Below are 461373 nucleotides of genomic sequence, written 5' to 3'. Positions count from 1 at the left end.
AGGTGGACGCCGCGCGCCTGACGCACGAAAAGCGCCGCACCGATTTCCTGTTCCAGAGACTTGATCTGTGCGGCAACCGCCCCTGCCGTTACATGAAGTTCCTCGGCAGCGGGTGCAAAGCCGCCCAGACGCGCAGCGGCTTCGAAAGCCTTCAGCGCGTTGAGAGATGGAAACCGGGGGACTGGCGGTTCAACCGACATGGTAAGCCCTAATTTTTCTAGGCCTTTTATTTCTAAAATCTGATTTGCGATCAGGCAACCGCTCATTCAGTCTCTGGACACGTTTTCACTGGAGTTGAACCATGACCGTTCGTGATCTACGCCCCTGGCTGCCAGCCGTTGCGGCAGCGCGTATCGATGACATCACCGGCCGCACGCAAGCATTGTCATCTGCGCAGATCGCCTTGCGCATCGAAGCGCTGGCGCAGGAGAACCGTCAGATCCACGAGCGGGACTGCTTCAACCTCAACCCTGCGACAAACGTGATGAACCCGAGGGCAGAGGCTCTGCTCGCAAGCGGTCTGGGCTCCCGCCCGTCGCTGGGTTATCCGGGTGACAAATACGAGATGGGGCTGGAAGCCATCGAAGAGATCGAAGTGATCGCAGCGCAGCTTGCGGGCGAAGTCTTCAACGCCAAATACGCTGAAATCCGGGTTTCGTCGGGGGCACTGGCCAATCTCTATGCGTTCATGGCAACGACAAAACCGGGCGATGCGATCATCGCGCCGCCGGCTTCGGTCGGCGGGCATGTGACCCACCACGCTCCGGGCTGCGCCGGTCTTTACGGACTTGAGATCCACGAAGCACCGGTCGACCCGGACGGCTACACCATCGATCTGGACGGGCTGCGGGAACTTGCCCTCAAGGTGCACCCCAAACTCATCACCATCGGCATGAGCCTCAATCTTCATCCGCATCCGGTTGCGGACATCCGCGCCATTGCCGACGAGACCGGAGCCAAGGTGCTGTTCGACGCCGCCCACCAGTGCGGCATGATCGCCGGCGGTGTCTTTTCCGATCCGCTGGCGGAGGGCGCGCACCTCATGACCATGAGCACCTACAAGAGCCTTGGCGGCCCCGCCGGCGGATTGATCGTCACCAATGACCGGGACCTGTCGCAGAAACTCGATGCGATCGCCTTTCCCGGGCTGACGGCAAATTTCGACGTTGCCAAGTCGGCGGCGCTGGCGATCACGCTGCTGGACTGGCGGGACCATGGCAAGGCTTACGCAACCGAAATGGCGGCCACGGCCGCGGCGCTGGCCGAAGCGCTGGCAGCCGACGGTCTGCCTGTCTTTTCCACCTCCAAGGGCATAACCGCGTCCCACCAGTTCGCGCTGGAGGCAGCGGCTTTCGGCGGCGGGCAGACAGCGTCAAAGAAGCTGCGCAAGGCAGGCTTCCTGGCTTGCGGCATAGGCCTTCCGATTGCGCCTGTCGACGGAGACATGAATGGCCTGCGCTTTGGCACGCCTGAACTGGTCCGCTGGGGCATGACGCAGGAAGACATGCCTGAACTGGCGAAGCTGATCGCCGAGGCGTTGCGGTCCAACGACCCGGAGGCCATGGCCGGACGGGTGGCCGAATGGCGTCGAAGCTTCGACACGCTGCATTACATCAACGCATAGCCGATCTGGCGCAGCGGGAGCGGAAAGCAGGCTGCCTCATTTTTTGCCCAGAACCAGCGCTGTGATGAACGGCAGCACCAGTACCATGCCGGTAAATCTCGCTATCTGGTGGGCAGCGACGAAGGCCGGGTCGAGGTCGAGCATGTAGGCGAGGATCGTCATGACCTCCAGGCCTCCCGGCGCGTAGGCGAGCAAGGCCTGGCCGAAGGGAATATGCACCAGTTCGGCAACAAGCCATGCGCCCAGAAGCGATGTCACGAAAGCGGCAACAAACGCCCCCAGAGAAGCACCGAGTACGCTGACGAACTGGCGCAGGGTCATGGTACCGAACCGGCAGCCGATAAAGGCGCCCATCATCATGAAACAGGGAAGCGCGATATAATCCGGCAGGACCAGGAGCAGCACGCCACTGGCATTGAGCCCGGCGCTCATGAAGAATGCGCCGGTCATGCAGCCTCCGGGAACACGCAGTTTCACGGCTAGCCAGCTTGCGGCCAGACAGAGCGGCAGGCCGAACAGAAAATCGACCGGATCGGACACGACCGCCGGGCCGGCGCCGCCCGCCACCTCACCATTGGAGGCAACGACCGCGAAGGGCACGACCGCCACCAGTATGAACAGCCGCAGGGACTGGCTTGAGGCGATGCGCGGCAGGTCCGCCCCGCGCTCCGTGGCAAGGCCCATGACGTAGGAAAGCGCTCCCGGCAACGCGCCGAAATAGGCCGTTTCCTTCGACCATTTGGCGCTGAAATGCAGAACCGCGTACCCGGCATAGGTCACGCAGATCATGACCGGAATCAACAAGCCCATGGAAACGGGCCACTCGCTGACCCGGTCCACCACATCCGGATTGACACCTGCCCCCATGGAAATACCGAGCAGGACGAACATCGCGTCCCGCAGCCGGACAGGAATGTGGGTCCGGACACCACTGAGCGTGGCGATGGAAACGAACACCATCGCGCCGGAAAGCCAGGCCGCCGGCAGATCCATGTAGGAAAACACCGCTGCACCGAGAACAGCAATCAGCACTGTGACCACCAGGCGACCGGTGGAGGTTTCAAGCAGGGAAAAGATCATCAGGAACCATCGAATGATGCAGGGTTTTGACCCTTCAAGGTCCGACCCTAGACTCATTGATCATCATTTGCATGGTTGATTGCACCAATCAACTTGAACATGCCAGAGCTCTCCTTGCGCTCCCACGGCCGGCAGACTTGAGTAAGATCAAGGCGGGAAATGCCGATTGCCGGAAAATACGCTCATGATGAAAGATCCGCTCCCCCTCGCCATGCGCAACGTCCCGCGCTACACGAGCTATCCGACCGCACCGCATTTTCATGCAGGTGTGACCGGCGAAACCTATGCCGACTGGCTTGCAAAGCTGCCCCCCGCCGACTCGCTCTCGCTTTACCTGCATGTCCCCTATTGCCGGGAGCTCTGTCACTACTGCGGCTGTCACACCAAGGCGACGCTGCGCGAGGCACCGTTAAAGGCATACGCAGCAACTCTGTCGCGGGAAATCATGCTCGTCGGGGAGCATCTGAACGAGGCGGGGCCTGTCCGGCATATTCACTGGGGTGGCGGCACACCCAGCCTGCTGCCGAGGGAAAGTCTGATCGAACTGACCGGGCTCATGCGGGTGCTGTTCGATTTCGCTCCGGACATCGAACACGCCATTGAACTGGATCCGCGGCTGGTGACGTCCGAGCTGGCCGACACCCTTGCCACAATCGGTGTCAACCGCGCCAGCCTGGGCGTTCAGGATTTCGATCCCGGAGTGCAGAAGGCCATCGGGCGTGTCCAACCCTTCGAAGTTGTCGCCCGGGCGACGGCCGACCTGCGCGCCGCCGGCATCGGCGAACTCAATTTCGACCTGATGTACGGACTGCCCGGCCAGACGCCGGCGACGATCGCCGATTCGGTTGAAAAAACCTTGTCGCTTGCACCGGGCCGTATCGCCCTGTTCGGTTACGCTCATGTTCCCTGGATGCGCAAGCACCAACGGCTGATCGACGAGGCAGCGCTCCCCGGCCCGGCCGAGCGGCTGGCGCTCGCGGAGCTTGCCCGCGACGAACTGCAGAAGGCCGGCTATATCGCCGTCGGGCTCGATCATTTCTCGCGTCCCGATGACAGTATGGCCATCGCGCTGGCCGACGGGTCCCTGAAGCGCAATTTCCAGGGCTACACCACGGACCAGGGCGAACAGCTGATCGGTTTCGGCGTGTCGTCCATCGGACGGCTGTCGGCGGGATTTGTCCAGAACCGGACCGATGTCGGCAACTGGCAGCGGAGCATCGAAGCCGGGCAGTTGCCCGTTGCCAAGGGGCTTGCCCTCACGGCCGACGACCGCATGCGCGGCCGCATCATCGAGGAACTGATGACCAACTATGCCTGCGACCTGGCCTCGGTGTGCCGGGAATACGGCAACTCGATGCAGGACCTCGCGGATGCTTTCAGGGCTTTGGAAAGCCTTGCCGCAGACGGCCTTGTCCGGCTTGATCGCGGCGCAAACGACAACGCGAAGGTGGAGGTGACCGAAGCAGGCCGGCCCTATGTGCGGCTGGCGGCCGCCGCTTTCGACGTCTACCTGGCAGACAGTCAGGAAACGGGCAAGGCACGGCATTCGTCAGCTGTATGAGCGCTTTCTCAAGCTGATGCAGAAAACAAAAAAGCCGCGAATTATCGCGGCTCGCAGCCTTATGACACACCTTCAATTCGTCATCCCGGACGCAGCGTAGCGAAGATCCGGGATCGGTGAGCCGAGGGTTTTCTATTGGAAAGTGTCAGCTGCAACAGGGCTTGTGGCTCTCCGGTCCCGGCTCGCGCTTCGCTTGGCCGGGATGACAGCGGGAAAGCCAGGCTTTTTCAGCAGTCCAAGAGCCGCGAGTTATCGCGGCTCATGAAATCAGGCAGGTTCCGCCTCAATGCATTCCGGTCATCCGGCACAGGCTGCAGACCCTGTTCAGGTGGATCCTGTCGGCCTTGTCCACGCGGATCACGCCGCGGCGCTTCAGGTCGGAGATGACGCGGCTGACTGTTTCGATGGTCAGGCCGAGATAGTCGGCAATTTCCTGCCGGGTCATATGCAGCCGCAGATCGAAACTGTCGTTATCCGGATCGACCGGCCCGATGCAGCTTACGCCGCCGCGATCGGGAACAAGGTGCATCAGGAAACTCGCGACCCGTTCCACCGCCGATTTACGTCCCAGAAGAACGGCGTGTTCGTGAAGACCGCGCATCTGGCTGGACAGGCATCTTGCCAAGGTCCGCTGAAGATCATTCGACTGCTCGACGTGTCTCAGATCGACTTCCTGAACCGTTGCATCCATCAGCGTTTCCGCTGTGCAGTCGTTTTCATCGCCGTTCGCCAGACCGAAAATGTCGCCTGGCCGCAGCACTTCCACAACCTGGCGCCGCCCGTCGGGAAGAAGCTTGTAAAGCATCACCGAGCCGCTGAGCAATTCGTAAAGACGCTTGGCAGGATCCCCTTCGTAGTAGATGACCGCATGGGTGTCATAATGGACCGCCTTGCCGCCAAAATCGGAAAAGGATGTCGTCGCGGCCATTGGCACAGGCGTTCCGCCATGTGCGCCTGCTGCGCCCTGTCCCCGGGTACCAACTTCAAGATATGCCATGTGTCCCTCCTTCGTACAGAATTGCACGGTCTCAGATTTGCAATGACAACGGCTGCATCTTTTGAAGGTGCTGGAATGCACCGCAAGCGATGGAATCCGACCGTGTTTGCGTGGTGTCCCGTCCGACACCAGCAACTTGCAACCCGAACTCTAACTCCTTTAATTTTTTGGAGAAATGCGGGCGACTGCGTAAGAAAAACTACATATGGGTTGTAATGACGCAGGGGCTTTAGGCGAAAGCCGCGGAGATCGCCTCGATCGACAGGGGTTTTCTGAGAACCTTCATGTCGGGCAATTCCCGCAAATGCTGCGTCAGGGTCGCCTGCGTCTTTCCGGAGATCGCCAGAACCTTCGGCGCGTCCGGCATGAGCGAGAGCATACGAACGATTTCCGTTCCGCCGACTCCAGGCAGGCCGAGGTCGACAATGACCCAGTCTTCAGACGAAAGCGTAGCGCCCGCCAGAAAGGCTTCGCCGTCCGGATAGGTCCTGGAACGACGATCCATGCCTTCGAGCGCCAGGGCAAGCGCGTCGGCAACGGCGCTATCATCTTCAACGATATGAACTATCAACGGACCAAAACCCTTTCGTTCCGGTGACATACCGATCCGAAAGGACAGCCTAAGCGAGGAGGAGGTCAACTGCTGTACGTAAAAATGCCTATTCGCATTATTACGTATAAGGCATGCAGAGCGGGCGAATCACCCTCCCGCCTGTCCGCCTAAAACGATCCGAACGAGATCCGCGGCATTTCGCGCGCCGAGTTTTTCCATGATGCGCGCCCGATGCACCTCGACGGTTCGCGGGCTGATACCCAGCGTTCTGCCGGCTTCCTTGTTGGAGGCGCCGTTGGTGATTTCCTTCAGGACCTCCAGCTCCCGGCGTGTCAGCATTTCCGCACCGTGGAACGAGAGCGTCGTGTCCTGCGGTTGACGCTGCTTCATCGCCGCGATGCTTTCCTTCACCCGCTCAAGCACCGTTTCGGCAGAAAAGGGTTTCTCGACGAAGTCAAAGGCACCGTTGCGGATGGCTTCGACAGCCATTGGGATATCGCCTTGCCCGGAGATGATGAAGATCGGTGCGGGATAGTTTTCTGCGTTCAGAGCCTTGAGGATTTCGATGCCGGATCGGCCGGGCATGTGGACGTCCAGCATGACGCAGGCGGGCACGGCCTTGCTCGCCGATTTTATGAACGTGTCGCCGTCCGAAAAGGTTTCCACCACGTACCCTTCCATGTTGAACAGGACCGACAGCGCATCGCGTACCGCAGGATCGTCGTCAACAATATAAATGGCCTCGGCGTCAGCTTCCATTTGTGTCTAATCCTCACCCATGTGGTCGTCAGTTGAAAATGCGTTCAACGGCTTGTCTGAAAGGTCGGCCGGCGGGTCGACAGGCAACGTCAGCAAGAACGACGCCCCGCACCCTTTCGGCACGTTCTCAAGCCTCAAATCGCCGCCGTGATTTTGCGCGATCGAGCGGGAAATGGCCAACCCCAGTCCGACGCCTTTCTGTTTCACACCGGTGAAGGCTCGAAACAGGGTATCGACAAGGTCATCCGGTACTCCCGGACCGTTGTCTTTCACACGGAACTCGATCCGGTCCTCGTTCTTGCCGACGGACAAGATCACTTTTCTTTCCGGCAGGTCCGCAACCGCTTCGCGCGCATTGCGCAGAAGGTTGATGAGAATCTGGCGGATCTGCACGGGATCGGCCTGAAGCGGCGGCAAGTCGGGTTCAAAGTCGGAGTGAAGAAAGGATGGTCCCTCGCCGCTGCCCAGCTCGGCCATTTCCAGACAGTTCCTGGCCAGCTCCACCACATCTATGGTCTGGCGCTCAGGCGCCTTTTTCTCGACCAGTTGACGCATGCGCTGGATGATTTCGCTCGCCCGCTCGGCTTCCCGGACGGCCTTGCCGATCACTTCGAGAATAAAGGGATCAAGGGAGCTGTCGGCCTTGGCCTTGCGTGACACCGATTGCAGGTAAAGGAGCACGGCCGTCAGAGGCTGATTGAGCTCATGGGCGATTGCCGCCCCCATTTCGTCAAGAGCGCTGATCCGCGTCATGTGGAGCAACTGCGCCTGTGCCCTGGCAAGCCTGTCTTCAATCTGCTTGCGGGACCGCAAGTCGCGCAAGATACCGATAAACTGGCGCCCCACGGGCGTGGACGCTTCACCGACGGAAAGCTCGATTGGAAAAACCGTCCCGTCCTTGTGGCGGCCCTGCACTTCCCGGCCGATGCCGATGATCTTCTTTTCACCCGTTTCGAGATAGTTGGTCAGATACTGGTCGTGCGCGGCCGCATATTCGGTCGGCATGATCCGGTTGACATTGCGTCCGAGCAGATCCGCCGCCTCATACCCGAACAGGCTTTCACAGGCCTTGTTGAAGGCCAGAACCTGTCCGCGGTCGTTGATCACCACAATGCCGTCCGCGGCGGTATCGAACACACTTGTCAGGCGTGCGTCCGACTCGCCCGCAGTCTCCTCATCGTGATCAATAACGCTGTCGCGCGGCATCCGGTCACCCTGGTGGCAGTCACGTCCATCCAAGGTTTAAGGGGTTTCACGTATACCAGCAACCCACCAAACTTCTAAAACTCTGGCAACCAAGCACTTATTCGTCTCACAGCTTCCTCAAGGTGATCTTCGCGCCGGGCAAAGCAAAGCCGCAGATAGTGTTCACCGCCCGCACCGAATGCCGTGCCCGGAGCAAGACCGACCCCGGTCTGGCGCACCAGATCCAAAGCGAAACGGCGCGTATCGGTGACACCATCGATTGAAAAGAAGAGGTAAAACGCACCGTCCGGCGGCAGAACCTTCACCCGGTTCAGGCCTTGCAGACCTTTGATCACGCACTCCCGCCCCCTTGCGGCGCGCACCACCTGTTCCCCGAGGAAGTCTCTCCCCTCGGTCAATGCGGCCACCGCGCCCCACTGGGAGAAGGACGGCACGCCGGAGGTGGAGTATTGAATCAGGTTTTCGATCACCTGCCCGAGAACGGCCGGCGCCGAAATCCAGCCCACACGCCAGCCGGTCATCGCCCAGTTCTTCGACATCGAATTGACGAAGAGGATCTGGTCGTCCTCGTCGCAAATGTCATAGAAGGACGGCGCCCGCCGGCCTTCGCCATAATGAAAAAATGCATAAATCTCGTCCGCGATGATCCACAGACCATGCCTGCGGGCAAGATCGAGAAACTCTTGCAGCAAGGCTTCGCCCGCGACCCAGCCGGTCGGGTTGCAGGGGGAATTGAGGAAAAGCGCAGTTGTGCGCGGCGTAATCGCCGCCTCGACATCCTCGATGTACAGCCGCCAGCCGTCGTCCTCCACGCGCATGGGCACGGAAACCGCGCGAGCGCCGCGCAATCCTACGGCGGCGGAGATATTCGGCCAGGCCGGCGTCGGCACAATCACTTCGCTGCCGGCACCGGCAACCGCCTGGACGGCAAGCTGGATGGCTTGCATGCCCGATCCCGTCACAAAGAACCGCTCCGGTGAGAAGTCCTTGCCGTAGGTATCCTTGTGATAGGCGGCCAACGCCTCGCGTAATGGCGGGATGCCGCGCTGATAGGTGTAGAAGGTTTCGCCCCGCTCAAGGGAGCTGCTGGCCGCCTTGCAGATGAAATCCGGTGTGGGCAGGTCGCCTTCTCCCGCCCAGAGGGGGATCAGATCGTCCCTGCCCCAACCGGCATTGAAAACTTCGACTATTCCGCTTTCCGGAGCAAGTCTGGCTTCCGGGCTGAGGCGTTCGATCAGGCTGGTCAACTGGCTGGGACCTTTCAGGTTTACAACAGGCAATTTCCGCTGCCGGCCAAAATCAGGGCCGGGGACAGACCGGAAGAACGGAACAAGAGTTTGCCGGCCGGCCGTTGAATGACGGGCCTGGACGCAGCATACCCGGTTTGCCGCGCGAGGATTTATCAAAGGATGTGAACAAGACATCAACGGTGATGATCATTTCGGAGCCCCGGAGGACGGTCAGTTGTGGCCGCGCCACGTTCCCTCTTGATCGCATGGTGGATAGACAGGATGCGAAAGCTATGATCGGATTGTAAAAGCCTCCGGTCGGAACCCACGCGCCGGAAGCCACCAGCGGGTCCGAAAGAGACGCGCGGGACATATCATTCCGGTCGGGAGGACGGGACACCGTATCAGTATGCACGGATGGATCGTGATATTGGCCGCAACGGCCTACATCCTGCTGCTGTTCGCCATTGCAAGCTATGGCGACCGCATGCCCCGCCGCTATTCGTCGAGAACCGGCGGGCGGCCGTTCATCTATGCCCTGTCGCTTTCCGTCTACTGCACGTCCTGGACCTTTTTCGGCTCGGTCGGCAATGCCACCCGCAACGGCGCCGAGTTCCTGACTATCTATATCGGGCCCCTGATCGTCTTTGCGCTCGGTTACCCGCTGCTCAACCGGATCATCCAGATCTCCAAGGCCGAGAGCATCACCTCGATCGCGGATTTCATCGGTTCCCGATACGGCAAGAGCCAGTCTGTCGCGGCGGTGGCGACCCTGATCGCTGTGATCGGCGTCATCCCCTACATCGCCCTTCAGCTCAAGGCGGTGTCCTTGTCGATCACCACCATGATCGGGCCGCTGATTTCTCCCAGCGATATATTCACCCCAGTCTTCGACGACATCACGCTGCTGATCGCGCTCGGCATGGCCATCTTCAGCTGGGCTTTCGGCACCCGCCATATCGACGCGACCGAGCACCAGGAAGGCCTGATGCTGGCGATTGCCGCCGAAGCGGTCGTCAAGCTGATCGCCTTTCTGGCGGTGGGCATCTGGGTCACCTTCGCCCTGTTCGACGGCCCACTTCACCTGTTTCAGGCGATAGCCGAAGCCCCGGAAGTCGCCGAAATATTCGAAAAGCCTCCTAATCCCGGCAACTGGCTGGTGATGACGGTCCTCTCGTCCTTTGCGGTCCTGCTGCTGCCGCGCCAGTTTCATGTCACGGTGACGGAAAACAATTCCGATGCCGAACTGCGCCGCGCGGTCTGGATGTTCCCCGTCTATCTGGTGCTGATCAACCTGTTCGTGATCCCCATCGCCGCCGCGGGCCTGTTGCGATTTGGCCAGGACGTGAATCCGGACACCTTCGTTCTTGCCCTGCCAATTGATGCCAACCAGCACTGGATAGCCCTGTTCGCCTTTATCGGCGGCCTTTCTGCCGCCACCGCCATGGTGATCGTGGCGACCGTTGCCCTGGCCATCATGATTTCCAACGACATCGTTGTCCCGCTGCTGCTGCGGCGGCACGGCGAGGAGGAGATCATCCGTTCCGGCGGCAAGGACATGAGCAGCCAGCTTCTCACGATCCGGCGCCTGGCGATTTTCGCGATCCTGCTGCTGGCCTACGCCTACTACAAGGCGGCCGGCGACACCGCCGCCCTGGTGTCCATCGGACTGCTGTCCTTTGCGGCGATCGCGCAATTCGCGCCTGCCTTTGTCGGCGCGCTTTTCTGGCGCCGGGCGACATCCCTTGGCGCCATTGCCGGGCTCAGCGGTGGATTTTTCTTCTGGGCCTATACGCTTTTGCTGCCGACCTTCGCTCAGAGCGGCCTGATTTCCGACGGCTTCCTGCAGACAGGTCCGTTCGGTATCAGCATGTTGAACCCCCAGTCTCTTCTCGGACTTGAGCTGGATCCGTTCATACACGGCACGCTCTGGAGCCTGTTCGTCAACATCGTGCTGTTCATCGGCGCGTCCTTCCTGAGAAAACCGCTTCCGGCCGAAACCCTTCAGGCGAATGTCTTCGTACCGGCGGAACTGACGCCTTCGCCCAACCTGCGCTACTGGCGGACATCCGTTACCGCAGGCGATCTACAGGCCACAGTGGCCCGCTACCTCGGTGAGGAGCGGACAGAGCGGTCTTTTCAGCGGTTCGCCAGCGAAAGGGGAATCCAGCTCGATCCCAACATGCTGGCGGACGCCAACCTCCTGCGCTTTTCCGAACAGCTTCTGGCGAGCGCAATCGGCGCGGCATCCTCGCGCCTGGTGCTGACGTTGATGCTGAAGCGGCACGATCCGTCGACCAAGGGGGCAGTCAAGCTGCTGGACGATGCCTCCATCGCCATTCAGTACAACCGGGACCTGCTTCAGACCGCGCTCAACCAGGTGCGGCAGGGCATCGGTGTTTTCGACCAGGATCTGCGGCTGATCTGCTGGAACCGCCAGTTCCGCGATCTGCTCGGTCTGCCCGCAGAATACGGTCAGGTCGGCACCACGCTCGACGCGATCCTGCGCTTCAATGCGGAACGCGGCGAGCATGGCCCCGGCCCGGTGGAAGCGATTGTCGCGGACAGGCTGGAGAAACTCGTCCTGATCCAGGAGACCTTCCAGGAGAAACTGACCTCGAGCGGATCGGTGTTTGAAGTGCGGATCAGCCCGATGCCCGATGGCGGCATCGTGACGACCTACACCGACATCACGGAGCGGGTCATGGCCGAGGAAGCTCTCGCCCGGGCGAACGAGACGCTGGAGCGGCGGGTGCGGGAGCGGACCGAAGAGCTTACCCACGTCAATGAGCGCCTCGTGGAGGCTACCAGAGCCGCGGAAGAAGCCAATATCGGCAAGACCCGCTTCCTGGCTGCTGCCGGCCACGACATCCTGCAGCCGCTGAACGCAGCGCGCCTTTATGCGTCCGTCCTGGTCGACAAGCTCAAGGAAGGCGACGACGGCAGCCTGGCAAGCAATGTGGAATCGGCGCTGGAATCGGTCGAGGACATTCTGGGAGCCGTGCTCGACATCTCGCGTCTGGATACCGGCGCCCTGAAACCGGAGCCGACGGTGTTCCGACTTGATGAGCTCTTCCGCGGCCTGGCCCTCGATTTCCGGCCCGTTGCCGAAGAGAAGGGCCTGGACCTCAGGATCATGCCGACATCCCTGTCCGTGCGGACGGACCGGCGGCTTTTGCGCCGCCTGCTCCAGAACCTTGTGTCCAACGCGCTGAAATACACCCAGGAGGGCAAGATCCTGGTCGGCTGCCGCAGGCGGGGCAACCAGGTGCTTGTCGAGATCCATGACACGGGAATGGGCATCCCCAAGAACAAGCAGAAGGCCATTTTTCAGGAATTCCACCGCCTCGACGACGGAATGCGGATGGCAAAGGGGCTCGGGCTCGGCCTGTCCATCGTCGAACGGATCAGCCACGTGCTGGACCATCCGGTCGAACTGCGCTCTGAAGCCAATCGCGGCTCCTGCTTCTCCGTCGAATTGCCGCGCTCGGCCGCCATGCCGGATCTTGTACCGATCCAGCAGACGCCTGCCATCATAGGGCATCTGGACGGTCTGGTGGTGGTCGCCATCGACAACGAGCCCAACATCCTGAGCGGCATGCAACATTTGCTCTCCAGCTGGAAATGCCGCGTCATCGCCGCCGCCGACGATATCGAGGCAGCCGCGCTCCTGAACCAGTCAGGGCTGACGCCGGATGTCATCCTGGCCGATTACCATCTGGACAACGGAACCGGAATTGAAGCTATCTTGAAGCTGCGATGGAAATTCGGAAGCCAGATCCCGGCTCTGCTGATCACCGCGGATCGCAGCCGCTCGGTTCGCACCGAAGCCGGCGAAAAGGACATCACCTTCTTCAACAAACCGGTCAAACCGGCGGCCTTGCGAGCTCACCTGGCCCGCTTTCAGGCAGGGCATGCGGCGGAGTAGACAGCACTCGGCAAGGCAATTGGATGATGAAACTGGTTTATTACCTTAATCGGTGAGCAAGCTTCAACTCGACAAGGTGCTCAAACACTTCAGGCCTGATCCGCCTGCAGATCCCCTGTCGGATCCGGCTGGAGGGCCGGTAATCTGCCACGTTCCGGGGCATGGCTGGGAGCAGTGCTCGGCGAACGGTCTTCCCAATCCTCTTTTTTGATCCGGGTGATCTGAACGGGGCTGGCTGCCGGTTTGCCGAAATAATATCCTTGCATCGTGTCGCAGCCGAGGGTGCGCAGCGCATCGACCTGCAATTGGCGCTCAACGCCTTCAGCGGTCACTTCAAGTCCGAGATTATGCGCCAGGGCAATGACCGCCGAAATGATGGCGAGGCCGTCACTGCGTTCGCCGATCTCGTCCACGAAGGACTTGTCGATCTTGATCTTGTCGAACTTGTACTGCCGCAGATACGACAATGAGGAATAGCCCGTGCCGAAATCATCCAGCGCGATGCGGATACCGTGGCCGCGCAATGTCTCGAGCTTCTGTGAGGCGGAGCCGAAATCCTGAAGGAAAACGGATTCGGTGATTTCCAGAACCAGACGTTCGGGCGGAAATCCGGTCTCCGTCAGGACGGCCATGATATGCTCGACCAGGTTGGGATCCATGAACTGCACCGAAGACAGATTGACCGCGACGCTTTCCAGCTCCGGGCACCGGGCAGCGGCGGCGCAGGCCTTCTTCAAGACCCAGTTGCCGAGCGGCAGGATGAGGCCCGCATGTTCTGCAATCGGGATGAAGATATCAGGCGGGACTTCCCCTCTTGCGGGATGCAGCCAGCGCACCAGCACCTCGCTGGAGACCACCTTTCCGGAGCGTGCATCGACGATCGGCTGGAATTCGACATTCAGCTTGCCGTATTCGAAGGCTTCGCGCAGGTCGGATTCCAGCTCGCGGCGTTCACACACCTCCCGCTCCATCTCGCTCTCGAACGCAAGCGCCCGGCCGCGGCCGCCTTCCTTGGCCTTGTACAAGGCAATATCCGCCTTGCGCATCAGATCGTCGATCGTGTCATTGGATTCGCCCAGATGCGCGAAGCCGATCGTGGCACCGATGGCAAAGTCGCGGCGGCCGATCCTGAAGGGCTTACGCGTCACATTGACGAGTTCTTCCGCGAACACGGCAGCTGACTGGTCACAGACAAAGCTGCCGAAGGCTGCGAATTCATCGCCGCCAAAACGCGCCAGCATGGTTCTGCCCTCGCCGAGTTCGCTAAATCGTCCTGCGACCTGCCGGAGCAATTCGTCGCCCGCCGGGTGACCGCTGGTGTCGTTGACGACCTTGAAATTGTCCAGATCGATCAGGAACAATGTCAGCGAGGACTGTCCGTAGCGGTTCTGCTCCTTCAGAAGCTGCTCCGACTGTTTCAGGAACCAGCTCCTGTTGCCGATACCGGTCAGGGAATCGTGTTCCGCAAGATGCGAAACGAGCGCGCTCGCCCGTCGGGCTTCGGTGATATCGGAGGCAACACCCCGGTAGCCGGCAAACACGCCCTTGGCGTCAATGATCGGCCGGGCCGCCAGCGACCACCAGCGTTCCTCACCGTTCACATCCACGCCAATGACGATGTCCCGAAACGCTTCCTTCGAAGCGACGGCGATTTCCAGCTGGCCAACAGCTGTCCGCGCATCGCTGTCGTTCAAGGAATAAGCAAGATCGACCATGCGATGGGCATGAAGGTCCTGCTTCGAGCGGCCACTGGCATGAAGGAACCGGTCGGAAGCGTTCCTCAGGAAGCCCCTGGCGTCGGCTTCCCAGATCCAGTCGCTGTCTTTTTCCTCAAATTCATTGAGCAGCAGGGCAATCAGTTCGCCCCTCTGTTTCAGTTCCGCCTCGGCGAGAAAATGGGAGGCAAACAGCCATCCGGTCGATGTCACGCTGCCGACGACGACAAGCGTGAAACTCAACAGCAGAAAGAACAGCGGCCACATGAAAACGTTGCCGCCAATGGCGAGTGTGACCGTCGAGGCGATGAAAAGGATCGCCACCCAGCGAAAGGCCGCTTGTGGAACGGTTGCCAGGGCAAAGCCGCCACCGCAGATCATTGCCGTCGTCACGCATGAAGCGACCCACATCCCGGCAGTGTTGCCACTTGCAAAAGCGGCAATCGGCACAACCGCCCAAAGGGAACTGAGGATGGTTGCGTGCCGAACGGCTTTCGACAGGGCTCTGCGGGAGGCGAGTTCGATCGGCGCCCGTTTCGCCCTGAGCCATTTGAACGTCGTGACGCAGAGCAGGGCCGCAATTGCGGACAGCCAGACCGCCACATAGGAAACCGGCAGGAACTGCAGAAAAATCGGTGCAACGACTATCGCGTTGATGACGTTTGCGATGATGACGAAAGGTGTGAGCCGGGCGATGCCGGCTATCTGTGCGGCGCGGACACGTCTTGCCAGCAGCTCCTCGACCACCGGGTAGCCGAAGGCCAGAAGAAGACCGCGCGTGGTGTCCGGGCCGGATGTCTCAGTCTGCCGCGACAACAACTGCCAGTCGCGATTCCTGTCGTGGGAACCTGGAGACAGAAATGCCATGCAGACCGTCCTGAGGATCAGTTTCCAATTGGCATTCAACCCCATCTCATCTCGCAATCGCTTCCCGTTGAACCCGCGCGCATCGGGCCTGCAAGAAAAGGGATACAGGAATTCCCTGAAATTCCGGTAAAAACGAGCTTTGAAAGTCGGGGGTATTTAGCGAGTACTTTTCACAAGGCCGCAACTCGCGGTTCATGCACGACAGGCAAGGCGCACCTCTGCGTCAGCCGCAGGCGACACCTTTTCCGGGCGGATTTTCCGAGGCTATTCCGGCGGTTACAGGCGCGGCCGGGTTACGCTTCCGCGGCTTCCTGCGTTTCCCCACCGAGCTGCCATTGACCGGCCTCGATCTTCGAGGCGGCGATGACCGCCTGGGTCCGGCTTTCCACGCCGAGCTTCTGCAAGATGGCGGACACATGTGCTTTCACAGTCGCCTCGGACACCGACAATTCATAGGCGATCTGCTTGTTCAGCAGGCCCTCGGACAACATCATCAGCACGCGTACCTGCTGCGGCGTCAGTGTCGATAGCCGCTGCACGAGATCGCCGCTGCCGTCATCAGCCGTCAGATCGACGTCCGGCGGCGTCCACATGTTGCCGGACATGACTTCGGAGATCGCCTGGCGGATCACCTCGATGCCATGGGACTTGGGGATGAACCCGGATGCACCGAACTCCACTGCCCTGCGGATAGCCTGCGGGTCTTCGTTGGCGGAGACCACAACAACCGGAACACCGGAATATTGCGCACGCAGGTACATGAGACCTGAAAAACCGCGCATTCCGGGCATGGTCAAATCCAGGAGGATCAGATCGACATCGCCGTCCTTTTCCAGGCTCGCGGTGACATTCTCCAATGCGCCCGCCTCTTCGATGGCCGCATCCGGATACTGCGTTTCAAGCGTTTGACGCAGCGCTCCGCGAAACAGCGGATGATCATCCGCAATGATAAAACGATACGATGTTTCCGACACGTTGTTCTTCCTCCCTCAACGGTCTTCCTGCCGCTCCACCACCCTGAATTGCCGAGCGCCTCAGCCTCCCTGTGCGCTTCCAGGCCACCTTATCGACGGGATCTCAGGCATTTCGCCCTCAACCCCGGGTCGCGGCATTGTTTTAGTATGTTTGCAACAATGATTGCGCGCAAGTCAAACCATGCTTTCGGCCAAAGTGCTTTATTTCGCCGGGTCAGGAGATGGCGCATGAACGGCGCCTGTTTTTCGCGCGCGTTAAGTATAAATTCGAGTACAGAGCATTTTACACCCCAACAACTTAAAGTTTATTTTAATTCTTCCGCAGAAGAAATGCCATTTTTCTCCACGTAGACGGCCGCCAAACATAGAATCTTATCCACAGACTGCTTTTCTTGTTGAAAATTAACGCAAAGACGGCAACTAATGTCTGTCTTCAAAAACGTTCACATAATCAAAATCACTGAGCTCACGAAATTTTAGTATGACACTCCAGGCAACTTTATTTTCATTCGTAAATCGTTGGGAATGCGACGAAAACGATCACTTGAACGTGCAGTTCTATTTCAGCCGGTTCGAGGAGGCCGACCGACAGTTCCGGCTGGCTTCCGGTCTGAGCGAAACGCTCGTCGGTGCGCGCCGGGTACGGCATGTGCGTTACCACGAGGAACTTCGCACCGGCGATCTGATTACCGTACATTCCTGCGTCGCATTCGACGGGCCTCACATGCTGACGGTTGTGCACGAATTGCGCAACGCCGGCACCGGGACCCTCGCCGCCACCGCGCTTGACGGATATGAGCCGAGCGCGAATTCTGCAAAGACGCTGCGTCAGCGGTTCAAGGATTTCCAGTGCGCGATGCTTGCGGAGGCCGCCCCCAGGGGCATCCAGACCGGCCCGTCCGGTCTGCGGGCGACCCTTGCAGGTCTTGAGTCAAAAGGTGCGGAGATCTGTTATCGCGGCACGGTTCTGCCGCGCGACATCGGCATCGACGGCAAGGCGGATGACCGCTTTGCCCTGTCCTGCTGCACGGACGGCGTCGCCCATGTCTGGCAGCGCACTCCCATGAACCAGGCCTATCTGAACGAAAACGGCTTTGGCCGGGTTGCCGTGGAGATGAAGCTGAGCTGGGTAACGCCGCTGAAAACCGGCGATACCGTGGTGGTCACCACAGGCTTCACCGGGGTCAGCGCAAAAATGTTCACGATGCGCCATCATCTGTTTGAAAGCCGGACGGGGCGTCTGGCGGCAACACTGGACGTCGTGGCGCTGACGATGGACCTCAAGACACGCACTGCCGTGGACCTGCCCGTCGAAGCGCATCAGAGCATCAGCAAGATGCTGATTGACTAAGGCGCTGACACTGAAATGAAGATGACGGCTACGTCGTCCCGGTTTCAGTTGCCGTTGCCTTCGTCCTCACCCTGAAAATCCTTCTGAAGGTCGCGAACCATGCCGAAAAAGCGGCGCATGGCGCTTTCGGTGAAGGTCAGAACCTTTTCAAGCTCTTCCTCGTCCTCCTCGCGCAACTTCGAGGTCTGGTCCTTGCCGTCGTTCCCGGACTTCGGCCGGTCGAGCGCCGACCCGGGGGGCAGAAGCTTTTGCGTGCCTTCCCGTGTCTCGTCAAAGTCTCCGGCTTCCAGTTCCTCGATGCGGACCGCCAGCCGGTCGATCTCTTCGGAAAGCTCGTTGATCTCGGCGAGGTAGGCCTCCTCGGCCAGGGGAACCGGGTTACAGCGCCAGGCATCGCTTCGCTCGACGCAGACAGAAACCGTGCCGTTCTGCCTGTCGACCCTGAGGATTTCATCGTCGACCGCGACAAGCGAATAGCGGCCGGGCTGACCTTCGGTCACGGCCTGGGACGTTTGTGGATCAACCTTGTCCTGGGCGATCGCCGCGCCGGCCAGCAGGGCCAGGGCCGGAACGCTTCCCAGAATGGATGCAGACAGGGTTTTGCTGAAAGTCATGAACACCTCTGGGTCTACAATTGCTGGCAGCTCAATCCTGCCAATTCATACTTGCCCGATGCTTGCCACGATTCCATGGCCAAAGCACGGCTGATCGCGGATTTTTCGGCAATTGCCTCGTGGTCCGCAGTCACTTTGAGCCAGCTGCGGGCAGCAGGCCTTCCAGAAACTCTATTCTGTCGGCTTCGGAAGGCGGCTTGTCCCATCTCAGTCTCGATATCCTGGGAAAGCGCATGGCCACCCCGGACTTATGTCGGCTGGAACGGTTCAACCCTTCAAAGGCAACCTCCAGCACCAGCCCCTTGTCCGGACCATGTGCGACCTCGCGCACCGGACCGAACCTGTTGACCGTATTGTTGCGCACAAAGCGGTCGATCTCGCGGAGTTCCTCGTCGGTAAACCCGAAATAGGCCTTGCCCACAGGAACGAGCTCGGGACCGCCATCGGCGTCCTTCCAGACCCCAAAGGTATAGTCGGAATAAAAGGACGAGCGTTTGCCGTGGCCGCGCTGAGCGTACATCAGCACGGCATCCACCAGATGCGGATCACGCTTCCATTTGTACCAGAGGCCCTTGGGACGCCCGGTGACATAGGCTGAGTCCCAGCGTTTCAACATCACCCCTTCCACCGCTTCCGCATTGGCGGCATCGAGATGCTCCCCGGGCTCAGCCCGCGCGGCGGCAATGGCGGTCCATTGCTCCGCCGGAACCATGGGAGACAGGTCGATCCTGGAATCACCAAGCTCTGCAAGAAATGACACCAGGCGCTGCCTGCGCTCCGCGAAAGGAAGGCCGCGAAGATCCTCGCCCTTCACAAACAGCAGGTCATAGGCCCGGATCGCAGCCGGATACTCCTTGAGGAGCTTCGGCCCCGCCGTCTTGCGGTTGAGCCGCTTCTGAAGATCGGAAAACGGCCGGACCCTGCCCTCCGACATCACCAGAAGTTCACCGTCAAGGCAGGCCTCGAATGTCAGCGCATCGACGACATCCGGAAAGGCCCGGGAAATATCCTCGCCGGTGCGGCTGTACAGTCGGCGGACGGTCTCGCCGTTGCCGGTCAGGCCGGCCGAGGCCTGGATGCGGATCCCGTCCCATTTCCATTCGACGGCAAAATCACCTGCTTCAAGCTGGTCCTGATCCTTGTCCTCGTCGAGGGGGTGGGCAAGCATCACCGGGCGGAAAGGCGCCGGGTCGTCACTGTCGGGCGCGGCTGCCTTTCCTTCGGCCCAGGCGAACAGCGTCTCGTAAGGCGGCTGCAGTCCGTGCCAGACTTCCTCCACCTGAGAGACATCAAGATCCCCGAGGCGGGCAATGGCGGTTTTCGCAAGGCGCGCGGAAACACCGACGCGCAGCCCTCCGGTCACCAGCTTCAGCAGGGCCCAGCGCCCGGTTTCATCCAGCCGGTCCAACCAGGCGGCCAGCAGGCGCGGCACATCGGTCTTGCCGGCGGTTTCCAGCTGAACGACAACATCGGACAACGCGAGTTCGCCTTCCTGCCGGTCCTCTGCCTGCTCCGCGGTGCTGCCACTCTCGGGCCACATGAGGGCGATAGTCTCGGAAAGGTCGCCGACAAAGTCGTAGGACATTGCGAAAAGCCGCGTGTCGGTGCGATCGCTGATCAGCGCCCTCAACAAGGCCGGCTTGGCATTTTTGAAACTGAGACCGCCCGTCAGCGCCGCCAGGGCATAGCCCCTGTCGGGATCGGCTGTTTCCTTGAAATAACGCACCAGAAGCGCTTCCTTGGCGAGGCGCCGCGGTTCCAGGGAAAGTCTGTCCAATAGTCGGGAAAATGCCTGCATGATGATAGAAAATGCGGGCAAGCCGTGCGATTTCAAGCCTTTCAGGCGGATTGACCGCTAATTTTCGCGATCGAAATCAATTTGTCTGCGGGATGGACGAGGCAGCCATTTGCCTGTATAAGCCGCGCCCATCCCGTGGCTGATGTAATTTAAGCCCGATCCGGTAGACTGCTGACTGGCATGCAGAAGATCCGGAGCAGTTGAAAGATTCCAATGACTGATTTGACGTCTATCGCCCCGGCCCTGTCGGCCGCGCTGGCGAAACGAGGCTATGAAACCCTCACGCCCGTGCAGGAAAGCGTTCTGAGCGGCATTCCGCCTGAAGCCGACCTGCTTGTTTCCGCCCAGACCGGTTCCGGCAAGACCGTTGCCTTCGGCCTGGCGCTTGCTCCTACCCTGCTGCGCGGCGAAGAAACACTCGGCAGGGCCGGTGCTCCCATCGCGCTGGCCATTGCGCCGACCCGCGAACTTGCCCTTCAGGTGAAGGAAGAACTGACCTGGCTGTACGCCGAAGCCGGTGCGGTGACCACATCGTGCGTCGGTGGCATGGATCCGCGGACCGAGCGCCGCGCGCTTGAACGCGGCGTCCATATCGTCGTTGGTACGCCCGGTCGCTTGCGCGACCACATCGAACGCGGTGCCCTGGATCTTTCCGAAATCCGCGCCGTGGTTCTCGACGAAGCCGACGAAATGCTCGACATGGGTTTTCGCGAAGACCTGGAGTTCATTCTCGATGCGGCTCCCCGGGAGCGGCGGACGCTGATGTTCTCGGCGACTGTACCGAAACAGATCGCCGAACTCGCAAAGCGGTTCCAGAACGATGCTGTGCGGCTGTCGACCATCAATGCGCGCGAGCAGCACGGCGATATCGATTATATTGCCCACCCTGTTTCTCCGAATGAGCGCGAAAATGCGCTGATCAACGTGCTGCGCCTGCATGATTCGGAAAAAGCGATCGTCTTCTGCTCCACACGCGAGGCAGTCAGCCGGTTGACGTCCCGTCTCGCCAACCGGGGCTTTTCCATCGTCTCGCTGTCCGGAGAATTGAGCCAGGAACAGCGCTCCAGCGCGCTGGCCGCCATCAAGGACGGCCGTGCCCGGGTGTGCGTCGCAACCGATGTGGCTGCGCGCGGCATCGACCTGCCGAACCTCGACCTCGTCATCCATGCGGATCTGCCGACCGGCAAGTCGGCACTGCTGCACCGCTCCGGCCGTACGGGCCGCGCAGGCCGCAAGGGCACCTGCGTTCTCATGGTCCCCTTCCCGCGCCGCCGCCAGGCGGAACGCGTCCTGCAATTCGCCGGGATCAAGGCGACCTGGAAGGGCGCACCGACCGCCGACGACATTCGGGCCAAGGACAAGGAACGGCTCCTGGCCGACCCTGCCCTGAGCGTGGAACTGGAGGAAGAGGACCGGGCAATCGCCCTCGAGCTGCTGGCGCTGCACAGCCCGGAACAGCTTGCCGCCGCTTTCGTCAAGCTGCGCCAGTCCCGTCTTCCGGCTCCCGAAGACGTCGCCGAACTCAACGAAACCTCCCTCAAGGGACGGGATGCCGGTTCGCGCGGCGGCCGCAGCGCCGAAATTACCGGCAAGTTCGAGGACGGCGTCTGGTTCTCGCTTTCTCTCGGTCACCGCCAGCGCGCCGAGCCGCGGTGGATCCTGCCGTTGATCTGCCGGGCAGGCCACGTCACCAAAAAGGAAGTCGGCGCGATCAAGATCTTCCAGAACCAGCTCTATTTCGAAATAGCCGGCAGCCATGGCCAACGCTTTTCCGAAGTGATCAAGCGCGACGGATCCGGCGAGGAAAATGTCACCATCACGCTTCTGGACGCACGCGGCGGCAAGATCCCGGCCCCGCCGAAGGAAGACGATGACCGGCGCGGACGCGGCGCCCCACCAAAGCGCCGCTTCAACAAGGGCGACGCTCCGGACTATGAAACCATGGGCGCGGAAGACACGTTGAAGCCGAGAGGACCGAAACGCGGTCCGAAACGGGATTTCGACGCGCCGCGCGGCAAGCCGCGCCGCCGCCCGGACGACAAGGACGTGGTGCCAAATCATCCTGCCTATGAGCCGCTCGACATGAAGACCCTGGCCCGGGAACTTGACGGCGACGACAAGCCTGCGGCCCGCAAGCCCCGTTCAGCGGATGCCAGCGCCGGCGACGGCGAACGCCGCAAGCCGCGCAGCAAGTCGGCGGGAAAACCGGCAGGCAAGAAGAAGGCGCCAAAGAAAAACAAGCCTTCCCGCTCCGAGCGCAAGGCCACCAAGGCGAAGACATGAAACAAGGCCGGCGGGAAACCCCGCCGGCCTTTTACTTTGGCCCGTACCGATGGTCGCCTAACGCTCCGGCACACTCGGACAAGCCAACTCACGTGGAAGGCATGCTGGCCTAGAAGGAGTAGGAGATCCCCACTCCGGCCATGAACTGGTCGGCCGACCCTTCCTCGGTCACGATGGGGCTGTCGGCTGCATCGCCGAGCAGCCTGGTATATTGCAGGCGGCCCAACACACCCCAGCGCTCTGTGAGATTATAGGTCGCCATCATGCCGAGACCGACGTCTTTCAGTCCGCCGGAGGCCGTATAGGCGGGGAGGCCCGAGCGCACCGCGCCGGCACCTGTCACTCCGAAATAGGCATCCATATAGCTGTCGGTGGCGAAACCGGTGGAGACATTCACCCCTATCCGGGCACGCTCTGAAACCGCGACCATGTAGGACGCTCCGATTGATCCTCTTGCACCATCGGTGCCACCACTGATATCCGCCATCAGCTTCGCCGACAATTCCAGCACATCCGACTGAGCCAGCAGGCCGTTGAACCGGAGCTTGGCGAAACCTCCGACTTCAAACGCCGCGTCCACTGCATCGAGACGATCCACCACATTGTTGGAGACATCGTCCCTGCCAGGATTGTATCCGGCCACCGGACCCAATTGGAAAACGGCATCAGGCCGCAAGTTCAACGCCACCTCGGGACCCAGGATCTGCATTTCGACGCCATAGGCCCTCAGGGTGGCAAATGCGAACGGAATGGCCGCATATTCCGCCGAGCCCTCAAAATCGGGCGCGATACCACCGCCCAGCAAAACCATTCCATGAATTCCTTTTGACCGATCGTCTTCGGGCTCGTTCAGATCCGCGGCCAAGGCGGGCCCGACTGCACTGCATATCAATGCCAACTTGACACCGGTGATCCGGACAAGGTCCCTGTGATTGCGCAAATTCATAACCTCCGATCAATCGAATGCCGCTCACCGGATGAGACGCTCCTTCAGGCCAGGAACCCCGGACGGCAGAGGGACTATGATTGAGCGCGAAATTGCCAGAAACTCGCTTTTCGCATCTGCGAATGAGGCTGTTTCGGTTATAAAAATCTTCATAACCATTTGTTTTTGTTGAAATCATCCAAACCCTCAGACACAGGTCCAAATCGCGAAACAGCCCCTGCTCGCGTTCCGGTCACAAAATGACCCAGCTTTGACCCGTATAGACGCGGATCGACAATTCAGGGGGTATGCGTGCAGATGCATCTCAATCCGGGGCAGCGGCGGCAGCCGAAGCAACTTCGTTCACGCATGATGGTGGAAACCATCGTCGAGGCTGCGGAGCAGATCTTCACGGAAACCGGCTATGAACAGGCAACCACCAACCAGATCGCCGAACGGGCGGGGATCAGCATAGGCTCCCTCTATCAGTATTTTCCGAACAAGGATTCCCTCATATTCGAGGTTCAGAAGGCCCATCACGACGAACAGGTGCGCGTCGTCAAATCGTGCATAGCCGGTTCCCGGCACCTGTCATTCCGCGATGCCATTAAAGTCGTCGTTCTCACCAGCATCGAAAACCATTCGAAGTCCCCAAAGCTGCACGCCGCGTTCGAGGAATGGATACCCGCCGGCACGAAGCTGATCGACCGGACCCGTTTCGAGGAAAACATGGTGTCGCTCCTCACCGAATTTCTGCGGGAAAGAACGTCAGTAACCGACAGCGCGCGGCTGCAGCCGGCGATATTCGTCATCATGAACATGTGCCGCTCGGTGGTTCATGCGTTTCTGCACGCCGGCCAGACCCGCTTCGGGCGCGATGATATCGTGACCCATCTGACGGACAGCATTCTGGGGTGCCTGAAGTCTTTCGAGGACCAGGGCCTGGAGACAAACCCGAATTGTGGCGGGTCTTGCTAGGAGGAATTCAATTGACCGGGGCAGTGTCGGTCTCCGGCTCGACAGGCCGCGGAAAAGGTGCACAGGCGGCGGGAACGCAAATGCCTGCCCCTCGCTTAACTCACACTGCCCGGTACAAGATGTTCAGTCGTTGATGATGCAGGCGATCACCCAGTCCGACCCGTCCTGAATGAGCTGATAGTGGCAGGTGAATTCGAAAACAGCTTCGCCGTCGGAGGTTTCCTGCACCCAGTCGAGCGTGACCAGCGCCGCGGAACCGCTGACATGGCTGGAAGCGACATGGAAATCTGACTGGGTCACCTTTTCCTTTTCCAGCGCCTTCAGCAGCGCCTCGATGTTTTCAATCAGCTCTTCTTCATCGTTGAAAACATGACCCTTCTCGTGCTGCCAGATGATTGCCGGCAGAGCGAAACAGTCGCAGATCTGGTCGATATCATAGTCGTTGAACCCGGCCTGATAATCGTCAAACAGCTGGGCAATCGCTTCTTCGGCATCGCCGTTCGCCCCTGAGCCTGCCCCGTTCTTTTGTCCGTCGCCAGTGCCTGCAAAACCACCGTCATCCGCCATGACTGTCTCCTGATAGGAACCGGGGCCCTGCCCGGTGCGCCAAAGTCAGGCCCACTCTGTCGTTGTCGGAGCATGGTGGGCTCGCGAACATGCGAATAACACGTTCCAACATGTTAAAGCACATCGCTTTGAATTCGCTTAAACGCGACATGCTTCAATATCGCTCAATTCTTTCTCTTCCCTGACAATTCACGTCAATTCGGCCCGATCCTGCACCGCATCGCTATCCTCACCGTCGTCATAGCCGATCATATTGAGAGGGCGGGCGTTCCGTCCATTCATTTCGCACCAATGCACAAGAGCTTCCTCCGCACCGTGCGTGACCCAGATCCGTTCGGCCCCGGTTTCCAGAATGGTGCGGCACAGGTCGTCCCAGTCCGCATGATCGGAAACGATCAGGGGCAGTTCAGCGCCGCGCTGACGGGCGCGGGCGCGCACCCGCATCCAGCCCGACGCCATGGCGGTCACCGGATCGCCGAAGCGCCGCGCCCAGCGGTCGCTGAGCTGACCAGGCGGACAGAGAACGATTTCCCCCTGCAGTTCCTTGCCGCGCTTGCCGACCGGCTCCACAGGTCCGAGGGCGATGCCCTGGCTCAGATAGTAGCCGGTGAGCTTTTCCAGCGCGCCGTGGAGATAGATTGTCTTGTCGTAGCCGGCCGCCCTAAGTTCGGCGATGATCCGCTGCGCTTTGCCAAGCGCGTAGGCGCCGACCAGATGAGTCTGTTCCGGGAAGAGATCCCGCGACGACAGAAGCTTGGCGATTTCCCGGTGTGCGGGCGGATGGCGAAACACCGGCAGGCCGAATGTCGCCTCCGTTACGAAGGTGTCGCAGGGGACGAGCTCAAAGGGGGCGCATGTCGGGTCGGCATGGCGTTTGTAGTCGCCGGAGACCACCGTGCGCCCGGCCGGTCCGCTCAGCAGAACCTGAGCCGAACCGAGCACATGGCCCGCCGGGTGCAGGGAAACATCCACATCGCCGACCTTGAGCCGGGTGCCATAGGCGATTTCCTGGGAGGTGCCGCAGAAATCCGCCCCGTAGCGGATCGCCATGATCTCCAGCGTCTGCCGGGTCGCCAGAACGGCCCCATGGCCCGCTCGGGCATGATCGGCATGACCGTGGGTGATGATCGCCTTTTCCACCGGCCGGACCGGATCGACATAGGCGCCGGCTTGCGGACAATAAAGGCCTTCCGGCATGAGGGTGAGCAAATCGGACATCGTTCGCTAGATAGGTCTGTTTCGCCGGTTTACCATGCCTTGTTCCCAACTGCGGTTCTGAACAAGAACGCGGGAGATGACCAGAACACACTTACGGAACACAAAGTGAACATTTCCCATCCCCTGCCCTCGCCTTTTAACAGATCCTGTCCTAAAAAGAGCTGATGGACGCAGCGCATCTTCCCGACCGTTTCCAGAGCTGGTTCGCCTCCAGGGGCTGGACCCCGAGAGCGCATCAGCTGCAGCTGATCGATCACCTTTCACAGGGTCATTCCACCCTTCTGATCGCTCCGACCGGGGCCGGCAAGACGCTGGCGGGTTTCCTGCCGAGCCTGGTGGAGCTGGAGAGACAGGGTAAGCGCAAGCCCGGCGCGGCCGGTCGCGGCATTCACACGCTTTACATTTCGCCGCTGAAGGCGCTCGCCGTCGACATCGCCCGCAACCTGGAAGCGCCGGTCACGGAAATGGACCTTCCGGTCAGGCTGGAAACCCGGACGGGCGACACGCCGTCCCACAAGCGCCAGCGGCAGAAGCTCAATCCGCCGGATATTCTTCTGACGACACCGGAGCAGATCGCGCTGCTTTTGTCCGATCCCGCATCAGAGCGGCTGTTCGCTTCGCTGAGAACCGTCATCCTGGATGAGCTGCATGCGCTGGTCACCTCCAAGCGCGGCGATCTTCTGGCCCTCGGACTGGCGCGGCTTCGACGTCTGGCGCCTGGGCTTCGGACCATCGGCCTGTCGGCGACGGTCGCGGAACCCGATGACCTGCGTGCCTATCTGGTGGACCAGCCGGACACGGACGAGCGCGCGCTTGCCCATCTGGTGCAGGTTTCAGGCGGGGCCCAGCCGGACATTACCATCCTGGATTCCGAGGAACGTCTCCCGTGGTCCGGCCATTCCTCGCGCTATGCCATCGGCGACATCTACGGCCTGATAAAAAAACACAATGTTTCGCTGCTGTTCGTGAACACCCGCAGCCAGGCGGAGATGGTGTTTCAGGAACTTTGGCGCATCAACGACGAGACGCTGCCGATCGCGCTGCATCACGGCTCTCTCGATGTCGGCCAGCGGCGCAAGGTGGAAGCGGCGATGGCTGCCGGCAGCTTGCGAGCGGTCGTCGCCACCTCCTCCCTCGACATGGGGATCGACTGGGGTGACATCGACCTGGTCATCAATATCGGCGCTCCCAAGGGGGCCAGCCGTCTGGCACAGCGGATCGGCCGCGCCAATCACCGCATGGACGAGCCCTCCAGGGCCGTCCTGGTGCCGGCCAACCGCTTTGAGGTGCTGGAATGCCAGGCGGCTCTGTCGGCCTCCAGGCGCGGCGAGCAGGATACGCCGCCGCTGCGCAACGGCGCGCTGGATGTACTCGCCCAGCACCTCCTGGGGCTCGCCTGCGCCGATCCTCTGGACGCCCTTGCCACCTATGAGGAGATCCGCTCCTCGCAAACCTATCGTTACCTCGACTGGGAGATCTTCGAGAAGGTGCTCGATTTTGTCGCCACGGGCGGCTACGCGCTCAAGACCTACGAGCAATACGCCAAGCTCAGGAAGGGCAAGGACGGACTGTGGCGCATCGCGCATCCGAAGATCGCCCAGCAGTACAGGCTGAATGTCGGCACCATCGTCGAAGCCCCCATGCTGAAGGTGCGGCTGGTGAAATCCAAGGCGGACGGGCGGCGAACTCCGGTCGGCCGCGGCGGCCGGATGCTGGGTGAGATCGAGGAATATTTCATCGAGCAGCTGGCCCCGGGCGATACGTTCCTCTTCGGCGGAGAAGTGCTGCGCTTCGAGGCCATCCGGGAAAGCGAGGCTTACGTTTCGCGGGCGAAAACCGACAATCCGATGATCCCCTCCTACATGGGCGGCAAGTTCCCCCTCTCCACCTATCTGGCGGCAAGCGTGCGGGCGATGCTGGCGGATCCGGAGAGCTGGAAGGAACTTCCGGACCAGGTGCGCGACTGGCTGGAGATCCAGAGAGAGAAGTCGGTTCTGCCCCGCAAAGACGGGCTGCTGGTGGAGACCTTTCCGCGCGCCAACAAGCATTACATGGTCTGTTATCCGTTCGAAGGCAGGCTCGCCCATCAGACACTCGGCATGCTGCTGACGAAACGGCTGGAGAGGATGGGCGCCCAGCCGATGGGCTTTGTCGCCAATGACTATGCGCTCGCCGTCTGGGGCCTTCGCGACCTCTCCTCATTGTTTTCATCCGGCAGAATTTCACTGGATGAACTGTTCGAACAGGACATTCTCGGCGACGACCTGGACGCCTGGCTGGCGGAGTCCAGTCTCATGAAGCGGACCTTCCGTAATTGCGCCGTAATTGCCGGGCTAATCGAGCGCCGTCATCCGGGGCAGGAGAAGACGGGCCGTCAGGTCACCGTATCCTCCGACCTGATCTACGATGTGTTGCGGGCCCATGAACCGGATCACATCCTGCTCAAGGCCACCTGGAACGACGCGGCTGAAGGACTTCTGGATATCTCTCGTCTGGGGGAACTTCTTGCCCGGATCAAAGGACGAATCACGCATACTGGCCTTTCGCACGTCTCTCCCCTCGCCGTGCCAATTCTCCTGGAGATAGGAAAAGAGCCTGTCTACGGAGAAGCCATGGACGCGATCCTGGAAGAGGCGGCGCAAGAGCTGGTTCTGGAGGCTTTGGAATGAGTGTACTCACGTCACATTTGCGCAACTATACGGCTGCGCCGGTGTGTCATGACATTCCGATCAACGGCCAGCTTCTCGGCCTGCATGACAGCGGCGTGCTGTGGTGGCCGGACGAAAACACCCTTGTCGTCTCCGACCTGCATCTGGAAAAGGCTTCCAGCTACGCAAGGCGCGGCGTGATGCTGCCGCCTTACGACACCGGAGCGACGCTGGAAAAGCTCGCCGGCGTGATGGACGCATTCGATCCGGCGCGGGTGATCTGTCTCGGCGACAGCTTTCACGACGCCAAGGGTTCCGACCGCCTGCCGGCTCCCTACCGCGCGATGCTGACAACCCTGCAGCTCGGCCGGGAATGGATCTGGGTCACCGGCAACCACGATCCGGTTGCGCCTGTGCGTCTTTGCGGCGAGACCGTTGACGAGGTGTCCTTCGGTCCCCTCACCTTCCGCCACGAACCGATCGAGAAGATCGGCTCTCAGGAAACGCTGGGCGAAATCTGTGGCCACCTGCATCCGGCGGCGCGCGTGCGCCGCTTCGGCCGGTCCATCCGCCGTTCATGCTTCGCAACCGACGGCACCCGCCTCGTGCTGCCCGCCTTCGGCGCGCTCACCGGTGGTCTCAACGTGACCGATGAAGCCTACAGCATGATTTTCCGCCGCCGCCAGTTCTCCGTCTTTCTGCTCGGCAACGACCGCCTGTTTCCGTTCACCGCCAGCCGTCTGGTCGGGGACTGAGCCAAGGATTGCAGCGCCGGATCAACGCATGGCGCGGCCAAAATCGGTGAACAACCTCATTGGAAAGCACACCTAGGGAAAACCGGGTCAAATTTTTGCCCGTGACAGGCCTCAGTCGCGCCTGAAGATCACACCCGCCAGCCAGCCGGTGAAAATGGCGAGGCTGACCGCCAGGATGCCGTAGACCAGCGGATAGTGCTGGGCGAGCCTGAAGGTGATCTGTTCAAAACCGATCTTGGCGACCGCCATGGTTTCCTCGGTGTGGGAGACCACTTCGCCGCCTTTGAACAGGAAGCTCTTCACCCTGTATTCGCCGACGGGAATGTTGGCCGGCAGGGGAATGTTGGTGCGGAACATCGACTCGGTCAGAAACTGGATCGAGGTTTCCTGCTCCGAATAAAGTCCTGTTTCCTCACGCAGACGGACGAAGGCCTCGCGGAAGTCGTCGCGGTCGGCGAGCGGGACGTTCGAGACGCCGGAAACCGCCAGGTTGATGTGATTGAGGCCGATGCCCAGATCATCAAGGATGTCGCGGTTGGCCAGTTCGCCGATATCGATGGTGCTGGCCACGGCGTAAAAGGACGGAACGTTCTGGAACCGCTCCGCCTCCCGGTTCACCCAGACACCGAGAAAGCGACCCTTTCGCCGCGTGGTGATGTCCTGCGGCGGGCCTTCGACGACGATGGCAAGCTCCAGGCTGCTCGGGTCGTTCGGCTGACGCTCGAAATTCTGCGCCTGACCGAAGATCACGATTTCCGTACCGGTGAAGTTCGACTGTATGGAAATCACATCCGACGACAGCGACGTGACCAGATCGCTGTTGTGCTGATCGCCCACGGCCGGAGCGACAAACAGGACGGCGGCAAGAAGGGGCCAGAGACCGGTGGAACGGATCATGCCCCCGCCCCCTTGCGAATGGCGATGGAATAAAGGTCCTCTGGGACCAGCAGCAGGTCGACGGCAAAGCGCAGTCCAACCCCCATCACCAGAAGCGCCAGCAGAAGCCGCAATTGATCGCCGCGCAGGTTCTGCCCCATGCGCGCCCCGAACTGCGCTCCGATGACCCCGCCGATCATCAGCGTCATGGCCAGGACGATATCGACGGTCTTGGTGCCCATGGCGTGAAAGATGGTCGCCGCGGCCATGGTGAACAGGATCTGGAACAGCGAGGTGCCGATCACGATGCTGGTGGGAACCCGCAGCAGGTAAATCAGCGCCGGCACCATCATGAAGCCGCCGCCGATGCCGAGAACCGTTCCCAGGAAGCCGATGATGGCGCCGAGACCCACGACGGGAATGACGCTGACATAGAGCTTGGAACGACGGAACCGCACCTTCAGCGGAAGGCCATGGATCCAGTTGTGCTGGCCGGGCCTGCGGGCCTTGGGCGCCACGCCCGATTTGCGCCGCCGGATCGCCCTGACCGATTCAAACAGCATCAGGCTGCCGATGGCTCCCAGGAAGGTGACATAGGAAAGGGAGATGACAAGATCGAGCTGGCCGACGGATTGCAGCACGTCGAACAGGATAACGCCGATCAAGGATCCGAAGACACCGCCGACCAAGAGGATCGTCGCCAGCTTCAGGTCAATGGCCTTGCGGCGCCAGTAGGTGACGACGGCGGATGCGGAGGAGGCAACGACCTGGGTGGTGACCGTTGCAACGGACACCGCAGGAGGAATTCCGGAAAAGATCAGCAGCGGCGTCAGGAGAAATCCGCCGCCGATGCCGAAAAGCCCTGACAGGAAGCCCACAGCACCACCCATGCCGAATATCACAAAGATATTCACCGGAATTTCGGCTATGGGCAGGTATAATTGCACTGGATCACGCCAACAGACTGCAGATAGAACCGCATGATGACTATATTAAATTGGTTAAAGACCCGTGCGCGCAGGCGTGTCAACCGGCCAGCGGGCCTCTTCCGTTCGGTTGGGCGATTTTAGGCTCAAATCAGCCGGATTACGATCAGATTGCCTGACTTTTGAGCTCTTCAAGCAACCTGGCATCCACCTCACCGGTTTCCGGCAGGCCAAGGCTGCGCTGGAAGGCGCTGATGGCACTGCGTGTCCGCGGTCCCATCTCGCCGTCCGGGGTGCCGGTGTCGAAGCCGAGATAGTTCAGCTTGTCCTGCGCCTCACGGATCATCGCCGTGTTGTCGACAGATTGAACGGATGCCTGGGATGCAGGAAGCGAGGCGCCGTCCGCCCAGTCAGACTGCATGGTCACCTTGTTGGCGGCCGGATCCGGTGTCTTCAGCTTGAAGTTCTCGACCGCGAGCCGGGCGTTGGCCAGCATCTCCTGGTCCATCATGTTGGCGACATCGTCACGGCGCTTGGCAGCTTCCGGATCGCCCTGATCGGCGGCGATGGCAAACCACTTGTAGCTGGCAACGAGGTTCTTATCGACGCCGATACCGCCCGCATACAGGATGCCGAGATTGAACAGGCTGTCCTTGACCCCGTAGTTCGCCGCGTTCTCGAACCATTTGCCGGCGGCCGCATAGTCGGGCTCTCCGCCGGCGCCTTCTGCAAACAGAACGGCGAGATTATGCATCGCCTTGGCATTGCCGGCTTCCGCGGCCTTCATGTACCAGGCCTTGGCTTTCGAAAGATCCTTTTCGACACCGCGGCCCTTTTCATAGAGGCTGGCCAGACGGTATTGCGCCGGTGCAAGACCCTTGTTTGCAGCTTTCTGGTACCAGACGGCGGCCTTTTCCAGATCGGCCGGAACACCGTTGCCTTCGGTATATTTCACGCCGACCAGGAATTCCGCTGCCGGATCGCCGCCGGCCGCTGCGCTGCGCAAGGCCATCGGGCCGATGCCTTCGGGGGGCAGATTTGCTATCAGTCCGGTCGCGGCCTGGCCGGCACCGGCCACCTCGGTTTCGGTTGAGCTTTTGCCTGCGGCGTCTGACCCGCTGGGGCTGAACGTCGAGGAGTTTTCGGTTTTTCCGGTTCCGAAGCTGCTGGCCACCCCGGCCGGCGGGGCGAAGGCCAGGTCGGTATCGATTTCGCGAGACCCGTCGGCGGATGCCTGCTGCACCTTCCCGGTTGCGGGAACGGGCTCCACCACAGGCGCGGCGGCGGCAGTCTGATTTTCCGGCGTCGATGCGGTGCGGGCCGCAGAAGGATCGGCGGGCGTGGCGGCGGCGCGCACCGGCTGCGTTTCAGGCCTGGATACGGCAGCGCTGTCCGATGCAGGCTGCTGAACGGCTTGCGCGGCGGCGGCTGCTTTCGCGGCGGCAGCGGCGAGATCCGTCTCGGCCTCTTCCGGCAGCGCTTCGACGGACTCTATCGCTTTTTCTGCAGTCGAGGCGAGTTGTTCGCCGTCATCGTTCCCGCCGGTCGTCACCCGGTAGACCTGCAAGGTTCCGATCAGAAGAACAACGGCGGCTGCAGCGTAAAGGATGGTCCGGCGACGGCCACCTGAGGACGGCGAAACTTCAGGTGCCGGACGGTCGCCCGGCAGAACCCTGGCGTCCTCTGTCTGGAAGTCCCGGTCCGCGATATCCTCTGCGCCGAGTTCCAGATCCTGGACCGGCTGCGGTGCCATTTCCTTGTCGGCAGCCGGCTTTTCCCGCTTCAGGACATTGCGCAGCCAACCAACCCGTTCCTTGCCGCGTTCCTCGTCGGCGCTATCCGATCCGCCGCGCGCTTTCGGCTTCTTGTCGAGCCGGGCGGCTTCCGCGGAGGCTGCCTGCGCAGCCCGGCGGGCGGCGGCAATGAAATCCGCCTTGCGGTCCCGTGTACGCGTATCGGGACGGACAGTTTCTCCGGCGGTCGAGGTGTGGCGATCGTCTTCCGGACTTCCAGCGTCTACGGGCTTGGCAAAGACCGGCATCTTATCATCGACCTTGAGCGGCGTGAAGCTTGCGGCAGGTGTTGCGCCGCCGGTCTCCGGCCGTTCCAGATTGTCGAGGCGCTCCGTCAACGACCCCAGGACGGACTTGACGCCGTCGAAGGTGTTGCGGGTGCGCTCTTCGCCGCCTTCAGCGGCATCCAGCAAACGCCGAAGGTCGCCCTGCAGGGCATTGATTTCCTCGTCATATTGCGAGTTTTGCGCAGCCGGCAGGTTCGCAACAGCTTCCGTCGCCGCTTTCCTGGCAATTTCGGCGACGTCGGCCCGGGTCTGCTGCAGTCCCTGTTCTATGCGCTCCAGAACCGGCGACAACTGCTCGACACCGAAAGCGTTGCCGGACGAGTTTTCCAGCTGTGCCGCAAGCGCAGCGACCTTTTCGCCGAGCTGTTCGAAACGGCCGTCATCGGTCAGCTCGCCGCCCTTGGTGACGACCTGGGCGAGATCCGCAATCCGCTGTTCCAGCGCGTCTGTCGAAGCGGGCGCGGCGACGCTGGCCCGCATGGAACCGATTTCCTCGCGCAGTTTGTCGAGGTCTGCCGTCGTTACCGTGTCCGTCGGCTGATCGAGCCGGGCTGTCAGGTCGCTCAGGCGGTCCTGAATCTCGGACAGAAATTCGTTGTCGGTCGCCCCGCCACCCTTGGCATTCGACTTCGCCGGGCGCGCGCGGGAGGTCTTCTTTTCGATGGCGTCGATCTTGCCGGAAATCGTTTCCAGCCGCTTTTCCAGCGCCTCGAAGGCTCCGGACTGCGTCGACGGCAGCGGGGTGGCATGCTCCATGCGCTCGAGACGTTCAACGATATCGTCGAGGCGGCGGTCCACACGGGAGAGGTGTTCATCGCCCGAAGGCTCGGCCCGGTCATCGGACATCATCCCGACGATGTCTTCCAAGCGGCCCTGCAGCCGGGCGAGCGTTTCCGGCTCCGGCATGCGGTCTTCCATCGCGGAAAGACGGGTGTCGAGGCCGCGCTGTTCGCGCGCCAGGACTTCCAGATCGTCCAGCCGTCCGGAGACGAATTTCATGCGGTCGTCGATGCCTTCGACCAGTCCCTTGATGTCGATCTGCTCGACAAAGCCCCGCACTTCGCGCAATTCCGCCCGGAGGGGTTCGATTTGCACGTGATCCTTGCGCTGCAGCAGCTCTTCGACGCGTTCGGCGATGGTGACCACACGGTCCTCAAGCACCACCATGTGCTCGGACCGCGGCAGGGCCGCGAAGGCATCCTCGATCTCGTCGAGGCGCGCCGTCACGCTGCGCAGGACCCTGGGGTCGACGGACGCGCGGGAAAGCTCGTCGAGGCGCTGCAGGATGTGGGCGTATCCGTGCTCCAGGGTCTCAAGGGCGCCTTCCACGTTGGTGCGGCCGACCATGGACTTGAGTTCGGAAACCTCCTTGCGGATTTCACGCGCCAGGTGGTCGGTCTTCTTGTCGGTCCGCAGACGCTCCACCATGTCGGCGAGACGCCGCAGTTCCGTGTTCTGCTTGTTGACCGTTTCACTGGTGCCGCGCGAAATGCCGCCCAGGGCATCGCGCAGGGAACCGATTTCCTCACGAACCTGACCGAGGACCTTTTCCTGCGGCGCCCTCAGGGCGTCAATGCGTCTGCCAAGGTCCTTGTAGACATGGAAGGAAGCGTCGTGGCGGTCGCGGGCAACCTGTTCGCGAGGCGGCGGTGCGCGGTCGTAATAGTCTTCGCCATGGGTTTCGTTCCCGGCGTCCTCATCCCCGTCATCGTAGTAGGGATCGGACGGGTCCTGGTAACGGTCTTCCCGGAGGCTGTCGAGGGCATAGCGGCCGGGCCGCGAGCGCGGCCTTGTAGGTGCGCTATAAGGCTCCTCGAAACCCCTGCCGCCTCCGAGCCCCTGAACCTGTTCATCAAGACGGTCGAGCGCGCCGAGCACGTCATCCACGCCCGGCTCATGAGCGGTCTCGCGCGCCGGGGCACGGCGGCGGGGTGCCGGAGACGATTGACGGGTCTGGCGGGCGGGCCTTGCGGAACGCTGCGGCGCGACAGAGTCCTTTTCCGACAGCAGCCGGTCGAGCTCATCGGCCACCGCATCGAGATCCTCGTCCGACTCTTCCATACGGGAGCCGCGTCCGCCCCCCAGCGCAGTTGCGGTACGGGTCAGCCTTTCAATACGGTCACGAGCACGTTCGCGGCGTGGTGACTCGTAAAAGTCGTCACCTTCATACGCATCGCGATCGCGGCTTCCTGCCTCGTGTCTCTTCCAAGCCGGCATATCTTGACCCTGGGCTTACGGCTTTTCCAACCGCTGATGGAGCATGCCGCGTCCATTTTCCGTTGATGGCGGAAAGGACGCAGCGTTTTAAGAGACTTTGTCGATTTAGGGTAAACAGGCAGTTAATCGGTGTTGCCAAATGCGAAAACCGGTTGTTTCAACTCCGATTCGACCCAGCGCGCATGTGAAGAACGCCGAATCGCCCTCCTGCCGACCGGGCGATTTCCACCGGAAGCTCGCCCCGACTGGACGTTGACGCAAACGTAAGCTACAAGGACCTCAAGAACTCGGCCCTCAGCTGGCGTCCGACCGCGGCTCCCGCGACGATGCCGGCAGCATAATCTCCGGCGCCGATTTCAAAAACCGTATCAACATCAACGATGAGCCGGACAACGGCTGTAGCACGAGCACCAACTGATATGAGCGAAGCGCTTTCCATCCTCAACGAGGAAAACCTGGTGGACGTCGTATCCGCGGCGGACGACAGCACCAAAAAGACCCATTTCACGATTGGTGATCTGGCGAGAGAATTCGATTGCACCCTCAGAACCCTGCGGTTCTACGAAGACCGCGGGCTCCTGAACCCGAAACGGGACGGCCTCAACCGCATCTACAACCGCCGCGACCGGGCACGCCTCAAACTGGTCCTGATGGGCAAGCGCGTCGGTTTCTCGCTTTCCGAGATCCGCGACATGCTCGACCTTTACGATCTGCGCGACGGACAGGTCACGCAGCTGCGGGTTGCCTTGTCGAAGTTCAGTGAGCAGATCGCCGTTCTGGAAGACCAGCGCAAGGACATCGAGCAGGCGATCGAGGAACTGTCCCGCACCGTGGAGATCGTTTCCGGAATGCTGAAGCACAAGGAAGCCGAAGAAGCCTGAGCCGGTTTCCCCGACGATCCGCCAACATCAACCGCCGGTTCATCGACCGGCGGTTTTTTTATGTGGCGTCGTGATCGTATTGTGCACCACGGTCTGCCCTCCCCCCCTGGCAGACGAAAAATACCGGAAAATGACGCCGGGAAACACGAACCTGTGCAGCCAGAGCTGCAAAACCATTCCAATCTGCATGTTTTAGGCGTAATTTTTTGTCACCCCTTCCCTTGGGACACCACTTGCCGGAACCATTCAAGCCGCGTATATACAGACCAAGTTGACGTTTACGGAAACGTAAGGTCAAGGGGAAAACGGCAGATCTGGGAGGATTTCCATGCCGAGCTATTCCGCGCCTGTCGATGACACGCTTTTTCTTTTGAACGATGTCCTGGGCTACGAACGATATTCCAACCTGCCGGGCTTTTCCGACGCCCCGCTCGATCTGGTGGAAGCGATTCTGCGCGAAGGCGGCAAGTTCGCCGAGGAAGTGCTTCAGCCGCTGAACCAGAGCGGCGACCAGCAAGGCTGCACCCGGCATGACGACGGCACGGTGAGCACGCCCAAGGGTTTCGACGCAGCCTACAAGGCGTTTTGCGAAAACGGCTGGGGCACTCTGTCCGCGGATCCGGATTATGGCGGCCAGGGCCTGCCGCACACGCTGGCGACCGTCTTCAACGAATTCGCCTCCTCCGCCAATATGGCCTTTGCCATGTACCCGGGGCTGACGGCGGGCGCGGTCGCGGCCTTGACCCTGCACGGCACGGACGAGCTGAAACAGCAGTATCTGCCCAACATGATCGCCGGGACGTGGACCGGCACGATGAACCTGACGGAACCGCATTGCGGCACGGATCTCGGGCTCATCCGGACCAAGGCCGTCCCGCAGGCGGACGGGTCCTACAGGATCTCCGGAACCAAGATCTTCATTTCCGCCGGCGAACACGACCTGGCGGAAAACATCATTCATCTGGTGCTCGCCCGGATCGAAGGCGCGCCGGAAGGCACCAAGGGCATTTCGCTGTTCGTCGTGCCGCGCAACCAGATCAACGAGGACGGCTCGGTCGGCGACACCAACGGTGTCTCCTGCGGCTCCATCGAGCACAAGATGGGCATTCACGGCAACGCCACCTGCGTGATGAATTACGACGATTCGACGGGCTGGCTCGTCGGCGAGGAGAACAAGGGGCTTCGCGCCATGTTCACCATGATGAACGAGGCCCGTCTCGGCGTCGCGGTGCAGGGACTGGCGCAATCCGAGGTCGCCTATCAGAACGCTGCCGCCTATGCGAAGGATCGACTGCAGGGCCGCGCCCTGACCGGCCCGAAGGCCCCGGACAAGGCAGCCGACCCGATCATCGTGCATCCGGACGTCCGCCGCACCCTGATGTCGATCCGCTCCTTCAACGAGGCGGCCCGGGCCCTGGTTCTGTGGACCGCGCTCAACGGCGACGTTTCGCACCGCTCGGACGATGAAAAGACCAGGCAGTTCTCGGACGACATGATGGGGTTGATGACACCGGTGCTGAAAGGTGTCCTGACAGACATCGGTTTCGCCAACGCCGTCAACGCCCAGCAGATGTTCGGCGGCCATGGCTATATCGCCGAGTGGGGCATGGAGCAGTTCGTCCGCGACGCCCGGATCGCCATGATCTACGAAGGCGCGAACGGCATTCAGGCGCTCGATCTGGTCGGCCGCAAGCTGCCGGCCAACGGCGGACGCGCCGTCATGAGTTTCTTCAATGAAGTCAACACTTTCCTGAAGGAAAATAAAGACAACGAAGACCTTGCAGTCTTCACCGGTCCACTGAAGAAAGCCATGGACGACCTTCAGGCCGCGACCATGTGGTTCATGAACAACGCCATGAAAAACCCTGATAACGCAGGGGCAGGTTCCTCCGATTACATGCATCTATTCGGTCTGACCGCGCTCGGCTACATGTGGGCCCGCATCGCGGTCACAGCCAGGCAGCAATTGGCGGCGGGCGCGGGCGACAAGGCCGGGTGGCTTGAGAACAAGCTCGCCTTCGGAACGTTCTTCATGGAGCGGACCCTCCCGGAGACCTCGGCGCATCTGGCCCGGATTTCCTCCGGATCGGACACCCTGATGTCGGTCAGCGAAGAGGCTTTCTGATGCGCGCCATGACGACAAAAAATGTTGGAAGATTGAACCCCGCAAGCCGGATCGCGCGGCTATAGTCGCGCTCGGATCTGATTTGCCAGGGAGATTTTCAAGATATGGCTGAATACGTTCTTCATTGCATGGCCCAGTCAGGGCACTCTTATAAAGCGGCCCTGATGCTGGAGCTGTGCGGTGCCGACTGGACACCGAAATGGGTCGATTTCTTCAACGGCGAAACCCGCACGGAAGAATACCGCAAGACCGTGAACGAGATGGGCGAGGTCCCGGTGCTCAATCACAATGGCAAGCTGCTGACCCAGTCCGCCGTGATCATGGACTACCTGTTCGAGAAATTCGGCAAGTTCGGCTGGGAGAGTGAAGACGAACGCCGGGAAGTTCTGCGCTGGACGATCTTCGACAACCAGAAGGTTTCCGGTCTTATCGGCCCCCTGCGTTTCATGCGAACACTCGCAAAAACCGGCGAGACCGATGTGACGAAGTTCCTGGACGGCCGTTCGAAAGCGGCCCTCGCCATCCTTGAAAAGCATTTCGACGGCACCGCGTTTGCTGTCGGTGAAAAGCCGACGATCGCCGACTTTTCCCTGTGCAGCTATCTCTACTACGACGGCGAGCTCGGCTTCGACCTCGACGCCTATCCAAACGTCATCCAGTGGCTGGCACGGATAAAGTCCCTGCCCGGCTGGAAACATCCCTACGACCTCATGCCCGGCCACCCGTTGCCGAACGCGACATGAGGAGGATCTGATCCGGAGCATCCAGCGCCCGAAAGAGCGCTGGATGCCTGGACACTTTCAAATCGACCAACTTCAGATTGGTCCAGAGGAGGATCTGATGCCCGAAGCCTATATCTACGATCACGTGCGCACGCCGCGCGGCCGCGGCAAGAAGGACGGAGCGCTGCACGAAGTGCCTGCCGTTCGGCTGGCGGCAACCGCGCTTGAGGCGATCCGCGACCGCAACGACCTCGATACCGCAAGGTTGGACGATGTCGTGCTCGGTTGTGTCGATCCGGTCGGTGAGGCCGGCGGAGACATTGCCCGTGCGGCGGTGTTCGCTGCGGAGTACGCCACGTCGGTTCCAGGCATGCAGATCAACCGTTTCTGCGCCTCCGGCCTCGACGCGGTCAACATGGCCTCCGCTCAGGTCATGTCCGGCCAGCACAAGCTGGTTGTCGCGGGGGGCGTGGAAAGCATGAGCCGTGTCGGCCTCGGTGCTTCTGGCGGCGCCTGGCCGATCGAGCCGCAGGTTGCCATTCCCTCCTATTTCATGCCGCAGGGCGTTTCCGCCGACCTGATCGCGACAAAATACGGTTTCAGCCGTGACGATTGCGACGCCTATGCGGTCGAGAGCCAGAAGCGCGCCGCCAGATCCTGGGACGAAGGCCGTTTCTCGAAATCGGTCATACCGGTGAGAGACGTCAACGGCATTACCATCCTGGACCGCGACGAACACATGCGGCCGGAGACCGACATGCAGTCCCTGGCCTCGCTAAACCCCTCATTCGAAATGATGGGCAGCATGGGAGGCTTCAATGCCGTCGGCATTCAGGCGCATCCGGAAATCGAGTCAATCCGCCACGTGCACCACGCGGGCAATTCCTCCGGCATCGTCGACGGGGCAGCAGCGGTGCTTATCGGCTCCAGCGCCGCAGGCCGCTCAAGCGGCCTGAAGGCGCGGGCGCGCATCAAGGCCTTCGCCAACATCGGTTCCGAACCCGCCTTGATGCTGACCGGCCCGGTGGACGTCACGCAAAAACTGCTCAAGAACGCCCGGATGGAGATGAAGGACATCGACCTCATCGAGATCAACGAGGCGTTCGCGTCCGTCGTTCTCAGATATCAGCAGGCCTTCGATCTCGACCCGCAGACCGTCAACGTCAATGGCGGCGCGATCGCCATGGGCCATCCGCTCGGCGCAACCGGGGCGATGATCCTCGGCACGGTTCTGGACGAACTGGAACGCCGCGATCTCAACACCGCCCTCGTCACGCTGTGCATCGGCGCCGGCATGGGAACCGCGACCATCATCGAACGGGTCTGACGATGTTGAGCGATATTGCCAGGGAACGCCGAGTGATGCCGTTCGAACCGGCAGTAGCGAAACACGCAGGCGACGTAGTTTTGGAAGGCACCGGATCGGCAGCGCGGCAGCGCGCCCATCTGCAAGAAAACGGTGCCGGCCCGAGGAGGATTTTCAAATGAGCTACAGGAATTTCACCCTTGAAACCGACGAAGACGGTTTCGCGCTGATCACCTGGGACATGCCGGAAAAGTCGATGAACGTCATCGACATGACCGTCATGGAGGAGTTGAGCGCCATTGTCGATCAGGTGGCCGGCGACGAAGCTATCAAGGGCGCGGTCATCACGTCCGGCAAGACCGCCTTTTCCGGCGGTGCAGACCTGACCATGCTTGAAGGTCTGTTGAAGGACTTTCACATCAAGCGCGGCAAAGATGCCGAAGCCGCTGCGAAAGCTCTGTTCGAAGGGTCCCGCAAGCTGTCGCAGGTCTACCGAAAGCTGGAAACCTGCGGCAAGCCGTTTGTCGCCGCCGTTGCCGGCACCTGCATGGGCGGCGGTACGGAGCTGGCGCTTGCCTGCCATGGGCGCGTTGTCGATGACGGCCTGAAAATGGGGCTGCCGGAAGTCAAGATCGGCCTCTTCCCGGGTGCCGGCGGCACCCAGCGCGTCATGCGCATGGCCGACGCCCAGCAGGGACTGCAGTTTCTGCTGCAGGGCCGCACGCTGCGTGCGCCGCAAGCCAAACAGCTGAAGCTGGTTGACGAGATTGCCTCGTCCCGGAAGCTGGTGGCCGCCGCCAAAAAGATGCTGAAAGCCGGTCTCGACCCGGTCAAGGACTGGGACAAGAAGGGCTACAAGCTTCCGAACGGCAAGGTCTATTCTCCGGCCGGGTTCCAGTTCTGGCCGGCAGCGAATGCCATTTATCGCCGGGAAACCCAGGACAATTATCCGGGCGCCCGCTACCTCCTGCGCTCGGTGGTCGAAGGTCTGCAATTGCCGATGGACCTCGCCCTGCAGGTCGAAAGCCGGTATTTCGCCAAGGTTCTGCAGACGCCGGAAGCGGCCAACATGATCCGCTCCCTGTTCGTCTCCATGCAGGAGTTGAACAAGCTGGCCCGCCGTCCGGCGGATCAGCGTCCGAACCGGATCAGGAAGGTCGGCATTCTGGGGGCCGGGTTCATGGGCGCAGGCATCGCCTATGTCACCGCACAGGCCGGCATCGATGTCGTTCTGATCGACCGTGACCAGGACGCCGCCGACAGGGGCAAGGCCCATGCGGACGAGCTCATGGGCAAGGCCGTCAAACGCGGCAGGGCCAGCGAAGAGCAGAAGGAAAAGCTGCTCTCCAGGATCAACGCGACCACCGATTACGAAGCTTTGGGAGATTGTGACCTGGTGATCGAGGCGGTGTTCGAAGACCGTGAGATCAAGAAGACCGTGACGGAGAACGCCGAAGCCGTGATGAAATCACGGGCGATTTTCGCGTCAAACACCTCGACCTTGCCGATCACGTCGCTCGCACAGGCCTCGAAGCGGCCGAAAAACTTCATCGGCATCCACTTCTTCTCGCCCGTCGACAAGATGATGCTCGTTGAAGTGATCCTTGGCAAACGGACCTCGGACCGGGCGCTGGCAATGGCGATGGACTATATCAAGGCGATCAAGAAGACGCCGATCGTGGTCAACGACAGCCGCGGCTTCTATACGTCCCGCGTGGTGATGACCTACATCCGCGAAGGCCTGATGATGCTGGCCGACGGCGTTCCGGCAGCGATGATCGAAAATGCGGGCAAGATGGCAGGCATGCCGGTCGGTCCGTTGTCGCTGGGAGATGAAGTCGCTCTCGACCTAGCCTGGAAAATCGTGTCGGCGGCCCGCAAGGACCTGGGTGTCAAATACCTCGAAGGCCCGCTGGACAACATCCTGGAAGAGATGGTGGTCAAGCGGGAACGCTTCGGCCGCAAGAACGGCAAGGGTTTCTACGACTACAAGGGCAAGGAAAAGAGCCTCTGGCCGGGCATTACCGAAGTCACCGGCCAGCCGAAACCCGCCGAAAGCTTCAATATCGAGGAGTTGAAGCAGCGCCTTCTCGTGATGCAGGCCCTGGAGACGGCGCGGATCTTCGAAGAGAAGTGCCTGACAGATGTGCGCGAGGCCGATGTCGGCTCCATCCTCGGGTTCGGCTTTGCTCCCTATTCGGGCGGGACGCTGAGTTACATCGACACCATGGGCACCCCGGCCTTTGTCGAGCTCTGCAAGAAATTCACCCGCAAATGGGGGCCGCGTTTCAAGCCGAACCGGCTGTTGCGGGACATGGCCCGGGAAAACGAATCCTTTTACGGTAAATTCCCTCCGAAAACCGAGCAGAGCCAGAAAAACGCAGCCTGACAGCAACATCAATGCCGCTCCAGGGAGGAGCGGCATTGATAATTTTGCCTAAAGCATATGCAATAGGTGTTAGCGAACTGCGACAAAACTTGATCCGCCGCGTGTCATCATGCAAAGTTGTAAACAACAGTTGTGCATTTGACGGCTGGAGGGGGAGATGCCGCTAGAAGGCGAATGGGCGCGCGCAGACGTATTCCGTGTCCTGCGCGATATCTGTTCAAATGAAAATTTGGACTGGCCCGGTATGGCACATCGCTACAATTTCGACCTCTGCAGTCTCGAAGACGCTCGAGGGGTTGTACCGATTACTGCCTGGCATGGCGTTTTCGAACAAGTTGCCGAGACACTTGGCAACGACGCGGTGATGTTCGACCTCTTCAACAATATCGAGATCGGTTGCTTTTCCATCTTCGACTATCTGTTCTCCTGTGCCCCCACCCTGCGGGATGCCTGTCAGGCGTGGGTGAAATACATGCCGATCCGCTCCAATGCCTACCGGATCAGCTTTCAGGAAACCGACACGAGCGGCTATGTCGAATGGCCGATCCTGGAAGGACGCGGCGAATGGCGGCAGAACATGTTCGCCCGTGTCGGCTGGGCCACCCAGCAACTGGAACATGCCCTGGACATGAACGTTCCGCCGGTTCTGATCGAGCTGGCAACATACGCGCCTGCAAACACCTCCGCCTTCCAGAAAAAATATCAGGGTCGCCTGAAGTTCGGGGCAACGCACAACCGCATTTCATTTCCGCGCGCGCTGCTCTCGCGGCCACTGCGCCGCAACGACTCCCACCTGTACGAGATCATCCTGAAAGCGGCGATGAGCGAAATGGAGTCCTTCGATCAGCGTGAGTCCCCCCTGTCGAGGATTGCCAACGAAGTCGCCTCCAGCCTTTCGAACGGCACCTGCTCGCTGCCGCAGATCGCTTCAAAACTGGGCATGTCCCAAAGAGCCGTGCAACGGGTTCTGGAGAAGGAAGGAACGAGCTTCCGCAAACTCAGCGAGGAAATCCGGCGCTCGGCAGCCGAACGATACCTGAGAAGCACGGAATTGCCGATGAAGGAGATCGCCTATCTGCTGGGATTTTCCGAACTGAGCACCTTTTCCAGGGCGGTCAAGACATGGTTCGGCATCCCTCCCAGAAAGGTGCGTGAAGCTCCGACTGATACGGTCGAGAGGATCGGCGAGCCGGGCGGGATGTCAAAATCCGCATGACAAGGCGCCGGGTCCGCAGTTCACATCAGTTGTGAGGAAAAGAATTGCGGCACGGGGCGTCAGGGCTGATACGCCGCCGTGCCTGAGATGGGCCTTAACCTGACAGACGCTGGAAACTGCTGTCCGAGCATCTAGGGTGCACAGTATCTGGGAGCGTGCTTTCAGAGAAAACCGTCCCTATTGTTTTTGGCGTCAGGGGCCACACCGCAGCATGAAAGTCTTTTATCCGGTGCCTTTTCGGCTTTTTTCCGGTGTCTGTCATTCGCTACAGGTCGGGAAAAGTCCGATCAGATGCGGATGTGGGTGACCGCAAGCAACCGATTAAATTTTCCTGCTTACATAAATACCCTAGCGGAATGTCCTCGTCTTTGGCCTGAGAGCGACAGAACTATACTATTTACGACACCACCTGTAATTAATCGGGAAATTTGCCGATATTCGATCCTTTTCTGCTCATTTTTCCTCCCTGAAGCAGATCACGAGCACACGAACCGGCTGGAACCCTTCCTCAATTTAAGTTCCTCGAACATTGTAATCGCACGGGATTGTTCCTAACTTCCGGTCAAGGTCCGGCACCAAGATCAATCAGGAGAAATACATGTCCGACACCGGCTTGAGCCGTTTTCTGGGAGGCTCGCCCGCGCAGGTGCTGTTGCGGCTCGTGTTTCTTTCGTTTGTGGTCGGCATCGTGCTCTCGGCCCTTAACCTGGATCCGTTTGATCTCGTCGACATGGCGGTCGAATTCGTCCAGCGGCTCTGGAACATGGGCTACCATGCCATCTGGCGCCTTGGCGGTTATCTGGTAATCGGCGCGATTGTCGTCATACCGATCTGGCTGGTGACCCGGGTCCTGTCCATGGGTCGGAACCGCTAAGCACCCCTTTATCGAAACACTCCGGCGTGTCCCTGCGCCATGCGACTTCAGGCGCCCTCACCCGGACGTCCGGGCAAGAGTACCTGCTCCTTCAAAGACCGACCTGGCGCTGCGATGCAGTGTCAGGTGGCGGTCCGCAAGTTCATCGATATCGGTGGAATATCCTCCCCCGAGAACACCGGCCAGCGGAACACCTGCGGCCGCCACAGTCTCGATCACCAGCCGGTCCCGCAAGTGCAGGCCTTCACGTGTCAGCGCCAGGCGGCCCAGACGGTCATGTTCGTAAGGATCGACACCGGCATTGAAGATCACGATATCCCAGGCTTCCTGTTTCAGAAGCGCCGGGAGAACCTCAGCAAGCTGATGCAGATAGAGCGTGTCTCCGGTCGCATCGGGCAAGCCTATGTCGAGATGCGAGGGGATCTTGCGGACCGGATAATTCCGCTCCGAGTGCATCGAAAACGTGAAGATGTCCGGATCGCCCTGAAAGATATCGGCGGTTCCATCTCCCTGATGCACGTCGAGATCGACGATCAGCGCCTTGCCGATGGCCCCGTCCGCCTGCATGACCCTGACCGCAACAGCAACGTCGTTGAAGACGCAGAAGCCGGCGCCATGGGCCTTTCGGGCGTGATGACTGCCGCCGGCCGTGTTGCAGGCAATCCCGTGCTCCAAAGCCAGATAACAAGTCAGGACCGTGCCGCCGGTCGCACAGCGTGCCCGCAGCGCGATGTCCTCGCGCATGGGAAATCCGATCTCCCGCGCGATCCTTTCCGGCACGGTGCCGTTGAACACCTGGTCCACATAAGCGGGGTCATGGGCAAGGGCGACCCATTCGAAGGGCGCCGGCCTGGGCCGGTAGAAATTGCCACCATCCAGAAGACCTTCCGTGCGGATCAGCTCGGCAACCGCGCGGAACTTGTCCATCGGAAAACGGTGATTGGCGGGCAGATCGGCGCAATAGGCCGGATGATGGACAATCGGCAGGGTCATTGGGAACACTATATGGCGGGTTTTGCCATTCCGACATCCCTTCGCAAGTCAGCTGCTGCCGCTTGTCACACCAGCTGGCAATGCAGGGAAACCATTTGACGAAAGGGACAAAGCGAGACAAGAAGGTTTTCCTGCCCATACGAGTTTTCATGACCCGACCCGCCACCATCAACGATCCGTCGAAACTCGCCTTCACGGTGACACACCGCTCGGTGCTTGCCGTCGCGGTTCCGATGACGCTCGGCTATCTGTCGACACCCCTGCTCGGCGTGGTCGACATGGCGGTGATCGGACGGCTCGGCGATGCAGCGCTACTCGGCGGCATCGCCATGGGCGGCATCATCTTCGACCTGGCCTTCACCAGCTTCAACTTCCTGCGGTCCGGCACCACCGGCCTCACCGCGCAGGCGCTCGGCGCCCGCAACGACGTGGAAATCAGGGCAACGCTCCTGAGGGCGTTGATCATTGCCGCCATCGGCGGGCTGGCGATCATCGCCCTTCACGCCCCGGTCCGCGAGGCGGGCCTGTGGTTTCTGGGCGGCAGTTCCGAAGTGCAGGCCGCTACGGTGCGCTATTTCGACATGCGGATTTTCAGTGCGCCGTTCCTGCTCGCAAATTACGCCATTCTGGGCTGGCTGATAGGCCTCGGCCGTGCCGGAACGGCCCTGGTGCTGCAGCTGTTCCTCAACAGCATCAATATCGCGCTCAGTGTCTGGTTCGTCATCGGACTGGGCTGGAGCGTCGAAGGGGTCGCGCTTGCCACCGTTCTCAGCGAGTTCGCGGCGATGGTGCTCGGCCTTGTGCTGGTTCTTGCCAGCGTCAAGCGGGGCTCCTGGCCCTCTCTCGCGGTGGTGTTCGACCGGCGGCTGCTGATGCGCATGATGGCGGTGAACCGGGACATCATGATCCGGTCCTTCGCCCTCCTCTACGCCTATGCGTTTTTCATGGCCCGCTCTGCCGACCAGGGCGATGCGATGCTGGCCGCCAACGCAGTGCTGGAAAAATTCGTACTCGTCTCCGGATATTTCCTCGACGGTCTCGCGACGGCTGCGGAACAACTGGCGGGGCGGGCGGTCGGCGCAAGGCACCGGCCGGCGTTCGACAGGACATTGAAGCTCACGGCGCTCTGGAGCTTTGCCCTGGCAGGCGGCCTTGCGGTCTTCTTCTACATTTTCGGCCCTTCGCTGATCGCCTTCATGATCACCGTGCCGGAGGTCCGCGCGCTCGGCGACACCTATCTGATCTGGGCCGTCATGACGCCGCTGCTGGGGGTTCTGGCGTTTCAGATGGATGGTGTCTTCATCGGCGCCACATGGTCGGACACCATGCGCAACATGATGCTGATCTCGCTGGCGGCCTATATCGCGGCCTACTATGTTCTCTTCCCGCTGCTTGGTAACCACGGGCTCTGGCTGGCGCTCGAACTGTTCCTGGGAATACGCGGCATCACCCTGCTTGCCGCCTGCCGCAAGCGGGCGGCGCGGACATTCGCGGATGCGGCCTGACAGAACGCTGAATTAAAGCGTCTCCGCCGCCCAGGCCTCGGTATTGGCATCCCTTGCCTCGCGCAAGGACGACATGCCGTGCTCTTCCATTTTGGCGGACAGGCCCGACAGGATCTCGTCGATCAGACCGGGTCCACGGAAAACCATGGCCGTATACAGCTGCAGCAGATCGGCTCCGGCGGTTATCTTGGTCCAGGCGGTGTCCGCGCTGTCTATCCCTCCGACGCCGATGAGCGGCAGATCCGGACCGGCGAGCTTGCGCGCACGGGCAAGAACGATGGTGGACTTGCGGAACAATGGCGTCCCGGACAGGCCGCCGGCCTCGCCGGTCGGTCCCGAGGCGCTCAGGCCTTCGCGTCCAAGGGTCGTGTTGGAGACGATCAGGCCATCGACATTCTTGGCCAGGACCTCTTCGACAACATCCTGCAGATCCTCGTCCGTTACATCGGGCGCGATCTTGAGCAGCACGGGAACGTGACGTCCGACCTTGGCGGTGCATTCGTCCCGTGCGGATATGACCCCGGTGAGGAGCTCCGCCAGCGCTGCGCGGCCCTGCAGGTCCCTGAGACCAGGCGTATTCGGGGACGAGATGTTGACGGTGTAATAGGACGCCATGTCGGCGAATGCGAAAATGCCCGAGACATAGTCCGCAACGCGGTCCTCAGAGTCCTTGTTCGCCCCGATGTTGATGCCGACAATGCCGTTCAGGCTCGCACGCGCATCCAGGCGCCGCCGCATCGCCGCTTCGCCCTCGTTGTTGAAGCCGTAGCGGTTGATGACACCGTGATCGGCGGGCAGGCGGAAGACGCGGGGACGCGGGTTGCCGGATTGTGGCCTGGGCGTAACGGAGCCGACCTCGGTATAGCCGAACCCCAGCTTCAGCAGTGCATCGGGCACTTCGCCGTTCTTGTCGAACCCGGCAGCCATGCCGACAGGATTTGGAAAGTTAAGGTCCCAGAGTTTCGCGGCCAGGCGTGGATCGGCGGGCTTGTTGCGACCAGGCATGAAACCCGATTTCAGCGCGACGACCGTAAGGCGATGGGCGGTTTCCGCGTCCAGGCACCGGAGCCCCCTGAGGGCCGCATCTTCAAGCCAGCGCAAGGTCATCGGTCCAACTCGGGAAAGACATGGCTGCCGTCGGCCGCCAGAGGCAGCTCCTTCACCCAGAGTGCTGAAGCCGGGTCGAGCTGGTCGTAAAGATGCGGAAACAGCGCTCCTCCCCGGGAGACTTCCCACTTCAGTATCTCGCCGAGGGCGGAGACGTCAAAAGCCGCCAGCAGCAGATCCGTCTGTCCGGCGAAATGTTTTGCGGCCGTTTCGCGAACCTGCTCCGCCGTGGAGAAATGGATGAAACCGTCGGCAAGGTCGACCGGAGCCCCCTTGAAGACACCGAGATCAAGCGCCTCCTGCCAGAGGGATCTGGGAACGATCTTGAATATCAGTTTCATGGGTTTGTCCGGTTCCATCCGTTTTCGATACTGGCCTGCCAGGCGGCGGCTCCAACCGGCTGGGACACTACTCAAAGGGGTGCAGCCGGACAAGAAGGCATTCCGCTCTTTGCAGAATGTCCTGTAGTGTGGCAGGAGAAATCAGGGAACAAGCCACAGGGTGGCCTCGGCATTCAAACGGCCGGACTGTAAGGTCCCGGCACGACGGCAACACTGAGAGAAACTGGAATGAAGCTTCGGCCTCTGTTAGTGCCGGCAATTCTCCTGACAGGCTCCGGTGGCCTGTTGGCCTGGCTGTTGCTGTCCGACCCTCCCGAAATTTCCGAGGGACAATCGGCCGGGACGCTGCAGGTCGGGACAAAAAAGGCCGGATCAAAACAGGTAGAGACGGTTTCGCCGGATATTGCCGTGAAGGTGCAGGAACGGCTGACCTCCGCCGCGCCGCTTCCCGACAATATCCGCGATGTCTCCCCGGAAGGCGTGACGGCACCGAAAGTCAGCGGCAGTCTGAAGCGGGTCGAGCCGTCAAAACGCTATCTGGAACTCAAGGACCCGCCGGTCGAGCCGATCCCCGACGGGCCGATCGAGCTGACACGCGTTCAGGTCCTGGACAGCGGCCGCATCCAGTCGAACCGGCTGGTCGTCACCCTCGCCCATATCCAGCCATTGAAGATTGATGAAACCTGTGTTTCGCGGCTTGGCGGCAGCTGGCCGTGCGGCGCCCGCGCCAGAACGTTTCTGAGGGGTCTGATCCGGCAGTTCAAGATCACCTGCGAAAAGATTGAAGAGATCGGCCCGCACCAGATTATCGGCAGTTGCAGGCGCGGCAATATCGACCTGAGCGCCCGGCTTGTCCGCTACGGTTGGGCAGATCCGACACCCGATGCTCCCTCGCACATCGTGGAACTGGCTCAAAAGGCCAAGGACCGGAAAGTCGGCAAATGGCAGGCGGAATGGCTCACCGACCTGCCGAAATCGGACTGGGACGGAGAGGCGACCGCCGCCTTGCCAGGACTTGAATATCTGGAATCCGAAATTGTCGAGTGGAGCCTGCCGGCTGATCCGAAGCAGCCGGATCAGGGCCCCTTCCCCTTCGAACTCGATACGCCCGAAGACCAACGCCCGCAATAAACCAGGCGGACGTTCACTCGGTTTCGAGTGAACGTCCGCCATTTGATTTAAAGAAGCAGCCTTATAGCTTTATTCCGCGAGCCGTCCTTCAAGTGCCTTCCGGATCATCTCGCGGGTTTCGGCAATGCCGTACAGCGCCACGAAAGATCCGAAGCGCGGCCCCTTTTCCTGACCGAGCAAAAGCTGGTAGAGCGCCGAGAACCAGGCAACCGAGACGCCCGGACCGCCATCGGGGCCCTTCTTGGAAGGATCCTGATAACGCTCGATGGCGCGCGCGACATCGAGAACCGCATCCTGAATGGCTGCGCCGTCCGCGCCGGCCGGCAAGGCCGCCAGCGTTTTGTCGAGCTCTTCCAGTGCCGTGCGTTCCACATCATCGGGGGTCTTGAACGATTTCTTCGGTTTGACGAAGTCGTCGAAATAACGGATCGCATAGGCGACCAGCGCATCCAGCTCCGGATGGGTTTCAGGCGTTACGCCGGGTGCGTAGCGGGAAATGAATGCCCACAGCACGTCCTTGTTTTCCGCATTGGAGGCGGACACGAGGTTCAGCAGCATGGCGAAGGTCACTGGCATGTCGATCTTCGGAATATTTCCGGAGTGAATATGCCAGGCCGGGTTCTGCAGTTGCTGTTCCACCGGCATCTGCGCGTATTTCTGGACGAAGGTGTAATACTCGTCCACCGCCTTCGGGATGACGTCGAAATAGAGCTTCTTGGCCGTTTTCGGCTTCTGGTAATTGTAGAGCGCAAGGCTTTCCGGCGAGGCGTAGGTCAGCCATTCGTCGATGGTCAGGCCGTTGCCCTTCGACTTGGAGATCTTCTCGCCATTCTCGTCGAGGAACAGCTCGTAGACGTAGTGCTCCGGAGCCTTGCCGCCAAGGATGTTGCAGATCTTGTCATAGATCGGCGCGTTGGTCTGGTGGTCCTTGCCGAACATTTCGAAATCCACGTCGAGAGCCGCCCAGCGCATGCCGAAATCGGGCTTCCACTGCAGCTTCACCTTGCCGCCGGTGACCGATACCGTGATATCCTCTCCCGTTTCGTCCTCGAAGGTGATCGTGCCGTCCTTCGCATTGACGTCCTTCATCGGCACGTAGAGCACGCGTCCGGAGGTCGGCGAGATCGGCAGGAACGGCGAATAGGTCGCCTGCCGCTCCGCACCCAGGGTCGGCAGCATCACGTCCATGATCTTGCGGTATTTCTCGGTCGCCTTGATCAGCACATCGTCGAACTTGCCGGACCGGTAATATTCGGTCGCGCTGGCGAATTCGTAATCGAAGCCGAACGTATCCAGAAACCGGCGGAGCATGGCGTTGTTGTGGGCCGCAAAGCTGTCGAAATCGCCGCCAAAGGGGTTCGGCACAGCGCTCAACGGCATCTGCAGATAAGGCTCCATCGCCGCGCGGTCCGGCACGCTTTCGGGGATCTTGCGCATGCCGTCCATGTCATCGGAAAAGCACAGCAGGCGTGTGGGAATCTTGTCTTCCGTCAGCACACGGAACGCCGTGCGCACCATGGTCGTGCGCAGGACCTCGCCAAAGGTGCCGATATGCGGAAGACCCGACGGGCCGTATCCCGTTTCGAAAAGGACCGTCTTTTGCGGATCCCGCTTCTCGATCCGTTTGACCAGTTTTCGCGCTTCTTCGAAGGGCCAGGCTTTCGATTTCCGGGCCGCCTCGACAAAGTCTTGCGAAAGGTCAAGCGTAGGCAGGGATTGGTCGGTCATTTTCGAATATCGTTCTTCTGATTTGTCTGGGTTGAATGCAGGTCCGGCAACCGCGGAAACCCTCGGGCCGGCTGCTGCGGCGCGACACTAGATCAACCGGCTTTCATGTGCAATCGCATGAAAGCAGCGAAGTTAATCGGGCTCGAAGCCTTGACGCCGTCTGTCCGCGTTTCTCCGATCGAGGCAGGCCCGGGAACAAGCGCGGCCACAGGCAGGCAAATGTCGCAGGTCCGTGACTTGAAGCTTTGGCGGCAAGCCTATACACCGGTCTTTCGATCTGCCTTTGAACCGGCGTCACTGGAGAAATTATAGTGTCTAAGAATGAGCCGATCAGCGTTCAGGAAGCCCTCATCTACGTGATGGTCATCGTCTCGGCGTCGGACAACTCGATGACCGACAAGGAACTGGCCACAATCGGCGACATGATCAAGATGTTGCCGGTGTTCAAGGACTATGACGGCAACAGCATCATTCCGGCGGCCCAGCGCTGCGGGGACATTCTTCAGGAAGAAAACGGCCTGTCCCTGGTTCTGGAACTCGTGCGCGACATCCTGCCGGTGAAACTTTACGACACGGCCTATGCGCTCGCTGTCGAGGTGGCGGCCGCGGACCTGGAAGTCCATCGGGAAGAGCTGCGAATTCTCCAGCTGCTGCGGGACCGGTTCCGCCTCGACAAGCTGACCGTTGCCGCAATCGAGCGCGGCGCGATCGCCCGCTACCGGACGGTGAACTAGACCACAGACCCGTAATTCCCGAAACCGATCAATATTCAGGCCTCCAGTCGCTTTCGATTGGGGGCCTTTTGATTCAGGTCCGTTTTCCGGAAAGTTCTGAGAGCCGAGGCGGTATCGCTCAGTTTAGGCTGTGAATGGCATCCGGCAGATCGAGGGAAAAGGCCGGGATCGTGACGTCGAACAGGGTTCCATCCGGACGCTCCATGGAATAGGAGCCCGCCATGATGCCGGAATCGGTGGCCAGCGGACAATGGGACGAATACTCGAAGGTCTCGCCGGGCTCGATCACAGGCTGTTCGCCGATGACCCCGTCGCCGTGAACCTCCGCCTTGCGCCCCATGGCGTCGGTGATCTGCCAATAGCGCGTCTTGAGCTGCACCGGCTGGGTGCCGCCATTGTGGATCTCCACCATATAGGCCCAGATAAACTCGCTTTCTTCCGGCTTCGACTCATCGTCCAGATAAAACGGTTCGACCGAGACTTCGATCCCTTCGGTAGTGGCGCTGTAACTGCCAGACACGATTGTTCCTTCTGGGTTAAGGTCAGGCGGGACCCTTTCCGAAAACAAGTCCTGAACCTGGGGCTAAGCCCTTAAATATGAAGGGGCTTATAGGGCGAATGACGCAAGCGTGAAAGAGACCAACTTGCGATTTTCGAGTGAATTCTGCATGAAACCCGCTGATAACCTCTAAAAAAGTGCTCCCTTGATGCTCGATGCCCGTTTGCGCCCCCTGATCGACCCGCCGCTGAACCGGATGGGCCGGATGCTTGCCGCGACCGGTATCGGTGCGAATGCCATGACACTGACCGGGTTCGCGCTCGGGGTGGCGGCGGCGGTTGCCATCGCCACAGGTGCCTTTCTGGCCGGATTTCTGCTGATTGCGCTTAATCGGCTTGCCGACGGTCTGGACGGTGCGATCGCCCGGGCGACACGCAAAACCGACCTTGGCGGCTATCTCGACATCACGCTGGACTTCTTCTTTTACGGCGCGATCCCGCTCGCATTCGCCATCAACGATCCTGCAAGCAACGCACTTGCCGCCGCGGCTCTGCTGACAAGCTTCTATGCCAACGGCTCCGCCTTTCTGGCCTTTGCCATCATGGCGGAGCGAAAAGGCCTGAGCAACGACACCCAGGGGTCGAAATCACTTTATTATCTTGGCGGTCTGGCCGAAGGCACGGAGACCATCGCATTGTTCCTGCTGATGGCACTCCTGCCCGGCTGGTTCGCGCCGCTGGCCTGGATTTTCGCGGTCGTCTGCTTCGTTTCCGCAGCCGCAAGGGTATTGATCGGCGTGAAGGCGCTGCGGACCTAAACCGCAGCAAGCGCCTTTTCGACATCTTCCAGCAGATCCTGCGGATCTTCCAGACCGACCGACAGGCGCAGGATGCCGTCGGTGATGCCGAGCTCTGCGCGGGCTTCTTCGCCGATGGACTGATGCGTCGTGGTCGCCGGATGGGTGATGAGACTTTTCGCATCGCCCAGATTGTTGGAAATCCTGACAATCTCAAGTGCGTTGGTGAAGCGGAAGGCCGCTTCCTTGCCGCCCTCGATCTCGATGGCGAGCATGGTCGAGCCGCCACGCATCTGGCGTTTGGCGACCTCCGCCTGCGGGTGATCGTCCCGGCCCGGATAAATCAGCTGTTTCACCTTGGGCTTGCCGGCGAGGAAATCGGCGATCTGCGCGGCGCTTTCGCTCTGGCGGGCAACGCGGATCGGCAGGGTTTCCAGTCCCTTGAGCAGCACCCAGGCGCTGAACGGGCTCATGTGCGGACCGGTGTGCTTGACGAAGGGCATCACCTCCTCGGTGATCCACTCCTCGTCGGAGAGCACGACACCGCCGAGACAGCGGCCCTGGCCGTCGATGTGCTTTGTGGCGGAATAGACGACCACATCGGCGCCGAGCTGCAGCGGCGACTGGTACATCGGTGTCGCGAAGACATTGTCGACGATCAGACGGGCACCGGCCTCTTTGGCGATATCCGCCACGGCGGCGATGTCGATGACTTCCAGGGTCGGATTTGTCGGGCTTTCCAGAAACAGCGCCCGGGTGTTCGGGCGGACCGCGGCTTTCCATTGCGCGATATCCGTTCCGTCCACCAGCGTGCTTTCCACGCCGAAACGCGGCAGCAGCGTTTCGCAGATGTAGCGGCAGGAACCGAACAGCGCCTTGGCGGCAATCACATGATCGCCCGCCTTGACGGCGGCCATCAGCGCCAGATTGACGGCGGCCATGCCGCTGGCGGTGCCCCGCGCGGCTTCCGCCCCTTCCAGCGCCTTGAGGCGGTCCTCGAACATGGAGACGGTGGGATTGGCATAACGGGAATAGACGTAGCCCGGATCTTCACCGTTGAAGCGCGCTTCGGCGGCTTCCGCATTGCCATAAACGAAGCCCTGGGTCAGATAGAGGGCTTCCGAAGTCTCACCGAAGGGCGACCGCATTGTGCCACCGTGAACCAGTGTGGTTGACGGGCGCCAGTTTTCACTTCCGGTCTTGGTCTTCTCAGTCATCTTCAGTTCGCTCCAAATGCAAAAAACCCCAGCCAAAGGACCGGGGTTTGCACCTCCGGCCTTTTTAGCAACTTATTTAACGTGGCTGCAAGCCGGCCGGCCCAAATCACCACAACGCGCAATTGTCCTAAGCGAAAACAGCTTCCGGGTCAATCGCCTTCAACAAAGAACCAGAAAGCCTGTTGGCGCGAGGCGCTGCATCCGTTAAGGACGGTAGGAAGAAGACCAAGCGGGACACCTACATGAATGTGACAACGGGTCAGGCCTTGAACGGAAGCGCTTCTCTTTCAGCGGACGGCATTTTGCCTGAACGGGTTATTCACGTCATGTTCGCGTCCGGCGAAATTGCCGCGCCCGCACCACCCGTCAGCGGTCAGGTGCAGCCGGCCAGTCTCGACCTGCGCCTCGGCACGGTCGCCTACCGGGTGCGCGCCAGCTTTCTGCCGGGCCCCAGGATAAGGGTTGCCGACCGTCTGGAGCAGCTCAAGCTGCACACCGTGGACCTTGAGGTCGGTGCGGTGCTGGAAACCGGCTGCGTCTATATCGTGCCCTTGCAAGAAAGTCTGGCGCTGGCAGGCGACATTTCCGCGACCGCCAATCCGAAAAGCTCCACCGGGCGGCTCGACGTCTTCACCCGCGTGATCACCGACAACGGGCTTGCCTTCGACACGGTACCGGCCGGCTATACCGGGCCGCTTTACGCGGAGATTTCGCCCCTCACCTTTCCGATCCTGGTGCGCACCGGATCCCGTCTCAGCCAGATCCGTTTCCGGCGCGGGCATTCGCTGATCGCGGACAGCGCGCTGGAGGAGGTTCACAAGGCCCACACCTTGATGAGTGGCGGCAACGAGCGCATCGGCAACGGTGTCCAGCTCTCCATCGATCTCGAGGGAGACGGTCCCGGCAGCCTGATCGGTTATCGCGCCAAACAGCATTCCGGCCTGATCGACGTCGACAAGGTCGGCGCGCATGACCCGCTCGATTTCTGGGAGCCTATCTATCGCCGCCGGACGGCGGAGCTGATCCTCGATCCGGATGCGTTCTATATTCTGGTCAGCCAGGAAGCGGTGCATGTGCCGCCCGATTATGCCGCCGAGATGGTCCCCTTCGACCCGCTGGTCGGCGAATTCCGCGTGCATTACGCCGGCTTCTTCGACCCCGGCTTCGGCCATGTTGGCGCAGGCGGCGTCGGTTCACGGGCCGTTCTGGAAGTCCGCTCCCATGATGTTCCCTTCATCGTCGAACACGGCCAGACCATCGGCCGTCTGGTCTATGAACACATGGCGGAGCGTCCCGAGCGGCTCTATGGAGAGGGCATCGGTTCCAACTACCAGGGTCAGGCCCTGAAGCTTTCCAAGCATTTCAGGATGTCCGCCTGAGTTCCCATGGCACTCAAGACGATCCACCGCGAATTCGAAGGCTTTCTGGAAGACCGGAAATCCCGTTTTCTGGCACATCTCGTTCCGGTGGAGATGTTCGAGCAGCGGCTTGAAGAGCTTCGCAAGGAGCACAGGAAAGCCGCGCATGTCGTCACCGCGCATCGGCGTCTTCTGGAGGACGACCGGATAGAGGAAAGCGGCAAGGACGACGGCGAACCGGCGGGCACCTCCGGCATGCCGACACTGCGGGTGCTGCAGGGCGCGGAGCTGATCAACTGCGCCGTCCTGATCGTGCGCTATTTCGGCGGAACAAAACTCGGCGGCGGCGGCCTCGCCCGCGCCTATTCTGGGGCAGCGCAGGACGCGATCAACAGCGCGGAACTGGTGCCGTTTCAGAAGATCCTGACCAGACAGATCAGCGCCGATTTCGCTTCAGGTTCCGAGCTGGAACGACGGATCGAACACTTGGGGCTGAGCGTGGTTTCACGCGACTTCAACGTAGACGGCGTGACGCTGACGGTTGAAGGTCCGGAGGGTGCGCTGGCGGAGCTTTAGAGCATATCGCGTTCAAGCGGATTCATGTTTTCAGAAAGACGCCCGAGGCAGCGTTTGCGCAGCAAATGCGTTCGGGCGGTTTTCTGAATTCAACTTAACGCGACATGCTTTAGACTGTTGCTCCCGGGTTCCCTTCCCCCTTGTGGGGAAGGGTTAGGGATGGGGGTGAATCGCAAAGCGGTAGATTGGTCGTGGTCTCAAGGCCGGGAAAAATACCCCCACCCCCATCCCCTCCCCACAAGGGGGAGGGGAGCTGACCCGCCGAAAGACTTCGGGAAAGCGCGCCCCTGCACGTTTCGTTCAGCCCTTCGCTTTGCCCACCTCATTTCGCAACACCTTCACCTCGTCCCTGAGCGCCCTGACTTCTGCCAGGATCAGCCCCGTATCGTCATGGATGGCCTGACGGTTGGCGTCCGCCTCGGCGTCATGCTCTTCCTGCATGGCGGAGACGATGATGCCGATGAAAAGGTTCAGCACCGTGAAGGCGGTGCACAGGATGAAGGGCACGAAGAACAGCCAGGACCAGGGGAACGCTTCCATCACCGGCCGCACGATTCCCATGGACCAGCTCTCCAGCGTCATGATCTGGAAGAGTGTGTAGAGCGAGGCGCCGATGTTGCCGAACCACTCCGGAAACGCCGCGCCGTAGAGCTTAGTCGCCATGACGGCAAAGACATAAAACACCAGCGCCATCAGCACCATGATCGACCCCATGCCGGGCAGCGCGGCGATGAGGCCGCCGATGACGCGGCGCAGGGACGGCACGACGGAAATGAGGCGCAGTGCCCTGAGGATACGCAGGGACCTGAGGACGGCAAAGGCGCCGCTGGCCGGCAACAGGGCAATGGCAACGATGGTGAAATCGAAAACGCTCCACGGGTCCCTGAAGAACTTCAGGCCGTGGGCATAAAGCCTCAAGGCAAGTTCGATCACGAAAATGCCGAGGATCAGCCGATCCAGGAAAAGCAGCGTGCCGCCGATGTCCCGCATCATGGCCGGACTGGTTTCCAGCCCGAGCGTCACCGCGTTCAGAACGATGATGGCGATGATGCCGTATTCCCAATTGCGCGAAGAGACCAGCGCGCTGACTTGATTTCGCATTTACCTGCCCTGGATTGTGACCCTTAATCTGCGCCGAAGCGCCGGGCGGAAGATGGCGTTTCCGGCGCTGCAGTGCAAGATCCAGCCGGGCTAAAAGCCCGCTTGACAGTTTGGGCAAGTCAGAGCAGAAAGCTCGAGGTTCTCGGCGGGTGTAGCTCAATGGTAGAGCAGAAGCTTCCCAAGCTTAAGACGAGGGTTCGATTCCCTTCACCCGCTCCAGATTTTTTCCGCCCGACCGACAAGCCAGCCAATCGAACACGCCCTTCTCAGGCTCAGCGCAGCGTTTCTCCGACGCGGTCCGGCGCGGGCAAATCGCTGCGTGAGAGGCCGATGTCGTCCAGCAGGTAGTCCGGCATTTCGGACAGTATTTTCATGTCCCGTCGATGACGCAACCGGCGCAGCAGGTCGCTGATGAAGCGAGTGAACAGGTCTGAGCGCTGCGGCTGAACAATCGGGGAGGCAATCGCATCATCTCTCATCTTGCTTGCTCCAATTGAAATTCGATGCAGCAAGCTTACGAAGCAGCGTCGCGTGTGATGCGCAAAGTTCAAGAGATCATGCGTATTTCTCGCAAATTTTCCCACCTGGTGATAAAATTCCGCAAAACGGCACTCAAGACGATATGAACGGCGCGCAACATGGAACATCTCGATGAATTCGACCATCGGCTTTTGAGCCTGTTGCGCAGCGACAGCCGCCGGACCGGCAAGCAGCTCTCAGAGAAAGTCGGTCTTTCCCCGGCCGCTTGTCTGCGCCGGGTGCAGCGTCTGCGCGAAATCGGGGCTATCGAGAAGGAAGTCGCGATCATCTCGCCCGAGGTGGCCGGAGCCTCCGTCACCCTGCTGGTGATGCTGGTGCTGACACGCGGGCAGCCGGAGAAGGCCGCTCAGTTGCGGCGCGATCTTTTGAAACTCCCCCAGGTCCAGAAGATCTATCACGTGACCGGCAACGCCGATCTGGTGCTGACAATGCAATGCGCTTCCATGGAAGCCTATTCCAACTTCACCGAAGCGCATTTCTACTCCGACGAGATCAAGGGCTTCGACACGATCGTGGTTCTGCGATCATATGACCCCGAGCCGGAATGATTTTTCCACGAGGAAAGCAGCCTAGGCCACTTTCTTACTCCGGATCATGTCCGCCGCCTTCTCCGCGATCATCACCACCGGTGAGGCCGTGTTGCCCGAGACGATCTTCGGCATGACCGAGGCGTCGATGACGCGCAGACCGTCCAGGCCGCGCACGCGCAACTCGGGATCGACCACGGCCTTGCCGTCCGCGCCCATGCGGCAGGTGCCGACCGGGTGGAAGATGGTCGTTGCGATGTCGCCGACCTTCGCCAGCAGATCCTCTTCGCTGTCGACCGCCGGACCGGGCAGGATCTCTTCCGGCTGAAAGGGCTCCAGGGCACGGGCGGTCATGATCCGGCGGGCCTGGCGCACGGATGTGACCGCGACCTGACGGTCCTTTTCGGCTGAAAGGTAATTCAGACGGATATCGGGTTGCTGCGACACGTCCAGGCTCTGGATGTGGACCGAGCCAGTACTTTCCGGGCGCAGGTTGCAGACCGACACGGTGATGGCCGGGAAGCTGTGCAACGGGTCGCCGAGCTTGTCGGTGGAGAGCGGCTGGACGTGATACTCGAGATCCGGCATGTCCAGCGACGGGTCGGATTTCGTGAACATGCCGAACTGGCTCGGCGCCATGGCCATCGGGCCGGAGCGGGTCAATCCGTATTGCAGCGCGATCGCCGCCTTGCCGAAAAGGCTGTTGGCCATCGTGTTCAGCGTTTTGGTGTTCTGGACCTTGTAGACGGTGCGGATCTGCAGATGATCCTGCAGGTTGCCGCCGACATCGGGGCTCTCGTGGCGCAGCCCGATGCCGTGACCGGTCAGAACCTCGCCGTTACCGATGCCGGAAAGCTCCAGGATCTTGGGCGAGTTGATCGCGCCGGCTGCCAGCAGAACCTCGCGCTCCGCCCTCACTGTCACGTCCCGGCCCTTGTGGGAGAACGCCACGCCGACGGCGCGCTTGCCCTCAAGCAGGATGGATTTCGTTTCCGCGTGGGTGATCAGTCGAAGGTTCGGGCGCTTCAGGGCGGGACGCAGGAAGCCCTTGGCAGTGTTCCAGCGCACGCCGCCCTTCTGGTTAACCTCGAAGAAGCCGCTGCCTTCATTGTTGCCGTCATTGAAGTCCGCGCGCGGTTCGACACCGAACTCCCGCGCGCCCTCCTGAACCGCTTTGAGAATGTCCCAGGTGAGCCGCTGTTTGGCGACCTTCCACTCACCGCCACCGCCATGCAGGGCAGTGGTGCCGGCATGGTGATCTTCGGACTTCAGGAAATAGGGGAGAACATCGTCCCAGGCCCAGCCGACATTGCCGAGCTGGCGCCAGTGATCGTAGTCGGCGGCCTGCCCGCGCATGTAGATCATGCCGTTGACGGAGGTGCAGCCGCCAAGGACCTTGCCGCGCGGATAGACAAGGCTGCGCCCGTTCAGCCCCGGTTCTGCGGCGGTCTTCATCATCCAGTCGGTGCGCGGATTGCCGATGCAATAAAGATAACCGACCGGAATATGGACCCAGTGGTAATTGTCCGAGCCGCCGGCCTCCAGAAGAAGAACCCGCACGGCGGGATCCTCCGTCAGCCGGTTGGCCAGAACGCAGCCGGCAGTGCCCGCGCCGACGATGACATAATCGTAGGTTCCCTCCAGAGCATTCTGCCCGTTCATCCCGTCTCGCTCCCAAATTCCGCTGAAGGGAACATGACCCTTCCCGGTCCCATGTTCCCGCTTCCCTGTTCCGCACATCCGAAGCACTCGGCGGCAGCCTGGTCCCATGCATATCGGTAAAATCGTTCTTCCGCCATTCAGCGTAAAAGCTTAAACCGGCGTGCTCCGATTTGCAGACGCCAGAAGTTCCGGGCTGACAAAAGGGCCGGTGTCGCGATAATCTGCTTTTGCGATTCCCCGGCTGCCGATGGCGGCACGCCGATTTCCAATTTCGTCCCAGGACCGCCGTGTGATTTCAGCAATGTCCTTCGCCCGATTGTGCCGGTCCCTCGTCAGACCTCTTGTCGCCGGTGCGGTGGTTGTCACCTGCTGCGCGGCCCTGTTGCCCGGCATGGCCCTGGCGCAGGATACGCAGGTCCGTGTGCCTAATTTCTGGGACCCCAAGGCTGTCCACGATCGGCCGGCCGCTATTCCCGACAAGATCCAGTTTCTGGCGACAGACGACTATCCGCCCTTTGTCTTCCGCGATCCGCAAGGGCGGCTGACCGGTTTCAATGTCGATCTGGCGCGGGCGCTCTGCCAGGAACTCGGCAGTTCGTGCTCGCTCAGGATCAAGGATTTCGAGGTTCTGCTGCCGGCTCTCGAGGAGGAGGAAGGCGATGCCATCATTTCCGGCCTTTCCCGCAGCCTGCCGTCAACGCGGCGTCTGAACTTCACCGATGACTATCTGAAACTGCCCGCGCGCTTCGTGGTACCGAAGGATCAGACCGGGACGTTCGATGAGCAGAAGCTCGCGGGCAAGACCATCGCCGTTGAAACCGGCTCGCGCTATGAGGCGTTCGTGACGCGTTTCTGGCCCGAGGCGAATGTCCTCAGCCTTGAAAGCGAGGCCGCTGCGCGCGAGGCTGTCAGGACCGGAGAGGCCGATGCGCATTTCGGCGACGGCCTCAGCCTGTCCTTCTGGCTGCCGAGCGCGGCGGCCGAAGGCTGCTGCACGTTTGCGGGCGGCCCCTGGCTGGAAGCGGGATATTTCGACCAGGGCATGGCGATCGTCACCCGACAGAGCGATCCGGAACGCGCCGCAGCGCTCAACTACGCCCTGCGCCAGCTTCACCAGAAGGGTGTCTACCGGGAGCTTTACCTGCGCTATTTTCCACTGAGTTTTTATTGATCCCTGTCGGTGGACCGGCGTCTCGCATTCTCGAAGAACGGAATGGACAGGCTGAACAGGAAAGAATGGGCTTTCGGCGTCAAAGCGGGGCCGAGACCGATCTCCATGCCGTCATGGCCTTTTTCCGGCTGATCCACATAGGTTCCGAACAGACGGTCCCAGAAGGATAGATAGAAGCCGTAGTTGCTGTCGGTTTCGCGCCGGTAGACGGAATGATGCACCCGGTGCATATCGGGTGTCACGATCACGTAGCGCAGCAGCCGGTCCGCCCACAACGGGATGCGCAGATTGGCGTGGCTGAAGATGGCCGAACCGTTGAGCACGATCTCGAAGATCAGCACCGCTTCCACCGGGCCGCCGAGGGCGGCGATCACCAGTCCCTTCCAGATGAAGGACAACAGGATCTCGATGGGATGGAATCTCAGCGCCGTGGTCGCGTCGACTTCGCTGTCGGCATGATGCACCCGGTGTATCCGCCAGAAGAGCGGGATCTTGTGCGACATCAGATGCTGAAACCACACGGCCAGATCAAGCGCCAGGAAGGTGAGCAGTCCGGCGAGCAGTCCCGACCAGCCAAGCAGGGGAAACAGACCCCAGCCCTTCTCCACGACCAGAAGCGCCAGACCGACGCCGCCGATCGGAAAAATCAGCCGCACCACGAGAGCATCGAGGAGAATAAGACCCCAGTTGGTGGGCCAGCGCTTCAGGCGGCCGGATGTCCTCTTCCGTCTCGGCAAGCCGGCCTCCAGCAGCGCCATCAGCAGGAAGATGCCGGCAAAACACGCCATGCGAAGCTGATTGATATCTATCTGGTCAAACATTCCGTTCTTTCAGCCTTTCAAAGCAAACCGGCTTGCCAGGTCCGGTATGGCTCTATAGGTCGGGAGCATAGTCTTCTATACACCTCTTGCCTCTGCGACAGATCACATCACCATGAGCACCCTTGTCTGGACCCGCCCTGAAACGCCGCCCGCTGCAACGCTGCTTCTGGCCCATGGGGCCGGCGCGCCGATGGATTCCGCTTTCATGAACAAGCTGGCGGCGGCGCTTGCGGCGGAAGGCATTGCTGCCGTCCGGTTCGAATTCGCCTATATGGCCGGTCGCCGCACGGGCGGATCCAAGAAGCCGCCGCCGCGCGCGGAAAAGCTGATCGGCGAATTCCAGACCGCCCTTCAGGCCGTAATGACGGAAACGGACGGGCCGTTGCTGATCGGAGGCAAATCCATGGGCGGGCGCGTTGCCGCCATGCTGGGCGGCGGAGCCTCCCTGCCCGGCCGCGTGGCCGGTGTCTGCTGTTTCGGCTATCCGTTTCACCCGACCGGCAAAGCGGACGCCGAGTGGCGGCTCCCGCCGCTGGAGGACGCCAAGCGCCCTGTGCTGATCCTGCAAGGCGACCGCGACCCATTCGGTTCAAAAACCGAGCTCGATGAGGTCACCCTACCCGCACATGTCCGGCTGACCTATCTTGAAGACGGCAACCACGACTTCGGTCCGCGCGGCAGATCCCCGGCGACGCTCGACGGGAATATCACTGCCGCCGCCAAGGCCACAGCCACCTTCGCGCAAACGCTTTGAGGCCGGAGCGATCTACTCCGCCGGTGTGAGCGCGCGGCCGTTCGAAGAATGGCCCGGTGCCCGCCGCATGCGGATAAGGGATCCCAGATCGTCGCCGATCTTGATCAGGGCCGGCACCAGCACCAGAACGAGCGCTGTTGCCGAGCCAAGACCGAATACGATCGTGATGGCCATGGGCAGGAGGAACTGCGCCTGAAGGCTGGTTTCGAACATCAGCGGCAGCAGGCCGCCGATGGTCGTGAGCGAGGTGAGCAGCACGGCTCTCAACCGGTCGCAACTGGACCCGATGGCCGCCGTTTCCAGGTTTTCACCGGTGGCCCTGCGCTCTTCGAAACGCGCCACAAGGATGATGGAATTGTTGACCAGGATTCCGGCGAGCCCCAGCAGTCCGATCAGGCTGAGAATGGTCAGGTTATAGCCCATCAGATAGTGGCCGACGATTGCTCCGACGATTCCGAACGGAATGATGGACATCACCACGATCGGGCGCGCGTAGCTCGCGAAGATCGCCGCCAGGATGATGTAGATCCCGGCCACTGCCATCAGAACCCCGGTCAGGAGTTCGGAAAAGGCGTTGGACTGTTCCTCCGCCCGGCCAGCGAAGGAATAGTCGAGGCCATAGCGCTCTGCGAGGTCGGGCAGGAATTGGCTGTCCAGCTCCGCGATGATGCGGTTGTTGGAGGTGACGGTACTGTCGACATCCGCGACGACGGTCACCACCGTCTGGCCGTCCCGCCGCAGCACCACCGAAAAGCCCTGTGCGTCCGTCAGGTCGACCACCTCGGTCAAGGGCACGAAGTCTCCCGCAGTCGTTTTCAGTGAAAGCTGGCGCAGTGCGGCGGTTCCGTCCTGGTCGAACACCTGTTTCACCCGGACAGCGACTTCCTCGTCCCCTTCGGCAAAGCGCTGGGCAATGCTGCCTTCAAAGGCGTTGCGGATCTGCCGGGCGGCACTTTCGACCGTGAAGCCGAGCGCGCGCCCGCGCGGGGTCAGTTCCACCACCAACTCGGGTTTTCCGTACGGCAGGTCGTCTTCCACGGCGCTTGTGCCGGGAAAGCCGGAAAGTTCCTGCTGCAGCTCCTGCGCCGCGGCTTTCAGGTCCTTCAGAGGCGCGCCGGACAGCCGGATGTCGAGGTCGCGGCCAGGAGGACCGCCCCGGCGTTCGGCAATCGCGATCCGCGAGGTGCCGGGAATCGGCGGCACGGCCGCCTGCCACGCCCGGACGATTTCCGGCGTCCTGATCGTGCGCTCCTCCGAAAGCGTGAGCTGCACGCTGATATTGGCGACATTGTCTCCGCTGGTGTTGCCTGCGGAGCCGAGCGTTGCATAGGTGGCGAGCACCAGTTTCTGGTCACTTCCCTCAGTAAGGCTGTCCTCAGCCTCTGTCAGCGCGTCTTCGATCCGCAGGATGGCGGCGATGGCCTGGTCCTCGGGGATACCGGCGTGGAAAAAGATCGACGCTGTCAGGTTTTCCGCTTCGGGAGAAGGAAAGAAGGTAAAGCCGACCCGACCGCCGCGCACCAGGCCGACCGCAAGGATCATGGCGGCAATCGCGAAAGCGAGCGTCACATAGCGCCAGCGCACCGCTACGGCAACCAGAGCCCGGAACGGATAATCCCGCATCCAGTCGAAGCCTGCGTCGAAGCCGCGCCGGAACCATCCGGGCTGATCGTCCGTATCCTTTGCCTGACGGCCGCGGCGCAGCGCCAGCAGGAGGGTTTCGACGGCAAGCGCCATCAGGAAGCAGGCAACAACGACGACAAGTTCGAAGACAAAGGTGCCGGCGGTGTCCTTCAGGCTGCGCAGCGGATCGTCGATCAGGTCGAGATAGGGCGGCACGGACATGTCCGGCTGCGCGACAAGCGCGCTCAGGAAAAACGCGGGGGCGCCGGCGATGATGACCACCCGCCACCAGTTCCAGGCAGGCTTTCTGGAAAGCGCATGGGACAGATGTCCGGGCAGGACAAGAAAGCACTCGACCAGCGACGCGATCACCACCGCCACAACCACAATCGGAAGCGTGCCCATGATCTGGCCGAGAACATCGCCCACAAGCAGGATCGGCAGGAAGGCGGCGATTGTCGTCAGGCTCGCGGCAAAGATCGGCGCCAGCATGGTGGTGGCCCCGTTGACCGCAGCGTCCTGCGGCGTGTCGCCGAGGCTCTGCCGGGTTGCCGTATGCTCTCCGACCACGATCGCATCATCGACGATCACGCCAAGCATCATGATCAGCGCAAACAGGGAGATCATGTTGATGCTCTCGCCCATGAGCCACATTATGCCGAGCGTTGCCATCATCGCGACCGGAATACCGGCAGCGACCCAGAGCGCGATCCGGGCGTTCAGGAACAGAAAGAGGATGGCGACGACCAGAACAAGCCCGGAAAGACCGTTCTCCACGAGAAGGGAAATACGCCCCTTCACGGCATCCGCGCTCACGTCGTATTTCAGGATCTCGAGCGTCCGGGGCAATTGCGGGGTGATTTCGGCCAGATAGCTATCAACGATCGCCGCCGCCTTCAGCGTGTCGGTTTTCTCCGCCCGCAGGATCTTCATTTCAACGGCCCGCGTTCCGCCCGAAAACCCCTGCTTTTCGCTGGAGTCGAAATCACGGACCACGGTGCCGATGTCCTTGACGAGCGTCTTTTCGCCGGATGTGAAGGACTTGACCTCCACCCGCCCGACCGCTTCGGGAGATCTGGCTTCGGACAGGGCGCGGATCTGCCGTTCCACGGCGCCGTCGAGATTTCCGGCCGGCAGGTCGGTGGTGTTGCCCGCGATCTGGCTGGAAATGTCGGAAACTGTCAGATCCAGACGGTGGAGTTCCCGCTCGGGGATCTCCACCAGATATTCGGGCGACCGGTAGCCATAGAGCTCGACCTTGTCGATGCCGCGCGCCAGCAGATCATCGCGCATCTGGCGGGCAAAGATCTTGAGCGCCTGCTCCGAATAGGGGCCGCGCAGGGCAAGGGTCGCGACACTGTCGGTAAAAGTCGATGCGGAGACCACTGGTGTTTCACTGTCGACCGGCAGGGTCGTCACGCCGGACACGGCCTGTTCCACGTCGGACAGCGCCTGCTGCATATTGGTGCCTTCGACGAATTCCATCTGCACCGACGCAGCGCCTTCCCGGCCATAGGAGACGATCTCGTCCAGTCCGTCGATGAAACGCAGTTCCGGTTCGACCACCTCGAGGATGTTCGCGGTCACGTCTTCCGCGCTTGCTCCCGACCAGGTGATGGAGACGGTAATCCGGTCTGTCTTGACGGTTGGAAAGAACTGCGTGTTCAGCTTGGCAAGGCCATAGGCCCCGAACAGCACCATGACGGCCATGATCAGGTTGGCCGCATTCGAGTGGCGGACGATCTGTTCCAGAATGCCGCGGTTTGTTTCACCTATCGCCATGACCTGCTCCGTTAGCCGCCCTGGCTGGTATTGCCGCCGGCGGCAAGCGGAGCCCTCGTATCCGGTGCCTCTTCAGCGGCATCGACATCGTTCACGAGCAGGCCGCTGCCCGCCTCCGGAATGCGTGTCGCCAGAAGCGTCTCGCCGTCCTCGAGCGCGCCTTCCACGAGAATGTAGCCGTCATCGATTGCCAGAGACGTCACTTCGCGCGGCTCAAGACGGCTGTCGCGGACCACGTAGACTGTCCCTTCGCCGTAAAATGCCGTTTCCGGAACGCGGAAGCTGTCCCGGTAGGTCCGGTCCGACAGCGTCACCTCGACGAAAGCACCGGGGCGAAGAGGAGTGTCGACCGCCGAGTTGTCGATTGACGCGATGAGGTCGACGCCTCCGCGCGTGCTGGCGACATCCGCCCCAATGCGCGTGACTGTTGCCGGGTAGGTCACAGGCTGGTTGCCGAGATACCAGGTGACCTCTACCGGACGCCCGACGAGCGTACCGCTTTCTGCCAGCAGGCGGCCATACTGGTTGTCCGAGAGCGTGAACCGGACCTCGAACGCGTCACTGCCGTAAAGCGAGACGACCGCATCGTTGACGCCGACGAGCCGGCCGAGTTCGGCGGCTTCGGAGCGTACGATGGCGTCGAACGGCGCTCTCAGAACCGTGTTTTCCAGCTGGCGCTGCGCATTTTCAAGCCGCCACTCGAGACGCTTGATGGCGGCGTTCTGCTGAACGACCTTGGCGTTTTCAAGGGTCAGAGAATTCTCTGCCTGCTCCAGTGTCTGCTGCCGCTGGGAGACGAGCAGCTTGCGGTCGTCGAGCGTCTGCTCGGTCACCGTGCCCCTGCCCTGCAGATCCTCGGCCCGCTGCAGGTCCTTGCGGGCAAATTCCAGCTGTTCCTTCGCACGCAGCACGTTGCCGGTTTCCAGCTTGACCCGGCCTTCGCTTTCGACGAGCGCCGCCTGGGCTTCGGCAAGATTGGCCTGCGCCTCCGTCACCGCGCCTTCGTAGTCGAAGCGGTCGATGGCAACGAGAAGCTCGCCCTTGGAGACGGCGCCACCGGCCTTCAGGTTCGGATGCACCTCGACCACTTCGCCGGCGACGAGGGAACGCAGCTCAACCTCCCGCCCGGCGGCCGTCTCGCCATAGACGCTGATTTGCGGCGCGTGGTCGCCGCGCGCGAGCGTCACGGTTTCCACGGCGTAGCTTTTTTCCTGGACAGGCTGCTTGGGAAGTTCGGAGCGGGTGGCGACGAGAAGGTTCATTCCCTTGACCGCACCGAACAGAATGGCGAGTGCCAGAACGGCCTGCAGGACGGCCTTCATCACCAGCGCGGTCCGCCGAGAGCGCCTTCGCCCACGCGGTTCCGCCGGCGGTATCACTTCGGAAACGGACCGCTTCCCGGGTTCTGATTGTAACGACTGCAACATCTGCGGCTCACCAGGAACATGAAGAAATGATCTTGTTTGCACACGGAACAGATTTGTTTCGCAGCGCAATATTCAAGTCCGGCTTACCGCCGAAGGCAGCCATTTACATGCGAAAAAGTGTAACAAAACGTGTCTGGTGGCCCTTCAGCGGCTGCGCTCAGCCGTCGAAAGTGTATCTGGTGTTACAGAATTCGCAGGTCACAACGATCTTGCCACCGACCGTTACCTGGCGGATTTCCTCGGCGCTGAAATTGGCCAGCACGCTCTCGATCTTTTCCCGCGAACAGCGGCATTTGTCGGCGAGCGGCTGTGGCTCGTAGAGACGCACTCCGCGTTCATGGAAGAGGCGGAACAGCAGCATTTCCACGCTGACTTCCGGATCCGTCAGTTCGACATCCTTGACCGTATCGACCAGCGCCTTGGCTTCCACCCAGGCGTCGTCTTCCTCGATCTCATGCGCGTCCGTCCCCTCCGGGGCATCGCCCGGATGGATATCGGCCTGTCGCATGCGTTCCGGCGCTTCCGGCAGAAACTGGATGAGGATACCGCCCGCTGTCCAGGTCCTGGCGTGCCCTTCTCCCTCCTGACGGGTGAAGAGTTCTCCAACGCCCAGACGTACTTCCGTCGGGATCTGCTCGGAGCGTTCGAAATACCGGCGTGCAACGACTTCCAGGGACACGCCGTCCAGCTCCACCAGACCCTGGTAGCGCTGCATGTGCTTGCCCTGGTCGATGGTCATGGCGAGATGACCGTGGCCGAGCAATTCCTCGGGCGTGGCCGTACCGGCTTCCACCAGCGCATCGACCCGTTCGGCATCGAAAGTCGCGCAGGCGCGGACCGCGTCCGGCGAGGCAAAATCCACCACCAGCATGGAAACGGGCCCATCGGTCTGGGTCTGGAGCGTAAAGCGACCATCGAACTTGAGCGAGGTTCCAAGCAGGCTGGTCAGAACCATCGCCTCGGCCAGCAGGCGCGAGACGGGTTCGGGATAGTCATGACGGGCCAGAATGGTTTCCAGGACGGGACCGAGCGCCACGGCGCGGCCGCGCACATCCAGTCCTTCCACGGCAAAGGGCCGGACAGCGTCCAGCCCTGCAGGCATGATGCCCAGTTCATCGAGATTAAGTGCCACTTTGGCCTTGCCTTAAACTGCGCCGAAACACCAGGCCAGAATGCCTTTCTGGGCATGGAGCCGGTTTTCGGCCTCATCGAACACAACGGAATTGGGACCGTCCATGACTTCCGAGGTGACTTCCTCGCCCCGATGGGCCGGCAGGCAGTGCATGAACAGCGCGTCCTTGTTTGCCTCGTCCATCAATCGCTTGTTCACCTGATAGGCGCCGAGAAGGTTGTGACGCGTCTCGCTGTCATCGTCCCCCATGGACACCCAACAGTCGGTAACGACACAATCGGTCCCCTTGACTGCCTCATATGGGTCTGACGTGACGAGAATGGAACCACCCTTTTTCCGGGCGGCGTCGATCAGCTCACTCGGCGGCGCCAACTCCTCCGGGGTCGCGATGCGCAGCTCGAAGTCGAAGCGGGGCGCGGCATGGATCCACGACGCCAGCACGTTGTTGCTGTCTCCGGTCCAGGCAATGCTGCGGCCCTTCACCGATCCGCGGTGCTCCTCGAAGGTCATCAGATCCGCCATGATCTGGCAGGGATGCGAGACCTTGGTCAGCCCGTTGATCACCGGTACCGTCGCGTTCTCAGCAAGTTCGCGCAATTCGTTGTGATCGAGAATCCGGATCATGATTGCATCGACGAAGCGCGAGAGAACGCGCGCCGTGTCGCCAATGGTCTCGCCGCGTCCGAGCTGCATTTCAGCACCGGTCAGCATCAGGGTTTCACCGCCAAGCTCGCGCATGCCGATATCGAAGGAGATCCGGGTTCGCGTGGACGGCTGTTCGAAAATCATGGCGAGCACCTTGCCGGCCAGCGGCCCTTCGCCCCGGCGAACGCCGTTGCGCGTGGCCTTGATCTTCTTTCCCGTTTCCAGGATGGCGCGCAGCTCGTCGCTTTCGATTTCCGTCAGATCCAGAAAATTCCGGTAGGGTTGTCCGGCGGTCATTCGGCCGCTCCTTCCACCAATTTCGCCTCGATTGCACAAGCGGCCTTGTCCAGGCGCTCGACGGCAATGGCAATTTCGTCTTCACTCATGGTCAGCGGCGGCATGATGCGCACCACGTTGTCGCCAGCCGGAACGGCCAGCAATCCGGCTTCGCGGGCTGCCGCGACATAGTCGCCGGCGGGAACAGCGCACTTCAGGCCCAGCATCAGGCCGGTACCGCGCACTTCGTCCAGAACCTTCGGATGCCCATCCACCAGTCCGGCCAGCTTCTGCTTGAAGCTCAGGCCCTTGCGGCTGACCTCCTCCAGAAACCCATCCTCGAGCACGACGTCGAGGATGGCATTGCCGACAGCCATGGCCAGCGGGTTGCCGCCGAAAGTCGTGCCGTGGGTACCGGGCGACAGGGCCCGGGCCGTTTCGGCCGTTGCCAGACAGGCGCCCATCGGAAAGCCGCCGCCGATGCCCTTGGCAATCGCCATCAGGTCGGGTTCGACACCGGTCCACTGGTGAGCGAACAGCCTGCCGGTCCGTCCAACGCCGGTCTGGATCTCGTCGAAGATCAGCAGGATGCCGTTCTCGTCGCAGATCCTGCGCAAGGCACGCAAGAAGTCGGTCTGGATTTCCCGGATGCCGCCCTCGCCCTGGATGGGTTCGATCGCGATCGCCGCCGTCTGCGGTCCGATCACGGCCTTGAGCGCATCCAGATCACCGACCGGCACCTGGTCGAAACCGGGCGCCTTGGGGCCGAAGCCTTCCAGATATTTCGCCTGGCCACCGGCCGCGATGGTTCCCAGCGTCCGGCCGTGGAAGGCACCTTCGAACGTCACGATATGGAAGCGGTCCGGCTGTCCGTTGTCATAGTGAAAGCGGCGCGCGCATTTGATGGCAGCTTCCATCGCCTCGGCGCCGGAATTCACGAACAGGACCTTGTCGGCGAATGTCGCCGCGCACAGCCGCTGGGCCAGCCGTTCGCCCTCCGGCGTCTGGTGCAGGTTGGAAACGTGCCAGAGTTTGGCTGCCTGGTCCTGCAGCGCCTTGACCAGATGCGGATGGCTGTGCCCGAGTGAATTGACGGCAATACCGGAACCGCAGTCGAGAAATCGTCGGCCGTCATTCGTTACCAGCCACACACCTTCCCCGTGATCGAAAGTCAGGTTCGATCTTGCGTAGTTTCCGAATAGTGCACTCTCGGACATAACCCCAGTTGCTCCTTTAAACGCCTCTTCCGCCTCAAGGGGTTCACACCGGTTGAGGTTTTTCCCTCGGAATCCATGCGGAAAGGCCAAAACGCAACGTGCCGCCCCGATGAGGCGGCACGCAGCGGTCTCGTTATACACTGTCCCCACCGTTGCCTGTCAATGGAAATGCCGCATCCGTCCGATATCGGGAATTTGTGAAAACTCTCAAGGACCTCGCGTTATTTGGGGAAAAGTTGCTTCATCCCCAACTGGTTTGGGCCGAATGGTTGCCTGACAAATTAACACTATTGTAACCTCTGGGCAGTCAGACGCGATATCTCGTGAGGCACATCAGCTAGAGGCACTAGATATGCCATATTAGGCACGCACATGCTGTGCCTAACACGAGGTTAATGGCCGCACGGCGGTCAAAATAAAAGGGTGCGGCAATGAGTTGGACGAACGAACGGGTTGAGCTTCTGAAGAAACTCTGGAGCGAAGGCTTGAGCGCGAGCCAGATTGCTGGCGAGCTGGGCGGTGTCACACGCAACGCCGTCATCGGTAAAGTGCACCGTCTCGGTTTGTCGGGCCGCGCCAAGACGACCTCCTCCGCTTCCAAGGCGCGCCGCGCACGGCCCAATCCGGCCCCCGGCAGCGCAGCTCCGAAAAGACCGGCCTCTCAGCCGCAGTCCGTCGGTGCAACCGCATTGAAGGCGGATTTCGAACCTGCACCGGAAGTCGAAACCAGGCCGCAGGTCGAGCCGATTGCCGAGCTGGTGCCGATTTCCCAGCGCGCGACAATCCTCACGCTGACCGAGCGCACCTGCAAATGGCCGATCGGCGATCCGTCCACGGACGACTTCTACTTCTGCGGTCGCCAGTCGGACCCGAACGCGCCTTATTGCGTGCATCACTGCAAGATCGCCTATCAGCCGGTCTCCGATCGTCGCAGCCGCAAGGTCGTGGCACAAGCCGGCTGAGCCGCCTTTCGCCAAGTCACCGATAGAACAGACGAAAACACCCTGCGTTCAGCTGAACGCAGGGTGTTTTTTTGCAGGTCAGTGAGCGCGAACCGGTCCGGACGCCCCTCGTCGCTGATACGGCTGGCTTCCTGTCCGCTCAGCCCGCCATGGAGAACTGATCGTTGAAGGCGTATCCGGCGCCGCGGACAGTGCGGATCGGGTCCCTGGCCTTGCCCTTGTTGAGCGCCTTGCGCAGCCGGCCGACATGGACATCCACCGTGCGCTCGTCGACATAGACATCGTGGCCCCAGACGCCGTCCAGGAGCTGCTCGCGCGAGAACACCCGGCCCGGCGCGGTCATCAGAAATTCCAGCAGGCGGAACTCCGTCGGACCGAGATGGATTTCCTTGGTGTTCCTGCGGACGCGATGGGTTTCCCGGTCCAGCTCGATATCGCCGGAGCGCAGCATCGAGGACACCACTTCCGGACTTGCCCGGCGCAGGATGGCCCGTACGCGTGCCATCAGCTCCGGCACGGAGAAGGGCTTGACCACGTAGTCATCCGCACCGGTGGACAGTCCGCGAATGCGTTCGGCTTCCTCGCCGCGCGCGGTGAGCATGATGACCGGCAGGCGTTCGGAATCCTCGCGCGCGCGCAGGCGGCGGCACAGTTCAATTCCCGACAGACCCGGCAACATCCAGTCCAGAAGCAGGAGATCGGGAAGACTTTCCCGCAGGCGGATTTCCGCCTCGTCCCCGCGGACACACGATTCAACCGCGTATCCTTCCGCTTCCAGATTGTATCTCAAAAGAAGGCTCAGCGGTTCTTCGTCTTCTACGATGAGCACCTTCGGCATACGTTCTCGCTCCAATTTCAGCAACCGGCGCCGTAGCGCCGGCCGGGTCATTATTCCGCGTCATTCCGCTTCAGGGCATCCTGCGTTCAGGTGAATACAGGCCGCTAGGCGGAAACGGTCGTTTCGTCATATTTCACGCGGTCTTCCGGCAACCGCTCTCCGGTCACCATGTAGTAGACGTTTTCGGCAATGTTGGTTGCATGATCGCCGATCCGTTCGATGTTCTTGGCGCAAAACAGCAGATGGACACATTGGGTAATCACCCTCGGATCCTCCATCATATAGGTCAGCAGTTCGCGGAACAGCGAGGTATAGATGGCGTCGATCTCGGCGTCGGCTTCCTGAACGCGGCGTGCCGTTTCCGCATCCTTGCGGGTATAGGCGTCAAGGACCTTCTTGAGCTGTGACAGGGTCAGCTCCGTCATGTGCTCCACACCGATCGCAAGTTTCTTCGACTGCAGGTCGCTGTCGATCGCGATCACGCGCTTGGCGACGTTCTTTGCCAGATCCCCCACCCGCTCCAGATCGTAGGAGATACGGGTTGCGGCGGTGATCTCACGCAGGTCCTGCCCCATGGGCTGGCGGCGTGCGATAATCTCGATCAGCTTGACTTCGACTTCCTGGTGAAGAGTGTCGAGGCGGGCGTCCTTTTCGATCGTTTTCTTGGCCAGTTCCAGATCCTGGGAAACCAGCGCCGACACGGCATCGGCAAAGGCTTTTTCCGCCAGGCCACCCATTTCGGCGACCTTGCCTGCCATTTCCGTCAGCTCCTCGTCATATGCCGAGACTGTATGTTCAGACATCCTGTGTCCCTTTCAGAGTTTCGGGATTCGCCTAGCCGAAGCGGCCAGTGATGTAATCCTGTGTCCGCTTGTCTTTCGGGTTGGTGAAGATATCCTGCGTCGAACCTTCCTCCACCAGAATTCCAAGGTGGAAGAACGCCGTACGCTGAGACACGCGGGCTGCCTGTTGCATGGAGTGGGTCACGATGACGATCGTGTAGTTCTCGCGCAGTTCGTCGATCAGTTCCTCGACCTTTGCGGTCGCAATCGGATCGAGAGCCGAGCAAGGCTCATCCATGAGGATCACTTCCGGGCTGACGGCAATCGCGCGGGCAATGCACAGGCGCTGCTGCTGGCCACCCGACATGCCGGTTCCCGGCTCATCCAGACGGTTCTTCACTTCTTCCCACAGGCCCGCCTTCTGAAGACTGGAGGCGACGATGTCGTCCAGCTGGGACTTGTTGCGGGCCATGCCGTGAATGCGCGGACCATAGGCGACGTTGTCGTAGATCGACTTTGGAAAGGGGTTCGGCTTCTGGAACACCATGCCGACCTTGGCGCGAAGCTGCACCGGGTCGACCTTGGCGTCATAGATGTCCTCGCCGTCGATCTCGATAGAGCCCTCGACCCGGCAGATATCGATGGTGTCGTTCATCCGGTTGAGGGTCCGCAGGAAGGTCGACTTGCCGCAGCCCGAAGGGCCGATGAAAGCTGTGACCGATCGCGGCTGTATTTCGATGTCGACGTCCTTTATGGCCTGGTTGTCGCCATAAAAGACCTGAACCATTTTCGCGGAAATCTTGCTTGAAGTCATGGCGCTCGCCTGTTCCAAATTCGGCATCTCGTTCATCGGATCGTTCCTTACCAGCGGCGTTCGAACCTGCGGCGCAGAATGACCGCGAGAATGTTCATGGTGAGGAGGAACACCAGCAGAACGATGATGCCACCCCAGGCTTTTTCGTAAAACGCGTAGTCCGCACGGGCAGCCCACGTGTAAATCTGTGCAGGCATTGCCGAGTTCGGCTCGATGAAGCCCGTGATAAAGCCATCGGGATACCCGCGTGCGACAAACCCGACCATGCCGATCAGCAACAGCGGAGCGGTCTCGCCGAGCGCCTGAGCCAGACCGATGATGGTCCCGGTCAGGATGCCGGGCATGGCCAGAGGCAGAACATGGTGGAAGATGGACTGCATCTTGGAGGCCCCGACCCCGAGCGCCGCGTCGCGGATGCTCGGCGGCACGGCTTTCAGCGATGCGCGGGTCGAGATGATGATCGTCGGCAACGTCATCAGCGTCAGGACAAGTCCACCCACAAGCGGCGCGGATTGCGGCAGATGCATGAACTGGATGAACACTGCGAGGCCGAGGATACCGAAGACAATCGAGGGAACCGCGGCCAGATTGGAGATGTTCACTTCGATCATGTCCGTGAACCTGTTCTGCGGCGCGAATTCCTCCAGGTAGATGGAGGCCGCGACACCGATCGGCAGCGACAGGAACAGGACCACCAGCATCATGAAAAACGACCCGATGACGGAGGCACCTATGCCCGCCCCGCCCGGATTGTCCACGCCGGAATCGGCGCCGGTGATGAAGTTCCAGTTGAAGACCGTCTTGATGATACCCGCCTCAACCAGCGCGTCGACGATGTCGAGGTCGGACTTCTCCAGGAAACGGCTGTCGGTCAGCGTCTCGCGGGTGACACGGCCGTTGGAGTATCCGTCAACCCGCGAGGAAGCCGCCAGTTCGAAGGCCGCCGGTGCGCCGAGTGCCCCCGGATTGGCCTTGAAATATTCGCGGATGGTGCCGCCGGTCTTGCCGACGATACGTTCGATGGCCGCGGCGTCGAACGGGACGCTCATGCCGCTTTCTTCGAGCTGCCCCTGAAGCGCACCGATGAAGAACTGCTCATAGGCCTTGGTCTTGAAGAGTTCCTTTTCCGCCGCGTCATATTGCTCCTGGGTGAGCGTGAACTCGACCTCGACAATCGTGCGGGTGAAAGCCGGAATTCCCTGCGAGATGATCGCCGTGGCCAGAACCACGAGGAAGAACACGCCGATAAGAACCGCACCCAGGCCGTAGAGCTTGAACCGCTTCTCCGACGCGTTGCGCTTGCGGGTCAGATCGTCGAGCGCGTAAAGCGACTTCGATTTCACCGGTTCCCCGGCCGCTGCCGGGCTTGTCTCGGGAGAAAGAGTTGTATCAGTCATCAGTCATACTGCTCCCGGTATTTGCGCACGATGTAGAGCGCAACGATATTCAGGCCAAGGGTCACCACGAAGAGCGTCATGCCCAGCGCAAAGGCGACCAGTGCCACGGGAGAGGCGAAATCCGCGTCCCCTGTCAGCTGGCTGACGATCTTTGCGGTTACGGTGGTCATGGCTTCGAAGGGATTGAGACTGAGCCGCGCGGCCGCGCCGGCCCCGAGAACCACAATCATGGTTTCACCGATGGCCCGAGAGGCCGCCAGCAGAATTGCGCCGACGATGCCCGGCAGCGCGGCAGGAAGAATGACCTGCTTCACCGTCTCGGATTTGGTCGCGCCCAGTCCGTAGGACCCGTCCCGCATGGCTTGCGGTACGGCGTTGATGATGTCGTCGGAGAGTGAACTCACGAAAGGGATCAGCATGATGCCCATGACCAGACCTGCCGTCATGACCGCAGTGCCCGCCTTCATGATACCGAGGCCGTCCTCACCGAAGACCGACAGCAGCATCGGGCCGACGGTGAGCAGGGCGAAGAGGCCGTAGACAATGGTTGGGATACCGGCAAGAATTTCGAGCATCGGCTTGGCCACCGCCCGAACCCTGGAACTGGCGTACTCGGAGAGATAGACGGCGGCGAACAGGCCGACCGGCACCGCGACTGCGAGGGCGACGAAGGAAATGTAGAACGTGCCCCACAGGAGCGGGAGAATACCCAGTTCCGACGACCCGCCGCGCCCGGAGAAGCTCGGCGACCAGGTCAGACCGAAGAAGAAGTCCATTGCCGGATAGAGCCGGAAGAATTCCACCGTGTTGAAGACCAGCGACAGGACAATGCCGAGTGTTGTCAGAACCGCGATCAGGGCGGCACTGAACAGGATGACCTGAATGCCGCGCTCGACGGTGTTGCGCGCCCTGAAGTCGGCCTTTGTTTCGCGGATGCCCCACAGCGCCCCGGCGATTGCCGCAAGCAGCACGACAATCGACATGTAGAAATTGCCGGTGGAGAGCATGATCCGGTAGGACTGCGCGGCCCGCATGATGGGCTGCGTGATCTGGGAGGTAACGATCTGCCCAGCCTCCTTGAGGCGGGTGGTGATATCGGTGAAATCGGAGCGCGCGTTACGCGCGAAATCGTCGCTTATCTGCCCGGCTGCGACAGCGTTTTCGAGCCCTTCGGCGGTACGGCGCACTTCGGCCATCACCAGCCCGAGGGAGGAGCCCTCGCCAATGGTCCCTTCCGGGATCATGTCGGAAATGTTGCTGTGGATGACAAACGGCTGCACCAGCAACCAGAGAACAAGGATCAGGAAAGCCGGCACCGCAGCTTTCATCGCCACGTTTGCCCCATAATAGGAAGGAAGAGAATGCAGATCACGCATATCTCCTCCGGCGCTGGCCAGGGCACGCGCGCGCCCGACAACATAGCCAACCAGCGCGATGGCAAGCACGATCACGACGAGCCAGAACAAGGACATGTGGTTCCCCGAAAGAATTAAAAATCACGCAAATGAAAAGGGGCGGCGGGAAGCGCCGCCCCCTGATAGAGCCGAAGCCCTGTTACTTCATGGTTTCTTCAGCGGCGATGGAAGCCTGAGTCGCAGCCAGTTCAGGATCGGCAACGAGGCCGTACTGAGCCAGCGGGCCGCTCGGGCCTGCGATTTCGTCAGCGGTGAAGAACTGGGCGTATTCCTTCAGACCCGGGATCACGCCGATGTGTGCCTTCTTGACGTAGAAGAACAGCGGGCGGGAAACCGGATATTCACCGGACGCAATGGACTCCGTGTTCGGAGCCACGTCGCCCATGGTTGCGACTTTCAGCTTGTCGGTGTTGTTCTCGTAGAACGCCAGACCGAAGACGCCGATGCCGTTCGGGTTGGAGTCGATCCGCGCCAGGGTTTCGGTGTAGTCGCCGTCGATGTCGGTGGACTTGCCGTCCGTGCGAACGTCGATGCAGGCGTCTTCTGCGTCGTCTTCGGACATGCCGCTGTCGATCATGGCCTGAAGAGCGCCAGTGGCTTCACAGCCGACAGCCAGAACCTTTTCTTCGAACACTTCACGGGTGCCGTGCTTGGTGCCCGGGATGAAAGCTGCGATGCCGACGTCCGGCAGGTCAGCGTTGAATTCAGCCCAGTTGTTGTACGGGTTGTCGACGAGTTCGCCGTCCTTGAGCACCTTGGCGCCAAGAGCGTTGAAGATGTCAGCCGGCTGGAACGCGGTGAAGGCCGGGCCGTCTTTCTGGGAAGCGAAGACGATGCCATCGTAACCGATGCGGACTTCGATGATGTCTTTCACGCCAGCTTCCGCACAGGCCTTGATTTCCTTCTCGCGGATTTTGCGGGAGGCGTTTGCAACGTCGATGGTGTTTTCGCCAACACCTTCGCAGAAACGCTTCAGACCGGCGGAGGAACCGCCTGATTCGACGACAGGGATCGGGAAATCGGTGTTTTCACCGAAAGCTTCTGCAACGATAGACGCGTACGGCAGAACGGTGGAGGAACCAGCGACCTGAACCTGGTCACGAGCCTGGGCGGCACCGACGAATGCAGTGGAAGCAACAGCAACAGCAGTTGCGCTAACGAGGGTCGTAAATTTCACTTGACCACTCCCTTTGAATGTCAAGGTTTATAATGGATCACCGGGCATGGGATTGCTCGAGCGATGCCGGGACCCTAGGCCCCATGGATGAGAGTTCTATGACAGTTATTTCTCAGTTTTATGACAATTTAAGTTATTGAAAAATATGGAGAAAAATTACTTCTGATGCTTTTGTGTCGCGGAATCGACCGAATTGACGACACACGAGACCGTCCCCTGCCATCTGTTTTCTGTTGGCGAGACGCCCGGCTCCGGAACATTCCGTTTGGTAACGGGAAAGGCTCCCGTCCAGGATCTGGTTTCAGAGGGGCGTGTTCGTTGATTTGGATTCTATCGGCTGATCGGTGTCTTCAAGCGCGGGAAGTTTCACCTTGAAGGTTGCGCCCTTGCCGGGCTCGCTTTCGATGTCCAGCCTTGCCCTGTGCCGGGTGAGGATATGCTTGACGATCGCAAGGCCCAGCCCCGTGCCTTTCAAGGCCCGGCTGGATTCGACATCGATGCGGTAAAACCGCTCCGTCAGGCGCGGCAGATGCTCCGGTGAAATGCCTTCGCCGTAGTCACGCACGGACAAGACCCAGCACGGCGCATCGTCCGTGTCGTTCTGCTCCTCAAGGCTCACATCCACGTATTTACCGGCGCTGCCGTATTTCAGCGCGTTCTCGATCAGGTTTTCAATCACCTGAATGAGTTCGTCCCGGTCCCCTTTCACCCTGACGGGTGTTTCCGGTGCGTGGATGCGGATCTCGACGTCGAGGTCCACCGCAAGAGGTGTCAGAGCGTCTCTGGTATGGCGGACAATCTCGGTCAGATCCACGACGCTCGCCGGCTGGACATGGGCCTTGAGTTCGATCCGGGAGAGCGACAGGATATCGTCGATCAACCGCCGCATGCGGCCCGCCTGCTCCAGCATGATCGCCAGAAACCGGTCCTGGGCTTCCGGGTCGTTGCGTGCGGGACCCTGAATTGTCTCGATGAAGCCGGTCAGGGAGGCCAACGGCGTTCGCAGCTCATGGCTGGCGTTGGCGACGAAGTCGGTTCGCATGCGCTCGAGCCGGCGGTTTTCCGTCAGATCCTGAATGACGACCAGAATGAAGTCCGGGCGGCTTTGCATACGCTCCTGAGCGCCGGTGCCCGGCATGTAGATCGGGGCGATATGAGCCTCGAACCAGGTTTCGGTCGGCACCTTCTCTATCCAGCTGATACGTTCCGTTCCACCCGTGCTGCAGACACGGTCAAAGGCTTCCAGCAAGGATGGCGCACGCAAGGAAAAGGACAGCGGGTCACCGGGTTTCACACCGCTGTAAATCGCCTGCGCCTGTGCATTGACATAGCGGGTTATTCCGCGGCCGTCGGCCACGAAGCATGGGGTCGGCAGAGCGTCGACGGTCACCTTCATGCCGGTGCCCGGCCACATCCTGCGGATTTCCCGCTGGGTTTTCAGCTTCACCCTGCGACTGGCGGACCGGCGTGGGACCACCGCCGCCACGGCAGTCAGGGCAGCAAGGCCAGCAGCCGCGGATACAACCGGAACATCAAAGGCAATGACCGCATACCCCGCCACACAGAACGCCGTGACGAGAATCCACTTCGCCTCGCCTATCCGCGTGAGCGGAGATGCGGCGGCTTGTGCCTCGGCAATTTCTTCGAATGGCGATGGGGATTCAGTCATGGATAATTTGAGCGATTGCCTGCCAGAAAATTCCGCCACGAGGGAAAGATACTATTTCGACGTCTTACTAAAGGCGCAAGACCGGAAACAGGCAATCGGGGCGTCGGTGGATCCGTTACCTAACACAGGAAGCGTGACATCCAAACGACAGCCCGGCCATGAAGTTTCCACACCCTAACGCCGTCCGGCAGTGCGGGCGGCGTTCTGAAGATTTTCGATGATGCGAGGCCAGCCTTCGGGGCGGCACATGAAGTTCAGATACTCCGCACCGTGCTCGCCATGCCGCAGGAATTCATTGTGGACGATCTCTAATCGCGTCGCCTCCCCGGCCCCGCGGAAGTTGACCATCACCCGGCTCGCCGCGGCAGGGTCGGCGATTTCCCTGCCGTTCAGGGAGACCTGCCAGGCGAGACGGACATAGAGGGGGCTTTCGATGGAGAGCACCGTTCCCCAGATCCGGCGATGGCCCTGACCGTCGGTCTCATAACAGCTGCCTCCGGCGAAGGGTTCGATTTCCGCATCTATTTCGCCAGCGTCCGGAACGGTGAAAGGAGAGACCCACCACAGACCCGGCCTGTCGACAAACAGCGAAAACGCCTGCTCACGCGGCAGATTCAGCAAACCCTCAAAGCGGCATTCCGTTTCTTCTGCCATAGCACTCCGCCAAAATGGAATCAGATCAGGTCCAACCGGCAGTTTCCCATAGAAGGACTCCGGTTGGCAAAGCCGGGCTTCCCTACCCGATTTCAGCGTCATATAGATGACGTAGCTTAAAAAACCGACCACAGGCGAAAGAACAGGCCACATCACGGACTTGCAGGATACCACTCACGCAATTGCCGTTGCCTTGCACATTAAACGGTTTCACCTTCCACCGGTCACCACCCTCCCCATAGTTCGCGGCGCAAACACAGATGAAACACGATCGAGACTTCGACCCGAATTATGGCGCTGCCGTTGAAATCCTGCCTGGAGTGCGCCGACTGACGGTGAACAACCCCGGGCCGTTCACATTCTTTGGAACCAACACCTACCTGCTCGGCACCAGCCGACTTGCGGTCGTCGATCCCGGCCCTGCCGATGCAGCGCATGTCGAAGCCATATTGAAGGCAACGTCAGGAGCTTCCATAGAGGCCATCGTGGTGAGCCATACCCACGTCGACCATTCCCCAGCAGCCCGCATGCTCAAGGAAAGAACCGGCGCGCCGATCGTCGGCTGCGGCGTGCACAGGGCCGCCCGGGACCTCATGGAAAACGAGGTCAATCCTCTCGACGCCAGTGGCGACAGGCAATACGCACCGGACCAGCATCTGCATGAGAGCGAGGTCTTCAGCGCCGCGGGCCTGACGCTTCAGACCATCGAGACGCCGGGACATACCGCCAATCACCTGTGCTTTGCGCTTGCCGAAGAAAACCTTCTGCTTTCAGCCGACCATGTCATGAGCTGGTCGACCTCGATCGTCGCCCCGCCGGACGGCAGCATGCGCGATTACATGACCTCGATCGACAAACTCCTGAACCGGCCGGAACAGGTTTACCTGCCTGGACATGGCGGCGTCATTCACGATGCGCATTCCTATGTCCGGGACCTGAAGCAGCACCGGCTGAGCAGGGAGGCATCAGTCCTGCGGGAACTTGCCGGCGCGCCGCAGACAATTCCGCAGATCGTCGCCAGGCTCTATGCGGATGTGGACCCGGCCCTGCACCGCGCAGCCGGGCTGTCGGTGTTCGCCCACCTGGAAGACCTTGCCGGCCGCGGTCTGGTTTCGGCCTCGCCCGGCGTGTCGCTGACGGCCACCTTCAGTCTGCAGACCTCCTGAGGCGATGGAAGATCTGGCTGTTCACCCCTCCAGATCGGTCAGACCCAGATCATCCGCGACGGGTGCGTCCTCTTCTTCGTTGTAGGGTTTGAAGCCCGGAACCGGTGCGCTCTCGCGCGGCTCCTCCAGCGGTTCCGGCTGAAGGTCTTCCTGCGGCAGCGTACCTTCCTCGACGGACAACCGGGCAAGGTCGCCATATGTCTCGAGCAGCACCTGGTCGATTTCGGCAAAAACTGCACGGATATGGTCCGGATTGCCGGAAATATCTGTGAGCGGGGTCCGCGATCTTGCCCGCACATCCAACAGGGCTCCGACCGGATCGGGCCGGATCCGCAAGGTCACATCATGTTTCAAACCGAGGATCCGCGAGGTGCCTTCGGCCTGCAACCGCGTGGGCGCATCCAGAAGATCGGGCGGCAACTCGTCGACGATTTTCCAGTTCAAGGCCGCGAAGGCCTTCGTGCCGGCCGCATGAAGCTGAGCGGGCGCAATCCTGTATCTGCGTGACACGATATCCGGATAGACCACCGCCGGCCCGGCGTCCGCACCGGCACCGGCGGCAGCGCCCTTCGACAGGACCGGCCAGACATGTTCCAGCGCCTTGGCATTCATCCAGGCAAGAAATGGCTGTTCTTCGGATGCTGCCTGCAGTTTCAGATACGGCGGATCGACACGGTCCGTGGACAGATCGATCGTGCCCGGACGGATGACCAGCAGCCCCAGCACCAGAGCGGACGGAACAAGCGCCAGGCCGCTGAAGAAAAAGCCCCACAACGCCGCCGGGATGCCCGGCCCGCCATACGTCCAGATGCGGTAAAGCGCGGAAATGGCCAGAGCGAGCGACAGCAGCGCCACCGCCGCCGCAGCAATCAGGGACAGGACAAAGACGTCCGCGTCGATCACCCCGAACCGCTGCGCCAGCAAGGCGGTGGCTGCCACAGCCAGCCCGATTGCACCGGTTGTCCGGCTGACGGGTGCCGAGGCTGACTTGTAGGCCGCGTAGCGCTTCATTTCTTTTCCACTTGAGTCGCCCGTGATCGAACAGGGATACCGGCGTAACAATTGTTTCCTAATTTACAGGCGAATTGTCAAAATGAACGTCATTTCCACAGCCTGCTCCAGAAAAATTTGTCTTGGCGGATGACAGATCCGGTGACGCCTGGCCGGAAAGAAGCGCGGAACAGTCCTCCGGAGGGCTCAAAATTCGTCGCGCGGGACCCCGGTCGCGGCCTTGCTGCTCAAAGGGCTTGTCAGGAATCCGGATATTAAGTTAATCGGTAAAGAATTACTTACGAAAAACGTTCAATTTCTCGTCGATATCGTTACATCCTGTTATTTTTTTTGACTGGCCGGGCTTCAGCAAGAGGCGCATACTTAGCCATCCAAGTAAGAAAAAGGCCGTGCAGACAAGCTGTCTGCCCTTCGAATGCCTTATTTGGATAAGACATGCACAAGTGCCCGCAAGTTCCCCGTCAGAAAGCACCAGAATGCGGGTACTGAAAAACGGACCAGAGAAAATGTCTAAGCAAATAGCCACCCCGACCGTAAAAGCTCCGGATGGCGCCAAGCTGCTCAGTTACTACAAGCCCGTCGGCATCGCGGCACTCACCGCGGCAGCACTTTGCTGCAAGGGTGCGACGGTCAAAAAAGGCAAGTAAGCCATCTCGGGCCTGCGGTTCCTACCTGTTTTTCCGGCTCCGCAGGAACAGTTGCCGTAACCCGGTCTGTTGGGCAAACTGCCGCTGATTCCGACACCGCACGTGTCGCCGCGGAGATTAGCCCCGATGATCATTGCTTATTGCCCCTCTGTAAACGGCCTGGAGCGGATTGAACTTGCTCCCGGCGCGTCGCTGCCGACCACATCTGTCTGGATCGATCTGGTTTCTCCAACGCAGGAGGAACAGAAGGCGGCAGAGAAGCTCATGGGCGCGGAAATTCCGACGCGCGACGAGATCGCCTCGATCGAAACTTCCGAACGGCTCTATGCGGAGCCGGGTGCGGTGGTGATGACGGCGCAATTGCCGATTTTGGCACGGACAATCGATCCGACGATTTCCTCCGTCACATTCGTCCTCAACGCGAAGAGACTTGTCACGGTTCGCTACGGCGAACCGAAATCCATTCTGATCGTCTCCAGAAAGGTTCAGTCGGACCCGACCATCGCCCATCTTGGGCCGGCGGTCTTTTTCGCCATGCTGGAGGTTATCGTCGACCGCTGCGCCGACGAAATGGAATCGGCCTCCAACGAATTCGACCAACTCTCCGTCGAAGTCTTCGAGTACGGTCTCAACACCCGCAAGACCGACAGCTATCAGGTCGCCATCAAGCGTGTCGGGCGGATCGGCCTTCATGTGGCGAAGATGCACGATGTCTGCACCAGCCTGTCACGAATGCTGCTATTCCTGAGCACACATGCCAAACGGCTCGACCTGTCGGAGGACCAAGCCGCCGACTGCAAGATGTACGGCCGCGACATTCACTCCATCAAGGAACATGGCGACGCGCTGGACAGCAAACTGAACTTCCTGCTCGATGCCACGGTCGGCCTGGTGACGCTCGAGCAAAACCAGATCGCGAAGATCTTCACGGTGCTGGGGCTGATTTTCCTGCCCCCCACGCTGATTGCCTCGATTTACGGAATGAACTTCGCCAACATGCCTGAACTGCACTGGGAAAAGGGTTTCCTGTTCTCCATCAGCCTCATGCTTGTTTCCGTCATCCTGACCTTCGCGTTTTTCCGCTGGAAGCGGCTGCTTTAGGGCGTGTCGCGTTCAAACGCGGCACGCTCTCAGCTAAGGATAGAGCCGTTCTTTGGACCAGGGCTGATCGGGCGCGGTGCGGGTGAACAGGACACGGTCATGCAGGCGGAACGACCTGTCGTGCCAGAATTCGATCGAAGTCGGGGCAAGGCGCATGCCGGACCAGTGTTCGGGTCTGGGGATCTCGCCGACACCGAATTTCGCGGTGTATCTGGCGACTTCTTTTTCCAGCGCGAAGCGGCTCTCCAGAGGCCGGGACTGTTTCGAGGCCCAGGCGCCGATCCGGCTGCCGCGCGGCCGGGAGCGGTAATATTCATCCGCTTCCTCATCGGAGACCTGTGAGACCGGTCCACGGATGCGGACCTGCCGGCGCAGGGACTTCCAGTGAAAACACATGGCCGCCTTGCCGGCGGACAGAAGCTCGCGCCCCTTGGCGCTTTCGAAGTTGGTGTAAAACACGAACCCGCGCTCATCGACCTCCTTCAGAAGGACCATGCGCACGTTCGGCAGGCCCGTCTCGTCGACGGTGGCCAGCGACAGTGCGTTCGGATCGTTCGGCTCCGCGTTCTTGGCGTCCTCAAACCATTCACAAAAAAGATCAAATGGATTCTTGACCTCCGTGAAGTCACCTTTTGTTAATTCTTCGCGAGGATGTTTGAGATCTGTCATTTGTAACCTGTCGAAGGACGTGGCGGCCTCAATCGCGGCAAGAAACAGCCGGGCCCGGGAGCTGTCTGGAAGATGTTTCGTATGCGTTCATATACTGTCGGCAACATCAAGATCCAATTTTTTGTGGCGGTTCTGGTCGTCTTTGGCCAGGCACTTGGCGGTTGCAGCATGGTCTCCATGCCGATGGGCAGCAACAACAGCGATTCTCCGACCCTCCTGACAGGCTCCATCGGGTCTTCCACGGATGTCGCCTATGCCGACATCAACAGCGACGACCGCAAGATCATTGCCGAAAACCTGGATGCCATCGGACCGGAACTGGCCGCCGGCAGCACGGCGGAAGACCTCACCCTGCCCTGGTTGAATGACATCAGCGGCAATTCCGGAACCCTGTCGAAGCTCGACACGGCCACCCTTGGCGAAACCGGTTGCCTGTCCTTCGAGACCACGGCGAACACGATTGCCGGGATCAAGCTTTATTCCGGCACCGCCTGCCGCGACCTAGCGCAGAAGTTCGCCGTCACGACGCTTTCTGTCGCAGACGCTTGAAGCGGCTGGAAAACCGGCTAAAAACATGTTGTCCTTGAAACTGGGATAATACCAAAGAGTATTGATTATGACCCATCTGATGGTCCATTTGCGTCCGCCGGCCAGGCGCATCGCGTTGCGCGTCTTGTCCGATACACCGCATCGCCCTGCGACACGCGTCTGGCCGAAGAACCTCCAAACGCGGTCAGATGTGTCATAATCAATACTCTTTGGTATCAAGATCTGGATTTTTTCCTGTTTCATCCCGATATAAAGTACAAGTCCAGTCGGGCCGGACCTCGGACTACCGCACGCTTGGGAAGATGTCATCTTACCGCAGCGGATATGCGTGAGGCGGCCTCCCGGACAATCTTGGAAACCTGGTAAGACGAATGCGTGATCCCTACAGCGTTCTTGGCGTGGCGAAATCTGCCAGCGAGAGCGACATCAAGAAGGCCTTCAGAAAACTGGCCAAAAAATACCACCCGGATCAGAACAAGGACGATCCGGGGGCGCAGCAGCATTTTGCCGAGGCGAACCAGGCCTATGAAATCATCGGCGACAAGGAAAAGCGCGCCCAGTTCGACCGCGGCGAGATCGACGCGGAAGGCAAGCAGCGCTTCCAGGCGCATGGATTCGACGGCTTCGAGGGCGCCGCCGCTCCGGGCGGAGCGCGTGGCTTCAAGGCCACCGGCGGCGGCGGTAGTTTCGACGACATCCTGAACGACATCTTCGGCGGCTTCGGCGGCGGCCGGGCACGCCCCGGTCCGGGTGCTGGTGCAGGCCCGGGTCCAGGTGCCGGGTTCACCGGCGCGCGCGCCAAGGCCCCTCCGAAGACCAAAGGCCGGAATGCGGAGATCGTCGCCCGGGTATCGCTGGAAGACATGGTCAACTCCGGCAAGACCCAGGTGACGCTGCCAAGCGGCAAGACCGTCAACGTCACCTTGCCCAAGGGGGTCGAGGAAGGCGAAAAGATCCGGTTGAAAGGCCAGGGTTATCCCGGCGAGAACGGCGGACCGGCCGGTGATGTGATGGTCGAAATCCGCTTCCGGCCGCACAAGCTGTTTGAAGTGAAAGGCTCGGACCTGCATCTGGACTTGCCGCTCGCGCTTTACGAAGCCGTGCTTGGCGCCAAGGTCAGGACGCCGACGCTTTCCGGGGCGGTCAACCTGACGATCCCGGCCAATTCCTCCAGCGGCAAGATCATGCGGCTGAAAGGCAAGGGCCTGCCGACCAAGACCGGCGGCCATGGCGACCTTCTGGTCAAGCTGCAGATCGTCATGCCGCCCAACAGCGACGACGAGCTGGAAACGCTGATGAAGGCCTGGAAGGAAATCACCCCCTACCGCGCCCGCGGCCCGGAGTTCGACTGAACAGGCCTTTCGCGGTCCAACACACTTGCCGCCCCGGCCTTGAGCCGGGGCCTGCCCCCAGTGGCTCGGGGTCTCGGCTCAATGCCGGGACTGCGTGAAGGAGACCGATCTGCGAACGGCAGGGCAACCGGAGTGGACGCGACCAGTGTGAGATGCCGGGACAGACTTAAGAATTGATCCGGTTCTCCTTCCTCTCCTTCGCTCCCTGGACTTCAAACCAGACCCGCCAGCGCCGCTCTCCGTCTTCCTCACCGAGCTTTTCGAACGCCCAGTAAGAGGGGCGGTACAGGTGATCCGGAAGCGCTGTTGCCGCGTCGCCGTAAGCGAAATTGATTTGACTCTGGGTCAGATTTTGCACCTCAATTAAATTGACAGATGCCAGAAATGCAAATTGCAAAGACGCATTTCTGGCATCTGCGTCCCAGAGGTTCGCCTCTTGCAGGTTTGCGAACCTGAGGTCCGCCTCTTGCAGGTTTGCGTCCCAGAGGTTCGCCTCTTGCAGGTTTACGCCCGAGAGGTCCGCCTCTTGCAGGTTTGCGAACCTGAGGTTCGCCTCTTGCAGGTTTACGCCCGAGAGGTCCGCCTCTTGCAGGTTTGCTAACCTGAGGTTCGCCTCTTGCAGGTTTGCGTCCGAGAGGTCCGCCTCTTGCAGGTTTGCGAACCTGAGGTTCGCCTCTTGCAGGTTTGCGTCCGAGAGGTCCGCCTCTTGCAGGTTTGCTAACCTGAGGTTCGCCTCTTGCAGGTTTGCGCCCGAGAGGTCCGCCGCTTCAAGGGTCGCGTTATCCAATTGAGCCTTCTTGAAATCGGCGAAACGCAAATCCGCGCCAGGCAGGAATACCTCTCGCGCGTCGGCATTGCGGAAACTCCGGTTCTGGAAGTCCTTTGCCCTGAGCCCGTCCAGCAAGGATTTGCGGCGCTTTGCGAAAGCATCTCTCGCGTCTTGCCGCCAATCGGTTTCGGAATTGAAGTCTTTTCGCTTTTCGCCGCTATAGTGCGCCAGAAAATCCGCTTCGGCTTCCGCGCGCGGCAGCCAGCCGGACGGGCGCTCGACGAGTTCGGCGCGGTAGAGAGAAGCCGGGTAGACCCAAGGACTTTCGCCGCCGATCCGGATCCAGCCCTGCCTCCACGTCACGACTTTACCTTCCCTTACTTCCGGCGTTTCAAGGACAGTACCGGTGCGCACCATCCCCGCCCCTGCGATCAGGATGAACACCAATGCGATCAGAGCGCGGGAGACGCGATAAACGTCTTTCCAGATCCGCCCGGCGGCGGGCACGACGCTGCCACCGCGCATCCAGCGCATGAAGATGCAGAAACTGGCGGCGGCGCTGGCCAGCGACAGGCAAAAAACCGCGCCAGTCCACGAAGTCAGCCAGAGAATGTGCGGCGGAAAACTGCGCCACCAGAACAGGAACAGCACGGCCGGACCGGATACCCAGAGAAACAGCACCGCGATCAGGACCGACAGGCGTCCGCTGCTGCGCCGGGGACCGCCCGGTTTCAGGAAGATGGCCGCATCCGAAATCAGCCACGGGAACACCGCGTCGTCCAGATAGCGCCCGTCCTTCAGCTTCGGCCGCACACCGCCCAGCGCCCGCCAGAGTTTGGAAAGGTAAAGATGCAGGTAGACGTACAGCCCGAGCACGATCACCGAGCCGGCGGCAAAAAACGGCATGATCGGGACCGAAAAACCGATGACCGGCAAGGTCAGGCCGGAATCATAGGCGAAAAAATCCCTATCCTGAACGCCCGAGACCGCGATGGCCGAAAACAGCAGGGTCGCCATCAGCGCGAACCAGGTGCTGCGGGCGTTTTGCGAGACTTCCGCGATATGAGAAAGCTGCTTTTCTTCCGCCCACAAACGCGGCTTGCAGCGGCCCCACCTGGAAGTGGCGCTGTTCCGATGGTTTGCCATTCCTTGTTCGTCCCCCGATCAAATCCATCAAACCCACTGGTTGCAACCGCGTCAACACAATCCACCAGAAGGCAGACAGGCTTGCTCATTAATATAACTTGTTATATATATTGTTATATTGAAGGAGATTTGCATGGTTGAAGATGTCGTCCGCGCTCTCGGCTACGCCACGCTCGGCAGCCGGTTGAAGCGGATCGGGGAAAAGCTGCAGGCGGAGACGCAGGAGTTGACCGTGGATCTGGCGGGCACCGATCTGCCGACACCGCACAACCCGGTTATGGCGGCGCTGGACATCCACGGTCCCCTGAGCATCGGCGATCTGACGAAAGCGTTGGGGCAGAGCCAGCCGGGCGTGACGCGAATGGTCAACAGGATGAAGTCGGACGGCCTCGTCGAAGCGCAGTCCGACGACAAGGACGGACGGGTCAGCCGGATTTCGCTGACGCAGGAGGGCGAAAGGCTGGTTGCGCATCTGAAGGCAACGCTCTGGCCCGCTGCCTTTCTGGCCGTGCAGGATGCCTGCGCAGGGCTTGAAGGGCCGTTGCTGGATCAGCTTGCCCAGTTGGAAGACGCACTTGCGGACAGGCCTCTTTCCCGGCGGAAACCGGATGAACCGCTGCCCCATTGGAGCCTTTTCAGCCCGTCAGAGGAGGAAAACCGATGATCAAGCCCGTCCGGCACCAGGGCGATCGCATTTACCCGCGAAGTTGCCGCAAATACTGGTGTCACCCCGGGCGAGCGGAGCAAGACCCGGGGCCTACTCGTTTCCAGAGAGTAGGTGGATTGAATAAACTCGACCGGGAAAAATTCAACCATTTCAACAAACTGTACTGCGAGTAGGCCCCGGCCCTGCGCTTCGCTTGTCCGGGGAATCACCTGTGGAGAGTGTATTCTGCACAACCAATCAACTGTCGTGTCCGGGCATATGCGATAGCCCTGCATCCGGCACGGCCAGGCCAGGCCACATCGAAAAATGCCGAGACCCGTTGTCAAACTCCGGCCAGCAGAGGGGGCGCGGCATTTTGGACATGAGTGTTCCTAAGGGTAAAGAGCAAATGACACAGATTTTCAACCGCACCGTCTGGTCCGCTTTGACGACACGACAGAGTGCTTTCTCGCGCGGTGGCGACCTGGCCAAGAGGTTCGATCCCGCCGTCTCTCCCTTCGCGGCCACCAAAGACAATTCCCGTCCGGCGCTTGAGGCTCTCGCTGACCTGATCACCCCCGGGGAGGATCATGTTTATCTGCTGCAGGCCGAGGACATCGCCCTGCCCGATGCGCTCGAAGCGGAGGTCACGGCGCTTGGTGTCCTGATGACCGAGCGGCGTGCCGGACCGGATGCAGCGCCGGATGCCGGCATTGTCGCTCTGACCGCAAACGACATTCCGGAGATGGTTGCCCTTGCAGAGCTGACCAAGCCCGGCCCCTTCACCGCCCGGACGCCCGAACTCGGGCGGTTCTGGGGTGTGAAGCACGATGGGCGGCTGGCAGCCATGGCCGGGACCCGTTTGAATGTGACCGGCTTCACCGAGGTCAGCGGCATCTGCACCCATCCGGACTTTCGTGGGCGCGGGCTTGCCTCCACGCTTTCCCGCCATGTCGCCGGGGAAATACGGGCACGCGGCGATACGCCCTTTCTGCATGCCTATGCGGACAATCACGGCGCAATCGCGCTCTACCGGAAGCTCGGCTTTGAAATCTTCAGCGAGGTGAATGTCGCGGTTGTGCGGCGCAAACAATAACTTCGGTCTCAGGCGCAGAGATGCGCGCGACGGACCTCCACTGGCTCCACCGAAAGTGCCATCACCGGTCCTTCAGCCCGTACCACCAGTAGGCGCCCTGCAGGTAGAGTTTGCGCAGGGCCGGGAGCGGGAACTTCTTGAACGGGCGCTGCAAGGGCGACGGCAGATCCTGCGGCCGCAGCTTGCCCATGATCAGGCCGGCGACTTTCTCGCCGGATATCGACGCCATGGCGATGCCACTGCCGTGCCAGCCCATGGCGGCATAAAGGCCCGCCGCCCCCGGCACCTCGCCGACAAAAGGCGTCAGCGTGCGGGCAAGGCAGACATGTCCGTACCAGTTGAAATCCGCCTCCACATGTGCCCAGGCCGGGAACATGGTCTCGAAATCGGTGCGCGCGCGGTTCTGCATGGCCGTCAGCGCCGCGTCATTTTCAAACAGCCCGCCACGGGTTCCGAAAAGGAACCGCCCATCCGGCAGCAACCGGAAATAATGCAGAAGCGTGCGGGTGTCGGCAGCCATCATGTCCGATGTCCAGCCCTGGGCGGCCAATTCGCCTTTGGTCAACGGGCGGGTGACACGGATCGATGACATCACCGGCAGCGTGCGCCCGTGTATCCATTTGGGTACATCTTCCCGTGCGTAGCCGTTGCCCGCCAGAACCACTTTCCGGGCGCGGACAAATCCGTGTTCGGTCTCAAGGCGCCAGCGGTCGCCATCACGGCTCAGGGAGGTCACCGGCGACTTGCCGAAGATCTTGCCGCCGCTCTTGCGCACCTGGTCCGCGAGCGCCTGGACGTAGATCATCGGGTTCAGGGCAAAGCCGTAGGGCACATGCAGCCCGCCATGGAAATTCGGGCCGCCATAGCCCTCGCCCGCCAGTTCGTCCTTTGCAAGGAACCGCGCCTTGATACCGAAGGTCTTCATCAGAAAGTCGACGTCCGAGCGCAGGCCAACGGCATCTTTCGGACGATGGGCAAGGTAGATCTCGCCCTTTGAGTGACGTTCGGCGTCGACCCCCCAGCTGTCGAGCCGTTGCGCGACGAGATTGACCCCTGCCACCTGGTAGGCAACGAACCGGCGGGCCTCCTCGAGGCCGAACTTGCGCAGCAACTGATGCTCGTTGAGCTTGGTGCCGCCCATGCAGCAAAAGCCGCCGTTGCGGCCCGACGCTCCGTAGCCGACGTGTTCGGCTTCCAGAACACAGACCGAGACACCCGCCTCCGCCAGCTTCAGCGCGGCGCTCAGACCCGCGTAGCCGCCGCCAATCACGGCAACATCGAACAGCGCGTTGCCGATCAGTTGCCGGTCGGCCCGCAGCTGCGGGATGCTGGCTTCCCAGTAGCTGCCAATCGTGCGGCGCGGTTCCGATTGTGTCTGCTGCATCAGGTCATGGCCCCATGGACGAGAAGAGTACGGTGTTGAAATCGGCGCGTGCCGGCAGGGAAGGTGCCGACGACGCAGCCTCCCGTGCGCGGAGGCGATCCGGACCGGCAGGAAACGTGTCTTCCCATGTCCTTCCGATCAGCTTTGTCGAACCCGTCCCCCTCCGGCCGACATTGGTAAATTGACCTATCTTTCCTGCTCTTTCGTTGCCGCTGTAAGCGCAAATCGTTTCAAACCGTCTCGATTTCGTTGTGAGCGCCATAACCTAATTTTCCAAAGTCCCTAGGGTGTGGACCCATAAAATTGCACTTTCAGGCATCAATCCGACAAAGAAGAGCAAGGAGAAGCCTGAAGAGCCATGCTGATGCATGGGGCAAAGGCTTTGACGCGGCTCTTCGCAGCCGGATTGATGTCCTTCGGATCGTTCAGAAAGCGACCGTCTCCAGCGTTGCAAAATCTTGAAAACCAGAAAGGTTTCCTGCGATCTTGCGCCTTGGCGCCAATCATTTTCTGAACGACCTGAAAGCATAATTTTATGAGTCCACACCCTAGATCCCAAGCTTGTCGCGCAAGGAAAACCACGTCATCGCCAGAACAAGCAGCGGAAAGCGGAGACGGTCGCCACCCGGGAATGCCGGAATGTCGAGCTTTTCGAACACGTCGAACCGTCCGGCCTTTCCGGCAACCGCATCCGCCAGGATCTGCCCCCCGAGCGTGGCCATGGCGACCCCATGGCCGGAATATCCCGATGCTGTCAGCACGTTGGCGGCAGGCCGCGCGAAATACGGCATGCGTTTTGGCGTGATCGCCAGAGTGCCGCCCCAGCCGTAGTCGATCGCCGCATCCTCGAGCTGCGGAAAGATCTCCAGCATCGGCCGGCGCACAAAGGACCTGATGTCCTTGGGGAACCGGTAGCCGTAGTTTTCACCGCCTCCGAACAACAGGCGGCGGTCGGCGGAAAGACGGAAATAGTTGATGACGAACTTGCTGTCCGCGACGGCGACATTGTTGCGGATGATCTGCGCCGCTTCAGTTTCCGACAAGGGCTCCGTCGCGACGATGAAATTGTTGATGGGCATGACATGCGCGGCCGTGCGCCGCTCGAGCCGGCCGAGATACCCGTTGCACGCAAGGATCAGGTGGTCGGCACGGACTTCACCGTGCTCGGTCTTCACCGTGAGACGCCCCTTGCCCTGGCTCTGGCCCTGTTCCAGCCCTTCAATGCCTGTGACCCGGGTCTCCTCGAACAGGGTCGCGCCGGCGCTTTCCGCGGCCCTGCCGAGTCCAAGCGCAAAATTGAGCGGGTGCAGGTGGCCGGCGCCCATATCGAGCGAGCCGCCGAAGTACCGCGGGCTGCCGACATGCTCGCCGATCTCGTCGCCGTCTATGAAGCGGATGTGTTCATAGCCGTAGGCAAGACGCAGATGCTCGACATAGTCCCGGCTGTCCTCGACAAAACTCTTGCGGTGATCCGCATGCAGAATGCCGGGTGTGTAATCGCAGGCAATTTCATGGGTGGCGATGAGGCGTTTCACCAGCGCCTTGGATTCTTCGGCGAGCTCCCACAACAATTTCGCATGCGACTTGCCGTGACGCTGCTCCAGAACCGTCTGCTCGATCCGCTGCCCGGAGCCGACCTGCCCACCGTTGCGGCCCGAGGCGCCCCAGCCGATCCTGTTGGCTTCCAGCAGGATGACGTTCAATCCATGCGCGGCCAGATGCAGCGCCGCCGACAGGCCTGTGTACCCACCGCCGACAACACAGACGTCACAACTTTGCTGTCCGTGCAGAGGCGGATGCGATGTCGTCCAGTTGGCGGTGGCCGCATAATAGGACGGGGCATGCTGGCCGGGAGCATCGTTCGCTGTCAGGAGATCAAGCGCTGTGAACATGGTCGATCACCGGCTCCTCTGGACCAATTCTGTAATAGTGTTGATATGTTGCCCCACCAGAAGGTACACCTTCCCTTGTTCACAATTCAGTTTCAAGATGAAATCGGTTCATGGGGGGCAGGTTTTTGCTTGATTTTGCAACATCTTGCATCTCTCCTAGCGTCAGCTTCAGGGCTTTGGCGCCCACTTGATCCGAAAGGAAGGCAAAACCGTGTTAGGCCCTGTTGAACATCCCTGGTTCGATCCGCTTTGGAGACGCTACCTGCTTGTTGCCGTATGCGCCGCCTGGACAGGCGTGGAATACTATTTCGGCAGCACCACCTGGTTCTATGTGACGCTCGGCATCACGGTTTATGCGGGCTGGTCGTTTCTTTACTATTACAAGAGCCCGGACGATCCTGCGCGCCAACCCAAGCAAGAGACACATCAGGACGAAGAATGATTATCCGCATGCCGCAGGATATTTCATCGATTTCGCTTCCTCGTCTGCCTGCCGTCTGCCGCACCGGTCTTTTCATTCTCGCCGCCACTCTCCTGCTCTTCGCAACAGCTGCGGGAGCCTTGGCTGAAGATGTCCACGGGACCTCGCGAATTGCTCCGATCCAGGATGTGCTGAACAAGCGCTGCGTCGTCTGCCACGGGTGTTATGACGCGCCCTGCCAGCTCAAACTGTCTTCGCCGGAAGGCTGGCTGCGCGGTGCCAGCAAGATCAAGGTCTACGAATCCTCAAGGCTTGAGGACGCGCCGATGACCCGGCTGGGTATCGACGCAAAAACAGTCCCAGAGTGGCGGGGGAAAGGCTTCTTCTCCGTTTCGCAGGCGGGAACGGGACCCTCCGCTCTCGAACAGCTGCTGCGCGCCGGCCGCAAGAACGGCTTCGAACTCGGCGCGGCCCTGCCGGACGATCTGGATATACGAACCTTCCGGAAAAACAGCTGTCCGGCACGCTCCGACGTCGAGACCTATCTGTCAGAGCATCCCCGGGGCGGCATGCCATTTGCCACTGCCCCACTTCCTGAGGAAGATTACCGGCAGCTTCTCGCCTGGGCGCAAGACGGTGCCCCCGCCCCGGAGGTAAACAGCGCCCTGCCCGAGGACGTGGCCGGACAGATCAGCGAGATCGAAACCTTTTTCAACCAGGGCGGCCTCAGGGAAAGACTGACGGCGCGCTACATCTACGAACACCTGTTCCTGGCGCATCTCCATCTTGAGGGCGACAGTCCGCAAAGGTTTTTCCGCATCATCCGGTCGCGAACCGCTCCGGGCTCCGACACCGACGAAATTCCGTCAAGACGGCCGTTCGACGATCCCGGCGGATCCTTCTACTACCGGATCATCCCGATCGACGGCACCATCCTTCACAAGGAGCATATCGTTTACGAGATCGGCCCGCAGAAGCTGCGGCGCTACCGCGAGCTGTTTCTTGCAGCGGACTGGTCGATCGACGCATTGCCCGCCTATTCCATCGACGCAGGCGGCAACCCGCTTTCCACCTTCAGCGCCATTCCCGCCCGGAGCCGCTATCAGTTCATGCTGGACAATGCGCTGTTTTTCGTACGCTCGTTCATTCGCGGTCCTGTGTGCTACGGTCAGGTTGCCGTAAACGTCATAGAGGACCGATTCTGGGTGACGTTTCTCGCACCGGACGCGGATCTGTCCGTGACGGACCCGAGCTTTCTCGAAAACGCCATCCCCATCCTGGAGCTTCCGGTTGCCAAGACCGGTGGATCGCTGGACGACCGGCTGGAGGGCTTCCTGCTGCGCGGCCCGGTGAAATACCAGGCCTTCCGTCAAACCCGCTACGCCCGGCAGGCGGCAGTCAGCGGCGGTCCCACCTATGACGACATCTGGCATGGCGATGGCCACAACAAGGATGCAAGGCTGACCGTCTACCGCAATTTTTCTTCAGCCTCCGTCGTGAACGGATTTAACGGCACTGTGCCTGAAACGGCCTGGGTCATCGATTTCCCGCTGTTCGAGCGGATCCATTACAATCTGGTCGCCGGTTTCGATGTCTTCGGCAATGTTGAGCACCAGCTCACAACGCGGCTCTACATGGACAGCCTGCGCCGGGAGGGCGAGCGAATATTCCTGTCCCTCCTGCCACCACAGATCCGCAAACCCATACATTCAAGCTGGTACCGGGGTCCTCTGGTCACCTTGCTCGACATGTGGAAGGACAGTGGTCTTGATACGAAGTCGCCAACGGCAATCGTCTATCAGACCACCCACCCGAAGACCGAACTGCTGACAAAACTGATTGAGGTCGAACCGGATCTCTGGCCGTCCAGCGACCCGATCAACCGGTGTACGGGCGAGACCTGCGCGGCGCCAGAGGCGCCTGCGGGACAACTGCGTCCGCTGACGGTAAAACCTGCTCCGTTCGCGAAATATCTCCCCGACATTGCTGTCCTGGTCGCCGAGACGGAGGAGAACCCGGATGGCGAAATTTTCACGATCGTTCACGACGAGGCGCACAGCAATATAGCCTTCATCTTCAATGAAGACCTGAGACGCGAGCCGGAAGACGACGCCCTGACGGTCGTGCCGGGCCAGTTCAGCAGCTACCCGAATTTCATTTTCAAGGTGCCTGCGAACGGTCTGCCGACGTTCGTCGACGCGGTGCGCGGGATCGGGAGCCAGGACGATTACGTGGAGCTTGTCGCGCAATACGGCATCCGCAGAACCCATCCGGAGTTCTGGGCCACGTTCGACCTCATTCAGGACAGCCTGCGGGATCAGGACGCGCTCCAGGCGGGCGTTCTGGATATCAACCGCTACAGGGACCCCAAACCGTCCGATCCGATCGAGCGCCTGTTCGAGTTCACCTTCTCCTTCAAGTGAAGCTCTTCAGACTTTCAATTCGCGGATCATCCAGTCGCAGAAAATCTGCGCATCGGGGCTGAGCACCTGTCGTGGGCTCGATGTGACGAGAAAATAGCTGTGCCGGCTCTTGATCTGCCTGGGAGACGACCTGAGCAATCGTCCATCCTCCAGATAGGGCTGTGCAAGCGTTTCCAGCACAAGAGCATGACCGTGGCCACGGGCGGCCAGTTCCAGGGCCGACAGGCTCTGATCGACCTGCAGGCCGTTGCGCGGCGGAACCGGGTGCGCGTAGCTTCGAAAGAAGCTTTCCCAGGTATCGACCACACCCATGATGTCCAGACGGGTGGCTCCGGCGAGCCCGTCCAGATCCCTTTGTCCGGGATCGAGCGCGAGGTCCGGATGGCAGACCGGAACGATGGGATCGTTGAGCAGAAATTCCACTGCTCCGTCTGTCCAGGCGCCGTCACCGAAGCGCACGTCGATATCGAACAGGTCCGGATTGAGGACTTCCGCCCAAGACGCCGAGATCATCTGAAGATCGATTTCCGGATAGGCTGTCTGAAAGGCCTTCAGGCGCGGGATCATCCACAGCTGGCCGAAGCTGTTCAGGCAGCGGAAGCGGACCGGCTTTCTATGCCGCTCTCCGAAAACGGAAACCGTCGCGATGGACAGGTCGGAGAAAGCCTTTTCGACGCTGGGCAGGTAGGTCTGGCCAAGCCGCGTCAAAACCACTTCCCGGTGCACCCGGTCGAAGAGCGGATACCCGAGGTGCTGCTCGAGCTGGCGTACCTGGTAACTGACTGCGGCCGGAGTGATCAGCAGTTCTTCAGCGGCCCGGGTAAAATTTCCCAGACGTGCGGCCGCCTCGAAAGCGCGCAACCAGGAAAGCGGGGGCAGATTATAGGCCATGCCTGTGTCTCCCGTTGGCGTGGTCTTTCCACCGTGATCCGATGACGACCGATCAGATCATCGTTTTATAAACAGGGTTCTCTTTCAAATTTTTTCAATGCGAAGTCAAAAAATTATTCGTTTCAGATTTTTCAGATCTTGCCGGAAACTTGTTCTCACGAGCAGGCATCACGGCAGTGCAGCGCATGGAAACAGTCGATTACATCATCGTTGGAGCGGGGTCCGCCGGATGTATCCTGGCGGAGCGATTGAGCGCCGATCCTCAGACCAGCGTTCTGCTGCTGGAAGCCGGCGGGCCGGATACATCTCCCTGGGTGTCGCTGCCGCTCGGCTACGGTAAGCTCAACTCCGACCCGAAGCGGACCTGGCGTTTCATGACCGAGCCCGACGAAGGCCTGGGCGGGCGCAGTGTCTTCTGGCCGCGCGGGCGGCTGCTGGGCGGCTCCGGGTCCATCAACGCCATGGTCTATTGCCGTGGCCTTCCCGGAGATTTCGAGGACTGGGAGAACTCCGGCGCTGTCGGCTGGAACTGGCGGGACGTCAAATCCACCTTTGAACGGCTTGAAACGAAGGTGACCCCGCTTGGCGAAAAGCAGGGGAACGGGCTCATTCATGTTCAGAACATCACCAACCAGATCCACAGGGTAACCCGGCACTTTCATGCCGCGGTCCTCGAAGCCGGCCTGCCCTGGTCGGACGATTTCAACGGCGACAATCCCGAAGGCGGCGGCGTCTACCAGATCAACACTCGCAACGGCCGGCGCTGCTCGTCTGCTCGCGCCTTTCTGCGCCCTGCCCTTGCCCGCCCCAACCTCGCCCTGCGCATGAATGCCCAGGCCAGACGCATCCTTTTTGAGGGACTGACCGCGCATGGCATCGAGCTGGTCAGCGGCGAGACGGTCTTCGCCCGGCGCGAGGTGATCCTGTCGGCGGGGGCCATCGGGTCGCCGCAGCTCCTACAGGTTTCCGGCGTCGGACCGGGCCGGCTGCTGAGCGGGCTGGGCATTCCGGTGATCCACGACAATGAAAATGTCGGCGGCAACCTGCAGGACCATCTGGCCGCGAACTTCACCTTCCGCGCCCGCGAGGCAACGCTGAATGCCGTTTTGCGTCCCCTGTTCGGCCAGGCGCTTGCAGCACTGCAATATGCAGCCACCCGTCAGGGGCCGCTCTCCCTGTCGGTGAACCAGTGCGGCGGTTTTCTGAGATCGCGCCCGGACCTCAACCGGCCCGACCAGCAGCTTTACTTCAATCCGATCAGCTACCGGCTGACGCCCTACCGGAATACGACCCGCCTGACCGTCGATCCGTTCAACGGCTTCATCATCTGCGCGCAGCCGGCACGGCCGACCAGCCGGGGGCGCGTGGACATCAAGAGCGCAGACAGCATGGTTGCGCCGGCGATCCGGCCGAACTCCCTCGCCACGGAAGAAGACCGGCAAACCGTCATCGACGGCGGCAGGCTATGCCAGAAGCTGATGTCCAGCAATGCCCTGAGCAAACTGGTTGAGAGCTCGGTCGCACCGCATCTGGGCGACCTGAACGACGATGGCATCCTGGCGGATTTCCGCGCCCGTGCGAGCACCGTCTTCCATCCGGTGTCCACCTGCCGCATGGGTGAAAACCGGCAGACGGCCGTCGTCAGCAGCCGGTTGAAAGTCCATGGCGTCGATGGGCTTCGCGTTGTCGATGCTTCAGCTTTTCCGAATATCACTTCGGGCAATACCAACGCCCCGACCATGATGCTGGCCCTCAAGGGGGCCGATCTCATTCTCGAAGACCAAAGACGGAACATGCAATGACTGTCCAGGATATCGCACAGGACTACCTGAAGACGGGAGAGCTGGCGTCGCTGCCCGATGACCATTTCATAGACGGCAGGTTTACGCCAGCCTCCAGCCGGAAAATGGAAAGCTTCGATCCGGGCCGTGCGGAAGTCTTCGCGGAATTTTCCCTCGGGACCGAGGCGGACATGGACCGGGCGATCGCGGCTGCCGAAAAGGCGGCAAACCACTGGCGCCATGTCGCTCCGGCCGAGCGCTGCCGCATCCTGAACAGCGTCGCCCGCGTCCTCAGGGAAAACGCCAACCGGCTTTCGGTCATCGAGGTGGTCGACAGCGGCAAGACTCTGGCGGAGGCCTCCGGCGACGTTCAGGCATCGGCCAGACTTTTCGAATATTACGCCGGGGCGGCCGACAAGCTCGATGGCCGGTCGGTCAATCTGGGCTCTGCCTACACCGCCTTCACCGTGCGCGAACCGGTCGGAGTTACAGGGCACATCATTCCCTGGAACTATCCCACCTCGACCTTCGCGCGCGGTGTCGCACCCGCTCTGGCCGCCGGCTGTTCCGTGGTCGCAAAACCCGCAGAGACCACGCCGTTCACGGCGTTGGTGATGGCGCAGCTGCTGTCTGAAGCCGGCGTGCCGGACGGGCTGGTGAATGTGGTGACCGGTCTTGGTTCCGAGGTCGGTGCGAAAATGGCGCAGGACCCGCGCATCAGGCAGTTGACCTTCACGGGCTCCGTTGCGACGGGTGTCCATGTCGCGCAGATGACGGCGCCGAACGTGACCCGCCTGACGCTGGAACTCGGCGGCAAGTCGCCGTTGATCGCCTTTGAGGATGCCGATCCGGAAAAGGTTGCCGAAGGCGCCTACTGGGCGATTTTCTCCAACTCGGGCCAGATCTGCTCTGCCGGATCGCGTCTCATCCTGCACAAATCGATCCGCGATGAGGTTCTTGCCATTCTGACGGAGCGGGCAGGAAAGATCAAAACGGCGCACGGCCTGACGGCTCCCGACATGGGAGCGATCAACTCCAACCTGCATTTGTCCCGCATCAAGGCTCATGTGGATGCGGCAAAGGCCAGAGGCGCCAATATCCTCACCGGCGGAGATGTCACCACCGACGCGGACACCGGCAAGGGCTGGTTCTTCCAACCGACCATCATTGCGGACCTTCAGCCGGACGATCCGGCTGTGCAGGAAGAGATCTTCGGCCCAGTGCTGGCGGTGCAGAACTTCGAAACAGAAGAAGAAGCGGTCGCGCTTGCCAACGGTACGGAGTTCGGTCTGGTTGCGAGCGTCTACACATCCGACGTCGGCCGGTCGATGCGCGTCGCGGCGGCCCTCGATTGCGGCCAGGTTTCGGTCAACGACTATTGGGCAGGCGGACTGGAACTGCCCTTCGGCGGCAACAAGAAATCCGGTTACGGGCGCGAAAAGGGCTGGGAAGGCCTGGATGCATATACCAAGGTGAAATCGATCACCATCAGCAACGCAAGCTAAACGGTTCCAAATGAAACTCGACCAAATCGAGACCTTTGTCGTTGAAAACGCCCCGCCGCGCCACGGTGGCCGCTATTTCATCTTCGTCAAGCTGGTAACCGCCTGCGGCATCACCGGCTACGGCGAGATCTACAACGCCACCTTCGGCCCGCATCTGGTGGCCGACATGGCAAAAGATGTTTTCCAGCGCCAGTTCGAAGGTGCGGATCCGCATCATATCGAGAAGCTCTGGCACAAGACCTATGGCGCCGGATACACGCAGCGCCCGGATGTCACCGTCATGGGCGTTCTGTCCGGACTGGAGATGGCCTGCTGGGACATCATCGGCAAGGCGGCGGGCAAGCCGGCTTACGAGTTGCTTGGCGGCAAGGTGCACGAGAGGCTGCGCACCTATACCTATCTCTACCCTGCGGAAGGCGACGTCTATCCGGACCCTGCCCTGCCGAATGTCTACAACGATCCGGACATGGCCGCCGTAGTCGCCCTCAAAGCCGTCGAGCAGGGTTTCACGGCGGTCAAGTTCGACCCGGCCGGGGCCTATACCATCTATGACGGTCATCAGCCGAGCCTGGAGGACCTGGAGCGTTCGGAGGGCTTTTGCCGCGCCATCCGCGAAGCCGTCGGGACAAGGGCCGACCTGTTGTTCGGCACCCACGGCCAGTTCACGGTTTCGGGTGCAAAGCGTCTGGCCCGCCGGCTGGAAGCCTATGATCCGCTGTGGTTCGAAGAGCCCATTCCGCCCGAACGGCCTGAAGACATGGCGGAAGTTGCCCGCTTCACCTCCATTCCCGTTGCGACCGGTGAGCGGCTTTGCACGAAATACGAGTTTTCCAGGGTGCTGGAAACCGGAGCCGCGGCCATTCTCCAGATGAACCTCGGCCGCGTCGGCGGACTTCTGGAGGGCAAGAAGATCGCGGCGATGGCCGAATGCCACTCCGCACAGATCGCACCGCATCTCTACTGCGGTCCGCTGGTCGCCTTGGCGAATATCCAGCTGGCCACCTGCAGTCCGAACTTCCTGGTGCTGGAATCGATCCGGCGCTTCGACGGCTTCTATGCCGATCTGCTGAGAACACCGATCCGTTGGGAAGACGGCTACGTCATCCCCTCGAGCGAACCGGGCCTTGGCCACGATCTCAATGAAGAGGTCGCGAGGGCCAATCCGTACAAGGGCAACGAGCTGCATCTCGGACTTCAGGAAAGGCCGGCTCTTCCGCTTTGAAGCGAAGGGGATACGGAGCAGCCCTTGCCCTGGGAAAAATCCGCGGTGCCCTGCCTGAGGCTCCTGCATCGCAGGTGCCTCAGGGTTTCGAGACGTTGACCTCAAGCATGGCGCAAAGGATTTGACGCACCTTTCCGCAGCCGGAATTCAGCAGATGCGCTTTAATCACGATCCCGAAATGGTTGCTTTATTCAGATTTTTTGTATATAAATAACGTGTACGCCAATATTTTTATAATTTATATATGAAGAAGCAGTCATTTTTAGTGCTGTAACTTCCACTCTTGCAGTAATAAGCGCGATCCAACGGCCTCACCGGCTCGTGAACGCGTGGTTATTCGTGCGACTACCTTTTTAGAATCATAAACTTAGACAGCAAAATTAATTGAAAGGGAACTTGATATGAGCTCCACACGCCACGGGCTATCCCGCATCGATCAATTGATTAAATGCCATACCGGACCCGAAGAAGATCGCCCCAGGCCGTTTCCGGCCACACTCGGACGACTGCGGCCTGCGGTCCCTGTCAAAGTGACAAATCTCACCCATGCCCAGGTCATCGAAACCCTGGAAAAGGTCGCAAAAGGCATGGGCAAGAAAACCGACAAGCCCGGCACGGCCTCTGCCGGAATGACCTTCTTCGGGCAACTCGTCGATCATGACATCACACTGGATGCCACCAGCGCACTCGGTAAACGCATTACCCCGTCCTCGATCCCGAATGTGCGCACGCCTGCGCTGGACCTCGACTGCGTGTACGGGAGTGGCCCGGAGGCGACTCCGCATCTCTATGGCGCGGACAAAAGCCGGGAGGGCGGCAACAACACGGCGAATTTCCTGGTTATGGGAACCAAAAAGAACAAATTCGATTTGGCCCGTACCAGCAATGGAACCGCTCTGATCGGCGACCCGCGCAATGATGAAAACGCAATCGTCAGCCAGATTCAGGCCAACTTCATAGCACTGCACAACATCCTGATGACTGAAGCCTTGAAGGACAAGGCGACATACGAAGAAATCAAGGGCTGCGCCCATATGGGCATGTCGGAAAACGACTGGGCTGAATTCGTTCCCGAACGGAACATGGTCTTCGAAGAGGTGCGCCGTTTTATTCGTTTCCACTACCAGTATGCGATCTGGGAAGAATTGCTGCCCGCATTCGTCGACCAGGCGTGCCTGGACGAAGCACGATTGTCAGACCTGTTTGGCGCGGACGCCGCCATCATGCCGGTCGAGTTCACCGGGGCTGCATATCGTTTCGGTCATGCGACGGCCCAGCCCGACTACGAAATTCATGCAGGATCCGGCCAGGTGTCGATGGACAAGATCCTGGGATTCGGACCCAGAGAAAAGCCGGTCGAGATGAAGCTGTTCTTCGATATAGACGGCAAGAAATCCCAGCGTGCGCGTCCGGTCGGCACAACACTGGGGCTCCCGTTGACGAACCTTCACTTCATTCATGAAAAGGTCCACCTTACGGACATCAAGCATGATCTGACGCTCGACCAGAGCCGCAACCTGCCACTGCGCAACATGATCCGCGACCGCTACACCTATCAGCTTGCCAGTGGCGAGATCATTGCCGAATGGCTCAACAGTGCACGTGGTCATTCCACTCCCAAAGTCAAAATGCATGCAGAGCTTGCCAAGAAAGGCTTCACCCGCACACCGCTGTGGTTTTATGGCTTGCAGGAAGCGGAACAACACGGTGGCGGCAAACTGACCGGTGTCGGCGGTGCGATCGTTGCCTCCGTGTTCGGGCGCCTGCTGAGGCTGGACAAGACCACCTATTGGCATGCCCACGGCTTCGAACCCTCTGCAAAATTCTCCAACAAGGGCGGCGTTCTGGCCGGAATGATGAAATACGCTGAAGCCAACCGGGGGAAAATCGCCCACGCCGGAGATCTGATCAACGGCTAGAGCATCAGGGCGGCAGACATGCCGCCCTGTTACGCAACCTGGCTGACGAGGCTGATTTTACCGGCCTCCCGGGGGATGTTGTCTTCCAGCCGCTCCGCCGCGAGCCCGCTGACCAGAAACCGGATATCACTGGCGGGCATCGGTTGACCGAAGAGAAATCCCTGCACCTCGTTGCAGCCCTGCTCGGCGAGGAGACGGAGGTGCTCTTCGGTTTCCACGCCCTCGGCGAGCACCGGGATATCGAGGCTTTCCGCCAGGATGATCGTCGCTTTCACGATAGCGTCGGATTGCCGGTTACGGCCCAGGTCCTTGACGAATTCCCGGTCGATCTTGATCTTGTCGAACGGGAAGGCCTGCAAGGTCGCCAGTGAGGAATACCCGGTTCCGTAGTCATCCATCACGATCCGCACTCCCAGGCGCTTGAGCTGGTGAATGATCTGCAGGGCGTGTGTCGTGTCGGCGATGATGCCGGTTTCGGTAATCTCCAGTTCGAGCCGCGCCGGATCCAGCCCGCTGCGTTTGAGCGTGCGTTCCACGAACCCCGGAAACTTGCTGTCGGAAAGCTGCACCTGGGCGATATTCACCGCGATCTTGACGGGTGCCGACCAGCCAGCCGCCTCATGGCAGGCGGTGCGGAGGACCCAGGCGCCGATTTCGAGGATAAGCCCGTTCTCCTCGGCAATCGGGATGAATTGCGAGGGCGGAACCTTTCCGCGCTTTGGATGGTTCCAGCGCAGCAGAACCTCAGTCCCGGTAACGGCACGCGTGCCGACGTCGTTCTGAAGCTGATAATAGAGTTCGAATTCATCGTTCTTGAGCGCATTGCGCAGATCCATGGCAAGCGCGCTGCGGTCGCGGATCTGCTGGTCCTTGTCCTCATCGTAACAAAGGGCGGCATTTCCTCCCTCCACCTTGGCACGGCGCATGGCGCGCTCCGCCGCGTCGAGAAGTTCAACCCCGCCCGAGCCATGGTCAGGATAAAGGGCATATCCAACGCTGCAGCCAACGCGGATATCCTTGCCCCGCCAGCTCATCGGCTGCGATACCAGTTTCTGCACCCGCTTGCAGAATTCGAGGATATAGCCCCGATTGTAGACCGGTCTTCCGACGATAACGAATTCGTCACCGCTGAGCCTGGCGATAAATTCGCCCTGTTCCAGATGCTCCGACAGGCATTTGGCAACGTGCCGCAACAATGCATCCCCGCCGGAATAGCCGAGAACCTCGTTCACTTCCTTGAACCGGGTCAGATTGCAGTTCATCACGACAATGCGCGCGTTGTCATTGGTGATGCTGGACAGTCTTGCGTCCAGATACCGGTCGAGAGCCCTGCGGTTGGGCAGCCCGGTCATGGGGTCGTGATGGGCCACGTGATGCAGCTTGTTGTCGGCATCCTGGGCATTTGCGGAATCGATCGAATAGGTGATCATCGCCGACAGCATGAGAACGCTCATCGTGAAGACTATGGCAATCCCGACGAGCCGGTTGGACACGAGGTCGTTGATGCTGCCATCCAGACGCAGAGGCATGACATCCACACCGGCCATGGCGATAAAGTGCAAGCTGGCCACCGCCAGAATGAAGCTGAGCACGGCGCCGTATTTGCAGTAGCGTGTCACCGGCCGGGCCACCCGGTTGGTCGCAAGCATTCCGAAGACACAGGCAAGGACGACCGAGGCGAACACATATGGCATGGACACCGTCAGTATCCCCGAGACCTTCATCGCCTCGATGCCGATGAAGTGCATGACCGCTATGGAAGCTCCGAAAACCAGCCCGCCAACCTCGATCAATATCGAGCTTCGCGTGACGCTGCTGATCAGCAGGCCGGCTGTGGCGCCAGACACGGCAACGATCAGCGAAATCACCGTCAACCCGAGATCGTATCCCAGAATGAACGGGCTTTCGTAGGCGATCATGGCGACAAAATGGGTGCTCCAGATCGTTCCGCCCGCGATCAGACCGGAAAGCAGCAGCCACATATACTTGAGACTGCCGTTCGTCCGGCGTACTCTTGCATAGAGCCGCATGGTCAGAACTGCACCGACCGTCAATATGACTACCGCCAGAAAAACAAACAGCGGGTCATGCTCAAAAGCAATACATGAAAGGACGGTCAGCATCTCTTACTCCAGAAGATGCAACCTACCTGCTTTCCCTACGGAATTCGTAAAAACACGTGCTTGAAACGCAGTATCAATAACAAAAGATTACTCAACCTAACCCTTTGAAAAAAATAACCTATCATTGCAATAATACACCTATTGCGACAGGCCATATTTGTCTCAATTTTTAGGTGTTTACCTTTCGCAGTTTACCACTGAATTCCGCCCACCTCACAGCCTGCGGATGCCCCGGGCCGCGGCCGATCCGGCACGGAAAAAGTCCGGGCGCATGACGCGCCCGGCTCTCTCATGCAGCCGTCTTCGCCTTGAACTCGATCCGGCGACGGTGGAGGACCGGCTCGGTATAGCCGTTCGGCTGTTTCGTGCCTTCCAGAACCAGCTCGCAAGCCGCCTGGAAAGCGACGGAGTTGTCGAAGTCCGCGGCCATGGGGCGGTAGCCGGGATCTCCGGCATTCTGGCCGTCGACCACGGCGGCCATGCGCTTCATGGTTTCCATCACCTGATCCTTGCTGACCACGCCGTGATGCAGCCAGTTGGCGATGTGCTGCGAGGAAATTCGCAATGTCGCCCGGTCTTCCATGAGGCCGACATTGTTGATGTCGGGAACCTTTGAACAACCGATGCCCTGCTCCACCCAGCGCACGACATATCCCAGGATACCCTGCGCGTTGTTGTCGAGCTCCGCCTGAATATCTTCGGGCGTCCAGTTCGGCCGCTCGGCGATCGGAATAGACAGGATGTCTTCCAGTTTTGCGCTGTCGCGCGATTTCAGTTCCGCCTGACACTGGGCAACGGACACCTTGTGATAATGAAGCGCATGCAGGGTGGCTGCCGTCGGCGACGGTACCCAGGCCGTATTGGCCCCCGCCATCGGATGGCCGATCTTCTGCTCCAGCATGGCCTGCATCAGGTCCGGCATCGCCCACATGCCCTTGCCGATCTGCGCATGTCCGGGAAACCCGCAGGCCAACCCGACATCGACGTTGTTGTTTTCATAAGCTGTGATCCATGGGGCGGCCTTCATGTCGCCCTTGCGGATCATCGGCCCGGCTTCCATGGAGGTGTGCATCTCGTCTCCGGTCCGGTCGAGGAACCCGGTGTTGATGAAGAACACCCGGTCCTTCGCCTGGCGGATGCATTCCTTCAGGTTCACCGTGGTGCGGCGTTCCTCGTCCATGATGCCCATCTTGATCGTATGGCGCGCCATCCCGAGCGCGTCTTCGACCCGGTCGAAGATGCGCGAGGCGAAGGCCACTTCCTCGGGTCCGTGCATCTTCGGCTTGACGATGTAGACCGAACCGGCGCGGCTGTTGGTTTCCCGGCCGTTCGGGCCGATGTCGTGCAGCGCGATCATCGATGTGATCATGGCATCCAGAAGGCCTTCCGGCACTTCATTGCCATCCTTGTCCAGCACCGCGTCGATGGTCATCAGATGGCCGACGTTGCGCACCAGCAGCAGCGAGCGACCATGGAGCGTGACGGCGCTGCCGTCTGGAGCCGTATAGTGCCGGTCGCCATGCATGCGCCGGGTAACGGTTTCGCCGCCCTTTTCAAACGTCTCTTCCAGGTCGCCCTTCATCAGGCCGAGCCAGTTGGTGTAGACGGCCACCTTGTCCTGCGCGTCGACCGCAGCGACGGAATCCTCGCAATCCATGATCGTCGACATGGCGGATTCCAGAACGATATCGGAGATATGGGCCTTGTCGGTGCTGCCGATCGGATGCTGGCTGTCGATATTGATTTCCAGATGAAGGCCGTTCTTGACCAGAAGGACCTTGTAGGGCGCGCTTGCATCGCCGGAGAAACCCGCGAACTGGGCTTGATCGGCAAGGGACGTGGAGCCGGTTTCCGTACTGATCTGAAGCGTCCCGCCGTTCACGGCCAACCCGGTGACGCCCGACCAGCTTCCGCTTGTCAGTGGCGCAGCCTCGTCAAGAGCCTTGCGGGCATGGGCGATCACTTCCGCCCCGCGCGCTTCGTCATATCCGCCGCCCTGCGGCCGACTGCCCATGGCGTCCGTTCCGTAAAGCGCGTCATAGAGCGATCCCCAGCGGGAGTTGGCCGCGTTCAACGCGTATCGCGCATTCATCACCGGAACGACAAGCTGGGGACCGGCGACTTCGCCGATTTCCGGATCGACATTGGTTGTCCCGACCTGGAAATCGCCCACATCGGGAACCAGATAGCCGATTTCGCTCAGGAAAGATTTGTAGGCCGCCATGTCCGGGGTTCCCGGATTGGCCTTGTGCCAGTCGTCGATTCTCGCCTGCAGGGCATCGCGCTTTTCCAGCAGTTCCCGGTTGACGGGAGCCAGATCGTGAACCAGCGCGGAAAGGCTTCTCCAGAAATGGTCCTGGTCGACACCTGTCTCAGGCAAGGCTTCGCCGTTGATGAAATCGAAAAGTACCTCGGCGACTTTCAATCCATGAACATCGATCCGGCCGGTCATTCCTGTCTCCCTGCAATACACTTGTGTTCAGGGTAGTAACCCCGGGACACGTTACGAGCTGCCAGTGTTTTGGGATGAAACAGGGCGGGCGTCAATTGGTCGGGTTCACCCATGACTTTTTCTGTTTTGGAAACAATCCGGGATATTATCTCCACAGGCCGGGTCTTATTTTGAAAAGAAGGCCCTTTCGGTCCCTCCGTTCTTCCAGTACCGATGGCGGCGTCAACACCGCTTTCTGCGGAAAGGTCCCTATGCTTTCGATTGCGAGACGATTTGGCGGCCCGAGTTACGGGAACGCTATCCTGATGCTCGGTCTCACAACCCTTTTCTGGGGCGGCAACGCGGTTGCCGGGCGCCTGGTCGTGGGTGAAGTCTCTCCCATGGTGGTGGTCTTCCTGCGCTGGTTCATCGTCGCAGGGATCATGGTGCCGTTGCTGTGGATACGCATCCGATCAGAATGGTCTGTCATGCGGCCCTATCTGCTGCGCATGGTTCTGATGGCCGTCTTCGGGTTCGTCGGCTTCAATTCCCTTTTTTATATTGCGGCAACCACGACCACCGCCGTCAATATCGGCATTATCCAGGGATCGATCCCGATCTTCGTGCTTATCGGATCGGTGATCGCCTTCGGCACCCGTGTCAGGGTGCTTCAGATCCTGGGCATCGTTCTGACGCTTGTGGGTGTGACGCTGATCGCCTCCCAGGGCAAACTGGACACCCTGCTGGCACTGGCGATCAATCCGGGTGACGGTGTGATGCTGCTCGCCTGCGTGCTCTATTCGGGATACACGCTCGGCCTCAAGAACAGGCCGCGTGTTTCCGGTCTTGCCTTCTTTGCCGTGCTGTCGGCCATATCCGCCGTCACCTCCCTTCCCGGTCTTGCCTTCGAGATGGCCTCCGGCACCGCGCAGTGGCCGACGGTAAAAGGCTGGATGGTGGTTTTCTACATTGCGCTCTTCCCCTCGTGCCTGGGGCAGATCTTCTTCATGCGCGGCGTGGAAATGATCGGCCCGGCGCGGGCCGGCGTCTTCATCAATCTCGTTCCCATATTCGCAGCTATCCTTGCTGTTTCGATCCTCGGCGAGCCATTCAAATGGCATCATGGCCTGGCCCTGTCCCTGGTTCTCGGCGGCATCTGGCTTTCGGAACGCAAGGCGTCCGGCAGGCACGACCGGCCCAATCCGGGCGGAGCTGTATAAAGGCTGAAACGCCTTTCCGCTTGCGGTTTGTCGGTACCTGTTCGTCAGCAAGATGGCCCGGTGAGGATGCTCCGGGCCGGGATGAGAGAAATTGCGTCCCGCACCGAAAATTTTGCTCCCGGCAAGCCGCCGCCTTTACGCTTCTTAAGCAGAAATACTGCTATCGCTTGGGAGGCGAAGCGCCCTCAAGGTGCGGCTTTCATCGAAGAGCTGCTCGTGTGAAGGACGGCGGAGCTTTCGGGAAATACGGGTTTGGCGCGCCAAAACTCTGATTTCCAACAGATTTCCGCTTTCATTTCCTTCAATCTGATAGCGGTCCGGTCCAGCGGAATTTAGGAGAGGCACATTTGAAATTGCCGCAATCGCAAGGCACGATGGGTTCATGGAAACACCATTGATTACAGGCGCTTTCGCGCTGTTGCTGATAACAATTTCCCTGCTGCAGCCGCTTGCGCGGCGGCTCGGGCTCGCGCCCAGCGTTCTGCTGGCCACCGTGGGCACGATGATCGGTATTCTGGCGATCTATTTGCGCTATACGGCCGAAACCAACGTCTTCAACGCCATTGCGGATGTCTTCATCAATCCGCCTCTGGACGCGGAGATGATCCTTTACATCTTTTTGCCGATCCTGTTGTTCCAGACCGCGCTCACTCTGGATATCCGCCGGATCATGGAAGATATCGGCCCCATCCTGTTGATGGCGATCGTGGCGGTGTTCGTGGCGACGGCCTTTATCGGCCTGGCGCTCTATCCGCTCGCGCTGGTGTTCTCGCTCAAGGACATATCGCTGATCGCGTGCCTGCTGCTCGGATCGATCGTGGCCACCACCGATCCGGTTGCCGTCGTCGCCATTTTCCGGGATATCGGCGCTCCGGCCCGGCTTGGACGCATTGTGGAGGGCGAGAGCCTTTTGAACGATGCCGCGGCCATCGTGATCTTCGTCATACTGCTGCACATGCTCACCGGGCAACAGACCCTGTCGATCAACGAAGCGGTGATTGCCTTCTGCCGGTCGTTTGCCGGGGGTGTCATCGTCGGTGCGCTGCTGGGGCGGATCGCTGTCGCCCTTCTGCCGATCATGCGCGACATCCCGCTTGCCCAGGTGACCCTGAGCCTTGCTCTCCCCTATGGCACCTATGTACTCAGCGACCAGTTCGCCGACGTCTCCGCCGTGGTGGCCGTGGTCTGTGCCGGAACCGTGTTCAATTTCTACGGGCCCGCACGCATCCAGCCGGCGATCTGGCAGTTTCTGCATGCGGTTTGGGAGCAGATCTCATTCTGGGCGGCATCGCTGATCTTTCTGCTCTCGGCAATCCTGATCCCGCGCTTCGTGGAGGGCTTCACCCCCGTAGACATCCTGCTGCTGCTGGTCGTGATCATCGCCGCGCTCGCGGCGCGGGCGGTGGTGATCTTCGGATTACTGCCGGTCCTGAGCGTCTTCAAGATGGGACAATCGGTCAACAGCAAGTTCAAGACCGTGATGCTGTGGGGCGGCATGCGCGGCGCGGTGACGCTGACGCTGGCGCTCAGCGTGTCCGAACACGCGGCCCTGTCGGAAGAGGTGTCCGATTTTGTCACCAAGCTGGCAACCGGGTTCGTGCTGTTCACCCTGCTTGTCTACGGCACCAGTCTGAAACCGCTGATCCGCCTGCTCGGTCTCGACCAGTTGAACGCCCGCGATGAGGCCTTCCGAACACAGTTCCTGGCGCTCTCCCTGTCCGACGTGCGTCATGGACTGGAGACGGCGGCGAAGGCCTATCATATCGGACCGGAAGTCACCGCGCAGGTGCTGAAGGACTATGAAGACAGGGCTGCGGCAGCCGCCGCGGAAACCGACAAGCTGGCAGAGTTGAAGGATTGGGACCGGGTCCGTATCGGCCTGATCGCGCTTGCGGACCGGGAACAGCAACTGGTCCTGGAACACTTCCATGAGAAAACCATCTCGGGCCGGGCGGTGTCGCGGTTCCTCACGCTTACCGGCCGGACAGGCGACCTGACCCGCAGCGACGGCCGGTCCGGCTATAACAAGGCCACCCGGCAACCGCTGAAGTTCGACTTGTCCTTCCGCCTGGCGCAAGCACTGCAAAGACGGCTGCGGATCACGCGCCCGCTCGCGATCCGCCTGGCCGACCGCTTTGAATTTCTGCTGGTCTACCGGATCCTCGCGGACGAACTGATTGTCTTCTGCAACGAACAGATCCGGCCCCTGCTCGGCGACCGTGTGGGCGACATCCTTCAGGACACACTCGCCATCCGTCAGGACGAAACCCTGCAGGCTATCGACGCCCTGCGTCTTCAGTATCCCGACTACGCCGACGCGCTGGAAGCACAGTTCCTCAGAAAGACGGGCGTGCGGCTGGAGGAGACCACCTACGACGATGCCAAGGCACAGATGCTGATCGGGACCGAATTGCACCGCGACCTCCTGCAGGATGTCGAACGCGCGCGCCGCGCCTGCCACACGCGTCCGGCTCTGGACCTGGGTCTCAAGACACGCGAACTGGTGAGTGCCCACCCTCTTTTCGCCGATTTGCCGCCCAAGCAGAAAAAGGCGATCCGGCGCATGATGCGGCCGCAGTTCGCGACCCCCGGTGAATTGTTGATCCGCAAGGGCGACCGGGGCGACGCGGCCTACTTCATTGCCTCGGGTGCGGTGGAGGTGCGCACGCCCACCCACGCCGTGCGCCTGGGCCGCGGTGACGTGTTTGGCGAGATTGCGCTGATGACGGGAGGCCGGCGCAGTGCCGACGTGGTCGCGCTCGGGTATTGCCAGTTGCTGAGCCTTGGAGCCCAGGACTTCAAGGATCTGATGGCGCAGCATGAGGAGCTGCGCGACCATGTCATTGCTCTTGCCAAAAAACGGCGTTTCATGAACACCAACGACGATACCCTGGACATGGACGACCCCGTGCTTTCGGTGTTCGCCGGAGCATTGTCCACGTCGCATGAGGACAGGGAAACCGCGGCAAGCGGAGAGGACACTCCGGTCGATGCACCCGAAGCCGCCGAAAACGCGGCGGAGGACAGCGCCGCCGAAGTCGAGAGCAAATCTCCGGAGACAAAAGACCCCGCCCCGGTGGACGCTCCAGATGCAAAAGATCCTGCGGCATCGAAGAATGCCGAAGAGAACACCGCGGATCAGAAAACAGGCACCGCATAGGCACCGCCGGCCTCAACCGAGTGCCGGTAAAGCCTCGACGTGGCCGGGATGAACGGGCCGGCCGGCCCGTTTCCTGCGCGGCAGAAATCAGCCCGCTTTCTGAATTTCCACGGCGTGCGGATACGGTATGGAAATACCGCCGGCATCGAAGGCTTCCTTGACCGTCTTCAGCATGTGGAATTTCAGTTCCCAGTAGTCGGCGGAATTGCACCACAGGCGTACGCCCAGATCGACCGAACTGTCACCGAGGTTCGTCACCCGCACCCAGGGTTCGGGATCCTTGTGGATGCGCGCGTCGGCGTTGGCGACATCCAGAATGATCTGAATGGCCTTGTCGGCATCGTCGTCGTAGTCGATGCCGAAAGTCAGATCGAGACGGCGCGTGGGATGGGCGGAATAATTCGTCAGAACCGTTCCCCAGGCCTGCCCGTTCGGCATGATGATCTGCACGTTGTCCGGGGTCACCAGCTCGGTGACGAATATATTGAGATCCTTCACCGTTCCGCTGGTGCCGCCGATATCGACGAACTGGCCGATCCGGTAAGGGCGGAAAATGATCAGCATGACCCCGGCTGCGATATCGCTCAAGGTGCCCTGCAGGGCGAGGCCGATGGCCAGTGTGCCGGCACCGAGAACAGCCACGAGGCTGGTCGCCTGGATGCCGAAAAGCTGCAACACGGCAATCAGCGTGACCAGAAGAACCAGCCAACGCACGATCGAGGCGGCAAAGCCCCCTATCGTGTCATCGATACGCGGGTGGCTGACGATCCTCTTCTTGACCAGTGTTGACAGAAAACCGGCCAGAAACCACCCGATGAGAAGGACGATGACCGCCTTGACCGCATTGATCAGCAGCGGCGTATAAACGCTGACCTGGTCCATGGCACTTTCCATGATGCATTCCTCCGTTCGCGAACAGGCTTTGACCATATGCAGGTTTTAGCGGCGTAATCCGTCCGGACCGGCAAAGTCCCCAACCTTTTCGACAGGCTCCGCAGATAACCCTGTCAGATCTGCGGAGCCTCAACGTGCGACGTGGCGGATGCGAAGAAACCAAGCGTCTTCCACCCGCCTCGACGGATCACACCCGGCCGGACCTCTCCTGCCAGTCTTCCAGAAACACCGCCATGTCCGGGTTGCCGCAATTGGAGACATAGTGAGGCTGAAGAACGCTGCCTGCCTCCAGCAACAGGCGCGCGCAGGCGATGTGGTCGGCTTCCGGCCGACCGGGAGCGAATTCGGAGCCATGGACCACCGTGTCGAGCGCATCGCCGCCATAATGGTTTTTCCTGGAAAGATCCGGTTCGCGCGACAGGAAATAGCTCAGCTCCGGCACCAATCCGTGCCATCCCGCGATATGCAACGGCGGCAGTCCCATGTCATCGCCCATCTCGGGGTCAAAACCAGCCTCGACGAGCGCCTTCAGATGATCAAGCCGCCCGGAAAAGGCTGCCAGTTCGCTCAGAAGGCTCCGGTCGTATTTGCTCAACGCGGCAGGATCCAGGCTTCCGGGCCGGGCCACACCGTCAGCGCAGGCCGCAAGGACCGTCTCGCTTTCAGAGAGCTGAGAAGCATGGCCCTTCTCTACCAGCCGATCCGCGGCGGCCATGTTGCCGTAGATCCGCGCGAGCGCATAGGGTGTGTGGCCCTGCCAGACGGCCTTCGCATCCGCGCCGAACTCAAGAAGCAGCTCGACAATCGCGGCGGAACGGCCCCGCCTGACGGCCTGATGGAGTGCGGGAATGGTGTTCAGCGGCAGGCCGCCCGGTTGGTCCGGCACGGTGATGTTTGGATCAGCGCCGGCCTCAAGCAGCATGCGCACCTTGACCTCGTCCTCGAAGTCGAGCGCGCGCGGCAGGGCGTTGGTGCCGTCCGGGCGGGCATTGTGCTTCAACAACAGCTCCAGCGCGCGCGCGTGCTCCAGTTCGGTCGCATGGTAGAGGCACTCGTTGTCGTTGGGATCGGCCCCCTTTTCCAGCAGCCAGCGGCCGAGGGTGAAATTGTCCGCATGGCAAAGCGCGCCATACAGCGCCGTCAGCATGTCCTTGTCGCCCGGCTGGAACAGGTAACCGTCATTGACGTCCGCGCCGCTGGCCACCAGCAGTTCGGCAATCGCCATCATGTCGGCCTCCTTGCCGGGACTGCGGTGAATTTCCTTTGAAAACGCCAGATGCAGGATCGGGGAGCGAACGCCGATAGGTCGGACAGCCGCTTCGGGATCGCGGTCGACAGCCGCACGGACCGCGTCCAGGTCGTAGAGTGCAATCTGCAGGCCGAGAGTGTCGTCCTTCAGGGTCGGGTCCTCAGCCAGAAGCCTGCCGGTTTTCCAGTACTGTCCCTGATAGAGCGCCACTTTTAGCCGCTCGGCCTTTTCGGCCCGGCTCATGGCCGCGCTTTCAACTGCGAATTTCAGCTTCGGCCAGCTCTCATGCCCCTCTTCCCGGGCAATCACATGCAGAAAGTCGGCATGTCTGAGCCCCCTGTCAGAGGCGACATGGGCGACAACGCGCGCATGGGCGTCCGGATCGCCGGCGGCATGAGCTTTCCTGAGGCGGCGGGCTGTATTTTTAAAAGTATCGAGGGTGAATGCAGGTCCGTCGGACATGGCTTTTCTCCTGATGCAAAGCCCGGGCGATCCGCTGGTTTCGGGCGCAGGTGAAAAACCGGCATATGTCGTCAGTCGTCAGGGTGCTTGCGCTTTCCGCGGATCCGGATGCCGCCCTCGTCGGCTCCGGGAAATTGCATGAACAGGCTCGACAATGCAAGCCCGTCCAGCCGTTTTTCAGCGCAGACGTTCAGCCCTTGAGCGGTCCGAGATCGCAGGGCGCCTCGCTGTCGTCCGGTACGAAAAAATCCGGGGCCAGAGCCTGGCTCGGATCAACCCTGTACTTGTCGAAATCGGTGACGCCCCGGCTTGCCAGAAAGGTGTCGTCGATCAGGAACTGGCCGGAGAACTCCTTCGACGGCGATGTGAAGACCTCATAGGCGGCATCGGCCAGAATATCCGGTGTCCGGCTCTGCTGCATCAGCTTGTCGCCCCCGATGATGTTTCTGATCGCCGCCGTTGCGATGGTCGTGCGCGGCCAGAGCGCGTTCACCGCGATGCCTTTCGAGCGCAGTTCACCGGCGAGCCCAAGGACCACCAGGCTCATGCCGTATTTGGCGATGGCATAGGGCGTGAACGGCGCAAACCATTTTTCCTGCATGTCGAGCGGCGGCGACAGCGTCAGGATGTGAGGATTGTCAGCATTCCTGAGATGTTCGATGGCGTGTTTGCAACAGGCCAGCGTGCCGCGCGTGTTGATCTGATGCATCAGGTCGAAACGCTTCATGTCGGTCTGCGCCAGCGGGGTCAACTGGATGGCGCTGGCGTTGTTGACCAGAATGTCCAGGCCGCCGAATTCCGCGGCGGTCTTGTCGATTGCAGCTTTCACGGCCTCGTCGTCGCGCACGTCGACAACCAGCGGCAGTGCCTTGCCGCCGGCTGCTTCGATCTCCTCGGCGGCCGTATAGATCGTGCCCTCAAGCTTGGGATGCGGTTCGGCGGTCTTGGCGGCAATGGCGATGTTGGCGCCGTCCCGCGCCGCCCTGAGTGCGATTGCCTTGCCGATGCCGCGCGAGGCGCCGGTGATGAACAGGGTTTTGCCCTTCAATGACATCTTCTATTTCTCCGGATTACCGCCGTTGTGGCGCTTGTTCTTTTCCAAGGCGCTTGCCGCCGATGACAGACGCTATTTCTGCCCTAGTTCTTCGCGGATTTCGTCATGAACGCCTGGAAAGCAGCGATCGTTTCCGGCGAACTCAGCCGGCTTGCAAAGATCCTGATTTCCTCTTCCACACGTTCGGAAAGCAGCCCGGTGTCGCCGCGCAGCAGCTTGCGCGACAGAGCCATCGCCTCCGGCGGTTTGGCCGCGATCTCCCTGGCGCAAGCCATGGCGGCGGCATCGACATCGCCTTCCACCACCTCATTGACAAGGCCGGCCATCTCCGCCTTTCGCGCAGAAAAGGGCCTGCCGAGACAAAGCAGTTCAAAAGCGCGGGCATGGCCAAGCATCCGCGGCCCGAGCAGGCTGGAGCCGGCCTCCGGCACAAGGCCGAGATCCACGAAGGGGGAGCGGATGATCGTGCGCGGGCTGGCGAACACCATGTCGCAATGCATAAGCAACGTCGTGCCGACGCCGATGGAAATGCCGTCGAGCGAGGCCACAAGCGGCTTTTCGTTGCGCACCAGCGCGCGCAGGAACCGAACTACCGGGGTCTCCGTCATGCCGGACTTGCCCGCATATTGCAGGAAATCGCCGATATCATTTCCCGCCGTAAACACCTCCGGCTGGCCGCAGATCAGATGACAGCGCACGCCGTCATCCGTGTTTCCGGCTTCCAGAGCCTCGGCGAGATCCGTGTACATGGCCCCCGTGAGGGCATTCTTCTTTTCCGGACGGTCCAGCCGCAGAAGCTGGACGCCGTCTTCAATGGTTTTGCGGATCATGGAGTTCTCCCGTGCGGCGCTTCAGGATGCCAGCGCTTCTGCATCGAACGCCTGAATGGCTTCGGCCGACAGCAGGATGTCCGACTTCAGACCGGCGGTTTCGCAAAGCGTCGTCTCGCAGAAATTGCGGGCGAGCAGGGTTCGTTCGGCGAGCCTTTGTGCCGGCTCTCCGGCCGACCGCAAGGCGCCTCGCGCCAGCAGCGCCCCGCCGAGCGCCAGTCCGGCAACCCGCAGATAAGGCGTTGCTCCGGAAAGAGCATCGGCGATCCGGCCCTCTGACTGGGCTGCCAGCATATAGTCGCTCGCCTCTCTCAGATCCTCGATGCTGGCTGCCAGGCGTTCAGCGGTCGCGCCGAATTCCGGCCGGTTGGACGCGGCGACCTCATCGGCAACGGCCTTGAGTTCGGCTATGAAGCCCCTGATGTGATCTCCGCCTGACAGGGGCAGCTTGCGCAGGACAAGATCAATGGACTGAATGCCGTTGGTGCCTTCATAGATCGGGGCGATCCGCGCGTCGCGCAGATGCTGCGCCGCGCCGGTCTCCTCGATGAACCCCATGCCGCCGTGGATCTGAACGCCGAGCGATGCCACCTCGACACCGAAATCGGTCGAGAGGGCCTTGGCGATCGGTGTCAGCAGGCCGGCGCGTTCGCTCCAGAATTTTCTGGTGTCGTCGTCCTCGGCCCCGTTCGTCATGTCGATGGCATGCGCGCAGGCGTAACAGATCGCACGGGCAACCTGGGTTCTGGATTTCATGGCAAGCAACATGCGCTTGATGTCCGGATGGCGGGCGATGGGGCTCATGCCTTCGCCCTTGTCCCCCGGCGCCCTGCCCTGCTTGCGGTCCAGTGCATACTGCAGGGCATGCTGATAGGCGCGCTCGGCGACACCGAGACCCTGAATACCGACAGCAAGGCGGGCGTTATTCATCATGGTGAACATGCAGGCGAGACCGCGGTTTTCTTCACCGATCAGCCAGCCCGTCGCCCCGCCTTCATCACCATAGATCATGGTGCAGGTCGGGGAGCCGTGAATGCCCATTTTGTGCTCGACACCGGCAACGCGAACATCGTTGCGCGCACCCAGCGAGCCGTCCTTATTGACGAGAAACTTGGGCACCAGAAAGAGCGAAATGCCTTTCGTCCCGGCTGGGGCATCAGGCAGGCGCGCCAGAACCATATGAATGATGTTGTCGGTCAGATCGTGGTCACCGTAGGTGATGAAGATCTTCTGGCCGAAAACCCGGTAGGTCCCGTCGTCATTGCGTTCCGCCTTCGCCTTGAGCGCGTTGAGGTCGGAGCCGGCCTGAGGTTCGGTGAGGTTCATCGTTCCCATCCACTCACCGGAAACCAGTTTTTCCAGATATCGGGTCTTCAGCTCTTCGGAAGCGTGTTTTTCCATCGCCTCGATTGCGCCCATGGTCAGGGTCGGGCCGATCGCGAAGGCCATCGAGCCCGAATTCCACATCTCCAGCGCAGCGGCGGAAAGCATCTGGGGCAGGCCCTGACCGCCTGTTTCCGGAGACGCCGACAAGCCGTTCCAGCCGCCTTCGATCCAGGCATGATAGAGATCCCGCCAGCCGGGAGGCGTGGTGACCTCACCGTTCTGGAAGGGGGTTCCGTGCCGATCCGCGACGGCGTTGAGCGGTGCGATTTCCTCGGAGGCGAACCGGCCGGCCTCGGTCAGAATTGCCTCGACCAGATCGTCGCCAAGCTCCGCATGAAGCGTGGTTTTCTGCAGCTCGTCCAGACCGCAGACATGTTTCAGGGTAAAAGCAATCTCATCGACCGGCGCGCGATACATTCAGGTCCTCCCAGGTGCACCCCGTGTTGTCTTCAAGGCAACCAGGGCGTTCTAACACTCTAAAATCTATCGACTTTTCAGCCCGTTTCGTTTCCAGGACAGGCTGGTCGACCATTCACTCGCCAGCTTCTCCTCCGCTGGCAACCCGCTGTTTTACTGCTCAAAGCTTGACGGCGGCAGTGGTTCTCCGCAAAAGGCGCATGAGACAGTGGTTTGACAGGACAGTAGCCCTGTTGACGTAAACGTCAACCCATATCGCAGCGGCAGGTGCGCAGGTTTTCGGTGAAAACGAACGCACCCGTCATGAAGAGACCGGCAATGCAGCGTTGGACGCCCGACTTGAAGTCCCGGGACTGGCAGGAAGCCCCCGAAGCGGAGGCCGCATGCGCAGCGCTGATCGCAGGCGAACTGGTCGCGGTGCCGACCGAAACCGTCTACGGTCTGGCGGCAGACGCCACCAGCGGGACCGCCTGCGCCCGGATCTTCGAGGCCAAGGGGCGGCCACAGTTCAATCCGCTGATTTCCCATGTCGCCTCCCTTGAGGCCGCCATGGAACATGGGGTCTTCGACGCGCGAGCCCTGGCGCTGGCCGAGGCGTTCTGGCCGGGCCCGCTGACCCTTGTCGTTCCCAAAAGCAAAACCTGCCGGATATCCGATCTTGCCACCGCCGGACTTGGAACAGTCGCGCTGCGACTTCCGGCCGGCCCGGTAATGCGCTTCCTGTCGGAAAAAACCGGCCGGCCCCTGGCCGCTCCAAGCGCCAACCGGTCAGGACGGATCAGCCCGACGACCGCCGATGACGTGATCGCGGATCTAGGCCCGTCGCTGAGCTGGGTGATCGACGCAGGCCCCTGCGCTGTCGGAATCGAATCCACAATTGTCGGCCTGGGCGACGACACGGCACGCCTGCTGCGTCCCGGGGGCATTTCGCGGCAGGACATCGAAACCGTTCTCGGACATCCGCTTCAAAATGCGTCTTCCGATATGCGGGCGGATGCACCTGCAGCTCCGGGCATGCTGTCCTCGCATTACGCGCCTGACGCGGCGATGGTCCTGAACGCCCAGGAAGCACACCCGGAGGACGGCTTGCTTTCGTTCGGGCCCGATGCGCTTCCGAGGGCGTCCGAGGCCCTGGCGGAGGTCAATCTGAGCCCTTCGGGAGACCTCACGGAGGCAGCCGCCAATCTGTTTCAGGCCATGCGGACCCTCGATGCAAGCGGCGCAAGCACCATCCGCGTCCAGTTTATCCCCAACTTTGGGCTGGGTGAGGCGATCAACGACCGTTTGCGCCGGGCTGCAGCACCGCGCGTTTGACCGGCCACCGCCCGAGCGATCGCCAGACCACCGCCGCGCCGGAAAAGCAGGTGGTAATCCCGCGAATTACCACCTTGCCGAAAAGCCTTAAAAATCAGCAACTCCAGCGGGAAACTTGCTCTGCGAACTCAACTTCGAACGCGTTAAGTTATTCAGTGACCTGAGCAAGTTTCGCACCTTGAAGAGGCCAAGCAGACATTGACCTCGCATCAAGAACCCTAAGCAAAACAGTCGATGCCGGCTGATAACGAAACGTCGAATTTCGTGATTTCTACACCAATTTCCAAATGAATAACGGTTAAAAGCTCGCCAAAGCTTACCGGAATCACGTAGTCTGTATCTGGATTTGAGATGCAGCGGACCTCCCCTCGGGCATTGCGGTGCTCGCACCTTTAAACGGGCCGGCCAGATTTGCCGGCCCTCTTTTTGTCCTGCCGCTTATATCCGACCTTTTCCGGCTACTCCCCTTCGTCAATTGACAGAAGCACCGGCGAGCGCTCTGATGGCCCTGGTCCATGACGCAGGTCATCCCCATAACAAAGCCGTCCGGAAACGCTCTCAGTGTCCACTCTTCTTCTCCACCACCCGTCGTATCTCGATCACCTGACTCCGGTCGGCCATCCGGAACGCCCGGACAGGATACGTGCCATTGACCGGATACTGGAGCACGAGAGGTTCCAGGCGCTGGAGCGGGACCTGGCTCCCGTCGGTGCGCTGGAAGACATCGCCCGGGCGCATCCGATGAGCTATATCGACCAGCTTCACAGGCTGGCGCCCAAGGAAGAAGGCACGACCAGGGTCGATGCCGACACCACCATGTCGCCGGGAACCTGGGAAGCCGTGTTGAGAGGGACAGGCGGCGCCTGTCTGGCCGTGGACGAAGTCCTGGCCAAAAAGGTCAACAACGCCTTTTCCGCATCCCGGCCTCCGGGGCACCACGCCGAAAAAGACAGGACAATGGGGTTCTGCTTCTTCAACAACGCCGCCGTTGCCGCCAGACATGCCCAGGCAGTCCATGGGATCGGGCGGGTCGCCATCGTCGATTTCGACGTTCACCACGGCAATGGGACCCAGGATATTTTCTGGAACGATCCCGAGGTGATGTATTGCTCGACGCACCAGATGCCGCTTTATCCGGGCTCGGGCGCTGCGTCGGAATGCGGCGACGCCAATACGATGGTCAACGTGCCGCTCGCCGCGGGGGATGACGGCGCCGTTTTCAGGGAAGCTTTCGAAGCCGTCATCCTGCCTCGCCTAGAGAATTATGCTCCGGAACTCGTCATCATTTCCGCGGGCTTCGATGCCCACGCACGCGACCCGCTGGGCGGGCTCAATCTGGTGGAGGCCGATTTCGGGTGGGCGACCCGAGCACTCATGGATGTCGCAGACAGGCACAGCGACGGCCGCGTCGTCTCCCTGCTGGAAGGCGGATATGATCTGGAAGGGCTTGCCCGCTCGGTCGCCGCCCATGTCATGACCCTGATGACGGGCTGAGCGGCACCAGCCGGACCGGGAAGCAAAACCACGGGGACCACCGGGCCGAATTTGAAATCAGACCTTGACCTCGGCCCTTCGGACCGCAAGTTTGCCCTGAAGACGAACCGACATCCAGACATCAATACCGGGGACCGCAGCGATGAGCGATGCAGCCAAAGACATTTCCGGCCTTTCCTTCGAGGAGGCGCTCAAGCAGCTGGAAACCATCGTGCGCGAGCTTGAGCAAGGCAACGTGCCGCTCGAGAAAAGCATCGAGATGTACGAACGCGGTGACTCCCTGCGCAAGCACTGCGATACACTGCTGAAATCCGCCGAAGCGAAGGTGGAAAAAATCCAGCTCGGTCAAAACGGCGAAGCAAGCGGAACCGGCGCCCTGGATCCTCAGTAGGTCCCACGGCGGCCGTCTTCACCGGTGCGTATGTCTCCCCGAGTTATAGAAGCACGCTCGAGCCCATACCTCGCGTTCCTGGCTGATGCTGCTTCCAACAGTTTTCACACGGTTGTATTGATGTCTGACACTTGACCATCAGATGGTTTAAACAAAGCCCGTTGATTTAATTCACTTGATCGCGGAGCAATCCATTATATTCGGACAGCTTTCAGGTATTATTTCCATTGCACTCAATCTTGATCATTGTTAAAAATATTTAACAATTACGGAGTTCAAATGTAATCATTAGTAGATAAAGTATTTCAATGCCCGAACTCAGTAAATCAGATGAAGCAAAACTACTTATGCGCGTGCTTGAATGCTCCGCGCAACTTCAAGGTTGGCATGCCATTCTCGAGCTTATCGAGGAACAGCTTAACTGCAGATCATTTCTGGCGGAATTTGACCAGAATGGCGCTCCGACGCCGAAATTCGGCGGCGACCGTCAGGCCCGGCAACTCGGTGATGTCTTTCAGAACATCCGGATGTCGAGCAGTCGCACCGCGCTGCAGTTTCTGATCGCCGAAGCCTCCCTGTTCCACCCCTATTGCAAAACCTCGATCGACAAACGAACCAACGGCTGCAGTCCGCCACCCGATGCGTTGCTTGGCGACAGCCCGGACCTGTCCGGAGCCGCCCCGGGTGGACCGGAGCAGCATCAGATCAGACTGCTGTCCGGCGCTCCGGGACTTGTTTCGCCTCTCCGGCGAACCGAAAAATCAACGATATTGTTCGCCTGCCTGTTCACCGCTCATACGCCGGACACAATAGACAGCGCCGTTGCGAGTGAAACCTTCGGAACGATCGTCAGGGCGCTCGCTCCCGGCCTGCACACCTATCTGCGGCTTGAACAGGAGCGGTCCTTCATTCAGATCCACCGCATGCTCTTGTCTGCGCTCGGAAGTCCCGCGGTCCTCATAAATGCCGATCGCGATATCCTGGTACAGACCCCGACGGCACTGGAGATGCTTCAGCAATTGGGACTGGCAGGTGGCTCGAGCCTCAGGCTGCTGATCAAAAACAAGGATTTCGAAAACGGTCTTCAGGCGCTCGCAGAAGATCACCAGCGCACGACAGACAGCGAAACACCGAAAGAGCGATCCATTTACCTCACGGACCAGGATGGGACACTCAAGCGGATTTCCATTGAAACCGTCGCCCCGCCTCCTTCAAATTCTGACGGTGTTGCGTCGCCGTTTTTTCTGATCCGCATCGCCGCAACGGCTGAATTGTCGGAGGACGTCGAAAGCATCCTCCACGACCACTACGACCTGTCTCTGTCGGAAGCGCATCTGGCGAGATATCTGACCATGACCGGCTCAATGAATGCCACGGCAGAGCATCTCGGCATCACCCGCAACACGGCCAAGACACATATGCGGCGGATTTACGAGAAAACCGGTGTGCACACGCAGCTTCAGCTCGCAAGGCTGGTTCACAAACTGGCGGGTCTTTTCTGATACGATCGGTGACGGACAGGATCTGCGGCCCGGAAAGGCCGGTCGATACCTCCGTCCGACTTTTTCAATCGAATTTCCGGCAGGTTGTCGATTGGCTCCGGGCAAGCGGCCGTTTTTTCCGATGCGCAGAGACGTGCGCTAAAAAAAAACGGGGCCGCATAAATACGACCCCTAGTTGATCACTGTGCACGTGGCCCCATCGACCACGAATAGTGCATTAAGACAGATCAGTAGGAGATGCATCACCCAAAAGGGTGACTGGACGGATTTTCGGCTGAAGTTACGTAAAATCCACAAGCTCAACCCCTAATTTTACAACCTTTCCGTGAGCTGACTCCCGACTTCAGCACCTGTCCCTTCACAGACAATGGCGTTATGGCGCATTCCATTTGCCGAATTTGCGCCCTATATCGGGTTGGTGTATGCCTGCCCGCCATGTTGCAACTCCCGGAGCCGTCGACAGAGTGACTTCCAAACCCCATACGCCTTTTCTCGACAAGGTGGCCTCGCCCGCGGATCTGCGCGGGTTCGAGGAAGCCGATCTCCAACAGCTTGCCGACGAGTTGCGCACCGAGACAATTGACGCCGTTTCGATCACCGGTGGCCATCTGGGGGCCGGGCTTGGTGTCGTGGAGCTGACCGTTGCCCTGCATTATGTGTTCAATACCCCCGATGACAGGATCATCTGGGATGTCGGCCATCAATGCTATCCGCACAAGATCCTCACGGAGCGCCGTGACCGCATCCGCACCCTGCGCCAGGGTGATGGCCTGTCGGGCTTCACGAAGCGCGCCGAAAGCGTCTACGACCCCTTCGGTGCGGCGCATTCCTCCACCTCGATCTCGGCCGGCCTGGGAATGGCCGCGGCCCGCGACCTCAAGGGTGGCGACAACAACGTGATTGCGGTCATCGGCGATGGCGCGATGTCCGCGGGCATGGCCTATGAGGCGATGAACAATGCCGGTCATCTCGGTTCACGGCTGATCGTCATCCTGAACGACAATGACATGTCCATCGCGCCGCCCGTCGGGGCAATGTCCGCGTATCTGGCGAAGCTGGTGTCGGGCCCGACGTACCAGTCCCTGCGCGGAGCCGCGAAGAATATCGTCAAGAACCTGCCCAAGCCACTGTTCGAAAAAGCCGCCCGGGCGGAGGAATATGCCCGCGGCTTCTGGACCGGCGGCACCTTGTTCGAGGAGCTCGGCTTCTATTATGTCGGACCGGTGGACGGCCATAACCTGGAACATCTGCTTCCGGTGCTGAAGAATGTCCGCGATACCCACCAGGGACCCGTCCTGATCCATGCGGTCACCCAGAAAGGCAAGGGCTACGCTCCGGCGGAAGGCGCCCGCGACAAGTATCACGGCGTTGCCAAGTTCGACGTGGTGACCGGCAAGCAAGCCAAACCGAAGGCCAATGCGCCCAGCTACACCAATGTGTTCGCAACGTCGTTGATCAAGGAAGCGGAAACGGACGACAAGGTCGTGGCGATCACCGCGGCCATGCCGGACGGAACCGGCCTGAACCTCTTCGGTGAGGCCTTTCCGGAGCGCACATACGATGTCGGCATTGCCGAACAGCATGCGGTGACCTTCGCCGCCGGTCTTGCCAGTGAAGGTTTCAAGCCTTTCGCCACCATTTACTCCACCTTCCTGCAGCGGGCTTACGATCAGGTCATCCATGACGTGGCGATCCAGGGGTTGCCCGTGCGCTTCCCGATAGACCGTGCCGGTCTTGTGGGCGCCGACGGGCCGACCCATGCGGGTGCCTTCGACACCGCCTTCCTGTCCTGCCTGCCCGGTTTCGTAGTGATGGCAGCTGCCGACGAGGTGGAGCTCCGGCATATGGTGGCAACAGCCGTCGCCTATGACGAGGGACCAATTTCCTTCCGCTATCCGCGCGGCGAGGGCGTAGGCCTGGAAATGCCGGAGCGTGGCAGCGTGCTGGAAATCGGCAAGGGTGTTATCCGCAGGGAAGGCACGAAAGTCGCCCTGCTCAGTTTCGGCGGCCGCATGGCCGAATGCCTGAAGGCAGCCGACGAACTGGACGCCGCCGGCCTGTCGACGACCGTGGCCGATGCCCGTTTCGCCAAACCGCTGGACATGGACCTCATCCGCCGTCTGGCCCGCTCGCACGAGGTGCTCGTGACCATCGAGGAAGGCGCCCCGGGCGGCTTCGGCAGCCATGTGCTGACCAGGCTCGCGGAAGAAGGTCTGCTCGACAACGGCCTGAAGATCCGCACGCTGGCCCTGCCGGATACCTATCTCGATCACGACAAGCCGGACACCATGTATGCCAAGGCCGGCCTCGATTGCGACGGCATCCTGAAAACCGTCTTCACCGCGCTTGGATCTCAAACCCTGAGTGCGCCACAGAGGGCCTGAGGGCTTCGAATGAGGCGATAAACCGGCACAAACGGTAACAGAAGCGTCCTTTGCGGGCTTGCGCGGGGGAGCGTACCCAGAACCTGATTGACACCTGCTGTCAGACCTGAAAATGCTGATCTCAAGAACAACACGCGTCGGTTCGAACCGGCGCTTTTGTTTTGGCCCGATTTTCAGGAGACAGCCGTGGCTCAGACGCTTCTTTCCGTGTCCGCTCTATTGTTGTCCGTCGCCCTGCTGATCTTCGGCCATGGCCTGCAGACGACCCTCCTGCCGCTGGCCGCCGACCGTTTCTATTTCTCCGACTTCGAAATCGGCCTGGTGTCTTCGGCCTATTTTTTCGGCATGGTGCTCGGCTGCCTTGGAGCGCCGCTGGTGATCATGCGGGCCGGTCATATCCGTGCATTCGCCGCACTGGTTTCGCTGATGTCGGCAGCCGCGATCCTGCATCCGGTGCTTATCGATCCCTATGCCTGGATGATCATTCGCCTGATTTCCGGTTTCAGCCTGGCCGGGTTCTACATGATCGTGGAAAGCTGGCTCAACGAGACCGCAACGAACGAAAACCGCGGCACGGTGATGTCCACCTACATTCTCATCCTGTTCGGCGCCTTGATGATGGGGCAGATCTCCATCGCCACGATGAACATTTCCTCCTTCGTGCCTTTCGTCATCGCCTCGGTGATGGTCAGCCTTGCGGTCATGCCAGTCGCCCTGACCACCTCCAACCAGCCCGCGCCGATCACGCTGGTGCGCTTCCGTCCCGCACAGCTTTACAAGAACTCTCCCGCAGCGTTTGTCGGCGTTCTGTTTGTCGGCTGTTCGCAGGGCGCGCTGCTGACGTTGTCGCCGCTGTACGGATCACAGATCGGCCTGTCGAGCACGCAGTCCGCTTTTTACGCGGCAGCGATCGTCGGCGGCGGCCTGATCGCCCAGTGGCCGGTCGGCAGACTGTCGGACAAGCTCGACCGGCGCCTTGTCATGGCCGGACTGGGCGGGGGAACAGTGGCCGTTGCTCTCGCAATCGTGCTGTTTTCGCCCGATGAATTCCGGATCGCCATCCTGGGCGCCGTGGTTATCGGCATGTTCTGCCAGCCGCTGTACGCGATTGCGGTGGCCCATGCGTTCGACCACGCGGCGCATGAGGACTTTGTCGAGACATCCTCCGGCATGTTGCTTTCCTTCGGGATCGGCTCCATCGCGGGGCCGCTGATCGCCTCGCTTATCATGAGCAAAACCGGCCCTTCGGGTCTGTACATCATGATCGTCGGGGCCAACGTCCTGATGGTTGCCTTCATCCTGACCCGCGTCCTGACCCGCGGAGCGCTCACGGCAGAGGAAAAGACGGACTTCGAGTATGCCTCCACCGCCCAGGTCGGCTCGGTCATTTCCGCCGAACCGCTGGATGCGGACGAGGAGGAATATGTTATCTCGCCTGAAGATTTTCCGGCCTACGAAGACGACATCTACAATTTCGACCACAGCTCGCCGGACGACGAGGAAGAAGCCCGGACCGGCGCGGCGGCCGAAGGCACCTCGGGAGCATCGCCTTCGTCCGCAGACGCCGGCGCAGATAACGAGACGGATGGCACAGCGCCGAAAAAGAGCGGCTGAGTGAGTGGCTCCGGCGGACCTGCTGCGCCGTTTCGCCGCTCGACACAGGCCCCGATTGAGCCTATAGCCGCACCATGACCGCGCGCATAACGCCAATGCAAGTGTTCCGGAAGGAGCGTCACCCGCTGGTGACGCTTACGGCGCTTGCCTTTGCCATGCGGCTTGGCTTTTTCGTTCTGGCCTCGGCCCTGTCTCCCGATGCGGCCGCGGCAGCAGGCCTGACAAGTCTGTGCAACTCTTCCAGCCAGCAGCAGTTTCTGCCCGGTGCGCATGATCCCGCGACCTGCCAATGCGGGCCGGTCTGTGCCCATGGATGCTCGCTGAAGAGCGGTCTATCCGGCAGTCTGCATGCACCCGCGCTGACCGGCTCCACAATCGGAGGCGGCCAGACAAGCGCAGCGCAGGACGGATTTCGTCCGTTTGTGAGCAGGTTCGCAGCGATCCGCGGCCCTCCCCTTTCCTTGATCTGACACATTCCCCAAATTCAGATACCAAGGAAATTACAAATGAAGCTCTGGACATCCATCGCCGCAGCAGCGGCCTTCACGCTTGTTTCCCTTTCCGCCATGGCCGCGGACTACACGGTCGGCGATCTTACGATCTCCGGTCCCTGGACCCGCGCCACGCCGCCGAGAGCCAAGGCCGGTGGCGGTTTCATCGAGATCGTCAATAACGGTTCCGAAGACGACCGGCTGGTCGCCGCGGCTTCCGATGTGGCCGGCAAGGTCGAACTTCATGAAATGGCCGTCACCGACGGCGTGATGACAATGCGCGAAATGGAAGCCGGCATAGACATACCGGCCGGCGAAACTGTCGCCTTGCAACCGGGTGGCCTGCACATCATGTTCATGGGTCTCAACCAGGCCTTCGAAGAAGGCACCAAGGTGCCCGTCGTGCTGACCTTCGAAAAGGCGGGCGAAGTCGCAATCGAACTCGACGTCGCTGCGATGGGCGCTAAATCCATGGGCGACGGCCATGCGGGCCACGGCAAGATGAAACACGGCAAGAACTGATTGCTGCCAGAAGAGGACACCTCATGTCAGGACTGAAACTCTTCCGGTACGGGGCCTGGGCGGCGGTAGCCGCCCTTGCCGTCGTCTCCGGCGTGCTGGTCTACCAGCAAACCGCGGGCAACCCGAATTCGGGCGCCCTGATCGAACCGCTCAGCGCCATCGGCGGCCCGTTTGAAATGGTCAACGGCGATGGCGAGACGGTCACGGACCAGACCTTCGCCGGCAAGCCCACGCTGATGTTCTTCGGCTTCACCTATTGCCCCGACGTCTGCCCGACCACCCTGTCGGAACTGCAGGGCTGGATGGAAGCACTCGGCGAGGATGCGGGCAAGCTCAACTACGCCTTCGTGACGGTGGACCCCGAACGCGATACACCGGACGTCATGCGCGACTACGTCTGGGCCTTCGACAAACGCATCACGCCGCTGACCGGATCCCGGGAGCAGGTCGACGCGATGATCAAGGCCTACCGGGTCTACGCCAAGAAAGTGCCGCTTGACGACGGCGATTATACGATGGACCATTCTGCAGCCGTTTACCTGATGGACGCAGACAATCGGTTCGTCGGCACCATCGCCTACGGGGAAGATGAGGAAACAGCACTGAAGAAGCTGCACCGCCTGATCGGCGAGGCACCGGCTTCCAGCTGACCCTGCCACGGAGCAAACCGGACCGATGCGCATGCCGCTCTACATCGGACTGACCGTCGGCGCGACGATCCTCGTCGCGCTGTCGGTGCTGTTGTGGCTGTATTCAGGCGAACGGGTGTATGCGGACCGGCTGATCTCCGCCATTGCCGGCTGTTTCTGAAATCAGGCACACATGTCCAAGCAACGCCTTGACCAGCATCTTGTCGATACCGGCCTGTTCGCCAGTCGCGCCCGGGCGCGCGACGCTATCCTGCGCGGCACCGTTCAGGTGGACGGCGAGCTTTGCCTCAAGCCGGCCCGGAAGGTGGGCACGGAAGCTTCCTTGCAGGTGGAAGATCCGGCTGCAGGATATGTCTCGCGTGCCGCGCTGAAGCTGATGGAGGGCCTGTCTCGGTTCGACATCGACCCGAAAGGCAGGATCTGCCTCGACATCGGAGCCTCCACCGGCGGCTTTACCCAGGTTCTGCTGGAGCGCGGAGCCGAGAAGGTGCATGCGATCGACGTTGGCCACGATCAGCTTCATCACAAGCTGCGTGGCCACCCCCGGGTCAAAGCCAGCGACGGTCTCAATGCGCGCGATCTCACACGCGATCATCTTGACGGCGACAGCCCGGACCTTCTCGTTTCCGACGTCAGCTTCATTTCCCTGAAACTTGCCCTTCCGCCCGCACTCGACCTCGCCGCCCCCGGTGCGGAGGGCGTGTTTCTCGTCAAACCCCAGTTTGAGGCCGGCAGGGACAATATAGGCAAGGGCGGACTGGTCGAGGCGGGTGTCGCGGAGGAGACGGCCGCCGGCCTGAAGATCTGGCTGGCATCCGTTCCCGGCTGGCAGGCGGGCGATCTCGTGCCTTCGCCAGTGAAAGGTGGCGACGGCAACAAGGAGTGGTTGCTGTACGGGAAGAAAACAGGATGAGCGTCACGGGTTCGCAAACGCTGTCTTGAAAGGTTACAGCCTGCCGGCCTTATGGAAGACCGGCAGCATCTTTTTGAGGAACGGGACCGGTTATTCGCCGTGTCACTCTTTCGGCTGCGGAGCAATCTCGATCTTCACCAATGCGTACCAGTCGGCCGCAGCGCGAATGTCAGCATCGCTCATGTCGGTTGCAATCTCGCTCATGATCTCGTGGGTTCGCTTGCCATTGCGAAAAGCTTTCAGCTGCGTGTCGGTGTAGATGCTGGTTTCCCCGGCCAGGTTGGGCGCATCCTCGATCACCGCGATGCCATCGACACCGTGGCAGGAAACGCAAGCCTCCGGGGCTTCGCTTTCCTCCCGGGTCAGCGTTACGGTTATGTCGTGTCCGGCATACCATGCCGCGAGATCGGCTATTTGTCCGTCATCGAGGTTTTTAGCCACGACACTCATCATTTCATGAACGCGTGTGCCGTCGCGAAATGCCGTGAGCTGACGTTCGATGTAGGCTGCCGGCTCACCACCGATGTGTGGCGCGATCGGAATTTTTGCAAAGCCGTCGAGGCCGTGGCACGTCCGGCAGGCGCCGGCCTGTTTTCTTCCGGCTTGCGGATCTCCCTGCGGAAATTCGGTCGCCTGAACGGCCCCGGCGAGGAAAACCACGCCGAGGCTCAGAATCGCGGCTCGCATCACTGGCCGTAGCTGATGCGGTAGATCGCACCGGCCAGATCGTCGGACACAAGAATGGAACCGTCACGCAGTTGCGCGACATCCACGGGACGGCCGAGATACTCGTCGTTCTCGTCGATCCAGCCTTCCGCGAACGGTTCACTGGTCGCGTTGCCCTCGTCATCTATGTAGGTGACCATGACGCGCGCGCCGACCGGTGTCGTCCGGTTCCACGACCCGTGCTGGGCCGAGAAGATCGCGTTCTTGTACTTCTCCGGGAACATCTTGCCCGTGTAGAAGGTCATGCCAAGATCAGCGGCGTGCGCCACCATTTCGACAGCGGGGAACACGGCATCCGCAGGCGGTTCGCTGTCCTTGTACTCATTGGTGCGGACACTCCCGCCACCGTACCAGGGGAAACCGAAATGCTGACCGGCCTCGGTCTGGTGGTTGAGTTCGCCCGGAGGAATGTCATCCCCCATGCCGTCGACCTGATTGTCCGTGAACCACAGATCTCCGGTGACCGGATGGAAGTCATGACCGACCGAGTTGCGGATGCCGCGGGTGTAGACCTCGCGGTCGGTCCCGTCCATGTTCATCCGGATCATGCCGCCGATACCGTGCTCGTTATAAAGGTCCATCTTCTCCGGAGCGAAGACGTTGAACGGCTGGCCCAGCGAGATATAGACCTTGCCGTCCGGGCCGATCTTGCAGACCCTGGCAGTGTGGTTGTAGCTCTCTTCTTCCGGTGGGACCAGTTCACCGCCCGGAACGATCGGCACCGCCACCACATCGGGGCTTTCATAAAAGAACTCGGCGGCGGGGTAGAGCAACACGCGGTTCTGTTCCGCGATGATCAGGAACCCGTCCTTGGTGAAACAGGGCCCGTTCGGGATCGCCTTGGTCAGGGAGGGGGCGAAGTTCTTCACCTCGTCCGCCACCCGGTCCTTGTTGCGGTCGGTCACCGCCCAGACTTCGGTTTTCCGGGTTCCGACAAAGGTCACGATGCCCTGCGGTCCGACTGCCATGTGGCGGGCGTCCGGTACGACCGCATAAAGCTCGATCTTGAATCCGTCGGGTAACTTGATCCGCTCAAGGTTTTTCCTGATGCCGTCGGCAAAGGGGCCGGTCTGTTCGACAACGGTGAAATCCGTGACACCCGTGGTCTTGAAGGCACCGAGTTTTGCCAGATTGTCCGGCAGGCCTGCTGTTTGTGCAAGTGCAGGTGCGGCCAGCAGCGAGACTGCGGCCAATGTCGCAAAGATTGTCTTCATTACTTCCTCCCAAAAGTCAGGTCGACAAGTTTCTGTTTTCTTTTTTCGACACCTTCAACGCTAGATTTTTATTTGACTCACTTCAACTTCGATTTCGGTTGAAGATTGCCCACAACAATCAAAACACTTATTCCTCTAGGTTAAATATCAGGTCGACCAACTTACGGTTCGTTCGGCATCTTCTCTCGCCTTTCCGTCAAACGGCTTGCTCATCCCCGAGCTTGGCGCTATCGCTCTGCAATGAGTGAGAGAGAACTGATAATTTCAGAACTCGGTCATCGCGGCGATGGTATCGCGCGGACCGAAACCGGCCCGATCTACGTCGAAGGCGCGCTTCCGGGCGAAGTCGTCCGGGCGCGGGTCGAGAACGACCGCGCATTTGATGCGGTTATCGAAACAGCATCCGCGGACCGGATACCGCCCGTGTGCAGGCATTACGAAGCCTGCGGCGGGTGCTCCCTGCAGCATCTGGCTGATGCGCCCTATCTGGAATGGAAGCGCGGACTTGTCGTCAATGCGCTGCGCGACCGGGGGATTGAGTTTGCGGTCGCGGACACCATTGCCGCAACGGCGGGCGGACGGCGACGTGCCGTGCTGACGGCGGCTCGAGCCGGCAACCATACGCTGCTCGGCTATCACGAGAAGGCCAGCCACCGGCTGGTCAATATCAGCGAATGCCCGGTCCTCGACCCTGCCATTGTCAGCGCCCTGCCCGGCCTGAAAGCGCTTGCCGCGCAGGTGCTGCCCAAAAAAGGTGAGCTGCGCCTGACGGTTCTGAACACGACTGCCGGCCTGGATGTCTCCATCGACAAGGCCGACAAGGACTACAACCGCAAGATACCGATGCTTTCGCAAAAGACGGCCGAACTCGGTTTCGCCCGTCTGTCCGTCAATGGTGAAGTGATCGTCGAGTTTCGTCCGCCGATGCTCGACATGGGCGGGATCGGACTTGTGGCCGCACCGGGCGGTTTCACCCAGGCAACGGTTGCTGCGGAAGAAGCCCTGTCCCGGCTGGTCCTGGAGGGCGTCGGCAAGGCCAAGCGGGTGGCCGATCTCTATTCCGGCGCCGGCACCTTTGCCCTGCGCCTCGCCAGGAAAGCCAATGTCCATGCGGTTGAGGGCGATGCGGCCGCCATGGCCGCCTTCGACAAGGCGCTGCGCAAGCCGCAGGGCTTGAAGAAGGTTACCTTCGAGCGCCGCGACCTTACCCGCCGCCCGCTCGTGCGCGATGAACTGGAGCCCTTCAACGCGGTGGTCTTCGATCCGCCGCGCGCCGGCGCGCAGGCCCAGGCGGAGCAACTGGCCATCTCGAAGGTCAAAACAATCGTTGCCGTCTCCTGCAATCCGGCAACGCTGGCCCGCGATCTGAAGGTCCTGATCGACGGCGGCTATGTGCTGCAAAGCGTCACACCGGTGGACCAGTTCCACTATTCGCCCCATATTGAAGCAGTGGCAGTCTTGAAAAGGGAGTGAGCCATGAGCGCGGCGGACGATGATTTCAGGCCTTTTTCAGGCTCCTTTGGAAGTCCACCGCTCCGGTCGTTTGCCCGCCGGTCGCGTTATGTTCTCCGGCAAGGCAGCCGCCTCGCGCTTTATACGCTGCACTCGGAGGCCATGCGCCGCATGAACCGGCGGCTGCAGAAAGAACTCCCCGAGACACCGAAGGTCGTGCCCAGCGGCCCGATGCCGGGTCAGCGGCGCATGCTTGCGGATATCGTCAAGCTGTTCGCTGAAGACCTAAAGGCTGTCGAGGACGGCCTTTACCCGATGCCCTCGGACGGCACCATGACCCCGCGCGAGCTGCTGTCCACCAGCAGGGCCTTCTTCCGGGACGTGCCGAACGTCGCCCGCCGCAGGGCGACCGGTGCGCATCAGGAAGTGAACGAGCAGGCGGAGGGGTTTGCGGACGCCCTGCCGCGTTACTACCGGCAAAATTTCCATTTCCAGACCGATGGCTGGCTGTCGCAGGAAAGCGCCCGGCTTTATGATTTTCAGGTCGATGTGCTGTTTTCCGGCGCAACGGCCGCCATGCGCCGCCGAGCGCTCGTGCCGTTTGCGGAGATCCTGCGCAAGAAGGACCAGCGCAAGGTCGCCTTCGTGGATCTTGCCTGCGGCACGGGAGGGCTTTTACACCCTGCCCTGGCGGCCTTCCCCCGCCTGAGAGGAACCGGACTGGATCTGTCGGAGCCTTATCTGAACGTTGCGCGGGAGCGGAGCCGCTCAAAACGCGCCAGCTATGTGACCGCGATGGCGGAAGATCTGCCGTTTGCAGACAATTCGCTCGACATCGTCTCCTGCGTTTTCCTGTTTCACGAGCTGCCGCCCAAGATCCGCAGGCAGGTGATCGCCGAAGTGGCGCGGGTGCTGAAACCGGGCGGCTCGTTTCTGTTCGTCGACAGTCTGCAGAGCGGAGACGTGCCGGTCTATGACGGGCTTCTGTCCGTCTTCCCGCAGCTTTTCCATGAACCCTATTTCACGTCCTATCTCGACGAAGACCTGACGGGTCTGTGCGCAGACAGCGGCCTAGAGCAACGCCGGGTGACCCCGGCCTTCGTGTCGCGCGTCGCGGAATTCGTAAAAAGCAGCTGATTTTTTTCAGCCACACTGAATTTTTGATTACCCTTCTCTTGAGGCTGAATGCGAACAGGTTTATATCCTGCCGCATGAGACTCGATCAATGGCTCTTGCAGACCGGAGAAAGCCGCAGTGCCTTCGCGCGCCGCGCCAACCTGTCCCCTGCTTCGGTAACCGCCCTGTGCAATGACCCCACCGTGTGGGTCTCGCGGGACATGGCTCGCAAAATTGCCATCGCCACGAACGGCGACGTCACTCCAAACGACTTTCTCGGACTGTCTACAACCAAGGAGCATCCCGTGTCCCAGGCCCGTGTCGCAGAAGCAATCCGTGCGTTCGAACGTGGTGAAATGGTGGTCGTGACCGACGATGACGACCGTGAAAACGAAGGTGACCTGATTGTCGCCGCCTCCAAGATCAAGCCCGAGCAAATGGCCTTCATGGTGCGGCATACTTCCGGGATCATCTGCACACCGATGACGGTTGCCCAGGCGCGGCGTCTGCGGCTCGACCCGATGGTTGCCGAAAACGATGCGCCGCTGTCGACCGCCTTCACAATTTCCGTCGATTACCGGCACGGCCTGAAGACCGGCATTTCGGCTGAAGAGCGCTGTTCTACCGTCCGCGCTCTCGCCAATCCCAATGTCGGCGCCGAGGATTTCGTGCGCCCGGGGCACATTTTCCCGCTGGTCGCGAAGGAAGGCGGCGTGATGATCCGCTCCGGCCATACGGAAGCCGCCGTAGATCTCTGCCGCCTCGCCGGCCTGGAACAGGTCGGAGTCATCAGCGAACTCGTCAATGACGACGGCACGGTCAAGCGGGGCCAGCAGGTGGCGGAATTCGCCGCAGAGCACGACCTGAAAATGGTTTCGGTCTCCGACCTGATCGCCTGGCGCCAGCGCACGGAAAAGCTGGTGGAGCGGATCAATGAACAGCCGGTCGAAACCGTCGCCGGCATGGCCTATGCGATGACCTATTCCACTCCCTACGATCCGATGCACCACCTTGCCATCGTCTACGGCGACATTCTCGACGGCCGCAGCGTGCCCGTCCGGCTGCAGCTGGAATCGGTTCTCGACGATGTGTTCGGTGGCGGCAAGCCGCTCGACCATATCATGAAGCATTTCGCGGATCGCGGCAGAGGAATCATCGTCTATCTGCGCGAAGGTTCCGTCGGTGTCGCGCAACAGTCCAGACGCACCCGGAACGATTTCGAAGCCGACGAAAACGAGGACCACAGCTCCGCGCAAGCTAGACAGGAACAATGGCGGGAGGTTGGACTGGGCGCACAGATCCTGAAAGATCTGGGTGTCAGCTCAATTCGCCTGCTGGCCACGCGTGAACGGCATTACGTGGGGCTGGAAGGGTTCGACATCAAAATTGACGAGACGGAGATCCTTGATACCTGAGGTCTCCGAAGAGGTAGTCATTCATGGCAACTGGGAACGAGGCGCAAAAACCGGAAGACAGTGAACACGAAGCAGCGGTGCCATTCACGGTCAGTTTCAACCGCAGCCAGAGCGAAGTCATCGTCTACGGATGCCTTGCACTTGGCATCCTGTTCGCCGCAATCGGCGTCTTTACAGGGGTTCATCTGCTAACACTGGCCGCAATCGCCCCCATTGCGATGGCCTACTGGCATTACCCGATGATCGAAAAGGGCAAACCGCAGCTCGGCGCCAACGAAGAGGGGCTTTACGTCGAACGGATCGGCTTCATCGACTGGTCCGCCATCCGGATGACCGATGTCAAACGGAAAACCGTCCGCAATATCGAACAGGTCCGGCTGGACGTGCTGCTGACCCGCCCCCTTGACAACGCGCTTACCAGGGCCCAGCCTTTTCCATTCTGGAAAAAATACATGAAACGGAACTGGAAGAGGTCCAGGCGTGAACACGGCCGGGAACTGATCGCCATCGACCTGCACACCCTTGCGGCCGACCCGGATGAAATCCTGACCCGTATCCGCGCGTTCAAGTTTGTCTGAATTGCCGGACATGCTGTTGCCGCTCGCCTGACAGTCAGCCGGCAAGATGCGGCGGCAGCCTGAACAAGCTGCCGCCTTTCGCCTACATCAGGTTTTTCTTGAAGAACTCGACTGTTCTTTCTTCAGCGAGCTTTGCGGCTTCGTCGTCGTAGCGCGGCGTGGTGTCATTGTGGAACCCGTGGTTCACACCCGGGTAGACATAGGCCACATAGTCCTTGCCGGCAGCCTTGAGCGCTTCTTCGTATGCCGGCCAGCCGGCATTGATGCGTTCGTCGAGTTCGGCATATTGCAGCATCAGCGGAGCTTCGATTTTCGCGACATCCGCAGCGTCGGGCTGACGGCCGTAGAACGGCACGCCGGCGGCCAGTTCCGGATAGGCAACTGCAATCGCATTAACCACACCGCCGCCATAGCAGAACCCGACCGCACCCACCTTGCCGGTGCTGCCGTCATGGTTGAGCAGGTATTCAAATCCGGCGAAGAAGTCGTTCATCAGCTTGGTGCCGTCGACCGTGCGCTGCAGCTCACGGCCCTGGTCGTCATTTCCGGGATAACCGCCGACGGAAGTCAGTCCGTCCGGTGCCAGCGCCATGAAGCCGGCCTTGCCGAGGCGGCGGGCGACGTCCTCGATATAAGGGTTCAGACCGCGGTTCTCATGCACCACAAGGACAGCTGCGAGTTTGCCGGTGGCTCCGGCGGGCCTCACCAGGTAACCGTTAACTTCGCCGTGACCGTTCGGAGACGGATAGGTGATGCGTTCGGTGACGATATCTGCGTCGTCCGGCGCTACCTGCTGAGCATGGGCATAATTGGGAGACAACTGGTCAAGCAGCATCGCGGCGGTCACGCCGGCGACCGCAAATTTCGCAGCCCCGCTCAGAAACTCGCGCTTGGTGATCTTGCCGTGCGCATAGAAGTCATAGAGATCCAGAAGTTCCTGCGGAAAATCCTTCGCCGTCATCCGGCGGATAGGCGTCATCTCATTCATGTCATTACTCCCTGAAAGGCACGAAACACTGCAATGCTTCGAAAACTTAGCGGGAAGTGGGCCAAGATCCAGTCCCTGGCTCTACAGAATTGTAACGATATGTAACCGCGCGGAGGTTTACCCCACCTGGCCGCGGTGACGCAGGAAGTGATCGGCGAGCACGCAGGCCATCATGGCTTCTCCCACCGGAACGGCGCGGATACCGACACACGGGTCGTGCCGTCCCGTGGTTCTCACATCGACTTCTTCGCCCTGCCGCGTGATCGACTTGCGTTCGGTGAGGATAGAAGACGTCGGCTTGACGGCAAAGCGCACGACAAGCGGATCGCCGTTCGAAATCCCGCCAAGAACGCCGCCTGCATTGTTGGAAAGGAACTTTGGACGACCGGCATTGTTCATGCGGATCTCGTCGGCATTGTCTTCACCGGTCAGGCTTGCCGCTTCGAAACCGTTGCCGATCTCAACGCCCTTCACGGCGTTGATCGACATCATCGCGGCCGCAAGGTCGGTGTCGAGCTTGCCGTATACCGGAGCTCCCCAGCCTGCAGGAACACCTTCTGCCACGACTTCTATGACAGCCCCGACCGAGGACCCCGCCTTGCGGACGCCGTCCAGATAATCGGCCCACAGGGCTGCAGCCTCGGCATCGGGCGAGAAGAACGGATTTCTATCGACCTCATCCCAGTCCCAGTTGCCGCGTTCGATCCTGTGCGGACCGACCTGGACGAGCGCGCCGCGGATGCTCACCCCCTGGACGACCTTCCGGGCAACGGCACCGGCAGCAACCCGCATCGCCGTCTCGCGCGCGGACGAGCGTCCGCCGCCGCGGTAGTCGCGGATGCCGTATTTGGCATCATAGGTGAAATCTGCGTGGCCTGGACGGAACCGGTCCTTGATCTTCGAGTAGTCCTTGGAGCGCTGATCGGTATTTTCCACCATCAGGGAAACAGGAGTGCCTGTCGTCTTCTGGACACCGTCTTCATCGACCATGACGCCTGACAGGATCTTCACTTCATCGGCTTCCTGCCGCTGGGTCGTGAACCGGGACTGTCCGGGCTTGCGCCTGTCCATGAAGCCCTGGATGTCAGCTTCCGTCAGCGGGATCAGAGGCGGGCAGCCATCGACGACACAGCCGATTGCGGGGCCATGGCTCTCCCCCCAGGTCGTGACCCGGAACAAATGTCCAAAACTGTTATGCGACATGAACGGCTACCGATCTCATGCGAAAGAATGTCTGGCGCCGAGCGATACGCCATACTGCATGGAAGCTCAAGTCCTTCGGCCATGGCCTGCAACCCCCGACGGTCGGATCCGGACTGCGCTCAACCGCCGAGACCGGCAATCCGCTTATTATTGCATCCGTCAAGAACAGTTACCCGGATCAACAGAGCTTCAGGTTATCGCCAGTCAAAATAACCTGAGGAAACGAGCAAAGCCCAAGAATAAAACGTGTCAGACTTTCAGGAGTTGATTCGCAAATTCTTAAGCCTCTGCAATTAATATGTATTTACAATGATAAATAATCAAAAGGCATGCCGGTGCGGATCAGGGGCTGGTTGACCGGACTGATCGTGTTCATGCTGGCGCCCAGCCTGCTGTTCGCTTCGCTCTGGTTTCACAACAAGATCGAGAACGTGCTCGCGATTGACCGCAGTCTGGAGGGACTGCATCTGATCGAGGCCCTCGGCCCGCTGATGCAGGAAAAAGCCCTGACCGGCAACGCAAAGGAACCTTCTGGAGTTTTTCGTGTCCAGCTCGAGGAATTCGCCGGAGAAGACCGTTATCCCGCCCTGCTTGAAGATCTGGACGCCCTTGTCACCGAACCCGGTGTCCCTGCCCTGCGGCAGGCTCGCAAGCTGACGTCCTCCCTCTCGCAGCTGGCGAAGCTCAGCTCATCCGCTTCTCCGAAGACATCAAGACTTCCGAGCCTGATCGACGACACGCTTCTGGCCGTGGTTATTGAATCTTCCGAAATGGCGAAGAACGCCGATCTGCTGGCAAGCCGCGACAACATAAGCGTCTGGGACAAGATGCTTATCCCGGTGCAGGCCGGTCAATTCAAGGCGGCCGCGGATGAAGCCGCCAAGGACACGGCAATCTATTTGCAGGACCCGGCGGGCACAGGCGTAAGCGATCTGAGCGAACAGGCCCGGCTCTACCGCAAGACCAACCTGTCCTTTCAGACGGCAGGCTCGAAACTGTTGTCCTCCACCATCAAGGCCAGCACGAGCGCGGACATTGTTTCGGCGCCTCTCATCACGAAGCAGCCGGAGCTGGTGCAGGTGACCTTCCAGTTGTGGCAGGCAGCCCTGGAGGCGCTCAGCGCGGATCTGCAGCAACAACGCGCGCAGACCCTGTTCGCCGTGGCGCTTGCCGGGCTGGCAGGCGCCGTGGTCATTCTTGCCGCCTTCGCCATTGCCGTGACGCTGAGCCGTACGCTTGCCGCGCGCACGCAGCAGGAATTTGAAAACCTCGGATTTCACGATCCGCTCACCGGCCTGCCCAATCGCCGGGCGCTCCTGAAAACCATTCAGAACCTTCCTCTCCCGCATGAGGGTATCAGGGTCGGTCTTCTGGTTTTCGACCTGCGTCATTTCAAGAAGGTCAACGACCTTTTCGGAGATCAATATGGCGACTCCATTCTCAGGCAGGTGGCCGAACAACTGACGCAGCTTGCCGAGCCGCACGATTTTGTCTGCCGGACCGGTGGTACCGAGTTCATGCTGTTGCGCCGACGGTTGAAGAACCCGCTGGAATTCGAACAGCTTGCGGCCAGGCTCATTCAAGAACTGGGCAAGGAGCGGTACCTGCACACCCACAAGGTGACAATCGACGGCAATGCCGGCCTGTTCATAAGCCGGCCCGCCGCAGAGGTCAGCGACCAGATCATCGTCGACGCGGCGCTTGCCCTGCGCTCGGCCAAGAAGCTGGGACCGAGGAAGTACAGTCTCTTCACCCACAACATGCGGGAAACCTTCGAAGAGAACGGACAGATCGCCAAGCAGCTCATCAAGGCGCTTCACGACGGCAACATCGTCCCCTGGTACCAGCCGCAGATAGACATCCACACCGGCACCCTGATCGGCGCCGAGGCCCTGGTGCGCTGGATTGACGGCGACGACGTCCGCGCGCCCGCCTCCTTCTTTCCCGCTGCCGTGGAAGCCGGCTATATGGAGATGATCGAAAAGACCGTCCGGGAACACGCCATAGGTCTCGCGGCCAGCGTGAGCGGCAAGACGCTGCATCCGATCCATTTCGGTCTGAATGTCACAGCCGATCTCCTGGGAAATCCCGAGGCCGTGGATGCACTGGACCGTCAGGTCCGGTCCATGGGCCTACTGCCTTCCCACATAAGTCTGGAAATTCTCGAAGCGGTGATGATCGACGAAAGCACAGTTGCACCTATCAAGGAAAATATCGCCCGCTTGTCCGACCTTGGATTCTTCATAGAACTGGACGACTTCGGCACCGGCCATTCCAGCATTTCCAGCCTGCGGGACCTGAAAGTGGACCGGGTGAAGATCGATCGCAGTTTCATCTCGGGCGTGGACACGGACCCGGACCTGCAAAAGTTCACCAGTGCGCTGATCAATCTTGCCAAGAGCCTCGATATCCGCGTGCTCGCGGAAGGTGTCGAGACCGAGGGCGAACTTGAGTGGCTGAAGCAGAACGGCTGTGACGACATCCAGGGTTTCCTGATCTCGAAAGCCGTGCCGGAAGACCAGCTTCTGAACCTGATCCTAAAGCACAATTTTCTTACGCCCCTGAGCACTCCGGCGCCGCGTAAAACGGTACTGGGGCTAGGTCGCGGCTGGTGACAGGGCCGCCTGCCTTTTCTTGAACTCCGCAGCAGCAAGCGAAAGACCGCCATCCGCGCCGTCGACGAAATGGATGTGACGGCTGTTGCCGATGTCCTCCACGAAACAGGTCATCAGCGCCGAGCCGGACACATGCATTCCGTAGACGACGTCTCCGGCTTCAAAGGCCGTGTTCAGGCAGTTTTCGACCGCCGCAAGCTGTGCCGACGTCAGATCGAGCACAAGCTGAAGACTGTCCCCGACCTTGCGATGGTCCGTATTGAGGCTCAGCTCCCGAAAATATTTCGCCGGAGCCAAGGGGCCAATGCGCCAGCCGGTGGTGGTGCTCAGCATGAAAGCCAGGCATTCGAAGATGCTGGTCATCCAGCCGCGCACGGCCTTGCCGGCGAAGGACATCGCCACTTCCAGCCGGAGATTTCGGGGCGGGAACCTGAAGCGCAGCCGGCTTTTTTCCGCCAACCTTGTCCGGTTGTCGTCCGTCAGCGGATTGAAGCCGAGCTCTGCAGCAACGTCGTCCATGACCTCAGGCAGGGTCTTGCGGCCGGACGGCTTGACGATCAGCGAAACGATGTGCCCGTGTTTCGCCGGCAACGGCTCCCAGCGGCAGGAAAGGCCGTCAAGTGGCGGCAGGACCGTGTCTTTCAAGGTGATCGTAAAGGGCCTTGAGGCATCCGGGTCTTTCAGAATGCGGTCGGCGATGGCGAGCCCGTCTCCAAGGATCATCGCCAGGTGATTGCCCTCACTCAGCTCGTACTTGCGTACCTTGACGTCTCCGCCGAGTTCTCTCAGATGCGCCACGGGGATGGCTGCGGCCCGCAGTTCCAGTTCCATGACCTGCCGGGCAAGATCAACGACACCGGCAAGCGCTTCGCGTCCTGCCTGCACATCCTGTTCGGACACCACGAGCGTTGCGCCGTCACCGCCGAAGACGAACGGCACCCGGTCGCGGCCGAGGCGGTTCACGACAGCGGCAATGACCGCCGCCCCCACCATGTTGACCTCCTTGTAGCGTCCGGCGGCAACAGCATCTCCCGAGCGCACGATGTCGGCTGCCAGGACATACCAGTTATCCGGCACAGGCCGGTAACCGGCCAGTTCGCCGACCGTGCTGAAATCCGAAAAGCTCGGCAGCTCGCTGTAAAATTCATCCGCTGACACGACACACGCTCCTGACGCCTTTTCAAACTCCGGCTGACACGGAGGCCGGCGCTTCGTTAATCTGTCTACGACAACCGGGAGTGATCAGATCGGGATTATCCTTCATAGCCGAAATCTGGCGCCTGAATGGCACCGCTGGATCCTCGTCAGGCATCGGAAGGCAGCCGACTCCACGGAGCCAACGAGCCAAACCGGTTCGCCTTGAATGAAGATCAGGCCACAAAGCAGAAGCCAGCGAATCTGTTTCGGCCTCAGACGACCTCGAAGCGGCCGTCTCTCCAGACGAAGACCTTGTCCTGGGGCACATCCAGCTTGGGTGTTGCGGTTTTCTCCAGCCCCTCAAGCAAACCACGCACGACGCGGAAAACGCCGCCATGCGAAACGACAACCGAGGGGCGATCGACCGATCGCAACCACGGGCCGATCCGGCCGGTGAGCATTTCATAGCTTTCGCCGCCGGGAGGGACGAACCCCCATTTGTCGGCCCGCCGCTGCACAATCAGCTCCGGCTCCACATCCGCCAGTTCCTCAAGGGTATGGCCTTCCCAGTCTCCGAAGGTGATTTCCTTGAGCTGGTCATCAAGCCGGTAGGTCGCTGGATCCGCGCCCAGTGCCGAGCGCAGAAGTTCCATGGTCATGCGGGTGCGCCCAAGAGGGGACGCAACGAAGTCGAGCATGTCCAACGGGATATTCTCTGCCTCCAGAAAAGCTTTCAACCGTTCGCCGTTGCCTGTGGCCTGGGCCTTGCCGGTGGCGTTGAGCGGAATGTCGCGTTGCCCCTGCATACGCCCTTCCGCGTTCCAGTCCGTCTGACCGTGACGGATGAAGATCAGCAGCTCAGGGTCATGGAGCCTTGGAAGCAGGCCGGTATCGGGTGCAGATTGCAGGATCGTCATGGTCTCACTCAGGCAATGCGAAAGCTTCAGCTTCAATCAAAAGACACGTAATAGAAAAATGGCCGGTTGAAACCGGCCATCACGAACTCTTCAGAAAGATAAGGCGGCGGCAGCCGGTCTTTGAACCGTTTAATCCTTGACCACGGAAATGTCGGGGGCATCGACGGCCTTCATGCCGACGATGTTGTAGCCGCAATCAACGTGCTGGATTTCACCGGTAACACCACGGCCGAGGTCGGAGAGCAGAAACAGCGCGCTGTCGCCGACTTCCTCGATGGTGACCGTCCGGCGGAGCGGTGAATTGTACTCGTTCCATTTCAGGATATAGCGGAAGTCGCCGATGCCTGAGGCAGCCAGTGTCTTGATCGGACCGGCGGAGATCGCGTTGACGCGAATGTTCTGCGGGCCGAGATCCATGGCCAGATATTTGACGCTGGTTTCCAGCGCGGCTTTGGCGACACCCATCACATTGTAATGCGGCATCACCTTCTCGGCGCCGTAGTAGGTCAGCGTCAGAATGGAACCACCCGCACTCATCAGCTTTTCGGCGCGCTGGGTGACGGAGGTCAGCGAATAACAGGAGATGTCCATCGTCCGGGCGAAATTATCGGAGGAGGTATCGACGAAGCGGCCGGTCAGTTCGGACTTGTCGGAGAAGGCAACGGCGTGGACCACGAAGTCGATCTTGCCCCACTTTTCTTCCAGGGCCTTGAACACCGCATCGATCGACGCGCCGTCCGTGACATCGCAGTGACCGGCGACAAAGGCACCGAGCTGTTCGGCAAGCGGCTCGACGCGCTTTTTCAATGCATCGCCCTGATAGGTCAGCGCCAGTTCGGCTCCCGCGTCGGCCACTGCTTTGGCAATACCCCAGGCAATTGACTTGTTGTTAGCCACGCCCATGATCAGACCACGTTTGCCGTTCATCAGTCCGCGCGTTTCCGCCATCGTCATCTCCGAAAAGGAATCCTGTACCGCCCCCGAGGGCTGGCATCCTATGGCACAAGGGGTTTCGTCCTTCAAGTGAGCAGCGGCGCGAATGAAGCGTCGACGGCGGCGCCGTCAGCCACTATGTTGGCGCCCGAATTTCACTGTCAAACGTCACAAGGACCCCGCTCATGGAGCGCTCTTCCCATGCCGACAGCTTCGCCGAAATCATCGGCGCGGCACATGTACTGACCAGCCCTGACGACCAGGCTCCGTTCCTCACCGAGTGGCGGGATCTCTATCAGGGCGTCACGCCCATGGTGCTTCGCCCGGGCAGCACGCAAGAGGTCAGCGCGGTGATGACATATGCCTGCCAGCAAGGTTTGAAAATAGTTCCGCAAGGGGGCAACACCGGGTTGGTGGGCGGACAAATCCCGCAGGAATCCGGGGATGAGATCGTCTTGTCGCTCTCCCGGCTCAACAAGGTCCGCTCTGTGGATCCGGCCGGTTTCACCATCACGGTAGAGGCCGGCGTGGTGCTGGAGGCTTTGCAAAACGAAGCCGAAAAAGTCGACCGTCTGTTCCCCCTCGCCCTCGGTTCGCAGGGCTCCTGCCAGATCGGTGGCAACATTTCCACCAACGCAGGCGGCACCGCCGTGCTGGCCTACGGCAACACCCGAGACCTCGTCCTGGGCCTCGAAGTTGTGCTGCCGACCGGGGAGATCTGGAACGGTCTGAGAACCCTTCGCAAGGACAATACCGGTTATGATTTGAAACAATTATTTATCGGCGGAGAGGGCACCCTGGGGATCATTACCGCCGCTGCGCTGAAACTCTTTCCCAAGCCGAAGAAACTGGAAGCGGCCTTTATCGGTTTGCCCGATCCGCAGGCCGCCCTGAAGCTCTTCTCGCTCGCAAAGGCCCAGGCCGGTCCCGTCCTGACCGGTTTCGAAATCATGCCGCGTGTCGGACTGGAGTTTTGCCTGCGGCATCTGGAGGGCAGCCGCGATCCGCTGGAAAACCCGCATGACTGGTATATCCTCATGGAGCTTTCCAGCGCTTCGGAGGCGTTTCCTGTCCGCGATCTGCTGGAGAGCATTCTCGGCGAAGCTTTTGAAGAAGAACTCGTCGAAGACGCCGCCTTTGCACAGAACCTCTCTCAGGTTCAGGATTTCTGGCATATCCGTCACGGCATGTCTGAAGTGCAGAAACCGGAAGGCGGCTCCATAAAGCATGACGTCTCCGTACCCGTCGCCGCCATCCCGGATTTTCTCGACAAGGCCATGGCGGCGGTCGAAAGCCTCGTTCCCGGCTGCAGGCCGGTGCCCTTCGGCCACATGGGCGACGGCAACATCCATTTCAATGTCAGCCAGCCGGTCGGCGCCGACAAGGAGAGCTATCTCGCCGGATGGGACGAGATGAATGCTGTCGTGCATGGCATCGTTCATGACTTCGGCGGCAGCATTTCCGCCGAACACGGGATCGGACGCCTGAAGCGCGATCTCCTCAGCCAGGTCAAGTCGGATATTGAACTGGACCTGATGCGGCGGATCAAATCCGCGTTGGACCCAAGCAACCTTCTCAACCCGGGCCGCGTCATCTGAGACTGTCCGCGCTGCGTCCCGCTGCTACTTTTCGTAATCTGATAATAAAGCGTAGTAGTCGCGGGACGCCGGACCGGTGCCTGATCACACCGGTCCGTATTGCGATTTTACTTGGTGAGCCCGCCGTTCATCTACGGCGCCGGACGGCAGAAACGGACCACGGTTCAAGGCAAGGTTCGCAAGACGGATCAATATGTACATTTGACGGGTTGCCGGAATTTCCGCAACCCTGTGGATAGCGTTCTCGCTATTGGCAAAAGACGACAGTGCAACGATCACTTTCACATCTGGTGTCAGCATTCTGTTCCGAAATGAATTTTCGCGACAAGCCAGCTCGATAAAAATTTGACCATTCGATCAAATCAATCGAATCTCCTCCGAAAGTTTTCCCCACCTTCGCGGCCCGCGGAGGACCGGTTGGACAGGTTTGAGTCAATTTCAGGTCAAAATCCTGTTCAGCAAGCGTTCGCCCCCACGAGACGTCTCTGTCAAAAGTAACCTGCTTTTCAGCACAGTATTGAAAACCAACCTGACGAAACTCACTATTTTTACAGCGGCCTTTTGAAAACTTTCAGAAAATTCTGGCATGCGTTAATTTTTTGCTAAAGATTTTCCCCAGTCGAAAGTCGATGCTGAATCGTCTACAGAAAACAAACTCCCTCAGGACCTATTGCTCGTCTTGACGCTGATGGAGTTTAAGTTTTGCCATGTAGAAATTCATTCTTTGACCAGAAAACATCTACAAAAATTACTATGTGAACGATCTATGACCTTATAAGAATAAGCTATTTGAAAAGATGGTAAATCAAAGGTTAATGTTGTCTCATAGGCGTTAAAAGCCACCCCGACCAAGAGACCTCCAAAGGGTCCGCAGGCCGGAAACAATAAACGGGCTGCGAAGCGGTAATCGCGGTTCAAAGACAGTGCACAGAGGGGCGTTAAACGCCCACCCCATGAAGGAGGCCACAATGCAGCTTCAGGTTTTAGCCGATTCCGGTCCGTGGGACCGGGTCAAGAAAGAACTGAGGAACGAGCTGGGGGAAGATATTTTCTCGAACTGGTTCGGCAGGGTCAATCACGAGGAAACGACAGGTGATGCGGTTCGTCTTTCCGTTCCAACCCGTTTTCTGAAGAACTGGATCCAGAGCAATTACGAAAAGCAGCTCGTCGGCCTTTGGAAGCGTGAAAAAGACGACATCAGCCGTATAGAACTTACCGTTCGCGGCGCTTTGCGCCCCCGCCAGATCGAAGGCGCCCAGGCCCCGAAGGCCATCACGGCCCGGCGGATCAGCGGCCGCCCCGCTCCCTTCAACAGCACACCGCAGTTCAGTACCGGATCGGGCATTGCCGCGATCCCATGCCTTGCGGACACGGGTGAAGACTCGGCGACAGAATTTCTCAGCGGCGCTGCCCTGAACCCGAAACTGACTTTCGACACTTTCGCGGAAGGCGCTTCCAACAGCCTGGCCTGCGCCGCCGTGCGGCAGATGGCGGCCGGCCATGAAGGCACGTTGAACATGCTTTATGTTCACTCCTCCACCGGCATCGGCAAGACCCACCTTTTGCAGGCCGCCGCCTGCCAGGCCAGAAAGACCGGCCGGAATGTGGCCTATCTGTCGGCCGAATTCTTCATGTACCATCTGGTTCCCGCTCTGCGGACACCGGCTTTCCCGGTGCTGCGACAGGCCATGAAGTCCATCGACCTGCTCCTGATCGACGACCTTCAGTTTCTTCACGGCAAACAGGCACAAGAGGAATTCAGCAAGACGCTCGAGCTGCTGATGGAGTTCCCTTCGCAAATCATCATGGCGGCGGATCGCGCTCCGGAGGATCTTGAAACGCTCGGCACCGGCTTGTGCCAATACATCCAGAAGGGTGAAGTCATCGGCATCCAGTCCACGGACTATGCCCTGCGCCTCGACATCGTCAACAAGCGCATCGCGGCGGCTCGCAAGACCCACCCCGGCTTTTCGGTTCCGGACGAAGTTTCGGATTACATTGCCCGCTACGTGATTGCCTCCGCCAGGGATCTGGAAGGCGCGCTGAACCGGCTCTTTGCACATAATCAGCTTTCCAGGCAGCCGGTTACCCTCGAGCTTGCCGAAAAGACCCTGCACGATCTGGTGCGGATCGGCGAACCCCGCTCGATCAAGGTTGAAGAAATCCAGCAGGTCGTCTGCAAGCACTTCAGCGTCACCAAGGCGGATCTCCTGTCTTCCTGCCGGGCCCGGGTTCTTGTCCGGCCACGTCAGATTGCAATGTACATCGCCAAGGTCATGACCGGGCGTTCACTGCCGGAAATCGGTCGCCGCTTCGGCAACCGCGACCACACCACGGTTCTGCATGCGGTCCGCAAGATCGACGGCATGGTGAAACAGGACAAGGCTCTCTCACAGGAAGTGGAACTGCTGAAGCGCCTGATACATTCCTGATTCACGACGGGCGACATGGCCCTGAAACGTCTGCTGCGGCGGGTTCAACCGCCGCAGCACCGGCTTCACAGTTCTGACTTTGCCGCCGTCATCCCGGTCAAGCGAAGCGCGAGCCGGGACCGGAGGGCCACAAGTCCTCGTTGCAGCTGAGGCTGTTTCAAAGATAACCCTCGGCTCCCCGATCCCGGATCTTCGCTACGCTGTGTCCGGGATAACGAATTGAAGGTTTATCCTGCCCCTGAAGCCGCGCAAGCGGCTTTCTTTTTGCGCCGTTGACAGGGCCCGCCCGTGTCCCTATGCCTGTTGCCGGTTTGAGGGAACCGGCCGCCCGCGGGCAAAAAGCCTTGGTGAATCCCTTCAGCGAATTTTCTTTCGCTGAGCTGAGCGACCTTCACAAGGAAGTGCAGGCTGATGGCAATGCGGGCCCCATTGTTTTCGCCTGACGTTCTTGAAAGGCATTCCCATGACGCTTCCCAGCGTTGACACGCTCAAAACCCAGGCCAAACGCCTGCGCACGGCTCTTACCGCCAAGGGGCAGGTGCTTTCGCACAGCCAGGCGCTCGAACTGCTTTCCGCCCAATACGGCTACAAGGACTGGAACACCGCCTGCGCGGCGGCATCCGCAACCGGAAAGGCCCTGCCCTTCGCGGTCGGCGACCGAGTGTCCGGCGTCTATATGCGCCAAGCCTTCACCGGCGACATAAGAGGGCTTTCGCGGGTCGGCCAGTCAGGCCATCTTCGCGTAACCCTTCAATTCGACAAGCCCGTCGACGTGGTGACTTTCGACAGTTTTTCCGCTCATCGCAGCCGTGTCACCTGTGTCATCCGCGAAGACGGAATTGCGGTCAAGAAAACCTCGGACGGCGAGCCTCATCTGAAGGTGAAGCGCGCCGGTTGAAGCGCCTTGATCAACGGCGTACCAAGATACTATGGCGTTTCTGTCACCTCAGCCGCGCCATGACAAGATGACCGGGCACGGGTTCGTTTTCCTCCAGCCGCACGACAATCGGTTCCATGGCGAGGATTTCGAACCCGGCCGCCTCGAGCGCCGTCCGGATATAGGCTTCCCCCTGGGCAAAGCGGTTTTTCGCACCGACCATATAGGTCCGGCCCTTGAGGACCTCCTCGGGAAGCGTTTCGGTTGAAAATGCCAGGCAGCCGCCCTGCCCGAGCCGACCGGCCGCGCCGGCCAGAAACGGTTCGACGGCGCCGAGATAGGGAAAGACATCGGTGGCGGTGATCAGGTCCCAACTCGGCTGCGACCCATCCTCTTCCTCGAATTCCTGCAGGAATTCCACGGCCTCACCGACATAGAGATCCTCATAGACCTGCCTGTCATAAGCCAGTTCGACGATGCGTTCGGACAGGTCCACACCCGTCCGGTGAACGGTGCAGTCGGCAAGGGCCATGCCGGTCAGGCCAGTGCCGCATCCCAGATCCAGCAGGCGGGTGAACGGCCCGATCTCCAGACGGCGGATCAGGTCCCGCACCAACAGGGGGACGCAATAGCCAAGCTCATCCACCAGGATGTCGTCAAAAACGTCCGCATGCTGATCGAAGAGCGTCGCGACATAGGCATCGGGCATCTTTTCCGGCGCGTCCTGCGCGCCCATGGCCGCCAGGCGAATACTGACACCACCGGTATCCACGGGATCAAGCGTCAACGCATGACGATAGGCCTCTATCGCCCCTTCATGGTCGCCGGCTTTCTGGAGGTCCAGACCACGATTGTAGGCCGCCGCCAGTGCGTCGTTTTCTTGCTCGTCGTGCTCATGGGGGGCGAAGTTGTCGTTGTCGCTCATGTCGTCATCCTTCCCGGCAGAGCCTTCCCCTACAGCGGCTGTAAAGCGAATGCACGGCAATTCTGGCGGGTCCACCGCCGTTTGTGCTCAGAACAGATCGAGCTGACTGTCATCGGGCACCGGCTTCGCCGCCCGGTTCGCTCCAGCGTCTTTTCCGGGACCGGCCAGCCGGTCATCCAGCTCCACTGGGTCATGCAGATCCGCATCGTCGTTGGACACCTTGTTGACCCGGCTGGACACGGGTGTCGCCACCAGAAAGCTGTCCTCTACCGGGAGAAGCAGTTTTTCGGCCTCTCTCCGGTCAACACGGCCGACGTCCAGCCAGGTGTCGAACACCTCGGGCTTGAGGATTACCGGCATGCGATCATGGATCGGTGACATCATCCGGTTGGCCCTGATCGTGAGAATTGCGCCGGTGTCGATGTCACCGCCATCAGGGTCCGACCACGTGTCCCACAAACCGGCGAAGGCCATGACGCCGCCGTCCGCCGGCTGGATCCAGAAAGGCTGCTTGCCTTCGGGCGTCCGTCGCCACTCGTAAAACCCGGACGCCGGAACCAGGCAGCGGTGGTGGCGCATGGCCGAGCGGAAGGACGGTTTTTGCGATGCGGTTTCCGCTCTTGCGTTGATCAGCAGGCTGAAACTTGACGGATCCTTGGTCCAGGAGGGGATGAGCCCCCAACGGACGAGATGGAACTGCCGCTTGCCGCCGAGGTTCTGACGGACGATCGCCAGCGGCTGGGTCGGCGCAATATTGTAGCGCGGCGGAAAATTCGGCCGCTCCTCATAGCTGAAAAAGCTCCGCACGGCGTCGGGGGGTGTGGTGAGCGCAAGCCGGCCGCACATTTCGGGTTTCTCCATTGCCTGACATCATACACCGGGTCCCGGTCCGGCACTGCCAAGTTAGGCAATTGGAAATAAAAAGGAAGTAGCCTAGTTCACGGATTCATGAATGAGCATGAAATGGTTTGAACAGGATTGCTCTTCGACAAGGTTCGCAAGTGCAGGAAATGCAGCGTATTTCCCGACCTTTCGTGCCGTAGAACCGGAGCAATCCGATTGAATCGGGAGGACATGGAAATGGCTTCATCCAGCGGTGTCAGCGCGCATGACCGGGCAAAAGTCCGCTCTTCACGCCCTTTCTCGCGATGTTTCGCCATCTCCGATGCCATTTCTTCCTCATTCATGAGTCCGTGACATAAAGCGCAACTTCAACAATCGGGGGCAGGGTATGGAGTGTTTGGATCCAGTTTTGGGCGCCGGAGATCTGGCTGCCGACAGGCTGGAACAGGCCAACATCAACCCCCAGACGGGGCTTGCCACTGATTACCTCAATCATTTCAATGAAGTGATGATGCTTCTTGAAATGCTTCCGGCCATGCCGGATTGCGCAGGGGATGTGCTCGACTGGGCGCCGCTTGACTATATCGGCCATTTCGAGATTTCGACCTTCAAGGACAAGAATCTCGCCATCCAGGCCTATCACGCAGCCCCTGCGAAATTGCGCAATCATCTGGAAACCCAGGTCGCGGAAATCAATGCGCTGGTCGTTCGTATCCAGGACCGACTGCGCCAGGCTGAGTCCCCTTCGGTGGTCGCCGCGGAAATCGCCTACATTGCAACACATGAAATCAAACCGTTGATTTCCGTTGCGGGTGCGGTCATTCACGGCCATGTTGAACCGGAAGCAACCCAGCACGAAGGCGAAGGCGCTCAGGCAGAGATCGACGCCCTGTTCGCCTGAAGCGTTCCGTCGCTCGACATTTTCCAAGGCGCTCCATGTCCAGATTATATCCAGATGCTCCCCGCGTCGGCGTCAGTGTCCTGTGCCACAGGAACGGGCTGGTGCTGCTGATCAAGCGCGGCAGAGCACCCTACAAGGACCACTGGAGCCTGCCTGGCGGACTGGTGGAACTGGGCGAAACGCTGCTGGAGGCTGCCGAACGCGAGCTCATGGAAGAAACCGGTGTGACGGCGCGCCTCGGAAAGCCTGCCGAAACCTTCGATTCCATTCAGCGGGATGCCGACGGGACGGTTTCCGCGCATTTCATCCTCACCGTCTTCTGCGGAACCTATCAGTCAGGCAGCGCCAAACCCGGTGACGATGCCGCCGCGCTCGAGTGGGTCGCGCCCGATCGTCTGGACGAGAGGCTGACCACACCGGGCACACCAGAGCGTGTCCGCCGCCTGCTGGACAGATAGCTCGGGAACTTCCCGGCGCTTCTCAGCCAATTCTTGGGATCACGGTTCATTGTGCTTGCGACGCGCCGTGCCGTTGCGCATGATCTGCTCATGATGAAACAGTGCATACGTTCTGTCTGCGCCGGAGCTCTTCTGCTTGCTCTTTGCCTGATGGGTCCCGGCCAGGTTGTATCCGCACAGGAAAGCACCGCGGACGAGCCCCCTTTCGAGCAGCAGCTCATGCGTCTTTCGGAGATTTTTGGCGCCCTCCATTTTCTGCGCCCGCTCTGCAAGAAAAGCGACACCCCCAACTGGCGCGACCAGATGGAGGATTTCCTGGACGCCGAAACGCTGGACGAAAATCGCCGGCGGCGGTTCATCGAACGCTTTAATCAGGGTTACAGAGGTTTCTCAGTCGCTTATAGAGAGTGTACCGAGGCGGCGCGTATCGCAATGGCACAGTATCTGACTGAGGGCGAGACCATCATCAGCGACGTCACCAGCCGATACGGGCGATAAATCGGCGGGAAATCCTCAGATTGTTACCGGTCGGTTAACCATTTGAATCAAATTTGTGGGTGGCCGTTAAGTTTGCGTTCACGGTTGCTTATCAGTGCGGTTAGCCGTGCTAGGATCAAGTCATCAGATTCGGGCATCGACACGTTGGAGTTGACTCCAAAGCGTTCGGGAAGGACCGGTAAGGAAACGAATGATAAACGATGATTACGCTGAAGCGGCGATGGAAGCCGAGTTTGCGGAAGATGAAGACATCAGGCGTGCTGCTCTCGGCTTTATCTCTGACGCATGGGCAGAAGCCATCGCAAACGGTGTCGATGCCGACGCCGTTGCTCACGCGGCGATGTTCACGGCCCTTGCGGACCTTGTGGCGGCCTATGGCGAAGATGCTGTCGCCAAACTGGCCGAGGGGCTGCCCGACCGTATCCTGCAGGGCGACTACACGGTCAACCGCGTTCTTCAGTAGACGTTCGCGAAACGCTTCCCTTGACGAAGGCCGGCAAGTCCGGCCTTTGTGATTCCTGCAGTTGACCGGAAGGCCTCGGTCATTGCGGACGGCGAATGCCGCTCCTGCAGTTTCAGCTTATTTCAAAAGCGTGAGATCCAGGGCCAGTTTCAGATAGATAAGGGCCCCGAAGACGACCAGGACGAGCCCGGCAATGTGATTTGCCCTGTCCAACCATCTGTCGTCGATCCTGGCCTTGTAGTGGGAGACTGCCGCCGAAACGACGACCCACCAGGTCGTCGCGCCGCAGGCGACCCCCGAGACCATCACAAGCGCGCCGAAGTGATCTCCGGCAGGTGGCCGGAACTCCCCCAGTCCGCCGAATATGGCGACAAAGGCGATGACCGTGCCCGGATTGGTGATCGCCATGAAGAAGGCGGCGGTGGCGTCGCCCAGAAACCCGCGCTCCCAGCCGTTGCCGTCCTTGTCCAGATGGGGATGCGTGTTCCAGATCTTGAGGCCGAAAACGATCAGCAGCGCGCCACCGACAATCTCGATGAGATTGATCTGGCCTTCGATGAAATTGGTAATGGCTGACACGCCGAATATCGCGACGGCGGCGAAGATGGTGTCGGCGACGACAGCGCCCAGACCGACATACACCCCCTGCCGAAACCCGCCATACACTGCATGCTGAATGGCCATGACATTGACCGGACCGACCGGTGCCGTGGTGATAATCCCGACAAAAAAGCCGATCAGCACATATTCCACGAATGTCACAAACAGCCCTTTTCGGTGAACCCCGCGTTCGGGAAACGGCCCCATGGACGAACAGTTCCGCTATTCGTTAACTGCCCGGCGGCGTCATGACAAGAACAGGAAAGTCCAATCGCCCCGTTTTCACTTTCGCACGAATTGTTTAAGGAATAACGCCGGGGCGAACGCATTCGCCGGACTGCATGGAAAACCGCGTCGATCCGGGCTATGCCTTCGGTGCTGAAACCGGGAGAAGGTCACAATGGCGCGCATTATCGCCGCTGCACTACTGACAGCCTGTCTTTACCAGGGCGCGGCCCTGGCGAAGACCGTTCAGACGGAGGTTATCCGGCCGCTGGTGGAGACACCGCAGAGCGATCCGGCAATCGGCAGCGGACAAGGCCTGTCCGAGGGCGGCACCTCACCGCAAGATGGCGAGACCACCGGTACGGAGGACACGGGAAAACCCCAGGTGCTCTACAACACCGACATGCTGCCCAGGGCGGTGGCGCGCATGCACGCCCAACTCAGGGAAGCCGCCCTTGGGGGCAGCATGGACCGGCTGCGCATGGTCCTGGAAAGCAACGAGCTTCCCCCGACGCTTTCCTTCACCGAGATCGGCGATCCGATCGAGTTTCTCAAATCGATTTCCGGTGACGGCGAAGGTTTCGAGATCCTCGCCATTCTGGCCGACATACTCGACGCGGGCTTCCTGCATGTCGATGCCGGAACCCCTCAGGAAATGTATGTCTGGCCGTATTTCTCCCGCTATCCGCTCTTCGATCTGACGCCGGACCAGAAGGTCGAACTCTACCGTATCGTCACGGCGGGAGACTTCGCCGAGATGCAGGATTTCGGCGCATGGACGTTCTACCGCGTCGGCATAGGCCCGGACGGAACGCTGCATTATTTCGTCGCGGGGGACTGAGCCGGGCCCTTCACACGGGGGATCGGCCTGCCGGAGCCATTTCCTCAGCTCAGCCTTCGAGCGCCTTGCGGAGTTTTCCGATCAGCTCGCGCCGCGTTTTCGGATCCGTCTGTGATCTCAGCTGATTGTTGATGTCCAGAATGAGCCGGGTGACATCATTGTGCCAATCCTCACTCGCGACCTGATCCGGTGCCAGCCGGGGCTCGGATGTTTGCGGACAAAGGATGGCACGGTCCGGCGTCAGCTCGTAAGTGGAATCGAGATAAGGTGAGAAGACTTTCTCTGCGGGCAGAAAACCCCGTGCGGTCTCGGCAAGTTCGGAATTCGCGTTTTCCTCGCCATGAACGAGGAACAACCCCTTGTTGATCGGCTGCCGCTTCTTGATCCAGTCGACCAGTTCGGTCTTGTCGGCGTGACCGGAGTACAGATCGATGGATCGGATTCGTGCGCGGACGGCGATTTCATCTCCCTGTATGCGAACATTCCGGGCACCTTCCAGCAGGATGCGTCCCAAGGTGCCTTCCGCCTGAAAACCAACGATCAGAACGGTCGCCTCTTCCCGCCATAGCCAGTTCTTCAGCCGGTGCCGAATCCGCCCTGCTTCGCACATGCCGCTTGCCGCAATGACGATATGAAAATCGCGCAGCCGGTCGAGAGCCTTGCTCTCTTCTGCCGACTGTGAAAAATGCAGGTTATGGCCTTCGAGCCCCTGCAGGAATTTCGCATCGTGTTCCAGTTCATCGGCATGGCGCGCGAATACCTCTGTCGCCCGGATGGCCAGGGGACTGTCGAGATAAACCGGCACCGTCGGTACCTGCCCCTGCTTCATCAGATGACCGAGGTCGCTGATCAGTTCCTGTGCCCGTTCAACCGCGAACGACGGAATAATCAAGGCACCGTTCGGTCTGATCGCGTCGCGGACTTCACGCGCCAGGATCTGTCGGCGCTGCTCCGGTCTTACGTCGTTCCGCTCCCGATCCCCGTAAGTGGATTCGCAAATCAGGAAATCGATGTTGCTGGGCGCTTCCGGGTCCGGGTGCAGCAGCTTGAAATCCGGGCCGATATCACCGGAAAACAGAAGTCGCAGGTCGCCGCCATCTTCCTGTTTGATTTCCAGTTCCAGTGAAGCCGAGCCCAGCATGTGACCGGCATTCCAGAAGCGGCCCCGCACATCCGGCAGAACTGCGAACCACTGGTCGTAGCCGTTTTTTCTCAAGAGGTTGATTGTCTGCCGAACATCGACTTCATCGTAGATCGGCGTGACATTCCGCCGTCTGCGCTTCGCGGCTCTCCTGTTGAACTGACGCACCTCGATTTCCTGGATATGCGCACTGTCCAGCAGCATGACTTCAACGAGATCGGCGGTCGCAGGGGTCGCATGGATCGAGCCGTCAAACCCGTGTTTGACAAGCTTCGGCAACAAGCCGGAGTGGTCGATATGGGCATGGGTCAGCAGGACCGCATCGATATCGGATGGCGTGAACGGAAAAGGCCGATAGTTGAGTTCCTTCTCCGTTTTCGAGCCTTGAAACAACCCGCAATCGATCAGGATCGTGCCCGTTTCGGTTTTTAACCGGAAACAGGATCCTGTTACGGCCCGGGAAGCGCCATGAAAACTGATTTCGGGATTTTTCATCGTGATCTCTTGTTCCTTCAGGCGGCTCGTTCCGAACCTTCTCCATTAAGATCTCAAAACCCGCACAAAAACAATTGATCCGGCATCAATCTCGGCCAGGCGAAGAACGGCGTGCGGAACCAGGCCGGCAGGCCCTTCTGCGGGCCGAAATCAACCAAGTGGATGCGGCCGATATCTTTGAGATGGCTCGCATTTGTCGTGAGCCTGCCTTCCTTGAAAGACCGCTTCGAGCCCATTGCAGAATTCTGGTTGCGACCATTTATGGCAAGATTTCTGCCTGACGAAAGGCGCAGGATGTGATTTCCTCACCACAGGAAAAAAGGGGCTTGGGAATTGCCAGACACGCGACTGCTAGTTCGAGCAGACGACGCAGGCTCCGGATGGGCCTCGAACATCGGTTGCCTGCGGGCATGCACCGAAGGCATTGCCCGCAGCGTTGAAGTCATGATGCCATGCGCATGGATCAATCATGCCGCCCTGATATTTGGAGAAAGACCAGATATCGATATTGGTATCCATCTCACCCTGACCAGTGAATGGGATGCCGTGAAATGGCGGCCTCTGACCGCGGCGAAAACCATCGCCGATGATACCGGGGCCTTTCTACCGCTGCTGACACCCAGAGAAGGCGACGCCCGTCGAAGTCTGCAGGAAAGCAACTGGTCGATTGACGACATTTCCAGGGAATTCAGGGCTCAGATCGAGCTTGGTGTGGCGATGTTCCCGCATGCTTCGCATATCAGTTCGCACATGATCCGGCATTTCAAGGACTTCGACCCGAGGCTTGAAGAGATCGTATCGGACCTTTGTAGCGCGTTCAGGCTCAAGGACGATCCGTTCGGACACGGACTGCCGAGGATCGAAGGCTATCGGAAATTCCCACGTAGCACGGAGGCGAGAATATCGGCATTTGTTGCGGAGCTGGCCGACCTCGCGAGCGGAACCTATATCTTCATCGATCATCCCGCTGTCGAGTCGCCGGAACTGGCGGCATCGGGCCATCTTGGATACGAAGAAGTGGAGCAGGACCGGGTCACCTGCCTAGAGACGCTCACCAGTGCCGAACTGCAGAAGCAGGTTGAGCAGTCAGGCATCCAATTGATCAGTTACAGGGACCTGTGACCGCCTTCCGAAGCTCCGCATACTGCGCATAGCCGCGGTAGAGTTGCCGGACCCTCAACTCGGTCCCCGTCCTTTCCGCCAGGCTTTGAAGCTCGGTTTCCAGCTCCGCGCGTGGGGTGACGTGGAAGGACTTCAGCCAGGCGAAGAGGAGCGTGCGGAACCAGCCGGGCAGCCGTTCCTGCTGGCCGAAATCGACCACGTGGATGCGCCCATCTTCTGCAAGACGCGCGGCGCCGGCTGCGAGGGCCTCGCGCCAGATCGGGATCATGGAGAGGGTGTAGGAGTAGAACACACGGTCGAAGGCGAGAATGCCCAGGCGATCTGTCGCCGCCGGGTCGGCGGCATCGCCCTCAATCAGGGAAACCCGGTCGCTCAAGCCGGCACGGGTGATGTTGGCCTGCGCCGTCTCGAGCATCTGCCGGGAGATGTCGAGGCCGTAGAAGCGGACTTGCGGGTAGCGTCTGGCCGCAGCGATCAGATTGCGGCCGGTGCCGCAGCCGAGCTCCAGCACCGTCCCCCCGGCCGGGGGCTGCAATTCCTCGATCAGCAGGTCGCGGCCCAGCAGGTAATACTTGCGCGTCAGATCGTAAAAATGGCGCTGGCGGCGGTAGACGCCGTCCATCAACCGGGCTGTTTCAGCAGCTTCGCTCATCAGGGTGTCCGCTCGTCGCCTACTATCAGCCGTTGAAGACATAGAGGTGGAAGCCGCCATAGATGGACGAGCGGTCCTGCCGGCCGAGTTCCAGGCTCTCCGCTTGCTCATAGGTCCAGCGGTTCAGGACCTCGTCGGAGACACGGCCGGGCAGCAGCGTCGGCTCTGCCGCCGTGCGGAAGATGACGCGGGCGCCGGGGCGCGCGGTCCGAGTGATTTCGCTCCACAGGGCGTTGAGCTGGTGATCGGTCATCCAGTCCTGCGCGTCGAGCAGCACATAGGCATCGAGCGTGCCGTCGGCCACGGTTTGAAGATGTTCGGTGAAATTCCGGTTCAGAACCCGGACGCGGTCCGCGCGCTGGCGGATCGCCTCGAAATGATCGCGTTTCAGGTAAGGCGGCAGGGGGCCGGATTCTCCAGTCGTTTCACCGGACGCTTCCCCGGACTTCGGGGCATAGCCCCTGCCAAAGGCCTGCCATGCGAAATAATTGTCCTGCATGGAGAAATCGCAGGCCAGCTTTTCCAGCCGCTGACGCAGCACGGCAGACATATTGCCATCCGCGTTGGCCGAGACCAGCGCATCATATTGCGCGGGTGGAATGCCCAGGCCGTAGAGCGACATCTTCTTCGATGTCGCCCAGCGCACGAGGCGCTTGTCAAAAAGTGGCGCCAGCGCCGTATCGAAAAAACTGCGCTGCTCTTCAAGCGACCTGGTCTTCACCATGTATTTCGGATCGATGCCGTAAAGGCGGGCGATCAGGTGGCCGAAGCCGATGCAATAGCCGAGCAGACCGTGATGATAGAGATCGCGGGAGAACAGCGTGATGCGTTTGCGGCCCCGGTTGGCGAAGTCGCGGCCTTCCCAGTAGGCCACCGTTTCCGCATCGAGATTGTCTTTCAGGAAGCGCTGATAGGCTGCCACATTGGTCTTTTCGTCGGCTTCACCGAAAAACCGGTAGAAAGTTTCGTAGTTGGGGAGATGTTTCGCCGCGGCCAGTTTCAGCCGCCCAAGAGCGACATGCGCCCTGTTGAGGTCGACAGCGGTGATTTCGGCCGGATTTGCGGTGAGATACGACATGACGTTGCATCCGCCGGACGCGATGGCGACCATGCGGCTTTGCGAAGTGAGCCGCAGAGCCTTCATGTCGACATCCGGATCTTCCCAGATCTGCGGATAGACCAGCCCCTTGAACGCAAAGGTGAAGAGCCGTTCCAGAATTCCGTCGCGAGAAGTTGCTTCGGAGCGGTGAACCGCGTTCCCGAGCCGTTTTTTCGAAGCCGTCAGCGTGCCGTGCGCCATGTCTTTCTCCCGAGTCACCCACGTGAATAAACTGCTTTCCGATACGTGAGCGAGACGACAGTTTGGTGACGTTCCGGAGGATTTGGGCGTTTATCCGGACAATAAAAAACCCCCGCCGAAGCGGGGGCTGAATTGCTTATCGGACTAACTTGATTCCGGATCAGCGGGTGATCACCACGAAGTCGGTGCCCAGGCCGGTGTTGCGCGCAAAGCCACGGTCGGTGACCGTGAGCGACGTGCCTGGCGTCAGCATCTTCGCAAGATCCGTTGCGACCTTGTCCGACATCTCGATGCGGTCGAGAATGCTGGCCGGTGCACCGCCACGCCCGCCCTCGGCAGAGACGGCGATCCATTCGACGGAGGCATCTCCCGGCTTGAAATCGAGAGCGGTGAAGACATGCGTGCCGATTTCCCGGCCGAGATCCTTCACGCTAACCGGAGCCGAATAGATGTCCCGGAACTTCCGGCGCACGCGCAGCATGGCGTTCTGCGGTTCCTCGTAACCGGCGTCGGCGTGAATGCGCGCCTCGAGAGCGTCGGTCATCTGTCCGGTGACCGGCAGGTCCGCACCTTCCTGGTAAAGACTGATGGCGGCGCGGGTCTTTCGGCCCGGAACACCATCAACGGGACCGGCGTTGTAACCCATCTGGTTGAGAAGCTCCTGCAGGACCTGAATCCGGCCCGGCAGCTTCTGCGGTGTGATGATCATGCGCAGCGGCTGATCGAAATCCGGATTCTCCGGCTGAGCCAGCGTCAGGGATGCGTTGAGTTCCGTTTCCCGGATCGCCCCACGCAGGGCGGGGTCGGCTTCGATGGTCCGGTTGGAAAGACTCGCGACTTCCGTTGCCGGCGCAAAGGGCTGCGGCAGGACCGAGTGAGACACACGGACCGGATCGGCCGGCTCCCGCGTGACGACCACGTGCATGCCACGATCCGTCATGCTGTAAAGCGACTTGGCGAAATCGCGCGGCAGCCGGATGCAGCCATGCGAGGCCGGACGGCCGGGAAGCCTGCCGACATGCATCGCGACACCGGACCATGTCAGCCGCTGCATGAACGGCATCGGCGCATTGTCGTAGAGATTGGAGAAATGCTTGCGGCGCTTTTCCAGAATGGAAAACACCCCGGTCGGCGTGCTGTGCCCGCGTTTTCCGGATGAAATCGGCGAGGTCTCGATCAGATCGAGACCACGATAGACCTTGATCTGCTGGTCCTCCAGCGAGACGAGCATATGAAGCGGCGGCTGCGAAGCCTCAGCCTGATCCGCCGCAGGCGCGGCATCGCGCGCCATTGCGCCCGACAAGGCAGTGACCGACAAGAGCGCGGCACCTGCAAGGCTTACAAACGCGCCCGCCCGCCGTTTCCGGGTATAAATCTTACCAAACAACATTCCAGAGCTCCCCAACGCAAAAACTTATAAAGCTCGATTCAAATTCTAATCGTGACGTGTGTAAAACAGGTTAGGAAACAAGGTTACCTATTGGTTTCCTTTGCTGTTCCCTCCAAAGTTCCACATTATCCGGGTTTGGGCTGTTATTCACATCACAAAATGTAAGGCAACCGCCGCTTTCGCAGAAATACCGGGGTCCCGGCAGGAAAACGCCTGTCTGCCGGTGTCGGTTTTTCCGGGTATGCAGGCTTTCTCAGGCCTTCATGCCATCCAGAAAAACGACAGCTTCCCCTTTCGAAGGCTGCGCCAGTTCCCCTTCCCACATCACCCGCTGTCCGCGGACGAGGGTGCCGACCGGCCATCCGGTGACCTGTTTGCCGTCGTAGGGTGTCCAGCCGCATTTGGAGGCAATCCACTCGTTGCGAATGGTTTCCTTGCGCTTGAGATCGACGACAGTGAAATCCGCGTCGTAACCGATCGCGATCCTGCCCTTGCGCGCGGTCTGGAAGAGACGGGCCGGGCCGGCGCTGGTCATGTCGACAAACCGGGCAAGGGTGAGGCGGCCGGCATTGACGTGGTCCAGCATGATGGGAACAAGCGTCTGCACGCCGGTCATCCCGGAGGGCGAAGCCGGATAGGGTTTCTGTTTTTCTTCCAGAAGGTGCGGAGCGTGATCGGAGCCGAAGATGTCCAGCAGGCCCTGCTGCAGACCCCACCACAGGCGTTCCGAGTGGCGGGGTGCGCGGACCGGCGGGTTCATCTGCACCAGCGTGCCGAGGCGATGATAGGCCTCGTCGGTCAGGGTCAGGTGATGCGGAGTGACCTCGATGGAGGCGACATCCTTGTGGTCGATCAGGAAATCGACTTCCTCGGCGGTCGACAGATGCAGGATGTGGATCCTGGCGCCGGTTTCACGGGCAATCGCGACCAGTCGCTGCGTGCACTTCAGCGCGGCGATCTCATCGCGCCAGACGGGGTGTGATGACGGATCGTTCTCGACCCGTTCGCCCATGCGCTCGCGAAGGCGGAACTCGTCTTCGGAATGGAAGGCGGCCCGGCGGCGGGTGACGGACAGGATATCCCTGACGCCCCGGTCGTCTTCCACCAGCAAGTCTCCGGTGGAAGAGCCCATGAACACCTTGATCCCGGCAGCGCCCGGAAGACGCTCAAGCTCCGGAATGTCCGTAACGTTCTCGCGCGTGCCGCCAACCCAGAAGGCGAAATCGCAATGCATGCGATGATGGCCGCGCCGGACCTTGTCGGCCAGCGCCGCTTCTGAGGTCGTCAGCGGATTGGTATTCGGCATTTCGAAGACGGCCGTCACACCGCCCATCACGGCGGCACGCGATCCCGATTCCAGATCTTCCTTGTGATCGAGGCCCGGCTCGCGAAAATGCACCTGGGTGTCCATGACACCCGGCAGGACGTGCAGCCCGGTGCAATCGACCACCTCGCCCGCCTGGGCACCAGCGAAAGAACCGATCCCGGCAATCCGCCCGTTTCTGACAGCGACGTCGCGCAGACCCTCGCCATCCTGATTGACAACGGTTCCACCCTTCAGGATCAGGTCATAGGTCGCGCTCATGAGGCTCCTCCGGCATTTGTCACGGGACTGGTTTTTCAGCGTCCCCGGGCTTATACGCGGCCCCTGTCAAAAGAACCAGATGCTGCGCAGGAATTCCAAATCTTGTCCGATCAGGGCAAAGTGACTATCTGGAACTGAAATCCTCGCCCTCATGTCTTTAGGAATGCCTTGTGCCCTCCCCGTCCTTCGCTCATCTGACCGACCGCGCTCTGATCCGGGTTTCCGGCCCGGACACACATCATTTCCTGCAGAATCTGGTCACTGCGGACATGGAAGCCGTCGACCGGACCGGCGCGGGCTCTGGGGCGCTTTTGACACCCCAGGGAAAGATCCAGTTCGATTTCCTGATCTACAAGGCCGGTGAAGCCTATTTGCTCGATGTGCCCGGCGCGGCGGCGCAGGACCTTCTGAAGCGCCTCACATTCTACCGGCTGCGTGCCAAGGTGGACCTGGAACTGCTCGACGGGGAGAGAGGCGTTTTCGCGATCTGGGACGGCTCCGCCGAAGTGCCGGGCGCGGAACTGACGGTCACCGACCCGCGTCTCGGCGCTCTTGGCCTGCGAGCTGTCGGCCCCGTTGCGATGTCCGCCGAGATGCCGGCAGGGCGGAGCGACGTTGCCGCCTACGATGCTCACCGCATAAGCCTCGGGGTGCCGGAAGGGCTGAAGGACTACGACTATTCGGACATCTTTCCGCATGACGCGGATCTCGATCAGCTCAATGGTGTCTCCTTCAGGAAAGGCTGTTTTGTCGGTCAGGAAGTTGTCTCACGCGTCCAGCACCGGGGCACAGCCCGCAAGCGGTTCCTTCCCGTGGAGAGTTCAGGGGCGCTTCCCGAAAAGGGGGCGACTGTCACAGCCGGCGGGAAAAGCCTGGGCACGCTCGGCTCCAGTGCCAAGGTCGATGGAAAGACCATTGCCCTGGCGCTGATGCGTCTTGACAAGGTTGCCCAAGCCAAGGAAAACGGCAGCCCTCTTCAATGCGGCGAGGCGGAGCTTCAGGCCAGACTTCCCGACTGGGCGGCCTTCACCTAGCCGGAACCGACCACCGCGGACTGAACCGCGCGACAAACGAGGACCGATGGCCTCCGCTCCTTCCGATCTTCCGCCCCGCGCATGGCAGCGCATGCTGTCCGGCAGGCGCCTCAACCTGCTGGACCCTTCTCCGCTGGATGTCGAGATTTCCGATATCGCCCACGGCCTGGCGCGGGTGGCGCGCTGGAACGGTCAGACCTACGGCGATCATGCGTTTTCCGTTGCCGAGCATTCGCTGATCGTCGAGGACATCGCCCTGATGCTGAAGCCGGACCTGCCGCCGCACTGGCGCCAGGCCGTGCTGCTGCATGATGCGCCGGAGTATGTAATCGGCGACATGATCTCCCCCTTCAAGGCGGTAATCGGCGAAGCCTACAAGGGTGTCGAGGCGCGCCTGCAGGCGGCGATCCACCTGCGCTTCGGCCTGCCTGCGGAAATACCCCAGGCCGTGAAGAAACTGGCGAAGCGGGCCGACATCATCTGCGCCTATTTCGAGGCCGTGGAACTGGCTGGTTTTGAGGAAAAGGAAGCGGCGAAGATCTTCGGCAAGCCGCGCGGCTTTCCGTTGAACAACGAAGGCAAACTCCATTTCGGACTGGAGCCCCTGCCCGTTGCCAGGGCGCAGCAGAAGTTCATGAAGCGCTTCGAGGAGATCGAGGCGCTTCGCGAAGCTGGGAACAAACGCAAAAGCGCGCGCACAAGCGGGTGACCTCAGCGGCGAATGACCCTAGTTTACCCTTAGAGACGCTTAACCTGGTTGTTCGATGCTGCATGTTTGCTCCCTGTCCAAATTGCCCGAAACAATCGCGGCGACCGGTGCAAGATCACTTGTCACCCTGATCAATGCCGAGATGGACGTTCCCACTCCGGCAGGAATTGCGCCGGACAGGCACCTGTTTCTGGCGTTCAACGACATTGTCGCGCCGATTGACGGACTGGTCCCGGCAAGCGAGCAGCAGATCAACGACTTCGTTGCCTTCATCCGCGCCTGGGACAGGCAGGCACCGCTGGTGATTCACTGCTGGGCCGGGATCAGCCGGTCGACGGCCGGAGCCTATGTCGCGGTGTGTGCGCTCAACCCTGATGCCAACGAGCATCGTCTGGCCGCACTGTTGCGCGAACGGTCTCCCTCAGCGACCCCCAACGCGCGCATCGTCGCGATGGGGGACAGACTTCTCGGGCGGGAAGGCCGCATGATCGATGCGATCCGCGGCATCGGGCGCGGCGCGAATGCTTATGAAGGTGTACCTTTTGAATTGCCGCTCGACTGACGGGTAGACGGGTAACCGGGAGAGACCATGCCGCACCGGCAAGCCAGTATTGAGATCGGACTGAACGCCGTCATCGTTTCCGTGGCCGGTGGCATGCCGCAGATCGTCCATGTGAACGATACGGACGACCGCGCTCTCGACAGCCTGCCCTTCGGCCCTTTCGATCCTATCCATCACAGAACCTTCGAGATCGGACTGCGGTCCTGGGTGGAAAACCAGACGGCGCTGCGGCTCGGCTATGTGGAACAGCTTTATACCTTCGGTGACCGCGGACGCCACCGGTTGTCCGGGGACGAGGGCCCGCATGTGGTCTCGGTCGGCTATCTGGCGCTGACGCGGCAGACGCCGGACTCCGAAAGCATGCTTGCCCGGCACAACTCCGCCTGGCGCTCCTGGTATGACTATTTCCCCTGGGAAGACTGGCGCACCGGCCGCCCGGCCCTGCTGGACAAGGAAATCCTTCCGTCCCTCGACAGTTGGGCGCAGGATCCGCCGGGGGCAGGCGAAGCGCCGAAGCCGCTCAGCCGCAGCGAACGCATCCGTCTTGCCTTCGGAACCGGGAGTACAAGCTGGGACGAGGAACGCGCGCTGGAGCGCTATGAACTTCTTTATGAAGCCGGACTCGTTCTCGAGGCCCGTCGTGACGGCCGGCCTGCGGCCCAGGCGCGTGAAACGCTGCCGTTTCTCGGCGCGGCAATGCACTTCGATCACCGCAGGGTGCTGGCAACCGCGATTACCCGGCTGCGCGGCAAATTGAAATACCGTCCGGTGATCTTCGAGCTGATGCCGGAAACCTTCACGCTGACGGAATTGCAGAATTCCGTCGAAGCCATTTCCGGACGGCACCTGCACAAGCAGAATTTCCGCCGTCTGGTGGAAAATGCGGACCTGGTGGAACCGACAGGAGCCACATCCACGGCCACCGGAGGACGTCCCGCGGCCCTCTTCCGCTTCCGCCACCAGCTCATGAGCGAGCGCCCCGCTCCGGGACTGCGGGTCGGCGGACGCTGACTGCCCCATTCCGGGCCGTATTTCACTGCTCCATGGTCATAAGTACTTAAGCTTATTAACCATAATTTCCCGACTTGCGCGAAAACTTCCACCAAATTCCTCGAATTCTTCGCTCATTAACGCTCTTTCAAGGTTAAGCGCACATCTTCAATTCAAGTGTTGCCGTTAACACGGCGTTTGGCACGGATCATCCGGCGTTTCGGGATGATAGGTACCGAGTTGGAGTTGGCTGCGTATGTCTGGCCTTAAATCCCGCAACAAAGAGCGGTTTTCTCGTAAAGTGACACAAGAATACGGCCCGGTCCGAGCGCGTATGCGCCGGCTCAAACGCGTGCTTATTGCCTGTCCCCTGATCTATCTGGGTCTCGCCGGCAGCGTCGGTCAGCAGGACATATTCGCGCTCATCAATGCCCGTGGCAACGAAACGCCGCGCTGGATGATGGCGCTTGAACCGGCAAACTTCACGTCGAAGCTCGCCCCGCAACTGGCACTCGGGACAACACCCCCGCCGAGCCTGGCCAGCACACCGGTGCTGACGCTGACATCCGCCGACAACGGGTTCGAGACCAGACCTCTCTACGGCCTGCAGGACGTGGCCGACAGCGTGCGCCCGACGGAACTTCCGGACAGGATCGCCACCAGCAAGTCCAGCAAGGGCGACAGACTGATCTCCGTTGCACCGGACTGGCAGACGGTCGAAATGGCCTCCGGCAATGTCTATGCCATGGCGAGCATGATCTCGAGCGGGGAACAACATCAGGATATGCCCCGCGTTTCTTTCGTGAAGGCGCATCCGCTCAATTCCCGCGAAACCGACAGCCTTCTGGCCAAAGCCAGGAAGGACGGCCTGCTTGAAGACGGTCCGCTGGACCTGCAGAAGGTGATGATGGCACGCAATGCCGCCGCCGCCAGTTTCTCGCTCGTTTCCGCCTATGCTCCCGAAAGCGTAAGGGAGACGAAAGAGCCGTTCGACGCGTTGTTCGGCTCGGCGAAATACGAGCAGGACCTGCCGCCGCCGGAAGATCCGGAGAACCCGCACTGGTGGGCGCAAAAGCCCCTTCCCTTGTCCGTCGGAGAGAAGAAGGAACAGCGCTGCCTTGCGGAGGCCATCTATTTCGAAGCGCGCGGCGAAAGCGAAGAAGGCCAGGTGGCCGTGGCCCAGGTGGTCCTGAACCGGGTGAAGAACCCGTCCTATCCGAATTCGATCTGCGGCGTCGTCTACCAGAACCGCCACAAACGCAACCGCTGCCAGTTCTCCTTTGCCTGCGACGGCATCAAGGACCGGATCTCCAGCCCGGTTGCCTGGAAGACCGCGCAGCGCCTGGCAAGGGAAGTCCTGGACGGCAAGCAGTATCTGAAGATGGTCGACGCCTCGACCCACTATCACGCGACCTATGTGAACCCACGCTGGGCCAAATCCATGGCCAAACGCGGTCAGGTCGGCGAGCATATTTTCTACAAGACCTTTGCCGGCGGCTGGAACTGAAGCCTGTCGCGTTCAAGCGGATCCCTGGTTTCAGGAAGGCGCCCGAGGCAGTGTTTGCAGTGCAAATGCGTTCGGGCGATTTCCTGAAGTCACTTCATTGCGACATGCTCCGGCGCGAGATTGAAAACCTGTTTTCACCTGACCATAAGAACATGGAACATTGAGGTAATTCACAAGATGTCCGGAATCGGGCATGGTGCGGACGTGTTTCAAAGAAACGCATGAAAGGCGCGACCCATTCCGGGGCGCCGGAGTGACCCAATGAAGGAACGTTTCATGATTTTCCGCATAATTCTCGCGGCCGCCATCACCCTTTTAGCCGCATCCCCGGCCCTGGCGCACCTGGACCCGTCCGAACACGGTTCCTTCGCAGCCGGGTTCACTCACCCGGTTTTCGGCACGGACCATGTTCTGGCAATGATCGCCGTCGGTCTGTGGGCCGCCCTCCTGGGCGGCCGCGCAATCTGGCTTCTCCCAAGCGCCTTTGTTGGCGCCATGATCGGCGGTTTCGCGCTGTCGGTCGCCGGTGTCCCGCTGCCCTATGTAGAGCCGGTCATCCTGACGTCCGTGATCGTGCTCGGCGTGGCGGTCGCGCTGGCCCTGCAATTGCCCCTCGGAGCATCGGCTGCGCTGGTCGCGGTATTCGGTCTCTGCCATGGTCACGCCCACGGCGGTGAGATGGGATCGGCCGGTGCGATCGGCTATGCCGCCGGTTTCGTTCTCGCCACGGTCCTGCTCCACGCCGCGGGCCTGTTGATCGGCTACGGGGCGAATGTCGCCACCCGCAACGACCCGGCCTGGGCCAGGCGCATCATCCGCAGCCTCGGCGTTCTGACGGCTCTGGGCGGAGTGTACCTGGCAGCAGGCTGATCAGGACATTTCGATATCCAGTCCGAGATCCAGAACCGGAGCCGAATGGGTGATCCAGCCTGAGGAAATCAGGTCCACTCCGGCTTCGGCGACTGCCTTGACCGTATCCAGTTCGATACCGCCGGACGCCTCCAGAAGCACTTTGCCATCTGCGATTTCAACGGCCTTCTTGAGGGTTTCTGGCGGCATGTTGTCGAGCATGACCACATCCGGTCCGGCCGTAAGCGCCTCTTCGAGCTGCTCCAGCGTGTCGACTTCCACCTCGATTTTCACAAGGTGTCCGGCGAAAGCCTTCGCGGCTTCGACAGCCTTGGCGACGCCGCCGGCCACAGCTATGTGATTGTCCTTGATCAGGATCGCGTCATCCAGCCCGAAACGGTGATTGGTGCCACCTCCGCATCTGACGGCGTATTTCTCGAACGCCCGTAATCCGGGGGTCGTCTTGCGGGTGCAGACGATATCGGCTTTCGTGTGCGCGATCAGGTCGGCAAAACAGGACGTCGCCGTCGCGATACCCGACAAGTGACCGAGATAATTCAGTGCGACGCGTTCAGCCGACAGCAGGGCCCGCGCCGGCCCTTCGATACGGGCGACGATGTCTTTGGCAGCGAGGCGGTCGCCATCCTGCCTGACCGGTTCGAAACGCAAGTCCGCATCCGTCTGCCGGAAAGCGCTTTCGGCAAAGCCGAGCCCCGCCAGAACGCCTGGCTTGCGGGCGGCGATGACGGCCGTGGCCCGAGCGCCGGAAGGCAGCGTTGCCTGGCTGGTCACGTCCCCGGCACGGCCCCAATCCTCGAACAGGGCGGCCTTGACCGCGTCATCAATCATCAATTGCGGCAGATGCGGCAGGTTTTTGCGGGTCATGGCGCCTCTCGGCTCAAGCGGTTTCCAGAGCCTCGGCGGTGACCGCCTCGACCTCTTTCAGCGTGGTGTAGGAGCGTCTGGCCTGGGCCGGGTCTTCCGCCGGGAAATCCGTGCGGAAATGTCCGCCGCGGCTTTCCTGACGCTTGAGGGCGGCAGCCGTGATTATCTTGCCGGTCACCATCATGTTCTTGATGGACTGGCGCACGCAAATCTTTTCCGCGCCGGCGATTTCGGCCAAAGCGGTCTTCAAACCGTTCGCGTCCCGCATTACCCCGACATTTCTGGCCAGGGTGCTGCGCAAGGTCGTGATCGCCTCACGTTCTTCCATGTTGCGCCGGCTCGGCAGGCTCGGCTCTTCGTCCATCTCGTTCCAGAAGGCGCTGCGCGGCGTGGGCATGAGGCCCTGAATGTCTTCGGCGATACGCGCTGCGAACACCACCGCTTCCAGCAACGAGTTGGAAGCAAGCCGGTTGGCGCCATGGGCACCGGTGGAGGCAACCTCTCCGGCCGCCCAGAGGCCATCCAGGGAAGTACGGCCGTTGGCGTCTGTCAGAACACCGCCCATGTGATAGTGCTCGGCAGGCGCGACAGGAAGCAGCTCCTTCGAAGGATCAATGCCGGCCGAACTGGCCGCGGCAAAAACGGTCGGGAAATCATCCTTGAACCTGGCGCCGATGGCTTCGCGGCAATCCAGATACGCTCCCCGGCCCTCGGCGATTTCCTTGTGGATCGCACGGGCGACAATGTCGCGCGGGGCCAGTTCCAGATCCGGGTGAACGCCTTGCATGAACCGTTCGCCGGCCTTGTTGACCAGCGTCGCGCCTTCACCGCGCAGGGCTTCCGTGGCCAGTGGAGCCGGATCCTTGCCGACATCCAGTGCCGTCGGGTGAAACTGAACGAATTCGGCGTCGGCGATCACCGCGCCGGCTCGGGCCGCCATGGCAAGGCCGTGACCGTTCGCCTCATGTGGATTGGTCGTCAGGCCGAAAAGATGGCCGACGCCGCCGGAGGCCAGCACAACAGCCTTCGCCGGAAAGGCAAGCCGCTCGATACCGCCGCGCTTGCGCGCCAGGACGCCGGTAACATACCGGCCCTCACCGAGGAAACTTTCGCCGATATAGCCTTCCAGAACGCGGATGGACGGGGCCTTCCGCACGGCGGCGATAAGCGCGTCCATGATCGCCCTGCCGGCCATGTCGCCGCGCACGCGCACGACGCGGCTCTGGGAGTGGGCCGCCTCGCGGGAAAATTTCAGCCGGCCTTCAAGATCATGGTCGAACGGGACGCCGTATGACAGCAGGTCATGCACCCGGGCGCTGCCCTCGCGGGTCATCTGCTCGACGATTTTTTCCTCGCAGATGCCGCAGCCGGCCGCCAGCGTATCGTCGCGGTGTTTTTCAACCGAATCCTGTTCGGAGATGGCCGCGGCAATTCCGCCCTGGGCCCAGGCGGACGATGCGCCTTCCCCGATCGGCGCATTGGTGATCACCGTGACCGGACGCGGGCTGAGTTTCAGCGCGCAGAACAGACCGGCGAGCCCGCCCCCCAGTATGACAACGTCATCCACATCCTTGCCCAGGTAGGCAGGTGCGAAATCCTCTTGCGAGACGGCCATGGGATACATCCTGGAAAAAGGCCGGGCTTTGCCCGAAGGACTTCCGGGCGCAGGTCGCCCGGAAGGAGACACGTTGTGCGGTTTAGACCATCCGTGATCAGATTTTCAAGTTGATCATCCGCTCGACGGCGGTGCGTGCCCTGTCGGCCACGACGGGATCGACGACAACTTCCTCTTTCATCTCGACCAGAGCGTCGAGGATCTTGTCCAGCGTGATCCGCTTCATGTGCGGGCACAGGTTGCAGGGGCGGATATAATCCACGTCCGGCGTTTCGCTGGCGATGTTGTCAGCCATGGAGCATTCGGTGATCATCATCACCTTTTCAGGCTTGCGGGCCTTCACCCAGTCGATCATATGCGCCGTGGAACCGGCAAAGTCGGCCTCCGCCACCACGTCCGGCGGGCACTCGGGATGGGCGATGATCTTCACGCCCGGCTCGATGCTGCGATAGTCACGCAGTTCCTTCGCCGTAAAGCGCTCATGCACCTCGCAGGCACCGTCCCAGACCAGCACTTCGACATCCGTCTTGTTGCCGATATTGGCGGCCAGGTATTTGTCCGGAACAAGGAACACCTTGTCGACCCCGAAGCTTTCCACCACCTGCAGGGCGTTGGAAGAGGTGCAGCAGATATCGCATTCCGCCTTCACGTCGGCGGAGGTGTTCACATAGGTTATGATCGGCACACCGGGATTGCGCTCGCGCAGGGCGCGCACGTCGGCGCCGGTGATGGATTCAGCCAGCGAACAGCCTGCCCGCATGTCCGGAATGAGCACTGTCTTCTCCGGGCTGAGGATCTTGGAGGTTTCCGCCATGAAGTGCACGCCGCACTGAACGATCACGTCGGCGTCCGTCCGCGTCGCCTCGATGGCGAGCTGCAGGCTGTCGCCGACGATATCGGCCACACCGTGGTAGATATCCGGCGTCATGTAGTTATGCGCCAGAATGACCGCGTTGCGTTGCTTCTTCAGTACATTGATCGCGTGGATCGTCGGCGCCAGAGCCGGCCATTCGATCGCCGGAATGATGTGTTTCACTTTTTGATAGATCGGCGCGGTTGCTTCCGCAACTTCGGGCGTATAGCGCAGGTCCGGGCGGTCCACTCTGCCGAACCGGTCCAGGGCGGTCAGCCCACTTGCGATCGGTGCGCCAACAGGTACGGATGTCTGGGCAATGGTCATGACGACCTCCCTTTTGTTTGCGGATCGAACCAGGACTGGTTTGCCCGCGCCGTTATTATACTCATTTTGAGCATATTAGTTGCAAAAGAAAACGGGCGCATCGGCCCACACCCTTTTGCTCTTTCAGAGCTTATATAATAGTCGCGCGGTTAAAAATCCATCACTTTCGTGATAATTCTGCCGTCAAACTGTTTCCCTCTTATTTTTCATGCAGTTAACATGCCTCTGGCAGCTCGGTTTCTGGTCAGCTTGATACATGCATCAAAAGCAGCCGTGCCGAAGTCATTCATTCCCGACGCTGATGTATCGATCAAAATTACGCGTTTGGTGAAACTCCGGCCCGCGCGTATCTTATCGTAAGTTCACGATGAGAGACTTTCCATGACTGCCGCAAAAACAACCGGTCGCACCGGTCCGAACATTCCGCTGGTTATCGCCTGCGGCTGTCTGATCGCCTTGATTTCCTTCGGTCCCCGCTCCGCAATGGGCCTGTTCTTTCAGCCGATGACGGAAGCCCGGGACTGGAGCCGCGAGTTGTTCGCGCTGGCGCTCGCCATCCAGAATCTGCTCTGGGGCATCGGTCAGCCGATTGCCGGAATGATGTCGGACCGCTTCGGCACCTGGAAGACGATGACGCTTGGCGCCGTCCTTTACGCCTCCGGCCTTATCCTGATGATCGACGCCCAAAGCGCCGTCGCGCTGCATGTGTCCGCGGGTGTGCTCATCGGGCTTGGTATCGCCTTTTCCTCCTTTTCGCTGGTGCTTGCCGCTTTCGGGCGGGCAGTAACACCTGCGCAGAGATCGCTTGCCTTCGGCATCGGCACGGCGTCCGGGTCTCTCGGCCAGTTCCTGTTCGCCCCGATGGGCGGCGCGCTGATCGCGAATATCGGCTGGCAGGACACGCTGATCGTCTTTACCGGGCTCGTCGCCCTCATTCCCTTTCTCGCCATCGCGCTTCGCGGAAAGTCGGAACTGCCAAAGGACAGCAATCCGGCGAACGACCAGAAGCTGACATCGGCGATGGCGGAAGCCTTCGGCACCCGGGGTTTCATCCTGCTGACCTTCGGCTTCTTCGTCTGCGGCTTTCACGTGGCCTTCATCACGGTTCACCTGCCGCCTTATATCGCCGACCTCGGCCTCGACCCGTCCTGGGGGGCAACGGCGATTGCCCTCATCGGACTGTGCAATGTCGCAGGATCACTGATTTCCGGGTATGTCGGCGGGCGCTATTCCAAACCGCTGCTCCTGTCGGCGATCTATATCAGCCGCTCAGTCGCGATCTTTGCCTTCATCATGCTGCCGGTCACCCCTTTCTCCGTGCTGGTCTTTGCCGGTGTGATGGGGCTGCTGTGGCTGTCCACCGTGCCACCGACATCCGGGCTGGTCGCGGTCATGTTCGGCCCGCGCTACATGGCGACACTGTTCGGCTTCGTCTTCCTCTCCCACCAGATCGGCGCCTTCCTCGGCGTCTGGCTGGGCGGCAAGCTCTACGACGAAACCGGATCCTACGACGGCATCTGGTGGCTGGGCATCGTCCTCGGCATCTTCGCGGCAATCGTCCACTGGCCGATCGAGGAAAAGCCGGTGGAAAGGCTGGCGCAGCAGGCGGCTGAATAAGAAAAGTCGGACGAAAAAGGTTTTTTGGAAGGGGCGGGTTTTCGAGAGGTCGGATACCCCCACCCCTAACCCCTCCCCACAAGGGGGAGGGGGATCAGGCTGCGGCGATTGGCATCGTCCACTTACAAATCATAGTCTTTGAATTCGGAAGCGCTGCTCCATTCACGGCAGCATTCCCCTCCCCCTTGTGGGGAGGGGTCAGGGGTGGGGGGTAACCCCCGCGCACTCCATAGGCAACTCAGTCAGGTTCTACCGGATCACCCGGCCACCTTGGAAAAATCCGCCACGACATGGGTCGCGTCGCGGATTTCGGCGAGGAGCTGCAGGCGGTTCATGCGCAGGACGGGGTCGTCGGCGTTCACGAGAATATCCTCGAAAAACCTGTCGACCGGCGCCCGCAATCTGGACAGCGCTTCCATTGCGCCTTCGAAGTCCTCGGCCTTCACCGCGTCAGCCGCTTCCGCCCGTGCGGTGTCGATTGCTGCGGCAAGGTCGATTTCGGCCTGCTCCTGAAAATGATCGGCGTGCGGCTTGCCCGTGACCGGGGCCGCGTCTTTCTTTTCCTCCGCACGCAGAATGTTGACCGCGCGCTTGTAGCCGGCCAGCAGGTTCACGCCGTCGTCGGAAGAAACGAACTTCCCGAGAGCCTCGACGCGCCGGACGACCATCAGCAGGTCGTCCTGGCCCTCAAGGGCGAATATCGCATCGATCAGGTCGTGGCGGGCGCCGTCGTCCTTCAGGTGGACCTTCAGGCGGTCGGCGAAGAAGCCGAGAAGATCTGAGACCAGCGCTGACGGATCGCCGAGCTTGACCTGATGCAGGTCGGAGGCCGAGAGAATGACCTTGCCCAGATTGATCCGCAGGCCGTTCTCCAGAACGATCCGGATGATGCCCAAAGCGGCGCGGCGCAGCGCGTAAGGGTCCTTGGAACCGGTGGGCTTTTCGTCAATCGCCCAGAACCCGGCAAGCAGGTCGAGCTTTTCGGCGAGCGCCACGGCGATGGCGACCGGGTCCGTGGGCACGTTGTCGCTCGGTCCCTGCGGTTTGTAGTGCTCTTCGATCGCCGTGGCGACGGAAGCATCCTCGCCTTGCGCTGCCGCATAGTAGCGGCCCATCAGGCCCTGCAGTTCCGGGAATTCGAAAACCATATGCGAGACAAGGTCGGCCTTGGCCAGTTCCGCGGCGCGTTTCGCCTTCGTCTGGTCAGCACCGACGAGCGGAGCCAATTCGGCGGAGAGCGCAATCAGGCGCTTGACCCGTTCGCCGACACTGCCAAGCTTTTCGTGAAATTTCACGCCATCGAGTTTCGGCAGGTTGTCGGACAGGCTGGATTTCAGGTCCGTGTCCCAGAAGAAGCGCGCATCGGACAACCGTGCCCGGATAACCTTCTCGTTGCCGGCGACAATCATCTTGCCGCCGTCTTCGGCGACGAGGTTGGACACAAGCGCGAACCTGTTGGCAAGGCGTCCGGTGGTCGGGTTCCTGAGGACAAAGCACTTCTGGTTGACCCGTATGGTGAGCTGAATGCACTCGTCCGGGATCGTCAGAAAGTCTTCGTCGAAACTGCCGGTCAGCACCACAGGCCACTCGACGAGGCCCGCAACTTCCTCAAGAAGTCCCGGATCCTCTACAAGGTCGAGGCCCAGCGCCAGCGCACGGTCCTTGGCGTCGTGGAGAATGATCTCCTTCCGGCGGTCCGCGTCCAGCACCACCTTGTGCTTTTCAAGCCCGGTGGCGTAGTCGTCGAAACGGCGGACGGCAAAGGTCTCGTTGGCGAGAAAGCGGTGGCCGCGGGTGGTCTTGCCGGACTGAATGCCGTCAAATTCGAACGGCACGACATCCGGATCTTCCGTCTCCGGCCCGAAGGTCGCGACGATGGAGTGCAGCGGACGCACCCAGCGGGTTGAGGTCGATCCCCAGCGCATGGATTTCGGCCACGGAAAATTGCGCAGGATTGCGGGCATGAATTCGGCGATGATGTCGATGGCGGGACGGCCCGGCTTTTCGATCACCGCCACATAGAAATCGCCTTTTTTCGGGTCGTTCTGAATTGACGCTTCTTCCAGCGAGGAAAGACCCGCGCCGCGCAGAAAGCCTTCGACAGCCTTTTCCGGAGACCCGACGCGCGGTCCCTTGCGTTCTTCGCGAGTTGCGGCCGAGCCGGACGGAACACCCGCCACATGCAGTGCCAGACGCCGCGGCGTGACGAAGGCCTTGGCACCTTCATAAGGAAGGCCGGCCTCCACCAGGGCGTTGGTGACAAGGGATTTCAGATCTTCGGCCGCCTTGCGTTGCATACGGGCCGGAATTTCTTCGCTGAACAGCTCAAGCAGAAGATCGGGCATGAAGATTAGGGCCTTCGGTCTTGGCGGGACGCCACGTAAAATGGGTTGCGCGTCCGTTACCAAGTCATTGCCGTCTTGTCACCCCTTTTCCCGTCCTGACCGGAGGCACCTTCGCCCGTCTCCATATCCCGTTACTTGCAAATCCGGTTTCACGCTTCCTCAACAAATACATGCGAAGTTCAGCAACAGTCTTACTTCAGATCTTCTCAGGATCAGCAACGTGATGAAACGAAATATTTCGCTCAGTCATTACATAATACGATCCATAGTTGCTTTACTCGTTATAACAACTGTCATTTATGCCAGTGTTTTTATCTTCCCCGAGCTCCTCCCCCCACCCTACTCCGACCACCGTCACCCTTCTTTTGAAATCGGGGCGGGTCTCCTGATCAGTGCTGCCATTCTCGGACTAATCTATGGTGCAAGCGCCATGTGGCGTCTGCGGAAGGAACTCAACGCGCGATCGTTTGCGCATTCCGAGGCGCTGGCGCTGGCTCTGCACGATCCGCTGACGGGCCTGCCCAACCGGCGGCGTCTTCTGGAAGCGTTCAACGACCTGAGCAACAACCTGGCGCCCGACTGTTTTCGAACAGTGATGATGCTCGACCTTGATGGCTTCAAACCCATCAACGACGTTTACGGCCACGCTTTCGGAGACAACCTTCTGACCAGCTTCGCCAGCCGGCTCACTCAGATCGTCGGCAAGGATGGTATCGTGGCGCGCCTTGGTGGTGACGAATTCGCCATCGTATCTCCGGTTTTCAGCAACAAATCCGAGGCCGCCGGATTTGCGCGGCGCGTTCTCACGCATATCAGCACCCCCTTCGAACTGGGGGACCGGCAGATATCGATCGGTGCCTGCCTCGGCATTGCCCTTTATCCTCACGACGGGCATGCAATAACCGAGCTTTTGCGCCGGGCCGATATCGCCCTTTACAGGGCCAAGTCTTCCGGACGCTCCACCTACCGGTTTTTCGAGGTGGAAATGGATGCCTCGATCCTGCATCGGACCCTTCTGGAGCAACGGCTGCGCCAGGCGATACCGGAAGACAGGATCAATGTCCATTTTCAGCCGATCATGGACATGGAGACAGGACGGATTGCCGGATTTGAAGCGCTCGCGCGCTGGACGGACAGCGACTTCGGCGCGGTTCCGCCACTTGAGTTCATTTCCATCGCGGAGGATTGCGGCATTATCTTCGAGCTGACCCGGCACCTGCTGGCGCGCGCCTGCAGCGCTGCAAAGGCCTGGCCGGAGGATGTCTACCTGTCCTTCAACCTGTCGCCGGTCCAGCTTCAGGATCCGTCTCTGCCAAACCAGATAGTCTCCATTCTGGAAACACATGGGTTTCCTTCCACGCGGCTGGTTCTGGAGATTACGGAAACCTCGCTGGTCAAGAACCCGGTTTCGGCACGGCGTATCCTGACGGAACTGACCGAGGCCGGCGTATCGATCGCACTGGACGATTTCGGCGCCGGTCATTCCAGCATGAGTTACCTGCGCGATCTTCCGATCCGCAAAGTCAAGATCGACAGGTCCTTTACCGAACGCATGCTGACCGACAAGCAATGTGCCGCCATCGTCGAGGCCATTCTTGTTCTGTCCAGAGGTCTCGACATCGACGCCATCGCAGAAGGTGTCGAAGAAAGCGCCGTGCATGAGGCGCTCTCGGCCGGCGGTTGCCACTTCAGCCAGGGTTTTCTCTACGCCTCCGCCGTCAGCGCGGAGGACGCCACGGGGTTCTTGAGCGAACAGTCGGGCGGCCGACTGTTGTTTTCCGACAAAGCCGGTCCGAACTGAAGCTCCCCACTGAAGCCGGTGGTCCGGGGTGCGATCAACCGCCCAGGAAGAGCAGAATGATCAGCGCGTTCGCCAGATCGACAAAAAACGCGGAGACCAGCGGCAGGATGAGGAAGGCCTGTGTTGCCGGGCCATAGCGCTTGGTGACCGCGGTCATGTTGGCGATAGCAGTCGGCGTTGCGCCAAGAGCGAAGCCGGCAAAGCCTGCTCCGAGCACCGCCGCGTTGTAATCCCTGCCCATGAGAGGAAAGACCGCCAGAATGATGAACAGCGCGGCGATCACGATCTGCATGACCAGGATCAGCAGCATCGGACCGGCCAGTCCGGCAAGCGTCCAGAGCTGCAGGCTCATCAGCGACATGGTCAGGAAGATCCCGAGCGCCAGGTCGGAGATCACCGCGAGCGACTGCGAGCCCGCGGGCCAGGTCATCCTGCGGAAGACCAGAGGCACGGTGTTAGACAGGACGATGCCGCAGAACAGGCAGGCGACAAAGACCGGCAGATCCAGACCTATACCCACCACCAAAGCTTCCTGAAGCCCGACACCAAGCGCGATTGCGATGTTCAGCACCAGCAGAGAGCGCATCAGGCCCGTGTGTGTGACCGTGGTGTCCGCTTCGCGCGCGGTCTCGATACCGATAATCGGCGCTTCCTGCGGACGGTCGGGGTCCGGCTTCGCTCCTCTTTTTTCGATCAGGTAATTCCCGATCGGGCCGCCCAGCAAACTTGCGGCGACAAGGCCGAGCGTCGCCGTGGCCGCGCCGATCTCCACGGCCCCCGCCACGCCGTAGTCGGCCACCAGCTTCGGGCCCCAGGCGATTGCCGTGCCGTGACCGCCGACGAGGGAAATCGTTCCGCCGAGAAGACCGAAGCCGACCGGCAGTCCCAGCACCGCAGCGATTGACGTGCCGACCACGTTCTGAACCAGCATATAGCCGACGGTCAGGCACAGAAGGATCAACAGCGGCTTGCCGCCCTTGACCAGATCCCCGAAGCGGGCGTTGAGCCCGATTGCGGTGAAGAAGCAGTAGAGCAGGTAATCCCGCGACTGCAGGGAGAAACTGATTTCGGTGTCGAGAGCGATGTAGACAACGAACGCCAGCGCAGCCACCAGCAGTCCGCCGGAAACAGGTTCGGGAATATTGTAGCGGCGCAGAAACGGGGTTTTCTTGTTCAACCGGACGCCGAGAAAATAGACCAGGATCGCCAGGTTGAAGCTTACAAATTCATTGAGCGGCAATGCCTCTTCCGTCATCTTCCCACCTGCTTCCCGCACGGTTTGCGGCAGCCGGCCCGCGCCTGTTCAATTCAATCGTCCGTCGCGGCAATATGCAAGCGGATTACCACCCGCCGCCACCACCCCCGCCGCCACCGCCGCCGGAAAACCCGCCCGAGGAGCCCGAACTGGAGGATTTGGGAGCAGGCAGCGACGAGCGGAAGGATCCGGCCATGGAACTAGCGGTCGAGCCGATGCTGTCGGAGACATGGCGCGCATCGAAGGTCCGTCCCGAGTACCAGTTCGGATGATAGCTGGCCGCAGCCGCAGCCCCGGCGGCCGTCGCAAGCCAGCCTTCGAAGGCCTTGGCCCAGGGTTTTTCAACGCCCAGCGCGACTGCATAGGGCAGAAGTTCCTCGAAATGACCGGTGCTCATGTCCGGTGCGTCGGCCATGTTGAGGCGCTCTTTTTCGGCGACTGTCAGATAGAGCTTGAGACCCTCGATCTTGTCGAGTGCCTGGCGACCCAGCACGGTCGGAGCGCCCATCAGGAAAAAGAACAGGATGTTCAGTGCTCCCAGAGCCACCGCAATGAACGGAAAGACCGGAATCCTTTCAAAGCCGCCGGTAAAATGAAACGCACCGACGCCTGCCGCGGACATGGCGACGCCGAAGATCCCGAAGATTATTGCCATGCGCAGCTTCATGCCGGAGAGGTGGAAAACGGCTTTTCCGATGGTCACGGAGGCCAGCGAGGCAAAGATGGAAAACATCATGAAGATGATGACGAACTCGGACTGATCCCGCTGCAACTGTCCGTAGACGAGCAGGGCGACAATTGTCGCGATGCTCACAAGAACGCCCGGGATGAGGAAGAGCCTGTTGGATTTGAAAAAGACGTTGCGGCTTTCCTTTTCGATGGCTGCGCGGAATTTCGACCCGAGCGTCAGGATCGACTTGCCGTTGCCTTTGTCGAGCGTCAGCGGCGTGCCGCGCCCTTTCAGATAGGTTTCAAGGGCAGCTTCGCCCTTCGGCAGTCCGAAACCGGGAATTCGGTCTTCCGGCTGGTTCTCATCCAGCACCAGGGTCATGTCTCCGTCGTTTTCCTCCAGCCGCAGGCGCTTCTTGACCGCAAGGTTGAGGCAGGCGGCCGACAGCGCCGTCCAGCCACCGTCTGAAAAACCGCGGTTTGAGATATAGGCTCCAAGAGCCGGCGAGATCCCTTCAGGCGGCTTGAACCGGGGAAACACAACGCCCCGATGCGGATCGCGGCCGACGAAGAACCAGGCAAGAAGATAGTAGAGAACACCCAGACCGATGCCGGCAGCGCCGATCAGTTCGGAGCGGTAGTCACTCAGGAAATATCGGAACTGTTCGGCTTCGGACGGCGGCGCGATTGCGCCTTTGGGCAGAGTGACGACAACCGTCAGCCCCGAATAATACCAAAGAGCTTTTGTGGTGGTGAAAATCACCTCTCGCCCGTCTTCGGCGGTATGAGCCGTGAAATCCTGTCCGGTTTCGCCGTATTTGCCGGTAGCACCGGCCCAGCCGGTGGCCTTGACACCCTTCGGCAGCACGACCCGGGCAATCGCTTCTTCGATGGGAAAGGCCCACTCGTTGCCGGTCGCGTTCCAGTAGATTTCGTCATGATCCTCGAAGAAACGGATCTGCCGATCGGTTTCATATTCGATCGTGTAGGTGTAGTCGCCCGGCTTCAGCAGCACATGGTCTTCTCCGATATAGATGCGGATACCTCTGCTGTTGCGCCTGGTGAAATGAGGCGCCGGGCGGCCGTCCTGCGTCACGGAAAGCAGCTTGAAGCCGACTTCGTAGAGCCGGCCGGTCGGCCCTTCCGCGATGAGCGGGAAATCGCGAAAGATTCCCCGTTCGATCTTGTCGCCTTCCGCCCTGACCGTGATTGTCTCCGTTACGGTCAGGGTGCCGTTCTCGGCAACCTCCACATTCGAGACATACCGTTTTATCAGCTCGTCCGCATGGGCGGCAGCCCCTCCGGTAACGACGAGAAACAGCGCAGCAAGAACGCATGCGAACGGACGGCGAAAAATCATGTGAAGGTCTCCCGGGACCGGAAAAATCTTAAAATGCGACCTTGGGGACAGCTCTTTCAGCTTCGTCCTCGATCTCGAAATAGTCTGCTTTTTCAAATTTGAAGCGGCTGGCGATCAGGTTGGAGGGGAAACTCTCCACCGCCACGTTCAGGCCGCGCACGGCGCCGTTGTAATAGCGGCGGGCCATCTGGATGGCGTTTTCGATTTCATCCAGAGACTGATGCAGGTCGGAAAAATTGCTGCTGGCCTTCAGGTCCGGATAGGCCTCCGCCACCGCGAAGAGCCTGCCTAGCGCCAGGGAAAGCTGCCCTTCCGCCTCGGCGCGGCCGGCGACATCGTCCCGGGGCAGCGAGCCGACACGCGTGCGCAACTCGGTGACCTTGTCCAGGGTCTCGGTTTCGTGGCTGGCATAGCCCTTTACGGTTTCCACCAGATTGGGAACCAGATTGGCCCTGCGCTTGAGCTGGACATCGATGCCGCTCCAGCCTTCCTGCACCATCTGCCGTTTGCGGACGAGAGCGTTGTAAAGAACGATTGCGAAGACCGAGAGCGCGATCAGAAACGTAAGAATGAACCAGGTAAACATGAGACCCTCCGAGAAATTCGGGCGAAGGCTACTCACTGCCCCCGGACTTGTCATCCTGTTCTGAGGCTTTGTCCGGATTCAAACGACAAACTGTAATCTGCGACACGCCCTGTGCGATTACCCGGCGGCCCGGTTGTCATAGCCGACACCGCCGGCTTCCGTTTCCAGGAACGCGGCGCCGCAGGCCTTGGCGAGGTCGCGTACACGCAGGATGTAACTCTGGCGCTCGGTGACGGAGATCACGCCGCGCGCGTCAAGCAGGTTGAACGCATGGCTTGCCTTGATGCACTGGTCATAGGCGGGCAGCACCACCTGGTGCACGTTCGCCCCGGCCGCTTCGCGTGCCTTGGCGCCAGCCTCCAGAAGCGCCTTGCATTCGGTTTCCGCGTCCTTGAAATGCCGGAAAAGCATTTCGGTGTCCGCGTGCTCGAAATTGTGCCGGGAGTATTCCTGTTCGGCCTGCAGGAAGACATCGCCGTAGGTGACCTTTTCGTCGCCTTGCCTGCCGTTGTAATTGAGCTCGTAGACGTTATCGACACCCTGGATATACATGGCCAGGCGTTCAAGACCGTAGGTCAGCTCGCCCGACACCGGCGCGCACTCAAAGCCGGCCACCTGCTGGAAATAGGTGAACTGGGAGACTTCCATGCCGTCGCACCAGCATTCCCAGCCGAGCCCCCAGGCACCGAGGGTCGGGCTTTCCCAGTCATCCTCGACGAAGCGGATGTCGTGCACCTTGGGGTCAAGCCCGATGGCATACAAGGAGTTCAGGTAGAGGTCCTGAAGGTCCGGCGGAGACGGCTTGAGGATCACCTGGAACTGATAATAGTGCTGCAGCCTGTTTGGGTTCTCACCATAGCGGCCGTCCGTCGGGCGGCGGGACGGCTGGACATAGGCCGCCTTCCACGGGCGCGGACCGAGAGAGCGCAAAGTGGTGGCCGGATGGAACGTACCGGCACCGACTTCCATGTCATAGGGCTGAAGCACGACACACCCTTGGTCGGCCCAGTAGCGCTGCAGGGTCAGGATCAGGCCCTGGAAGGAATTTTCCGGCCGCATATGCGCCGGGAGGGTTTCGCTCGACATGAAGGACTTCCGCAATTGTGCTGGGCCGGTCAGACAAGAACCGCCGTTTCGGGGCGAGAGGTGCCACGATGCGCGCAGAAGGTCAAGACAGGCGGCGCCAGGGCTGCTCATTGGCGCCTGCCGGTGATCAGGCGGTCCGTCTCGGCGCGCACCACCCCCTTTCGGCAATACAGCATTGACGGCGCCGCGGCCGGCACGTATCAAGCGGCTTCGGTTTCAGACACCTGCTGCCCGCGGACGCTGCCGTCCTGGTGAAGTTCTGACTTTGACGATTGTTTCTGCTCCATGCATTTCGTGCTGGCGGCAATGCGGGCTCCTCCTTCCTTGCGAAATGTCACGAATTGGAGACAGGAATGTCGTCTGACACTTTCCGCATGAACGCCTATACGCAAGGACCGCTCGCCGGCACCCTTGCCAGAACCGCCCTGCCGATCATCCTCGTCATGAGCATGAACGGCCTGCTCACGGTGGCGGATGCCGTTTTTCTCGGCATCTTCGTCGGCCCCGACGCCCTGAGCGCCGTCACACTGATGTTTCCGGCCTATATGCTGCTGGCCGCTCTGGCGACGCTTGTGTCCAGCGGCATGTCGAGCGTGCTCGCCCGGCACCTGGGTGGCGGGCGGACCAGGGACGCAGAGGCCGTCTTTGCAGGGGCTCACTGGCTGGCGCTTTGCATATCCGCCGTGGTCGTGGCGCTTTTCCTCGTGCTCGGCAGCAGCATGACATTAGCGGCAGCAGAAGGATCGGCTCGTGTTGCCGGCATGGCCTATACGTATCTGTCGATCACCGTCTGGTTTTCGCCGCTGATGTTTCTGCTCTCCATCAATGCCGACGCCCTGCGCAACGAAGGCCGGGTGTTACTCATGGCGGGCCTGAGCCTTATGGTGTCGGTGGTGAATATCGGCTTTAATTTCGTACTCGTCGGCATCCTGGATTTTGGCGTTGCCGGGACCGCTTACGGAACAGCGCTGGCGCAAATGCTCGCCTTCGTCCTGCTGCTCGGCTTCCGGCTGCGTGGCCGGACGGTTCTGAGGCCTGCTGCGCTGATCAGGTTCACGCCATTTGCCCAATGGCGCTCCATTCTGGCCCTGGGTGCTCCCCAAAGCCTGAGCTTCATCGGGATCGCACTCGGCTCCGCGGCAACCTTCGCGATGCTGCAGCACATCGGAGCCCCCGGTTACGAGAGCACCGTGGCAGCCTTTGGGATAATCACGCGGATCATGACGTTCACGTATCTGCCGTTTCTGGGGCTCACCCAGGCGCTTCAGGCGATGATCGGCAACAACTACGGCGCCGGGCTCTGGCAACGCTCTGACGATACGCTGCGGCTCGGTATTGTCATTGCGTTTCTCTATTGCCTGAGCGTGCAGACGGTGCTCTCGCTTTTCGCGCGGCCTATCGGGTTCATGTTCGTGGAAGACCCGGCGGTTGCCGGCGAGGTTGCGCGCATTCTGCCGACAATAGTCGCGCTCTATTTCGCGGCAGGGCCCCTGCTTGTCGTGGCGATGTATTTTCAGGCTATCGGCGATGCTGCGCGCGCGGCATTCCTGAGCCTGGCCAAGCCCTATCTGTTCTTTCTGCCGCTTGTTTTCGTGCTACCGCTCCTTGCGGGAGAGCGCGGCATCTGGCTTGCCAGTCCTGCGGGTGAAGCATTGCTGGTCCTGCTGACGTTGACAATGCTCACCGCCAGGGCGCGTAACAGTCCGGCGCGTTGGGGATTGTTTCGGGCTGCCAGGGAATAGGCCATGGCCGACGGCGGGCGCGGGCCGAACGGCTCAGCCCGGCCCAGGGTAGGGACACAACAGTGAGGTCTCTAGGCCTTCGGTTTGTATTTGCCGCTTTCGGGATCCAGGATCAGCTTGGTTCCGCGGCCATTGGGATCGGCCTTGGCTGCCGCCCTGGAGATGTGATTTTCCACCTCAGCCATCTTGCGCTTGAGCCGCTGCACGATCCAGTAGCCGCCCACCGCCAACGCCGCCACACCTATCAGTTCAGTCATGATTGTTCCCCTTTAGAGCGTTCCACGGATACACGACAGCACGGTCACAGACCATAGCGCATCCACAGCGCCCTGTTTTCAATCGCCGAGATCATATCCTCTCCGAGGCCCTCCGTCAGCCTCTGACCGGACAGATCCAGGCCGACTCCAGCCTTGCGGCCGAAAAGGCCACGCGGCGCCGAAAAGAGCCTGGGCTCGGTTTTGTCGCCGTAGCGTTCCTTCAACACGCTTCTGACATCTCCGATCGCATCTACAAGCCCAAGCTGAACGGCTGTGCGCCCGGTCCAGAACTTTCCGCTGAACAGATCCGGATCGTCGTTCAGAACGTCGCCGCGGCGCGATTTGACGAGATCGACGAACGTCTCGTGGATCTCCTGCTGCAGGCCTTTCAGATATTCGATGTCTTCCGGTACTTCCGGCTGGAAGGGATCGAGAATGACCTTCTTCTCGCCCGCTGTATAGACGCGGCGCTGGACGCCGATCTTGTCGATCAATTCAGTGAAACCGAACCCGGCGGCCACCACCCCGATCGAGCCGACAATCGAGGACGGATCGACAAAAATTTCGTCACCGGCCAGCGAAATCAGATACCCGCCGCTGGCCGCGACGTCCTCGACGAAGACCAGGACGTCTTTTTCCTTCTCCTTCGCCAGATCGCGAATCCGCTTGAAGATCAGGCGCGACTGCACGGGGGACCCTCCCGGCGAATTGATTATCAGCGCGACGGCGGGTGCCTTCTTCACCGAAAACGCCTTCTCCAGAGGCTGCGCCACGGTCGAAAGACAAAGGCCGGAGCGCATGGGGCCGGATGTGGTGATCGTGCCCTGGAGGCGGACGACGGGAATGACCGTTCTGTCGTCACGCAACGGTTTGGGGAGAAAACTGCGTATGGTTGAAAACACTCGGAAACAGCCTCGCTTGATCACCCCCCGTTCGTGAAGGGCCACGAATGCGGAGCAGTTGATCGATTTCAGTGGTCCAGATCACGGTGCCATCAATGAGGACGAGATGACATGGGTTCGTGACCTGGCGCATCAGATCTGCGTTCGTCCGGGCTGGACCCGGATCATACGTTCCACTCGATATATGTATTGCGTGCTGACTTGCAAAGGCTCCGGGCTGTTAAAACCCCGTGCGCACCACTAGGGAAGTGAACAACGGATCGGGAAAAGAAAACTTCCGGCCGCTATCATATCTTGAGAAAACTTTTAGTGGTGCTTGCCCATCGACGCAAAGCCGGTCGTCTACACCGCAGGTGGAACCATCAGGCCGGGGTCAGTTCGGCGCGGATTTGCGCCTGACGCCGAAACCGGAGGCATCCCGTCTCTCCTGCGCGCTTGACTTTCTTTCGACGCGTTCCGCGGAGCGAAGAGATTTATGGTTGAATTCCTGCCCGTTGGAGAACTGCCAGATCAGCTTCACGCCCGCGAACTCGGGTGACCGCCAGACGATCTCCCCCGTCACAGGCATGTCCAGACCCGGGATCTGCAGATAAATGTCCTTGGGTAACTTTTCGAGCCTTCGACTTGCAAGGCGACAGCCGGACTGGCTTGCATCGATGATTTCACATCTGACGCCATCCTGCGATCCCCGGCCGCTGACCAGGGCCGGAATGGAGACCTTGCGCCTTCGTTCGCGGCGTTTTTCAACAATGGTGCTGTTTGCAAATTCGAACGACACCAGGATTTCGGAATCAAGGACTTCCTTGACCCTGCCCTTTATCATCTGGTCGAAACCGGCAAGGCGTAATCCGATGGTTTTTCCGACTTCCTTATGAGCGTTGGTGAGAACGCGGCAGCCCCTGCTGCTGAAACCGGAGGCCGACGTCTCCTCGCACGCCAGGGTGTCGAAATCCAGGACCAGTATATGCAGAACAGCTCGTTCCGGAATGTTGATGTCGGGCCCTGTCAAATTACCCTCTTCAAATAGCGTGGCCAGTTTCATCGGCTTCGCAGGCAAAAACCGAGAAGCGCAGGACCATAAAAAGACATGTTACTTTTAACAATAAATAAATCTGCCAGTGAAAATCCCTGACATCCAGGCGAAATTCAACATTTCAAAGTGTCTTTTTGCCTTCTTTTGAATGGTTTAAGCACCATTAGCGCAAATCAAAGAATAAACATAAAATTTTAAGTTACGGGTTGTTTTAATTCACTTTACCTCTCCTGATTTGCAAGCAACGCCTCCTTGATGGAGACGAAGTCCCGCCAGGACAGCCGCTTTTCCAGCGGACTGCGGAGAAGGTAGGCCGGATGGTAGGTGGCAATGGCGGAGATTTCCCTGCCGTTCCCCGGATAGCTCATCCAGCGACCGCGCATCTTGCGGATACCGTCTTGAGCCCCCAGAAGCGTTTTCGCGGAGGCCGCGCCGAGGAATACCAGCACATCGGGATTGACCAGTTCGATCTGCCTTTTGATAAAAGGTTTGCAGATCTCGGTTTCCTGCGGCGTCGGTGTCCTGTTGCCCGGCGGACGCCAGGGAACGACATTGGCAATATAAACGGCTGTCCGCTCGATCCCGATCGCCGCCAGCATCCGGTCCAGCAACTGGCCCGAACGGCCGACAAACGGCTTGCCCTGCAGATCCTCGTCCCGGCCCGGCGCTTCGCCGACGAACATCAGTCTGGCCTGCGGATCACCATCGGCGAACACCAGCTTTTTCGCCGTCAGTTTCAGATTGCACCCGTCAAACGCTTCGAGGCACCGGCGTAAATCCTCCAGCGTAGCGGCCGAGGCAGCCAGATCGCGCGCGGCAGCAATGATTTCCCTGTCCGGCAGCACGGCGGGTTGGCCCATTGCGCCCCCCTGCCCGGTTGGCGGAGCCGGAATGGCAGACGGCATCGGCATGGTGGCGGGCGCCGGTTGAGGCGCGGCACCGGCCGGGTGCCGAGGGTTGGCCGCAGGTGCTGTCTCCGCCAGCCCGGTGTGCTGCGACGGCGCTGCCGGCGTCCGGTTTTGCAGGCGCTGCGCGGCGTGCTCATTCGTCAGGTCGAACCAGTCGACCGGCTGTTCACCCAAAAAGCAATCCACACCCGAGGCGCTATAAAAATCCAGCAGAGCTTCAATCTGGCGTCGTTCGTGCGGGGTCTGCTGCATTGGCGCTGTCTCCGGCGGCGGAGTAATAAGTGGAGGCTCTCGGAATTTTTGCTTTCAGGCGTCAATACAACTTTGAAAAGCCGAGTCAAAGCCTTCACACCACGCTGCGGGAAGACCCGGAAGGATTTTCCTTGGCTTTCCTGCGCAGCGACAGCGTTGCCCCCTGAAAACGCAACCTTATCATAATGTACTCTATCCGGATGACCGCCGAGAACAAGAACCCGGACCGGGGTTGACGTCCCGCGGGCCGGTTTTCCAGATGCTGTGCACATGTCATCCGGATAATTTCCCGATGAATTACGTTTACGTAAACGTTAAGTCAACTCTTGACGTGCCGGGTCGCCTTTGGTCTATCTGAGCTTCATTCGTGAGAGGAAAAATTGCCCGAATTCGCATATGGCCACTAAAAATGTCGTGTTTTGCACCGCGAAATGAGGCAAACAGGACCATAGAAGCTTGGCCCCTTCGGGCAGAGGGAGACAAAAATGAGCGAACAGGAAACGCTTGGCGAACGCGAAAGCATGGACGTGGATGTCGTCATCGTGGGTGCCGGCCCCGCAGGACTGGCAGCCGCCATCCGGCTGAAGCAGATCGCCATTGAAAAGGGTGAAGAGCTCAGCGTTGTGGTCCTGGAAAAAGGATCGGAAGTCGGGGCGCATATCCTGTCCGGCGCCGTCATCGATCCCATTGCCCTCGACCAACTGCTCCCTGAATGGCGCGAAGAAGAGACGCCGATCAAGACTGCGGTGACGGAGGATCATTTCCTGGTCCTTGGCCCGGCGGGGTCACTGCGGCTGCCCAATATTTTCATGCCGAAGCTGATGAACAACCACGGCAATTACATTGTCTCGCTCGGGAATGTCTGCCGCTGGCTCGCCGAAAAGGCGGAAGCGCTCGGTGTCGAGATCTATCCCGGTTTCGCGGCGGCCGAAGTGCTGTATGACGATGAAGGCCGCGTTGCCGGTGTCGCCACAGGCGACATGGGGATCGGCCGGGACGGCAAGCCCAATGCCATGTTCACCCGGGGCATGGAACTGCGCGGAAAATACACGCTGATCGGCGAAGGCGCGCGTGGCTCTCTCGCCAAGGTGCTGATTAACAAATACGAGCTCGACCGCGACAGCGACGTGCCCAAATTCGGGATCGGTATCAAGGAACTCTGGCAGATCGATCCGGAAAAGCACAGGCTCGGCCTGGTGCAGCATTCCTTCGGCTGGCCGCTGGATGGCAAGACCGGCGGCGGGTCCTTTCTCTATCACCTGGAGGACAACCAGGTGGCCGTCGGTTTCGTCGTCCATCTCAATTACGAGAACCCGTGGCTTTCACCGTTCGATGAATTCCAGCGCTTCAAGACGCACCCGGCGATCCGCGACACATTCGAGGGTGGCAAGCGCATTTCATATGGCGCACGCGCGATCACCGAAGGGGGCTACCAGTCCGTCCCGAAGCTGTCTTTCCCCGGCGGTCTGATCATGGGGTGTTCGGCTGGATTGGTGAATGTCCCGCGCATCAAGGGGTCTCACAACGCCATGTTGTCGGGCATGCTCGCCGCCGATGAAGTGATGGCGGCCATCGGGCGCGGAGAGGCTCATACAGAGCTTAGCAACTTCGACAAGGCGTGGCGCGAAAGCCCGATCGGCGCGGACCTGAAGAGAGTGCGCAATGCCAAACCGCTCTGGTCCAGATACGGGACCTTGCTCGGCGTTGCTCTCGGCGGTCTCGACATGTGGACCAACGAACTGTTCGGCTTTTCCTTCTTCGGCACCCTGAAGCACGGAAAACGCGATCGCGACACGCTCAAGCCCGCAAAAGACAGCAAGAAGATCGACTATCCGAAGCCGGATGGTGTGATTTCCTTCGACAAGCTGTCCTCCGTCTTCCTGTCCAATACCAATCACGAAGAGGACCAGCCCATCCACCTCAAGGTGGAGGACCCCGTGCTGCAGAAGGTATCCGAACACGATGTCTTTGCCGGCCCTTCAAGTCGCTACTGCCCGGCCGGCGTCTATGAGTGGGTGGAAGAAGGCGCGGATGCCCCGAGGTTTCAGATCAACGCCCAGAACTGCGTCCACTGCAAGACCTGCGACATCAAGGATCCGAACGGCAATATCACCTGGACCGTTCCGGAAGGCTCGGGCGGGCCGAACTACCCGAACATGTAGGGACGATGTCCCGAAACAATCGCAAAAGCCACGGATTTCCGTGGCTTTTCTTTTTTCCGGGCTGGAAAAACAAGCGGCACCGGGAAGGAAACCTTCCCGGTGCCGAAGTCTTGTGGCCGATGGGTCGATTCAGGCTGGCTTTTGTGGGGGACCAGCCTGCTGCGGTTATCATTCGCACACGGCGAGGTAAGCAGATGCGCCGCGCACCTGCATACCGTTGCGCGAAGTCCGCGCCACAAGGTGTTTGCCTGAATTGAACGCCAGGCAATTATGTTCTGGGGTCAGGATCTAAACAGAGCCGACGTGCACAATATTTTTTCCAGATTTGACCTGGATTATCTCGGGGTTCGTATTTTGTTAAACCACGTTAACCAAACCCTCGCTGGCTGTGGAGATAGCCTGACGTTATGGTAAGGTCAACCAAATAATAAAGCTGATAAAATTAAACTATGACTCCACAAGGGCCTTTTATACCAAGTGGTCAAATTCTGATCATGCCCGGATAAATTGCACTTGCTAAAACCTGAGAAAATGACCCCAGTTAAGTAAAGAGAAGAAATAGAATCGAAGCTCCATCAGGAGAGGCCCGCCCATTTTCATCATATTTTTCTGTAATTTAATCCTGCGGAAGCTGAATTCTTCAGCCATAGATTTTTTCTATGTCACAATAAATTAACAATATAAACTGTCCAATTCTTTGAAACCAAAGCATTTCTTGGATCGTTGTCAGCAGGGACAAATCGATGGCGGCACATGCAAATCTGGAATAGATCGTGATTTTACCCATAAACTATTGATATATATTGGTTTATATCTTTTCCACACGCCCGGATAACTCAGAACAATTATGATTGCGCATTCATGTTCGTTAATTTAGGTTTACTTTCAACGGGGCTGATCCGGGCGAACTTCAAGAGAAACTTGGTTGTTTTCAGCAACGCCTCGAAAGAATAAAGGATCTGGCTGTGGCTATGCGGTCAGATGCCTTGTGGGCAGAAAGTATACGGATCCATATTTGAACCTCGGCGGGTTTAAAGACGGTTCTTCCCGGCTTTCAAAAACACACTCAGATTGGTTGTGCGCCTTTCTGGGTCCCATCGACCACAAGGTTAAGCATCGGGAAGGCCACTTCCCGATGCTTTTTTTTGCCCTTCTGCCTGAGTCTGTTTTGCCGGTGGAGGCAGATTTGCTTACCGCAGACAGTTTCGGCGCACTTCCCCGGTAAATACGACAGACAAAAAAGCCCCCGCGCTCTTCCGAGTGCGGGGGCTCTTCCTGGTGTCAACTCAACGTGCCTCCGGATCTCGAATCGATTCCGATTGGAGGTCCGGCGCTTGGGCCGTGCCGGGTTAAATGGCGTTCAGAAGATTACCCGAGCGCATTTGCAACGCAAATACAGCCTCACAGGCGACCTCCATACATCCGCTCAACCGCAACGCGCTTTAAGCTGCGCTCTTGCGGCCGGTTGTGCGTCTACGATTCGGACGGCGGGCCTGCTGCGCGCGGTTGTCGTTGTCGCTGGGCGATCCACTGCGTTTGTTGCCGAAGGACTTTTTGCCGCCCGGCTTGCCGCCGCGGTTACCGCCACCGCCACGCTTCAGCTTGACAGCTGCCGACAACGGCGGAACTTCGCCGCTTGCAACAGCGATGTCGATGCCGATCAGCTTTTCTATCTGACGGAACAGGCCGATTTCTTCCGGTGCACAGAGGGCAACCGCTTCACCTTCAGCGCCTGCACGTGCCGTGCGACCGATCCGGTGGACATAGGCTTCGGCAACTTCCGGCAGTTCGAAATTGTAAACATGGCTGACGCCGGGAATATCGATGCCGCGGGCAGCCACGTCGGTTGCCACCAGCACGTTGATCTTGCCCTCGCGCAGTTCACGGATCGCCCGTTCACGCTGATTCTGGCTCTTGTTGCCGTGAATCGAACCTGCGGCGATACCGCTTTGCGCCAGCTTGCGCATCAGCCGCTCCGCACCGTGCTTGGTGCGGCAGAAGACCAGCGACATGCCATCCGGCTTCGACTTCAACTGGTCGACCAGGAAATCGCCTTTGGAATTCTGGTCCATGAAGTGAACGGACTGTGTGACCTTGTCCGCCGTCTTGCCGACCGGCGAGACTTCCACCCGCTCGGGATTGCGCAGGTAGGACTGGGCCAGTTCGTTGATCTGCTTCGGCATGGTTGCGGAGAAGAGCATCGTCTGACGGTCTTTGGCGACCAGTCCGGAGATGCGGCGCAGCGCATGAATGAAGCCGAGGTCCAACATCTGGTCTGCCTCGTCAAGAACGAGATAGGAGGCTGACTTGAGGTCGACCGCCTGACGGTCGACGAGATCAAGAAGCCGGCCCGGGGTTGCGACCAGAATATCCGTCCCCTTGGAAAGGCGCTTGACCTGTCCGTTGATCGAGACACCGCCCACAACGGCGGTGACGCGCAGCGGGGTGTTTCTCAGGAAGGAAATCAGGTTCTTGGCGATCTGGTTCACCAGTTCGCGTGTCGGCGCCAGAATGAGGGCGCGAGCGCCCTTCGGCCGGGCTCTCTGGTTGTCTGCAAGAAGACTGTCGATAAGAGGCAGTCCGAAGGCTGCCGTTTTGCCTGTTCCGGTCTGGGCCAGACCCATCAGGTCACGGCCTTCCAGGATCAACGGGATCGCTTTTTGCTGGATCGGTGTCGGTTCGTCGTAGCCGTTATCAGCAACAGCGCTCAGGAGGCCGTCGGACAGTCCCAGGCTTTGAAAGTCGGTCAATATAAATTCCTTGGTTCGGGCGTGACAAACACACCCGGATAACCGCAGGAACGTATCCTTGCGGTTCGTTTTTGGAGTGCGGCAGCCGAATCGTTTCGATAAACGGGCTCTTCGCCGCCAGACCCTCGCGTGACATGGGAACTGGTTGGACCCCTCATTGGGCCCTTGTCTGCAATCTGCAAGCGGCAGCCCTTGGAAACACTGAGGTTTCGATAAATAAGGGCGCGCTGTCTGCTCACGCGGCAGAGGTTGCATGCTGCTATATCGACTTAGCCAGCTGAAAAGTCAAGCGAAGATACCGCATTGCATCATAGGGCCTGATGCCCTGAGTTGGCTATCACGGTTTCAGGCGGATCAGCCGTCCTTCGTCACTGTCGGTCAAGACATAGACGAAACCGTCCGGCCCATGACGCACGTCGCGGATACGTTCGCCGAGATCCGTCAGGAGCTTTTCCTGCGAGACGACCGCGTCTCCTTCAAGCTGCAGCCTTGCCAGATGCTGGCCGCGCAAAGCCCCCACAAGCAGACTTCCCTGCCAGTCCGGATAGGTGTTGCCGGTCACGAAAGCCATTCCGGAAGGGGCGATCGACGGGTCCCAGTAATGGATCGGCTGCTCCATGCCGGGAGCGGACGTCCCCTCACCGATCATGGCTCCGGAATAGTGTCTTCCGTAGGAAATCACCGGCCAGCCGTAGTTCTTGCCCGCTTCGGGTATGTTGATCTCGTCACCGCCGCGCGCGCCGTGCTCGACGGTCCACAGGTCACCTGTGTGCGGGTTGATCGCCGCGCTTTGAGGATTGCGGTGGCCGAAGGACCAGATCTCCGGTTTGTGGTCCTGAAGGTCGATGAAAGGGTTGCCCGGAGCCGGCTTTCCTTCCGGCGTCAGGCGCAAAACGGATCCCGCGTGATCGGAAGGGTCCTGCGCGCGCTTGCCGTCGCCGCGCTCGCCCACCGTCATGAACAGCGAGCCGTCCGGAGCGAAAACAAGGCGCGAGCCAAAGTGCCTGCCGCCGCCAGCCGTGTTGTTTCCGGTGAAGACCGTCCTGCCGTCCTCAAGCCGGTAGCCGGTCTCCTCCGGAACAAGCCTTGCCCTGAACAGCGACGTCCCCGCCCCTTGCGAAGATCGGTCAGAGAAGCTCAGGAAGATCGTGGCATCCGTCTGGAAATCGGGACTGAGGACAACATCCAGAAGCCCGCCCTGCCCCTGTGCGAAGACCTCGGGCGTGCCCGGCACGATACTCTGCCGGCCTTTCGCGGAGACGAATTTGAGCGCCCCGTCCCGTTCGGTCACCAGATAACCGCCTTGCGGCAGGAAGGCGACGCTCCAGGGATAGGAAAGGCCGTCCGTCACCGTTTCCAGATCGACGGCGGATTGGGCGGTTGCCGCCGTCATTGCCGAAGAGGCGGCCGCAAACAGGGCTGCGACCAGCGTGAAGACAGACATCTTCCTCAAAATCATTTCGGACCCTTCCCGACTGCAATCCAACTCCTGCCTCTCCAGATAGGAGCGCCGGAAGAGATTTACAGTCGGCAGGTCGTCAAAAATCCGCGAGGGTCCTTCATTACTTCAGCGAACGGGTCTGCGCCTCGACGCCCGCCAGAGCCGACATGTTGACCACGCCGCGCGACGTTACCGACGGGGTAAGAACGTGCGCCGGCTTTGCCGTTCCCAGCAGGATCGGGCCGACATGCAGGGCCTGCGTCGCCACCTTGAGCAGATTGTGGGCGATGTTGGCCGCATCAAGGTTGGGGAACAGCAGAAGGTTGGCTTCGCCGCTCAGCTTGCTGTTTGGCATCACCCGCTCACGCAGCGCTTCGCTCAGAGCGCTATCGCCGTGCATTTCGCCGTCCACTTCAAGGTCCGGATAGCGTTTCCAGATCAATTCCGTTGCCTCGCGCATCTTGCGCGAGGATGCCGTTTCCCGTGAGCCGAAATTCGAGAAGGACAGCAGGGCGATCTTCGGCTCGATCCCGAAGCGGCGGATTTCTTCTGCGGCCAGCCCTGCCATCTCGGAGATCTCTTCGGCGGTCGGATCCTCGGTGACGAATGTGTCTGACAGGAAAAGCGCGCCGCGGCTGTTGATCAGGAGCGACATGGCGGACAGGTCACGCGCGCTGTCACACACGCCGATAATCTGCTTGATGTCCCGCAGATGGCGGCTGAACCGGCCCTCCAGCCCACAAATGACGGCATCGACCTCGCCGCGCCTGACGGCAAGCGCGGAAATCACCGTGGTGTTGGTTCGCACGACGGTTCGCGCCGAATCGGGCGGCATGCCGTGGCGGCCGACGCACTCAAGATATTCATCCACGTAGTCGCGATAGCGCGGGTCGTCCTGCGGGTTGATAAATTCGAAGTCGACATCCGGGCGGATCTTCAGGCCGAAGCGCTCGCAACGGGTCTTGAGAACGTCCGGCCGGCCGACGAGGATCGGTGTGGCGATCTTGTCCTCGATCATGACCTGTGCCGCACGCAGGACGCGCTCGTCCTCGCCTTCGGCGTAGATAATCCGCTGCGGATCTTTGGCGGCGTTCTGGATGATCGGCTTCATGATCAGGCCGGAGCGGAACACGAAGCGGTTCAGCACATCCATATAGGCAGCGAAATCCTCGATCGGACGGGTGGCAACACCGGAGTCCATCGCCGCCTTCGCCACGGCCGGTGCCACGCGCAGGATGAGGCGCTGGTCGAAGGGCGAAGGGATCAGGTAGTTCGGACCGAAGGTTTCGGTCTTGCCGCCATAAGCCCGGGCGGCCACGTCGGACGGTTCCTCGCGGGCAAGGCCGGCGATGGCTTCCACCGCCGCGCGCTTCATTTCCTCGTTGATCGTCGTCGCGCCGACATCCAGCGCGCCGCGGAAAATATAGGGGAAGCACAGTACGTTGTTGACCTGGTTGGGATAGTCGGAGCGGCCGGTGCACATCACCACGTCGTCGCGCACGGATTGGGCCAGCTCGGGCATGATTTCCGGGTTCGGATTGGCCAACGCCAGAATCAGCGGACCTTTGCCCATCTTTTCGACCATATGGGGCTTGAGTACGCCGCCGGCCGACAGCCCGAGAAACACATCGGCGCCGTCGATAACTTCGTCGAGTGTCCGTTTGTCGGTTTTCTGGGCGAAAGCGGACTTCCACTCGTCCATGAGCGCCTCGCGGCCTTCATAGACGACCCCTTCGATATCGGTGACCCAGATATTTTCCCGCCGGGCGCCGAGTGAGATCAGCATGTTCAGGCAGGCCAGGGCCGCGGCACCGGCACCGGAGGCGACGATCCGGGCGTCCTCGATCTTCTTGTCGGCCAGTTCCAGAGCGTTGCGGACGGCAGCGCCGACAATGATCGCCGTGCCGTGCTGGTCGTCATGAAAGACCGGGATGTTCATTTTTTCCCGGAGCCGGGCCTCGATCATGAAGCATTCCGGCGCCTTGATGTCTTCCAGGTTGATGCCGCCGAAGGTCGGCTCGAGGACGGACACCGCATCGACGAACTTGTCGACATCGTTTTCGGCGACCTCGATGTCGAAGACGTCAATCCCGGCGAATTTCTTGAAGAGGACAGCCTTGCCTTCCATCACCGGTTTGGAGGCGAGTGGCCCGATATTGCCGAGGCCGAGAACGGCTGTGCCGTTGGAGATCACGGCTACCAGATTGGCACGTGAGGTATAGAGTGCCGCCTTCGAAGGATCGTCGGCGATTGCAAGACATGGGGCGGCGACGCCCGGAGAATAGGCGAGCGCCAGGTCGCGCTGGTTGCCCAGCGGCTTGGTTGCCTGGATCTCCAGTTTACCGGGTCGCGGATGCTCATGATAGAACAGGGCGGCGTCAGTCAGATCGCTCTCGGTGTTGTTGCCTTCGCTCATGACGGTCCCTGCCCTCTTCCCTTGAATCACTGTTCTGTCGCATCTGCATTCAGACGAACACAGGATGCGCTGTCTTTTCAATATCGATCAAGCTTCCGTTTCATATGAGTGCACATGAAAGCGGATCGACCGTGTTCGCATCTGCCGTGGGTACCGTCTGTCCGTACCCGTTGCAAAATCGTGAATGAACGCCGAGATTTACCCGGCACGCTGCAAAATGAGAACCCGTAGTAACGTGAAGAGCACGATGCTGTTCAGGATATGCCACAGGAAATGGGTTCCAATCGCCAGATCCGCACAGAGCGGCGCGTCCAACATCCGGAAGCCAAGCGATGCGGTGAAAATCACCCCTGTCAGCAGAAGCCGGCCGCCGAGCCTGCGGTCGGTCCGGATACACAGCCCGCCGACCACGAAAATCGCCAGCAGGGCGGGAACGTAGCCCGCCGAGGACCCGGCCAGCGGCGCCAGTGCACCGATGACAAGTGGCGAGGCCGCAAAGAAGATGACGACGATGCCGGCCGCCGCCCACCAGGTTAGCGCCAGAAAGCGTTTCAGCGCGAAAAACAGATAGACATGGATGAAGAGCGCGATCGGGATCACGTCGGCGAGGCTTGCCCAGCGGGTCGCGAATGTGTGGAACAGGAAGGATCCCACGCCCGTGGCGAAGACAATTGCGATCAGCAGAAGCGCCGGCAGATCGTCCGGCGTTTTTCTGCGCCAGATCAGCCAGGCCGCAAGGGCGGCGATCAGAAAGGCGGCATTGGTGACAGCGTTGAGCGGTTCGGCCCAGAATTCCGGTCCGAGCCGCTCGCAGTAATTGTTCACCTGATCGCTCAGCGCCATTCGAGCATGCCCTGATCCCTCTGCCGCAGTCACAAGCTCTGATTACAGCGCGGATGGGATGGCTTTTCCAGTCACATTTCCCAGCCTGGCAATCCCGGCTTCGATCTTTGCAACATCCGCATTGGAGAAGCTGAGACGCAAGGTGTTGGCGCCGCTGCCGTCCGGATGAAAGGCCCTGCCCGGGACGAAGGCGACCCTGGCAGTTTCAACCGACGCTTTCAACAATTCAGCGGCATCCATACCGTCCGGCAGATCCATCCAGATGAACATGCCACCCTCCGGTTTCGTCCAGCGAACGCCTTCGGGCATATGCTTTTCAAGAGCTGCCAGCATCGCATCCCGGCGCGATTTGTAGACCGCCCTGGTTTTGGCGACATGCGTGTCGAAATGCTCTTCGGCCACGCGCGCCATCGCTTCCTGATTGAGAACCGGCGTGTTCAGGTCACTTGCCTGCTTGATCAGGACCAGTCTGGAAATCACCTCTGATGCGGCGCAGATCCAGCCGAGCCGGAGGCCAGGCGACAGGGATTTGGAAAAACTGCCGCAATAGAGCGTACGGGTGTGATCGATGCCGCCGGAGGCTTCGCAATCGAGGGCCAGCAGCGGGCGCACAGCGTCGCCTTGATAGCGCAGGCATTGATAGGGCGCGTCCTCGACAATCGCGCAGTTCAGATCATCGGCGAGCGACAGGACCTTCCGGCGCTCTTCCAGATCCAGTGTGAGACCGGTCGGATTGGCGAAATCGGGTGACAGATAGGCGAATTTGACCCGGCCGCCCGCTTCGTGCGCCCTGGCTGCGTAATCGGCAGCCGGTCGGTTGGCGCCCGGATCGAGCCGCTCGAAGCGGGGCTCATAGGCGTTGAACGCCTGCAGGGCACCGAGATAGGTCGGCGATTGGACCAGCGCCGTATCTTCCGCAGACAGGAAAAGCTTGCCGATATAGTCCAGTCCCTGTTGGGAGCCGGACGTGACCAGAATGTTTTCCGGGCCGCAGTCGATGCCGAGATCGCGCATATGTGCAGCAATCCAGCGGCGAAGACGCAGGCTGCCTTCGCTCACGCCGTATTGCAGAGCTTTTCCGGCCTCCGGGCCTCCGAGAATATCCGCATAGGCGTTCTTGAACGCTTGTGAAGGAAACAGCGAAGAATCTGGGATACCGCCGGCGAAGGAAATCACGTCCGGCTGATCCAGCAGCTTGAGGAGTTCACGGATTTCCGAGGCGCGCATTCGGCTGGCGCGTCTGGCATAGAGGCTGTCCCAGGTGGTCATTTTCTGCTCTTTGGCGATTGCTTCGATATTTAAGTCAATAATACTGACCTAAATATTTAGCAAGTGTCCCAATCTTGTTATTTTTTGAAATTTTATTGCGCAACCCTCCCCCTCTCCGAAAAGGCGAAGGCTCTGGAACCTGCACCCGCAATCGCCTATCTGTTAGCAACAAAGGAGACCGCCATGCCCCGTCTGGACGATACGCGCCCGTTCATCCCGCTCAACATCGCGGTTCTGACCGTGTCCGACACCCGAACGCTGGACGAGGATCGTTCCGGCAACACTCTGGCCGAGCGGCTTGAAAAGGCAGGTCACCGGCTCGCGGACAGGAAAATCGCGACCGATGACGTGCCCGCCATCCAGAATGTCGTGAAAAGCTGGATCGCAGATCCGGGCGTCGACGTGATCATCTCCACCGGCGGCACCGGCTTCACCGGCCGTGACGTGACGCCCGAAGCCATGGAGCCCCTGTTCGAAAAGAGGATGGACGGATTTTCGGAAGTGTTTCACCGGATTTCCTATGACAAGATCGGCACGTCGACGATCCAGTCCAGAGCAACCGGCGGCGTTGCCGGCGCTACCTATATCTTCGTGCTGCCCGGCTCACCCGGCGCCTGCAAGGACGCCTGGGACGGCATCCTGAAATGGCAGCTCGACTATCGGCACATGCCCTGCAATTTCGTGGAAATCATGCCGCGCCTCGACGAACATCTCAAACGCGGCAAGCTGCAGGAGGTATAAGCCGGCGCTTTGTCCGGTTTACCGGCACCGTGAAGAACGTCACCCGGCTTCGATACCCCATTGCGCCAGTTCAATGGTGATGCCTTCCGGACCGGTGACGAAATAGAGCAGCCGGTCGTGGAAATTCTTCAATTCGCCGCGCACTTCGACGCCATGACCGCGCAACTTTTCAATCAGCGCCTCCGCATCGTCCACCGCGAAGCAGATGTGATTGTAACCGGTCTTGTCGAGACGGCCAGAGAGCGGATCGACCGCAGCCTCCGGTGAGCGGTAGTGCAGCAGCTGAATTTCGAAGCGCGGCGACAGGCCGGGAACGACCAGCGTGACGTGATCGGCCTCGATATTGTCCACGCCCATGTATCCGGAGAAGACCTCGCCCTTGATGACCGTCGTCTTGTGCGATTCCTCCTGAAACCCCAGAAGACCAAAAAAACTTTTCGCGGCATCCAGATCGCGGACGCAGATGGTGCAATGATCGAAGCGTTTAATCATGATGTTCCTCTGAAATGCCTGTTTCGGAGTGTCCGGAGCTCAGGTTAGGGCAGACATGACGCAAAACTTCTCAAGACCGGTAATAATTCGCGTCGCCATTCCGGTTGAGGAGGCTCCCTTCAGCCGTGCAGCTTGACTGCAACGCTTGCCGGGATCCGCAAGGTGCCGACGCAAAAGCGTGCCAGGGCCTGACGCAGCCTTGAAATCACTCCTTCACGTTCGGTTTGTCCGGAAGAAACGGCGGCCGCCCTCAGGAAGACGATCCGGCTGCGGCCGATGCGTTTGGCAATATCGAGGTCTTCCAGCTCCGGCAGGGGTCTGTGCCCGCCGAGTTTCTTGTAGAACTGCCGGGAAATCAGGAGGCCCTGATTGCCATAGGGCATGCCGAGAAGCTGAGAACGCAGGGCCGCGATGGACTCGCTGACCCGCGCGCTGAGGCCGAACGCTTCGTAACGCAATCGGAAACTGGCTACCGTGCGGTCGCCGTTGGGCGCTCTTGATGCGCGTTCGACAAATGCCTGGGCTTCGTGATGCCAGCCGCTTTCCAGAATCGATTCTGGATGCAGGAACAACAGCCAGTCGCCCCGTCTCGACCGGGAGGCGCCGAAGGACAGGCGCTCGCTCCGCGGCGCGTGCAGGGATACCCATTCGCATCCGGCCGCATCGGCAACCTGTTCGGTATTGTCTGAAGATCCGCCATCCACGACGATAACTTCGCGGATCACGCCCTCAGCCGCCGCCGGAACCAGCGCAGACAAGGCGTGCACCAGATCGGTTTCGGAATTTTTTGTCGGAATAATGACGCTGATCATGTTGGCAAGTTTTACATGAAAGTTTTTTAAAGCGCGAGAGACGGGGCTTGTTAAAGCGCTTAAATTGGCTAATGTTCCCTTTATGTTCTTTTCTCTCTCCGGTTCACGATCATGAAGTCAGCAATTCAGCCTCTGGATGGGGTGCCGTGCCCGGAAAATCCGGAGATCGAGCCTGCCCGCCTGGCGGAAGAGCGCAGGCGCGGACGCGGCGCCGCCCTGAACAAGACCGGCAGGTTCGAACCGCTTAGTCGCGAAAGCTTCGACGACGGCTGGAACAGCCTTGAGGATCTGCCGCCGCTGCAGACCCACGTGCAGGAGGAGCGCGCGCGAACGATCATCACGCGCAACGAGTCGCCCGATATTTCCTTCGACCGTTCGATCAACCCTTACAGAGGCTGCGAACATGGCTGCGTCTACTGTTTCGCCCGACCGAGCCATGCCTTTCTGGGCCTTTCTCCCGGGCTGGATTTCGAAACGCGCCTGTTTGCAAAACCGAATGCGGCCCAGCTCCTGGAGCGCGAACTCTCCAAGCCGGGTTACAGTCCGCGCGTGATCGCCATCGGCACCAACACCGACCCCTACCAGCCCCTTGAGCGCCGCTATACGCTGATGCGCGAAATCCTGGAGGTTCTGGAAAACTGCAGCCATCCCGTCGCGATCGTCACCAAATCCGCCCTGGTCACACGGGATATCGATATCCTGGCCCGCATGGCGGAACGCAACCTGGTCAAGGTAGCCCTGTCGGTGACCTCGCTTGACCGCAAGCTGTGCCGGGCGATGGAGCCGCGCGCCAGCGCGCCGCACAAGCGCCTGGAAGCGATAAAGGCCCTTTCGGAGGCAGGCATTCCCACGTCCGTCATGATGGCGCCCGTCATTCCCGCCCTGACCGACAGTGAAATCGAGAGCCTGCTGGAAGCCGCCGCCGAGCATGGTGCGGCGGAGGCCGGCTATGTGCTGCTGCGCCTGCCGCTCGAAGTTTCCGAACTTTTCCGGGACTGGCTGCTGCGCGAGCGGCCGAACCGCTACCAGCATGTGATGAGCCTCATCCGCTCCATGCGCGGCGGCAAGGATTACGACGCGAAGTGGGGTGAACGCATGCGCGGCGGCGGCCCCTATGCCGATCAGATTTCGAAACGGTTTTCCCTTGCGGCCAAGCGCCTGAGTCTGAACCTGCGCCGCAAGAAACTCAACACGGACGACTTTGTTCAGCCGCAAAAAGGCGGTGTGCAACTGGATCTCTTCTAGGCAACCTGCTTGCGCCGGGATGCTGCTCGCGGCAGGTTCGAGATCATGACAGACGGCCATTCACTCTTTGACCTTGCCTTTTCCGACGGGCTGGATCTCAAGCTTGAACGCAAACATGCGGCTTCATTCGACGGACTGATCTGCGGTGTCGATGAAGCCGGACGCGGGCCCTGGGCGGGCCCGGTGGTCACTGCCGCCGTAATCCTGGATTATGACCGGGTGCCGGCGGGACTGAACGATTCCAAGAAACTCACCGAGGCCGTGCGCGAAGAGCTGTTCGAACAGATCGTGGCAAGCGCCCATGTAGCCGTCGCCAGTGCGTCACCTGCCTCCATCGACAGATACAACATCCGCGCGGCCACTCTTTCGGCCATGGTCCGCGCCGTGAACGGACTGGCACGACCGCCGGAATATGTACTTGTCGACGGACGGGATGTTCCGCTCGGGCTTAAACAGCCGGGCCAGGCCTTGATCAAGGGGGACGGGCGCTGCCTGTGCGTCGCTGCAGCCTCCATCGTCGCAAAGGTCACACGCGACCGGATGATGGTGCGGCTCGACGATCACTTGCCGGGATACGGCTTTGCCCGGCACAAGGGATACGGCGTTCCACAGCATCAGGTGGCGCTGAACACGCTCGGGCCCTCTCCGCATCACCGGATGTCTTTCAAACCGGTGCGGTTGGCCGCGGGGGAGCAGGCGTGACAGGCTCCGAAAACCGGCGACCGTAACCTTCTGCTTCCCCGCGTCCTCGTATAGCCGGCCCCTGTTCGGGACCGGTCAGATGAGGGCAGCGAGCTATCCGTCCGCAACCGCTTTTATCGTTTCGTCCTGACCGGAGGACGTCGTCACGATCTGCGGACATCGCCTGCACATCGCGGCGCCTTCCTGGGCGTACCAGCGGCAGGATTTGCGAAGGACACACGGAGGCAGGCTGTCGACAACCTCCTCCAGCCCGGTCAATATCCGTTTCGCCAGCTGGCAATTACCGTTTCCGAAATGCACGCAACTGGATGTCTCGCACGCCGCGCCAAAGCGAAACACGGTTGTCGGTTCCAAAGGAGCCGCCATTTCAAGCAATTCAGGCGTAACAGGCTGATCCCCGTTCAGATAGGCAATACGCGGTTCGCCGTTTTCATGCTCGACGAGCCCGATCACCCTGGCGCCTGCGGAAGTGGGCTGGGAGCTTGGACACGATAGATCTTCGCCGCCTGCCCTTTCTTTGGTAGGCATCGCTCGGATCCTTCAGTACGGCCTGTACCCCATTGTGATCTTGCCTTCGCGAATAATGGCAATCGCTTCGGCTTCGAGCGAGGGAACGTCGAGCTCGCTGGTGATCCGGTTCGACAGTTTCGATATTTCCAGGGCACTGACCTCTTTCATGAGTTCCTCCCTGATCCTGAAACCGAGTGTCGTCGGATTGATCAGCATTTCAAATTCGATGTCACCAATCCTGATGTTGGGCTGCTCTTCGATCGCGCGATAGACGACCTTCTTCGTGCGTTCCATGACTTCTTCGATCGGCAGGGATTTCGGCTTGCAATCGCCCATGACAATTCTCCTATAAAAAAATTGGAAATCAAAATATTTACAGCGCTATTTTAGCATGTATTTCGAGTTTTAACTATCCTTGGTAGTTATCTGAACCCTCGCGATCAAAGCCGGTTTTCGGGAACACAAATAAAAAAAGCGGCCACATGGGCCGCTTTTCAGGTTTTCGCGATGTCCGAAAAAATTCGGCGTCTTCTGCATTCGGTTGAACGCGGAAGACGCCGACATTTCAAAGGTCGATCAACTTTCGGCTTTCATGTGGTGCCACTTGAAAGCCGATTGATCTAGTTCAACCGGTCTTTCACCTGAGCGATGCTCTTGGAAAGAATATCGTCGGCAACCTTGTCCTTGACCTTGGCAGTCAGGATTTCCTCGGCTGCCGCCACGGCGATATCAGCTGCCTTGGCGCGGACTTCGGCAATTGCCTGGGTCTCTGCCTGGGCGATCTTGTCTTCCGCGGCCCGGGTCCGGCGGGCGATCATTTCTTCAAGAGCCTGATTGGTTTCCACCGTCAGACGCTCTGCTTCCGAATTGGCTTCGGCGATGATGGCTTCTGCCTCACCTTCGGCTTCGTGACGCTTGCGCTGATACTCCGACAGAAGAGCCTGGGCTTCGTCGCGCATCTTGCGCGCTTCGTCCAGCTCCTTGCGGATTGCTTCGGCGCGATCATCCAGAGAAGCCCCGATCTTGGACGGAACCTTGATGTAGATAATCAGTGCGAAGAAAAGAACGAGACCGACCGTGGCCCAAAATGTTGCGTCCATGGTGGTCTCCTCAGTCCATGACCGATTTCAGCGCCTTGGACAGATCGGTCTTGGTCGGAGCCTTGCCAATCAGCTTCTCGACGAGCGCTGACGTGGTGTCTCCGGCAATTTCCTCGATCTGGGAAAGGGCCTCGGTTTTGATGCCGCTGATATGGGCTTCCGCCGCCTTGAGCTTTTCAGCGAGCCCGGCTTCCGCTTTTTCGCGGCGGGCTTCGTTGTCGGCTTTCAGCTTGGCCCGCGTGTCGCTGGCAATGCCATGTGCCTTGTTGCGGGCTTCAGCCAGCGCCTGCTCGTAAGCCGCAATCGCCGCGTCGGTTTCTTCCTTCAGGCGGTTGGCCTCGGAAAAATCACCGGCAATACGGTCCTTGCGGTCTTCCAGGATCCCTGCGAGACGCGGCATCGCCACGTTCTTCATGATCCAGTAGAACACGGCAAAGGTGATGGCGAGCCACAACAGCTGGGAGGCAAAAGTGGTCGCGTCGAACGGCGGGAAGCCCGCGCCGTGTTCTGCGGCCGGCACGTCTATGACTTCGTGCATGCCTTCTGTGGTCGAATGCGTTTCGCCTGCCATTTTCTGTCTCCTAAATCCGGCTGGACGGCTATCGGATCAACCGGCATCCATGCGCGAACGCATGAATGCCGCAAAATCGATCACTCTTTTGAGTGCTAGCGCATCGTGTCGGTGTTCATTCGAACGCCGGATGCACATGAGCGCCGTCACCGGAGTCGCATCGATAATCGCTGCGGATGAGCGATCAAGCGAACAGGAGGATCAGGGCGACCAGCAGCGAGAAGATGCCCAGAGCTTCTGTAACGGCGAAGCCGAAGATCAGACGGCCGAACTGGCCATCAGCAGCGGACGGGTTGCGCAGGGCGCCGGCGAGATAGCTACCGAAGATATTGCCGAGGCCAATACCAGCGCCGCCCATGCCCAGGCATGCGATACCGGCACCGATGTATTTTGCTGCTTCTGCTTCCATGACACGTGCTCCTAGATGGTGTTTGCAGATTTTCTCACGCACGGCGCGAAGGCCGTGTGATTGGATGACCCTTAGTGTGAAGGATGAATGGCGTCGTTCAGATACATGCAGGTCAGGACCGTAAAGACATAGGCCTGCAGGAATGCGACCAGGAATTCCAGCGCCGTCAGGGCGACCGTCATTCCGAGCGGCAGGATGGATCCGAAGATACCGACCGCGCCAAGGGCGCTGAGGCTTACGATGAAGCCCGAGAACACTTTCAGCGTGATGTGACCTGCAAGCATGTTCGCAAAGAGACGAACCGACAGGCTGATCGGACGCGAAAGGAAAGAGATCACCTCGATCAAGGTCACCAGCGGAAGAAGTGCAACCGGCACACCGCTGGGAACGAAGAGCTTGAGGAACTTCATGCCGTTGCGCATGAAGCCGTAGACGATCACGGTGATGATCACCAGCATCGCCAGCGCGAAGGTCACGATGATATGGCTGGTGATGGTGAAGAAATACGGGAACATCCCGAAGAGGTTTGCGACAAGCACGAACATGAAGAGCGAGAACACCAGGGGGAAGAACCGCATCCCCTCGGTTCCCGCGGCGCTTCTCAGCGTCCCTGCGACGAACTCATACGCCATTTCCGATACCGACTGCAGGCGGGACGGCACAAGGCCGCGACCGCTGGTCGAGAAAATCAGGAAAGCGCATGTCGCTGCCACGGTCAAAACCATGAACAGCGAAGAATTGGTAAAAGAGAAATCCACGCCCCCGACTTCAATCGGAAAGATCTTCTGGATTTGGAACTGATGGATCGGATCGTTCGCCACCGGCCAGCCTTCTTCGCTCGTTCATAATCACTGCGCCCGAAGGCGCGACAAAAACCTAGTCAGATCCGTCCTTTTGAACGTCTTTCTCGCGCTGGATCTTTGCGTCCGGCTGTTCGGCGACACCCACCGAACGCAGAACATTCAAGACACCGGCTGCGAAGCCCAGCAGCAGGAAAACGATCAGCCCGAGAGGCGATGTTCCCAACCACTGATCGAAAACCCAACCGATTCCGGCACCTACCAGAATGCCCGCAATGAACTCTGAAGACAGTTTCATTGCATGCGCATATCCGGATGAGCTGCTTTGCGACTTCCGCGCGGCTTTCTGTTCCACCGCCTTCAGGCCGTCAAGCTTCCGGTTCAATTGGGCCCGCCGTTCCGACAGACCAGCTTCCGGGTTTCCCGCCGCCCGATCTTCCTTATCGCCATTGTGCGAAGACATGTTCGTAAGTCCTCAGCCCGTGCCGACTTGTCAGATCCAAACAACAGGGGAGCCCCTTAAGCCGCGCGCACCATAGTCGGCACCACATGTCGTGTCAAGGAGCCTTAAACAAACTATATCCAATTGAAAATAAAGGAGTTTTTCCGACAGAAGAGATTCAGACGAGACCTAAGTTGCATAAGCTTTTGCGGCACCGCCGAAGCAGATGCGGTCTCAGCCTGTTTCGCGGAATCGTTCCGCTGTCTCCAGATCCACCGAAACCAGCTGGGAAACCCCGCGTTCGGCCATAGTTACCCCGAACAGACGGTTCATGCGGGCCATCGTGATCGGATTGTGGGTTATGACCACGAAGCGGGTTTCCGTACTGGACGCCATTTCGTCGAGCAGATCGCAGTAGCGCTCCACATTGGCGTCGTCGAGCGGTGCGTCGACCTCGTCGAGAACGCAGATAGGCGCCGGGTTCGTCAGGAACACCGCGAAGATCAGCGACATGGCCGTGAGCGCCTGCTCGCCGCCCGACAGCAAGGTCATCGTCTGCGGCTTCTTACCCGGTGGCCGGGCGATGATTTCCAGCCCGGCATCAAGCGGATCATCGGAATCAACCAGCTGCAGTTCAGCCGTGCCGCCACCGAAGAGATGGGTGAACAGACGCTGAAAGTGGCCGTTGACGACTTCAAAGGAGGTCAGCAGGCGTTCGCGTGCTTCGCGGTTGAGGTTGGATATGCCCGTGCGCAGACGGCGAATCGCCTCGATCAGATCGTCGCGCTCGGACGTCAGCGTCGATTTCTGTTCGTCGATTTCGCGCAGTTCTTCCTCGGCCCGCAGGTTGACGCCGCCGAGGCGCTCGCGCTCCGCCTTCAGCCGCTCAAGCTTGCGCTCCGTTGCCTCGGGATCGGGGAGCGGCGCGCCGTCCTTCAATCCGGCAATTTCCGGCAGGGCGGTGACGGCGACTTCCAGGTCCTCGTCGATCCGGCGTTCCAGATTGCTCTTGCGTTCGCGGGCCGCCTCCAGACGCTCCTCGGCGCGGATCTTCTTCTCGCGCGCGCCGGCCATGGCTTCCATTGCCGCCTTGGCGGCGCGATCTACATCCGCAAGGTCCAGTTCCGCCTGCTGAAGCCGGTCGTCGCGGGCCTTTTTCTCTTCTTCCGCCTTGGCAATGGCGGAAAAAAGCTCCCGGCGCTTGATCTCGATGTCTTCGGGGGCCTCGATCAGTTCCGCCCGCTCCTCTTCCGCCTCGTCGCGGCGTTCCTTCAGAACGGCGATCTGCTGGGCGGCGTTGGCGGCGCGGGTCTTCCAGCCGTCATATTCGCGGGCGATCGCCTCCAGGCGCCGGTCCCGCATCTGCTGTTCACGTGCCAGGCCTTCCGACACCGCCCGTGCTTCCGCAAGGGCGCCGCGGGCGGTTTCAACCTGCCCCTGAAGATCAGCGATCCGGTCCGTGTAGCTCGTGCTGTCCGGTGCCGATTCAAGGCGCTCTTCGGCCTCAATGACCTGTTCGCGTGCCAGTTCGGCCTCTTCGCCGATGCGCTCGGCGCGATCCCGGGCGGCTTCCTTCCGGGCGGCAAGCTGGGACACGGCGCGTTCTGCTGCGGCCAGCGCTTCGCGGGCGGACGCGGCCTGCCGCTGTCCGTCGCGAACCTTGCCGCGGGCGGTCTGCTCAAGTTCGACGGTCTGGCGGACGCGCGCGGCGGCGGTTTCCAGAATTTCCTTGCGGTCCTCCACCGTCCTGCGGGCGGTGTCGATTTCCTCGGCCAGTTCCGCCAGCCTGTTCTTCTGGGACAGGCGCTGCGCGGCCGGCGTTGGCGCATTGGCCGCAATCACAAAGCCGTCCCAGCGCCACAGGTCCCCTTCCCTGGAGACCAGCCGCTGTCCCGGCTTGAGCGCCGCACGAAGAGCCTGGCCCTGTGTGTGGTCGACAATCCCTATCTGACGCAGACGCCGGGAGAGTTCTTCCGGTGCATCGACGAAATCCGCCAGCGAGCGTACACCGTCGGGCAACTGTGGATCTGCTGTCCCTGGCAAGGGGCTGCCCCATTTAACGGCGGCCGCCTCTTCCAGCGAAGCATCCAGGTCCTCGCCGAGCGCGGCGCCGAGGGCGGTTTCATACCCCTGCTCCACCCGGATCTGTTCCACCACCGGCGTATGATCCTGCTCGGAATGAACGTTGAGCACCTGTTCCAGTGTGCGGGCTTCCGTCTCAAGGCCCTGCTGCAATTGCTGGGCCTCGCTCAAGGGGCCGCGGGCGGACTGCTCCTGCTCGCGGGCCTCGCGCGTCAGCGTTTCGGCTTCCTCGACCGCGCTCTCGGCCTCCGCAAGGGTTTCTTCGGCAAGCTCAAGCGCCTCACGGTTCTCGGCAATGCCGTCATGCTCGGCCATGCGCGCATCGATTTCCGCCAGCGCCTGCTGGGCTTCCTGCGCCTGGGCAACAAGCCTGTCGGCTCGCTGGCGGCTGTCGGCGACGGCGCGCTCCAGCTGACGGCGCTCGGCGCTCGCGCGTGCTTCCGCTGCCGTCAACTCAGAGAGTTGGGCCTCCAGGCCCCGAACCGCTTCCTCGGCTTCAACCGCCTTTTCGCGCGCGCTTTCGGTGCGTTCCTGCACCATTTCGTTTTCTTCCAGAAGTTCCGCGCGCTCTTCCGACAGGCGCTCCAGCACCTCGTCATTTTCCGAAACCATGCTCTGTTCGCGGCGAATGTCCTCGACCAGTTGAACCAGCCGCCGCTCGAGATCCTGCAGCCGTTCCTTGACCCGCCGCTCTTCCGCATCCAGTTCGTTGCGGGCAATGACCAGCCGCTGCAGGGCGGCGCCGGCACCCGCGGCTTCCTCCCTGAGTTCAGGCAGCTTGTGCGCGGCGATGGCCTGAATACGGGCGCTTTCCGCCTGCAGGCTGGTCGCTTCATTCACATCCTTTTGCGCATCCGCGAACTGGATTTCAGCCGCCGACAACGCATCGCGGGCTTCCGTCCAGCGGATGTAGAGGATCGAGGCTTCCGCCGCGCGGATTTCGGAAGACAGGTTCCGGTAGCGCGATGCCTGCCGGGACTGGCGCCGCAGATTGTCGAGCTGGCTGTCGATCTGGACGAGCACGTCTTCCAGGCGTTCCAGGTTCTGTTCGGCAGCCCTCAGGCGAATTTCCGCTTCATGGCGTCTGGAATGCAGACCGGAAATGCCGGCGGCTTCTTCCAGGATCTGACGGCGGGAAGTCGGTTTGGCGGCGATCAGTTCGCCAATCTGGCCCTGGCGCACCATTGCGGGCGAGCGGGCGCCGGTGGAGGCGTCGGCAAAGAGCAGCTGTACGTCGCGGGCGCGCACATCGCGGGCATTTATCTTGTAGTTGGAGCCCTGCTCGCGTTCGATCCGTCGGCTGACCTCGAGCAGATCGGCATCGTTGAATGCGGACGGCGCCGTGCGGTCGAGATTTTCGAGATAAAGAGTGACTTCAGCGGTGTTGCGCGCAGGCCGGTTGAGACTTCCGGAAAAGATCACGTCGTCCATGCCGGAAGCGCGCATGTTCTTGTAGGAATTTTCGCCCATTACCCAGCGCAGGGCTTCGACCAGATTGGACTTGCCGCAGCCGTTCGGCCCGACCACACCGGTCAGGCCGTTGCCGATGATGAATTCCATCGGTTCGACGAAGGATTTGAAACCGACGATACGGAGCTTGGAAAACTTCACCGGCGCCCACCTCTTGCGAAGCAGGGCGCCGAAAGACCGGAAGCGAAATCAGGGCATACCAAGGCGGCCGGTTGCAAAACCGCCGGCTTAGAGGTTTTCCTCAATGATCTTGCCCAACTCATCAATCGACAGCGCCCCGGAGTGCTTTTCCCCGTTGATGAAGAATGTCGGCGTGGAGTTCACACCGAACTCAGCGGCGCCGCGATCCTTCACAGCATTTACTGCGTCCAGCATGCCCTGGTTTGTCAAGCATTCCTCAAAGGACTCCTGTGTAAATCCGATCTGTTTGGAAAAATCGAGCAGGGATTGGTAGGGATTGTCGGTGAAGGCCCAGCTGCGCTGCTGTTCGAACATGATGTCGACGATTTCGAAATACTTGTCGGCCGGCGCGCAGCGCGCCAGCATGAACGCGGCGGCGGCAACCGGATCCAGCGGGAATTCACGGAAAATGAAGCGGACCTTGCCGGTATCGATGTAGTCTTTCTTCATGTCGGCGTATGTCTGCTTGTGGAAGTTCGCGCAGTGACCGCAGGTCATGGAGGCGTATTCCACGATGGTCACCGGTGCATCTTCCTCACCCAGCACCTTGTCGCCGAGCGGGCCCGGTTTCAGCAGTTCGTCCAGATCGACCGATTGTGCGAACGCCGGAAAGGTTCCGGCCAGGGCAAGCGCGGTGGCGGCCAGGGCGGTGGTTTTGAGAAACTGTCTGCGGGTCTGGGTCACGGGGTCGTCCTGTTCCTTTGATCCACCTGCTTGCCGGTTTTTCACCTTGAAGCAGGAAAGCCGATCTATCCTGAAGTCCGGGAACATCCTGTGCGCTTTCACATGAACGCCGGATGCCCTGAGTGTACAAAGTCTGTTTTCTCATGTGCCTCTTAAGGCACGGTGCGTCAACAGAGCTTTTCAAATGTGGCAACACAGAGGACGCAGGCAAGGCCGGTCTCACGGAGTTTTTATCAGCTGGTCGGCTTTTGCCGCCTCATCGCGGCGTCAGGATGTCAGGCGGCCTGATCCGGATTGCGCGCGATCACCTGGGTGCCGAGCTTCTTCAAGGCCTGGCGCAGGCGGTCATTTTCCACCCCTTCCAGACGTTCTTCCAGGCGCTGTTCCTCGGTGCCGGTGAGGGAGCGAAGCTCCTTGCGGGGTTCGGGCGCCTTTACCGTGACCGGCTTTTGCAGGATCTTGATGCGGCCGATCGCGGCCCAGCCGAAAAACATGTTGATGCGCTCGATGACCTGCGCACTGTCGTGCGACAGAAGCAGCGCTGTCGCACCATCGGTATGGACGACCAGAGTGGCCGGGTCAGGTGGATTTTCCGGATCGCTGCGGTCCGGTCGGCGCGGCCAGATCAGCCTGTCCGGCTGGACCTTCGTGCCGTAGCGCTCGCCGACAATATCTCCCCAGGAGGCAATGATATCGACCGAGGCAAATCCGCGCTTCTTGCAGGCAGGCGTCATCGCCTTGCCGACGAGCTCGGCAAGCAGTTTCGCATCTCTCGACCTGCGCACCGGATTTGCCTTTGCAGCGCTTATGACCTACCTCCTCATCCAACCGGGACACGCCCGGCGGAAACCGCCTTTGCATCGGCCCGTATCAGGAATCGGGATGATGTGTCTCAATAAAATAAGACAAAATGACGACGAATACTTTCTCCAATCCGAACAGCAGGGTACCGAGACCAAAGTTTTCCCCAGGCTATCCAATGACTTGCCATATCATTTCACCAGACTTGTTCAGCTGATCTCATGCACTCTGCTTCTGCCTCGCAAATCCTTCTGACCTGGTACGACCGCCACGCAAGGCGCCTTCCCTGGCGCGTCAGCCCGCAGAACCGCGCGCTCGGCGAAGTCCCCGATCCCTACCGGATCTGGCTGTCGGAAGTCATGTTGCAACAGACGACCGTCGCGGCAGTGAAGGACTATTTCGAGAAATTCACAATGGCCTGGCCGACCGTTGAAGATCTCGCCGCCGCTCCGGAAGAAGACGTGATGAAAGCCTGGGCGGGTCTCGGATATTATTCGCGCGCGCGAAACCTGAAAAAATGCGCAGATGCCGTTGCGGCAGACTTTCAGGGACGCTTTCCCGATACCGAGGAAGACCTCCTGAAGCTTCCGGGCGTCGGTCCCTATACAGCCGCCGCCATCGCCACAATCGCCTTCGACAGACACGCAGCCGTGGTCGACGGCAATGTGGAGCGGGTGCTGTCGCGGTATTTCCGGATCGAGACACCGCTTCCGGATGCGAAACCGGAGATCAAGGCGCGGATGGCCGAGCTGACCCCGCAGGCCCGTCCCGGCGATTTCGCGCAGGCCGTCATGGATCTGGGGGCGACCCTGTGCACGCCGAGACGGCCGGCCTGTGCGCTCTGCCCGTGGATGACGGGATGCCAGGCTCACGCTTCCGGCGTGGCGGAGACCCTGCCCCGCAAGGCACCAAAGAAGCAGAAGCCGACCCGCTATGGCGCTGCCTTTGTCGCGGTCGACAAGAATACGGGTGCCGTGCTGCTGCGCCGCCGCCCGCCCAGTGGTCTTCTGGGCGGCATGACGGAGGTGCCCGGAACGGTCTGGTCGGAGGTCTTCGACCGGGAAGACGCAGCAACTGGTGCCCCTTTCCCCGCGGCGTGGACGCGGCGGACTGCCGAGGTCAAACACACGTTCACCCATTTCCATTTGCGGCTCGACGTCTTTCGCGCCGATCTGGAGGAATCGGGCGCGCCTGTCCTGAAAGACGCCTGGTGGTCGGAGCCGGAAACGCTTGACGGCGAAGCCCTGCCGACCGTGATGCGCAAGGTTCTCGCGCTGGCCCTGACCAGCGATCACGACCAGTCAGACTGATGCATGGCGGAATTCGCGTCGGAACCCGGTTTCAAGCTGCGCCCGGCCAAGGCAAACGATCCAGGGCCAAAATCCGATCGCCGTTGAAAATCGAAACAGTGTTTTTCCTCATCCAAGGCGGGCAGCTGCCCGTATCTCCCATACCACAGGCACTTGAACTGGAACTTCGAGAGAACCCGAAAAATGCATTTCCGGGAACGGTAGGGCTGTGTCTGTGTGAACCGAGTGGGAGTATGGAATGAAACTTATTCAGAAAATCGTCATGGCGTTGCTTGTCGTATTGCCCCTGTCCGCCGCCAAGGCCGCCGACAAGGACATTGTTGATACCGCGGTCGAGGCCGGCTCGTTCAACACGCTTGTAGCCGCTGTTCAGGCCGCCGGGCTCGTCGAAACCCTGAAGGGCGAAGGCCCTTTCACCGTGTTCGCACCGACCGATGAGGCGTTCGCCGCGCTGCCGGAGGGCACAGTCGAAGACCTGCTGAAACCCGAGAACAAGGACAAGCTGGTGGCGATACTCACCTACCATGTGGTCCCGGGCAAAGTGATGTCGGCCGACATCGCCGGCAAAAAGGCCTCCGTCGCCACAGTTCAGGGCAGCGAAATCTCCGTCGACGCGACGGACGGCGTAAAGGTAGACGGCGCGACCGTCGTCTCCGCTGATATCGAGGCCTCGAACGGCGTTATCCACGTGATTGACGCAGTCATCCTGCCGAAGACCTGAGGTTTTTCCGATATCCGTTGCCCGCGGCGCGGGTGATTGAAGATGGCGCGGTCCTTCGGGATCGCGCCATTTTTTTCAGTAGACGGGAAAACTCTTTTTATTGAATATGTTACGGCGCTCCGCCTCAGGAGCAAGGGGCGCCTCGACGGAGCCGCATTTCAGAAAAATCTTTTGCCTTATGACTGGACAAGAGCACTGAAATAACTCTAATGTGTTTTAGAACCATTCTAAATTACCGGCTTCCAGGAGAATTGCCATGAAGGGAAATCAAAAGGTTATCGATTGTCTGAACGAGGCCCTGTTTCTGGAACTCGGTGCAATCAACCAGTACTGGCTTCACTACCGCCTTTTGAGCGATTGGGGGTTTGCGCGTCTCGCCAAGAAGGAGCGCGAAGAATCCATCGAGGAGATGCAGCATGCAGACAAGCTGACCGACCGCATCATCTTCCTTGAAGGCCACCCGAACATGCAGAAGGTCGCGCCTCTGCGCATCGGCCAGAACATCAAGGAAGTGCTGGATTCGGACCTTGCCGGTGAATATGAAGCCCGCACGGCCTATTCCAAGTCCCGCGAGATCTGCCGCGAGGAAGGCGATTACGTCTCCATGAAGCTCTTCGAGGAACTGCTCTCGGATGAGGAAGGCCACATCGACTTTCTGGAAACCCAGCTTGAGTTGCTGGAAAACATCGGTGTCGAGCGTTACGGCCTGTTGAATGCCGCTCCGGCTGACGAAGCCGAGTAACAGCTTCTCTTTCAATGCCCAAATGGCCGCGGACAGCCCTTGCGTCCGCGGCCTTTTTTGTTTGGTCTTACTGGAACGCGGTTTCCGCGAAGCTCCTGAGCTTGCGTGAATGCAGGCGTTCCGCCGTCATGGCGCGCATCTTTTCCATGGCCCTGATGCCGATCTCCAGGTGCTGGGCGACCTGGCGCTTGTAGAAATCCGTTGCCATTCCCGGAAGCTTCAGTTCGCCGTGCAGCGGTTTGTCCGACACGCAGAGCAGCGTTCCGTAAGGCACGCGGAAGCGGAAACCGTTAGCGGCGATCGTGGCCGATTCCATGTCGAGCGCGATCGCCCTGGACTGTGAAAACCGTTTCACGAGTTCCGGCTGGTCCCAGAGTTCCCAGTTGCGGTTGTCGAGCGAAACCACCGTGCCGGTGCGCATCACGCGCTTGAGTTCATAGCCGTCGATGCCGGTCACCTCGGCGACCGCATCCTCCAGAGCCACCTGAACTTCGGCGAGCGGCGGGATCGGCACCCAGATGGGCAGGTCCTGGTTGAGCACGTTGTCGTCGCGCACATAGCCATGGGCAAGAACATAGTCGCCCAGCGTCTGGCTGTTGCGGAGCCCGGCGCAGTGGCCGAGCATCAGCCAGACATGCGGACGCAGAACCGCAATATGATCGGTGATCGTCTTGGCGTTCGACGGGCCAACACCGATGTTGACCATGGTGATGCCGCTGCCATCTGCGCGTTTCAGATGATAGGCCGGCATCTGCGGCAGTTTGGGAAGTTCGACGCCGCTGGCAGGCTCGCTACACCCGGCTTCGGTGATCAGGTTTCCGGGCGCGACAAATGCCTCGTAACCACTTTCCGGATCCGCCAGCATTTCCCCCGACAGACGGCAGAATTCGTCGATATAGAACTGGTAGTTGGTGAAGAGAACATAGTTCTGGAAGTGCTCCGCCCGGGTCGCCGTATAGTGCTGCAGCCGGTGCAGGGAATAATCGACCCGTGGTGCGGTGAACGACGCCAGAGGCATGATGCCATCGCTCGGCTCATAGGTTCCATTGGCGATGGAATCGTCCATCACCGTAAGATCCGGCAGATCGAAAATGTCGGCCAGCGGCCTGTCCAGATTGGCCGCCGCCGCGCCGCCTTCCACATGTGTGCCGTCGTAAAAGGCGAAATGCAGCGGGATCGGCATCTCGCTGTCACCGATGAGAACCGGCACCTCGTGGTTTTTCATGAGCAGCGACAACTGAGTCTGGAGATAATGCTTGAAGAGATCCGGCCGCGTGATCGTGGAGGCATGCCTGCCGGGCCTGGAGACGAAGCCGTAGGAAAGCCGGCTGTCGAGGCGGCTGTGACTGTCCGTCACCATCTGCACCTGCGGGTAAAAGGCGCGCACCTTGCCCTCGACCTCCTTGCCCTCGAGAAGATCGTGAAAATGGGACCGCAGGAAACCGGTGTTCGCCTCGAAAATCTCGATCAGCCGTTCCACCGCCTTGTCCGCATCGGTGAAGACTTCCAGCGGATGGCCGGGGGCAAAGCGGGTCCGGCGGGCTGCCGGCTGCATGTTCCGGCTGGTGGTATCGGACATGTACGGTCTCCTTATTGTTGTTTTTGGTTACAGTCCCGCCAAGTCTCACCCGGGTCAATAGATCGGACCGTAGATTTCGGAATTTTTTTCGAGCGGAGAAAAACTTTTCAGAACGTCGCCTGCGAACCGGCGGCAATGCCCTTTTCCGCAGGCAAGGATACCGATAATGTTCTTCATACTATCGTCAAGGAGCATCCCATGCATCGAACCATCGTGAAACTGGCGGTTGCCGCCGCCTCCCTGATCGGCGCAGGCCATGCCGCCTTTGCAGACACGCTGCCTGACCTGGGCGGGAAGGAAGTCGTGATCGCGTCGGAAAACACCTATCCGCCGCTGCAGTTCGTCGACCCGAAGACCGGTGCGGCCATCGGCTGGGAATACGATGCGGTCAAAGAAATCGCCAAGCGGCTGAACATGAAGGTGATCATCGAGAACACCAGCTGGGACGCGATGATCCCGGCCATTTCGGCTGGCGAATACGATGTTGCCATGAATGGCATCACTATTCGTGCCGACCGCGCGGAACAGGTCGCATTCTCCGATCCTTACATGCGCTCGGAAATGTACATGCTGGTGCGCGCCGATGAGAACCGCTTTACCGATGCCGGGGAGTTTGGCGCGAACGCCGATTTTCTGGCCGGCGCCCAGCCGGGCACCACGCCGTTTTACGTCACTGTCTATGAAGTGCTGGACGGTGACGAGGCCAATCCGCGCATCAAGCTGTTCGAGACCTTCGGCGCCGCCGTGCAGGCGCTCAAGTCCGGGGACGTCGACCTGGTGCTGACCGACAGCACCGGCGGCGAGGGATATGTCGCCACCAACCCAGACACGTTCAAGCTGATCGGCGAACCGATGGGATCGGAGGATTTCGGCTTCATCTTCCCCAAGGGCTCCGACCTCATCGCACCGTTCAACGCCGCGATCAAAAGCATGCGGGACGACGGCACACTGGATGCGCTCAATCAGAAATGGTTCTTCGAATACAAGACCGCCGAGTGATGGCCTGCTCCGGTGGAAGGTGTGCACGTTTTCAGTGACAATCGCACCTTCCAGCCAGCTCTCCGCGTTCTTGGTCGCCCCGGACGAACCGAGACGGAGATCCAGAACCGGTGATCCTGTGACTATCGCCTTGATGCCTTTGAATAATGGAGGCAATTCGGCGATCCGTTAGCTTGGCCGGGATACCGAGCAACAGGCGGTCCTTGTCAGCTTTTCGGTATCTTCCGATGGAGATTGCGCTTGATCCGGAACAGGACCGGCGCATTCCGGGATCACCGCCCGTTCCCCTCAAGCCCTCAGGTCAGAATCCATGTTCGGCAAAAAAAACCAGACGACTACTCCGGAACAGGACTTTCCCTACTGGCTTGTGGCCGCCGGCGGGCTTGCCGTCTTTCTGCTTTTCCAGATCGCGACCGACGAGATCTATTCGCAGGTCATGGCGACGGTCTCGCGCGGGATCGGCCTGACCGTCTTCGTGACCCTGACCGGTTTCTTCCTGGCTTCTGTTCTGGGGCTGCTCCTGGCGCTTGCCTCGCTCTCCGGCTCGATATTCCTGCGCCAGACGGCAAGGTTCTATGTCGAGATCGTACGCGGGCTGCCGATCCTGGTTTTGCTGCTTTATATCGCCTTCGTCGCAACGCCGCTGATCATCGCCGGCATCAACGCCGTTCTGGAGCCCCTGGGGCTGAATACGTTGCGCACCCGCGACTTCCCTTTGCTGTGGCGGGCGATCGCCGCCCTGACCATCGGATATTCGGCCTTTATCGCCGAAGTGTTCCGGGCGGGCATTCAGGCGGTCGACACCGGGCAGATCGAAGCGGCGAAGGCACTCGGCATGACCGGCTGGCAGCGGTTCCGGCTGATCGTCTTCCCGCAGGCGCTGAAGACAATCCTGCCGCCGCTCGGCAATGATTTCGTCGCCATGATCAAGGACAGTTCCCTCGTCTCCGTTCTGGGCGTTGCCGACATCACCCAGCTCGGCAAGATCTATGCGGCCGGGTCCTTCCGCTATTTCGAGACCTATAACGTGGTCGCGCTCATCTACCTGATGATGACCATCACCCTGTCGCTCGCCCTGCGCAAATTCGAGCGCACACGGGACGTTGGAGGCCGTTAGCACAAGCGGGCGGCACCTGGCGTGATCGGCTTGCCGGTGCGCAGCTTGTAACGTACTGTGAAGCTGGATCACTCCATGGTTGCAGCAGGAGAAGCGACATGCGCGTGATGATCGCGGCCTGGATCGTTGCATGCCTGATTTCCGTGCCGGTGCTTGCAGACGACACCGTGACCGCCTGCGGTCATGAGGACTACCCGCCCTGGAACTGGCGCAAGGATGGCAAGATCGTCGGCGTCTGCGCCGAAATCACCGACATCGTCTTCAGCCGCATGGAGCTCAAGGTCGACACGGACTACATCGGCCCCTGGAGCCGCTGCCAGAAATACGTCGAAAGCGGCAAGATCGACGTCAACATCTGCGCCTTCGTGAACGACGCGCGGCAAGAATACTCGACCTTCACCCGAAATCCGATGGGCATCAACGAAATCTCCGTGTTCGTGCCCAGGGGCTCTGAATTCGAATTCGACACCCTTGAAGACCTGGCCGGAAAACGCGCCATCATGCTCAACGGTGTCAGTATCGGGCAGAAGAATGACGCCTTTCTGGAGGCCAACACCACCCTTCAAAGACTGGACAGCCGGTTGCAGGCTTTCCGGTTTCTGGATGCCGGACGGGCGGATTTTCTGGTGACCGGCAAACAGATCGGCGTGCTGCAACGCGATCTGCATGGCTATGAGGACAGGATATCCGTCCTACCCAAGCCGCTCACGCGCGGTCTCCTGCATATTTCCATATCGAACAGGTCCGCCTATCTCGAACATCTGGAAGAAATAGACGAGATACTCGCCGAACCTGGATATCTCGCCATGGTCGACGGACTTCTGGACAAATACAACCGGATCTATCTGGAGCAACACCGGCTGGATTAGGGTGTGGACTCATAAAATTATGCTTTCAGGTCGTTCAGAAAATGATTTGCGCCAAGGCGCAAGATCGCAGGAAACCTTTCTGGTTTTCAAGATTTTGCAACGCTGGAGACAGTCGCTTTCTGAACGATCCGAAGGACATCAATCCGGCTGCGAAGAGCCGCGTCAAAGCCTTTGCCCCATGCACCAGCATGGCTCTTCAGGCTTTTCCTTGCTCTTCTTTGTCGGATTGATGCCTGAATGTACAATTTTATGGGTCCACACCCTAGGGGCTCGCGCCCGACGTGAAGACGACACGATCCGGTTCAAGGCTCCCGAAGCGGCACCAACGGGCAAATCACCCTACGTTTCACGCAAAGGCAGCGTTTCATCCGCTCCGGTGACGTGGTTAATGCCGTTATCGGTGAAAATGTCATTGGGAATGCCGCTGTGTCGAAAAAAAACCGGAGGGCGATTCAGCCAATCTTTAACGAATGAAAGACAACCTCCGGTCGTGCATACATTGAAATCAGCAGAATTCCGGCGTTTTCGGCCGACAGCGGCCGTTAACCTCTCATTCAACTTTTACTATTGTAAACAAACCATTGATTCAACGGGAATTTTTGTTCCAGTCGCTTAACACCTGATTTACCAAAACCGGTAACCATGACGCTCTAAATTGCGTGAGGTAATGCGTCGCAATGAGTGTACTGCGTACCGGGGTGTCCTTCGCGGCACCCCACCAATCAGATCAGCCGGAGGCAAGCGCTTCCTGGCTCAATACGATCCTCAAGGGCGACTGCGTGTCCGCCCTTGAAAAGCTGCCGTCCCGGTCGGTCGACCTGGTCTTTGCGGATCCGCCCTATAATCTCCAGCTGGGCGGCGATCTGCACAGACCCGACCAGTCGAAGGTGGATGCCTGCGACGATCACTGGGATCAGTTCGACAGCTTTCAGGCCTATGACGCCTTCACCCGCGCCTGGCTGCTTGCCGTGCGCCGGGTGATGAAGCCGGACGGCTCGCTGTATGTGATCGGCTCCTATCACAACATCTTCCGGGTCGGAGCGATGCTTCAGGATCTCGGCTTCTGGATCATGAATGACATCGTCTGGCTGAAGTCCAACCCGATGCCGAACTTTCGCGGCAAGCGGTTCACCAATGCCCATGAGACGATGATCTGGGCTGTGAAATCCAAGAATGCCAAGCCGACCTTCAATTACGACGCGCTGAAGACCTTCAACGAGGATCTGCAGATGCGCTCCGACTGGCACCTGCCGCTGTGCACAGGTTCAGAACGGCTGAAGGACAAGGCGGGCCAGAAGGTGCATCCGACCCAGAAACCGGAAGCCCTGCTTTACCGTGTCCTGACCGCCTCCTCCAAGCCGGGAGATGTCGTGCTCGACCCGTTCTTCGGCACCGGCACCACGGGCGCTGTCGCCAAGAAACTCGGCCGCAATTATGTCGGTGTGGAGCGCGAGCAGGACTATATCGACGCCGCCACCGCCCGCATCAAGGCGATCGAGCCGGGCGATGCGGAAGCACTGGAGATGCAGCAGGGCAAACGCGCCCTGAAGCGCATTCCCTTCGGCACCCTTCTGGAAAGCGGCCTGCTGGCACCGGGGACGGAACTGAGCTGTTCCAGGGGCAAACATCTTGCCATCGTCCGGGCGGACGGCTCGCTCAAATCGGGCGACCACACCGGTTCGATCCACAAGGTCGGAGCTCTGGTCCAGGGCCAGGAAGCCTGCAACGGCTGGACCTTCTGGCACACCCAGGACGGTCCGACAAAATCGCCTATCGACGAACTCCGCAAGGAAGTCAGATCCCGCCTGCAGGCATAAGCAGGCTTACAAGCAGAAACGACCTTCGCGTTCCCCGCGATTAACTGAGCCCCGTCTCCCAGAAAAGGAGGCGGGGATTTTCTTTGTGCGGTCGGTCCGTCACAAGAAGCAAGCTGACGGCGCGCACGAATTTTCCGCAAGGAGTCCCGGAACTGAGACACATCGCAGGACCGTTCGACGCGGTGGCTTGAACATGCCGCTCATCCGCTGCACTCTGGCCTTTCCTTGAAGCGTTCTCGGGAGGAGCGTCGAAGGACACGCGCCGGACTTTTCGGCTGTGCACTTTGATCGTTGATCGCAGACATGAAAGAACACGTGGAAACCGTCTTCCGAACCGTGGAATCGAGTTCGGCACCTGCCGTTTCGCAGATTGCCGCGTCATGGCGCAGGTCCATCGAGCGGCATGGCCTGCATCCTGGCGAAGAAAGTGCCCCGGATCGTCTCGATGCGCCCGAACTGCGCCAGCGCCGTGACAGAACCGGCTCGCTGCTGCAGATTGCGGCACCGAAACTGGACCAGCTGTTCGGGCTTGTCGGACAGTCGGGCTGCGCCGTCGTTCTGACCGACGCCGATGGCATCGTGCTCGACCAGCGCTGCAGTGACGCGGACGAAGGCGAATTCCAGACCTGGGGACTTGCGGTCGGGGCGGACTGGAGCGAGGCTGCAGTCGGCACCAATGGTGTCGGCACCTGCATTGCCGAACAGCGTAACGTCATCATCCACCAGAGCGAACACTTCCTTGCACGCAACGCCGGTCTCAGCTGCATGGACGCGCCGATCTTCGGCCCCGACGGACATCTCGCCGGCGCGCTCGACGTCTCGTCGGCAAGATCCGACCAGACGGAAGCCTTCAACCGTCTGATCGCGGCCATGGTCACCCAAACTGCGCGCCAGATCGAAATCGATGCCTTCCGCGCCGCCTTTTCCGGCAGTCGTATCGTCTTCGCCGACAAGGACGCCACCGACTCGGCCATGCTGCTCGCGGTCGACGGCGATGACATCGTGCAAGGAGCGACGCGCGCCGCCCGCAAGGCTTTCGGGCTGAACGCCTTTGGCCGGGTCGCTCCGCTTCCGGCCTCGGACCTGCTCGGACGCGAGGACGGTCCAACCGGTTTCGAGAAGGCAGAACGGGCAGCGGTGATGCGGGCGCTCTCCCGGGCAAGGGGTAACGTGTCCGAGGCCGCGCGCGCACTGGGTATCGGCCGGGCCACCCTCTACCGGCGCATGAAGCGGCTCGGGATCGGCGGAAACTGATCCGGACCTGTCTCATGCCTGAGACACCTCCTCCTAGTCACCGCCTCCCCCCATCTGTGCACAAGGCCAAGGCTTCGGCAAAGTCCCCTCATTCCCGGTGGAGGATCGGGAAACACGAGGAGGATATTCATGAACCAGATGCCCAGGATTGCGGTCGACAACGTGTCGCCCTTCAATGCGAAATACGACAATTTCATCGGCGGCAAGTTCGTCGCTCCGGTGAACGGCCGCTATTTTTCCAACATAACGCCGATTTCCGGCCAGCCCGTCTGTGACGTCGCCCGCTCTGACGCGGCGGACGTGGAACTGGCACTCGACGCTGCACATGCGGCAAAATCCGGCTGGAGCGGGACCCCGGCAGCGGAACGCGCCAACGTCCTGCTGAAAATCGCCGACCGCATGGAAGAAAACCTGGATCTTCTGGCCAAGGCCGAAACCTGGGACAACGGCAAGCCGATCCGTGAGACAACCGCGGCGGATATCCCGCTTTCGGTCGATCACTTCCGCTATTTCGCCGGTGTTCTGCGCGGCCAGGAAGGATCCATGTCGGAGATCGACGCCGATACGATCGCCTATCACTTCCAGGAACCGCTCGGAGTGGTCGGTCAGATCATTCCGTGGAACTTCTCCATCCTGATGGCCGCCTGGAAACTGGCTCCGGCGCTTGCCGCCGGCAACTGCGTCGTGCTCAAGCCTGCAGAACAGACGCCAGCGGCGATCATGGTGCTGGCCGAACTGATCGGCGACCTTCTTCCGGACGGTGTGCTCAACATCGTCAATGGCTATGGCGCCGAGGTCGGCGCACCGCTGGCGAAATCTTCCCGTATTGCCAAGATCGCCTTCACCGGTTCCACCCAGACCGGCAAGATGATCATGCAATACGCCACCGAGAACCTGATCCCGGTGACGCTGGAACTCGGCGGCAAGTCACCGAACATCTTCTTTTCCGACGTGATGCGCGAGGACGATGCGTTTCTGGACAAGGCCATCGAAGGCTTCGTGCTGTTCGCCTTCAATCAGGGTGAAGTGTGCACCTGCCCGAGCCGTGCGCTGATCCAGGAGGACATCTACGAGGCCTTCATCGAGCGGGCCATCGCGCGCGTGAAAGCGATCAAGCAGGGCGACCCGCGCCTGCTCGACACCATGGTTGGTGCCCAGGCGAGCCGGGAACAGCAGGACAAGATCCTGTCCTATCTGACCATCGGCGTCGAGGAAGGCGCCGAGGTTCTGTGCGGCGGCAGCGAAGCCAAATTCGACGGCGATCTGGAGGGCGGGTTCTACATCCAGCCCACCATCCTGAAGGGCCACAACAAAATGCGCGTGTTCCAGGAGGAAATCTTCGGACCGGTCGTGTCGGTCACCACCTTCAAGGACGAGGCCGAAGCACTCGCCATCGCCAACGACACCATGTACGGCCTGGGTGCCGGCGTGTGGTCGCGCGACGCGAATACCTGCTACCGCTTCGGCCGCGCCATCGAAGCCGGCCGGGTCTGGGTCAACAACTACCACGCCTACCCGGCTCATGCCGCCTTCGGCGGCTACAAGCAGTCGGGCATCGGCAGGGAAAACCACAAGATGATGCTGGACCACTATCAGCAGACCAAGAACATGCTGGTCAGCTACAACCCGAACAAACTCGGGTTTTTCTGACAGCGTTTCGCGCTGTCCGGCTTTGCATCGTGAACATGGCGGGGCAGTCCTGAGAAGGGCTGCCCCGTTTTTCCGTTCGCCTCACGCAAACCCCACCAGCGCCTTGCGTCGTTTTCCGACAGAGACCGACAGCCTGTCATTGGCCTGAAGGTCGCCAATGGCGATGCGGCGGCGGGGATCGTCGACGATCCTGTTGTTGAGGCGTACACCGCCGCCTTCCACCAGACGGCGGGCCTCCCCGTTGGAGGCCGCAAAACCGACAGAGACGACAACTTCCAGCAATCCCAGTCCTTCGGCCAGCGAGGCCAGCGGCAACTTGTGAGAGGGCTCCAGGATCTCGCCTTCGCCGGCGAACAACGCATCGCCCTGCTGCAGAGCAGCGCGGGCTTCTTCCGGCCCGTGGACGATAGCCGTAACCTGGGTCGCGAGGATCTTCTTGGCCTCGTTCAGTTCGGCTCCCTGCAGCGCCGAAAGACGGTCGATCTCGCTCATCGGCAGCTCTGTGAACAGCCGCAGGAACCTGCCGACATCGGCATCGGCCGTGTTGCGCCAGAACTGCCAGAAGCCGAAAGGCGACAGGTGTTCAGGGTGCAGCCAGACGGCGCCGGCGGCCGTCTTGCCCATCTTTGCACCGCTCGCGGTGGTCAGGAGCGGCACGGTGAGGCCGTGAAGCTTGCGCCCGTCGCGGCGGCCAAGCTCGACGCCATTGACGATATTGCCCCACTGGTCCGATCCGCCGACCTGCAGGACACAGTCATGACGCTTGGCGAGTTCCAGGAAATCGACGGCCTGCAGCATCATGTAGCAGAATTCCAGCACGGTCAGCGGCATCTGCGCATCGAGGCGCGACTTGACGCTGTCGAAGGTCATCATCCGGTTGACGGTGAAGCGGGAGCCGTAGTCACGCAGGAATTCCAGGAAGCGGAACTCGTTCAGCCACTCGGCATTGTCGACCAGCATCGCGCCATCGGGCCCTTCCATGTCGACGAGACGCTCCACGGACCGGCGGATCGTGGCGATATTCGCTGCGATCTGCCGCTCTTCCAGCATGGGCCGGGCGTCTTTGCGGAAGCTCGGATCGCCGATCAGGCTGGTGCCGCCGCCCATCACGACGATCGGCCGGTGGCCCAGCTTCTGCAGCCAGCGCATGGTCATCAGCGGCATCAGGTGGCCGACATGCAGGCTGGCCGCCGTCGCGTCGAAACCGGCATAGGCGGTCAGCGGTCCTTCGGAAAGCGTGCGGTCGAGCGCTTCGAGGTCCGTGCACTGGTGCACGAGCCCGCGCTCCAGAAGTACGGCGAGCGCTTCCGATTTTAATCTGGTCGCCGGCTTGCCGGCTTCGATCATGTGGCTGGTCATTTTCGGTGTCCTGGGTTTCCCGCCAGGAAGCCAGGGTCCTGAAAACCAAAAAGCCGCCTGACGCGGCGGCTTTTGAGGTTTCAAGAGGTGAACAAGATCCTACGCAGCCGCCGGTATGTCGGTGACGTAATAAAAATACACAAAGGCTGCGCTCATCTTGGTCATGGGATTTTAAATGCGCGACAGCGGGCATGATGTCAAGCCTGTTTCGGCGGGTGTCCGGTTACCCGGTGCCCGGCTTCTGGATTGTTCGTTGGCGATTGGGTCATTCTGTGAGGGGCTTCCACACTGCCCGAGGAGGCTTGCGATAGGCGACCGTGCCGGGATCGGGTGCCGCGAAGCGGAGACCCGGGGCCTACTCGCGGTGCCGCTTGCTGAAAAAGGGAGGCACGAGAGGTTCTGCAGAAGTATTTTACATCGACGGCTGCGACACACTCCGGGCCTGCGCACCGTATTGTTTGTCCCGGGGGCGGTGTGGGAAGCGGCCTCGGCGATTCCCAACAGAGGCTCTGCGAACGAGTGGGCCCCGGCTCAGCGCTACGCTTGGCCGGGGTGACAGCCGAGGAGGGTATTCAGCTTCTCAGTTCACTTGACAGAGTTGATGACGCTCAGGCGAATATGACCCCTGCCGCATCAAGCTGGCTTTTCAGGGGCGGCCATTTTTGCGGCGTGCTGCTCAGCGTCGCCGCTTCGCGGATCTCCACCCGATACCCCCGGGCAAGCGCGCCCTTGGCAGTGAGCTGAACACAATGGCAGGCATCCAGGCCAATCAGGATCAGACGGCCGACGCGCTTCCTGTCAAGCCAGGCTTCGAAATCGCGACTGGAGAAGGTATCGCCGATGGATTTTTCGAAGACTGGCGCATCACCGACATCGAGTGTCCTGTCGAGCCTCAGGCCCTCCCGCCCCGGCGTACCTATGCCACCGGCCGTCAGTTTCATGGCCGCAATGACCAGCCAGTCCCGAAAAATGTTCTTCACGAAAACCACTTCATGGCCTTCGGCGCGGGCGGCTTCTATCTCCCGGTGGACCTCGGCAAGAGCCGCGTCGCGAAGAGCCGGATCAAAGCCGTTCCTGCCGGAGTTGCGGGTGAAGTCCTCCTGAATGTCGATCACGACCAGCGCCCGGTTCGGACGGGCCTGCCTGTCGATGTCAGCGCCTTTTGTCGGCGTTCCCAGTTTGCGCAGGCAATACCCGATATAAAGCAGCAGGCAGATCAGGCCTGATGCGGCGATGGTCACTGCAATCCAGTAGACGGACATGGGTTTACTCCAGCGCTCTTGGAAGATCCGGGTTGTCCTCGAATTCCGCAAAATGATCGAGCATCGCGCAGAGCACACGCTGCGCGGAGCGAAGATCTTCTTCCGCGAACAAGCCGCTGACCGCGTCGATCTCGTCATTCTCGCGTGCGCGGATCTCCCCGAAGCCGGCCTGACCGGCCTCGGTGATCGCGAACAGGGGCGAACGCTTGTGGGCAGGATTGGCTTTGCGGTGAACCATTCCCTTTTTTTCCAGCTCGTTGACCATCAACTGAACCTGCTGACGGGCCAAGAACAGCACGCGCCCCAGATCCGGAACCGATATCGGACCGGCATCCTGCAACACTTCCAGGACGGCGCGCATGCCGACCGTGATACCCGTGCCGTCCAGTTTCGCCTCGACCGCCCGGGCAAGACGCCTGTGGACCGGCCGGATCAGGCGGATGATTTCATAAAGTTCAACTGACTTGCTCATGACACTACTTTGACAATTTAGTTGTCAATATGGCATTAGCAATGTCAACTGTCCAGCATTTCTCACCGGTCACGTTTCAAGAAATTTGAAAGGCAATCGGGCAGTTATATCTGGCGATCGAGGATGCTTGAGGTGGTTTTCCAAGGTGCGGTGTGGAATACATCACCGGAACTCGCCACCCAGGCTTTGCAGGGCGGAATCCGAGGTCCCGGCTCAAGGCCGGGACAGCATTGTGGATGAGGTTTTACCAGGCCGCAACGGCCTCAGGACAGGCCCAGATCGTGCTCGCCGCGATCCAGGATAAGAGGCACGATCATGTCCTCCTCGTCGTCCAGGTGGCGCATCAGGCCCGTGAGCAGCTTGTCGCTGACGGCGGCGTAGTCGTCCGCCGCCCGGCGGATACCGTCCCGACCACCCTGCTGCAATCGGCCGAGAAATGTGTTGGCGCTGCCAATGACGGTCTCGATACGGTGGTGGATCAGCTCGTGGTCGCCTTCCAGAAGCTCGAAACCGGCGACCAGCCGTTTTTCCGCTTCCATGAAGACGGGGAAATAGTGTTCATCCTCGATCATGTGATGATGATGCAGTTCGGAAAGGAACTGTTGCAAGCGCGGCGCGAACAAGCCACCGAACTGCTTCGCCGCGACCCGCTCCTCGCGGAAATCGTCGAGCAGCGTGTCGAGCGTCCGGCCAAGCTGGCGAAACCCGTTGTGGCGCGCCAGCCAGAATTCGGTCAACGGGCCAAGGTTCCGGTGCGCGGCCCAGTCCACCCGGGGATGTTCCTTGAGGAGATACAGCCACTCCTCAGGCAGTCCGGTCCGCTGGTCCAGATGCGTCGGGTCGGTCATGGTTTTCCTTCGCTTTGCCAGACGTCTTGCCAGCAGTCCTTATAGCCGGAATCCGTCTGACTTTAAGGAAACAGTGTGTTCAGCAACAATTCCGGACTATCCGTCCTCACGCCTTCCCTTTCCGGCGGAAGCACGCGGCAAGACCGATTGCAGCGTCATTCCAGACAAGTGAGGCGCCAGTCGAGCGCCGATCTGGAATCCAGACATATTCTGCGCCGAAGGCGCGCCTTAATTCAATAATTTCAAATGCTTATTTAATTTTTGTGCTCGCTGCCGCTCGCTCATATGCGCTGGATTCCAGATCTGAGCGCAGCGTTGCTGCACTTTTCTGGAATGACGAAGTCGGGTGTGTCAGCAGTCTGGAACCCCGGCCGAAGCCGGGGTGTCCTTGTCGTATCGGCCGGCTGCCTGCCGCCTATTCCGCTGCGGCCGGGCTCACTTCCGCCGCTTCGGGTTCGGTCCATTTCAGGACCGGTTTGCGGGCTGCGGCGGTTTCGTCCAGGCGGCGGCGCGGAGCCAGGTAGGGCGCGCCGGAGAACCGGTCGGTTTCGCCGCGTTTGGCACTCATGACCAGGTCGCGCATGGTGGCGATGAACAGGTCGAGCGCAGCCCGGCTTTCAGATTCCGTCGGCTCGATCAGCATGGCCCCGTGGACAACCAGCGGGAAATACATCGTCATCGGATGATAGCCCTCATCGATCATCGCCTTGGCGAAATCGAGCGTCGTGACGCCGGTATCCTTCAGGAAGCTGTCGTCGAACAGCACTTCGTGCATGCAGGGCCGCTCGCCGAAGGGAAGGCTCATCAGGTCCTGCAGGCCGACACGGATATAGTTGGCGTTGAGGACCGCATCCTCGGAGGCCTGCTTCAGACCGTCCGAGCCGTGGCTCATCATGTAGGAGAGCGCGCGCACATACATGCCCATCTGGCCATGGAAAGCCGTCATGCGGCCGAAGGGCTGCTCGCCCTCCGTTGTCGCCGATGTGGTTTCAACCAGTTCCAGCCCGCTCTGCGTCTTGCGGATGAAAGGCAGCGGTGCGAAAGGCGCCAGCCGTTCGGACAGGACCACGGGGCCGGAGCCCGGCCCGCCGCCGCCATGGGGCGTGGAGAAGGTCTTGTGCAGGTTGATGTGCATGGCGTCGACGCCGAGGTCTCCTGGCCGCGCCTTGCCGACAATGGCGTTGAAGTTGGCGCCGTCGCAGTAGAAATAGGCGTCGGCGGCGTGGATCAGGTCGGCGATCAGCTTGATGTCGCGCTCGAACAGCCCGCAGGTGTTCGGGTTGGTCAGCATGATGCCGGCGATATTGCCGGTATGCTCCTCGGCTGTCGCCTTGAGGGCATCGAGATCGACCGTTCCATCGTCCTTGGCGGCGATGGAGACGACCTTGTAGCCGAGCAGCGCGGCGGTTGCCGGATTGGTGCCGTGGGCGCTTTCCGGCACCAGCACGATCTTCGGGTCACGTCCGGCGGCGGTATGGGCCGCCTTGATCGCCATCATGCCGCATAATTCGCCGTGGGCGCCGGCTTTCGGGCTCATGGCGACGGCGGACATGTGGGTGGATACCATCAGCCAGTGAGCCAGTTCGTCGATCAGCTCCAGCGCGCCCGGAACGGAAGAGACGGGCTGCAAGGGATGGATATCGCCGAAGCCCGGCAGACGGGCCATCTTCTCGTTCAGCCGAGGATTGTGCTTCATGGTGCACGAGCCGAGCGGGTAGAGTCCGCTGTCGATCGCGTAATTGTTGCGCGACAGGCGCACGTAGTGGCGCATGGCTTCCGGTTCGGCGAGGCCGGGCAGACCGATTTCGGCCTGGCGCCTGTGGCCGCCGAGTTCGAATTCCACACCGTCGTCTTCGTCCAGATCGACACCGGTGGTTTCCAGCGACCCGAATTCGAAGATCAGCGGCTCTTCCATGTCGAGCCCGCTGTTGCCGGTGAAGGTCTTGGGATGGAAGGCTCCGTCCGCCTCGCCCGGTCTGGTCGGGCGCCCTTGCGTGTTCATGCTCATGCCAGCACCTCCTTCAGCGCGCTCGCAAAGGCCGCGCGGTCTTCATCCGTGTTGACTTCGGTCGAGGCGACCACCAGCAGATTGGCGATATCCCCGTTGTCCGGCTCCAGCCGGGAGACCGGCAGCCCGGCGAGAATGCCGCGTTCGGCAAGCCGTTCCACCACTTCCCCGGCCGGTTTCGGCAGGGCGATGGTGAATTCGTTGAAATAGGCCGAATTCAGAATCTCGACACCGGGAACGCCGGCAAGAAGCGACTTCAGCTTCACCGCGTTGGCGTGGTTGACGCGGGCGAGTTTCGTCAAGCCCGCCTGCCCCAGCAGCGACATGTGGATGGTGAAGGCGAGGCAGCAGAGGCCGGAGTTGGTGCAGATATTCGACGTCGCCTTGTCACGGCGGATGTGCTGCTCGCGCGTGGACAGCGTCAGCACGAAACCGCGCTTGCCTTCCGCGTCCACGGTTTCGCCGCACAGACGCCCGGGCATCTGGCGGACGTATTTCTGGCGGGTGGCGAAGAGGCCGACGTATGGCCCGCCGAAATTCAGGCCGTTGCCGATGGACTGGCCCTCGCCGACCACGATATCCGCGCCTTGCGTTCCGGGCGGCTCGATCAGGCCGAGCGAGACCACTTCGGTGAAGACCGCGATCAGCAGGGCCTTGTGGGCATGGGCCTTCTCGGCAATCGGCTTCAGATCGATCAGCTGACCGTAGAAGGACGGCGACTGGACCACAACGCAGGAGGTCTCGTCGTCGATCTGCGCAAGAATGTCCTCGGTGCCGCTCGGGTCGGCCGGCAGGCTGACCACCTGGTCGCCGGCCATCGCCGACAGGCCTTCGACCACGGCGCGGTATTGCGGATGCAGACCGCCGGACAGCACCGCCTTGTTGCGCCGGGTAATGCGGTGGGCCATCAGCACGGCCTCGCCGGTGCCGGTCGAGCCGTCATACATGGAGGCATTGGCCACATCCATGGCGGTCAGACGCGCAACCTGGGTCTGGAACTCGAACAGGTACTGCAGCGTGCCTTGCGTGATTTCCGGCTGATAGGGCGTGTAGGACGTCAGGAATTCCGAGCGCTGGATCAGATGATCGACGGTGGCCGGAACATGGTGCTTGTAGGCCCCTGCCCCGACAAAAAACGGAACGGACCCCGCGGACGTATTCTTCGCGGCCATGGCGGAGAGCCTGCGCTCGACCTCCATTTCAGTGGCGCGTCCGGGAAGGTCCAGAAGATCGTTGAGGCGGACATTTGCAGGAATATCCGCAAACAGGTCGTCAATCGAACCGACGCCTATCCGCGCGAGCATGTCGCTCCGGTCGGTATCGTTTAAAGGCAGGTAGCGCATCAGGCAGCTCCCAAGAGTTACAAAATCAATTAGCCGGCGTAAGCTCAAACCTTCCGGTTCATATTCCCGGGCGAACAACGCGGGACCCGGGACCAGTGAGCCGAAAAACTCCCGGCTCAGGGTTCCCCGGTCCCAGCTCGGCGCTGAAGCGCCGTCCGGGATGACGGAGGAAAAGCTTTGACACCGTCCGCGACGGTGGACCCGGCCGCATACCTGCGCGACCAGATCCTGACTTCAAGGCGCGACCAGCTTCAGCGGCTCCGGTTCCAGAACGATCTCGCACTTTACGGAATTGGCGATGAAGCAGATCTCATGCGCCTTCTCGTGCAGATCGGTCAGCCATGTCGGATCCGGATCCTTGTCGGCGACAAGCGTGACCAGCGGACGCAGAACCACTTTCGTGATCGCCATCTTGGCTCTTGCCACACGGCTCATCTGGCCCTGTGCATCGTCCCGGTAGCTGGCGACGATGAAGCCCGCCCGGCGCGCAAGATCCAGAAATGACAACATATGGCAGGAGGAGATGGCAGCGACGAAGGCTTCTTCCGGATCGATGGCCGCTTCGACGGAATGCGGCAGGGGCACCACTGTCGGCGATGAGCTTGCCGGGATCTCCAATCCGCCGTCAAAACGCCAGATGTGTCCCCGTGAATACGCATTTGCAGCGTAGTCACCGTCGCATGCCCACTCTATCTGAGCCGAATAATAATGCCCTGCCATGATGTCACAAAGTCTCCACGTATGCCTTGTAGGCGGCCTGATCCATCAGGTCCGAAAGCTGGCCGGGGTCACCGACCTTCATCTTCAGGAACCATGCGCCGCCTTCAGGGTCTTCATTGACCTTGGCCGGTTCGTCGGCCAGCACGGCGTTGGCCTCGACCACTTCCCCGTCGATCGGCGCGTAGACCTCACTGGCGGCCTTGACCGATTCGACAACGGCGGCTTCATCGCCCTGGGACATCTCCCTGCCCGCTTCCGGCAATTCGACATAAACCACATCGCCAAGCTGTTCCTGGGCATAGGTGGTGATGCCGACCGTGGCGATGTCGCCTTCGACGGAAATCCACTCGTGGTCCTTGGAGTAATAGATGGTCATTGCTGTGCGTCCATTTCAGAAAAATCAGGATTTGGGTTTGCGGTAATAGCGGTTCGGCACGAAGGGCATGTCCGCGACGGTTGCCGGCAGCCGACGGCCTCGCACGATCAGCTCAAGAGCGGTACCGGCGCCGGAATGTTCGACGGGCACATAGCCCATCGCAATGGGAGCGCCCACGGTCGGAGCAAACCCTCCCGAGGTCACCGTTCCGATCACCGGACCGTCCGGCAAGGCGATCTCGGCGCCCTCGCGGGCGGGCGCCTTGCCATCAAGGCGCAGGCCCACGCGAACCCGGCCGGGACCGTCCTTCAATTCCGCCTGAATGCGTTCGTCTCCGGGAAATCCACCTTCTTCCCGGCGGCGCTTCTGCATGCAGAAGGTGATCGCCCCTTCCACGGGAGAGGTGGTCTCGTCGATATCGTGACCGTAGAGGCAGAGCCCGGCCTCGAGGCGCAGGCTGTCGCGGGCACCCAGCCCTATTGGCTCCACCCGATCGTCGGCAAGCAGCGCCCGGGCGACGGCTTCCGCGGCGCCGGCCGGAACAGACATTTCGACGCCGTCCTCACCTGTATAGCCGGCACGGGCGATGTGGCATTCGATGCCGTCGAATTCCATGGGAGCGGCGGACATGAAGGCAAGATCGGTGACCTTGGGCGCGTGCGCGGCAACGGCGGCAACAGCTGCAGGCCCCTGCACGGCGATCAGCGCCCGGTCCTCGATCACCTGAAGCCTGACGTTTTCCGGGAGCCTGTCGCGAAAATGTGCGTAGTCGACATCCTTGCGCGCGGCATTGACGACCAGCATCAGCTTGCCGTCATCTTCTTCCGAAACAGGCCGCGAGACCATGAGGTCATCGATGATGCCCCCCTCTTCGTTGAGGAGCACGCTATAGCGCTGCCGGCCGTGGCCAAGCTCCACGAAACTGGACGGGGTCAGCGCTTCGAGCGCGCGGGCTGTGGTCTCGTGATCCGGACCGATCAGGATTGCCTGACCCATATGGGAGACATCGAACAACCCGGCCTTCGACCGGGTTTGCAGATGCTCGGCCATAATGCCGGCCTTGTACTGAACCGGCATGGAATAGCCCGCGAAAGGCACCATCCGGGCACCTAGTTCCACATGAAGATCATGAAGAGGCGTTTGTTTGAGATCGGTCTCTGCAGCGGCATCCGCCATGAACGGTCCTCGTATCGGGGTTGCGCAGTCCCAGACCGTCCTGTCGGGGACCCGGCCTGTCTGCACCCCCTCTGTCCGAGTACCTGAGAGATTTCCCGCGAACGCCAGTCAGGCGCCCAGCAGTTACTCCTTCGGTGAGCAGTCCGCGAATCCAGTTGCGGAGCACTGCTTTCCAGAGCGTTTTGGCTCGTGCGGTCCTTTTGCCTGAGAGTTTCCGGGGCGGTTGCTCCTTCGGCGCCGGGATCATTCAACCCGGCCTCTCCCGCACTTGCGTCAGCGTGCTGCCACGCCAATCAGGGAACGATCCTGATCTGAGGCGGCGATTGTGCGAGGCGGACATAGTCTTGTCAATATGCGACATCGCAACATCGCCAAATTGCCGGGCACAATCGCACCCGGCAAATCCAGTTTTCAGTAATCAGCGACGGCCGCCATCGTCGAATCCGAAGACAACCTTGACGCTCTGGTCCGGTGCGACGGTGAACTTGTCCTCGATCAGCGTCCAGGTCTCGCTCGGGGAGCCGGCACCGACAGTGACCGGTATTTTCAGAACCTCGGACACCAGGGGTTTCGCATCGGTGCCGCCGGGAACAATGGCGACACGCAACGGCAGGATCACTTCACCGCCCTTCCAGGCGGGACCGGAGGTCACATCGCCCGAAAACCCGAGTTTCATCTGTCTCCGGCCGTCGGGTCCCTGGGTGCAGGTGTTTGCCCAGTCTTCCACGGTTGCCTGATAAAGAAGTCCATCGGGCTCATTTTCCTTGCCGCGGACGTATTTCATGATCAGGTAGGTGTTCAGCTTGAGCTGCATCGGTGGACAGGGAACCGGCGGCGCGAAGGTCTCGGGCGATATTTCAATCGGCTCCTGGCCACCCGTGATGATCTTTCCGGCAACGCTTTCGGCTCCGCCGCATCCGCCCAGCGCCGCCGCGCCGATACAAATCGCGAATGCCGTCTTGAGTTTCATCTTGGTTACGGCTTGAAACGCACTGATCATATTCTGTCCACTTGAATGCAAAGTAACCTGGCGGAGCTTCATAGCAGCTACACATTTGGTTGGCGAGAGCCGCTGACAGCAATGCGTGAAGCAGCTCATTTTGCCGCGCAGGCTCCGCTCTCCCTTGACAGGGTGGACCTGCAAGCCCTTATTGCGGCCATAAAAGTTTGCCGAAAGTGCGCCATGACTGAAACCCCGCTGCAAAAACCACCGCTTTCCATCCGGCTCTGCGCGCCGCGCGGCTTCTGCGCCGGCGTGGACAGGGCCATCCAGATCGTGGAACTCGCCCTGGAGAAATACGGACGGCCGGTCTATGTGCGCCATGAGATCGTTCACAACAAATTCGTGGTGGACGGGCTGAAGGCCAAGGGAGCCGTGTTTGTCGAGGAGCTGGAGGAAATACCGGCGGAAGATGCAGGCAGACCGGTGATTTTTTCCGCCCATGGTGTTCCCAAGGCGGTGCCGGAGGACGCCCGCACCCGCAACATGTTCTATCTGGATGCGACCTGCCCGCTGGTTTCCAAGGTTCACAAGGAAGCGGAGATCCATTTCCGGCGCGACCGGGAGGTTCTCCTGATCGGTCACCAGGGCCACCCGGAAGTGATCGGCACCATGGGGCAGCTTCCGGACGGCATCGTCAGCCTGATCGAGACCGAGGACGACGCGCGCCGCTATACGCCGCGCTCGGACCGTCCGCTCGCCTATATTACCCAGACCACCCTGTCGGTGGACGATACCGCCGGCATCGTTGCCGTGCTGCAGGAGCGATTCCCGGAGATCGTGGCGCCGCACAAGGAAGACATCTGCTACGCGACGACCAATCGCCAGGAAGCGGTCAAGCATGTCGCTCCCGGAGTTGACGCGATGATCGTTGTCGGCGCGCCGAACTCCTCCAACTCTCAGCGTTTGCGGGAAGTGGCGGAGCGTGCGGGCTGCAAAACCGCCGTACTTATCCAGCGCGCAAGCGACATCGACTGGCAGGATTTCGAAGGGATTGGCTCGCTGGGCCTGACAGCGGGTGCATCCGCGCCCGAAACTCTGGTAGAGGAAATCATCAGCGCTTTCTCTGACCGGTTCGACGTCACCGTCGAAACGGTGCGCACTGCCGAGGAAACGATTTCCTTCAACCTGCCACGTGAGCTGCGGGACCCGGTCCCGCCCGCTCAGGCGGCCAGCGGATAAGATAATGGCTGTCTATACCGAAGTAACCGATGAGGAACTCGACCGCTTCATCGGCGGCTATGACGTTGGCCGCCTCCTGTCCTTCAAAGGCATTGCCGAAGGCGTCGAAAACAGCAACTTTCTGGTCCACACCGACAAGGCGTCCTACATCCTGACGCTTTACGAGAAGCGGGTGAACCCGGACGATCTGCCTTATTTTCTCAATCTTCTGGGGCATCTGGCCGGCAAGGGACTTTCCTGCCCTACACCGGTTCCTTCAAAGGATGGCAAGCTGCTCGGCACGCTGGCCGGGCGTCCCGCGGCGCTGGTGACATTTCTGGAAGGCATGTGGGTCAGACGCCCGCGCACCGATCATTGCGGCGAACTCGGCAAGGCCATGGCCGAGCTGCACCTGGACGGCATGGACTACGAAGGTTTCCGCAAAAATGCCCTCGATGTCAGTGGCTGGCGGCCGCTGTTCGACCAGTGCGGCGCGCGCAGCGACAGCGTCCAGCCGGGTCTCGGCGCGGAAATTTCACGCGAACTCGATCATCTGGAAGCCGCCTGGCCGTCCGATCTGCCGGCCGGGGTGATCCATGCGGACCTCTTTCCGGACAACGTGTTTTTTCTGGGCGATCAACTGTCTGGCCTGATCGATTTCTATTTCGCCTGCAACGACGCCTTCGCCTATGACATCGCCATCTGCCTGAATGCGTGGTGCTTTGAACTGGACGGGGCGTTCAACGTGACCAAGGCGCGCGCGCTGCTGAAGGGGTACACCTCCGTCCGGCCGCTGACATCGACGGAATATGCCGCGCTGCCGACCCTCTGCCGGGGAGCCGCCCTCAGGTTCCTGCTCACGCGCCTTTACGACTGGCTGAGCGTTCCCGAAGGCGCGCTGGTGACACCGAAAGACCCGCTGGAATATCTGAAGAAGCTCAGGTTCCACCAGACCATCGACAGCGCGGAGGCTTACGGGCTGGAACAATGAGCAATGCAAACCGAGTGACGATCTATACGGACGGCGCCTGTTCGGGCAATCCGGGTCCCGGCGGCTGGGGTGTCATCCTGCGTTTCGGCGAGCGCGAGAAGGAACTGTGCGGCGGCGAAGAGGAAACCACCAACAACAGGATGGAGCTGACCGCGGCTATCGAGGCCCTTAAGGCTCTCACCCGTCCCTGCGCCGTCGACCTTTACACGGACAGCACCTATGTTCGCAGCGGCATCAACGAGTGGATCGAAGGCTGGAAGCGTAAGAACTGGCGCACCTCCCAGAACAAATCGGTCAAGAATGCCGATCTCTGGCAGGCTCTCGATGCAGCTCGCGAACGTCACGACGTGACCTGGCATTGGGTCAAGGGGCACGCGGGACATCCGGACAACGAGCGCGCAGACGAACTGGCACGGAGCGGCATGGCTCCCTACAAGGACGGCGCATAATCGCGGTCCCGGAGTGACACGCAAAGGATTTCCCGTGAGCGTTTTCAGGCGGTCCGTCTCCCCTTCGCCGTCCCCGCCGCAGCCGGTTTTACCCGGTTCTGTGCTGATCATGGCCAATCCGACCTCAGGCGGTTACAACGCCGGATTTCTGGAAGAGGTTCGAGCGCGTCTTGAGTGGCACGGCTGCAAGGCCGAAATCAGACTGACCCGTCATGCCGGCGAAATCGGCACGATCTGCGCCGATCCGGACCTGCGCGTGCGGACGCTGGCCGTTGCCGGCGGGGACGGGTCGATCAACGAGGCGCTGACCGGCTTTCAGTCTCATCCCAATCCGCCGCAACTGGCGGTGATCCCCTTCGGCACGGCGAATGTTCTGGCCCTGGAGCTGGGTCTGCCCCGCAATGCGCGCGCCATCGCCGACATCATCGCACGGCAGAAAACCAGCCAGCTGCACTACGGCCTGGCAAACGGGCATCCCTTCGTCCTGATGGCTTCCGCCGGTTTCGACGCGGAGGTCGTCCATGCGGTTCCGCTCGCCCTGAAGCGGCGCTTCGGCAAGCTGGCCTATGTGATCACCGCGATCAGAACCGGGCTCACCCGCAAGGCAACAACTCCGCTGGCGATCACCCTGGACGGCGACACGATCACCGGCAAGCTCGCCGTTGCCAGCAACGTCCGGCACTATGGTGGCCCCTTCGTCATCTGTCCCGGTAAGGCCACCGATCCGGGACTGCATATGCTGGTGCTGGAGAAAGACGATCCCTGGTCCTCGATCCTCTACGGCATCGCGCTACTGTCCGGGCGCATTCACAAGGCGCGCGGCGCAATCGTCAAACCGTTTACCAGCGCCACCATCACGGCGGCAGGCCCTGTCGCCGCCCAGATCGACGGAGATCCGTTCGGCACGACCCCACTGGAGATCCAGGCGGCGGACAGGACAATTTCCGTGCTGGTTCGGTGACCTTCACGCCTTGATGCGTGTCTAGGCGGACTCTGCTTCCGCCGGCATCTTGCGCAGGATCTTGGTCGCCTCGTTCGCCGACACCGCTTCGCCGAAGAAATAGCCCTGGGCGAATTCGCAGCCAAGCTGATAGAGCTCGAGCGCATCGTTTTCGCTTTCCGCGCCTTCGGCGACGACGGACATGCCCAGGTCATGGCCCATGGCGACGATGGTGCGCAGAAGGACGGGTCTTGCAGACGAGCCGTTCGGCTTGACGAAGGACTGGTCGATCTTGATCGTGTCGAACGGAAAGCGGTGAAGATAGGACAGTGACGAGTGGCCGGTGCCGAAATCGTCCAGTGACAGCCCTGCACCCAGACCGCGCAGGCGCTCCAGCACCTTGGCGGAATACTCCGGATTGGACATGACGAGGGACTCCGTCAGTTCCAGCTTCAGCGTACCCGGCTCCAGGGATGTGCGTGACAGGACCGCCTTCACGTCGTTGATCAGGTCCTGCTTCAGGAGCTGGCGCGACGACAGGTTCACGGAGGCGAACAGGGGTTCGCGCGTACGGAACTCGCGCTGCCAGAACGCCAGCTGCTGAGCGCCCTTGTCGAGCATGTACATGCCCAGTTCGTTGATGAGGCCGGACTGTTCCGCAACGGGAATAAACTCGGACGGAGAGATCTTGCCGCGCTTGGGGTGGTTCCAGCGCGCAAGCACCTCGAAACCGGCAACGGACTGATCCTCGAGGCGGATGATCGGCTGGAAGAAGACGCCAAGCGTTTCTTTCTTGATCGCTTCCCTGAGATCGCCCTCGAGATCGACGATGTTCTTGTCGAGCGGTCGCAGGATCGGGCGAAACACCTCCTGGCGATCGCCCCCCAGCCGCTTGGCATGGTTGAGGGCGATTTCCGCATTGGTGAGCATATCCTCGACGCCCTGCTTGCCACCTTCGAAGAAGGAGATGCCGACGGAGCAGGTGAGGAAAATCTCGCGGTCTCCGAAAGTGATCGGCGCACGCACGGCCTTGCGCAGCGAATCCGCCAGCGCGACGATCCGGTCCGGTTCCTGTTCGGACAACAGCACCAGGCCGTATTGATCCCCGGACAGGCGGCCGAGCGTATCCTGCTGGCCGATCAGGCGGCCGAGACGGCGGGCCACGGTGAGGAGGATGCTGTCGCCTGCGGAAAGGCCGATGCTGTCGTTGACCTGTTTGAACCGGTCCAGGTTGAGAACCAGGATTGTGGGTTTGGAGGTTTCCTCGGCGTTGGAACGCACAACGCTGGTGCGCAGCCTGTCGACGAACAGTTCGCGGTTCGGCAGACCCGTCAGGTTGTCATGAACGGCATCATGCAGAAGCCGCTCTTCGGCAGTGCGTTCCTCGGTTACATCGAGCAACGTTCCGACGCAGCGGATCACCTCGCCATCCGACCCGATGATCGGACGGGCGCGCAGGCGGAACCAGCGGAAGTGACCGTCTTCGGATCTCAGACGGAATGTCTGCGTGACCCTGCCGCGCCGCTGATCGATCACGGCATCGAGTGTCGCGCGGAAGCGGTCGCGGTCCTGCGGGTGCAGGACTTCCAGCCAGTCGCGCGCCGGTCCTTCAAGGGTGCCGTGTCTGAGATTGAGAAGGTCCTCGACCTCGTTGCCGGTGTAGATGCGGTCCCGGTCGATGTCCCAGTCCCAGATGATGTCTCCGGCACCGGTAAGCGCGAGAGCCTTGCGTTCCACGTCGGAAATCAGCCCCTGCGCAATCGCGCCGCCCGCGAAAGCGTGCTGCATGACGGTGAAACCGATCAGAAGCACGATCAGCACCAGACCGCCGCCAAGGGCGGGCTGGACAATGTCGTTGGACAGATATCCGGTTATGGTCATGGCCGCGCCGATCAGCCAGGCGATCAGCAGGCACCAGGTCGGGATCAGCAGGATCGCACGGTCGTAGCGCTGGACGGCCAGTATGGCGATGGTCACGAACCCGAGGATACCGATCACGCCAAGGGCGAGCCGCGCGATGCCGGAAGCAATCGACGGATCCCAGACCGCAACGCCGAGAAGACCCAGAATGAGGATCAGCGTGGTGAGCGCCAGATGGGAATAGTGGATGTTCCAGCGGTTCAGGTTGAGATAGGCGTAGAGAAAAACGATCAGGCTGGCTGCCAGCATCACTTCCGCGCAAGCGCGCGCGAGCTGACTGCCGCCGCTGCCCTGCAGATTGAACACCATGCCCCAGAAGCCGAAGTCGATGCAAAGATACGCCAGCACCGACCATGCCAGCGCCGCCGTTGCCGGGAACATGACTGTCCCCTTGACCACGAACAGGATCGTCAGGAACAGAGCCAGCAGACCGGAAATGCCGAGGATAATGCCGCGGTAAAGCGTATAGGCGTTGATCGTTTCCTCGTAGACATCGGGTTCCCAGAGCCTGATTTCCGGCAGGTTCGGCGTCGTCATTTCGGCAACGAACGTCACGATCGAGCCGGGATCGAGGGTGACCAGGAAGACATCCGCCTCGAGACTTTTCTGCCGCTCGGGAGAAATGCCCTGGCTCGGGGTGATCGCCGCGATGCGCGAGGACCCCAGGTCCGGCCAGAAGAGATTTGATCCGACCAGCTTGTAATTCGGCGCGACGATCAACCGGTCGATCTGTTCGTCACTGGTGTTGGCCAGCGCGAAGACCGCCCAGTTGGTGTTGGTGCCGTCGCGCGAGGGCACCTCGATGCGGCGGACGATGCCGTCGGCGCCCGGTGCCGTCGACACCTGCAGGCGGTTGCCTGCCTCACGGTGAATTTCGACGGAATTGGTAATATCCAGCGCTTCGATATCGATCGGCACGGGGATCGGCTCGATCGCCTGGGCGGGGACCGCCGCGAAGACTGCCGCACACACAAAAAACGCCAAAACGACAATGCTTTTGAACGCGCTGCTGATGGAACCCGGTGACGAAATCGACATGGGGCGAAGAACTACCGGGTTGTGGCGCATGTCACAAGAATTCTTTCAAGATACCCTCAACGCTGGGAGCCACTTTTCCGGGACGCGATGCATGATCTTCCGCCAGACAGGAAAACAGCAGATGATCCTGCCAGCTCCCGTTGATCAACAGATAGTTGCGTGCGTAGCCTTCCCGGTGGAACCCGGCGTTTTCAAGCAGCCGGATGGACGGGGTGTTGGACGGCAGGCAAGCTGCCTCAATTCGGTGCAGGCCCAAAACGTCGAAACAAAACGGCAAGATCATGGCGACGGCCGCCGACATGTGTCCTTTTCCCGCGTGTCTTTGCCCCATCCAGTAGCCAAGTGTTGTCGTCTGGCTGACCCCGCGCCGGATGTTGCTCAGCGTCAGGCCACCGAGAATCTCGTTGCTTCTGGCGCGGAAGAGCAGAAACGAAAGGCTGCGGCCTTCCTTGCGGTCCCTGGAATAGCGGCGCAGGCGGCGGCGGAAACCGGTCTTTGTCAGGTCGTCGGAGGGCCAGAGCGGTTCCCAGGGTTTCAGAAAGGCGCGGCTCTCCGAGCGCAGCTCGACCCAGTTCCTGAAATCGGACATGATCGGCGGGCGCAGACAGTAGCCTCCTGCCTCGATCAGCAATTCAGCGTCTGTTGAAGATCCCGGCCGTAGCAGCGACATGCCCCGCTCTCCGCGTCCTACATTGAAGCTGCCCGAAGAACCGGATCCTGCTGCAACCTTTCCGCCAGTTCGGCCGCAGTCATGACCCCGTCCACCGGGCCGATAGCTGTCAGAGTGGGCGTTGCTCCGACAAAGGTTTCGTGCGCCACCCGGCGAATATCGGCCGCCGTGACGGCATCGATCTTGCTGGAAATCTCCTCCGGGCCGAGCACGCGGCCATGGACCAGGATCTGCCGCGCGATCTGACCGGCGCGCGCCGCCGGGCTTTCCAGAGCCATCATCAGGCCGGCGCGTATTTGGGCCCGGGACCGGGCGACTTCCTCTTCGGTAATGGTCCGGGTGGCGGCAAGCAGCTCATCGGTGATCATCGGCATGAGCGCGCCGAGATCCTCATGACTGGTTGCGGCGTGCAGACCGAACAGGCCGGTGTCGGAAAACGCCCAGTGGAAACTGTAGATGGCGTAGCAAAGACCGTGTTTCTCGCGGATTTCCTGGAACAGCCGCGACGACATCCCGCCCCCCAGGACCGAAGCGAGAATCTGGATCGCGTAATAATCCTTCGACTTGTAGGGACGGCCTTCGAAACCGATCAGAACCTGTGCTTCCATCAGGTCCTTGTTGCGCAAGGTCTCGCCACCGCGATAGCGCGCTTCGGATTCCTTTGCGGCAGGCTCGCTGCTGAAGCCACCGAATTTTTCCCGCGCCAGCGCCACGAACGCCTCGTGATCGACCGCACCGGCGGCGGCCAGAACCATGTCGGGCGCCCGGTAGCGATCGGCCAGATAGGCGTTCAGCGCATCGCGGTTGAAGCCTTTGACAGTTTCCGGCGTTCCCAGGATCGGCCGGCCGATCGCCTGGTCGGGCCAGGCGGCTTCCTGGAACAGGTCGAAGGCCTGATCGTCCGGCGAGTCGTTTGCCGCGCCGATTTCCTGAAGGATCACATGCTGCTCGCGCGCCAGTTCCTGGGCATCGAACGTGGAGTTCTGCAGGATATCCGCCAGGATATCGACCGCCAGAGGCATGTCTTCCGCAAGGATGCGGGCGTAATAATTCGTGTGTTCGATGCTTGTCGAGGCATTCAGCTCGCCGCCCACCGCCTCGATTTCCTCGGCGATTCCGCGGGCTGTTCTCGTCTTCGTTCCCTTGAACGCCATGTGTTCAAGCAGATGGGTGATGCCGTTCTGGTCCACGGTTTCCACCCGGGACCCCGTGCGGACCCATACTCCCAGGGCCGCGGTCTTCAGGTGCGGCATCTGGTCGGTCACGACCGTCAGTCCGTTGTCGAGAACAGTTGTTTTTACATTCATATAGCTACACCCCGGCGGTGACGGCCCGTGCGTGATCTTCGATAAATCGTTCCACCACACCCTGGTCTGCTGCCAATACCTGCTGGCGCTCCTCCGCAATCATCATGTCTTTGAGATTTTCAGGCAATTCCGGCCGGATACCGGAGGCTTTTTCGACTGCATCCGGGAACTTGGCCGGATGCGCCGTACCCAGAACCACCATCGGAACCGAGCCGTCATCATGGTCTTTAGCAACATGCACACCGATGGCGGTGTGCGGATCGAGAAGGTAGCCCGCCTCTTTCCAGGTCTGCTCTATGGTGGCAGCCGTCTCGTGCTCGTTGCAGCGCCCCGCAGCGAAGACCGAGCGCATGGCCTCCAGCGGCTCCTTGTCGATGCCGAAGCTGCCGGACTGGGCCAACTGGTCCATCATCCGGCGAACCGTCCCACCGTCCCGTCCGGAGACCTCCGCCAGAAGCCGCTCGAAATTCGAGGACACCTGGATGTCCATGGATGGCGAGATCGTCGGCGTCACGCCGCGTTTCTCATAGCGGCCTGTTTCCAGCGTGCGCGCCAGAATGTCGTTCACATTGGTCGCAACGACGAGCTTTTCGACCGGAAGTCCCATCTTCTTTGCGGCGTAGCCGGCAAAGATATCGCCGAAATTGCCTGTCGGCACCGTGAAGGAGACTTTCCGATGCGGCGCGCCGAGCGCCACGGCGGCAACGAAGTAATAGACGATCTGCGCCAGAATACGCGCCCAGTTGATCGAATTGACCCCGGACAGCGCCACCCGGTCGCGGAAGGCGAAATGGTTGAACATGCCTTTGACGATCGCCTGGCAATCGTCGAAGTTTCCGGCGAGCGCCAGCGCGTGAACATTGTCCTCGGATGCCGTCGTCATCTGCCGGCGCTGGACGTTGGAAACGCGTCCGTCCGGGAAAAGAATGAAGATGTCCGTGCGCTCACGGCCGCGGAAGGCCTCGATAGCCGCACCGCCGGTATCGCCCGAGGTGGCGCCCACAATGGTCGCGCGCAGCCCGCGCTGCGTGAGCACATAATCCATCATTCGGCCGAGAAGCTGCATCGCCACGTCCTTGAAGGCGAGCGTCGGTCCGTGAAAGAGTTCGAGGAGGAAGGTGTTCGGTCCGCTTTGAACCAGCGGAGTGACCGCCGGATGCCGGAAGCCCGCATAAGCGTCGGCGATCATGGCCTTGAGATCGTCTTCCGGAATTTCATCGCCGATGAAAGGGCTGATTACCGCGTAGGCAACCTCCTGATAGGACTTTCCCGCGAAGGAGGCGATGGTGTCGGCGTCGAATTGCGGCCAGGTTTCGGGAAGATAAAGTCCGCCGTCGCGCGCGAGTCCCTGGAGCAGGACATCGGAAAATTCCAGGATTGGTGCCTCACCGCGCGTACTGCTGTATTTCACCGCGTCACTTCCCTTTGGTGTTGACCTTTTTTGCAGGACCCGCCCTGCATGACCTTAAGTCCAGGCTCACAGCCTACGTGAAACCTGCCGGATTTGAAATAAATCATGCCATCGTTGCGACTTACGCGCCATAACATTCAAGCGCAAGTCGCTTTTGGCTAAAAGGATGACTGTGCCTCGACAAGGCAGGCAGACGTTGCCTGTCGAGACGACAACTTCAGGCGTGACCGGCGTCGGAAAAGAGCATGGCCGGATCGATGCCCAGACTTGCCAGCGCGCGATGCCATTTGGATTCGGAATCTGGATCAAAGAGAATGTCCGGATCGGCAGGCGCCGTCAGCCAGCCGTTGGACACAATCTCGTTTTCCAGCTGTCCGGGCGCCCAGCCCGCATAGCCGAGGGCCAGCATGGCGTTGGACGGACCGGTGCCGGTCGCCATGGCCCTGAGAATTTCAAGCGTGGCCGTCAGGCAGATGCCGTTGTCAATCTTGAGCGTGGACTGGTTCAGGGTGAAATCATCGCTGTGAAGCACGAAGCCGCGCTCCACCTCGACCGGGCCACCCTTGTGCACGTTCATGTCGCGAACCCGGGCCGGCAGACGGATCGCGCTGTCGTCGTTGACGATGTCCAGTTGCACCAGCAATTCCTCCAGGGAGAGATGCCGGGCGACCTGGTTGACCACCAGCCCCATGGCGCCCTGGTCGGAGTGAGAGCACAGGTAAATGACAGAGTGTTCGAACCGGCTGTCCGCCATGCTCGGCATCGCAATCAGAAACTGGCCTTCCAGAGTGTCTGTTGCTTCGCTTGCGGCCATGCGTACCTCGTTTGCTGTTGACGCCCTCTGCCTTATGGCAAGCATAGCCTCTTTGGCGGGATTTGTTAACGTCTGTTTGCCGTTCGCGATCAACCGCCTGAACCACATCCATCCGAGCGTGGGATGCAGGGAATGCCTCACGATGGCGTCACGAGGATATGACCGGAGGGAACACACTTGCCCATGACGCTTGCGCGAAACTCGTGTAGCACAGAGCGCATGAACCGGATTGCCTCGACACTTTTTCTGGCGCTGCTGACGCTGACCTCCCCTTCCCGCGCCGCCATGACGGACTGGACGGAAGTCCAGGGCGGTGCCGTGCGTCTGATTGCTTCAGGCAAGCTGGAAGACGGCAAATATCAGGCAGGTCTGGAATTCCTTCTGGAACCGGGCTGGCACACCTATTGGCGTTATCCCGGTGAGGCGGGCATCCCTCCGCAGATCACCCTTTCGGACGCAGACAACCTCGAAGATCTCAAGGTTCTCTATCCCGTTCCCGAACACTACGATGACGGCTTTTCACGGTCGATCGTCTATCACGGGGGCATCGTGCTGCCGATGCAGGTGGTTCCGGCAGACCCGCGAGACCCCGTCAGGCTTTCAGTCGACGTTTTTTTCGGCATCTGCAAGGACATCTGCGTGCCGGGCGATGCATCGCTCTCCCTCGATCTGACACCGGGGTCGGAAGCCGACACGGTCGCGGCAAAGCTCATCGCCCGGGATCTTGCTGCCGTTCCCCTATCAGACCTGAACGGCGATCTCCGGATTACCTCCGTTGCGGCATCACAGGACAAGACCAGTCTTGTCATCAAGGCAAGCGTGGCGGGAGCGGAAGCCCCTGAATTGTTCGTCGCCGGTCCTGAAGGCTCTTTCATCGGCCTGCCGGAACTGACGGGCCATAGCGATGGCGAGGCCTTCTGGAAGCTGCCGACACGCGGCCTCTCGGTCTCGGACGATGACAACACGCTCAGGCTCGTTCTGTCCGCCGGTGGCAAGGCCATCGAACATCTGCATCCGGTGGACCCCGCCTGGGTGAAGTAGCGACCGCATCTGTCTTTCACGCAGCATGTAAATCCTGAAAGGCTGCCGACAAGGTATTTGGCCTGGCGTCCCTCGACGGACGGGCCGGAACGTTCTATCTGTTCATCCGACTGCACCGTTTTACTCAGCCGACACAGACAAGGGATGATTGTTATGACACTCAAGGTTGGAGACCGCCTTCCGGACGCCACGTTCAAGATCATGACCGCCGACGGACCCGGCGAGATGTCGACCGCCGATTTGACCTCCGGCAAGACCATCGTTCTCTTCGGCGTGCCGGGTGCTTTCACACCGACCTGCCACATGAACCACCTGCCCGGTTTCGTGGAACATGCCGAAACGCTGAAGAACAAGGGCATCGACTCGATCGCGGTGGTCTCGGTTAACGACGTCTTCGTCATGGACGCCTGGGAAAAAGCCTCCAACACCGGTGGCAACATCACCTTCCTGGCCGACACCGGAGCAGACTTCGTTGAAGCAGCAGGCCTCGGCCTCGGCCCGGCACCGATCTTCGGTCACCTCCGCTCCCAGCGTTTTGCGCTGATCGCAAAGGACGGCGTCGTCTCCTTCCTCGCCATCGAGGAAAGCCCGGGCGAAGCCACCAAAACAGGCGCCGCAGCCATTCTGGAAGCGCTCGGCTGATCCATACGAGCAGATTACAGATCAACCGCGCGAAGGGGCCCATGGGGCCCTTTCGTTTATGAACTCCCCCTCGCCCCGGTCACCCCGACGGCGCGACGCAAAGCGTCATCGCGTTCCGGTTTCGGCCGCCTGGACATCCTCATCCGGATCCATGCAGAACACGGCGTCCGCCAGCCCTTCCCGGGGCGGCTCATGGCCGGTATGGGGCAACAAGACAAAAACGGAACCGACATTCAGGTCGGCGAGCTGAGCCGGAGTTCCATGGCCGAATTCCAGATGGCCCCGCCCGATGATCCCCGCCACAAGCGGCGGCTCCGGTGCATCTCTCAGAGCTGCGATGCGGCAGGCAAAGGCCCTGTCCCAGACCTGCTGCGTCCGGACGAAACGGTCCATGGCGGGATCGTCCGGCCCCTGTGCCTTGCGGTTCGGCGGGCCACCGCCGGTCAACTCGAACAGGTATCTGCGATAGGCGGGCGTTGCCGCCAGAGACGGCGTGACACCGTCGCGGTCTTCCTCGGCAATCGCGTCCCATCCAAGCTTTCCCACCTCGGTGACAAGAGCCCGCCGGCAGTTGAGGCCATGCATCGGGATGCGGAACTGCCTGCAGAAGCGGAACAGCGGCAGGTAGAGCTCGGGAGGAAAGCCCCAGACCGTTCCCCATTCCGCCTCGTTCAGGAAGGCGTCCTCCCGCTCGAAGTCGCCGGCCACCCATCGGGCAAGCACGGGATCTAGCCTTGTGGGAAACATCTCGTAGCCCACGGCTAGATCGGGACGCAGTGCCAGCAGCCCGGCCAGCACGTGGAGCTGCCAGCGGTGTTGGGCCGCCTTGTCATGCTGCTCGCCCAGCAGGACGACCGACGCCGTTGCTGCCTTCTTCAACACCGCCTGATGGGCAAGGGTTTCACCCGTGGCTGGATCGATCCAGCGGCCCGGGGTCATCGGTCTGTTCCGATCGACAGGGCGCTTCGGCCGCCGCCTTTCAGGGTGCCGTGGTGCCAGCCGTCTTCCTCTGACCAGCCGGACAGGCAACCTGCGGGCAGATGAAGGTGAAAATCCTTCAGCAGAATATTGAAGCAACCGCCCATCGGCTTCATGTCCTCGACTTTGCCTGTCCACCTCTGGGTGACGGCCTCGGTTTGGACTTGAACGGTGACGTCCGGGCTGCCGACAAGCTTTTCAAGAAACGGACGGGCCGGGTCCGTGTCCAGGTCCGAGTCGGCATCACCCGGGTTGTTGCGTGGCCGCATGGCGACAGCATCGCGGTCAAACCCGTCCAACGGCCCTGCGAAGGGCTCAAGGCCCTCCAGCCCGACGACGGAGAAAAGGATGTCGCCGTCCTTTCCGAGAAAATCCAGACGTGGATAGTGCTTGCCGCGCATCTGCGAAGACGTGTCGTATTCCACCGATGCGAGCTTTGAGGCATCGATTTCCATATCCTGGCACGCTCCCGAAAGACGAATGGTCTCGGCCTTTACGTCCACTGCTTCGACCTTTCCAAGCCGTTCGTGCAGCAGTCCGTCCGCACGTACGATCACCATCACCCGGTCCATGTCAGGCAAGCTTTTGAGAACGTCGGAGGGGGCGGCTTTCAGGAGATGGCGTTTGTCGGTGTCGCTCATACAGGATGTCCTGTTTCTGGAGAAAAGTCGGTGCGGGCTTCGGATGTCCGGTCCCGCAGGTCAGGCTCCCGGGATCCGTGTCCGAGGGAAAGAACCTTGAAGGTGCCGAGGGCATCCGGCGGGCGGTGGGCCGCGCATATGATGATCGCCTTCGGGCATTCCCTGCGCAGCAGGGTCAGCACCTCTGCCTCGCTGCTGCCGTCAAGGGCGCTGGTCGCTTCGTCCAGAATGAGAACATCCGGACGTGCGAACAGGATCCGCGCAAGAGCGAGCCGCTGCCGCTCGCCGATGGACAGGCCCGCGAAGCTCTCTTCACTCGGTTTCTTGAGCGCTTCCAGCCGGTGCGCGAGACCGACTTTCACAAGGGCTTGCTCTATCAGCGTAATGTCAAAGTCATCCGGAGCGTCCGGGTAGGTCAGCGACTGAGCGAGACCTTCCGGGAACACACGCGGAACCTGCGGCAAGGCGAGAAGCTTTCCTTCAGGAACCCGAATGTCACCCTTGCCGTAAGGCCACACACCGGACAGGGCGGTGAGCAGCGTGCTCTTGCCGATACCGGACCGGCCCTTCACCCAGACGGTCTCGCCCTGTTTCATTTCCAGATCCGGAACCGGGTCGAGAGGATCGCCTTGCGGTGTGGTGAGCGTCAGGCCTGAAATTCGCAGCCGTGCGTCGTCGGAGGCGGTCCGTTTGATGGCACGGGGTGCTTGCGGCGCCGGGAAGGGATCACGGGTCGCTTTCAGCAGCAGATCCAGCCGCTCCGCCACCGCAGCAAACTCCGCCAGATCGCGATAGGAAAATATGAACCAGCTCAGGGTCGTGGAGACCCGGGAGAAGGCTCCGGCGAGCTGCATCAGCCCCCCCAGCGTCAGATTGCCCGCGAAGAAGGCCGGCAATGCCAGGAAGGTCGGGATACGCAGGACGGTCTGCATGTAGGGGCGAACGAACAGGCCGAGGAGCAGCTCCGCATTGATCAGGCGAAACCAGTTGCCGCGGATCGCGTCGAAGCGTGTCTCGAGCCGACGGCGCTCTGCCTTCTCGCCGGACGCCTGAGCGATCTCGTCGGCGCCTTCGCGCACCTGTATCAACGCATGCCTGAAATTTGCTTCCCAGCGTTCCTGCGCGAACACCAGACCCTTGATCGGCCTGCCCAGCCTGTCGGTTATGACGCTCGACAGAGCAACGTAAACGAACGCGGCCCAGACCATGTAGCGGTGAATGACGATGTCCTGCCCCAGAAGGCTGAACTCCAGAGGAAAGGAGGACAGGGACCACAACACGGCCACATAGGAGACCAGCGCGACAATGTTGGAAGTGAGGTCAAGCGTTTCAATGAGCAATCGGTTGACGAACTGACGGCAGTCTTCCGCAATTCTCTGATCCGGATTGTCCACGGGACGGCTGGTGAAACCGGGCCGCAAATGCCAGTAGCTCTTGTTGGCCAGCCAGGCATTCTGGACATTCTCGGTCAGCCGCTGGCGCAGAAACAGGAACAGGCGCTTGCGCAGCCAGTCACCGGCAAGGTGAAAACCTGCGGATGCACCGATGAGAACCGCGAAATTGCCTATCTCGACCAGCGCCAGAGACGCATCCCGGTTTTCCAGGGCGTCGAAGAAGCTCTTGCTCCAGGCAATGAGCTTCACGGAAACCCAGACTTCAGCGAACTGAAATCCGAGAACGACGGCATAAAGCAGAAAGGCGTACCAGGACCCGGGCCCCGACACGGCGATCCGTGTCAGGGTGTAGATCCTTTTCAGGATCGTGCGCATCCGGTCAGAACTTGATGTTCAGCGAGGCGGTGAACGTCCGGCCCGGACCGGTCTGAAGCTCCAGCGGGTTCTGCCGGGCGACCGACGTTGAGGGAGACAGCGTCCTGTCTGCAGCCCCGGCTTCGAAATAGCGGCTGTCGAAGACGTTCCGGACCCCGACATCCAGGCTGGCGAGCCTGGCGAACTGCCAGCTTCCGAACACATCAAGCAGGGCATAGCCACCGGGCTTGAAGCCATCGTCCCTGCCGGACACTTCCGTAACCGGCGCGGCAAGCGTCGTGACCGCTGACAGGCTGAGATTGTAGTCCGGTATCAGGTAATCGAGACCGAGAACCGCTGTCAGAGGCGGCAATGTGTGCGGAGTGGTGTCTGCGTCTTCATTAGCTTTCTGCACGCCGCGCTGCCAGGCCAGACTGCCGTTCAGTCTGAGGTTGTCGTTGAGCTCGTAGGCCCCTTCGACCTCGATACCCCAAACTTCAACGGAAGACAGGTTCCGGTAAGTGTAATCGTTGGTTCCCGGCACATTGTAGAAGTTCTGAATGAAGTCGGTGTAGTCGGAATAGAACCCGGTAACAGCAATGTGCCCCTTGTCGATCCGCGCGCGGATCCCCGCTTCATAGCTCTTGACTTCCTCCGGCTTCAGGTCGGGTGCCGGGATCAGATCGAAGAAGGCACTGGGGCGCGACGTATAGAGCTGTTGGGCTGTCGGCATCTTGAAGCCTTCGCCGTATTTGCCCCAGACCGACCAGGTGTTGTTGACGTGATAGAGCGCGGACAGGCTCTTGACCAGCGCAACATCTTCACGGGTCTTCGGTTCGAAGCCGTCCACAAGCTGGTAGTCATCATTGGGTCGCGGTTTGATGCGGTAGCTTGCAAGGCGAACGCCTGGCGTGATTTCAAGGTTGTTGTCGAACAGGCCGATCGTGTCCTGGATATAGATGTCGGCGCGGGTGGTGTCGGAATTCGCGAAGTTGAACCCACCGGCCCGTGTCTCCGTGGTCACGCCGGTCGCCAGGTCCGTGGTGCGGTCGGTGCGTGTGTAGTCGACCGTCGTGTAATCGCCGTCGAAGCCGAAGATCACATCGTGGCTGAAGCTTCCGGTGTCGAAGGCCTTGGATGCCTGGATGTCCAGTTCGAAGAAATTTTCCTTGTAGGTCAATTCGTCTTCAGTGAGATACGGGGTGCCGGTGGAAGTGACACCCCATTCGCTTCCCGTGCGGTCGTAGTTGTTCGGCGCATAGGCGACGACCGTCTTCAGTTCATCCAGAAGACCGGCTTCCGGGCTCCAGAGATGCTCGAATGCGAACCGGCCGCGGTCGAGATCGAGATCCCGGTCGTATCTGTGAATGTCGGCGCTCAGGTTCTGGGTGTAGTCGACGCCGGTGATGCGCTTCATGATATCGGCGGAAGCTTCCAGTCTGTGCTCCGTCGTCGGCTCCCAGACAACTTTCGCCAGGCCTCGATAGGCCTGTGTCGTCGTATCATCGAACTTGTTGCACTCAAGCTGGCCTGCGGAGAAGTCCCTGGGACAGCCGTAGATCCCGCCATCGGCGCGCGCATTGCTGAGCTCGGGCTCTTCATTGTATCCGCGCGACAGCGCAATCATCGCCGACAGCTGATCGGAAAAGCGGTAAGCGACGGCGCCGGAAGCCGTGGCCGCACTCGTGAAGCTGTCGTAACCGACACTCCCCTGTCCGCCATAGTTCCGGCCCAACAGCAGATCCTCCGGATCCAGTGTTTCCAGCGCGACCACCCCGCCCAGGGCGTCCGCCCCCCACAGGACGGATGCCGGGCCACGGATGACCTCGACCTGCTTGACGAAGTTGAAGTCCAGGTAATCGCGTGTCCCGTCCGTGATCCGCTCAGGGATCCGCGAACCGTCCGACAGGATCATGACCCGGTTGCCGCCGACACCGCGTATGTTGAACCCGCCGAAGGTGTTGAACGGATCGGTGGCCGTTGTCTGCCTGCTGACAGTCACGCCCGGGATGTAGCGCGTGAGTTCCTGCATGTCGGAAATGCCGTATTTTTCGATCTCCGCACCGTCGACAACCGTGACGCTGGCCGGGATATCGAGGGTCGAGACGCTCTTGCGGCCGGCAACAAGCGTAATCGTGTCGAGAAGCGTTCCCTGCACAGCCTCGTCGGGTGCATTGCCGGCATCCGTATCGTTGCCGCGCTCGGTCGCTTGCGGTTCGGTGGCAGGACTATCGTTTATTTGCTGCGCTTGCGTATCAGGAACAAGACACAACAAAGCGGAGCCGGCGACTGTCGCCAGCTTGAGGCTTTTCAGCCCCGAATTGTAAAACATGGGTGAGCTCCGTCGTGAGCTCGAAAGGTCTTTCGAACTCGAATCGGTTGAGGAAGGCTTGCTGTTCGGCTGGCGTTGGAAAAAGCGGCGGCTTGCGCTCACTTTGTAGGGCGAATGATTTAATATATGAGTTTATTAGTCAAGTATTAAAATCCGAATTCGCCAATGTTTTCAGCACAAAATGATTTGGGTGTTTGGGAGAAGGCTCACGCCTGACACGTTTCGTCTCGCGCGCAGGCACACTTCCGCTTTTCCAAAGACGGCAAAAGCGCAGGCAAACCTCGGCGAAACCGGAGTTAATCGGACTGGCGCTCGCGCGGCCAGATAACGCCGGCTGCATAAGTCAGGAAAACGCCGACAAGCGTCGCTGCGAGGCCGAACCAGGTGAGCGCGTATCCGAGGTGATCGTTCTTGAAGCGAACGATGGTTTCGCCCGCCTGTGGCAGGCCATCCTGCGGTGTGAAGCCCGCGTCGAGGTCAATGCTGTAGGGCGCCAGGACAGCCGGGTCGATACCGAGCACCTCACCCATGGCCTGGGTATCGCGGGCGAACCAGATGTTGTCGGACGGGTTCGTCTCCGGTGTTGTCCAGTTCGGTTTTTCGCTGAGACGCAACAGGCCGGTCAGCTCCATCTCGCCTTGCGGGGGAACGAGAGCCGGCTCACGGCGCGCGCTCTCAAGGTCCTGGGGCAGGAAACCGCGATTGACGAGGACAACCCATCCATCGTCGGTCTCGAATGGCGCGTATGCCATCACGCCGGGCCCGCCAAAAGGCCCGGCCGGGTCGCTCAAGGCGTTATAGTAGAAAACCGTTCCCGGCAGAAACGCGCCCGTCACGCTGACATGGCGGTAGTCGTCAGCCTCATTGAGACCCTGCCAGTTCGACGGACCCGGCGCAGCGACGGGAGATTTGGAAACGCCTTCTTCGACCTGCACGATCAGGCTCTCTTTCCAGGCCAGCCGGTCGAGCTGCCAGAAACCCAGCTTGAGAAGCACCAGCAGAGCCAGGGCCGCGGCCATGAAGGGAAGAAGAAGTTTTCGAATTGGCCCCATGACGGGATCTGCTTTCGTGCGTTGCGAGCGCGGTTTCGGGCTCAGGAGTCCCGGCCGTCATCGATGCGGCCTTCCTCGGCCTTGTGGCGGAACTGCATGGCGATCAGCAGGCCCTTCAGGGGCCGCAGCACGCCGCCGGCAAGAATGATGGTGAGCGGCAGCCACAAGATGAGGTGCACCCATATCGGCGGTTGAAAGCTGAGTTCGACGAACAGCACCAGGCCGACGACGATGAAACCGACAATCATGATGACGAAGACGGCCGGACCGTCGCCGCTGTCGGCGAAGGAATAGTCAAGGCCACAGGCCATGCAGGATTTTTTTACCGACAGGAAGCCGTCAAACAGCTTGCCTTGTCCGCAACGCGGGCATTTGCCGGAAAGGCCCGCGGACACCGGATTGACCGGAGGGAAATGCGCCTTGTCTTCCATAACCTGCCTCAAGAATTGTTGCGGAAACGAAAACGCCCGATCCGGCAGACGGATCGGGCGTTTTCAGGACCCTGGAAATACCGCCCAGGAGTATCCTGCGTCCAACTGAACGCTGAATGCTCTAGTGAGCGGCCGGAGTACCTGCGCCCCAGATGTAGATCGAGACGAACAGGAACAGCCAGACAACGTCAACGAAGTGCCAGTACCAGGCTGCCGCCTCGAAGCCGAAATGCTTTTCGACGGTGAACTGGCCCATCATCGCGCGGATCAGGCAGACCAGCAGGAAGATGGTTCCAACGACGACGTGGAAGCCGTGGAAACCGGTCGCCATGAAGAAGGTCGCGCCGTAGATGTTGCCGTCGAATGCGAAGGCCGCATGGGCATATTCGTAAACCTGGCAGATGGTGAAGAGCACACCGAGAATGACCGTCAGCGTCAGGCCCCACTTCAGTCCTTCGCGGTCGTCATGCAGCAGCGCGTGGTGCGCCCAGGTGACCGTGGTGCCGGAGCACAGCAGGATCAGCGTATTGAGCAGCGGCAGGTGCCAGGGATCGAAGGTCTCGATGCCTTCCGGCGGCCAGTGACCGCCCGTCGCTTCAACGCGGGCAAACTGGATCGCCTCGCCCGTGAACAGCGATGCATCGAAATAGGCCCAGAACCAGGCAACGAAGAACATCACTTCCGAGGCAATGAAGAGCAGCATGCCGTAGCGCAGATGCAGGGAAACCACCCGGGTGTGATGACCTTCGTGGGCTTCGCGAATGGTATCGCGCCACCAGCCGAACATCACGTAGAGAACAATCGCCAGGCCGACGGCAAACAGGCCCCAACCGGTCAGATCGATGCCGAAAAGCACGAATTCCGATCCATTGCCGTATTTCATGAAGCCGATTGCCCCGAGCGCCATGATAAATGCGCCAATGGACGCAATGAATGGCCACGGGCTCGGATCCACCAGGTGGTAATCGTGGTTATTGGTATGTGCCTCAGCCATCGGCAAGCTCCCCAAACACAGTCATCTCAAGCGCAGCGCGCGCGATTGCTCACAAGTTCGTTTCAGCAGCGGGTTTGTCTGCCCGTGCCGCAACAGGACGTTCCGGTTGTTCTACCGGGAAGAAGGTGTAGGACAAAGTGATTTCCTTCACCGATTTCAGTTCCGGATCGTTGTCCATATCCGGGTCGACAAAAAAGACGACCGGCATTTCGACATGTTCGCCGGCTTCGAGCTTCTGCTCGGTAAAGCAGAAGCACTCCAGCTTGTTGAAATAGATTCCCGCCGTCGGCGGCGAGACATTGAAGGTCGAGGTTCCGAAGGTCGGGCCCGTCCCTGTATTCGTCGCCTCATAGGCAAGCTGGGCGGTCTCGCCCATCTTCAGCGTGACGGAGCGCTGCACCGGACGGAACTTCCAGGGCAGCGCGTGATTGACGTTGCCGTCGAAACGCACGGTGATCATCCGGTCGATGATCATGTCGCTTTCCGCGTCCGCGACCTGCGTCGTCCCGCCGAAACCCGTCACCCGGCAGAACAGATTGTAGAGCGGTACCGCTGCATAGGCGGCACCGACCATCATGGCGAACACACCCACACAGGCAATCGCGACCTTGCGATTGCTGCGGGAAAGGGTCTGTGTGCTCTCTCCTGTGCTCACGGTGTTTTCCTTCAAAGCGCCCGGTCCATGACACTCGGACCCAGCTTGACGATGGTAACCACATAGAAAAGGGCGACAAGCGCTCCAAGAGCCACCGCGATCGCAATCGACCTAGAGCGGCGCTTCTTTTTCTGCTCGTCCGTCAGCGTGATACCCTGTTCTTCTTCAGCCATCGGTTCAGACTCCCGCAACGAGGCTTTCACCCAGAAGCAGGGCGAAAAGCATGAACAGATAGAAGATCGAGTATTTGAAGAGGCGTACACAGGCCAGACGTGCCACGTCGCCGTCCCGCTTGCGCCAGACATCGGCGGCAAGGGCCACGAAGGCCAGTCCGAGCAGCACCGCAGCCACGCCGTAGACCGGACCGGCGAAACCAAGCAGATAGGGCGCAACGCCGATCGGAGCCAGCAGCAGGGAATAGACCAGAATATGGTGCCGCGTGCTGGTTTCTCCCGCGACCACGGGCAGCATCGGAACGCCTGCTGCGCGATAATCCACGCTCTTGAACAGCGCCAGCGCCCAGAAATGCGGCGGTGTCCACATGAAGATGATCAGGAAAAGGACGAAGCTTTCCAGGCTGACCGATCCGGTGACCGATGCCCAGCCAACCATGGGCGGAAAGGCGCCGGCAGCACCGCCGATGACGATGTTCTGCGGCGTCGAGCGCTTCAGCCACATGGTGTAGACGATCACGTAGAAGAAGATCGTGAAGGCCAGAAACGCGCCCGCGAACCAGTTGACCAGCAGACCGAGGGTGACCACGGAGCCGATCGACAGGGTAATCCCGAAGGCCAGCGCCTCGTCACCCGTGACTTTTCCGGTCGGGATGGGCCGGTTGCGGGTACGCGACATGATCCGGTCGATGTCGGCGTCGTACCACATGTTCAGCGCGCCGGACGCCCCTGCCCCGATGGCAATGCACAGGATCGCGACCGCGCCGAGCACCGGATGCACGGAACCGGGCGCAAGCATCAGGCCGACGAAGGCGGTAAAGATCACCAGCGACATGACACGCGGCTTCAGCAGCGCCACATAGTCGCCTACTGACCCCATACCACCGTCCCAGACGGAGCTGTCCTGGCTGATCGTATCCTGGCGCTCTACGAGCGACATGGGCGTGTCCTTTGATTTCTTGTTTCAGCTTGCGCGTTGAAAGGAGCGCAATGGGCGGCACAGCGCCCGGGCAGTCTTTTTTACGGCATACACCGCGCCGGGGTCCGGCGCGGTGTGGATTTCAACCCGGAGGACCGATCCTCCGGCCGCAGATCACTTGATGCGCGGCAGGGTTTCGAACTGGTGGAACGGCGGCGGTGAAGACAGCGTCCATTCCAGTGTCGTCGCACCTTCACCCCACGGATTGTTGCCGACGGCACGTTTCTTGGCGAAAGCCTCGACGATACCGAAGAGGAACACCAGAACCGCGAAGGCGGAAATGTAGGATCCGATGGAAGACACGAAGTTCCAGCCGGCCAGAGCGTCCGGGTAGTCGACATAGCGACGCGGCATGCCGTTGAGACCCAGGAAGTGCTGCGGGAAGAACACCAGGTTCACACCGATGAAGGTGATCCAGAAATGAGCCTTGCCGATCGTCTCGTTGTACATGTAGCCGAACATTTTCGGGAACCAGTAGTACCAGGCCGCGAAGATCGCGAAGACGGCACCCAGAGACAGCACGTAGTGGAAGTGAGCAACCACATAGTAGGTGTCGTGGTAGGCCCGGTCGAGACCCGCGTTGGCGAGCTGCACACCGGTCACACCGCCAACGGTGAACAGGAAGATAAAGCCGACTGCCCAGACCATCGGCGTCTTGAACTCGATGGAACCGCCCCACATTGTGGCAATCCAGGAGAAGATCTTCACCCCGGTCGGAACCGCGATCACCATGGTGGCCGCCACGAAGTAGGCCTGCGTGTCAGCCGACATGCCGACGGTGTACATGTGGTGAGCCCACACGATGAAGCCGACGACGCCGATGGCAACCATGGCATAGGCCATTCCCAGGTAACCGAAGATCGGCTTGCGGGCGAAGGTGGAAATGATGTGGCTGATGATGCCGAAGCCCGGCAGGATCAGGATGTACACTTCCGGATGGCCGAAGAACCAGAACAGGTGCTGGAACAGGATCGGATCGCCGCCACCTGCCGGATTGAAGAAGGTGGTTCCGAAGTTACGGTCGGTCAGCAGCATGGTGATGGCGCCTGCAAGAACCGGCAGGGCCAGCAGCAGCAGGAACGCGGTGATCAGCACGGACCAGGCGAACAGCGGCATCTTGTGCATGGTCATGCCCGGGGCACGCATGTTGAAGATGGTCGTGATGAAGTTGATCGCACCCAGGATGGACGACGCCCCTGCAATATGCAGCGACAGGATCGCCAGATCCATGGCCGGGCCAGGCTGGCCGGAAGTCGAAAGCGGCGGATAGATGGTCCAGCCACCGCCCACGCCGTTGGCGCCCGGAGGCCCCTCGACAAAGAGCGAGAGGAGCAGAAGCAGGAACGCCGGCGGAAGAAGCCAGAAGGAGATGTTGTTCATCCGCGGGAATGCCATGTCCGGCGCACCGATCATGATCGGCACGAAGTAGTTGGCGTATCCCCCGATCATCGCAGGCATGACCATGAAGAAGATCATGATCAGACCGTGCGCGGTCGTGAAGACGTTGAACATATGCGGATTGGAGAAGATCTGCATCCCCGGTTCCTGCAGTTCAAGTCGCATGCCGACGCTCAGTGCGCCGCCGATGATCCCTGCAACAATCGCGAAGATGAGATACATCAAGCCGATGTCTTTGTGGTTCGTCGAATAGACGTACCGGCGCCATCCTGTCGGATGACCATGTGCAACATGCGCTTCGGTCGCAGCCATTTTCGGCTCCCTCTCTAGTCGTTCTCAGCGGCGCTGCGTGTCATCGCGCGCATCGCCCAAAAGGTTCGTCGCCACGTTACTTCGCGGCGACGGAAATTTCTTCCAGCGTGCCATTCACAGCGAGTTTCTTGTCCGCTGCAATCGATGCCAGAAGCTGTTCGTTGGCAGTGTCCAGATCGTCCTGGGCAGCTGCAGCCCAGGCCTCGAACTGACCCGAGTTCACAACGCGGATGGCGATCGGCATGAAGGCATGATCCTTACCGCACAGTTCAGAACACTGGCCGTAATAGACACCTTCCTCGCGGGCATGGAACCAGGTTTCATTCAACCGGCCCGGGATCGCGTCGACCTTGACGCCGAAGGACGGCATCGCGAAGGAATGGATCACATCTTCGGACGTCACCTGCATCCTCACGGTGGTGTCCACCGGAATGACAAGATCGTAGTCGACGGCCAGAAGGCGCGGCACTTCTGCCAGGGAGACGCCACGCGCTTCGGCGACAGCCTGGCGCTCGTCGTTCTGGATCATCAGCGAGTCGAAGGAGAGCTCGCCCATCCCTTCGTCGGTGTATTCATATCCCCAGTACCACTGATAGCCGGTGGCCTTGATGGTCATGTCGTATTCCGGAATGTCCAGCTGCTTGTAGAGCAAGCGGAACGACGGGATCGCGATCACGACCAGGATCAGGATGGGAGCAATCGTCCACACCACCTCGATCATCGTGTTGTGCGAAGTGCGGGACGGCACCGGATTCGATTTCACACCGAAGCGGAAAATGCAGATCAACAGCAACACCAGCACCATCACGGTGACGATCGTGATGATGATCAGGGTGAAATGGTTGAACCAGGTGATGTCGTCCATCACACCCGTGACGGATTTCTGAAACCCGAGCTGCCATTCTTTCATGCCGGATTCAGCTGCCAGGGCCGCTGTAGACACTCCAGCAATTGTCGCTGCCAATCCGGCAATAGTCATGAGACGCTTGAAGACTGCCTTCACGTCCACGCTCCCTTCCCTCAGCCGCATGAAATGCGGCACATACGTTAAGCACCGGTTTCTGGTCCCGGCCCAATCCAGTGCGGAGTAACGGGCTTAGCAAAGCTTCGCAAGCCAATTTTGCCGCGTCCTTACCTCGGACAGGATAATCAGATTGCCGGAACTATAACCACAAACTGGTATCAAGGGCGATGGCTACAATTGGCCAGAGCGGCGATCTGCCGCATCATCCCACCGACACCTGTATGCCGCACAAAAACCACAAGATACGCCGGGCTGCAACGGAATTTCCCACTTTTCACAGTGGCTAAACACCCCTCCCCGATTGAGCGTTATCAAGGACAGGCGGATTTTCGACAAAAAAACCGCCTATTCATGAGCTACCCGATCCGGTGAGACTGGAATCACGCGCCGTCATGCGGCAATGTCTGGCCGGGATAACACCATGATTCGCGAAACCGGACGCTTTTTTCTGCGAACCGCTCTCAACGGATCGGACACTGATTGACTGGAGGATTTCTTGTCAGCGCATTTGCCTAAGTCCAACTCCGCTCGCCCGGCCGGGCGCTCCAGATCGATTTTGTTCAGAATCACTGCAGCGGCGGGAATCGTTCTTGCCTCCCTCGCTCAAGGCGCACTTCCCGCCCTGGCCCAGGGAGAGGTGCGCTCCGCGCATGGAGACTGGCAAATGCGCTGCGATACACCTCCGGGCGCCACCAGCGAACAATGCGCGCTTATCCAGAACGTCACGGCAGCGGACCGGGAAAATGTCGGCCTGTCGGTGATCATTCTCAAAACCGCCGACAAGCAGGCGCGCATCCTCAGGGTGCTGGCGCCGCTCGGTGTCCTTCTGCCGTCGGGTCTTGGCTTGCGTGTCGACAACGCGGATATCGGACGCGCCGGTTTCGTCCGCTGCCTGCCGAACGGCTGCATCGCGGAAGTGATCCTCGAGGAAGATCTGCTCTCGAAACTGCAGACCGGGTCACAGGCGACCTTCATCATCTTCCAGACCCCTGAAGAAGGCATCGGCATTCCGATTTCACTGAACGGGTTTTCCGCGGGTTTCACTGCCCTTCCCTGACGGCCGGGCCACTCCCGCGAAGAGTAAAATCGCAAAGAACCAAAGGCCCAGCATCTGTGCCTTTGGCTTCTGACGACCTTTCTGTTCGTCATCCCGGACGCAGCATGGCGAAGATCCGGGATCGGTGAGCCGAAGGTTGCCCTTAGAGAAAATCATTTTTACTAAAAACTTGCGGCTCTCCGGTCCCAGCTCGCGCTTCGCTTGGCCGGGATGACTGTGGTGACACTATGGCTTTGTCATCAGGGTCAGGCGCCGCATCGGCGCCTTTGTCATTCTGCGGGGACGTCCTGCTCGTCCTTGGCGGACTTGCGCGGGGTCACCTGGTGAAGACGGTCGGCGCCGGCATAGATGCCGTCGGACAGCTGCATCGCCAGACGTTCATCGTCGCGGTAGCGCACGTCTTCCTCGATCTGATCGATCCGGTCCAGCGGGGTTCCGAGCGCTTCCAATGCCGCACGGCCGAATACGACGCTCGACTCGAAGGTCTCGCGAATCTGGAAATCCACGCCGCGCCGGGTGAGATCCAGCACATGCGCCCGGTCCGTTGCCCGGCAGAAGATCAGGGCGTCGGGGAAACCTTCGCGGACAAGATCGATGGCCTTGGCCATTACCTTGTCGTTCTCGATACACATGGCAACGAGTGCCGCCTTGCCCGCGCCCGCAGCCGCAAGAACATCGGCGCGGGTGGCATCGCCGTAATAGACCTTGTAGCCCTGCTTGCGGGCGTAGGCGATGCGGTCCGGCCGGTTGTCGATGGCGGTGATTTCAAGCCCCTCCGATGTCAGGATCTGCGCGACAACCATGCCGAAACGGCCGAAGCCGATGACCAGAACAGCCGGCGTCGCCTCCTCGAAGGTCTCGATCGAGGGATTTTCAACGCCCCTGGCCTTCACCCTGGCGGCAAGACGGTCGAGAGCGAGACAGGCAAGGGGTGTCAACAACATCGTCAGGATGACAATCGCGGTCAGGAGATTCGCCGTCTGATAGTCCAGCAGCCGGTTGCTGACGGCCGCGGTGAACAGCACGAAGGCGAATTCCCCGCCCTGCGGCAGGGTCACCGCGATGCGTAAGGCATCGGAATTCGGCGATCCGGTGGCGCGGGAAAGACTCCAGAGGAAAACTCCCTTGACCAGCATGACGACGACGACGCCGACGGCAACGAACTCCCAGTTCGCGGCAACAAGGGTGACATCCAGCGACATGCCGACCGCGACGAAGAAAAGTCCCATGAGCAGGGAACGGAAGGGTTCGATATCGGCTTCAAGCGTATGGCGGAAGCTGGATTCGGCCAGCAGGACACCGGCCAGGAACGCTCCAAGCGCCATGGACAGTCCCACGGCGTGAACAATGCCCGCGCTGCCCAGCGCAACCAGAAGCGCGGCGGAAAGCATGACCTCCCTGGCGCGGGTTGCCGCCAGTAGATGGAAAATGGGGGAAACCAGATAACGCCCGGCAAGAACCACTGCTGCAACGGCGGCAGAGACGGTGAAGACCTCCCGGCCGATATCGGCAAAGGTGGCCGGTCCTTCCCCCGCAGCCAGAATGGCAACCATCGCCAGAAGCGGAACTATGGCGATGTCCTGAAGCAACAGGATACCGAAAGCCCGCTGACCGTATGCGGAAGACAATTGCCCACGCTCCTGAAGGATCTGCAAGGCAAAGGCGGTGGAGGACAGGGCGAGACCGAACCCTGCGACAAGCGCGGTCGAAAACGGATATCCGGCATACCGGCCGACGGCGAAGAGCGTCAGTCCGGTCAGCAGGACCTGCGCCGTTCCGAGGCCGAAAATATCCCGTTTCATCCGCCAGAGCTTTTGCGGATCCAGCTCGAGGCCTATCACGAAGAGAAGCAGGACAACGCCAAGTTCAGCGACGTGAAGCACGTCTTCGCCCGATCCCAGGAGCTGTAGCCCGTGCGGCCCGATCATCGCGCCGGCGGCCAGGTAACCGACCACCGATCCGAGCCCGAGGCGTTTCGCAATTGGAACAGCCACAACAGTCGCCGCCAGAAACACTATCGATTCAGCGAAAAACGGAGGCGCACCTTCTAAGGCCATTCTCTCTCCCCGGATCAGCTTTTTGCATGTCGATCGCTTGCATGCAGGAAGTTGATCGACTTCGAAATTTCAAGGAAGTGTCGCCGTTTTCCACTTGGGATGGACCCGGCGCATCTTTCCCTCGCAAAGGATACGCGCTTCGATGTTAATAAATCCAGCTTGGCAGTCAGGAATGCGTCTTCATGTCCTTGGGAGCTGCCCTTAGGTCAAAGAATGCCAGATCCGACGTGTCAGGCCAGTCCAACCCGGTGCAGGAAGGCCTTCAGGCCCTCGGCGGTGGAAAAGACATGGCCCTGAAGCCCTGCCAGCTCGGCTCCGGCCACATTGTCGGGCCTGTCATCCACGAAGACGCTTTCCTCCGGTTTACGGCAGTATCTTTCGCAGATCCGCAAGTAGACAAGCGGATCGGGCTTTCGGCACCGGAACTCTGCGGAGACATGCGCCTTGTCCCCGAAAATTGCGACCGCTTCGGGTGCACAGACCGGCAGTGCCGCCTTGAGCATCATGCCGTTGTTGGTCAGCAGCGCGACATCGGCGCTCTTCCTGATGTCGCGGACCAGATCCAGAACATCCGAGCGCGGGCGCATCATCTTTCGCCGGATGTCCACCCAGGTGTCGAAATCGATGGGGTAATCCAGCAGTCTGGCGAACTGGGCGAGATAGCCTTCCGCCGTATCCGGATTTCCGGCTTCCGCAGCATTCTCGTGCGGCCCGCCCCAGACCGCGGCATCGATGTCGGCCGCGGCTCTGCCGGTCAGTTGTTCCAGCAGAGCGAGCCGCGTCCGGTGGTCATAATCGTAGAGGACCTGATCCATGTCGAATATCGCGAATTTGATGTCCGCCATGATCCCCGTCCGCCTTCGTCAGACCGCCGTTCCTCCGACTGTCAGCCCGTTGATGCGCATGGACGGCTGGCCGACACCAACCGGCACACCCTGCCCCTGCTTGCCGCAGGTACCCATACCGGGGTCAAGCTCCATGTCGTTGCCGATCATGGTCACCCGTGTCAGGGCATCGGGACCGTTGCCGATCAGCATCGCTCCCTTGACCGGAGCTCCGACCTTGCCGTTTTCGACCCTGTAGGCCTCGGTGCAGGAAAACACGAACTTGCCCGAGGTGATGTCGACCTGTCCGCCGCCGAAAGAAACCGCGTAGATACCGTCCTTGACGGACCTCAGGATTTCCTCGGGGTCCTTGTCGCCTGCCATCATGACCGTGTTGGTCATGCGCGGCATAGGAATATGCGCGTAGGACTGGCGGCGGCCGTTTCCGGTCGGCTCCATGCCCATCAGGCGTGCGTTCTGGCGGTCCTGCATATAACCCTTGAGGATACCGTCCTCGATCAGCATGGTCCGGCTTGCCGGTGTTCCCTCGTCGTCGACGGTCAGGGAGCCGCGCCGGTCCGGGATGGTGCCGTCATCGACGATGGTGACACCCGGCGACGCGACGCGCTGGCCCATCAGACCTGCGAAGGCTGAGGTCTTCTTGCGGTTGAAATCGCCTTCCAGGCCGTGCCCCACCGCCTCGTGCAGCAGTATGCCGGGCCAGCCGGGGCCGAGAACGACATCGAAGGTGCCGGCAGGCGCCGGAACGGCTTCCAGGTTGACCAGCGCCTGACGCAGCGCCTCATCAACGCCGCCCTGCCAGTTCTCCGTGGTGATGAAGCGGCCAAAGCCTTCGCGGCCGCCGCAGCCGAAGGAACCGCTCTCCTGGCGCTCGTCATTGCCTGCAACAACCGAAATGCTGAGACGGACCATCGGACGGACATCGCGCACCAGATGGCCGTCGGCGCGCAGGATCTCGACCACCTGCCAGGAACCGGCCAGCGAAGCGGAAACCTGACGCACCCGCGGGTCCTTTGCCCGTGCATAGGCGTCGATTTCCTGCAGCAGCTTGACCTTTTCCTCAAAGCTCGGTCCGCCAAGCGGATTGGCATCGGTATAAAGCGACTGATTTGTGCGGGACGGAGCTGCCGCATAGCTGCCCGAATATCCCTTCTTGACCGCACTGACGGCTTCGGCGGCCCGTTTCAGGGCCCCTTCGGAAATATCACCCGCATGGGCATATCCGGCCGCTTCGCCGGCCACGGACCGCAGGCCGAACCCCTGGGCCGTATCGTAATTGGCCCCCTTCAGGCGGCCGTTATCAAACACCAGCCCTTCGCTCTGCCGGTATTCGACAAAAAGCTCACCGTCATCGGCGCCGGAAAGAGCTTCGGCGGTAATCCGCTTCGCCGTTTCCAGGCCCAGGCCGGAACTCTCGATAAGATCGGTGGTGGAAATTGTCATGCGCGCGTCCTGTCTGCCTCCGGCTGGCCCTGGCGTGTTCGTGGGCCGGCATGCGAAAGCAGCCGCCCGAATTCACTCAGCCGCCATAACCGGAGTTGTTATCGCTGGTTTATCCCCAACATAGGGTTTCTGACGCAGAAATCATCCGAAAATCTCGGAATTCCACTTGCGAAAATTTAAACCTGAATATAAAACTCATATTAATGTTGCGATGCAAAATAAACGCGGCGCATTTCGTTCGCCGGTGAATTCGGCCTGCCGCAAACCATCCCGGAAGGCGCTCTGCCTGAAAGAGGATACAAAAGGGTGCAAGACCATGTCCGCGTCAGATGACCTTCCCCAGATGCTGTCCTTTCATGCTCTTGCCGCCGCGCGAGGCGACGGGCTGCATCCGCTGCTGGCAAAGGTTCTCGCCCGATCCGGGTCGGTCTCCGGTCCGCCGCCACCGTCCGAACAGAACGACGCGAATATCGTCCGGCCGCAGTTCGGATCCAGACTGACGGAACCTGCCGCTCCTTCCAAAAAAGACGCAAAGCCACGCTGATCCGGTTCCCGGAGACCGCTGACAAAAGACCTGCAAGGTCTCTCTGGAGCACGGTGAGTAACCGCACAGCTTGCCCTGAAACCTTGTTTCGGCTTAGAAGGTGCTGTCGTTAGACTGCCTGGAACCGATCAGATGATGAACCGTTACGAAAACCCGCGCATTCCGAGCGAAGCCCGCGTCCGGTATCTGGATGGCGACTACCAGGTGGAATCACCGGGCACCTTCGTGCGTTGCGCCGTGACAGGCACTGCAATTCCGCTTGATGAACTGAAATACTGGTCCGTCGAGCGTCAGGAAGCCTATGTCGATGCAAAGGCCTCCATGAAGCGGTACCTGGAAACCAAGTCCGCCTAGGGTCTCAGGACCAGGGCTAGGCCTGCTGGTGGAAGCTCCGGTTGCGGAGCGTTTCCCTGATCAGGCCCATCAGTCTGTCCTCGTCGTCGATCTCCATGCGCACTTCGAGCACCCGTGCTGACGACGCGATCCAGTGAAAGAGTTCGCCGTCCGACGTTTCCAGCCTCACCATATCCTTCGCCGTCGTAACGAGCTGCAGCCCAGCCTCTTCCGCTTCCGTCAGAAGAGCGCGTACATCGGCCTCTGTATAGGGGTGGTGGTCGGCAAACGCACGGGTCTGTTTCACCTGATAGCCAAGCTCTTTCAGCGAGGCGAAGAATTTCTGCGGTCGTCCGATCCCCGCGAACGCAAAGAGTTTCCGGCCGTCCAGCTCTCCGTTCGGCTGCGGCCTCAGATGGGCATGCAGGATCGGCAAGGCCTTGCGCCCGGCCAGATGGGCCGCCTCCTCGGCAGCATCGCCCTCCCCCACCAGCACAAGACAGTCGGTCTTGAGGATCTGCTTGTGCGCCGGGGCGCGTAGCGGACCTGCCGGAAGACAAAAACCGTTGCCGAAGCCGGTGGCACAGTCGACCAGCACGAGGCTGAGATCCTTGGCAAGCGCGGGATTCTGAAACCCGTCGTCCATAATCAGCAGATCGACCGGCTGCTCCTGCGCAAGAGCAGCGCCCGCCGGGCGGTCTCGGGAAATCACTGTCGGCCCGTAGCGCGCCAGAAGCAGCGCCTCATCGCCGACATCGGCGGCATCGTGAAGGTCCGCGGCCACCAGCAGCGGTCCCTTCTCGCTGCCGCCGTAGCCGCGTAACAGAAATCCGGGCCTGTAGCCTTCTTCCCGCAGCCTGTAGGCCAGTTCGATCGCGAAGGGGGTTTTCCCAGCGCCGCCGACCACGAAATTTCCGATGCAGATGACCGGCAGCCCACTCTTCGCCTTCGCTCTTGCGAGCATGCGGCGCCCGGTGATCAGACCGTATATCCAGCCGACGGGGGCCAGAAGCAGGGCAATGGGAGAAAGTCCGGGCTTCCACCAGAAATCAGGCGCTTTGCTCACGCTCCGCCTCCGGTTCCCGCCCATCGGAGCGATCTTTCAAATAAGGCTGCAACAAGAACAGGATCTTCTCCTTCGCGCCCCTGCCAGCGTCGACAAGGGCCCTTGCACAGCCTGCCTGCGCGCGCGCCTCGTCCGGCCGGCGCAGCAGTCCGGCGACAAGGTCCGCCAGATCTTCGGGCCGCGATGCCCGCACAGCCGCCTTGCCTGACCAGAACTCCTTGTAGAGCGCGCGTGCATTGGCCACCTGCGGTCCGGTCACGAGCGCGGACCCGCCAAGAGCCGCCTCCACCGGGTTGTGGCCGCCGGCGTCGGTAAAAGATCCGCCGAGAAAGGTCACCGGCGCAAGTTTGTAGAACAGTCCCATCTCGCCGAGTGTATCGCCAAGATAGACCCTTGTGGACGGGTTTATTTTTTCACCCGTACTGCGTCGGATGCAGGTCAGGCCGTGTGCCCCGATCAGCTCCGCGATGTCATCGGCGCGGTTCGGGTGGCGCGGCACCAGGATCAACAGCAGTTCGGGAAACTCCATCAGGAGCTTTTCGCAGGCCTGCAGGACAATCGCATCCTCGCCCGGATGGGTCAGCGCCGCCAGCCAAACGGGCCGGCCGCCGATCTGCGTATGAAGCTCCTGAATTTCGGCTTCCGCCACCTCCGGCACACTCGCGTCGAATTTCAGGTTGCCGGGTGTTTCCACCCTCTTGCAGCCAAGCCGGCGGAAGCGTTCCGCGTCGGCGGCGCTTTGCGCCAGCACCAGGTCCAGACACTCGAAGATATAGCGGGAAGCCCCCGGAAACCGGGACCAATTTCTGTGGGACCCGTCGGAAAGACGGCCGTTCAGCAAAATGAAAGGCACTTTCCGGGACCTCAACTCATCGAACTGGCACGGCCAGATCTCCGATTCAACGACCATGGCAAGGTCCGGAGACCAATGATCGAGAAACCGGGTCAGGGGGCCCGGTGCATCATAGGGAACGAACTGGTGAACCGCGCCTTGCGGAAGCCGCGATGCGGCAATTTCAGCCGCCGTGACGGTAACCGTCGTCAGCAGCACCCTTTGTCCCGAAGCGCACAAGGCCTCGATCAGCGGCAGGACAGACATGGTCTCGCCGACACTTGCCGCATGGATCCATGTGAGATGCCCGGAAGGGCGCTCGTGTTGCGGCCGGCCGAAACGTTCGCCTTTCCTTTGAGCGACCTCCTTGCCTGAGCGGCTGCGCCACCAGAAGAGAAGGTGGAACAGGGGCGTCAGGGCACGGGAAAGAGCCCGATAGGCACTGATGAGCAAGGGGCGACGCCCAGCCTGCATATCTCCCACTCCTTACCTCCAGCGCCTCAGTTCACACCCTAGGGTACGGACGTCTCAACCCTGCCGACAAGTTCATAGGCACGTGTGGTGACCGTATTGAGGCTGTCCTCTACCTGCTGACGGTAGACTTCCAGCTCCTCGTCCCCGGCCTCGGCCGGCACCCGGATCAACTCGCCCACGGCGATGCTGCCGCGCCCGAAAGGAAGGTTCACGCTCGCCTTGTCCCAGCTGTTGAGCTCGATGCTGCGGCTCGTTGCCACCGCCACAGGCAGGATCGGACAGCCGGAATGTTTCGCCAGTTGCACGATGCCGACGCCGGACTTACGCGCCGGGCCTTTGGGAATATCGGCGGTCATGGCAATCGTATACCCGTCCTTCAGAGCCCTCAGCGCTTCGATGAACCCGCGCATTCCGCCGCGCTTCCTGATCTGGCGGGCGTTTCTGCCGCCCGATGCCCGGATCAGGCCAAGCCCGAGTTTGCGGGCTGCGATGGCGTTGACCTCGCCGTCGGCGGATCGCGAAATCATCACCTTCGCCTGCCACTCCGCCGGCTTGGCAAAGGGCACCATGAAATGCTGGCCGTGCCACATGGCGACGATAACCGGCAGCTCCGGTTCCGTCTTGTCGTAGATCCCCGGCGGATCCAGAACAAAGCGGTTGGTGCGCCTGACCAGCTTCAGATAGGCAGCGAGCAAAGTGCCCACACCCGACAGGACCCAGGGATGGCGGCCAAGGCGTTTGATCATTTTTCTTATCGCCTGAAGAAGCGGCTGCTCAGTCGTCCGTTTCCGGATTGAGCAAGCGGTGCATGTGAACAATGAAATAACGCATGTGCGCGTTATCGACCGTGGACTGTGCCTTCGACTTCCAGGCCTTGTAGGCTTCGGCATAGTTCGGGTAGATGCCGACCACATCCAGGGCGTCCAGATCGCGGAAGGTCAGGCCTTCGGGCGACTCCAGTTCACCGCCGAACACGAGATGCAAAAGCTGCTTGGGCGTGTCTTTATCACTCATGAATTTCCTCGCTGTTCGTCAATCCGCAGCTCATTTGATCAGGACCCCGAGCGCGTCGCGCACAGGCCCGATCAGCGCTTGGGGAGCTGCGACCAGAGCCGGATGACCCGACTTCGCGCGGTTGTAAATCAGGTGCTGTCCGGACAGGTCGGTCAGATGGCCGCCTGCTTCCTGCACCAAAAGATCGGCCGCCGCAAGGTCCCAGTCGCTCGGCCCTCCCCGGGCCGCACCCACATCGACCCGTCCCGCCGCCACGATTGCAAGGCGGTAGGCGAGCGAGCGCATTATGTCGGCGCGGACGAACCCTGCCGCGATCACGTCCTCGTTGGCCACGATCGAATGAGGACCGGTCAAGCTGGCCCCCTCAATGTCTGCCTGTCCGGACACCGACATCCGCTGGCCGTTGAGCCAGGCTCCGCCGCCGCTACTTGCCAGAAACATTTCCTCGCGGAGCGGGCAGAAAACAGCGCCGGCGGTCGGCCGGCCATTTTCAACAACGGCAATCGACACCGTCCATTCGTTGCCGCCGGCAAGGAAAGCGCGTGTGCCGTCAATCGGGTCGACGATGAACACCCGTTCGCGATCGAGACGCTGCCGGTCGTCGGCGGTTTCCTCCGACAGCCATCCGTAACCCGGACGCGCGGTGCGCAGCTCTTCCGCCAGAAACCTGTCGACAGCAAGGTCCGCTTCCGAGACAGGTGACTTGTTGCCCTTGAACCAGGTTTCAGGGTCCCGCCCAAAATAGCTGAGCGCCAGTTCGCCGGCCTGCCGCGCTGCCGTTTCCAGCAAGCGCATGTCCGTCTCGGGAGCGGGATTGCCTTTGTCAGTTTCCGGCAAGAGCCATTCCTTCGATCATGATCGACGGTGTCGCTGTCGAGTAGCGGTTGTCCAGATCGCTGCCCGGCACCAGCCGCCTGAACATGTCGTTGAGATTGCCGGCAATGGTAATCTCGCTGACGGGCTCGACGATTTCGCCTTTTTCGAACCAGAACCCTGCCGCACCGCGGGAATAGTCGCCGGTCAGACCGTTGACGCCGTGACCGATGAGATCGGTGACCAGCAGTCCCTCCCCGGCTTCGGCCATAAGCTCCTCAAGGCTCTTGTCGCCCGGCATCAGTGTGATGTTGGTTCCGCCCGGAGATGTTCCACTGCCGCCGCGATGGGCCCGGCCGTTGGGCTTCAGGCCAAGCTCGCGCGCCGTCGCCCCATCCAGGAACCAGTGCTGCAGCACGCCGTCGCCAATCACGTCAAGGACCTCGGCCTTTGTGCCTTCGCCGTCGAAGGGGCGTGTTGCGGCCCCGCGGCGCTTGAACGGATCGTCGACCACCTGAATGCCAGAGGCGAAAATCTGCTCGCCCATCCTGTCCTTCAGAAAACTGGTCTTGCGCGCGATCGAGGCCCCGTTGATCGCCCCTGCCAGATGACCGAGAATGCTGCGGGCCGCCCGCGATTCATAAATGACGTTGGTGGTCCGGGTGGACAGCTTCTGCGGATTGAGACGCCGCACGGCTCTTTCGCCCGCTCTTCGGCCGACCTCCGCCGGCGATTCCAGATCTTCGAAATAGGTCCGGCTGTCGAAATCGTAATCGCGTTCCATGGCCGTGCCGTCGCCGGCAACCGCGGTCATGGACATGCCGTAGCGCGATGAGATGTAGGAGCCCTGGAAGCCGTGGCTGGTGGCCAGAACCACACCGCCCAAACGCCAGGACGCACCCGCGCCGCCGGATTTGCTGACCCCTGCAACGGCAAGACCGGCAGCTTCGGCTTCCAGCGCGATCTCGCTCAGGTCCTCGGCCGTCATCTCTTTGGTGTCGAGCAGATCCAGTACCGGAAAGTCCTTCACCAGCAGATCCGGATCCGCAAGGCCGGCATAGGGATCTTCCGGGGCCACCTTCGCCATGGCGACGGCACGTTCGGCAAGGCCTGCCGGATCATCCAGACGGTTGGCCGAAACCGCGGCGGTGCGTTTGCCGACGAAGACGCGCAGCGTGACGTCGTCGCCTTCCGCGCGCTCGGTTTCCTCAACCTTGCCCTCCCTGACGTCCACGCCCAGGGACACACCCGTGACCGCCACAGCGTCACAGGCATCCGCCCCGGCCTTGCGGGCCGCTTCCACCAGACGTGCAGCCCGTGACTGCAATTCGCTTTGATCAATCAGTTCCGACATCAGGTCCGCCTTTTTGCTCCGGCAGTTATTTACGCTTCGCACCGGCAGCCTGCAACCGCCGCAGCAGGTTCCCAACAGCCTGTGCCATTCCGGTTCCCTCCGAGAGGGATAATTCCGCCTGTCCCCACAGGACAATAACGCTATTCGGCCCGATCGGTTCAGGTTGCGCGTCACGTCAACCCATTCCAGTCAGTCCATTCCGGCACGACGCCGACGCTTGCGTGCCCGTCATCGGCTTGCCCCACCGAAAGCTCATCCATGAGTTGTGTTTATTGCTTTCTGCCACACATGTGAATCAGGCGTTACCTCTCCGCTTACATTCCAGTAACCCTCTTTAAAATCAGACTTTTTTAACCGTGTCTCTTAAGTGCTTCACGACCTTTCTGATCTACCTTCAAGCCATCAGAGACCAAAAGGTCCGGTGGAGAGTCATTTGAGACGTCAAACAGAAATACAGGAAACGGTAGCAACCGGGGGTGGCGCGCAAGCGATGCCGCATCCCGGTTGCCTGCCGGCCCACTTCCAGCAACGACTGGAATCAAGGCCGGGAACCGCTGCTCTTCCTGCAGATATAGTTCTTGATTGCGACAGGGCGATCATCAAGCGCCGGGTTGCCGGTGTTCCGGTCACCGTCGTCGTTCCGACACCCGGTTTCGACGGCGTCATGGTACGGATTGTCCCGGGGGCTGCTCCCGGGGACATCATGGCGGCGCTCATCCTGAAACATCCGGACAGCGCACTGTCGATCACACTTGCGGAAACCGAAACTTCGGACGAACTTGCCGCGCTCTGGAGCCGCTGGGCCCAGACGCTGAACCTGCCCATGCTGGTGTGTGACCTCGGCGGCAAGGTGAAACCGATCGACGCCTACAGCGCCAAACCTTCGGCAAATCCGGCTCCGCGCCGCAAGCTTCGCCTCCTGACAGGCCGCCGCCCGCGCTTTCTCAACAAGCGCCTGCCAGGGCGTCCGGCAGAGGTGATGGCTGTCCATGCAGACGAACGCGAGATCATCGCGCGGAACTGATGCGCCAAAAGACAGATCGGTTTATCGCCATGCATGAAGGGCTCCGCAGCGCGGGGCCTTTTTTAGTTTCCCGGCCCCTCACAACCACCCGATCAGCGCGTCCGCGCAGAACCCGGCAAAGAGGATCCAGCCGTAAGTGGTGTTGGAACGGAAGAGCTTCAGGCACTGGTCGCCGTCGTCGATGTCCAGAACGATGACCTGCCAGCCGAGATGGACGACACCGGCCACAATGCCCAGGAACGCGGCCGGGCCTGCGTCGGCGGCGGTGGCGGCCAGCATGAACAGTCCGGTGGCGGCAGCGTAGAGCACGATCAGAGCCGGTTTGGTGCGCGCGCCGAACAGCCGCGCCGTCGATCTGACACCGACCAGCGCGTCGTCCTCCTTGTCCTGATGGGCATAGATCGTGTCGTAGCCGATGGTCCAGCAGATGCCGCCGAGGTACAGCAGGACGGGCGCCCAGCCGAGCGATCCGAACACAGCCGCCCAGCCCATCAGCGCACCCCAGGAAAACGCGAAGCCGAGGAACAATTGCGGCCAGTTGGTGACGCGTTTCATGAACGGGTATATGGCGACGGGGATCAGCGAAGCGATACCGAGACCGATCGCAAAGCTGTTGAACTGCAGCAGGACGGCCAGTCCGACCAGACCTTGCAGCACGAGAAAGATCCTCGCCTGGTTTTTTGTCACCTGCCCGGCCGGTATCGGCCGGGAGCGCGTGCGCGCGACCTTGGTGTCGATGTCCACGTCGACAAGATCGTTATAGGTGCAGCCTGCACCGCGCATCGCCACGGCGCCGATCAGGAAAAGAACCAGATGCCACAGGTTCGGCCAGCCGTTGCCGGCGGCAATCGCCGCAAGGGCAGCGGACCACCAGCATGGCCAGAGCAGCAGCCACCAGCCGATAGGCCGTTCCCAGCGGGCCAGCCGCGCGTAGGGGCGCATGGCCGCCGGAAGCCGCGTGTCGACCCAATGCTGCTTCACCGCATCGGCAACCGGCCCTGTGTCCTTGGTTGAAAAAAACATCTTCCTGCCCATCCGAAATTCGCTGATCCGGCAGCCCTTCCGGCCGCCGTTTGTATTCATCGGCACTTTTACCTCTAGCAGAGGTGAATTTCGTTCCGCAAAGCGTCATAGTGCCCATATTGTGGCCGACAGATGGAGCACGTTGTGAAGCTTTCCGCAATTCTTACCTCAAAATTCGCTGTCACCGTGGCCGTCGCGCTGGCAGCCGTCCCGGCTGCAGCCTTCGCACAGAAACCTCCGCCTCCACCGGGTGGCAAGGCCCCTCCTCCGCGCGGGGTCCAGGGGCAGGACCTGAATGAAAGCACGATCAGGTCTCAGGGGGCGCACAAGATCCTTGGTGAGGTCTGGGTGGACAACTGGTTCACGCTCTACATCAACGGGGCGCCGCTTCTGGAGGACAGCGTCTCCATCCGTACGGAACGCTCCTTCAATGCGGAACGGTTCGATTTCAACGCCGATTTACCGATGACAATCGCATTCGAGTTCCGCGATTTCATGGAAAACAGCACCGGCCTTGAATATATCGGCACCCGCCGTCAGCAGATGGGCGACGGCGGCGCGATCGCCCAGTTCCATGACGCCGCCTCCGGCAGGCTTCTGGCTGCGACCGGATCCGATTGGCGCTGCCTGACGGTTCAGTCCGCACCGGCGGACCGGTCGTGTGAGAGCGACCGCAAGCCGGATGTTTCCAGTGCCAGTTGCGCGCAGACCGTAACGCCGACGCCGGACGGCTGGATGGCTCCGGATTTTGACGACAGCTCCTGGCCGGCGGCAACCGTGCACAGCACCGGGAATGTCAGTCCCAAGGGCGGCTATGACCGGATCACCTGGGACGGCAGCGCCAGATTGATCTGGGGGCCGGACCTGGAAAAGGACAATATCCTTTACTGCCGTGTGACCGTGGGCGGGTGATTGCCGCCGGATTTCCCGATCCCCGAATTGCAGCGCACCTGTCCGCGTGATAGACCCCGCGGCATCGAATTCGACAAGTCGCTGCGGGCAGCAAAACTCAGTGCGGCGTCACCCTGCTTTTGAGACTGGACACTCATGAAACTTCTCCTCATCGGATCCGGTGGCCGCGAACATTCCCTGGCCTGGGCGCTGGCGAAATCCCCAAGACTGATCAAGCTTTATGCCGCACCGGGCAATGCTGGCATCGCCCAGGTGGCGGAGCTCTGCGATCTGGATGTCTCGAACCATGAGGCGGTAATCGCGTTCTGCCGGGCAAAGGGGATCGACCTCGTGGTGGTCGGGCCGGAAGCGCCGCTGGTGGCCGGCCTGGTGGACGATCTGGAAGCGGCCGGACTGAAGGCTTTCGGTCCGAGCAGGGCGGCAGCGCAGCTCGAAGGCTCCAAGGCTTTCACCAAAGGTGTCTGCGACGAAGCCGGCATTCCGACCGCCGGCTACGGCCGCTTCGACACGTGCGACGCAGCCCTTGCCTATGTCCGGGAAAAAGGCGCGCCCATCGTCGTCAAGGCCGACGGGCTTGCCGCAGGCAAGGGCGTTGTCGTCGCCATGACCTTGCAGGAAGCCGAGGGCGCGGTGACGGCGTGTTTTGAAGGCTCGTTCGGTGAGGCCGGGGCGGAAGTCGTCATCGAGGAATTCCTGCAGGGCGAGGAAGCCAGCTTTTTTGTGCTTTCGGACGGCACTCACGCCCTGCCGCTGGCAACCGCACAGGATCACAAACGCGCCTTCGACGGCGACGAGGGCCCGAACACCGGCGGCATGGGCGCCTATTCCCCGGCCCCCGTCCTGACCGACCCGCTGATCGCGGACGTCATGAAGACGATCATCGAACCAACAATCGCGACGCTGGCCGGACGCGGCACGCCGTTCAAGGGCGTGCTTTACGCGGGTCTGATGATGACCGGAGACGGTCCGAAACTCATCGAATACAACACCCGCTTCGGCGACCCGGAGTGCCAGGTGCTGATGATGCGGCTGAAAAGCGACCTGCTGGACCTGATCCTTGCCAGCGTCGACGGAACGCTGGCGACAGCTTCCGCGCAATGGCGCGACGAAGCCGCGATCTGCGTCGTGATGGCGGCCGATGGCTATCCGGGAAGTTACCAAAAGGGCACGGAAATCCATGGCCTGGAGCCTCTTTCCACCGACAGGCTGGAAGTCTTTCATGCCGGGACCAAACAGGACGGTGAACGGCTGCTTGCCAATGGCGGCCGGGTTCTGAACGTGACCGCACTCGGATCCAGCGTCCTTGAGGCACAGCAAACCGCCTATGAAGCGATCTCGAAGATCGACTGGCCGGAAGGCTTCTGCCGGTCCGATATCGGCTGGCGGGCGATCGAGCGCGAGAACAACAGCTAGCGCACCTTCGGCACGAAGCTTTCATCGGAATGGAAAAAGATCTAGTTTTCCCTTGAAGCCGCGGCGGGGAGAAGGGCTTGAAAAGTAATTTGCCGGATATGTTCCCGGGATTTGACAGCGTCAACGTGGAGACCGCGAGCGTCCGGCTGTTTTGCCGCGTCGGCGGTTCCGGTCCCCCGCTTCTGCTATTGCACGGTTATCCGCAATCCCATGTCATCTGGCACAAGATCGCACCGCGCCTCGCTGAACGCTTCACGCTTGTCCTGCCCGACCTGCCCGGCTACGGCAGTTCCTCCGTTCCGCCCCTCAGCGACGATCACGCGGCCTATTCCAAGCGCGCTATGGCCGAGGCCGTCACCGAGATGATGCAGGCGCTCGGACACAGCCGTTTCCTTCTTGCCGGGCACGACCGCGGCGGACGGGTGGCCTACCGCCTGGCGCTGGACAGGCCGGAAGCTGTCGAACGACTCGCAGTGCTCGATATCCTGCCGACATCCGATTACTGGGACAGGATGGACCGGCAATTCGGGCTGAAGATATATCACTGGATGTTCCTGGCGCAGCCGGCCCCTTTCCCCGAAAAGCTCATCGCGGCATCTCCCATCAGGTTTCTGGAACATACCCTGGCGAGCTGGACGGGCGACAAGACCCTGTCCGGTTTTTCAGAAGAGGCGCTTGCCCACAATCGTGACTGGTTCTGCCAACCCGACCGGGTTTCCGCCACTTGCGAGGACTACCGCGCAGGAGCGACAGTCGATTATCAGCACGACAGGGCGGATCAGGAAGCAGGCAACCGGATCCACATGCCCCTGCTCGCCCTTTGGGGGGAAAAGGGAATTGCGAACAGTGTGGAGGATCCCCTGGCGATCTGGCGGACATGGTGCCCAGAAGCAGAAGGGGCGGCTCTGCCCTGCGGACACTTTCTCCCTGAAGAAGCTCCTGATCGAACTTGTCAGGCATTGCTGGATTTCTTCACAACCAGATCATGAAATTACCTAAAGTTACTCCTGTTTATACACATCATTCAATTTGATGATTTGCTTTACTGGAGAATATTTCTAATAATTTTCAATAATATAATCTTTCATATTATTCTTCTTTAAGACACCTGTTCAAAACAATTTAACCATTCGGGCCTATTGAGAAAAATGGCATTGGCTTTTTGCGCCATTCTGCTGCGTTGGGGTGGGACGTGACGCAGCGGAGAAACTGGCCGAACGGTGCGCAGCGCAAGTTGCTCAGGGGCATGGTATTTCAAGTGGGTAAACTGGACACAGGTGACGGACAAGGCACGCGGGGAAGAGGGCATCGCCTTCGGGGCGTCAGCGCGCGTCTGGACCAGATTCTTGCCCAGTGGTGTTGCGGTGAAGATGTTCAATTCGAAAAACCGCTCAGAACAATCTTTCTGTCGATCTTCGCGCTCACCGTCGCCCTCCTGACCATTCAGAACATCGTTTCCGCCTACCGGAGCATGAACGAACCGCAGGAACAGCTCGTGCGGACCGTTGAAAGGCTGCTGATCCGGCAGAAGGCGCTTGGCACCGAGACGCTCGACCAGACCGTCAGCACCATCGGAGCGGACAGCGCGCTGCAGATGGCCATCCGGGAGAAGGATTCTTCCGAAATCAGAAAAATCGCCGCCGGCGTTTTTGCCCGGAAGCCGGATGGGCTGCATATTGCCGAATTCACGATTTACGGCGCAGATCAAAAGCTCATATTCCGGGCACTGGACCCGAACGACACCGGCGATCGCCATGGCCCCCACCCTGCCAGTCGCAATGTTTCGTTTCAGTCCGATCTGAGTGCTAACCTGTCGCGCCGGACCAGCGGCATCGAACTCGGGCCGGACGCCGAAGCCGTCGTCAGCGTCTTTCGTCCCTGGACTTCCGACGGCAAGCTGCTTGGTTACCTCAAGCTTGCAATCGATATCGAGAGCGCACTGGCCTTCACGAGTTCCGCTGTTGATGCGCAGATCGTCAAGGTTGCGGAGACGGGGCAAAGCCACGGCCTCAGCGGCCGCAGCTTCCATTACACGAATATCGGTGGTCCGGTGCCGGGTGGATTCGATATCGCTTCCATCGCCGGCCCCAACGGGTTCGACGGTCTCAACAAGATCCTGTTGCACGAGAACAGGATCTTCGTGTTGCGGGATCTGCCCATACCGGTGACCGGAACGAACCGTCCCGTCAATCTCGCCCTGGTCAAGGATGTTACCCGCAACGTCTGGGCCTTCGCACAGGAGACGCTGTTTTCACTCATGGCGGGCATCGGCTTGGCGCTGGTATCGTGGACCGTCATCCATCGTTTGCTGTCCAGGCTGCAGTCCTCCGTTCAGATGACGACGTCACGGCTGGAAGCGGAGGTCCGGGAAAATACAAGAAAGCTGGAACACAGCGCCTTTCAGTTGACGGAAGCCCAGCGGATTGCCGGCGTCGGCAGCTGGGAAAGGGACGTGGCGACCAATGAGGTTCTCGGGTCTGAAGAATTCTACCGGATCATGGAGATCCCCAAGGACCTGCCGGTAGATGTAATTCAGGACAACATCTTCTCACAGGTGCCGGAAAAGGAACTCATCGCCGTACAGGCAATCGTCGACACAGCGATGGCCGTTTGCGGAGAATTCGACTTCAAGCACAATCTTGTCCAGAGGGACGGCAAGGTCCGGTTCGTGCACGTGCGCGGCTACGTTCTGGCCGGTCCGGACGGCAAGGCTGCCAAGGTTTTCGGAACCGTTCACGATATTACCGAACGGCGTCTGGCGGAACGGCGGAACAATCTACTGGCGAACATCCTGGAGTCCTCGCTGAACGAGATCTTCATCCTCAACCCGCAGACCTTTCTCATCGAGTACGCCAACAAATGTGCGCTCAACAACCTCGGCTACGATCTTGCGGACCTCAAGTCCCGGCATATCTGGGATATCAATCCGGTTTATGATGCGGAGTCCGTCCGCAGGGATGTGACGCCTCTTTTGAACGGCTCCCGGGACAGCCTTACCGTGGAGAGCCTTCACAAACGCAAGGACGGGTCGGAATATCCGGTCGATCTTCGAGTCCAGTTGCTGAAGGACGATGACAGGGACCTGTTTGTCGCCATCGCCAATGACGTTTCCGAACGCGTGCAACGGGAAAACGAGACCCGCGAGGCAAAGGTCCGCGCGGAACGCCTGGCCTATTTCGATCCGCTGACCAAGCTGTCGAACCGTGCCGGGTGTCAGCGCGACGCGAAATCCCGCTTCTCCCGTTCCGACAGACCTGCGTTTCTGGTTCATGTGGACATGGACAGCTTCAAGCGGGTCAACGACACGCTGGGCCATCTTGCCGGGGATCATTGCCTGGAGGAAACCGGCCGCCGGTTGCGGCAGGTCTGCCGCGGGCTCGGCACCGCCTATCGCTGGGGCGGCGACGAATTCGTCATTCTGGCGAACAGCAGCACCTCGGATCCGAATGAATTGTGCGAACGCGCCCGCCGGCTCATGCGCGCACCGATGGAATTCAGCGGCACGCGGTTCTGGCCGACAGTCAGCATGGGTATCGCCCTGTGCCCGGAGGATGGAGACGACTTCGACACGCTGCTGGTGAACGCGGATCTCGCACTCTACCAGTCGAAGGAAAAGGGCAAGGACCGCTACACCTTCTTCAGGTCGGACATGAAAACCGACAGCGAGACCGAGGCAAGAATCGAGCTGGAGCTTCACGACGCCGTCAAGAACGATCAGTTCGTGCTGTTCTTCCAGCCCCAGGTCAATCTCAGGTCCCAGTCGATCACCGGTGTCGAGGCACTGGTCCGCTGGGAACATCCCGAACGCGGACTGCTGTCTCCGGCCGAATTTCTCCCGGTGGTCGAAAAGACCAGCCTCGCTCCTGTTCTGGGCAAGATCGTCATTGACACGGCGCTGGCTGCGGCACGGCACTGGCTGGATGCAAGTCTCGACTTCGGACGGGTGTCGATAAACATCTCCCCTTCCCATCTGGCTTCCGGCCTGCTCTCGGAGCACTTCAAGGAAGCCATGGCGAAATATAATATCGGGCCCGAGAGGATCACAGCCGAAGTTCTGGAATCCGTCTTCCTGAGCGACGACCGGTCTGGGCACCTTGCGGCACTCGAGGAGCTTTACGATCTCGGCGTTCACATCGAGCTGGATGACTTCGGAACCGGTTATGCATCCTTGACCCATGTTGCCGACCTGCCGATCAACGGACTGAAGATCGACAAATCCTTCACCAACCAGATGCTCCAGGACCCGAAAAAGGAAGCTGTTGTGAACCAGCTCATCCATCTTGCACGGTCCCTGAACATCGGGATCGTCTGCGAGGGGGTGGAAACGGAAGCACAGTATGACCGTCTGCGGATGATGGGCGATTTTTCGATCCAGGGATATCTGATCGCCAGACCGATGACGTTCGACCGCGTGACGGATTGGATGACCGAATCCGCCGACGACCTTTATTACGTCATCTGACGGTTCCGGACCTTCGGCGCGTTCTGTTTGACGTCCGGACCATGCACCGGCGATAAGAGGTCTGGTCCGGGTTCATGCAGCCCTTGCGCAGCCCCGGCCCCTAAACTCTGAACACCAGCAGCCGGAAACTGACGTAATGTCCAGTCTTGCTTCTTCCCCCCGGATCGGCCTCGCCCTTGGCGGCGGCGGCGCCCGGGGGCTTGCCCACATACCGGTGCTTGAGGCCCTCGACGAGCTTGGCGTGAAGCCCGCCCAGATCGCGGGCACCTCCATTGGCGCCATCATGGGCGCGGCCTATGCCAGCGGGCTCAGCGGCAGGGAAATCCGGCAGATGACGCTGGAGATCTTCGCCGACAGCAACAGTGTGCTGTCACGCCTGTGGAAACTCAGGCCCAGACGGTTTGCCGACATGCTCCGCCCCGGCCCGGTTCAATTCGATCCGCAGCGTGTGCTGGAAGTCTTCATTTCGGATTATCTGCCGGACCGGTTCGAGGACCTTCAGATCCCGCTTCGCCTGCTCGCGACCGACTTCTACGGCTGTCAGGAGGTCGATTTCGAATCGGGTCCTCTGCTGCCTGCCCTGGCTGCATCCATCGCGATTCCCGCAATTTTCCGGCCCGTCAAGCTGAACGGCCAGATTCTGATTGATGGCGGCGTCGTTAATCCACTGCCGTTTGACGGCTTGCGGACCAATTGTGACATAGTCATTGCTGTCGATGTGGTCGGCGCTCCGGTTCCGCGAACCGACAAGAGCGAAATCAGCATGCTGGACTCGCTGTTCGGCGCTTCGCAGATCCTGATGCAGACGATAACAAACCAGAAACTCAAGGTGGATCAACCGGATATCCTGATCCGGCCGCCACACGACACCATCCGTGTTCTCGATTTCATGAAAGCAGAGCGCATTCTCAAATCAGCCGAGTCGTTAAAGGAGACGACGAAAGAACAGCTCGAAATATTGATAAAAAAACCAAGCTTAGTTACTTAGAGGCAACATTCGTACAATCCACGAGATAAATGCTTTTTATTGGATCCGAGACCCCGTTTAACAAAGCATTAACACAAACAATAAATACTTTTCCTATTCTATTAGGAGAAGGCTATGCAGCCAACGGGATCAACGGATTTGGATAACTGCCCGGTATCGGACGATTTGCTGAAGCGGCTGCTCGACGCCACGTTCAACGCGGTGACGGATGTCGGCAACCAGCTACCGGACAGCCAGCGCGCGGCATTGGCCATCTATTGTTACCGGCGCGCTCATTTCCGCAAGCTCGGGCTGTCGCTTGCCGCACTCTGCAGCCGGCACTCCCTTGTGATGGAAGCCGGACATGCCGGCGAGCTGATCCATTTGCAGGCAGTTGCCGCCGGTACGGAAACAGAAAGCCGCTTCAACGACGCCGCAAGAGGGGGCAAGGTCCAGGTCAGCCTCCGAAGCGTATAACGAACATCCGATCAGGGGCTGGTCCTTCCTCCCACCCGCCCCCAACTCAGGCAACCGTCTTCACAGCCTCCCTGTGAAAGCCGGTTGCCTTTTTCTTTGTCCGTTTGGTTCCCTGACGAGCCGTTTGCCTGCCTTGGCGGCTTAGGGTGTGGCCTAATATCAACCTCGAAGTTACTTGCCCCAGGAAATCCGCCCGCTACACTTAAAGGGACACACTGACCTTCGGATGGTGACCCATGGCTTCAGCTGTTCTTGAACGTATTGTACCTGACCGGCATCTGCGACGTCTGACGCGGCTGGCAGCCTGCCTCTTCACGATCTTGGCCGGCCTGGTGCTGCCGGGACCTGCCTACGCCGTCTGCCAGCTGATTGCGGACGCGCCCTACAGGAGCCCGGCGCCTGGAGAAGCCCGCGTGTGGCAAGCAGCCCTTGCAGCCGACGAAGTGCAGATCCGGTACATCGGCCATTCCACCTTTGAGCTGGAAACGCCGATGGGCGTCCGGATCGCGACGGACTACAACGACAGCATCCGGCCGTTTCTGCCGCCGACCGTTGCGACCATGAACGGTGCCCACAGCACGCATTATGCGATCAATCCGTCACCCGACATCGAACATCTTCTCTACGGCTGGAACCCGCAGGGCGGTCCGATAGACCATGACCTGACCGTCCAGGATGTCCGCATCCGCAATATCCAGACCAACATTCGCGGCTGGGACGGAGAGAGCCGGCGGCTCGGCAATTCGATTTTCATCTTCGAGGTGGCGGATCTGTGCATTGCCCATCTGGGTCATCTGCATCACAGGCTGACCCAGGAGGACCTGACACGGCTCGGGCAGATCGACATCGTCTTTGCCGCTATCGACAATTCCTCGACGCTACGACTGGAAAGCCTGATGGAGGTTCTTGAAAGCGTCGGCCCGGCGATGGTGATCCCGATGCATTTTCATTTTGCCGGCGCCCTGCAGAGCTTCACGGGCCGGGCAACAGAGGCCGGTTACGAAATCGTCCGGGCCGACACTCCAAAGCTGATCGTCAGCCGTGCAGGACTGCCTATACGCAAGACCGTCTATATCATGATGCCGGGCGGCGCCTGATACCAACTTCTACAAACAAGAACCTGTTTGATTACATTCCCGGACTGTAGCCAAGAAAAACCACCTGGCTGTCACCGGCCTGCCGCCGGTCGCGTTCGGTGAAGCCTTCGGGGATCTCGATCGCGGCGGACGCACGCTCTTCCAGAACGCATATGGCGCCCGGCTTTAGCCAACCACCGGCCGCGGCCGAGGCAAGGGCCTTTTCGCCAAGCCCCTTGTCATAGGGAGGATCGGCGAACAGCAGATCGAACGGTTCGATGTTACCGGCACTGCCGAGGCGGACGGCGTCACGGCGGAAAATCTTCGCAGCGCCGTTCAGGCCGAGGTTTTCCATATTGGCACGGATCACGCCGCGCGCCTGCGTGCCCTCCTCAATGAAGGTGCAATGACGCGCGCCGCGGCTGATCGCCTCGAAGCCAAGCGCGCCGGTGCCGGCAAAAAGATCCAGAACCCGGATGCCGTCAAGCTCGACGTCGAGACCGTGGGCGAGAATGTTGAAGATCGTTTCGCGCAGCCGGTCGCTTGTCGGGCGGGTCGCCTGCGATTTCGGCGCGGCAAGTGCCGCGCCCTTGAAACGTCCGGCGACAATTCTCACGAACGGCCCCCACCCCTCGGTCCCCTGCCGCCTTTCGGCGGGCCGCTGCGGGCACGTTTTTCAGCTTCGCTGCGGCTTTCCTGATGCTTGTCTTCCACCAGGCCATCGTCACCCCAGATCTTGCGCTGCGGTGCATTGAAGCGTTGCTCGCCGAAGTCCTTGCGGGGTTTGGCGTCCGACGTCATGCGGAAACGGCTACGCGGCGAAACCTTTTCCTTTTTCGGCCCGGACGGCTTGCGGTTGCCGGGCTTGCGATCCTTATCCCGATCAGCACCGGCAGCGTCCGACCGCTTCGACTTCGTTGCCTTGTGGCGATCGGTCACGGACTTGCCCTCGCGGGCCGTCATCCATTTGCCCTGCCCGCCCTCGCGGCGCTCGCCCGACTGCCCTTCGCCGGAGCGGCCGGATTTTTGGCGGGGTCCGGAGGCTTTCTTCTCCGCTTCCGGCTTGGGCGTATGGTAGAGCGGCGCATCGAAATCCGCACCGGCTTCTTCCGCCAGAGTGTCGCCAAGCTGGTCGCGCAGGACCCGACCCCGGATCTCGCGAACATCGCCTTCCGGAAGGTCCATCAACTGGAACGGACCGTAGGACAGGCGGATCAGACGGTTCACTGTCAGGCCGAGATGCTCCAGAACCCGTTTGACTTCGCGGTTCTTGCCTTCGCGCAGCCCCACGGTCATCCAGCTGTTGCCGCCCTGCTCCTTGTCCAGCGTCGCCTCGATGGCGCCGTAGAGAGCCCCCTCGATGGCAATGCCATCCTTCAATCCGTCCAGATCGGCCTGCGTCACCTTGCCGAAGGCGCGTACCCGGTAGCGCCGCAGCCAGCCGGTCGACGGCAGCTCCAGCACGCGCGCCAACCCGCCGTCATTGGTCAGGAGCAGCAAACCTTCCGTGTTGATGTCGAGACGGCCGACGGTCAGCACACGCGGCAGTTCCGCCGGCAGTCTGTCGAAAACCGTGGGCCGGCCTTCGGGGTCCTTGTTGGTCGTCACGAGGCCGCGCGGCTTGTGATAAAGCCAAAGGCGCGTGCGCTCCCGTGTCGGCAACAGTTTTCCGTCCACGACCACCTTGTCGTTCGGGGTCACCGTGATCGCAGGCGTCGTCAGCGCCTTGCCGTTCAGTTCGACCCTGCCGTTCTCGATCCAGGTTTCCGCCTCCCGGCGGGAACACAGACCGGCGCGCGCCATGACCTTGGCGATCCGTTCGCCGCGGTCCGCGGCATCACCGGAGACACGGGGGGCGACTACCGGCACCGCTTTCGGCACATTTTTCGGCGCATCTTTGGCTGCCGGGCGGCGTTTTTCCGATGCGCGCTTGTCGCGCCCCTGACCTTTTGCTGCGGCCGGGCGCCTGGGGGGTGTTTTTCTTGTCGTCATGCGCGCGTCATAGCAGAGCTTGGGCCTTTCGGAAATCGCTTGTTTTAAGCAATGGTCAAGATGGAGCATTTTCCGACCCGGAACCTGCCCGTTATCCGGGCCAAAATTTCGCAACCGGGGCTGACGGAGCGCATAATTCCAACTAGGGTGTAAACTCATAAATAAAGACGAAATGGCATCGGAAATGGGAAATCCCGTCAGGAAGCTTGCGCGGAGCGGACTTCATGCCCGGTCAAGCACGCTGACGACACGGGGTGAAACCATTTCATCTTCATTTATGAGTCCATACCGTAAACAAATTCATATGACCCCGATTGCCTCCATCAGAACCGAAAACTCATGACCGGCGCGCAAACCGATGAGCGCCAGAGGTCCTTCATGGACCTGGCCCTGGGCGAGGCGGAAAAGGCTGCCGCCAGGGGTGAAGTGCCTGTCGGAGCTGTTGTCGTTCAGGGGGACAGAGTCCTTGCCCGGGACGGCAACCGGACGCTTGAGCTCAACGATCCGACCGCCCATGCGGAAATCCTGGTCCTGCGCGCAGCCTGCGCCGAGCTTGGATCCCAGCGCCTGCCGGATTGCGATCTCTACGTGACGCTTGAACCATGCCCGATGTGTGCAGGGGCGATTTCCTTCGCGCGCATCCGGCGTCTTTATTACGGCGCCGGCGATGAAAAAGGCGGGGCCGTCGATCACGGCACCAGATTCTTCAGTCAGCCGACCTGCCATCACGCCCCGGACGTTTATGCGGGGATCGGCGAAACCCGCTCCGGTGTTTTGTTGAAAACATTCTTTCAGGCAAAGCGACAACCCCGATAGGCCTTCACCCGGACTTGCACACGTGCATGACGCAGCGTTAAGTTTCCTCGTGACACATAAGCAACACAGTGAATCAAACGTCCTGCCCGACGACATTTGTGACCGGTGCGCTATCCAAATCGCCCTATACGGACCCATGTTTCCAGGTGAGGATCAAGTCCGCATTCTTTTCGGAGTATCAAATGACTCGTATTGCTGTTCTTGGCGCACTCGCCGGTTTCGTGGCGGCGGCCAACCCGGCTCAGGCTGCTGATCTGCCAGTAGCTCCGGAGCCTGTCGATTATGTCCGCATCTGCGATGCCTATGGCGCCCGCTTCTACTACATCCCCGGCACCGAAACCTGCCTGCGCGTCGGCGGCCGCGTTCGCTTCGACACACGTTTCAGAAACTTCGGCGAAGCTGAAAACTCCTGGGGTGACCGCGATTCCGACGCCATTCAGCTGCGTTCGCGCGGTTACCTCTACCTCGATTCCCGCACCGCGACCGAATACGGCACGCTGCGCACCTTTATCGAGATGTATGGCACGGCCACCAACGACGACAACTCGTCCTTCACGGTGGACAAGGCCTATATCCAGTGGGGCGGTCTGCTGGCCGGCCGGAATGGCTCGAACTTCGACTTCTTCACCGGCTATGCGTTTAACGCACAGATCGAGAGCTACAGCGACCAGAAGGTCAATCAGGCTGCCTATACGTTCGCTTTCGGTCACGGTTTCAATGCAACAGTCGCAATCGAGGACCGCTCGTCGCGCGAGACCAGCATCGGCCTGAACGGCGGCACGGAAGACTACGGCGGCACACGCATGCCGGACTTCGTTGCCGCGGTCGGCCTCACGCAGGGTTGGGGCGCAGCCCAGGTCATGGGCGCACTGCATCAGGTCTATCCGGATGGAACCTATAACGGCGTCACTGGCGGCGGCGGTGATGAACTCGGCTGGGCCGTCGGCGGCGGCGTGGAATTCAAGTTCAGCGGCCTGGCCAATGGCGGCAGCATTGCCGTTCAGGGTGTTTATACGGACGGTGCCGGCGGCTATGGCTCAACCGGATGGAACAGCCGGATCACCGATGCCGTCTTCACAGGAACGGGGACCGACACCACCAAGACCTGGAATGTCTTCGGCGGCGTCAACCTGGGCCTGACCGACACCATCGAAGCCAATCTCGAAGGTGGCTACCACAGTGTGGAAGGCGGCACCAACGCCTATGATTTCACTCAGTGGGATGCGACAGCCAACGTGGTCTGGGAACCGGTTTCCGGCTTCGTCATGGGTCCGGAACTGCAGTACCGCGACCTGGACTTCAGCCAGTCGTCCGGCCTCGACGATACCTACGAACTCTACGGGACCTTCCGCGTCCAGCGGACGTTCTGAGCTTTCGCGATTTCTCAATACAAGAGCCCCGGGCCCAGCGGTCCGGGGTTCTTAATGACTGGTGTGGCACCGCAGCAGCGGCGTCAGTATGCCCGGCCCTCTCAACAACAAGTGGCCATCACTGCATCTGCCGCCAGGTTTCCAGAACGGCGGGCCACAGACCGTTGCCCCACAGGTTTCCATGACCGGCCCCTTCAACGATGAAGAGGCGTTTCGGATCAGTGGCCCGTTCGAACAATCGTTTGCCGTGCTCGACGGAAATGAGCCCATCATTCGTGCCATGAACGATCAACAGCGGCGCGGCAACGTTTTCTATGCGCTCGCGTGTCGGCATGGGGTCCTTCATCAAAAGGCTCACCGGCAGCCAGGAATAGTTCTCATACGCCAGATCGACGAGCGCCGTGTAAGGCGCCTCCAGCACCAGAAGTCTGGCCTTCGGGCGCTGTTCGGCGACCGCTGTCGCGACACCGGTTCCCAGGCTTTCACCGTGAAGCACGATTGGCGCACCCGAGGCCGACAGCCGGTCGAAGTGCTCCAGCCCATCTGATACGAACGCTGCTTCCGATGGACTTCCCTCACTGCCCGCATAGCCCCGGTAGCTGGGCGCATAGAGCCCGAAGCCGCTGTCGAGGATCTGTCTGAAACGCTCCCACCTGGTTGAAACATTGCCGGAATTTCCGTGAAAATAGAGCACTGTCGGTGCGCCTTCGCGTGCCGGTTCCGCGCTCCAGACGGCCACTTTCGTCCCGTCTGCCATTGCGACCGTTTCAACGGCAACGGTTTCCAGCCCTTTTTCCGCAGGTGCGGAAAGATCACCGGAAGGTACGAAAACAAAGCTGCGCTGATTGAGATACATGTATCCGGCGGCCATCACGTAGGCGATGGCGAGGATGACCGCCAATCTGGCAAGGGCCTTCCACACACGCCTGCTTCGTTTTTCAGACGATGCGTCTGCCAACATCCCGGTCTCCTGATAATGATCGTCCGGCAATCCTACGGCGCAAAATCCGCAGCCGATCACGCCGAACTTTACTTTCGTCCGAACAGCTTCTCGATGTCCGTCAGTTTCAGTTCCACCCATGTGGGTCGTCCGTGGTTGCACTGGCCGGAAAGCGGGGTCGCCTCCATATCCCGCAGCAGGGCATCCATTTCCTCCGGGCGCATGCGGCGGCCGGCGCGCACCGATCCGTGGCAGGCCATGGTGGCGGCAACATGATCCAGCTTTTCCTTCAGGCCATCGGCCGTATCCCACTCGGCAAGCTCGTCAGCCAGATTGCGAACCATCCCCTGGATATCCATGTCGCCCAGGATCGCGGGTGTCTCCCTGACGGCGATCGCGCCCGGACCGAAAGCTTCCAGACTAAGCCCGACCTTCTCCAGATCCTCGGCCCGCTCCGCCAGCCGGGCGGCGTCTTCTTCCGGCAACTCCACGATTTCAGGAATAAGGAGGATCTGCCGGGCGACCTCCTTCTTCGCCAGCGCTTCCTTCAGGCGCTCGTAGACGAGCCGTTCGTGCGCCGCATGCTGGTCGACGATGACAACCCCGTCACCGGTCTGGGCGATGATATATGTTTCATGCACCTGGGCACGCGCCGCACCTAGCGGTAGCCGGGTTTTTTCGCTTTCGACCGGAACCTCATGCGCGCGGGCATCCGCCGATGGTGCGCCAAAGGCGTCGAACCCGCCGGGGCCCGCGAAGCGTTCCTGAGGCTGTTCGGCAAATCCTGACACAGAGGCGACCGCGGCGTCGACCGGACGGAAAACCTCCGGGTCCCAACGCGGGGTAGCGGCGGGTCGCCCGTATGCGGCGCCCGGCCCGCTTCCCGGCGCATGTGTCCGCAGAGCATCGAGTGCAACGGCGGCATTCGACGTGGACGAACGGTGCCCGGCCTGAACAAGACTGTGCTTGATGGATCCCACCAGCAGTCCGCGCACAAGCTGGGAATCCCGGAAGCGGACATCCGCCTTGGCAGGGTGCACGTTCACATCCACCTGCACCGGATCGAGGTCCAGGAACAGCACGACCACCGGATGCCGGTCGCGCGCCAGAACATCGGCATAGGCGCCCCGCAGACCGGACAAAAGCAGCTTGTCCTTCACGGGGCGGCCGTTGACATAGAAGAACTGATGCTGGGCATTGCCGCGATGGTGGGTCGGCAGGCCGGCGAAGCCGGTCAGGCGAATCCCTTCGCGCTCTGCGTCGATATCCATGGCGTTGTCGACGAAATCCTGCCCGAGGATCTGCGCGATCCGCGCCAGATGCGGCTCGCCGCCGCGGGCCGCCGGCCAGTTGAGCGTCTGGCGGTCGGCACCGGACAGCGCAAATCCTATCTGCGGATAAGCAAGGGCGATGCGCTTGACGATTTCGGTGATCGCGGAGGCTTCGGCCCGGTCAGATTTCAGGAATTTCAATCTCGCGGGCGTTGCAAAGAATAGGTCCCGGACCTCAACCTGCGTGCCCCTGGTGCGCGCGGCAGGGGTGACCGGCTGTTGCCTGCCGCCTTCTACGGCAATCGCCCAGGCGTGGTCTTCCTCCCGGTGACGGGTCTGGATGGCCAGACGCGCCACCGACCCGATGGAGGGCAGCGCTTCGCCGCGAAAGCCGAGCGTGCGGATGTCGAAAAGGTCGTCGTCGGAGATTTTCGAAGTGCAATGGCGCCGGATCGCCAGATTCAGGTCGTCCCGACGCATGCCTTCGCCATCGTCCGACACCCGCATCAGGGTCTTGCCCCCGGCAGCGGTGACGATTTCGATGTTCGACGCCCCGGCATCCACGGCGTTTTCAACCAGTTCCTTGATCACGCTGGCGGGACGCTCGATCACCTCGCCGGCGGCAATCTGGTTGATCACCTGTTCGCCAAGTTGCCTGACCTGCATGAAACTCTCTCTACTCGGTTTCGCACTGCGGCATGTTCCTATATGGTCCGCGCCGAGTTTGCTTCGATTCTTTGCAAAGCTTATCAGACCTTTCGTGATCCGGGTGACCCTCCATGACCGCTTCTGCACCACTACTGACTGACGGGCTTCGCGCCCTCGCGCCCTCTTACAAGGGCATCTTATGTGATGTCTGGGGCGTTCTGCACAATGGTGTGACGGCCTTCGAGGAGGCACACAAGGCCCTTCAGACCTACCGCGAGGAAACCGGCGGCAAGGTCGTGCTGATCACCAACGCGCCGCGGCCGGCCAAGCAGGTGGGCGAGATGCTCGCTTCCATGGGTGTCCCGGAGCAGACCTATGACAGCATCATCTCCTCCGGGGACGTTACCAGGGATGTTCTGATTGCACAGGGCCGCAAGACCCTGTTGCATATCGGTCCGGACCGGGACCAGCCGCTATACCGGGACCTTGAGGCGACCTTCACTTCCAACGACGAAGAAGCCGAGGCGATCAGCTGCACGGGTCTGGCCGACGACGAGACCGAAACGCCCGACGACTACCGCGATCGCCTGCAGAAACTGGCCGACCGCAAACTGCCCATGATCTGCGCCAATCCGGACATCGTCGTGGAACGCGGCGACCGGCTGGTCTGGTGCGCGGGCGCCCTGGCGCGTCTTTACGAGGATCTGGGCGGCGAGGTCACCATTCTGGGCAAGCCGCATGCACCGATCTACCAGGCAGCCATGAAGCGTTTCGAGACGCTCGGGGTGGAAAATATCCGCAAGGAGGACGTGCTGGCGATCGGCGACGGCCTGCCGACGGATATCCGCGGCGCTGTGTCCCAGGATATCGATGTCCTGTTCATCACAGCCGGCATCCACGCGTCAGACTTCGGCCCGAGCGACTTTCCGGAGGAGCATCTGATCCGCAGCCGCCTGACCGAGGAAGGACTGCGCGCCCGCGCCGTCCTGCCGCGTCTGCAGTGGTGACCAGACATGAAAAAGGCTGCCTCGGCAGCCTTTGAAACTTGAGAATTTTATCGGACCGGGGTTCAGTCGAAAAGCTTGTCGATATCGGACTGCGCGTCTCCGAGCAGGGCGTCGATATCGTCCTGGGAAACTCCTTCGCCGACATGCTGCGGTCCGTGCAGGATCAGCTCACGCTTGCGGCGTTCCTCGTCGCTCTCCTCGATGGCAGCTTCCAGGTCTTCCGGGATGCGCAGATGCGAGATGAATGACGACACCCGTTCATCGATGAAGCGAAGTGTCTCGATAACCTTCGAGATCCGCTGACCGGTGATGTCCTGGAACGTGCAGGCCTCGAAAATGCTGATCATCTTGTTGCTGACCAGTTCCTGGTAGGCCTCGGGATCACTGGTGTCGGCGCCCATGATTTCTTCGGCCGTTTCCATGATCGTGTTGGTGGCGGTTTCCGTCGCCTCGACAATGGCATCCAACTCGCGGCCCGCATCGGGGATCTTGTTGGTTTTCATGTCGTTTGCACGCAATTGGGAGATTTCCTCCTTCATGCATGTGATCTGTCTGGCGATCGCCGTCAGCTCTTCTGTTACAGCAGGCTGCACAGTCGAAAGAAAGTCGAACATCGACCCCGACATCACCTCGGCAAGATGCATGACGTCGGTCAGGGAAACTTCACCTTCTCGATTCTTGTTTTCTTGCAAGAAATCGATAATGCGTGCGACGTTTTCCTGTTTCATGTTGGCCATGAGGTCCAGCCTTTCCATTTTGAATGTATCCTCCCGACACGCGGAACTGTAGGCCAGCCTCGCTATTACCTTTCGGAAACACCAAAACTCACCCGATCCGCCTGCCCGGCGGAACCGCGCTGATCTGGAACATCCGTCCTGCATTGGCGGAGATGCGGCCAGGGGCCTTTCTCCGCCGAGCGCAAGAATTTATTCAGAGAAGACGGCCTCGATCTTGCCCTTCAAAGTCTGCGCATTGAATGGCTTCACGATATAGTTGTTAACGCCTGCCTTCTTGGCGGCGATGACGTTTTCCGTTTTGGATTCGGCTGTCACCATGATGAATGGTGTTTTGCTGAGACCGCTGTCGGAACGAACCTGCTTGAGCAGTTCGTAACCGGTCATCGGTTCCATGTTCCAGTCCGAAATCACCAGGCCGTAACGGCGCTGTTTCATTTTTTCCAAAGCTTCGGTGCCGTCCGCAGCGTCGTCGATGTCCTCGAAACCAAGTTGCTTCAAAAGGTTCCGAATAATGCGAATCATCGTTTTGTAGTCATCGACCACGAGGACCGGCATCTGAAGATCAAGGGCCATTGTCTACTCCATAATGTCAATTTGCGCGGACCCTGGCCGTGGCCGGTGTAAACGCGTTATGACTTTTGAAGGAGAGAGACACATTCATTTGTGTCCTCACCTCCCCACACTCAACGCAATGTAACGGCAGCACCTGAAAAGACCGTTAATAACAAGCACTTTTTTCTTCACCCAAAGCACAATTGCCAGAAAACCTTGCGGTGCCTAGCGTTCGCATTGCTTGAAAATGACTGATCAGGGCGGAAATCGCGATGCTGGAACTACAAAAACTCTGTTTCGAAGACCTGAAAACCGGGATGAGCGAAGAACTGGTTAAACATGTCAGTTCTTCTGATGTCGTGGGCTTCGCGGAAGTATCGGGGGACCGCAACCCGATTCACCTTTCGGAACATTTTGCAGCCAGAACACCCTTCAAGACTCGCATCGCGCACGGGCTTTATACCGCCAGCCTGATCTCGGCCGTGCTCGGCACACGCCTTCCCGGACCGGGTGCGATCTACCTGTCCCAGACGCTGAACTTCAAAGCCCCGGTAAAAATCGGCGACGACGTCAAGGTCGTCGTCACGGTGGAGGAACTGACGGAGCGGGGGAACCGGGCCAGGCTTTCGTGCATATGCAGCGTCGGCGACACGGTGGTGCTCGAGGGAGAAGCGCTCGTGAAAGTTCCAAGCCGCGATGCGGAACCGAACCAACCCGGTTCCTGAAGCCGGGACGGCACGGCCGACCTTGACCTTTGCTTTTCTTGACGGCAGGTTCCACGCCAGCGCGAGCGTGTCACTCACTCAAACGCGTTTGCCCTGCTGATCCCGCCCGGCTTGCGCCCGGCATGTTGCGCGAAGGTTTGCTGCATGAGCCAGTATGATTCCTCCAAATTTCTGGTTGTCGACAATCTGGACAGCTTTCCGGAGGAACTGAAAGGCGGCATCGTCGCGATCGGCAATTTCGATGGCGTGCACAGGGGCCACCGGGCTGTGCTCGACGCAGCCCTCGGCCTTGGACACGGGACGCACCATCCGGTCTATGCCATGAGTTTCGAGCCGCATCCGCGGACAGTCTTCAATCCGTCGAAGCCGGTTTTCCGCCTGACACCGCGCGATCTCAAGATAGAGATGCTGCGCGTGTGCGGTCTGGAAGGCGTCCTGATCCTGCCCTTCACGAAGGAGTTTGCCGGGATCGAGGCGAATGCCTTTGTTCAGGACATCCTGATCGATACGCTCGGCATCTCGCATGCGGTCACGGGCTATGATTTTCATTTCGGCCGCGCGCGGCAGGGCACACCCGATTTCCTGCGTACAGCCGGCGCGACTCATGGGTTCGGCGTCACCATCGTCCAGCGTGAAGAAGACGAAGGAGCGGAAATCATTTCATCCACCCGCATCCGCGACAGTCTCGCACATGGCGACGTGGCGCAGGCAAACGGTCTTCTGGGGTATCGCTGGTTTTTCGAGGCGCAGGTTCGGCAGGGCGACAAACGCGGCCGGGACCTCGGCTATCCGACGGCCAATCTCGTGCTTGCGGAAGACTGCCCGCTCAAGCACGGCATTTACGCGGTCAAGGTCGAGGCCGGCGGGCGCTGGCATGACGGTGTCGCCAGCTTCGGCCGCCGGCCGACCTTCGACAATGGCGCGGCGGTGTTCGAAGTGCACCTGTTCGATTTTTCCGGCGATCTGTATGGTCAGACGCTCCGGGTTCATCTGGTGTCCTACCTGCGCGGCGAGGAGAAGTTCGACAGTGCCGAAGCGCTGATCGTCCAGATGGATCAGGACAGCGCTGAAGCCCGTGCGGCCCTCGGTTCGCTTCGGCCCCTATCCGAAATCGATACCAGACTGCTGGACGTTTCTGCGTGACGCGGCCCGCCTCCTCCGTGCACATGGACCAGAACCCGCTTCTGGCCATCGCACTTATGAGTTCGGCGATGCTGATCGTTCCGGTGATGGACATCATCGCCAAGTACCTGTCGGCGGACCTGCCTCCGCTTGAAGTGACCTTCGGCCGGTTTTTCTTCCAGTTTCTGATCTGTCTGGTCCTGGCTGCCGTGACCGGGCGGGTCACGGGACTTCGCGGACATCATCCGCTCATCAACTATCTGCGCGGCATTTTTCTGGCCGCGGCATCCCTGTGTTTTTTCACCGCCGTGAAATTCATGTCCGTTGCCACCGCGATCTCGATCTTCTTCGTCGAACCGATGGTGCTGACCATTCTTGCGGCCCTGATCCTGAAAGAACAGGTCGGCATCCGGCGGATCGCCGCCATCCTGGTCGGCCTCGCCGGGGCCATCATCATCCTGCGGCCCAATCTCGCCGAAATCGGGCTCGTCAGCCTGCTGCCGGTCGCGACGGCGTTTCTGTTTTCCTTCTATCTGCTGTTGAACCGGCTCTATCCGGTCACCGACGGTCTTCTGACAATTCAGTTCAGCGCCGGCCTGTCCGGCTCGCTGCTGCTGGGTGCCGCGCTGCTGGCCGCGAACGTCGCCGGATTTGAGGACATGACATTCGTGATGCCCTCCGGCGGCCAGACGGGTTTTCTTGCCCTGATCGGGCTGATCTCCTTCGCGGCTCACGGGCTGGTCGTTGCCGCATTCCAGCGCGGCAGCGCCAGCCTGCTGGCGCCGCTGCAATATATAGAGATCGTCAGCGCAACCCTGTTCGGCTATCTGGTGTTTTCGGATTTTCCGGACGGGCCGACGTGGCTGGGCATCGCCCTCATCGTCGGCAGCGGGCTGTACATCACCTACAGGGAGCGGAAAGTGAAATCCGCCGCAGCGGGCTGAAGGCGATCCGGAGCCGTCCCGATCCGGCAGACAAAGCCGTTTTGCGCTCCGCTAACATCTTTATTCGCGGACGAAGTGCTGCTATGTCCCATGCCATGCAGAAAAAAGCTCTCATAGTCACCGTACCAAGGGTGACCGCGGTCTCGCGAATTACCTGCCCGGCCTTCGGCTGACGCGGCCTGCGCGGCGCCAGGGACCGGGACCCTCCAGTTTCACGATGCCGCCTGTGTTCAGGCCGGCACTTATCCGCAGACAGTTCACGGGCACTGCGCCCGGACGACCGGATCGAATTGACGATGACCGAAACAGACAAACGCGACTATTCACAAACGCTCAACCTGCCGCAGACCGAGTTTCCCATGCGGGCGGGCCTTCCCAAGAAGGAGCCGGAAATCCTGGCCCGCTGGGAAAAGCAGGAAATCTACAAAAAGCTGCGCGAACAGGGCAAGGGCCGCGACAAGTTCATCCTGCATGACGGCCCCCCCTACGCCAACGGCAATATCCATATCGGCCACGCCCTCAACAAGACGCTGAAGGACATCGTGACGCGGTCCATGCAGATGATGGGCTACGAGAGCAACTATGTTCCGGGCTGGGACTGCCATGGCCTGCCGATCGAATGGAAGATCGAGGAACAATATCGCGCCAAGGGCAAGAACAAGGACGAGGTGCCGATCAACGAGTTCCGCAAGGAATGCCGTGAATTCGCCGAGCATTGGGTCGATGTCCAGCGCAAGGAGTTCAAGCGGCTCGGCATCGAGGGCGACTGGGACAATCCCTACCTGACCATGCGCTTCGAGAGCGAGGCCGTCATCGCGCGCGAACTGATGAAGTTCGCCATGTCCGGCCAGCTTTATCGCGGCTCCAAGCCGGTCATGTGGTCGGTCGTCGAAAAGACCGCCCTCGCGGAAGCGGAGATCGAGTACCAGGACTACAAGTCCGACATGATCTGGGTGAAGTTCCCTGTGGTGACAGCAGGCGGCAGCGACGACGCGGCCGTTGAAGAACTTCTGGAAGCCGCCGTGGTCATCTGGACGACCACGCCCTGGACCATCCCCGGCAACCGGGCCATCAGCTATTCCTCGCGCATCGCCTACAGCCTCTACGAGGTGACGCAGGAAGGCCTGCCGGACGACAACTGGGTCCAGCAGGGCGACAAGCTGATCCTGGCCGACGCGCTTGCCGACGATGTCTTCAAGAACGCGCGGATCACCGACTTCAACCGCTTGCGCGGCGTCTCCGCGGATGAGCTGGCGGCGCTGACCTGCGCCCATCCTTTCGCAGCTCTGGATCTTGGCGGCTACGAGTTCGACATTCCGCTGCTGAACGGCGATCACGTCACGGACGACGCCGGTACGGGCTTCGTGCACACGGCGCCGGGCCACGGCACGGATGACTTTGAAATCTGGATGGACAACCGCGCCGAACTGGAAGCGCGCGGCATCAACACGGCAATCCCGTTCACGGTTGCCGACGACGGGTTCTATACGAAGGACGCGCCGGGTTTCGAGGGCTTTGAAGTCATCACCCACAAGGGTGAGAAGGGCAAGGCCAACAAGGCAGTGATCGAGAAGCTGAAGGAAAGCGGCAACCTGATCGGCCTCGGCCGCCTCAGCCATTCCTATCCGCATTCATGGCGCTCGAAAAAACCGGTGATCTTCCGCAACACGCCGCAATGGTTCGTCCATATGGACAAGGCGCTGAGCAGTGAAGGCGACACGCTGCGGACCCGCGCATTGACGGCCATCGACGAGACGCGCTTCGTTCCGGGCAGCGGCCAGAAACGCCTGCGCTCGATGATCGAGAACCGTCCGGACTGGGTGCTGTCGCGCCAGCGCGCCTGGGGCGTGCCGATCACCGTCTTCATCCACAAGGAAAACGGCGAGATCCTGAAGGACGAAGCCGTGAACGCCCGTGTTCACGATGCGATCGCAAGCGAAGGCGCGGATGCCTGGTTCGCAGACGGTGCGAAGGAGCGTTTCCTCGGTAACGACTATTCTGCCGCAGACTGGGACATGGTCACCGACATCCTGGATGTGTGGTTCGATTCCGGCTCGACCCATGCCTTTGTGCTGGAACAGCGCGAAGACCTTGCCCCCAGGCGCAAGCCCGAGGGCGGCAAAGACTACGTGCTCTACCTGGAAGGCTCCGACCAGCACCGCGGCTGGTTCCACTCGTCGCTGCTGGAGAGCTGCGGCACCAGAGGCCATGCGCCTTATGATGCGGTGCTGACCCACGGCTTCACCATGGCCGAAGACGGACGCAAGATGTCCAAGTCGCTCGGCAACCAGGTGTTTCCGCAGGACATCATCAAGCAATATGGCGCCGATATCCTGCGCCTTTGGGTGGCCTCGACCGATTACTGGGAAGACCAGCGCCTCGGTCAGGAGATCATCAAGACCAATGTCGACAGCTATCGCAAGCTGCGCAACACGCTCCGCTGGATGCTCGGCTCGCTTGCCCACGCGTCCGGCGAAGAAGTTGCCTACGCCGACATGCCCGAACTGGAACGGCTGATGCTGCACCGGCTGGTGGAGCTCGATGCGATGGTCCGCGAAGCCTATCGGGAATTCGACTACAAGAAGATCTTCCATCAGCTCTTCAGCTTCATGACGCTTGAACTGTCGGCGTTCTATTTCGATATCCGCAAGGACGCGCTTTACTGTGACCCGGCGTCTTCCGTGCGCAGGAAGGCATCGCTCTTCGTCATCGGCAAGATTTTCGACAGCCTGGTCACCTGGCTCGCGCCGATGCTGCCGTTCACCATGGATGAGACCTGGACCTCCCGGTACGGGGAAGAAAGCTGCGTCCATCTGGAACAGTTCCCGGTCGTGCCGGGAGAGTGGAGAGACGATGCGCTTGCGGCCAAATGGGCAAAGATCAAGACCGTGCGCCGGGTGATCACCGGAGCGCTGGAAATCGAACGCCGGGAAAAACGCATCGGCTCGTCGCTGGAAGCCCACCCGGTCGTGCATGTCACCGATCCGGAGCTGATGGCCGCTCTGGAAGGCAGGGACATGGCGGATATCGCCATCACCAGCCAGTTGACGCTTTCCGCCGAGCCTGCTCCCGAAGACGCGTTCACATTGGACGACACAAAGGACGTTGCCGTCGTTCCGGCTCTGGCAGAGGGGCGTAAATGCGCCCGGTCCTGGAAGATCCTGCCGGAAGTCGGGTCGGATCCGGACTATCCGGACGTGACCCTGCGCGATGCGGAAGCGCTGCGGGAGTGGGACGCGGCGCATGCCGCTGCATGAGGCGGCAAACCAGCGGACAACCATGAACGTTTCTCACGAGACATCTGAAAAACAGCCGAAGCGGCCCCTTCTCTGGGGCCGTTTCAGTCGGCTCGTCCTGCTGGTCGCGCTGACCGGGCTCGTTCTGGATCAGGCAACGAAGCTCTGGCTTGTCTACGGGTTTGGCCTCGCCGAATCCGGGCCGGTACGGCTTCTGCCTGTCCTCGACATCGTACTGGTCTGGAACAGGGGCATCTCCTACGGCCTGTTTCAGCAGCACAGCGATCTGGGTCGCTGGCTGCTCGCCGGGCTGACCATAATTGTCACGGTGGGGCTGTGGATCTGGTCCACCCGCTGCCAGACCAGACTGGTGGCCCTCGCCCTGGCGCTGATCATAGGCGGCGCCCTCGGCAACGGCATTGACCGAATGGCTTTCGGCGCGGTCGTCGACTTCGTGCATCTCCACGTCGGCAGCTTTTCCTGGTACGTGTTCAACCTCGCCGATGTGTGGATCGTTGCGGGTGTCGCCGGTCTCCTGTATGACAGTTTCCGGAACGGTCCTAATTCAGCCGCAAAATAGCGGTTTATGGCAGGATTAATGGATTGCGGGCAGAACGCTGCCGGTATGTGAGCGAGAAATCGGGGAGTCTGCCGTGCTGCGGACGAGTTTTGCTTTGGTGAAGAAATCTGCGGTGCTGGCGATACTCGCCGGACTGGCCGCCTGTCAGGCCGCGGACGGAACAAGCCAGGCACCGGATATTGCCCTCGTCAATTCGGTGATGAAGGGTCTCGGCGCCGTCGATCCGAATGAAAAGCCGATCGACTACAAGCCGCGCGCGCCGTTGGCGATGCCTTCCGAGACAGCCACACTTCCGGAACCGGAGACGAATGTCGCCGGCGTCAATTCCGCCAACTGGCCGAAGCAGCGTGAAAACGCACAGCTTACCGAGATCCAGGAAGTCTTTGCCAGTTCGGGCAAGTCGGGCAGTATGAACAGCGATCCCCTGACGCCTGCGCAGATGCGCGGTTTCAAGATCACCGGCGTGACCGGCCAGCCGCGCGATGTGGAAGCCGACCGCCGTGACGGCGATATCACGGAAGGCAGCAAGCTGACCCGCGCCGAACAGCGTGCGGAGTGGGAGCGCCTGCAGAAGCTGAAAGCGCAACAGGCCGGGGTTGACCAGAACGGCCTTGCTTCACGCAAATTCCTGACCGAACCGCCGACAGGCTACAGCACTCCTTCGCCGGACGCTCCGATGCCCGAAGTGGTGAAAAAGAGCAAGCGTGCGGGCAATCGCGATATCTACGATTCCACACCGCTTGACCCGAGGTGCCTGGAAGGCGAGACCGAATACTGCAACTGACGCTTCGGCCCTGCATGACGAAATTGTAATGAGACCTTCGGGCGCCGCTTCCTATATGGAAGAGAGAGCCCGGAGGTTTTTTTGCATTTGGCCCTTTGGACAAGCGTCCCTGTGCAGACAGGAAATTCGGACCCACCGACTTCGCGGACGAGAAAATACTCAGATAAAGACCCAAAACGGGAGTTGCACGTGAACCTGCCCATCAAGAAGAACCGCCCGTCCCTGCGCTATCGGCTGAAACAATCTGCCGGTCTGCTGTTGCTGCCGGTGCTGGTGTTCGGGACCGCGTCCTTGCTGCCCGCGGATACGGTGCGCGCCGAGATCGTTTCGGCCGGCGAGATGGTGATTGCCCCCAATCTGGAGAGCTTCACCCTGGACAACGGGCTTCAGGTCGTTGTCATTCCGGACCGCCGGGCACCGGTGGTGACGCACATGATCTGGTACAAGGTCGGTTCTGCCGATGAGCCGGAAGGCCAGTCCGGCGTCGCACATTTCCTGGAACATCTGATGTTCAAGGGAACGACGAAACATCCGAACGGTGAATTTTCAAAGATCGTCTCCGAGCGGGGCGGCCAGGAAAACGCCTTCACCAGCACCGATTACACGGCTTATTTCCAGCGAGTCGCGAAACAGCACCTGCCACTGATGATGGAACTGGAAGCCGACCGGATGGAGAACCTCGTGCTGAGCGACGCGGTCGTGTCTCCGGAGCGCGATGTGGTTCTCGAGGAGCGGCGCATGCGGGTCGACAGCGATCCCGGCTCGCGGCTGCGTGAGGCGCTGAACGCCATCACCTTCGTCAATCACCCCTACGGTTCCCCGGTCATCGGCTGGCAGAGCGAGATCGAAGCGCTGAACAAGGAGTCCGCGATCGCGTTCTATGACCGCTTCTACACGCCCAACAATGCGGTGCTGGTCATAGCCGGCGATGTCGATATCGACGAGGTGCGCAAGCTGGCCGAGGACACCTACGGCAAGGTTGCCAGGCGGGCGGAACCCGGGGCGCGTGTACGCCCCGCCGAACCGCCTCTTTCCGGCGAGCGGCGCATCACGGTCTCCGATGCACGGGTGCGGCAGGAATCCATTTCGGAAGCCTGGGTTGTTCCGAGCCGCAACACGGGCGCCGGCCATCTGCCGGAAGCGCTCGATGTGCTCGCCTATATTCTGGGAGAAGGGCCTTCGAGCCGTTTGCACAAGTCCCTCGTGCTTGAACAGCAAGCGGCCATCAATGCCGGAGCCTACTACCAGAGCAGCGCACTGGATGACGGCCGGTTCGGCGTTTACGCCACTCCGCGCCCAGGTCACACACTGGAGGAACTGGAAGAGCTCATTGCCGCCGAAATTCAGCAGCTTCTGGAAACAGGTGTGAGCGAAGCAGAGGTTGAACGCGCCAAGAACAGCATGATCGCGAGCGCGATCTACGCACAGGACAGCCAGTCGGGGCTCGCCCGTCTCTTCGGCGGGGCGCTGGCGACGGGCCAGACAATCGAGGACGTTCAGAGCTGGCCGTCGCAGGTCACGGCCGTGACGCCGCAGGATGTGCTCGATGCCGCCCGCGCCCACCTGACGGCGCTGCCGGTTGTCGGAGAACTGCGCATGGCGCCGGAAGAACCGGCAGCCGCCCTGACCGAAACCACTCCCCTCAAAGGCAAGTCCTGATCCATGACCAAGACAACCCAATTCCGGCAATCCGATACCAACCTGTTTTTTTCGAACCTTGCCTTTTTCATGCTGGCCATGGCCCTGTTCGTCACATTCGGACTGACCAAGCCTGCAAATGCCGTCGAGATCCAGAAGGTGACCAGCGAAAAGGGAATTGAAGCCTGGCTGGTGGAAGACCACACGGTGCCCATCATTGCGCTGAACTTTTCCTTCGAAGGCGGCTCCGCCCAGGACCCCGAAGGCAAGGAAGGCCTGACACGGCTGCTCGCCGCGACCATGGATGAAGGCGCCGGAGATCTGGATTCCGAAGCATTCCAGGCGCGGATGGAAGAGCTGGCGGTCAGCATCAGCTTCAGCACCGGCAAGGACAGGTTCTACGGCAGTCTGCGGACGCTCACCCCGACACTCGATGAAGCCGCTCAGTTGCTGGCGATGGCGGTCAACGAGCCGCGGTTCGATGCCGTTGCGGTCGAGCGGATGCAGACCCAGCTGTCGGCCCAGGCCAGACGCAACGAAAGCGACCCGGATTCGATTGCCGGCCGCTCGCTCGCCGTGTCGATGTTTGACAGCCACCCCTATGCCCGGCCGACCCTCGGCACGGACGAGACGATCAACGGCCTCACTCCTGCCGACCTCGCCGCCCAGCACGCACGACTTGTGGCCCGAAACGGGCTCACCATCGGCGTCGTCGGCGCGATCGACGCGCAGAGGCTGAAATCGATTCTCGACGAGGTTTTCGCACCGCTTGCCGAAACAGGCGACCTCGTCGCGGTGCCCGATCTGGAGCCGGAGTTCGGCAAGAAGGTCTACCAGGAACTGCCGGTTCCCCAGACCACGATCCTGTTGGGACTGCCGGGCATCAAGCGGGACGATCCGGACTATCAGGCCGCCTATGTGATGAACCACATTCTCGGTGCCGGTACCTTCACCTCGTGGATGTATCAGGAAGTGCGCGAAAAACGCGGCCTTTCCTACGGCGCCAGCACGTCGCTCTCGCCCTACCGTCACGCGGGCCTCCTGATCGGCTCCGCGGCCACCAAGGCCGACCGCGCCGGCGAGACCGTCGATGTCATGCTGGAACAGTTCCGGCGCATGGCCACGGAAGGTCCGAGCGAGGAAGAGCTCAACTCCGCGAAACAGTTCATCACCGGATCCTATCCGTTGCGCTTCGACAGTTCAGGAAAGATCGCCCGTCAGCTGGTTGCCCTGCAGAACGCAGATCTCGGCATCGACTATTTCGACCGCCGCAACAGCGAAATCGAGGCAGTCACGCTGGAAGACGTCCAGCGCGTCGCAAAACGTCTGCTGGCGGAAAAGCAACCGACCATCGTGATGGTCGGTCCCAAGCAGAGCTGAGAAATGCTTAAAGAGTGTTGGCGGCGGGCCCTGCCTGCCGCTCGCACCTCTTCGCATATGTTTCCCTACATCATCTCGCCGTAAGCTGCGCAGCGCTGTGAAGCCTCGCAAGCGTCAGGGATCGAACCTGTTTTGTGACAGGCACTCAGCTTGTTTCGCTGCAAGCCACTCAGAATTTCAAAGGATGAATTGTTGCCGCCGGCGCGCCGAACGGCTGATCAGCCTGCTGCCGATCTCCGCGGTCCCGGTGCCGGGGTTCCCTGGAGGACCTCCGCCTTGACCGGCCGAGGCGGCGAGAACAGGTTACCCTGGGCAAGCTTCACGTCATAGTCGAGCAGTTCCAGAACCTGGGACTCGGTTTCCACGTGATCCGTGATCAGCTCCATGCCGTAGCGGTGCAGAAGATCGCCGAAATCGGAAGGATGGATATGGCCGTGTTTGGCTTCTCGCCGGCCGATCAGATAGTCCGCGTGCAGCTTGCCGTATTTGAACCCGCGTCCCGCCAGCGAGTTGAAGTCCATCTTCATGTCGGAGATCTGGTCGATGGAGAAGCGGAAGCCGGATTCGTAAAGCGCACTCAGGCTTTCCAGTTCCATCGGCCCCATGTCCGCGACATCGGTCTGTGAGAACTCGAAAACGAGCGCATCGGCAAAGTTGCGGTTCGCCTTCACGAACTCCAGGAAACCCGGGAAGAAGGTCTCGTCGATCAGCGATTGCGAAGAGATATTGCAGAAGAGGACCGCGTTGCGATTGCGTGAGGTCAGCCGCCGGATGACCTGGATCGAACGGAACAGCAGAAGATTGTCGATGCGGGCGATCTGGCCGGACTGAACGGCTGACGGCATGAACCTGGCGGCTTCGATAAGGTTCCCTGCGGAATCGCGAAGGCGGGTGTAGGCCTCGTAGTATTTAACCTGGCGCTGCGGCAGAGAGACAATGGGCTGCAAATGCAGTTCGACGCGATTGGCATTCAGGGCCGAGGCGACCAGTTCCCGCATGGCCATATCCGGACCCGGCCGGTTCGGCTGCATCACGGCGCTGTCCCCGGACTGCCGGCCAGGTTCGTGCGTTTCGGCGGCGCGGACATCGGGCGCACGCGCCGTGTCTTCGGGGTGTCTGGGCGCGTGAACCCCGTAGCGGCGGTCCAGCTCAGCCATGTCACTGTGCCCCGTCTGCCCGCCATGGCCGTCAGCGGAAGGCGGAAACTGACCGTAGCCCTGCTGCGGATCCATCCTCTGATCCGGCCTTTCGTTCGGCGCCGGATAAGGTTCTGCCGGATAACCCTGATGCTGGTGGCTCTGGTGCTGGTGGCCCTGGTGCGGAAGTCCCTGGGGCTGCTGTCCCTGCGGATAACCCGGCAGGCTGGGCATCCTTGGCGGCGGCATCAGGGCCTGCTGGTCTTCCACCTTGGTTTCCAGATCGGCCATGGCTTCGGCCATCTGTTTCACCAAGGTGCCCAGAACTTCCACTTCGGCGAACAGGGGATCGATTTCCGCCCGGGTGCGGCGGGGAACGGCATGTTCCATGCCTGTCAGCCGGCCTTCCAGATTGCCGACATCCTCATCGAGGTCGGCCATCCGGTCTTCCAGACGGTCAACCGCCTCGCCGACGGCGCTGCGGTCGCGCGCCCGGCCGATCAGCAGATGAACGAGGATCATGGTGCACATGAGAGCGAGCGACAGGGAAACGGCCTCGCCAAAGGGACGGCCAAACTGGAACACCAGCACCGTTGCCGATGACAGCGCGATAACCGCCATGCAGATTGCTACGAATATGGTCCCTGTGCGGCCCATGGAGCGTACTATTCCAACTCGAATCAAAAATTACCCGTTAATCATGCCTTAAGAAACGACGGCCTCCGAATCCGCAAACTGCTTTACGGTGTAGAATCCGTGACTTGTCCCCTACTATGCTCGCTCTACCGCGCATTTTCGGCAATTCAATTGCCGTTGCGGCCACTGTTGATGTCTCAAGTCTCCCTGCGTAACAGAGCCTTTGTCCGGTAACCCAAAGGCCTTTTCAGCTTTGCATTCGACAGCGGCTCCAGTAAACTTACGTAGGGGAAGATAATCTCCGGCTATCAATAACAAGAAGGGGGGACCGGTATGGAGAATACCGGCCGAGGTATTTGGCGCCGTTTGCACCCGGATACTGCCGGGACAAAGACACAGGCGCCGCATCTCCGCGAAATTATATTCCGGCAGTTCAGCAATGGATGAGACGCGTCCCGGTCCCGAGCCAGCGCAATCCGGCGGCAGCAACCTTTCCGACCAGCAGATCCGAAGAGCCCTTGCCAGGACACTGAAAAGTCCGGAATTCCATTCGGCGCCCCAGCTTTGCGCTTTTCTCAGATTTGTCGGGACAGCCACACTCAAGCACGGCCGGGACAGTCTGAAAGGCTACACCATCGCCGTGGAAGCGCTCGGCCGACCGGAGGAGTTCAATCCGGTGACAGACCCGATCGTTCGCGTGGAAGCTGCCCGGCTGCGCCTGAGGCTGGAAAAATATTATTCAGGATCGGGATCGGGTGACCCTGTCCGCATCGTTATCCCCAAAGGAAGTTATGCGCCCGAATTTCGCCCGGCAGAGTGTACCGAGCGGCAAAAACCCTTCTCCGTGCCGCACGAAACTCCCCCTGACCTTTCCATTTCACATCCTCGCTCCGGGGCGCCCGGCAGGCTGGATACCGTGCTGACGCAGCGCTTTTCCCTGCCAGTCGTTGCGGCTGCCATGGCGGCATCCGGCGCTGTCTGCCTGCTGATCGGCTATCTGGCAGGCTCGATGTAAAGCCAAGGATCGGCGATCAGGCCCCTGACCGCAAAGCCTCGCGACCCTGTCAGGGCAGCCACAATCCACATTCGTGGGCATAACTCGCCTCTTTAGCGCTTTCTCTTTCGACTAAATGCAAAATGCGCGAACTGACAACGCTTTGTTTACCCTGTTCGGAGAATTATCAGATTGACGAATCTTTCGATTTCCGAATGACCGGTCGAGCGATGGGAGTTACCCAGCAATGGGGAGTAAAGAAGGCAATGCCCTGCCTGTGATTGTACGCGTATTGGATGCATCGGCTTCTGAAGCCGCCCGCACGTCCGCAGTGTGTGCGAAACTGTCTCACTCCTGCACGGACCCAATCCTTTATACGGACTCAGCCTCCTGTCTGCAGGACCTCGCGGACAAATCCACCGACATACTCATAATCGACCTGGAAACCATCGGCGGCGATGAGGCACTGGAAGCCTACGCCGTGCGGTGCCCGAAGGCGGTGATTCTGGCGGTCTCTTCAAGAGGATCCGTGTCGCGCGCCGTCAGCGCCATGCGGTCCGGAGCGCATGATTTCCTGACCAAGCCGTTCTCGCTGGACGCGCTTGCATCGAAAATCACCTTCCAGCTCGAGCAGCGCCGCCCCGTTCCCGCGCCCGTTGCGCCTGCTCAATCGGAGCCGCAGGATATCCGGCCCGCTTCCGTCAATTCCGATCTGGCCCCGCAGAGCAATCCGCAGGAACCGGTGCGCGAGGCGATGAACCGACTTATCGGTCACTCGGCGCAAATGCGCGATATTCACGACCAGATCAGCCGCATGGCGCCGTCGCAGGCGCCGGTTTTCATCACCGGGGAATCCGGGACGGGCAAGGAACTGTGCGCCAAAGCGGTTCACGACCTGTCGGACCGCCGGCCGAGCCGCTTCGTCACGCTGAATTGCGCCGCCATTCCGCGGGATTTGATTGAAAGCGAAATCTTCGGCTATGTCCGCGGGGCGTTTACCGGAGCGGTGGACAATCGGGCCGGTGCCGCGGAACAGGCCGACGGCGGAACGCTGTTCCTGGATGAAATCGGCGAGATGGACCTTCTGCTGCAGAGCAAGCTGCTGCGCTTCCTGCAAACCGGCACGTTCCAGCGCCTTGGCGACACGCAGTCGCGCAAGGTCGACGCGCGCATCATCTGCGCGACCAACCGCAATCCGGTTGCCGAAATATCGGCCGGCCGCTTCCGGGAGGATCTCTACTACCGGCTTCACGTGCTGCCGATCCACCTGCCGCCGCTGCGGGAACGCCGCGACGACATTCTTCCCCTGGCGGAGACCTTCCTGGAACGCTATTCGAAGGAAGAACGGCGCGGCTTCAGGGGCTTCGATGCCGATGCGGAAGCACGGATCGTTTCCTATTCATGGCCGGGCAACGTGCGCCAGCTTGAAAACACCATCCGGCAGATGGTTGTCATGAATGACGGCGCCGCCATCACCTTCGACATGCTGCCGATGGTCATCCGTGACCAGAGCAGCCGCCCGAACGCCATCATCGATCTGTCCCGGGAACGGTCCCGCGTTGCCGCGCCGAGCCGGCCCTTCGGGTCGATCGAACCGCTCTGGGCCCAGGAGAGGCGGATCATCGAGGATACGCTCGACGCCTTCGACGGCAATATCGCCATGGCCGCCGCCGCGCTGGAGATCAGCCCGTCGACAATCTACCGCAAGCGGCAGTCCTGGACGGAACGCAGCCTTCTGCCTCTGATGTCCTGATTCTTCTTCTCCGCACCACAAAGATCACCGGCGCGACGCTTTGACGGGTAAATTTCTGCAAGCCGGACGCGACGGCGTTTACCGCATCGCACGCATTTCCTTGTCATATGTGCGAATTCTGTCTATATCGGCAAAATCGCTAAGAAAAGACAAGACTTAAGGGCGTGCGGGGAACGATGACATTGTTGGCTGGAAGACTTGCATCTCGGTGGATCATATCCGCCGTTCTCATCATGGTCGCAACACTGACAGGTATACTGTCCGCACAGGCCCAGTCGGACACCGGCTCAGCTCCCTCACAGACATTCCTTCAGGCACGCGCCGCTTATGACACGGCGTGGGAAGCATCCGATCTTGCGTTCGACACGGTGACGCTCACCGATGGCGGCAGCCAGAGCTACGGGCAATACACCCCGCGCGCCAGCTCGGCCTACAGCGATGGCGAGACCCTGTCCGTCTATGCCGAACCTGTCGGCTACGATTTTCGCCAGACCGGTGACAGCTATGCCTATGAGCTGACCGCCAGCTACCGGCTGCTGAACCTCTCAGGCCAGGTTCTGGCCGAACAAGGCAATTTCGCAACCTTCTCCGGCAGCGGCCGCGCGAAAAAGCGGGAACTCTCCGCCTCTCTCAATTTCCAGTTCAGCGGTCTGCCCGCCGGCGACTACAAGCTGGAAGCCACCTTCACCGACGCTGTCGGCGGCAAGCAGGCCGGCTTCACCCTGCCCTTTTCCGTCACCGCGGCGAACTGATCCGGCAGGGCGTCGCCCTGCACATTGCCGCCATCTTTTGCAGGCAATGTGGCGCGGCTTTACCTCAACCGGCACTTTCGCCGGTCTTCGCGCCATTCGGCGCATGAATTCTCCTCACCAAGCATTGACAACGGACGTGCGGATGCATAAATCCAAGGCGCTGTTAGCACTCGCCTTAAGGGAGTGCTAATTTGTGACGGGAGACAAAAGGGCTCCCGTGAAGTTCAACCAGATTATCATGTCTCGCGCGCTGCCTAATTGCGTGGGGCGCGCTCATGAGAGGAAACAGTCTTATGGCATTTCGTCCACTGCACGACCGTGTCGTTGTTCGCCGCGTAGACTCCGAAGCGAAGACCGCAGGCGGAATCATCATTCCGGACACCGCAAAAGAAAAGCCGCAGGAAGGTGAAATCATCGCCGTCGGCACCGGCGCCCGCAAGGACAGCGGCGAGCTGATCCCGCTGGATGTCAAGGCAGGCGATCGCGTCCTGTTCGGCAAATGGTCCGGCACCGAAGTCAAGATCGATGGTGAAGACCTCCTGATCATGAAGGAATCCGACATCATGGGCGTGATCGCTTAAGTTCCAGCGAACCGCTTCTGATCTCAACCAAATTCCACAAACAAGTGAGACGATCCTATGTCTGCTAAAGAAGTAAAATTCGGTTCCGACGCTCGTGAGCGCATGCTGCGCGGCGTCGACACGCTCGCAAACGCCGTCAAGGTGACCCTCGGCCCGAAAGGCCGTAACGTCGTTCTCGACAAGTCCTTCGGCGCACCGCGCATCACCAAGGACGGTGTTTCCGTTGCCAAGGAAATCGAACTCGAAGACAAGTTCGAAAACATGGGCGCACAGATGGTGCGCGAAGTGGCTTCCAAGACCAACGACATCGCTGGCGACGGCACCACGACCGCAACGGTTCTGGCCCAGTCCATCGTCAAGGAAGGCGCCAAGGCAGTTGCTGCCGGCATGAACCCGATGGACCTGAAGCGCGGCGTCGACATGGCTGCTGCTGAAGCCGTCAAGGCCCTGGAAGCTGCTTCCAAGACCATCACCACCTCCGCTGAAGTTGCCCAGGTCGGCACCATTTCCGCGAACGGTGACGAGCAGGTTGGCAAGGACATTGCCGAAGCCATGCAGAAAGTCGGCAACGAAGGCGTGATCACCGTCGAGGAAGCCAAGTCTCTGGAAACAGAGCTGGAAGTCGTCGAAGGCATGCAGTTCGACCGCGGCTACCTGTCCCCTTACTTCGTCACCAATGCCGACAAGATGCTGGCTGACCTGGAAAAGCCTTACATCCTGCTGCACGAGAAGAAACTCTCCAACCTGCAGGCCATGCTGCCGATCCTGGAAGCTGTCGTTCAGTCTTCCCGTCCGCTGCTCATCATCGCTGAAGACGTCGAAGGCGAAGCTCTTGCGACCCTCGTCGTCAACAAGCTGCGTGGCGGCCTGAAGATCGCTGCCGTCAAGGCTCCTGGCTTCGGCGACCGCCGCAAGGCAATGCTCGAAGACATCGCCATCCTGACCGGTGGTACGGTGATCTCCGAAGATCTCGGCATCAAGCTTGAAAACGTCACCCTCGACATGCTCGGCACCGCCGAGAAGGTGTCCATCACCAAGGAAACCACCACCATCGTCGATGGCGCGGGTTCCAAGGACGACATCCAGGGCCGCGTTTCCCAGATCAAGGCTCAGATCGAAGACACCACTTCCGATTACGACCGTGAGAAGCTGCAGGAACGTCTTGCCAAGCTCGCTGGCGGTGTCGCAGTCATCCGCGTTGGCGGTGCGACCGAAATCGAAGTGAAAGAAAAGAAAGACCGCGTCGACGACGCTCTGAACGCAACCCGCGCTGCTGTCGAAGAAGGCATCGTCCCGGGTGGCGGCGTGGCTCTGCTGCGTGCGAAGAAAGCCGTTTCGGCCCTGTCTTCTGCCAACCCTGACATTGCCGCCGGCATCAAGATCGTTCTGCGCGCTCTGGAATCCCCGATCCGCCAGATTGCTGAAAACGCCGGTGTCGAAGGCTCCATCGTTGTTGGCAAGATCCAGGAAAACGACGATCCGACGTTCGGCTTCAACGCCCAGACCGAAGAATTCGTCAACATGATCGAAGCCGGTATCATCGACCCGACCAAAGTTGTCCGTACTGCCCTGCAGGACGCAGCTTCCGTCGCCGGTCTGTTGATCACCACCGAAGCCATGGTTGCCGAGCTTCCGAAGAAAGACGCTCCGGCAATGCCGGGTGGCGGCGACATGGGCGGAATGGGCGGCATGGGCTTCTAAGAAGCCTCACGCTCAAAAGTCTTACGGAAAGGGCGGTCTTCGGGCCGCCCTTTTTGCATGCGGCAGCGCGTCCCCCTCGTTTCAGATTGTGCCAGCTTGCAGTGCGGGTAAGCAGCATGGGCTTCCAGGAAGCCTCAAGCTCAAAAGTCTTGCGGAAGCGGTAGTCTCCGTACCGCCTTCAAACCGCTGCCCCCTGCGGTTACCCCCAAGGGGTCTACGGCGATAGCTGCATGGGCCAGATCCAGGATCCAGACATGTATCTCGCCATGGGCGCGTCTTGTTTCGTGATTTCAGAGGCTTGACTGGTTGAGTGCACGCTTGCGCTCGCGCTGACGTGCTGGTTTCCGGATCAGCGTGCAGCGACGCTGGACTTGTCCGGAAAGACACACTGAAAAGTTTGTCAGCGGTCCGAGATCGCTCCATAGAGCTGCCCAGCTCACGCTTCCCTAGGAAGGTTTCGCCATTTCCACGTCCATTCACACCCATTTACAAGTTCGTGACCTGGTAAGCGGGAATGAGCGACATTTCAGTCCCGCTGGGATCAAAGCCGGTCAGCTTCGTTCCGGATGTTTTCAACAAGCCCCTGGCCTTCGCCATGATCGCTGGATCGTGCACATGCAACGTGTAGCCGGTCAGCCGCGCCATGAAGGGGGGAGCGGGCGAGAGGTTTTGCCCGGCCCAGATGTTCAGTCCAAGGCGATGGAGAGACCTGCCGCCAAAATTCATATCTGCAAAGCCAAACCCGGGGATCATGAGACTACGGCTGAAACCTATGCCTTCAAACCATTGCGTGGCGCTGTCGAGAGCCGGAATCTGGAGATGCAGATGTGCGAGACTGGCCTCGTCCGACAGGGGCGCACCCAGATCGGCCCCGCGCGCATGTCGCAATTCCGCTTGCACGTCCAGGGGCTCGCGGCCGCTATGCGGGTTTCCATCGATATCGTACATGGCGAGACCCCTGGACAGGTCCCCGAAGCGGCCGAAACGCTCGGGCGTCTCATAAACGATCTCGATCCCCAATCCGTCGGGATCGCTCAGATAGATGGATTTGGAGAGGAGATGATCCGTCGGCGAGACGGGCACGCCCGTCTTGATAAGCCGAGCCAGAATACGTGAGAACTCTGCCTGGTCGGGCACCCCGATAGCAACGTGGTACAAGCCCAAATGCTCCCGGCGCACCGGCCTCAATGCACCGGCAAGCAACACGATGAGGGTCTTTTTCCGGGTTCCGAGTTCGGCCGTACTGCCGTCCTGTTGGCGAATTCCTAATCCCAACACCCGTGTCCAGAAATCCACGGCGCGGGCAAGGTCAGTAACCTGAAGCTCAGCGACGTCCCAGGACAGGCCTTCGTGCTGATTGCCCTCTCCGGTCTCCCGGATGGTGCCTAAAGCATCGGTATTCATGGCGTCATCCTTCCGGCCGCGCCCGGGGAAGGCCCCGGACCGCGGTTCTGCTGTTTTTCAGGCGCGGGGAACGATCACAGCTTTGCGGCTGCGGCCCCAGATGATCAGCACGGCCAGGCCGAGGTAGATCAGGTTGAACGGCAGTGCCATGAATTCACCACGATACATGTGGAACGGAATGGCCAGCACCTGAATGGCCGCCAGCCCTACGGCAGCGTAAATCGTCAGCTTCGGCATGATGCGGGTCGCGGCAGGCAGGATAAGGCCGATGATGCCGAGCAGTTCCATTGCGCCGATAAAGCGCACGAAGCCAAGCGGCGCATTTTCAGCCCAGGCGATCCCCATCTCGACCATCTCCGTGTGCGACAAGAAAAGCTTCATATAAACGGACATGGCGTAGAGCAGGCTCAGCACCACCGCTGCGACCCAAAGGCCGATATTCCATTTGGTGCTGGAAGGCGTTGTCGATGTTTCGTTTGCAAGTGTCATAGGTCCATTCCTTCAGGATGCTCGCCACCAAGGCGGAGCAGTTGCTATCTGAGGCGGACCTTATTAGTTTCCTGAAAGGAGATCATCTGCGGTAAATTTGATGCTGTATTTCTTTAGAGTAAATTGAATGGACACCCTTCTCAGCCTGCGGGTATTTGCTGAAGTTGCCGAGCACAGGAGTTTCGCCTTTGTCGCGGAACGTTTGAAACTCTCGCCCGCGATGACGACCAAACACGTTCAGCATCTGGAAACGCGGGTCGGTGCCCGGCTGCTGAACCGCAACAACCGCAATGTCAGCCTGACGGAGGCGGGAGTGCTCTACCTTGCGAGCGTGCGCCCCTTGCTGGAAGGATTGGCCGAGACCGAGGCCCAACTGTCGGAAACAACGCTGGCGGCAAAGGGAACGCTGAAGATCAGCATGCCTGTCTGGATGGCGAACCCGATGTTCGGACGCATCATGGCAGCTTACCATGCAGAGAACCCCGAAGTGGTTCTGGATTTCGATTTGAACAGCAAGAAAGTCAATATGGTCGAGGAAGGGATCGATCTGGCCTTGCGCGCGGCCCCGACACTGGACGACGGCCTGATCGCACGCAAACTCGCCTATGTGGACTTTCCGCTGGTGGCCTCTCCCGGTTTCCTCGACCGGTTCGGCCGGCCGACTACCTTTGACGATCTGTCCGGCGCACCGTTCCTCATATATTCGCCGATGGTTATCGGTGACCGCCTCCGGTTACGGGAGTACGCCGATTTGCCGGACATTCGCTACAAGCTGGTGATGCAAAGCGAAAACGAAACCCTGATCCAGATCGGTGTACGCGAAGGCATGGGCTTTACCTTCCTGCCTTATTGGCTTGCCAAGGACGATCTGGCCACAGGCCGGCTGGAAACCGTGCTGCCGGACGAAATCTGGCCAAGAGTTCCGATTTCGGCAATCTACCCCGACCGCAGTTATCTGCCTGCCAAGGTACGCAGCTTTCTCGATTTCCTGACCGGACCGGAAGGGCTCGGACAGAAGACGCCCCCGGGTTGAGGTACGGTTGGTACCCCTCCCCTGCAAGGCCCCGGACTGTCCGAGTTTGCAGCAGACGTCGTTGACCGGACCGCATCTGAAGAACGTTGCGAGAAGAGCGCGTTGCAGAGCGATATGGCTCACCGGTCAATGCGCGCGATGAGGCCTTGCGACCGGCGCCACTGCTCCCGCCGCATCAGTCTCTTGCAGGAATATTCACCGCTCTCTCGCTCGCCGGGCGGCGCATGCATGTGTCCAGCCAGCGCATCACGTTCTTGAAATCGGCGAGGCCGAGGACTTCTCCCGCCTCGTAGAAACCGCCGAGGTTGCGGATCCAGGGCCAGGCGGCGATATCGGCGATGGTGTAGTCGGAGCCGACGATGAAGTCGCGGGTGTTCAGGTGCCTGTCCAGAACCCCGAGCAGGCGCTTGACCTCGTCGCGGTAACGCTCGAAGGGGCGGCGGTCTTCATAGTCGCGGCCGGCGAACTTGTGAAAGAAGCCAAGCTGACCGGCCATCGGGCCAAGGCCGCCCATCTGCCACATCAGCCACTGCATCGTCTCGGCCCTCAGGGCCGGGTCCGCCGGCAGCAGCTTGCCGGATTTCTCACCCAGATAAATCAGCATGGCGCCGGACTCCCACAGCGGCAGCGGCTTGCCGTCCGGGCCGTTGGGATCGATCATCGCCGGGATCTTGTTGTTGGGGTTGAGCGACAGGAATTCCGGACTCGTCTGGTCATTGCTGGCAAAATCCACCTTGTGCGCCTCATAGGCAAGACCGGTCTCCTCCAGCATCGCCGACACCTTGATGCCGTTCGGCGTCGGCAGGGAATAGAGCTGAATCCGGTCCGGATGCCGTGGCGGCCATTTGCGTGTGATCTGAAATTCGGACAAGTCGGACATGAAGTTCCTCAATCGACGGTTTGTTAAGTCAGCCGTTTTTTCCGGCGGCACGCGCCACGATCCAGCTCACCGGACAGGGCGTCCCGGACGCTGTTTCAAACTATCGGCAAAATCCGTCGATTGAAATTGTTGCGTCGCTGCCGACGCCTTATAAGGTCGCCGGTGATTTGTCTTCCCGAAACGGCCCCCTTTCAGCCGGAGGCGGAAAAGCAGATCGATCCAATCGTGTTCCGCGACCCAACCATCAGGAGGTGCCCATGGCGGATGACCATGAACAGAGGCTCGAAAAGCTTGAAATCATGCTTGCCCACGCGACGCACACGATCGACGAACTCAACACCGTCATCGTCGAACAAGACAAGAAGATCGACAGGCTGACGCGGCTGTTGGGCAACATGACCGATCAGGTGGAAGAACTCATGGAGAACGTCCTGCCTGGCCACCAGAGCGAAAAGCCGCCGCATTACTGATCAGATCCGGACAGAGCCCCTGTCCTCGCCGGACAGCCGGTGCCATCCGCTGAACCTCCTGCTTCGTCGCAAGCTCTCCTGACCGCACTCCCCGTGTTTTGACACAGGACATGGAATTGCGGCCCGGACGCGGTAGTCTGTGCCCGAATCTTGCACAGGTGCTACATGCGATTGATACGTTATCTGCTTCTGCTCTGCGCCCTCGCTGCGGTGATTGCCGGCGGCTACTGGTGGTCGCTGCGCCCGCCGGAGGTGAATGTGGTTCATCCCTACAGGGGACGAGCCGCAGAAGTCGTTTATGCAACCGCCGTTGTCGAGCCGGTCCGCTGGGCGAAGGTCACCAGCATCGTCCGGGAGCGGATCATCTCGCTGTGTGGCTGCGAGGGCATGAAGGTGACCAAGGGCGACGGGCTGGCGGAACTCGACAGCGGCGACGCCCGGGCGACGCTTGCCGAGCTGGAAGCCCGGCAGGACCTGGCCCGCTCCGAGCGCGACCGCGCCCTTCAGCTTCTGGAACGGCGGGTGGTCAGCCAGCAGATCTATGACAGGGCGCAGAGCGAACTGATCCGCATCAACGCCATCATCGCCGCCCAGAAGGAACGCCTCCGGGACTATAGCATCGTCGCTCCGATGGACGGTGTGGTCCTCAGGCAGGACGGGTCGGTCGGGGAAGTGGCCGAGCCCGGAGAGATCCTGTTCTGGATCGGTCAGCCGAAACCTCTGCAACTGGTCGCCGAGGTGAACGAAGAAGACATTCCCAAGGTGACGGAAGGCCAGAAGGCGCTGATCCTCGCCGATGCCTTTCCGGACGAGGAACTGAGCGCGACGGTCGGCCGGATCACACCCAAGGGCGATCCCGTCCTCAAGAACTACAGGGTCTACCTCGATCTGCCGGACGATACGCCCCTGCGCATCGGCATGACCGCAGAAATCAACATCGTCACGCGCGAGAATGACAACAGCCTCCTGTTGCCGCCAGCCGCCTTCAACGGCTCGAAAGTGCAAGTGGTGGACGCGGAGAACCGGGTTACCTTCATTGAGGTCAAGACCGGCATCAAGGGGACCCGGGCCATCGAAGTGCTTGACGGCCTCGCGGAGGACAGCCGTGTGGCGTTCCCTTACCAGAGCGACCTGGCCGAGGGCCAGAAAGTCGTGCCGGAGGCCGGAGGCGAGCGATGATGCTGCTGTTGCGGATCGCGGCGACCCATATCAGGAACCGGATGCGGCAGACGGTGGTCTCGGTTCTCGGGGTGGCGCTGGGGGTCGGTTTCTCGGTTGCCATGGCCGGCCTCATGGAGGGGTCGCAGCGCGATTTCACCACAACCCTGATCGACGCCATACCGCATGTGGAGATCGTCGACGAACAGCGCGCACCCGCCGAACAGCCGGCCAGTACGGCCTACGACGCCGTCGCCTATTTCGGGCTGCGGCCGAAAGAAGACCTGCGCGGCATCCGCAACCCGACGGAGGCGCTGGCGGCGCTGCGGGACTGGGTACAGGGAAAACTAGCCCAAAGGCTGAGCGGACAGGCGGTGCTGCGCTACAGCGGCCAGGACATCGGTATGACCCTGATGGGTGTCGACCCGAAGCGCGAACTCAGCGTCTCCAAGATCAGGGAAGACATGCGCGAGGGCTCCTTCGAGGATCTGGGAACCACGGCGAACGGGCTTGTCATCGGCGACAAGGCGACCGAACGGTTGGGGGCGGATGTCGGCGATACCGTGACGCTGACCTCGGCAAGCGGCGTGGCGAAACGGTTCAAGATTGTCGGGCTGTTTCATACCGGCATCACGACAAGCGACGAAAGTCTGGCCTATGCGCCGCTGAAAGCGGTGCAGATCCTTCTGGAAAAGCCCAATGTCATCAACAGCATCGCCATACGGCTCGACACCATCGCCCAGGCCAACGAGGTCGCCGCCCGGGCCGAGCGGCAGCTCGGCTACAAGGCGGTTTCCTGGGAGGAAGCCAATGAAGGGCTGATGGAGGCGTTTTTCGTGCGAAACGTCATCATGTATACCGTCGTCGGCGCCATTCTGGTCGTCGCCGGCTTCGGCATCTTCAACATCGTGTCGACGATCGTCCACGAAAAGGCCCGCGACATCGCCATTCTCAAGTCGCTTGGATTTCCCGAATCCGACATCCAGCAGATCTTTGTCCTTGAAGGGCTCGTCATCGGCATTCTGGGTGCCGTGGCCGGATCCGCGCTCGGTTTCGGGCTCTCAAGCTACATGGCGACCATCCGCTTCGAGTTTACCCAGGACGTGGAGATGACGCATCTGCCAATCTATTTTTCCTGGACCCATTACATCATCGCCTGCCTGCTCGCTCTCTTTTCCTCCGGGATCGCCGGCTATATTCCGGCGCGCAAGGCGGCCCGGCTCAATCCGGTTGATATCATAAGGGGGGCGACATGAGCCTTCCCGCAGAGGTTCCTGCAGAAACGTCCGCGCTTGTGGAAGCCAGGGACCTGACGCGCATTCTTCCAGCGGTGGTTCCGGTCACTCTCGTGAAAGATGTCAGCTTCAGGATCGGCAGGTCGGAGTTCGTGGCGATCACCGGGCCGTCCGGGTCCGGCAAATCCTCTCTGCTCTACCTGCTTGGCCTGCTTGACCGGCCGACATCGGGTCAGGTGTTCATCGGCGGGGCGCGGACGGACGATCTGTCCCCGGCGGAGATGGCGCATATGCGCCTTGAAAAACTCGGCTTCGTCTTCCAGTTCCATTTTCTGCTGCCCGAATTCACCACTCTGGAAAACGTGATGATCCCGATGCAGAAGCTCGGCAAGCTTTCCGCCGGGGATCAACTGGACCATGCAACGGCGCTGCTTGCCGATCTCGGGCTGGAGGACTTCCTGCACCGGCGTCCGGCCCAGCTCTCCGGCGGCCAGCGCCAGCGGGTGGCCGTCGCGCGAGCGCTGGCGAATTCGCCCGACCTGATCCTGGCCGACGAACCGACCGGTAGCCTTGACTCGGTCGCGACGGAACAGGTCTTCGACAGCTTGCGGAAAATCGTCGAGACGCAGAAGACCACCGTGGTGGCAGTCACCCATGACATGGATCTCGCAGCCCGCATGGAACGGCGCATTCACCTGGTGGACGGGCGTATCGACTGGGACCGGCAACAGGGGTGAGACCTCGAACCTGCCGGGTTAATCAGCGTAGGCGCGCCGGGAGACGCTATCCGGTGGCGGTCGGAATTCCTCCAGCTGCGTCCTTATCGGCGTTTCCTTCATCGTCGAGGCCTTCGAGAACAGACGGCAGGACGGCGAGCAGAAGCAGCACCGTCACCGGAATGGCAAGGACCCAGAAGCCGAAATACCCGAACAGGAAACTGGCCAGCAGACCGCCTACGGCGAAAGCGGAGATGACCAGCGTCTGGTGAATGACAATCTCTCGGCTGCCGGTACGGCTTTCCGGATGGGCGAAATAATCGGCAAGGCCCAAGACGAGTTTCAGCGAATTTCCCGTCATCATGGTGGTCGGCACGTGGTGGTTCAAGATGGTCAGCATGATCACATTCTGAAGCGTCATGGCGATAGTGGACAGCCCGACCGCGACGAGTGTGACCGGCGCAAGCGGCCCGGACCCGGACGGATCGCCAAGCCCGGCGACCAGCATGAAGGCCGCCACGATGCAGGCTTCGAGCGCGAAAAGATGGCCGATGGCGACTTTCTTGCGCCGGATCAGCCGCGTCACCACGACATACCAGAACAGCGTGAAGACGAGAAATGTCACCAACACGAACACCTTGAGGAGCGCATTTTCGCTCTGGTGGAACACTTCCACGCACAGCACGACCAGCGTTCCGGAAATGAAGGCCGTGAAGGTGTGGAAGAGGCCGATGATGCAGACCACATCGACAAAACAGGCGCAAAAGGCGAGCAGGACCGGCACGAGAGAGTGGCTGCGGTACGAGGGTGAGGTGTCCGACACGGGTCTCTTTGCTTTCGTTTCAAACCGGCTTGCAGATCGGCGGTCCATACGCCGTGGTTTCCCTTACGAGAAGTGCCATGACTTCCCGCAGTTGCCAAGAGCCCCCTTGTCAGACGCCGGAAGTCATGACATAAGCGCCCCATCATCAAGAGAAGGGCTGGCGCCCTCGCCAACCTGCCTTACCGGGCAAGGTGGTTTCCGCAAACAGGGATGCGGCCGGGCTGACTCTCAAGAGAGGCTGACCGGCAACTAAGCGGTTTTCTTTCATGCGCCAGTCCTCCTCGGGCAACCGATGGAGGATTTTTTGTCTCAACAGCCTTTTGCCGGACGTGCGGCAGATCTGATCGCCGGCCATTCACCTTGTGAACCTGCCGATACGAAAATCTGGGAACAGGCAGCTGAAGACTGCGTTCTGGCGCGCATCAGGTCCATGCGTCTCATTGGCGGAATTCGGCGTCGCAAGGCCCCGCTGGCACCGGAAGAACGGATCCAGCGTCTGACGGACCTGCTGCGGTTCTGGGCCAATGGCTGCACCTGTGCGGTGGACGAGGATCTTGTTGCCGACATCGTCCACCGGCAGCGGCGGTAATTCGTTCAGAGCTCTTTGGGCACCGGGCGCGGCTTGCCGCTGTCATCGACGGCGACCATGGTGAACACCGCCTCGGTGACCTTTTCCCGATGACCGTAGCGGTGGCGCAGGGCCCAGCAGACCAGCTTGATCTCCATGGACGAGTTTCCGACGCGGATGACTTCGGCGTAGACACACAGAACGTCGCCGACCTGGACGGGGCGGATGAATTTCATCTTGTCGACCGCGATGGTGACCACGCGCCCCTGGGCTCTTTGTCCCGCGGCAATGCCGCCCGCCAGATCCATCTGCGACAGCACCCAGCCGCCGAAAATGTCGCCGGAGGCGTTGGTGTCGGATGGCATCGCCATGGTCCGCAGTGTCAGTTCGCCGGTCGGCTTGTCTTCGCTCACGCCTGAACTCCCCGTTTTGCAATTCGTCCTTGAAGACTAACGGCAGGCGTGAAGATCACAAGACTAGTCAGGTCATTCGGTGCAGCAGAAGTGCCATGATCCACAGCGGGAGGGGCACCGTTCAGTAGACACCGCCAGAAACGTCCGCCAAAAAACGCAGGTTACCGGCTTGATCCGCCCCATTCGCTGGTTGTCACGGAAAGCTCGGGCGGCGGGGTGGCCGCTGCGAAACCGAAGGTCGCCAGCCAGAGGCTCTGGGCGATACGTTCGGCAACCATGATGATTTCGTCGGCAAGATCCGGGACAAAAAGCTCCCGCACGACCGGGCGGAACACTGTCAGCCATTCTCCGTAGTCGGAACTGACCAGTTCCTTCTGCTTCATATGGGCCGGAACGGGCTTTCCCTTGTAGGCTCCGTTCTTCAAAAGAACGGATTGCCAGAAGCTCTCCATTTTCAGGAGGTGCTCGTCCCACCGGCCTTCCAGGCGGCGCGAGAAGATCTCTCCAAGGCGCGGATGCTCGCGGATACAGCCGTAAAACGTTTGCACCATGACCCGGATGGAGGCCTCGTCGACGCTTTCATAACGCAGCAGCCGATCTCCCGCGTCGTCCGCAACCCGGTGCCGCCGGGAGACGGGAGCCTGATCGGATTTCGGACCGGAATTGCGCGGATTCATGATCGCCTCCAAACATTCATTTTAAATGCATCTTTTAAATCTCACATCGTCGCGTTAAAATCAACATATCATATGAATGTTTAATGGGTCCCCGCATGCGCCTCAGCCAGGCAAGCGACTTCGCCTTGAGAATCCTGATGGTGGCAGGCCAGTCCGACGATCCGCAAACGGTGGGTGGACTGACAGAACGGCTGGGCCTTGCCCACTCCCACGTCATGAAGATCGTCGCCCATCTGGCAAAGGGCGGCTATCTGGAGACCACCCGCGGCCGCGGCGGAGGCATAAGGCTGGCAAAAGAGCCGGCCGCCATCCGGATCGGCGATGTGGTCCGGCTGATGGAACCGGACCTCGGCGTGGTGGCCTGCCTGAAGCCCGAACCGACAACCTGTGCTTTCCTGCCCCGCTGCGCGCTGAAAGGCGCCATGGCGCGGGCCGCGGAGGCGTTTATCGACAGCCTCAACACGCAGACGCTGGAAACCATCTTGGCAGGAACGCAGATAGCTTCAATGCCGGAGGTGAGAAAATAAAGCCGAAATTATCGCGAAAGCTGCAATTCGCAGACATTCACCGACAGGGTCTTTCCACCCTTGACCAGTTTCAAGACACAAAGACCAATTTCCAGAAGCGCTTCAGTCGAGCTGTTTTGGTCCCCTGATATCTTGTCTTCAAAAGCCGTCAGGCAGTCCGCATGCTGCCGATCCCGGCACGCCTCGTCTCCGGTGAACTCATACATCCATTCAAATTCATCCTCGCGAACGGATTGAAACGTTTCGCTCAGCAGACTTGAATAAGGTTCAAGTCCCTTCGAGAGCGCACCCGCCCGCGCAAGCTCTCTTGCCGCACGCACATGCTCCCTGGACGGAGTTTCCCCTCGCGGTTGCTGAAATTTCTGGAACGTCAATGATAGAGAAAGAAACTGGATGTCCGGATCGTCCTCATTGCAAAAAAGCGTAATGAGGTTGCGAAGCGTAATGTAGCGGCTCAGAAAAAGTTGTCGATCCGAAGCAGATTTCGTCTCCGCCATCAGAAGGGCGAACTCAAGCCTGTTCAGATTTATGACCCCCTCAGGCCTGAAGTCGCGAAGAAATGCGCTTGCCTCTTCCGCCTCGCCTGAAGCGTTTTCAAGTCCGGAAAGAAAGTCCAGATAGTTGGCAAGCTCCGGGCCGAACGGGTCCAGATCGCTGAGTTTCTTTCTTGTCTCTTCAAGTGTGTCGTCGGAATCCAAGATGTCCTGATAAGACTGTGTACTTTCGATCTCGTTACATGCCGCCGGCTGCGCAAGCACCGGGGACGACAGAGCTGGCAGGAGCAGCAAGAATAGGAATATTCCCAGTTTGCATGGACTTTTCTGGCCGCGAAGCCACCGGCGTGCCGTTTCAAGAGCGGAGAGGATAACTCCTCGCACTGTAACTCCTAAAGTGTTGATGCCTGCTGCAGAAATTCCACCTGCTCCAGGCAGTAATAGCCGGAAATCCGGCTGATCGTGCCGGAGCGTTTCCAGTCGTTCAGCACGCGGCTGACATTTTCACGCGCTGCGCCTGCCATATTGGCGATATCCGCCTGGCTGAGCTTGTAGTGGATCAGCACCCGGCCATTCTCCAGAGGCTTGCCGAAGGTTTCCGAAAGCTGCAGCAGCGCCTGGGCGACACGGCCCGGCAACGGCAGGAAGGAGCGCGCCGCCAGCACGTCGTTGGCATGGCGCAGGCGCTTGCCGACGATCGACAGCATATGCCGATAGACCGCGGGGTTCTCATCGGAAAACCTCTGGAAAGCAGCCTTGTCGATGAAAGCGACATGGGCCTCCTTCAGGGCAATGACCGTCGCCGAGCGCGGGCGGCCGTCGAGCAGCGCCAGTTCGCCGACAAGATCGCCCGGGCCGAGGACGGCCAGCAGCTGCTCGTCGCCGTCGACGGACAAAAGGGAGACCTTCAGCGAGCCCTCGAGCACCGCGTAACAACCGTTTCCCGGGTCGCCGTTTTCGAACAGGATCGTGCCCGAAGGCATCTTCATCGCTCTTGCAAGGCGCGACAGGCCGACCGCGAGCTCCGGATCAAGCCCCTCCAGCGAAAAGCTGTTTTTCAAAAAGTCCTTGATTTCCGTCACGCATTCCCCCTGCCAGCGAGCGCTGCCGTTCCGAACGTTCAGATATTAAAGCGCTTTGCATTCATATTGAACCATTTGAACGCAAAGCGCTCCAGGGTCCGGACCCATATCAATCAAAAAATGCAGTTAGCGCGATCCTGTGATGTCCATCACGTGCAATCAAGAAAAATATGCCTACATAGTTAGTCATGGAAGCGGGGTTGCCCCTCCCCCTTTCAGACCTCCACGAAAAACGGCTCTGTTCCCCGCAGAGCCGTTTTTTCGTTTCCGGTCATATTTTCAGACCCTGTCCTGGAACTGTCCGCGGACCTCGTAACACCAAACAGGCTCCGGTTCTCGCCGGCCGGCATCAGTTCAGGAAGACATCCTTCTGGTCCAGCGTCTGAAAGAAACGGTTGCTGGACAGAACTTCGTACTGGCATTCCCGTATGGCAATCTTCCTGCGCGGCTCATCCCGCCTCAGACGATCATCGGGCCTGCCGGGTATCGCGGCGACAAAACTGCGATCCGTCATCCCGTCGAAGTGATTGTGCAGAAGCCTCTGCAGTTCTTCGCTGTCGCTCGTTTCAGGCAAGGGATCGGCCCTGGGCAGCATCTGAAGATTGCAGGATCGGGCAAGGTGATTGAGCCGCAAGGCCTTCAAGCCGGAGCGCACCGGGGAAACCACCAGCGGCGGCACTTCGAAATCCGCGTGATCGATGGCCCTGAAGACGATGCGCGCCAGGGCGGTTCTGGCCAGAAGGCCTTCACGCACCGCGACGAAATCGGGCGGGCGCGCCATCAGGATGCTGTAGCGCACCAGTTGCGCATGGGCTTCCTCGAACAGGACCTCATCCGGCAGAAGCCTGAGGAGCGCGCGGCGCTGGAGTTTCGCCCGGCTGAACATGCGCTCGCCGTAGGCGTCCTGCATGCGCGCACTGACCGGAAACACCCGGTCGCCGCTGAAGGCCAGCGTCACGCCGAACAGCACCTTCTTGCCGACCTTCTCCGCGGTTTCCTGAAGCGGGCGGAATTCCCGTGGCCAGAGTTCGCTGGCAACGATCGCGCCGACGGCACTCAGGCGGCCCATCTCGACCAGCTCGCGCAGCGCGCGATCGACCCCAAACGCAAGGCCGTAGTCCAAAGCTCCAAGTGTGATCCGCTTCATGAATTTCCGCAGGCGAGTCGGAGAGATCTGAAAATGCGATATCTTCCCTGCGGCATTCGCTGCAGGTTTGCAAGTCTCTTCTCAGGAAGATGATATGTCTTTTGCCAGATTATCTGTACCGGATCGGCTCGAAGACCGGACCAATCCGGTCCTCGACCCTGTAGACTACAAGGTCTTCCAGCCGGACACCTTTCACTGTGCGCTCCAGCTCAGCGATTTTCTCCACGACCGCAAATGATTTCTCAAGCTCGCCTGCCTTGTCGCGCCGTCCCTCGGCCACATAGAGGCCGGGATTTGCGAACAAGGTCTCTTCAGGCGCAGGCTGCATCAGATAGCGGATGCGCTCAGTGAGCTGGAATACCGGCAGCCTGTCCTTCAGGAGGAAGTCCAACTGGCCGTTGAGCCCGTAGCTGGTCGTTGCGACAAAGGCTGCGTTTTCCCGCGCGGCGATCTCTTCGAGCTTCCGGCCGATTTCCGACCAGCCGCGCAATTGGAAGGTCGGATCCTTGCGGGCGAACTGTCCGGTGAGCGGCCATACGGCATGGATCTGCAGCAGAACCGAGAGCAGCAGGCCCAGGACCACGCCGCCGCAGGCGATCCCCCGCCAGACAGATCTGCCCTGCGGGAGTGACGCCACGAAGACCGCAGCCATCATCGCGAAGGCCGGAAACAGCGGTGCCGGCCAGTTGGCCTGAACGCGGGCATGCAGCGCGTGATAAAGCAGATAAACAAAGAACGGCAGCGTGGTGAGCAGAACCAGTGAGGCTGCGCTCTGCCGTTTGCGCAGGGCGCCGAACAGCCCTACCGCGCCGAATATTGCCGGGATCGCGATTAGCGGATTGATCAGGCCGATCAGCGCGCCGAGAAACTCGAAGATGTATTTCGCCGTGTAACCGCCATTGCCCGCCCGGCCGAACTGCTTGTAAAAGCTGGCCCATTCATGGGCATGGTTCCAGTAGAGAACCGGCGAGAAGCAGAAGAGCGCGATCAGGCCGCCGGCCCAGAGCTGCCAGCTGCGCCACCAGCGCCGCGCCTCTGGGACCCAGCACAGCCACAACACAATTCCCGCGCCGAGGAAAAGAACGGAATATTTGGACAACAGGCCGCAGCCCGCCATGAGGCCGGCCAACAGCCACCAGTTGGCGTTTCTGGAGACGGAGAGTTCGGCAAGCGCCCAAAGGCTGAGGCCCCAGAAGAAAACGGACGGTGCGTCGGGGGTCGCCAGAATGCCACCGATGCCGACCAGAAGACTGGCGTTGAGAAACAGTACCGCCCAACCGGCGACCCGTCGATCGAACAGAATGGCGGCAGTGCGCCAGAGCACCAGAGAGCCGATCACGCCGGAGACAATCACCATCGCCCGCACCGCGAACAGCGTATCGCCGAAAACGGCCTGTCCGGCAGAGATCCACCAGCCGATCATCGGCGGATGATCGTAATAACTCAGTGCCGGATAAAGCCCCCAGAGCCGGTAATAGGCTTCATCCTCGACGAAATGGGCATTGCCGGCCGCAAAGAGTTTCACGGCAGTCAGCAGGCCGACAATAACGGCCAGGCCGACCGGCCGCAGCACCGGAGGCAGGTCTTGCGTCTTTGCCAGGTCGGTCACATTGCCTCTTTTACGTTTTCCGCCAGGTCAGGGCGGAGCTGGCGGCATAATTCCAGACGGCCCCCATGATGGCACCGGCCGTGCCGGCGAACCACCAGTAGGCCGGGTCGGCGTAGACCAGATTGGCGACGCCGACATTTGCCAGCACGCCGACAGAACAGACGGCATAAAAGGTGAGAAGACCGATCAGCATCCGCACACCATGCAGGCGGCGGTCGCGATAGGTGAGCTGGTTGTTCAGGAAGAAGTTCGAGGTCATGGCAACGAATGAAGCCGCGGTCTGACCGAAATTGAATTCCATGCCCGAAACAAGAAACACGCGCAGCGCGGCCAGATGCACGATGAGACCGCTGGCGCCGACAAGACCGAACATCAGAAAGCGGACGGAGACGACGTTGCCGAAATACTTGGCGAGCAGCAGGCCGAAATAATCCAAGGTGACCAGACTGTCGAGCTTGCTCTCGCCATGCTGGCGTTCCCGGAAAGTGAACGGCAGTTCCTTGATCTTCAGCGTCCCGCCGGCACTGGAAACAAGATCGAGCAGGATCTTGAAACCCTGCGGCGACAGTTTCGGCGCAAGGGCTTCCGCTTTTTCCCGGCGGACCATGAAGAAGCCGCTCATCGGGTCCTTCAGGGTGACGTTGAGCAACTTCTGCGCCAGGCCGTTGGCGATGTCGGAGGCCCAGGCGCGGACAGTTGAAAGCCCCACGCCGGCGGTTCCGCCTTCGACCTTGCGGCTGGCGACCACCAGATCGGTGTCCGAGGCCCGCAATTCGGCCAGCATCTTCGGCAGCATGGTTTCGTCATGCTGCAGGTCCGCGTCCATCACCGCGACATAGGGGGCAGAGGAGGCCAGGATACCTTCCACGCAGGCGCCCGAAAGGCCCCTGCGGCCAATGCGGCGAATGACCCGCACACGCGGATCGCTCAAGGCAATCGTGCGTGCAACTTCGGTGGTGCCGTCCGGAGAATTGTCATCGACGACAATCGCCTCCCAGGCGATGCCGGCAAGGGCGGTGTCGAGGAGCCCGACAAGGATCGGGATATTGGCGGCTTCGTTGAAGCTCGGCAGGATTACACTGAGTTCGGCAGCTTTTGCCACCGGTCCCCGGCCGGCCGGCATTCCGCTTTCTCCAGCATCCATTTCAGCCATGCGCACAGCTTCGTCCATTGCCAACCCTTATCCACTCGCTTGCAGCCAACCCCGGCTTTCCAGCCACAATTCGCGCGGACCATAGCCTGCTAGTTCTTAAATACAAGAAAACACCGGGTCCTTTTAAGCCGAACTGCGCTGCAAACAAGGCCCCGGCTTCGCTTTCGGCCTTGCCTTCCCGGTCCGGGCTTCAAAAACCCACGCGGTTCGGCTCCCTCTTTGCCGCCCCGGCCCTGAGCCGGGGTCCCTTCAAATCGGCGTGGAGGTCCCGGCTCAAGGCCGGGACAGCTGCAGGTCAGCTCTAGAGGGGGATACACGGAAACCAGCCGCGCATGCTTCACCTCCTTGCTCTCAGTCCCTGTTTCGTCTAGGAAAACCGCAACATGCACACTGCCGGGCGCCCGGTCCTTTTTCGCGCGCGCACGGCATGGAACCTGCCAGGACCTGTTAGACTTCATGGCCAAAAAACCAAACAAACTGAAGGCGCGCCTGCCGCGCGGCTTCGTTGACCGCTCTACCGAGGACATCCGCGCCACCGACGAGATGCTTTCCCGGATCCGCGCCGTCTACGAGCAGTACGGCTTCGACCCCGTGGAAACGCCGGCCTTCGAATATACGGATTGCCTCGGCAAGTTCCTGCCGGACACCGACCGCCCGAACGCGGGTGTCTTTTCCGTGCAGGACGACGACGAGCAGTGGATGAGCCTGCGTTACGACCTGACGGCACCGCTCGCCCGTCATGTGTCGGAGAACATCAACGAGATCCAGCTTCCCTATCGCACCTACCGGGCCGGATGGGTGTTCCGCAACGAAAAGCCGGGACCTGGCCGCTTCCGCCAGTTCATGCAGTTCGACGCCGATACGGTCGGCGCGCCGGGCGTTCAGGCGGACGCGGAGATGTGCATGATGATGGCCGACACCATGGAAGCCCTCGGCATTCCGCGCGGGCAATACGTCATCCGTGTGAACAACCGCAAGGTTCTGGATGGTGTTCTGGAATCGATCGGTCTCGGTGGTGAAGATCAGGCGGAGCGCCGGCTGGTCGTCCTCAGGGCCATCGACAAGCTCGACAAGTTCGGCGTCGAAGGCGTGCGATTGCTTCTGGGCGAAGGGCGCAAGGACGAGAGCGGCGACTTCACCAAGGGTGCTGGGCTGGAAGATCCCGCGATTGAGAATATCGTCGCGTTCATTTCCGGAACCGGCTCTCCTGAAAATGAGGGCTTTGCGGAACTGAGTGCCATGGCCTCGATCTTCGCCTCCTGCGGCTACGGCGAAGACCGCATCAAGATCGACCCCTCCGTCGTCCGAGGCCTCGAGTATTACACCGGCCCCGTCTACGAGGCAGAACTGCTGTTCGACGTGACCAACGAAAAGGGCGAAGTGGTCCAGTTCGGCTCCGTCGGTGGCGGTGGGCGTTTTGACGGGCTGGTCAAGCGCTTCACAGGCCGCGACGTTCCCGCCACCGGCTTTTCCATCGGTGTCTCGCGCCTGATGACGGCGCTGAAGAACCTCGGCAAGCTGGACACCGCCGATGTGACAGCGCCCGTACTGGTCACCGTGATGGACGGCGACGTGGTAGCCCTCGGGCGCTATCAGAAGATGGCGCAGGACCTGCGCAATGCCGGCGTCCGGGCGGAAATGTACCAGGGCAACTGGAAGAAGTTCGGCAATCAGCTCAAATATGCCGACCGGCGCGGCTGCCCGATCGCGATCATTCAGGGGTCGGACGAACGGGACGCCGGCGAGATCCAGATCAAGGATCTGATCGAAGGCAAACGCCTGTCCGAGGAAATCACCGACAACGTCACCTGGCGCGAAAGCCGCCCGGCGCAGATTACCGTCAAGGAGGCGGACCTGCTGACGGCGGTCAAGGGCATTCTGGAGAGCCACGCCGAGGATCGCAAACGGGCGAGTGAGGGCTGAGCGATGACGGCAGCACAGACAAGCGGGCTGGACCCGGCGAAGATCGACGCGGTTCTGGAGCGGTTCACCGCGGAGGGCCATACTTTGGTCAGCCCGCCGATCCTGCAGCCGGCAGACGTCTTTCTGGACCTGACCGGCGAGGACATCCGCCGCCGTCTTTTCCTGACCAGCGGCACGGACGGTGCCGAGCTGTGCCTCAGGCCCGACTTCACCATCCCGGTCTGCCGTCATCACCTGGCGCGCGCTGACGCGAAGCTGCCTGCCGCCTATTGTTACAACGGCCCGGTGTTCCGGCAGCGGGCGGACGGTCTCGGCGAAATTCCGCAGCTTGGTGCGGAAAGCCTCGGGCGAAGCGACACCGCACAAGCGGATGCGGATCTGCTGGCGCTTTCGGTCCGGGCTCTGGAGACATTCGGTCTGGACGATTGTTCCATCCGCATCGGCGACGAGACCCTGTTCGCCGCCATTCTGGAGGGCCTCGACCTTCCGGCCGTCTGGCGCCGGAGGCTGCGCGATCTGTTCGGCGAGACCGGCCGGCTTGCCGACGCCATCGGCCGGATGGCCGGCGGATCGGCCTCGAATGACGACAGCCGCGATGTGCGCCTCGGATTCCTGTCCGCGCTGGAAGGCGCCGACCCGGAAGCGGCCCATGCGGTTGTGGAGGATCTCCTGTCCATTGCCGGAATTTCCGCCGTCGGCGGCCGCACTCCCGGTGAAATTGCCGACCGGTTTCTGGAACAGGCTGCCCTTTCCAGCGGTGCGCGCGGCCACGACAAGGCTGCGGAGACGCTGAGTGCCTATCTCGCTCTCAAGTCGGACGCCGTTGCCGCGCCTGGCGTGCTGCGCGATTTCAGCAAGGAATACGGTCTCGGTCTCGATACGCCTCTGGCCGCCTTCGAGCAGCGTCTCGCAGCGCTCGACGCCGGCGGGATTGATCCATCCCGACTGAGTTTTGCCGCCGACTTCGGACGGCGCCTCGATTATTATTCCGGCTTCGTTTTCGAAATCCATGCAGCTTCCGGCACGGTCGAAGGACCGCTTGTCGGCGGTGGCCGCTACGACAAGCTGGTGACATTGCTGGGTTCGGAACAGGACGTTCCGGCCATCGGCTTTTCCATGTGGCTCGACCGCATTGCCTTGAGCGTGAAGGGCTGACCCATGAGCAAACTGATCATCGCCATTCCCTCCAAGGGACGCCTGCAGGAAAACACCCATGAGTTCTTCGGCCGCGCGGGCCTGAAGGTGGTGCAGCCGGGCGGCGCGCGCAATTATCGCGGTGCCATAAAGGGCCTCACCGATGTGGAGATTGCCTTTCTGTCCGCCTCCGAGATCGCCCGCGCGCTTGCCGACGGCACGGTTCATTTCGGCATTACCGGGCTCGACCTCGTGCATGAGAACATTACCGATCCGGAGAACTCGGTGCACATCGTCACGCCGCTCGGCTTCGGTTCGGCGGATGTGGTCGTCGCCGTGCCGAAAGCATGGATCGACGTGGAAACCATGGCGGATCTTTCCGACGTCGCCTCCGATTTCCGCAACCGCCACGGCCGCCGCCTCAGGGTCGCGACCAAATACGTCACGCTGACCCGGGCCTTCTTCGCCCGATATGGCATCGCCGATTACCGGATCGTGGAGAGCGCCGGTGCAACGGAAGGCGCTCCGGCTGCCGGCTCCGCGGAACTGATCGTCGATATCACCACCACCGGCGCAACGCTGCAGGCCAACAACCTGAAGATCCTGCCCGATGGCGTGATCCTGAAAAGCCAGGCCAATCTGGTCGCCTCTCTCAAGGCCGACTGGTCCGAGACCGCGCTTGCAGCGGCACGGGCCATTCTGGACCGGATTGCGGCCGAGGAAGCCGCCCGCGATGTCAAACTGGTCAAGGCTGTCGTCGATGACCGGACGCAAGCGCTCAGATCCGTAAGCCAGATTGGCGCGCTGCAGAGGTTTTCCGACGCTCCCGACGGCCATCATGTCAGCGTGCTGTGTCCGAAGGATGCCGTCGCCGACTGCGCCCAGCTGCTCATTCAGGAAGGCGCGGAGACGGTCACCGTGGAAACGCTCGACTATGTCTTCTCAAGAGAAAACCGCCTGTTCGCCCCACTGAAGGACAAGGTGGGCGGGTAGTTCTTTCAATGAGCCGGTAGGCTGAATAACCACTCTTTATCAGCCCGGCCTTTTGAAGTCCGCCCGCGCCTGTTCGATCCGGTCGCGGCAGCAGCAGCCCTCCAGGTGGTCGTTGACCATGCCCATGGATTGCATGAAGGCGTAGATGGTGGTGGGACCGACGAAGCTCCAGCCACGTTTTTTCAGGTCCTTGGAGAGCGCCGTGCTCTCTTCCGTCTTGCCGAGCGTTCTTGCCGTCGCGAAATCGAGTTTGTCCGGCCGGTTCTCCGGTTTGGGTTCGAAAGACCAGAAATAGGCGGCAAGCGTGCCGAATTCGGCTTTCAGCTCCAAGGCGCGTTTCGCGTTGTTGATGGTCGACTCGATTTTCCTGCGGTGGCGGACAATACCGGCATCCCCCAGACAGCGCTCGACATCGGCTTCGGTGAACGTGGCAACCGTCTCGAATTCAAAATTGGCGAAGGCCGCCCGGAAGGCGTCGCGCTTGCGCAGAATGGTCAGCCAGGAGAGGCCCGACTGGAAACCTTCCAGGCAAACCTTCTCGAAAAGGCGGCGGTCCTCGTCAACCGGCCAGCCCCATTCGGTGTCGTGATAGAGCCGGTAGTCCTCCAGGTTGCCGTGCCACCAGCACCGCAGCCGCCCATCGTTGCCGGCAAGCAGTCCCGTGACCGGATCGCGCTCCGCTTTCACCGTGCCGCCGCTGTCCTGTTCCGCCATGTACATGCCCTTTATTCACTCTTTGTTCTCCCGTTGGTAAGGTCGAAAGGATCGGAGCGCAAGGGCAAATGGTGTTGCGACCTCCCGGCCTGAAACCAAAAAACCCGGCACTTGGCCGGGTTTTTCGAAAACAGTTGGGAAGCTGTCAGGCAAACAGGGCGTCGATGTCGTCCTGGCTGGCAACGTCCACATCGTGGTCCAGCGACGGGCCGTTGAGCAGTGCCGCGTCGCCTTCCTTCTGCTCGCGTTCCTCGATCTCGATATCCTGGAAGCTTTCGATGCCGCCCCAGATATCCATCATCTGCGTGATCCTGTCTTCAACGAAGCGCAGGGTATTGACCACCTTGGTGATGCGCTGACCGGTCAGATCCTGGAAGTTGCAGGCCTCGAAAATATGAACGACCTTGTCCTGAATGTCGTTCGCCAGTTCCTGGTCCTGAGCATTAAGCCTGGCGGAAAGGGTGTTGGCGGTTTCGTCGATGAACTCGGCAGCGGTCAGAATGGATTCGGTCGCGCCCTCGGTACCGTCCACGACGGCATCCAGCTCGTTGGTTACGCGGGTCATCTCCTCGCCCTCGGAACCGGTCGTCTGGTGAAGTGTCGCGATTTCCTTCTTGGTCTGCGCGATCGCTTCATAGATTGCGTCGAGCTCGACCTTCAATTTGGCCGCTTCCGACATTTCCTTGCGAAACTCTGCCAGAACCGTAGCGCTCATGGCTTCCGGGTCCATTGCAGCCTGCTGCTGCCCTTCCCCGCTCTGGATCATGGATTTTACGCTTGCCAGTTCTGCCAGGAGCTCCTGGTGGCGGCGTTCTTCAGCAAAGGCGGGGCTGTCGGATACCCCGGAATTCATGCGTATCAAGCTTTCCGCTCGAAAGGATCTTTTCACCGCGGCCATGCCTACTCCCGTCGCGTGCCTGTCCAGGCGTATTCAATTCAAACTGTCCTGCACTTATAGCCGGGGAAGCTTAAAGAAATGTTTTTGAGATGCTTGCCGAAGACGGAGGGCCCTTTTGATCTTTGGTAACCGTTTCTTGGCTTCCCTCTTCGGGGACCATTGGTTATCCTCCCGCTGAATCAACGGAACAGCTCATCGCATGCTAAAGTCAGCCAAACTCTGCCGAATTCCAGGAGCTGACGGACCTTGCGCCACACGCGAAGGCGAATTGATCTGAATGCGAGTCCTGCGTTTTCTTTCGACGATCCTGTTTGCAGGATTTCTGTCTGCAGCTCCGGCAATGGCGGCGAATGATACTTTTACCACTGAAGAACTTCTCTATGGATTTGAAAAAACAGTATTCGGCCTGGAATACCGCAGCTGGAGCTGGCGTCCCTATCTGGTAAAAAAGTTTACCCGGCCGGTTTTATTTCAGGTTCACAATCTTTCTTCACGCGACCGGACACAGACAGTCCACCAGTTCGTGCGCGAAATCGACAAGCGGGTCGACGGACTGAAGACAGGTATCGCGCGCGATCCCGCCGAGGCGAATTTCGAGGTCTATGTGGTCGACCGCGCCCAGTATGAGCGTGTCGTCAAAACGGAAATCTACAAGAGCGAGCGTGCGAACGTTCCAGGACGTTGCCTGGTGCGCGTCGTCTCAGGCCGCGACGGTATCAAACGCTCTGCTGCGGTGATCGTTTCCGATGAAGGCGAATTCCTTTTCAAGCGATGCCTGGTGGAAGAAGTGCTGCAGGGCCTCGGGCCGATGAACGACGACGAGGATCTCACCCATTCAGTCTTTAACGATTCCTCGCGTCACAGCCGGTTCACCGTGTTCGACCAGCTCATTTTGAACATGCTTTACGATCCGCGTATCAAACCGGGCATGTCGTTGAAGCAGACCCGGGCAGTTTTGCCACTGGTGGTGCGCGACGCCCGGCGGCGGGTTCGTTAACCAAGGTCTTCGTGAAAGACCAAGGATTTCAACTTCGGCGATTTTGATTGCGTTTCCCCTCCCCCAGAGGAAAGTATTTCATTAAGACTGTTTCTCAACCAATAGATAACCATAAGGAAGAATTACCAAAATACACTGTACCGGATTCACTTTTGGAAGAGCGTGAACCCTTATCATCATTTCCAATCCGTTAATTGGCGACCCGAAAAGTCGCTAAACGTGGTCGATGACAAGTATCAAGAGTACAGCCATGTTCCATTTACGCATTGTTTCTTCCAAGTTACTGATCCTGGGCGGCACATTGTTATTCACTGCCGCGTTTTTCATTCCACAGGCGAATGCCGGACAGGTGTCTCCACCGCCGCTCGTCCTCAGTCCGAACCTCGCGGAACCCTGGGTGCTGCAATTGCAGCCGCGGGCCACCCGACGCGCCGCGCCTCCTGTTCAGCGGCGCCAGGTGATGCAGCCGCAGGTCCGCCGCGCCAACTGGTGGTCGCCCCGCCAGCAACCGGTGCGCCAGCAGCCGCAGCGCCAGGCCAGCGCACCGACGAGCCGCCAGACCGCACCGGAGTTCCTGCCGACGATCGTCGATTATGATGGCAAGCACAAACCGGGCACGATCGTGATCGACACGAACACCCGGCATCTCTATCTGGTGCAGAATGACGGCACCGCCCGGCGTTACGGCGTCGGCGTCGGCAAACCCGGTTTCGAGTGGGCCGGAACACACAAGATTACCCGCAAGGCCGAGTGGCCGGACTGGCGCCCGCCGGCAGAGATGCGCAAACGCCGTCCGGAATTGCCGACCTTCATGGCCGGCGGTCCGCAAAACCCGCTGGGCGCCCGCGCGCTCTATCTCGGATCGACGCTCTACCGTATCCACGGTTCCAATCAGCCCTGGACCATCGGTCACGCTGTATCTTCCGGCTGCATCCGCATGCGCAACGAGGATGTGATGGATCTCTACGAGCGGGTTGGCGTCGGCACCAAGGTCATCGTGATCTGAGCCGATCCGTCATCGGAGATCTTGCGACTTTGAGGAAACCGCGCGGTCTGCCGTGCGGTTTCCCTGATTATACCGAGCGAAGCCCTCACTTGCGGAGCTTCCTCTTTCCCTGCAATTTGTCGATACCGTCGACTCAATCGCCGCCCTTCCCCCGACAAAGCCGGTCCGAGGCATGACAGATCGTTTGAAACATTTTTCACCCGGACCGGATGCCACCTATTTCGCCAAGGCAGCTCTGGTCGGAGTGCTCGTCGGAATTATCGGCGCCGGGTTTCATTCCGGCGTGGAAATTCTGCTTGCGCAGTTCGCCGCACTCAGGACCTCTCTGGGCACCGGTGTGTTGCCCTACGTGGTGTCGATTGCGATCTCCGGCGCTGCGGTCGTCGGAGCGTTCTTTCTGGTCCAGCGAATAGCGCCCGAAGCTGCCGGCAGCGGCATTCAGGAAATCGAAGGCGCCATGGAGGACAAGCGACCCGTACGGTGGGCCAGAGTGCTGATCGCGAAGTTTTTCGGCGGGCTGCTGGCGCTCGGATCCGGCCTGGTGCTCGGCCGGGAGGGCCCGACCATTCACATGGGGGCGATGACGGCCGAAGCGCTTTCCAGATCGCAAGGGCTTTCGTCGTCCGATCACAAGGGACTTCTGGCAGCAGGCGCCGCCGCCGGTCTGGCCGCGGCCTTCAATGCGCCGCTGGCGGCAATCCTGTTCATCGTGGAGGAAACCAGACGACAGTTTCCGTTTGGCTACCGGACTTACATGGCCGTCATCATCGCCTCGATCCTGAGCGCGGCAGTCACGGTCAAGCTGACGCACATCGGCCCACCGCTGCTGGTCACGGTGTCCTATGTGCCGATCTGGAGCTTCTTCCTGCTCGGCCTTCTCGGCGTTTTTCTCGGCGCACTCGGCGTCTTCTTCAACTGGGCGCTGATCAAGGTCATGGACCTGTTCCAGACAATCCGGATCGGACTGCGCTGGCTGCCGGCGCTTGCCGTCGGCGGAGTCACCGGAGCTCTTCTGATCGCTCTCCCGGACGCGACCACCGGCGGTGAAGATCTGGTGCGCGGACTGATCACCTCCCATCAGGGTGTTTTGGTCCTGCTCCTGCTCACCTTGCTGCGTTTCGGCGGCGTGCTGTTTTCCTATGCCTCGGGCGTCCCCGGCGGGATCTTCGCACCGATGCTGTCCATCGCAACCTGCGCCGGGCTCGCCTTCGGTACGGGGGCGGCGGAACTCCTGCCCATTGTAGATGACGACTTCCGGGCCGCCTGCGCGGTGGCTGCCATGGGCGGTTTCTTCGCGGCCTCCGTGCGCGCACCGCTTGTCGGCGTCGTGCTGGTGATGGAACTGACGGGCGCCTACGCCCTGATCATGCCGGTTCTGGTGACCTGCACCACAGCATCCCTCACGGCGCACCACCTGGGCGGCCGGCCGATCTACGAGCAACTGCTGGAACGGACCTTGAGACTTGCAGGCCAGGAACCGGACAAGCAGCCCGAGGACACCCCGATACAACTGGGCACGCGCGAAGGCTGACCGGGAAAAGCCGGGTGCCCTATTCCGCAGCTTCCGAGGAAAGCAGGACGGAGGACAGGCTTTCCGGCTGCCGTCCGCCATAGGCCCAGTCGAGAAGCTCCACCGTATGCAGGATCGGTATGTCGGTCCCCAGACCGATCTGAGTCATGCAGCCGATATTGCCGGTGGCGATGACGTCCGGCCTGGTTTTCTCAATATTGGCCACCTTCCTGTCGCGCAGGCGGCGGGCAATTTCCGGCTGGAGAATGTTGTAGGTTCCTGCCGAGCCGCAGCACAGATGCCCTTCCGGCACATCCTTGACCCTGAAGCCGGCCCCCGTCAGAAGATCCTTCGGCTGGCGGGTGATCTTCTGGCCGTGCTGCATGGAACAGGCGGAATGATAGGCGATGGTCAGATCCGGTTTGGCGGCAGGTGTGCCAAGATCGACACCGGTCAGGAACTCGGTCACATCCTTTGCCAGAGCGGAGACCCGGGCGGCCTTCAGGGCATAGGCCGGGTCCTCTCTCAACATGTGGGCGTAATCCTTTATCGTCGTGCCGCAGCCGGACGCGGTGATCAGGATGGCATCCAGTCCGCCGGCGTCGACTTCTCGCATCCAGACATCGACATTGCGGCGGGCGTTTTCCAGAGCCGCCTCTTCCTTGCCCATGTGATGAACAAGCGCGCCGCAGCAGACCTCGCCTTCGGGCAGAACGATTTCGTAACCCGCCCGGCTCAGCAGCCGGATCGTGGCGTCGTTGATACCGGGATTGAGCACCGGCTGGGCGCATCCGCCCAGAAGGGCAACACGGCCCTTGCCGGCCGTGGTTTCGGCCGCGAACACACCTGGACCTTCATGTTCTCCCCTGCCTGGGGAACTTGCAGGCGCCAGTTCCAGCATCGCACCGATCTTGGCCAAAGGTCCTCCCAGCGCCTTCAGCGCACCGGCAAACGGACGAGCGAAGAATGCGCCGATCAGAGCAAGACGGAAGCGTTTTGGATAGGGCAGAACGAAAGCAAGCACTGACCGCAGCAACCTGTCTGACGCCGGCCGTCTGTAGGTCTTTTCGATGTGGGCGCGGGCATGATCGACAAGATGCATGTAGTGCACCCCGGAAGGACAGGTGGTCATGCAGGCAAGGCAGGACAGGCAGCGGTCGATATGCTTGACGATCTTCTCGTCAGCTGGACGGTCGTTTTCCAGCATGTCCTTGATCAGATAGATTCTGCCGCGCGGGCTGTCGAGCTCATCGCCCAGCAATGTGAAGGTCGGACAGGTTGCCGTGCAGAACCCGCAATGAACGCATTTGCGCAGGATCTTTTCAGACTCTGCGACATGGCTGTCCTTCAGCTGCTCTGCGGTGAAATTGGTCTGCATGGTGTCCGGCGTCCCTCAATTGCCCGCATTTGCTGCGGAACTCTCCTTGCGAGTGACCCGGATCGTAGGGGCTGGGTTTTCGCCGCACAAGGTATCATTCCGGCACAAGAGCACCCTCACAACGGAATGAATTCAGCTGAAGAAACACGAAACCCGCCCGCGATCCTGCGGCCGGGTCTCGTTTCTTTTCGTCAAGAAGCGTCAGAACAGCCAGGTATTCGGGTCCGGTATGGGCTCGCCGCGAGAGGCAAGCTGCAACCCCTTGATACAGCGGATGATCATCCAGATCAGGAGTGCGATCAAAAGAAACACCCCAACGACAACGAAGACCAGGAGAACACCGACCACGCTGCCCAGCAAACCAATCCAGAATGTCCGGATCTGGTATGTGTAGTGGGTGTCGACCCAGCCGCCGGCCTTGCCCCTGTTCAGGTAGGCGAAGATGATGCCGACCAGCATGGTGATACCGAATAGAATGCTCACCAGATACAGAATGTAGACAAGGCTGACGTTCTTGCCGCCTGGCTCCAGATAACCTTCAGCGCCGGATTGTTGGTCCATTATGCTCTCCGCTAGAAATATCCACGTGAAAATATACGAATAAGACTACACGCCCGCGACCATTCGTCCAGCGTTCAGAATGCCTTTTGGGTCAAATTGCTCCTTCAGGCGGCGCGAAAGCGCGGCCAGGGGAGCGGGTTGGGGCTGGAACACCGGCACAGTCGAACGGACCGACGGATCCGCGCGCACCAGTGTCGCGTGACCTCCGCCTGCATCCTGAAGCGCCGCGCGAATTTCCGCCTCGTGAAGTTCTCCATCGTCGCAGGAAAGCCAGACAAGACCGCCGCTCCAGTCGAAGAATGCCCTCATGTCGAGCGCCGCCTTCAGACGCTCCACCAGCATCGGGCCGGACGCCGGAGCAACGGACACCCGCCACACTGGTGTCTCCGAGCTGGCGAACGGCAGCACATCGCGGATGTTGCGCCAGAGTTTTCCGGACTCCTCTTCTGCAAGGCGGGCAGGCGCGCCGAATTGCGCCAGAAGCTTTTCCAGCGTCTTGAAGCGGTAATCGACAGAGGTTTCGAACCCTTCCAGCCGAAGAACGGTCTTGCCGGCTTCGCCGTCGATGCCACCGGGCAAGTGGGCTGCCCCGGACACTTCGGCCGACGACCCCATGGCCAGGCACAGGGCCTTGATCGCGTCGGCCTCCTCCAGACCATCCAGCAGGAAAGTTGCCGAGGTTTCCGGTTTCGGATTGACCTTGAGTGTGACCGTGGTCGCAACCGCCAGGGTTCCGAAAGACCCGCAGAGCGCCCTCGGCAGATCATAGCCGGTGACGTTCTTGACCACCTTGCCGCCGGAATTGAAGATTTCCCCGCGTCCGGACACGGCTTCCATGCCAAGCACGTGGTCGCGCGCCGCACCCGCCTTGATGCGGCGCGGACCGGAGAGGTTTGCCGCCAGTACGCCGCCGACGGTTCCCCGTCCGGGCTCTTCCCCGAGCAGCGGCCCGTAGTCCATCGGTTCGAACGAGAGTTCCTGGCCGTTGTCGCCGACAAGCTTCTCGACTTCGGCGATCGCTGTTCCCGCCTTGACGGTCAGCACAAGCTCCGCCGGTTCGTAACTTTCGATGCCGGTGAGGCCTGACAGATCGAGAACATGGGCCGCCTGCACAGGGCGGCCGAGCTTTCTCTTGGACCCGTGCCCGACGACTTCCAGCGGCTGATCCTCTGCAGCCGCCCATTTCACCGCATCTTCAACCTGCCGCGTATCGCGCGGCTTGAACGTTGCATCCATTTCGGGAATTCCTCAGAAGCGCGGGATGTCGGGAAAGGGCAGTTGGCCCTTGTGGACGTGCATCTTGCCCAGTTCTGCGCACCGGTGCAGCAAGGGGAAGACCTTGCCGGGGTTGAGCAGATGCTTTTCATCGAAAGCGCATTTGACCCGTTGCTGCTGCTTAAGATCGTCTTCGGAGAACATTTCCGTCATCAGGTCGCGTTTCTCGATACCGACACCATGCTCGCCGGTCAGCACGCCGCCGACCTCCACGCACAACCGCAGGATATCAGCGCCGAAGGCTTCGGCAGCCTCCAGTTCCCCCGGCTTGTTGGCATCGTAAAGGATCAGCGGATGAAGGTTGCCGTCGCCGGCGTGAAAGACATTGGCAACGCGAAGCCCGTGCTTTTCACCCAGGTCCCGCATGCGGGCGAGCACCTTTGGCAGCTCGCGGCGCGGGATCGTGCCGTCCATGCACAGATAGTCCGGCGAGATCCGCCCGACGGCCGGAAATGCCGCCTTGCGTCCCGCCCAGAACGTCATGCGTTCCTCTTCGTTCGCCGAGATCCGCACGTGGCTTGCCGCATGGGCCCGGGCGATTTCCTCGACACGGCCGATCAGGTAATCGACCTCACGCTCCGGCCCGTCCAGCTCCACGATCAGCAGAGCCTCGACATCGAGCGGATAGCCTGCGTGGACAAAATCTTCCGCAGCATGAATGGCAAGCCGGTCCATCATTTCCATACCGCCAGGAATGATGCCGGCCGCGATGATATCGGCCACGCAGCGGCCGCCGTCCTCGCTGGCCGGAAAACCGATGAGCAGCGCGCGCGCCGTCTCAGGCTTTTGCAGGATGCGGACGGTAACTTCGGTCACCACGCCGAGCAGTCCCTCCGAACCGGTCATCAGCGCCAGAAAATCGTACCCTTCGCTGTCCAGGTGCTTGCCGCCAAGGCGGATCACCTCGCCGGTGATCAACACCATTTCCAGGCCGAGCACGTTGTTTGTGGTCAGACCGTATTTCAGGCAGTGCACTCCACCGGAGTTTTCCGCGATATTGCCACCGATGGAACAGGCAATCTGGGAGGACGGATCCGGCGCGTAATAGAAGCCCTCGCCTTCCACTGCGCGCGTGATGCCGAGATTGGTCACGCCCGGTTGTACGACGACCGCCCGGTTGGCATAGTCGATGTCGAGAACCTGGTTGAACTTCATCATCGACAGCAGCACGCCGTCCTCCAGCGGCAGGGCGCCACCGGACAGCGATGTCCCCGCCCCGCGCGGCACCACCTTGACGTCGTTGTCGTAACAGTACCTGAGAACCCTGGAGACCTGATCGACCGTTTCGGGAAGAACCACGATAAGGGGGAGCTGCCGATAGGCGGTGAGAGCGTCCGTTTCATAGGCGCGCATCTCGCGCTCGTCGTGGATCACGCCCTCTCCGGGGACGATCGCCTGAAGCGCGCTCAGGATCTCCCGGCGGCGGGCGAGAACATCCCGGTCCGGGGCAGGCATGGCGATCGCGGTCACAGAGTGGACTCCTTTCACATATACGTTTGATGATCCACGCAAATTGCTCGTACGTAAGCAGTGGTGATAGATCAACAGCTCCCCTCAAGTGTGGCAAGTATCTCGGCCAAGGGAAACGTCCGCACAATAATAGATGTCTTTCTGAGAGATTGAAAATGAGCAATCTGACCGACATGGAGATTTTCGCCCGAGTGGTGAGCGCCGGCAGCATGTCCGCGGCCGGGCGTGAAATGAACCTGTCGCCAGCCGTGGTCTCCAAGCGCATCCGGCGGCTTGAGGAAAAACTCGGGACGCGGCTCCTGCAGCGAACGACGCGCCAGATCGCCATGACGGAGGCGGGGCAGGGTTTTTACGAACGTGTCATCGCCATACTGGCCTCGGTGGAAGAAGCCGAATCCTTCGTGTCACGCGGGTCCGCCCGGGCGCGCGGCATTCTGAAAGTGGCTGTACCGACGTCCTTCGGCCGTCTGCATATCGCCCCGCACATGGGAAAATTCCTGATCGAAAACCCGGACCTCTCGGTCAACCTCGATCTTTCCGACGATTTCGTCGACATCGTCGGGGACGGTTACGACCTTGCGGTCCGCATCGCGGAACTGTCCGACTCCAGTCTTGTCGCCCGCCGACTTGCCCCCGTGCACCGGATCCTGTGCGCCAGCCCCGACTATGTGAAACGGCACGGCGCACCACAAAGCATCGAAGACCTGGCGGGCAATCATGTGACGCTGGCCGCGACAAATCAGGACCCCTGGCGGCTGGCCGGCCCCGACGGCACGGTGACCATCCGCACGCGTGCGCCCATCAAGACCAACTCCAACGAAGTCGTGCGCGAATGTCTGCTGGCCGGTGTCGGGATCGCTCTTCGCTCGACATGGGATGTGGGTCCGGAGTTGCGGGCGGGCAAACTGCAGATCCTGTTGCCGGAATACAGGGCGTCGAAAGATGTCGGCCTCTACGCGGTTTATCCGAGCCGCCAGTTCCTGCCGGCGAAAGTCCGGGTCTTCATCGATTTCCTGGCGCATCTTTACGGCTCTTCGCCCTATTGGGACGCCGGCCTGGAAGACTGGCTCCATCTGCCGAGCGCGGCGCGGGCAAGCTGACCGCGACACAATGTGCCTGCGACTGTGCGTCACTTGCGTCGATCTCTTGCATCCTGTTGTGTGGTTGAGAGTTTAAATCCGAGGGAGAATACTATGCAGCGATTGCTGATAATCGCCGGAACGGCGCTTCTTGCGCTGACCGTGCAGGCAAGTGCCGAAGGCGACCCCGCCAAGGGTGAGAAGGTTTTCAAGAAATGCGCCGCCTGCCATGCGGTTGGTGAAGGCGCCAAGAACAAGGTCGGGCCGGAGCTCAACGGAATTGTCGACCGTCCGTTCGGCGCGATTGAAGACTACAAATACTCCAAGTCTCTCCTTGAAGTGGGAGACGGCAAGGTCTGGGACGTCGAGACGCTGGATGTGTACCTGACCAAGCCGAAGGATCTCATTCCCAAGGGCAAGATGGCGTTCGCCGGACTGAAGAAAGAAGCCGACCGCGAAAACGTGATCGCTTACCTGGCGCAGTTCAACGAAGACGGCACGACCAAATAAGCCCATTCGGCTGACAACACTCGAGAGGCCGGGATTTCCCGGCCCCGGACTGGTGAGAACCCTCAAGTCGTCATCCCGGACGCAGCGTAGCGAAGATACGGGATCGGTGAGCCGTCAGCTATTGATAGAGAATGCCGTAACAGCAAAGAATGTGGCTCTCCGATCCCGGCTCGCGCTGCGCTTGGCCGGGATGACTGCCGAGGGTGGTAGTCAGCTTCTCAGTTCACTCAACAGAGTTGATGACAGCGGTAAAGCTATTGCTTCGTCACCACGCTGAGGCCGGGATTTCCCGGACTGTTTTGTTTTCCGGGGCAATTTCCCTGGCATCGTTGCCCTATGGATCATGCGCGTGGCCGGCGCCAGAGGCTTCAGTGATCGTCGTGCTTCTTGCGGATTCGCCGGACCAGCCACCAGATCAGGAGCAAGACAACAGGCACGGCGAGCCCGGTGGTGACATTCGCATCCGGGACGGGCAATCCGGTCTCCGTGGCAGCCTTCGCCAGATAGTAAATCAGCCCGACCACATAGTAGCTGACGGCCGCAACCGACAGTCCCTCGACGGTCTGCTGCAGCCTCAGTTGCAGATGGGCACGGCGGTTCATGGACTGCAGCAGTTTGCTGTTCTGGTCCTCCAACTCGACATCAACGCGCGTGCGCAGCAGGGTCGTGGCCCTTGCGAGTTTGCGGGACAGCATGGCCTGGCGATCCTCGGTCGCCTGGCAGGTCTGCATGGCAGGCGTCAAACGGCGCGTCAGGAACGCAGCCATCGACAGGTCTCCGGGAGCGGCTTTCTCCTTCAGTGCATGCAGTCTGGCCTTGACGATCCCGTCGTAGGCCCGGCTTGCGCCAAAGCGGAACGCGCTCGCCGTCGCCCCGGCTTCCAAGGCGGCCGCCATTTCGCTCAGCCTTCCCAGCAGTTTCTGGTTCGCCCCCAGTCCGGACGATTCCTTTATCTGTTCCGTCAATTCGGCCAGTTCTATCTCGAACCGTCTGATCTCCGGTTGCAGGTCCGTCGCCTTGAACAGGCCGAGCATGGCCAGCGTTCGATAGGTTTCCAGTTCCAGAAGGCGTTGCACGACCGCGCCGAGACGCACGTCGCTCAGCGAACGGTTGAGCACGAGAAAGCGGGTCAGGCCGTCACCGTCCTGGCGGAAATCGGTTGCCACCAGGGCAGCGCTGTCCTCCACCTCGGACACGGTCAGACTGCCGGCGTCGAACCTCTCCCGCCAATCCTGAATATCTTCGGACCCGCGCACTTCCAGACGGACAGCGACCAAGAGGTCGCCAGGTGCCCTGAAGGCCGCGCCGAAAGGATGGGATGCCGGCACCGACCCGAAAAGCGTTTCGGACCTTGCGGCCCCATCCCATGTGTAGGTGGTGAATTCCGCATGCTGTTCCCAGCTGAGCGTACCGCCGCCAAAGGAAAGCCTGTGATGACGGGCGCCGGGCGCCGGGCCGTGCCCTCCCCTGGAAACGCAAAATTCGTTCAGCCAGGCATGATCTTCGGCCGCTTCCTGCACACCGGTCAGAAAGGCGTAATGCAAGACGGTCCGCGGACTGCCAAGGGGGCGAAGCGGGCGGGCATGGACTTCGCCCAGGACCTTCTCGCGCAGCGGCGATGTCCGGAAGGCAGGAAAGGACGATCCGTTTTCTGAGCCCTGATCCAAGCTGGCAACCCCGTTTGCGCACATTGTTCGTGGAGCTTCACCTTCGCCCCGTGGCGTCGGGAGACCAACCAGGATTAGCTCTGTCGGGACAATATGACGCTGAAATGGGGTGATTGCGTACCGTTAAATTGGATAAGAAAATTGACCAATTTCTGTTTCGACGTTATTTTCCAGCCTGACGCGGAGAGGCCGGCTGGCATGTTTCAACCTGTAGACCATCAGAAAACGGCGGATGCCGCCGTGGAACAGATCGAGGATCTGATCCTGAAGGGTGTTCTGCAGTCCGGGGACAGACTGCCTCCGGAAAGAACCCTGGCCGAGCGCATGAAGGTATCGCGACCGGTTCTCAGGGATGCTCTGAAGCAACTTGAGGAGCGGCAACTGATCGAAGCCCGCCAGGGCGGTGGCACCTTTGTCTGCGACCTGATCGGCCCGATCTTCTCCGAAGCCATCGTTCAGCTCATCGCCCGGCATCCTTCCGCCATCAGCGACTATTTCGAATTCAGGCGCGGCATCGAGAGCCAGGCTGCGGCACAGGCCGCCTTGCGGGCCGCACCGTCCGACATCGCGCGCCTTGACGAGATCATCCGGCAGATGCAGAGCGCCCATGACGCAGAAGATCTGGCCGCTGAAACCCGGCTGGATGTCGACTTTCATCATGCGGTCGGCGAGGCCGCCCACAATGTGGTCATGCTGCACACCTTGAGGTCCTGCTACCGGCTGCTGGAAAACGGCGTTTTCTATAACCGCGGGCGTCTCTATCACCACCCGACCGCGCGCATTGAACTCTTGCAGCAGCACAAGTCCATCGCGGATGCCATCCGCCGCCGGGACCCCGACGGGGCCCACCGGGCGTCACAGGATCATATCGACTACGTGCGCGGCACCCTGGCCGACGCGCAGGCCATGGACCAGCGCGAACAGCTCGCCGGTCTGAGGATCAACAAACCCCTGAAGAATTCAGCTCGTTCCTGAGCATCCTGGAGGAAAACCCATGACAATTGTGACCGATGTTGCGGATCTGCAGGCTCTGGCAAAACGCCGGGTGCCGAAAATGTTCTACGAATATGCCGACACGGGCTCCTGGACCCAGAGCACCTATCACGAGAACGAGGCGGCGCTGCAGCGCCAGAAGCTGCGCCAGCGGGTCGCCCGCAACATCGACAACCGCTCCGTCAAGACGACGATGATCGGGGAGGATGTGTCGATGCCGGTCGCTCTCGCGCCGGTCGGGCTGACCGGGATGCAACACGCCGATGGCGAGATCCTCGCTGCCCAGGCGGCCGAGGAATTCGGTGTCCCGTTCACCTTGTCCACCATGAGCATCTGTTCCATCGAGGACGTTGCGGAAAACACGAAGTCGCCCTTCTGGTTCCAGCTTTACGTGATGCGCGACCGCGGCTTTTCCGAAAGACTGATGCAGCGCGCGCACACGGCTGGCTGCTCTGCTCTGGTACTGACGCTCGATCTTCAGGTCCTCGGCCAGCGTCACCGGGACATCAAGAACGGTCTGTCGACACCGCCGAAGCCAGGCCCGGCCGTGCTGGCGGATCTCGCGCTCAAGCCCCGCTGGTGCTGGCAGATGCTGCAGACCAAGCGGCGCCAGTTCGGCAACATTCACGGTCACGTCTCGGGCGTTGACGACATGACGTCGCTGGCCGAATGGACCAACAGCCAGTTCGATCCGACACTGGACTGGTCCTCCGTCGAATGGGTCAAGAAACACTGGGATCGCAAGCTGATCCTCAAGGGCATCAACGACGTCGAGGACGCAAAGATCGCCGCCGATATCGGTGCGGACGCCATCGTGGTTTCAAACCATGGCGGCCGCCAGCTCGACGGCGCGCTGGCCTCCTACGATGTCCTGGGCGACATCGTCGATGCGGTCGGCGACCGGATCGAGGTTCATTTCGACGGCGGCATCCGCTCCGGCCAGGACATCTTCAAGGCCGTCGCCATGGGTGCCCGCAGCACCTATATCGGCCGCGCCTTCATCTACGGCCTGGGCGCCAAAGGCAAGGACGGCGTGACCAAGGTACTGGAGATTCTGCACAAGGAACTCGACGTCACCATGGGACTTTGCGGCGAAACCGACATCGCCAGGGTGGGCCGACACAACATGGTTCTTTGAGGACTGCCAGCAGAACCCGGAGCACCACAAGACAGGCAGAAAAGAGCGCGGCGCCGAACAATTCGGCCCGCGCGGTATGGACGCGGGTTTCGGTTTCACAGCACCCGCTCTGGCCGGGAAGTTGCGCGCGGATATCATCGGCAAGAACACTTCTCCACGAACGGGCGCAGTTGCTTTAAACCTATCGTCTTTGCTGATGAGAAGATCAAAAACAATCACTTGTGCTGATGGGGTGGGGCGACCAGATTACCCTGCATCACAGTCTGGATCGGTTTTCACATGAGCGTTGCCACGCCTGCCCTGCGCCGGGAAACTGCCGGTTTCACACCGGCCGACTACGGTCTTTACGCCACCACCGTGCTTGCCTGGGGATTCAGCTGGATCGCCATGAAGAGCCAGGTCGCGACTGTCTCGCCGGAAGTCTCCGTCTTCTGGCGTTTCGTGCTGGCGGCAGCGGTCATGATGATCTGGGCGAAAGCGCGGGGACACAGGATGTCGTTCCCGTTTCGGGACCATCTGCGTTTCGCCGGCCTCGGTGCATTCCTGTTCTCGACCAATTTCACGCTCTTCTACTACGGCGCGTCCTACCTGCCCTCCGGCCTGCTCGCGGTGATCTTTTCCACGGCGTCCATATTCAACCTGTTCCTGGGCCTGATTCTATTCGGTCAGCGGCCGAATCTTCTGGCCCTCGCCGCCGGTTTCATGGGCTTCATCGGCATCGGCCTGATGTTCTGGCCACAGCTCACGGGTGCCGAATTCAATTCGCATGCCGCCATCGGACTGGCTTTCTGCATCGGGGGAACGCTGTCTTTCTGCTTCGGGAACATGCTGTCGGCCGACACTCAGCGGCGCGGCATCGGCGTGACGCCGGCCACTGCCTGGGGCATGGTCTACGGCATGGTGTTTCTGGGGATCGTGTCGCTTCTCAGGGGGCAAAGCTTTGCCGTGGAGTGGTCGGTCGCCTATTTCGGCGGTCTCGTCTATCTGGCGATCATCGCCTCGGTGATCGCCTTCGCTTCCTATCTGACGCTGCTGGGCCGGATCGGCTCGGCGCGCGCCGGCTATGCGACCGTTCTTTTCCCCGTGGTCGCGCTGACGCTGTCGACGATCTTTGAAGGCTATCACTGGACGCCCCTGGCCGTGGCCGGGCTCTTCTGCGTCCTGGGCGGAAATCTGATCATGCTGCGCGCACGCTGAAAAACGGCGGCTTCCGGTAATCTATGCTGAAAAGCTGACGCCGCCTATTCGGCGGCCAGCTGTGCGGCCCCGGTGCCGACATTGCCGATGGCTGCAATCAGGTGATTGCAGAGCGTGTCATGCATGGCTTCACGCGCATCGTCGGAGCGCAGCAGCGCGATATCGCAGAACGGCAGTGAGGGAAATCCGTCCCGCTCGTCCAGAATGCGCATGCCGTCGCGGATAGCGCTTTCGGGAAAGACCGTAACTGCCAGACCGACCTGAACCGCACCAACAAGCCCGGCTGCACTGGCGCTGGTGTAGGACACCCGGTAGCGCCGTCCGGCACGGTCGAGCGCATCCATGGAAAGCCGGCGCCAATTGCAGGTCGCCGGGCCCAGCGCCAGGCGGATCACATCCTGTGTGTGAGCGCAATGTTGGGCCGACGTGACCCAGTAAAGCGGTTCCCGCCGGATGATCTCACCGCGCAGGTTGAGAGTATCTCCGGACGTGGTGATCGCCACATCCAGCTGCCCCTCGCGGATCGCTTCGGTGAGTTTCGCGCTGCTCGAGCACTCGACCTGAACCTCAATGGAAGGATTGAGACGGTTGAACGCCGCCAGAACCTGCGGCAGCAACCTGTCCGCATAGTCGTCCGGCACGCCCAGCTTCACGTGGCCGACTTCCTTCTGGCCATTGAAGGCCGACAGGGTTTCGTCGTTCAGCAGGATCATCCGCCGGGCGAATTCGACCAGCCGAAGTCCGTCTTCCGTCAGCCTGGACTGGCGGCCGTCCTTGATGAAGATCGGTTGCCCGACGCGCTCTTCAAGTCGACGCATCTGCATGGACACGGCTGACTGGGTCTTGTGCACCGCCTCGCCCGCCTTCGTAAAGCTTCCCAGTTCGGCGATCGCCAAAAACGTGCGCAACTGGTCAATATCTAATGCGTGACTCATAAGAGACCCTGTAGATGAACTGTGTCCCGTGCGGGCGATTTGAGATTCGAATTAATAAGCGGACGATACATCACAAACATTTACAATTCAATGACCAATTGAGCACACGATGACGTGAGGGATTTTGATAATCCCTTACAAAACAAACGCGTACCGGTCGGCTCACACCTATTCAGCGGCCAGAGGAACCGAAAGGTTGTCCAGAGAAGACACGATATGTTCGACCAGAGCGTCGGTGACCCTGGAGCTGTTGTGCCAGGACCGCATGATGCCGATCTCGCAATCGGGAAGGCGCGGAAAGCCTTCGGCCTCCGTCAGAACGCGCATGCCGGATCTCAATGCGGATTCCGGCAGAACCGAAATCGCCAGACCGGCAAGCACCGCCGCACCGACCGCGGTCGAATTCCAGCTCGAATAAAGCAGCCGATGCTCGCGCATCTGGTCGCTCAGGGCATTGATCGCCGCCTTGCGCCAGTCGCATGTCGCGCGGCCCAGCGCCAGAGGAAGCGGGGATTCGTTTTCAACCGCGTGACGGGCCGAGACGACCCAGAGCAGCGGCTCCCGGCGGACCAGATCCACATTCTTGCGGCCTTTCTTCTGAACATGGGTGATAATCGCCACATCCAGTTCGCCTTCCGAAATCATGTCGGCAAGATTGGGGGTCGGCGCACAGACCACGCTCACCTCCGCCTTGGGATTCGACCTGGAAAACCGCGCCAGGATTTCCGGAAGGAACCGGTCGGCATAGTCGTCCGGCGTACCGAGCCGGACCAGACCGGCAAGCTCGGTGTCGTCGAATGCGGCGAGGGTTTCATCGTTGAGCTGAACCAGCCGCCGCGCGTAATGCAGCAGCCGTTCCCCGTGTTCCGTCAGACGGGACTGGCGGCCGACACGGACAAAAAGTGGTTTTCCGACCCGCTCTTCAAGGCGGCGCATCTGCATGGAGACCGCCGACTGTGTCTTGTGAACGTTGTCCGCGGCCCGCGTAAAACTGCCGCCTTCGGCAATTGCCACGAAGGTTCGAAGCTGATCAAGATCGAGCATAAGCGCCTCAAATATAAGACAAACTGATGTTTGCCACCAAACCTATTCAAATTTGAAATGTCTCGACCCACTGTCAGACGTTGCCAGTGCCGCGGACCAGTTCGGTCCATGACATCACAATTTTCGATCAATCGCATCAAAAACATTCGTTGGAATAATATTTGGAATACCGCCATTTACAGGGTGTTCCACAAACAGGACTGCCAATAACTGGCCGGGAACAGGCTGCCGGAAATTCCTTCGGCCGCTCACAGGAGAACTATGCCATGACCCATACCACAAGCACTCCGTCATTCGCGCTCTTCGGGCAGATGGTTGCCCGTGCATGGCGTGTATTCAACAACCGGCGCCAGTTTGCCGAACTCCAGGACTGGTCCGACGAGCAGTTGAAGGATGTCGGCCTGAGCCGGAGCGACGTTCGACGAGCCATGGCACAGCCGTTCTATCGCGACCCGACATCTTCTCTTTTGAGCGCTTCACCGGCGCTGAACCGCAGGCTGAGCCTGCAGGCAGCCAATGCACCCCGGGCCAGAGCTGACCTGACCCTTGTGGAAACCGAAAAGGCCACCGGCAACGGCCAACTGGCCGCCTGATCCCGGCCCTTGCGGCCCGACGAACACCTGATTTGCAGCCCCTGTCGGCAATTAGCCTTGCTGACGCAACTGACCCGCCTTTCGGCGGGTCTTTTTTTGCGTGAAAGTCGCGGCCAGATCAGGTTTGCCCGAGATCCTTGGCGGCCTTCTTGAAAAAGCTGTCGAATGCATTGAACTGGCTGGACTGGAAATCGCGGCCGGCTTCCATCCAGTCGGCGACCATTCCGTCAAATTCCGAGGCTTCGCCGGAGTTCTCCTCGCTTGAGGCGTCATCCTCCGGCTGAAGGTCCTCTTCTTCCGGTTCCGCCTCCTCCTCGGGTTCGGCGGCGGCTTCGACGACCCGGGCAGGCTGCAGAAAAACACCCCAGAAGGCCTGCATGGCCTCGGCGTAGCCTTGCAGGTAGTCGGCCGGTGTCGGCTGCGGTTTGGGCCGCCCGCGCGCGAAGCCGCGCAGATAGGCGTCGAGAAGGTTACGCGCCTCACCGTGCACGAAGGGCCGCGCAACCTGCCCCATGGCAAGGGTCGCGGCGACGGGCATCATTTCCTGGATGGCGTCGCCCTGCAGTCCGGTCATGGTGGCGATCTGTCCGGCCAACGCCTTCTGGACGGCTTCCGGCCCGAAGAACGGCGTCAACGCCGCCTGTGAAGGCCCCTGAAACAGTCCGGTGTAGCCGGCGAAAGGATTTTGCGGCGCGGAGCCGAACGGTGAGGAGCCAAACGGTGAGGATTGGCCGAGGAATTCGCTGAACCCGGGAATGGTGCCGCCGAAATAGCGAAAGCCGTTGAGTGCGGCCGGCATGAGCTGCCCCATGACGCTGTTCAGATCGTCATTGGACCAGCCGAATCGCTCTCGCACATCTTCCGTCAGCGAAAAGATATCGAATGGGGGAGCTGCCGTTTCGTTGCCAGTCATCGCACTGCTCCGCTCGGGGTTCCGCAAGGTCTTGAGAAACAAGACCAACCTATGCAGAGAGTGACCCTTTGTTGGCGTTAGGTCAATTCACGGATGACAGAGTGTGTTTTCCGCGCCACCGGCAACTTTCAGAGCCGAGTTTTTTTCGCCGCGCGACCTGCCTCAATAGGCATAATCGCTGAACACCCGGGTGATGTCGCCGTTCCAGGATCCGTGGTAGCGCTGCAGCAGGACATCGGCCGGACACATGCCGGAAGCAAGCCCCTCCTCGACCGGCGCCAGATGCACCCGCTCGTCCAGATCACCGTCGCTCATTCTGTTTCGGCGTTTCAGGCCTTCCTGGGAGAGTGCCAGAACCTGTCTGGCGACATCCAGAACCGTCCCGCCGCGGAAAGGTGTCTGCAGCGCCGTCTTCGGAACGTCCCGGCGCAGCGCGGCACGCTCTTCTTGCGTCCAGTCCTTCACCAGTTCATAGGCCTGGTCGAGGACACCCTTGTCATAAAGCAGGCCGACCCAAAGTGCCGGCAAGGCACAGATGCGCCGCCAGGGGCCGCCGTCGGCGCCGCGCATCTCGATATATTTCTTCAGCCGGACATCCGGGAACAGGGTCGATAGATGGTTGTTCCAGTCACCGAGGCTGGGTGTCGCATCCGGCACCTTGCCCTTGAGCGCGCCGTTCATGAACTGCCGGAACGTCGTGCCGGTGACGTCGTAATACGTCTCGCCGCGCTTGACGAAATACATCGGCACATCCATTGCCCATTCCACATAGCGCTCGAAGCCGAATCCTTCCTCAAAGGCGAAAGGCATGTCGCCGGTCCGGTCCGCGTCGGTGTCGGTCCAGATCTGGGCACGGAAGGATTTGAAGCCGTTCGGCTTGCCGTCGGTGAAAGGTGAATTGGCGAATATGGCGGTTGCGATCGGCTGCAGCGCAAGGCCGACACGCATCTTTGTCACCATGTCGGCTTCGGAGGAGAAGTCGAGATTCACCTGGATGGTGGACGTCCGGTACATCATGTCCAGGCCGAGGGAACCGACCTTGGGCATGTAGTTGGTCATGATGTCATAGCGGGATTTCGGCATACGCGGCATATCGGAGCGCGCCCAGGTCGGCGCCATGCCGATGCCAAGAAAACCGACGCCCATCGGTTCGGCGACCTGGCGGACCTGCGCGAGATGCTGGTTGGCTTCCCGGCAAGTCTCGTGAAGTGTTTCAAGCGGCGCACCGGAGAGTTCGAACTGGCCGCCCGGCTCGATGGAAATGGCGCCGCCGCCGCGATCGTCCGAAAGCCCGATGATCTTTCCGGCATCCTCGATCCGCTCCCAGCCGATCAGCTTTTCCATTCCGGTCAGGACGGCTTCCACGCCGTTCGGACCTTCATAGGGGATCGGGCTGAGTTCCTTCAGACAGAACCCGAACTTTTCATGTTCCGTGCCTATCCTGAACCGGTCTTCCGGCTTCGAGCCCTCGTTGAGCGTCGCGGCCAGATCCGCCACAGTTTCAATCGGTGTGGTGTCGACCGTGTCGCGGGCCATGAAACCGTCCTAGTTGCTGCGCGGTGTGTCAGCCGGAGTGTCGAAACATCCCGCGAACCGCTTGAATCCGGCGCGTCCGAAAACGCTTTTGAGCTTCGGTGATTTAGGTTTGTTGCGGCGAGAATGCAAGGATGGAAATATAAGCGCCGTCCGCGTTCAAGCCATTCCGAACCCGGAAAAAGCGGCTCCGCGGGCGCACCCTCCGTTTAGGACCGGTTTCAGAGGTGCGCAAATACCGCAGATTATTCCACTACTTCCAGTCGCCCAGGGTTGCCTGAATGATCGCCAGTGCGGCGACGGCCGCAGTATCCGCCCTGAGAATGCGGGGCCCGAGGGGGATCGGCGTGACGAACTCCAGCGCGCGCAGTTCTGCCCGTTCCTCCTCCGAAAACCCGCCTTCAGGGCCGATCAGCACAGCCAGTGGCTGCTCACCCCTGTCCTTCATCTGGGCCAGGGCGAGAAGCGGATTGTTCGTGCCTTCCGCCTCGTCGCAAAAGAGCAGACGGCGGCCGGGTTGGGCTTCCTGCCAGACGGCGAGGACATCGCTCAGGGGCTGCGGCGCAAGCACTTCGGGGACGCAGAGCACGCCGCATTGTTCGGCGGCCTCGATCACATTGGCTTCCATGCGCTCCAGGTTGACCCGGCTCGACTGGGTATGCCGGGTGATGACCGGCTTCAGACTGCCGGCGCCCATTTCCACCGCCTTTTGAATCATATAGTCGAGACGGGCGTGCTTGAGCGGGGCGAACATATACATCAGGTCGTTGGGCGCGGTCTGTTCGCGCATGCGCTCCATGAGCTGCAGCGCGCAGTCCCTTCGCCCGTTGCTGGCGATTTTCGCCAGCCATTCGCCGTCGCTTCCGTTGAACACCAGCACGAAGTCGCCGTCCTTCAGGCGCAGGACATTCAAAAGATAATTGGCCTGGCCTCTATCCGCCTCGATCCGGGCTCCGTCCGCTAAAATATGCCGTAAGAACAACCGTTGCATTTTGAACTCGTATTTTGCCATGGGTTTCAGGTAGTCGCTGGAATGTGAGGGTTTCAAGGCGGAACGCGGCAGGCGCGGCACTGTTCACATTATTCGATTCCCGTCGCCGTCCCCACCCGTGTTGTTTGCTCGCCTTGCCGATCCGATACCGCCTCTTGACCCTTCCCCGCTTTATGGCCAGTTTCCAAAGGTCAGAAGGAATCATCCGTGGACGAAAAACCCTCGAACGCCGCCGAATTCACCGTTTCCGAAATCTCCTTTTCCATCAAGCGCACGATGGAAGATGCCTTCGGCTATGTGCGGGTGCGCGGCGAACTGGGGCGGATCTCGCGGCCCGGCTCCGGACATATCTATCTGGATCTCAAGGATGACCGTTCGGTTCTGTCCGGCGTGATCTGGCGCGGTGTCGCCTCGAAGCTGAAAATTCAGCCGGAACAGGGTCTGGAGGTGATCGCCACGGGCAAGATCACCACCTTCCCCGGCCAGTCCAAATACCAGATGGTGATTGAAGCCCTGGAGCCGGCCGGCGCCGGGGCGCTGATGGCGCTACTGGAAGAGCGCAAGAAGAAACTCGCCGCGGAAGGCCTTTTCGCCGAGGAGCGCAAGCGGCCGCTGCCGCCGCTGCCGAGGATCATCGGTGTAGTCACCTCGCCGACCGGCGCCGTCATCCGCGACATCCTGCACCGCATCGACGACCGTTTTCCCCTGCATGTGCTGGTGTGGCCCGTGCGGGTGCAGGGCGAAACCAGCGGCGCGGAAGTCGCCAACGGCATTCGCGGCTTCAATGCGCTGCAGCCCGGCGGTCCCGTCCCTCGGCCGGATCTGCTGATCGTCGCGCGCGGCGGCGGCAGCATTGAGGACCTTTGGGGTTTCAACGAGGAGGCCGTCGTGCGCGCCGCCGCCGAGAGCGAGATCCCGCTGATATCCGCGGTCGGCCACGAGACGGACTGGACACTTCTCGACCTTGCCGCGGACGTGCGCGCGCCGACCCCCACTGGAGCGGCGGAAATCGCCGTGCCGGTCAAGGCCGAACTGATGGCGATGGTCGACGACCGGTCGCGGCGCCTGAATTCCGGCCTGGTGCGCTTCGTCACCACCCGCCGGACCGAGCTGCGTGCCGCAAGCGCCGCCCTGCCCGCCCCTCAGGATCTGCTGGCCCTGCCGCGCCAGAAGTTCGACACTCTTGCAAGCGGCCTCGGGCGGGCGCTGATCGTCAGCACGCGGACCCATCGCACCCATCATCAGAACCTTGCAGGCCGCCTGTCGCCGGTGCTGCTCTCCCGTCTGACCTCCAAGGCCCGACAGGATCTTGCCAACCACAGCGAACGCCAGCAGCGGGCGCTGCATGTCGCCGTCGCCCAGAAGCGCCAGACCTTCGCCGCGCTGGCGGTCCGGCTGACCCCGGTGCGTCTCGCCCAGCAGACGACACTGGGCAAGGAACGCCTTACCGGCCTCATGGAGCGACTGGACCGGGCCTATCTCTCGCGTGTCGGCCAGGAGAAAGCACGGCTGGACGGCCTGCAGAAGCTTCTGAAATCCCTGTCCTACAAGGATGTTCTGGCGCGCGGCTATGCGGTGGTGCGCGATGACGAGGGACAGCCGGTCCGCTCCGCCGCAGCGGTCGCCTCCGGTGCCGCCCTGTCGATCGAGCTCGCGGACGGCAACATCGACGCGGTCGCCATGAGCGACAGCGCCGCACCCAAGCCGGCGAAGCCCAGGAAAAGCGGTTCAGCCAAGCCGACGCGGACCGATCAGGGCACGCTCTTTTAGGTCCGCGTAGCAAAAGCGGCTATTTCTTTCAGTTTTAACGAACTCCCTAACGTCAAGTTTAAGCCCATCGCCTAGGGTCGCCGTCGTTCGATTTATCGCTATTCGTGACGGAGGCCAGGGTGCCAATGCAGCGCAAGGAATTTGGAAGGCGCGGCCTTTCGCAAGAAGCCCCATCGCAGCGCGGGAAGCGGCAGTCGCATTATTCCTCCAGCCGCATGACGACGGCATACGCTTCTGCGGGCGCCAGCGCCCTTCCCTTTGACGATGAAGACGGCGTTTCCTTCTGGACGGTGTTCACGAACACCCTTGCGCTGTTGTTCAGCTTCCGGGGGCGGATCGGGCTGTTGGAATACTGGTCCATCGGCATCGCCCGATGTGTCCTGCTGCTGGCGCTTTTTTTCCCTCTCGTCAACACGATGCAGCCCGGCCTTGGAGAAATGACCCAGGCGACGATCGCCCATGCCCTTTTCACATCGACCTCTGGTCTACTTTACACAGCGCTGTTTATCGCAGGGATCGTCAATTACTGGTCGCTGGAAGCTCGGCGCTGTCACGACAGGGATGTTTCGGCGCTGGTGCTGCTCATCCTGTTCGTGCCGTTGATCGGCGCTTTCTACGCCATCTATCTCTTCATCATGAACGGCTTCTTCCCGGGAACACCGGGAACCAACCGGTTCGACACCGCACAAGGTCTGGCGCCGGTCTTCGACTGAGAAGGCGCCCGGCCAACGGATCTGAATTCCAAGAGATTGTTGTCCCCGCAACATAAAGAAAACGCCGCCGGAGATGTGTCTCCGGCGGCGTTTTCTTTTACGGGTGACCTTGCGCGGATCAGCCCATCAGTTGCGGCAGGATGGTGATGATCGACGGGAAGGCCAGCAGGCCGCCGATTGTCAGGACGTCGGCCACGAAGAACGGCACGCAGCCCCGGAAGACTTCCTGAACCGGGATATCCGGCCGCACGCCGGAGACCACGAAACAGTTGAGTCCTATGGGTGGCGTTATCAGACAGAGCTCCGCCATCTTGACCACCAGGATCCCGAACCAGATGGCACAGGCCTCGCCCGACATGCCGAAGGCGCTGTCGGCCGCCGAGACGCCCTCACCACCGTTCAGCGCCATCACAGCCGGATAGACCACCGGCAGCGTCAGGATCAGCATGCCGATCGCATCCATGAACATGCCAAGCACCGCATAGGCCAGCAGGATGCAGATCATCACGATCCAGGGAGAGAACTCCAGGCTAACGATGAAGTCCTTGAAGGCATCGGGAAGTCCGGCAAAGCCAAGGAAGCGCACATAAAGCAGCACGCCCCAAATCAGCGTGAAGATCATCACGGTGAGCTTTGCCGTCTCGTGCAGCGCCTGACCCAGCTGGCGGGTTCTCATGCCTTTCGCGAAGGCAACCACCAGCACGACGAAGGCGCCCAGGGAGCCTGCTTCGGTGGGCGTTGCCAGACCGAAGAAGAACGAGCAGAAGATGATCGCCACTACAGCGATGATCGGCAGGGTGCCAGGAACACTCTCGAAGCGCTCCTTCCAGGTGAAGCCCTTGACCGCCGGAGCATCGCCGCGCCAGGCGGAGACGGCCACGATGATGCCGACATAGACCAGCGCGGAGAACACGCCGGGCAGGAAGCCGGCGATCAGCAACTTGCCGACCGACTGTTCCACCAGGATTGCGTAAATCACCAGAATGGCCGACGGCGGGATCAGGGACGCCAGTGTTCCACCGGCCGCAACGACAGCGGCAGACAGACGTTTGGAATAGCCGGCGGCCAGCATTTCCGGAATGGCGACACGGGCGAAAACGGCCGCGGTCGCAACTGAAGCCCCGGACACGGCTGCAAAGCCTGCCGTGGAAAACACCGTGCCGACGGCCATGCCGCCCGGCAGCCAGCCGAGCCAACGCTTGGCCGCTTCAAACAGCTGCTTGGTGAAGCCTGCATAAAAGGCCAGAAAACCGATCAGGATAAATGTCGGCAGGACGGAGAGGGCATAGGTGACCGACTTGGAATGCGGGATCGTGCCGGCCATCTTGAGTGCGACGAAAAAGCCGCGTTCGAACCCCATTTTCATGGAGAACAGCACAATCAGTCCGACGAGCCCGGTGAAGGCGGCAGCGAAAGCCACGCGCACACCGATGACGACAAGGACCAGCAGGACGCCGGTCATCATGATGCCAACTTCAAACGGCGTCATTTGGCGTCTCCTTCAACGACGTCATCTCCGAGAGCTTCCTCGATTTCATGGCGGGCATGTTCTTCCACGCCCTCGATCATCGGGACGGCGACGGGCTGGCGGGTGGGGTCGGCGACCAGCCGGGCATAGCCGTAGATCTGCATGAGGAGACGCAACAGCAAAAGACCCAGCGCGGCCGGAATGATCAGCTTGGACGGCCAGGTCGGCAGCCGGATATCCATGGTGCTGTCGCCGATCGCCCAGGACCGGTCGAAGTGATACAGGGAGCCCCAGATCAGCAGCGCGACCGTAAAGGCGACCAGGATGACACCCAGCATCTCGCAGATATAAAGCGTGCGCCCGCTCAGCTTGCCGAGCACGATCTCCATGCGAATATGTCCGCCGACACGCTGGCAATAAGCGACACCCGCAAACGCGAAGATTGCCATGGCCTGCTCGGTGATATCGATGAAGCCGGGTATCGGTATGTTGAAGAGCAGCCGGCCGATCACCTGGATCACTGCCAACAGCATCAGGGACAGGATGGAAAAGGCCGCAAACATATTGAATGCATTTTCGACATGGCCGAGCCAGCCGTCAAAGCGGATATAAGTCACCGGGCGCTCCGAGACGGAACGTCCTCCGGGATCAGTCATAGTCATGAGTGTCAGCCCCGAGCATTGGCTCCCCGGCGCGAAATGCGTCGGGGAGTGTCTGGTTCACAAGCCTGCAGGTTCGGGCTTAGTTGGAGAGGGTCGTCTTGACCATGTCGAGAATCTCCTGAGCCGGGAGACCGTTGGCGGTGTTTTCCTCAACCCATGCAGCATGGATCGGGCCGGCCTTTTCGCTGAAGGCTGCCAGGTCTTCTTCTGAGAACTCGATCTGGTTCACGCCACGGCTTTCCAGTTCCGGCCACCACTTTTCGTACACCTTGTCATAGGTCTCCAGGTAGTGAGCCAGCGCCGGGCTGACGGAGCTGTCCAACGCTGCCTTGAAGTCGTCCGGCAGGGCGTTGTAAGCGTCGATATTGACGATCACCGGGCACTGGACCGTTCCCGGGTTGAGGTTCTTCGTCCACCAGTCGGCGACTTCCACGACCTTGAAGGAAAGATGCGCGTGCGGCGCGAAGCTGGCTGCGGCAACCGTACCGGAATCAATAGCCTGATAGGTTTCCGAAGCGGTGACGGACGTCGGCACCGCGCCAACGGCGTTCATCAGCTGGCCGATCCCGCCGAGGGCGCGGACACGCATGCCTTCGAAGTCGGAAACGGTCTTGGGCGCGTCCCCCTTGCCGGCAAAATTATACTGCGGCATCGGCGAAGGCATCAGGGCCATGGCGTTCCAGCGGCCAAGGTCTTCCTGGACTGCAGGATGCTCATAGAGCTTCATCGACACCTTGATTTCCTCGTCCAGATCCTTGACCCCGAGGAACGGCAATTCCAGAACGGTCAGACTGGGGTTCTTGTCCGGATGGTAGGAGGCGCAGATTTGCGCCATCTCGAACGCACCGAAAGAGATGCCGTCAAGGTTCTCGCGGGACTTCGACAGCGCCTCGCCATAGTTCAGCTTCAGTTCGAACTTTCCGTCGGTCTTCGCCGACACTTCTTCGGCAAGCTTTTCAACGTGTTCGGTAAAGGCACGACGCTTGCCCCAGAGCGAGACGTTCCAGGTAACGTCCGCTGCAAAGGTCTCGGTGGCGAAAACGACGGATAGAGCAACCGCGGATACGGCGGTCGCCGACTTGAGTGAAAAGAGCATGAAATCCTCCCGAATTATTTCGCTCATTTCCTTGGCCGCTCAGCCTGCGCGCTCCCCGCGCCGCAAGCCCGAACCAAGTCGAAGAACCCATAGCATGACCCGTGCCAGTTCCCTTTGACAACACTTCTTTCGCGGAACCTCGCCCGTTCCCGCATCGCCCGGAAACCATACCGCACCGCACCTCGGCAAGATCTTGCTTGCGCACGCCCGCCATCGGCAAGATTCCGCCGAAGGCTATACCGGGTCCCACGTCCGGATTATCGCCTGGCAGACGCTTCCGCTCAGGTCTCTGTCGTGTCCGCAAGGCCAGTCCGCTCCCGGCTCAGGCCCAATCGGGTCATTTTTTCGTTCAGGGTCCTGCGCGGCAGATTGAGTTCGCCCATGACTTCCTGAATGCGGCCGCCATGCCGGCGCAGGGAACCTTCGATCAGGTTACGCTCATAGGCATCCATGAGGTCCTTCAACCCGCCTGCCGCGGGAAGCGCACCGGTGTCGTGCCGGCCCGTCACCAGTGCCTCGAGCGGCTGCGGACTGACCGGCGCGTTCAGCACGAACCGTTCGGCCGCGTTGCGCAGTTCACGCACGTTGCCGGGCCAGGCATAGGTCAGCAGAAAAGCCTCGTCGCGGGCGCTCGCGGCGGGCGCATCGAGGCCATAACGGGCCGCGAAGCGGTTGACGAACGTGTCGAACAGAAGCAGGGCATCGCGGCCCCGTTCGCGCAATGGCGGCACCCGTAGCTCGATCGCATTCACGCGGAACAGCAGATCCTCGCGCAGGCGACCCGACCGGACGGCTTCCCCCGGGTCCAGATTGGCGGCGCTGACCAGACGGATATCGACATCCACCGGCTGTGTGCCCCCGATCCGGTCGACCTTCTTCTCCTGCAGGACCCGCAACAGTTTCGGTTGCAGGGGCAAGGGCATTGAAACGATCTCGTCGAGGAACAGAACACCGCCGTCCGCGGCCTCAATCCTGCCGACCCTGCGGCGGTCCGCGCCCGTGAAGGCGCCTGCCTCGTGACCGAACAGTTCGGCTTCCACCATGGCTTCCGGCAGCGCCGCCGTGTTGATGGCCACGAACGGTCCATCCTTGCGCGGACTGAAGTCGTACAGCGCCTGCGCGATGACTTCCTTTCCGGTGCCGGTCTCGCCGACGATCAGCACGGCGGCGTCCGTCGCCGCGAAATGCAGGACCTGCCGCCGCAGCGCCTCCATCGCCGGACTGGCTCCGAGCAACCGGCTTTCCAGGCCGGCGCTGTCTGTAAGCTGCATCCTGAGGGCGCGGTTTTCCATCACCAGCATCCGCTTGTCGCAGGCCCGGCGGACCACATCGGCGATATGATCGGGATCGAAAGGCTTTTCGACGAAGTCATAAGCGCCGGCCCGCATAGCCTCCACCGCCATCGGCACGTCACCGTGGCCGGTGATCAGCACCACCGGCAAATCGGCGTCCAGTTGTGCGATCCTCCGCAGCAGCGACATGCCGTCTTCACCGTCGAGCATGACGTCCGTGACCACGCAACCGGTGAAGTCCCGCGACAGGCGGTTCAGGGCCTCATCCGGTGTCGCGACTTCCCGGGTCTCGAACCCGGCCAGCCGGATCCATTGCCTGAGTGCCGCCCGCATGGACGGATCATCGTCGACGATCAGGACGGGCACTTTGGCAGGATGATCTGTCATTCAGCGGCTTCGGATTTCAGTTCCGGCAATGGGCCGTGCCCGGCAATCCCGACGGTAAGCGCAGGCAGGCGAAGTTCGAACACCGCTCCTTTAGGCATGTTCGCACGCACTGACAAGCCGCCGCCCAGATCCTCTGCAAGACGGATCGAGATCGCCAGGCCGAGCCCCATGCCATCGGAACTGGCCTTGGTTGAGAAGAATGGATCGAAGATCCGCTCGCGCAAATCGTCCGGAATGCCCGGGCCGTTGTCGGAAATCTTGAGGATCACCTGCCCCTCCGGCCGTGCCGCCGTCAGCCTGACCGTGCCGTCTTCCTCTGCGGCCGCCGCATCTGCACCGTTGCGCAGAAGGTTGACGAGGATCTGCTCAATCCTGAGCGGCGCCGTTTCAACCTCCAGCGGGGTGTCCGGAAGATCGAGTTCAAGCGTGACGCCTGTCTCCTCGAAACGCGGCCGTACGATCTTTTCCGCGACCCGGACACTTTCCCTGAGATCGATTTTTTCGATCCGGCTTTCCCTCGGACGGGCAAAGCGCTTGAGCTCCTGGGTCAGGGAGGCCATGCGCATCTGCAGGGAATCGATTTCATCGAGATTTTCGGCAGCCGTGGCCGTGTCGCCCTTTTCAAGGAACTTGCGCGTGCCGGCAACGAACATCCGCAGGGCCGACAACGGCTGGCTGAGTTCATGCACGACCGCCGCGGACATCTCGCCGACGGCGGCCAGCCTGTTCGACCGGGCGAGGCCGCGCTGAGCCTCCAGCAGTTCCCGTTCCACCCGTCGGCGTTCCTGAATCTCGTCCACCAGACGAGTGTTCAATTCCTTCAGGCTCGCCGATTCCCGACGCAGCAAGACGGACGCCTTGCGCAAGCGCCGGCCGCGCAGCATCAGCACGATGATGGCATAGAGGAGGCATAGCGTGATGGCCGCGGCCCAGATGGGCAGGACACTCTTGCGCGCTTCCTCCACCGGCACCAGAAAGTGCAGCGTCCAGCCGAGCAGGCCGACTTGCGCGGAATTGTGGCGGTAGGCCTTCCCCTCGATGCGTAACTGTTCCATCGACCGGCCGGACGTGTCGCCGACGGGTGCAAGACTCTGCCCGGCATACTGGCGTGTCGCCTCGATGGCGCTGCGCACCTCACCGGGCAGCGTGTCAAGCGTGCGGTAGCGCCAGTCCGGCTGGCTCGACAGGAAAATCACGCCGTTGCTGTCGGAGGCAAACACGGTTTCACCACCCTCCGCCCAGGCTTCTTCCAGCGGCCCCATATCGACCTTGACGACGGCGACGCCCTTCGGCTCTCCGGTGACCGGCGTCGGCCGGGCCAGAAACAGCCCCGGCTCACCCAATGTGGCGCCGATTGCGAAGAACCGGCCCTCCTCGCCCATGATCGCAGACTTGAAATAGGGCCGGAACCCATAGTTGCGCCCGACCAGGGACAGCTCGTCACGCCAGTTGCTTGCCGCCAGCGTCGTGCCCTCCGCGTTCATCACGTAAAGCAGCCCGGCGCCGGAATTCTCAGCCATTTCCTCCAGGAACCGGTTGGCGCTTTCGACCGGCTGGCCGAAAGCGAGCGCCGCCGTCGCTCTCGGATCCCGCGCGATCATGTAGGGCAGGTACCGGTATTTCTTGTACTCGCCCAGAATGGTCTGACGGTACAGCGTCAGACGTTCGGCCGCCTTGCGGTCAATGCTGTCCTCGTCCAGCTCCAGAAAAAGCTGAACCAGCACAAAGGCGGTGGCCACGAACGCCAGGGGCGGCAGCGCCAGATAAAACCAGCGTTTCGACATGGCTCCATATTGCGCATTTTTTTGGTTCCCGCCACCCGAACCCGAATTGCCATTGATACGAGTCAAGGATCATGGGTTGCGTGTTCTCTAGAATTTTGACAAGGCTGGTCGATATCGGTGTTTCCAGCCGTAGGAGAGATAAATGCCTATCAAAGATATTTTGACCGTCTTGGATCTTGCCGGCGACCAGCCGGCCGCCAAATACGCCTTGGAATTCGGCCGCACACACGACGCTCATGTCACAGGTCTTGCGGTGTCGTTCGAACCAGTAGTCCCCGCCTTCGCGGCGGCGCCGATGCCCGTCGATTATCTGCAGGCCGCGCACGAGCAAGCTGTTGCCGCAGCGAATGAGTCCAAGAAACAGTTTGACGAACTCGCCAGACTGGCCGGAACGAAAAACGAAAGCCGCATGGCGGAAATCCTGACGGGTGGCCCGCTGGAAAACGTCCTCGCCCATTGCCGTCCGACCGACCTCGTGGTCATCGGCCAGGCCAATCCGGACATTCCAGAGCCGATGCGGGAATTGCTGATCGAAACCGTCCTGTTCGAAAGCGGCGTGCCGGTTCTGATCGTGCCTTATATCGGCAGCGAGGCGTATCAGCCGAAAAAGGTTCTGGTCGGCTGGGACGGCAGTTCCACTGCAACCCGCGCCATTCACGCCGCCCTGCCGGTGCTGGAGAAGGCGGACGACATCACCGTGCTCGTGATCGAGAAGAAGGCAACGCCGGAGAACGGCCAGCCGGGTGCCGATGTGGCCAATTATCTCGCCCGCCACAACATGAATGTGACGATCGAGGTCGTTACAAACCCCCAGACCGGTGTTGCGGATGCTGTTCTGAACCACGTTTCAGACAACGGCAACGACCTGGTGGTGATGGGCGGCTACGGGCACAGCCGGATGCGGGAATTCCTGTTCGGCGGCGCTACGCGGGAGATCCTGGAAGCCATGACGGTTCCGGTTCTGATGGCGCACTAGAGCACCTTCACCAGATGATCCGATGTCTGGAGGATGTGCTCCAGACATCGGACCTTCCAAAAACCCGCGGGACCAAGGCAATCCGGGCCCGCGGGTATTTTTGTCTCCAAGTTGTCCTGAAACTTGACTACGTTTGGTATCGTCTCCGGCTTTTTCGAAAGGACCGCCGTCGTGACCATTCGCAATATCGAAGGCTTCTTCGCACCGCGTTCCATTGCCATCCTTGGTCCATGCCGACACCCGGGCGTGCTTACGGACAAGCTGATCGATTGCCTCAGGGACATCGAGACCGGACACGGCGTGACGCTTGTGGGCTTCGATCAGGACGTCCCGTTCCAGGGCGTAAAAGCCGAACGGCTGGACGACCTGGAGGCGATGCCGGACCTGGCCATCTATCTCGCCGCGGCCGAGGCGTTGCCGGAAACGATCGGAAAGCTCGGTGCCGGCGGCACCCGTGCGGTCCTCATTCCCTCGCCCGGCTTTGAAGTCTGGCCTGACGACCTGATGCAGGCCTGCCGCGACGCAGCCAGAAAATTCAATCTTCGCTTGATCGGCCCCGGCAGTCTCGGGCTGGCGGTCCCTGCAAGCGGGCTGAACGCGCTGTTGAGCGCCGAACGGCCCGACACGGGGGATATCGCGTTCTTCTCCCGGTCGGGTGCCGTGCTCAATGCAACGCTCTCCTGGGCCAAAACCCACAACGCCGGCTTCTCCGCGGTCGTCTCCCTCGGCGCGCGCATCGACGTGGATGTGGGTGACCTGATCGACTATTTCGCCCAGGACTACCGGACCCGGTCGATCATGCTCCATGTGGAAGGCATCGCCTTTCCCCGGAAATTCATTTCGGCAGCGCGGGCAGCCGCACGCAGCAAACCCGTTATTGTCATCCGCTCCGGCAAAAGCCGCGACACCGGCGGAACAGGACTGACCCATGCCGGCCGCCTCGCCGGGACTGACATGGTCTATGAAGCGGTCTTCCGCAGAACCGGTCTGCTTCGGGTGAATGATCTGGATGAAATGTTCGAAGCGCTGCAGACCCTCTCAAATGTGCGCATTCCGCGCTGTGAGACGCTTGCGGTGATCGCCAGCGGCCGCAGCCTTGCGAGCCTTGCGATCGACCGTCTCATCGACCTCGGCGGTCACTTCGCGGACCTTGGCGCCGACACGCGCGAAACGCTTGCCGGTCTGAGCCGCAGCTACACCGATCTGAACGTGACCCCGGCCGCGGGTGGAACCATCGTGCTGCGCGAGAATGTTTCCCCGGAAGACATCACCACCGCCATTACGACCGTCCTGAAGGACCCGGCGGTCGACGGGGCGCTCGTGCTGCAGGCCGCCAGCGCCTTTCAATCATTGTCCACCATCGCCGGAGCGATCACCGAGGCAGCCGCAATCGAGCGTAAACGTACCGGCCGGCGCAAGGCGCTGGTTGCCGGTCTCATCGGTGCGGACGAAGGGATCAGGTCGCAACTGTCACAAGCCAGGATCCCCAACTACGGCAGTCCCGCCGAAGCAGCCCGTAGCCTCATGCATCTGGCCCATGATGCCAAGGCCCGCAAGTTCCTCATGGCTGCGCCGCCAAGCCTGCCGACAACCTTCACGCCGGACGTCGCCCGCGCCCGCGGCATCGTCGACAAGGCGCTCGCCGAAGACCGCAGCTGGCTCAGTCCGCCGGAAGTCTGCGCCGTCCTTGAAGCCTATGAACTGCCCATCATCGAAACGGCCGTGGCAGCCACCGCGGAGGAGGCCGCCGCCCTTTCGAAGCCGTTTTTCGCAACCTCCAGACACTGCGTCGCCAAGCTGATCTCTCCGGACCTGCCGTTCAAGTCGCGCATCGACGGCGTCCGGCTCGGACTGGAGAGCCCCGATGCCGTCAGGGACGCTGCAACCGAACTGATCGCCAAGACCCGCAAGGACTACCCTCAGGCCCGGATCGCAGGAATTTCCGTCCACCCGATGCTGGAAGACCGGCACGGGCTGGAGCTTTACATGGGTCTTGCCGAGACGCCGGAGTTCGGACCGGTGCTGGTTTTCGGCCAGGGCGGAACGTCCATCGAGGAAAGCCGGGATATCGCCCTGGAACTGCCGCCCCTTGATCTGAATCTTGCCGAAGCGCAGATCGAGCGCACGCAGATCGCGCGACTGCTGAGCGGTGGCCCTTCCCGCCCGGCGCTGGACAAGGCGGCACTTTCCCAGGCGCTGGTCAAGCTCTCGCAAATCACCATCGATATCCCGGAAATTCTAGAGCTGGACATCAACCCAATGGTCTCGCTTCCCAGCGGACTGATCGCCCTCGATGCCCGCATGACCCTGTGCCATCCGGAAAAGCGCCCGGGCCGCACCGGCAGCTCCCGCCTGGCAATCACGCCCTATCCGCAGGAATGGGAACAGAAACAGACGCTGAAGGACGGAAGCGAGATCTTCATACGCCCGGTGCGGCCTGAAGACGAGGACTTGTTCAAGACCTTTTTCGAAGCCGTCACGCCGGAAGATCTGCGCCTGCGGTTCTTCGCGCCGGTGCGCGACTTCAGCCACCGTTTTCTCGCCCGGCTGACCCAGCTCGATTATGCCAGGTCCATCGCCTTCGCGGCTCTCGATCCGGATGACGGATCCCTGCTCGGTGTGGTGCGCCTGCACGCCGACCCGGATCATCAGACCGGCGAATATGCGATCATGGTACGGTCCGACCTCAAGGGCGTGGGGCTTGGATGGATGCTGATGAAACTCATCATCCGCTATGCAAAGGCCGACGGCATCGCAACGATCAAGGGCGAAGTCCTGAAGGACAACACCCAGATGATCTCCATGTGCCGAAACCTCGGCTTCAACGTCGGCACTTCACCGGACGATCCCGGCATTGCACTGGTCACCCTGCCTGTCGCGGACCTGCCGGAAGACGCCTGAACTTACCAGACGACGGCTTGCGGATCAGCTTTGCACCGGAAGCCCGCGAGGTTTGGCGACGGGCCTCAGCTTCGTTTTTCCGCCGCCGCGCGAATTTCGGACAGGGATGCCGACGGGGTGAGCGCTTCGGGATCCAGCTTCAGATGGAGAACGGCAGGAAGCTTGGCGGCGCGGGCGCGCTCGAACGCAGGACCGAACGCGTCTGTCGTCTCGACAGTTTCACCGAAAGCGCCATAGCTGCGGGCGAGCGCGGCGAAGTCCGGATTCACCAGCCGTGTCGCGGAAGGTCGTCCGGGATAATTGCGTTCCTGATGCATGCGGATGGTGCCGTACATGCCGTTGTCGATGGCCAGAACGATGATGTTCGCACCTTCCTGGCAGGCGGTGCCGAATTCCTGCAGGGTCATCTGCAGGCAACCGTCGCCGGCGAAACAGATCACTTCCCGATCGGGAAACGCCAGTTTGGCGGCAACGGCCGCCGGCAGCCCGTAGCCCATCGATCCGGAAGTCGGAGCCGCCTGCGTACCAAAGCGGCGGAAGCGGTGGAACCGGTGTAGCCAGGTGGCGTAATTGCCTGCGCCGTTGGTGCAGATGGCATCCTCTGCGAGATTGCCCTCCAGCCAGTCCATGACACCCGCCATCTGCAGGTTGCCGGGCGTTTCCGGACGGGCGCCGGACCAGTCCAGGTAGTCCTGATGGGCCCTAGCGGCTTCGCCCGTGCCCTTGATCTCGTTCGGTGGCTGCAATCCCTCCGCCGCCTTGCAGAACGCGGTCGCACTGGCGTGGATCGCCAGAGCCGGACGGTAGACGCGGCCAAGTTCCTCGGCATCGGCGTGAACATGCACGAGCTGCTGCGCCGGAGCCGGGATATCGAACAGCGAATAGGACTGGCTCGGCATTTCAGAGAGCCGCCCGCCAACCAGCAGAACCAGGTCGGATGCCTTTACCCGCGCCAGCAGCTTCGGGTTGATGCCGATGCCGACATCGCCGGCATAATTTCCGTGCAGGTTGTCGAACAGCATCTGGCGGCGGAAGGAGCAGGCGACGGGCAGGTCGAAGCGCTCGGCAAATCGGGTGAAAGCGGCAACGGCATCTTCCGACCAGCGGCTGCCTCCCAGGATTGCTATCGGTCGCTCCGCCGCCCAGAGCCGCTTCTGCAAGTCGGCCATTTGAGTCAGGCCGGGATGGGTCTCCACCTGGCTCCAGGCCGGCGGCTGGGGAGCTGCTGCCATTTCCGTCAGCATGTCTTCCGGCAAGGCCAGCACGACCGGTCCCGGACGGCCGGAGGTCGCGACGTGATAGGCGCGGGAAATGAACTCGGGAACGCGGTCGGCATGGTCGATCTCCGCGACCCATTTGGCGATGCCGCCGAACATCTGCCGGTAGTCGATCTCCTGAAAGGCTTCCCGCTCGCGCATGCTGCGGTCGATCTGGCCGACGAAGAGGATCATCGGCGTGGAATCCTGAGCAGCGACATGTACGCCGGCGGAGGCATTGGTTGCCCCCGGCCCGCGCGTGACCATGCAGATGCCCGGTTTGCCCGTCAGCTTGCCGTGGGCATCGGCCATCATCGCCGCGCCACCTTCCTGACGGCACACGGTAACCGGGATGGACGCGTCGTAGAGCGCGTCGAGGACCGCCAGATAGCTCTCGCCCGGCACGCAGAACACCCGTTCCGCCCCGTGCAGCTCAAGCGCTTCCACCAACAATTCACCGCCGGTCTTCTGGTCCATGTCCCGCTTCCTGATCGAAAAATTCACTGATCATTCTATAGCGTATGGAAGACCGGCCTGTCAGAGGCCGTATCCAGATTAATTGGCAATGACTTCATTCCGGTGTGGAAGAAACGCCGTCAGCTGTGCGGACCAAGACGCGAAAACCGGGTGCCGGTTTCCCGGCGCCCGGTTTTCCCGACACGCTTCTCGGTCAGGAACTCCCGGTTATCAAGCCTTGCGCTTGACTTCGATCTTGTGGGGCTGAGGACCGGCGTCTTCCGGACGCGGCAGCGTGACCGTCAGCACCCCGTTTTCCATATGGGCCTCGATGCCCTCTTTCTTCGGTGCGAAAGGCAGTGTCATGACCCTGCGGAATGACCCGAAGCTGCGTTCGCTTACGTGCCGGTCCTTTTCATCGACTGTCTTTTCTTCGTGCTTCTCGCCCTTGAGGGTCAAGGTGCGGTCGGAGACCGAGACATCGATGTCCTTTTCCGCCACGCCCGGCAACTCGGCCGTGAGTTCCAGGCCTGTTTCGGTTTCCGCCACATTGATCGACGGAAAGCTGCCAAAGGGGCTCCCCGCCGGGAGTTTGCGCCCGAAATCCTCGAACAGTTTGTCCATCTCCTTGTGAAGGGAGAAGACAGGACTGCTCTGGTCATTCCAAAGAGAAGGTATCAACGAACTCATTTCAACGTCCTCCAATTTGCCTACGGTTTGCAAACGAAGTGCCTCGGGCACTTCATGACCGATCAAGCCTTTCGCCTTCGGGGGCACAATGTGAAGACGGGTTGATCGGCCTCCACGCGGAGACGGTCAGATTGCCTGGACCGTCACCACCTGGAACGTGTGCAATTCACCGTCCTCGTCCTTGATGGAGACATATTCACCCGGATTGAAGGCATGCGCGCCGAAGCGGTAGCCGGCTTCGTCGTCATCCTCGCCGTCAATGTCGTAGTGAAAGGCCCAGGACCCGCCCGGGCGGTGAATCAGATGGCCGATTTCCTCTTCCTCGCCGCCCCAGAACCGGCGCACACGGCAATGATCGCGTTCTTTTTTCCAGAGCGCGGCGTCGATATGGCCGGTTTCATCCAGCGGAGCGGTAAACTCGTAGCCATGGCGTGCCGAGCCTTGCGGGAATTCTTTCGTTCTGGCCAGGTTCAGCCTGATCTTTTTCAAAGCAGGGTGGTCGCCCATGGTTTCTTCCTTTGCTGACATTTCGGAGTATTTGTGCCACATCGCTGTCATGTCACATTGAGAAGGATCAAACCAGCACAGACGCTCATGGGGCACAGTCTTCCCGCCATCAGCAGAAGGACAAATCATGGCTCCGGCCCGTTCTCAGGACGCAGTCCTGAAATTTCTGGAAACCCTGCCTTCGGACGATCCCGGACGTGACAGCGTCAAGCGGATCGACACCCACGCCAACATTGTCTTTCTGACCGGCAGCAAGGCCTACAAGGTCAAACGGGAGGTCAGGTTCCCGTTTCTGGACTACTCGACGCTGGCACTGCGCGAAGAAGCCTGCCGCGCGGAAATCACCTGCAACAGGGACAATGCCCCGCAGATCTACCGGAGGGCCCTGCCGATTACCCTCGAAGCCGACGGCCGGCTGATGCTGGATGGCGCGGGAGATCCGGTGGAGTGGGCCGTGGAAATGAACCGGTTCGACCGAAGCGACGAACTGGATGTCATGGCGGAAAAAGGACCCTTTTCCGACGATCTGTCCGACAGTCTCGCCGAGATGATGGTGACAGCCCATGCAGCGGCACCCGTGCGCCGCGGCGCCGGGTTCCACGATGAACTGGCATCTTATGTCGAGCAGAACGAAGCGGCCTTTCACGAATTTCCGGACCTGTTCGCAAGCGAGGACGTGCGCCATTTGAGCGAAACGTCGCGGTCGGTGCTGTCTTCGCTTCGTGAGCTGATCCTGAAACGGGGCGATCATGGCCTGGTGCGGCGATGTCACGGCGATGCCCATCTGCGCAATATCGTCCTGATCGATGCCAGGCCGGTCCTGTTCGACGCGGTCGAGTTCTCCGATGCCATCGCCACCGGGGACGTCCTTTACGATCTCGCCTTCCTGCTGATGGATCTGTGGGAGCGCGGCCAGCGCCGCGCCGCCAACCGGGTCTTCAACCGTTACCTGGACAAGACCCGGCTGGACGAACACCCGGACGGTCTGGCGGCCCTGCCCTTTTATCTGATGATGCGCGCGGCGATCCGCTCCAAGATCGCGGCCAGTGCCGCCCTCAGCCAGAAGGACCCGAAGCAGAGGGACATCCAGCGGCAGCAGGCGCGCGCCTATTTCAAATACGCGCTTTCCTTCCTGGATCCCTCAGAGCCGCGTCTGGTTGCCATCGGGGGGCTGTCCGGCACCGGCAAAACCACTCTGGCCTACAGTCTCGCCCCCTCGATCGGTCACGCCCCTGGCGCGAGGGTGCTGCGCACGGACGTAATGCGCAAACTGCTGCTGAATATTCCCGAGACCGGCAAGGCGCCTGCGGAAGCCTACACACAGGAGGCAAGCGACCGGGTTTATCAGACCCTCGACGAAACGATCCGGGCGGTGCTGGCTGCCGGTCATTCTGCCATCTTCGATGCGGTGTTTGCCGCGCAGGACGAGCGGGAACGGATCGAGGCAATCGCTCAGCACGTTGAAGCCGGATTCACCGGACTGTGGCTGACCGCCCCGGCCACAACGCTCAAGGCCCGGGTTGCCGGGCGCGAGGGCGATGCCTCGGATGCCACCACGGATGTCGTCGACAAACAGCTTGGCTACGACCTCGGCCAGATGACCTGGACCGAAATCGATGCGGGCGGCGGCATGGACGACACCACTCAGCTTGCGCGCGCCTCGCTCGGTTTGAAAGACTGGAGCATGTCGCGTTGAATTGATTTCAGAAAGTCGCGCTAAAGCCCTGCCGCTCTCAGCCCGGCGGCAGCCGCGGCGGCGGCGAAGACCGCGATATATTCCTTGCGCATCCGCACCTGGACGGCGGTCGCCACGACAAGGCAGAGGCCGACGGCAAGGCCGCCCTGCAGCACGATCGGCAACACGGTCGAAACGATGATCGCTCCGGGCAGGGATTCCAGCCCCCGGCGCACCCTTGGCGTAATCGGCAGCCGGCCCATGACCCAGTAGCCGCCGGCTCTCAGCGCATAGGTGAACATGGCCATGCAGACCACGGCCAGAACAAACATCCTGTCGGCTGAAAAAGCGGCGTCAGTCATCGAGATACGCTCCCGCGAACGCACCGGCGAGCGCACCGGTGAAGATGCTCCAGTAGCCACCGACAAGGTACCAGGTCAGAGTTGCGACAACGCCCGCCGCCAGCCAGCTCACAGTCTGGCGCTTTCCCTTCCAGAGCGGGACCAGAAGCGCGGCAAAAAACGCCGGCAGGACCACATCCAGTCCGAAGGCCTTGGGATCGGCAATCAGGCTGCCGGCAAAATATCCAGGGATGACCGCAAGCGACCACACCGACCAGACGATCAGTCCGCTGCCGAGATAAATGCCCCAGTCCCGTTCCCCCTTGCCATATTCGGACAGCGCCAGAAGCCAATTGAGATCGGTGAGGAGATACAAGGCCGGGTAGGACTGATAGGCCGGAACCCTGCCCAGCCATGGCCGCAGGCTTGCGCCAATCAGAAGCATGCGCATGTTGACGGCGCCGGTGACCCCGACCATGGCGACAAGTGTGCCCCAGGTGAGCGGATCGCCGTAGACTTCCATGGCGACGAACTGGCTGGCGCCGGCAAAGACCAGCGAATTCATCAACAGCGTTTCAAGGAAGGTCAGCCCCTTTTGCGCCGCCACCGTGCCGAATACGGCGCCAAGCGCGATGATGCCGGGAAAGACCGGAACGCACATCATAGCACCGCGCACGCAGCCCTTGAGGCTGAGGGTGACATCTTTCTCAGGCATTGGTGTCCATGAATTGAGAAGACCGCAGCAGAGCGGCGACGAGATTTTGCATTATTCCCCGAAACTTCGCTCCGGACCAATGAAACCTTTTGATGCTCCCATCAGCGATTCTTTGGTCAGATCCCGTCGCGTCTCTCAGAAAAGAGCGCCGTAGATCATGCGCACACCGGTGATACCAAGGAACAGCGCGAAGACCAGCTTGAGTTTGGACGCGTCGATGGCGTGGGCAATCTTGGCGCCGAGGGGTGCCGTCAGAGTGGATACGGGAATGATCAGCAACAGACCGATCAGATTGACATAGCCGAGCGACAGCGGCGGGCGGCCTTCGACACCCCAGCCGAAATAGATCGACAGCAAGGTTCCGGGCACTGCGATGATCAGGCCGATGGCCGCAGCGGTGCCGACCGCCTTGTGGATCGGATAGTTGAACAGGGAGAGTGTCGGCACGCCGAGCGTTCCGCCGCCAATGCCCATCATCACCGAGATGCCGCCGATGAGGAAACCGAGCACCTCCTTCAGGGGACTGCCCGGAAGGCTCTCGGCCAGAGCGGAGCCGTTCTTGCGGAACAACATGTTGGCGGAGACGGCCAGAGCGACGACGCCGAAGACGAGTGTCAGTGCACCACCGGAAATGTTGCCCGCCAGGGTTCCGCCGGCAATGACGCCCAAAGCGATCGCCCACCACCAGCGCTTCAACAGCTCCATGTCGACGCTGCCGCGTTTGTAATGGGCGCGGGCGGAAGACGCTCCCGTTCCCAGGATCGTCGCAAGCGATGTTCCGACCGCCACATGCATCAGCACCGACGAGTCGATCTTCAGCGCGGTGAACATGTAGAAGAGCACCGGAACGATGACGATCCCGCCGCCAACGCCGAGCAGTCCCGCGATGATCCCCGCCACAAGGCCGGTTGCCAGAAGGGCGCCGGCCAGGAGGCCAAGGGAGAGTAGGCTGAGATCTTCCACGCTGAAATCCTTGTTCCCGGCGGTTCCATGCAAGTCCGGCACGCCAAATTCACTGCTTCAGCGCTTAGCCCAGCGCGCGGGATTTTTCCAGCCGTGTTTGCGGGCAATCGGTTTCCCGGCTTGTCAAATTTCTGATGCGGAGTCGTTCTTCTGCGCGGTTTCCCGGCCGTACGGGGCCTGCGGGACGATGCGGGACCGGGAGACACGGATGCGTTTCGGCGGATTAAAAAGGCTTTCACCGCAACGCAAGAGCGCAGGACTGCAGTCCTGCATCCTATAGAGGATTGGCATTTTTCGCCCTGCCGTGCACAGCACGTAGACATATTTTGCGAGAATTCCGCAATTTATTTGGGCTTCATGATTATAAAATATTCATGCTTCCCTTATTCCTATATAGGACTTGATATCAAAATATTCTGTTTTATGGTGTTTTCAGCTAAGTCCTAGAGAGGACCTGATCCATGACACAGAAACCGCTGCGGGTCGTTCCCGGCAGTAAATCAGGTGGAGCGAAGGCCAAACACCGCCGGATCTCCGAAGAGATCCTGAGCGCCATCGAAGACGGGCGCTGGGTGCCGGGCGAACGCCTTCCCGCCGAAGATCAACTCGCCATCGAGATGAAAGCCAGCCTGGGCACGGTACAGCGCGCCTTGCGTTCGCTGGTGCAGATGGGCGTGGTCGAGCGCCATCACGGCCGCGGCACCTTCGTGACCGGTGCCCGCGCCCAGGAAGGCCAGTTGCGGCACTTCCGCTTCATGGCCGAGGGCGGCACGCAGCTTCTGCCGGTCTATTTCAAGATTGTCGGCATTGAAACCGTCCGCGAAAGCGGCCCCTGGAGCAGTTTCTTCGGTGAGCGTGAGGACAACTACATTCACATCCACCGCCTGGTGAACGTGAATGACGAATTCGACGTCTTCAGCGAGATCTATCTGCCCGCCAGCCGCTTTTCCGAAATCGCCGGCATGAGCGAAGCGACTCTGAACGGCGTCTCTTTCCGCGACTTTCTGGCCGAACGCTTCAACGCGCCGACCATCAACACGCATCAGACCATGGCCTGCCAGCCGCTGCCGCCCCGGGTGACGCGGACGCTGAATGTGCCGCATGGCCAATACGGCATCGTCTGGTCGATCGGCGGACTGAGCTATCGCAACACGCCGATTACCTGGCAACGGATATTCGTGCCGCCGAGCGACCGGGTCATCGAAATCGTTCCAACGAGTGCGGTCGAGCAATCGCCGTTGCAGGAAGTTTTTTGAACTGACGGCGCCCGTTCGGGCGCCGGGGAGAAAAAACGAGAATGGGCGGTGAAGCCCATCATGCGGATTTTTCAAACGCAGACAGGAGCACCTTCCATGAACCTGACCTTACTCACTTCCAGCAGCTTGACCGGCAAACTGTTTCGGGTTGCACGAACAGCCATTACGGCAGCTTCCCTCGGCCTGATGACCCTGAGCGCGGCCGGCGCCCAAGATTATCCGGAAATGACCCTGAAATTCGGGCATCCCTATAACGAAAACCATCCGCTCGCCAAAGGCGCCCAGAAATTCGCCGACGAAATCGGCGAAAAGTCCGGCGGAAAGATCAAGATCCAGGTCTATGCGAACAGCACCATCGGTTCGTCCCGCGAACTGGTGGAAGCCGCGCAGATCGGGGTGGTCGACTTCGCACTCGTGCCGACCACCAACGTGGCGAGCTTCTACTCGCCGCTGGACATCTTCTACCTGCCGTTTCTCTTCCGCGACAGCGAGCACGCCTATGCCGTGTCCGACGGACCGGTCGGCCAGTCGCTTTACGACGGCCTGCAGAAGGCGACCGGCATCCATACTCTTGCAATGTACGAGAGCGGATTCCGCACGATCACGACCCGCGACAAGAAAATCGAAATGCCCGACGACATGAAAGGCGTCAAATTTCGTGTCGTGAACAACCCGCTCAACGTGGCCACGTTCAAGGCCCTTGGCGCCAACCCGACGCCGATGGCGCTCTCGGAAGTCTTCACCGGCCTGCAGCAGGGCACGGTCGACGGACAGGATAACCCGGTCGGCAACGTCAAGGCCTTCGGCTTCGACAAGGTGCAGGGCAACATAACGCTGTCGCGCCATCAGTGGGCGGGCATCATGTTCCTGGCCAGCGACAAGCTCTGGCAGTCGGCCACCGACAGCGCGAAAGAGCTGTTCACGGCAACCGCCCTGGAAACCCAGGACTGGGAGCGCGAAGCCCTGAATGCCGTCGAGGCGTCCTACCTGAAGGAAATGGAAAGCGACGGAATGACGGTGACCCGCCTGACCCCGGAGCAGGCTGCTGCTTTCCAGGCGGCCATGGAGCCGGTCTGGGATGAGTACCGCGAGAAAATCGGCGCAGAGCTGATCCAGTCCGCAGTCGACACGAAGTAAGCGACAAAACCACCGGCAGGGAATTCACATCATGCAGGTCATCAAAAAATTCCTCGACCTCTCCGAGACCGCCCTGTCGGTGGTATGCGTCCTCAGCTTCGCCGCGATGTTCGTTCTCGGCATCGCGACGGTGGTCTTCCGCTTCATCATCGAGAGTTCACTGGCCTTTCCCGACGAGCTCATCCGGTATCTCTTCATCTGGATGATCAGCCTCGGATCGGCCGTTGCCCTTAGGCGGAACCTTCACGCGGCGATCGGGGTGGTCGTTTCCCACCTTCCCCTTGCACTGCACCGCACAGCGGTGGTGAGCGCCACGCTGCTCGGCATGGTTTTCTTCGTGCTGATCCTGATCAACGGCTTGCGGCTGACCCTTCGGGTTCAACCGCAGATCTCGCCTGCGCTGGAAATCTCCATGGCGTGGGTTTACGGCGCCATTCCCGTCGGAATGGCCTTCCTCATCCTCTATTCGCTGGAACTGACCGTGAAGCAGCTCAGGGCGCCCGCCGCCGAGCTTCTTTCCGAAGGCCAGTAATACCCAAGGGCGTTGATTATGACCCCTCTCAGCCGGAATCGGTAGACAGCCATGGTAACAGCCGCGATTTTCGGATCTCTCATTCTGCTCATGCTCATCCGCACGCCGATCGCGGTGGCGCTGGGCCTGTCGAGTGTCCTGGGACTGGTACTCAGTGGCATCGATCTGCAGATAGCCGCGCAGCGCCTGCTGTCGACGAACAACTCCTTCCCGCTGCTGGCCATTCCGTTTTTCATCCTCGCGGGTGAAATCATGTCGACAGGCGGCATGTCGCGCCGGCTGGTCAACTTCGCGGGGGCCCTTGTCGGGCACATGACGGGCGGCCTCGGTGCGGTTGCCATACTTGGTTCGAGTTTCTTCGCCGCGCTCTCTGGGTCGAACGCGGCAACGGTCGCCGCCATCGGCGGGGTGATGAACGGACCGATGGAGGAAAAGGGCTACCGCCCGCAATACACCGCCGCCACCATTGCCGCTGCAGGCGTGACGGGAATGATCATTCCGCCGAGCATCCTGCTCATTCTGTATGGCGTCGTCAGCGGGGTTTCCATCGCCGATCTCTTCCTTGCGGGCATGGTACCGGGGATCGTGATCTGTGTGAGCATGCTGGCGCTGAACTGGTTCCTCACCCGGCGGGAGGGCATCGAGAAGACCGAATTCCAGGGCCTGCCGGGCATCTGGGACAGTTTCCGCGCCGCCTTCCTGCCGCTGCTCATGCCGGTCATCATTCTCTCCGGTATTTACGGCGGCGTGTTCACGCCGACCGAGGCGGCCATCGTCGCCGTGCTCTACGGCCTGATCGTCGGCTGCATCTACCGGGAACTGACGCTGGCGGATCTCTACAGGGCCTTCTACAAGGCCGTCCTGTCCTCCGCCGTCGTGATGTTCATCATGAACGCGGCCGGGGTCTTTGCCTGGCTGATCACGATCAACCAGATCCCGCAAAGCATTTCCGCCTATCTGGCCGAAACCGCGGGCGGGCCGATCGTCTATCTGCTTCTGGTGAATGTCTTCCTGCTGTTCGTCGGCTGCATCATGAATGCCGCCGCCGCAATCGTGATCTTCACCTCCATCCTTTATCCGGCCGCCATGAGCTTCGGCATCGACCCGGTGCTGTTCGGCATCATCGTCTCGGTAAACCTGAGCATCGGCACCGTGACGCCACCGCTCGGCGTCGACCTCTTCATCGCCTCGGCAATCACCAAGGTCCCCATCGAGAAGATCGTGACCACGATCTGGCCCTACATCGGCGTGCTGCTCCTCGATCTTCTGATCATCACCTACTACCCGCCCGTTGCCCTGTTTCCTGTCTGGCTGTTCGGCTGAGCGTGACCTGACGCGCCCCTCGGCCCAACCGATCAAAAAAGAAGGTTTCAAATGTCTTCCAGCCCATCAGCGACCGCTTTCCAGGACCGTCCCTGGGAGGCCATGGACAGCGGTGTGATCCGCGACCCGATCTCCCCCTCCCTTCTCGGACAGGCAACCATCACGCCGGCCGGCGAATTCGTTGCAGGGTCCTATGCGTCCTTCACCCTTGTCTATACGGCGGGCACTTTCGGCGTTGACGACTCCGGCAGCCTGCGGGTTTGCTTCCGCTTCGCATCCGATCAGGGCAATCCTCAGTTCGACGATCCGTCCGGTGCCAACTACTGCACCGTGGAAGCATCCAACGGAGCCGTGCTGCAACTCCGCTGGGATCCGAAGGGCAATGTGCGCCCCTGGGACCGCACGCTCTGGATCAAGGTGGTGAAGGGGTTCCTGCAGGAAGGCGACAGCATCACCATCCGCTTCGGCGTCACCGATCACGGTGGACCGGGCATGCGGCTGCAGACCTTTTGCGAGGAAACGTTCGAGTTCAGGGTGCTGGTCGACCCGATCGCCACCTTCAATTTCCAGACCCTGCCCGTGCAGCCGATGATTGCCATCGTTCCGGGACCGGCCGTCAAATATGCCGCAATCATGCCGACCCTGCGCCGGCCGGGCGAGGTGTTTTCGCTGAAGATCAAGGGCGAGGACAAATGGGGCAATCCGACGGATCGCTGTTCCGGCAAACTGTATCTGGAAGCCGAGGGCGCGATCGCCGGCCTGCCGGACAGCACCGAGATGAAAGAAGGCACATTCGGCGTCACGATTGACGGTCTTTCCCTGAAAGAGCCCGGCAAGGCCGCCGTTACCGTCAAGGACGAAAGCGGCCGCGTCGTCGCGCGGACCAACCCGGTGATCGCCGAAGACCGGAAACTGGTGCACTTCTGGGGCGACATGCACGGCCAGTCAGAAGAGACCATCGGCACCAACAGCGCGCGCGGCTATTTCGCGTTCGCCCGCGACAAGGCCTGGGTCGATGCCTGCGGTCACCAGGGCAATGACTTCCAGATCACCGACCTGTTCTGGGCAGAGCTGAACCGGATTACCGCCGAATTCGACGACCCGGGCACATTCGTGGCGATGCCGGGTTACGAATGGTCCGGGAACACCGCTCTGGGCGGCGACCGCAACGTCTTCTTTCCGACCGACGACCGCATTATCCGGCGCTCTTCCCACGCGCTGGTCGAAGACACGACGACAGCCGACACCGACTGTTTCACCGCCGGGGAGCTGTTTCAGGCTTTCGCCGAAAACGGGGAGAAAGACGTCGTCTGTTATGCCCATTGCGGCGGACGTTATGCCGATATCGGTCTTGCCCATGACGGGCGCTTCGAAAGATCGGTTGAGGTCCATTCGTCCTGGGGAACCTTCGAATGGCTGCTGCACGATGCGCTCAAGTTCGGGTACCGCGTCGGCGTGGTGTGCAATTCGGACGGACACAAGGGCCGTCCCGGCGCGAGCTATCCCGGCGCGGGCAAGTTCGGCGCCATCGGCGGCCTGACCTGCTTCCACACGGCGGAGCTGAGCCGTGAGGCGCTGCTCGACTGCATGCGCAAGCGGCGCCACTACGGCACCACCGGCGGCGATGGCGGGCGCATGGCGATCAGCGTCGAGGCGCGTTTCAGCGAAGACGCCGCTCTGTATCACGATGACCCGAAGTTGTTCGACAGCAAACCGGTTTCCTCGCGCACGGCGATGATGGGCGATATCGTTCAACTGCCTTCCGGAGAGATGGAACTGAATGTCGCCGTCGACAGCAATTCCCCCATCCTGAAAGTCGATCTTTTAAACGGTCTTGAGCTGGTGGAAACCATTCGCCCCTATTCAGAAGAGGACCTGGGCGCGCGCCTGCGGCTTCATTGGGAAGGGGCGGAATACCGCGGCCGATTCCGGGAGGTCATCTGGGACGGAACGGCGACGGTTTCCGGAAACAGCATCACCGACATCACGCCGATCAATTTCTTCAACCCGGACAAGACGATCGACGCCGTCAATGCGGCGGAAGTGACCTGGAAGGCTTTGACGACCGGAAATTTCGGTGGCGCAGACCTTTACCTGGACACTGCAGCGGAGGGAGTGATTTCGGTAAAGACGCCACTTGTGTCCTTCGATCTGCCGATCGCGGAAATCGGACAGGAGGAAGTGGTCTTCGATGCGTCCGGAGAGTTGCCCCGATTCCTGAAAATCAGCCGGCTGCCATCGGTCAACCCGCACAGATCCCTCACCTTCTCCCGGCCCGTTGAGTTGAAGGCCAAAGGGGACAACCCGCTCTATATCCGTGTCGAGCTCGAGGACGGCACCCGCGCCTGGACGAGCCCGGTGTATGTTTATCGGTCAAATTGAGAAAGTGGGCTTGTCGCAGGAAGGTCGTCAGCTTTGGAGGAGATGTTCCGGACGCTCTGAAGCGTCACTCATCTGCCGCGACAGGCCCGCTTGGGAATGGTACAGACGAGTGGGTTCGAACCACCGACCTTCGGAGCCACAATCCGACGCTCTAACCAACTGAGCTACGTCTGCTTAAGGGCATTCAAGGCGGCGCGGAACCTGCTGGCCCGGACCACCGTTTGCAAGGGCGTCTTCTAACCCCGTTTCTGCAAACCGGCAAGTCTGAATTTTCTGAAAAAACCGGTCTGTTGAAAAGCAAATGCCCGGGGAAAACCCCGGGCATCGGATCTGATAGCCGTCTTGAACGTTCAGTTCAAAAAGCTCAGTGAAGCTTCATTTCCTTGAAGGACTTTTCGAAAGCTTCCTTGACCGGTGCAGATACGTCGGTACCAAGCTTGGTCGCCATTTCCTGCATTTCCTTGGTCTGGGAGCTCACAGCTTCGAACTGCTCACGTGCGAACGTGGACTGCAGTTCGATAGCTTCAGCCACCGATTTCGCGGACATCAGGTCCTTGAAGAAGGTGAACGCCGCATCGGTGTTCGCTTTGGCCGCATCGACAGCCTTGTGGTTGAACTCGACAACGCCCTGGCGGGACGTTTCGAACGTGTCTTCCATCAGGTCGGTCGCGTCTTCAGCAGCGGTTTTCACCTTTGCATATGCGTCGCGTGCGTTTTCGATGCCTTTTTCCGTGGCTTCACGGAACGCGGCAGGAACTTCCATCTTCGGCATTGCGAAGGCTTCGAAGTCCGGGAAAGCTACACCGGCAGGAGCCGCTTTTGCTTTGGTTGCACGTGCTTTCGGGGCCGCTTTGGCTGTTGTGGTTGTCTCAGTCATGATCTCATCTCCTTGAGTTCGGATGCGATCATCGGTTTGTTTTCTTCCCGCCGAACTTTTGTCGACGGACCCTGTCGTCATCCGCAGGCTCTACATAGTGTATCATTTGTTGCATTGCAACATTTTTTTGCACTGCACAATAAAATGAGTTCTGAAGAGGTTCCGGATGGTCAGGCGGCTAGGCGATGCGCGGGTATCATTGTCCCGCTCCGCCGTCGTAGGCAGCTTCCGTCAGCGCGCCCTGGGAAGGACGTCTTTTAAGTTACTACAACTGGAACATGCAGTCTACTGATCTGATCAGATCAGATCTGATCTAGGGCGTATCACGCGGGGTGATCGCACCCCGCGCGGGACGTCCGTTCCGGACGGCCGGTTACTTCTTCTGGGCTGCCTTGGCCGCGTCCTGGACCGCCTTGGTGGCGGAGTTGGAGAATTCGCGTGCCTGTTCGCCGAGGTTTTCCATCTGGCTGCGCAAATAATCCTGCTGGAGCTTCATCATTTCCTCAAGGTCATTCGCCTTGACGAGTTGCTGTGCAAACTGGAAAGCGGCGTCAACGTGCTCCTCGGCGTAGGTCAGGGCCTTCTTGTTGACATCCGCGGCACCTGCCTGAACGGCGGTGGCGCTGTCTTCCACATTGGAAACCGCTTTTTGGGTCGCCCCCATGAAATCGTCGAATGCTTTGCGCGCCTGGTCGACACTCTTGTCGGCAAATTCACGCATCTGGTCGGGGATTTCGAAACCGTTCTTGTCTTTACTCATGTCGGCGCTCCTCGGGTTGCAGGATGATAGGGGGTGTGGAAATCCTGAACACGTTTCCTGCCAAAAATACGTATCATGGAGATGGCGATCCGGCAAACCTGTGTCTTTGGACAATGCACCTGTGAACAGGACGAACCGGAGACGGGAAACTTCCAGAACACGAAATGCCAGGTTGCGGGAGGCGCCGCGTTTCCGATGCCCTGCCCGAGGGGGTGTGGGAAAAAGACAGCCTGGTGCGCGGAGGCGCAAAAGCGGCTTTCAGCAGCCAGACCCATCCAGTCCGGTTTCCCGGAAATGATCATCAGGCGGTCCGGCACGGCCAGCTCGTCGTCTCCCAAAGTGCCGCTACGTTGTTTCCAGGAGCATCCGGGGACGACTTCAATCGGGCGAAATCAGGCCCATATCCGTTACAGGTTCGGCGTCCGGATTAACCACGCCTTCACGTAACCCCTTTTACAACCGTGCTTTACGTGGACGACGCGTGAGTTTGCTTGTATTAACGGGTTGTTTACCAATGCAGGCAGATCCGGCAGCCGCGTGCACCGTAAACCGGTGTTGCAGACCAGTTTGGAGCAGAGCCATGGACAGTCAGACCCAATCATTCCTGGAACTGAGCGCCATGGATGATCTGGTTGAGTTGATTGCCGATAAAAGAGCGGCCTGGCTCTGGTCGGCCGACGGAGCGCGCATCCTTTGGGCAAACGCCGCCGGAGCCTCGTTTTTTTCCGTCTCCGCCGTTTCCGGCCTTGCCACCCTCAGCTCCCTTGAGCGCTCTCCGGCGCGTCCGCATATCGCCCGCATCGCGCAGTCCGGTTCGACGGACAAGTTCAGCATCGACCGCCTCCGGTTCTACCGGGGCCTGAGGGTCATGCTGCTTACGTGCCAGTGCAGACGGGTCGTGCTGGAATCCGGCGAGGACGCGGCCCTGATTGTCTGCGGCGACAAGGGACTTGTTACGGCGCGCGAGCCCGTCCCGGCTTTCGCTCACATGCTGACGGGTGACGACACGACGGTTTTCCTGACCGCTGGCAACATGGTCGAAGAACGCCTTGGCGATCTGGAAGGGTCTCCGGCGGATCCGGGTCTTCCGGAGGATCAAAAGGCCCTGTTCGGCCCGCTGGAACTTGACGGCGGCTTCCATGAAGGTGTCGTGCTGGAAGTTTCGGCCGGTCGGCGACTGATGGTTCTGGACAATGCTCCTCTGGCGGATGAGACGTCCGAAGAGCCGGACGCCTCCGACAGCGTCGTTGCAGTGCCCTCCCCGGAACCCGTGCTTGCGGCGGACGATGCCGAGGACATGTCCGGTCTGAGCGAAGAGACCGGCGACGGAGTTTCAAAAGACGTCGGCGATGACGAACTGGAAAGCGCAGCCGAAGCCAATGACGCCGCAGTTGAGGACGCACCGGTTGAGGAAACCGCAGCCGAAGATCTGTCCGATGAACTGGACACTGCGGAAGACATTCAAGCCGTCGCGTCGGGCATCACCGACGAGAGCGAACATGTCGCCGGTCCGGATGATGCGGCACCTCAGTATGATGCGGAAGACGACGCTGAACCGGATGCAGGTTTGGGGAGCACGGCCGAAGAGGACGCCCCGCAAGGAACCGCAGACCTTTCAGAGGAACAGCCTGTCGCGGCCGAAGACGAGACGTTTGTCTTCCGTCCCCGCCGCCGTCCCGTCCGCTTCGCGTGGAAAATGGACATCGACCAGCGCTTCACATTCCTCTCGGACGAATTCTCCGAAGTGCTCGGCCCGGAAGCGACGGATATCGTCGGCCTGACCTGGGAAGAGGTTTCGGAAAAATTCGAGCTGGATCCACGCGGCAACATCGCGCGCGCGCTCGACCGTCGCGACACATGGAGCGGCAAGACGGTCGACTGGCCGGTCAGCGGCGCTCCGCTGCGGGTGCCGGTGGACATGGCCGCCCTGCCCGCCTTTGATCGCAACCGGAAATTCGAGGGCTATCGTGGTTTCGGCGTCTGCCGGACCGCCGATGCGGTTGAAGCCAAGGAGGTCCTCCTGAGCACGGCCCTGTCCAGCTTCGATCAGTCCTTTTCCGAAGAGCACGCAATCGAAGATGCAGGCGATGCGGCGCCGGAGATCGACACCGACACCGATGAAACGCCCCAAGGCGAGGATGCCGACGGCATTATCGAAGCCGCATCTGAAGTCGAGAGCCAGGCAAGAGAAAGCCCGGACACCGAGGCCCCAAGCGCCTTGTTGGACGACGCGGAGACGGCTGGCGAAGACCTGCTGCACAGCAAAGAAGAGAGTGGCGACGAAGAAGACAGCGACCTGAGCGATGCGCCCGCGACCTCTTCACCGGATGCTCAGGATAACATTTCCGCGCAGGAAGCAGCCGACGCGCCGAAGGACAGCCTCGCCGACCTGAAACCGGCGCAACCCGACAGCTTCGGCGGCAAGACATTTCTCGGTGCCAGCGCCGCCGCCCTGGTCGGGTCCCTTGCCAGGTTCACCGGGACGCCCGCATCGAAACAAACCGGCAAGCCGAAGGAAACACCGGAAGAGGTTGCAGACCCGGAGCAGCCGACCGAGAGCGACGAGGATTACGAAGACACGCGGCGTGTCGCGGCCTCTCTGGACGACAAGCTGAAAGCGCTCGAGACCGGCACAGCCCTTCCGGAGGCACCGGCTTCCACCGAAACCGAGATCTCCCCCGCGGATGCTCCCGGAAATGAAGACCCGGACAGAGACGGCGAAGAAGACGCCACCGCGTCCGAAGCCATAGACACGGATCTTCCGGAACCGGAAGTTTCGATGACCGGCGACGCGCCTTCCGCCGAAGAAGCTCCTGAAGAAATTCCCGTTGAAGAGGAGCCCACCGGAATTGCCGGGTCCGCCCCTCTGGAACCTGCCGAAATTGAAAACGCGGTCAGGTCGCTGGCGAAAAACTACGACATGGCGAAAAAGAAGTCGCGCGATCTGTTCGACCACGAAGACGCCGTTTCAAGCGACGCATCCACGACTGCGACGGAACAGGACAACGGCGCTGACGAGACGCAGGGTGCTGCCGAAACCCCGGCCGAAGAGGCTCCGGAGGACGAACAGTTCGAACCGGTTCCTCCGCTGGAAGATGCCAATTTCGACATCATCGAAGAGGACGGCCGCAGGATAGAAGAAGTTGCCGCTGAACTGGACGCCGATGACGACAGCAACGACGAGCGCGATTTTTATGAAGAAACCGCCGCTTTCGTAGCCGAAGAAGAGACATCGGATCCGGCGGAAGACGACAGTGACACAGCCGAACAGGAGCCGGAAAGACCGACCGGTCAGGTCATTCCGCTCGCGACAGCCAGACCCCGTGTGGTTCCGGTCGACACATCCGGCCTTTCCCGTCCGGAGCGCCAGGCCTTCCGCAAGATCGCCGAAGCCCTCGGAGCCCGGCTTGAGGGCGACCTTGTCGACTTCGACGGGTCCGATGGCCCCGAGATCGACGACCTGCCGCCCGAAGAACCGGAAGCCGGGCCGATCGATCCAAGCCTGCTGGACCGCCTGCCGATCGGTATCGCAGTCGTCCATGACCGCGAAGTGCTCTATGCCAACAAGGTTCTCCTCGGCATGCTCGGCTACAAGTCGGTCGCCGCGCTGTGCGAGGCTGGCGGCCTTGAAGCCCTGTTCATAGACGACACCGAAGATCTCCCCGATGCCGACGGCATGGACGGTGAAGTGGATGAGGCGATGAAGCTGCGCCTCGCCGGCGGCGGCGTGCTGACCGTCGATGCGCATATGCATTCCGTCCCGTGGAACGGCAGCCGCGGACTGATGATCTCGATAACGGAGCGCCAGGTCAAACAGGCGCCGGTGAGCGCTGCCCCGCAGGCCGCGCCGAATTTCTTCGCCGAGGTGCGCTCCGAACTGGAGAGCGCCCGCGGCCAGATCGCCGAAATGGACACCATCCTGGAAACGGCGACGGACGGGGTTCTGGTTCTCGATCAGACCGGCAACATCCTGAAGGTCAACGGCTCCGCCGAGGCGTTGTTCAGCGCCAACCGCTCCGACATGATCGGCGCGCCGTTCACCGAATTCCTGGCGCCGGAAAGCCACCGGGCGGCGGCCGACTATCTGGATGGTCTTACGCGCAACGGTGTCGCCAGCATCCTCAACGATGGCCGGGAAGTGCTCGGCAAGGTTCCGGCGGGCGGCCTCATTCCGCTGTTCATGACCATAGGCCGGATCACCAACAGCAAGGACGACGCGAAATACTGCGCGGTGCTGCGCGACATCACACAGTGGAAGACGGCTGAAGAGGAGCTGACGCAGGCCAAGCGCCAGGCGGAAAATGCCAGTTCGCAGAAATCCGACTTCCTGGCCAAGATCAGCCACGAGATCCGCACGCCGCTAAATGCGATCATCGGATTTTCCGAAGTCATGATGGAAGAGCGGTTCGGCCCGATCGGCAATGACCGCTACAAGGACTACCTGAAGGACATCCGCACGTCCGGTTCGCATATCATGAGCCTGATCAACGATCTTCTGGATCTCTCCAAGATCGAGGCCGGCAAGCTGGACCTGAAGTTCTCGGCGGTGTCGACCAATGACGTGATCAACGAATGCGTGGCGCTGATGCAGCCGCAGGCAAACCGGGAGCGGGTCATCATTCGGGCCAGCCTGCCGGAATCCGTGCCGGACGTGGTGGCCGATCCGCGCTCTCTGCGCCAGATCGTCCTCAATCTTCTGTCCAATGCGATCAAATACAACAAGTCCGGTGGTCAGGTGATCCTGTCCACTGCGCTGGAAAGCAACGGCGAAGTGGCGCTCAGGGTGCGCGATACGGGAACCGGCATGACCGCCAAGCAGCTTGCGGCCGCGCTCGAACCGTTCCGTCAGCTTCACACCGCGAGCCGCGGTGGCGGCACGGGCCTCGGACTGCCGCTGACCAAGGCGCTGGTTGAAGCCAACCGGGCGAGCTTTCATATAGACTCCACGCCCGATCAGGGCACACTTGTGGAGATCGTCTTCCCGACCCAGCGGGTTCTGTCGGAATAAAAGCCGGCACCGGGATTAATTCCGATACATCATTTCGGATTGCCGGAGGGCGCGATCAAACATTTTCGTGATCGCGCCGGGCTGCATTTCTACCGCGCAAAGAAAAGTTGATATTTAAACTCTTGTTTTCGCAGGATTTTTCCGGATCATTGTGGAGTGCAATCCTCCAGTTAGTTTTGAATAATTCTAAAGTGTTGATTTTACTCTATTTATTGACTTGTCACAGCCTTCACGACATATTCGCGCTCAAACAAACGGGCCATTTTGCCGTCACGGCAAGCGGCCGGATATTCGGGAGAAAAATATGCGTGCCACGATCCAGGCCCTCACGGGTGCCCTCGCTCTGACATCGGCGGCGTTCGCAGCCGCACCAGCGGTCGCTGACGGCGAAGTCAATATTTACTCCTACCGTCAGCCGTTTCTGATCCAGCCACTTCTGGACGCCTTCACGGCCGAAACCGGCATCGACACCAATGTCGTCTTCGCTTCCAAGGGCCTTGGCGAACGGATTGCGGCTGAAGGCGAGAACTCGCCGGCGGATGTTCTTCTGACCGTCGACATCGGACGGCTGGACGGCGCCAAGCAGCTCGGCATTTCCCAGCCGGTGACTTCACAGACCGTCAACGGGAATGTTCCCGCGGAATTCCGGGATCCTGAGGGTCACTGGATCGGCCTGACGAACCGTGCGCGCGTTGTCTACGCCTCCAGGGAGCGCGTCGACCAGGATGCGATCACCTATGAAGAGCTCGCCGATCCCAAATGGAAAGGCCGCATCTGCACCCGCTCCGGTCAGCATGTCTACACCATCGGCCTGGTGGCATCGATGGTTGCTCATCACGGCGCGGAGAAGACCGAAGAATGGCTGGAAGGCGTTCGCGACAACCTCGCCCGCAAGCCGGCCGGCAACGACCGTGCGCAGGTTCAGGCAATCTATGCAGGCGAATGCGACATCGCGCTCGGCAATACCTATTACATGGGTCTGATGCAGACCAACGAGAAAGAGCCCGAGCAGCAGGAGTGGGCTGAAAGCGTCCGCATCCTTTTCCCCAATTCCGAGGATCGCGGCAGTCACGTGAACCTGGCCGGCGTGGTGCTGACCAAACACGCGCCGAACAAGGATAACGCCGTCAAGCTGATCGAATTCCTGTCTTCGGGAAAAGCGCAGGAAATCTACGCGGAAACCAACCACGAATATCCCGTCAAGCCGGGCGTGGAAGTCTCCGAGCGCGTGAAAAGCTGGGGTGAGATCAAGAAAGACCCGCTTCCGCTGGCGGATGTCGCCGAGAACCGCAAGACCGCGAGTGAGCTCGTCGACAAGGTCGGTTTCGACGACGGCCCGTCCTCCTGAGTTTCCGCAGCAATCAGTGACGCAAAGCGCCGTGTGCAAGAGCACGGCGCTTTTTGCTTTTTGGCGCAATAACTATTAGAGCTTCTGCAGATCACCCCCAACGAACAGTCCCGATTTGCTGCGCACGCCCACCCTTTCCTTTGTCGATCGTTTCTGGCAGGTCGCGGCACTCTTTATCGCGGCTCTTGTGCTGCTGCCGCTGGGTGCCATCTTGTGGATCTCCCTGACGCCGTCAGGCGATGTCTGGAGCCATCTGATCCGGACCGTGCTGCCGGGAGCGTTCTGGACAACGCTGCTGTTGATGCTCGGTGTCGGGCTGATCACCGGTGTTGTGGGTGTCGGCACGGCCTGGCTCGTGACCATGTGCAATTTTCCGGGTCGGAAAATCATGGACTGGGCGCTTCTGGTGCCGCTCGCCGTTCCGACCTATATCGTCGCGTTTTCCTATGTGGAGGTGCTCGAATATACCGGACCGATCCAGGGCCTGATCCGCGATATCTTCGGCTTCACCACCTCGCGCGACTACTGGTTTCCGGAGATACGCTCCCTGGGAGGCGCTATCTTCGTGATGGGCGCGGTGCTCTACCCTTACGTCTATCTCACCACCAGGGCCAGTTTCCTCATCCAGTCGGCTTCGACACTGGATGTGTCCCGGACGCTCGGGGCATCGCCCTACCGGTTGTTCTTCCGCATCGCGCTGCCGCTCGCCCGCCCGGCGATCGCGATCGGCATCTCTCTGGCGCTGATGGAGTGCCTGAACGATATCGGCGCGGTCACGTTTTTCGGCGTCCGGACGCTGACCTTCTCGGTCTATGACACGTGGTTGAACCGCTCCAGCCTGGGAGGCGCCGCCCAGCTTGCGCTGGCCATGCTGCTGATGGTGTTTTTCCTGCTCTGGCTGGAACGCTTCGGCCGGCGCAAACAGCGGTTCGATGCAGGTGGCGGCAGCAAGAGCCATCCGCCGACGCGCTTCGACCTGCAAGGATGGCAGGCTCTGCTCGCGCTGGTCCTGTGTCTACTGCCGATCCTTCTCGGCTTCGTCATTCCCGGTCTTCTTCTGGCCGACCGGGCCAGCCGGCGGCTGGACGACTTCTGGTCCAGCGGGTTTCTGGAAACCGCCTGGAACAGTTTCAGCCTCGCAGCCGTTGCCGCGATCCTCACTGTCGTGATCTCCGTTTCGCTGGCGTATGCGCTGCGCCTCAACAACAGGGGCGCCCTGCGCACCGCGGTGCGCCTCGCCTCCATCGGCTATGCGATACCCGGAACGGTTCTGGCGATCGGTATCCTGATCCCGCTCGCACAATTCGACAACTTCCTCGACGGCCGCATGGAAGCCTGGTTCGGCCTCAATACCGGCCTGCTGCTACTGGGGAGCGGAACCGGCCTGGTCTATGCCTATGTGGTGCGGTTTCTCGCCGTTTCCTACGGCCAGGTGGAAGGCGGCTTCGGCCGTATCACGCCGCATCTGGACATGGCCTCACGCACGCTTGGCCGCGACAGCTTCCAGACGCTCCGCCAGATACATCTGCCTATCCTGAAACCCGTGCTCCTGTCCGCTGCGCTGCTCAGCTTTGTCGACTGCATGAAGGAACTGCCGGCAACGATCCTCCTGAGGCCGTTCAATTTCGAGACCCTGGCGACCACAGTCTTCGAAGCGGCCTCCCGCGAGGCCTTCGAGGAGGCCGCCCTGCCCTCACTGGCGATTGTGCTGGTCGGCCTCATACCGGTCATCTACCTCGCCCGCTCAAGCGCGTCCTCCTTCAGGACGAAGCTTTCAAAACGTCAGCCGGGCCCGGTGGTCTGAACAGTCCGCGTACCGCCATGTCTTGACAGCACCTGATCAAATCGACCCAATGGCCGCAACCCAGACGTCCTTCCTGCCTGCATCATCCCGGGACAAATTTCGATGGAAAAAAAGCACCAGATCAATCTTTGGTACGCCTTCGCAGCGATGATGATGGTGTTCGTCTTCCAGAGCTGGTGGGCCACCTACAAGACCGTCGAGCCCATCCCCTACAGCGAATTCGAGCAGTATCTCAAAGAGAAGAAGATCGATGAAATCTCGATTGAGGAAAACACCATCAGGGGCAAGTTCAAGGACCCTCTGAAGGACGGCAAACAGTATTTCATCACCACACGCGTCGATATTCCGCTTGCCGACGAACTCAGCAAATACGACGTGAAGTTCACCGGCGTCGTGCAGAACACGCTTGTCCGGGACATCCTGTCCTGGGTCCTGCCGGTGCTGTTGCTGTTCGGCCTGTGGATGTTCTTCATTCGCCGACTGGCCGAGAAACAGGGTTTCGGCGGCATGATGACCGTCGGCAAATCCAAGGCCAAGGTTTTCGTGGAGACCGATGTCTCCGTCCGTTTCAAGGATGTCGCCGGCGTCGACGAGGCCAAACGAGAGCTTCAGGAAGTCGTCGACTTTCTGCAGGACCCGACCTCTTATGGCCGTCTGGGCGCGCATGTTCCCAAAGGGATCCTTCTGGTCGGCCCACCGGGAACCGGCAAGACGCTGATGGCGCGCGCGGTGGCCGGTGAGGCCGGCGTTCCCTTCTTCTCGATATCCGGCTCCGAATTCGTCGAGATGTTCGTCGGCGTCGGCGCGGCGCGTGTGCGCGACCTGTTCGACCAGGCTCGCAAGGCGGCTCCCGCGATCATCTTCATCGACGAGCTCGACGCGCTCGGCCGCGCCAGGGCCAGCGGTCCGATGGCAACGAACGATGAAAAGGAACAGACGCTCAACCAGCTCCTGACCGAACTGGACGGTTTCGACCCCTCCAGCGGCATCATCTTGCTGGCGGCCACAAACCGGCCGGAGATCCTCGACCCTGCCTTGCTAAGAGCCGGGCGGTTCGACAGGCAGGTGCTTGTCGACCGACCGGAGAAGACGGGTCGCCGGGAGATCCTCGACGTGCATGTGAAGAAGATCAAGCTGTCCCCCGAAGCGGATCTCGATCAGGTCGCCCAACTCACGGCCGGCTTTTCCGGAGCGGACCTTGCAACACTTGTGAACGAGGCAGCTCTGCTTGCAACCCGGCGGAACGCGGACGCCGTGACCCTGCAGGATTTCAACGAAGCTATCGAAAGGGTGATCGCGGGGATCGAAAAACGCAGCAGGATCCTGTCGGACAAGGAACGCACGACCGTCGCCCATCACGAAATGGGCCACGCGCTCGTCGCCGCGAACCTGGAAGGCTGCGACCCGGTGCACAAGATCTCCATCATTCCGCGCGGCATCGGCGCCCTGGGTTACACCATGCAGCGACCGACGGAAGACCGGTTCCTTCTCACCACCAGAGACCTGGAAAACAGGATGACCGTGCTGATGGGCGGACGGGCGGCAGAGGACATCGTCTTCGGAGAAATCTCCACTGGTGCGTCGGACGACCTGCAAAAGGTGACGGAAGTCGCCCGGGACATGGTCATGCGCTACGGCATGGAAACCACGCTCGGCAACCGTGTCTATTCCTCACAGAGACAGAACTTTCTGGGACTGCCCGCCGGTGACGTTACCGAAGTCTCCGAAGAGACCCAGCGGGAAATCGACCTTGCGATCAAGGCGCGCGTCGAAGCCGCCTTCACCCACGCCAAGGAGCTGTTGAACGGTCATCGCAAGGAGCTGGACGAAGGAGCGCAGTTGCTGCTTGACCGCGAAACGCTGACCGACCACGACTTCCCGCCGATACGCCCAGTTTCCGAACGCACGAAAGACGCCGGGTCCGGCGCTGCGGTGTAACGAAAAAAGCGCCGGTGCATGACACCGGCGCTCCAATTCAAGGATCTGTAGTCGGTTTCAGGCTACCGTTCAGTTCCCTGTGGCATCCTGTCTGCGGTCAAGCGAACCCGGCTTCCTTTATAAAAGTGTAGCCTGCGTGCTTGCCTTCACCTCTTCCAGCGTCACGTCCGGTGCGAGTTCGACGACCTTCAGACCGTCGTCGGTGACGTCGAACACCCCGAAATTCGTGATGATCCGGTCAACGCATTTCACACCCGTGAGCGGCAGGGAGCATTCCTTCAGGAGTTTCGGATCGCCCGCCTTGGATGTGTGATCCATGATCACCACGACGCGCTTGACGCCGGCGACCAGATCCATCGCGCCGCCCATGCCCTTGACCATCTTGCCCGGGATCATCCAGTTGGCCAGGTCACCGCTCTGCGATACCTCCATGGCACCCAGGATCGACAGATCGATGTGACCGCCGCGGATCATGCCGAAGCTGTCGGCGGAGGAGAAGAAACTGGTCTGCGGCAGTTCGGTGATGGTCTGCTTGCCCGCGTTGATGAGGTCGGCGTCGACTTCATCGTCGGTGGGGAACGGACCCATGCCGAGCATGCCGTTTTCCGACTGCAGGGTCACATGAACGCCTTCGGGAATATAGTTCGACACCAGGGTCGGAATACCGATACCCAGGTTCACATAAAAGCCGTCTTCAAGCTCTTGCGCGGCGCGCTTAGCCATATCATCACGTGTCCAGGCCATGATGGGTCCTCCTCAGGCTGCGCGCGTGGTGCGCTTTTCGATGCGTTTTTCGTGATTGCCGACGATGATCCGGTCGACGAAGATCCCGGCGGTATGGATGTTGTCCGCATCGAGTTCACCGATCTCGACGAGCTCTTCCACTTCCACCACGCAGGTCTTGCCCGCCGTCGCCATCATCGGATTGAAGTTGCGCGCGGTCTTGCGGTAGACGAGATTGCCTTCCTTGTCGGCCTTCCAGGCCTTGACCAGCGCCACGTCGGCGACTAGGCCGGTTTCAAGGATGTAGGTTTCGCCGTTGAAATCCTTGTGTTCCTTGCCTTCCGCGATCAGCGTGCCGACACCGGTCTTGGTGTAGAAACCGGGAATACCGGCGCCTCCGGCGCGGATCCGTTCGGCAAGCGTGCCCTGCGGATTGAATTCCAGTTCCAGCTCGCCGTTCAGATACTGCTTTTCGAATGTGGCGTTCTCGCCAACATAGGACGACACCATTTTCTTGATCTGGCGTGTCTGCAGCAGAAGGCCGAGGCCGAAATCGTCCACACCGGCATTGTTGGAAATGGCGGTGATGTTGCCGGCTCCGGAGTCGCGAAGCGCGACAATCAGGTTTTCCGGAATCCCGCAAAGACCGAAACCTCCGGCCATCACCGTCATGCCGTCAAAGGTCAGCCCCTCCAAGGCGGCCTTCGCATCCGGGTAGATTTTGTTCATGTGTCACTCCCAATCCGTGTCGTTAGGCGCATGAGCGGCACATTTACCGCTTGCCCCCTTCCGGTCAAGATCTCTTTGATGCATTGCAGCGAAAAACATGAACGCACCGTCAGCAGCCGGGCGGTCGATAATTCCATGCGAAGGGAACTATCGTCGGCGCGGACGTCTCCCCGGTTTTCTGCCGGGCAGAATATGTTAAGAGTTTTTCACCGGCTAAGAACGCCTTCAAGAAAGATACCACGGCCCGTGTACCAGTTCCTGTCGACAGTTATCAAGATCGCGGTCATTTCACTGCTCGTCGGTGCGGGGCTGTCTCTCATCGATATTTCGGCGGAAGACATTCTGGGGTTTGTCGGCCTCAGCCCCATGGCGCTGTGGGTCTATCTCAATCTCTTCATCGACTGGGCCATCCCGAACATGATCGTCGGTGCCTTCATCGTCGTGCCCGTCTGGCTGATAATCTATCTGTTCAAGCCGCCAAGCACCTGAGCTCGGTATGCTGAGGCGTCAACCCTCCGCCCCGAACGCCGTGCGCTCGTCCCGTTCCTTTTGAACCTGCTGCCGCCGGGTCGCAAGGGAAGCTGCAATCACGCCGATGGTGACCAGCACAACGAGAATGGTGCACACGGCATTGATTTCCGGCGTCACGCCGAGCCTGACCTGGGAATAGATCTTCATCGGCAGGGTCGTCGCCCCCGGACCTGTGGTGAAGCTGGCAACGACCAGATCGTCGAGGGACAGGGTGAAGGCCAGCATCCAGCCGGCAACGACGCCCGGCAGTATGATCGGCAGGGTGATCAGGAAGAACGTCTTGACCGGCGGACAACCGAGGTCTTCCGCCGCCTCCTCGATAGACTTGTCGAAGCCCACAAGCCGCGACTGCACGACAACGGCCACGTAACACATGGCGAAGGTGGTGTGCGCCAGGATCACGGTCCAGAAGCCCCGCGACTGGTCCATCGCCACGAACAGCAGCAGCAGCGACAGGCCGAGGATGACTTCGGGCATCACCAGCGGTGCGAAGATCATGCCGGAGAACAGCGAGCGCCCGAAGAAGCGGCCGGAGCGTACCAGAACGAGAGCCGCCGCCGTGCCGAGCACCGTCGCGACGCTGGCGGAGACGAAAGCCACCCTGAGCGTCACCCAGGCTGCGTCCAGAAGCTGCTCGTTGTGGAGCAGAGACACGTACCATTCGACCGAGAACCCGCCCCAGACCGTGACAAGCCGGCTCTTGTTGAAGGAGTAGATCACCAGGAGAACGATGGGCAGGTAGAGGAAAGAAAAGCCCACCACGAGAGACGTGACATTGAACCAGGAAGGGCCGCGCGTCATGCCTCTTTCTCCGCAATTTTCTGCTGCTGGTTCTGGAAGAGGATGATCGGGATCACCAGGATCATCAGCAGGATCACGGCCACGGCGGAAGAGACCGGCCAGTCACGGTTGTTGAAGAACTCGGTCCACAGCGTCTTGCCGATCATCAGCGTATCGGAACCTCCGAGCAGATCGGGGATGACGAACTCGCCGACGGCGGGAATGAAGACCAGGAAACAGCCGGCGATCACCCCGGGAAGCGAAAGAGGCAGGGTTATCTTCCAGAAGGCCAGCCAGGGCGGGCAGCCGAGATCCTCGGCGGCTTCCAGCAGGCTGCCGTCGAGCCGCTCAAGGCTTGCGTAGAGCGGCAGGACCAGAAACGGCAGGTAGGAATAGACGATGCCGATATAGACCGCCATGTTGGTGTTGAGAATGACCAGAGGCTCGTCGATTATACCCAGCGTCAGCAGCAGCTGATTGAGCAGACCTTCATTCTTGAGGATGCCGATCCAGGCATAGACGCGGATCAGGAAGCTGGTCCAGAAGGGCAGGATCACCAGCATCAGCAGCGTCGGGCGAAGCGACTGGGGACTGCGGGCCATGCCGTAGGCGATCGGATAGCCGATGACCAACGTCAGCAGCGTCGAGATGCCGGCAATGATGACCGAGGAGATGTAGGATTTCCAGTAGAGGTCATCCTGTGTCAGCCAGAGATAGTTTTCGAACGACAGCTCACCCAGCTTTTCGAAAAAGGCCTGCCAGCCGGAGGCAAGATCGAAAGTCGGGATATAAGGCGGAATGGCGACCGCTATCTGCGAGAGAGAAATCTTGAAGACGATCAGGAACGGCGCCAGGAAGAAGATCAGCAGCCACACATAGGGCACCGCGATCAGCGCCCAGCCTCCAAGGGTTCTTCTTACGGGGACGGGTTCATCCATCGTGCCTCACCCCCTCAAAATGACGCCGGCGTCGCGGTCGAAGGAAAGCACGACCTCGTCATCCCAGGTGATGGGATTGTCCACCATGCGCGAGACATTGGCGAAGGTGGCCCGCAGGATGGTATCCTTTTCGGACTCGCCTACCTTGGAATGGATGATGGAAACGTCGCCGAGATAGGCAATGTCCCAGACGAGACCATCGATCTGGTTGGCGGCGTCCTGATCGCGGCGGCCGTGCGCGATGCGGACTTTTTCGGGGCGGATAGCATACCAGACCCGGTCGCCGATACCGGCATCGGTTTCCTGGTTTGTCTCTATGGCAAACCCTTCGCAGACGGATTCAAGCAGGGTGCCCTCGCCGGACTTTCGCGAAACCTTGGCCTCGATGAGGTTCACGTCGCCGATGAAGTCGGCCACGAACCGGGAATTCGGCGCTTCGTAGATTTCCGCCGGTGTCGCCACCTGAACCAGTTTTCCCTTGTCCATCACCGCGATCCGGTCGGCGACGGTCATCGCCTCCTCCTGGTCATGGGTGACAATCAGGAAAGTGGTCTTCAGTTCTTCCTGGATGTTCATCAGCTCGAACTGGGTCTCCTCGCGCAGCTTTCTGTCGAGGGCGCCCAGCGGTTCGTCCAGCAGCAGAACCTTGGGACGTTTTGCCAGGGACCGGGCCAGGGCGACGCGCTGGCGCTGGCCACCGGAAAGCTGATGCGGTTTGCGCTTGGCGAACTGTTCCAGCTTGGTCAGCCGCAGCATTTCCGCAACGCGGTCGCGGATCTCCGCGGCATCCAGCTTGTCCTGTTTCAGGCCGAAGGCGATGTTCTTTTCGACACTCATGTGCGGGAACAGCGCGTAGGACTGGAACATCATGTTGGAGGGACGGCGGAAAGCCGGGATGCCGGCAAGATCCTGTCCGTCAAGAAAGATCTGCCCCGCCGTCGGCGCTTCGAACCCGGCCAGCATGCGCATCAGGGTCGTCTTGCCGCACCCCGAGCCGCCGAGCAGCGCGAAAAACTCGCGTTCATAGATTTTCAGGGAGAGATTGTCGACGGCCGTGAAGTCACCGAACATCTTGGTGACATTGCGGAATTCGATGAAGGGTGGATGGTCCGGCGTTTCCCACGGAGTGAACTCCCGCCGTACAGGTCCGATCGATTTCTTCGCCAAGACAATCCCCACCCCTAAGAGAATTCTGAAGTCATCGGCCGACCGGGCTTTGCGGTGAAAGCCCGGTCCTGCCTCAAGGACCTACTGGCCGCTTTTCACCGTTGTCCAGGTGCGGGTGACAATCCGGTTCACCTTCGGCGGATAGGAGGTCACGGTGTAAAGGTTCTTCACCGCCTCTTCGCTCGGATAGATCGCCGGATCACCGATGACATCGTCGTTGAGGAGTTCCTGGGACGCCTTGTTGCCATTGGCGTAATAGACGTAGTTGGAGGCCTTCGCCATGACGTCCGGACGCATGATGTAGTTCAGGAACTCATGCGCTTCCTCGCTGTGCGGCGCGTCGGCCGGGATCGCCATCTGGTCGAACCACATCAGCGCGCCTTCCTTCGGGATGGAGTATTCCACGGTCACGCCGTTATCGGCTTCCGCCGCGCGGTCACGGGCCTGCAGAACATCACCGGACCAGCCGATCGCCAGGCAGATGTCGCCGTTGGCCAGAGCGTTGATGTATTCGGATGAATGGAACTTCTGCACATAGGGGCGGATGGTCATGAGCAGCTCACCGGCCTTCTCGATTTCCGCCGGATCCTTGCTGTCCGGGTCGAGCCCGAGATACTTGAGCGCGGCCGGGAACAGCTCCGTCGGAGCATCCAGAACATGGACGCCGCAATCCGCCAGCTTTTCCATGTTCTCCGGCTTGAAGAAGAGGTCCCAGCTGTCGACCGGTGCATCCTCGCCGAGAGCGGCCTTCACCTTCTCGACGTTGTAACCGAGGCCGGTGGTGCCCCACATGTAGTTGATGGAGTGAGCGTTGTCCGGATCGTACTTCTGGACCCGCTCCTCGATGTCCGTCCACATGTTGGAAAGATTGGGCAGCTTGGACTTGTCGAGTTCGGCGAACACGCCTGCCTGGATCTGACGCGCGAGGAAGGTACCGGTCGGCACGACGATATCGTAGCCGGTTCCGCCGGCCAGCAGCTTGGTTTCAAGCACTTCGTTGCTGTCGAAGACGTCATAGACGACTTCGATACCGGTTTCCTTGGTAAAGTCCTCGAGGATCGACTCGTCGATATAGTCGGACCAGTTATAGACCCTGACTTCCCGGTCCTGGGCGAATGCCGCGCCGCCCAAGAGGCTGAGCGCGGCAGCACCGGTCAAAATGGATTTCAGTGACATATTGTAACTCCCCTTCAGAGATTTTCGGTGACCCTGTTTTGGTCCTGTTCGTTGATTGCATACAGCCGTAGACACTTGTCCTGACTGGTCTTTCCTGAACTTTGACGGCGGTCCGGTTTTTTGTCCAGCGCCGATTTTGGGCAGTGGCTGCATCACAAATAGGTCTGACGTTCCAGAGAAGAAATCTCCCGCCCGAATTCGTTCAGTTCTTCCCGCTTGATCTCGGTCAGCACCTTGTGCATCTCCTTGCCGACCGCTTTTTTCATCAGCTTGGACGCCTCGAAGGCATCGATGGCCTCATCCATCCATGGCGTGAGGCGTTTCCTGCGCTTTTCATAGGCATTGCCGGCAATCGGGGCCGGCGGGTCCTTCTTCAGCCGCAGGCCTTCCATCATGCCTTCGAGAATGCCGGTCAGCACCAGGTAAGGATTGGCGTCCGCGCCGGCGATGCGATGTTCGACGCGCGCCGCTTCCGGCGTGGAGGCCGGGACGCGCAGGGCGACCGAGCGGTTGTCATAGCCCCAGCAGATCGACGCCGGAGCATAGGATCCCGGCTGCATGCGGCGGAAGCCGTTGAAGGTGGAGATGAACAGCAGCAGGGCCTCCGGCATTGTCTTCAACAGACCGTTGATAACGTAACCGAGCTGTTCGCCGCCCTTGTCGGGATCGGCGAATAGATTGCCTTTTGCGTCCTCCATGGAGACATGCACATGCATCCCGTTGCCCGGCCATTGCACGAAGGGCTTGGCCATGAAGGAGGCCTTGAGCTTGTGCTTGCGGGCGACACCGGCCACCAGCCTGCGCAGCAGCACCACGTCGTCGGCCGCCAACAGCGGATCGCGCCGGTGATGCAGGTTCAGCTCGAACTGGCCCGGCGCCGCTTCGGACACGGCGGCATCGGCCGGAATGCCCTGGGCCTCGCAGGCCCTGCGCAGATCGTCGACTACTGGCAGCAGCGCTTCCAGGTCGGAGAGCGCATACATGTTCTGGCGGGCGGGACCCAGGTGCGTTGAAAACAGCGGCGTCGGCTGCTCCGTCCAGTCGCCGTCGCTTTCCTCGAACAGGTAGAACTCCAGTTCGAAGGCACAGGTTGCCGTGACGCCGAACTCGTCCTTCAGCCGCTCAACCGTGGTGTTGAGGACGTGACGCGGATCGGCGGGAAAGGGTTGCCCGTCCCGGTCGTACATGGACAGCAGCACCTGGGCGGTCTTGCGATCAGCCCAGGGCACGAGCTTCAGGGATTCAGGAATCGGCCAGCAGACGCCGTCCTTGTCGCCCGTCTCCAGATGCATGCCGGTGGACTCGACCTCGCGGCCCCAGACATCCAGCCCGAAAAGCGAATAGGGAAAGGCGACGCCGCCTTCGAACACCTTCGGCAACGCCTTGCCGGGCAACCACTTGCCGCGCAGGACGCCGTTGGTGTCGGGCAGGACAACTTCCAGCGTGTCCAGGTCCGGATGCTCGGCCATGAAGGCGTTGAAGTCCGCCTTCCATCCAGGTTCGGCTGGGTGTTCAAGTGTCTGGTGGGGAAGCTCGTTCATTGAGAGTCTGTTTGCCCCTGTATCGGTTGGCCCTGACCGGAACGCGTTTGTTGACCGGCAGTCCACTTTTGTTTGCTTGCTTTCCAAAAATGTGATCACTTTCCCCTGAGCCTGTCAAGGCGGATCACGCAAAACCATCTTTATCACCGTGCGAGGACCACATCATTGCCACTTCGCCGTACCGCTCTGAAATCCGGACCGACAAAGACCGCGACCGGTCAAGCAACCTCACGCGGCGCGACCCGTGAACAGGTGGATGTGGCGATCCGGACTGGCCTGCTGGCGGGGCGCTTCATTCCCGGAAAAGCGGTGACGATCCGGGGGCTTGCGGCGGAACTCGGTGTCAGCCCGATGCCGGTGCGCGAGGTGCTCCAGCGGCTTGCGGCGGAAAATGCCCTGGAAGTCAAACCCAACGGCCGCGTCCAGGTGCCGGACATGACGCCGGCCCGTTTCGACGAGGTGCTCAAGGCACGCCTTCTGCTGGAGCCGGAACTTGCCGAACTGGCCCTCCCCCACCTGACCGCCGGCGATGCAGCCAACCTGCAATCCATCGACAACGATATCGACGAATGCCTCGTCAGCGGCGATGCGGAGGCCTATATGCGGTTGAACCACGCCTTCCATTTCAGCATCTACCGGGCGACCGCCTCGAAGGTTCTGCTGCCCCTGATCGACAGCCTGTGGCTGCAATTCGCCCCTTTCATGCGCACGGTCTACGGCCGGGTCGGCACGGCCAGTCTGGTCGACCGGCACAAGGAAGCCATCCGGGCGGTCGAACTGGGTGACAAACAGGCCTTGCGCACCGCCATCGCTGCCGATATCTCCCAGGGCATGGGGTTGTTGGGTAAGGAAATTCTCGCCGGCGCATGAGCTGTTGATCCCTTTCCCGTCCCGTGTCATTTTGTGATCACAAAATTCTGCTGACTTGCAAAGCGCCGGACACAGGATTGGTGATCGGCCATCGTCCCGGACGGTTTTCCTTTCCGGCGACCAACAATTGGAGCCTCCCGTGACTGCAGACGCACCTGCCAGTGAAATCCAGAATCCGTCGGACAGCCTGCGCGGCGTGCCGGATGTCGATGCCGCACGGGAATGGCTGAATGCGCGCAACATTCAGGACATCGAGTGCATCGTTCCCGATATCGCTGGTGTCGCGCGCGGCAAGATGATGCCGACCGGAAAGTTCTTTTCCGGTCCGGTGATGACCATGCCCGCCTCCATTTTCGCCCAGACGATTTCCGGAGACTATCCGGAGGACGACGACCGCTTCCAGCATAACGCCACGGACGGCGACCTGTATTTCCGGCCGGACTACAGCACGCTAACCACGGTGCCCTGGGAAACCGATCCGACGGCCCAGCTCATTCACGATGCCTATACGCGCGAAGGCGATCCGCTTGAAACCGCGCCGCGCAATGTCCTGAAGCGGGTTCTGAAACTCTATGAGGACAAGGGCTGGGAACCGGTCATCGCCCCGGAAATCGAATTCTACCTGGTGCGGCCCAACACCGATCCGGACTACCCGCTCGAGCCGCCGCGGGGCCGCTCAGGCCGTCCGGAAGTCGGCCGCCAGTCCTATTCCATTTCCGCGCTGAATGAATTCGACGATCTTATCGACGACATCTACGACCTGTCGGAACAGCAGGGCCTCGAGATCGATACCATGATCCACGAGGAAGGCGCCGCGCAGATGGAGATCAACCTGCGCCACGGCAATCCGCTGGCCCTGGCGGACCAGGTCTTCCTGTTCAAGCGCACGATCCGTGAAGCCGCGCTGCGGCATGAAATGTATGCCACCTTCATGTCCAAGCCGATGTCGAACCAGCCCGGCTCGGCCATGCATATCCACCAGTCGGTGGTCGACAAGGAAACCGGACTGAACATATTTGCCGGAGAAAACGGCGAGGAAACGCCGCTTTTCCTATCCTTCATCGCCGGCCACCAGAAATATCTGCCAAAGGTGTCCTGCATCATGGCGCCTTTCGTGAACTCCTATCGGCGGTTCTCGAAAACCTCGACCGCGCCGGTCAATGTCTACTGGGGATACGACAACCGGACCGTGGGGCTGCGCGTGCCTTATTCGAACGCGCAGGCCCGGCGGCTGGAAAACCGCATTCCGGGCTCTGACGCCAATCCGTATCTGGCCATCGCCGCAAGCCTGGCCTGCGGCTACCTGGGCATCGTCAACGGATTGAAACCGGATTCCCCGAAGGCCGACGACTGTACCGACAGGGCCAGATCCCTGCCGCGCGGCCTGCCCGAGGCTCTCGGAAAATTCGAAAAAGCCGACGAGATGATCGAGGTGTTCGGCGAGAAGTTCGTCGCCACCTACCGGGCGATCAAATACGAAGAATTCGAAACCTTCATGTCCGTGATCAGCCCATGGGAGCGGGAATACCTCCTGCTCAACGTCTGATCCCGTTCAACACTATCCGGAGTTTCCGCCATGACGGCCCATTCCAACCTCTATCCGACCAAGGCCCTGCAGGACCTTGACGCCGCCCATCACTGGCATCCCTTCTCCGACATGAAGTCGCTGAATGCGGAAGGCACCCGGATCATCACCAGTGCCGACGGCGTGTGGCTGCAGGATTCGGAAGGCAAGAAGATCCTCGACGGGATGGCAGGCCTGTGGTGCGTGCAGGTGGGCCACGGGCGCACCGAGATCGCCGATGCCGTGCACAAGCAGATGGTCGAACTGTCCTATTACAACACCTTCTTCAAGACGACCCATCCGCCCGCCGTCGCGCTTTCGGAAAAGCTTGCCAGCCTCGCGCCAGCGCACATCAACAGGGTGTTTTACTGTTCCTCCGGCTCAGAGGCCAACGACACCGTGTTCCGCATGGTGCGCACCTATTGGGACAAGCTCGGCAAGCCGGACAAGAAAGGGATCATCGGGCGCTGGAACGGCTATCACGGGTCGACACTGGCCGGGACCAGTCTTGGCGGCATGAAGGCAATGCACGCCCAGGGCGACCTGCCGCTTCCCGGCGTCTATCATATCGACCAGCCTTACTGGTTCGGCGAAGGCCATGAGATGGATCCGGATGAATTCGGCATTCTCACCGCCCGGAAGCTGGAACAGACCATCGACGAGATCGGCGAAGACAAGATCGCGGCCTTCATCGCCGAACCGATCCAGGGTGCGGGCGGCGTGATCATTCCACCGGACAGCTACTGGCCGGAGATCCGCCGCATCCTCAAGGAACGCGATATCCTGTTTGTTTCCGACGAAGTGATCTGCGGCTTCGGCCGCATGGGCGAATGGTTCGGGTCAGACTATTACGGCATGGAGCCGGACCTGATGCCGATCGCCAAGGGGTTGACCTCCGGCTACCTGCCGATGGGCGGCGTTCTGGTGTCCGACCGGGTGGCCGAGGGGCTGATGCTTGCCGGCGGCGAATTCTACCACGGCTATACGTATTCAGGACACCCGGCCTGCGCGGCGGCGGCGCTCGCCAATCTGGAGATCATCGAGCGCGAAGGCCTTGTCGACCGGGTGAAAAACGACATCGGCCCCTATCTCAAGGAGCGCTGGCTGAAGCTCGCCGGGCATCCGCTGGTCGGCGAAGCGCGGATGACCGGCCTCCTCGGCGCGCTGGAACTGGTGCCGGACAAGACCAACCCGCACAAACCGTTCCGCGATGCGGGCACGGCCGGCACCCTCTGCCGTGACATTTCCTTCGAAAACGGCATGGTGATGCGCGCGGTGCGCGACAGCATGATCATCTCCCCGCCGCTGGTGCTCACGCACGAAGAGGCGGATCTCCTCGTGAAGACCGTCGAGAAAACCCTCGACGACACCTTCCAGGTCCTGAAACGGGATGGCCTGCTGGGCTGATATCGGAGGCCGGCCGGTTCCCCAGCAGACGGGGACGGCCGGCTTTTTACGGCAGGCGTTTTATTTTTCGACTTTTTCCTGAGCTGTCGGCCAAGGTTACATCCGGACGTTCAACGAGCATCGCACCGAGGAAGCGGAATGCCGGCAGAAGGCGTTCATTGCGCTGAGAACGAATGACCGGAAAGGTGCCGACTGCTGACTGGCGGCTTGCGAATACACAAGTTACCTACGCGGAATTTGCACAGAGCTGGTCCACTGTAACTTCCGGCCCGGAGCGGACATAGGCCGTGGTCTCAATGGAAGGCGGCTTCGCGCCCCCATATCTGTCATTCATGGCTTCAGATGAAAGTCCTGATAGCGGACAAGCCTCCCAGGCCACTGCACATCATCTGAAGTCAGAATTGACTTTGGCAAATTGTAAGCTAAAGGCCGTCGTTTAATCTGCTGATGCCGGAAGATTAGGTAGCGGCATTCGCGATGGCTTCAAAAACCTTTGGCAATGCAACGGGGCAAAATAGCGAGTGCTCCGATAGAACATGCTCAATCACGGCCTTAACGAGTTCGCCCCGACCTCTGTTTTTCCATTTTTTGAGTACAGGAAACTTTTCGGCGAGATTATCTTCGAGCTCATGGTCGTCAGCCCTGAGATAGGCGCGGAGGACTTCGCTCTTTGCTCCACTAAGATAGGAAACTTCCACGCGCTCCGTCTCGTAAGGAAATACGACAGTTTGGATCGCGTCAATCAGCCGTTGAAGTTCAGGAGGTTTAAGGCTTGGTGCTCCCGTAAAGCGGTCAATATCCTCAAACCCTTTCGGTAGGCGCCGCTCTTTCATCAGGAGCAGCGCCATTAGAAGAGGATCGAGAAGCACGTTCTCGATACCATTTCGTTCGCCGCCAGCCACGACCTTGATCCGATCGGTGGAATGGGCTTCGCCATCCCAATCGACAATGCCAAAGATCGATGAGTTACCCAAATCGGCTAGACGTTCGACGGTTTGCTTGACAATCGTGCAGCCGGCGTTGATTTCGCCGTTGTCCTTGTCACGCAGGCCAGTGGAGATGAAGTTCAAATCCCTTTCGCAGCAAATATGCGACTTGATGAGCGCATAAACACTCTCATAGATCGCGGCGTCTGTATCGCTTTCAGCGAAAACCTGGCGACGACCTGTATAGTTAATCGAAAGTGTCGGGACGCCGTATGTGAGCTTGTTCAGCGCTTCCCGCTTGGCAATCTTTGCCAGCCCTGAGCTCCCATCCTTCATCTCGAACAAAGACTCTTCGGGGGCGAGCGCAACCGTGGTGGGCGAGTGGGTCGTTATTATGCAATTAAGACCCTGCGCCTCGACCAAGCCGTGCTGAATCGCCCTAAGCCACCTGTTCACCATTTCTGGGTGAAGTGAAGCGTCCATCTCGTCAAGAAGAAGAATCTTCGGTCGCGACACGGATATGAAATCCTCATCGTAGTGGAATGAAGAGATTGCAAATTGCAGCAGGACCTTCTCACCTGAAGACAGATTTTGTGGGCTTACAACTTTGTCCGTGCCAACCTTTGTGAGTTTCACGGTTACCGTGGCGAAATCGTTAAGGCTCGGCGGTGTAAATTCGTACGGCAGCGCGAACGCAGCAAGGGTATCGTTGATCTGATCCCATGGACGACTGCCAAAGTTCGCGATAAAATCTTCTTCGCGAATAGCGCTTTCTATGCCTTGTTCATTGTCCTCCAATCGTTGAAGCCTGTTTCGCAACAGAACGTCGCGATACTTGCCGAACAATAGCGGCAGGTTGGCGGAGAACTGATCCGTATTGCCCCATGGCGCGAACAACTTCATCTGCGTGATGTCCACCTGCAATGGTGAGATGCTAATCTTCTCTGCGACCCTCCGCACCACCTCCACCATTTGGGCTTGATCTATTTCCTCCTTGCGAGGTTTCCTTTTCTGAGCGCTATCAATGGATGTTAGCGCTTGCTCCGCTGCGGCAAAAATAGCTTCGATCCGACCAACGTCCGCTTCACCTAACCTATTTGCGACCTCCGTCGTTCCAAGCCGCCAAACATCTTCTCCAGGCTGCAAAATCTCTTCGATCTTTTGGTTCGCTGCATCTTCAAGCGCTGCCTGATGCGGCGCCAAGAGTCTAAGCCGTGCTCGTTCGAACGATTCCGTTGTGATGTTAGCGGGGGCCGCCACGCTGTTCTGGGCAGTATTATAAGCCTTGCCGAGATCAAGGACGCGATCATTCTGACCAAGCAGCTTTATATTGGAGTTGACTCTGCCAGTGCGGCCGAGCGGTGCCGCCACGATCGAATTAGATACGCTACCATTCTGTATAGCCTGCAACAGATGGCTTTTTCCACTGCCGTTCAGGCCAACGATTACGGAAAAGGGGGGGAGTTCAATATCTGGGAACGCCGATATGGATAGGTGCGGTTGTTTGAACGAAAGTTGCACTCAACGAATCTCCCGATTGCGACTTGTGCCGTAATTCTACCGGAAGAGCCGATTAGAAAAAGCTTCTTTGGCAAATTTTGCGCGACAGCGGGAGCGAATGGCCGCTTTCCAGTTTCACTACATTGCAGCTGCCAGTCCCCTCCCGGCCACTTTTTGGTCATTCGTTTGGACCGCAGCGAATTCCCGCTCTCCGCCCACTTCAGGCTTTCCGTCACCGTGCAACGAACGGCAGCTATCATACAATGCCCCCTTGCAGTTGAACGGCCGAAATGGGCGCGCCTTCGGCCTATCTCGGCTTTGCCGCACTCTGCCAGGGCGGCGGGGCCCGCTGGCGCCGGACGCTGCTTGTCAACGGCGCGCCGGTGGTCCTCGTGCAATGGCAGTCTGCGTTCGCTCGAACGCAGACTGCTTCCGGGAATGCACTCCTGAAACCTCCCGGTCAGCCAGGCAGGCCTCTTCTTTGCAATCAGGCGAGCGCGGTGCGAATGGCTTCGAGCGTTTGCGCGCGGTCCCGCCGTGCCGCCAGGGCGGCGTTCATGTCCACCTTGACGAAACGGGTCGGTGTGTGGGGCTGCAATTGGCCTATCAGATCCATGTCGGCGGAAATGACCGTGCCGATCATGAAGTAGCCGCCGCCCGACACCGCGTCGCGGTGCAGGATGATCGGTTCGGTTCCGCTTGGAACCTGGATGGAGCCATAGGGATAGCAGGCATCGGTGATGTTGGAGGGATCGGCGCCGGCGCCGAAGGGCTGTTCCCGCTCAACGAACTCCAGCTTGTGCCCCCCCTGGAACCGGTAGCCCATACGATCGGCCTCGTTGGCCACCTTCCAAGTATCCTTGAAGAACCCTTCCTGCGCTGCTTCCGTGATCCGGTGCCAGTACAGCCCCGGCAGCATCCGCAGTTCCGCCGGATTGCCCGGTCCCCTGCGCAATGCTTCAGGGACACTCAGGCCTTCCCTGACCGGTGCCTTCGGGCGTCCGAGCGGCAGCGTATCGCCGGGCTGAACCGCCCGGCCGTCAATGCCGCCGAGAGCACCGATGGCATAGGTCGAGCGGCTGCCGAGCATGGGCGGCGTGTTGATCCCGCCGCTGATGGCAATATAGGCGCGGGCACCGGACTTCAGGAAATCGAAGGACAGGACCTGACCCGCCCTGACGGCAATGGCGCTCCACGTCGGGCGTTCCTCGCCATCGATCTTCGGCGGCAGTTCGGCACCGCAAACGGCAACCGTTGCGTCCTCGGTGAATTCGAGTTCCGGACCGACGAATACGGATTCCAGCCCGGCGGCGTCTTCCTCGTTGCCCACTAGAAGATTGGCTGTGCGCAGCGCCAGGCGGTCCATCGCCCCGCCCATCGGAATGCCGAGGTGATAGTAGCCCGGACGGCCAAGGTCCTGGATGGTTGTCGCAATGCCTGCGGAAAGGACATTAATCGGCATAGAGAACCTCCATCAGCTTGGCGTTGGTGCCGTCGATATCGGCGTTGTAGTCGTCGAGGGAGAAGCGCACGTTCCTGACACGCGGCGCGAAGGTGCCCGCCTGCACGTCTTCCACCGCCCGGTCGTATTCCTCGCGGTTGATCGGTTTCCATTTGACGATGTCGCCCGGCTTGAAGAACACCATGAAGTCCTTGAGATAGGAGACTTCCTGTTCCGGGTCGTAGATCGGCATGGGCGTAATGCCGAACATCTGGTAGCCACCGGCGCCGCGCACGGAATAGATGCACGAAAAGCATCCGCCATAACCCACCGTGAGGCGCGGCGTATCGGTCCGCGGGCGCAGATACTTGGGCACCTCGATCTGCCGCGGGCGGTCAACCATCTGATACAGGAACGGCAGACCGGAGACGAAACCGACCATCGAGACGAACCACGGGGCACCTGCATGGGCCTCGATGAATTTGTCGACCGTTTCAAAGCCGTTGATCTCGGCGGCATATTCGATATCGGTTGCGTTCGGGTCCTGATGGCGCTCGCGGAAGCGCATCAGCGTTTCATGGGTCCAGGGGTCCTGATAGTAGACCGGGATCTCGACAATCCGGGTCTCGAGGACCGGCTCCGCGCTTTCGGCCGTGGCTTCCAGTTGCTGCAGCCTGGCGAGCAGATCGTCCGGGTGAATGATGTCCGGATTGAACTTGATCTGGAAAGAGGCATTCGCGGGACAGATTTCCGTGACCCCCTCGATATTGGCGTCACGCACCGCGTTGGTCATGGAGAGACTTACGAAAAAGGCCTCGAGCGACATGGCTTCGTCGACCTCGACAAAAATATGCTCGTCGCCTCCGAAAGTGTATCGACAGGTCATAAGGCTTTGCCTCCTTGTTGCGCGATGAGTTCGGGATTTTCTTCAAGCCACGTTTCAAGCCAGCGGGTATGAACCTCGTTGCATCGCAGGTCGTCGCTCTCCAGCAGGGCTTCGAACAGGGGGGCTGTTGTCGGCAGTCCTTCAATACGCAATTCGCCCAGCGCACGTTTCAGCCGCCGAAGGGCGGCCTCCCGGTCGTCAGCCCAGACAATCAGCTTGCCGAGCAGCGAGTCGTAGAACGGCGGAATGGCGTAACCGGGATACAGCATGTGATCGAAGCGTACGCCGGGCCCGTCGGGCGTCAGCAATTCGCCGACGACACCGGGAAACGGCATGAAATTGTTCGCAGGATCTTCCGCGTTCAACCGCACCTCGATTGCATGCCCGGACCGCCTGATCTGATCCTGGGTCGATTGAAGGGCGGCGCCTCCGGCGATGGCGATCATCTGCGCCACAAGATCGGTGCCGCAGATCATCTCGCTGACGGGATGTTCGACCTGAATGCGGGTATTCATCTCGATGAAATAGAAATCGCCGCTCTTGTCGTCGTAGAGATACTCAATGGTGCCGGCGCCGCGGTAGTTGACCGCCGTCGCCAGAGCGACGGCAGACCGGCACAATTCATCCCGGACCTCGTCGGAAAGAGCTGCCGAGGGCGCCTCTTCCCAGACCTTCTGACGTCTGCGTTGCAGGGAGCATTCCCGATCGAAGAAATGAACGACGTTCTTTCCGTCACCGAGCACCTGAACCTCGATGTGGCGCGCCCGCTCGATCACCTTTTCGATATAGATGCCGCCGTCACCGAACGCCGCACTGGCTTCCGATGAGGCCTGCGGTGCGAGCGACCTGAATTCGGCTGTGTCGCGGGCAATGCGAATGCCGCGCCCGCCGCCACCGGCCGCGGCCTTGATCATGACCGGGAACCCGATCTGCGCGGCCAGGTCAGCCGCCACGTCCATGTCGTCGATCACACCGTCGCTGCCGGGAACCGTCGGGACGCCCGCCTTCTTCGCCTCCGCACGGGCTGCCGCCTTGTCGCCCATCAGGCGGATCGTGTCGCCGGAGGGGCCAACGAAAACAAGGCCCGCTGCTTCAACCGCATCTGCGAAATCGGCATTTTCGGCGAGAAACCCGTAGCCGGGATGCACGGCGTCGGCGCCTGTTTCGGCTGCGGCTTTCAGGATGGCGCTGACATCCAGATAGGATTTTGCAGCTTGCGGCGGGCCGATATTCACCGCCTCATCGGCCATCTGCACCGCGCGGCTGTCCGTGTCGGCATCGCTGTGCACCTGAACCGTAGCGATGCCCAGGTCGCGCGCGGCACGAATGATGCGCACCGCGATCTCGCCACGATTTGCGATCAGCAGCTTGTTGATGTTGCCCTTGGTCACAGCGGCCTCAATCTAGCTCGACAATCGGTTGACCGGCCATCACCGGTTCGTTGTCACCGATTGGAAAGCCTGAAATCGTGCCGCCGGCATCGGCCTTGATTTCATGAAATGTCTTCATCACCTCGACAATGCCGACCGTATCGCCCTTGGACACTGTGTCCCCCACCTCCTTGAAAGGCGGCTGATCGGGCGAGGGTTTGCGGTAAAAAGTTCCCGGAATAGGGGACTTGATCTCATGTGTGGCCATAGGGTTGTCTCCTTCTAGTTCAGCGGGCTCGTTAAGCGGGCTCGTTCGGTGCACGCTTCACGGGCGCATGTGTCAGGCGGCTTCGATCTCCGCGATTGCTTTTTGAACGGCTTTCGCGATTCCCACCGCGTCCGGCGTGTCCGAATGGACGCAGACCGTTTCGACCCGCACAGGCACCGGCTTGCCGCTGATCGACGCGACTTTTCCTTCACGAACGGCCATCTGGACGCGCTTTGCGGCCTGCGCCGCGTCGACCGGCTTATGCTCACGTGTGATCAGCAGCCGGCCATCGTCATCGTAGTCGAGGTCCGCGAAAAACTCGGCCTGGAAACCGACGCCCCTTGCCTTGAAAACTTCCTCGTGGAGGGTTCCTGCAAGACCGAGTACCGGAACATCGAACACCTGCGCGACATCGGCGACGGCCTGAGCGATGGGTTCCATGCGGGCCGCCATTCCATACAGGGCGCCGTGCGGCTTCAGATGCATGAGCTTGAGACCGGCGAACTCCAGAAACCCCTTGATGGCACCGACCTGGTAAATGATGATGTTCACCATCTCCTCACGCTCGATCTTCATCTCGCGCCGGCCGAAGCCCGGCAGGTCCGGCAGGGAGAAATGCGCCCCGACCTTCACGTCGAACTTGCGTGCCAGTTCGACGGCGCGGCGCATGTGGTTCGGGTCGGAACCATGGAAGCCGCAGGCAATATTCGCTTGCGAAATGAACGGCATGATCCCTTCGTCATCGCCCATTTTATAGAGCCCGTAGCTCTCTCCCATGTCGCAGTTAAGTTCGACCGGCATTGTTGTTTTTCTCCGTGATTTCTCAGTCTTTGAGCGATGCGACATACCGCAGGCGGATCTGGTCGGCGATGACGGCCAGGATCAGAAGGGCGCCGAGCACCACAGTCTGCAGGTAGGATTCTATGCGGGCCAGGTTCATCCCGTTCTGGACGAGACCGATGAAGAGCGCGCCGAGGATGACATTTTCCAGGCGGCCGACACCGCCGCGCAGACTGACCCCGGCGATGACACAGGCCGCGATCGATTCCAGCGGCATGGCGGAGCCGATGTTGGCTTCCCCTGTATCCAGCCGCGCCGTGAGCAACATGCCCGCGACCGCCGCGAAGAACGCACACAGGACGTAGGTGAAGAACAGTGTTCCCGCCGTATTGATCCCCGACAGGGATGCGGCCTTCAGGTTGCCGCCGACGGCATAGAAATATCGGCCCTGCGGTGTGCGGTAGAGGAAGGCATAAAGCGCTGCGATCAGGAGTGCGGCGACATAGACAGGCGCCGGTATTCCCAGGAACGCGCCGAAACCGAATATGTTTCCGAACTCCATGGGCATGCCGTAAACCGGGACACCGCCGGTCAGATAAAGCGCGATGCCGAAGCCGACGGACGCCATCCCGAGCGACATCATGAAGGGCGACACATTGAAGAAGGCAACGCCGATACCGTTCATGACACCGATTGAGACACCCGCGGCGATCCCGGCGAAGCAGCCGAGCGCGATCGCCAACCCGATCATGTCGGGAAACGCCGCCGCGAAGGCAGCCATCGCCATGGCGCCGACCACGGAGGACAGGGCCAGGATCGTGCCGACAGAAAGATCGAAGCCACCGGTCAGCAGCGCCAGCATCTGCCCCATGGAGACGATCATCAGGTAGACCGACTGGCGCAGCACATTCATGAGATTTCGCGGTGTCAGAAAGTTGTCCGACATCAGCGTGAAGACAACAAGGGCCACGACAAGCAGGAAGGGCAGAATGCCCAGCTTCACGAAGAGCCGCTTGACGATATCCCCGGCACCGGAGGATGGTCGCGCGATCGCGGTTTTACCGGCCATCATGCAGCCTCCCTTTCAAAAAAATGCGCCAGGACATTTTCCTCGGTGAGCTGCCCTGCCGAAAGTTCGGCCTGGATGCGTCCGCGATAGAAAACATAAGCCCGCGAGGTGAGATGCAGGATCTCGGGAAGATCGGAGGAAATGAGCACGATTGCCGTTCCCTGCTTTGCAAGTTCAACGATGAATTCGTAAATCGAGGCGCGCGTTCCCACATCGACACCCACCGTTGGTTCGTCGAACACAATCAGGTCGTAGGAACGCGTCAGGCTGCGCGCGAGCATCGCCTTTTGCTGATTTCCGCCGGAAAAGTGGTCGACCGCCCGTTCGATGCGCGGCGGTGACAGGTTCAACCTCTCCGCCAGACTTGACACAGCCCGCGCCTCACCGGATCTGTCCATCCAGAGCCCGTTGGAAAACGGTGCGATGTCGAGCGAGGCCAGCGACACGTTTTCGCGCACCGACCGCATCATCATCAGGCCTTCCTTGCGCCGGTCGGCAGGCAGATAGAGAAAACCTGCGCGAATGCTGTGTCTCGGCGGTTTGCCGGTAATATCCGCGCCGTTCAGCTGCACGCTGCCGCTTTCGATCTGTATGGCGCCGAAACAGGCCTGCAGCAATTCCGATTTGCCCGACCCCACCAGACCGGCCATACCGACGATCTCGCCGGCGCGAACCTCCACCGAAGCCGCGCGAACCGTGTCGCCGACCGTCGTCAGATCCTTGACCTGCAGCACCTGCCGGCCCGGTTCGCCAAGATCGAGTTCGGGGAAAATGCTGCCGACGACGCGGCCGGTCATCAACCGGACAAGGTCGTCTTCCGACGTCGACCCGGCATCCACCGTGTCGACGTAGCGGCCATCGCGCATGACGGTGATCCGGTCCCCGATGCGGCGGATTTCTGCCATCCGATGGGTGATATAGACGATACCGACGCCGCGCTTGGTGAGCTGGGCGATCAGCTCGAACAGATGGTCCGTCTCGTGACTGGTGAGCGAGGCTGTCGGTTCGTCGAGAATGAGGACGGACAGATCGGAGCGGAACGCCTTGGCGATTTCCACCATCTGCTGCTCGGCGCGCGTGAGATGGTCGACACGCTGACGGGGGTTCAGGTTAAAGCCCAGTTCGTCCAGAATGGCCCTGGCTTCGCGGCGGATGCGGTCCTTGTCGATAAATCCGCGGCGTGTAGGCTCTCCGCCGAGGAAGAGATTTTCCTCAACCGTCATTTGCGGGATGAGCGAGAATTCCTGGAAAACGGCAGAAATTCCGTTTTCGCGCGCATCATGCACGGAGTGCAGGTGCTGCGCTTCACCGCGCAGGAAGATCTCTCCGGCGGTGGGTTGATTGGCTCCGGCGAGAATCGAGATCAGCGTCGATTTGCCGGCGCCGTTTTCGCCGAAAACAACATGAACCTCGCCTGGGCGGAGTTCGAAATTCACCTGGTCCAGCGCCGTGACGCCGGGATATTCCTTGGTCAGGTTTTTCGCTTCCAGCAAGGGGGATGCAGCCGCTGGCTGCATCCTGTCTTGAGCGGGCGTTTGCCGGTTCGACATTGTTTCGCCGCCGCCTTCGCCTACTGGACCGAGAAGACCGGGCGGAACCCGTCCGGAGCCAGCGTCGACGAGGGATCGAATTCGCCGTGATTTTCCTCCGTCACGACATAGAGCGCCGGACCGACATGTTTCAGGTAGTCCTCACCTTCCAGAATGCGCACCGCCTGATCGACGGCGATGCGGCCCTGGACAACGGTTGAATCCGTCGGTGCGGCAAGGATCTGACCGCGGGCGATGCCCTGATCAACGCCCGGCGTATAGTAGTAGGAAACCACCTTGACCTGATCCGTCAGCCCGCGTGCGCGCAGGATCGGCACCGCCGCCTCGGCGGTGACCGCCGTCCCGACGATGTAGTCGAGGTCCGGATAGGCTTCCAGCGTATCCTCGACAAGCTTTGCCTGGGCCTCTTTGCCCGTGTCGCCGTATTTGGTGTCGACCAGTTCAAGCGCGCTGCCCTCGATCGCGCCCTGGAAACCCGTGTTGCCAGCCTCGACCCAGCCGGCGCCGGCCGGTCCGGGGAACCACGCCACCTTGGCGGCGGTGCCACCCCCAGGGTGAAGGGATGCCAGGAAGGCACCGGCCTTGGCGCCCATTTCGCCGAAGGAGACCAGCGACTTGGCCGACAGCTTGTCGGAGGACATGCCGTTGATCACATCGATGACGGGGATGTTCTTGGCGGCCAGTTCCGCCACCACATTGTTCAGTCCGTCAAAGGAGATGGCGCCGATGATCACGGCGTCCGCGCCTGCCGAAACGCAATCCTCGATCTGGGAAATCTGCTTGTTGAGCTCAGTGTAGCCGCCAGCTTCCACGACGTTCACCTTGACGCCGATCCGCTTGGCTTCCTCGGTCACGCCGTAATCGACGCCGAGCCAGTAGGCGTCCTTCATGTGCGGAAAGGACACGCACAGGTCCCATGGCTTCGATGCCTTGGCGAGCGGTGCATAGTCAACCGACGAACGCGGGCTTGCCATGTCGAAGGGCGGGTCCCAGACTTCGACGGAATAGGGGAACCAGTCGTCGGCCGATGCTCCGCCAGTGGTCACGAATGCGATGGCCGCTGACGCGGTCACGAGTTTGATCAGATGCTTCATATTTGCGCCTCCTGATGTCTGCGGGTCTTCATGACCCGATCTGTCGACCGCCACCGGAGGGACGGTGAAAGAATGAAAGGACGCGCTGGCGTGTTTGTAAAATACGATTATCAGGTATATATTTTCTGTTTTTCAGAACACTAAACCGCAAAATATGGGCACGCCTACAAACTAAGCACGAGAGAGCCCAATTTTTGATAAATCCAATATTTTCAGGTGGCTGATGACACGGATTTTCGCTTTTTAGAATTAAATCGTCCGTTTTTGTAAATTGATCAGATATAATAATGACAGGACTTCATCTGCAAATCAGATAAAGAATATCAGAAAAATGAATGAACCTTCTCTCCGCCAGATCCGCTATTTCATAGCCGTTGCGAATATGGGCCAGGTCTCCCGTGCGGCCGTGGAGCTGAACGTTTCCCAATCCGCCGTCACCACGGCCATAAAACACCTGGAGGACATCGTCGGGGTGCCGCTTTTCGATCGTCACGCCGGCGGCATGACGCTGACATTCGAGGGCAATATTTTTCTCGACCACGGCAGACGGGTGACGGCAGCCGTCCAGGAGGCGGTGCAGTCGCCGCGACGGTCGCGCGAGACGGTCAAGGGAACCTTGCGCCTTGCCATGACCTATACGGTCGCCGGCTATTACATCCCCCCCTATCTGGAGCGCTTCAGCCAGGCCTTCCCGCGTGTCAAGCTTCAACTGACCGAAGCACCGAGAACGGCCATAGAAGACGGGCTGGTATCGGGTACCTTCGATCTGGCGGTGATGCTGACATCGAACATCCTGGACCAGGAAGGACTGGCGTATGACACCCTGCTGCAGTCCCGGCGCCGTCTCTGGGTGTCGTCCCAGCATCCCCTGCTGGAGCGCCCCTCCGTCAGCCTCTCCGATGTGGCGAACGAACCCTATATCATGCTGACGGTGGACGAGGCCTCCAACACGGCCCAGCGCTACTGGAACCGCACGAGTTATCGCCCGGGCACCAAATTCCGGACCTCCTCGGTCGAAGCGGTCCGGTCCATGGTCGCCGGCGGAATGGGCGTCACGATCCTGTCCGACATGGTCTACCGGCCCTGGTCGCTGGACGGGCGAAGGGTGGAGGTGATTTCCCTGTCCGATGCGATCCCGACGATGGATGTCGGCCTTGCCTGGGCGGCGAGCATCGACCAGCAGCCCGCCGTGGCCGCTTTCCGGGAGTTCATGCATCTTGGCGAGGAACAGCATGTGCGGTGATGCCGGTATTTTCTTTTTCTCACCCCTTTTTGACTCCTTTTTCCCAGGAGCTGTCGGCTAAGGTCACCCGCGAACGTTCCTTGGGTATCGCGCCCAGGAATCCGGAGGATCCGACATGTTGTTTTCCGTATTGATCTATGCCAGCGAAGATTTCATCGATGCGCTCACACCCGAGGAACACGCGGCGGTTCTGAAAAAGCACGGCAGCTTTCACGAGCATACCAAGACCAACAGGACTTTCGCCGCGGCAGCCAAGCTGATGTCGACCGGCACCGCCATGACCGTCAGAAAAGACAGCGACGATTTCGTCGTCACGGACGGGCCTTTTGCGGAGACGAAAGAACAGTTCATGGGCTTCTACCTGATCGACTGCGCCAATCTGGAAGACGCCATCGAAGCGGTGAAGCTGCTGCCGCTCGACCATGGCCGCGTCGAAATCCGTCCGGTCGAGTTTTTCGAGGGAGCCGATTTCAAGAATGCCGAGCGCCTGGTTATCGACGCATCTTAGAGCCGCACGGCCAAGGGTGATCGCCGCCCTGAACCGGGCCTTCGGCGACATCGACCTTGCCGAGGATGCGTTTCAGGAAGCCTCGCTGAGAGCGGTGAAGGCGTGGCGTCCGGACGCCGTGCCCGGCGATCCGGTTGCCTGGCTGATCGTTGCCGGGCGCAACGCCGGCATCGACGCGATCCGCCGGAAATCCCGGGAGACCCTGTCGCCCCCGGACGAGATCGAACCGGCGTTCGACGGACCTCATCCGGAAGAGCTGTTGAGCGAAACGCTCGACCAGGCGGTCTACCGGGACGATATCCTGCGTCTGCTATTTACCTGCTGCCATCCGGTGCTGCGCCGCGACCAGCAGATCGCCCTCGCGCTCAAGATCGTCGCAGGCCTGTCCGTCGATGAAATCGCTCGCGCCTTCCTGGTGCAGCCGAAGACGATGGAACAGCGGATCACCCGCGCCAAGAAGCGGCTGCAGGCAGCAAAGCTCTCCTATGAGGAACCGGACAGGGCCGGGCGGGCCCAGCGCCTTTCCGCCGTCGCCAATGCGGTCTATCTCGTCTTCAACGAAGGCTATTCCGCCTCGCAGGGGCCGGAGCTGATCCGCGTGACCCTGTGCGAGGAAGCCATTCGCCTTGCCCGCCTCTTGGTGCGCCTGTTTCCCGAAGAGCCGGAACTGCGCGGCCTGCTGGCGCTGTGCCTGATCCAGCATTCCCGCCGCCACGCCCGGCTGACCTCCTGCGGCAGGGCGGTCACGCTGGAGGACCAGGACCGCACGCTGTGGGAGCGCACACCAATTGCCGAAGGCACCATCCTGCTGGAAGCGGCCCTGCGCGCCGGGCGCCCCGGCCCGCTGCAGATCGAGGCCGCCATCGCCGCAACCCATGCCCGCGCCGCCACCTACGAAGCCACCGACTGGCAGGAGATCGACCGCCTCTACCACGCCTTGGAACACATCCGCCCTTCCCCCGTCGTCGCCCTCAACCGGGCCGTGGTGCAGGCAAAACTCGACGGCATCCCGGCTGCCCTCACCCGCCTGGAACACCTCTCCGCCCCGCTGGCCCGCTACGCCGGCTATCACACGGTGCGCGGCTCGTTTCTGGCGGAGCTGGGCCGGGTATCGGAAGCGCGGGAGGCGTATGAAACCGGGCTTGGACTGGCGGGGACGGAGGTGGAGCGGGCGTTTATTCGGGAGAAGAAGCGAGAGATTGAGGGCTGAGCAATGAGCGCTTCAGACGCAGGAAAAGGCTGGAAGATGGGCCGATCAAGGCGATACGGCGCATTCAAGCGCTTCGTCTGGAAACGCGGGGATGGTAATCGGTGGCTGTCAAGCTGGCCATGGGCACGGCAAATGCCACATGGCCAACGACAATGATCGGCTAGAGGAACGTTACCTTGCCCGTGGCAATGTCGTAAACGCCAGCCATGGCGCCAAGCTTGCCGGCAGCAGCGGCTTCGGACAGGATCGGCCCTTCGGACAGCGCTCGCGCGGCGTTGAGTTTGGCGTTCTGAGCGGTGGCTGCCGCCAGCAGATCGTCCGGTGAATCGTCCATCACATCATAGACTGCCGGGCGAATTGCATTGACCAGGCTGGGGAGATGTCCGGGAGGCAATTCCCTGTCTGCAATCGACTTGATCGTCGCATCAACGGCGCCACAGGCGGTATGTCCGAGAACAACTATGGTCTTGATGCCCAGCACGGCCACGCCGTATTCAAGCGTCGCCAGACCCTCTTCACTGATGAAATTGCCGGCCACACGCACGACGAACAGTTCTCCCGGACCCTGATCGAAAATCAACTCCGGGGCCACGCGAGAGTCTGAACAGCTGACAATGGCGGCGAAGGGCTGTTGCCCCTCGGCCCGGCTGGCGCGCGTCAGCGAGTGATCCGTATTGATTGCGGCATTGGCAACATAGCGTGCATTGCCATCCATCAGGCGTTGCATCGCCTCTTCCGGCGAGGCTGGCGCAACCGCACCGGCTTCCTGGGCGAAAGCCTGTGTGACCAAGGGCGCAGTCAGCGACAAGGCCAAGCCTCCGGCGATCAATCCTCGCCGGCTCACATTTTCAGGTTTGCAATCTTCACACATGACTTTCTCCTTATCTCCAATAGAAAGAACTTCAGTTTTCCATTGTCAGGTACAAATTTTTCATAACTTCGCCGGTCGCGGCATTGGCCCGTGCGCCCGGAAAATTGGTCGTGACAACGACGGCAAGGTCCCTGTCCGTATCGACGATAATTCTGGCCAGATTCATCGAATTGGACCCGTTATGGGTCAGCAGCGGCTTGCCGGCCCATTCAAATTCCACGCTGCTCCAGCCCAGGCCGTAGCCACCCGTGCTCGGCGTGCCTGGCGGGGGATTTTCGCGCACCGGCGTTTGAACATGTACCGCTTGGATAAGCTCCAGCGATGCAGGCGTGACCAGATGAGGAGAGCGTTCTGCTTGCCCCGCGTTCCAGCCTGCCCATTTGGCATAATCCACAATCGACATATGGGCATTTCCTGCTGGTCCCATCACGGGGGGAACGTCAGCCGCAGGGCCCCACAGCATGGCGGTGACAGAACCGTCGGGCTTGATCCTGTGCCCCACAGCAGCGTCGACCAGCCCGAAGGTGGACTGCGGGCCCAGGCCCGCACTCTCCATGCCAAGCGGACCGAAAATACGCTCATGCATCAGCGTTTCCCAGGCGGTTCCGCTGACCTTTTCAATCATCATGCCGGCAATCAAATAGCCGAAATTCGAGTATTGAAAAGGCGATCCGGCCGGGATGACCACTTCGTTGTGCTGCCAACTCTCAAGAGCGTGGATGCGCTGCTGCACGACGTTATCCTCAAACGCCATATTGCTGAAATACAGGTCGAGCATCGCCTCGGTGTCGCTCGGGATGCCGCTGGAGTGCGATAGCAATTGCTCCAGCGTGGCATCAGCCAGCCCCTGGCTCATCTCGGTGACTTCTTCACCCAGCACGTCGCCGACACGCGAGTCCCATGACAGCAGGCCTTCCTCAACGATCATTGCGGCCAAAGTCGCTGTCATCGACTTGGTGTTGGAGCCGATATGGAAGCGGTCATCGATCGTCACAGGCAGATTTTGTCCGTAAGCGCGCATTCCAGTGGCTGCAGCCTCCACCACAACACCGTCCTTGATCACGGCGGCGGCCAAAGCAGGCAGATCATATTCGATCCGGACGCTCTCCAGATAGCTGCCTAAACTGGTCGTCTGGGCTGACGCCTCACCCGCCACCATCGCAACGCCCCACGCGGCAACCAACACCTTCAGGGCAGCGCCGACGCGGCCGTTGCGAGGTTTTGACAGGGCTGGATTTCCACGCATGGCGATAAAGTCCCCGTTGAACGGCAAGTTGGAAAGGAGCCTGAACGCGGCTGTCTCGTCGCCTCAGCGAACGATACGCGACGCGCTTCGCGGTAAAGCTAAAGCCGAAATGGCGGTGCTGCTATCCGAAATCCGCAAAAGTGACGCGGGCCGTCATCGGGCATCATATGCGCCTTGCCAGCGTCGTGCCCGGGGATTCTTCAAAGATCTGCTTGTAGTCGCCTGCGAAGCGGCCGAGATGAAGAAAGCCAAACTGCATGGCGACCTCTGTCACCGTCGTGTTTTGCGGATCTCTCGAGAGTAATATCGTGCGGACCTGGTTCAACCGGCAACGTCGGAGATAGGCCTGCGGGGACATGCCGACATAATGGTGGAAGGCGTAGAGCAGCGTTCGTTCAGAGACGGCCAATGACACGCAGATATCGACGATGGTAGGCACCACATGGCTCACCAACTGCTCTTCCACAAACTCCCGGGCCAGCCGACAAATCCGCATGGCGCGAGACCGGGCTGCGGGCGGCGGACGCGTTGCGTCATCCTCGGGGGTAGCGGTCGCGATGCGCAGCGCAGTCTCCAGAACAATGCCCCGCATGCCTTTGGGGTCGAACAGCTCGTCCCGTCTGCTCGCGGCTTCGGCGGCACCAATCCATTGGGCCAGAGCAGTCTTCAGCTCAACCAGTTGCCTGGACTGAAACTGCGACACCTGGTGCGACGGCTGTTCCCATGCCCTCGGGTTCAACGCACGGGCGGCGCCGGCAAACTCTGACTGGGAAAAGCTGACATAGGCAGTTTGCGTGCCCGCGGGCACGTGAATGTCGAACTCAGTTCGTTCCGGAATGAAGAAAACGCTGTCTTCGCCATTGGCCGAGTGGTCGGAAAAACGAAATGCCGGGTCCGGTGTGCAGTAGGAGATGGTGCAAAAATCTTCCGGGGTGATGCCCAGTTTCTGAATCGCTGCAAACTGATGCTCTCGCACGATCTGCACGCGCCCAAGGTCCAGACTGTCCATCTGCGACACCTGCTTGCCGCGGCTGAGCTGGTAGCACTCCATGGTGACCCAAGGCTGCATGGCCGCCTGCGCCGCAGCATTCTCGATGATTTCCGAGCGTAATCCGCTGAGGCTTGTGGCAGCATCCCGCACCGCAAGAGAAGCGTCGCCTTTGCTTGTCGCAGCCTCCTCTTGCGCTTCCGTCATCGTCGCCGTCACCTCTTGCGCCGCTGCAATTGCATTCTGCCTGTTACACTGTCTGGATGCGACCACAATTGGAACGCTGAAGTCAGACGAAGGCCTGAGTTTCCACCATCTTGGTTTACTTCGCGCCAACAGCCCGCCAACTAGCCGGCCGCTCCAGCGGCTCGCAGATAATTTTTTTATCTCTCCTGTCGGTTTCCCCATTCCTTCTGCGTCCTCTGATCACCTGGACCTGCCCAGGCTGCATTCAAAGAGTGAGGACGATCGACATGAGCACACCGTCGCAAACCCATGGTGCTTTCAGCTGGATGGAACTGCATTGCCGGGATGGCGAAAAAGCCGAGGGGTTTTACAAAAGCCTGCTCGACTGGGACACCGAAACCGTCGACGTGGGGGTCGGCCCCTACACGATGATCAGGAACGAGGATGGCATGATCGGCGGTTTCGTCTCCCAGGAAACCGACACGCCCCGCTGGCTGCCCTATGTCACCGTCGACGATGTCGATGCACGGGTCGAAAAGGCCAGATCCCTCGGGGCGACAATCGCGATGGAACCCATGAGCGTTCCAAGCGTCGGACGTATTGCGACGATCGTCGATCCGGTCGGCGGAGTGCTGGCGATGATTACCTATGAAGCACCAACGGAAGCCTGAGCCGCAGACCAGCCTGTCGTTTCGGAGAGTTCAAGATGGAACTGATTTCCTCGCTACCGGTAACCACGGTCTTTATCGCGCTGTTCGCGCTTCTGCAGGTTCCGATCACCATGGCCGTCGGGTTCCGGCGGGCGCAAACCGGCATCCAGTTTCTGGATGGTGGCGATGAGGTCTTGCTCAAGCGCATGCGCGCTCACGGCAACTTTACAGAAACGGTGCCGATGACCCTGCTCGCCATGGCGGCCGCGGAGCTGAGCGGTGCCCCCGGATATCTGCTGTGGGCGGGCGGCGGGGCGTTGCTGTGCGGCCGCCTGCTGCACTACTGCACACTGCTCACCTCTGGCTTCGGCAACGGCCGGGCGGCCGGAATGCTGCTGACGCTGGCGCCGCTGCTTTTCTTTCCGGTCTATGTATTCTGGCATCTGCCGGATTGAGAATTTAGACCCCGGATCACCCCAGCGTACAGGCTCTCGCCTCCGGCTCACCAAAAGCGTCGTCCCGGATCAGATCCGGGACGGCGCGTGGAGTATGGTGGGCGGAGGGTACAGGACAGACAGAGGAACCGGTTACTCCGCCGCGACGGGAATGTCGCGCAGGGAACGGCGAGCCCAGGGGCGGGTGCCTTCCGGGATTTCCTCAACAGTGCCGACCGGCTGCAGGTATTTGGTGACTTCCGGCCACTCGCCCGCCTTGAGGGCCTTCAGCACTTCCGGCTTGGAGATTTCGAAGGAGGACACACCGCAGCGTATGGCGAGCGGCACCTGGTCGAGGATGTATTTGCCGGTCGCGCGGATATCACCCTTGTAGCCGGCCTGCTCACGCAGGATGCGGGCCGCGGAAAAGCCGCGCCCGTCCGAAAAGCTCGGAAAATCCACCGCGACCAGCGCCACACGGTCGAGGAACGGAAGCATCTCCGCGCTGTCGTCGCCAGCCTCTATGAGAACGGCCGTGCGGCCGCCGCGCGCCAGATAGGTTTCCGGCTCAACCAGGAACATGGAGAGCGGCACCAGGGCATCGCCGTCCACGGCGGCGCCGGTCTCCGGGTCCGCGCGGACCCAGTCCTCCTCGACGAACGCGCCGTCCTTGAAAATCGTTGTCATTCCTTGCGTCCTCAATTCCGCTTTGTCCGTTCTGGAGGTCGTTCGCGAGACCTCTACGGGTTCATTGTCTTGCAGCGTGCCGCTGCGCCTTAGATACCGCTGCCGTCGACTTCCTTGCCGTGCGAGGGCCAGTGAATGCCGCATTCGGTCTTGTCCTGGCCACGCCAGCGCCCGGCGCGCGGATCCTCTCCCGGCGCGACCTTGCTGGTGCAGGGCAGGCAGCCGATGGACGGGTAGCCCTGGGCCACCAGCGGATGCGGAGGCAAATCGTGGGTCTTGGCATAATCGAGAATGTCTCCGGCCGTCCAGTCCGCAAGCGGATTGACCTTCACGCGGCCTTCGTCGATCTCGAAATATTCAAGCGTCGCCCGAGTGGAACTCTGGTAGCGCTTGCGGCCCGATATCCAGGCATCGAAGCCCTTCAGCGCGTTGGCCAGAGGAACGACCTTTCGGATATGGCAGCAGGCATCGGTGTCGCTCATCCACAGCATGCCGGCAGGATCGTTGGCGGCCAGATCTTCCGCATCGGGCTTTTGCGTCCGCACGTTGGTGAGCCCGAGAGTTTCGATGAGCTGGTCGCGATAAAGGATCGTTGCCGGGAACAGCTTCACCGTGTCGATGAACAACACCGGCGTCGACGGATCGACCTGGGCGACCATGTGCAGCAGCACCGCGGAGTCCGCGCCGAAGCTGGACACCATGGCAATGCCGCCGGCGAACTGGTGCCGGATGGCCGTCAGTAGGATTTCATGCGCGCTCGCGCCCTCGAACTGGGCGTTTAGGGCTGCGACTTCCGCCTGCAGCCCAAGCTCCGGATCGACACCCAGGCTGAATGTCTCATGCAGCGCCATACAGGGCCTCCTTGAAAGGCGCCTCCCCGAGACGGCGATAGGCATCCAGGAAGGTTTCCTCTTTGCCGGACCGCAGTCCGAGATAGGTATCAACCAGCTTTTCGATTGCATCGACGACTTCTTCGGAGGAGAAGCCACGGCCGACGATCTCACCGATGGAAGTATTTTCGTTGGCCGACCCGCCGAGCGTCACCTGATAGAATTCCTCGCCCTTCTTCTCCAGGCCGAGAATGCCGATATGGCCGACATGGTGATGACCGCAGGCGTTGATGCAGCCGGAGATCTTGATCTTCAGCTCACCGATCTCCGCCTGACGCTCCGCCGCGCCGAACCGTTCGGAAATGCGCTGCGCCACCGGAATGGACCGTGCGGTTGCCAGGGCGCAAAAATCCATACCCGGGCAGGCAATGATGTCGGTGATGAGACCCGCATTGCCTTCGGCGATACCGGCCGCGACCAGTTCGTCGTAAAGGGCAGGCAGATCGTCCAGCTTCACATGCGGCAGAATGACATTCTGCTCATGGGAAATGCGGATTTCGTCGTGGCCGTATTGTTCTGCTAGATCGGCCATGACGTCCATCTGCGCATCGGACGCATCGCCGGGAATGCCGCCGATCGGCTTCATCGACAAGGTGACAGACGTATAGCCCGGCACCCGGTGCGGATTGAGATTATGCGCAGCGAACTGGGCGAAGCCCGCATCGCTCGCACGGCGCGCTTCGACAGCGGCAGACGTGGCGGCGCCGACTTCCAGCGGCGGCGGCGCGAAATAGGCCTCGATGCGGCGGACCTCCTCCTCCGGCAGGCGCAGGACGCCGAAACGGATCTTTTCGAATTCCTGTTCGATATCCGCCTTCAGCTCTTCCAGGCCGGTCTCATGCACCAGGATCTTGATGCGCGCCTTGTATTTGTTGTCCCGGCGGCCATAGCGGTTGTAAACACGCAGGATCGCTTCGGAATAGGCCAGAAGATCCTCTTCCGGCAGGAAGTCGCGCACCTTGCGTCCGATCATCGGCGTGCGGCCGAGGCCGCCGCCGACAAAGACCACAAAGCCGGTTTCTCCGGCGTCGTTGCGGGTCAGCTGCAGGCCGATGTCATGCACCTGGACCGCTGCGCGGTCGTTCGGCGCGCCGGTGATGGCGATCTTGAACTTGCGTGGCAGGAACGAGAATTCCGGATGCAGCGACGACCACTGGCGCAGGATTTCCGCGTAAGGGCGCGGATCGGCGATCTCGTCGGCGGCAGCACCGGCGAAATGGTCCGCGGTCACGTTGCGAATGCAGTTGCCCGAGGTCTGGATGGCGTGCATCTCGACTTCCGCCAGTTCTTCCAGGATCTTCGGCGTGTCTTCCAGCTTCGGCCAGTTGAACTGGATGTTCTGGCGCGTGGTGAAGTGGCCGTAGCCCTTGTCGTAGGTGCGGGCGATATAGGCCAGCTTGCGCATCTGGCGGCTGTTGAGCGTGCCATAGGGAATGGCAACCCGGAGCATATAGGCATGAAGCTGCAGATAGAGGCCGTTCATCAGGCGCAGCGGCTTGAACTCGTCCTCGGACAGCTCCCCGGCGAGACGGCGGCGGACCTGATCCTTGAACTGTTCCGTGCGCTGGCTGACAAAGCTCGCGTCAAATTCGTCGTAGCGATACATCGTTGAACTCTCCTGTCGGGCGCTGCCGTGCGTGTCTTTCAGTGACCCGGGCGCTGCCCTGCTCCCGTCTCTGGTTTAAGCGGATACGGCCTGGGCCTGCTTGCCCAGGTCCCGATGGGTGGTCGGTCCGGTCGCGCGGATCTTTTCGCGCAACCGTACCGGAACGATGACGCCGTCCTCGACCGTCACGTCCATCTCGTAAACATCGACGACTTCCTGCCTGTCCTTGGATGCCAGCCCCAGGGCCAGCGCTTCGGCCACCGCTTCCTTGCCGTCGAAAACCCCGGCAAGCGTGATGCGTTCGACCCAACGGCCGTTTTCACCGAGCCAGACGACTTCGCCGCTCAGGAGCCGGTTGGCGGTAACGACTTTCATGGCACTTACTCTCTTCACTCTCAGGCGGCTGCTGTCCGGACCGCGCGGAGCGGCGCCAGAGGTTCAGCCTTGTCCAGGGCGGCATGGCCAACGGCCTCGCCGATCACGATCAGAACCGGCCCGTCGACTTCCGCGCGATCCGAAAGGACCGCAAGGTCGGACAGGGTTCCGGCGAATTGGCGTTCGTCCGGATGGGCGGCGTTTTCAATGACGGCCACCGGGGTTTCGGGCTTCAGGCCGGCGGACATCATCCGGCCGGCGACGGCAGCGGCCACGGTGCGTCCCATATAGACGGCGACGGTCGCACCCTTGAGCGCAAGGTCCGCCCAGTCCGGCAGGGTTTCGGATTTCGCATTGTGACCGGTCGCAAACACGAGGTTGGAGGCGACACCGCGCAACGTCAGCGGGATCTGGGCCGAAGCTGCCGCGGCGAAGGCTGCAGTAACGCCGGGCACGATTTCAAAGCCGATGCCGCCTGCGCGGAGCGCCTCCATTTCCTCCGCCGCGCGGCCGAAGACCATCGGATCCCCGGACTTGAGGCGCACGACCTTATGACCCTTGTTGGCGAGGCCGACGAGCAGCTCGCAGATTTCCGACTGCGGCACGGAGTGCGCACCCTTGCGCTTGCCGACGGAAATGCGCTCCGCGTCGCGGCGGCCCATGGCCACCACATCGCCAGGCACCAACGCATCATGGACGATCACATCGGCTTCCTGCAGCAGGCGCTGGGCACGCAGGGTCAGAAGGTCTTCCGCCCCCGGACCGGCACCGACCAGCCAGACAAAACCGGGCTCGCCGGCCATGCTGTTGAGCAACCGCTGCGCTTCCGAGCGCGCGGCACCGGCCCTGCCCGCATAAAGGTTGCTGGCAACGGAGCCGGAAAAGAACCGCGCCCAGAAATTCCGGCGCAGGGCGCCGTCGCGGATCACTTTCGTGGCGGCGTCGCGGAAGCTTTCAGCAAGCCGCGCCAAGTCCCCTGTTGCGCGCGGCAGCATCGCCTCGATACGAGCGCGAATATGACGGGAGAGAACTGGGCCAACGCCGGTGGACGTGATGGCGACGGCAATCGGTGCGCGGTTGACCAGCGCGCCGGTGTAAAAATCGCAAAGCTCCGGCTTGTCGACCGCGTTCACCGGTACGCCCATGATCCGGGCGGCATCGACGACGGCCTTGTCGAGATCCCAGTCCTCGCGGGCGGAGAAGACAAGCGCGGCATCGGTGAGATGCGCCGGGCGAAAGTCCTCGGCAATATGTTCGGCCTGAAAGAGGTCTATTGCCTCACCCAGTTCGGGTTCGATCGTTTGGGAGACCACAACGATCCGCGCATTGGTTTCGCCGAGCAGGCGAACCTTGGCAGCCGCCTCGCCGCCGTGACCAATGACGAGCACTTTGCGGCCGGCAACTTTCATGAACGCCGGAAACACGTCCAGCCGGGCATCCGGCTTTTTCAGTGCTTTCGCTTTTGTTTCGCGGCTGCCAGCCATCTTCAGGGTCTCCAATCCCAGTTTGATGGAGTTAATGTAGTCGGCAGCCTTCCCGGACGCCGGGCACCGGATTTCAAAGCTTTGCGGATTAGCGGAATAGTTTTTTCCCAACGAAGGGTTTGACCAATTCCAATTCCCGTCCTTCTTGCATCCTTCCACCAGTTGCGAATAAAACCCGATCAGGCGTTCGGACCTGGCATCGCGGCAGGTGGCGAATTCTTCATGACCGAATGCGGTTTCACCGGACGCACGGCACAAACAAAGCGAAGACGAATGCAATTCATCAAATCAGGTATTCTTCTGTCGGTGGCTTTCGGCCTATCGATGGTGGCACAGTCGGTTAGCGCGCAGCAGGCCGGCGAAGACGCTCTCTGGCAGACACGTTGCGCCGGTCCATCCAGATCGGCGGAGGCTCTTGCTTGCGAGACGAGTGAAAGCGTACGGATGAAGGACAGCGGTCAACTTGTTTTCAAGGTCGACCTCATTTTCCCCGCCAACAAGGCAACGCCTGTTCTGCGCATCCAGGCTCCCCTCGGTTTTTATCTGCCAGGCAAGATCAAGCTTGGTGTCGACGGCACGCCGCTAAGCGAACTGGAGATCGGCACCTGCGACCAGAGAGGCTGTTTTCTGTCCACCGAAGCGACGCCGGAAATGATCGCCACCATGAAGGCAGGTGGAGCGCTGCAGATCGACTTTGCGCCCGCGGCCGACCGCAGGCAGACCATCGAAATGCCGCTCACCGGCTTCAGCCGGGCGGTGGACGCCGTTCAATAAAGCGTTCGTACCGGTTCGGGGCCGGGTCCGGATCAGAATCCGGACCAGCCCATTTACACCCCCCGGGTTTCTTGCTGCCTTCGCGTAATTCGCATAGTTTCCGACTTGAGCGGCGGCGTCGGCCGACAGCCGCGACAGAGTATCCGGGGGGTATGATGCGACTAATTCGATTGCTGGCGGTTGCCGGCCTGCTGGCACTGTCCGGCCTTGCGGGGGCAGGCAGCGGACAGGCACAGGCTGCTTCGGTGGAGACTTTCCGTCAGGGCGGCTGGAACGGCCATGCCTATACCGATGACAACAGCGGCTTGTTCAGCACCTGCGTTGCCTCAGCCACCTATCGAAGCGGTATCAGTCTCTATGTGCAGGTGGATACGGGCTACAATTGGGCGATCGGCTTCTCTGCTCCGCACTGGACCATGAAACCGGGTGCCGATATTCCCCTTCAATACCGGATCGACAGGGGTGCCTGGCAGCAAGGTGTCGCCAAGGCAACCTCTAACAATCTCGCCCGCATGCAGATGCCGCAAGACGGCTATATCATCACCCGCTTCCGGCGGGGGCGGACGCTGTATGTGAATGACGGTTCCTATAATTACGAATTCCGCCTGACCGGCACTTCGCGGCTGATGGCGCGCATGGCCAAATGCGTGGAGCGCAATTCAGCACGGTTCGGCGCGGCGCCTGCCGTGGATGCCGTTGGGGCGACTACGTCCGGCGGGCTTGGCAGCAAGCCGCCGGCGCAGGCAGCCTCCCCCGCAAGCCCGGCGTCCGATCCGCAACTGGCCGTGGAAGCGACACAAGCGCTGTTCAACCTGATGGGCAGCGCCGGGGTGTCCGGTCTGAAACTCATCCCGGACGGCCAGCGCGAGGAGGATCTCAACGGCCTGCACGCCGTCGCCGCCGACGAGGCCCGCACGATCGTGGCGCATATTTTTGTGCAGGGCGGCTACACCAGCGAACAGGAATTGATGTCCCTTATCGTCGCCGACAGTCAAAAATCGTGCTCCAACGGCAGCTTTTCCTCCGGCTCTGAAAAAATCACCGAAGGCGGCAAGGAGATCTATACGAGCTACGCAAACTGCGAGACGGGCGACCATCAGTTGATCGAGCGGGTTGCCATTATCGGGCGCAAGGCAGGGGGCGTCTTCATCTATGGTGTGGCCGATACCTATGTCGGCGAAGGCGGCGGAGCTCCGGTCTCTCCGCCCGAACTGACGGACCCGGATTTTTATGCAGCCGCGGCGGAGGCGGCGGAATAGGTCCTCACCGAAACTCTTAAGTTCTCGGTACCGGCCTGGCAACAGCCGGGTCGAAGACCTCGTCTCAAACGAAGAAAGGCGTATTTGCAGAATTTAGGTCTTTGCCGAATGTTCAGACAAATCGATTCCCTTGCCATTGTGCCCAGGCCCTGAACCGGTGCTTCGCGACTTTTTGCAAGGCGATGCACTCTGACGGGATTTCATCATGGTCCCCCGCGTTCGACCAAAGCACCGCCAGGATACGAAGATGCCTGGCAATCAAATCGCCAAGCATCCGGGAAAAATTGTGCGGTCGATGTCAGTTCCGCTTGGCAAGCTCCCCGATCAAGTTCACATGCGTCTTGGTTGACGCCACATCGCCAAACACATTCATTTCGATATCAGGCTGAATGCCGCGGCCTTCCCAGAAACGCCCGTCATTGTCCACGTGCACTTCATTGGCCAGTGACAGATACCAACCGTTTGGCAGTGTTCGTCCGACAATATCCGATGGTGCACCGCGGGTGGCCTTGCCGACATGCCTTACGTTCGGCAGCGCGCGCAGCGACAGCACCAGCACTTCAGCCGCACTTACTGTGATGCTGCTGGTGAGAACATGGACGGGGCCCTCGAACCGGGTTCCGCTGCTCGGTGTAAGCGTGACCTTGGTCCTCAGAGAGTTTTTGGCATCAGCGGCATATTTCTCGTAGGCCTGAACCGGCTTTGAGGCAAAGCGTTCTGCAATTGCGCGGGCGACAAACTCGTAACCGCCGAAGTGATTGTAACCGCCGACATTCGCACTGAGATCAATGATGACGGATCGCACGCCGGATGTCTGGAAGAGCTGCATAATCTCTTCCATGATGGCATTGGTCGCTGCCAGTTCCTCGTCGGGTGACGCCCCCATTTGACCATAGTATCCGATGGTCGCAAGTGCCAGGTAGCCTGTGTCGCCATTCAAGACGCCGTATTGGATGCGTTGATTTCCGACAACGCGGCCTTGTCCACCCAGAATTGTCTTCGGTATGCTGTCGTACCAGAAGCTTTCGAAAAATGCTTCGGTTACCTCTTTCCGGTGTATTCCCATTCTCTTTGCTTCCCGGGAAAGCTGATTAAACGTGTCATCAGGGTGAGGTTCGAAGCGAATGAACTCATCGCCGATCTGTGCGGTGAGGTCCAGATGACCATCCTTCAGCAGTGCCATCATTTGTTTGAACACCTCGAAAAGCTCCGTATCTGACATTTCCGTCCGAATCTTTTTCCGGGCAGATGCCACGGTCGATTGCCAGTCAACACCATGAAGGCCGTGAAACGGGTAGTTGTGCTCAAAAAATGCCGCGAACGCCTCAAAATTGGATGCGGGTGTGTTTTCAGCCGATACCAGGCAAGAATCGGGAAGTGCATCAAGTCGATCGGCCCGGATCCGGTGCTGCGCAAATGGCAGTGTAACGGTGGCGATGTCGCCGTCTTTGGCCATGACAACCCGGCTGTTGTCGATCAAGTTGGAAAGCGCTTCAGCGTCGCCGCTTTCCTCAATGCAGATGTCGCCGGCCACCTGATAGAATTTGATGTCGCCGTCCTTCACCTCGGCGACTGTGCCATAGCCGTCGGTCTGCCAGACACCGTTGAACTCAGATGGAAGATCCGAGAGTGCAGGTGTCGCGGTCAGTGCTGTTACAAGAAAAATGTGTATTCGTTTCATAGGGTTTTCTCCGGTTGAGAATTCGCCGGATAGGCCCTGTCGCCACGATGTGTCGTCCGGTTCAGCTCAGACGGACAGATTTGTTGCAAGTTTTTCGGGCGTGCCCTGCGCCAGTCGGTAGGCTGTGGGCGTCTGGTCCGTAACTTTCTTGAACGCCTTGTAAAAAGACGAGCGAGAGTTGAAACCGGCATCAAGCGCGATTGCCAGGATCGAGGATCCTCCGCCCCTCAGATTGATCTTTGCCGCTTCAATCCGGTAGCTGTTCACAAAGTCGAAAAAATTCTGACCAATCGCCTCGTTCAGTACCTGAGAGATGTAGTTCTCGCTCACACCGATATGCCGCGCGAGAATCCAGAGCGAAAGATTTGGGTTGAGATAGAGCTGGTCGACCGTCATCGCCTTGCGAAGTTTGCCGGAGATACGATCGATGGCGTCTTCTGTAAGGGCCGAGTTCGCATAGCGCTGGTCCATCGCCCGCTTCTCGTCGTCTGCAGGCCTAAGTCCCGGTCGTTGCCTCAACCCCCAGGCAGCCATGATCGTCTGCAGCGACAAGTTAAGCAGATAATACGCCGAACCTGAAAGCCCGCCGTAGTCCGGGACGATCAAACTCAGGAGTGATGATATCAGGCTCAGAAGCCAATAAAATGCGCTGGCGCCGATCACAAAGGCAATCCAGCGCAACTCCCTGCTCTCGGTACTTGCAAAAAGATCCTTCAAGCGAATTCGATAGGAGATCAGCCGACTGTAAACCAGCAATATGTAGACGCCCCATTGCAGCTTGATGGCCACGTTTACAAGCGTCCAGAATACCCAGTTTATTGCGGTCGCCAACTGTTGCAGGGCTTGTTCGGAGAGCCCGACCAGCTGCAGTTCCGCCTCGATCAGGTAAAGCGCAATCGAAACGCTCGTCAGAAGTGTGCAGGCAGGCAAAAACATGTGCCAACAGAGATGCTTTGGAAGACCATCTTCTTCTGAAGTCAGCATCCAGACGTAAAGCCAAATCAGGGGGGTGACGCACGCCATGGCAACCAGCCACAGCGCCTCCAGCAGTGTCACACCGGCCGCGCTGGAGACGATCAATTGCAGGGCAGTCGGCAACTCCGTGACTGCCGCTGCCAGAAAAAAAGCGGCAAGAACCCGGAACACGTTTTTGTTTCGGTCCTGTATCAGACAACACAGGGCTCCGAACAATGGCACCGTCATCGCCATCGTAGAAATCAAAACCAGCATATGCAGCGAAAATTCCATTTGAACAAACCGAGCCCGGTCAACACTTTGCAAGCCGTATCAGCTCCGCGTCATCAAATGACAAAACGAAATGGCAAGATCGTGTCCAGGCATCCCGCTGCGTTCACGGAAGTTCTCCGTGCTGGAACGGTCGGTTATGGCGCATTCGCACAATTGCCGGACCGGATTGTCGGTCTTCATCGACACTCCGGTCCGGCAATTGTGCGAATGTTCAGGTTGCCATTTCGGGCTGTTTCTTCAGGCGTCTCTTCTCAGTATTCCAGATCATCGCCCGCTGGTCAGGGCTGATTGAAATCACCGCCGTTTGCGAGGAAAGCGATCAGCCTACTTCATCGCCTGCAGTACGGAGACATAGTTGGCGACTGCCGCGCCGCCCATGTTGAAGATGCCGCCTATTTGCGGGTTTTTGACCTGAATGTCGCCTGCTGTACCGGTCAGCTGCATTGCCGTGAGAACATGCATGGACACGCCGGTCGCACCGATCGGATGGCCCTTGGCCTTGAGGCCGCCGGAAGGGTTTACCGGCAACTTGCCGTCCATTTGGGTCCAGCCTTCCTGAATGGCGCGGGCGCCCTCACCCTCCTTCGTCAGGCCCATGGCTTCATATTCGATCAGTTCGGCGATGGTGAAACAGTCGTGGGTTTCGACGAAGGAAAGATCTTCCAGGGCCAGATTGGCATCGCCCAGGGCTTCGCCCCAGGCCCTGGAGCAGCCTTCGAATTTCAGGATGTCGCGTTTGGACATCGGCAGAAAGTCCTGCACATGGGCCAGACCGCGGAAGGCAACGGCCTTCTTCATGCCAAGCGCCGTGGCCGGATCGGTCAGCACCAGAGCGGCCGCGCCGTCGGATACAAGCGAACAATCCGTGCGTTTCAGGGGCCCTGCCACGAACGGGTTCTTCTCGCTTTCCGCGCGGCAGAATTCGAACCCCAGATCCTTGCGCATCTGGGCATAGGGATTGCTGACGCCGTTCTTGTGGTTCTTTGCGGCGATCCCTGCCAGCGCGTCCGACTGATCGCCGTATTTCTGGAAATAGGCGTCCGCAATCTTGCCGAAGACCCCGGCAAAGCCTGCTGGAATATCGCCTTCTTCCTTGAGGTAGGAGGCTTTCAGAAGGTTCTTGCCGATCTCCGGTCCCGGGGTGGTCGTCATCTGCTCGACGCCGACCACGAGCACGAAGCGCGCATCACCCGAGGCGATGGCGCGTACACCCTGGTGGACGGCGGCCGAACCGGTCGCGCAGGCATTTTCAACACGCGTCGCCGGCTTGAACCGCAGCGCGGAATCCGCCTGAAGTACGAGAGATGCGGTGAAGTCCTGCGGCGAAAAGCCCGCATTGAAATGGCCGAGCAGGATTTCGTCCACGTCTTCCGGCGCAATGCCGGCATCGTGTATGGCTTCGCTCGCCACCTTGACGATCATGCTTTCAACGGTTTCTTCCGCGTGCTTGCCGAAGGGCAGATGCGCCCAACCCACCATGGCTGCCGTCATGACATTTCCTCCAAGTTTTCAGTCTGCAAGGTGGAAGCGCGCGTCCAGGCTTCACGCCTCCCGAATAGTCCCAAGGATACCCGATTACGGTTCGGCCGGTATCGTCGGCCGAAAGTATGACTGCCGATTGACCGCGCGGGATCCACCTCACCTGAGATCAGCTCGACTGGACATTTCCAGCTTCCGTACCGCTTTGCAAGATCAAAGTGACCTAAACGTAATAACTTTTTATTTTTGCAATATATTTCATGTAGTTATTATCTTCTTTCTGTCTGCTCGGCGATTTCGAGTCAAACGGCGCAGCGCAAAACGCAAACTGCCGACAGCTGCAACAGACTGTTTTTTTAGTCCTGCTCCGTCAGAAGTGACGCGCCGAAGAAAGCCGTTCCGGGTGAATTTCCGTTCGAGGCGCTTGACCTCGAAGAGCGCCGCGTATAGCCATTCAAAGCGCTTTGAAAGTACTTTTTCCGCTACAGTATTTTCCACCTGCGAAGCCTCGCAACAAAGCGCGCAGATATGATCGCCATGCGGAACGGAGACGGGTAATGTTCGAAGAAGCCGAAACGGGCCGCGAGGCTGAAATGCCGGAGAAGACGATCCAGGACCCGGACTGGTGGCGTGGTGCCGTGATCTACCAGATTTATCCGCGTTCCTTCAACGACACCAATGGAGACGGCACCGGCGACCTGAACGGTGTGACCGAACGCCTGGATTACATCACCTCGCTTGGCGTGGATGCGATATGGCTATCGCCGTTTTTCACCTCCCCGATGGATGATTTCGGCTACGACGTCTCCGACTATGAAGATGTCGACCCGTTGTTCGGCACACTTGCGGATTTCGACCGCATGCTCGCCGCTGCCCATGAGCGCGGCCTGAAGGTGATCATTGACCTCGTCATCTCGCACACTTCCGACCAGCACCCCTGGTTCCGGGAGAGCCGTTCCTCAAGGGACAACCCGAAGGCGGACTGGTACGTGTGGGCCGATGCCAAAGCGGACGGCACGCCGCCCACCAACTGGCTGTCCATCTTTGGCGGTCCGGCCTGGGAATGGGACAGCCGCCGCCGGCAGTATTTCATGCATAATTTCCTGACCAGCCAGCCGGATCTGAATTTCCATAACCGCGATGTGCAGGATGCGGTGCTTTCCGCCGCGCGTTTCTGGCTTGAGCGTGGCGTCGACGGCTTCCGCCTCGACACGGTGAATTTCTATTTCCACGACCCCCTGCTGCGGGACAATCCGCCGCTTGGTGCCGGCGAAACGCCGTCCACCGTGGAAGCCAGCAATCCCTATGGCTATCAAGACCATCTCTACGACAAGACCCGGCCGGAGAACCTCCTTTTCCTGGAGAGACTGCGGGCGCTGCTCGACCGCTATCCGGGGACAACGTCGGTCGGCGAGATCGGTGCGGACGGACAGGCCGTAGAGTTGACCGCGTCCTACACGGAAGCGAACAGACGCATTCACATGGCCTACAGTTTCGACCTGCTGACACCGGAGCATTCGGCCGCCTATATCCGCCGTATCGTCGAGGAGATGGACGTCGGCATCGGCTCCGGCTGGGCGAGCTGGGCACTGTCCAACCACGACGTCAAACGGGTGGCCAGCCGCTGGGGCGACGGCCTCGACCAGGCGAAATTCGCACCGCTGGCGACTGCGCTCTGCGCCTCCCTGCGCGGCACGCCCTGCCTCTATCAGGGCGAGGAGCTCGGGCTTACGCAGGCGGAGGTTCCCTTCGAGCAGCTGCAGGATCCCTACGGCATCCGCTTCTGGCCGGATTACAAGGGGCGGGACGGCTGCCGCACGCCGATGCCCTGGATCAGGGACAATGCCAATGCCGGCTTTTCCGACGCGGCCCCCTGGCTGCCTGTGGCGCCGGAGCACCGGGAAATGGCCGCCTTCGAGCAGGACAAGGACGCGCGGTCCGTGCTGAACCGCAACCGATCCTTTTTCGCCTGGCGGCAGAACCAGACGGCGCTCCGGAAAGGTGACATGACCTTCCTTGACGGCCCCGGCGAAACATTGCTCTTCGTCCGGTCCCACCAGGGAGAAACCGTGCTGTGCGGGTTCAATCTGGGCAGCTCTCCGGAAACATTCAACCTGCCTGGCCTCGATCTGGAAAACCTCAACGCGCCGGGATTTGCCGGGACCGTAGCCGGATCCGAAATCTGTCTGAACGGCCTCGATGCGGTCTTTGCGCGGGTGAAAAACTGACGCCCACTCTTTGAAAGATATCCCGGCCCGTCAGGTGGTGGAGAGCTGCCGAATGAACTGCTTTCCACCATCAGACAGTTCCAAATTCACGGCGGACGCTCTAAACAGGCGTGCCGGGATTTTTCCGGCTCAGACAGAATAAGCGCCGGATACAAGATGACAGACCGCCTGCCTCTATCCGTTTTCATTATCGCCAGGGATGAAGCCGACCGGATTTCGCGGCCGATCGAAAGCGTGATTGGCTGGGTCGACGAGGTCATTGTCATCGACAGCGGTTCCAGCGATGACACAGTTGCGGTCGCCGAAGGCCTCGGGGCCCGGGTCCTTCACAACGATTGGCCCGGATACGGTCCGCAGAAGCGTTTCGGCGAGGATCAGTGCCGCAACGAATGGCTGCTGAATCTCGATGCGGATGAGGAAGTCACGCCGGACCTGAAAGCCGAAATCCAGGCGAAGTTCGCCGATGGAAGCTACAGCAACGCCGACGGCTGGCGCGTCATGATCCGGGACATGTACGCCCATGAAAACACGCCGGCCCCGTGGGCCTACGGCTATCACCAGATCCGCCTCTATGACCGGCGCAAGGGCCGGTTTTCCACCTCGACCGTCCATGACACGGTTCGCCCCGACGAAGGCGCGACAATTGCCAACCTTGCCTGCACCATGGCGCATCGTTCGATCCGCTCGCTCGATTTCCAGGTCAGCAAGTACAATCGCTATTCCGGCATGCAGGTGGAGGACATGCGCTCACGAGGTCGCAAGCTGCCCCGCTGGCGCTTGCTGAGCGAGTTTCCGGCCAGTTTCCTCAAGGCCTATTTCGGCCGCCGTTACCGGAAATACGGCTGGTGGGGTTTCATCCTCTCGGTGAACTATGCGCACGCCCGGTTCCTGCGCGTGGCAAAGGCCTTCGAGGCGGAGCTTCTGGACAAGCGCTCAGAGACCTAGAACCCGTCTCCCTCATGCAGGAGCGGCCACGCCCTCTTCAGCGGGCTGGTGACGCTCCACACGGATCGGCTGGCGCACGCCCGTGGTCTGGTGGAAGTGCTCCAGACGCCGGATGGTCGTCGGGGTCAGCATGTGTCCACGGGACAGAACGAGCTCCCGGTTGCCTTCCGTCAGAGCGTCATCGATCAGGATATCGCCGGGCTTGAGCGAACGGATGTGGCACTGGGTGACAAACTTCTTCTTGTCGTCCGGCACATCGTCCATCAGCACTTCTTTCGCAAGCTCCAGAAGTTCGGGATCGTACTTGCGCTTGTTGATCGTCATGGCGTCGAACGCCGCGGCATCCGGTCCGTTTTCCGGGCTTGCGTACCAGAGATCGGTCAGAAGCTTGATGATGCGGGCGACCCTCGGGATGTCCGTTCCCTTCGGTCCGTCCTTGGGAAAACCCGACCCGTCATAGCCGCGCGCTGACAGGAAGAGATATTCTGAAACTTTCTCAAGCTGCGGAATGTTGGTCAGCAGTTCGCGGGTCTGGGCAGGAGCCCTGTTGAGAACGTCCCGCTCCTGTTCCGTCAGGCTGCGGGCGGCGCGGTAGCGCGACAGGATCTGTTTCGGCAGCAAGGCTTCGCCGAGCGGAGACAGCATGACCGCCATTTCCAGTTCCCAGGTCTTCTTCATGCCGAGACCCTTGGCCAGCTTGAGCGCCTGCTTGCGCACGGTGGCCGTTCGCCGGAAGGCTTCCGGATGAAACAGGGCCATCATGTCGATCAGCAACTTGATCGACCCGGCAAGCGTGCGCTCCAGCAACGCCCGGTCCTTGGCCAGATGCTGGTGATGACCAAGCGCCGTTTCCACAGCGGTTATCAGTTCCGCCTGCTTGCAGGGCTTTTGCAGAAACAGGAAAACATGGCCTTCGTTCAGCGCCTTCTTGATCGCCTCGGCGGAGTTCTCACGCGTCAGCATGACCCTGGCGGCCTGCGGGACAAGGGTTTCGCAAGCACGCAGGAACGCTGGACCTCCCCGACCGGGAAGGTTGTAGCAGGAGAGGATGACGGCGGCTCCGGTGTTCTGCTTGAGATACAGCAGCGCCTCTTCGGATTCCCCGAAGCAAACGATCTTCAGGTGCTCGCCAAACAGGCGTTTGAAGCCTGCTTGAACACCTTCATCCGGGTCCGCAACAACGATCAGGTCCGTGGTCTTTTCCATACCCGGCCTCCTTGTAAATGGCGAAGCAAAACAGGCGGTGCACATCACCCAGCTTCGACTTTCAAAAGATAGTCCCATACGACCGATAACAAATACTTTAAAAATAACTCTAATTTTAGACTTGTCGCCTGAAGTCTTGGATTCACGGTTATTTTGACTTGTTCAAATTCAACGGTAGCGTTTTCCATTGGGGCTGATTTATAAGGCCCCATGCTTGATGTTCTGATTATAGGTGCCGGGCCGGCGGGGCTGTTCGCGGCGGACCTTCTGGCCGCCGAAGGCCTTGCTGTCACAATAGTTGACCGCATGCCCTCCCCGGCGCGCAAATTCCTGATGGCCGGACGCGGTGGCCTGAACCTGACGCACAGCGAGGACCTTTCGGCCCTCGCCAGCCGCTACCGGCAGGCGGAGGTCTTCCTGTCGCCCATGATCGAAGGCTTTCCACCCGAGGCCCTGAAGGAATGGTGCCACGGGCTGGGACAGGAAACCTTCACCGGCAGCAGCGGCCGGGTGTTCCCGACATCGATGAAAGCCTCTCCCCTGCTGCGGGCGTTGTTGCGCCGGCTGGAGACGAACGGCGTACGTCTGCTGACACGGCACACGTTCACCGGGTTCTCCGATGACGGGACTGCGATCGTTCAGCCCGAAGGCGGGCAGCCGGAAAACTTGCCGGCGCGCGCAGTCCTGCTGGCGCTCGGCGGTGCAAGCTGGCCGAAGCTCGGCTCCGATGCCGCCTGGGTTCCCATACTGGAAAACCGGGGGATCGGGATGGCCCGGTTCCGGCCCGCGAATTGCGGTTTCCACGTGTCCTGGAGCCCGGTGATGAAAGAGCGTTTTGCGGGAACCCCGCTGAAGCGCATCGGATTGCGCCATGGCGGGAGATCCGTCACCGGCGAAGCTCTGGTATCGGAAAGCGGGCTGGAAGGCGGCGCGGTCTATGCCCTGTCGGCGGAGATACGCGAGACGATAGAGGCTGAAGGCTCGGCATCCCTGCATATCGACCTCCGGCCAGCCAAGACAGCCGCCGCGCTTGCCCGCAGGCTTTCGCGGCCAAGGGGCAAGCAGACGGTTTCTACCTACCTGAAAAAGACGGTGAAGCTCAATCCGGTGGAACAGGCGCTTTTAAGGGAGGCGGGTCCGATCCCGCAGCATCCCGACGAGCTTGCCGCGCGCATAAAGGCGGTTCCCGTTTCGTGCGAGGCGCCCTACGCGATCGACCGGGCGATTTCCTCCGCAGGCGGCATAAGCCTGGATGAGGTTGACGACGGCCTGATGCTCAAGAAACTTCCCGGCGTCTTTGCCGCCGGCGAGATGCTGGACTGGGAAGCGCCGACGGGCGGTTATCTGCTGCAGGCGTGTTTTGCCACGGGGCACCGGGCAGCGCAGGGCCTGTCGGCCTATCTGAAGAAAAGCGAGGGAGAGCCGGAGCAATGACGGTGCTTTATGTGGATGCGGACGCCTGCCCGGTGAAGGATGAAGCCGTCCGGGTGGGAGAGCGGCACGGAACACCGATCAAGTTCGTCTCCAACAGCTGGATGCGTCTGCCCGAAGGAGACCTGATTGAACGGGTCGTGGTTGCCGAGGGACCGGACGAGGCCGACAACTGGATCGCCGAACGGGCCGGCAAGGGCGATGTGGTGATCACCGCCGACGTGCCGCTGGCCGCGCGCTGCGTCAAGACCGGAGCCCTGGTGCTTTCGCACACCGGAAAGCCGTTTCGCGAAGACGCGATCGGCATGCGCCTTGCCATGCGCGACCTCAACACGCATCTGCGTGAGACCGGCGAAATCCGCGAAAGCGGTCCGGCCTTCGGCAAGGCGGACAGGTCGCGTTTTCTCAACCAGCTTGAAACGACCATGCGGGCCGCCAAGCGGATGGCCGAAGAAAGCTGACCGGCTGCAATCCCGGCAATACCGAAAGCTGGCTGAACTTCAGACCGGAAACAAAAAACTCCCTGCAAGGCGGGGAGGAAATCTCCTTGCAGGGAGTGGCCGAGGGCCCTTGCGGGGCCAATTGTACCCGGCGCGAGATAAAGCTGCCTTTAGCGGCAGAACTTGTGCTGACCGGAATAGGCCAGGAAGTATCCGGTGTTCGGATTGAAGGACCGATACTTGCGGCTGCAGTAGTTGTACCAGGCCGGGCTCCACGGTGCCGGACGATAGTAAACGGGTGCCGGGGCCGGACGGTAGACCGGGCCGGGATAATAGGCCGGCGGCGGAGCGTGATACCGCGGCTGCGCCAGGGCGGACCCGATGATGGCACCGGCGGCAAGTCCGCCTGCGATGCCGACACCGACCTGCCAGCCCTTGGCGGCTTCGGCCGGCGTGCTCTGGGAGGTCAGGGTTGCTCCGGCGATCAGTGCCAGTGCGGTGGTGGTGATTGCGATTTTCTTGAACATGACGGTGTCCCTTCCTGTTTGTGAGGCCCTGCTCTCCGCCTCAGTTCATGAAGGCACATTAGCCCGGCAGCATTCCTCACTCTGTGATTGGGGTCACAAGCTGTCACTTTGCGTGTTTTTGCCGTTTCCGGCAGAGGAAAACGACCCCAAAACAGACGAACTGCCGACTTCCGCCGTCTCAGCGTTTCACCGCCGAAGCATGCTAATCAACTGAAATAAAAGGGATTCGTTTACTTTGTCATGAGCTGCCGCGCCGCTCTCATATCTTTTTCTTGCCGGAAGGCGCAAGCGGACATAAAGTAACCGCCATCGGCGCGAGTTGCGTCGTACGGGACATGACGTAGACCCGGTGAGACTGAACTTCGGCGGATGCTCCATTAAGCGCCGCTCTGAATTAACAAGCTTTCCGTTTCTTATTGACTGCTCGTTTATCCGCGCCTTGCCGGACACGAGCGGGGCGCTTTCAACTGACGGAAAGGTTTCTCCATGCGTGAGAACGGCACCATTAAATTCTTCAACCATGATCGCGGCTTCGGCTTCATCACACCGGATGACGGTGGCAAAGACGTGTTCGTTCACGTGACCGCTTTCGAGCAGGCCGGAATCGGAACGCCGGTTGAGGGCGCCAAGATTTCTTTCGTAGCCGAAGACGACCGTCGCGGCCGCGGCAAGCAGGCTGCCCAGCTCGAGCTGATCTGAGTTCAAAAGGTTTTCACCCGCGGCGGCCGATCAGATCCGCCGCGCGTGCATCTGATGAAAACGGGACCGATCGGTCCCGTTTTTTTATTTCAGGCAGCGCTGGCGCAGCATTCGAGCTGCGTCTGGCTACAGCATGCAATCCAGCAATTCGTTCTCGCCGATGACACCGACAATTGCACCATCCTTGCGGACGACGACCGGTTCAGGGCTCGACTTCTTCAGCCTTGCGACATCCCGGATGGGCGTGCTGGCCTCGCAGCTCAGGCCGCTTGCCAGCGAGCCGGGAAGGCTGCCCGGCGGCACCATGATGTCGCGGGCCCTGAGAACGTTCAGCGGGTTCATGTGACCGACGAAATCGGCGACATAGTCGTTGGCCGGTTTCTTGACGATTTCCTGCGGCGTACCAAGCTGGATGACCCGCCCGCCTTCCATGATCGCGATGCGCGAGCCGATCTTGGCCGCTTCGTCCAGATCGTGGCTGACGAAGATGATCGTCCGGTTGAGTTCCTTCTGCAGGTCCAGAAGTTCGTCCTGCAGCTTGTCGCGGATCAGCGGGTCAAGCGCCGAGAACGGTTCGTCCATCAAGAGGATCGGCGCGTCGGTGGCGAAGGCCCGGGCCAGGCCGACGCGCTGCTGCATGCCGCCGGACAGTTCGTGGACATATTTTTCGCCCCAGTCGGTGAGACCGACCAGTTTCAGCTGCTCTTTCACCTTGGCGGCGCGCGCCTTTACCGGCATGCCGGCCAGCTCCAGACCGAAGCCGACATTCTCGGAAACCGTGCGCCAGGGCAGCAGGCCGAATTGCTGGAACACCATGGCGACGTGGCTCCGGCGCAGTTCTCGCAAGGCATTCGGGGGACAGCTTCCAGGGTTCACATAGCCCGTGCCGTCAAAGACCTGGACTTCACCGCGGATAACCGGATTGAGGCCGTTCACCGCGCGCAGAAGCGTCGACTTGCCGGAGCCGGACAGGCCCATCAGCACGATGACCTCCCCCTGGCGGATGTCGAATGTCGCGCCGGCCACACCGAGGATCTGGCCGGTCTCGGCCTGGATTTCCTGCCGGGTCTTCCCCGCATCGATCAGCGGCAGCGCCGAGGCAGGGTTATCGCCGAAGACGATATCAACATCCTTGAAGGTGACGACAGGGGTCTCATCGGAAGTGGTCATCACTTGCCCCCCTCATTCGCGCGGAAAAACCGGTCGAGAACGATGGCAATCAGGACGATGCAGACACCGACTTCAAACCCTTGCGAAATGTTCATCGTGTTGAGTGCACGCAGGGTCGGTACACCCAGACCGTCGGCCCCGACGAGCGCGGCGATCACCACCATGGAAAGCGAGAGCATGATCGTCTGCGTCAGGCTCGCCATGATCTGCGGCAGGGCATAGGGCAGTTCGATTTTCCACAGCAGCTGCGAGCGGGTCGCGCCGAAAGCTTCCCCCGCCTCAAGCAGCGCCGTGGGCGTGGAGGCGACGCCGAGCTGGGTCAGGCGGATCGGCGCGGGGATCGCGAAGATCACGGTGGCGATCAGCCCCGGCACCATACCGAGGCCGAAGAGGATCAGCGCCGGAATAAGATAGACGAAGGTCGGGATGGTCTGCATCAGGTCCAGTACCGGACGCAATGCCGCGTAAAAGCGCGGATTGTGGGCGCCGAGCACCCCCAGGGGCACGCCGACGGCCATACAGACGACGGAGGCGGCAAGCACCAGCGCCAGCGTCTCCGTGGTCTCTTCCCAGTAGCCCTGATTGATGATCAGCAGGAGCGAGACTGCAACGAAAACGGCGAAGGTGATTGTCCGGTGCACCGCATAGCCAAGCACAACGGCAATGGCGACGACGACCAGCGGGTGGGGGGTCTGCAAAATCCACAGGATGCCGTCGATCAGCGTTTCCAGAAAAATCGAAATACCGTCGAACACCCAATAGGCGTTGTCGGTGAGCCAATCCACCTGGGACCGCACCCAGGGCCCGATCGGCAACTTGTTGTCCGTCAGCCAGTTCAACCCGCCGCCCCTTTTGGTTTCTGTTGAAGACGACGGGACACCGGCCGAAACAATCGCGCATCGGATCCGCGTTCGCTTGAACGCGGGATGCGCGCGGCCGGCGCCCCGTCAGACTTTATTTTTTAGAGGCCGAGAGCGCCCTTCACGGCTGCGAAGCTGTCGCCGCCATCGAAGGTCTTGACGCCCACGAGCCAGTTTTCGAAGGTCGCCGGGTGCACTTTCAGCCATGCGGCCGCAGCCTTGTTGGGATCTTCGCCGTCGTTCAGGATCGCGCTCATGATCTCGTTTTCCATGGGCAGCGAGAACTCCAGGTTCTCCAGCAGCTTGCCAACGTTCGGGCATTCCTGCACGAAGCCGGCGCGCACGTTGGTGTAGACCGTCGCGCCACCGTAATTCGGACCGAAGATGTCGTCGCCGCCTTCAAGATAGGCCATCTCGAATGTGGCGTTCATCGGGTGGGGTTCCCAGCCGAGGAAGACGATGTCGTTGTCGCGTTTTCCAGCGCGCGCGACCTGGGCGAGCATGCCCTGCTCGGAGGATTCCACCACCTCGAAGCCTTCCAGGCCGTACAGGTTCTCGTCGATCATCCCGATGATCAGGCGGTTGCCGTCGTTGCCCGGCTCGATGCCGTAGATCTTGCCGTCCAGATCGTCCTTGAACTTGGCAATGTCCTGAAAGCTCTTCAGGCCCTTGTCGTAGGTGTATTTGGGAACGGCGAGCGTGTATTTCGCGCCTTCCAGATTGGCGCGGACCGTCTCGACGGAGCCGTCTTCACGATAGGCCTTGATGTCACCTTCCATGGTCGGCATCCAGTTGCCGAGAAAGACGTCGATGTCCTTGTTCTTCATGGAGGCATAGGTCACCGGCACGGACAGGAGCTTGACCTCCGGTTCATAACCCAGAGCTTCCAGCACCACCGATGTGGCCGCCGTCGTCGCCGTGATGTCGGTCCAGCCGACATCCGAGAAGCGGACGGTCTTGCAGCTTTCCGGATCGTTCGCGAGCGCCGTTCCGGAAAGCATCAGCCCGAGAGCAAGTCCTCCAGCGAGTTTCGCTGCCATTTTCATTGAAATACCTCCTGTGGAAAGTCGACCTGGTTTTTGGTCGCAAGATTATTATCGCAAGTCACAGTTTGAACGCACGGGAAATCCGCCACGTTCCTCGACCGGTAGCCTGCCTAAAAGCAATCCAAACATCCACCGGAAAAATTTGCAAGTTTTCATTGATTGATTGATCAATTAAAAATAAGACACCGAATGTATCTGGAGATCGCTATGCCCAAGATCGGAATTGAAGCGGAACGGCGGCGAAGTCTTATCGACGCAACGGTGGATGCAATACACGAGCGCGGCTACAGCGACGTGACTATGGCCCAGATCGCCAAGAGGGCCGGTGTGTCCGGTGGCCTCGTGCATCACTATTTCGGGTCGAAGGATCAGTTGCTCGCAGCAACAATGCGCCACCTGTTGACCGAACTCGGCCGCGCCATCCGCGAAAGCCTCGCCGAGGCGCAAACGCCGCGCGAGCGGATCTCGGCGATCATCGCGGGCAATTTCGCTGTCGACCAGTTCAAGCCCGCCGTGATCGCCGCATGGCTGGCCTTCTACGTCCAGTCCCGGACAACGGAAAGCAACAGCCGGCTGCTGAAGATCTATGCCGCCCGGCTGGCCTCCAACCTCACGGTCAATCTGCGGGCCTTCATGCCGCAACCGGAGGCCCGGCGCATCGCCGAAGGCACGGCTTCGATGATCGACGGGGTGTGGATCCGCCAGGCCCTCAGCGATGCGCAGGCAGACCGGAAGGCCGCCATTGCGCTGGTCGAGGACTATGTCGAAACCCAGATTGCGGCGCACGCCTGCCGCGACGCGGACCATTGAACCGCCCGGAGCGCTCATGACCTTACAGTTCGACTTCATCATCGTCGGCGCAGGATCCGCCGGTTGCGCCATGGCCTCCAGGCTGTCGGAAGATCCCCGCAACAGGGTCCTGGTGCTGGAATTCGGCGGCACGGATGCCGGGCCGTTCATCCAGATGCCGGCCGCCCTGTCCTATCCCATGAACATGCCGCTTTACGACTGGGGGTTCGAAAGCGAACCGGAACCGCATCTCGGCGGACGGCGTCTGGCGACGCCGCGCGGCAAGGTTGTCGGCGGGTCGTCCTCGATCAACGGCATGGTCTATGTGCGTGGCCACGCCTGCGACTTCGACACCTGGGAAGAGATGGGTGCCAACGGCTGGGGCTACCGGCATGTGCTGCCCTACTACAAGCGCCTGGAAACAAGTCATGGCGGCCAGAGCGGCTGGCGCGGCACGGACGGTCCGTTGCATGTGACACGCGGCACCAAGTGGAACCCGCTGTTCCATGCCTTCAAGGATGCCGGGGAGCAGGCCGGATACGGCGTGACCGCGGACTACAACGGCGAATGTCAGGAAGGCTTCGGGGACATGGAAATGACGGTCTACAAAGGCCGTCGCTGGTCCGCCGCCAATGCCTATCTGAAGCCGGCGCTGAAGCGCGGCAATCTTGACCTGATCAAGGGTGCCCTGGTGCGCAAGGTCCTGATCGAGAACGGCCGCGCGGTGGGTGTGGAGTTCGAAACCGGAGGGGAAGTCCGCGAGGCAAGAGCCGCCCGCGAAGTGATCCTGGCGGCGTCGTCCATCAACTCGCCGAAGATCCTCATGCAGTCCGGCATCGGCCCGGCCGATCACCTTCAGGACATGGGGATCGACGTGATCGCCAACCGGCCCGGCGTCGGCGCCAATCTGCAGGACCACCTGGAGCTCTACATACAGCAGGCCTGCACCCAGCCGATCACGCTCTACAAGCACTGGAACCTCTTTTCCAAAGCCCTGATCGGGGCGCAGTGGCTGCTTTTCAAGCAGGGGCTCGGAGCCTCGAACCAGTTCGAGAGCTGCGCCTTCATCCGCTCCAGGGCGGGCGTCAGATATCCGGACATCCAGTATCATTTCCTGCCTTTCGCCGTGCGCTATGACGGACAGGCGGCAGCGGAAGGTCATGGCTTCCAGGCCCATGTCGGGCCGATGCGCTCAAAATCGCGCGGACAGGTTCGGCTGACGTCAGACGACCCGCACGGCAAACCCTCCATCCTGTTCAACTACATGTCGCATGAAGAGGACTGGGAGGATTTCCGCCGCTGCATCCGCCTGACGCGAGAGGTTTTCGGCCAGGAGGCTTTCGCGCCTTACCGCGGCAAGGAGATCCAGCCGGGAGATGACGTCCAGAGCGACGATGCGCTGAACGACTTCATCCGCGAACACGTGGAAAGCGCCTATCATCCCTGCGGTACCTGCAAGATGGGTTCCACGGACGATCCGATGGCCGTGGTCGATCCGGAATGCCGGGTGATCGGCGTCGAGGCCCTGCGTGTTGCCGACAGTTCCATTTTTCCGCAAATCACCAATGGCAATCTCAACGCTCCCTCGATTATGGTCGGGGAAAAGGCGTCCGATCATATTCTTGGCAAGGACCCGTTGCCGGCGTCCAACCAGGAGCCCTGGATCAACCCGGCCTGGGAAACCAGCCAGCGCTGAAGCCGTTTATGGTTACAACGCCATTCAAACCGTCAAGCAGGAGCCAACACATGCGCGCCCAACCGCAAGCCTCGCACTATATCGGCGGCTCTTACCTGGAAAGCCAGGATGGAACGCCCTTCGACTCGCTCTATCCGGCCACCGGTGAAGTGATCGCCCGTATCAAGACCGCCGATGACAGCGTGATAGAAGCGGCTATCCGCACCGCCAAGGACGGCCAGAAGATCTGGGCGGCAACACCGCCTGCGGAGCGCGGCCGTGTCCTGCGCCGGGCCGCGGAAATCCTGCGCGAGAAGAACCGCGAGCTGTCGGTGCTGGAAACGCTCGACACCGGCAAGCCCTTGCAGGAGACGCTGATTGCCGACGCCGCTTCGGGTGCGGACTGCCTGGAATATTACGGCGGTCTGGCCGCGACGCTTACGGGAGAACACATCGATCTCGGTGACTCCTTCGCCTATACGAAGCGCGAGCCGCTGGGCATCTGTTTCGGCATCGGCGCCTGGAACTATCCGATCCAGATCGCCTGCTGGAAAGCGGCGCCCGCACTCGTCTGCGGCAATGCCATGATCTTCAAACCCTCCGAGGTAACGCCGCTCAGCGCGCTGAAGCTCGCCGAGGCCCTGAGCGAGGCCGGCCTGCCGGACGGTGTCTTCAACGTTATTCAGGGGTTCGGCGATGTGGGGGCGAGGATGGTGGCGCATCCCGATATCGCCAAGATATCCCTGACCGGGTCCGTGCCGACAGGCGCGAAGGTTGCGGCCCTCGCGGGCGAACACCTGAAGAAAACGACCCTGGAACTGGGCGGCAAGTCACCCCTGATCATCTTCCAGGATGCGGACATCGAAAACGCGGTGTCGGCGGCGATCAACGCCAATTTCTATTCCACCGGCCAGATCTGTTCCAACGGCACCAGGGTCTTCGTCCACGCGGATATCAAGGAACAATTCGTTGCCCGCCTTGCTGAGCGCACGCAGGAGGCAGTGTTGGGCGATCCGCTGGACGAGGCCACCAATATCGGGCCGCTCGTCTCCAGGCAGCAGCTGGAGAAGGTTCTGCACTACATGCAGGTCGGGCAGGAAGATGGCGCCCGGCTGGTCTGCGGCGGCAGTGCGGCGGAAGTGGCAAGTTTCCCGGACGGATATTTCGTACAGCCGACCGTCTTCGCCGACGTGAAGGACGACATGCGCATCGCCCGCGAGGAAATCTTCGGTCCGGTGCTCAGCGTGCTCGACTTCACCGATGAGGACGATGTGATCGCGCGGGCCAACGATACGGAATTCGGTCTGGCCGCCGGTGTCTTCACCAGGGACATCCAACGTGCGCACCGGGTGGTCGACAAGCTTCAGGCGGGCACCTGCTGGATCAACACCTACAACCTGACCCCGATCGAGATGCCCTTCGGTGGCTACAAGAAATCCGGCATCGGCCGGGAGAACGGCCACGCTGCTATTGCCTACTACAGTCAGGTGAAAAGCGTTTATGTGGAAATGGGTGGCGTGGAAGCGGCGTTCTAGATCTCTGTGCCATCCCGGCCCTGAGCCGGACTTGCACCGGCCGCTTTCCGGCCCCGGCTTTTGGCCGGGGCGACGACGGCAAACACCGTGATCACTTCGTCAGGATCAGCTTGCCCTGTTTGGTGATCGACAGCCGGTAGGTTTCATCATTGTGATGAATGTGAATCTGCCGGCCCCTGCCGAACAATTCCCGGGAATCGAAATCCGTCTTGGCTTCCCTGGACGGTGCGCCGGCGAGAACCGTCCGGGACGGACCTGAGATACTGAGGGACAGGCGGCGCTTCTGGCTGTTGGCTGTCGGTGTCATGCGCGCAATCGCTCCTTGGCTTTCATTTTGCTCACCGTCTTACCCACTCTACGGGGCTCATCCGGCATGCGGTTCGGCAGAGAAATTTAAAGGTGAGTTAAAAACTCAACTTTATACTTGACACTCATACTCAAGTTTTCCTATCAAGGCAATGCCTGATCGAAACGGAACTGGAAATCGCGTCCTCCGGTTTTGATTGAGACAGGGCCTCTGAGCGATCGGGGGCAGCAAATGCCAGGCAAGCCAACCGCCCTCTCCTCTCCCTCAGCGGCCAGCCAGCCAGGCACTTTCCCCTCTCCCCCGACAACAGAAACAAACGACCACGGCACAAAAAAAGCGCCAACCGGGTGGTGGCGCTTTGAAATTCGTGTGAACCTTTTTGGAAGGTCTTATGCGTTCGCAGCAAGCGGCGGTTTGGCCACGTCGATCTTGAGCAGGTCACGCATGCCGAAACGGTCTTCGGACAGATCGGCGATCGACTTGGTGTCGAGCACTTCCATGAAGGCTTCCAGAGCTTCGTGAAGCAGGCCGTTGAAACCGCAGGAAACGATCAGCGGGCAGTCCTTGCGGCCGGAATCGAAACATTCCGCCAAGAGGAAGCTTTCCTCCGCGGCCCGCACCACTTCACCGACGGTGATCTGTTCAGCCGGACGAGCCAGCATAACGCCGCCGTTACGGCCACGAATAGTCCTGATCAGATTGGAATCGACCAGAACCTTCATGATTTTGAACAGATGTGTCTCCGACATGTCGAAGCTGGCCGCGATGTCCGCGACCTTGCTTGGCTTGTCCGGGTTGACCGCACAATACATGAGTGCGCGCACGGCATAGTTGGTCTGTTGTGTCAAACGCATCTCGTAGATATGAGGTGCCCGGCACGAAAGGTCAATGCTAAAAATTGAATGTTGGAGACCACTTTAAAAAAGCTGAACTAATTCAGCCTCTTGACCACTAATTCGTGAAGATATCCGGTCCCCGGCACGCTGCCGGCCAGTATACGTACTATTGCCTGTTTTCGTCAGAATCGGAAATGGCGGGCAGATTGTCTTTCAGAAAAACATCGATGCCGATGCGTTCCTGCCCGTCGATGATCTCCGCGCCGTCGCACAGGGCCTTGAGCACGCGGATGGCGCTGCGGATTTCATGGCCGGGATCCTGGGCGATCACCGCATCGAGTACCCCGTCCCGCAAGGCATCGCGCGTATAAGGGGTCAGTTCGTGGCCGACGAACACCACCTCCTGCGCGCGGCCGGTCTCCTGGAGAGCCGAGATCGTTCCCCTGTTGCCCGCACCGATATTGTAGAGGCCGGCCAGATCCGGATAATCTTGCAGCAGTCCGCGCACCAGGTCCGCGTTGCGGGCGTTGTCGTCGCGGCCTTCGCGGACCTTGAGCAATTGCAGATGCGGGAAGTCCGCCTCGATCACCTCCCTGCAGCCGGCGAACCGCTCGGCATGATCGCGCAGCCCGAGAGAGCCGGCAATCAGAGCGACCTTCGCCGGCTCCTTTGGAAGGAACCGCCCCAGCAGCCGGCCCGCCGTGCGCCCCGCCGCCATGTTGTCGATGCCGACGAAATGCTGGCGGGTGGAAGACGGATGATCGGAAACCAGTGTCACCACCGGCACGCCGCGATCCTGGAGGCGGTCGATGGCGGCCCGGACTTCCGGAAAGGCCGGTGCGACCACCGCCACGCCGTCGCAGATCGCCCGCTCGATGATAGCGAGCGTCCCGGCAACCCGGTGACCGTCGAATGCATCGATCGGCTCGACATGAACATGCATGCGCTCGCCGCTCATGGTTTCCGCATGCGACAGCGCCTCACGGGTGAGATCCTCCATGAAGGCGTTCGGACCGTTGGGAAGAAGAAAATGGAACCGGTAGAGGCGCTTCTTGGCAAGGCCCGCGGCGAAGACGTCAGGCTTGTAGTTCAGGGTCTCGGCCGCCCGCTTCACCTTTTCAATGGTGTTGTTGCGCACGCCCGGACGCCCGTTCAGCACCCGGTCGACCGTCGCAAGGCTCACCCCAGCCGCCTCGGCAACATCGTGTATCGTCACTCGCCGCATTCAGTCCCCCGATTTTGGCAGGAGTATAGTCATGAATGAGGTGCGGTCATCAAAAAATGCTGCAGTGCGTGCAGCCCGTTCCGTCAGGCGTTCATACAACCTGTCCGGCGGCATGACCGGAGGACCACGCCCACTGGAAATTGAAGCCGCCGAGATGGCCGGTGACGTCGACGGTCTCGCCGATGAAATAGAGCCCCGGCAGCTTCGAACTCTCCATCGTCTTTGACGACAGCTCCTTTGTATCGACGCCGCCGAGCGTGACTTCCGCCGTGCGATAGCCTTCCGTCCCGACAGGCGTAAGCTGCCAGTTGTTCACCTGGTCCGCTGTCCGGCGCAACACCTTGTCGGACTGATCCGCCAACCGGCCCTTGAGCTGGAAAGCGTTTGCAAGCTCTTCCACAAGGCGGTTCGGCAGCAAGGTCCCAAGCGCGGTTTTCAGATCCTGTTTCGGGCTCCTCTGGCGGGCAGCGCGCAGCGTTTCGAAGACATCCGATTGCGGAGCCAGGTTGACCGAAACCGGTTTGCCCTCCTCCCAATAAGATGAAATCTGCAGGATCGACGGACCCGAGAGCCCCCGGTGCGTGAAGAGCAACCCTTCGCGAAAGCGCGTCTTTTGAAAAGAGACAATGGCGTCCAGCGACACCCCTGCAAGACGGCTGCAGAGATCCTTGTTGGCGTCGGAGAACGTCAGTGGCACAAGCGCGGCGCGCGGCGCGATCACGTTCAGGCCGAACTGCCTTGCAAGATCATAACCGAAGCCGGTGGCGCCCATCTTCGGGATGGACGGACCGCCGGTCGCCACCACCAGCGAGGAGGCCCGAAGCGGCCCCTTCGACGTTGACACGGAGAACCGCTCATCAGGCTTTTCGACCGCCTTGATTTCCGTTTCCAGCTGCAGGGTGCCGCCTGCGGCTTCCAGCTCGGACAGCAGCATGCGGATGATGTCCCTGGCGCTGTCGTCGCAGAAAAGCTGACCGAGGGTTTTCTCATGCCAGGCGATGCGGTGTTTTTCCACCAACGCCAGAAAATCATGCTGGGTGTAGCGCTTCAGCGCCGAAACGCAGAAGCGCGGGTTCTGCGACAGGAAATTCGCCGGAGAACAGTTCAGGTTGGTGAAATTGCATCGGCCGCCGCCGGAAATACGGATTTTCTCCGCCGGCTTGGAGGCATGGTCGATGACCAGCACCTTGCGGCCCCGCTTGGCCGCCTCAATGGCACACATCAGCCCGGCCGCGCCGCCACCGAGAATGAGAACATCCAGATCACGCATGGCGGGCTTATACACGGGGTTGAGAGATGTGGGTAAAGGAAGTTTAGGCAATGCATAAATACCTTCCCCATCCGTCATCCCAGATCTGCGTGCAGCATTGCTGCACTTGTCCGGGATGACGTCAGGCGGTGGGCGGTGGTTCCCAAAAACAAAACCGGCGGCTCTTTCGAACCGCCGGCTTCACAAGCACATTCTTCAGTTGAAGAAATTACTTCATTTCCATGATGACTTCGTAGCCGTCGGAGCCGACTTCCCACAGGGCGTAGGTGCCCGGAACGTCGCCGTTGGCGTCGAAGTTGTGGTCGCCTGCCGCGCCCTTGTAGTCGATGGCGGTACCGGCTGCGATCAGTTCCTTGGCCTTCTTCCACTCACCCGGACGGATGGCTTCGCCAGTGCCGTTGGAAACTTCCAGCATGGCAGCTGCAACGCCTTCCTTCTTGCCACCGGCTTTTTCAAGAGCCAGCGCCATCAGGAAAGCTGCATCGTAGGAGGTGGTTGCGAAGATCGCATCCGGGTCACCGCCGACGCCCTTGAAGGCTTCGTTGAACATGTCCAGCGACTCGGACTTCTCGCCAACCGGGGAAGACGCCACGAAGCTGGCGAGGTTCTCAGCGCCGAGTTCGTTGATGACCGCGTCGGATTTCATGCCGTCGCCGCCAACGAACTTTTCGAAGAAGCCGTTTTCGAGAGCCTGGCGCAGGATGGTCAGGCCGGTGCCGTCGCCATAGTCGAAGATGACCAGGGTGTCGGCGCCGCCCTTGGCGAGTTCGGCAAGGTTGGACCGGTAGGACGCCTTGCCTTCCTCGTGCGCGGCGAACTGGGTGATTTCACCGCCCAGCGCGTCGGCATATTCAGCCTTGAAGGCATTGGCGAGACCGGTGCCGTAGTCGTTGTTGAGGTAGGCGACGGCGACCTTGCCGTAACCCTGTTCCTTCAACGTGCGAGCCAGGGCACGGCCCTGATAATCGTCGGAAGGAACAGTACGGAACACGGTGCCGTTGTCGTCCAGTCCGGTGATTTCCGGCGACGTGCCGGACGGCGTAATCATGACGATACCTGCCGGGATGGTCACGGAACCGGCGGCAGCCAGAACAGCCCCCGAGCAATGCGGGCCGACGATGCCGGAGACACCTTCAATGTTCACGGCCTTGGTGGCGGCATCCGTGCCGTTCTGCGGGTTGCAGGCACTGTCGCCGAGCACGCCGACGAGCTTTTCGCCATCGCCGATGCCGCCCTGCTCATTGACCTGCTGGACAGCGAGTTGTGCCGCGTCAACCATGGCCGGCGCCATGGCGGCGATCGGACCGGAAACGCCGCCCAGAAGACCGATCTTCACATCGGCCTGCGCGGGAACGGACGCCAGGGCTGTTGCGGCCATCAAACCGGCAGCGAGCGCGAGAATCTTGGTTTTCATAAGTCTACCTCCTCATAAATCCGGTCTTTGCCGGAACTTTGGATTTCCGAGCCTCACATTCATAAGTCAAATGTGCGGCCTGTGGAACGGGCCTAACTGTGGTCCGCACCCGATTTCGGGGTCCGCCGGCTTCCTCTGAGATCCCCCCTGAGGGGCTCGGGAAGCAGTCCTTCCGGCCTGAACCGCAGGACAAGCTGCAGCATGAGGCCGATCAGGAACAGGCGGATGTATTTTGCCTGGATCGCATATTCATGCGGAAGGCGGTCCGTTGCAATCTCTGAAACGGACCAGATGATCCAGACAACCGCGGCACCGAGTATCGCGCCCCGGTTGTTTCCGGACCCACCCAGGATAAGCATGATCCAGACCAGGAAGGTCGCCACCATCGGATCGATGGCTTCCGGCGTTATGGAGCGGTTGAAATGGGCAAAGAGCGCACCGCCCAGACCCATCAGCGCCGCACCGAAGATGAAGGCCTCCAGACGGCGGAACTCGACGTCCTTGCCCATCGCCTTGGCGGCATCCTCGTTGTCACGGATCGCGCGCATCATCCGGCCCCAGGGCGCGTTGAACTGACGCTCCACCAGGACATAGGCGACGATCAGCACGGCCAGCACGATGACGAGATAGGCGATCTGCGATTCCGTGTAGCCGATATCGCCCGCCGGGCGCGGTATGCCGTTAATGCCGCGGGCGCCGTTGGTCAGCACTTCCTCGGACTTGATCACCAGGCGAATGATCTCCGCAACGCCGATGGAGGCAATCGCCAGATAGTCGGAGCGGAACCTCAGGCATATCTTGCCGATAGGCCAGGCGACCAGGGCCGCCGCCAGCATCGCGCCGATCCAGCCGAAGACGAAATGCAGATCGAACCCGCCGAGCCTGCCGTCGTCTGCCGGCGTGGACAGAACGGCGGAGGTATAGGCGCCGACCGCGAAGAAGCCTGCGATGCCCGCATTGAAAAGCCCGGCGAAGCCCCACTGGATGTTGAGACCAAGCGCAAGCAGCGCATAGATGGCGATGAAAATCGCCGTGAAGAGGGCGTAGTTTACAAGACCCAGGAATTCCATGTCCGCGCCCCCTTACAATACCTTGCCCTTGAGCAGCCCGGTCGGGCGCACAAGCAGCATGAACAGCAATATGGCGAACGCCATGGCGGCCTTGTATTCACTCGGGATCACCAGCACCGACAGCTCTTCGGCAATGCCGACGATCAACCCTCCCAGGACGGCGCCTTCCACCCGGCCGACACCGCCGAGAATGGCTGCGGCGAACATCGGCAGCAGCATGTGCCAGCCCATCATCGACTTGATTTCCGTGTTGTAGCCAAGGAAGAAACCGGAGGCGGCGCACAACCCGCCGGCGATGACCCAGGTCAACATCACGACCTTCTTGTTGTCGATGCCCGACAGCAGCGCCAGGTTGGGGTTGTCGGACATGGCGCGCATCGCCTTGCCCCATTTGGACCTTGTCAGGAAGAGCTGCAGGGCGCCGACCAGCACGATCAGGGCGACGACCGTATAAAGCTCACGGTCACGAATGCGCAGACCGAAATAGTCTTCCGGGCGGACAATGCCGCGCGAATAGGTTTCGGTGTCCACGCCCCATACGACCTGAACGACGGACCGCAGCATGAGCGCGATGCCGAGCGACGCCATGACGGTGACGATCTTCGGCCTCTCCCGCAGATGCTCGTAAAACACCTTGTCGATGCCGACCGCTACCGCAGCGGTCACCAGGATCGCGATGGGCAGGGCCGCCAGCGGCGGTATTCCCACGCCGGTAACGCAGGCCAGCGCGACAAAGGCGCCGAAGGTCGCCAGGTCGCCATGGGCCAGATGCGCATAGCGCAGGATCGCAAAAATCAGCGTGATGCCGACCGCGCCGAGCGCATAGATGGACCCGAGCACAATGCCGGGAATGACATAGAAATTCAGAAGTTCGATGAGATCCATGCCGCTCAGCCCCCCAGAAACATTTCGGCGACCTCACGGTCGGCAAGGAGATCGGCGCCCGAGCCTTCGTGCCGGTTCCGGCCCGCGGCCAGAACATAGCCACGGTCGGCAAAGGCGAGCGCCTGTTTGGCATGCTGCTCCACCAGAAGAATGGCAACGCCCGTGTCGCGCACATCCCGGCAGATCTGGAAAATCTGCTCCATGTATTTGGGAGACAGCCCGGCGGTCGGCTCGTCCAGCAACAGGAGCTTGGGATCCAGCATCAGGGCGCGGCCCATGGCCACCATCTGGCGCTGACCACCCGAAAGGCTGCCGGCCGGCGTGCGGCGGCGCTCCTTCAGGTCGGGAAACAGCGTGTAGATGCGGTCATAGGCAGCGGACAGATCGCCTTTTCTCAGGAAACCGCCCATCTCCAGATTTTCGTGGATCGACATTTCCCGGAAGATGTTGTCGACCTGCGGCACATAGCAGATGCCCCTCTGGACGATGCGGTTCGGAGCCCAGCGGGTGATATCGTCGCCATCAAACAGCATCTTGCCGCCGCGGATCGTCAGCAGACCGAAGACCGACTTCATGGCTGTCGACTTTCCGGCCCCGTTCGGGCCGACGATGGCGACAATCTCATCCACATCCACATGCAGGGACACATCGATCAGGATGTCCGCATCACCGTAGCCGCCGGTGAGGCTTTCCATCGAGAGAAGCGCCGTCATGCCGCGTCTCCCGTAGTTTCGCCCAGATAGGCTTCCAGCACCTGCGGATTAGAGCGCACGGTCTGAAAATCGCCTTCGATCAACACCCGACCCTCGGCCATGCAGATGACCGGAGCGCAGAGCTTCTCGATCATCTCCATGTCATGTTCGATAAGGATGAAGGTATAGCCGCGATCCCGATTGAGGATCTCGATCTTGGTTTCCAGCTTGCGCAGCAGTGTCCGGTTGACGCCCGCGGCCGGTTCATCGAGCAGCACCAGCTTCGCATCGGTCATCATGGTGCGGCCGAGTTCTAGAAGCTTCTTCTGCCCGCCCGACAGGTTGCCCGCAGGTTCGTGCGCGACATGGGTCAGCTCAAGAAACTCCAGCGTTTCATAGGCCTGTCGCTCGACATCGCGCTCCGCCGAGCTGACCTTGCGCCAGGCGAACCAGTTGGAGAACAGGCTTTCGCCGGGCTGCGACGGCGGAACCATCATCAGATTTTCCAGCGCCGTGAGCTTGTGAAATTCATGCGGTATCTGAAAGGTACGTACCAGGCCCTTGTGGAACAGCTGGTGGCTTGCCAATCCGGTGACATCCTCACCCATGAACCGGATGCTGCCGCTGCTCGGGTGGAACGCACCCGCGATCAGATTGAACAGCGTGGTCTTTCCGGCCCCGTTGGGCCCGATCAGCCCGGTGATGCTGCCTTCTTCGACACGAAACGAGCAACCGTTTACAGCCCGGAACTTTCCGAAATCCATTACGAGCTGATCAAGCTCAAGCATTCAGTCTCCTCGCCGCCCCCCGATAGCGGTCTTTCTTATAACCTTTGGCCACGAATGCCTGTTTTCAGGCTTGGCGGAGCGGACACAGTCTTGTCCACACCGGCGCGGCATCAAGACCTTCTAACTCCATTGACAGCGCAATCAACTCAAAATCACCGGGTTCAACAGCAGAAAGAGCAGGATTTTCCAGAATCGGCAAATCACGGGAACGGGCAATCCTGTGTCCAGGTGGATTTGCAGAGCTATGCGGGTCGATAGAGTCAGTTTCACCCGGGCACACCGCACGCATCATCTGCCTCCGCGACATTGTTTTGACAGGCATACAGCGGGTCTCATGTACTCACTTAGCAACAATGAACCCAATGACCGTTCCTGGCCGTTCCGGTGGACAGCCGCTTATTTCAGTTGCCTTCGCGACGAAAGGGAAGCAGTTTAGGCGCAAGTAAAACCTGAGTTCGATACTGTTATTTTTTACAATAAGCAGCATTTTCTCTCAACGACTACCGATTATGGTAACCTCTTTTCTTTCCTTATGGTTTTTCTCAATTGATATCGGATTGAGATTTTACGATATTGCCCCCGAGGGAACCAGGACGTTTGGGGCAGGCAGAAAACCAGCCGGATATCGCTTCGGCAACACATAAATCGTGGAGGAGAAACTGCCGGACAATTCTGATCTTTCCGGAGACACGTGCCTTGAACCGGAAGAGAACCGCGCAGCGCTGTTTAACGGTATCGCCGAAGGCAAGATCGACCCGGACCTCATAGCGACGATTTACGACCGGCTCGACACTGCCGTCTGGATCTTCGATTTCGACAGGAAGCGGTTTCTCTGGGCGAACCGCAAGGCCCTGGAAATTACCGAGGCCGTCAGTCTTGAAGAACTCCGTTCCCGCGATCTGGCCACCGACATGTCTCCTGCCGTCGAGGAACGACTGCGGCAATATCAGCAGGATTTTTGCCGGCACGATGTGAGCTTTTCCGAAATCTGGACGCTGTATCCCCGGGGCAAACCGAAGGTCCTGCAGCTGAACATGAGCGGGATCAGGCTGATCGACGGTCGCATGGCTCTTCTTTGCGAAGCGCGCGACCATCACGAACAGCAACCGGAGACCCTCAGAAGCGCCGAAGCCCTGATGCATACCACCGTCATGATTTCACTGTTCTCGACGGACGGTACGCCTCTCTACAGAAACACCGCCGCGCGAGCCGCGTGCCAGTCACTCGGCACGCCGTTTCACCGTCATTTCGTCGAATCCCGGGATGCGCTGGAATTCCTGGAACTTGTCGAGCGGAACCGGACTTCGGGACGGGTCACCAGGGTCAGGACAAGCGCCGGCCCGCGCTGGCACGAAGTGACGATCCGTGCCTGCCAGGATGCGGTGTCCGGCCAGCCGGCTTATCTGGTCAGTGAAATCGATGTCACCGAACTGCACGAAACCAAGGAACGGGCGCAGTATCTGGCAAGTCATGACACACTGACGGGTCTGTCCAACCGGACTTATTTGCAGGAACGGCTCGCTCAGGTCCTGCAGACGGCAACGGACAGGGGTTTGACGGCGACACTTTATCTGGTCGACCTTGATGACTTCAAGATGGTCAATGATTCCCTCGGCCATGCCGCCGGGGACAGCCTGCTGCAACTTGTTGCGGAAAAGCTGAAGCAGCTGGCGGAGCCGGACGACATCGTGGCACGGCTGGGCGGCGACGAGTTTCTCATCTGCCATCTCGAAAAACCCGGCCCCAGGGGGCCGGACTGGTTTGGCCGGCAACTTCTGCAGGCCTTCTCGAAACCCCAGCTGATCGACGGCAAGCCGAGGCGCGTCGGTCTCAGCATCGGCTATACGCAATATCCTGAGGATGGTGTCAGCATCGACGACCTGATGCGGCACGCCGACCTGGCGCTCTATCAGGCCAAGACGGACCCGGTGGACAAATGCGTCCGGTTTCACCCGCAGATGCGGCACCTGCGCGACGAGCATCTGGCGATCAAGAAGGATCTTGAACGTGCGATCCAGGTGAATGAATTCATATTGGAATATCAACCGATCGCATGCACCCTGAACGACCGGGTGATTTCCGCCGAGGCCCTGGTCCGCTGGCATCATCCCGAGAAGGGTCTCATCTACCCCGATGACTTTATAAAGATCGCGGAGGAAACCGGTCTCATCAACCAGATCGGCCTTTGGGTCAGCCGCCATGTTGCGCAAATGCAGGCGCGGCTCGCGCAGTTGAACTACGACATACCGCTTTCACTCAATGTGTCGCCGAAACAGCTCTCCGATGCGCATTTCGTGGCCCACATGCAGGCCTTGCCACGGGAAACCGGCTGCAATCCCGAAAAGATATCCCTGGAACTGACGGAGAGCGTTCTCCTTGGCGACATTCCCAATGCGTCCGAAACCCTTTCCCAGCTGAAAAGCACCGGCTACCGGATCGTTATCGATGATTTCGGCGCCGGCTATTCCAATCTGGCCTATCTCCATAACTATCCGATCGACGGGATCAAGATCGACCGGATGTTCATGACCGACATCGCTTCTGGCGGGGCCATCGTGAAGCTGATCCTCTCCCTGGCCAATGCCCTCGGTGCGGAAGTCATCGCCGAAGGCGTCGAGACGGTGGAACAGCGGGCATGGCTGCTGGAAAACGGTTGCCACCGGTTCCAGGGCTTTCTCTACTCGAAACCCGTTCCCGAGGAGCGACTGCTGTCGATGCTGGAAACACAGATGCACATCGCGTCTATGTGACCTTGGCCCTGGTTTTGAATTCCGGCCGGTCCCAGCTTTGCGTATCGAGAATGCCGGCAAGGATCGCCACCGCGTCGAGAATGTCCTGATGCGACAGATAGAGCGGTGTGAAGCCGAACCGCATCACGTCGGGTGCGCGAAAATCACCGATCACGCCCCTTGCAATCAGCGCCTGCATCACCGCATAGCCTTCCTCGAAGCGGAACGATACCTGGCTGCCCCGGTCCTCCGGGTTGCGGGGGCTTGCCAGATCAAGCTGCGGGCATTTGGCCTCGACCTCCGCGATGAACAACTCGCTCAGTGAAATCGACTTCCGGCGGATATCGGCCATGTCGACATCCTCGAAGACATCGAGCGCGGCATAAAGACCGGACAGCGACAGGACCGCGGGTGTTCCCACCGTCATCCGGCCGATGCCGGAGACCGGCCGGTAATCGAGGTCGAATGCGAAGGGCGCCGCATGGCCCATCCACCCGGTCAGCGGCGAGGTCACCTTGTCCAGATGCTCCGGCGAGACATAGAGAAACGCCGGCGCGCCGGGGCCGCCATTGAGATATTTGTAGCCGCAGCCGACGGCAAAATCCGCCTTCGCGCCTGCAAGGTCGACCGGCAAGGCCCCAGCTGAATGCGCCAGATCCCAGATGGCAAGCGCCCCGGCGGCATGCGCCGTCCGGGTCAGGTCCTCCATGTCGTGAAGACGGCCCGTGCGGTAATCGACCTGGGTCAGCATAAGAACGGCCACATCGTCAGTGATTGCCGCCTTGACCTCTTCCGGTGCGACCACCTTCAGCTCATAGCCCCTCGCCAGGAGATCCTTCAGCCCGGAGGCGACATAAAGGTCGGTCGGGAAGTTTCCGGTGTCCGACAGAATGACCCTGCGGTCCGGACGCAGGGACAACGCCGCCGACAGGACCTTGAAGACATTGACCGAGGTGCTGTCGCAGGCGATGCACGTGCCGGCAGGTGCACCTATCAGCCGACCGATGCGATCGCCGGTGCGGGCCGGCAGGTCCAGCCAGCCGTGGGTGTTCCAGGCGGTGATCAGGCTTTCACCCCACTCCTGCGTCACCACTTCGGTAAGGCGCGCCGGCACATGACGCGGCAACACACCGAGGGAATTTCCATCCAGATAGATGATCCCCTCCGGGATCAGGAAGGCGTCTTTTCTGGACTTCAGAACGTCCTGCATGTCGGATGGGTGCTGCGCGGTCATCGGATACTCTTGATGCTTGGTCGATCCTTAACGGGAGCGGCAAGCTATCAAAGCGCCTTTTCGCAAACAACAGTTTCAGTGAGGATTTGTTCCTGCCTGGGCGAACTTCGGAAAGATGTGTTTCGGGCGATGTCGCAAACAACACAAAATTGCCCGTTTGAACGCCTGTCCACAAAGGGCTATCTGTTACCTTGAAAAGAATGCTGGCAAGGTCAGCTTGGAACAGACAGGCAGTGCGGTTCGGATGTTCATCAGCGTCTTCGATATTTTCAAGGTCGGCATAGGCCCCTCAAGCTCCCATACGGTCGGGCCAATGGTCGCGGTGCACCGCTATCTGGACCGGGTCCGCGGCCTTTCAGGTGCGGAAGCAAAGGCGGCGCGGTTGACCGTCACCCTGCACGGTTCGCTTGCCTTCACCGGAAAAGGCCATGCAACAGACAAGGCCGTCTGCCTGGGACTTCTGGGTGCGAGGCCGGACAGTCTCGATCCCGACCAGGTCGATCCCATGCTCGACACCCTGAGTTCGGAAAAACGGCTGCGGATTCCCGGCCTGCCAGAACTGGATTTCATTCCCGAGCGGGACGTGATTTTCGATTACGGTCCTTCCCTGCCCCTGCATGCCAACGGCATGACCTTTGAACTGCTCGATGCGTCCGGCACTCCTATCGACAGCTTCGTCTATTATTCGATCGGCGGCGGTTTCGTGGTCAGCGAGGCCGAGCTCACAAAAACCACCAACGAGCCGATCACCGAGCTTGCCCGGCAGGACGTGCCCTTTCCCTTCGCCTCCGCCAGCCAGATGCTGGCCATGGGCAAGGAATCGGAGCTTTCCATCGCCGAGATGAAACTGCGGAACGAATGTGTGACCCAGCCCCTGGAAGACGTGGAAGCGGGCATCGACAAGCTCTGGTCGGCGATGGATGCCTGCATCAACCGCGGCATCACCCAGACCGGCCAGCTGCCGGGCGGGTTGAAGGTCAAACGCCGCGCTGCGGACATCTACCAGCAGCTCATCCACGAAGGCCGCGGCAATCCGCGCTTCGAGCATAATGTGGTCGACTGGCTTGGCGTCTACGCCATGGCCGTCAACGAGGAAAACGCGGCAGGGGGCCGGGTCGTGACCGCGCCGACCAACGGAGCGGCCGGGGTCATCCCGGCGGTGACCCGCTATTATCTCGACCATTGCAGAGATGCCGATCAGGCCGGCATCCGCACCTTCCTGCTGACCGCCGCCGCGGTCGGCGGCATCATCAAGGCGAATGCATCGATCTCGGGCGCGGAA

General features: G+C 60.6%; 398 protein-coding genes, 2 tRNA genes and 3 riboswitches (2 of these 403 only partly in view). Of the genes, 176 read left to right on the top strand and 224 right to left on the bottom strand.

Annotation, left to right across the window (positions count from 1 at the left end; translation table 11 throughout):
- On the bottom strand, positions 1 to 200 hold the beginning of the coding sequence (locus Q1B40_RS06390) for a LysR family transcriptional regulator (protein ID WP_299811556.1). It extends 697 nt beyond the left edge of the window; 200 of the gene's 897 nt are visible here — the first part of the coding sequence; its start codon is at positions 198 to 200; the stop codon falls past the left edge of the window.
- Between the two features lie 101 nt (positions 201 to 301).
- Here Q1B40_RS06390 and glyA point away from each other — a divergent pair, with 101 nt between their 5' ends.
- Positions 302 to 1624, top strand: a complete 1323-nt coding sequence (gene glyA / locus Q1B40_RS06385) for an aminotransferase class I/II-fold pyridoxal phosphate-dependent enzyme (RefSeq protein ID WP_299811554.1) — start codon at positions 302 to 304, stop codon at positions 1622 to 1624.
- Between the two features lie 36 nt (positions 1625 to 1660).
- Here glyA and Q1B40_RS06380 read toward each other — a convergent pair whose 3' ends face one another.
- Positions 1661 to 2704, bottom strand: a complete 1044-nt coding sequence (locus tag Q1B40_RS06380; RefSeq protein ID WP_299811553.1) for an AbrB family transcriptional regulator — start codon at positions 2702 to 2704, stop codon at positions 1661 to 1663.
- A 184-nt stretch (positions 2705 to 2888) separates the two neighbouring features.
- Here Q1B40_RS06380 and hemN point away from each other — a divergent pair, with 184 nt between their 5' ends.
- Positions 2889 to 4265: an oxygen-independent coproporphyrinogen III oxidase gene (gene hemN / locus Q1B40_RS06375; protein ID WP_299811551.1), complete on the top strand. Its 1377-nt coding sequence runs from the start codon at positions 2889 to 2891 to the stop codon at positions 4263 to 4265.
- Between the two features lie 283 nt (positions 4266 to 4548).
- Here hemN and Q1B40_RS06370 read toward each other — a convergent pair whose 3' ends face one another.
- From Q1B40_RS06370 to Q1B40_RS06350, 5 genes are all read right to left on the bottom strand, one after another.
- Complete coding sequence (locus tag Q1B40_RS06370) at positions 4549 to 5262, bottom strand: helix-turn-helix domain-containing protein (RefSeq protein ID WP_299811549.1); 714 nt, start codon at positions 5260 to 5262, stop codon at positions 4549 to 4551.
- Between the two features lie 229 nt (positions 5263 to 5491).
- Positions 5492 to 5833: a response regulator gene (locus Q1B40_RS06365; protein WP_299811547.1), complete on the bottom strand. Its 342-nt coding sequence runs from the start codon at positions 5831 to 5833 to the stop codon at positions 5492 to 5494.
- Between the two features lie 129 nt (positions 5834 to 5962).
- Positions 5963 to 6574: a response regulator gene (locus tag Q1B40_RS06360; RefSeq protein ID WP_299811545.1), complete on the bottom strand. Its 612-nt coding sequence runs from the start codon at positions 6572 to 6574 to the stop codon at positions 5963 to 5965.
- Positions 6575 to 6580: 6 nt separating this feature from the next.
- A complete protein-coding gene (locus Q1B40_RS06355; protein ID WP_299811543.1) occupies positions 6581 to 7780 on the bottom strand; it encodes a nitrogen regulation protein NR(II) in 1200 nt (399 codons plus the stop codon).
- Between the two features lie 74 nt (positions 7781 to 7854).
- Positions 7855 to 9027, bottom strand: coding sequence for a pyridoxal phosphate-dependent aminotransferase (locus tag Q1B40_RS06350; RefSeq protein WP_299812563.1), 1173 nt, complete (start codon positions 9025 to 9027; stop codon positions 7855 to 7857).
- A 391-nt stretch (positions 9028 to 9418) separates the two neighbouring features.
- Here Q1B40_RS06350 and Q1B40_RS06345 point away from each other — a divergent pair, with 391 nt between their 5' ends.
- The gene (locus Q1B40_RS06345; RefSeq protein ID WP_299811541.1) at positions 9419 to 12937 is read left to right on the top strand and encodes a PAS domain-containing hybrid sensor histidine kinase/response regulator; all 3519 of its coding nucleotides are present in this window, start codon (positions 9419 to 9421) and stop codon (positions 12935 to 12937) included.
- 89 nt (positions 12938 to 13026) lie between these two features.
- On the opposite strand, the gene Q1B40_RS06340 is transcribed toward Q1B40_RS06345, so the two are convergent.
- Both Q1B40_RS06340 and Q1B40_RS06335 read right to left on the bottom strand, forming a co-directional pair.
- Positions 13027 to 15519, bottom strand: coding sequence for an EAL domain-containing protein (locus Q1B40_RS06340; RefSeq protein WP_299811539.1), 2493 nt, complete (start codon positions 15517 to 15519; stop codon positions 13027 to 13029).
- A 293-nt stretch (positions 15520 to 15812) separates the two neighbouring features.
- Positions 15813 to 16493: a response regulator transcription factor gene (locus tag Q1B40_RS06335; protein WP_299811537.1), complete on the bottom strand. Its 681-nt coding sequence runs from the start codon at positions 16491 to 16493 to the stop codon at positions 15813 to 15815.
- A gap of 550 nt (positions 16494 to 17043) precedes the next feature.
- Between Q1B40_RS06335 and Q1B40_RS06330 the strand changes: the two genes are divergently transcribed.
- Positions 17044 to 17844 (top strand): thioesterase family protein, encoded by an 801-nt coding sequence (locus Q1B40_RS06330; protein WP_299812561.1) that lies wholly within the window; start codon positions 17044 to 17046, stop codon positions 17842 to 17844.
- A gap of 44 nt (positions 17845 to 17888) precedes the next feature.
- Here Q1B40_RS06330 and Q1B40_RS06325 read toward each other — a convergent pair whose 3' ends face one another.
- Positions 17889 to 18458, bottom strand: coding sequence for a hypothetical protein (locus Q1B40_RS06325; protein WP_299811535.1), 570 nt, complete (start codon positions 18456 to 18458; stop codon positions 17889 to 17891).
- Positions 18459 to 18588: 130 nt separating this feature from the next.
- A complete protein-coding gene (locus Q1B40_RS06320) occupies positions 18589 to 20256 on the bottom strand; it encodes a cisplatin damage response ATP-dependent DNA ligase (protein ID WP_299812559.1) in 1668 nt (555 codons plus the stop codon).
- 213 nt (positions 20257 to 20469) lie between these two features.
- Here Q1B40_RS06320 and Q1B40_RS06315 point away from each other — a divergent pair, with 213 nt between their 5' ends.
- Entirely contained in the window at positions 20470 to 22539 is a 2070-nt protein-coding gene (locus Q1B40_RS06315) for a DEAD/DEAH box helicase (RefSeq protein WP_299811533.1), read from the top strand.
- A gap of 109 nt (positions 22540 to 22648) precedes the next feature.
- On the opposite strand, the gene Q1B40_RS06310 is transcribed toward Q1B40_RS06315, so the two are convergent.
- Entirely contained in the window at positions 22649 to 23350 is a 702-nt protein-coding gene (locus Q1B40_RS06310; protein WP_299811531.1) for a MipA/OmpV family protein, read from the bottom strand.
- A gap of 432 nt (positions 23351 to 23782) precedes the next feature.
- Here Q1B40_RS06310 and Q1B40_RS06305 point away from each other — a divergent pair, with 432 nt between their 5' ends.
- Positions 23783 to 24442 (top strand): TetR/AcrR family transcriptional regulator, encoded by a 660-nt coding sequence (locus Q1B40_RS06305; RefSeq protein ID WP_299812557.1) that lies wholly within the window; start codon positions 23783 to 23785, stop codon positions 24440 to 24442.
- 123 nt (positions 24443 to 24565) lie between these two features.
- Here Q1B40_RS06305 and Q1B40_RS06300 read toward each other — a convergent pair whose 3' ends face one another.
- Both Q1B40_RS06300 and Q1B40_RS06295 read right to left on the bottom strand, forming a co-directional pair.
- On the bottom strand, positions 24566 to 25009 hold the full coding sequence (locus Q1B40_RS06300; protein WP_299811529.1) for a DUF4440 domain-containing protein: 444 nt from the start codon (positions 25007 to 25009) through the stop codon (positions 24566 to 24568).
- 189 nt (positions 25010 to 25198) lie between these two features.
- On the bottom strand, positions 25199 to 26227 hold the full coding sequence (locus Q1B40_RS06295) for a ligase-associated DNA damage response exonuclease (protein ID WP_299811527.1): 1029 nt from the start codon (positions 26225 to 26227) through the stop codon (positions 25199 to 25201).
- A gap of 164 nt (positions 26228 to 26391) precedes the next feature.
- Between Q1B40_RS06295 and Q1B40_RS06290 the strand changes: the two genes are divergently transcribed.
- Complete coding sequence (locus tag Q1B40_RS06290; protein WP_299811525.1) at positions 26392 to 28896, top strand: ligase-associated DNA damage response DEXH box helicase; 2505 nt, start codon at positions 26392 to 26394, stop codon at positions 28894 to 28896.
- Positions 28893 to 29630, top strand: a complete 738-nt coding sequence (pdeM, locus tag Q1B40_RS06285; RefSeq protein WP_299811523.1) for a ligase-associated DNA damage response endonuclease PdeM — start codon at positions 28893 to 28895, stop codon at positions 29628 to 29630. The genes Q1B40_RS06290 and pdeM overlap by 4 nt, the downstream gene beginning before the upstream one ends.
- A 111-nt stretch (positions 29631 to 29741) precedes the next feature.
- On the opposite strand, the gene Q1B40_RS06280 is transcribed toward pdeM, so the two are convergent.
- The 3 genes from Q1B40_RS06280 to Q1B40_RS06270 form a co-directional block, all read right to left on the bottom strand.
- Complete coding sequence (locus Q1B40_RS06280) at positions 29742 to 30527, bottom strand: TIGR02186 family protein (RefSeq protein WP_299811521.1); 786 nt, start codon at positions 30525 to 30527, stop codon at positions 29742 to 29744.
- A complete protein-coding gene (locus Q1B40_RS06275) occupies positions 30524 to 31453 on the bottom strand; it encodes a sulfite exporter TauE/SafE family protein (RefSeq protein WP_299811519.1) in 930 nt (309 codons plus the stop codon). The genes Q1B40_RS06280 and Q1B40_RS06275 overlap by 4 nt, the downstream gene beginning before the upstream one ends.
- 145 nt (positions 31454 to 31598) lie before the next feature.
- A complete protein-coding gene (locus tag Q1B40_RS06270) occupies positions 31599 to 35573 on the bottom strand; it encodes a peptidoglycan-binding protein (RefSeq protein ID WP_299811517.1) in 3975 nt (1324 codons plus the stop codon).
- A gap of 575 nt (positions 35574 to 36148) precedes the next feature.
- On the opposite strand from Q1B40_RS06270, the gene Q1B40_RS06265 reads away from it, so the two are divergent.
- The 7 genes from Q1B40_RS06265 to Q1B40_RS06235 all read left to right on the top strand — a co-directional run bounded on the left by Q1B40_RS06265 (position 36149) and on the right by Q1B40_RS06235 (position 45242).
- Positions 36149 to 36610: a MerR family DNA-binding transcriptional regulator gene (locus Q1B40_RS06265; RefSeq protein WP_299811515.1), complete on the top strand. Its 462-nt coding sequence runs from the start codon at positions 36149 to 36151 to the stop codon at positions 36608 to 36610.
- A gap of 328 nt (positions 36611 to 36938) precedes the next feature.
- Positions 36939 to 38735, top strand: coding sequence for an acyl-CoA dehydrogenase C-terminal domain-containing protein (locus tag Q1B40_RS06260; protein ID WP_299811513.1), 1797 nt, complete (start codon positions 36939 to 36941; stop codon positions 38733 to 38735).
- A gap of 104 nt (positions 38736 to 38839) precedes the next feature.
- On the top strand, positions 38840 to 39478 hold the full coding sequence (locus tag Q1B40_RS06255) for a glutathione S-transferase family protein (protein ID WP_299811511.1): 639 nt from the start codon (positions 38840 to 38842) through the stop codon (positions 39476 to 39478).
- Positions 39479 to 39575: 97 nt separating this feature from the next.
- Positions 39576 to 40784: an acetyl-CoA C-acetyltransferase gene (locus Q1B40_RS06250; RefSeq protein WP_299811509.1), complete on the top strand. Its 1209-nt coding sequence runs from the start codon at positions 39576 to 39578 to the stop codon at positions 40782 to 40784.
- A 157-nt stretch (positions 40785 to 40941) separates the two neighbouring features.
- A complete protein-coding gene (locus Q1B40_RS06245) occupies positions 40942 to 43152 on the top strand; it encodes a 3-hydroxyacyl-CoA dehydrogenase NAD-binding domain-containing protein (RefSeq protein ID WP_299811507.1) in 2211 nt (736 codons plus the stop codon).
- A 244-nt stretch (positions 43153 to 43396) separates the two neighbouring features.
- A complete protein-coding gene (locus tag Q1B40_RS06240) occupies positions 43397 to 44368 on the top strand; it encodes an AraC family transcriptional regulator (protein ID WP_299811505.1) in 972 nt (323 codons plus the stop codon).
- Between the two features lie 598 nt (positions 44369 to 44966).
- Complete coding sequence (locus Q1B40_RS06235; protein ID WP_299811503.1) at positions 44967 to 45242, top strand: DUF6460 domain-containing protein; 276 nt, start codon at positions 44967 to 44969, stop codon at positions 45240 to 45242.
- 57 nt (positions 45243 to 45299) lie between these two features.
- On the opposite strand, the gene Q1B40_RS06230 is transcribed toward Q1B40_RS06235, so the two are convergent.
- Positions 45300 to 46235 (bottom strand): histone deacetylase, encoded by a 936-nt coding sequence (locus tag Q1B40_RS06230; RefSeq protein WP_299811501.1) that lies wholly within the window; start codon positions 46233 to 46235, stop codon positions 45300 to 45302.
- 149 nt (positions 46236 to 46384) lie between these two features.
- Between Q1B40_RS06230 and Q1B40_RS06225 the strand changes: the two genes are divergently transcribed.
- On the top strand, positions 46385 to 47740 hold the full coding sequence (locus Q1B40_RS06225; protein ID WP_299811499.1) for an MATE family efflux transporter: 1356 nt from the start codon (positions 46385 to 46387) through the stop codon (positions 47738 to 47740).
- A 12-nt stretch (positions 47741 to 47752) separates the two neighbouring features.
- On the opposite strand, the gene Q1B40_RS06220 is transcribed toward Q1B40_RS06225, so the two are convergent.
- Positions 47753 to 48847: a quinone-dependent dihydroorotate dehydrogenase gene (locus Q1B40_RS06220; protein ID WP_299811497.1), complete on the bottom strand. Its 1095-nt coding sequence runs from the start codon at positions 48845 to 48847 to the stop codon at positions 47753 to 47755.
- Positions 48844 to 49188, bottom strand: coding sequence for a DUF952 domain-containing protein (locus Q1B40_RS06215; protein WP_299811495.1), 345 nt, complete (start codon positions 49186 to 49188; stop codon positions 48844 to 48846). Before Q1B40_RS06215 ends, Q1B40_RS06220 begins: the two co-directional genes overlap by 4 nt.
- A gap of 228 nt (positions 49189 to 49416) precedes the next feature.
- On the opposite strand from Q1B40_RS06215, the gene Q1B40_RS06210 reads away from it, so the two are divergent.
- Positions 49417 to 50319, top strand: coding sequence for a thermonuclease family protein (locus Q1B40_RS06210; protein ID WP_299811493.1), 903 nt, complete (start codon positions 49417 to 49419; stop codon positions 50317 to 50319).
- A 69-nt stretch (positions 50320 to 50388) separates the two neighbouring features.
- On the opposite strand, the gene Q1B40_RS06205 is transcribed toward Q1B40_RS06210, so the two are convergent.
- Entirely contained in the window at positions 50389 to 52047 is a 1659-nt protein-coding gene (locus Q1B40_RS06205) for a lysine--tRNA ligase (protein ID WP_299811491.1), read from the bottom strand.
- Positions 52048 to 52406: 359 nt separating this feature from the next.
- Between Q1B40_RS06205 and Q1B40_RS06200 the strand changes: the two genes are divergently transcribed.
- Positions 52407 to 52781: a tellurite resistance TerB family protein gene (locus Q1B40_RS06200; protein WP_299812555.1), complete on the top strand. Its 375-nt coding sequence runs from the start codon at positions 52407 to 52409 to the stop codon at positions 52779 to 52781.
- A gap of 118 nt (positions 52782 to 52899) precedes the next feature.
- Here the strand turns inward: Q1B40_RS06200 and apaG are convergent, their stop codons facing one another.
- Positions 52900 to 53301, bottom strand: a complete 402-nt coding sequence (gene apaG, locus Q1B40_RS06195) for a Co2+/Mg2+ efflux protein ApaG (RefSeq protein WP_299811489.1) — start codon at positions 53299 to 53301, stop codon at positions 52900 to 52902.
- A gap of 187 nt (positions 53302 to 53488) precedes the next feature.
- Between apaG and Q1B40_RS06190 the strand changes: the two genes are divergently transcribed.
- The gene (locus Q1B40_RS06190) at positions 53489 to 54097 is read left to right on the top strand and encodes a CDP-alcohol phosphatidyltransferase family protein (RefSeq protein ID WP_299811487.1); all 609 of its coding nucleotides are present in this window, start codon (positions 53489 to 53491) and stop codon (positions 54095 to 54097) included.
- Here the strand turns inward: Q1B40_RS06190 and Q1B40_RS06185 are convergent.
- Positions 54094 to 55293, bottom strand: a complete 1200-nt coding sequence (locus Q1B40_RS06185; protein WP_299811485.1) for an O-succinylhomoserine sulfhydrylase — start codon at positions 55291 to 55293, stop codon at positions 54094 to 54096. The two genes, Q1B40_RS06190 and Q1B40_RS06185, sit on opposite strands and share 4 nt — an antisense overlap.
- A 43-nt stretch (positions 55294 to 55336) precedes the next feature.
- A riboswitch (SAM riboswitch) is annotated at positions 55337 to 55416 on the bottom strand.
- A 119-nt stretch (positions 55417 to 55535) separates the two neighbouring features.
- Here Q1B40_RS06185 and Q1B40_RS06180 point away from each other — a divergent pair.
- Together Q1B40_RS06180 and Q1B40_RS06175 are read left to right on the top strand one after the other, a co-directional pair.
- Entirely contained in the window at positions 55536 to 56672 is a 1137-nt protein-coding gene (locus Q1B40_RS06180; RefSeq protein ID WP_299811483.1) for a 2'-deoxycytidine 5'-triphosphate deaminase, read from the top strand.
- Between the two features lie 6 nt (positions 56673 to 56678).
- Entirely contained in the window at positions 56679 to 57227 is a 549-nt protein-coding gene (locus Q1B40_RS06175; protein ID WP_299811481.1) for a YigZ family protein, read from the top strand.
- 300 nt (positions 57228 to 57527) lie between these two features.
- Here the strand turns inward: Q1B40_RS06175 and Q1B40_RS06170 are convergent, their stop codons facing one another.
- Positions 57528 to 58328 carry an ion transporter gene (locus tag Q1B40_RS06170; protein ID WP_299811479.1) on the bottom strand — a complete coding sequence of 267 codons (801 nt, stop codon included), beginning with the start codon at positions 58326 to 58328 and terminating at the stop codon, positions 57528 to 57530.
- A 145-nt stretch (positions 58329 to 58473) separates the two neighbouring features.
- On the opposite strand from Q1B40_RS06170, the gene Q1B40_RS06165 reads away from it, so the two are divergent.
- A tRNA-Gly gene (locus Q1B40_RS06165) sits at positions 58474 to 58547 on the top strand.
- A gap of 53 nt (positions 58548 to 58600) precedes the next feature.
- On the opposite strand, the gene Q1B40_RS06160 is transcribed toward Q1B40_RS06165, so the two are convergent.
- The gene (locus tag Q1B40_RS06160) at positions 58601 to 58993 is read right to left on the bottom strand and encodes a DUF1127 domain-containing protein (protein WP_299811477.1); all 393 of its coding nucleotides are present in this window, start codon (positions 58991 to 58993) and stop codon (positions 58601 to 58603) included.
- Here Q1B40_RS06160 and Q1B40_RS06155 point away from each other — a divergent pair.
- Positions 58967 to 59416: an Lrp/AsnC family transcriptional regulator gene (locus Q1B40_RS06155; RefSeq protein WP_299811475.1), complete on the top strand. Its 450-nt coding sequence runs from the start codon at positions 58967 to 58969 to the stop codon at positions 59414 to 59416. The two genes, Q1B40_RS06160 and Q1B40_RS06155, sit on opposite strands and share 27 nt — an antisense overlap.
- A 21-nt stretch (positions 59417 to 59437) precedes the next feature.
- On the opposite strand, the gene Q1B40_RS06150 is transcribed toward Q1B40_RS06155, so the two are convergent.
- A complete protein-coding gene (locus tag Q1B40_RS06150) occupies positions 59438 to 61057 on the bottom strand; it encodes a GMC family oxidoreductase (RefSeq protein ID WP_299811473.1) in 1620 nt (539 codons plus the stop codon).
- A gap of 289 nt (positions 61058 to 61346) precedes the next feature.
- Here Q1B40_RS06150 and Q1B40_RS06145 point away from each other — a divergent pair, with 289 nt between their 5' ends.
- Complete coding sequence (locus Q1B40_RS06145) at positions 61347 to 62228, top strand: transporter substrate-binding domain-containing protein (protein ID WP_299811471.1); 882 nt, start codon at positions 61347 to 61349, stop codon at positions 62226 to 62228.
- On the opposite strand, the gene Q1B40_RS06140 is transcribed toward Q1B40_RS06145, so the two are convergent.
- Positions 62222 to 63049, bottom strand: a complete 828-nt coding sequence (locus Q1B40_RS06140) for a sterol desaturase family protein (protein WP_299811469.1) — start codon at positions 63047 to 63049, stop codon at positions 62222 to 62224. The two genes, Q1B40_RS06145 and Q1B40_RS06140, sit on opposite strands and share 7 nt — an antisense overlap.
- A 112-nt stretch (positions 63050 to 63161) precedes the next feature.
- Between Q1B40_RS06140 and Q1B40_RS06135 the strand changes: the two genes are divergently transcribed.
- A complete protein-coding gene (locus Q1B40_RS06135; protein ID WP_299811467.1) occupies positions 63162 to 63803 on the top strand; it encodes an alpha/beta family hydrolase in 642 nt (213 codons plus the stop codon).
- Between the two features lie 12 nt (positions 63804 to 63815).
- Here the strand turns inward: Q1B40_RS06135 and Q1B40_RS06130 are convergent, their stop codons facing one another.
- From Q1B40_RS06130 to Q1B40_RS06110, 5 genes are all read right to left on the bottom strand, one after another.
- Positions 63816 to 67208: an efflux RND transporter permease subunit gene (locus tag Q1B40_RS06130; RefSeq protein WP_299811465.1), complete on the bottom strand. Its 3393-nt coding sequence runs from the start codon at positions 67206 to 67208 to the stop codon at positions 63816 to 63818.
- Positions 67209 to 67219: 11 nt separating this feature from the next.
- Positions 67220 to 68530, bottom strand: a complete 1311-nt coding sequence (locus Q1B40_RS06125; protein ID WP_299812553.1) for an HlyD family efflux transporter periplasmic adaptor subunit — start codon at positions 68528 to 68530, stop codon at positions 67220 to 67222.
- Positions 68531 to 68792: 262 nt separating this feature from the next.
- On the bottom strand, positions 68793 to 69767 hold the full coding sequence (locus Q1B40_RS06120; protein WP_299811463.1) for an Hsp33 family molecular chaperone: 975 nt from the start codon (positions 69765 to 69767) through the stop codon (positions 68793 to 68795).
- 12 nt (positions 69768 to 69779) lie between these two features.
- Positions 69780 to 70709 carry an ornithine carbamoyltransferase gene (gene argF / locus Q1B40_RS06115; RefSeq protein WP_299811461.1) on the bottom strand — a complete coding sequence of 310 codons (930 nt, stop codon included), beginning with the start codon at positions 70707 to 70709 and terminating at the stop codon, positions 69780 to 69782.
- Positions 70706 to 71905 carry an aspartate aminotransferase family protein gene (locus Q1B40_RS06110; protein ID WP_299811459.1) on the bottom strand — a complete coding sequence of 400 codons (1200 nt, stop codon included), beginning with the start codon at positions 71903 to 71905 and terminating at the stop codon, positions 70706 to 70708. The genes argF and Q1B40_RS06110 overlap by 4 nt, the downstream gene beginning before the upstream one ends.
- 431 nt (positions 71906 to 72336) lie before the next feature.
- Here Q1B40_RS06110 and Q1B40_RS06105 point away from each other — a divergent pair, with 431 nt between their 5' ends.
- Positions 72337 to 72867 (top strand): GcrA family cell cycle regulator, encoded by a 531-nt coding sequence (locus tag Q1B40_RS06105; protein ID WP_299811457.1) that lies wholly within the window; start codon positions 72337 to 72339, stop codon positions 72865 to 72867.
- 139 nt (positions 72868 to 73006) lie between these two features.
- Here Q1B40_RS06105 and phoB read toward each other — a convergent pair whose 3' ends face one another.
- The 8 genes from phoB to Q1B40_RS06065 all read right to left on the bottom strand — a co-directional run bounded on the left by phoB (position 73007) and on the right by Q1B40_RS06065 (position 81613).
- A complete protein-coding gene (gene phoB, locus Q1B40_RS06100; RefSeq protein ID WP_299811455.1) occupies positions 73007 to 73705 on the bottom strand; it encodes a phosphate regulon transcriptional regulator PhoB in 699 nt (232 codons plus the stop codon).
- 104 nt (positions 73706 to 73809) lie between these two features.
- Positions 73810 to 74508, bottom strand: coding sequence for a phosphate signaling complex protein PhoU (gene phoU, locus Q1B40_RS06095; RefSeq protein ID WP_068406965.1), 699 nt, complete (start codon positions 74506 to 74508; stop codon positions 73810 to 73812).
- Positions 74509 to 74539: 31 nt separating this feature from the next.
- Positions 74540 to 75337, bottom strand: a complete 798-nt coding sequence (gene pstB, locus Q1B40_RS06090; RefSeq protein ID WP_299811450.1) for a phosphate ABC transporter ATP-binding protein PstB — start codon at positions 75335 to 75337, stop codon at positions 74540 to 74542.
- Between the two features lie 11 nt (positions 75338 to 75348).
- Positions 75349 to 76698: a phosphate ABC transporter permease PstA gene (pstA, locus tag Q1B40_RS06085; RefSeq protein ID WP_299811448.1), complete on the bottom strand. Its 1350-nt coding sequence runs from the start codon at positions 76696 to 76698 to the stop codon at positions 75349 to 75351.
- Entirely contained in the window at positions 76698 to 78170 is a 1473-nt protein-coding gene (gene pstC, locus Q1B40_RS06080) for a phosphate ABC transporter permease subunit PstC (RefSeq protein WP_299811446.1), read from the bottom strand. Before pstC ends, pstA begins: the two co-directional genes overlap by 1 nt.
- Positions 78171 to 78252: 82 nt before the next feature.
- Positions 78253 to 79290 (bottom strand): substrate-binding domain-containing protein, encoded by a 1038-nt coding sequence (locus Q1B40_RS06075; RefSeq protein ID WP_299811445.1) that lies wholly within the window; start codon positions 79288 to 79290, stop codon positions 78253 to 78255.
- Positions 79291 to 79591: 301 nt separating this feature from the next.
- Positions 79592 to 80959, bottom strand: a complete 1368-nt coding sequence (locus tag Q1B40_RS06070) for an ATP-binding protein (protein WP_299811443.1) — start codon at positions 80957 to 80959, stop codon at positions 79592 to 79594.
- Positions 80960 to 81133: 174 nt separating this feature from the next.
- The gene (locus Q1B40_RS06065) at positions 81134 to 81613 is read right to left on the bottom strand and encodes an SRPBCC family protein (RefSeq protein WP_299811441.1); all 480 of its coding nucleotides are present in this window, start codon (positions 81611 to 81613) and stop codon (positions 81134 to 81136) included.
- 260 nt (positions 81614 to 81873) lie between these two features.
- Between Q1B40_RS06065 and Q1B40_RS06060 the strand changes: the two genes are divergently transcribed.
- On the top strand, positions 81874 to 82779 hold the full coding sequence (locus tag Q1B40_RS06060) for an MBL fold metallo-hydrolase (protein WP_299811438.1): 906 nt from the start codon (positions 81874 to 81876) through the stop codon (positions 82777 to 82779).
- A 21-nt stretch (positions 82780 to 82800) separates the two neighbouring features.
- On the opposite strand, the gene Q1B40_RS06055 is transcribed toward Q1B40_RS06060, so the two are convergent.
- Positions 82801 to 83790, bottom strand: a complete 990-nt coding sequence (locus Q1B40_RS06055) for a DUF1499 domain-containing protein (protein ID WP_299811435.1) — start codon at positions 83788 to 83790, stop codon at positions 82801 to 82803.
- Positions 83791 to 84296: 506 nt separating this feature from the next.
- Between Q1B40_RS06055 and Q1B40_RS06050 the strand changes: the two genes are divergently transcribed.
- Positions 84297 to 84437 carry a hypothetical protein gene (locus Q1B40_RS06050; RefSeq protein ID WP_299811432.1) on the top strand — a complete coding sequence of 47 codons (141 nt, stop codon included), beginning with the start codon at positions 84297 to 84299 and terminating at the stop codon, positions 84435 to 84437.
- A gap of 126 nt (positions 84438 to 84563) precedes the next feature.
- Positions 84564 to 85538 (top strand): magnesium transporter CorA family protein, encoded by a 975-nt coding sequence (locus Q1B40_RS06045; RefSeq protein ID WP_299811427.1) that lies wholly within the window; start codon positions 84564 to 84566, stop codon positions 85536 to 85538.
- Between the two features lie 33 nt (positions 85539 to 85571).
- On the opposite strand, the gene pdxH is transcribed toward Q1B40_RS06045, so the two are convergent.
- Positions 85572 to 86207: a pyridoxamine 5'-phosphate oxidase gene (gene pdxH, locus Q1B40_RS06040; RefSeq protein WP_299811424.1), complete on the bottom strand. Its 636-nt coding sequence runs from the start codon at positions 86205 to 86207 to the stop codon at positions 85572 to 85574.
- Between the two features lie 81 nt (positions 86208 to 86288).
- Between pdxH and Q1B40_RS06035 the strand changes: the two genes are divergently transcribed.
- A complete protein-coding gene (locus tag Q1B40_RS06035; RefSeq protein WP_299811421.1) occupies positions 86289 to 86756 on the top strand; it encodes an RT0821/Lpp0805 family surface protein in 468 nt (155 codons plus the stop codon).
- 371 nt (positions 86757 to 87127) lie between these two features.
- Positions 87128 to 88108, top strand: a complete 981-nt coding sequence (locus Q1B40_RS06030) for a J domain-containing protein (protein ID WP_299811418.1) — start codon at positions 87128 to 87130, stop codon at positions 88106 to 88108.
- A 166-nt stretch (positions 88109 to 88274) separates the two neighbouring features.
- Here the strand turns inward: Q1B40_RS06030 and Q1B40_RS06025 are convergent, their stop codons facing one another.
- Positions 88275 to 90023 carry a pentapeptide repeat-containing protein gene (locus Q1B40_RS06025; RefSeq protein ID WP_299811416.1) on the bottom strand — a complete coding sequence of 583 codons (1749 nt, stop codon included), beginning with the start codon at positions 90021 to 90023 and terminating at the stop codon, positions 88275 to 88277.
- Between the two features lie 133 nt (positions 90024 to 90156).
- Here Q1B40_RS06025 and Q1B40_RS06020 point away from each other — a divergent pair, with 133 nt between their 5' ends.
- Positions 90157 to 90687, top strand: coding sequence for a MarR family transcriptional regulator (locus Q1B40_RS06020; protein ID WP_299811414.1), 531 nt, complete (start codon positions 90157 to 90159; stop codon positions 90685 to 90687).
- Between the two features lie 391 nt (positions 90688 to 91078).
- Positions 91079 to 91765: a GNAT family N-acetyltransferase gene (locus tag Q1B40_RS06015; RefSeq protein ID WP_299811411.1), complete on the top strand. Its 687-nt coding sequence runs from the start codon at positions 91079 to 91081 to the stop codon at positions 91763 to 91765.
- 61 nt (positions 91766 to 91826) lie between these two features.
- Here Q1B40_RS06015 and Q1B40_RS06010 read toward each other — a convergent pair whose 3' ends face one another.
- Both Q1B40_RS06010 and Q1B40_RS06005 read right to left on the bottom strand, forming a co-directional pair.
- A complete protein-coding gene (locus Q1B40_RS06010) occupies positions 91827 to 93149 on the bottom strand; it encodes an FAD-binding oxidoreductase (RefSeq protein ID WP_299811408.1) in 1323 nt (440 codons plus the stop codon).
- A 548-nt stretch (positions 93150 to 93697) separates the two neighbouring features.
- Positions 93698 to 95041, bottom strand: a complete 1344-nt coding sequence (locus tag Q1B40_RS06005) for an FAD-binding oxidoreductase (RefSeq protein ID WP_299811405.1) — start codon at positions 95039 to 95041, stop codon at positions 93698 to 93700.
- Between the two features lie 211 nt (positions 95042 to 95252).
- Between Q1B40_RS06005 and Q1B40_RS06000 the strand changes: the two genes are divergently transcribed.
- Both Q1B40_RS06000 and Q1B40_RS05995 read left to right on the top strand, forming a co-directional pair.
- Positions 95253 to 95483 (top strand): hypothetical protein, encoded by a 231-nt coding sequence (locus Q1B40_RS06000; RefSeq protein WP_299811403.1) that lies wholly within the window; start codon positions 95253 to 95255, stop codon positions 95481 to 95483.
- Positions 95480 to 97885, top strand: a complete 2406-nt coding sequence (locus Q1B40_RS05995) for a fatty acid cis/trans isomerase (protein ID WP_299811400.1) — start codon at positions 95480 to 95482, stop codon at positions 97883 to 97885. The genes Q1B40_RS06000 and Q1B40_RS05995 overlap by 4 nt, the downstream gene beginning before the upstream one ends.
- Before the next feature lie 6 nt (positions 97886 to 97891).
- On the opposite strand, the gene Q1B40_RS05990 is transcribed toward Q1B40_RS05995, so the two are convergent.
- On the bottom strand, positions 97892 to 98776 hold the full coding sequence (locus tag Q1B40_RS05990; RefSeq protein WP_299811398.1) for a LysR substrate-binding domain-containing protein: 885 nt from the start codon (positions 98774 to 98776) through the stop codon (positions 97892 to 97894).
- A 185-nt stretch (positions 98777 to 98961) separates the two neighbouring features.
- On the opposite strand from Q1B40_RS05990, the gene Q1B40_RS05985 reads away from it, so the two are divergent.
- The 4 genes from Q1B40_RS05985 to Q1B40_RS05970 all read left to right on the top strand — a co-directional run bounded on the left by Q1B40_RS05985 (position 98962) and on the right by Q1B40_RS05970 (position 105203).
- Complete coding sequence (locus Q1B40_RS05985) at positions 98962 to 100578, top strand: GMC family oxidoreductase (protein WP_299811395.1); 1617 nt, start codon at positions 98962 to 98964, stop codon at positions 100576 to 100578.
- Positions 100575 to 102062: an aldehyde dehydrogenase family protein gene (locus tag Q1B40_RS05980; protein ID WP_299811392.1), complete on the top strand. Its 1488-nt coding sequence runs from the start codon at positions 100575 to 100577 to the stop codon at positions 102060 to 102062. Before Q1B40_RS05985 ends, Q1B40_RS05980 begins: the two co-directional genes overlap by 4 nt.
- 10 nt (positions 102063 to 102072) lie before the next feature.
- A complete protein-coding gene (locus Q1B40_RS05975) occupies positions 102073 to 103284 on the top strand; it encodes a mandelate racemase/muconate lactonizing enzyme family protein (protein WP_299811389.1) in 1212 nt (403 codons plus the stop codon).
- Between the two features lie 530 nt (positions 103285 to 103814).
- A complete protein-coding gene (locus Q1B40_RS05970) occupies positions 103815 to 105203 on the top strand; it encodes a peroxidase family protein (RefSeq protein ID WP_299811386.1) in 1389 nt (462 codons plus the stop codon).
- A gap of 29 nt (positions 105204 to 105232) precedes the next feature.
- Here the strand turns inward: Q1B40_RS05970 and Q1B40_RS05965 are convergent, their stop codons facing one another.
- The gene (locus Q1B40_RS05965; protein WP_299811382.1) at positions 105233 to 107257 is read right to left on the bottom strand and encodes an EAL domain-containing protein; all 2025 of its coding nucleotides are present in this window, start codon (positions 107255 to 107257) and stop codon (positions 105233 to 105235) included.
- 358 nt (positions 107258 to 107615) lie between these two features.
- Positions 107616 to 109778, bottom strand: coding sequence for a malate synthase G (locus Q1B40_RS05960; RefSeq protein WP_299811379.1), 2163 nt, complete (start codon positions 109776 to 109778; stop codon positions 107616 to 107618).
- Positions 109779 to 110029: 251 nt separating this feature from the next.
- On the opposite strand from Q1B40_RS05960, the gene Q1B40_RS05955 reads away from it, so the two are divergent.
- Together Q1B40_RS05955 and Q1B40_RS05950 are read left to right on the top strand one after the other, a co-directional pair.
- Positions 110030 to 110977, top strand: coding sequence for a DMT family transporter (locus tag Q1B40_RS05955; protein WP_299811376.1), 948 nt, complete (start codon positions 110030 to 110032; stop codon positions 110975 to 110977).
- Positions 110978 to 111359: 382 nt separating this feature from the next.
- Positions 111360 to 114137, top strand: a complete 2778-nt coding sequence (locus Q1B40_RS05950) for a cation:proton antiporter (protein WP_299811374.1) — start codon at positions 111360 to 111362, stop codon at positions 114135 to 114137.
- 87 nt (positions 114138 to 114224) lie between these two features.
- Here Q1B40_RS05950 and Q1B40_RS05945 read toward each other — a convergent pair whose 3' ends face one another.
- The 5 genes from Q1B40_RS05945 to Q1B40_RS05925 form a co-directional block, all read right to left on the bottom strand.
- Positions 114225 to 115031: a mechanosensitive ion channel domain-containing protein gene (locus Q1B40_RS05945; protein WP_299811370.1), complete on the bottom strand. Its 807-nt coding sequence runs from the start codon at positions 115029 to 115031 to the stop codon at positions 114225 to 114227.
- 187 nt (positions 115032 to 115218) lie between these two features.
- Positions 115219 to 116742, bottom strand: a complete 1524-nt coding sequence (locus tag Q1B40_RS05940) for an ankyrin repeat domain-containing protein (protein WP_299811367.1) — start codon at positions 116740 to 116742, stop codon at positions 115219 to 115221.
- A gap of 190 nt (positions 116743 to 116932) precedes the next feature.
- Complete coding sequence (locus tag Q1B40_RS05935; protein ID WP_299811364.1) at positions 116933 to 117796, bottom strand: NAD(P)-dependent oxidoreductase; 864 nt, start codon at positions 117794 to 117796, stop codon at positions 116933 to 116935.
- 83 nt (positions 117797 to 117879) lie between these two features.
- Positions 117880 to 118626, bottom strand: coding sequence for a crotonase/enoyl-CoA hydratase family protein (locus Q1B40_RS05930; RefSeq protein ID WP_299811361.1), 747 nt, complete (start codon positions 118624 to 118626; stop codon positions 117880 to 117882).
- Positions 118627 to 118647: 21 nt separating this feature from the next.
- Entirely contained in the window at positions 118648 to 120429 is a 1782-nt protein-coding gene (locus tag Q1B40_RS05925; protein WP_299811358.1) for an acyl-CoA dehydrogenase, read from the bottom strand.
- 318 nt (positions 120430 to 120747) lie between these two features.
- On the opposite strand from Q1B40_RS05925, the gene Q1B40_RS05920 reads away from it, so the two are divergent.
- From Q1B40_RS05920 to Q1B40_RS05870, 11 genes are all read left to right on the top strand, one after another.
- Entirely contained in the window at positions 120748 to 121743 is a 996-nt protein-coding gene (locus Q1B40_RS05920; protein WP_299811355.1) for an L-threonylcarbamoyladenylate synthase, read from the top strand.
- A gap of 561 nt (positions 121744 to 122304) precedes the next feature.
- Positions 122305 to 123237, top strand: coding sequence for a histone deacetylase family protein (locus Q1B40_RS05915; RefSeq protein WP_299811352.1), 933 nt, complete (start codon positions 122305 to 122307; stop codon positions 123235 to 123237).
- 142 nt (positions 123238 to 123379) lie between these two features.
- Entirely contained in the window at positions 123380 to 123628 is a 249-nt protein-coding gene (locus Q1B40_RS05910; protein ID WP_299811349.1) for an exodeoxyribonuclease VII small subunit, read from the top strand.
- 347 nt (positions 123629 to 123975) lie between these two features.
- Positions 123976 to 125130, top strand: coding sequence for a helix-turn-helix transcriptional regulator (locus Q1B40_RS05905; protein WP_299811346.1), 1155 nt, complete (start codon positions 123976 to 123978; stop codon positions 125128 to 125130).
- Positions 125131 to 125594: 464 nt separating this feature from the next.
- Positions 125595 to 127514 (top strand): 1-deoxy-D-xylulose-5-phosphate synthase, encoded by a 1920-nt coding sequence (gene dxs, locus Q1B40_RS05900; protein ID WP_299811344.1) that lies wholly within the window; start codon positions 125595 to 125597, stop codon positions 127512 to 127514.
- Between the two features lie 186 nt (positions 127515 to 127700).
- Positions 127701 to 129128 carry an MFS transporter gene (locus tag Q1B40_RS05895; protein ID WP_299811341.1) on the top strand — a complete coding sequence of 476 codons (1428 nt, stop codon included), beginning with the start codon at positions 127701 to 127703 and terminating at the stop codon, positions 129126 to 129128.
- Positions 129129 to 129223: 95 nt separating this feature from the next.
- Entirely contained in the window at positions 129224 to 129598 is a 375-nt protein-coding gene (locus tag Q1B40_RS05890) for a hypothetical protein (protein WP_299811339.1), read from the top strand.
- Positions 129599 to 129634: 36 nt separating this feature from the next.
- Positions 129635 to 130141 carry a copper chaperone PCu(A)C gene (locus tag Q1B40_RS05885; protein WP_299811336.1) on the top strand — a complete coding sequence of 169 codons (507 nt, stop codon included), beginning with the start codon at positions 129635 to 129637 and terminating at the stop codon, positions 130139 to 130141.
- A 23-nt stretch (positions 130142 to 130164) separates the two neighbouring features.
- A complete protein-coding gene (locus Q1B40_RS05880; RefSeq protein WP_299811333.1) occupies positions 130165 to 130791 on the top strand; it encodes an SCO family protein in 627 nt (208 codons plus the stop codon).
- A gap of 31 nt (positions 130792 to 130822) precedes the next feature.
- Positions 130823 to 130951, top strand: coding sequence for a hypothetical protein (locus Q1B40_RS05875; RefSeq protein ID WP_299811330.1), 129 nt, complete (start codon positions 130823 to 130825; stop codon positions 130949 to 130951).
- 12 nt (positions 130952 to 130963) lie between these two features.
- Positions 130964 to 131704, top strand: coding sequence for a TlyA family RNA methyltransferase (locus tag Q1B40_RS05870; RefSeq protein WP_299811327.1), 741 nt, complete (start codon positions 130964 to 130966; stop codon positions 131702 to 131704).
- A gap of 102 nt (positions 131705 to 131806) precedes the next feature.
- On the opposite strand, the gene Q1B40_RS05865 is transcribed toward Q1B40_RS05870, so the two are convergent.
- Together Q1B40_RS05865 and Q1B40_RS05860 are read right to left on the bottom strand one after the other, a co-directional pair.
- Entirely contained in the window at positions 131807 to 132391 is a 585-nt protein-coding gene (locus Q1B40_RS05865; RefSeq protein WP_299811324.1) for a c-type cytochrome, read from the bottom strand.
- Positions 132391 to 133644 (bottom strand): PQQ-dependent sugar dehydrogenase, encoded by a 1254-nt coding sequence (locus Q1B40_RS05860; protein WP_299811321.1) that lies wholly within the window; start codon positions 133642 to 133644, stop codon positions 132391 to 132393. The genes Q1B40_RS05865 and Q1B40_RS05860 overlap by 1 nt, the downstream gene beginning before the upstream one ends.
- 240 nt (positions 133645 to 133884) lie before the next feature.
- Here Q1B40_RS05860 and Q1B40_RS05855 point away from each other — a divergent pair, with 240 nt between their 5' ends.
- From Q1B40_RS05855 to Q1B40_RS05840, 4 genes are all read left to right on the top strand, one after another.
- On the top strand, positions 133885 to 135117 hold the full coding sequence (locus Q1B40_RS05855; RefSeq protein ID WP_299811318.1) for a class I SAM-dependent RNA methyltransferase: 1233 nt from the start codon (positions 133885 to 133887) through the stop codon (positions 135115 to 135117).
- Positions 135118 to 135120: 3 nt separating this feature from the next.
- Positions 135121 to 136233 (top strand): class I SAM-dependent methyltransferase, encoded by a 1113-nt coding sequence (locus tag Q1B40_RS05850; RefSeq protein ID WP_299811314.1) that lies wholly within the window; start codon positions 135121 to 135123, stop codon positions 136231 to 136233.
- A gap of 74 nt (positions 136234 to 136307) precedes the next feature.
- Positions 136308 to 137627: a 3,4-dihydroxy-2-butanone-4-phosphate synthase gene (gene ribB, locus Q1B40_RS05845; protein ID WP_299811311.1), complete on the top strand. Its 1320-nt coding sequence runs from the start codon at positions 136308 to 136310 to the stop codon at positions 137625 to 137627.
- Between the two features lie 23 nt (positions 137628 to 137650).
- On the top strand, positions 137651 to 138205 hold the full coding sequence (locus tag Q1B40_RS05840) for a hypothetical protein (protein ID WP_299811309.1): 555 nt from the start codon (positions 137651 to 137653) through the stop codon (positions 138203 to 138205).
- Between the two features lie 82 nt (positions 138206 to 138287).
- Here the strand turns inward: Q1B40_RS05840 and yghX are convergent, their stop codons facing one another.
- On the bottom strand, positions 138288 to 139175 hold the full coding sequence (gene yghX, locus Q1B40_RS05835; protein WP_299812551.1) for a YghX family hydrolase: 888 nt from the start codon (positions 139173 to 139175) through the stop codon (positions 138288 to 138290).
- A 135-nt stretch (positions 139176 to 139310) separates the two neighbouring features.
- Positions 139311 to 140396, bottom strand: coding sequence for a chorismate synthase (gene aroC / locus Q1B40_RS05830; protein ID WP_299811307.1), 1086 nt, complete (start codon positions 140394 to 140396; stop codon positions 139311 to 139313).
- Positions 140397 to 140749: 353 nt separating this feature from the next.
- Here aroC and Q1B40_RS05825 point away from each other — a divergent pair, with 353 nt between their 5' ends.
- The gene (locus Q1B40_RS05825) at positions 140750 to 143011 is read left to right on the top strand and encodes a bifunctional diguanylate cyclase/phosphodiesterase (protein ID WP_299811304.1); all 2262 of its coding nucleotides are present in this window, start codon (positions 140750 to 140752) and stop codon (positions 143009 to 143011) included.
- Here Q1B40_RS05825 and Q1B40_RS05820 read toward each other — a convergent pair.
- The 3 genes from Q1B40_RS05820 to fabI form a co-directional block, all read right to left on the bottom strand.
- Complete coding sequence (locus Q1B40_RS05820; protein ID WP_299811301.1) at positions 142994 to 144169, bottom strand: DUF3095 family protein; 1176 nt, start codon at positions 144167 to 144169, stop codon at positions 142994 to 142996. The genes Q1B40_RS05825 and Q1B40_RS05820 overlap by 18 nt on opposite strands.
- 251 nt (positions 144170 to 144420) lie before the next feature.
- The gene (locus tag Q1B40_RS05815; protein WP_299811299.1) at positions 144421 to 145065 is read right to left on the bottom strand and encodes a histidine phosphatase family protein; all 645 of its coding nucleotides are present in this window, start codon (positions 145063 to 145065) and stop codon (positions 144421 to 144423) included.
- Positions 145066 to 145194: 129 nt separating this feature from the next.
- Positions 145195 to 146013 (bottom strand): enoyl-ACP reductase FabI, encoded by an 819-nt coding sequence (gene fabI, locus Q1B40_RS05810; protein WP_299811297.1) that lies wholly within the window; start codon positions 146011 to 146013, stop codon positions 145195 to 145197.
- Between the two features lie 170 nt (positions 146014 to 146183).
- Here fabI and Q1B40_RS05805 point away from each other — a divergent pair, with 170 nt between their 5' ends.
- From Q1B40_RS05805 to Q1B40_RS05795, 3 genes are all read left to right on the top strand, one after another.
- Positions 146184 to 147596, top strand: a complete 1413-nt coding sequence (locus Q1B40_RS05805; protein ID WP_299811294.1) for an FAD-binding oxidoreductase — start codon at positions 146184 to 146186, stop codon at positions 147594 to 147596.
- Between the two features lie 968 nt (positions 147597 to 148564).
- Positions 148565 to 150028 (top strand): chromosomal replication initiator protein DnaA, encoded by a 1464-nt coding sequence (gene dnaA / locus Q1B40_RS05800; protein WP_299811292.1) that lies wholly within the window; start codon positions 148565 to 148567, stop codon positions 150026 to 150028.
- 463 nt (positions 150029 to 150491) lie between these two features.
- Positions 150492 to 150926: a glyoxalase superfamily protein gene (locus tag Q1B40_RS05795; RefSeq protein ID WP_299811290.1), complete on the top strand. Its 435-nt coding sequence runs from the start codon at positions 150492 to 150494 to the stop codon at positions 150924 to 150926.
- A gap of 43 nt (positions 150927 to 150969) precedes the next feature.
- On the opposite strand, the gene Q1B40_RS05790 is transcribed toward Q1B40_RS05795, so the two are convergent.
- The gene (locus Q1B40_RS05790; protein WP_299811287.1) at positions 150970 to 151830 is read right to left on the bottom strand and encodes a methyltransferase; all 861 of its coding nucleotides are present in this window, start codon (positions 151828 to 151830) and stop codon (positions 150970 to 150972) included.
- Positions 151831 to 151917: 87 nt separating this feature from the next.
- A complete protein-coding gene (locus tag Q1B40_RS05785; RefSeq protein ID WP_299812549.1) occupies positions 151918 to 152676 on the bottom strand; it encodes an SOS response-associated peptidase in 759 nt (252 codons plus the stop codon).
- A 406-nt stretch (positions 152677 to 153082) separates the two neighbouring features.
- Here Q1B40_RS05785 and Q1B40_RS05780 point away from each other — a divergent pair, with 406 nt between their 5' ends.
- The 4 genes from Q1B40_RS05780 (at position 153083) to Q1B40_RS05765 (ending at position 154993) form a co-directional block, all read left to right on the top strand.
- Positions 153083 to 153574: a hypothetical protein gene (locus tag Q1B40_RS05780; protein ID WP_299811284.1), complete on the top strand. Its 492-nt coding sequence runs from the start codon at positions 153083 to 153085 to the stop codon at positions 153572 to 153574.
- A gap of 35 nt (positions 153575 to 153609) precedes the next feature.
- Positions 153610 to 154032, top strand: coding sequence for an NUDIX hydrolase (locus Q1B40_RS05775; RefSeq protein ID WP_299811282.1), 423 nt, complete (start codon positions 153610 to 153612; stop codon positions 154030 to 154032).
- Positions 154033 to 154122: 90 nt separating this feature from the next.
- The gene (locus Q1B40_RS05770; protein ID WP_299811279.1) at positions 154123 to 154530 is read left to right on the top strand and encodes a TIGR02301 family protein; all 408 of its coding nucleotides are present in this window, start codon (positions 154123 to 154125) and stop codon (positions 154528 to 154530) included.
- A gap of 190 nt (positions 154531 to 154720) precedes the next feature.
- Entirely contained in the window at positions 154721 to 154993 is a 273-nt protein-coding gene (locus Q1B40_RS05765) for a hypothetical protein (protein ID WP_068407121.1), read from the top strand.
- Between the two features lie 117 nt (positions 154994 to 155110).
- On the opposite strand, the gene Q1B40_RS05760 is transcribed toward Q1B40_RS05765, so the two are convergent.
- Positions 155111 to 155800: a LysE family transporter gene (locus Q1B40_RS05760; protein WP_299811269.1), complete on the bottom strand. Its 690-nt coding sequence runs from the start codon at positions 155798 to 155800 to the stop codon at positions 155111 to 155113.
- 193 nt (positions 155801 to 155993) lie between these two features.
- On the opposite strand from Q1B40_RS05760, the gene Q1B40_RS05755 reads away from it, so the two are divergent.
- The gene (locus tag Q1B40_RS05755; protein WP_299811266.1) at positions 155994 to 156659 is read left to right on the top strand and encodes a hypothetical protein; all 666 of its coding nucleotides are present in this window, start codon (positions 155994 to 155996) and stop codon (positions 156657 to 156659) included.
- Positions 156660 to 156708: 49 nt separating this feature from the next.
- Here the strand turns inward: Q1B40_RS05755 and Q1B40_RS05750 are convergent, their stop codons facing one another.
- Both Q1B40_RS05750 and Q1B40_RS05745 read right to left on the bottom strand, forming a co-directional pair.
- Positions 156709 to 158295 carry an MBL fold metallo-hydrolase gene (locus Q1B40_RS05750; RefSeq protein ID WP_299811263.1) on the bottom strand — a complete coding sequence of 529 codons (1587 nt, stop codon included), beginning with the start codon at positions 158293 to 158295 and terminating at the stop codon, positions 156709 to 156711.
- A gap of 53 nt (positions 158296 to 158348) precedes the next feature.
- Complete coding sequence (locus Q1B40_RS05745; protein ID WP_299811261.1) at positions 158349 to 158531, bottom strand: hypothetical protein; 183 nt, start codon at positions 158529 to 158531, stop codon at positions 158349 to 158351.
- Between the two features lie 97 nt (positions 158532 to 158628).
- Here Q1B40_RS05745 and Q1B40_RS05740 point away from each other — a divergent pair, with 97 nt between their 5' ends.
- A complete protein-coding gene (locus Q1B40_RS05740) occupies positions 158629 to 159417 on the top strand; it encodes a ChbG/HpnK family deacetylase (RefSeq protein WP_299811258.1) in 789 nt (262 codons plus the stop codon).
- Here the strand turns inward: Q1B40_RS05740 and Q1B40_RS05735 are convergent.
- From Q1B40_RS05735 to Q1B40_RS05720, 4 genes are all read right to left on the bottom strand, one after another.
- Positions 159398 to 160069: a class I SAM-dependent methyltransferase gene (locus tag Q1B40_RS05735; RefSeq protein ID WP_299811255.1), complete on the bottom strand. Its 672-nt coding sequence runs from the start codon at positions 160067 to 160069 to the stop codon at positions 159398 to 159400. The two genes, Q1B40_RS05740 and Q1B40_RS05735, sit on opposite strands and share 20 nt — an antisense overlap.
- A gap of 25 nt (positions 160070 to 160094) precedes the next feature.
- Positions 160095 to 161369 (bottom strand): DUF3419 family protein, encoded by a 1275-nt coding sequence (locus tag Q1B40_RS05730; RefSeq protein ID WP_299811252.1) that lies wholly within the window; start codon positions 161367 to 161369, stop codon positions 160095 to 160097.
- 160 nt (positions 161370 to 161529) lie between these two features.
- Positions 161530 to 162759: a L,D-transpeptidase family protein gene (locus tag Q1B40_RS05725; protein WP_299811249.1), complete on the bottom strand. Its 1230-nt coding sequence runs from the start codon at positions 162757 to 162759 to the stop codon at positions 161530 to 161532.
- A 253-nt stretch (positions 162760 to 163012) separates the two neighbouring features.
- Positions 163013 to 164344, bottom strand: a complete 1332-nt coding sequence (locus Q1B40_RS05720) for a dihydroorotase (protein ID WP_299811246.1) — start codon at positions 164342 to 164344, stop codon at positions 163013 to 163015.
- A 170-nt stretch (positions 164345 to 164514) separates the two neighbouring features.
- Here Q1B40_RS05720 and Q1B40_RS05715 point away from each other — a divergent pair, with 170 nt between their 5' ends.
- The 6 genes from Q1B40_RS05715 to Q1B40_RS05690 all read left to right on the top strand — a co-directional run bounded on the left by Q1B40_RS05715 (position 164515) and on the right by Q1B40_RS05690 (position 170016).
- Entirely contained in the window at positions 164515 to 165378 is an 864-nt protein-coding gene (locus Q1B40_RS05715) for a folate-binding protein (RefSeq protein ID WP_299811243.1), read from the top strand.
- A 46-nt stretch (positions 165379 to 165424) separates the two neighbouring features.
- Positions 165425 to 166087, top strand: a complete 663-nt coding sequence (locus Q1B40_RS05710) for an HD family hydrolase (RefSeq protein WP_299811240.1) — start codon at positions 165425 to 165427, stop codon at positions 166085 to 166087.
- Between the two features lie 55 nt (positions 166088 to 166142).
- The gene (locus Q1B40_RS05705; RefSeq protein WP_299811237.1) at positions 166143 to 166649 is read left to right on the top strand and encodes a protein-tyrosine phosphatase family protein; all 507 of its coding nucleotides are present in this window, start codon (positions 166143 to 166145) and stop codon (positions 166647 to 166649) included.
- A gap of 27 nt (positions 166650 to 166676) precedes the next feature.
- On the top strand, positions 166677 to 167660 hold the full coding sequence (locus tag Q1B40_RS05700; RefSeq protein WP_299811234.1) for an NAD regulator: 984 nt from the start codon (positions 166677 to 166679) through the stop codon (positions 167658 to 167660).
- 313 nt (positions 167661 to 167973) lie between these two features.
- Positions 167974 to 169146: a cell wall hydrolase gene (locus tag Q1B40_RS05695; RefSeq protein WP_299811232.1), complete on the top strand. Its 1173-nt coding sequence runs from the start codon at positions 167974 to 167976 to the stop codon at positions 169144 to 169146.
- Positions 169147 to 169422: 276 nt separating this feature from the next.
- Positions 169423 to 170016, top strand: coding sequence for a HupE/UreJ family protein (locus tag Q1B40_RS05690; RefSeq protein ID WP_299811229.1), 594 nt, complete (start codon positions 169423 to 169425; stop codon positions 170014 to 170016).
- Here the strand turns inward: Q1B40_RS05690 and nadC are convergent, their stop codons facing one another.
- The 3 genes from nadC to nadA all read right to left on the bottom strand — a co-directional run bounded on the left by nadC (position 170017) and on the right by nadA (position 173675).
- Positions 170017 to 170880, bottom strand: coding sequence for a carboxylating nicotinate-nucleotide diphosphorylase (nadC, locus tag Q1B40_RS05685; RefSeq protein ID WP_299811225.1), 864 nt, complete (start codon positions 170878 to 170880; stop codon positions 170017 to 170019).
- Between the two features lie 13 nt (positions 170881 to 170893).
- Positions 170894 to 172495 (bottom strand): L-aspartate oxidase, encoded by a 1602-nt coding sequence (locus Q1B40_RS05680; RefSeq protein WP_299811222.1) that lies wholly within the window; start codon positions 172493 to 172495, stop codon positions 170894 to 170896.
- Positions 172496 to 172592: 97 nt separating this feature from the next.
- A complete protein-coding gene (nadA, locus tag Q1B40_RS05675) occupies positions 172593 to 173675 on the bottom strand; it encodes a quinolinate synthase NadA (RefSeq protein ID WP_299811219.1) in 1083 nt (360 codons plus the stop codon).
- A 381-nt stretch (positions 173676 to 174056) separates the two neighbouring features.
- On the opposite strand from nadA, the gene Q1B40_RS05670 reads away from it, so the two are divergent.
- Positions 174057 to 175292 carry an MFS transporter gene (locus tag Q1B40_RS05670; RefSeq protein ID WP_299811216.1) on the top strand — a complete coding sequence of 412 codons (1236 nt, stop codon included), beginning with the start codon at positions 174057 to 174059 and terminating at the stop codon, positions 175290 to 175292.
- Between the two features lie 257 nt (positions 175293 to 175549).
- Here Q1B40_RS05670 and glyS read toward each other — a convergent pair whose 3' ends face one another.
- The gene (gene glyS / locus Q1B40_RS05665; RefSeq protein ID WP_299811213.1) at positions 175550 to 177637 is read right to left on the bottom strand and encodes a glycine--tRNA ligase subunit beta; all 2088 of its coding nucleotides are present in this window, start codon (positions 177635 to 177637) and stop codon (positions 175550 to 175552) included.
- Between the two features lie 430 nt (positions 177638 to 178067).
- On the opposite strand from glyS, the gene Q1B40_RS05660 reads away from it, so the two are divergent.
- Positions 178068 to 179438: an EAL domain-containing protein gene (locus Q1B40_RS05660; protein WP_299811210.1), complete on the top strand. Its 1371-nt coding sequence runs from the start codon at positions 178068 to 178070 to the stop codon at positions 179436 to 179438.
- 34 nt (positions 179439 to 179472) lie between these two features.
- Here the strand turns inward: Q1B40_RS05660 and gltS are convergent, their stop codons facing one another.
- The 4 genes from gltS to Q1B40_RS05640 form a co-directional block, all read right to left on the bottom strand.
- On the bottom strand, positions 179473 to 180693 hold the full coding sequence (gltS, locus tag Q1B40_RS05655; protein WP_299811207.1) for a sodium/glutamate symporter: 1221 nt from the start codon (positions 180691 to 180693) through the stop codon (positions 179473 to 179475).
- Positions 180694 to 180778: 85 nt separating this feature from the next.
- Positions 180779 to 182722, bottom strand: coding sequence for a DUF2207 domain-containing protein (locus tag Q1B40_RS05650; RefSeq protein WP_299811204.1), 1944 nt, complete (start codon positions 182720 to 182722; stop codon positions 180779 to 180781).
- 28 nt (positions 182723 to 182750) lie between these two features.
- Positions 182751 to 183308: a LemA family protein gene (locus Q1B40_RS05645; protein WP_299811201.1), complete on the bottom strand. Its 558-nt coding sequence runs from the start codon at positions 183306 to 183308 to the stop codon at positions 182751 to 182753.
- Between the two features lie 117 nt (positions 183309 to 183425).
- Positions 183426 to 184394 (bottom strand): glycine--tRNA ligase subunit alpha, encoded by a 969-nt coding sequence (locus Q1B40_RS05640; protein WP_299811198.1) that lies wholly within the window; start codon positions 184392 to 184394, stop codon positions 183426 to 183428.
- Between the two features lie 353 nt (positions 184395 to 184747).
- Between Q1B40_RS05640 and Q1B40_RS05635 the strand changes: the two genes are divergently transcribed.
- On the top strand, positions 184748 to 186136 hold the full coding sequence (locus tag Q1B40_RS05635) for an MATE family efflux transporter (RefSeq protein ID WP_299811195.1): 1389 nt from the start codon (positions 184748 to 184750) through the stop codon (positions 186134 to 186136).
- A 71-nt stretch (positions 186137 to 186207) separates the two neighbouring features.
- On the opposite strand, the gene Q1B40_RS05630 is transcribed toward Q1B40_RS05635, so the two are convergent.
- The 4 genes from Q1B40_RS05630 to Q1B40_RS05615 all read right to left on the bottom strand — a co-directional run bounded on the left by Q1B40_RS05630 (position 186208) and on the right by Q1B40_RS05615 (position 189488).
- Positions 186208 to 186393, bottom strand: a complete 186-nt coding sequence (locus Q1B40_RS05630; protein ID WP_068407192.1) for a hypothetical protein — start codon at positions 186391 to 186393, stop codon at positions 186208 to 186210.
- 44 nt (positions 186394 to 186437) lie between these two features.
- Positions 186438 to 187295: a S49 family peptidase gene (locus Q1B40_RS05625; protein ID WP_299811193.1), complete on the bottom strand. Its 858-nt coding sequence runs from the start codon at positions 187293 to 187295 to the stop codon at positions 186438 to 186440.
- Positions 187296 to 187668: 373 nt separating this feature from the next.
- The gene (locus Q1B40_RS05620; RefSeq protein ID WP_299811191.1) at positions 187669 to 188304 is read right to left on the bottom strand and encodes a PilZ domain-containing protein; all 636 of its coding nucleotides are present in this window, start codon (positions 188302 to 188304) and stop codon (positions 187669 to 187671) included.
- Positions 188305 to 188549: 245 nt separating this feature from the next.
- The gene (locus Q1B40_RS05615) at positions 188550 to 189488 is read right to left on the bottom strand and encodes a uracil-DNA glycosylase (protein ID WP_299811189.1); all 939 of its coding nucleotides are present in this window, start codon (positions 189486 to 189488) and stop codon (positions 188550 to 188552) included.
- A gap of 485 nt (positions 189489 to 189973) precedes the next feature.
- On the opposite strand from Q1B40_RS05615, the gene Q1B40_RS05610 reads away from it, so the two are divergent.
- Entirely contained in the window at positions 189974 to 191650 is a 1677-nt protein-coding gene (locus tag Q1B40_RS05610; RefSeq protein ID WP_299811187.1) for an electron transfer flavoprotein-ubiquinone oxidoreductase, read from the top strand.
- Positions 191651 to 193092: 1442 nt separating this feature from the next.
- On the opposite strand, the gene Q1B40_RS05605 is transcribed toward Q1B40_RS05610, so the two are convergent.
- The 5 genes from Q1B40_RS05605 to Q1B40_RS05585 all read right to left on the bottom strand — a co-directional run bounded on the left by Q1B40_RS05605 (position 193093) and on the right by Q1B40_RS05585 (position 200369).
- On the bottom strand, positions 193093 to 194400 hold the full coding sequence (locus Q1B40_RS05605; protein WP_299811185.1) for a DEAD/DEAH box helicase: 1308 nt from the start codon (positions 194398 to 194400) through the stop codon (positions 193093 to 193095).
- Between the two features lie 337 nt (positions 194401 to 194737).
- Positions 194738 to 195859 carry a PQQ-dependent sugar dehydrogenase gene (locus Q1B40_RS05600; protein ID WP_299811183.1) on the bottom strand — a complete coding sequence of 374 codons (1122 nt, stop codon included), beginning with the start codon at positions 195857 to 195859 and terminating at the stop codon, positions 194738 to 194740.
- 103 nt (positions 195860 to 195962) lie between these two features.
- Positions 195963 to 198257, bottom strand: coding sequence for an NADP-dependent malic enzyme (locus Q1B40_RS05595; RefSeq protein ID WP_299811181.1), 2295 nt, complete (start codon positions 198255 to 198257; stop codon positions 195963 to 195965).
- Positions 198258 to 198455: 198 nt separating this feature from the next.
- Positions 198456 to 199100, bottom strand: coding sequence for a ceramidase domain-containing protein (locus Q1B40_RS05590; RefSeq protein ID WP_299811179.1), 645 nt, complete (start codon positions 199098 to 199100; stop codon positions 198456 to 198458).
- 42 nt (positions 199101 to 199142) lie between these two features.
- Positions 199143 to 200369 carry a PLP-dependent aminotransferase family protein gene (locus Q1B40_RS05585; RefSeq protein WP_299811176.1) on the bottom strand — a complete coding sequence of 409 codons (1227 nt, stop codon included), beginning with the start codon at positions 200367 to 200369 and terminating at the stop codon, positions 199143 to 199145.
- A 183-nt stretch (positions 200370 to 200552) separates the two neighbouring features.
- On the opposite strand from Q1B40_RS05585, the gene moaB reads away from it, so the two are divergent.
- The gene (gene moaB, locus Q1B40_RS05580; protein ID WP_299811175.1) at positions 200553 to 201110 is read left to right on the top strand and encodes a molybdenum cofactor biosynthesis protein B; all 558 of its coding nucleotides are present in this window, start codon (positions 200553 to 200555) and stop codon (positions 201108 to 201110) included.
- A 39-nt stretch (positions 201111 to 201149) separates the two neighbouring features.
- Here moaB and Q1B40_RS05575 read toward each other — a convergent pair whose 3' ends face one another.
- Together Q1B40_RS05575 and Q1B40_RS05570 are read right to left on the bottom strand one after the other, a co-directional pair.
- Complete coding sequence (locus tag Q1B40_RS05575) at positions 201150 to 201602, bottom strand: VOC family protein (RefSeq protein WP_299811173.1); 453 nt, start codon at positions 201600 to 201602, stop codon at positions 201150 to 201152.
- 119 nt (positions 201603 to 201721) lie between these two features.
- Positions 201722 to 202414, bottom strand: a complete 693-nt coding sequence (locus Q1B40_RS05570; protein ID WP_299811172.1) for a glycosyltransferase — start codon at positions 202412 to 202414, stop codon at positions 201722 to 201724.
- 111 nt (positions 202415 to 202525) lie between these two features.
- On the opposite strand from Q1B40_RS05570, the gene Q1B40_RS05565 reads away from it, so the two are divergent.
- Together Q1B40_RS05565 and Q1B40_RS05560 are read left to right on the top strand one after the other, a co-directional pair.
- The gene (locus tag Q1B40_RS05565; protein WP_299811171.1) at positions 202526 to 203659 is read left to right on the top strand and encodes a PA0069 family radical SAM protein; all 1134 of its coding nucleotides are present in this window, start codon (positions 202526 to 202528) and stop codon (positions 203657 to 203659) included.
- 45 nt (positions 203660 to 203704) lie between these two features.
- Positions 203705 to 204361 (top strand): ribonuclease HII, encoded by a 657-nt coding sequence (locus Q1B40_RS05560; protein WP_299811170.1) that lies wholly within the window; start codon positions 203705 to 203707, stop codon positions 204359 to 204361.
- Positions 204362 to 204454: 93 nt separating this feature from the next.
- On the opposite strand, the gene Q1B40_RS05555 is transcribed toward Q1B40_RS05560, so the two are convergent.
- From Q1B40_RS05555 to Q1B40_RS05510, 10 genes are all read right to left on the bottom strand, one after another.
- Positions 204455 to 204889 carry a hypothetical protein gene (locus tag Q1B40_RS05555; protein ID WP_299811169.1) on the bottom strand — a complete coding sequence of 145 codons (435 nt, stop codon included), beginning with the start codon at positions 204887 to 204889 and terminating at the stop codon, positions 204455 to 204457.
- Positions 204890 to 204901: 12 nt separating this feature from the next.
- Positions 204902 to 205207: a hypothetical protein gene (locus Q1B40_RS05550; RefSeq protein WP_299811168.1), complete on the bottom strand. Its 306-nt coding sequence runs from the start codon at positions 205205 to 205207 to the stop codon at positions 204902 to 204904.
- A gap of 284 nt (positions 205208 to 205491) precedes the next feature.
- Positions 205492 to 205971, bottom strand: coding sequence for an ATP F0F1 synthase subunit B (locus tag Q1B40_RS05545; RefSeq protein ID WP_299811167.1), 480 nt, complete (start codon positions 205969 to 205971; stop codon positions 205492 to 205494).
- A gap of 10 nt (positions 205972 to 205981) precedes the next feature.
- Positions 205982 to 206542, bottom strand: a complete 561-nt coding sequence (locus Q1B40_RS05540; RefSeq protein ID WP_299811166.1) for a F0F1 ATP synthase subunit B — start codon at positions 206540 to 206542, stop codon at positions 205982 to 205984.
- Positions 206543 to 206726: 184 nt separating this feature from the next.
- Entirely contained in the window at positions 206727 to 206951 is a 225-nt protein-coding gene (locus Q1B40_RS05535; RefSeq protein ID WP_068407233.1) for a F0F1 ATP synthase subunit C, read from the bottom strand.
- 71 nt (positions 206952 to 207022) lie between these two features.
- Positions 207023 to 207772 (bottom strand): F0F1 ATP synthase subunit A, encoded by a 750-nt coding sequence (locus tag Q1B40_RS05530; RefSeq protein ID WP_299811163.1) that lies wholly within the window; start codon positions 207770 to 207772, stop codon positions 207023 to 207025.
- Positions 207773 to 207827: 55 nt separating this feature from the next.
- Positions 207828 to 208214: an AtpZ/AtpI family protein gene (locus Q1B40_RS05525; RefSeq protein WP_299811160.1), complete on the bottom strand. Its 387-nt coding sequence runs from the start codon at positions 208212 to 208214 to the stop codon at positions 207828 to 207830.
- Positions 208215 to 208427: 213 nt separating this feature from the next.
- Entirely contained in the window at positions 208428 to 211886 is a 3459-nt protein-coding gene (gene smc, locus Q1B40_RS05520) for a chromosome segregation protein SMC (protein ID WP_299811158.1), read from the bottom strand.
- An 87-nt stretch (positions 211887 to 211973) separates the two neighbouring features.
- Positions 211974 to 212609 carry a DsbA family protein gene (locus Q1B40_RS05515; RefSeq protein WP_299811156.1) on the bottom strand — a complete coding sequence of 212 codons (636 nt, stop codon included), beginning with the start codon at positions 212607 to 212609 and terminating at the stop codon, positions 211974 to 211976.
- A gap of 275 nt (positions 212610 to 212884) precedes the next feature.
- The gene (locus tag Q1B40_RS05510) at positions 212885 to 213394 is read right to left on the bottom strand and encodes a DUF721 domain-containing protein (RefSeq protein WP_299811154.1); all 510 of its coding nucleotides are present in this window, start codon (positions 213392 to 213394) and stop codon (positions 212885 to 212887) included.
- 237 nt (positions 213395 to 213631) lie between these two features.
- On the opposite strand from Q1B40_RS05510, the gene mutY reads away from it, so the two are divergent.
- From mutY to bfr, 3 genes are all read left to right on the top strand, one after another.
- The gene (mutY, locus tag Q1B40_RS05505) at positions 213632 to 214720 is read left to right on the top strand and encodes an A/G-specific adenine glycosylase (protein WP_299811152.1); all 1089 of its coding nucleotides are present in this window, start codon (positions 213632 to 213634) and stop codon (positions 214718 to 214720) included.
- A 238-nt stretch (positions 214721 to 214958) separates the two neighbouring features.
- On the top strand, positions 214959 to 215441 hold the full coding sequence (locus Q1B40_RS05500) for a fasciclin domain-containing protein (RefSeq protein ID WP_299811150.1): 483 nt from the start codon (positions 214959 to 214961) through the stop codon (positions 215439 to 215441).
- Positions 215442 to 215697: 256 nt separating this feature from the next.
- Positions 215698 to 216183 carry a bacterioferritin gene (gene bfr / locus Q1B40_RS05495; protein WP_299811148.1) on the top strand — a complete coding sequence of 162 codons (486 nt, stop codon included), beginning with the start codon at positions 215698 to 215700 and terminating at the stop codon, positions 216181 to 216183.
- A gap of 67 nt (positions 216184 to 216250) precedes the next feature.
- On the opposite strand, the gene Q1B40_RS05490 is transcribed toward bfr, so the two are convergent.
- Complete coding sequence (locus Q1B40_RS05490; RefSeq protein ID WP_299812547.1) at positions 216251 to 217738, bottom strand: AMP nucleosidase; 1488 nt, start codon at positions 217736 to 217738, stop codon at positions 216251 to 216253.
- Positions 217739 to 217960: 222 nt separating this feature from the next.
- Between Q1B40_RS05490 and Q1B40_RS05485 the strand changes: the two genes are divergently transcribed.
- From Q1B40_RS05485 to adh, 7 genes are all read left to right on the top strand, one after another.
- Positions 217961 to 218761 carry a transporter substrate-binding domain-containing protein gene (locus Q1B40_RS05485; protein ID WP_299811146.1) on the top strand — a complete coding sequence of 267 codons (801 nt, stop codon included), beginning with the start codon at positions 217961 to 217963 and terminating at the stop codon, positions 218759 to 218761.
- A 310-nt stretch (positions 218762 to 219071) separates the two neighbouring features.
- Positions 219072 to 219878 carry an amino acid ABC transporter permease gene (locus Q1B40_RS05480; protein ID WP_299811144.1) on the top strand — a complete coding sequence of 269 codons (807 nt, stop codon included), beginning with the start codon at positions 219072 to 219074 and terminating at the stop codon, positions 219876 to 219878.
- Between the two features lie 98 nt (positions 219879 to 219976).
- Complete coding sequence (locus Q1B40_RS05475) at positions 219977 to 220747, top strand: ABC transporter substrate-binding protein (RefSeq protein WP_299811142.1); 771 nt, start codon at positions 219977 to 219979, stop codon at positions 220745 to 220747.
- Between the two features lie 19 nt (positions 220748 to 220766).
- Entirely contained in the window at positions 220767 to 221363 is a 597-nt protein-coding gene (locus Q1B40_RS05470) for a hypothetical protein (RefSeq protein ID WP_299811140.1), read from the top strand.
- A gap of 61 nt (positions 221364 to 221424) precedes the next feature.
- Entirely contained in the window at positions 221425 to 222564 is a 1140-nt protein-coding gene (locus tag Q1B40_RS05465) for a site-specific DNA-methyltransferase (RefSeq protein ID WP_299811137.1), read from the top strand.
- Positions 222565 to 222858: 294 nt separating this feature from the next.
- Complete coding sequence (locus Q1B40_RS05460) at positions 222859 to 223818, top strand: GAF domain-containing protein (protein WP_299812545.1); 960 nt, start codon at positions 222859 to 222861, stop codon at positions 223816 to 223818.
- 129 nt (positions 223819 to 223947) lie between these two features.
- Complete coding sequence (gene adh / locus Q1B40_RS05455; protein WP_299811135.1) at positions 223948 to 225468, top strand: aldehyde dehydrogenase; 1521 nt, start codon at positions 223948 to 223950, stop codon at positions 225466 to 225468.
- An 81-nt stretch (positions 225469 to 225549) separates the two neighbouring features.
- Here adh and tyrS read toward each other — a convergent pair whose 3' ends face one another.
- The 10 genes from tyrS to Q1B40_RS05405 all read right to left on the bottom strand — a co-directional run bounded on the left by tyrS (position 225550) and on the right by Q1B40_RS05405 (position 236032).
- Positions 225550 to 226827 carry a tyrosine--tRNA ligase gene (gene tyrS, locus Q1B40_RS05450; protein ID WP_299811133.1) on the bottom strand — a complete coding sequence of 426 codons (1278 nt, stop codon included), beginning with the start codon at positions 226825 to 226827 and terminating at the stop codon, positions 225550 to 225552.
- Positions 226828 to 227435: 608 nt separating this feature from the next.
- Positions 227436 to 228089 (bottom strand): cysteine hydrolase, encoded by a 654-nt coding sequence (locus Q1B40_RS05445; RefSeq protein WP_299811132.1) that lies wholly within the window; start codon positions 228087 to 228089, stop codon positions 227436 to 227438.
- 4 nt (positions 228090 to 228093) lie between these two features.
- Positions 228094 to 228561 carry a MarR family winged helix-turn-helix transcriptional regulator gene (locus Q1B40_RS05440; RefSeq protein WP_299811130.1) on the bottom strand — a complete coding sequence of 156 codons (468 nt, stop codon included), beginning with the start codon at positions 228559 to 228561 and terminating at the stop codon, positions 228094 to 228096.
- Between the two features lie 263 nt (positions 228562 to 228824).
- On the bottom strand, positions 228825 to 229409 hold the full coding sequence (locus Q1B40_RS05435) for a hemerythrin domain-containing protein (RefSeq protein WP_299811127.1): 585 nt from the start codon (positions 229407 to 229409) through the stop codon (positions 228825 to 228827).
- 415 nt (positions 229410 to 229824) lie between these two features.
- On the bottom strand, positions 229825 to 231417 hold the full coding sequence (gene gcvPB / locus Q1B40_RS05430) for an aminomethyl-transferring glycine dehydrogenase subunit GcvPB (RefSeq protein WP_299811125.1): 1593 nt from the start codon (positions 231415 to 231417) through the stop codon (positions 229825 to 229827).
- Positions 231414 to 232760, bottom strand: coding sequence for an aminomethyl-transferring glycine dehydrogenase subunit GcvPA (gcvPA, locus tag Q1B40_RS05425; protein WP_299811123.1), 1347 nt, complete (start codon positions 232758 to 232760; stop codon positions 231414 to 231416). The genes gcvPB and gcvPA overlap by 4 nt, the downstream gene beginning before the upstream one ends.
- 234 nt (positions 232761 to 232994) lie before the next feature.
- Positions 232995 to 233480, bottom strand: coding sequence for an OsmC family protein (locus Q1B40_RS05420; RefSeq protein WP_299811121.1), 486 nt, complete (start codon positions 233478 to 233480; stop codon positions 232995 to 232997).
- Between the two features lie 4 nt (positions 233481 to 233484).
- On the bottom strand, positions 233485 to 233856 hold the full coding sequence (gene gcvH, locus Q1B40_RS05415) for a glycine cleavage system protein GcvH (protein WP_299811118.1): 372 nt from the start codon (positions 233854 to 233856) through the stop codon (positions 233485 to 233487).
- Between the two features lie 24 nt (positions 233857 to 233880).
- Positions 233881 to 235032, bottom strand: a complete 1152-nt coding sequence (gene gcvT / locus Q1B40_RS05410; protein ID WP_299811115.1) for a glycine cleavage system aminomethyltransferase GcvT — start codon at positions 235030 to 235032, stop codon at positions 233881 to 233883.
- A gap of 182 nt (positions 235033 to 235214) precedes the next feature.
- Positions 235215 to 235307, bottom strand: a riboswitch (glycine riboswitch).
- Positions 235308 to 235450: 143 nt separating this feature from the next.
- Positions 235451 to 236032, bottom strand: coding sequence for a hypothetical protein (locus Q1B40_RS05405; RefSeq protein ID WP_299811113.1), 582 nt, complete (start codon positions 236030 to 236032; stop codon positions 235451 to 235453).
- A 183-nt stretch (positions 236033 to 236215) separates the two neighbouring features.
- On the opposite strand from Q1B40_RS05405, the gene ispH reads away from it, so the two are divergent.
- From ispH to Q1B40_RS05385, 4 genes are read left to right on the top strand one after another with little or no spacing between them, the layout of a single operon-like run.
- Positions 236216 to 237214, top strand: a complete 999-nt coding sequence (gene ispH, locus Q1B40_RS05400; RefSeq protein ID WP_299811110.1) for a 4-hydroxy-3-methylbut-2-enyl diphosphate reductase — start codon at positions 236216 to 236218, stop codon at positions 237212 to 237214.
- A 4-nt stretch (positions 237215 to 237218) separates the two neighbouring features.
- Positions 237219 to 238184, top strand: coding sequence for a homoserine kinase (gene thrB, locus Q1B40_RS05395; RefSeq protein WP_299811107.1), 966 nt, complete (start codon positions 237219 to 237221; stop codon positions 238182 to 238184).
- Positions 238181 to 238633 (top strand): ribonuclease HI, encoded by a 453-nt coding sequence (gene rnhA, locus Q1B40_RS05390; protein ID WP_299811104.1) that lies wholly within the window; start codon positions 238181 to 238183, stop codon positions 238631 to 238633. The genes thrB and rnhA overlap by 4 nt, the downstream gene beginning before the upstream one ends.
- A gap of 34 nt (positions 238634 to 238667) precedes the next feature.
- Complete coding sequence (locus tag Q1B40_RS05385) at positions 238668 to 239594, top strand: diacylglycerol kinase family protein (RefSeq protein ID WP_299811102.1); 927 nt, start codon at positions 238668 to 238670, stop codon at positions 239592 to 239594.
- A 21-nt stretch (positions 239595 to 239615) separates the two neighbouring features.
- On the opposite strand, the gene Q1B40_RS05380 is transcribed toward Q1B40_RS05385, so the two are convergent.
- From Q1B40_RS05380 to Q1B40_RS05360, 5 genes are all read right to left on the bottom strand, one after another.
- On the bottom strand, positions 239616 to 242531 hold the full coding sequence (locus tag Q1B40_RS05380) for an EAL domain-containing protein (RefSeq protein ID WP_299811100.1): 2916 nt from the start codon (positions 242529 to 242531) through the stop codon (positions 239616 to 239618).
- Positions 242532 to 242562: 31 nt separating this feature from the next.
- On the bottom strand, positions 242563 to 243201 hold the full coding sequence (locus tag Q1B40_RS05375; RefSeq protein WP_299811098.1) for a GNAT family protein: 639 nt from the start codon (positions 243199 to 243201) through the stop codon (positions 242563 to 242565).
- A gap of 17 nt (positions 243202 to 243218) precedes the next feature.
- Positions 243219 to 244508 carry a pitrilysin family protein gene (locus Q1B40_RS05370; RefSeq protein WP_299811095.1) on the bottom strand — a complete coding sequence of 430 codons (1290 nt, stop codon included), beginning with the start codon at positions 244506 to 244508 and terminating at the stop codon, positions 243219 to 243221.
- A 4-nt stretch (positions 244509 to 244512) separates the two neighbouring features.
- Entirely contained in the window at positions 244513 to 245919 is a 1407-nt protein-coding gene (gene thrC / locus Q1B40_RS05365) for a threonine synthase (RefSeq protein WP_299811093.1), read from the bottom strand.
- A 217-nt stretch (positions 245920 to 246136) separates the two neighbouring features.
- The gene (locus Q1B40_RS05360; RefSeq protein ID WP_299811090.1) at positions 246137 to 246733 is read right to left on the bottom strand and encodes a YqgE/AlgH family protein; all 597 of its coding nucleotides are present in this window, start codon (positions 246731 to 246733) and stop codon (positions 246137 to 246139) included.
- A 219-nt stretch (positions 246734 to 246952) separates the two neighbouring features.
- Between Q1B40_RS05360 and Q1B40_RS05355 the strand changes: the two genes are divergently transcribed.
- Together Q1B40_RS05355 and Q1B40_RS05350 are read left to right on the top strand one after the other, a co-directional pair.
- Positions 246953 to 247774, top strand: a complete 822-nt coding sequence (locus Q1B40_RS05355) for a protein-disulfide reductase DsbD domain-containing protein (protein WP_299811087.1) — start codon at positions 246953 to 246955, stop codon at positions 247772 to 247774.
- A 153-nt stretch (positions 247775 to 247927) separates the two neighbouring features.
- The gene (locus tag Q1B40_RS05350; RefSeq protein ID WP_299811084.1) at positions 247928 to 248416 is read left to right on the top strand and encodes a peroxiredoxin; all 489 of its coding nucleotides are present in this window, start codon (positions 247928 to 247930) and stop codon (positions 248414 to 248416) included.
- A 105-nt stretch (positions 248417 to 248521) separates the two neighbouring features.
- Here the strand turns inward: Q1B40_RS05350 and Q1B40_RS05345 are convergent, their stop codons facing one another.
- The 12 genes from Q1B40_RS05345 to coxB form a co-directional block, all read right to left on the bottom strand.
- Positions 248522 to 249355 (bottom strand): ChaN family lipoprotein, encoded by an 834-nt coding sequence (locus Q1B40_RS05345; protein ID WP_299811081.1) that lies wholly within the window; start codon positions 249353 to 249355, stop codon positions 248522 to 248524.
- A complete protein-coding gene (locus Q1B40_RS05340) occupies positions 249352 to 250035 on the bottom strand; it encodes a ChuX/HutX family heme-like substrate-binding protein (protein WP_299811078.1) in 684 nt (227 codons plus the stop codon). The genes Q1B40_RS05345 and Q1B40_RS05340 overlap by 4 nt, the downstream gene beginning before the upstream one ends.
- Complete coding sequence (locus Q1B40_RS05335) at positions 250032 to 251804, bottom strand: ABC transporter ATP-binding protein/permease (RefSeq protein ID WP_299811075.1); 1773 nt, start codon at positions 251802 to 251804, stop codon at positions 250032 to 250034. Before Q1B40_RS05335 ends, Q1B40_RS05340 begins: the two co-directional genes overlap by 4 nt.
- 4 nt (positions 251805 to 251808) lie before the next feature.
- Positions 251809 to 254115 carry a TonB-dependent hemoglobin/transferrin/lactoferrin family receptor gene (locus tag Q1B40_RS05330; protein WP_299811072.1) on the bottom strand — a complete coding sequence of 769 codons (2307 nt, stop codon included), beginning with the start codon at positions 254113 to 254115 and terminating at the stop codon, positions 251809 to 251811.
- Between the two features lie 296 nt (positions 254116 to 254411).
- Positions 254412 to 255167, bottom strand: coding sequence for an SURF1 family protein (locus tag Q1B40_RS05325; protein ID WP_299811069.1), 756 nt, complete (start codon positions 255165 to 255167; stop codon positions 254412 to 254414).
- Between the two features lie 41 nt (positions 255168 to 255208).
- Complete coding sequence (locus tag Q1B40_RS05320) at positions 255209 to 255598, bottom strand: DUF983 domain-containing protein (RefSeq protein WP_299811065.1); 390 nt, start codon at positions 255596 to 255598, stop codon at positions 255209 to 255211.
- 121 nt (positions 255599 to 255719) lie between these two features.
- Positions 255720 to 256592, bottom strand: a complete 873-nt coding sequence (locus Q1B40_RS05315) for a cytochrome c oxidase subunit 3 (RefSeq protein WP_299811062.1) — start codon at positions 256590 to 256592, stop codon at positions 255720 to 255722.
- A 49-nt stretch (positions 256593 to 256641) separates the two neighbouring features.
- Positions 256642 to 257247, bottom strand: a complete 606-nt coding sequence (locus Q1B40_RS05310; RefSeq protein WP_299811059.1) for a cytochrome c oxidase assembly protein — start codon at positions 257245 to 257247, stop codon at positions 256642 to 256644.
- Positions 257248 to 257258: 11 nt separating this feature from the next.
- Positions 257259 to 257420 carry a hypothetical protein gene (locus Q1B40_RS05305; protein WP_299811056.1) on the bottom strand — a complete coding sequence of 54 codons (162 nt, stop codon included), beginning with the start codon at positions 257418 to 257420 and terminating at the stop codon, positions 257259 to 257261.
- 4 nt (positions 257421 to 257424) lie between these two features.
- On the bottom strand, positions 257425 to 258360 hold the full coding sequence (locus Q1B40_RS05300) for a heme o synthase (protein WP_299811053.1): 936 nt from the start codon (positions 258358 to 258360) through the stop codon (positions 257425 to 257427).
- A gap of 153 nt (positions 258361 to 258513) precedes the next feature.
- Positions 258514 to 260109: a cytochrome c oxidase subunit I gene (gene ctaD / locus Q1B40_RS05295; protein ID WP_299811050.1), complete on the bottom strand. Its 1596-nt coding sequence runs from the start codon at positions 260107 to 260109 to the stop codon at positions 258514 to 258516.
- A 76-nt stretch (positions 260110 to 260185) separates the two neighbouring features.
- Positions 260186 to 261088, bottom strand: coding sequence for a cytochrome c oxidase subunit II (gene coxB / locus Q1B40_RS05290; protein ID WP_299812543.1), 903 nt, complete (start codon positions 261086 to 261088; stop codon positions 260186 to 260188).
- A gap of 610 nt (positions 261089 to 261698) precedes the next feature.
- On the opposite strand from coxB, the gene Q1B40_RS05285 reads away from it, so the two are divergent.
- On the top strand, positions 261699 to 262190 hold the full coding sequence (locus tag Q1B40_RS05285; RefSeq protein WP_299812541.1) for an invasion associated locus B family protein: 492 nt from the start codon (positions 261699 to 261701) through the stop codon (positions 262188 to 262190).
- A gap of 269 nt (positions 262191 to 262459) precedes the next feature.
- Here the strand turns inward: Q1B40_RS05285 and Q1B40_RS05280 are convergent, their stop codons facing one another.
- From Q1B40_RS05280 to tldD, 3 genes are all read right to left on the bottom strand, one after another.
- Positions 262460 to 264247: a monovalent cation:proton antiporter-2 (CPA2) family protein gene (locus tag Q1B40_RS05280; RefSeq protein WP_299811047.1), complete on the bottom strand. Its 1788-nt coding sequence runs from the start codon at positions 264245 to 264247 to the stop codon at positions 262460 to 262462.
- A 230-nt stretch (positions 264248 to 264477) separates the two neighbouring features.
- Entirely contained in the window at positions 264478 to 265092 is a 615-nt protein-coding gene (locus tag Q1B40_RS05275; protein WP_299811045.1) for an HAD-IA family hydrolase, read from the bottom strand.
- An 18-nt stretch (positions 265093 to 265110) separates the two neighbouring features.
- The gene (gene tldD / locus Q1B40_RS05270) at positions 265111 to 266535 is read right to left on the bottom strand and encodes a metalloprotease TldD (protein ID WP_299811043.1); all 1425 of its coding nucleotides are present in this window, start codon (positions 266533 to 266535) and stop codon (positions 265111 to 265113) included.
- Positions 266536 to 266851: 316 nt separating this feature from the next.
- Here tldD and Q1B40_RS05265 point away from each other — a divergent pair, with 316 nt between their 5' ends.
- Positions 266852 to 267079 carry a hypothetical protein gene (locus tag Q1B40_RS05265; protein WP_299811041.1) on the top strand — a complete coding sequence of 76 codons (228 nt, stop codon included), beginning with the start codon at positions 266852 to 266854 and terminating at the stop codon, positions 267077 to 267079.
- 132 nt (positions 267080 to 267211) lie between these two features.
- Positions 267212 to 267433, top strand: a complete 222-nt coding sequence (locus Q1B40_RS05260) for a DUF2093 domain-containing protein (protein WP_299811039.1) — start codon at positions 267212 to 267214, stop codon at positions 267431 to 267433.
- A gap of 16 nt (positions 267434 to 267449) precedes the next feature.
- Here the strand turns inward: Q1B40_RS05260 and lpxK are convergent, their stop codons facing one another.
- From lpxK to Q1B40_RS05230, 6 genes are read right to left on the bottom strand one after another with little or no spacing between them, the layout of a single operon-like run.
- A complete protein-coding gene (gene lpxK / locus Q1B40_RS05255; protein ID WP_299811037.1) occupies positions 267450 to 268478 on the bottom strand; it encodes a tetraacyldisaccharide 4'-kinase in 1029 nt (342 codons plus the stop codon).
- Positions 268462 to 269784 (bottom strand): 3-deoxy-D-manno-octulosonic acid transferase, encoded by a 1323-nt coding sequence (locus Q1B40_RS05250; RefSeq protein ID WP_299811035.1) that lies wholly within the window; start codon positions 269782 to 269784, stop codon positions 268462 to 268464. Before Q1B40_RS05250 ends, lpxK begins: the two co-directional genes overlap by 17 nt.
- A gap of 38 nt (positions 269785 to 269822) precedes the next feature.
- Positions 269823 to 270530 carry a lysophospholipid acyltransferase family protein gene (locus Q1B40_RS05245; protein ID WP_299811032.1) on the bottom strand — a complete coding sequence of 236 codons (708 nt, stop codon included), beginning with the start codon at positions 270528 to 270530 and terminating at the stop codon, positions 269823 to 269825.
- A gap of 28 nt (positions 270531 to 270558) precedes the next feature.
- Complete coding sequence (locus Q1B40_RS05240) at positions 270559 to 270798, bottom strand: DUF4170 domain-containing protein (RefSeq protein WP_299811030.1); 240 nt, start codon at positions 270796 to 270798, stop codon at positions 270559 to 270561.
- Between the two features lie 30 nt (positions 270799 to 270828).
- Positions 270829 to 271593 carry a 3'(2'),5'-bisphosphate nucleotidase CysQ gene (locus Q1B40_RS05235; RefSeq protein WP_299812539.1) on the bottom strand — a complete coding sequence of 255 codons (765 nt, stop codon included), beginning with the start codon at positions 271591 to 271593 and terminating at the stop codon, positions 270829 to 270831.
- Positions 271594 to 271621: 28 nt separating this feature from the next.
- A complete protein-coding gene (locus tag Q1B40_RS05230; RefSeq protein WP_299811027.1) occupies positions 271622 to 272965 on the bottom strand; it encodes a TldD/PmbA family protein in 1344 nt (447 codons plus the stop codon).
- A gap of 433 nt (positions 272966 to 273398) precedes the next feature.
- On the opposite strand from Q1B40_RS05230, the gene Q1B40_RS05225 reads away from it, so the two are divergent.
- Complete coding sequence (locus tag Q1B40_RS05225; protein ID WP_299811024.1) at positions 273399 to 273989, top strand: DUF6101 family protein; 591 nt, start codon at positions 273399 to 273401, stop codon at positions 273987 to 273989.
- A 78-nt stretch (positions 273990 to 274067) separates the two neighbouring features.
- Here the strand turns inward: Q1B40_RS05225 and ubiA are convergent, their stop codons facing one another.
- Entirely contained in the window at positions 274068 to 275012 is a 945-nt protein-coding gene (gene ubiA, locus Q1B40_RS05220) for a 4-hydroxybenzoate octaprenyltransferase (protein ID WP_299811021.1), read from the bottom strand.
- A 144-nt stretch (positions 275013 to 275156) separates the two neighbouring features.
- Here ubiA and Q1B40_RS05215 point away from each other — a divergent pair, with 144 nt between their 5' ends.
- The 7 genes from Q1B40_RS05215 (at position 275157) to Q1B40_RS05185 (ending at position 284340) form a co-directional block, all read left to right on the top strand.
- Positions 275157 to 275924, top strand: a complete 768-nt coding sequence (locus tag Q1B40_RS05215; RefSeq protein ID WP_299811018.1) for a PEBP family protein — start codon at positions 275157 to 275159, stop codon at positions 275922 to 275924.
- Positions 275925 to 276059: 135 nt separating this feature from the next.
- On the top strand, positions 276060 to 277337 hold the full coding sequence (gene purD / locus Q1B40_RS05210; protein WP_299811016.1) for a phosphoribosylamine--glycine ligase: 1278 nt from the start codon (positions 276060 to 276062) through the stop codon (positions 277335 to 277337).
- Between the two features lie 77 nt (positions 277338 to 277414).
- Entirely contained in the window at positions 277415 to 278326 is a 912-nt protein-coding gene (locus Q1B40_RS05205; RefSeq protein WP_299811014.1) for an alpha/beta hydrolase, read from the top strand.
- A 269-nt stretch (positions 278327 to 278595) separates the two neighbouring features.
- The gene (locus Q1B40_RS05200; protein ID WP_299811012.1) at positions 278596 to 281799 is read left to right on the top strand and encodes an EAL domain-containing protein; all 3204 of its coding nucleotides are present in this window, start codon (positions 278596 to 278598) and stop codon (positions 281797 to 281799) included.
- A gap of 136 nt (positions 281800 to 281935) precedes the next feature.
- Positions 281936 to 282787 (top strand): patatin-like phospholipase family protein, encoded by an 852-nt coding sequence (locus Q1B40_RS05195; RefSeq protein WP_299811007.1) that lies wholly within the window; start codon positions 281936 to 281938, stop codon positions 282785 to 282787.
- 114 nt (positions 282788 to 282901) lie between these two features.
- Positions 282902 to 283243 carry a hypothetical protein gene (locus Q1B40_RS05190; RefSeq protein WP_299811005.1) on the top strand — a complete coding sequence of 114 codons (342 nt, stop codon included), beginning with the start codon at positions 282902 to 282904 and terminating at the stop codon, positions 283241 to 283243.
- Between the two features lie 236 nt (positions 283244 to 283479).
- Complete coding sequence (locus tag Q1B40_RS05185) at positions 283480 to 284340, top strand: MBL fold metallo-hydrolase (protein WP_299811002.1); 861 nt, start codon at positions 283480 to 283482, stop codon at positions 284338 to 284340.
- 31 nt (positions 284341 to 284371) lie between these two features.
- On the opposite strand, the gene rsmD is transcribed toward Q1B40_RS05185, so the two are convergent.
- Positions 284372 to 284935 (bottom strand): 16S rRNA (guanine(966)-N(2))-methyltransferase RsmD, encoded by a 564-nt coding sequence (gene rsmD / locus Q1B40_RS05180; protein WP_299811000.1) that lies wholly within the window; start codon positions 284933 to 284935, stop codon positions 284372 to 284374.
- A complete protein-coding gene (locus Q1B40_RS05175; protein WP_367279108.1) occupies positions 284932 to 286311 on the bottom strand; it encodes a pseudouridine synthase in 1380 nt (459 codons plus the stop codon). Before Q1B40_RS05175 ends, rsmD begins: the two co-directional genes overlap by 4 nt.
- Positions 286312 to 286650: 339 nt before the next feature.
- Between Q1B40_RS05175 and Q1B40_RS05170 the strand changes: the two genes are divergently transcribed.
- Both Q1B40_RS05170 and Q1B40_RS05165 read left to right on the top strand, forming a co-directional pair.
- A complete protein-coding gene (locus Q1B40_RS05170) occupies positions 286651 to 287127 on the top strand; it encodes a nucleoside deaminase (protein WP_299810997.1) in 477 nt (158 codons plus the stop codon).
- A 182-nt stretch (positions 287128 to 287309) separates the two neighbouring features.
- Positions 287310 to 288497: a porin gene (locus Q1B40_RS05165; protein WP_299810994.1), complete on the top strand. Its 1188-nt coding sequence runs from the start codon at positions 287310 to 287312 to the stop codon at positions 288495 to 288497.
- Positions 288498 to 288615: 118 nt separating this feature from the next.
- Here the strand turns inward: Q1B40_RS05165 and Q1B40_RS05160 are convergent, their stop codons facing one another.
- Entirely contained in the window at positions 288616 to 289458 is an 843-nt protein-coding gene (locus tag Q1B40_RS05160; RefSeq protein WP_299810992.1) for an alpha/beta hydrolase, read from the bottom strand.
- A 68-nt stretch (positions 289459 to 289526) separates the two neighbouring features.
- A complete protein-coding gene (gene mutL / locus Q1B40_RS05155) occupies positions 289527 to 291374 on the bottom strand; it encodes a DNA mismatch repair endonuclease MutL (protein WP_299810989.1) in 1848 nt (615 codons plus the stop codon).
- Positions 291375 to 291487: 113 nt separating this feature from the next.
- Here mutL and Q1B40_RS05150 point away from each other — a divergent pair, with 113 nt between their 5' ends.
- Positions 291488 to 292363 carry a TIGR01459 family HAD-type hydrolase gene (locus tag Q1B40_RS05150; protein WP_299810986.1) on the top strand — a complete coding sequence of 292 codons (876 nt, stop codon included), beginning with the start codon at positions 291488 to 291490 and terminating at the stop codon, positions 292361 to 292363.
- 62 nt (positions 292364 to 292425) lie between these two features.
- Here Q1B40_RS05150 and Q1B40_RS05145 read toward each other — a convergent pair whose 3' ends face one another.
- Positions 292426 to 293118 carry a protein phosphatase CheZ gene (locus tag Q1B40_RS05145; RefSeq protein ID WP_299810983.1) on the bottom strand — a complete coding sequence of 231 codons (693 nt, stop codon included), beginning with the start codon at positions 293116 to 293118 and terminating at the stop codon, positions 292426 to 292428.
- Positions 293119 to 293289: 171 nt separating this feature from the next.
- On the bottom strand, positions 293290 to 293673 hold the full coding sequence (locus Q1B40_RS05140; RefSeq protein ID WP_029063701.1) for a response regulator: 384 nt from the start codon (positions 293671 to 293673) through the stop codon (positions 293290 to 293292).
- 251 nt (positions 293674 to 293924) lie between these two features.
- Here Q1B40_RS05140 and Q1B40_RS05135 point away from each other — a divergent pair, with 251 nt between their 5' ends.
- From Q1B40_RS05135 to Q1B40_RS05100, 8 genes are all read left to right on the top strand, one after another.
- A complete protein-coding gene (locus Q1B40_RS05135; protein WP_299810980.1) occupies positions 293925 to 294377 on the top strand; it encodes a MaoC family dehydratase in 453 nt (150 codons plus the stop codon).
- Positions 294378 to 294521: 144 nt separating this feature from the next.
- Complete coding sequence (locus Q1B40_RS05130) at positions 294522 to 295520, top strand: bifunctional riboflavin kinase/FAD synthetase (RefSeq protein ID WP_299810977.1); 999 nt, start codon at positions 294522 to 294524, stop codon at positions 295518 to 295520.
- Complete coding sequence (locus tag Q1B40_RS05125) at positions 295517 to 296443, top strand: DMT family transporter (RefSeq protein ID WP_299810974.1); 927 nt, start codon at positions 295517 to 295519, stop codon at positions 296441 to 296443. Before Q1B40_RS05130 ends, Q1B40_RS05125 begins: the two co-directional genes overlap by 4 nt.
- Positions 296444 to 296739: 296 nt before the next feature.
- Positions 296740 to 299700, top strand: coding sequence for an isoleucine--tRNA ligase (gene ileS / locus Q1B40_RS05120; protein WP_299810971.1), 2961 nt, complete (start codon positions 296740 to 296742; stop codon positions 299698 to 299700).
- Entirely contained in the window at positions 299687 to 300259 is a 573-nt protein-coding gene (gene lspA / locus Q1B40_RS05115; protein WP_299810967.1) for a signal peptidase II, read from the top strand. Before ileS ends, lspA begins: the two co-directional genes overlap by 14 nt.
- A 73-nt stretch (positions 300260 to 300332) precedes the next feature.
- Positions 300333 to 301043 (top strand): hypothetical protein, encoded by a 711-nt coding sequence (locus tag Q1B40_RS05110; RefSeq protein WP_299810964.1) that lies wholly within the window; start codon positions 300333 to 300335, stop codon positions 301041 to 301043.
- A 339-nt stretch (positions 301044 to 301382) separates the two neighbouring features.
- Positions 301383 to 302702 carry a pitrilysin family protein gene (locus Q1B40_RS05105; protein WP_299812537.1) on the top strand — a complete coding sequence of 440 codons (1320 nt, stop codon included), beginning with the start codon at positions 301383 to 301385 and terminating at the stop codon, positions 302700 to 302702.
- A gap of 3 nt (positions 302703 to 302705) precedes the next feature.
- Positions 302706 to 304061 (top strand): pitrilysin family protein, encoded by a 1356-nt coding sequence (locus Q1B40_RS05100; RefSeq protein WP_299810961.1) that lies wholly within the window; start codon positions 302706 to 302708, stop codon positions 304059 to 304061.
- 218 nt (positions 304062 to 304279) lie between these two features.
- Here the strand turns inward: Q1B40_RS05100 and Q1B40_RS05095 are convergent, their stop codons facing one another.
- Positions 304280 to 305818, bottom strand: coding sequence for an EAL domain-containing protein (locus Q1B40_RS05095; protein ID WP_299810958.1), 1539 nt, complete (start codon positions 305816 to 305818; stop codon positions 304280 to 304282).
- A gap of 454 nt (positions 305819 to 306272) precedes the next feature.
- Between Q1B40_RS05095 and Q1B40_RS05090 the strand changes: the two genes are divergently transcribed.
- The 5 genes from Q1B40_RS05090 (at position 306273) to groL (ending at position 311614) form a co-directional block, all read left to right on the top strand.
- Positions 306273 to 306848, top strand: coding sequence for a hypothetical protein (locus Q1B40_RS05090; protein ID WP_299810956.1), 576 nt, complete (start codon positions 306273 to 306275; stop codon positions 306846 to 306848).
- Positions 306849 to 307074: 226 nt separating this feature from the next.
- Positions 307075 to 308580: a sigma-54 dependent transcriptional regulator gene (locus Q1B40_RS05085; protein WP_299810954.1), complete on the top strand. Its 1506-nt coding sequence runs from the start codon at positions 307075 to 307077 to the stop codon at positions 308578 to 308580.
- A gap of 233 nt (positions 308581 to 308813) precedes the next feature.
- Positions 308814 to 309332 carry a hypothetical protein gene (locus tag Q1B40_RS05080; protein WP_299810951.1) on the top strand — a complete coding sequence of 173 codons (519 nt, stop codon included), beginning with the start codon at positions 308814 to 308816 and terminating at the stop codon, positions 309330 to 309332.
- A gap of 293 nt (positions 309333 to 309625) precedes the next feature.
- Entirely contained in the window at positions 309626 to 309913 is a 288-nt protein-coding gene (gene groES, locus Q1B40_RS05075; RefSeq protein ID WP_068407444.1) for a co-chaperone GroES, read from the top strand.
- 57 nt (positions 309914 to 309970) lie between these two features.
- The gene (gene groL, locus Q1B40_RS05070) at positions 309971 to 311614 is read left to right on the top strand and encodes a chaperonin GroEL (RefSeq protein ID WP_299810948.1); all 1644 of its coding nucleotides are present in this window, start codon (positions 309971 to 309973) and stop codon (positions 311612 to 311614) included.
- A gap of 486 nt (positions 311615 to 312100) precedes the next feature.
- Here the strand turns inward: groL and Q1B40_RS05065 are convergent, their stop codons facing one another.
- Both Q1B40_RS05065 and Q1B40_RS05060 read right to left on the bottom strand, forming a co-directional pair.
- Positions 312101 to 313018: a VOC family protein gene (locus Q1B40_RS05065; RefSeq protein WP_299810945.1), complete on the bottom strand. Its 918-nt coding sequence runs from the start codon at positions 313016 to 313018 to the stop codon at positions 312101 to 312103.
- Positions 313019 to 313075: 57 nt separating this feature from the next.
- A complete protein-coding gene (locus Q1B40_RS05060; protein WP_299810942.1) occupies positions 313076 to 313507 on the bottom strand; it encodes a DoxX family protein in 432 nt (143 codons plus the stop codon).
- A 127-nt stretch (positions 313508 to 313634) separates the two neighbouring features.
- Between Q1B40_RS05060 and Q1B40_RS05055 the strand changes: the two genes are divergently transcribed.
- On the top strand, positions 313635 to 314540 hold the full coding sequence (locus tag Q1B40_RS05055; protein WP_299810939.1) for a LysR family transcriptional regulator: 906 nt from the start codon (positions 313635 to 313637) through the stop codon (positions 314538 to 314540).
- Positions 314541 to 314715: 175 nt separating this feature from the next.
- On the opposite strand, the gene Q1B40_RS05050 is transcribed toward Q1B40_RS05055, so the two are convergent.
- The gene (locus Q1B40_RS05050) at positions 314716 to 315420 is read right to left on the bottom strand and encodes a glutathione binding-like protein (RefSeq protein ID WP_299810937.1); all 705 of its coding nucleotides are present in this window, start codon (positions 315418 to 315420) and stop codon (positions 314716 to 314718) included.
- Between the two features lie 257 nt (positions 315421 to 315677).
- Here Q1B40_RS05050 and Q1B40_RS05045 point away from each other — a divergent pair, with 257 nt between their 5' ends.
- From Q1B40_RS05045 to Q1B40_RS05030, 4 genes are all read left to right on the top strand, one after another.
- Entirely contained in the window at positions 315678 to 315890 is a 213-nt protein-coding gene (locus Q1B40_RS05045) for a SlyX family protein (protein ID WP_299810935.1), read from the top strand.
- Between the two features lie 165 nt (positions 315891 to 316055).
- A complete protein-coding gene (locus Q1B40_RS05040; RefSeq protein ID WP_299810933.1) occupies positions 316056 to 317069 on the top strand; it encodes an efflux RND transporter periplasmic adaptor subunit in 1014 nt (337 codons plus the stop codon).
- Positions 317066 to 318304, top strand: a complete 1239-nt coding sequence (locus Q1B40_RS05035) for an ABC transporter permease (RefSeq protein ID WP_299810931.1) — start codon at positions 317066 to 317068, stop codon at positions 318302 to 318304. Before Q1B40_RS05040 ends, Q1B40_RS05035 begins: the two co-directional genes overlap by 4 nt.
- Positions 318301 to 319020, top strand: coding sequence for an ABC transporter ATP-binding protein (locus Q1B40_RS05030; protein WP_299810928.1), 720 nt, complete (start codon positions 318301 to 318303; stop codon positions 319018 to 319020). The genes Q1B40_RS05035 and Q1B40_RS05030 overlap by 4 nt, the downstream gene beginning before the upstream one ends.
- Positions 319021 to 319066: 46 nt before the next feature.
- Here the strand turns inward: Q1B40_RS05030 and Q1B40_RS05025 are convergent, their stop codons facing one another.
- Positions 319067 to 319822, bottom strand: coding sequence for a YoaK family protein (locus Q1B40_RS05025; protein ID WP_299810925.1), 756 nt, complete (start codon positions 319820 to 319822; stop codon positions 319067 to 319069).
- 137 nt (positions 319823 to 319959) lie between these two features.
- Positions 319960 to 320085: riboswitch (SAM-I-IV-variant riboswitch) on the top strand.
- A 41-nt stretch (positions 320086 to 320126) separates the two neighbouring features.
- On the opposite strand from Q1B40_RS05025, the gene Q1B40_RS05020 reads away from it, so the two are divergent.
- On the top strand, positions 320127 to 320411 hold the full coding sequence (locus Q1B40_RS05020; RefSeq protein ID WP_299810922.1) for a hypothetical protein: 285 nt from the start codon (positions 320127 to 320129) through the stop codon (positions 320409 to 320411).
- Between the two features lie 5 nt (positions 320412 to 320416).
- On the opposite strand, the gene Q1B40_RS05015 is transcribed toward Q1B40_RS05020, so the two are convergent.
- Complete coding sequence (locus Q1B40_RS05015; RefSeq protein ID WP_299812535.1) at positions 320417 to 320761, bottom strand: acyl-CoA thioesterase; 345 nt, start codon at positions 320759 to 320761, stop codon at positions 320417 to 320419.
- A gap of 203 nt (positions 320762 to 320964) precedes the next feature.
- Positions 320965 to 321480, bottom strand: a complete 516-nt coding sequence (locus Q1B40_RS05010) for a group III truncated hemoglobin (protein ID WP_299810919.1) — start codon at positions 321478 to 321480, stop codon at positions 320965 to 320967.
- 83 nt (positions 321481 to 321563) lie between these two features.
- On the opposite strand from Q1B40_RS05010, the gene Q1B40_RS05005 reads away from it, so the two are divergent.
- A complete protein-coding gene (locus Q1B40_RS05005; protein ID WP_299810916.1) occupies positions 321564 to 322007 on the top strand; it encodes an Rrf2 family transcriptional regulator in 444 nt (147 codons plus the stop codon).
- A gap of 8 nt (positions 322008 to 322015) precedes the next feature.
- Here Q1B40_RS05005 and Q1B40_RS05000 read toward each other — a convergent pair whose 3' ends face one another.
- The 5 genes from Q1B40_RS05000 to Q1B40_RS04980 form a co-directional block, all read right to left on the bottom strand.
- A complete protein-coding gene (locus Q1B40_RS05000; protein WP_299810913.1) occupies positions 322016 to 322795 on the bottom strand; it encodes a hypothetical protein in 780 nt (259 codons plus the stop codon).
- Between the two features lie 98 nt (positions 322796 to 322893).
- Complete coding sequence (locus tag Q1B40_RS04995) at positions 322894 to 323583, bottom strand: Crp/Fnr family transcriptional regulator (protein WP_103221199.1); 690 nt, start codon at positions 323581 to 323583, stop codon at positions 322894 to 322896.
- Positions 323584 to 323932: 349 nt separating this feature from the next.
- Positions 323933 to 324730: a ChbG/HpnK family deacetylase gene (locus tag Q1B40_RS04990; protein WP_299810908.1), complete on the bottom strand. Its 798-nt coding sequence runs from the start codon at positions 324728 to 324730 to the stop codon at positions 323933 to 323935.
- Between the two features lie 109 nt (positions 324731 to 324839).
- The gene (locus Q1B40_RS04985) at positions 324840 to 326339 is read right to left on the bottom strand and encodes a glycosyltransferase family 39 protein (RefSeq protein ID WP_299810905.1); all 1500 of its coding nucleotides are present in this window, start codon (positions 326337 to 326339) and stop codon (positions 324840 to 324842) included.
- A gap of 10 nt (positions 326340 to 326349) precedes the next feature.
- Positions 326350 to 327483 (bottom strand): glycosyltransferase family 2 protein, encoded by a 1134-nt coding sequence (locus Q1B40_RS04980; RefSeq protein ID WP_299812533.1) that lies wholly within the window; start codon positions 327481 to 327483, stop codon positions 326350 to 326352.
- Positions 327484 to 327948: 465 nt separating this feature from the next.
- On the opposite strand from Q1B40_RS04980, the gene hisS reads away from it, so the two are divergent.
- The 3 genes from hisS to hisG are packed head-to-tail and all read left to right on the top strand — an operon-like array spanning position 327949 to position 331542.
- Positions 327949 to 329415 carry a histidine--tRNA ligase gene (gene hisS, locus Q1B40_RS04975; protein WP_299810902.1) on the top strand — a complete coding sequence of 489 codons (1467 nt, stop codon included), beginning with the start codon at positions 327949 to 327951 and terminating at the stop codon, positions 329413 to 329415.
- Between the two features lie 3 nt (positions 329416 to 329418).
- Positions 329419 to 330570 (top strand): ATP phosphoribosyltransferase regulatory subunit, encoded by a 1152-nt coding sequence (locus Q1B40_RS04970; RefSeq protein WP_299810899.1) that lies wholly within the window; start codon positions 329419 to 329421, stop codon positions 330568 to 330570.
- Between the two features lie 3 nt (positions 330571 to 330573).
- On the top strand, positions 330574 to 331542 hold the full coding sequence (gene hisG / locus Q1B40_RS04965) for an ATP phosphoribosyltransferase (protein WP_299810896.1): 969 nt from the start codon (positions 330574 to 330576) through the stop codon (positions 331540 to 331542).
- 39 nt (positions 331543 to 331581) lie between these two features.
- Here the strand turns inward: hisG and Q1B40_RS04960 are convergent, their stop codons facing one another.
- Both Q1B40_RS04960 and Q1B40_RS04955 read right to left on the bottom strand, forming a co-directional pair.
- Positions 331582 to 332256, bottom strand: coding sequence for a DNA-3-methyladenine glycosylase I (locus Q1B40_RS04960; RefSeq protein ID WP_299810893.1), 675 nt, complete (start codon positions 332254 to 332256; stop codon positions 331582 to 331584).
- Positions 332257 to 332401: 145 nt separating this feature from the next.
- Positions 332402 to 333109 (bottom strand): protein phosphatase CheZ, encoded by a 708-nt coding sequence (locus Q1B40_RS04955; protein ID WP_299810890.1) that lies wholly within the window; start codon positions 333107 to 333109, stop codon positions 332402 to 332404.
- 385 nt (positions 333110 to 333494) lie between these two features.
- Between Q1B40_RS04955 and Q1B40_RS04950 the strand changes: the two genes are divergently transcribed.
- The 3 genes from Q1B40_RS04950 (at position 333495) to clcA (ending at position 336688) form a co-directional block, all read left to right on the top strand.
- Positions 333495 to 334151, top strand: a complete 657-nt coding sequence (locus Q1B40_RS04950; protein WP_299810887.1) for a DUF2927 domain-containing protein — start codon at positions 333495 to 333497, stop codon at positions 334149 to 334151.
- A gap of 250 nt (positions 334152 to 334401) precedes the next feature.
- Positions 334402 to 335157, top strand: coding sequence for a L,D-transpeptidase (locus tag Q1B40_RS04945; protein WP_299810884.1), 756 nt, complete (start codon positions 334402 to 334404; stop codon positions 335155 to 335157).
- 172 nt (positions 335158 to 335329) lie between these two features.
- A complete protein-coding gene (gene clcA / locus Q1B40_RS04940) occupies positions 335330 to 336688 on the top strand; it encodes a H(+)/Cl(-) exchange transporter ClcA (protein ID WP_299810881.1) in 1359 nt (452 codons plus the stop codon).
- A gap of 19 nt (positions 336689 to 336707) precedes the next feature.
- Here clcA and glcF read toward each other — a convergent pair whose 3' ends face one another.
- From glcF to Q1B40_RS04920, 4 genes are all read right to left on the bottom strand, one after another.
- Positions 336708 to 338045: a glycolate oxidase subunit GlcF gene (gene glcF / locus Q1B40_RS04935; protein WP_299810879.1), complete on the bottom strand. Its 1338-nt coding sequence runs from the start codon at positions 338043 to 338045 to the stop codon at positions 336708 to 336710.
- Between the two features lie 201 nt (positions 338046 to 338246).
- The gene (locus Q1B40_RS04930) at positions 338247 to 338606 is read right to left on the bottom strand and encodes a hypothetical protein (RefSeq protein ID WP_299810876.1); all 360 of its coding nucleotides are present in this window, start codon (positions 338604 to 338606) and stop codon (positions 338247 to 338249) included.
- Positions 338607 to 338651: 45 nt separating this feature from the next.
- The gene (glcE, locus tag Q1B40_RS04925; RefSeq protein ID WP_299810873.1) at positions 338652 to 339842 is read right to left on the bottom strand and encodes a glycolate oxidase subunit GlcE; all 1191 of its coding nucleotides are present in this window, start codon (positions 339840 to 339842) and stop codon (positions 338652 to 338654) included.
- 12 nt (positions 339843 to 339854) lie between these two features.
- Entirely contained in the window at positions 339855 to 341351 is a 1497-nt protein-coding gene (locus tag Q1B40_RS04920) for an FAD-linked oxidase C-terminal domain-containing protein (protein ID WP_299810870.1), read from the bottom strand.
- Between the two features lie 155 nt (positions 341352 to 341506).
- Here Q1B40_RS04920 and Q1B40_RS04915 point away from each other — a divergent pair, with 155 nt between their 5' ends.
- Both Q1B40_RS04915 and Q1B40_RS04910 read left to right on the top strand, forming a co-directional pair.
- The gene (locus Q1B40_RS04915) at positions 341507 to 342451 is read left to right on the top strand and encodes a LysR family transcriptional regulator (protein WP_299810867.1); all 945 of its coding nucleotides are present in this window, start codon (positions 341507 to 341509) and stop codon (positions 342449 to 342451) included.
- 93 nt (positions 342452 to 342544) lie between these two features.
- The gene (locus tag Q1B40_RS04910) at positions 342545 to 342940 is read left to right on the top strand and encodes a cytochrome c family protein (protein WP_299810864.1); all 396 of its coding nucleotides are present in this window, start codon (positions 342545 to 342547) and stop codon (positions 342938 to 342940) included.
- 368 nt (positions 342941 to 343308) lie between these two features.
- Here the strand turns inward: Q1B40_RS04910 and Q1B40_RS04905 are convergent, their stop codons facing one another.
- Positions 343309 to 344631 (bottom strand): DUF3422 family protein, encoded by a 1323-nt coding sequence (locus Q1B40_RS04905; protein WP_299810861.1) that lies wholly within the window; start codon positions 344629 to 344631, stop codon positions 343309 to 343311.
- 174 nt (positions 344632 to 344805) lie between these two features.
- Between Q1B40_RS04905 and Q1B40_RS04900 the strand changes: the two genes are divergently transcribed.
- The 3 genes from Q1B40_RS04900 to Q1B40_RS04890 all read left to right on the top strand — a co-directional run bounded on the left by Q1B40_RS04900 (position 344806) and on the right by Q1B40_RS04890 (position 347935).
- Positions 344806 to 345582: a FadR/GntR family transcriptional regulator gene (locus Q1B40_RS04900; protein WP_299810858.1), complete on the top strand. Its 777-nt coding sequence runs from the start codon at positions 344806 to 344808 to the stop codon at positions 345580 to 345582.
- A gap of 19 nt (positions 345583 to 345601) precedes the next feature.
- Positions 345602 to 346738, top strand: coding sequence for an alpha-hydroxy acid oxidase (locus Q1B40_RS04895; protein WP_299810855.1), 1137 nt, complete (start codon positions 345602 to 345604; stop codon positions 346736 to 346738).
- 279 nt (positions 346739 to 347017) lie between these two features.
- Complete coding sequence (locus Q1B40_RS04890; RefSeq protein ID WP_299810852.1) at positions 347018 to 347935, top strand: DMT family transporter; 918 nt, start codon at positions 347018 to 347020, stop codon at positions 347933 to 347935.
- 44 nt (positions 347936 to 347979) lie between these two features.
- On the opposite strand, the gene Q1B40_RS04885 is transcribed toward Q1B40_RS04890, so the two are convergent.
- Entirely contained in the window at positions 347980 to 348870 is an 891-nt protein-coding gene (locus tag Q1B40_RS04885) for a LysR substrate-binding domain-containing protein (protein WP_299810849.1), read from the bottom strand.
- Positions 348871 to 349038: 168 nt separating this feature from the next.
- Entirely contained in the window at positions 349039 to 349914 is an 876-nt protein-coding gene (locus Q1B40_RS04880; protein ID WP_103221180.1) for a LysR substrate-binding domain-containing protein, read from the bottom strand.
- Between the two features lie 266 nt (positions 349915 to 350180).
- On the opposite strand from Q1B40_RS04880, the gene Q1B40_RS04875 reads away from it, so the two are divergent.
- Positions 350181 to 350507 carry a DUF1127 domain-containing protein gene (locus Q1B40_RS04875; RefSeq protein ID WP_299810842.1) on the top strand — a complete coding sequence of 109 codons (327 nt, stop codon included), beginning with the start codon at positions 350181 to 350183 and terminating at the stop codon, positions 350505 to 350507.
- A 118-nt stretch (positions 350508 to 350625) separates the two neighbouring features.
- Here Q1B40_RS04875 and Q1B40_RS04870 read toward each other — a convergent pair whose 3' ends face one another.
- From Q1B40_RS04870 to Q1B40_RS04860, 3 genes are all read right to left on the bottom strand, one after another.
- Positions 350626 to 351420 (bottom strand): hypothetical protein, encoded by a 795-nt coding sequence (locus Q1B40_RS04870; RefSeq protein ID WP_299810839.1) that lies wholly within the window; start codon positions 351418 to 351420, stop codon positions 350626 to 350628.
- 162 nt (positions 351421 to 351582) lie between these two features.
- Positions 351583 to 352956 carry a glutamate--cysteine ligase gene (locus tag Q1B40_RS04865; protein WP_299810836.1) on the bottom strand — a complete coding sequence of 458 codons (1374 nt, stop codon included), beginning with the start codon at positions 352954 to 352956 and terminating at the stop codon, positions 351583 to 351585.
- A gap of 250 nt (positions 352957 to 353206) precedes the next feature.
- Entirely contained in the window at positions 353207 to 353965 is a 759-nt protein-coding gene (locus Q1B40_RS04860) for a 16S rRNA (uracil(1498)-N(3))-methyltransferase (RefSeq protein WP_299812531.1), read from the bottom strand.
- 186 nt (positions 353966 to 354151) lie between these two features.
- Here Q1B40_RS04860 and xseA point away from each other — a divergent pair, with 186 nt between their 5' ends.
- Together xseA and Q1B40_RS04850 are read left to right on the top strand one after the other, a co-directional pair.
- Entirely contained in the window at positions 354152 to 355714 is a 1563-nt protein-coding gene (gene xseA / locus Q1B40_RS04855) for an exodeoxyribonuclease VII large subunit (protein ID WP_299810833.1), read from the top strand.
- 125 nt (positions 355715 to 355839) lie between these two features.
- Positions 355840 to 356427: a DUF805 domain-containing protein gene (locus Q1B40_RS04850; RefSeq protein ID WP_299810830.1), complete on the top strand. Its 588-nt coding sequence runs from the start codon at positions 355840 to 355842 to the stop codon at positions 356425 to 356427.
- A gap of 118 nt (positions 356428 to 356545) precedes the next feature.
- Here Q1B40_RS04850 and Q1B40_RS04845 read toward each other — a convergent pair whose 3' ends face one another.
- From Q1B40_RS04845 to Q1B40_RS04825, 5 genes are all read right to left on the bottom strand, one after another.
- Entirely contained in the window at positions 356546 to 357916 is a 1371-nt protein-coding gene (locus Q1B40_RS04845; RefSeq protein WP_299810827.1) for a TRAP transporter large permease, read from the bottom strand.
- Positions 357913 to 358557, bottom strand: a complete 645-nt coding sequence (locus Q1B40_RS04840; RefSeq protein ID WP_299810824.1) for a TRAP transporter small permease subunit — start codon at positions 358555 to 358557, stop codon at positions 357913 to 357915. Before Q1B40_RS04840 ends, Q1B40_RS04845 begins: the two co-directional genes overlap by 4 nt.
- Before the next feature lie 79 nt (positions 358558 to 358636).
- Complete coding sequence (locus tag Q1B40_RS04835) at positions 358637 to 359680, bottom strand: C4-dicarboxylate TRAP transporter substrate-binding protein (RefSeq protein WP_299810821.1); 1044 nt, start codon at positions 359678 to 359680, stop codon at positions 358637 to 358639.
- 254 nt (positions 359681 to 359934) lie between these two features.
- Positions 359935 to 361332, bottom strand: a complete 1398-nt coding sequence (locus Q1B40_RS04830; protein WP_299810818.1) for a sigma-54 dependent transcriptional regulator — start codon at positions 361330 to 361332, stop codon at positions 359935 to 359937.
- A complete protein-coding gene (locus Q1B40_RS04825; RefSeq protein WP_299810816.1) occupies positions 361329 to 363116 on the bottom strand; it encodes an ATP-binding protein in 1788 nt (595 codons plus the stop codon). The genes Q1B40_RS04830 and Q1B40_RS04825 overlap by 4 nt, the downstream gene beginning before the upstream one ends.
- Before the next feature lie 142 nt (positions 363117 to 363258).
- On the opposite strand from Q1B40_RS04825, the gene Q1B40_RS04820 reads away from it, so the two are divergent.
- Both Q1B40_RS04820 and Q1B40_RS04815 read left to right on the top strand, forming a co-directional pair.
- The gene (locus Q1B40_RS04820) at positions 363259 to 364092 is read left to right on the top strand and encodes a universal stress protein (RefSeq protein WP_299810813.1); all 834 of its coding nucleotides are present in this window, start codon (positions 363259 to 363261) and stop codon (positions 364090 to 364092) included.
- A 171-nt stretch (positions 364093 to 364263) separates the two neighbouring features.
- Complete coding sequence (locus Q1B40_RS04815; RefSeq protein ID WP_299810810.1) at positions 364264 to 366993, top strand: bifunctional acetate--CoA ligase family protein/GNAT family N-acetyltransferase; 2730 nt, start codon at positions 364264 to 364266, stop codon at positions 366991 to 366993.
- A gap of 65 nt (positions 366994 to 367058) precedes the next feature.
- On the opposite strand, the gene Q1B40_RS04810 is transcribed toward Q1B40_RS04815, so the two are convergent.
- The 3 genes from Q1B40_RS04810 to Q1B40_RS04800 form a co-directional block, all read right to left on the bottom strand.
- Positions 367059 to 368726: a thiamine pyrophosphate-binding protein gene (locus Q1B40_RS04810; protein ID WP_299810807.1), complete on the bottom strand. Its 1668-nt coding sequence runs from the start codon at positions 368724 to 368726 to the stop codon at positions 367059 to 367061.
- A 210-nt stretch (positions 368727 to 368936) separates the two neighbouring features.
- Entirely contained in the window at positions 368937 to 369395 is a 459-nt protein-coding gene (locus Q1B40_RS04805) for an Hsp20/alpha crystallin family protein (protein ID WP_299810804.1), read from the bottom strand.
- Between the two features lie 126 nt (positions 369396 to 369521).
- Positions 369522 to 369902 (bottom strand): hypothetical protein, encoded by a 381-nt coding sequence (locus Q1B40_RS04800; RefSeq protein ID WP_299810802.1) that lies wholly within the window; start codon positions 369900 to 369902, stop codon positions 369522 to 369524.
- 127 nt (positions 369903 to 370029) lie between these two features.
- Here Q1B40_RS04800 and Q1B40_RS04795 point away from each other — a divergent pair, with 127 nt between their 5' ends.
- Positions 370030 to 371598 (top strand): bifunctional aminoglycoside phosphotransferase/ATP-binding protein, encoded by a 1569-nt coding sequence (locus tag Q1B40_RS04795; protein ID WP_299810799.1) that lies wholly within the window; start codon positions 370030 to 370032, stop codon positions 371596 to 371598.
- Between the two features lie 20 nt (positions 371599 to 371618).
- Here the strand turns inward: Q1B40_RS04795 and Q1B40_RS04790 are convergent, their stop codons facing one another.
- From Q1B40_RS04790 to Q1B40_RS04780, 3 genes are all read right to left on the bottom strand, one after another.
- Positions 371619 to 371939: an AzlD family protein gene (locus Q1B40_RS04790; protein ID WP_299810796.1), complete on the bottom strand. Its 321-nt coding sequence runs from the start codon at positions 371937 to 371939 to the stop codon at positions 371619 to 371621.
- Entirely contained in the window at positions 371932 to 372633 is a 702-nt protein-coding gene (locus tag Q1B40_RS04785; RefSeq protein ID WP_299810793.1) for an AzlC family ABC transporter permease, read from the bottom strand. The genes Q1B40_RS04790 and Q1B40_RS04785 overlap by 8 nt, the downstream gene beginning before the upstream one ends.
- A 135-nt stretch (positions 372634 to 372768) precedes the next feature.
- Positions 372769 to 373596, bottom strand: coding sequence for a sulfite exporter TauE/SafE family protein (locus tag Q1B40_RS04780; protein ID WP_299810789.1), 828 nt, complete (start codon positions 373594 to 373596; stop codon positions 372769 to 372771).
- A 461-nt stretch (positions 373597 to 374057) separates the two neighbouring features.
- On the opposite strand from Q1B40_RS04780, the gene Q1B40_RS04775 reads away from it, so the two are divergent.
- From Q1B40_RS04775 to Q1B40_RS04755, 5 genes are all read left to right on the top strand, one after another.
- The gene (locus Q1B40_RS04775) at positions 374058 to 374852 is read left to right on the top strand and encodes a GntR family transcriptional regulator (protein ID WP_299810786.1); all 795 of its coding nucleotides are present in this window, start codon (positions 374058 to 374060) and stop codon (positions 374850 to 374852) included.
- Between the two features lie 96 nt (positions 374853 to 374948).
- Positions 374949 to 375989, top strand: a complete 1041-nt coding sequence (locus tag Q1B40_RS04770) for a TRAP transporter substrate-binding protein (RefSeq protein WP_299810783.1) — start codon at positions 374949 to 374951, stop codon at positions 375987 to 375989.
- A gap of 31 nt (positions 375990 to 376020) precedes the next feature.
- Positions 376021 to 376521: a TRAP transporter small permease gene (locus tag Q1B40_RS04765; RefSeq protein WP_299810780.1), complete on the top strand. Its 501-nt coding sequence runs from the start codon at positions 376021 to 376023 to the stop codon at positions 376519 to 376521.
- A gap of 51 nt (positions 376522 to 376572) precedes the next feature.
- Positions 376573 to 377844 (top strand): TRAP transporter large permease, encoded by a 1272-nt coding sequence (locus Q1B40_RS04760; RefSeq protein WP_299810777.1) that lies wholly within the window; start codon positions 376573 to 376575, stop codon positions 377842 to 377844.
- Positions 377845 to 377895: 51 nt separating this feature from the next.
- Entirely contained in the window at positions 377896 to 380226 is a 2331-nt protein-coding gene (locus Q1B40_RS04755) for a DUF3604 domain-containing protein (RefSeq protein WP_299810774.1), read from the top strand.
- 97 nt (positions 380227 to 380323) lie between these two features.
- Here Q1B40_RS04755 and Q1B40_RS04750 read toward each other — a convergent pair.
- The 3 genes from Q1B40_RS04750 to Q1B40_RS04740 form a co-directional block, all read right to left on the bottom strand.
- Positions 380324 to 380400: transfer RNA gene (locus Q1B40_RS04750), tRNA-His, on the bottom strand.
- 190 nt (positions 380401 to 380590) lie between these two features.
- Positions 380591 to 381103, bottom strand: a complete 513-nt coding sequence (locus Q1B40_RS04745; protein ID WP_299810771.1) for a phasin — start codon at positions 381101 to 381103, stop codon at positions 380591 to 380593.
- A 373-nt stretch (positions 381104 to 381476) separates the two neighbouring features.
- Positions 381477 to 381863 carry a phasin gene (locus Q1B40_RS04740; protein ID WP_299810768.1) on the bottom strand — a complete coding sequence of 129 codons (387 nt, stop codon included), beginning with the start codon at positions 381861 to 381863 and terminating at the stop codon, positions 381477 to 381479.
- A 580-nt stretch (positions 381864 to 382443) separates the two neighbouring features.
- On the opposite strand from Q1B40_RS04740, the gene Q1B40_RS04735 reads away from it, so the two are divergent.
- The 4 genes from Q1B40_RS04735 (at position 382444) to ftsH (ending at position 391961) form a co-directional block, all read left to right on the top strand.
- On the top strand, positions 382444 to 386871 hold the full coding sequence (locus Q1B40_RS04735) for an ATP-binding protein (RefSeq protein ID WP_299810765.1): 4428 nt from the start codon (positions 382444 to 382446) through the stop codon (positions 386869 to 386871).
- A 304-nt stretch (positions 386872 to 387175) separates the two neighbouring features.
- Positions 387176 to 388219, top strand: a complete 1044-nt coding sequence (locus Q1B40_RS04730; protein WP_299810762.1) for a Fe(3+) ABC transporter substrate-binding protein — start codon at positions 387176 to 387178, stop codon at positions 388217 to 388219.
- A 115-nt stretch (positions 388220 to 388334) separates the two neighbouring features.
- A complete protein-coding gene (locus Q1B40_RS04725; RefSeq protein ID WP_299810759.1) occupies positions 388335 to 390023 on the top strand; it encodes an iron ABC transporter permease in 1689 nt (562 codons plus the stop codon).
- Positions 390024 to 390125: 102 nt separating this feature from the next.
- Complete coding sequence (ftsH, locus tag Q1B40_RS04720) at positions 390126 to 391961, top strand: ATP-dependent zinc metalloprotease FtsH (RefSeq protein WP_299810756.1); 1836 nt, start codon at positions 390126 to 390128, stop codon at positions 391959 to 391961.
- Positions 391962 to 392078: 117 nt separating this feature from the next.
- Here the strand turns inward: ftsH and Q1B40_RS04715 are convergent, their stop codons facing one another.
- Complete coding sequence (locus tag Q1B40_RS04715) at positions 392079 to 392705, bottom strand: CoA transferase subunit B (RefSeq protein ID WP_299810753.1); 627 nt, start codon at positions 392703 to 392705, stop codon at positions 392079 to 392081.
- 12 nt (positions 392706 to 392717) lie between these two features.
- Positions 392718 to 393413: a CoA transferase subunit A gene (locus Q1B40_RS04710; protein ID WP_299810750.1), complete on the bottom strand. Its 696-nt coding sequence runs from the start codon at positions 393411 to 393413 to the stop codon at positions 392718 to 392720.
- Positions 393414 to 393659: 246 nt separating this feature from the next.
- On the opposite strand from Q1B40_RS04710, the gene Q1B40_RS04705 reads away from it, so the two are divergent.
- Positions 393660 to 393902, top strand: a complete 243-nt coding sequence (locus tag Q1B40_RS04705; RefSeq protein WP_299810748.1) for a DUF6460 domain-containing protein — start codon at positions 393660 to 393662, stop codon at positions 393900 to 393902.
- Between the two features lie 18 nt (positions 393903 to 393920).
- On the opposite strand, the gene Q1B40_RS04700 is transcribed toward Q1B40_RS04705, so the two are convergent.
- The 5 genes from Q1B40_RS04700 to Q1B40_RS04680 form a co-directional block, all read right to left on the bottom strand.
- On the bottom strand, positions 393921 to 394745 hold the full coding sequence (locus tag Q1B40_RS04700; protein WP_299810745.1) for an ABC transporter permease: 825 nt from the start codon (positions 394743 to 394745) through the stop codon (positions 393921 to 393923).
- Positions 394742 to 395662: an ABC transporter permease subunit gene (locus Q1B40_RS04695; RefSeq protein WP_299810742.1), complete on the bottom strand. Its 921-nt coding sequence runs from the start codon at positions 395660 to 395662 to the stop codon at positions 394742 to 394744. The genes Q1B40_RS04700 and Q1B40_RS04695 overlap by 4 nt, the downstream gene beginning before the upstream one ends.
- A gap of 6 nt (positions 395663 to 395668) precedes the next feature.
- Positions 395669 to 396829 (bottom strand): ABC transporter ATP-binding protein, encoded by a 1161-nt coding sequence (locus Q1B40_RS04690; protein ID WP_299810739.1) that lies wholly within the window; start codon positions 396827 to 396829, stop codon positions 395669 to 395671.
- Between the two features lie 81 nt (positions 396830 to 396910).
- Positions 396911 to 398005 carry a polyamine ABC transporter substrate-binding protein gene (locus tag Q1B40_RS04685; RefSeq protein ID WP_299810736.1) on the bottom strand — a complete coding sequence of 365 codons (1095 nt, stop codon included), beginning with the start codon at positions 398003 to 398005 and terminating at the stop codon, positions 396911 to 396913.
- A 152-nt stretch (positions 398006 to 398157) separates the two neighbouring features.
- On the bottom strand, positions 398158 to 399546 hold the full coding sequence (locus tag Q1B40_RS04680; protein ID WP_299810734.1) for a glutamine synthetase family protein: 1389 nt from the start codon (positions 399544 to 399546) through the stop codon (positions 398158 to 398160).
- Between the two features lie 165 nt (positions 399547 to 399711).
- On the opposite strand from Q1B40_RS04680, the gene Q1B40_RS04675 reads away from it, so the two are divergent.
- From Q1B40_RS04675 to Q1B40_RS04665, 3 genes are all read left to right on the top strand, one after another.
- Positions 399712 to 400416: a GntR family transcriptional regulator gene (locus tag Q1B40_RS04675; RefSeq protein WP_299810733.1), complete on the top strand. Its 705-nt coding sequence runs from the start codon at positions 399712 to 399714 to the stop codon at positions 400414 to 400416.
- A 139-nt stretch (positions 400417 to 400555) separates the two neighbouring features.
- Positions 400556 to 401962, top strand: coding sequence for a glutamine synthetase family protein (locus Q1B40_RS04670; protein ID WP_299810730.1), 1407 nt, complete (start codon positions 400556 to 400558; stop codon positions 401960 to 401962).
- 30 nt (positions 401963 to 401992) lie between these two features.
- On the top strand, positions 401993 to 403387 hold the full coding sequence (locus tag Q1B40_RS04665) for an aspartate aminotransferase family protein (RefSeq protein WP_299810728.1): 1395 nt from the start codon (positions 401993 to 401995) through the stop codon (positions 403385 to 403387).
- Positions 403388 to 403845: 458 nt separating this feature from the next.
- On the opposite strand, the gene Q1B40_RS04660 is transcribed toward Q1B40_RS04665, so the two are convergent.
- The 9 genes from Q1B40_RS04660 to torT form a co-directional block, all read right to left on the bottom strand.
- A complete protein-coding gene (locus tag Q1B40_RS04660; RefSeq protein WP_299810725.1) occupies positions 403846 to 405834 on the bottom strand; it encodes an AAA family ATPase in 1989 nt (662 codons plus the stop codon).
- 466 nt (positions 405835 to 406300) lie between these two features.
- The gene (locus Q1B40_RS04655) at positions 406301 to 407275 is read right to left on the bottom strand and encodes a biotin-dependent carboxyltransferase family protein (protein ID WP_299810722.1); all 975 of its coding nucleotides are present in this window, start codon (positions 407273 to 407275) and stop codon (positions 406301 to 406303) included.
- Complete coding sequence (locus tag Q1B40_RS04650) at positions 407265 to 408140, bottom strand: carboxyltransferase domain-containing protein (protein WP_068407654.1); 876 nt, start codon at positions 408138 to 408140, stop codon at positions 407265 to 407267. Before Q1B40_RS04650 ends, Q1B40_RS04655 begins: the two co-directional genes overlap by 11 nt.
- Entirely contained in the window at positions 408137 to 409531 is a 1395-nt protein-coding gene (locus tag Q1B40_RS04645) for an acetyl-CoA carboxylase biotin carboxylase subunit (protein WP_299810709.1), read from the bottom strand. Before Q1B40_RS04645 ends, Q1B40_RS04650 begins: the two co-directional genes overlap by 4 nt.
- A 7-nt stretch (positions 409532 to 409538) precedes the next feature.
- Positions 409539 to 409778, bottom strand: a complete 240-nt coding sequence (locus tag Q1B40_RS04640) for an acetyl-CoA carboxylase (protein ID WP_299810707.1) — start codon at positions 409776 to 409778, stop codon at positions 409539 to 409541.
- Positions 409779 to 409850: 72 nt separating this feature from the next.
- Positions 409851 to 410579: a 5-oxoprolinase subunit PxpA gene (pxpA, locus tag Q1B40_RS04635; protein ID WP_299810705.1), complete on the bottom strand. Its 729-nt coding sequence runs from the start codon at positions 410577 to 410579 to the stop codon at positions 409851 to 409853.
- Positions 410580 to 410601: 22 nt separating this feature from the next.
- On the bottom strand, positions 410602 to 411630 hold the full coding sequence (locus tag Q1B40_RS04630; RefSeq protein WP_299810702.1) for an ABC transporter permease: 1029 nt from the start codon (positions 411628 to 411630) through the stop codon (positions 410602 to 410604).
- A complete protein-coding gene (locus tag Q1B40_RS04625) occupies positions 411627 to 413177 on the bottom strand; it encodes a sugar ABC transporter ATP-binding protein (protein ID WP_299810699.1) in 1551 nt (516 codons plus the stop codon). The genes Q1B40_RS04630 and Q1B40_RS04625 overlap by 4 nt, the downstream gene beginning before the upstream one ends.
- A gap of 20 nt (positions 413178 to 413197) precedes the next feature.
- The gene (torT, locus tag Q1B40_RS04620; RefSeq protein WP_299810696.1) at positions 413198 to 414271 is read right to left on the bottom strand and encodes a TMAO reductase system periplasmic protein TorT; all 1074 of its coding nucleotides are present in this window, start codon (positions 414269 to 414271) and stop codon (positions 413198 to 413200) included.
- Positions 414272 to 414602: 331 nt separating this feature from the next.
- Here torT and Q1B40_RS04615 point away from each other — a divergent pair, with 331 nt between their 5' ends.
- The 3 genes from Q1B40_RS04615 (at position 414603) to Q1B40_RS04605 (ending at position 417232) form a co-directional block, all read left to right on the top strand.
- Positions 414603 to 415514: a LysR family transcriptional regulator gene (locus Q1B40_RS04615; RefSeq protein WP_068407672.1), complete on the top strand. Its 912-nt coding sequence runs from the start codon at positions 414603 to 414605 to the stop codon at positions 415512 to 415514.
- Between the two features lie 115 nt (positions 415515 to 415629).
- Positions 415630 to 416022, top strand: a complete 393-nt coding sequence (locus Q1B40_RS04610) for a YciI family protein (protein ID WP_299810688.1) — start codon at positions 415630 to 415632, stop codon at positions 416020 to 416022.
- Positions 415991 to 417232 carry an RNA polymerase sigma factor gene (locus Q1B40_RS04605; protein WP_299810685.1) on the top strand — a complete coding sequence of 414 codons (1242 nt, stop codon included), beginning with the start codon at positions 415991 to 415993 and terminating at the stop codon, positions 417230 to 417232. The genes Q1B40_RS04610 and Q1B40_RS04605 overlap by 32 nt, the downstream gene beginning before the upstream one ends.
- A gap of 160 nt (positions 417233 to 417392) precedes the next feature.
- Here the strand turns inward: Q1B40_RS04605 and Q1B40_RS04600 are convergent, their stop codons facing one another.
- The 3 genes from Q1B40_RS04600 to Q1B40_RS04590 form a co-directional block, all read right to left on the bottom strand.
- Positions 417393 to 418103 (bottom strand): carbonic anhydrase, encoded by a 711-nt coding sequence (locus tag Q1B40_RS04600; protein ID WP_299810682.1) that lies wholly within the window; start codon positions 418101 to 418103, stop codon positions 417393 to 417395.
- A gap of 31 nt (positions 418104 to 418134) precedes the next feature.
- Complete coding sequence (locus tag Q1B40_RS04595) at positions 418135 to 419349, bottom strand: serine hydrolase (protein WP_299810679.1); 1215 nt, start codon at positions 419347 to 419349, stop codon at positions 418135 to 418137.
- 163 nt (positions 419350 to 419512) lie between these two features.
- Positions 419513 to 420544: a helix-turn-helix domain-containing protein gene (locus Q1B40_RS04590; RefSeq protein ID WP_299810676.1), complete on the bottom strand. Its 1032-nt coding sequence runs from the start codon at positions 420542 to 420544 to the stop codon at positions 419513 to 419515.
- 266 nt (positions 420545 to 420810) lie between these two features.
- Between Q1B40_RS04590 and Q1B40_RS04585 the strand changes: the two genes are divergently transcribed.
- Both Q1B40_RS04585 and Q1B40_RS04580 read left to right on the top strand, forming a co-directional pair.
- Positions 420811 to 421194 (top strand): VOC family protein, encoded by a 384-nt coding sequence (locus Q1B40_RS04585; protein ID WP_299810673.1) that lies wholly within the window; start codon positions 420811 to 420813, stop codon positions 421192 to 421194.
- 35 nt (positions 421195 to 421229) lie between these two features.
- Positions 421230 to 421628, top strand: coding sequence for an MAPEG family protein (locus Q1B40_RS04580; RefSeq protein WP_299810671.1), 399 nt, complete (start codon positions 421230 to 421232; stop codon positions 421626 to 421628).
- Between the two features lie 132 nt (positions 421629 to 421760).
- On the opposite strand, the gene Q1B40_RS04575 is transcribed toward Q1B40_RS04580, so the two are convergent.
- The 5 genes from Q1B40_RS04575 to cysG all read right to left on the bottom strand — a co-directional run bounded on the left by Q1B40_RS04575 (position 421761) and on the right by cysG (position 426649).
- Positions 421761 to 422294: a DUF934 domain-containing protein gene (locus Q1B40_RS04575; protein WP_299810668.1), complete on the bottom strand. Its 534-nt coding sequence runs from the start codon at positions 422292 to 422294 to the stop codon at positions 421761 to 421763.
- 89 nt (positions 422295 to 422383) lie between these two features.
- Positions 422384 to 423145, bottom strand: coding sequence for a phosphoadenylyl-sulfate reductase (locus Q1B40_RS04570; protein WP_299810665.1), 762 nt, complete (start codon positions 423143 to 423145; stop codon positions 422384 to 422386).
- Positions 423132 to 424790 carry a nitrite/sulfite reductase gene (locus tag Q1B40_RS04565; protein WP_299810663.1) on the bottom strand — a complete coding sequence of 553 codons (1659 nt, stop codon included), beginning with the start codon at positions 424788 to 424790 and terminating at the stop codon, positions 423132 to 423134. The genes Q1B40_RS04570 and Q1B40_RS04565 overlap by 14 nt, the downstream gene beginning before the upstream one ends.
- 75 nt (positions 424791 to 424865) lie before the next feature.
- Entirely contained in the window at positions 424866 to 425165 is a 300-nt protein-coding gene (locus Q1B40_RS04560; protein WP_299810661.1) for a DUF2849 domain-containing protein, read from the bottom strand.
- Positions 425166 to 425185: 20 nt separating this feature from the next.
- A complete protein-coding gene (gene cysG, locus Q1B40_RS04555; protein ID WP_299810659.1) occupies positions 425186 to 426649 on the bottom strand; it encodes a siroheme synthase CysG in 1464 nt (487 codons plus the stop codon).
- Positions 426650 to 426922: 273 nt separating this feature from the next.
- Between cysG and Q1B40_RS04550 the strand changes: the two genes are divergently transcribed.
- Both Q1B40_RS04550 and Q1B40_RS04545 read left to right on the top strand, forming a co-directional pair.
- On the top strand, positions 426923 to 427423 hold the full coding sequence (locus Q1B40_RS04550; RefSeq protein WP_299810656.1) for an invasion associated locus B family protein: 501 nt from the start codon (positions 426923 to 426925) through the stop codon (positions 427421 to 427423).
- 155 nt (positions 427424 to 427578) lie between these two features.
- Positions 427579 to 428682 carry a hypothetical protein gene (locus tag Q1B40_RS04545; RefSeq protein ID WP_299810653.1) on the top strand — a complete coding sequence of 368 codons (1104 nt, stop codon included), beginning with the start codon at positions 427579 to 427581 and terminating at the stop codon, positions 428680 to 428682.
- Positions 428683 to 428980: 298 nt separating this feature from the next.
- On the opposite strand, the gene Q1B40_RS04540 is transcribed toward Q1B40_RS04545, so the two are convergent.
- The 4 genes from Q1B40_RS04540 to Q1B40_RS04525 all read right to left on the bottom strand — a co-directional run bounded on the left by Q1B40_RS04540 (position 428981) and on the right by Q1B40_RS04525 (position 433588).
- Positions 428981 to 430363, bottom strand: coding sequence for a S41 family peptidase (locus Q1B40_RS04540; protein ID WP_299810650.1), 1383 nt, complete (start codon positions 430361 to 430363; stop codon positions 428981 to 428983).
- Between the two features lie 66 nt (positions 430364 to 430429).
- The gene (locus tag Q1B40_RS04535) at positions 430430 to 431611 is read right to left on the bottom strand and encodes an AraC family transcriptional regulator (protein WP_299810646.1); all 1182 of its coding nucleotides are present in this window, start codon (positions 431609 to 431611) and stop codon (positions 430430 to 430432) included.
- Positions 431612 to 431935: 324 nt separating this feature from the next.
- Complete coding sequence (locus tag Q1B40_RS04530; RefSeq protein ID WP_299810643.1) at positions 431936 to 433102, bottom strand: acetyl-CoA acetyltransferase; 1167 nt, start codon at positions 433100 to 433102, stop codon at positions 431936 to 431938.
- Positions 433103 to 433348: 246 nt separating this feature from the next.
- Entirely contained in the window at positions 433349 to 433588 is a 240-nt protein-coding gene (locus Q1B40_RS04525; RefSeq protein ID WP_299810640.1) for a hypothetical protein, read from the bottom strand.
- Positions 433589 to 433683: 95 nt separating this feature from the next.
- Between Q1B40_RS04525 and Q1B40_RS04520 the strand changes: the two genes are divergently transcribed.
- Entirely contained in the window at positions 433684 to 435318 is a 1635-nt protein-coding gene (locus Q1B40_RS04520) for an alpha-glucosidase (protein ID WP_299812529.1), read from the top strand.
- Positions 435319 to 435474: 156 nt separating this feature from the next.
- A complete protein-coding gene (locus Q1B40_RS04515) occupies positions 435475 to 436263 on the top strand; it encodes a glycosyltransferase family 2 protein (protein ID WP_299810637.1) in 789 nt (262 codons plus the stop codon).
- A 12-nt stretch (positions 436264 to 436275) separates the two neighbouring features.
- Here the strand turns inward: Q1B40_RS04515 and Q1B40_RS04510 are convergent, their stop codons facing one another.
- Positions 436276 to 437469, bottom strand: a complete 1194-nt coding sequence (locus Q1B40_RS04510; protein ID WP_299810634.1) for an HD domain-containing phosphohydrolase — start codon at positions 437467 to 437469, stop codon at positions 436276 to 436278.
- 210 nt (positions 437470 to 437679) lie between these two features.
- On the opposite strand from Q1B40_RS04510, the gene Q1B40_RS04505 reads away from it, so the two are divergent.
- Positions 437680 to 438903 carry a TIGR03862 family flavoprotein gene (locus Q1B40_RS04505; RefSeq protein ID WP_299810631.1) on the top strand — a complete coding sequence of 408 codons (1224 nt, stop codon included), beginning with the start codon at positions 437680 to 437682 and terminating at the stop codon, positions 438901 to 438903.
- Complete coding sequence (locus Q1B40_RS04500) at positions 438900 to 439361, top strand: YaiI/YqxD family protein (RefSeq protein WP_299810628.1); 462 nt, start codon at positions 438900 to 438902, stop codon at positions 439359 to 439361. Before Q1B40_RS04505 ends, Q1B40_RS04500 begins: the two co-directional genes overlap by 4 nt.
- A gap of 149 nt (positions 439362 to 439510) precedes the next feature.
- Here Q1B40_RS04500 and Q1B40_RS04495 read toward each other — a convergent pair whose 3' ends face one another.
- The gene (locus Q1B40_RS04495) at positions 439511 to 439867 is read right to left on the bottom strand and encodes a BA14K family protein (RefSeq protein ID WP_299810625.1); all 357 of its coding nucleotides are present in this window, start codon (positions 439865 to 439867) and stop codon (positions 439511 to 439513) included.
- A gap of 486 nt (positions 439868 to 440353) precedes the next feature.
- On the opposite strand from Q1B40_RS04495, the gene Q1B40_RS04490 reads away from it, so the two are divergent.
- Positions 440354 to 440566 carry a cold-shock protein gene (locus tag Q1B40_RS04490; RefSeq protein WP_299810623.1) on the top strand — a complete coding sequence of 71 codons (213 nt, stop codon included), beginning with the start codon at positions 440354 to 440356 and terminating at the stop codon, positions 440564 to 440566.
- A 126-nt stretch (positions 440567 to 440692) separates the two neighbouring features.
- On the opposite strand, the gene choV is transcribed toward Q1B40_RS04490, so the two are convergent.
- The 3 genes from choV to Q1B40_RS04475 all read right to left on the bottom strand — a co-directional run bounded on the left by choV (position 440693) and on the right by Q1B40_RS04475 (position 443642).
- Positions 440693 to 441736, bottom strand: a complete 1044-nt coding sequence (gene choV / locus Q1B40_RS04485; protein WP_299810621.1) for a choline ABC transporter ATP-binding protein — start codon at positions 441734 to 441736, stop codon at positions 440693 to 440695.
- Entirely contained in the window at positions 441736 to 442575 is an 840-nt protein-coding gene (gene choW / locus Q1B40_RS04480) for a choline ABC transporter permease subunit (RefSeq protein WP_299810618.1), read from the bottom strand. The genes choV and choW overlap by 1 nt, the downstream gene beginning before the upstream one ends.
- A gap of 122 nt (positions 442576 to 442697) precedes the next feature.
- On the bottom strand, positions 442698 to 443642 hold the full coding sequence (locus tag Q1B40_RS04475; RefSeq protein ID WP_299810615.1) for a choline ABC transporter substrate-binding protein: 945 nt from the start codon (positions 443640 to 443642) through the stop codon (positions 442698 to 442700).
- A gap of 207 nt (positions 443643 to 443849) precedes the next feature.
- Here Q1B40_RS04475 and betI point away from each other — a divergent pair, with 207 nt between their 5' ends.
- Genes betI through betB form a run of 3 tightly spaced genes read left to right on the top strand, consistent with a single transcriptional unit; the run spans position 443850 to position 447641 of the window.
- Positions 443850 to 444452: a transcriptional regulator BetI gene (gene betI, locus Q1B40_RS04470; RefSeq protein WP_299810612.1), complete on the top strand. Its 603-nt coding sequence runs from the start codon at positions 443850 to 443852 to the stop codon at positions 444450 to 444452.
- Between the two features lie 16 nt (positions 444453 to 444468).
- Positions 444469 to 446127 (top strand): choline dehydrogenase, encoded by a 1659-nt coding sequence (gene betA / locus Q1B40_RS04465; protein ID WP_299810609.1) that lies wholly within the window; start codon positions 444469 to 444471, stop codon positions 446125 to 446127.
- 50 nt (positions 446128 to 446177) lie between these two features.
- The gene (betB, locus tag Q1B40_RS04460; RefSeq protein ID WP_299810606.1) at positions 446178 to 447641 is read left to right on the top strand and encodes a betaine-aldehyde dehydrogenase; all 1464 of its coding nucleotides are present in this window, start codon (positions 446178 to 446180) and stop codon (positions 447639 to 447641) included.
- Positions 447642 to 447732: 91 nt separating this feature from the next.
- Here the strand turns inward: betB and Q1B40_RS04455 are convergent, their stop codons facing one another.
- The 10 genes from Q1B40_RS04455 to Q1B40_RS04410 all read right to left on the bottom strand — a co-directional run bounded on the left by Q1B40_RS04455 (position 447733) and on the right by Q1B40_RS04410 (position 456450).
- Positions 447733 to 447948, bottom strand: a complete 216-nt coding sequence (locus Q1B40_RS04455) for a hemin uptake protein HemP (RefSeq protein ID WP_299810603.1) — start codon at positions 447946 to 447948, stop codon at positions 447733 to 447735.
- Between the two features lie 389 nt (positions 447949 to 448337).
- Entirely contained in the window at positions 448338 to 448802 is a 465-nt protein-coding gene (locus tag Q1B40_RS04450) for an Rrf2 family transcriptional regulator (RefSeq protein ID WP_299810601.1), read from the bottom strand.
- 148 nt (positions 448803 to 448950) lie between these two features.
- Positions 448951 to 450009: a LacI family DNA-binding transcriptional regulator gene (locus Q1B40_RS04445; RefSeq protein WP_299810598.1), complete on the bottom strand. Its 1059-nt coding sequence runs from the start codon at positions 450007 to 450009 to the stop codon at positions 448951 to 448953.
- Between the two features lie 91 nt (positions 450010 to 450100).
- Entirely contained in the window at positions 450101 to 451279 is a 1179-nt protein-coding gene (locus Q1B40_RS04440) for an NAD(P)/FAD-dependent oxidoreductase (protein ID WP_299810595.1), read from the bottom strand.
- 208 nt (positions 451280 to 451487) lie between these two features.
- Positions 451488 to 452693, bottom strand: coding sequence for an ABC transporter substrate-binding protein (locus Q1B40_RS04435; protein ID WP_299810592.1), 1206 nt, complete (start codon positions 452691 to 452693; stop codon positions 451488 to 451490).
- Between the two features lie 92 nt (positions 452694 to 452785).
- Positions 452786 to 453763 carry a branched-chain amino acid ABC transporter permease gene (locus tag Q1B40_RS04430; protein WP_299810589.1) on the bottom strand — a complete coding sequence of 326 codons (978 nt, stop codon included), beginning with the start codon at positions 453761 to 453763 and terminating at the stop codon, positions 452786 to 452788.
- Positions 453764 to 453775: 12 nt separating this feature from the next.
- A complete protein-coding gene (locus Q1B40_RS04425) occupies positions 453776 to 454648 on the bottom strand; it encodes a branched-chain amino acid ABC transporter permease (RefSeq protein WP_299810585.1) in 873 nt (290 codons plus the stop codon).
- 5 nt (positions 454649 to 454653) lie between these two features.
- A complete protein-coding gene (locus Q1B40_RS04420) occupies positions 454654 to 455361 on the bottom strand; it encodes an ABC transporter ATP-binding protein (RefSeq protein ID WP_299810582.1) in 708 nt (235 codons plus the stop codon).
- Positions 455358 to 456128 carry an ABC transporter ATP-binding protein gene (locus tag Q1B40_RS04415; RefSeq protein WP_299810579.1) on the bottom strand — a complete coding sequence of 257 codons (771 nt, stop codon included), beginning with the start codon at positions 456126 to 456128 and terminating at the stop codon, positions 455358 to 455360. Before Q1B40_RS04415 ends, Q1B40_RS04420 begins: the two co-directional genes overlap by 4 nt.
- A gap of 64 nt (positions 456129 to 456192) precedes the next feature.
- Complete coding sequence (locus Q1B40_RS04410) at positions 456193 to 456450, bottom strand: hypothetical protein (RefSeq protein ID WP_299810576.1); 258 nt, start codon at positions 456448 to 456450, stop codon at positions 456193 to 456195.
- 325 nt (positions 456451 to 456775) lie between these two features.
- Here Q1B40_RS04410 and Q1B40_RS04405 point away from each other — a divergent pair, with 325 nt between their 5' ends.
- Positions 456776 to 458878 (top strand): EAL domain-containing protein, encoded by a 2103-nt coding sequence (locus Q1B40_RS04405; RefSeq protein WP_299810573.1) that lies wholly within the window; start codon positions 456776 to 456778, stop codon positions 458876 to 458878.
- Here the strand turns inward: Q1B40_RS04405 and kynU are convergent.
- Entirely contained in the window at positions 458871 to 460091 is a 1221-nt protein-coding gene (gene kynU, locus Q1B40_RS04400) for a kynureninase (RefSeq protein WP_299810571.1), read from the bottom strand. The genes Q1B40_RS04405 and kynU overlap by 8 nt on opposite strands.
- Positions 460092 to 460335: 244 nt before the next feature.
- On the opposite strand from kynU, the gene Q1B40_RS04395 reads away from it, so the two are divergent.
- Positions 460336 to 461373 carry the 5' portion of an L-serine ammonia-lyase gene (locus Q1B40_RS04395; protein ID WP_299810568.1) on the top strand. The gene runs 357 nt beyond the window's last position, so only the first 1038 of its 1395 coding nucleotides appear in the window; it begins with the start codon at positions 460336 to 460338; the stop codon falls past the right edge of the window.

The sequence above is a fragment of the uncultured Roseibium sp. genome, assembly GCF_947496995.1.
Classification (GTDB): domain Bacteria; phylum Pseudomonadota; class Alphaproteobacteria; order Rhizobiales; family Stappiaceae; genus Roseibium.
The sequence above is the reverse complement of the archived record's forward strand: the minus strand, read 5'-3'. Positions and strand labels throughout refer to the sequence as shown.

What these genes read in the sequence shown, in the direction of transcription:
- hisS (WP_299810902.1), top strand. Translation starts at nt 327,949, where the DNA reads ATGGCCAAAAAACCAAACAAACTGAAGGCGCGCCTGCCGCGCGGCTTC.
- phoU (WP_068406965.1), bottom strand. Translation starts at nt 74,508, where the DNA reads ATGTCTGAACATACAGTCTCGGCATATGACGAGGAGCTGACGGAAATG.
- Q1B40_RS05305 (WP_299811056.1), bottom strand. Translation starts at nt 257,420, where the DNA reads ATGGCTGAAGAAGAACAGGGTATCACGCTGACGGACGAGCAGAAAAAG.
- groES (WP_068407444.1), top strand. Translation starts at nt 309,626, where the DNA reads ATGGCATTTCGTCCACTGCACGACCGTGTCGTTGTTCGCCGCGTAGAC.
- Q1B40_RS04800 (WP_299810802.1), bottom strand. Translation starts at nt 369,902, where the DNA reads ATGGGCGACCACCCTGCTTTGAAAAAGATCAGGCTGAACCTGGCCAGA.
- Q1B40_RS04590 (WP_299810676.1), bottom strand. Translation starts at nt 420,544, where the DNA reads ATGACGGAAGCGCAAGAGGAGGCTGCGACAAGCAAAGGCGACGCTTCT.
- Q1B40_RS05590 (WP_299811179.1), bottom strand. Translation starts at nt 199,100, where the DNA reads ATGGCGCTGAGCGATCAGGTGAACAATTACTGCGAGCGGCTCGGACCG.
- Q1B40_RS04745 (WP_299810771.1), bottom strand. Translation starts at nt 381,103, where the DNA reads ATGACTGAGACAACCACAACAGCCAAAGCGGCCCCGAAAGCACGTGCA.
- Q1B40_RS04655 (WP_299810722.1), bottom strand. Translation starts at nt 407,275, where the DNA reads ATGCCGATTAATGTCCTTTCCGCAGGCATTGCGACAACCATCCAGGAC.
- Q1B40_RS05485 (WP_299811146.1), top strand. Translation starts at nt 217,961, where the DNA reads ATGCATCGAACCATCGTGAAACTGGCGGTTGCCGCCGCCTCCCTGATC.
- Q1B40_RS05815 (WP_299811299.1), bottom strand. Translation starts at nt 145,065, where the DNA reads ATGACGATCCTGCAATCTGCACCCGATACCGGCCTGCTTCCAAGGCTC.
- Q1B40_RS06065 (WP_299811441.1), bottom strand. Translation starts at nt 81,613, where the DNA reads ATGGCAGAAGAAACGGAATGCCGCTTTGAGGGTTTGCTGAATCTGCCG.
- Q1B40_RS04915 (WP_299810867.1), top strand. Translation starts at nt 341,507, where the DNA reads ATGAGCAATCTGACCGACATGGAGATTTTCGCCCGAGTGGTGAGCGCC.
- Q1B40_RS04475 (WP_299810615.1), bottom strand. Translation starts at nt 443,642, where the DNA reads ATGAAAATGGCAGCGAAACTCGCTGGAGGACTTGCTCTCGGGCTGATG.
- Q1B40_RS04415 (WP_299810579.1), bottom strand. Translation starts at nt 456,128, where the DNA reads ATGCTTGAGCTTGATCAGCTCGTAATGGATTTCGGAAAGTTCCGGGCT.
- Q1B40_RS06105 (WP_299811457.1), top strand. Translation starts at nt 72,337, where the DNA reads ATGAGTTGGACGAACGAACGGGTTGAGCTTCTGAAGAAACTCTGGAGC.
- Q1B40_RS05630 (WP_068407192.1), bottom strand. Translation starts at nt 186,393, where the DNA reads ATGACTGAACTGATAGGTGTGGCGGCGTTGGCGGTGGGCGGCTACTGG.
- Q1B40_RS05085 (WP_299810954.1), top strand. Translation starts at nt 307,075, where the DNA reads ATGGGGAGTAAAGAAGGCAATGCCCTGCCTGTGATTGTACGCGTATTG.
- Q1B40_RS05065 (WP_299810945.1), bottom strand. Translation starts at nt 313,018, where the DNA reads ATGAATACCGATGCTTTAGGCACCATCCGGGAGACCGGAGAGGGCAAT.
- Q1B40_RS06150 (WP_299811473.1), bottom strand. Translation starts at nt 61,057, where the DNA reads ATGAACGGGCAGAATGCTCTGGAGGGAACCTACGATTATGTCATCGTC.
- cysG (WP_299810659.1), bottom strand. Translation starts at nt 426,649, where the DNA reads ATGGCTGGCAGCCGCGAAACAAAAGCGAAAGCACTGAAAAAGCCGGAT.
- Q1B40_RS05010 (WP_299810919.1), bottom strand. Translation starts at nt 321,480, where the DNA reads ATGAATCCGCGCAATTCCGGTCCGAAATCCGATCAGGCTCCCGTCTCC.
- Q1B40_RS04810 (WP_299810807.1), bottom strand. Translation starts at nt 368,726, where the DNA reads ATGGACCAGAAGACCGGCGGTGAATTGTTGGTGGAAGCGCTTGAGCTG.
- Q1B40_RS06130 (WP_299811465.1), bottom strand. Translation starts at nt 67,208, where the DNA reads ATGGCGATAGGTGAAACAAACCGCGGCATTCTGGAACAGATCGTCCGC.
- Q1B40_RS05860 (WP_299811321.1), bottom strand. Translation starts at nt 133,644, where the DNA reads ATGAAGACAATCTTTGCGACATTGGCCGCAGTCTCGCTGCTGGCCGCA.
- Q1B40_RS04565 (WP_299810663.1), bottom strand. Translation starts at nt 424,790, where the DNA reads ATGTATCGCTACGACGAATTTGACGCGAGCTTTGTCAGCCAGCGCACG.
- Q1B40_RS05405 (WP_299811113.1), bottom strand. Translation starts at nt 236,032, where the DNA reads ATGATCAGTGCGTTTCAAGCCGTAACCAAGATGAAACTCAAGACGGCA.
- Q1B40_RS05030 (WP_299810928.1), top strand. Translation starts at nt 318,301, where the DNA reads ATGAGCCTTCCCGCAGAGGTTCCTGCAGAAACGTCCGCGCTTGTGGAA.
- Q1B40_RS06055 (WP_299811435.1), bottom strand. Translation starts at nt 83,790, where the DNA reads ATGAAGCGCTACGCGGCCTACAAGTCAGCCTCGGCACCCGTCAGCCGG.
- Q1B40_RS04955 (WP_299810890.1), bottom strand. Translation starts at nt 333,109, where the DNA reads ATGAATTCCGGGGTATCCGACAGCCCCGCCTTTGCTGAAGAACGCCGC.
- ctaD (WP_299811050.1), bottom strand. Translation starts at nt 260,109, where the DNA reads ATGGCTGCGACCGAAGCGCATGTTGCACATGGTCATCCGACAGGATGG.
- Q1B40_RS04450 (WP_299810601.1), bottom strand. Translation starts at nt 448,802, where the DNA reads ATGCGTTTGACACAACAGACCAACTATGCCGTGCGCGCACTCATGTAT.
- Q1B40_RS05670 (WP_299811216.1), top strand. Translation starts at nt 174,057, where the DNA reads ATGACTGCCGCAAAAACAACCGGTCGCACCGGTCCGAACATTCCGCTG.
- Q1B40_RS04775 (WP_299810786.1), top strand. Translation starts at nt 374,058, where the DNA reads ATGACACAGAAACCGCTGCGGGTCGTTCCCGGCAGTAAATCAGGTGGA.
- Q1B40_RS04760 (WP_299810777.1), top strand. Translation starts at nt 376,573, where the DNA reads ATGGTAACAGCCGCGATTTTCGGATCTCTCATTCTGCTCATGCTCATC.
- Q1B40_RS05990 (WP_299811398.1), bottom strand. Translation starts at nt 98,776, where the DNA reads ATGGCCTATAATCTGCCCCCGCTTTCCTGGTTGCGCGCTTTCGAGGCG.
- purD (WP_299811016.1), top strand. Translation starts at nt 276,060, where the DNA reads ATGAAACTTCTCCTCATCGGATCCGGTGGCCGCGAACATTCCCTGGCC.
- Q1B40_RS05140 (WP_029063701.1), bottom strand. Translation starts at nt 293,673, where the DNA reads ATGGCCCTTGATCTTCAGATGCCGGTCCTCGTGGTCGATGACTACAAA.
- Q1B40_RS05175 (WP_367279108.1), bottom strand. Translation starts at nt 286,311, where the DNA reads ATGACGACAAGAAAAACACCCCCCAGGCGCCCGGCCGCAGCAAAAGGT.
- Q1B40_RS05275 (WP_299811045.1), bottom strand. Translation starts at nt 265,092, where the DNA reads ATGGCGGACATCAAATTCGCGATATTCGACATGGATCAGGTCCTCTAC.
- ribB (WP_299811311.1), top strand. Translation starts at nt 136,308, where the DNA reads ATGAGACTCGATCAATGGCTCTTGCAGACCGGAGAAAGCCGCAGTGCC.
- Q1B40_RS04430 (WP_299810589.1), bottom strand. Translation starts at nt 453,763, where the DNA reads ATGGAATTCCTGGGTCTTGTAAACTACGCCCTCTTCACGGCGATTTTC.
- glcE (WP_299810873.1), bottom strand. Translation starts at nt 339,842, where the DNA reads ATGGATGCAACGTTCAAGCCGCGCGATACGCGGCAGGTTGAAGATGCG.
- Q1B40_RS05770 (WP_299811279.1), top strand. Translation starts at nt 154,123, where the DNA reads ATGATGAAACAGTGCATACGTTCTGTCTGCGCCGGAGCTCTTCTGCTT.
- fabI (WP_299811297.1), bottom strand. Translation starts at nt 146,013, where the DNA reads ATGGCGGAAACGCGCGGACTGATGAACGGCAAACGTGGTCTGATCATG.
- Q1B40_RS06250 (WP_299811509.1), top strand. Translation starts at nt 39,576, where the DNA reads ATGCCCGAAGCCTATATCTACGATCACGTGCGCACGCCGCGCGGCCGC.
- Q1B40_RS04890 (WP_299810852.1), top strand. Translation starts at nt 347,018, where the DNA reads ATGAGCGTTGCCACGCCTGCCCTGCGCCGGGAAACTGCCGGTTTCACA.
- Q1B40_RS05005 (WP_299810916.1), top strand. Translation starts at nt 321,564, where the DNA reads ATGGGTCCCCGCATGCGCCTCAGCCAGGCAAGCGACTTCGCCTTGAGA.
- Q1B40_RS06295 (WP_299811527.1), bottom strand. Translation starts at nt 26,227, where the DNA reads ATGTCCGATTTGCTCACCCTCATGCCGGAAGGCCTTTATTGTCCGCAA.
- Q1B40_RS06355 (WP_299811543.1), bottom strand. Translation starts at nt 7,780, where the DNA reads ATGCCGCGCGACAGCGTTATTGATCACGATGAGGAGACTGCGGGCGAG.
- Q1B40_RS04765 (WP_299810780.1), top strand. Translation starts at nt 376,021, where the DNA reads ATGCAGGTCATCAAAAAATTCCTCGACCTCTCCGAGACCGCCCTGTCG.
- Q1B40_RS04625 (WP_299810699.1), bottom strand. Translation starts at nt 413,177, where the DNA reads ATGTCGAACCGGCAAACGCCCGCTCAAGACAGGATGCAGCCAGCGGCT.
- Q1B40_RS05265 (WP_299811041.1), top strand. Translation starts at nt 266,852, where the DNA reads ATGTCCGCGTCAGATGACCTTCCCCAGATGCTGTCCTTTCATGCTCTT.
- Q1B40_RS05920 (WP_299811355.1), top strand. Translation starts at nt 120,748, where the DNA reads ATGCAGCGTTGGACGCCCGACTTGAAGTCCCGGGACTGGCAGGAAGCC.
- Q1B40_RS06280 (WP_299811521.1), bottom strand. Translation starts at nt 30,527, where the DNA reads ATGATCCGTTCCACCGGTCTCTGGCCCCTTCTTGCCGCCGTCCTGTTT.
- Q1B40_RS05885 (WP_299811336.1), top strand. Translation starts at nt 129,635, where the DNA reads ATGAAGCTCTGGACATCCATCGCCGCAGCAGCGGCCTTCACGCTTGTT.
- gcvPB (WP_299811125.1), bottom strand. Translation starts at nt 231,417, where the DNA reads ATGAGCATGAACACGCAAGGGCGCCCGACCAGACCGGGCGAGGCGGAC.
- Q1B40_RS05925 (WP_299811358.1), bottom strand. Translation starts at nt 120,429, where the DNA reads ATGTATCGCGCGCCGGTCGATGAGATTGCTTTTACCCTGAAACATGTC.
- Q1B40_RS04950 (WP_299810887.1), top strand. Translation starts at nt 333,495, where the DNA reads ATGGCGGCGAATGATACTTTTACCACTGAAGAACTTCTCTATGGATTT.
- torT (WP_299810696.1), bottom strand. Translation starts at nt 414,271, where the DNA reads ATGAAGCATCTGATCAAACTCGTGACCGCGTCAGCGGCCATCGCATTC.
- Q1B40_RS05545 (WP_299811167.1), bottom strand. Translation starts at nt 205,971, where the DNA reads ATGGACGCAACATTTTGGGCCACGGTCGGTCTCGTTCTTTTCTTCGCA.
- Q1B40_RS04580 (WP_299810671.1), top strand. Translation starts at nt 421,230, where the DNA reads ATGGAACTGATTTCCTCGCTACCGGTAACCACGGTCTTTATCGCGCTG.
- Q1B40_RS06315 (WP_299811533.1), top strand. Translation starts at nt 20,470, where the DNA reads ATGACTGATTTGACGTCTATCGCCCCGGCCCTGTCGGCCGCGCTGGCG.
- Q1B40_RS05660 (WP_299811210.1), top strand. Translation starts at nt 178,068, where the DNA reads ATGTGGCGTCTGCGGAAGGAACTCAACGCGCGATCGTTTGCGCATTCC.
- mutL (WP_299810989.1), bottom strand. Translation starts at nt 291,374, where the DNA reads ATGCAGGTCAGGCAACTTGGCGAACAGGTGATCAACCAGATTGCCGCC.
- Q1B40_RS06270 (WP_299811517.1), bottom strand. Translation starts at nt 35,573, where the DNA reads ATGGAAGAGTCGGACGAGGATCTCGATGCGGTGGCCGATGAGCTCGAC.
- Q1B40_RS05790 (WP_299811287.1), bottom strand. Translation starts at nt 151,830, where the DNA reads ATGAGCGACAACGACAACTTCGCCCCCCATGAGCACGACGAGCAAGAA.
- bfr (WP_299811148.1), top strand. Translation starts at nt 215,698, where the DNA reads ATGAAGGGAAATCAAAAGGTTATCGATTGTCTGAACGAGGCCCTGTTT.
- Q1B40_RS05725 (WP_299811249.1), bottom strand. Translation starts at nt 162,759, where the DNA reads ATGTTGTTTGGTAAGATTTATACCCGGAAACGGCGGGCGGGCGCGTTT.
- ileS (WP_299810971.1), top strand. Translation starts at nt 296,740, where the DNA reads ATGACCGAAACAGACAAACGCGACTATTCACAAACGCTCAACCTGCCG.
- Q1B40_RS05985 (WP_299811395.1), top strand. Translation starts at nt 98,962, where the DNA reads ATGGAAACAGTCGATTACATCATCGTTGGAGCGGGGTCCGCCGGATGT.
- Q1B40_RS05745 (WP_299811261.1), bottom strand. Translation starts at nt 158,531, where the DNA reads ATGGGCTCGAAGCGGTCTTTCAAGGAAGGCAGGCTCACGACAAATGCG.
- Q1B40_RS06310 (WP_299811531.1), bottom strand. Translation starts at nt 23,350, where the DNA reads ATGGTTTTGCTGGGCGGTGGTATCGCGCCCGATTTTGAGGGCTCGGCG.
- Q1B40_RS06135 (WP_299811467.1), top strand. Translation starts at nt 63,162, where the DNA reads ATGAGCACCCTTGTCTGGACCCGCCCTGAAACGCCGCCCGCTGCAACG.
- betA (WP_299810609.1), top strand. Translation starts at nt 444,469, where the DNA reads ATGACCTTACAGTTCGACTTCATCATCGTCGGCGCAGGATCCGCCGGT.
- Q1B40_RS05380 (WP_299811100.1), bottom strand. Translation starts at nt 242,531, where the DNA reads ATGTCGATTTCGTCACCGGGTTCCATCAGCAGCGCGTTCAAAAGCATT.
- Q1B40_RS04540 (WP_299810650.1), bottom strand. Translation starts at nt 430,363, where the DNA reads ATGAAACGAATACACATTTTTCTTGTAACAGCACTGACCGCGACACCT.
- Q1B40_RS06260 (WP_299811513.1), top strand. Translation starts at nt 36,939, where the DNA reads ATGCCGAGCTATTCCGCGCCTGTCGATGACACGCTTTTTCTTTTGAAC.
- Q1B40_RS05550 (WP_299811168.1), bottom strand. Translation starts at nt 205,207, where the DNA reads ATGGGCGATTGCAAGCCGAAATCCCTGCCGATCGAAGAAGTCATGGAA.
- Q1B40_RS05280 (WP_299811047.1), bottom strand. Translation starts at nt 264,247, where the DNA reads ATGGCCTTAGAAGGTGCGCCTCCGTTTTTCGCTGAATCGATAGTGTTT.
- Q1B40_RS06205 (WP_299811491.1), bottom strand. Translation starts at nt 52,047, where the DNA reads ATGACCGACCAATCCCTGCCTACGCTTGACCTTTCGCAAGACTTTGTC.
- Q1B40_RS04615 (WP_068407672.1), top strand. Translation starts at nt 414,603, where the DNA reads ATGAATGAACCTTCTCTCCGCCAGATCCGCTATTTCATAGCCGTTGCG.
- Q1B40_RS04410 (WP_299810576.1), bottom strand. Translation starts at nt 456,450, where the DNA reads ATGCCTGTCAAAACAATGTCGCGGAGGCAGATGATGCGTGCGGTGTGC.
- Q1B40_RS05420 (WP_299811121.1), bottom strand. Translation starts at nt 233,480, where the DNA reads ATGGCAGGGCATTATTATTCGGCTCAGATAGAGTGGGCATGCGACGGT.
- Q1B40_RS05875 (WP_299811330.1), top strand. Translation starts at nt 130,823, where the DNA reads ATGCCGCTCTACATCGGACTGACCGTCGGCGCGACGATCCTCGTCGCG.
- Q1B40_RS05195 (WP_299811007.1), top strand. Translation starts at nt 281,936, where the DNA reads ATGTCCAGTCTTGCTTCTTCCCCCCGGATCGGCCTCGCCCTTGGCGGC.
- pstA (WP_299811448.1), bottom strand. Translation starts at nt 76,698, where the DNA reads ATGACTGATACAACTCTTTCTCCCGAGACAAGCCCGGCAGCGGCCGGG.
- Q1B40_RS06155 (WP_299811475.1), top strand. Translation starts at nt 58,967, where the DNA reads ATGGAACATCTCGATGAATTCGACCATCGGCTTTTGAGCCTGTTGCGC.
- Q1B40_RS06235 (WP_299811503.1), top strand. Translation starts at nt 44,967, where the DNA reads ATGTCCGACACCGGCTTGAGCCGTTTTCTGGGAGGCTCGCCCGCGCAG.
- Q1B40_RS05260 (WP_299811039.1), top strand. Translation starts at nt 267,212, where the DNA reads ATGATGAACCGTTACGAAAACCCGCGCATTCCGAGCGAAGCCCGCGTC.
- Q1B40_RS05710 (WP_299811240.1), top strand. Translation starts at nt 165,425, where the DNA reads ATGGCCTCCGCTCCTTCCGATCTTCCGCCCCGCGCATGGCAGCGCATG.
- Q1B40_RS05100 (WP_299810961.1), top strand. Translation starts at nt 302,706, where the DNA reads ATGACCAAGACAACCCAATTCCGGCAATCCGATACCAACCTGTTTTTT.
- rnhA (WP_299811104.1), top strand. Translation starts at nt 238,181, where the DNA reads ATGAGCAATGCAAACCGAGTGACGATCTATACGGACGGCGCCTGTTCG.
- Q1B40_RS05910 (WP_299811349.1), top strand. Translation starts at nt 123,380, where the DNA reads ATGAGCGATGCAGCCAAAGACATTTCCGGCCTTTCCTTCGAGGAGGCG.
- Q1B40_RS05850 (WP_299811314.1), top strand. Translation starts at nt 135,121, where the DNA reads ATGAGCGCGGCGGACGATGATTTCAGGCCTTTTTCAGGCTCCTTTGGA.
- betB (WP_299810606.1), top strand. Translation starts at nt 446,178, where the DNA reads ATGCGCGCCCAACCGCAAGCCTCGCACTATATCGGCGGCTCTTACCTG.
- Q1B40_RS05600 (WP_299811183.1), bottom strand. Translation starts at nt 195,859, where the DNA reads ATGATTTTGAGGAAGATGTCTGTCTTCACGCTGGTCGCAGCCCTGTTT.
- tldD (WP_299811043.1), bottom strand. Translation starts at nt 266,535, where the DNA reads ATGACAATTTCCACCACCGATCTTATCGAGAGTTCCGGCCTGGGCCTG.
- Q1B40_RS05235 (WP_299812539.1), bottom strand. Translation starts at nt 271,593, where the DNA reads ATGCGCTTGCTGGAAACGGCAGCGCGGCAGGCCGGCGAACTGGCGCTC.
- Q1B40_RS04515 (WP_299810637.1), top strand. Translation starts at nt 435,475, where the DNA reads ATGACAGACCGCCTGCCTCTATCCGTTTTCATTATCGCCAGGGATGAA.
- Q1B40_RS06300 (WP_299811529.1), bottom strand. Translation starts at nt 25,009, where the DNA reads ATGGCGGATGACGGTGGTTTTGCAGGCACTGGCGACGGACAAAAGAAC.
- Q1B40_RS04970 (WP_299810899.1), top strand. Translation starts at nt 329,419, where the DNA reads ATGACGGCAGCACAGACAAGCGGGCTGGACCCGGCGAAGATCGACGCG.
- Q1B40_RS04990 (WP_299810908.1), bottom strand. Translation starts at nt 324,730, where the DNA reads ATGAAGCGGATCACACTTGGAGCTTTGGACTACGGCCTTGCGTTTGGG.
- Q1B40_RS04680 (WP_299810734.1), bottom strand. Translation starts at nt 399,546, where the DNA reads ATGAACGAGCTTCCCCACCAGACACTTGAACACCCAGCCGAACCTGGA.
- Q1B40_RS05370 (WP_299811095.1), bottom strand. Translation starts at nt 244,508, where the DNA reads ATGAATGTAAAAACAACTGTTCTCGACAACGGACTGACGGTCGTGACC.
- kynU (WP_299810571.1), bottom strand. Translation starts at nt 460,091, where the DNA reads ATGACCGCGCAGCACCCATCCGACATGCAGGACGTTCTGAAGTCCAGA.
- pstB (WP_299811450.1), bottom strand. Translation starts at nt 75,337, where the DNA reads ATGAACGAGATGCCGAATTTGGAACAGGCGAGCGCCATGACTTCAAGC.
- Q1B40_RS06210 (WP_299811493.1), top strand. Translation starts at nt 49,417, where the DNA reads ATGAAGCTTCGGCCTCTGTTAGTGCCGGCAATTCTCCTGACAGGCTCC.
- Q1B40_RS05650 (WP_299811204.1), bottom strand. Translation starts at nt 182,722, where the DNA reads ATGATTTTTCGCCGTCCGTTCGCATGCGTTCTTGCTGCGCTGTTTCTC.
- Q1B40_RS06215 (WP_299811495.1), bottom strand. Translation starts at nt 49,188, where the DNA reads ATGAAACTGATATTCAAGATCGTTCCCAGATCCCTCTGGCAGGAGGCG.
- adh (WP_299811135.1), top strand. Translation starts at nt 223,948, where the DNA reads ATGAACCAGATGCCCAGGATTGCGGTCGACAACGTGTCGCCCTTCAAT.
- Q1B40_RS05775 (WP_299811282.1), top strand. Translation starts at nt 153,610, where the DNA reads ATGTCCAGATTATATCCAGATGCTCCCCGCGTCGGCGTCAGTGTCCTG.
- glyS (WP_299811213.1), bottom strand. Translation starts at nt 177,637, where the DNA reads ATGCCCGATCTTCTGCTTGAGCTGTTCAGCGAAGAAATTCCGGCCCGT.
- Q1B40_RS06170 (WP_299811479.1), bottom strand. Translation starts at nt 58,328, where the DNA reads ATGCGAAATCAAGTCAGCGCGCTGGTCTCTTCGCGCAATTGGGAATAC.
- Q1B40_RS05500 (WP_299811150.1), top strand. Translation starts at nt 214,959, where the DNA reads ATGAAACTTATTCAGAAAATCGTCATGGCGTTGCTTGTCGTATTGCCC.
- Q1B40_RS05730 (WP_299811252.1), bottom strand. Translation starts at nt 161,369, where the DNA reads ATGGCGCACGGCACGCTGACGGCTTCGAAAAAACGGCTCGGGAACGCG.
- Q1B40_RS05355 (WP_299811087.1), top strand. Translation starts at nt 246,953, where the DNA reads ATGAACCGGATTGCCTCGACACTTTTTCTGGCGCTGCTGACGCTGACC.
- hemN (WP_299811551.1), top strand. Translation starts at nt 2,889, where the DNA reads ATGATGAAAGATCCGCTCCCCCTCGCCATGCGCAACGTCCCGCGCTAC.
- Q1B40_RS05570 (WP_299811172.1), bottom strand. Translation starts at nt 202,414, where the DNA reads ATGATCAGCGTCATTATTCCGACAAAAAATTCCGAAACCGATCTGGTG.
- pstC (WP_299811446.1), bottom strand. Translation starts at nt 78,170, where the DNA reads ATGTCCTTGTTCTGGCTCGTCGTGATCGTGCTTGCCATCGCGCTGGTT.
- Q1B40_RS05375 (WP_299811098.1), bottom strand. Translation starts at nt 243,201, where the DNA reads ATGTCGCTGCTACGGCCGGGATCTTCAACAGACGCTGAATTGCTGATC.
- Q1B40_RS06255 (WP_299811511.1), top strand. Translation starts at nt 38,840, where the DNA reads ATGGCTGAATACGTTCTTCATTGCATGGCCCAGTCAGGGCACTCTTAT.
- Q1B40_RS04730 (WP_299810762.1), top strand. Translation starts at nt 387,176, where the DNA reads ATGCGTGCCACGATCCAGGCCCTCACGGGTGCCCTCGCTCTGACATCG.
- pdxH (WP_299811424.1), bottom strand. Translation starts at nt 86,207, where the DNA reads ATGACAGATCTCAAACATCCTCGCGAAGAATTAACAAAAGGTGACTTC.
- Q1B40_RS06360 (WP_299811545.1), bottom strand. Translation starts at nt 6,574, where the DNA reads ATGGAAGCTGACGCCGAGGCCATTTATATTGTTGACGACGATCCTGCG.
- Q1B40_RS04630 (WP_299810702.1), bottom strand. Translation starts at nt 411,630, where the DNA reads ATGATGGCCGGTAAAACCGCGATCGCGCGACCATCCTCCGGTGCCGGG.
- Q1B40_RS05130 (WP_299810977.1), top strand. Translation starts at nt 294,522, where the DNA reads ATGAGCCAGTATGATTCCTCCAAATTTCTGGTTGTCGACAATCTGGAC.
- Q1B40_RS04445 (WP_299810598.1), bottom strand. Translation starts at nt 450,009, where the DNA reads ATGCGGCGAGTGACGATACACGATGTTGCCGAGGCGGCTGGGGTGAGC.
- Q1B40_RS04790 (WP_299810796.1), bottom strand. Translation starts at nt 371,939, where the DNA reads ATGACTGACGCCGCTTTTTCAGCCGACAGGATGTTTGTTCTGGCCGTG.
- nadC (WP_299811225.1), bottom strand. Translation starts at nt 170,880, where the DNA reads ATGACCCGCAAAAACCTGCCGCATCTGCCGCAATTGATGATTGATGAC.
- Q1B40_RS04595 (WP_299810679.1), bottom strand. Translation starts at nt 419,349, where the DNA reads ATGCGTGGAAATCCAGCCCTGTCAAAACCTCGCAACGGCCGCGTCGGC.
- Q1B40_RS05880 (WP_299811333.1), top strand. Translation starts at nt 130,165, where the DNA reads ATGTCAGGACTGAAACTCTTCCGGTACGGGGCCTGGGCGGCGGTAGCC.
- Q1B40_RS06345 (WP_299811541.1), top strand. Translation starts at nt 9,419, where the DNA reads ATGCACGGATGGATCGTGATATTGGCCGCAACGGCCTACATCCTGCTG.
- Q1B40_RS05160 (WP_299810992.1), bottom strand. Translation starts at nt 289,458, where the DNA reads ATGTTGGCAGACGCATCGTCTGAAAAACGAAGCAGGCGTGTGTGGAAG.
- Q1B40_RS05315 (WP_299811062.1), bottom strand. Translation starts at nt 256,592, where the DNA reads ATGGCTGAGGCACATACCAATAACCACGATTACCACCTGGTGGATCCG.
- Q1B40_RS04715 (WP_299810753.1), bottom strand. Translation starts at nt 392,705, where the DNA reads ATGGCCTGGACACGTGATGATATGGCTAAGCGCGCCGCGCAAGAGCTT.
- Q1B40_RS05035 (WP_299810931.1), top strand. Translation starts at nt 317,066, where the DNA reads ATGATGCTGCTGTTGCGGATCGCGGCGACCCATATCAGGAACCGGATG.
- glcF (WP_299810879.1), bottom strand. Translation starts at nt 338,045, where the DNA reads ATGCAGACCAATTTCACCGCAGAGCAGCTGAAGGACAGCCATGTCGCA.
- Q1B40_RS04440 (WP_299810595.1), bottom strand. Translation starts at nt 451,279, where the DNA reads ATGCGTGATCTGGATGTTCTCATTCTCGGTGGCGGCGCGGCCGGGCTG.
- Q1B40_RS04770 (WP_299810783.1), top strand. Translation starts at nt 374,949, where the DNA reads ATGAACCTGACCTTACTCACTTCCAGCAGCTTGACCGGCAAACTGTTT.
- Q1B40_RS05320 (WP_299811065.1), bottom strand. Translation starts at nt 255,598, where the DNA reads ATGGAAGACAAGGCGCATTTCCCTCCGGTCAATCCGGTGTCCGCGGGC.
- Q1B40_RS06035 (WP_299811421.1), top strand. Translation starts at nt 86,289, where the DNA reads ATGCGTTCATATACTGTCGGCAACATCAAGATCCAATTTTTTGTGGCG.
- Q1B40_RS06305 (WP_299812557.1), top strand. Translation starts at nt 23,783, where the DNA reads ATGCATCTCAATCCGGGGCAGCGGCGGCAGCCGAAGCAACTTCGTTCA.
- Q1B40_RS05615 (WP_299811189.1), bottom strand. Translation starts at nt 189,488, where the DNA reads ATGCAGCAGACCCCGCACGAACGACGCCAGATTGAAGCTCTGCTGGAT.
- Q1B40_RS04560 (WP_299810661.1), bottom strand. Translation starts at nt 425,165, where the DNA reads ATGAAAGTCGTTACCGCCAACCGGCTCCTGAGCGGCGAAGTCGTCTGG.
- Q1B40_RS05170 (WP_299810997.1), top strand. Translation starts at nt 286,651, where the DNA reads ATGACCGGCGCGCAAACCGATGAGCGCCAGAGGTCCTTCATGGACCTG.
- Q1B40_RS05330 (WP_299811072.1), bottom strand. Translation starts at nt 254,115, where the DNA reads ATGTTTTACAATTCGGGGCTGAAAAGCCTCAAGCTGGCGACAGTCGCC.
- Q1B40_RS04530 (WP_299810643.1), bottom strand. Translation starts at nt 433,102, where the DNA reads ATGACGGCAGCCATGGTGGGTTGGGCGCATCTGCCCTTCGGCAAGCAC.
- Q1B40_RS04685 (WP_299810736.1), bottom strand. Translation starts at nt 398,005, where the DNA reads ATGTCACTGAAATCCATTTTGACCGGTGCTGCCGCGCTCAGCCTCTTG.
- Q1B40_RS05350 (WP_299811084.1), top strand. Translation starts at nt 247,928, where the DNA reads ATGACACTCAAGGTTGGAGACCGCCTTCCGGACGCCACGTTCAAGATC.
- Q1B40_RS04735 (WP_299810765.1), top strand. Translation starts at nt 382,444, where the DNA reads ATGGACAGTCAGACCCAATCATTCCTGGAACTGAGCGCCATGGATGAT.
- Q1B40_RS04520 (WP_299812529.1), top strand. Translation starts at nt 433,684, where the DNA reads ATGCCGGAGAAGACGATCCAGGACCCGGACTGGTGGCGTGGTGCCGTG.
- Q1B40_RS05060 (WP_299810942.1), bottom strand. Translation starts at nt 313,507, where the DNA reads ATGACACTTGCAAACGAAACATCGACAACGCCTTCCAGCACCAAATGG.
- Q1B40_RS05525 (WP_299811160.1), bottom strand. Translation starts at nt 208,214, where the DNA reads ATGTCTTCGCACAATGGCGATAAGGAAGATCGGGCGGCGGGAAACCCG.
- Q1B40_RS05440 (WP_299811130.1), bottom strand. Translation starts at nt 228,561, where the DNA reads ATGAGCAAGTCAGTTGAACTTTATGAAATCATCCGCCTGATCCGGCCG.
- Q1B40_RS06015 (WP_299811411.1), top strand. Translation starts at nt 91,079, where the DNA reads ATGACACAGATTTTCAACCGCACCGTCTGGTCCGCTTTGACGACACGA.
- Q1B40_RS06010 (WP_299811408.1), bottom strand. Translation starts at nt 93,149, where the DNA reads ATGCAGCAGACACAATCGGAACCGCGCCGCACGATTGGCAGCTACTGG.
- Q1B40_RS04490 (WP_299810623.1), top strand. Translation starts at nt 440,354, where the DNA reads ATGCGTGAGAACGGCACCATTAAATTCTTCAACCATGATCGCGGCTTC.
- Q1B40_RS06005 (WP_299811405.1), bottom strand. Translation starts at nt 95,041, where the DNA reads ATGTTCACAGCGCTTGATCTCCTGACAGCGAACGATGCTCCCGGCCAG.
- choV (WP_299810621.1), bottom strand. Translation starts at nt 441,736, where the DNA reads ATGACCACTTCCGATGAGACCCCTGTCGTCACCTTCAAGGATGTTGAT.
- Q1B40_RS04795 (WP_299810799.1), top strand. Translation starts at nt 370,030, where the DNA reads ATGGCTCCGGCCCGTTCTCAGGACGCAGTCCTGAAATTTCTGGAAACC.
- Q1B40_RS05095 (WP_299810958.1), bottom strand. Translation starts at nt 305,818, where the DNA reads ATGGCGGTTATCGCGCTGTCATCGGCAACGGTGCTGGTGTTCCAGTTT.
- Q1B40_RS06190 (WP_299811487.1), top strand. Translation starts at nt 53,489, where the DNA reads ATGCTCGATGCCCGTTTGCGCCCCCTGATCGACCCGCCGCTGAACCGG.
- Q1B40_RS06370 (WP_299811549.1), bottom strand. Translation starts at nt 5,262, where the DNA reads ATGGCATATCTTGAAGTTGGTACCCGGGGACAGGGCGCAGCAGGCGCA.
- Q1B40_RS05690 (WP_299811229.1), top strand. Translation starts at nt 169,423, where the DNA reads ATGATTTTCCGCATAATTCTCGCGGCCGCCATCACCCTTTTAGCCGCA.
- Q1B40_RS05045 (WP_299810935.1), top strand. Translation starts at nt 315,678, where the DNA reads ATGGCGGATGACCATGAACAGAGGCTCGAAAAGCTTGAAATCATGCTT.
- Q1B40_RS04845 (WP_299810827.1), bottom strand. Translation starts at nt 357,916, where the DNA reads ATGACGCCGTTTGAAGTTGGCATCATGATGACCGGCGTCCTGCTGGTC.
- Q1B40_RS06045 (WP_299811427.1), top strand. Translation starts at nt 84,564, where the DNA reads ATGATCATTGCTTATTGCCCCTCTGTAAACGGCCTGGAGCGGATTGAA.
- Q1B40_RS06020 (WP_299811414.1), top strand. Translation starts at nt 90,157, where the DNA reads ATGGTTGAAGATGTCGTCCGCGCTCTCGGCTACGCCACGCTCGGCAGC.
- gltS (WP_299811207.1), bottom strand. Translation starts at nt 180,693, where the DNA reads ATGACGGAAGAGGCATTGCCGCTCAATGAATTTGTAAGCTTCAACCTG.
- Q1B40_RS05635 (WP_299811195.1), top strand. Translation starts at nt 184,748, where the DNA reads ATGTCGTCTGACACTTTCCGCATGAACGCCTATACGCAAGGACCGCTC.
- Q1B40_RS04830 (WP_299810818.1), bottom strand. Translation starts at nt 361,332, where the DNA reads ATGACAGATCATCCTGCCAAAGTGCCCGTCCTGATCGTCGACGATGAT.
- Q1B40_RS06070 (WP_299811443.1), bottom strand. Translation starts at nt 80,959, where the DNA reads ATGACTGAATCCCCATCGCCATTCGAAGAAATTGCCGAGGCACAAGCC.
- Q1B40_RS05480 (WP_299811144.1), top strand. Translation starts at nt 219,072, where the DNA reads ATGTTCGGCAAAAAAAACCAGACGACTACTCCGGAACAGGACTTTCCC.
- mutY (WP_299811152.1), top strand. Translation starts at nt 213,632, where the DNA reads ATGCACTCTGCTTCTGCCTCGCAAATCCTTCTGACCTGGTACGACCGC.
- Q1B40_RS04600 (WP_299810682.1), bottom strand. Translation starts at nt 418,103, where the DNA reads ATGTGTGAAGATTGCAAACCTGAAAATGTGAGCCGGCGAGGATTGATC.
- Q1B40_RS05150 (WP_299810986.1), top strand. Translation starts at nt 291,488, where the DNA reads ATGACCGCTTCTGCACCACTACTGACTGACGGGCTTCGCGCCCTCGCG.
- Q1B40_RS06140 (WP_299811469.1), bottom strand. Translation starts at nt 63,049, where the DNA reads ATGTTTGACCAGATAGATATCAATCAGCTTCGCATGGCGTGTTTTGCC.
- Q1B40_RS05640 (WP_299811198.1), bottom strand. Translation starts at nt 184,394, where the DNA reads ATGTCGAGCGAAACCCTCCCGGCGCATATGCGGCCGGAAAATTCCTTC.
- Q1B40_RS04665 (WP_299810728.1), top strand. Translation starts at nt 401,993, where the DNA reads ATGACGGCCCATTCCAACCTCTATCCGACCAAGGCCCTGCAGGACCTT.
- Q1B40_RS05230 (WP_299811027.1), bottom strand. Translation starts at nt 272,965, where the DNA reads ATGTCGGAACTGATTGATCAAAGCGAATTGCAGTCACGGGCTGCACGT.
- Q1B40_RS05950 (WP_299811374.1), top strand. Translation starts at nt 111,360, where the DNA reads ATGGAAACACCATTGATTACAGGCGCTTTCGCGCTGTTGCTGATAACA.
- thrB (WP_299811107.1), top strand. Translation starts at nt 237,219, where the DNA reads ATGGCTGTCTATACCGAAGTAACCGATGAGGAACTCGACCGCTTCATC.
- Q1B40_RS05240 (WP_299811030.1), bottom strand. Translation starts at nt 270,798, where the DNA reads ATGAGTGATAAAGACACGCCCAAGCAGCTTTTGCATCTCGTGTTCGGC.
- Q1B40_RS04455 (WP_299810603.1), bottom strand. Translation starts at nt 447,948, where the DNA reads ATGACACCGACAGCCAACAGCCAGAAGCGCCGCCTGTCCCTCAGTATC.
- glyA (WP_299811554.1), top strand. Translation starts at nt 302, where the DNA reads ATGACCGTTCGTGATCTACGCCCCTGGCTGCCAGCCGTTGCGGCAGCG.
- Q1B40_RS04905 (WP_299810861.1), bottom strand. Translation starts at nt 344,631, where the DNA reads ATGTGCGCAAACGGGGTTGCCAGCTTGGATCAGGGCTCAGAAAACGGA.
- Q1B40_RS05930 (WP_299811361.1), bottom strand. Translation starts at nt 118,626, where the DNA reads ATGATCCGCAAAACCATTGAAGACGGCGTCCAGCTTCTGCGGCTGGAC.
- Q1B40_RS05595 (WP_299811181.1), bottom strand. Translation starts at nt 198,257, where the DNA reads ATGAGCGAAGGCAACAACACCGAGAGCGATCTGACTGACGCCGCCCTG.
- Q1B40_RS05245 (WP_299811032.1), bottom strand. Translation starts at nt 270,530, where the DNA reads ATGATCAAACGCCTTGGCCGCCATCCCTGGGTCCTGTCGGGTGTGGGC.
- Q1B40_RS05975 (WP_299811389.1), top strand. Translation starts at nt 102,073, where the DNA reads ATGAAACTCGACCAAATCGAGACCTTTGTCGTTGAAAACGCCCCGCCG.
- Q1B40_RS04570 (WP_299810665.1), bottom strand. Translation starts at nt 423,145, where the DNA reads ATGGCGCTGCATGAGACATTCAGCCTGGGTGTCGATCCGGAGCTTGGG.
- Q1B40_RS05015 (WP_299812535.1), bottom strand. Translation starts at nt 320,761, where the DNA reads ATGGCGATGCCATCCGACACCAACGCCTCCGGCGACATTTTCGGCGGC.
- Q1B40_RS05805 (WP_299811294.1), top strand. Translation starts at nt 146,184, where the DNA reads ATGGAGCGCTCTTCCCATGCCGACAGCTTCGCCGAAATCATCGGCGCG.
- Q1B40_RS05680 (WP_299811222.1), bottom strand. Translation starts at nt 172,495, where the DNA reads ATGGCCGTCTCGCAAGAGGATTTCGCACCTGCCTACCTGGGCAAGGAT.
- Q1B40_RS06290 (WP_299811525.1), top strand. Translation starts at nt 26,392, where the DNA reads ATGGACGCAGCGCATCTTCCCGACCGTTTCCAGAGCTGGTTCGCCTCC.
- Q1B40_RS04820 (WP_299810813.1), top strand. Translation starts at nt 363,259, where the DNA reads ATGCCTATCAAAGATATTTTGACCGTCTTGGATCTTGCCGGCGACCAG.
- Q1B40_RS06340 (WP_299811539.1), bottom strand. Translation starts at nt 15,519, where the DNA reads ATGGCATTTCTGTCTCCAGGTTCCCACGACAGGAATCGCGACTGGCAG.
- Q1B40_RS05185 (WP_299811002.1), top strand. Translation starts at nt 283,480, where the DNA reads ATGGCTTCAGCTGTTCTTGAACGTATTGTACCTGACCGGCATCTGCGA.
- Q1B40_RS04610 (WP_299810688.1), top strand. Translation starts at nt 415,630, where the DNA reads ATGTTGTTTTCCGTATTGATCTATGCCAGCGAAGATTTCATCGATGCG.
- Q1B40_RS05080 (WP_299810951.1), top strand. Translation starts at nt 308,814, where the DNA reads ATGGTCGCAACACTGACAGGTATACTGTCCGCACAGGCCCAGTCGGAC.
- Q1B40_RS05760 (WP_299811269.1), bottom strand. Translation starts at nt 155,800, where the DNA reads ATGGGGCCGTTTCCCGAACGCGGGGTTCACCGAAAAGGGCTGTTTGTG.
- Q1B40_RS05785 (WP_299812549.1), bottom strand. Translation starts at nt 152,676, where the DNA reads ATGTGCGGCCGGCTTGCGCTCACCACACCCCCCGACGCCGTGCGGAGC.
- argF (WP_299811461.1), bottom strand. Translation starts at nt 70,709, where the DNA reads ATGACCGCCGGACAACCCTACCGGAATTTTCTGGATCTGACGGAAATC.
- Q1B40_RS05190 (WP_299811005.1), top strand. Translation starts at nt 282,902, where the DNA reads ATGCAGCCAACGGGATCAACGGATTTGGATAACTGCCCGGTATCGGAC.
- Q1B40_RS04835 (WP_299810821.1), bottom strand. Translation starts at nt 359,680, where the DNA reads ATGAGCGAAATAATTCGGGAGGATTTCATGCTCTTTTCACTCAAGTCG.
- Q1B40_RS06200 (WP_299812555.1), top strand. Translation starts at nt 52,407, where the DNA reads ATGGTCATCGTCTCGGCGTCGGACAACTCGATGACCGACAAGGAACTG.
- gcvT (WP_299811115.1), bottom strand. Translation starts at nt 235,032, where the DNA reads ATGGCGGATGCCGCTGCAGAGACCGATCTCAAACAAACGCCTCTTCAT.
- pdeM (WP_299811523.1), top strand. Translation starts at nt 28,893, where the DNA reads ATGAGTGTACTCACGTCACATTTGCGCAACTATACGGCTGCGCCGGTG.
- Q1B40_RS05755 (WP_299811266.1), top strand. Translation starts at nt 155,994, where the DNA reads ATGGCGCGCATTATCGCCGCTGCACTACTGACAGCCTGTCTTTACCAG.
- groL (WP_299810948.1), top strand. Translation starts at nt 309,971, where the DNA reads ATGTCTGCTAAAGAAGTAAAATTCGGTTCCGACGCTCGTGAGCGCATG.
- Q1B40_RS05135 (WP_299810980.1), top strand. Translation starts at nt 293,925, where the DNA reads ATGCTGGAACTACAAAAACTCTGTTTCGAAGACCTGAAAACCGGGATG.
- Q1B40_RS06125 (WP_299812553.1), bottom strand. Translation starts at nt 68,530, where the DNA reads ATGAAGGCCGTCCTGCAGGCCGTTCTGGCACTCGCCATTCTGTTCGGT.
- ubiA (WP_299811021.1), bottom strand. Translation starts at nt 275,012, where the DNA reads ATGTTTTTTTCAACCAAGGACACAGGGCCGGTTGCCGATGCGGTGAAG.
- Q1B40_RS05250 (WP_299811035.1), bottom strand. Translation starts at nt 269,784, where the DNA reads ATGCAGGCTGGGCGTCGCCCCTTGCTCATCAGTGCCTATCGGGCTCTT.
- Q1B40_RS05325 (WP_299811069.1), bottom strand. Translation starts at nt 255,167, where the DNA reads ATGGGGCCAATTCGAAAACTTCTTCTTCCCTTCATGGCCGCGGCCCTG.
- Q1B40_RS05165 (WP_299810994.1), top strand. Translation starts at nt 287,310, where the DNA reads ATGACTCGTATTGCTGTTCTTGGCGCACTCGCCGGTTTCGTGGCGGCG.
- Q1B40_RS06060 (WP_299811438.1), top strand. Translation starts at nt 81,874, where the DNA reads ATGAAACACGATCGAGACTTCGACCCGAATTATGGCGCTGCCGTTGAA.
- Q1B40_RS05995 (WP_299811400.1), top strand. Translation starts at nt 95,480, where the DNA reads ATGATTATCCGCATGCCGCAGGATATTTCATCGATTTCGCTTCCTCGT.
- Q1B40_RS05105 (WP_299812537.1), top strand. Translation starts at nt 301,383, where the DNA reads ATGGTGATTGCCCCCAATCTGGAGAGCTTCACCCTGGACAACGGGCTT.
- gcvPA (WP_299811123.1), bottom strand. Translation starts at nt 232,760, where the DNA reads ATGCGCTACCTGCCTTTAAACGATACCGACCGGAGCGACATGCTCGCG.
- Q1B40_RS05980 (WP_299811392.1), top strand. Translation starts at nt 100,575, where the DNA reads ATGACTGTCCAGGATATCGCACAGGACTACCTGAAGACGGGAGAGCTG.
- Q1B40_RS05585 (WP_299811176.1), bottom strand. Translation starts at nt 200,369, where the DNA reads ATGACCACCTGGGACAGCCTCTATGCCAGACGCGCCAGCCGAATGCGC.
- coxB (WP_299812543.1), bottom strand. Translation starts at nt 261,088, where the DNA reads ATGACTATTGCCGGATTGGCAGCGACAATTGCTGGAGTGTCTACAGCG.
- Q1B40_RS05360 (WP_299811090.1), bottom strand. Translation starts at nt 246,733, where the DNA reads ATGGCCGCAAGCGAAGCAACAGACACTCTGGAAGGCCAGTTTCTGATT.
- Q1B40_RS05300 (WP_299811053.1), bottom strand. Translation starts at nt 258,360, where the DNA reads ATGTCGCTCGTAGAGCGCCAGGATACGATCAGCCAGGACAGCTCCGTC.
- Q1B40_RS05470 (WP_299811140.1), top strand. Translation starts at nt 220,767, where the DNA reads ATGCTTTCAGGTCGTTCAGAAAATGATTTGCGCCAAGGCGCAAGATCG.
- Q1B40_RS04870 (WP_299810839.1), bottom strand. Translation starts at nt 351,420, where the DNA reads ATGACTGGCAACGAAACGGCAGCTCCCCCATTCGATATCTTTTCGCTG.
- Q1B40_RS04860 (WP_299812531.1), bottom strand. Translation starts at nt 353,965, where the DNA reads ATGGCAAAATACGAGTTCAAAATGCAACGGTTGTTCTTACGGCATATT.
- Q1B40_RS05535 (WP_068407233.1), bottom strand. Translation starts at nt 206,951, where the DNA reads ATGGAAGCAGAAGCAGCAAAATACATCGGTGCCGGTATCGCATGCCTG.
- Q1B40_RS06230 (WP_299811501.1), bottom strand. Translation starts at nt 46,235, where the DNA reads ATGACCCTGCCGATTGTCCATCATCCGGCCTATTGCGCCGATCTGCCC.
- Q1B40_RS04895 (WP_299810855.1), top strand. Translation starts at nt 345,602, where the DNA reads ATGACAATTGTGACCGATGTTGCGGATCTGCAGGCTCTGGCAAAACGC.
- Q1B40_RS04495 (WP_299810625.1), bottom strand. Translation starts at nt 439,867, where the DNA reads ATGTTCAAGAAAATCGCAATCACCACCACCGCACTGGCACTGATCGCC.
- dnaA (WP_299811292.1), top strand. Translation starts at nt 148,565, where the DNA reads ATGCAGCTTCAGGTTTTAGCCGATTCCGGTCCGTGGGACCGGGTCAAG.
- Q1B40_RS04505 (WP_299810631.1), top strand. Translation starts at nt 437,680, where the DNA reads ATGCTTGATGTTCTGATTATAGGTGCCGGGCCGGCGGGGCTGTTCGCG.
- Q1B40_RS04700 (WP_299810745.1), bottom strand. Translation starts at nt 394,745, where the DNA reads ATGACGCGCGGCCCTTCCTGGTTCAATGTCACGTCTCTCGTGGTGGGC.
- nadA (WP_299811219.1), bottom strand. Translation starts at nt 173,675, where the DNA reads ATGACCATTGCCCAGACATCCGTACCTGTTGGCGCACCGATCGCAAGT.
- hisG (WP_299810896.1), top strand. Translation starts at nt 330,574, where the DNA reads ATGAGCAAACTGATCATCGCCATTCCCTCCAAGGGACGCCTGCAGGAA.
- phoB (WP_299811455.1), bottom strand. Translation starts at nt 73,705, where the DNA reads ATGCCGAAGGTGCTCATCGTAGAAGACGAAGAACCGCTGAGCCTTCTT.
- Q1B40_RS04785 (WP_299810793.1), bottom strand. Translation starts at nt 372,633, where the DNA reads ATGCCTGAGAAAGATGTCACCCTCAGCCTCAAGGGCTGCGTGCGCGGT.
- Q1B40_RS05940 (WP_299811367.1), bottom strand. Translation starts at nt 116,742, where the DNA reads ATGTCCGACGGACCTGCATTCACCCTCGATACTTTTAAAAATACAGCC.
- Q1B40_RS04850 (WP_299810830.1), top strand. Translation starts at nt 355,840, where the DNA reads ATGCAGCGCAAGGAATTTGGAAGGCGCGGCCTTTCGCAAGAAGCCCCA.
- ftsH (WP_299810756.1), top strand. Translation starts at nt 390,126, where the DNA reads ATGGAAAAAAAGCACCAGATCAATCTTTGGTACGCCTTCGCAGCGATG.
- clcA (WP_299810881.1), top strand. Translation starts at nt 335,330, where the DNA reads ATGACAGATCGTTTGAAACATTTTTCACCCGGACCGGATGCCACCTAT.
- Q1B40_RS05540 (WP_299811166.1), bottom strand. Translation starts at nt 206,542, where the DNA reads ATGGCAGGCGAAACGCATTCGACCACAGAAGGCATGCACGAAGTCATA.
- Q1B40_RS06240 (WP_299811505.1), top strand. Translation starts at nt 43,397, where the DNA reads ATGGCACATCGCTACAATTTCGACCTCTGCAGTCTCGAAGACGCTCGA.
- Q1B40_RS05560 (WP_299811170.1), top strand. Translation starts at nt 203,705, where the DNA reads ATGACAGACGGCCATTCACTCTTTGACCTTGCCTTTTCCGACGGGCTG.
- Q1B40_RS06220 (WP_299811497.1), bottom strand. Translation starts at nt 48,847, where the DNA reads ATGACCTTGCGCTGGCTTGAAGATGCGGCCCTCAGGGGGCTCCGGTGC.
- Q1B40_RS05705 (WP_299811237.1), top strand. Translation starts at nt 166,143, where the DNA reads ATGCTGCATGTTTGCTCCCTGTCCAAATTGCCCGAAACAATCGCGGCG.
- Q1B40_RS05055 (WP_299810939.1), top strand. Translation starts at nt 313,635, where the DNA reads ATGGACACCCTTCTCAGCCTGCGGGTATTTGCTGAAGTTGCCGAGCAC.
- Q1B40_RS05870 (WP_299811327.1), top strand. Translation starts at nt 130,964, where the DNA reads ATGTCCAAGCAACGCCTTGACCAGCATCTTGTCGATACCGGCCTGTTC.
- Q1B40_RS06320 (WP_299812559.1), bottom strand. Translation starts at nt 20,256, where the DNA reads ATGCAGGCATTTTCCCGACTATTGGACAGACTTTCCCTGGAACCGCGG.
- moaB (WP_299811175.1), top strand. Translation starts at nt 200,553, where the DNA reads ATGCCCCGTCTGGACGATACGCGCCCGTTCATCCCGCTCAACATCGCG.
- Q1B40_RS04545 (WP_299810653.1), top strand. Translation starts at nt 427,579, where the DNA reads ATGCGACTAATTCGATTGCTGGCGGTTGCCGGCCTGCTGGCACTGTCC.
- Q1B40_RS05695 (WP_299811232.1), top strand. Translation starts at nt 167,974, where the DNA reads ATGCGCCGGCTCAAACGCGTGCTTATTGCCTGTCCCCTGATCTATCTG.
- Q1B40_RS04900 (WP_299810858.1), top strand. Translation starts at nt 344,806, where the DNA reads ATGTTTCAACCTGTAGACCATCAGAAAACGGCGGATGCCGCCGTGGAA.
- Q1B40_RS04575 (WP_299810668.1), bottom strand. Translation starts at nt 422,294, where the DNA reads ATGACAACGATTTTCAAGGACGGCGCGTTCGTCGAGGAGGACTGGGTC.
- Q1B40_RS04865 (WP_299810836.1), bottom strand. Translation starts at nt 352,956, where the DNA reads ATGGCCCGCGACACGGTCGACACCACACCGATTGAAACTGTGGCGGAT.
- Q1B40_RS06025 (WP_299811416.1), bottom strand. Translation starts at nt 90,023, where the DNA reads ATGGCAAACCATCGGAACAGCGCCACTTCCAGGTGGGGCCGCTGCAAG.
- Q1B40_RS05750 (WP_299811263.1), bottom strand. Translation starts at nt 158,295, where the DNA reads ATGAAAAATCCCGAAATCAGTTTTCATGGCGCTTCCCGGGCCGTAACA.
- Q1B40_RS05145 (WP_299810983.1), bottom strand. Translation starts at nt 293,118, where the DNA reads ATGGAAAGGCTGGACCTCATGGCCAACATGAAACAGGAAAACGTCGCA.
- Q1B40_RS04840 (WP_299810824.1), bottom strand. Translation starts at nt 358,557, where the DNA reads ATGACTATGACTGATCCCGGAGGACGTTCCGTCTCGGAGCGCCCGGTG.
- Q1B40_RS04945 (WP_299810884.1), top strand. Translation starts at nt 334,402, where the DNA reads ATGTTCCATTTACGCATTGTTTCTTCCAAGTTACTGATCCTGGGCGGC.
- Q1B40_RS06225 (WP_299811499.1), top strand. Translation starts at nt 46,385, where the DNA reads ATGACCCGACCCGCCACCATCAACGATCCGTCGAAACTCGCCTTCACG.
- Q1B40_RS06030 (WP_299811418.1), top strand. Translation starts at nt 87,128, where the DNA reads ATGCGTGATCCCTACAGCGTTCTTGGCGTGGCGAAATCTGCCAGCGAG.
- Q1B40_RS04420 (WP_299810582.1), bottom strand. Translation starts at nt 455,361, where the DNA reads ATGACGGCGCTTCTCTCGATGGAAAGCCTCACCGGCGGCTACGGTGAT.
- Q1B40_RS06175 (WP_299811481.1), top strand. Translation starts at nt 56,679, where the DNA reads ATGGCACTCAAGACGATCCACCGCGAATTCGAAGGCTTTCTGGAAGAC.
- Q1B40_RS04425 (WP_299810585.1), bottom strand. Translation starts at nt 454,648, where the DNA reads ATGGATCTCATCGAACTTCTGAATTTCTATGTCATTCCCGGCATTGTG.
- Q1B40_RS04740 (WP_299810768.1), bottom strand. Translation starts at nt 381,863, where the DNA reads ATGAGTAAAGACAAGAACGGTTTCGAAATCCCCGACCAGATGCGTGAA.
- Q1B40_RS05490 (WP_299812547.1), bottom strand. Translation starts at nt 217,738, where the DNA reads ATGCAGCCGGCAGCCCGCCGGACCCGCTTTGCCCCCGGCCATCCGCTG.
- Q1B40_RS04960 (WP_299810893.1), bottom strand. Translation starts at nt 332,256, where the DNA reads ATGGCGGAACAGGACAGCGGCGGCACGGTGAAAGCGGAGCGCGATCCG.
- Q1B40_RS05610 (WP_299811187.1), top strand. Translation starts at nt 189,974, where the DNA reads ATGAGCGAACAGGAAACGCTTGGCGAACGCGAAAGCATGGACGTGGAT.
- Q1B40_RS06245 (WP_299811507.1), top strand. Translation starts at nt 40,942, where the DNA reads ATGAGCTACAGGAATTTCACCCTTGAAACCGACGAAGACGGTTTCGCG.
- Q1B40_RS05865 (WP_299811324.1), bottom strand. Translation starts at nt 132,391, where the DNA reads ATGCGAGCCGCGATTCTGAGCCTCGGCGTGGTTTTCCTCGCCGGGGCC.
- Q1B40_RS04885 (WP_299810849.1), bottom strand. Translation starts at nt 348,870, where the DNA reads ATGAGTCACGCATTAGATATTGACCAGTTGCGCACGTTTTTGGCGATC.
- Q1B40_RS05945 (WP_299811370.1), bottom strand. Translation starts at nt 115,031, where the DNA reads ATGGAAAGTGCCATGGACCAGGTCAGCGTTTATACGCCGCTGCTGATC.
- Q1B40_RS05840 (WP_299811309.1), top strand. Translation starts at nt 137,651, where the DNA reads ATGGCAACTGGGAACGAGGCGCAAAAACCGGAAGACAGTGAACACGAA.
- Q1B40_RS05555 (WP_299811169.1), bottom strand. Translation starts at nt 204,889, where the DNA reads ATGCCTACCAAAGAAAGGGCAGGCGGCGAAGATCTATCGTGTCCAAGC.
- Q1B40_RS05435 (WP_299811127.1), bottom strand. Translation starts at nt 229,409, where the DNA reads ATGACCGACCCGACGCATCTGGACCAGCGGACCGGACTGCCTGAGGAG.
- Q1B40_RS05700 (WP_299811234.1), top strand. Translation starts at nt 166,677, where the DNA reads ATGCCGCACCGGCAAGCCAGTATTGAGATCGGACTGAACGCCGTCATC.
- Q1B40_RS06265 (WP_299811515.1), top strand. Translation starts at nt 36,149, where the DNA reads ATGAGCGAAGCGCTTTCCATCCTCAACGAGGAAAACCTGGTGGACGTC.
- Q1B40_RS05935 (WP_299811364.1), bottom strand. Translation starts at nt 117,796, where the DNA reads ATGTCATTGAAGGGCAAAACCCTGTTCATCACCGGCGCCTCGCGCGGC.
- Q1B40_RS04550 (WP_299810656.1), top strand. Translation starts at nt 426,923, where the DNA reads ATGCAATTCATCAAATCAGGTATTCTTCTGTCGGTGGCTTTCGGCCTA.
- Q1B40_RS05475 (WP_299811142.1), top strand. Translation starts at nt 219,977, where the DNA reads ATGCGCGTGATGATCGCGGCCTGGATCGTTGCATGCCTGATTTCCGTG.
- gcvH (WP_299811118.1), bottom strand. Translation starts at nt 233,856, where the DNA reads ATGACCATCTATTACTCCAAGGACCACGAGTGGATTTCCGTCGAAGGC.
- Q1B40_RS04805 (WP_299810804.1), bottom strand. Translation starts at nt 369,395, where the DNA reads ATGAGTTCGTTGATACCTTCTCTTTGGAATGACCAGAGCAGTCCTGTC.
- Q1B40_RS04535 (WP_299810646.1), bottom strand. Translation starts at nt 431,611, where the DNA reads ATGGAATTTTCGCTGCATATGCTGGTTTTGATTTCTACGATGGCGATG.
- Q1B40_RS05040 (WP_299810933.1), top strand. Translation starts at nt 316,056, where the DNA reads ATGCGATTGATACGTTATCTGCTTCTGCTCTGCGCCCTCGCTGCGGTG.
- Q1B40_RS05575 (WP_299811173.1), bottom strand. Translation starts at nt 201,602, where the DNA reads ATGATTAAACGCTTCGATCATTGCACCATCTGCGTCCGCGATCTGGAT.
- Q1B40_RS05565 (WP_299811171.1), top strand. Translation starts at nt 202,526, where the DNA reads ATGAAGTCAGCAATTCAGCCTCTGGATGGGGTGCCGTGCCCGGAAAAT.
- Q1B40_RS05955 (WP_299811376.1), top strand. Translation starts at nt 110,030, where the DNA reads ATGCTTTCGATTGCGAGACGATTTGGCGGCCCGAGTTACGGGAACGCT.
- Q1B40_RS06325 (WP_299811535.1), bottom strand. Translation starts at nt 18,458, where the DNA reads ATGACTTTCAGCAAAACCCTGTCTGCATCCATTCTGGGAAGCGTTCCG.
- ispH (WP_299811110.1), top strand. Translation starts at nt 236,216, where the DNA reads ATGACTGAAACCCCGCTGCAAAAACCACCGCTTTCCATCCGGCTCTGC.
- Q1B40_RS05050 (WP_299810937.1), bottom strand. Translation starts at nt 315,420, where the DNA reads ATGTCCGACTTGTCCGAATTTCAGATCACACGCAAATGGCCGCCACGG.
- Q1B40_RS04825 (WP_299810816.1), bottom strand. Translation starts at nt 363,116, where the DNA reads ATGTCGAAACGCTGGTTTTATCTGGCGCTGCCGCCCCTGGCGTTCGTG.
- Q1B40_RS05795 (WP_299811290.1), top strand. Translation starts at nt 150,492, where the DNA reads ATGACGCTTCCCAGCGTTGACACGCTCAAAACCCAGGCCAAACGCCTG.
- Q1B40_RS05345 (WP_299811081.1), bottom strand. Translation starts at nt 249,355, where the DNA reads ATGACCCCGGGCCGCTGGATCGATCCAGCCACGGGTGAAACCCTTGCC.
- Q1B40_RS04695 (WP_299810742.1), bottom strand. Translation starts at nt 395,662, where the DNA reads ATGGATGAACCCGTCCCCGTAAGAAGAACCCTTGGAGGCTGGGCGCTG.
- Q1B40_RS04980 (WP_299812533.1), bottom strand. Translation starts at nt 327,483, where the DNA reads ATGGATGCTGGAGAAAGCGGAATGCCGGCCGGCCGGGGACCGGTGGCA.
- lspA (WP_299810967.1), top strand. Translation starts at nt 299,687, where the DNA reads ATGCCGCTGCATGAGGCGGCAAACCAGCGGACAACCATGAACGTTTCT.
- betI (WP_299810612.1), top strand. Translation starts at nt 443,850, where the DNA reads ATGCCCAAGATCGGAATTGAAGCGGAACGGCGGCGAAGTCTTATCGAC.
- Q1B40_RS06180 (WP_299811483.1), top strand. Translation starts at nt 55,536, where the DNA reads ATGAATGTGACAACGGGTCAGGCCTTGAACGGAAGCGCTTCTCTTTCA.
- Q1B40_RS04710 (WP_299810750.1), bottom strand. Translation starts at nt 393,413, where the DNA reads ATGAACAAAATCTACCCGGATGCGAAGGCCGCCTTGGAGGGGCTGACC.
- Q1B40_RS05465 (WP_299811137.1), top strand. Translation starts at nt 221,425, where the DNA reads ATGAGTGTACTGCGTACCGGGGTGTCCTTCGCGGCACCCCACCAATCA.
- Q1B40_RS05890 (WP_299811339.1), top strand. Translation starts at nt 129,224, where the DNA reads ATGCAAGTGTTCCGGAAGGAGCGTCACCCGCTGGTGACGCTTACGGCG.
- Q1B40_RS05340 (WP_299811078.1), bottom strand. Translation starts at nt 250,035, where the DNA reads ATGAGCGACACCGACAAACGCCATCTCCTGAAAGCCGCCCCCTCCGAC.
- Q1B40_RS04510 (WP_299810634.1), bottom strand. Translation starts at nt 437,469, where the DNA reads ATGGAAAAGACCACGGACCTGATCGTTGTTGCGGACCCGGATGAAGGT.
- Q1B40_RS04875 (WP_299810842.1), top strand. Translation starts at nt 350,181, where the DNA reads ATGACCCATACCACAAGCACTCCGTCATTCGCGCTCTTCGGGCAGATG.
- Q1B40_RS04930 (WP_299810876.1), bottom strand. Translation starts at nt 338,606, where the DNA reads ATGGACCAACAATCCGGCGCTGAAGGTTATCTGGAGCCAGGCGGCAAG.
- Q1B40_RS04435 (WP_299810592.1), bottom strand. Translation starts at nt 452,693, where the DNA reads ATGAAAACCAAGATTCTCGCGCTCGCTGCCGGTTTGATGGCCGCAACA.
- Q1B40_RS04500 (WP_299810628.1), top strand. Translation starts at nt 438,900, where the DNA reads ATGACGGTGCTTTATGTGGATGCGGACGCCTGCCCGGTGAAGGATGAA.
- Q1B40_RS06160 (WP_299811477.1), bottom strand. Translation starts at nt 58,993, where the DNA reads ATGGTCGAATTCATCGAGATGTTCCATGTTGCGCGCCGTTCATATCGT.
- Q1B40_RS05905 (WP_299811346.1), top strand. Translation starts at nt 123,976, where the DNA reads ATGCGCGTGCTTGAATGCTCCGCGCAACTTCAAGGTTGGCATGCCATT.
- aroC (WP_299811307.1), bottom strand. Translation starts at nt 140,396, where the DNA reads ATGTCGCATAACAGTTTTGGACATTTGTTCCGGGTCACGACCTGGGGG.
- Q1B40_RS04585 (WP_299810673.1), top strand. Translation starts at nt 420,811, where the DNA reads ATGAGCACACCGTCGCAAACCCATGGTGCTTTCAGCTGGATGGAACTG.
- Q1B40_RS05445 (WP_299811132.1), bottom strand. Translation starts at nt 228,089, where the DNA reads ATGTCCGTCTACTGGATTGCAGTGACCATCGCCGCATCAGGCCTGATC.
- Q1B40_RS05960 (WP_299811379.1), bottom strand. Translation starts at nt 109,778, where the DNA reads ATGACCGGCCGGATCGATGTTCATGGATTGAAAGTCGCCGAGGTACTT.
- Q1B40_RS06110 (WP_299811459.1), bottom strand. Translation starts at nt 71,905, where the DNA reads ATGTCCGAGAGTGCACTATTCGGAAACTACGCAAGATCGAACCTGACT.
- pxpA (WP_299810705.1), bottom strand. Translation starts at nt 410,579, where the DNA reads ATGCCGGTCGAACTTAACTGCGACATGGGAGAGAGCTACGGGCTCTAT.
- Q1B40_RS04910 (WP_299810864.1), top strand. Translation starts at nt 342,545, where the DNA reads ATGCAGCGATTGCTGATAATCGCCGGAACGGCGCTTCTTGCGCTGACC.
- Q1B40_RS04650 (WP_068407654.1), bottom strand. Translation starts at nt 408,140, where the DNA reads ATGACCTGTCGATACACTTTCGGAGGCGACGAGCATATTTTTGTCGAG.
- Q1B40_RS05765 (WP_068407121.1), top strand. Translation starts at nt 154,721, where the DNA reads ATGATAAACGATGATTACGCTGAAGCGGCGATGGAAGCCGAGTTTGCG.
- Q1B40_RS04880 (WP_103221180.1), bottom strand. Translation starts at nt 349,914, where the DNA reads ATGCTCGATCTTGATCAGCTTCGAACCTTCGTGGCAATTGCCGAAGGC.
- Q1B40_RS04605 (WP_299810685.1), top strand. Translation starts at nt 415,991, where the DNA reads ATGCCGAGCGCCTGGTTATCGACGCATCTTAGAGCCGCACGGCCAAGG.
- Q1B40_RS04640 (WP_299810707.1), bottom strand. Translation starts at nt 409,778, where the DNA reads ATGGCCACACATGAGATCAAGTCCCCTATTCCGGGAACTTTTTACCGC.
- Q1B40_RS06050 (WP_299811432.1), top strand. Translation starts at nt 84,297, where the DNA reads ATGTCTAAGCAAATAGCCACCCCGACCGTAAAAGCTCCGGATGGCGCC.
- Q1B40_RS05735 (WP_299811255.1), bottom strand. Translation starts at nt 160,069, where the DNA reads ATGAGCGAAGCTGCTGAAACAGCCCGGTTGATGGACGGCGTCTACCGC.
- Q1B40_RS05090 (WP_299810956.1), top strand. Translation starts at nt 306,273, where the DNA reads ATGGATGAGACGCGTCCCGGTCCCGAGCCAGCGCAATCCGGCGGCAGC.
- Q1B40_RS04755 (WP_299810774.1), top strand. Translation starts at nt 377,896, where the DNA reads ATGTCTTCCAGCCCATCAGCGACCGCTTTCCAGGACCGTCCCTGGGAG.
- Q1B40_RS05335 (WP_299811075.1), bottom strand. Translation starts at nt 251,804, where the DNA reads ATGCGCACGATCCTGAAAAGGATCTACACCCTGACACGGATCGCCGTG.
- Q1B40_RS05645 (WP_299811201.1), bottom strand. Translation starts at nt 183,308, where the DNA reads ATGTTTACCTGGTTCATTCTTACGTTTCTGATCGCGCTCTCGGTCTTC.
- Q1B40_RS05720 (WP_299811246.1), bottom strand. Translation starts at nt 164,344, where the DNA reads ATGAGCGCGACCTATGACCTGATCCTGAAGGGTGGAACCGTTGTCAAT.
- Q1B40_RS06380 (WP_299811553.1), bottom strand. Translation starts at nt 2,704, where the DNA reads ATGATCTTTTCCCTGCTTGAAACCTCCACCGGTCGCCTGGTGGTCACA.
- tyrS (WP_299811133.1), bottom strand. Translation starts at nt 226,827, where the DNA reads ATGACCAGCCACATGATCGAAGCCGGCAAGCCGGCGACCAGATTAAAA.
- Q1B40_RS05855 (WP_299811318.1), top strand. Translation starts at nt 133,885, where the DNA reads ATGAGTGAGAGAGAACTGATAATTTCAGAACTCGGTCATCGCGGCGAT.
- Q1B40_RS06185 (WP_299811485.1), bottom strand. Translation starts at nt 55,293, where the DNA reads ATGACTGAGAAGACCAAGACCGGAAGTGAAAACTGGCGCCCGTCAACC.